410 protein-coding genes, 9 pseudogenes and 3 riboswitches (2 of these 422 cut by a window edge) are annotated in these 453,001 nt (G+C 62.8%); of the genes and pseudogenes, 222 read left to right on the top strand and 197 right to left on the bottom strand.

The genetic code is table 11. The features are described 5' to 3' along the window. Positions 1-526, bottom strand: the beginning of a protein-coding gene (locus tag ACN9MO_RS29485; RefSeq protein ID WP_113479788.1) for a LacI family DNA-binding transcriptional regulator. 548 nt of this gene lie to the left of the window's left edge; only the first 526 of its 1,074 coding nucleotides appear in the window; the start codon lies at positions 524-526; its stop codon lies beyond the left edge, outside the window. A 186-nt stretch (positions 527-712) separates the two neighbouring features. Next, a complete protein-coding gene (locus tag ACN9MO_RS29480) occupies positions 713-1,468 on the bottom strand; it encodes an SDR family NAD(P)-dependent oxidoreductase (RefSeq protein WP_057251728.1) in 756 nt (251 codons plus the stop codon). Positions 1,469-1,800: 332 nt separating this feature from the next. Here ACN9MO_RS29480 and ACN9MO_RS29475 point away from each other — a divergent pair, with 332 nt between their 5' ends. The 6 genes from ACN9MO_RS29475 to ACN9MO_RS29450 all read left to right on the top strand — a co-directional run bounded on the left by ACN9MO_RS29475 (position 1,801) and on the right by ACN9MO_RS29450 (position 5,886). Then, the gene (locus ACN9MO_RS29475) at positions 1,801-2,388 is read left to right on the top strand and encodes a L,D-transpeptidase (RefSeq protein WP_057251729.1); all 588 of its coding nucleotides are present in this window, start codon (positions 1,801-1,803) and stop codon (positions 2,386-2,388) included. A 186-nt stretch (positions 2,389-2,574) separates the two neighbouring features. After that, complete coding sequence (locus ACN9MO_RS29470) at positions 2,575-2,706, top strand: ABC transporter (protein ID WP_082615903.1); 132 nt, start codon at positions 2,575-2,577, stop codon at positions 2,704-2,706. A gap of 147 nt (positions 2,707-2,853) precedes the next feature. After that, positions 2,854-3,426, top strand: coding sequence for a hypothetical protein (locus ACN9MO_RS29465; RefSeq protein ID WP_057251730.1), 573 nt, complete (start codon positions 2,854-2,856; stop codon positions 3,424-3,426). A gap of 219 nt (positions 3,427-3,645) precedes the next feature. Further along, a complete protein-coding gene (locus ACN9MO_RS29460; protein ID WP_057251731.1) occupies positions 3,646-4,233 on the top strand; it encodes a protein-S-isoprenylcysteine O-methyltransferase in 588 nt (195 codons plus the stop codon). A gap of 10 nt (positions 4,234-4,243) precedes the next feature. Next, a complete protein-coding gene (locus ACN9MO_RS29455; RefSeq protein ID WP_057251732.1) occupies positions 4,244-5,026 on the top strand; it encodes a hypothetical protein in 783 nt (260 codons plus the stop codon). Continuing rightward, a complete protein-coding gene (locus ACN9MO_RS29450; RefSeq protein WP_425987322.1) occupies positions 5,023-5,886 on the top strand; it encodes an SDR family NAD(P)-dependent oxidoreductase in 864 nt (287 codons plus the stop codon). Before ACN9MO_RS29455 ends, ACN9MO_RS29450 begins: the two co-directional genes overlap by 4 nt. Positions 5,887-6,102: 216 nt before the next feature. On the opposite strand, the pseudogene ACN9MO_RS29445 reads toward ACN9MO_RS29450, so the two are convergent. The 3 genes and pseudogenes from ACN9MO_RS29445 to ACN9MO_RS29435 all read right to left on the bottom strand — a co-directional run. Beyond that, positions 6,103-6,186, bottom strand: a pseudogene (locus tag ACN9MO_RS29445) (hypothetical protein); the annotation flags it as partial. Between the two features lie 620 nt (positions 6,187-6,806). Beyond that, on the bottom strand, positions 6,807-9,665 hold the full coding sequence (locus ACN9MO_RS29440; RefSeq protein ID WP_112995129.1) for a DNA translocase FtsK: 2,859 nt from the start codon (positions 9,663-9,665) through the stop codon (positions 6,807-6,809). A gap of 492 nt (positions 9,666-10,157) precedes the next feature. Continuing rightward, a pseudogene (locus tag ACN9MO_RS29435) lies at positions 10,158-10,376 on the bottom strand (nucleotidyltransferase); the annotation flags it as partial. 450 nt (positions 10,377-10,826) lie between these two features. Here ACN9MO_RS29435 and istA point away from each other — a divergent pair. The 6 genes from istA (at position 10,827) to ACN9MO_RS29405 (ending at position 18,422) form a co-directional block, all read left to right on the top strand. Next, on the top strand, positions 10,827-12,380 hold the full coding sequence (istA, locus tag ACN9MO_RS29430; RefSeq protein ID WP_113737822.1) for an IS21 family transposase: 1,554 nt from the start codon (positions 10,827-10,829) through the stop codon (positions 12,378-12,380). An 18-nt stretch (positions 12,381-12,398) separates the two neighbouring features. Then, on the top strand, positions 12,399-13,175 hold the full coding sequence (istB, locus tag ACN9MO_RS29425; RefSeq protein ID WP_060521043.1) for an IS21-like element helper ATPase IstB: 777 nt from the start codon (positions 12,399-12,401) through the stop codon (positions 13,173-13,175). A 695-nt stretch (positions 13,176-13,870) separates the two neighbouring features. Then, on the top strand, positions 13,871-14,074 hold the full coding sequence (locus ACN9MO_RS29420; protein ID WP_112995127.1) for a cold-shock protein: 204 nt from the start codon (positions 13,871-13,873) through the stop codon (positions 14,072-14,074). A gap of 471 nt (positions 14,075-14,545) precedes the next feature. Then, a complete protein-coding gene (locus tag ACN9MO_RS29415; RefSeq protein ID WP_162728024.1) occupies positions 14,546-15,136 on the top strand; it encodes a hypothetical protein in 591 nt (196 codons plus the stop codon). A gap of 395 nt (positions 15,137-15,531) precedes the next feature. Next, on the top strand, positions 15,532-17,973 hold the full coding sequence (locus ACN9MO_RS29410; protein WP_112995125.1) for an arylsulfatase: 2,442 nt from the start codon (positions 15,532-15,534) through the stop codon (positions 17,971-17,973). Positions 17,974-18,269: 296 nt separating this feature from the next. After that, the gene (locus ACN9MO_RS29405; RefSeq protein ID WP_425987317.1) at positions 18,270-18,422 is read left to right on the top strand and encodes a hypothetical protein; all 153 of its coding nucleotides are present in this window, start codon (positions 18,270-18,272) and stop codon (positions 18,420-18,422) included. 221 nt (positions 18,423-18,643) lie between these two features. Here the strand turns inward: ACN9MO_RS29405 and ACN9MO_RS29400 are convergent, their stop codons facing one another. Further along, positions 18,644-20,077: a DUF1254 domain-containing protein gene (locus ACN9MO_RS29400; protein WP_112995124.1), complete on the bottom strand. Its 1,434-nt coding sequence runs from the start codon at positions 20,075-20,077 to the stop codon at positions 18,644-18,646. Between the two features lie 830 nt (positions 20,078-20,907). Between ACN9MO_RS29400 and ACN9MO_RS29395 the strand changes: the two genes are divergently transcribed. Continuing rightward, positions 20,908-21,246, top strand: coding sequence for a DUF2147 domain-containing protein (locus tag ACN9MO_RS29395; RefSeq protein ID WP_112995123.1), 339 nt, complete (start codon positions 20,908-20,910; stop codon positions 21,244-21,246). 372 nt (positions 21,247-21,618) lie between these two features. On the opposite strand, the gene ACN9MO_RS29390 is transcribed toward ACN9MO_RS29395, so the two are convergent. Together ACN9MO_RS29390 and ACN9MO_RS29385 are read right to left on the bottom strand one after the other, a co-directional pair. Continuing rightward, on the bottom strand, positions 21,619-21,975 hold the full coding sequence (locus ACN9MO_RS29390; protein ID WP_112995121.1) for a hypothetical protein: 357 nt from the start codon (positions 21,973-21,975) through the stop codon (positions 21,619-21,621). After that, positions 21,972-23,054 carry an IS5 family transposase gene (locus tag ACN9MO_RS29385; RefSeq protein ID WP_425987314.1) on the bottom strand — a complete coding sequence of 361 codons (1,083 nt, stop codon included), beginning with the start codon at positions 23,052-23,054 and terminating at the stop codon, positions 21,972-21,974. The genes ACN9MO_RS29390 and ACN9MO_RS29385 overlap by 4 nt, the downstream gene beginning before the upstream one ends. 31 nt (positions 23,055-23,085) lie before the next feature. Between ACN9MO_RS29385 and ACN9MO_RS29380 the strand changes: the two genes are divergently transcribed. The 7 genes and pseudogenes from ACN9MO_RS29380 to ACN9MO_RS29350 form a co-directional block, all read left to right on the top strand. Continuing rightward, on the top strand, positions 23,086-24,795 hold the full coding sequence (locus ACN9MO_RS29380) for an adenylate cyclase (RefSeq protein WP_425988280.1): 1,710 nt from the start codon (positions 23,086-23,088) through the stop codon (positions 24,793-24,795). 198 nt (positions 24,796-24,993) lie between these two features. Beyond that, positions 24,994-25,722, top strand: a complete 729-nt coding sequence (locus ACN9MO_RS29375; protein ID WP_425988277.1) for a DUF2092 domain-containing protein — start codon at positions 24,994-24,996, stop codon at positions 25,720-25,722. Next, positions 25,719-25,931, top strand: a complete 213-nt coding sequence (locus ACN9MO_RS29370) for a hypothetical protein (RefSeq protein WP_112995118.1) — start codon at positions 25,719-25,721, stop codon at positions 25,929-25,931. Before ACN9MO_RS29375 ends, ACN9MO_RS29370 begins: the two co-directional genes overlap by 4 nt. A 77-nt stretch (positions 25,932-26,008) precedes the next feature. Then, on the top strand, positions 26,009-27,280 hold the full coding sequence (locus ACN9MO_RS29365) for an alpha/beta hydrolase (RefSeq protein WP_375374120.1): 1,272 nt from the start codon (positions 26,009-26,011) through the stop codon (positions 27,278-27,280). Between the two features lie 11 nt (positions 27,281-27,291). Then, positions 27,292-28,083 carry a hypothetical protein gene (locus ACN9MO_RS29360; protein WP_112995116.1) on the top strand — a complete coding sequence of 264 codons (792 nt, stop codon included), beginning with the start codon at positions 27,292-27,294 and terminating at the stop codon, positions 28,081-28,083. Positions 28,084-28,208: 125 nt separating this feature from the next. Beyond that, positions 28,209-28,941 (top strand): annotated as a pseudogene (locus tag ACN9MO_RS29355) (tyrosine-type recombinase/integrase). A 4-nt stretch (positions 28,942-28,945) separates the two neighbouring features. Continuing rightward, a pseudogene (locus ACN9MO_RS29350) lies at positions 28,946-29,081 on the top strand (IS91 family transposase); the annotation flags it as partial. Between the two features lie 325 nt (positions 29,082-29,406). Here ACN9MO_RS29350 and ACN9MO_RS29345 read toward each other — a convergent pair. Beyond that, positions 29,407-32,520 carry an efflux RND transporter permease subunit gene (locus ACN9MO_RS29345; protein ID WP_112995115.1) on the bottom strand — a complete coding sequence of 1,038 codons (3,114 nt, stop codon included), beginning with the start codon at positions 32,518-32,520 and terminating at the stop codon, positions 29,407-29,409. Beyond that, the gene (locus ACN9MO_RS29340) at positions 32,520-33,632 is read right to left on the bottom strand and encodes an efflux RND transporter periplasmic adaptor subunit (RefSeq protein WP_112995114.1); all 1,113 of its coding nucleotides are present in this window, start codon (positions 33,630-33,632) and stop codon (positions 32,520-32,522) included. Before ACN9MO_RS29340 ends, ACN9MO_RS29345 begins: the two co-directional genes overlap by 1 nt. 97 nt (positions 33,633-33,729) lie before the next feature. On the opposite strand from ACN9MO_RS29340, the gene ACN9MO_RS29335 reads away from it, so the two are divergent. The 3 genes from ACN9MO_RS29335 to ACN9MO_RS29325 all read left to right on the top strand — a co-directional run bounded on the left by ACN9MO_RS29335 (position 33,730) and on the right by ACN9MO_RS29325 (position 36,071). Beyond that, positions 33,730-34,314 (top strand): TetR family transcriptional regulator, encoded by a 585-nt coding sequence (locus ACN9MO_RS29335; protein WP_425987311.1) that lies wholly within the window; start codon positions 33,730-33,732, stop codon positions 34,312-34,314. 52 nt (positions 34,315-34,366) lie between these two features. Beyond that, entirely contained in the window at positions 34,367-35,644 is a 1,278-nt protein-coding gene (gene fabF, locus ACN9MO_RS29330) for a beta-ketoacyl-ACP synthase II (RefSeq protein WP_113480194.1), read from the top strand. Between the two features lie 175 nt (positions 35,645-35,819). Continuing rightward, entirely contained in the window at positions 35,820-36,071 is a 252-nt protein-coding gene (locus tag ACN9MO_RS29325; protein WP_113133940.1) for a hypothetical protein, read from the top strand. A gap of 238 nt (positions 36,072-36,309) precedes the next feature. Here ACN9MO_RS29325 and ACN9MO_RS29320 read toward each other — a convergent pair whose 3' ends face one another. Further along, the gene (locus tag ACN9MO_RS29320) at positions 36,310-37,173 is read right to left on the bottom strand and encodes a class I SAM-dependent methyltransferase (protein WP_425987308.1); all 864 of its coding nucleotides are present in this window, start codon (positions 37,171-37,173) and stop codon (positions 36,310-36,312) included. A gap of 35 nt (positions 37,174-37,208) precedes the next feature. Next, entirely contained in the window at positions 37,209-37,856 is a 648-nt protein-coding gene (locus tag ACN9MO_RS29315; RefSeq protein WP_112995109.1) for a TetR/AcrR family transcriptional regulator, read from the bottom strand. Between the two features lie 90 nt (positions 37,857-37,946). On the opposite strand from ACN9MO_RS29315, the gene ACN9MO_RS29310 reads away from it, so the two are divergent. Genes ACN9MO_RS29310 through ACN9MO_RS29300 form a run of 3 tightly spaced genes read left to right on the top strand, consistent with a single transcriptional unit; the run spans position 37,947 to position 39,525 of the window. Beyond that, a complete protein-coding gene (locus ACN9MO_RS29310) occupies positions 37,947-38,144 on the top strand; it encodes a hypothetical protein (RefSeq protein ID WP_162728023.1) in 198 nt (65 codons plus the stop codon). Further along, the gene (locus tag ACN9MO_RS29305; RefSeq protein WP_425987306.1) at positions 38,137-39,030 is read left to right on the top strand and encodes an NAD(P)/FAD-dependent oxidoreductase; all 894 of its coding nucleotides are present in this window, start codon (positions 38,137-38,139) and stop codon (positions 39,028-39,030) included. Before ACN9MO_RS29310 ends, ACN9MO_RS29305 begins: the two co-directional genes overlap by 8 nt. A 21-nt stretch (positions 39,031-39,051) precedes the next feature. Further along, entirely contained in the window at positions 39,052-39,525 is a 474-nt protein-coding gene (locus ACN9MO_RS29300; protein WP_113480275.1) for a methyltransferase family protein, read from the top strand. A gap of 511 nt (positions 39,526-40,036) precedes the next feature. Here the strand turns inward: ACN9MO_RS29300 and ACN9MO_RS29295 are convergent. The 9 genes from ACN9MO_RS29295 to ACN9MO_RS29255 all read right to left on the bottom strand — a co-directional run bounded on the left by ACN9MO_RS29295 (position 40,037) and on the right by ACN9MO_RS29255 (position 49,065). Next, on the bottom strand, positions 40,037-41,470 hold the full coding sequence (locus ACN9MO_RS29295) for an aldehyde dehydrogenase family protein (RefSeq protein ID WP_425987303.1): 1,434 nt from the start codon (positions 41,468-41,470) through the stop codon (positions 40,037-40,039). A gap of 12 nt (positions 41,471-41,482) precedes the next feature. Then, entirely contained in the window at positions 41,483-42,628 is a 1,146-nt protein-coding gene (locus tag ACN9MO_RS29290) for a fumarylacetoacetate hydrolase family protein (protein ID WP_375374118.1), read from the bottom strand. After that, the gene (locus tag ACN9MO_RS29285) at positions 42,606-43,505 is read right to left on the bottom strand and encodes an aldose 1-epimerase (RefSeq protein ID WP_112997064.1); all 900 of its coding nucleotides are present in this window, start codon (positions 43,503-43,505) and stop codon (positions 42,606-42,608) included. Before ACN9MO_RS29285 ends, ACN9MO_RS29290 begins: the two co-directional genes overlap by 23 nt. Further along, positions 43,506-44,246, bottom strand: coding sequence for an SDR family oxidoreductase (locus ACN9MO_RS29280; RefSeq protein WP_112997066.1), 741 nt, complete (start codon positions 44,244-44,246; stop codon positions 43,506-43,508). A gap of 12 nt (positions 44,247-44,258) precedes the next feature. Further along, positions 44,259-44,990 carry an ATP-binding cassette domain-containing protein gene (locus tag ACN9MO_RS29275; protein ID WP_425987300.1) on the bottom strand — a complete coding sequence of 244 codons (732 nt, stop codon included), beginning with the start codon at positions 44,988-44,990 and terminating at the stop codon, positions 44,259-44,261. A 3-nt stretch (positions 44,991-44,993) separates the two neighbouring features. Continuing rightward, positions 44,994-45,971 (bottom strand): ABC transporter permease, encoded by a 978-nt coding sequence (locus ACN9MO_RS29270; protein ID WP_112997062.1) that lies wholly within the window; start codon positions 45,969-45,971, stop codon positions 44,994-44,996. A 142-nt stretch (positions 45,972-46,113) separates the two neighbouring features. Further along, complete coding sequence (locus ACN9MO_RS29265) at positions 46,114-47,094, bottom strand: sugar ABC transporter substrate-binding protein (RefSeq protein ID WP_112997061.1); 981 nt, start codon at positions 47,092-47,094, stop codon at positions 46,114-46,116. Between the two features lie 40 nt (positions 47,095-47,134). Beyond that, the gene (locus ACN9MO_RS29260; protein WP_112997060.1) at positions 47,135-48,337 is read right to left on the bottom strand and encodes a mandelate racemase/muconate lactonizing enzyme family protein; all 1,203 of its coding nucleotides are present in this window, start codon (positions 48,335-48,337) and stop codon (positions 47,135-47,137) included. 11 nt (positions 48,338-48,348) lie between these two features. Beyond that, on the bottom strand, positions 48,349-49,065 hold the full coding sequence (locus ACN9MO_RS29255) for a FadR/GntR family transcriptional regulator (RefSeq protein ID WP_425987297.1): 717 nt from the start codon (positions 49,063-49,065) through the stop codon (positions 48,349-48,351). Between the two features lie 117 nt (positions 49,066-49,182). On the opposite strand from ACN9MO_RS29255, the gene ACN9MO_RS29250 reads away from it, so the two are divergent. Further along, positions 49,183-50,079 carry an SMP-30/gluconolactonase/LRE family protein gene (locus ACN9MO_RS29250; protein ID WP_112997058.1) on the top strand — a complete coding sequence of 299 codons (897 nt, stop codon included), beginning with the start codon at positions 49,183-49,185 and terminating at the stop codon, positions 50,077-50,079. Positions 50,080-50,284: 205 nt separating this feature from the next. Here ACN9MO_RS29250 and ACN9MO_RS29245 read toward each other — a convergent pair whose 3' ends face one another. Beyond that, the gene (locus tag ACN9MO_RS29245) at positions 50,285-50,731 is read right to left on the bottom strand and encodes a GSU2403 family nucleotidyltransferase fold protein (protein ID WP_255571177.1); all 447 of its coding nucleotides are present in this window, start codon (positions 50,729-50,731) and stop codon (positions 50,285-50,287) included. An 11-nt stretch (positions 50,732-50,742) separates the two neighbouring features. Here ACN9MO_RS29245 and ACN9MO_RS29240 point away from each other — a divergent pair, with 11 nt between their 5' ends. Together ACN9MO_RS29240 and ACN9MO_RS29235 are read left to right on the top strand one after the other, a co-directional pair. Next, entirely contained in the window at positions 50,743-50,889 is a 147-nt protein-coding gene (locus tag ACN9MO_RS29240; protein WP_162728218.1) for a CynX/NimT family MFS transporter, read from the top strand. A 137-nt stretch (positions 50,890-51,026) separates the two neighbouring features. Then, positions 51,027-51,988 (top strand): annotated as a pseudogene (locus ACN9MO_RS29235) (MFS transporter). A 295-nt stretch (positions 51,989-52,283) separates the two neighbouring features. Here the strand turns inward: ACN9MO_RS29235 and pyrF are convergent. The 3 genes from pyrF to ACN9MO_RS29220 all read right to left on the bottom strand — a co-directional run bounded on the left by pyrF (position 52,284) and on the right by ACN9MO_RS29220 (position 54,608). Next, positions 52,284-53,180: an orotidine-5'-phosphate decarboxylase gene (gene pyrF / locus ACN9MO_RS29230; RefSeq protein WP_112997382.1), complete on the bottom strand. Its 897-nt coding sequence runs from the start codon at positions 53,178-53,180 to the stop codon at positions 52,284-52,286. Between the two features lie 614 nt (positions 53,181-53,794). Further along, entirely contained in the window at positions 53,795-54,259 is a 465-nt protein-coding gene (locus ACN9MO_RS29225; protein ID WP_112997381.1) for a carboxymuconolactone decarboxylase family protein, read from the bottom strand. A 28-nt stretch (positions 54,260-54,287) separates the two neighbouring features. Beyond that, positions 54,288-54,608, bottom strand: coding sequence for a helix-turn-helix domain-containing protein (locus ACN9MO_RS29220; RefSeq protein ID WP_425988272.1), 321 nt, complete (start codon positions 54,606-54,608; stop codon positions 54,288-54,290). Between ACN9MO_RS29220 and ACN9MO_RS29215 the strand changes: the two are divergent. After that, positions 54,597-54,734: pseudogene (locus tag ACN9MO_RS29215) on the top strand (IS5/IS1182 family transposase); the annotation flags it as partial. The gene ACN9MO_RS29220 and the pseudogene ACN9MO_RS29215 sit on opposite strands and share 12 nt — an antisense overlap. Positions 54,735-55,538: 804 nt before the next feature. On the opposite strand, the gene repB (ACN9MO_RS29210) reads toward ACN9MO_RS29215, so the two are convergent. The 10 genes from repB (ACN9MO_RS29210) to ACN9MO_RS29165 all read right to left on the bottom strand — a co-directional run bounded on the left by repB (ACN9MO_RS29210) (position 55,539) and on the right by ACN9MO_RS29165 (position 67,301). Continuing rightward, complete coding sequence (repB, locus tag ACN9MO_RS29210; RefSeq protein ID WP_113133079.1) at positions 55,539-56,615, bottom strand: plasmid partitioning protein RepB; 1,077 nt, start codon at positions 56,613-56,615, stop codon at positions 55,539-55,541. 4 nt (positions 56,616-56,619) lie between these two features. Next, on the bottom strand, positions 56,620-57,873 hold the full coding sequence (repA, locus tag ACN9MO_RS29205) for a plasmid partitioning protein RepA (RefSeq protein WP_425988270.1): 1,254 nt from the start codon (positions 57,871-57,873) through the stop codon (positions 56,620-56,622). Between the two features lie 256 nt (positions 57,874-58,129). Continuing rightward, positions 58,130-59,569 carry a M20 family metallopeptidase gene (locus ACN9MO_RS29200; protein WP_057251737.1) on the bottom strand — a complete coding sequence of 480 codons (1,440 nt, stop codon included), beginning with the start codon at positions 59,567-59,569 and terminating at the stop codon, positions 58,130-58,132. A gap of 114 nt (positions 59,570-59,683) precedes the next feature. After that, a complete protein-coding gene (locus ACN9MO_RS29195; RefSeq protein WP_057251738.1) occupies positions 59,684-61,228 on the bottom strand; it encodes an ABC transporter substrate-binding protein in 1,545 nt (514 codons plus the stop codon). Between the two features lie 31 nt (positions 61,229-61,259). Then, the gene (locus tag ACN9MO_RS29190) at positions 61,260-62,117 is read right to left on the bottom strand and encodes a serine hydrolase (RefSeq protein ID WP_112996830.1); all 858 of its coding nucleotides are present in this window, start codon (positions 62,115-62,117) and stop codon (positions 61,260-61,262) included. A 1-nt stretch (position 62,118) separates the two neighbouring features. Further along, a complete protein-coding gene (locus ACN9MO_RS29185) occupies positions 62,119-63,762 on the bottom strand; it encodes an ABC transporter ATP-binding protein (protein ID WP_112996829.1) in 1,644 nt (547 codons plus the stop codon). Next, complete coding sequence (locus tag ACN9MO_RS29180) at positions 63,759-64,577, bottom strand: ABC transporter permease (protein WP_112996828.1); 819 nt, start codon at positions 64,575-64,577, stop codon at positions 63,759-63,761. The genes ACN9MO_RS29185 and ACN9MO_RS29180 overlap by 4 nt, the downstream gene beginning before the upstream one ends. Beyond that, complete coding sequence (locus ACN9MO_RS29175; protein WP_058329828.1) at positions 64,574-65,518, bottom strand: ABC transporter permease; 945 nt, start codon at positions 65,516-65,518, stop codon at positions 64,574-64,576. Before ACN9MO_RS29175 ends, ACN9MO_RS29180 begins: the two co-directional genes overlap by 4 nt. 337 nt (positions 65,519-65,855) lie before the next feature. Beyond that, on the bottom strand, positions 65,856-66,758 hold the full coding sequence (locus ACN9MO_RS29170) for a LysR family transcriptional regulator (RefSeq protein ID WP_058329854.1): 903 nt from the start codon (positions 66,756-66,758) through the stop codon (positions 65,856-65,858). Positions 66,759-66,914: 156 nt separating this feature from the next. Beyond that, a complete protein-coding gene (locus ACN9MO_RS29165; protein WP_057251743.1) occupies positions 66,915-67,301 on the bottom strand; it encodes a hypothetical protein in 387 nt (128 codons plus the stop codon). Positions 67,302-67,693: 392 nt separating this feature from the next. On the opposite strand from ACN9MO_RS29165, the gene ACN9MO_RS29160 reads away from it, so the two are divergent. Both ACN9MO_RS29160 and ACN9MO_RS29155 read left to right on the top strand, forming a co-directional pair. Then, positions 67,694-68,911, top strand: a complete 1,218-nt coding sequence (locus ACN9MO_RS29160) for an SfnB family sulfur acquisition oxidoreductase (protein ID WP_112996826.1) — start codon at positions 67,694-67,696, stop codon at positions 68,909-68,911. Positions 68,912-68,990: 79 nt separating this feature from the next. Further along, a complete protein-coding gene (locus ACN9MO_RS29155; RefSeq protein ID WP_112996825.1) occupies positions 68,991-70,388 on the top strand; it encodes an LLM class flavin-dependent oxidoreductase in 1,398 nt (465 codons plus the stop codon). A gap of 88 nt (positions 70,389-70,476) precedes the next feature. Here ACN9MO_RS29155 and ACN9MO_RS29150 read toward each other — a convergent pair whose 3' ends face one another. The 7 genes from ACN9MO_RS29150 to urtA form a co-directional block, all read right to left on the bottom strand. Next, entirely contained in the window at positions 70,477-71,706 is a 1,230-nt protein-coding gene (locus tag ACN9MO_RS29150; RefSeq protein ID WP_112996824.1) for an acyl-CoA dehydrogenase family protein, read from the bottom strand. 111 nt (positions 71,707-71,817) lie between these two features. Then, entirely contained in the window at positions 71,818-72,276 is a 459-nt protein-coding gene (locus ACN9MO_RS29145) for an RrF2 family transcriptional regulator (RefSeq protein ID WP_029742909.1), read from the bottom strand. A gap of 313 nt (positions 72,277-72,589) precedes the next feature. Then, positions 72,590-73,285: an urea ABC transporter ATP-binding subunit UrtE gene (gene urtE, locus ACN9MO_RS29140; RefSeq protein WP_057251746.1), complete on the bottom strand. Its 696-nt coding sequence runs from the start codon at positions 73,283-73,285 to the stop codon at positions 72,590-72,592. 35 nt (positions 73,286-73,320) lie between these two features. Beyond that, positions 73,321-74,085, bottom strand: a complete 765-nt coding sequence (gene urtD / locus ACN9MO_RS29135) for an urea ABC transporter ATP-binding protein UrtD (protein ID WP_425987289.1) — start codon at positions 74,083-74,085, stop codon at positions 73,321-73,323. A 5-nt stretch (positions 74,086-74,090) separates the two neighbouring features. Continuing rightward, positions 74,091-75,251, bottom strand: a complete 1,161-nt coding sequence (gene urtC, locus ACN9MO_RS29130; protein ID WP_425987287.1) for an urea ABC transporter permease subunit UrtC — start codon at positions 75,249-75,251, stop codon at positions 74,091-74,093. Beyond that, positions 75,248-76,864, bottom strand: a complete 1,617-nt coding sequence (urtB, locus tag ACN9MO_RS29125; RefSeq protein WP_425987285.1) for an urea ABC transporter permease subunit UrtB — start codon at positions 76,862-76,864, stop codon at positions 75,248-75,250. The genes urtC and urtB overlap by 4 nt, the downstream gene beginning before the upstream one ends. Positions 76,865-77,043: 179 nt before the next feature. After that, positions 77,044-78,336, bottom strand: coding sequence for an urea ABC transporter substrate-binding protein (urtA, locus tag ACN9MO_RS29120; protein ID WP_057251750.1), 1,293 nt, complete (start codon positions 78,334-78,336; stop codon positions 77,044-77,046). A 352-nt stretch (positions 78,337-78,688) separates the two neighbouring features. Between urtA and ACN9MO_RS29115 the strand changes: the two genes are divergently transcribed. Continuing rightward, complete coding sequence (locus ACN9MO_RS29115; protein ID WP_425987282.1) at positions 78,689-80,035, top strand: adenylate/guanylate cyclase domain-containing protein; 1,347 nt, start codon at positions 78,689-78,691, stop codon at positions 80,033-80,035. Between the two features lie 18 nt (positions 80,036-80,053). On the opposite strand, the gene ACN9MO_RS29110 is transcribed toward ACN9MO_RS29115, so the two are convergent. Continuing rightward, on the bottom strand, positions 80,054-81,988 hold the full coding sequence (locus ACN9MO_RS29110; RefSeq protein WP_425987280.1) for a DUF5054 domain-containing protein: 1,935 nt from the start codon (positions 81,986-81,988) through the stop codon (positions 80,054-80,056). Between the two features lie 11 nt (positions 81,989-81,999). Next, positions 82,000-83,040: a LacI family DNA-binding transcriptional regulator gene (locus ACN9MO_RS29105; RefSeq protein ID WP_057251753.1), complete on the bottom strand. Its 1,041-nt coding sequence runs from the start codon at positions 83,038-83,040 to the stop codon at positions 82,000-82,002. A 232-nt stretch (positions 83,041-83,272) separates the two neighbouring features. On the opposite strand from ACN9MO_RS29105, the gene ACN9MO_RS29100 reads away from it, so the two are divergent. From ACN9MO_RS29100 to ACN9MO_RS29065, 8 genes are all read left to right on the top strand, one after another. Further along, complete coding sequence (locus ACN9MO_RS29100) at positions 83,273-84,634, top strand: extracellular solute-binding protein (protein WP_057251754.1); 1,362 nt, start codon at positions 83,273-83,275, stop codon at positions 84,632-84,634. A gap of 116 nt (positions 84,635-84,750) precedes the next feature. Further along, positions 84,751-85,659 (top strand): carbohydrate ABC transporter permease, encoded by a 909-nt coding sequence (locus ACN9MO_RS29095; RefSeq protein WP_057251755.1) that lies wholly within the window; start codon positions 84,751-84,753, stop codon positions 85,657-85,659. Beyond that, positions 85,659-86,489 (top strand): carbohydrate ABC transporter permease, encoded by an 831-nt coding sequence (locus tag ACN9MO_RS29090; protein WP_057252095.1) that lies wholly within the window; start codon positions 85,659-85,661, stop codon positions 86,487-86,489. Before ACN9MO_RS29095 ends, ACN9MO_RS29090 begins: the two co-directional genes overlap by 1 nt. 13 nt (positions 86,490-86,502) lie before the next feature. Further along, complete coding sequence (locus ACN9MO_RS29085; protein WP_057251756.1) at positions 86,503-87,606, top strand: ABC transporter ATP-binding protein; 1,104 nt, start codon at positions 86,503-86,505, stop codon at positions 87,604-87,606. Between the two features lie 7 nt (positions 87,607-87,613). Next, on the top strand, positions 87,614-89,017 hold the full coding sequence (locus ACN9MO_RS29080) for a CehA/McbA family metallohydrolase (protein ID WP_057251757.1): 1,404 nt from the start codon (positions 87,614-87,616) through the stop codon (positions 89,015-89,017). A gap of 186 nt (positions 89,018-89,203) precedes the next feature. Further along, positions 89,204-92,590, top strand: coding sequence for a hybrid sensor histidine kinase/response regulator (locus ACN9MO_RS29075; protein ID WP_425987276.1), 3,387 nt, complete (start codon positions 89,204-89,206; stop codon positions 92,588-92,590). After that, a complete protein-coding gene (locus ACN9MO_RS29070) occupies positions 92,583-93,506 on the top strand; it encodes a response regulator (RefSeq protein WP_425987274.1) in 924 nt (307 codons plus the stop codon). The genes ACN9MO_RS29075 and ACN9MO_RS29070 overlap by 8 nt, the downstream gene beginning before the upstream one ends. A gap of 97 nt (positions 93,507-93,603) precedes the next feature. Beyond that, positions 93,604-94,104: a hypothetical protein gene (locus tag ACN9MO_RS29065; protein WP_057251760.1), complete on the top strand. Its 501-nt coding sequence runs from the start codon at positions 93,604-93,606 to the stop codon at positions 94,102-94,104. A gap of 43 nt (positions 94,105-94,147) precedes the next feature. Here ACN9MO_RS29065 and ACN9MO_RS29060 read toward each other — a convergent pair whose 3' ends face one another. Continuing rightward, complete coding sequence (locus tag ACN9MO_RS29060) at positions 94,148-94,759, bottom strand: glutathione S-transferase family protein (protein WP_057251761.1); 612 nt, start codon at positions 94,757-94,759, stop codon at positions 94,148-94,150. A gap of 90 nt (positions 94,760-94,849) precedes the next feature. Between ACN9MO_RS29060 and ACN9MO_RS29055 the strand changes: the two genes are divergently transcribed. Beyond that, positions 94,850-95,569 carry a helix-turn-helix transcriptional regulator gene (locus tag ACN9MO_RS29055; RefSeq protein WP_057251762.1) on the top strand — a complete coding sequence of 240 codons (720 nt, stop codon included), beginning with the start codon at positions 94,850-94,852 and terminating at the stop codon, positions 95,567-95,569. Positions 95,570-95,648: 79 nt separating this feature from the next. On the opposite strand, the gene ACN9MO_RS29050 is transcribed toward ACN9MO_RS29055, so the two are convergent. Next, complete coding sequence (locus ACN9MO_RS29050) at positions 95,649-96,974, bottom strand: dicarboxylate/amino acid:cation symporter (RefSeq protein WP_057251763.1); 1,326 nt, start codon at positions 96,972-96,974, stop codon at positions 95,649-95,651. A 228-nt stretch (positions 96,975-97,202) separates the two neighbouring features. Between ACN9MO_RS29050 and ACN9MO_RS29045 the strand changes: the two genes are divergently transcribed. The 4 genes from ACN9MO_RS29045 (at position 97,203) to ACN9MO_RS29030 (ending at position 103,303) form a co-directional block, all read left to right on the top strand. Beyond that, the gene (locus tag ACN9MO_RS29045) at positions 97,203-99,071 is read left to right on the top strand and encodes a sensor histidine kinase (protein ID WP_113480178.1); all 1,869 of its coding nucleotides are present in this window, start codon (positions 97,203-97,205) and stop codon (positions 99,069-99,071) included. Between the two features lie 3 nt (positions 99,072-99,074). Beyond that, entirely contained in the window at positions 99,075-100,439 is a 1,365-nt protein-coding gene (locus ACN9MO_RS29040; RefSeq protein ID WP_425987270.1) for a sigma-54-dependent transcriptional regulator, read from the top strand. A 95-nt stretch (positions 100,440-100,534) separates the two neighbouring features. Further along, positions 100,535-100,663: riboswitch (TPP riboswitch) on the top strand. 90 nt (positions 100,664-100,753) lie between these two features. Continuing rightward, positions 100,754-102,574 carry a phosphomethylpyrimidine synthase ThiC gene (gene thiC / locus ACN9MO_RS29035; RefSeq protein WP_057251765.1) on the top strand — a complete coding sequence of 607 codons (1,821 nt, stop codon included), beginning with the start codon at positions 100,754-100,756 and terminating at the stop codon, positions 102,572-102,574. Between the two features lie 213 nt (positions 102,575-102,787). Beyond that, positions 102,788-103,303, top strand: a complete 516-nt coding sequence (locus tag ACN9MO_RS29030; RefSeq protein WP_425987268.1) for a hypothetical protein — start codon at positions 102,788-102,790, stop codon at positions 103,301-103,303. Positions 103,304-103,525: 222 nt separating this feature from the next. Here the strand turns inward: ACN9MO_RS29030 and ACN9MO_RS29025 are convergent, their stop codons facing one another. From ACN9MO_RS29025 to ACN9MO_RS29015, 3 genes are read right to left on the bottom strand one after another with little or no spacing between them, the layout of a single operon-like run. Continuing rightward, on the bottom strand, positions 103,526-104,770 hold the full coding sequence (locus ACN9MO_RS29025; protein WP_218373167.1) for a Zn-dependent hydrolase: 1,245 nt from the start codon (positions 104,768-104,770) through the stop codon (positions 103,526-103,528). A 35-nt stretch (positions 104,771-104,805) separates the two neighbouring features. Continuing rightward, positions 104,806-105,981: a M20 aminoacylase family protein gene (locus tag ACN9MO_RS29020; RefSeq protein WP_425987266.1), complete on the bottom strand. Its 1,176-nt coding sequence runs from the start codon at positions 105,979-105,981 to the stop codon at positions 104,806-104,808. Between the two features lie 3 nt (positions 105,982-105,984). Continuing rightward, on the bottom strand, positions 105,985-107,190 hold the full coding sequence (locus tag ACN9MO_RS29015) for a diaminopropionate ammonia-lyase (protein ID WP_425987264.1): 1,206 nt from the start codon (positions 107,188-107,190) through the stop codon (positions 105,985-105,987). A 159-nt stretch (positions 107,191-107,349) separates the two neighbouring features. Here ACN9MO_RS29015 and ACN9MO_RS29010 point away from each other — a divergent pair, with 159 nt between their 5' ends. Beyond that, positions 107,350-107,832: an Lrp/AsnC family transcriptional regulator gene (locus ACN9MO_RS29010; protein WP_425987262.1), complete on the top strand. Its 483-nt coding sequence runs from the start codon at positions 107,350-107,352 to the stop codon at positions 107,830-107,832. Positions 107,833-108,119: 287 nt separating this feature from the next. After that, entirely contained in the window at positions 108,120-108,569 is a 450-nt protein-coding gene (locus ACN9MO_RS29005) for a pyridoxamine 5'-phosphate oxidase family protein (RefSeq protein WP_057251770.1), read from the top strand. A gap of 50 nt (positions 108,570-108,619) precedes the next feature. Here ACN9MO_RS29005 and ACN9MO_RS29000 read toward each other — a convergent pair whose 3' ends face one another. From ACN9MO_RS29000 to ACN9MO_RS28970, 7 genes are all read right to left on the bottom strand, one after another. Beyond that, complete coding sequence (locus ACN9MO_RS29000) at positions 108,620-109,456, bottom strand: universal stress protein (protein ID WP_425987260.1); 837 nt, start codon at positions 109,454-109,456, stop codon at positions 108,620-108,622. Positions 109,457-109,701: 245 nt separating this feature from the next. Continuing rightward, the gene (locus tag ACN9MO_RS28995; RefSeq protein WP_425987258.1) at positions 109,702-110,946 is read right to left on the bottom strand and encodes a Gfo/Idh/MocA family protein; all 1,245 of its coding nucleotides are present in this window, start codon (positions 110,944-110,946) and stop codon (positions 109,702-109,704) included. Between the two features lie 85 nt (positions 110,947-111,031). After that, positions 111,032-112,051, bottom strand: a complete 1,020-nt coding sequence (locus tag ACN9MO_RS28990) for a LacI family DNA-binding transcriptional regulator (protein ID WP_425987256.1) — start codon at positions 112,049-112,051, stop codon at positions 111,032-111,034. Continuing rightward, positions 112,048-113,004, bottom strand: coding sequence for an ABC transporter permease (locus tag ACN9MO_RS28985; RefSeq protein ID WP_425987254.1), 957 nt, complete (start codon positions 113,002-113,004; stop codon positions 112,048-112,050). The genes ACN9MO_RS28990 and ACN9MO_RS28985 overlap by 4 nt, the downstream gene beginning before the upstream one ends. Next, entirely contained in the window at positions 113,001-113,993 is a 993-nt protein-coding gene (locus tag ACN9MO_RS28980) for an ABC transporter permease (RefSeq protein ID WP_425987252.1), read from the bottom strand. The genes ACN9MO_RS28985 and ACN9MO_RS28980 overlap by 4 nt, the downstream gene beginning before the upstream one ends. After that, a complete protein-coding gene (locus tag ACN9MO_RS28975) occupies positions 113,993-115,498 on the bottom strand; it encodes a sugar ABC transporter ATP-binding protein (RefSeq protein WP_425987250.1) in 1,506 nt (501 codons plus the stop codon). Before ACN9MO_RS28975 ends, ACN9MO_RS28980 begins: the two co-directional genes overlap by 1 nt. A gap of 165 nt (positions 115,499-115,663) precedes the next feature. Then, positions 115,664-116,689 carry an ABC transporter substrate-binding protein gene (locus ACN9MO_RS28970; RefSeq protein ID WP_112996797.1) on the bottom strand — a complete coding sequence of 342 codons (1,026 nt, stop codon included), beginning with the start codon at positions 116,687-116,689 and terminating at the stop codon, positions 115,664-115,666. 448 nt (positions 116,690-117,137) lie between these two features. Here ACN9MO_RS28970 and ACN9MO_RS28965 point away from each other — a divergent pair, with 448 nt between their 5' ends. From ACN9MO_RS28965 to ACN9MO_RS28940, 6 genes are all read left to right on the top strand, one after another. Then, complete coding sequence (locus ACN9MO_RS28965) at positions 117,138-117,956, top strand: DUF3100 domain-containing protein (RefSeq protein ID WP_425987247.1); 819 nt, start codon at positions 117,138-117,140, stop codon at positions 117,954-117,956. 14 nt (positions 117,957-117,970) lie between these two features. Next, a complete protein-coding gene (locus tag ACN9MO_RS28960) occupies positions 117,971-118,486 on the top strand; it encodes a hypothetical protein (RefSeq protein WP_113398605.1) in 516 nt (171 codons plus the stop codon). 74 nt (positions 118,487-118,560) lie between these two features. Next, positions 118,561-119,718: a M20 aminoacylase family protein gene (locus ACN9MO_RS28955; RefSeq protein WP_425987245.1), complete on the top strand. Its 1,158-nt coding sequence runs from the start codon at positions 118,561-118,563 to the stop codon at positions 119,716-119,718. A gap of 24 nt (positions 119,719-119,742) precedes the next feature. Next, on the top strand, positions 119,743-120,660 hold the full coding sequence (locus ACN9MO_RS28950) for a LysR family transcriptional regulator (RefSeq protein WP_425987243.1): 918 nt from the start codon (positions 119,743-119,745) through the stop codon (positions 120,658-120,660). Between the two features lie 210 nt (positions 120,661-120,870). Next, positions 120,871-121,752, top strand: a complete 882-nt coding sequence (locus ACN9MO_RS28945; protein ID WP_425987241.1) for an NAD(P)-dependent oxidoreductase — start codon at positions 120,871-120,873, stop codon at positions 121,750-121,752. A gap of 11 nt (positions 121,753-121,763) precedes the next feature. Beyond that, positions 121,764-123,305 (top strand): aldehyde dehydrogenase family protein, encoded by a 1,542-nt coding sequence (locus ACN9MO_RS28940; RefSeq protein ID WP_425987239.1) that lies wholly within the window; start codon positions 121,764-121,766, stop codon positions 123,303-123,305. 71 nt (positions 123,306-123,376) lie between these two features. Here the strand turns inward: ACN9MO_RS28940 and ACN9MO_RS28935 are convergent, their stop codons facing one another. Beyond that, on the bottom strand, positions 123,377-125,278 hold the full coding sequence (locus ACN9MO_RS28935) for a methyl-accepting chemotaxis protein (RefSeq protein ID WP_112996831.1): 1,902 nt from the start codon (positions 125,276-125,278) through the stop codon (positions 123,377-123,379). 285 nt (positions 125,279-125,563) lie between these two features. Next, complete coding sequence (locus ACN9MO_RS28930) at positions 125,564-129,184, bottom strand: hydantoinase B/oxoprolinase family protein (protein ID WP_425987236.1); 3,621 nt, start codon at positions 129,182-129,184, stop codon at positions 125,564-125,566. Between the two features lie 121 nt (positions 129,185-129,305). On the opposite strand from ACN9MO_RS28930, the gene ACN9MO_RS28925 reads away from it, so the two are divergent. From ACN9MO_RS28925 to ACN9MO_RS28885, 9 genes are all read left to right on the top strand, one after another. Continuing rightward, entirely contained in the window at positions 129,306-129,890 is a 585-nt protein-coding gene (locus ACN9MO_RS28925; protein WP_057251784.1) for a winged helix DNA-binding protein, read from the top strand. 25 nt (positions 129,891-129,915) lie between these two features. Beyond that, positions 129,916-131,736 (top strand): dipeptide ABC transporter ATP-binding protein, encoded by a 1,821-nt coding sequence (locus ACN9MO_RS28920; RefSeq protein WP_425988265.1) that lies wholly within the window; start codon positions 129,916-129,918, stop codon positions 131,734-131,736. A 91-nt stretch (positions 131,737-131,827) separates the two neighbouring features. Then, a complete protein-coding gene (locus ACN9MO_RS28915; RefSeq protein ID WP_375293071.1) occupies positions 131,828-133,315 on the top strand; it encodes an ABC transporter substrate-binding protein in 1,488 nt (495 codons plus the stop codon). 60 nt (positions 133,316-133,375) lie between these two features. After that, positions 133,376-134,299 (top strand): ABC transporter permease, encoded by a 924-nt coding sequence (locus ACN9MO_RS28910; RefSeq protein WP_057251787.1) that lies wholly within the window; start codon positions 133,376-133,378, stop codon positions 134,297-134,299. A gap of 4 nt (positions 134,300-134,303) precedes the next feature. After that, the gene (locus ACN9MO_RS28905) at positions 134,304-135,158 is read left to right on the top strand and encodes an ABC transporter permease (protein WP_112996791.1); all 855 of its coding nucleotides are present in this window, start codon (positions 134,304-134,306) and stop codon (positions 135,156-135,158) included. After that, the gene (locus ACN9MO_RS28900) at positions 135,155-136,894 is read left to right on the top strand and encodes a M14 family metallopeptidase (RefSeq protein WP_113132479.1); all 1,740 of its coding nucleotides are present in this window, start codon (positions 135,155-135,157) and stop codon (positions 136,892-136,894) included. The genes ACN9MO_RS28905 and ACN9MO_RS28900 overlap by 4 nt, the downstream gene beginning before the upstream one ends. 262 nt (positions 136,895-137,156) lie before the next feature. Then, positions 137,157-137,831 (top strand): response regulator transcription factor, encoded by a 675-nt coding sequence (locus tag ACN9MO_RS28895; RefSeq protein ID WP_057251790.1) that lies wholly within the window; start codon positions 137,157-137,159, stop codon positions 137,829-137,831. Continuing rightward, complete coding sequence (locus ACN9MO_RS28890; protein ID WP_112996789.1) at positions 137,828-139,165, top strand: sensor histidine kinase; 1,338 nt, start codon at positions 137,828-137,830, stop codon at positions 139,163-139,165. The genes ACN9MO_RS28895 and ACN9MO_RS28890 overlap by 4 nt, the downstream gene beginning before the upstream one ends. A 210-nt stretch (positions 139,166-139,375) precedes the next feature. Continuing rightward, positions 139,376-140,002 carry an outer membrane protein gene (locus ACN9MO_RS28885; RefSeq protein ID WP_057251792.1) on the top strand — a complete coding sequence of 209 codons (627 nt, stop codon included), beginning with the start codon at positions 139,376-139,378 and terminating at the stop codon, positions 140,000-140,002. 106 nt (positions 140,003-140,108) lie between these two features. On the opposite strand, the gene ACN9MO_RS28880 is transcribed toward ACN9MO_RS28885, so the two are convergent. The 8 genes from ACN9MO_RS28880 to ACN9MO_RS28845 all read right to left on the bottom strand — a co-directional run bounded on the left by ACN9MO_RS28880 (position 140,109) and on the right by ACN9MO_RS28845 (position 149,996). Beyond that, positions 140,109-141,638: an FGGY-family carbohydrate kinase gene (locus tag ACN9MO_RS28880; RefSeq protein ID WP_425987232.1), complete on the bottom strand. Its 1,530-nt coding sequence runs from the start codon at positions 141,636-141,638 to the stop codon at positions 140,109-140,111. 126 nt (positions 141,639-141,764) lie between these two features. Further along, positions 141,765-142,607, bottom strand: a complete 843-nt coding sequence (locus ACN9MO_RS28875) for a class I fructose-bisphosphate aldolase (protein WP_057251794.1) — start codon at positions 142,605-142,607, stop codon at positions 141,765-141,767. Then, positions 142,580-144,328 carry a glycerol-3-phosphate dehydrogenase/oxidase gene (locus ACN9MO_RS28870; protein WP_425987230.1) on the bottom strand — a complete coding sequence of 583 codons (1,749 nt, stop codon included), beginning with the start codon at positions 144,326-144,328 and terminating at the stop codon, positions 142,580-142,582. Before ACN9MO_RS28870 ends, ACN9MO_RS28875 begins: the two co-directional genes overlap by 28 nt. Positions 144,329-144,340: 12 nt before the next feature. Further along, on the bottom strand, positions 144,341-145,336 hold the full coding sequence (locus ACN9MO_RS28865) for an aldo/keto reductase (RefSeq protein ID WP_112996787.1): 996 nt from the start codon (positions 145,334-145,336) through the stop codon (positions 144,341-144,343). After that, a complete protein-coding gene (locus tag ACN9MO_RS28860; RefSeq protein ID WP_057251797.1) occupies positions 145,333-146,343 on the bottom strand; it encodes a sugar-binding transcriptional regulator in 1,011 nt (336 codons plus the stop codon). Before ACN9MO_RS28860 ends, ACN9MO_RS28865 begins: the two co-directional genes overlap by 4 nt. Before the next feature lie 2 nt (positions 146,344-146,345). Further along, complete coding sequence (locus ACN9MO_RS28855; protein ID WP_057251798.1) at positions 146,346-147,335, bottom strand: ABC transporter permease; 990 nt, start codon at positions 147,333-147,335, stop codon at positions 146,346-146,348. A gap of 28 nt (positions 147,336-147,363) precedes the next feature. After that, positions 147,364-148,908, bottom strand: coding sequence for a sugar ABC transporter ATP-binding protein (locus tag ACN9MO_RS28850; protein WP_425987227.1), 1,545 nt, complete (start codon positions 148,906-148,908; stop codon positions 147,364-147,366). A 59-nt stretch (positions 148,909-148,967) separates the two neighbouring features. After that, positions 148,968-149,996 carry a substrate-binding domain-containing protein gene (locus ACN9MO_RS28845; protein ID WP_057251800.1) on the bottom strand — a complete coding sequence of 343 codons (1,029 nt, stop codon included), beginning with the start codon at positions 149,994-149,996 and terminating at the stop codon, positions 148,968-148,970. A gap of 236 nt (positions 149,997-150,232) precedes the next feature. Between ACN9MO_RS28845 and ACN9MO_RS28840 the strand changes: the two genes are divergently transcribed. Continuing rightward, positions 150,233-151,219, top strand: coding sequence for a substrate-binding domain-containing protein (locus ACN9MO_RS28840; protein WP_057251801.1), 987 nt, complete (start codon positions 150,233-150,235; stop codon positions 151,217-151,219). 64 nt (positions 151,220-151,283) lie between these two features. Here the strand turns inward: ACN9MO_RS28840 and ACN9MO_RS28835 are convergent, their stop codons facing one another. From ACN9MO_RS28835 to ACN9MO_RS28815, 5 genes are read right to left on the bottom strand one after another with little or no spacing between them, the layout of a single operon-like run. Next, entirely contained in the window at positions 151,284-152,549 is a 1,266-nt protein-coding gene (locus ACN9MO_RS28835) for an ABC transporter substrate-binding protein (protein WP_058329781.1), read from the bottom strand. Between the two features lie 24 nt (positions 152,550-152,573). Next, positions 152,574-153,410 carry a carbohydrate ABC transporter permease gene (locus tag ACN9MO_RS28830; protein WP_057251803.1) on the bottom strand — a complete coding sequence of 279 codons (837 nt, stop codon included), beginning with the start codon at positions 153,408-153,410 and terminating at the stop codon, positions 152,574-152,576. Continuing rightward, positions 153,407-154,321 (bottom strand): carbohydrate ABC transporter permease, encoded by a 915-nt coding sequence (locus tag ACN9MO_RS28825; RefSeq protein ID WP_057251804.1) that lies wholly within the window; start codon positions 154,319-154,321, stop codon positions 153,407-153,409. The genes ACN9MO_RS28830 and ACN9MO_RS28825 overlap by 4 nt, the downstream gene beginning before the upstream one ends. Beyond that, positions 154,314-155,480 carry an ABC transporter ATP-binding protein gene (locus ACN9MO_RS28820; protein ID WP_057251805.1) on the bottom strand — a complete coding sequence of 389 codons (1,167 nt, stop codon included), beginning with the start codon at positions 155,478-155,480 and terminating at the stop codon, positions 154,314-154,316. Before ACN9MO_RS28820 ends, ACN9MO_RS28825 begins: the two co-directional genes overlap by 8 nt. Further along, positions 155,477-156,319, bottom strand: coding sequence for a metallophosphoesterase family protein (locus tag ACN9MO_RS28815; RefSeq protein WP_057251806.1), 843 nt, complete (start codon positions 156,317-156,319; stop codon positions 155,477-155,479). The genes ACN9MO_RS28820 and ACN9MO_RS28815 overlap by 4 nt, the downstream gene beginning before the upstream one ends. Positions 156,320-156,740: 421 nt before the next feature. Between ACN9MO_RS28815 and ACN9MO_RS28810 the strand changes: the two genes are divergently transcribed. From ACN9MO_RS28810 to ACN9MO_RS28790, 5 genes are all read left to right on the top strand, one after another. Next, positions 156,741-157,829 (top strand): ABC transporter ATP-binding protein, encoded by a 1,089-nt coding sequence (locus ACN9MO_RS28810; protein ID WP_113132486.1) that lies wholly within the window; start codon positions 156,741-156,743, stop codon positions 157,827-157,829. A 33-nt stretch (positions 157,830-157,862) separates the two neighbouring features. Further along, positions 157,863-159,161, top strand: a complete 1,299-nt coding sequence (locus tag ACN9MO_RS28805) for an ABC transporter substrate-binding protein (protein ID WP_057251808.1) — start codon at positions 157,863-157,865, stop codon at positions 159,159-159,161. Between the two features lie 208 nt (positions 159,162-159,369). Beyond that, entirely contained in the window at positions 159,370-160,284 is a 915-nt protein-coding gene (locus ACN9MO_RS28800; RefSeq protein WP_057251809.1) for an ABC transporter permease, read from the top strand. 1 nt (position 160,285) lies between these two features. Beyond that, positions 160,286-161,107 (top strand): ABC transporter permease, encoded by an 822-nt coding sequence (locus ACN9MO_RS28795; RefSeq protein ID WP_057251810.1) that lies wholly within the window; start codon positions 160,286-160,288, stop codon positions 161,105-161,107. Positions 161,108-161,112: 5 nt separating this feature from the next. Beyond that, positions 161,113-161,850 carry an aspartate/glutamate racemase family protein gene (locus tag ACN9MO_RS28790; RefSeq protein WP_057251811.1) on the top strand — a complete coding sequence of 246 codons (738 nt, stop codon included), beginning with the start codon at positions 161,113-161,115 and terminating at the stop codon, positions 161,848-161,850. Here the strand turns inward: ACN9MO_RS28790 and ACN9MO_RS28785 are convergent. Continuing rightward, positions 161,808-162,752 (bottom strand): LysR substrate-binding domain-containing protein, encoded by a 945-nt coding sequence (locus ACN9MO_RS28785; protein ID WP_057251812.1) that lies wholly within the window; start codon positions 162,750-162,752, stop codon positions 161,808-161,810. The two genes, ACN9MO_RS28790 and ACN9MO_RS28785, sit on opposite strands and share 43 nt — an antisense overlap. Here ACN9MO_RS28785 and ACN9MO_RS28780 point away from each other — a divergent pair. From ACN9MO_RS28780 to nrdF, 5 genes are all read left to right on the top strand, one after another. Continuing rightward, positions 162,714-163,193 carry a hypothetical protein gene (locus tag ACN9MO_RS28780; protein ID WP_162261305.1) on the top strand — a complete coding sequence of 160 codons (480 nt, stop codon included), beginning with the start codon at positions 162,714-162,716 and terminating at the stop codon, positions 163,191-163,193. The two genes, ACN9MO_RS28785 and ACN9MO_RS28780, sit on opposite strands and share 39 nt — an antisense overlap. Before the next feature lie 277 nt (positions 163,194-163,470). Beyond that, a riboswitch (cobalamin riboswitch) is annotated at positions 163,471-163,695 on the top strand. A gap of 398 nt (positions 163,696-164,093) precedes the next feature. Next, on the top strand, positions 164,094-164,315 hold the full coding sequence (gene nrdH, locus ACN9MO_RS28775; protein WP_057251814.1) for a glutaredoxin-like protein NrdH: 222 nt from the start codon (positions 164,094-164,096) through the stop codon (positions 164,313-164,315). Positions 164,316-164,327: 12 nt separating this feature from the next. Further along, positions 164,328-164,744, top strand: a complete 417-nt coding sequence (gene nrdI / locus ACN9MO_RS28770; protein ID WP_057251815.1) for a class Ib ribonucleoside-diphosphate reductase assembly flavoprotein NrdI — start codon at positions 164,328-164,330, stop codon at positions 164,742-164,744. Continuing rightward, entirely contained in the window at positions 164,714-166,867 is a 2,154-nt protein-coding gene (gene nrdE, locus ACN9MO_RS28765; protein ID WP_057251816.1) for a class 1b ribonucleoside-diphosphate reductase subunit alpha, read from the top strand. Before nrdI ends, nrdE begins: the two co-directional genes overlap by 31 nt. Positions 166,868-167,046: 179 nt before the next feature. After that, positions 167,047-168,021: a class 1b ribonucleoside-diphosphate reductase subunit beta gene (nrdF, locus tag ACN9MO_RS28760; RefSeq protein ID WP_057252101.1), complete on the top strand. Its 975-nt coding sequence runs from the start codon at positions 167,047-167,049 to the stop codon at positions 168,019-168,021. Between the two features lie 84 nt (positions 168,022-168,105). Here the strand turns inward: nrdF and ACN9MO_RS28755 are convergent, their stop codons facing one another. Further along, positions 168,106-169,302 carry a multidrug effflux MFS transporter gene (locus tag ACN9MO_RS28755; protein ID WP_057251817.1) on the bottom strand — a complete coding sequence of 399 codons (1,197 nt, stop codon included), beginning with the start codon at positions 169,300-169,302 and terminating at the stop codon, positions 168,106-168,108. Between the two features lie 207 nt (positions 169,303-169,509). On the opposite strand from ACN9MO_RS28755, the gene ACN9MO_RS28750 reads away from it, so the two are divergent. Further along, on the top strand, positions 169,510-170,190 hold the full coding sequence (locus ACN9MO_RS28750) for a TetR/AcrR family transcriptional regulator (protein WP_057251818.1): 681 nt from the start codon (positions 169,510-169,512) through the stop codon (positions 170,188-170,190). A 115-nt stretch (positions 170,191-170,305) separates the two neighbouring features. Here the strand turns inward: ACN9MO_RS28750 and ACN9MO_RS28745 are convergent, their stop codons facing one another. Further along, on the bottom strand, positions 170,306-170,590 hold the full coding sequence (locus ACN9MO_RS28745) for an acylphosphatase (protein WP_057251819.1): 285 nt from the start codon (positions 170,588-170,590) through the stop codon (positions 170,306-170,308). Positions 170,591-170,884: 294 nt separating this feature from the next. Here ACN9MO_RS28745 and ACN9MO_RS28740 point away from each other — a divergent pair, with 294 nt between their 5' ends. The 6 genes from ACN9MO_RS28740 (at position 170,885) to ACN9MO_RS28715 (ending at position 177,764) form a co-directional block, all read left to right on the top strand. Then, positions 170,885-171,775 carry a substrate-binding domain-containing protein gene (locus ACN9MO_RS28740; RefSeq protein WP_057251820.1) on the top strand — a complete coding sequence of 297 codons (891 nt, stop codon included), beginning with the start codon at positions 170,885-170,887 and terminating at the stop codon, positions 171,773-171,775. 132 nt (positions 171,776-171,907) lie between these two features. After that, the gene (locus ACN9MO_RS28735) at positions 171,908-173,419 is read left to right on the top strand and encodes a sugar ABC transporter ATP-binding protein (RefSeq protein ID WP_057251821.1); all 1,512 of its coding nucleotides are present in this window, start codon (positions 171,908-171,910) and stop codon (positions 173,417-173,419) included. Further along, a complete protein-coding gene (locus ACN9MO_RS28730) occupies positions 173,416-174,378 on the top strand; it encodes an ABC transporter permease (protein WP_057251822.1) in 963 nt (320 codons plus the stop codon). The genes ACN9MO_RS28735 and ACN9MO_RS28730 overlap by 4 nt, the downstream gene beginning before the upstream one ends. A 22-nt stretch (positions 174,379-174,400) precedes the next feature. Beyond that, positions 174,401-175,342: a tagatose kinase gene (locus ACN9MO_RS28725; RefSeq protein WP_057251823.1), complete on the top strand. Its 942-nt coding sequence runs from the start codon at positions 174,401-174,403 to the stop codon at positions 175,340-175,342. 3 nt (positions 175,343-175,345) lie between these two features. After that, positions 175,346-176,626, top strand: coding sequence for a D-tagatose-bisphosphate aldolase, class II, non-catalytic subunit (locus ACN9MO_RS28720; protein ID WP_057251824.1), 1,281 nt, complete (start codon positions 175,346-175,348; stop codon positions 176,624-176,626). Between the two features lie 121 nt (positions 176,627-176,747). Further along, positions 176,748-177,764 carry a LacI family DNA-binding transcriptional regulator gene (locus tag ACN9MO_RS28715; RefSeq protein WP_057252102.1) on the top strand — a complete coding sequence of 339 codons (1,017 nt, stop codon included), beginning with the start codon at positions 176,748-176,750 and terminating at the stop codon, positions 177,762-177,764. 85 nt (positions 177,765-177,849) lie between these two features. Here the strand turns inward: ACN9MO_RS28715 and ACN9MO_RS28710 are convergent, their stop codons facing one another. After that, positions 177,850-178,467: an isochorismatase family protein gene (locus tag ACN9MO_RS28710; protein ID WP_057251825.1), complete on the bottom strand. Its 618-nt coding sequence runs from the start codon at positions 178,465-178,467 to the stop codon at positions 177,850-177,852. 122 nt (positions 178,468-178,589) lie between these two features. Here ACN9MO_RS28710 and ACN9MO_RS28705 point away from each other — a divergent pair, with 122 nt between their 5' ends. Then, entirely contained in the window at positions 178,590-179,561 is a 972-nt protein-coding gene (locus ACN9MO_RS28705) for a helix-turn-helix domain-containing protein (RefSeq protein WP_112996311.1), read from the top strand. Positions 179,562-179,589: 28 nt separating this feature from the next. After that, positions 179,590-179,895, top strand: coding sequence for a hypothetical protein (locus ACN9MO_RS28700; protein ID WP_156414672.1), 306 nt, complete (start codon positions 179,590-179,592; stop codon positions 179,893-179,895). Between the two features lie 61 nt (positions 179,896-179,956). Here ACN9MO_RS28700 and ACN9MO_RS28695 read toward each other — a convergent pair. The 5 genes and pseudogenes from ACN9MO_RS28695 to ACN9MO_RS28675 all read right to left on the bottom strand — a co-directional run bounded on the left by ACN9MO_RS28695 (position 179,957) and on the right by ACN9MO_RS28675 (position 186,485). Beyond that, positions 179,957-181,197, bottom strand: a pseudogene (locus ACN9MO_RS28695) (MFS transporter). Beyond that, positions 181,197-183,602 carry a TonB-dependent siderophore receptor gene (locus ACN9MO_RS28690; protein WP_082615909.1) on the bottom strand — a complete coding sequence of 802 codons (2,406 nt, stop codon included), beginning with the start codon at positions 183,600-183,602 and terminating at the stop codon, positions 181,197-181,199. The pseudogene ACN9MO_RS28695 and the gene ACN9MO_RS28690 overlap by 1 nt, the downstream one beginning before the upstream one ends. Positions 183,603-183,767: 165 nt before the next feature. After that, on the bottom strand, positions 183,768-184,718 hold the full coding sequence (locus ACN9MO_RS28685; RefSeq protein ID WP_057251828.1) for a FecR family protein: 951 nt from the start codon (positions 184,716-184,718) through the stop codon (positions 183,768-183,770). A gap of 101 nt (positions 184,719-184,819) precedes the next feature. Then, complete coding sequence (locus ACN9MO_RS28680) at positions 184,820-185,326, bottom strand: sigma-70 family RNA polymerase sigma factor (RefSeq protein WP_113132487.1); 507 nt, start codon at positions 185,324-185,326, stop codon at positions 184,820-184,822. Positions 185,327-185,567: 241 nt separating this feature from the next. Continuing rightward, positions 185,568-186,485 carry a LysR substrate-binding domain-containing protein gene (locus tag ACN9MO_RS28675; RefSeq protein WP_113132488.1) on the bottom strand — a complete coding sequence of 306 codons (918 nt, stop codon included), beginning with the start codon at positions 186,483-186,485 and terminating at the stop codon, positions 185,568-185,570. A 91-nt stretch (positions 186,486-186,576) separates the two neighbouring features. Here ACN9MO_RS28675 and ACN9MO_RS28670 point away from each other — a divergent pair, with 91 nt between their 5' ends. The 5 genes from ACN9MO_RS28670 to ACN9MO_RS28650 are packed head-to-tail and all read left to right on the top strand — an operon-like array spanning position 186,577 to position 189,383. Continuing rightward, complete coding sequence (locus tag ACN9MO_RS28670; protein ID WP_113132489.1) at positions 186,577-186,969, top strand: glyoxalase; 393 nt, start codon at positions 186,577-186,579, stop codon at positions 186,967-186,969. A 2-nt stretch (positions 186,970-186,971) separates the two neighbouring features. Continuing rightward, positions 186,972-187,649, top strand: a complete 678-nt coding sequence (locus ACN9MO_RS28665; RefSeq protein ID WP_425987213.1) for an SDR family oxidoreductase — start codon at positions 186,972-186,974, stop codon at positions 187,647-187,649. A gap of 41 nt (positions 187,650-187,690) precedes the next feature. Further along, positions 187,691-187,996 (top strand): hypothetical protein, encoded by a 306-nt coding sequence (locus tag ACN9MO_RS28660; RefSeq protein ID WP_057251832.1) that lies wholly within the window; start codon positions 187,691-187,693, stop codon positions 187,994-187,996. Next, positions 187,993-188,370 carry a cupin domain-containing protein gene (locus ACN9MO_RS28655; RefSeq protein ID WP_113132490.1) on the top strand — a complete coding sequence of 126 codons (378 nt, stop codon included), beginning with the start codon at positions 187,993-187,995 and terminating at the stop codon, positions 188,368-188,370. The genes ACN9MO_RS28660 and ACN9MO_RS28655 overlap by 4 nt, the downstream gene beginning before the upstream one ends. After that, positions 188,367-189,383, top strand: coding sequence for a zinc-binding alcohol dehydrogenase family protein (locus ACN9MO_RS28650; RefSeq protein WP_113132491.1), 1,017 nt, complete (start codon positions 188,367-188,369; stop codon positions 189,381-189,383). The genes ACN9MO_RS28655 and ACN9MO_RS28650 overlap by 4 nt, the downstream gene beginning before the upstream one ends. Positions 189,384-189,398: 15 nt before the next feature. Here the strand turns inward: ACN9MO_RS28650 and ACN9MO_RS28645 are convergent, their stop codons facing one another. The 3 genes from ACN9MO_RS28645 to ACN9MO_RS28635 all read right to left on the bottom strand — a co-directional run bounded on the left by ACN9MO_RS28645 (position 189,399) and on the right by ACN9MO_RS28635 (position 191,690). After that, the gene (locus ACN9MO_RS28645) at positions 189,399-189,893 is read right to left on the bottom strand and encodes a GAF domain-containing protein (protein ID WP_057251835.1); all 495 of its coding nucleotides are present in this window, start codon (positions 189,891-189,893) and stop codon (positions 189,399-189,401) included. Positions 189,894-189,968: 75 nt separating this feature from the next. Further along, complete coding sequence (locus tag ACN9MO_RS28640; RefSeq protein WP_113132492.1) at positions 189,969-191,018, bottom strand: serine hydrolase domain-containing protein; 1,050 nt, start codon at positions 191,016-191,018, stop codon at positions 189,969-189,971. Between the two features lie 99 nt (positions 191,019-191,117). After that, positions 191,118-191,690: a TetR family transcriptional regulator gene (locus ACN9MO_RS28635; protein ID WP_113132493.1), complete on the bottom strand. Its 573-nt coding sequence runs from the start codon at positions 191,688-191,690 to the stop codon at positions 191,118-191,120. Between the two features lie 87 nt (positions 191,691-191,777). On the opposite strand from ACN9MO_RS28635, the gene ACN9MO_RS28630 reads away from it, so the two are divergent. From ACN9MO_RS28630 to ACN9MO_RS28615, 4 genes are all read left to right on the top strand, one after another. After that, entirely contained in the window at positions 191,778-192,686 is a 909-nt protein-coding gene (locus ACN9MO_RS28630; protein WP_113132494.1) for an SDR family oxidoreductase, read from the top strand. 159 nt (positions 192,687-192,845) lie between these two features. Further along, entirely contained in the window at positions 192,846-193,100 is a 255-nt protein-coding gene (locus tag ACN9MO_RS28625) for a hypothetical protein (protein ID WP_057251839.1), read from the top strand. Positions 193,101-193,432: 332 nt separating this feature from the next. Then, positions 193,433-194,422: a L,D-transpeptidase family protein gene (locus ACN9MO_RS28620; protein WP_113132523.1), complete on the top strand. Its 990-nt coding sequence runs from the start codon at positions 193,433-193,435 to the stop codon at positions 194,420-194,422. 82 nt (positions 194,423-194,504) lie between these two features. Then, the gene (locus tag ACN9MO_RS28615; RefSeq protein WP_162733606.1) at positions 194,505-195,344 is read left to right on the top strand and encodes a L,D-transpeptidase family protein; all 840 of its coding nucleotides are present in this window, start codon (positions 194,505-194,507) and stop codon (positions 195,342-195,344) included. Between the two features lie 48 nt (positions 195,345-195,392). Here ACN9MO_RS28615 and ACN9MO_RS28610 read toward each other — a convergent pair whose 3' ends face one another. Both ACN9MO_RS28610 and ACN9MO_RS28605 read right to left on the bottom strand, forming a co-directional pair. After that, a complete protein-coding gene (locus ACN9MO_RS28610) occupies positions 195,393-196,109 on the bottom strand; it encodes a L,D-transpeptidase (RefSeq protein ID WP_113132495.1) in 717 nt (238 codons plus the stop codon). Positions 196,110-196,294: 185 nt separating this feature from the next. Next, positions 196,295-197,053, bottom strand: coding sequence for a L,D-transpeptidase (locus ACN9MO_RS28605; protein WP_113132525.1), 759 nt, complete (start codon positions 197,051-197,053; stop codon positions 196,295-196,297). Between the two features lie 115 nt (positions 197,054-197,168). Between ACN9MO_RS28605 and ACN9MO_RS28600 the strand changes: the two genes are divergently transcribed. From ACN9MO_RS28600 to ACN9MO_RS28590, 3 genes are all read left to right on the top strand, one after another. After that, positions 197,169-197,831 carry a response regulator transcription factor gene (locus ACN9MO_RS28600; RefSeq protein WP_113132496.1) on the top strand — a complete coding sequence of 221 codons (663 nt, stop codon included), beginning with the start codon at positions 197,169-197,171 and terminating at the stop codon, positions 197,829-197,831. After that, on the top strand, positions 197,831-199,204 hold the full coding sequence (locus tag ACN9MO_RS28595; protein WP_113132497.1) for an ATP-binding protein: 1,374 nt from the start codon (positions 197,831-197,833) through the stop codon (positions 199,202-199,204). Before ACN9MO_RS28600 ends, ACN9MO_RS28595 begins: the two co-directional genes overlap by 1 nt. Before the next feature lie 141 nt (positions 199,205-199,345). Beyond that, positions 199,346-199,780 (top strand): GFA family protein, encoded by a 435-nt coding sequence (locus ACN9MO_RS28590; RefSeq protein ID WP_113132498.1) that lies wholly within the window; start codon positions 199,346-199,348, stop codon positions 199,778-199,780. Between the two features lies 1 nt (position 199,781). Here the strand turns inward: ACN9MO_RS28590 and ACN9MO_RS28585 are convergent, their stop codons facing one another. After that, on the bottom strand, positions 199,782-201,455 hold the full coding sequence (locus ACN9MO_RS28585; RefSeq protein ID WP_113132499.1) for a SulP family inorganic anion transporter: 1,674 nt from the start codon (positions 201,453-201,455) through the stop codon (positions 199,782-199,784). A 314-nt stretch (positions 201,456-201,769) separates the two neighbouring features. Between ACN9MO_RS28585 and ACN9MO_RS28580 the strand changes: the two genes are divergently transcribed. Beyond that, entirely contained in the window at positions 201,770-202,087 is a 318-nt protein-coding gene (locus ACN9MO_RS28580; protein WP_057251846.1) for a potassium channel family protein, read from the top strand. 51 nt (positions 202,088-202,138) lie between these two features. On the opposite strand, the gene ACN9MO_RS28575 is transcribed toward ACN9MO_RS28580, so the two are convergent. The 3 genes from ACN9MO_RS28575 to ACN9MO_RS28565 form a co-directional block, all read right to left on the bottom strand. Continuing rightward, a complete protein-coding gene (locus tag ACN9MO_RS28575; RefSeq protein WP_057251847.1) occupies positions 202,139-202,741 on the bottom strand; it encodes a nitroreductase family protein in 603 nt (200 codons plus the stop codon). Between the two features lie 46 nt (positions 202,742-202,787). After that, positions 202,788-203,000, bottom strand: a complete 213-nt coding sequence (locus tag ACN9MO_RS28570; RefSeq protein WP_057251848.1) for a hypothetical protein — start codon at positions 202,998-203,000, stop codon at positions 202,788-202,790. Positions 203,001-203,284: 284 nt separating this feature from the next. Next, positions 203,285-203,479: a hypothetical protein gene (locus tag ACN9MO_RS28565; protein ID WP_058329846.1), complete on the bottom strand. Its 195-nt coding sequence runs from the start codon at positions 203,477-203,479 to the stop codon at positions 203,285-203,287. A 106-nt stretch (positions 203,480-203,585) separates the two neighbouring features. On the opposite strand from ACN9MO_RS28565, the gene ACN9MO_RS28560 reads away from it, so the two are divergent. The 5 genes from ACN9MO_RS28560 to ACN9MO_RS28540 all read left to right on the top strand — a co-directional run bounded on the left by ACN9MO_RS28560 (position 203,586) and on the right by ACN9MO_RS28540 (position 209,855). Next, positions 203,586-204,485: a LysR substrate-binding domain-containing protein gene (locus tag ACN9MO_RS28560; protein WP_112996265.1), complete on the top strand. Its 900-nt coding sequence runs from the start codon at positions 203,586-203,588 to the stop codon at positions 204,483-204,485. 130 nt (positions 204,486-204,615) lie between these two features. After that, positions 204,616-205,440: an N-formylglutamate amidohydrolase gene (locus tag ACN9MO_RS28555; RefSeq protein ID WP_057251850.1), complete on the top strand. Its 825-nt coding sequence runs from the start codon at positions 204,616-204,618 to the stop codon at positions 205,438-205,440. Positions 205,441-205,454: 14 nt separating this feature from the next. Then, entirely contained in the window at positions 205,455-207,320 is a 1,866-nt protein-coding gene (locus tag ACN9MO_RS28550) for a flavohemoglobin expression-modulating QEGLA motif protein (protein WP_375293070.1), read from the top strand. An 8-nt stretch (positions 207,321-207,328) separates the two neighbouring features. Then, positions 207,329-208,375: a glutathione synthetase gene (locus ACN9MO_RS28545; protein ID WP_057251852.1), complete on the top strand. Its 1,047-nt coding sequence runs from the start codon at positions 207,329-207,331 to the stop codon at positions 208,373-208,375. Positions 208,376-208,580: 205 nt separating this feature from the next. Beyond that, on the top strand, positions 208,581-209,855 hold the full coding sequence (locus ACN9MO_RS28540) for a sugar MFS transporter (RefSeq protein WP_244495659.1): 1,275 nt from the start codon (positions 208,581-208,583) through the stop codon (positions 209,853-209,855). Positions 209,856-209,965: 110 nt separating this feature from the next. Here the strand turns inward: ACN9MO_RS28540 and ACN9MO_RS28535 are convergent, their stop codons facing one another. Genes ACN9MO_RS28535 through ACN9MO_RS28525 form a run of 3 tightly spaced genes read right to left on the bottom strand, consistent with a single transcriptional unit; the run spans position 209,966 to position 212,888 of the window. Further along, a complete protein-coding gene (locus ACN9MO_RS28535) occupies positions 209,966-210,718 on the bottom strand; it encodes an ABC transporter ATP-binding protein (RefSeq protein WP_057251854.1) in 753 nt (250 codons plus the stop codon). After that, entirely contained in the window at positions 210,712-211,782 is a 1,071-nt protein-coding gene (locus ACN9MO_RS28530; protein ID WP_113132500.1) for a FecCD family ABC transporter permease, read from the bottom strand. The genes ACN9MO_RS28535 and ACN9MO_RS28530 overlap by 7 nt, the downstream gene beginning before the upstream one ends. Beyond that, positions 211,779-212,888, bottom strand: coding sequence for an ABC transporter substrate-binding protein (locus ACN9MO_RS28525; protein ID WP_425987202.1), 1,110 nt, complete (start codon positions 212,886-212,888; stop codon positions 211,779-211,781). Before ACN9MO_RS28525 ends, ACN9MO_RS28530 begins: the two co-directional genes overlap by 4 nt. Here ACN9MO_RS28525 and ACN9MO_RS28520 point away from each other — a divergent pair. Further along, a complete protein-coding gene (locus ACN9MO_RS28520; protein ID WP_162733605.1) occupies positions 212,875-213,027 on the top strand; it encodes a hypothetical protein in 153 nt (50 codons plus the stop codon). The two genes, ACN9MO_RS28525 and ACN9MO_RS28520, sit on opposite strands and share 14 nt — an antisense overlap. A gap of 50 nt (positions 213,028-213,077) precedes the next feature. Here the strand turns inward: ACN9MO_RS28520 and ACN9MO_RS28515 are convergent, their stop codons facing one another. Further along, positions 213,078-214,211 (bottom strand): ABC transporter substrate-binding protein, encoded by a 1,134-nt coding sequence (locus ACN9MO_RS28515; RefSeq protein ID WP_057251857.1) that lies wholly within the window; start codon positions 214,209-214,211, stop codon positions 213,078-213,080. Positions 214,212-214,316: 105 nt separating this feature from the next. On the opposite strand from ACN9MO_RS28515, the gene ACN9MO_RS28510 reads away from it, so the two are divergent. Beyond that, positions 214,317-215,120, top strand: coding sequence for a class I SAM-dependent methyltransferase (locus ACN9MO_RS28510; RefSeq protein ID WP_057251858.1), 804 nt, complete (start codon positions 214,317-214,319; stop codon positions 215,118-215,120). A gap of 402 nt (positions 215,121-215,522) precedes the next feature. On the opposite strand, the gene ACN9MO_RS28505 is transcribed toward ACN9MO_RS28510, so the two are convergent. The 3 genes from ACN9MO_RS28505 to nirK form a co-directional block, all read right to left on the bottom strand. Beyond that, positions 215,523-216,170: a Crp/Fnr family transcriptional regulator gene (locus ACN9MO_RS28505; protein WP_057252108.1), complete on the bottom strand. Its 648-nt coding sequence runs from the start codon at positions 216,168-216,170 to the stop codon at positions 215,523-215,525. Between the two features lie 225 nt (positions 216,171-216,395). Further along, the gene (locus ACN9MO_RS28500; protein WP_057251859.1) at positions 216,396-217,313 is read right to left on the bottom strand and encodes an SUMF1/EgtB/PvdO family nonheme iron enzyme; all 918 of its coding nucleotides are present in this window, start codon (positions 217,311-217,313) and stop codon (positions 216,396-216,398) included. 100 nt (positions 217,314-217,413) lie between these two features. Beyond that, positions 217,414-218,550, bottom strand: a complete 1,137-nt coding sequence (gene nirK, locus ACN9MO_RS28495; protein WP_057251860.1) for a copper-containing nitrite reductase — start codon at positions 218,548-218,550, stop codon at positions 217,414-217,416. 340 nt (positions 218,551-218,890) lie between these two features. Here nirK and ACN9MO_RS28490 point away from each other — a divergent pair, with 340 nt between their 5' ends. After that, positions 218,891-220,114: an NnrS family protein gene (locus ACN9MO_RS28490; RefSeq protein WP_113480259.1), complete on the top strand. Its 1,224-nt coding sequence runs from the start codon at positions 218,891-218,893 to the stop codon at positions 220,112-220,114. Between the two features lie 68 nt (positions 220,115-220,182). Here ACN9MO_RS28490 and ACN9MO_RS28485 read toward each other — a convergent pair whose 3' ends face one another. From ACN9MO_RS28485 to ACN9MO_RS28470, 4 genes are all read right to left on the bottom strand, one after another. Continuing rightward, positions 220,183-220,509, bottom strand: a complete 327-nt coding sequence (locus ACN9MO_RS28485; protein ID WP_057251862.1) for a metal-sulfur cluster assembly factor — start codon at positions 220,507-220,509, stop codon at positions 220,183-220,185. Continuing rightward, the gene (locus ACN9MO_RS28480) at positions 220,496-221,026 is read right to left on the bottom strand and encodes a DUF2249 domain-containing protein (protein WP_057251863.1); all 531 of its coding nucleotides are present in this window, start codon (positions 221,024-221,026) and stop codon (positions 220,496-220,498) included. The genes ACN9MO_RS28485 and ACN9MO_RS28480 overlap by 14 nt, the downstream gene beginning before the upstream one ends. Next, positions 221,007-222,386, bottom strand: coding sequence for a hypothetical protein (locus ACN9MO_RS28475; protein ID WP_113132501.1), 1,380 nt, complete (start codon positions 222,384-222,386; stop codon positions 221,007-221,009). Before ACN9MO_RS28475 ends, ACN9MO_RS28480 begins: the two co-directional genes overlap by 20 nt. Before the next feature lie 143 nt (positions 222,387-222,529). Beyond that, positions 222,530-222,808, bottom strand: coding sequence for a DUF2249 domain-containing protein (locus ACN9MO_RS28470; RefSeq protein ID WP_093235290.1), 279 nt, complete (start codon positions 222,806-222,808; stop codon positions 222,530-222,532). Between the two features lie 222 nt (positions 222,809-223,030). On the opposite strand from ACN9MO_RS28470, the gene hemN reads away from it, so the two are divergent. Then, positions 223,031-224,383 (top strand): oxygen-independent coproporphyrinogen III oxidase, encoded by a 1,353-nt coding sequence (gene hemN, locus ACN9MO_RS28465; protein ID WP_057251866.1) that lies wholly within the window; start codon positions 223,031-223,033, stop codon positions 224,381-224,383. A 79-nt stretch (positions 224,384-224,462) separates the two neighbouring features. Here the strand turns inward: hemN and ACN9MO_RS28460 are convergent, their stop codons facing one another. From ACN9MO_RS28460 to ACN9MO_RS28435, 6 genes are all read right to left on the bottom strand, one after another. Continuing rightward, positions 224,463-226,364: a nitric oxide reductase activation protein NorD gene (locus ACN9MO_RS28460; protein WP_113132502.1), complete on the bottom strand. Its 1,902-nt coding sequence runs from the start codon at positions 226,362-226,364 to the stop codon at positions 224,463-224,465. Positions 226,365-226,372: 8 nt separating this feature from the next. Next, on the bottom strand, positions 226,373-227,185 hold the full coding sequence (locus ACN9MO_RS28455) for a CbbQ/NirQ/NorQ/GpvN family protein (protein WP_057251868.1): 813 nt from the start codon (positions 227,183-227,185) through the stop codon (positions 226,373-226,375). A gap of 63 nt (positions 227,186-227,248) precedes the next feature. Then, positions 227,249-228,595, bottom strand: coding sequence for a nitric-oxide reductase large subunit (locus tag ACN9MO_RS28450; protein ID WP_057251869.1), 1,347 nt, complete (start codon positions 228,593-228,595; stop codon positions 227,249-227,251). Positions 228,596-228,619: 24 nt separating this feature from the next. Further along, positions 228,620-229,072, bottom strand: a complete 453-nt coding sequence (locus tag ACN9MO_RS28445) for a c-type cytochrome (RefSeq protein WP_057251870.1) — start codon at positions 229,070-229,072, stop codon at positions 228,620-228,622. Positions 229,073-229,242: 170 nt separating this feature from the next. Continuing rightward, positions 229,243-229,521, bottom strand: coding sequence for a cytochrome C oxidase subunit IV family protein (locus tag ACN9MO_RS28440; protein WP_057251871.1), 279 nt, complete (start codon positions 229,519-229,521; stop codon positions 229,243-229,245). A 5-nt stretch (positions 229,522-229,526) separates the two neighbouring features. Continuing rightward, the gene (locus ACN9MO_RS28435; RefSeq protein WP_112946263.1) at positions 229,527-230,084 is read right to left on the bottom strand and encodes a cytochrome c oxidase subunit 3; all 558 of its coding nucleotides are present in this window, start codon (positions 230,082-230,084) and stop codon (positions 229,527-229,529) included. Positions 230,085-230,207: 123 nt separating this feature from the next. Here ACN9MO_RS28435 and ACN9MO_RS28430 point away from each other — a divergent pair, with 123 nt between their 5' ends. The 4 genes from ACN9MO_RS28430 (at position 230,208) to ACN9MO_RS28415 (ending at position 232,687) form a co-directional block, all read left to right on the top strand. Further along, a complete protein-coding gene (locus tag ACN9MO_RS28430) occupies positions 230,208-230,363 on the top strand; it encodes a hypothetical protein (protein WP_089044838.1) in 156 nt (51 codons plus the stop codon). A gap of 279 nt (positions 230,364-230,642) precedes the next feature. Beyond that, positions 230,643-231,326, top strand: coding sequence for a DUF1326 domain-containing protein (locus ACN9MO_RS28425; RefSeq protein ID WP_057251873.1), 684 nt, complete (start codon positions 230,643-230,645; stop codon positions 231,324-231,326). Between the two features lie 229 nt (positions 231,327-231,555). Continuing rightward, the gene (locus ACN9MO_RS28420; protein ID WP_057251874.1) at positions 231,556-231,984 is read left to right on the top strand and encodes a hemerythrin domain-containing protein; all 429 of its coding nucleotides are present in this window, start codon (positions 231,556-231,558) and stop codon (positions 231,982-231,984) included. Positions 231,985-231,994: 10 nt separating this feature from the next. Then, the gene (locus tag ACN9MO_RS28415) at positions 231,995-232,687 is read left to right on the top strand and encodes an NnrU family protein (protein ID WP_113132527.1); all 693 of its coding nucleotides are present in this window, start codon (positions 231,995-231,997) and stop codon (positions 232,685-232,687) included. Here ACN9MO_RS28415 and ACN9MO_RS28410 read toward each other — a convergent pair. Both ACN9MO_RS28410 and ACN9MO_RS28405 read right to left on the bottom strand, forming a co-directional pair. After that, positions 232,684-233,262 (bottom strand): UbiX family flavin prenyltransferase, encoded by a 579-nt coding sequence (locus ACN9MO_RS28410; protein ID WP_057251875.1) that lies wholly within the window; start codon positions 233,260-233,262, stop codon positions 232,684-232,686. The genes ACN9MO_RS28415 and ACN9MO_RS28410 overlap by 4 nt on opposite strands. Beyond that, positions 233,259-234,770 carry a UbiD family decarboxylase gene (locus ACN9MO_RS28405; protein ID WP_113132503.1) on the bottom strand — a complete coding sequence of 504 codons (1,512 nt, stop codon included), beginning with the start codon at positions 234,768-234,770 and terminating at the stop codon, positions 233,259-233,261. Before ACN9MO_RS28405 ends, ACN9MO_RS28410 begins: the two co-directional genes overlap by 4 nt. A 127-nt stretch (positions 234,771-234,897) precedes the next feature. Here ACN9MO_RS28405 and ubiT point away from each other — a divergent pair, with 127 nt between their 5' ends. The 3 genes from ubiT to ubiV are packed head-to-tail and all read left to right on the top strand — an operon-like array spanning position 234,898 to position 237,336. Beyond that, positions 234,898-235,416, top strand: a complete 519-nt coding sequence (gene ubiT, locus ACN9MO_RS28400) for a ubiquinone anaerobic biosynthesis accessory factor UbiT (protein ID WP_057251877.1) — start codon at positions 234,898-234,900, stop codon at positions 235,414-235,416. After that, positions 235,407-236,384 (top strand): ubiquinone anaerobic biosynthesis protein UbiU, encoded by a 978-nt coding sequence (gene ubiU, locus ACN9MO_RS28395; protein WP_058329724.1) that lies wholly within the window; start codon positions 235,407-235,409, stop codon positions 236,382-236,384. The genes ubiT and ubiU overlap by 10 nt, the downstream gene beginning before the upstream one ends. A gap of 7 nt (positions 236,385-236,391) precedes the next feature. Continuing rightward, positions 236,392-237,336, top strand: coding sequence for a ubiquinone anaerobic biosynthesis protein UbiV (gene ubiV, locus ACN9MO_RS28390; RefSeq protein ID WP_113132504.1), 945 nt, complete (start codon positions 236,392-236,394; stop codon positions 237,334-237,336). A 57-nt stretch (positions 237,337-237,393) separates the two neighbouring features. Here the strand turns inward: ubiV and ACN9MO_RS28385 are convergent, their stop codons facing one another. From ACN9MO_RS28385 to ACN9MO_RS28370, 4 genes are all read right to left on the bottom strand, one after another. After that, positions 237,394-237,864, bottom strand: a complete 471-nt coding sequence (locus ACN9MO_RS28385; protein ID WP_113132505.1) for an RbsD/FucU domain-containing protein — start codon at positions 237,862-237,864, stop codon at positions 237,394-237,396. A 132-nt stretch (positions 237,865-237,996) separates the two neighbouring features. Beyond that, complete coding sequence (locus tag ACN9MO_RS28380; RefSeq protein WP_199536493.1) at positions 237,997-239,010, bottom strand: ABC transporter permease; 1,014 nt, start codon at positions 239,008-239,010, stop codon at positions 237,997-237,999. A gap of 1 nt (position 239,011) precedes the next feature. Further along, positions 239,012-240,574 carry a sugar ABC transporter ATP-binding protein gene (locus ACN9MO_RS28375; protein ID WP_425987189.1) on the bottom strand — a complete coding sequence of 521 codons (1,563 nt, stop codon included), beginning with the start codon at positions 240,572-240,574 and terminating at the stop codon, positions 239,012-239,014. Positions 240,575-240,692: 118 nt separating this feature from the next. Then, positions 240,693-241,625: a sugar ABC transporter substrate-binding protein gene (locus ACN9MO_RS28370; protein ID WP_057251882.1), complete on the bottom strand. Its 933-nt coding sequence runs from the start codon at positions 241,623-241,625 to the stop codon at positions 240,693-240,695. A gap of 296 nt (positions 241,626-241,921) precedes the next feature. On the opposite strand from ACN9MO_RS28370, the gene ACN9MO_RS28365 reads away from it, so the two are divergent. Beyond that, complete coding sequence (locus tag ACN9MO_RS28365; RefSeq protein ID WP_110880526.1) at positions 241,922-242,923, top strand: LacI family DNA-binding transcriptional regulator; 1,002 nt, start codon at positions 241,922-241,924, stop codon at positions 242,921-242,923. Positions 242,924-242,986: 63 nt separating this feature from the next. On the opposite strand, the gene ACN9MO_RS28360 is transcribed toward ACN9MO_RS28365, so the two are convergent. Genes ACN9MO_RS28360 through bioB form a run of 5 tightly spaced genes read right to left on the bottom strand, consistent with a single transcriptional unit; the run spans position 242,987 to position 248,031 of the window. Then, the gene (locus ACN9MO_RS28360) at positions 242,987-243,976 is read right to left on the bottom strand and encodes a beta-ketoacyl-ACP synthase III (protein ID WP_425987186.1); all 990 of its coding nucleotides are present in this window, start codon (positions 243,974-243,976) and stop codon (positions 242,987-242,989) included. Further along, positions 243,973-245,241: an adenosylmethionine--8-amino-7-oxononanoate transaminase gene (locus tag ACN9MO_RS28355; protein WP_113132508.1), complete on the bottom strand. Its 1,269-nt coding sequence runs from the start codon at positions 245,239-245,241 to the stop codon at positions 243,973-243,975. Before ACN9MO_RS28355 ends, ACN9MO_RS28360 begins: the two co-directional genes overlap by 4 nt. Continuing rightward, entirely contained in the window at positions 245,238-245,876 is a 639-nt protein-coding gene (bioD, locus tag ACN9MO_RS28350) for a dethiobiotin synthase (protein ID WP_113132509.1), read from the bottom strand. Before bioD ends, ACN9MO_RS28355 begins: the two co-directional genes overlap by 4 nt. Continuing rightward, positions 245,873-247,018 carry an 8-amino-7-oxononanoate synthase gene (locus tag ACN9MO_RS28345; RefSeq protein ID WP_113132510.1) on the bottom strand — a complete coding sequence of 382 codons (1,146 nt, stop codon included), beginning with the start codon at positions 247,016-247,018 and terminating at the stop codon, positions 245,873-245,875. The genes bioD and ACN9MO_RS28345 overlap by 4 nt, the downstream gene beginning before the upstream one ends. Then, a complete protein-coding gene (bioB, locus tag ACN9MO_RS28340; RefSeq protein ID WP_113132511.1) occupies positions 247,015-248,031 on the bottom strand; it encodes a biotin synthase BioB in 1,017 nt (338 codons plus the stop codon). Before bioB ends, ACN9MO_RS28345 begins: the two co-directional genes overlap by 4 nt. A 396-nt stretch (positions 248,032-248,427) precedes the next feature. Beyond that, positions 248,428-248,548, top strand: a riboswitch (TPP riboswitch). A 160-nt stretch (positions 248,549-248,708) separates the two neighbouring features. Here bioB and thiO point away from each other — a divergent pair. Genes thiO through ACN9MO_RS28320 form a run of 4 tightly spaced genes read left to right on the top strand, consistent with a single transcriptional unit; the run spans position 248,709 to position 251,253 of the window. After that, on the top strand, positions 248,709-249,680 hold the full coding sequence (thiO, locus tag ACN9MO_RS28335) for a glycine oxidase ThiO (RefSeq protein WP_113132528.1): 972 nt from the start codon (positions 248,709-248,711) through the stop codon (positions 249,678-249,680). Continuing rightward, positions 249,677-249,874 (top strand): sulfur carrier protein ThiS, encoded by a 198-nt coding sequence (thiS, locus tag ACN9MO_RS28330; protein WP_113132512.1) that lies wholly within the window; start codon positions 249,677-249,679, stop codon positions 249,872-249,874. Before thiO ends, thiS begins: the two co-directional genes overlap by 4 nt. A 3-nt stretch (positions 249,875-249,877) precedes the next feature. Continuing rightward, a complete protein-coding gene (locus tag ACN9MO_RS28325) occupies positions 249,878-250,651 on the top strand; it encodes a thiazole synthase (RefSeq protein ID WP_093235254.1) in 774 nt (257 codons plus the stop codon). Next, positions 250,648-251,253: a thiamine phosphate synthase gene (locus ACN9MO_RS28320; protein WP_093235253.1), complete on the top strand. Its 606-nt coding sequence runs from the start codon at positions 250,648-250,650 to the stop codon at positions 251,251-251,253. Before ACN9MO_RS28325 ends, ACN9MO_RS28320 begins: the two co-directional genes overlap by 4 nt. Positions 251,254-251,294: 41 nt before the next feature. Here ACN9MO_RS28320 and ACN9MO_RS28315 read toward each other — a convergent pair whose 3' ends face one another. After that, positions 251,295-252,980, bottom strand: coding sequence for an amidohydrolase family protein (locus ACN9MO_RS28315; RefSeq protein WP_162733607.1), 1,686 nt, complete (start codon positions 252,978-252,980; stop codon positions 251,295-251,297). 171 nt (positions 252,981-253,151) lie between these two features. Here ACN9MO_RS28315 and ACN9MO_RS28310 point away from each other — a divergent pair, with 171 nt between their 5' ends. The 3 genes from ACN9MO_RS28310 (at position 253,152) to ACN9MO_RS28300 (ending at position 260,065) form a co-directional block, all read left to right on the top strand. After that, positions 253,152-257,267 (top strand): adenylate/guanylate cyclase domain-containing protein, encoded by a 4,116-nt coding sequence (locus ACN9MO_RS28310; protein ID WP_113132514.1) that lies wholly within the window; start codon positions 253,152-253,154, stop codon positions 257,265-257,267. Then, positions 257,264-258,823 carry a radical SAM protein gene (locus tag ACN9MO_RS28305; RefSeq protein ID WP_162733608.1) on the top strand — a complete coding sequence of 520 codons (1,560 nt, stop codon included), beginning with the start codon at positions 257,264-257,266 and terminating at the stop codon, positions 258,821-258,823. Before ACN9MO_RS28310 ends, ACN9MO_RS28305 begins: the two co-directional genes overlap by 4 nt. 168 nt (positions 258,824-258,991) lie before the next feature. After that, positions 258,992-260,065, top strand: coding sequence for a GH25 family lysozyme (locus ACN9MO_RS28300; protein ID WP_113132515.1), 1,074 nt, complete (start codon positions 258,992-258,994; stop codon positions 260,063-260,065). A 109-nt stretch (positions 260,066-260,174) separates the two neighbouring features. Here the strand turns inward: ACN9MO_RS28300 and ACN9MO_RS28295 are convergent, their stop codons facing one another. From ACN9MO_RS28295 to ACN9MO_RS28265, 7 genes are all read right to left on the bottom strand, one after another. Then, a complete protein-coding gene (locus ACN9MO_RS28295; RefSeq protein WP_113132516.1) occupies positions 260,175-261,182 on the bottom strand; it encodes a ScyD/ScyE family protein in 1,008 nt (335 codons plus the stop codon). Next, entirely contained in the window at positions 261,161-261,934 is a 774-nt protein-coding gene (locus ACN9MO_RS28290) for a formylglycine-generating enzyme family protein (protein ID WP_309239035.1), read from the bottom strand. Before ACN9MO_RS28290 ends, ACN9MO_RS28295 begins: the two co-directional genes overlap by 22 nt. Further along, entirely contained in the window at positions 261,921-262,982 is a 1,062-nt protein-coding gene (locus ACN9MO_RS28285) for a sn-glycerol-3-phosphate ABC transporter ATP-binding protein UgpC (RefSeq protein ID WP_113132517.1), read from the bottom strand. The genes ACN9MO_RS28290 and ACN9MO_RS28285 overlap by 14 nt, the downstream gene beginning before the upstream one ends. 4 nt (positions 262,983-262,986) lie before the next feature. Next, entirely contained in the window at positions 262,987-263,853 is an 867-nt protein-coding gene (locus ACN9MO_RS28280; RefSeq protein ID WP_057251899.1) for a carbohydrate ABC transporter permease, read from the bottom strand. 4 nt (positions 263,854-263,857) lie between these two features. Beyond that, positions 263,858-264,781, bottom strand: a complete 924-nt coding sequence (locus tag ACN9MO_RS28275; protein ID WP_057251900.1) for a carbohydrate ABC transporter permease — start codon at positions 264,779-264,781, stop codon at positions 263,858-263,860. A gap of 111 nt (positions 264,782-264,892) precedes the next feature. Next, positions 264,893-266,152 (bottom strand): ABC transporter substrate-binding protein, encoded by a 1,260-nt coding sequence (locus ACN9MO_RS28270; protein WP_057251901.1) that lies wholly within the window; start codon positions 266,150-266,152, stop codon positions 264,893-264,895. Positions 266,153-266,377: 225 nt separating this feature from the next. Next, positions 266,378-267,871 (bottom strand): patatin-like phospholipase family protein, encoded by a 1,494-nt coding sequence (locus ACN9MO_RS28265; protein ID WP_162733641.1) that lies wholly within the window; start codon positions 267,869-267,871, stop codon positions 266,378-266,380. A 292-nt stretch (positions 267,872-268,163) separates the two neighbouring features. Between ACN9MO_RS28265 and ACN9MO_RS28260 the strand changes: the two genes are divergently transcribed. Both ACN9MO_RS28260 and ACN9MO_RS28255 read left to right on the top strand, forming a co-directional pair. Further along, positions 268,164-268,838, top strand: coding sequence for a response regulator transcription factor (locus tag ACN9MO_RS28260; protein ID WP_057251903.1), 675 nt, complete (start codon positions 268,164-268,166; stop codon positions 268,836-268,838). Continuing rightward, the gene (locus tag ACN9MO_RS28255) at positions 268,835-270,205 is read left to right on the top strand and encodes a sensor histidine kinase (protein ID WP_057251904.1); all 1,371 of its coding nucleotides are present in this window, start codon (positions 268,835-268,837) and stop codon (positions 270,203-270,205) included. The genes ACN9MO_RS28260 and ACN9MO_RS28255 overlap by 4 nt, the downstream gene beginning before the upstream one ends. Before the next feature lie 167 nt (positions 270,206-270,372). Here the strand turns inward: ACN9MO_RS28255 and ACN9MO_RS28250 are convergent, their stop codons facing one another. The 6 genes from ACN9MO_RS28250 to ACN9MO_RS28225 all read right to left on the bottom strand — a co-directional run bounded on the left by ACN9MO_RS28250 (position 270,373) and on the right by ACN9MO_RS28225 (position 279,325). Further along, the gene (locus ACN9MO_RS28250) at positions 270,373-271,746 is read right to left on the bottom strand and encodes an alpha-glucosidase/alpha-galactosidase (RefSeq protein WP_057251905.1); all 1,374 of its coding nucleotides are present in this window, start codon (positions 271,744-271,746) and stop codon (positions 270,373-270,375) included. A gap of 23 nt (positions 271,747-271,769) precedes the next feature. Beyond that, on the bottom strand, positions 271,770-273,443 hold the full coding sequence (locus ACN9MO_RS28245; RefSeq protein WP_057251906.1) for an ABC transporter ATP-binding protein: 1,674 nt from the start codon (positions 273,441-273,443) through the stop codon (positions 271,770-271,772). A 12-nt stretch (positions 273,444-273,455) separates the two neighbouring features. Continuing rightward, on the bottom strand, positions 273,456-274,583 hold the full coding sequence (locus tag ACN9MO_RS28240; protein WP_058322815.1) for an ABC transporter permease: 1,128 nt from the start codon (positions 274,581-274,583) through the stop codon (positions 273,456-273,458). After that, entirely contained in the window at positions 274,580-275,590 is a 1,011-nt protein-coding gene (locus tag ACN9MO_RS28235) for an ABC transporter permease (RefSeq protein WP_058329707.1), read from the bottom strand. Before ACN9MO_RS28235 ends, ACN9MO_RS28240 begins: the two co-directional genes overlap by 4 nt. A gap of 70 nt (positions 275,591-275,660) precedes the next feature. Further along, a complete protein-coding gene (locus tag ACN9MO_RS28230; RefSeq protein ID WP_057251909.1) occupies positions 275,661-277,745 on the bottom strand; it encodes an ABC transporter substrate-binding protein in 2,085 nt (694 codons plus the stop codon). A gap of 113 nt (positions 277,746-277,858) precedes the next feature. Then, complete coding sequence (locus ACN9MO_RS28225; protein ID WP_057251910.1) at positions 277,859-279,325, bottom strand: alpha-glucosidase/alpha-galactosidase; 1,467 nt, start codon at positions 279,323-279,325, stop codon at positions 277,859-277,861. A 190-nt stretch (positions 279,326-279,515) separates the two neighbouring features. On the opposite strand from ACN9MO_RS28225, the gene ACN9MO_RS28220 reads away from it, so the two are divergent. Beyond that, the gene (locus ACN9MO_RS28220; protein WP_057251911.1) at positions 279,516-280,451 is read left to right on the top strand and encodes an AraC family transcriptional regulator; all 936 of its coding nucleotides are present in this window, start codon (positions 279,516-279,518) and stop codon (positions 280,449-280,451) included. Positions 280,452-280,515: 64 nt separating this feature from the next. On the opposite strand, the gene ACN9MO_RS28215 is transcribed toward ACN9MO_RS28220, so the two are convergent. The 6 genes from ACN9MO_RS28215 to ACN9MO_RS28190 all read right to left on the bottom strand — a co-directional run bounded on the left by ACN9MO_RS28215 (position 280,516) and on the right by ACN9MO_RS28190 (position 286,338). After that, positions 280,516-282,735 carry a xanthine dehydrogenase family protein molybdopterin-binding subunit gene (locus ACN9MO_RS28215; RefSeq protein WP_112996273.1) on the bottom strand — a complete coding sequence of 740 codons (2,220 nt, stop codon included), beginning with the start codon at positions 282,733-282,735 and terminating at the stop codon, positions 280,516-280,518. Then, entirely contained in the window at positions 282,732-283,709 is a 978-nt protein-coding gene (locus ACN9MO_RS28210; protein ID WP_057251913.1) for an FAD binding domain-containing protein, read from the bottom strand. The genes ACN9MO_RS28215 and ACN9MO_RS28210 overlap by 4 nt, the downstream gene beginning before the upstream one ends. Positions 283,710-283,711: 2 nt before the next feature. Then, the gene (locus ACN9MO_RS28205) at positions 283,712-284,320 is read right to left on the bottom strand and encodes a (2Fe-2S)-binding protein (RefSeq protein WP_112996274.1); all 609 of its coding nucleotides are present in this window, start codon (positions 284,318-284,320) and stop codon (positions 283,712-283,714) included. 147 nt (positions 284,321-284,467) lie between these two features. Next, positions 284,468-285,349: a helix-turn-helix transcriptional regulator gene (locus ACN9MO_RS28200; protein WP_255571165.1), complete on the bottom strand. Its 882-nt coding sequence runs from the start codon at positions 285,347-285,349 to the stop codon at positions 284,468-284,470. Positions 285,350-285,472: 123 nt separating this feature from the next. Then, complete coding sequence (locus ACN9MO_RS28195; RefSeq protein WP_057251916.1) at positions 285,473-285,988, bottom strand: EVE domain-containing protein; 516 nt, start codon at positions 285,986-285,988, stop codon at positions 285,473-285,475. 203 nt (positions 285,989-286,191) lie between these two features. Beyond that, complete coding sequence (locus tag ACN9MO_RS28190; protein ID WP_064817045.1) at positions 286,192-286,338, bottom strand: DUF1127 domain-containing protein; 147 nt, start codon at positions 286,336-286,338, stop codon at positions 286,192-286,194. 335 nt (positions 286,339-286,673) lie between these two features. Here ACN9MO_RS28190 and ACN9MO_RS28185 point away from each other — a divergent pair, with 335 nt between their 5' ends. Further along, the gene (locus tag ACN9MO_RS28185) at positions 286,674-287,384 is read left to right on the top strand and encodes a GntR family transcriptional regulator (RefSeq protein WP_057252112.1); all 711 of its coding nucleotides are present in this window, start codon (positions 286,674-286,676) and stop codon (positions 287,382-287,384) included. 113 nt (positions 287,385-287,497) lie between these two features. Further along, on the top strand, positions 287,498-288,460 hold the full coding sequence (locus ACN9MO_RS28180) for a dihydrodipicolinate synthase family protein (RefSeq protein ID WP_093233311.1): 963 nt from the start codon (positions 287,498-287,500) through the stop codon (positions 288,458-288,460). A gap of 108 nt (positions 288,461-288,568) precedes the next feature. Here the strand turns inward: ACN9MO_RS28180 and ACN9MO_RS28175 are convergent, their stop codons facing one another. Continuing rightward, a complete protein-coding gene (locus ACN9MO_RS28175) occupies positions 288,569-289,606 on the bottom strand; it encodes an Ldh family oxidoreductase (RefSeq protein WP_112996276.1) in 1,038 nt (345 codons plus the stop codon). 156 nt (positions 289,607-289,762) lie between these two features. On the opposite strand from ACN9MO_RS28175, the gene ACN9MO_RS28170 reads away from it, so the two are divergent. The 8 genes from ACN9MO_RS28170 (at position 289,763) to ACN9MO_RS28135 (ending at position 298,396) form a co-directional block, all read left to right on the top strand. Beyond that, positions 289,763-291,280 carry an aldehyde dehydrogenase (NADP(+)) gene (locus ACN9MO_RS28170; protein WP_113132948.1) on the top strand — a complete coding sequence of 506 codons (1,518 nt, stop codon included), beginning with the start codon at positions 289,763-289,765 and terminating at the stop codon, positions 291,278-291,280. A 235-nt stretch (positions 291,281-291,515) separates the two neighbouring features. After that, positions 291,516-292,322 carry a transporter substrate-binding domain-containing protein gene (locus tag ACN9MO_RS28165; RefSeq protein WP_057251920.1) on the top strand — a complete coding sequence of 269 codons (807 nt, stop codon included), beginning with the start codon at positions 291,516-291,518 and terminating at the stop codon, positions 292,320-292,322. 71 nt (positions 292,323-292,393) lie between these two features. Then, positions 292,394-293,059, top strand: a complete 666-nt coding sequence (locus ACN9MO_RS28160; protein ID WP_057251921.1) for an amino acid ABC transporter permease — start codon at positions 292,394-292,396, stop codon at positions 293,057-293,059. Positions 293,060-293,072: 13 nt separating this feature from the next. After that, positions 293,073-293,723: an amino acid ABC transporter permease gene (locus tag ACN9MO_RS28155; RefSeq protein ID WP_034798414.1), complete on the top strand. Its 651-nt coding sequence runs from the start codon at positions 293,073-293,075 to the stop codon at positions 293,721-293,723. Further along, positions 293,716-294,438: an amino acid ABC transporter ATP-binding protein gene (locus ACN9MO_RS28150; protein ID WP_034798411.1), complete on the top strand. Its 723-nt coding sequence runs from the start codon at positions 293,716-293,718 to the stop codon at positions 294,436-294,438. The genes ACN9MO_RS28155 and ACN9MO_RS28150 overlap by 8 nt, the downstream gene beginning before the upstream one ends. A gap of 7 nt (positions 294,439-294,445) precedes the next feature. After that, positions 294,446-295,693, top strand: coding sequence for an NAD(P)/FAD-dependent oxidoreductase (locus tag ACN9MO_RS28145; protein WP_112996278.1), 1,248 nt, complete (start codon positions 294,446-294,448; stop codon positions 295,691-295,693). A 13-nt stretch (positions 295,694-295,706) separates the two neighbouring features. Further along, the gene (locus ACN9MO_RS28140) at positions 295,707-296,708 is read left to right on the top strand and encodes a 4-hydroxyproline epimerase (RefSeq protein WP_112996279.1); all 1,002 of its coding nucleotides are present in this window, start codon (positions 295,707-295,709) and stop codon (positions 296,706-296,708) included. Then, positions 296,705-298,396: an aconitase X gene (locus tag ACN9MO_RS28135; RefSeq protein ID WP_112996280.1), complete on the top strand. Its 1,692-nt coding sequence runs from the start codon at positions 296,705-296,707 to the stop codon at positions 298,394-298,396. The genes ACN9MO_RS28140 and ACN9MO_RS28135 overlap by 4 nt, the downstream gene beginning before the upstream one ends. Before the next feature lie 16 nt (positions 298,397-298,412). Here the strand turns inward: ACN9MO_RS28135 and ACN9MO_RS28130 are convergent, their stop codons facing one another. Beyond that, positions 298,413-299,465 (bottom strand): LacI family DNA-binding transcriptional regulator, encoded by a 1,053-nt coding sequence (locus ACN9MO_RS28130; RefSeq protein WP_112996281.1) that lies wholly within the window; start codon positions 299,463-299,465, stop codon positions 298,413-298,415. A 117-nt stretch (positions 299,466-299,582) separates the two neighbouring features. Here ACN9MO_RS28130 and ACN9MO_RS28125 point away from each other — a divergent pair, with 117 nt between their 5' ends. The 13 genes from ACN9MO_RS28125 to ACN9MO_RS28065 all read left to right on the top strand — a co-directional run bounded on the left by ACN9MO_RS28125 (position 299,583) and on the right by ACN9MO_RS28065 (position 315,502). Continuing rightward, positions 299,583-300,683: a glycoside hydrolase family 88/105 protein gene (locus ACN9MO_RS28125; RefSeq protein ID WP_057251926.1), complete on the top strand. Its 1,101-nt coding sequence runs from the start codon at positions 299,583-299,585 to the stop codon at positions 300,681-300,683. Next, positions 300,680-301,516 carry a 5-dehydro-4-deoxy-D-glucuronate isomerase gene (gene kduI, locus ACN9MO_RS28120; RefSeq protein ID WP_113132947.1) on the top strand — a complete coding sequence of 279 codons (837 nt, stop codon included), beginning with the start codon at positions 300,680-300,682 and terminating at the stop codon, positions 301,514-301,516. The genes ACN9MO_RS28125 and kduI overlap by 4 nt, the downstream gene beginning before the upstream one ends. Next, the gene (locus ACN9MO_RS28115; RefSeq protein ID WP_057251928.1) at positions 301,513-303,999 is read left to right on the top strand and encodes a hypothetical protein; all 2,487 of its coding nucleotides are present in this window, start codon (positions 301,513-301,515) and stop codon (positions 303,997-303,999) included. Before kduI ends, ACN9MO_RS28115 begins: the two co-directional genes overlap by 4 nt. Positions 304,000-304,088: 89 nt before the next feature. Next, positions 304,089-305,357, top strand: coding sequence for an ABC transporter substrate-binding protein (locus ACN9MO_RS28110; RefSeq protein ID WP_112996282.1), 1,269 nt, complete (start codon positions 304,089-304,091; stop codon positions 305,355-305,357). A gap of 197 nt (positions 305,358-305,554) precedes the next feature. Further along, entirely contained in the window at positions 305,555-306,583 is a 1,029-nt protein-coding gene (locus tag ACN9MO_RS28105; RefSeq protein ID WP_057251930.1) for a carbohydrate ABC transporter permease, read from the top strand. After that, complete coding sequence (locus ACN9MO_RS28100) at positions 306,580-307,632, top strand: carbohydrate ABC transporter permease (RefSeq protein WP_057251931.1); 1,053 nt, start codon at positions 306,580-306,582, stop codon at positions 307,630-307,632. The genes ACN9MO_RS28105 and ACN9MO_RS28100 overlap by 4 nt, the downstream gene beginning before the upstream one ends. Before the next feature lie 10 nt (positions 307,633-307,642). Next, positions 307,643-308,728 carry an ABC transporter ATP-binding protein gene (locus tag ACN9MO_RS28095; protein WP_057251932.1) on the top strand — a complete coding sequence of 362 codons (1,086 nt, stop codon included), beginning with the start codon at positions 307,643-307,645 and terminating at the stop codon, positions 308,726-308,728. Next, positions 308,712-309,470: a 2-dehydro-3-deoxy-D-gluconate 5-dehydrogenase KduD gene (gene kduD, locus ACN9MO_RS28090; protein ID WP_057251933.1), complete on the top strand. Its 759-nt coding sequence runs from the start codon at positions 308,712-308,714 to the stop codon at positions 309,468-309,470. Before ACN9MO_RS28095 ends, kduD begins: the two co-directional genes overlap by 17 nt. Positions 309,471-309,546: 76 nt before the next feature. Then, positions 309,547-309,927: an alpha/beta hydrolase family protein gene (locus ACN9MO_RS28085; protein WP_425987166.1), complete on the top strand. Its 381-nt coding sequence runs from the start codon at positions 309,547-309,549 to the stop codon at positions 309,925-309,927. Next, the gene (locus ACN9MO_RS28080) at positions 309,863-310,381 is read left to right on the top strand and encodes an alpha/beta hydrolase family protein (protein ID WP_425987165.1); all 519 of its coding nucleotides are present in this window, start codon (positions 309,863-309,865) and stop codon (positions 310,379-310,381) included. Before ACN9MO_RS28085 ends, ACN9MO_RS28080 begins: the two co-directional genes overlap by 65 nt. 269 nt (positions 310,382-310,650) lie before the next feature. Next, positions 310,651-312,600: a PrkA family serine protein kinase gene (locus tag ACN9MO_RS28075; protein WP_034798403.1), complete on the top strand. Its 1,950-nt coding sequence runs from the start codon at positions 310,651-310,653 to the stop codon at positions 312,598-312,600. 25 nt (positions 312,601-312,625) lie between these two features. After that, the gene (locus ACN9MO_RS28070) at positions 312,626-313,945 is read left to right on the top strand and encodes a YeaH/YhbH family protein (RefSeq protein ID WP_057251935.1); all 1,320 of its coding nucleotides are present in this window, start codon (positions 312,626-312,628) and stop codon (positions 313,943-313,945) included. Positions 313,946-313,957: 12 nt separating this feature from the next. Then, positions 313,958-315,502: a SpoVR family protein gene (locus tag ACN9MO_RS28065; RefSeq protein WP_057251936.1), complete on the top strand. Its 1,545-nt coding sequence runs from the start codon at positions 313,958-313,960 to the stop codon at positions 315,500-315,502. 191 nt (positions 315,503-315,693) lie between these two features. On the opposite strand, the gene ACN9MO_RS28060 is transcribed toward ACN9MO_RS28065, so the two are convergent. After that, a complete protein-coding gene (locus tag ACN9MO_RS28060) occupies positions 315,694-316,617 on the bottom strand; it encodes a LysR family transcriptional regulator (protein ID WP_057251937.1) in 924 nt (307 codons plus the stop codon). Between the two features lie 411 nt (positions 316,618-317,028). Between ACN9MO_RS28060 and ACN9MO_RS28055 the strand changes: the two genes are divergently transcribed. Beyond that, on the top strand, positions 317,029-319,482 hold the full coding sequence (locus tag ACN9MO_RS28055) for a penicillin-binding protein 1A (protein ID WP_113132946.1): 2,454 nt from the start codon (positions 317,029-317,031) through the stop codon (positions 319,480-319,482). 1 nt (position 319,483) lies between these two features. Continuing rightward, complete coding sequence (locus ACN9MO_RS28050; protein ID WP_112996285.1) at positions 319,484-321,220, top strand: peptidoglycan D,D-transpeptidase FtsI family protein; 1,737 nt, start codon at positions 319,484-319,486, stop codon at positions 321,218-321,220. Between the two features lie 81 nt (positions 321,221-321,301). On the opposite strand, the gene ACN9MO_RS28045 is transcribed toward ACN9MO_RS28050, so the two are convergent. Genes ACN9MO_RS28045 through ACN9MO_RS28015 form a run of 7 tightly spaced genes read right to left on the bottom strand, consistent with a single transcriptional unit; the run spans position 321,302 to position 327,960 of the window. Then, on the bottom strand, positions 321,302-322,357 hold the full coding sequence (locus tag ACN9MO_RS28045) for an ABC transporter substrate-binding protein (RefSeq protein WP_113132945.1): 1,056 nt from the start codon (positions 322,355-322,357) through the stop codon (positions 321,302-321,304). A 17-nt stretch (positions 322,358-322,374) separates the two neighbouring features. Next, positions 322,375-323,517, bottom strand: a complete 1,143-nt coding sequence (locus ACN9MO_RS28040; protein ID WP_112996287.1) for an NAD(P)/FAD-dependent oxidoreductase — start codon at positions 323,515-323,517, stop codon at positions 322,375-322,377. Beyond that, positions 323,514-324,917, bottom strand: a complete 1,404-nt coding sequence (locus ACN9MO_RS28035; protein WP_112996288.1) for an NAD(P)/FAD-dependent oxidoreductase — start codon at positions 324,915-324,917, stop codon at positions 323,514-323,516. Before ACN9MO_RS28035 ends, ACN9MO_RS28040 begins: the two co-directional genes overlap by 4 nt. Next, entirely contained in the window at positions 324,910-325,224 is a 315-nt protein-coding gene (locus tag ACN9MO_RS28030) for a (2Fe-2S)-binding protein (protein ID WP_112996289.1), read from the bottom strand. The genes ACN9MO_RS28035 and ACN9MO_RS28030 overlap by 8 nt, the downstream gene beginning before the upstream one ends. Before the next feature lie 6 nt (positions 325,225-325,230). Next, positions 325,231-326,025 carry an ABC transporter permease gene (locus ACN9MO_RS28025; RefSeq protein WP_057251943.1) on the bottom strand — a complete coding sequence of 265 codons (795 nt, stop codon included), beginning with the start codon at positions 326,023-326,025 and terminating at the stop codon, positions 325,231-325,233. 4 nt (positions 326,026-326,029) lie between these two features. Continuing rightward, positions 326,030-326,902, bottom strand: a complete 873-nt coding sequence (locus ACN9MO_RS28020) for an ABC transporter permease (protein WP_112996290.1) — start codon at positions 326,900-326,902, stop codon at positions 326,030-326,032. After that, positions 326,902-327,960 (bottom strand): ABC transporter ATP-binding protein, encoded by a 1,059-nt coding sequence (locus ACN9MO_RS28015; RefSeq protein WP_112996291.1) that lies wholly within the window; start codon positions 327,958-327,960, stop codon positions 326,902-326,904. Before ACN9MO_RS28015 ends, ACN9MO_RS28020 begins: the two co-directional genes overlap by 1 nt. Before the next feature lie 335 nt (positions 327,961-328,295). On the opposite strand from ACN9MO_RS28015, the gene ACN9MO_RS28010 reads away from it, so the two are divergent. Further along, positions 328,296-329,120: an IclR family transcriptional regulator gene (locus ACN9MO_RS28010; protein WP_112996292.1), complete on the top strand. Its 825-nt coding sequence runs from the start codon at positions 328,296-328,298 to the stop codon at positions 329,118-329,120. Positions 329,121-329,150: 30 nt separating this feature from the next. On the opposite strand, the gene ACN9MO_RS28005 is transcribed toward ACN9MO_RS28010, so the two are convergent. Beyond that, the gene (locus ACN9MO_RS28005; protein ID WP_113132944.1) at positions 329,151-329,837 is read right to left on the bottom strand and encodes a TetR/AcrR family transcriptional regulator; all 687 of its coding nucleotides are present in this window, start codon (positions 329,835-329,837) and stop codon (positions 329,151-329,153) included. Positions 329,838-329,981: 144 nt separating this feature from the next. Here ACN9MO_RS28005 and ACN9MO_RS28000 point away from each other — a divergent pair, with 144 nt between their 5' ends. The 3 genes from ACN9MO_RS28000 to ACN9MO_RS27990 are packed head-to-tail and all read left to right on the top strand — an operon-like array spanning position 329,982 to position 332,960. After that, complete coding sequence (locus ACN9MO_RS28000) at positions 329,982-330,992, top strand: efflux RND transporter periplasmic adaptor subunit (protein WP_113132943.1); 1,011 nt, start codon at positions 329,982-329,984, stop codon at positions 330,990-330,992. 7 nt (positions 330,993-330,999) lie between these two features. Further along, positions 331,000-332,241, top strand: coding sequence for an ABC transporter permease (locus ACN9MO_RS27995; protein ID WP_057251949.1), 1,242 nt, complete (start codon positions 331,000-331,002; stop codon positions 332,239-332,241). After that, a complete protein-coding gene (locus ACN9MO_RS27990) occupies positions 332,238-332,960 on the top strand; it encodes an ABC transporter ATP-binding protein (RefSeq protein ID WP_113132942.1) in 723 nt (240 codons plus the stop codon). Before ACN9MO_RS27995 ends, ACN9MO_RS27990 begins: the two co-directional genes overlap by 4 nt. Positions 332,961-332,975: 15 nt before the next feature. On the opposite strand, the gene ACN9MO_RS27985 is transcribed toward ACN9MO_RS27990, so the two are convergent. The 4 genes from ACN9MO_RS27985 to ACN9MO_RS27970 form a co-directional block, all read right to left on the bottom strand. Further along, positions 332,976-335,030, bottom strand: coding sequence for a calcium-binding protein (locus tag ACN9MO_RS27985; RefSeq protein WP_057251951.1), 2,055 nt, complete (start codon positions 335,028-335,030; stop codon positions 332,976-332,978). Positions 335,031-335,340: 310 nt separating this feature from the next. Beyond that, positions 335,341-335,730, bottom strand: a complete 390-nt coding sequence (locus ACN9MO_RS27980; protein ID WP_057251952.1) for a cupin domain-containing protein — start codon at positions 335,728-335,730, stop codon at positions 335,341-335,343. A gap of 200 nt (positions 335,731-335,930) precedes the next feature. Then, positions 335,931-336,335, bottom strand: a complete 405-nt coding sequence (locus ACN9MO_RS27975) for a DUF1236 domain-containing protein (RefSeq protein WP_113132955.1) — start codon at positions 336,333-336,335, stop codon at positions 335,931-335,933. A 688-nt stretch (positions 336,336-337,023) separates the two neighbouring features. After that, positions 337,024-337,209 (bottom strand): hypothetical protein, encoded by a 186-nt coding sequence (locus ACN9MO_RS27970; protein WP_057252114.1) that lies wholly within the window; start codon positions 337,207-337,209, stop codon positions 337,024-337,026. Between the two features lie 329 nt (positions 337,210-337,538). On the opposite strand from ACN9MO_RS27970, the gene minC reads away from it, so the two are divergent. The 3 genes from minC (at position 337,539) to minE (ending at position 339,472) form a co-directional block, all read left to right on the top strand. Further along, positions 337,539-338,285, top strand: a complete 747-nt coding sequence (gene minC, locus ACN9MO_RS27965; protein WP_113132941.1) for a septum site-determining protein MinC — start codon at positions 337,539-337,541, stop codon at positions 338,283-338,285. A gap of 114 nt (positions 338,286-338,399) precedes the next feature. Next, positions 338,400-339,215: a septum site-determining protein MinD gene (minD, locus tag ACN9MO_RS27960; protein WP_057251955.1), complete on the top strand. Its 816-nt coding sequence runs from the start codon at positions 338,400-338,402 to the stop codon at positions 339,213-339,215. After that, positions 339,212-339,472 carry a cell division topological specificity factor MinE gene (gene minE / locus ACN9MO_RS27955; protein WP_057251956.1) on the top strand — a complete coding sequence of 87 codons (261 nt, stop codon included), beginning with the start codon at positions 339,212-339,214 and terminating at the stop codon, positions 339,470-339,472. Before minD ends, minE begins: the two co-directional genes overlap by 4 nt. A gap of 94 nt (positions 339,473-339,566) precedes the next feature. Here the strand turns inward: minE and ACN9MO_RS27950 are convergent, their stop codons facing one another. After that, entirely contained in the window at positions 339,567-339,716 is a 150-nt protein-coding gene (locus ACN9MO_RS27950) for a cupin domain-containing protein (protein ID WP_162733640.1), read from the bottom strand. Positions 339,717-339,850: 134 nt separating this feature from the next. After that, on the bottom strand, positions 339,851-340,942 hold the full coding sequence (locus ACN9MO_RS27945) for a citrate synthase/methylcitrate synthase (RefSeq protein WP_113132953.1): 1,092 nt from the start codon (positions 340,940-340,942) through the stop codon (positions 339,851-339,853). A 75-nt stretch (positions 340,943-341,017) separates the two neighbouring features. Here ACN9MO_RS27945 and ACN9MO_RS27940 point away from each other — a divergent pair, with 75 nt between their 5' ends. The 3 genes and pseudogenes from ACN9MO_RS27940 to ACN9MO_RS27930 all read left to right on the top strand — a co-directional run. Next, complete coding sequence (locus ACN9MO_RS27940) at positions 341,018-342,148, top strand: citrate synthase (RefSeq protein WP_113479963.1); 1,131 nt, start codon at positions 341,018-341,020, stop codon at positions 342,146-342,148. Between the two features lie 297 nt (positions 342,149-342,445). Continuing rightward, positions 342,446-342,892 carry a hypothetical protein gene (locus ACN9MO_RS27935; protein ID WP_113479964.1) on the top strand — a complete coding sequence of 149 codons (447 nt, stop codon included), beginning with the start codon at positions 342,446-342,448 and terminating at the stop codon, positions 342,890-342,892. A 198-nt stretch (positions 342,893-343,090) separates the two neighbouring features. Next, positions 343,091-344,272, top strand: a pseudogene (locus ACN9MO_RS27930) (Do family serine endopeptidase); the annotation flags it as partial. Positions 344,273-344,330: 58 nt separating this feature from the next. Here ACN9MO_RS27930 and ACN9MO_RS27925 read toward each other — a convergent pair. Next, positions 344,331-345,434 carry a helix-turn-helix domain-containing protein gene (locus ACN9MO_RS27925; RefSeq protein WP_425987164.1) on the bottom strand — a complete coding sequence of 368 codons (1,104 nt, stop codon included), beginning with the start codon at positions 345,432-345,434 and terminating at the stop codon, positions 344,331-344,333. A gap of 102 nt (positions 345,435-345,536) precedes the next feature. On the opposite strand from ACN9MO_RS27925, the gene ACN9MO_RS27920 reads away from it, so the two are divergent. Then, complete coding sequence (locus ACN9MO_RS27920) at positions 345,537-346,595, top strand: alpha/beta fold hydrolase (RefSeq protein WP_113479966.1); 1,059 nt, start codon at positions 345,537-345,539, stop codon at positions 346,593-346,595. Between the two features lie 252 nt (positions 346,596-346,847). After that, the gene (locus ACN9MO_RS27915) at positions 346,848-347,252 is read left to right on the top strand and encodes a cupin domain-containing protein (protein WP_112946193.1); all 405 of its coding nucleotides are present in this window, start codon (positions 346,848-346,850) and stop codon (positions 347,250-347,252) included. 42 nt (positions 347,253-347,294) lie between these two features. Here ACN9MO_RS27915 and pcaD read toward each other — a convergent pair whose 3' ends face one another. The 9 genes from pcaD to ACN9MO_RS27870 form a co-directional block, all read right to left on the bottom strand. Further along, on the bottom strand, positions 347,295-348,080 hold the full coding sequence (pcaD, locus tag ACN9MO_RS27910; protein ID WP_113132951.1) for a 3-oxoadipate enol-lactonase: 786 nt from the start codon (positions 348,078-348,080) through the stop codon (positions 347,295-347,297). A 159-nt stretch (positions 348,081-348,239) separates the two neighbouring features. Beyond that, positions 348,240-349,574 carry an MFS transporter gene (locus ACN9MO_RS27905; protein WP_113132938.1) on the bottom strand — a complete coding sequence of 445 codons (1,335 nt, stop codon included), beginning with the start codon at positions 349,572-349,574 and terminating at the stop codon, positions 348,240-348,242. Between the two features lie 39 nt (positions 349,575-349,613). Beyond that, positions 349,614-350,402: a benzoate diol dehydrogenase BenD gene (benD, locus tag ACN9MO_RS27900; protein WP_112996296.1), complete on the bottom strand. Its 789-nt coding sequence runs from the start codon at positions 350,400-350,402 to the stop codon at positions 349,614-349,616. Continuing rightward, a complete protein-coding gene (gene benC, locus ACN9MO_RS27895; RefSeq protein WP_057251964.1) occupies positions 350,399-351,421 on the bottom strand; it encodes a benzoate 1,2-dioxygenase electron transfer component BenC in 1,023 nt (340 codons plus the stop codon). The genes benD and benC overlap by 4 nt, the downstream gene beginning before the upstream one ends. A gap of 39 nt (positions 351,422-351,460) precedes the next feature. Then, positions 351,461-351,949, bottom strand: a complete 489-nt coding sequence (benB, locus tag ACN9MO_RS27890) for a benzoate 1,2-dioxygenase small subunit (RefSeq protein WP_058322765.1) — start codon at positions 351,947-351,949, stop codon at positions 351,461-351,463. Beyond that, entirely contained in the window at positions 351,946-353,304 is a 1,359-nt protein-coding gene (locus tag ACN9MO_RS27885) for a Rieske 2Fe-2S domain-containing protein (protein WP_112996297.1), read from the bottom strand. The genes benB and ACN9MO_RS27885 overlap by 4 nt, the downstream gene beginning before the upstream one ends. Before the next feature lie 96 nt (positions 353,305-353,400). Next, positions 353,401-354,339, bottom strand: coding sequence for a catechol 1,2-dioxygenase (gene catA, locus ACN9MO_RS27880; RefSeq protein ID WP_057251967.1), 939 nt, complete (start codon positions 354,337-354,339; stop codon positions 353,401-353,403). Positions 354,340-354,412: 73 nt separating this feature from the next. Further along, a complete protein-coding gene (gene catC / locus ACN9MO_RS27875) occupies positions 354,413-354,703 on the bottom strand; it encodes a muconolactone Delta-isomerase (protein WP_057251968.1) in 291 nt (96 codons plus the stop codon). Between the two features lie 10 nt (positions 354,704-354,713). Continuing rightward, positions 354,714-355,895, bottom strand: coding sequence for a muconate/chloromuconate family cycloisomerase (locus tag ACN9MO_RS27870; RefSeq protein ID WP_057251969.1), 1,182 nt, complete (start codon positions 355,893-355,895; stop codon positions 354,714-354,716). A gap of 150 nt (positions 355,896-356,045) precedes the next feature. Here ACN9MO_RS27870 and ACN9MO_RS27865 point away from each other — a divergent pair, with 150 nt between their 5' ends. Then, positions 356,046-356,987: a LysR family transcriptional regulator gene (locus ACN9MO_RS27865; RefSeq protein WP_057251970.1), complete on the top strand. Its 942-nt coding sequence runs from the start codon at positions 356,046-356,048 to the stop codon at positions 356,985-356,987. Here ACN9MO_RS27865 and ACN9MO_RS27860 read toward each other — a convergent pair. From ACN9MO_RS27860 to ACN9MO_RS27835, 6 genes are all read right to left on the bottom strand, one after another. Beyond that, positions 356,980-357,861 (bottom strand): sugar phosphate isomerase/epimerase, encoded by an 882-nt coding sequence (locus ACN9MO_RS27860; RefSeq protein ID WP_113132937.1) that lies wholly within the window; start codon positions 357,859-357,861, stop codon positions 356,980-356,982. The genes ACN9MO_RS27865 and ACN9MO_RS27860 overlap by 8 nt on opposite strands. Next, positions 357,861-359,066 carry an NAD(P)/FAD-dependent oxidoreductase gene (locus ACN9MO_RS27855; protein ID WP_057251972.1) on the bottom strand — a complete coding sequence of 402 codons (1,206 nt, stop codon included), beginning with the start codon at positions 359,064-359,066 and terminating at the stop codon, positions 357,861-357,863. The genes ACN9MO_RS27860 and ACN9MO_RS27855 overlap by 1 nt, the downstream gene beginning before the upstream one ends. A 120-nt stretch (positions 359,067-359,186) precedes the next feature. Further along, positions 359,187-360,131 carry a substrate-binding domain-containing protein gene (locus ACN9MO_RS27850; protein ID WP_113132936.1) on the bottom strand — a complete coding sequence of 315 codons (945 nt, stop codon included), beginning with the start codon at positions 360,129-360,131 and terminating at the stop codon, positions 359,187-359,189. Between the two features lie 100 nt (positions 360,132-360,231). Next, complete coding sequence (locus ACN9MO_RS27845; RefSeq protein WP_058322965.1) at positions 360,232-360,543, bottom strand: MocE family 2Fe-2S type ferredoxin; 312 nt, start codon at positions 360,541-360,543, stop codon at positions 360,232-360,234. An 8-nt stretch (positions 360,544-360,551) separates the two neighbouring features. Further along, positions 360,552-361,586, bottom strand: coding sequence for a sterol desaturase family protein (locus tag ACN9MO_RS27840; RefSeq protein WP_112996301.1), 1,035 nt, complete (start codon positions 361,584-361,586; stop codon positions 360,552-360,554). 150 nt (positions 361,587-361,736) lie between these two features. Further along, positions 361,737-362,738 carry a LacI family DNA-binding transcriptional regulator gene (locus ACN9MO_RS27835; protein ID WP_057252120.1) on the bottom strand — a complete coding sequence of 334 codons (1,002 nt, stop codon included), beginning with the start codon at positions 362,736-362,738 and terminating at the stop codon, positions 361,737-361,739. Positions 362,739-362,896: 158 nt separating this feature from the next. On the opposite strand from ACN9MO_RS27835, the gene ACN9MO_RS27830 reads away from it, so the two are divergent. Continuing rightward, positions 362,897-363,622, top strand: coding sequence for a glutathione S-transferase (locus ACN9MO_RS27830; RefSeq protein WP_113132935.1), 726 nt, complete (start codon positions 362,897-362,899; stop codon positions 363,620-363,622). 20 nt (positions 363,623-363,642) lie between these two features. Here ACN9MO_RS27830 and ACN9MO_RS27825 read toward each other — a convergent pair whose 3' ends face one another. Further along, complete coding sequence (locus ACN9MO_RS27825; RefSeq protein ID WP_113132934.1) at positions 363,643-364,776, bottom strand: aminotransferase; 1,134 nt, start codon at positions 364,774-364,776, stop codon at positions 363,643-363,645. Positions 364,777-364,962: 186 nt separating this feature from the next. Here ACN9MO_RS27825 and ACN9MO_RS27820 point away from each other — a divergent pair, with 186 nt between their 5' ends. Continuing rightward, positions 364,963-365,532, top strand: a complete 570-nt coding sequence (locus ACN9MO_RS27820; RefSeq protein WP_057251977.1) for a helix-turn-helix domain-containing protein — start codon at positions 364,963-364,965, stop codon at positions 365,530-365,532. A 183-nt stretch (positions 365,533-365,715) separates the two neighbouring features. After that, positions 365,716-366,087 (top strand): hypothetical protein, encoded by a 372-nt coding sequence (locus tag ACN9MO_RS27815; protein WP_057251978.1) that lies wholly within the window; start codon positions 365,716-365,718, stop codon positions 366,085-366,087. On the opposite strand, the gene ACN9MO_RS27810 is transcribed toward ACN9MO_RS27815, so the two are convergent. Beyond that, a complete protein-coding gene (locus tag ACN9MO_RS27810; protein WP_057251979.1) occupies positions 366,075-367,034 on the bottom strand; it encodes an MBL fold metallo-hydrolase in 960 nt (319 codons plus the stop codon). The two genes, ACN9MO_RS27815 and ACN9MO_RS27810, sit on opposite strands and share 13 nt — an antisense overlap. Positions 367,035-367,125: 91 nt before the next feature. On the opposite strand from ACN9MO_RS27810, the gene ACN9MO_RS27805 reads away from it, so the two are divergent. Continuing rightward, the gene (locus ACN9MO_RS27805) at positions 367,126-368,037 is read left to right on the top strand and encodes a LysR family transcriptional regulator (protein ID WP_057251980.1); all 912 of its coding nucleotides are present in this window, start codon (positions 367,126-367,128) and stop codon (positions 368,035-368,037) included. A 112-nt stretch (positions 368,038-368,149) separates the two neighbouring features. Here the strand turns inward: ACN9MO_RS27805 and ACN9MO_RS27800 are convergent, their stop codons facing one another. The 4 genes and pseudogenes from ACN9MO_RS27800 to ACN9MO_RS27785 form a co-directional block, all read right to left on the bottom strand. Then, entirely contained in the window at positions 368,150-368,530 is a 381-nt protein-coding gene (locus tag ACN9MO_RS27800; protein ID WP_057251981.1) for a DUF427 domain-containing protein, read from the bottom strand. A gap of 212 nt (positions 368,531-368,742) precedes the next feature. Beyond that, positions 368,743-369,432 (bottom strand): annotated as a pseudogene (locus tag ACN9MO_RS27795) (DUF599 domain-containing protein); the annotation flags it as partial. Positions 369,433-369,579: 147 nt separating this feature from the next. Beyond that, positions 369,580-369,741, bottom strand: coding sequence for an autotransporter outer membrane beta-barrel domain-containing protein (locus ACN9MO_RS27790; protein WP_244495656.1), 162 nt, complete (start codon positions 369,739-369,741; stop codon positions 369,580-369,582). Between the two features lie 20 nt (positions 369,742-369,761). Next, positions 369,762-370,394: an autotransporter outer membrane beta-barrel domain-containing protein gene (locus ACN9MO_RS27785; protein ID WP_244495660.1), complete on the bottom strand. Its 633-nt coding sequence runs from the start codon at positions 370,392-370,394 to the stop codon at positions 369,762-369,764. A gap of 226 nt (positions 370,395-370,620) precedes the next feature. Here ACN9MO_RS27785 and ACN9MO_RS27780 point away from each other — a divergent pair, with 226 nt between their 5' ends. The 11 genes from ACN9MO_RS27780 (at position 370,621) to leuB (ending at position 381,897) form a co-directional block, all read left to right on the top strand. Further along, positions 370,621-371,304 carry a GntR family transcriptional regulator gene (locus tag ACN9MO_RS27780; RefSeq protein ID WP_057251983.1) on the top strand — a complete coding sequence of 228 codons (684 nt, stop codon included), beginning with the start codon at positions 370,621-370,623 and terminating at the stop codon, positions 371,302-371,304. 1 nt (position 371,305) lies between these two features. Further along, entirely contained in the window at positions 371,306-372,745 is a 1,440-nt protein-coding gene (locus tag ACN9MO_RS27775; protein ID WP_093233362.1) for an aldehyde dehydrogenase family protein, read from the top strand. An 85-nt stretch (positions 372,746-372,830) separates the two neighbouring features. Then, positions 372,831-373,577 (top strand): SDR family oxidoreductase, encoded by a 747-nt coding sequence (locus ACN9MO_RS27770; RefSeq protein WP_057251985.1) that lies wholly within the window; start codon positions 372,831-372,833, stop codon positions 373,575-373,577. A 56-nt stretch (positions 373,578-373,633) separates the two neighbouring features. After that, entirely contained in the window at positions 373,634-375,109 is a 1,476-nt protein-coding gene (locus tag ACN9MO_RS27765) for an ABC transporter substrate-binding protein (RefSeq protein WP_057251986.1), read from the top strand. A gap of 98 nt (positions 375,110-375,207) precedes the next feature. Continuing rightward, entirely contained in the window at positions 375,208-376,158 is a 951-nt protein-coding gene (locus ACN9MO_RS27760) for an ABC transporter permease (protein WP_057251987.1), read from the top strand. Further along, a complete protein-coding gene (locus ACN9MO_RS27755; protein ID WP_057251988.1) occupies positions 376,158-377,018 on the top strand; it encodes an ABC transporter permease in 861 nt (286 codons plus the stop codon). Before ACN9MO_RS27760 ends, ACN9MO_RS27755 begins: the two co-directional genes overlap by 1 nt. Next, the gene (locus ACN9MO_RS27750; RefSeq protein WP_057251989.1) at positions 377,015-378,031 is read left to right on the top strand and encodes an ABC transporter ATP-binding protein; all 1,017 of its coding nucleotides are present in this window, start codon (positions 377,015-377,017) and stop codon (positions 378,029-378,031) included. The genes ACN9MO_RS27755 and ACN9MO_RS27750 overlap by 4 nt, the downstream gene beginning before the upstream one ends. After that, positions 378,028-379,002 carry an oligopeptide/dipeptide ABC transporter ATP-binding protein gene (locus tag ACN9MO_RS27745; protein WP_113132931.1) on the top strand — a complete coding sequence of 325 codons (975 nt, stop codon included), beginning with the start codon at positions 378,028-378,030 and terminating at the stop codon, positions 379,000-379,002. The genes ACN9MO_RS27750 and ACN9MO_RS27745 overlap by 4 nt, the downstream gene beginning before the upstream one ends. 93 nt (positions 379,003-379,095) lie before the next feature. Continuing rightward, positions 379,096-380,487 (top strand): amidase, encoded by a 1,392-nt coding sequence (locus ACN9MO_RS27740; RefSeq protein WP_057251991.1) that lies wholly within the window; start codon positions 379,096-379,098, stop codon positions 380,485-380,487. Then, the gene (locus tag ACN9MO_RS27735; protein WP_093233370.1) at positions 380,484-380,711 is read left to right on the top strand and encodes a hypothetical protein; all 228 of its coding nucleotides are present in this window, start codon (positions 380,484-380,486) and stop codon (positions 380,709-380,711) included. Before ACN9MO_RS27740 ends, ACN9MO_RS27735 begins: the two co-directional genes overlap by 4 nt. 76 nt (positions 380,712-380,787) lie before the next feature. After that, entirely contained in the window at positions 380,788-381,897 is a 1,110-nt protein-coding gene (gene leuB, locus ACN9MO_RS27730; protein ID WP_093233371.1) for a 3-isopropylmalate dehydrogenase, read from the top strand. 378 nt (positions 381,898-382,275) lie between these two features. Here leuB and ACN9MO_RS27725 read toward each other — a convergent pair whose 3' ends face one another. The 10 genes from ACN9MO_RS27725 to ACN9MO_RS27680 all read right to left on the bottom strand — a co-directional run bounded on the left by ACN9MO_RS27725 (position 382,276) and on the right by ACN9MO_RS27680 (position 392,308). Next, the gene (locus tag ACN9MO_RS27725; RefSeq protein ID WP_113133279.1) at positions 382,276-383,025 is read right to left on the bottom strand and encodes an SDR family oxidoreductase; all 750 of its coding nucleotides are present in this window, start codon (positions 383,023-383,025) and stop codon (positions 382,276-382,278) included. Between the two features lie 22 nt (positions 383,026-383,047). Next, entirely contained in the window at positions 383,048-383,890 is an 843-nt protein-coding gene (locus ACN9MO_RS27720) for a fumarylacetoacetate hydrolase family protein (protein WP_113133280.1), read from the bottom strand. Positions 383,891-383,931: 41 nt separating this feature from the next. Beyond that, entirely contained in the window at positions 383,932-384,954 is a 1,023-nt protein-coding gene (locus ACN9MO_RS27715; RefSeq protein ID WP_113133281.1) for a hypothetical protein, read from the bottom strand. Next, positions 384,951-385,844: an SMP-30/gluconolactonase/LRE family protein gene (locus tag ACN9MO_RS27710; RefSeq protein ID WP_113133282.1), complete on the bottom strand. Its 894-nt coding sequence runs from the start codon at positions 385,842-385,844 to the stop codon at positions 384,951-384,953. The genes ACN9MO_RS27715 and ACN9MO_RS27710 overlap by 4 nt, the downstream gene beginning before the upstream one ends. Positions 385,845-385,853: 9 nt before the next feature. After that, positions 385,854-386,966 carry a mannonate dehydratase gene (locus ACN9MO_RS27705; RefSeq protein WP_113133283.1) on the bottom strand — a complete coding sequence of 371 codons (1,113 nt, stop codon included), beginning with the start codon at positions 386,964-386,966 and terminating at the stop codon, positions 385,854-385,856. A gap of 19 nt (positions 386,967-386,985) precedes the next feature. Then, positions 386,986-387,771, bottom strand: coding sequence for an SDR family oxidoreductase (locus ACN9MO_RS27700; protein ID WP_113133284.1), 786 nt, complete (start codon positions 387,769-387,771; stop codon positions 386,986-386,988). Positions 387,772-387,877: 106 nt separating this feature from the next. Further along, positions 387,878-388,870, bottom strand: coding sequence for an ABC transporter permease (locus ACN9MO_RS27695; protein ID WP_057251200.1), 993 nt, complete (start codon positions 388,868-388,870; stop codon positions 387,878-387,880). Further along, positions 388,867-390,411, bottom strand: a complete 1,545-nt coding sequence (locus ACN9MO_RS27690; RefSeq protein WP_082615855.1) for a sugar ABC transporter ATP-binding protein — start codon at positions 390,409-390,411, stop codon at positions 388,867-388,869. The genes ACN9MO_RS27695 and ACN9MO_RS27690 overlap by 4 nt, the downstream gene beginning before the upstream one ends. Before the next feature lie 69 nt (positions 390,412-390,480). Then, the gene (locus ACN9MO_RS27685; protein ID WP_057251201.1) at positions 390,481-391,446 is read right to left on the bottom strand and encodes a substrate-binding domain-containing protein; all 966 of its coding nucleotides are present in this window, start codon (positions 391,444-391,446) and stop codon (positions 390,481-390,483) included. Between the two features lie 118 nt (positions 391,447-391,564). Then, positions 391,565-392,308 (bottom strand): FadR/GntR family transcriptional regulator, encoded by a 744-nt coding sequence (locus tag ACN9MO_RS27680; protein WP_057251202.1) that lies wholly within the window; start codon positions 392,306-392,308, stop codon positions 391,565-391,567. Positions 392,309-392,510: 202 nt separating this feature from the next. Here ACN9MO_RS27680 and uxuA point away from each other — a divergent pair, with 202 nt between their 5' ends. Both uxuA and ACN9MO_RS27670 read left to right on the top strand, forming a co-directional pair. Then, the gene (gene uxuA / locus ACN9MO_RS27675; protein ID WP_113133285.1) at positions 392,511-393,698 is read left to right on the top strand and encodes a mannonate dehydratase; all 1,188 of its coding nucleotides are present in this window, start codon (positions 392,511-392,513) and stop codon (positions 393,696-393,698) included. A gap of 10 nt (positions 393,699-393,708) precedes the next feature. Then, positions 393,709-394,401, top strand: coding sequence for an RraA family protein (locus ACN9MO_RS27670; protein WP_057251204.1), 693 nt, complete (start codon positions 393,709-393,711; stop codon positions 394,399-394,401). A 30-nt stretch (positions 394,402-394,431) separates the two neighbouring features. On the opposite strand, the gene ACN9MO_RS27665 is transcribed toward ACN9MO_RS27670, so the two are convergent. After that, positions 394,432-394,914, bottom strand: coding sequence for an Lrp/AsnC family transcriptional regulator (locus ACN9MO_RS27665; RefSeq protein ID WP_057251205.1), 483 nt, complete (start codon positions 394,912-394,914; stop codon positions 394,432-394,434). A 103-nt stretch (positions 394,915-395,017) separates the two neighbouring features. Here ACN9MO_RS27665 and ACN9MO_RS27660 point away from each other — a divergent pair, with 103 nt between their 5' ends. The 6 genes from ACN9MO_RS27660 (at position 395,018) to ACN9MO_RS27635 (ending at position 401,634) form a co-directional block, all read left to right on the top strand. Next, the gene (locus tag ACN9MO_RS27660; RefSeq protein ID WP_425987163.1) at positions 395,018-396,514 is read left to right on the top strand and encodes an aminotransferase class V-fold PLP-dependent enzyme; all 1,497 of its coding nucleotides are present in this window, start codon (positions 395,018-395,020) and stop codon (positions 396,512-396,514) included. Further along, positions 396,507-397,382, top strand: a complete 876-nt coding sequence (locus ACN9MO_RS27655; RefSeq protein ID WP_113133286.1) for an MBL fold metallo-hydrolase — start codon at positions 396,507-396,509, stop codon at positions 397,380-397,382. Before ACN9MO_RS27660 ends, ACN9MO_RS27655 begins: the two co-directional genes overlap by 8 nt. Positions 397,383-397,410: 28 nt before the next feature. Next, positions 397,411-398,172: a sulfite exporter TauE/SafE family protein gene (locus tag ACN9MO_RS27650; RefSeq protein WP_057251208.1), complete on the top strand. Its 762-nt coding sequence runs from the start codon at positions 397,411-397,413 to the stop codon at positions 398,170-398,172. Between the two features lie 159 nt (positions 398,173-398,331). Then, a complete protein-coding gene (locus tag ACN9MO_RS27645; RefSeq protein WP_425987162.1) occupies positions 398,332-399,327 on the top strand; it encodes an SLAC1 anion channel family protein in 996 nt (331 codons plus the stop codon). Next, positions 399,327-400,286, top strand: a complete 960-nt coding sequence (locus tag ACN9MO_RS27640) for a GlxA family transcriptional regulator (protein ID WP_057251210.1) — start codon at positions 399,327-399,329, stop codon at positions 400,284-400,286. The genes ACN9MO_RS27645 and ACN9MO_RS27640 overlap by 1 nt, the downstream gene beginning before the upstream one ends. Positions 400,287-400,335: 49 nt before the next feature. Further along, positions 400,336-401,634, top strand: a complete 1,299-nt coding sequence (locus tag ACN9MO_RS27635) for an amidohydrolase family protein (protein WP_113133287.1) — start codon at positions 400,336-400,338, stop codon at positions 401,632-401,634. A 171-nt stretch (positions 401,635-401,805) separates the two neighbouring features. On the opposite strand, the gene ACN9MO_RS27630 is transcribed toward ACN9MO_RS27635, so the two are convergent. Together ACN9MO_RS27630 and ACN9MO_RS27625 are read right to left on the bottom strand one after the other, a co-directional pair. Then, positions 401,806-402,663, bottom strand: coding sequence for a MurR/RpiR family transcriptional regulator (locus tag ACN9MO_RS27630; protein WP_057251212.1), 858 nt, complete (start codon positions 402,661-402,663; stop codon positions 401,806-401,808). Between the two features lie 171 nt (positions 402,664-402,834). Then, positions 402,835-403,908: a polyamine ABC transporter substrate-binding protein gene (locus ACN9MO_RS27625; protein WP_057251279.1), complete on the bottom strand. Its 1,074-nt coding sequence runs from the start codon at positions 403,906-403,908 to the stop codon at positions 402,835-402,837. A gap of 169 nt (positions 403,909-404,077) precedes the next feature. On the opposite strand from ACN9MO_RS27625, the gene ACN9MO_RS27620 reads away from it, so the two are divergent. Genes ACN9MO_RS27620 through ACN9MO_RS27605 form a run of 4 tightly spaced genes read left to right on the top strand, consistent with a single transcriptional unit; the run spans position 404,078 to position 408,039 of the window. Continuing rightward, a complete protein-coding gene (locus ACN9MO_RS27620; RefSeq protein ID WP_058322725.1) occupies positions 404,078-405,172 on the top strand; it encodes an ABC transporter ATP-binding protein in 1,095 nt (364 codons plus the stop codon). 1 nt (position 405,173) lies between these two features. After that, complete coding sequence (locus ACN9MO_RS27615) at positions 405,174-406,073, top strand: ABC transporter permease (protein ID WP_057251214.1); 900 nt, start codon at positions 405,174-405,176, stop codon at positions 406,071-406,073. Between the two features lie 8 nt (positions 406,074-406,081). Next, the gene (locus tag ACN9MO_RS27610) at positions 406,082-406,912 is read left to right on the top strand and encodes an ABC transporter permease (RefSeq protein ID WP_113133288.1); all 831 of its coding nucleotides are present in this window, start codon (positions 406,082-406,084) and stop codon (positions 406,910-406,912) included. A 2-nt stretch (positions 406,913-406,914) separates the two neighbouring features. Continuing rightward, complete coding sequence (locus ACN9MO_RS27605; RefSeq protein ID WP_057251216.1) at positions 406,915-408,039, top strand: P1 family peptidase; 1,125 nt, start codon at positions 406,915-406,917, stop codon at positions 408,037-408,039. A gap of 46 nt (positions 408,040-408,085) precedes the next feature. Here ACN9MO_RS27605 and ACN9MO_RS27600 read toward each other — a convergent pair whose 3' ends face one another. Continuing rightward, a complete protein-coding gene (locus ACN9MO_RS27600; protein ID WP_113133289.1) occupies positions 408,086-408,964 on the bottom strand; it encodes an AraC family transcriptional regulator in 879 nt (292 codons plus the stop codon). A 94-nt stretch (positions 408,965-409,058) separates the two neighbouring features. Between ACN9MO_RS27600 and ACN9MO_RS27595 the strand changes: the two genes are divergently transcribed. The 3 genes from ACN9MO_RS27595 to ACN9MO_RS27585 all read left to right on the top strand — a co-directional run bounded on the left by ACN9MO_RS27595 (position 409,059) and on the right by ACN9MO_RS27585 (position 412,554). After that, on the top strand, positions 409,059-410,621 hold the full coding sequence (locus tag ACN9MO_RS27595; RefSeq protein WP_112994056.1) for a 4-hydroxyphenylacetate 3-hydroxylase N-terminal domain-containing protein: 1,563 nt from the start codon (positions 409,059-409,061) through the stop codon (positions 410,619-410,621). Positions 410,622-410,629: 8 nt separating this feature from the next. Next, positions 410,630-411,142 carry a flavin reductase gene (locus tag ACN9MO_RS27590; RefSeq protein ID WP_057251219.1) on the top strand — a complete coding sequence of 171 codons (513 nt, stop codon included), beginning with the start codon at positions 410,630-410,632 and terminating at the stop codon, positions 411,140-411,142. A gap of 158 nt (positions 411,143-411,300) precedes the next feature. After that, on the top strand, positions 411,301-412,554 hold the full coding sequence (locus ACN9MO_RS27585; protein WP_112994055.1) for a sensor domain-containing diguanylate cyclase: 1,254 nt from the start codon (positions 411,301-411,303) through the stop codon (positions 412,552-412,554). Between the two features lie 53 nt (positions 412,555-412,607). On the opposite strand, the gene ACN9MO_RS27580 is transcribed toward ACN9MO_RS27585, so the two are convergent. Together ACN9MO_RS27580 and ACN9MO_RS27575 are read right to left on the bottom strand one after the other, a co-directional pair. Continuing rightward, entirely contained in the window at positions 412,608-414,086 is a 1,479-nt protein-coding gene (locus ACN9MO_RS27580; protein WP_113133290.1) for an aldehyde dehydrogenase, read from the bottom strand. Between the two features lie 117 nt (positions 414,087-414,203). Next, entirely contained in the window at positions 414,204-415,655 is a 1,452-nt protein-coding gene (locus ACN9MO_RS27575) for an APC family permease (protein WP_113133291.1), read from the bottom strand. 301 nt (positions 415,656-415,956) lie between these two features. On the opposite strand from ACN9MO_RS27575, the gene ACN9MO_RS27570 reads away from it, so the two are divergent. The 6 genes from ACN9MO_RS27570 to ACN9MO_RS27545 are packed head-to-tail and all read left to right on the top strand — an operon-like array spanning position 415,957 to position 422,339. Next, the gene (locus tag ACN9MO_RS27570) at positions 415,957-416,739 is read left to right on the top strand and encodes an IclR family transcriptional regulator (RefSeq protein WP_113133292.1); all 783 of its coding nucleotides are present in this window, start codon (positions 415,957-415,959) and stop codon (positions 416,737-416,739) included. After that, positions 416,739-417,992 (top strand): Tm-1-like ATP-binding domain-containing protein, encoded by a 1,254-nt coding sequence (locus ACN9MO_RS27565; protein WP_113133293.1) that lies wholly within the window; start codon positions 416,739-416,741, stop codon positions 417,990-417,992. Before ACN9MO_RS27570 ends, ACN9MO_RS27565 begins: the two co-directional genes overlap by 1 nt. Before the next feature lie 20 nt (positions 417,993-418,012). Next, positions 418,013-418,675 carry an HAD family hydrolase gene (locus tag ACN9MO_RS27560; protein WP_057251280.1) on the top strand — a complete coding sequence of 221 codons (663 nt, stop codon included), beginning with the start codon at positions 418,013-418,015 and terminating at the stop codon, positions 418,673-418,675. Positions 418,676-418,677: 2 nt separating this feature from the next. Next, positions 418,678-420,033 (top strand): aspartate aminotransferase family protein, encoded by a 1,356-nt coding sequence (locus tag ACN9MO_RS27555; RefSeq protein ID WP_113133294.1) that lies wholly within the window; start codon positions 418,678-418,680, stop codon positions 420,031-420,033. 4 nt (positions 420,034-420,037) lie between these two features. Beyond that, positions 420,038-421,321, top strand: a complete 1,284-nt coding sequence (locus ACN9MO_RS27550) for an aspartate aminotransferase family protein (RefSeq protein WP_113133295.1) — start codon at positions 420,038-420,040, stop codon at positions 421,319-421,321. Between the two features lie 7 nt (positions 421,322-421,328). Then, complete coding sequence (locus ACN9MO_RS27545) at positions 421,329-422,339, top strand: phosphotransferase (protein ID WP_113133296.1); 1,011 nt, start codon at positions 421,329-421,331, stop codon at positions 422,337-422,339. Between the two features lie 20 nt (positions 422,340-422,359). Here the strand turns inward: ACN9MO_RS27545 and hpaR are convergent, their stop codons facing one another. Further along, positions 422,360-422,848: a homoprotocatechuate degradation operon regulator HpaR gene (hpaR, locus tag ACN9MO_RS27540; RefSeq protein WP_375374108.1), complete on the bottom strand. Its 489-nt coding sequence runs from the start codon at positions 422,846-422,848 to the stop codon at positions 422,360-422,362. A 108-nt stretch (positions 422,849-422,956) separates the two neighbouring features. Between hpaR and ACN9MO_RS27535 the strand changes: the two genes are divergently transcribed. From ACN9MO_RS27535 to ACN9MO_RS27460, 16 genes are all read left to right on the top strand, one after another. Continuing rightward, the gene (locus tag ACN9MO_RS27535; protein ID WP_113133297.1) at positions 422,957-423,349 is read left to right on the top strand and encodes a 5-carboxymethyl-2-hydroxymuconate Delta-isomerase; all 393 of its coding nucleotides are present in this window, start codon (positions 422,957-422,959) and stop codon (positions 423,347-423,349) included. Positions 423,350-423,412: 63 nt separating this feature from the next. Then, positions 423,413-424,930, top strand: coding sequence for a 5-carboxymethyl-2-hydroxymuconate semialdehyde dehydrogenase (gene hpaE, locus ACN9MO_RS27530; RefSeq protein WP_113133298.1), 1,518 nt, complete (start codon positions 423,413-423,415; stop codon positions 424,928-424,930). Positions 424,931-424,963: 33 nt separating this feature from the next. Then, positions 424,964-425,944: a 3,4-dihydroxyphenylacetate 2,3-dioxygenase gene (hpaD, locus tag ACN9MO_RS27525; RefSeq protein WP_113133299.1), complete on the top strand. Its 981-nt coding sequence runs from the start codon at positions 424,964-424,966 to the stop codon at positions 425,942-425,944. A 53-nt stretch (positions 425,945-425,997) separates the two neighbouring features. Continuing rightward, positions 425,998-427,434: a pyridoxal-dependent decarboxylase gene (locus ACN9MO_RS27520; protein ID WP_113133300.1), complete on the top strand. Its 1,437-nt coding sequence runs from the start codon at positions 425,998-426,000 to the stop codon at positions 427,432-427,434. Then, positions 427,431-428,300, top strand: a complete 870-nt coding sequence (locus ACN9MO_RS27515) for a fumarylacetoacetate hydrolase family protein (protein ID WP_057251233.1) — start codon at positions 427,431-427,433, stop codon at positions 428,298-428,300. The genes ACN9MO_RS27520 and ACN9MO_RS27515 overlap by 4 nt, the downstream gene beginning before the upstream one ends. Positions 428,301-428,303: 3 nt before the next feature. Beyond that, on the top strand, positions 428,304-429,107 hold the full coding sequence (hpaH, locus tag ACN9MO_RS27510; protein WP_113133301.1) for a 2-oxo-hept-4-ene-1,7-dioate hydratase: 804 nt from the start codon (positions 428,304-428,306) through the stop codon (positions 429,105-429,107). A gap of 8 nt (positions 429,108-429,115) precedes the next feature. Continuing rightward, positions 429,116-429,928 carry a 4-hydroxy-2-oxoheptanedioate aldolase gene (hpaI, locus tag ACN9MO_RS27505; RefSeq protein WP_113133302.1) on the top strand — a complete coding sequence of 271 codons (813 nt, stop codon included), beginning with the start codon at positions 429,116-429,118 and terminating at the stop codon, positions 429,926-429,928. A 123-nt stretch (positions 429,929-430,051) separates the two neighbouring features. Then, positions 430,052-430,312 (top strand): CopG family ribbon-helix-helix protein, encoded by a 261-nt coding sequence (locus tag ACN9MO_RS27500; RefSeq protein WP_057251236.1) that lies wholly within the window; start codon positions 430,052-430,054, stop codon positions 430,310-430,312. Further along, complete coding sequence (locus tag ACN9MO_RS27495) at positions 430,312-430,587, top strand: type II toxin-antitoxin system RelE/ParE family toxin (protein WP_057251237.1); 276 nt, start codon at positions 430,312-430,314, stop codon at positions 430,585-430,587. The genes ACN9MO_RS27500 and ACN9MO_RS27495 overlap by 1 nt, the downstream gene beginning before the upstream one ends. 120 nt (positions 430,588-430,707) lie before the next feature. Beyond that, positions 430,708-431,940 carry a peptidase T gene (gene pepT, locus ACN9MO_RS27490; RefSeq protein ID WP_057251238.1) on the top strand — a complete coding sequence of 411 codons (1,233 nt, stop codon included), beginning with the start codon at positions 430,708-430,710 and terminating at the stop codon, positions 431,938-431,940. 58 nt (positions 431,941-431,998) lie between these two features. Continuing rightward, complete coding sequence (locus tag ACN9MO_RS27485; RefSeq protein WP_112994042.1) at positions 431,999-432,931, top strand: helix-turn-helix domain-containing protein; 933 nt, start codon at positions 431,999-432,001, stop codon at positions 432,929-432,931. Positions 432,932-433,160: 229 nt separating this feature from the next. After that, positions 433,161-434,438: an ABC transporter substrate-binding protein gene (locus ACN9MO_RS27480; RefSeq protein ID WP_112994041.1), complete on the top strand. Its 1,278-nt coding sequence runs from the start codon at positions 433,161-433,163 to the stop codon at positions 434,436-434,438. An 89-nt stretch (positions 434,439-434,527) separates the two neighbouring features. Beyond that, on the top strand, positions 434,528-435,388 hold the full coding sequence (locus ACN9MO_RS27475; RefSeq protein ID WP_112994040.1) for a carbohydrate ABC transporter permease: 861 nt from the start codon (positions 434,528-434,530) through the stop codon (positions 435,386-435,388). Beyond that, positions 435,388-436,209, top strand: coding sequence for a carbohydrate ABC transporter permease (locus ACN9MO_RS27470; RefSeq protein ID WP_057251240.1), 822 nt, complete (start codon positions 435,388-435,390; stop codon positions 436,207-436,209). Before ACN9MO_RS27475 ends, ACN9MO_RS27470 begins: the two co-directional genes overlap by 1 nt. 32 nt (positions 436,210-436,241) lie before the next feature. Then, complete coding sequence (locus ACN9MO_RS27465) at positions 436,242-437,288, top strand: NAD(P)-dependent alcohol dehydrogenase (RefSeq protein ID WP_113133303.1); 1,047 nt, start codon at positions 436,242-436,244, stop codon at positions 437,286-437,288. A gap of 3 nt (positions 437,289-437,291) precedes the next feature. Next, positions 437,292-438,374: an ABC transporter ATP-binding protein gene (locus ACN9MO_RS27460; protein ID WP_113133304.1), complete on the top strand. Its 1,083-nt coding sequence runs from the start codon at positions 437,292-437,294 to the stop codon at positions 438,372-438,374. 10 nt (positions 438,375-438,384) lie between these two features. Here ACN9MO_RS27460 and ACN9MO_RS27455 read toward each other — a convergent pair whose 3' ends face one another. Continuing rightward, a complete protein-coding gene (locus tag ACN9MO_RS27455) occupies positions 438,385-439,533 on the bottom strand; it encodes a hypothetical protein (RefSeq protein WP_113133305.1) in 1,149 nt (382 codons plus the stop codon). Positions 439,534-440,067: 534 nt separating this feature from the next. Between ACN9MO_RS27455 and ACN9MO_RS27450 the strand changes: the two genes are divergently transcribed. Further along, entirely contained in the window at positions 440,068-440,373 is a 306-nt protein-coding gene (locus tag ACN9MO_RS27450; RefSeq protein WP_113133306.1) for a hypothetical protein, read from the top strand. 24 nt (positions 440,374-440,397) lie between these two features. Here ACN9MO_RS27450 and ACN9MO_RS27445 read toward each other — a convergent pair whose 3' ends face one another. Next, entirely contained in the window at positions 440,398-440,622 is a 225-nt protein-coding gene (locus ACN9MO_RS27445; protein WP_113133307.1) for a hypothetical protein, read from the bottom strand. A 264-nt stretch (positions 440,623-440,886) separates the two neighbouring features. Between ACN9MO_RS27445 and ACN9MO_RS27440 the strand changes: the two genes are divergently transcribed. The 4 genes from ACN9MO_RS27440 (at position 440,887) to ACN9MO_RS27425 (ending at position 444,902) form a co-directional block, all read left to right on the top strand. Next, positions 440,887-441,267 carry a hypothetical protein gene (locus ACN9MO_RS27440; protein WP_113133308.1) on the top strand — a complete coding sequence of 127 codons (381 nt, stop codon included), beginning with the start codon at positions 440,887-440,889 and terminating at the stop codon, positions 441,265-441,267. Positions 441,268-441,376: 109 nt separating this feature from the next. Continuing rightward, complete coding sequence (locus ACN9MO_RS27435) at positions 441,377-442,051, top strand: response regulator transcription factor (RefSeq protein WP_113133309.1); 675 nt, start codon at positions 441,377-441,379, stop codon at positions 442,049-442,051. Beyond that, a complete protein-coding gene (locus tag ACN9MO_RS27430) occupies positions 442,048-443,505 on the top strand; it encodes a sensor histidine kinase (RefSeq protein ID WP_113133310.1) in 1,458 nt (485 codons plus the stop codon). Before ACN9MO_RS27435 ends, ACN9MO_RS27430 begins: the two co-directional genes overlap by 4 nt. A 143-nt stretch (positions 443,506-443,648) precedes the next feature. Further along, positions 443,649-444,902, top strand: a complete 1,254-nt coding sequence (locus ACN9MO_RS27425; RefSeq protein ID WP_113480188.1) for an adenylate/guanylate cyclase domain-containing protein — start codon at positions 443,649-443,651, stop codon at positions 444,900-444,902. A 55-nt stretch (positions 444,903-444,957) separates the two neighbouring features. On the opposite strand, the gene hutC is transcribed toward ACN9MO_RS27425, so the two are convergent. Beyond that, positions 444,958-445,731, bottom strand: a complete 774-nt coding sequence (hutC, locus tag ACN9MO_RS27420; RefSeq protein ID WP_057251249.1) for a histidine utilization repressor — start codon at positions 445,729-445,731, stop codon at positions 444,958-444,960. Between the two features lie 642 nt (positions 445,732-446,373). Here hutC and repA (ACN9MO_RS27415) point away from each other — a divergent pair. The 4 genes from repA (ACN9MO_RS27415) to ACN9MO_RS27400 all read left to right on the top strand — a co-directional run bounded on the left by repA (ACN9MO_RS27415) (position 446,374) and on the right by ACN9MO_RS27400 (position 452,696). Then, the gene (gene repA / locus ACN9MO_RS27415) at positions 446,374-447,570 is read left to right on the top strand and encodes a plasmid partitioning protein RepA (RefSeq protein ID WP_375293072.1); all 1,197 of its coding nucleotides are present in this window, start codon (positions 446,374-446,376) and stop codon (positions 447,568-447,570) included. A gap of 3 nt (positions 447,571-447,573) precedes the next feature. Continuing rightward, entirely contained in the window at positions 447,574-448,587 is a 1,014-nt protein-coding gene (gene repB / locus ACN9MO_RS27410; protein ID WP_113133312.1) for a plasmid partitioning protein RepB, read from the top strand. 156 nt (positions 448,588-448,743) lie between these two features. Beyond that, a complete protein-coding gene (gene repC, locus ACN9MO_RS27405) occupies positions 448,744-450,033 on the top strand; it encodes a plasmid replication protein RepC (protein ID WP_113133313.1) in 1,290 nt (429 codons plus the stop codon). Positions 450,034-451,532: 1,499 nt separating this feature from the next. Next, the gene (locus ACN9MO_RS27400) at positions 451,533-452,696 is read left to right on the top strand and encodes an RHE_PE00001 family protein (protein ID WP_113133314.1); all 1,164 of its coding nucleotides are present in this window, start codon (positions 451,533-451,535) and stop codon (positions 452,694-452,696) included. Positions 452,697-452,835: 139 nt separating this feature from the next. On the opposite strand, the gene ACN9MO_RS27395 is transcribed toward ACN9MO_RS27400, so the two are convergent. Then, positions 452,836-453,001, bottom strand: partial view of a hypothetical protein gene (locus tag ACN9MO_RS27395; protein ID WP_113133315.1) — the 3' portion only. It continues 50 nt past the right edge of the window; only the last 166 of its 216 coding nucleotides appear in the window; its start codon lies beyond the right edge, outside the window; the stop codon is at positions 452,836-452,838.

The raw sequence follows: 453,001 nt of genomic DNA, 5'->3' as shown, positions 1-453,001 counted from the left end.
CGACATGGGCATAGTCGAGATCCTTGTGGCAGCGCCCCATCGAGACGAAGGGGAAATGCTCGGCAACGAGCAGATCGATGCGCGGGTCTTCGGCGAGAATGCCAGAGAAGATCAGGCCATCGGCCAGCCCCTGATCGACGATCCGGCGCGCGGCTTCAGCACCATCGGCCGCATCGCGGATGACATGCACGGACATGCGATAGTCCGTGCCATCGAGCGCCTGGCTGATGCCGCTCAAGGTCTGGGTGTACTCGACGCCGTCCCACTCGTAGTCACGCGCGGCAGTGACCGGCATCAGCACGGCGGCTTGAAAACTCTTGCCGGTGCGAAGCGCCATCCCGCGCGCGTTGGCTTGGTAACCGACCTCGCGTGCCGCCTTGTAGATGATGTCTCTTGTCGCCGGGGCGACCACGGGAGATTCGCGCAGCGCCTTCGAGATCGTGGCGATGGAATAGCCCGTCATCTCGGCCAAGGTCTTGATTGTCGGCGTCGGTGTGCGCCGCACCCTGTGGATCTCAGTCGCCATGCACCCTCCCAGGCCCCGGCCTTCTCCTGGAGATTAGAGGTAGCAGCCAATAAAAACGTTTTCAAGGAAAATAAAAACGTTTTTATTTTGGATGATACGCATGCAGAAAAGGCGCGGTCGCCGCTAGCGGCACCGGCCTTGACCAGCGGGGCATCAATTTTTCAACGATTGAGAGATGCAGCTAGCTCAGTGAGCAGTATAGGCGCCGTCTACGAGGTGAACGCTTCCGGTGATGAAACTCGCCTGCTCCGACAACAGGAAACAGATCAGAGCCGCTACCTCGTCTGGCGTACCGCGACGTCCCATTGGTTGCAGCGACATCATGCGTCTACTGCTTGCGACGTCCGCATTCTCTGAAGAGAGCGGCGTGTCGATCCAGCCAGGCGCCACGGCATTGATGCGAACCCCAGCTCGGGCATACTCGATCGCGGCCGCCTTCGTCAGCCCAACCACTGCGTGCTTGGCGGCCGTATAGGCGGCAGCGGTCGGCAGCGCGACTGAGCCCAGAATGGAAGACGTGTTGACGATGGCGCCCCCACCTTGCGCCACCATGGCCGCGATCTCGTACTTCATACAGTAGAAAACGCCATGCAAGTTCACGTTCATCAATGCATGCCAGCCATCGAGTGGATAGTCGGCTGTCGCCTTGCGGATGCCTTCGATGCCGGCGTTGTTGACCGCCAGATGCAGACCACCACAGGTCTGCACGGCGAACGCCACCAGCTTTTCCACCGCGGCGGGATCGGCGACATCGGCCGCGACATCGTGGGCCTTGCCCCCGTTCGCGCGAATTTCTTCGGCAACCAGGCGCACGGCGGCAGCGTCAACATCCGCAGCAACTACTTCCGCTCCCTCAGCAGCGAGTTGCCGGCACACGGCTGCGCCAATTCCGGAACCGGCGCCCGTCACAAGCGCAACCTTCCCAGCGAAGCCTAGATTCATACTGTCATTCCTAACGTTTAGCTTTCGACCAATCCAGCGCGCGCGACATCGCAAGTCATTCCATGAAATGCACTCGAAGCCCCGATCTTCCAATCAAACAGCAGCAGCAACACACAAGAATCGCGATATTTTTTTACCCGATTCATGCACTGCACCCAGGCCCTCTTTCCAGATATACAGTCCTTTCTGTCCAATTCACCCGGAACGCGGGTGAAAAACCTGGAGTGTCATTATCTATCCTGTTGCCGGGTGTAGTTCATTGGAACTTGGACAGAGAATATTGTAATGCTAAAAAACGAATCGGGGCGCACCATTTTTCTCAGCAGGTAAAGATGGACAATCACCGCATTACACGGAGATTCCTGGTCATCGGCAGCCTTGGGCTGTTGGCCGGGTGCAGTTCAAGTTGGCCGCGCGTTTCGTTTCCATCCCTGTATGGCGGAACGCCCGGCGTCGATCGCCGCTACCGAAAACAACACGTCCGATACGACGGCAACGAGCCAGCCGGAACGATTGTTGTGGACACTACGCAACGCTACCTCTACTCGATCGAAGATGGTGGATGGGCGATGCGCTACGGAATAGGCGTCGGAGAGGAGGGCCTTACCCTCAAAGGCCAGGCCGTTGTCGGCCGAAAGGCCGAATGGCCGTCATGGACGCCGACCGCAAGCATGATCAGACGCAAGCCGGAGCTGGCGCAATACGCCGGTGGAGTTTCCGGCGGTCCCCACAACCCGTTGGGGGCGTCGGCCCTATACCTTTATCGCAACGGTCAGGATACCAAGTTCCGCCTCCACGGCACGAACGCACCTTGGACCATAGGGCAGGCGGTTTCCAACGGCTGCATCCGACTTACGAACGACGATATCGTTGATCTCTACGCGCGGACGCCTGTTGGAACTCCGGTATTGATCATTTGATGATGTACTCTATCTGAGTGCGGTATTGGGGTAAGGCCGACATGCATTTAAATCTTCAAAGTTTGGTAACGATAATCCGACTGACGAGTGTGCCCTTTCCGCACTAGGCCGAATCTCGAAATGCCACTAATACTATGAATGTTGCCTTCGAATAACCATTCCGATCACAGAGGGAAGGAAATATTGATGAGCAGAATTCTAATCGTAGCAGTTGCGTTGCTTTCCGTTGCCAGCCTCTCCGCTTGCGGAACAATCGGCAAAGGCAAAGGCAAGGCCCCGCCACCGGTGGCCGAAGAACCGGCGCCCGTCTACAAATAGTGACTGACGCTAATTCGGGGAGGATCTCACGGTCCTCCCCGCCCTGAATGATCGTGGCCGCCTTGGCCATGCGTCGTGGCGCGTGGATCGATAAGCCCAGGCGGCAAGTTCAAGTGCCCATTGGAATTCGGGAGATTTGGCGCAGTAATGACGCGTGTACTAGGTCGCATTCCGTTCGTCGTCTTAGCCGCCATGGCGGTTACGGCGTGCCAATCGCAAGACAAGGGCCCGCAGCCACGCTATGTCTCAAGCGTTGCGGGCAGCCCATCGCAACAGCGCGATCAGGGCTACTTCATCGAATTCCGCTCGCGTTATGCGCTCAGTTACGGCCATTCCTATGTGGTTTTTGGCCGCCTGACCAAGTCGGGAGCGATGGTCAATCCGGAAGTGGCGGGACTTGCTCCTGCAACAAACGACACCGCTCCCTACGTGCTGGGCCATGTTCTCCCCGTCCCGGCCGAGACGGGCGTGAGCGACGGTGACCTTGAGGACCGATACAGGTCTGCGAGCTGGCGCGTCATGTTGACCGAACCGGAGTACAGAGACGTCGTCGCCAAAATCCGAAAACTCAAGGCCGAAGCCAAGTTCTGGCATGCGTCGCTCTACAACTGCAACGCGTTTGTGGCCGATATCGCGCGTTCCATGGGATACAAGACACCGGGCATCTGGCTCAGGCCCCAGCAATTCATCACAAGGCTACGCGAGATGAATGGCGGGTAGGCTGACGAGGGCACAGACTCCTCGGCTATCAGGCGACCAAGGGTCAGATGCGCCATCGTTGGCTACGACCAGCGCCCCTCATGGTCGAGCCGACATCAGCCTTGGCGCGCACTCCTCAACTTTAGCACCTTGTCAGGTCGAAGCGGCGCATGGCAGTCTCGTCCTTTGCCGTTGCGGCGTTCAGAAGCCCAACAAAAGCTTAGGTGAATCAACGTGAACATGTCTGTCGCTTCCATTGGCGAAATCGTGTGGGTCATAGGCATCGTTGCCTGGTATGTGGTTCGTTACCCATTCGAGCGCCGTGCAAAGCGTGTGCGGGTGATGAGCAGCCGCCGCTCGGTGACCGATACGATTGGCTTGGCTGCCGCTTTACTAGGCCTTGCGATTTTGCCTGGGTTCTACGTTGCAACAGGAATTCCCGCATTTGCCGACTATCCCGCGCATGCCTGGATGGTGGGGCTTGGGGGCCTGATCTTTGCTTTGGCTCTGTGGACGTTCCGTCGCACCCACAAGGAACTCGGCCGAAACTGGTCGATCTCGCTGGAAATCCGCGAAAAGCATCAACTGATCAGCAAGGGCCCGTATGCCGTCGTGCGCCATCCGATGTATACAAGCTTCCTGCTCATGGCGATCGGCCAGATGTTTCTGCTGTCGAACTGGGTGGCGGGCCTCTTGGGAGTCGCTGGTTTCGCCGTGCTTTTTTTCCTGCGTGTGGACAAGGAGGAGCGCCTGATGCTGGAATTCTTCGGTCCTGAGTATCGCGCCTACATGGACAGGACCAAGCGCATTATACCTTATCTTTACTAGAGGTGGCACGATGCGAGGCCGACCGGTCAAGCTTTCTGCGGCACGACGCCTTGTCGGGGATCTGATGCGATTTTCGATCGCCGTGCCGCGGGTCACGGTACAGCGACAGATGAATATCAGTGGATTGCAGGAAGCCAGGACGAGCCAGACGGAACGCCCCTCCTGGACAGTGCTGTTCCTCAAGGGGTACGGGCTACTTTCCAAGGAGACACCGGAGCTCCGCCGGGCCTATGTCAAGCTGCCAAGATCGCAACTCTATGAGTACCCGGGAAGCGTCGCGTCCGTGGCGCACGAGCGCGAACACGAAGGTGAACGGGTTGTGCTTCTCAGTACGATCAAGACACCCGAGCAGCGGTCGATCCCCGAGTTGAGCGCCCTGCTTCAGGAGGCTCGATCCCGTCCCGTTCTTGAGATCAGGGAATTCCGGCGTGCGCTGAAAATTGCGCGCTTGCCCGCGCCGCTGCGGAGGTTGTTGATGTGGCTCGGCCTCAACATGGGACGTCAGCGGGGCCACCGATTCGGGACTTTCCAGTTGTCGGTCTATTCCGGCCTGGGTGCCGAGTCGCTCAATCCGCTGACGCCGCTCACGACGATCTTCAACTATGGCCCGATCGGCGAAGACGGATCGGTCACCGTACGCATTCACTACGACCACCGCGTCATGGACGGCGCCAATGTCGCGCGCGCATTGGCTCGTTTCGAGGAAATACTGAACGGGGAGATCGCTGACGAGGTGGCTAGCCTTTCCGCTGCTCAAATCCTGCCAAGCACGGCGCCGGAACCGTCAGCATGATATCGGATCAAAAACCACGACTCGCAATTGTTGTAGTCGGAGCGTCACGAGGCATAGGCAGAGCCATTGCCGAGCTTGCCGCGCGAGATGGTGCACCTGTCGTATTGGTCGCACGATCACTTGGGGGGCTGCACGCCGTGGAATCCTCCATCAAGCAGGCGGGCGGCGAGGCATTCTCCCTACCAGTCGATCTCACCGCCGACGATGCGAAGACGATTCTCGAAGAGTTCCTCGCGCGGGAAAGCCTTCTCTGCGACGTCCTCGTCAACAGCGCCGGCTATGGCCTGCGTGGCGCGGCAACCGCTTTGCCGATTGCCGACCAGGTTGGAATGATCGACGTCAATATCCGTGCCCTCGCTGACCTGACATTGCACCTGTTGCCGGGCATGGTCGAGCGAGGCCGTGGCGGCGTTATCAACCTCGCCTCTGTGGCCAGCTTCACCCCCGGCCCGTACATGGCCATGTATTACGCGAGCAAGGCGTTCGTGCGTTCCTTTTCCGAGTCGTTGTACCAGGAGACGCGGAAGACGGGTGTAACGGTGACCTGCGTCGCGCCGGGGCCGGTGTCGACCGAATTCCTTGAAAAATCAGGCGCCAACAGGGCTGCCCTGTTCAAAGCTTTGCCAAAAGCCAGTCCGGAATATGTGGCAGATTGCGCCTGGCGCGGCTTCAAGGCCCGCCGGCGGCTGGTCATTCCGGGAATTTCCGCCAGATTGGCAATCCTGATGGCAGGCATTCTTCCCTCCGCGGCGCTTTTGCCGCTGGTCGGCAAGCTGCAACTGCGCGGCAACGACCCGTGCCCCTGCGGATCCGGGAAGCAGCTCAAGCACTGCTGCCGCGCGGGCCACGCTAAGGGCTGAACAGCCTCGGCGTGATCCGCCTCCACCGCCAGCTTTCGGTGGGATAATTCGCCAAGGTGCGCCCGAACGAACCGGGTTCCGACCGTTGCCCTCGTCACTGGGCTTTGGCGTCAGTGGAAAGGAAACGCGCTTCCCACTCGCTTTCCGGAATTTCATCACCAACCTGAAATCGAAGGCGACGACGCTTTTGATATCCGGCGCGACAGCGCAGCCAAACTTGATGTTGAACCAGCGTCCCCTGCTGCGAAAGGCCGCCCCATCGGCGCTGAGTTTCCGCCCGGACAGCCTGATCTTGGCCATTGCGTAGGCGACGAGAGTGTCCGGTTTGAAGTTCGCCTTCCAGCGATGAACTCGCTATGGCCTCGAGATTGCAGAGCTGGACGATCTGCTCATCGGCTGCAAGCTGCGAGAGCCCTTCCAGCGCCTGCCAGCTGCGTGGATCGGCGAGTATCGCCGCCGAAAAGAACTGTTTTGCTTGAATGACCGGGCGAGCATTCCGGCGGTGGGGTGGCTGTTTCCACGGCCGGCTCCGTCTCTGGCACTGGCTGCGCCGCCGGCGATGCAGTCTGTAGCTCAAGCACTGGCTGCACGACATCCGGGCGAAGCACGCGGCAATTCCAGTATCTGAACGTGATCGCCTCATCCGGGGTGGGAACGGGTCGCCGAGGCGGCGGGAGAAGGAGGAGCGCCAACACGGCGAGGGCATGAATGAGGAGAGCAAGCACAAGGCTTCGCCAGATCGTTGTCTCATTGCGGCGACGCGCTACTGCTTGCACCGATCAGATCATCCCATGCGCGACACCGGACACAACCACTCCTGGCGGCTGTGACGCTACCACCAAGCCAAAGATAGAAAAGCCGCCGCCAACAACCTGTCAGCGGCGGCTTGAAACCCATATTCTTGCGGCGGCGCGCCGATATCAATCCATGTCGTCGTTTTCGGGTACGCTCATGTGATCGCGGTTGCCGTAGATGATCTCGCGCTTGCCGACATGGTTCGCCGGGCCGACGAGGCCTTCCTTTTCCATGCGCTCGACCAGCGAAGCCGCCCGGTTGTAGCCGACGCCGAGGCGGCGCTGGATGTAGGAAGTCGAGCACTTCTTGTCGCGCAGCACCACCTTGACCGCCTGGTCGTAAAGTTCGTTGCCGTCTTCCGACGCAAGTGCGCTCTTGTCGAACACCGGCGTCTCTTCCTGCGGTTCCTCTTCCTCTTCTTCCGCCGTGACGGTTTCGAGATATTCCGGGCGCCCCTGCGTCTTCAGATGTGCGACCACGTGTTCGACTTCCAGGTCGGAAACGAACGGACCATGCACGCGGGCGATGCGTCCGCCGCCCTGCATGTGCAGCATGTCGCCCTGTCCGAGCAGCTGCTCGGCGCCCTGTTCGCCGAGGATCGTGCGGCTGTCGATCTTGGACGTCACCTGGAAGGAGATGCGGGTCGGAAAGTTCGCTTTGATCGTGCCGGTGATGACGTCGACCGACGGACGCTGCGTCGCCATGATCAGGTGGATACCGGCGGCGCGCGCCATCTGCGCCAGCCGCTGGATCGCGCCTTCGATCTCCTTGCCCGCGACCATCATCAGGTCGGCCATCTCGTCGACGATGACGACGATATAGGGCATCGGCGCCAGGTCCATTTCCTGCTGCTCGAACAGCGGCTCGCCGGTGCCCTTCTCGAAGCCGGCCTGGACGGTGCACATCACGGGCTCGCCCTTTTCGCGGGCGGCGGCTGCGCGCTGGTTGTAGCCGTCGATGTTGCGAACGCCGAGCCGCGACATCTTGCGGTAGCGGTCCTCCATCTCGCGCACGGCCCATTTCAGCGCCATTACCGCCTTCTTCGGATCGGTAACGACAGGCGTGAGCAGGTGCGGGATGCCGTCATAGACGGAAAGTTCGAGCATCTTCGGATCGACCATGATCAGGCGGCACTCTTCCGGCTTCAACCGGTAGAGCAGCGACAGGATCATGGTGTTGATCGCCACCGACTTGCCCGAACCGGTGGTGCCGGCAACGAGCAGATGCGGCATCTTTGCGAGCTCGGCAATCACAGGCTCGCCGCCGATTGTCTTGCCCAGGCACAGCGCCAGCTTGTAGCCGGTCTTGCGGAAATCGACGGATTCGATTAGCTCGCGGAAATAGACGGTCTCGCGGGTCGCGTTCGGCAGTTCGATGCCGATGACGTTGCGGCCGGGCACAACCGCGACGCGGGCCGAAAGCGCCGACATGGAGCGGGCGATATCATCTGCAAGGTTGATGACCCGCGACGATTTCACGCCGGGTGCCGGCTCGAACTCGTAGAGGGTCACGACCGGCCCCGGGCGGACGTGGATGATCTCGCCCTTGACGCCGAAGTCTTCCAGCACGCTTTCAAGCAGGCCGGCATTCTGTTCCAGTTGCTCCTGGGTCATGAAGAAGCCCTGGCCGACAGGTGCTTCCTGCAAAAGGTCCTCGGAGGGGAATTCGTAGGCGACCCCCGCAAATGTGCGTTCAACCACCCCGATTGCCGGCATTGTGTTCGGCGCACGCGTGACCTGCGCCGGCATGGTGATCGCCGCCTTCGATGCGACGGGCGCCGGCTGCTCGACCTCGACCGGCTCGGCCTCGATGATTTCCGGTTCAGCCGCAGCCGTGGCTGCAGGCGCATCGGCAACGGCAGCATGCGTCGGCACGACGGCCGGAGCTTCCGCCGCCGCGGAAGCGGGCTCATGCGAAACCGCGACAGTCTCTGCCTTTGCGCCGCGGACGTCGACGACACGGAACAGCGAGGTGATCGCCGTCGGCGGCATGCGACGGATTTCGATGGGGCGTACGGGCGCTGGCGGAGTGACCGCAACGGGAGCAACGGCAGTAGGAGCGACGAGGGGCGTCATCGGTGCCGGTGCGGCGGTCTCGAGAAAGGGCTGCGGACGCGCGGCATCTTCGCCGACAAGGTCGATATCATCGGCCGGACCCAACTCGAAGAAAGCAAAATCCGACAGGAAGACCGAATGCTGGGCACCCGGATCGGCCGGCGTGCCGGCTGCTGGCTGCGCCTCTGCGACCGGCTGGGATACGGCGATCGGCGTCGTGAGAACCGGTGCAAGCGCGACAGCGTCATCGGCCTCGACGCGATCGAGCATCGCCGGCTCGATCGTGTTTTGCGCCGCAGTCCACGTCGGCAACTGGTTGGTGAGCATGCGCAACAGTTCGGACGGGCTATAGGATGGCAGCGTGACCTCGACCTGCGGCGCGTCTTCAGAGGCAGGGGCTGATGCTTCCATCTGCGCCGGCTCGACCGAAGCAGACACGACGGGCTCGACAGTTTCTACCAAGACCGGAGCAGGTTCCGCCGCCACCGCGACGGTTGCCTCTTCGACTGCGGCTGCCGTTTCGCTTTCGTCCACCTGCGGCGCCCGCCGCTTCATGAATTCACGTTCGGGCGTGCGGGTAAAGCGGACATTCGGCGCCAGGAAGAAATGGCTCTCCCAGGTGGAATCGCCGTAGTGGCCGGCAATGTCCGAAAGGGTCGGCAAGGGTTCGCTCATCGTCGACGTCACCTGTGCAGGAGCGTAGGCGGAACCCTGCCCGTAGAGGCGGGTCGCACGGCTCATAGTTTCGACCTGCTGGTTTGCCGGTCGGCGGGGCGCCTCCGGCGCCTCGTACAACTGATAGGGATCGGCGGGTTCCGCCTCATGGGTGGGCATACCGCTCAACGCATCATCCTGCGGTCCATCGAAATAATCCGCCTGGTTTGCATCATGCAAAGCAGCCTGTGAGAAGTTTGTCCTGGGAATACGCATGGGTCCTGGAAGAGCTAGAGAGATCGCCGCGGGGCCTTCTAAGCGATAGGAAATGAAGGTTAACAACTCCCTTCCAACGCCCCGTTTCGAGCCGGGGTTCGTGGTCGATTGCCGCCTTTCTGTGGGCTTCATGCAACGGCAAGGCCCGACGCCTCAAGGGCGCCGCGACCTGCTGTCGCTGGCCGCACGCGGCTGAAAATATTTCTGGAGGAAGAGCCAAATTGACGGATGGGTCCAGCGCCTGTGGTGGCGCGCTATCAGTACCACCAGAAAAACGAATCGGGCCGGCGCGCAGTTAAATGGCGGGACTGCGGACTCTCACCCGCCTGCCTCCTTGCGGCGCTGAATTTCCCGAAGCCGATCGCGGTTGCGATTGCCGATGTAAGCGGCCTACCCTGAAGAGAAGATTGTCGGGAGTGACGATGCTTTGCATGATCGTGTAGACGCGGTCGAACCATCGACCCGAACATCAATCCCGACCAAGACGAGGGCTCAGGTGGCGTCCGCTGCCCGAGCCAGTTCGGTCAGCCGCTCCTGACCGATCGTCTCGACGAGACTGAGGAGATGGCCCGTCCGCTCGAGAAGCCAGGCAAGCGCTTCCTCGGTGATTTCAAAGTGTTTGGAGTAGCGTGCCTTCACATAGGCTTCGTTCAGAACGTTGTGCCATGCGCTGAAGCGATGCTGGTCCCGCGGCCAAGCATCGACGAGCCGCTAAGCAGAACGTCTGGGCCTTAACGCCGCGGGCGCAAAATCGCGCCGCGCGTCCAGCTCGGTGCAATCGCAAAGGTAAAGGAACCTTTTGGAAACTGCCACGCCACGCGCAGACGAGGGAAACATGGACACGCCGGATTTCGTCAACACTGGCTCGCCCTGTGTGAGCAAGCAGAAGATTTCGAGTTACTGGCATACAGCGAATGGGGACCGGATACTGTCCCGACCAGTCGTTGACGGTCAACAGCGTGACTGCGGGTTTCGGTAATTCGCGGACATGGATTCCATTAAATCCCGGACAGCGATTTCACTAAATCCGGGACAGCATTTCCGCTAATTCCCGGACAACGCTTCCGGTAAATCCCGGACAGTCTTTCGGCGATTAAAACATCGACTTTCGCACGCGCCGTTTTTGCCATTCTGGACCCCGATTTGAGAGGGGTGCGGGGAATGGCGAGACGGAAGCAGGCGAGACTTATTGACGTGAAGGACATTCGATCGATATTGCGACTGACGCACGAACAGGGGCTTTCGGTTCGTGCGATATCGGAACGGCTGAAGATCAGCAAAACGACCATTTCGACCTACCTGCTGCGGGCGCGTGAGGCCGGGCTGACGGGCTGGCCGTTGCCGCCTGGGCTTGACGAGGACGCTGTGTTGCAGCGTCGCCTGTTCCATCGTCGCGGCCGCCCGCCCCAGGACATGCACGCGCCAGACTGGGGCCAGATCGCCAGTGAACTAAAGCGAAAGGGCGTGACGCTGACGCTGTTGTGGCAGGAATATCGCGAGCGGCACCCCAACGGTTATGGATACACATGGTTCTGTGAGCGTTTCGCCGCTTTCGAACAACGCGCCAGCGCCACTTTCCGCAATCGCCACACCGCCGGCGCGGCGATGCAGACCGACTATGCTGGCCACACCGTCCCCGTCATTGATCCGGCGACGGGCGAGATCCGGCCGGCGCAGATCTTCGTCGCGGTTCTGCCGGCCTCCTTGTACACCTTCGCCTATGCGAGCTTCACTCAACGGCTGCCAGACTGGATCGAGGGTCAGCAACGGGCGTTGAGCTTCTTCGGTGGCGTGACCAAGGCGATCGTCTGCGACAACCTCAAGGCCGGCGTTGCCAAGCCCTTGTGGTTCGAGCCGACCATCAACGCCACTTTTGCAGCATTCGCCGAACATTACGACACGACGGTCCTGCCGACCCGCCCAAAACGGCCGAAGGACAAAGCCAAGGTCGAAGGCAGCGTTCTGATCGTTGAGCGCTGGATCCTGGCGCGACTGAGGAATGAGCGCTTCTTCAGCCTCGCTGATCTCAACGTGCGGATCAGCCAGCTCCTCGACGATCTCAATAACCGGCCGATGCGGCGGGTTGGCAAATCCCGACATCAACTCTTCGAGGTGATCGAACGCGAAGCGCTCGCCCCCTTGCCAGCAACGCCATTCGAATATTCCGAATGGAAATCGGCAAAGGTTCATCCCGACTATCATGTCGAGGTCGATAAGGCCTTCTACTCCGTGCCGCACCGCCTGATCGGCCGCCAGGTGGATGTCCGGCTTACAAGCCGGATTGTCGAGGTCTTCCATGATCACCAACGTGTCGCCAGTCACCGCCGGACGTCGCAGCGGGCTGGTCACGTCACCGTCAACGAACACATGCCCAAGACGCATCAGCACTATGCCAACACCACTCCGGCGAGCCTGATCAAACAGGCCGCAAAGATTGGCCGCAACGCTGCGATCCTGATCGAACGGCTGATGCGCGACAGGCCCCATCCCCAGCAGGGATACCGCGCCGCTCAAGGCGTTCTATCACTCGCGCGCCGGTACGGACCTGAGCGTCTTGAAGCCGCGTGCGATCGGGCGCTGACGATCAATGCGACCAGCTATTCCTCCGTCAGCACCATCCTCAAATCCGGCCTCGATCAAGCTCCACCAGCCGCCGAGCCGGTCAAGCCAGCCCCGCCGCATGGCAACATCCGCGGCAGTTCCTATTACCAGTGAAGAAAGGAAGACACTTGAATGCTCACACATCCAACCCTCGACCAGATGCACGCACTCGGTCTATCCGGCATGGCAGCAGCTTATCGTGAACTGGCCAATCAGCCCGAGGGCAGCGATCTCAACCGCGACGAATGGCTGGGTCTGATGCTCGACCGGGAGATGGCCGTGCGCGGTGACAAGCGCCTGACCAACCGGCTTGCAATCGCCAAACTGCGCTTCCCCGACGCTTGCATCGAGAACATCGACTTCGCCGCCCATCGCGGCCTTGACCGCAGACAGCTTCTCTCCCTGGCACAAGGCGAATGGCTCAAAGCCCATGAGCACTTGATCCTGACCGGACAAACGGGAACCGGCAAAACCTGGCTTGCCTGTGCCATCGGACGGCAGGCGGCCCGCCTCGACTATTCCGTTCTCTATGTCCGGATGCCTCGTCTCTTCGAGGATTTGGCCCTGGCGCGCCTCGACGGTCGGTTCCCTCGATTGGTCGACAAGCTCGCACGTGTTCAACTGCTCATCTTGGATGACTGGGGAACCCATGCGCTCAGCGATCAGCAGCGGCTGGATCTCCTGGAAATCTTCGAAGAGCGCTACCGCAGGAAATCAACTCTGATCACCGCCCAACTCCCCGTGGCGCAGTGGCACGAGATGATCGGGGAGCCGACTATCGCTGACGCCATCCTCGATCGCATCGTTCACAACTCTCACCGAATTGCGCTCGAAGGCGATAGCATGAGGAAGCAAAAGCAAACCTCGCTCTTGACCGAAACGCGAAACGCCGAAATCAATAACAAATGACATCAACCAGGCGAACGAAGGTCGACCCCGCGAGACTGTCCGCGATTTAGTGAAACGACTGTCCGGGATTTACCGGAATCGCTGTCCCGTTAATCCGAAATCCGCAGCGTGACACCCTCCACGTTCGATTGGGCGACCAAAATCCTATCAAACGGGTCGTTATGGATCGCTGACAGTCCATCCACCGATACTGCGTGTTCGCACCAGGCAGCCGGAGCGCATGATGGCGGTGGAGCAAACGACCACAGCTGTTGGCGAGACCGATGGATGATAATGAACGGATATTGCCGGCTTCGAAGGCTATCGAACCGCCGGCCTGCACGAATTCACTTCCCTTGACGAACCCCGCGGCGGTCGCGCTGCGTGACGTCGCCACGCTGCGGTCCCTCAAGGGCAAGATCATCGTTGTCGAATGTAGGGCATGCCGGAGATATGGGGAACTCGAACGCAAAGCCTTGGTGACGAGATTCAAGGCGACCTTCCCGCTATCCAGGCTCCGACGCGCCCTTGTCGGCGGATGTGAGCGAATGTGCGCCGATGGGCTGGATCGGTGTGATGCCCGTTTGTCCGCCAGAGACCCCTCTGAGTAAAGTTCTCGACGGAAAGGCGGTCGTTATCGTCCGTAGTTGCCGCAAGATCGCTCATTGAATAGGCTCAGCGATAATGTGAAACCTGCTCAGTTGACGAGGACGTCTATGGCCATCGGTACCGTGAAGTTTTTCAATCAGGAGAAGGGTTACGGATTCATCTCTCCAGAGAACGGCGGAACAGACGTGTTCGTCCATGTGTCAGCCGTCGACGGGGGAACGCTTCTTCGCGACGGGCAAAAGGTCAGTTACGAGATTGGTCAGGACCGCAAAACCGGCAAATCCCGAGCCGAAAACGTTCGGGCGGTCTAAGCGATAGCGTTCGCTGGCCACAGAACTAATCATGCGAGAGGGCCGACCATCTCGACCGATCTCAGATCGGCCGCCAATCTCTGGTCGCCAGACTATCCCTGGGGACGAACCCGGGAGCAACTTGAGGAGGAACTGCTTGCGATCGAGCGAGAATGGGGCCAACCGGCAGACCTCAGCCGCGCAGCGCCGAGTCTCGTCGACGACACAGCGGAACGGGAGTGGTTCGCAGCTTACCTGCGCAATTCGGCCTCCCCCGCCGATGCGATCTCCTTATGGCGCTGGAGCGTAGAGATCGATGCGCGCGACATCCTGCCGGCGATCCGCGTTCCGACGCTGATTACACAAAGAAGCGGCGACCGCTGGGTCCGACCTGAGGAGGGCCGTTATCTGGCAGACCGCATTCCCGGCTCGAAATATGTTGAGTTGCCTGGCGACGATCATATCATCTGGGGCGCAGATTCTGACCGGCTGATGGACGAGATCCAGGGGTTCTTAGTGGCCGCCGTTCCGTCCGCTCCAATTGAGAGCGCCTTGCTAACGGTTTTGCATGTCGAAGTTCAGGGCGCCATGCAAGACCCCGGCAAGGTGGAAAACTGGCAGACTGAGGCCCTTCGACAGCTTCGCACCGCCGGTGGTCAGAAGATTGAACTTGGGGAGGCCGCGCTTGTCGCCATGTTCAGGCAGCCCACGCAAGCGATCAACTGTGCATTCGACCTTCTCAACAATCTGCATCGCATCGGTCTAGATATTCGCGCAGCCATTCACATCGGCGAGTGCGAGAAGCGCGGCGATGTCTATTCAGGTCCGGTCCTAAAGCTTGCTGCCGGGTTCGCCGCTCGTGCCGGGCCAGGTGACATCATCGCGTCCCGCACCGTGCGCGATCTTACCGTCGGCGCAAATTTCATCTTTGATCCCCGCGGGGAGCTCGACCTGCCCGGCATCCCCGGGCCGTGGCCGTTCTTCGCAGTTTGGTCCTGCCTCTCAAACCTAGAACGCCTGAAGGCGCTGCGCTGCGGCAGCTTCAAACCTTGCGGGCTGGGTTCCCGCCCGTTAACCATCTAGAGACGCACAAATCGGAAACAAAGCACGAGGCATAGTGACGTCTTCACCTGCAGTCGTCGCCCATATTCGCGATATCGATAGCATGTAGGCTGCTCATAGGACCTCAGAACCTACTTCCGAGAAGCGGTTGGGCCACAGGGAATTCAATGACGACCCCTAAGCGGACCTTTGCCGCCGATGGCATGCGTATCATGCGGTATTTTGCTATGCAGGTGCTCGGTAATCAGGCACCCTCTCAGGGTTGCAAGCGTCCCGGCATGGAAGCGCTGCCAACGATTGCTCCTGTTTCTTCTGGCCTGGCGCCTTCTGGTTTCCGACCGTTGTGGCTGAACGAGCGGACATTGGTTCGTACTTCTTGGTAGACGCTGCTCCGCTTGGCCAAGAGGAGGGGTTTCATGCGTCGCTATGGAATAAAAAGCATTTCTCGTGGCGTGGTTGCTGCGCTGGGTTTCACGGCGTTGACCGGGTTTGGCTGTGCGGCGGCATTCGCGCAGACGGTAACTGGGGCACCTGGAGCAACGATCACGCTGGACGGCAAGCAGCTTCCGCCCCCCACGCCGAATTTCGGTGGGGTGATTAAGGAGAAGGCCTCGGAATCTCAGCCTTGGTGGGCTCCGCGCGTCACGCCGCCAAAAGGCGCGCCGAACGTGTTGCTGATCATGACGGATGACCAGGGATTTGGGGCACCAAGCACCTTCGGCGGCGTCATTCCCACGCCTGCGATGGATCGCATCGCCAACCAGGGCCTACGCTTCACGAATTTCCACTCGACGTCGCTCTGTTCCCCATCAAGGGCAGCGTTGATCACGGGGCGAAACCATCATTCGGTTGGTGCCGGCGTGGTGGGCGAGATCGCTACCGGATATCCAGGCTACGACTCGATCATACCGATTGAGAAGGGCACCATTGGCACGATCCTCAAGGAGAATGGCTACGCGACGTCGTGGTTTGGCAAGAATCACAACACACCTTCCTATCAGTCGAGCCAGGCTGGGCCGTTCAATCAATGGCCGAACGGAATGGGCTTTGAATATTTCTACGGCTTTGTGGGCGGTGACGCCAGCCAATGGCAACCGAACCTTTACCGCAACACGACGGCCATCTACCCCTTTGAAGGCAATCCGAGCTGGAACCTGGAAACCGCCATGGCCGATGAGGCCATCCAGTACATGAAGCAATTGAAGGAGATTGCACCCGACAAGCCCTGGCTGGTCTACTACGTACCGGGTGCCACGCATGCACCGCATCACCCCACCCCGGAATGGGTGAAGAAGATCGGCGACATGCACCTCTTCGACGAGGGGTGGAACAAGCTGCGCGAAACGATCTTCGCCAACCAGAAGCGGCTCGGTATCATGCCCGAGAACGCTCAGCTGACGCCGTGGCCGAAAGAGCTGCCGGAGTGGGATAAGCTAAGCCTTGAGGAGAAAAAGCTCTTCATCAAGCAGGCGGATGTCTACGGCGCTTACCTCGCCTATGCCGACAACGAGATCGGCCGGGTCATTCAGGCCGTCGAAGATCTCGGTGAACTCGACAATACCCTGATCATTTATATCGGTGGCGACAACGGGGCGAGTGCCGAAGGCATGCTCAACGGCACGCCTAACGAATTCACTACCTTCAATGGCATCCCAGTGCCGGTGAAGGACCAATTGCCCTGGTATCCGTTCTGGGGATCGGAGCGGACTTTCCCCCACTTTGCTGCAGGCTGGGCATGGGCGATGGACACGCCCTTCAAGTGGGTGAAGCAGGTGCCGTCGCACTTTGGCGGAACCTCGCAAGGGATGGCGATGTCCTGGCCCGGCCATATCAATGATGTCGGCGGCATCCGCCGCCAGTTCCATCACGTCATCGACATCGTGCCCACCATCCTCGAGGCGACCGGCATTCCCGCGCCGGAGACAATCAACGGCATCGTGCAGAAGTCGGTTGAGGGGGTGAGCATGAAGTATACGTGGGACAAGGCAAACGCCAACGTCCCCACCCGACACACGACGCAATACTTCGAGATGCTCGGCAATCGCGCCATCTACGACAATGGCTGGGTGGCGGCGACAACGCCGGCGACCCGCCCATGGGAACTGAGTACCGCGACGCCGCCTGACGTCATATCCGGCTATAACTGGGAGCTCTACAACGTCGACGATGATCCCACCCAGTTCAACGATCTTGCTAGCAAGATGCCCGAGAAGCTCAAGCAGATGCAGGACCTCTTCTACTCCGAGGCGAAGAAGTACAACGTGCTGCCACTGGACAATTCGACGCTTGCCCGCTGGAACACGCCGCGCCCGAACCTTACAGCCGGGCGAACTGAATTTACCTATTCGGGTCAACTGAGCGGCGTGCCGCCCAGTGCTGCCCCAAGCATCTTGAACAAGTCCTATACGATCACGGCCGAGATCGAGATACCCGAGGGCGGCGCTGACGGCATGATCGTTACAGAGGGCGGGCGGTTCGGTGGCTACGGCCTGTTCCTTAGCAAAGGCGACTTCGGCGTCGGGCGCGGCAAGGTGGTGTTTCTCTACAACCTTCTCGATCTCAAGCGCACGATGTGGGAAGGGCCGGAACTGGAACCCGGCAAGCATGAGATCGTCTTCGAGTTCAAGTCCGATGGTCCCGGCCTCGGCAAGGGCGGTACCGGCGTCCTGTCGGTGGACGGCAAGCAGGTGGCGACAAACGCGCTGGAGCACACGATCCCGGTCACGTTTCCGGAGGACGAAAGCTTTGATGTCGGGCAGGACACACGCACAGGCGTAGCCATGATCGAATATCGCTACGACGCTCCGTTCAAATTCTCCGGCAAGATCGAAAAGCTGACCTTCAAACTCGGCCAGTAGATTCAAGGAGGCCCAAACCGTGGCACGGCGCAGTGCCGAGGCGTTTAGGAGACGACATGCCGGGAACTATGGGGGCGCATGAAAGGCTATTGCTTTCGATCACGGGGTGGTCGAAGCCGCGACGGGCTTGTCGTTGATTGTGATGCCCTCACTCTTGGTCGAAGTACTGCTCGGGGCAGCACCGGATGCCGTTATTGGCCTGACAGTGGCCCGGGTAGCCGGGGCGGGCAGTCCTCGCCTTGGCCGTCGCGTGCTGGCAGGCGCGAAACGATGTGGAAGGCAAGGCGGCAAAAGGAATGGTCACGGCGATGCTTCTCTACAATCTCGCCGTCGTCGCAATCCTCGCACTCGCATGGCTCCGTCACGGCATCTCCGGAATTGCCTTTTGGCCTGTTATCGCGGGACATCTCACGCTGGCCGTCTGGTGTGTGGCGTGCAAGTCGGCATGACCTCGCATCGCGGGCGCCCGTCGGGGAGCTTCGAGATCTGATCGTGGTTGGGTCTTGGTTTAAGCGACAAAGAGGAGAAGCAGATAGAAGGGTCACAGCAAGCTACGGAACGGTGCTGGCCTTTGGTGCCATCCCCCAGGATGGACGGCGCTTCCGTCTTCGGCCAGTACAAGCGCGACGGCCAAGAGAGAGGCGCCAGCCAGATCGATGAGGCGAGGAAATTATCCCGCCACGACGATGCCGGGCGGCTCCCACGTCCCTTCCCCCGGCGGCAGGATGGATGGCGCTTCCGTCTTCGGCCAGTACAGGCGCATCACGAGATAGATCGTGTTATCGGGCGCAGGCAGCCAATTTGCCTCCTTGTCTGCGCCGGGGCTGTCTTTTTGGATGTAGAGCGTGAGCGAACCGTCGTCGTTCTTCGTCATGGCCGACAACATCGGCGAGTTGATGAGGTAACGGTTGATCGGGTTTTCGATCAGGAGTTGAGACTTGCCGTCATACATGGTCAGCGACCAGAATGCGTTCACCGGCGGCTGTTGACCAGGTGGGAACGTCAGCGTGTAGTTGTGCTTGCTGCCGTCGAGCGTTTGGCCGTCGCTGTCAACACGCGTGAACGGATAGGTCGCTTCCTCCGGGTCGTTCCCATAAATGCCGGCCTGAGCGGCGACGGCACGCTTCATCCAGTCGCCATTGTAGTGGGCGCTGTCGCCTGGAAGGCCGCTAACCCGCCAGCCATTGATCGTCTTGCCGACATTGGCGACGGCCTCGTCGACCTTCCGCTGTCCTTCCTTCATGCCAAGGCCGAAGTCTAGTTTCTGCTCCAGTGTTAGGTCCTTGAAATTGAAGGTCTTGCCTGGCCCGACGCCGATGCGTGCCAGCTTGGCGCGGATCTCCTTCTCATTTTCCTGCGCCGGCGCGAATTGCAGCGCGAAGTCGAGATAGTCGAAGAAGTTGGTCTTCACCAGTTCCTTGTCGATCTTTGGGAAGTCGATAGCTAGCGCCGCCGGCGGCGGCGTCTGCTTCAGATAGGCAGAGAGCATCTGCACCTTGTAGCCGGCCTGCACCTGCTTGACGTTGTCGAGATCATCCGGGCCGAAAAGCTGGGTGCGATAACCCGCAAGAGAAAACTGTGTGCTCGAACGAAACACCTGCTTGATGCCCGCCGGGGTGTCACCCGTCCAGTCGGGCCCCACGACCATGTAGTCGCCGGCCTCGCTCCCTGTGGCTCGGGTGCCGATATAGCCGTAATTGTAGGTATTGCCGTCGCAGAGCATGACCGAGTAGTAGCGCTTCGGGTCGATCGCTGGCACCGAGAGCACCACCGGTTCCGCCCGCAAATCCAGCCAGGCGAAGGAATAGGGCGTGTCGCTGTTGGGCGTGACGATTGCCGTATCTTTGTAGGTGAAGACGTTAGGCTCATTCTTGATCTCATTGAACGGCGCCTTGAACTGCCCCGAATTGCGATCCACCGCGTACTCGTACATGATGGCATAGTTCATCACGAGCGGCAGGCCGTAGATGAAACCTGCCTCGGCGATGTCCTTGGCCTCGATGATACCGGGGGTGCTCTGCGCCATTAGGAGGCTTGGCCTCGCAATCGCGGCGCCGGCGGCGATCGCCGCCGTGGATCGAAGCAGATCTCTCTTCGTCAGCATGTTCTTATCCCTTTCTTATTCGATCAGTTGTCGAAACGACCCGAGCTGTAGGGCAGCTTTGGAACCCTGGACGCAATTGTCCAGTTCATTGGCCTGGTGGCGAGGTACTAACAGGAAGTGAACGCTGCGATAGTCAGGATCGCCGCAAAAACTACATGTCTGTTGGTCATTGCCAGTCCGATCAAAAACACTGTTGAGCTCGGCCGTCCCGGGCCGATGGCCAAGGCGTTGGCCAAGTCGAGATGCTCTATGGGATTTGGCGAAAGGAAAGTATCTTACAGTATCCAACACCCCTACCACGGCCGCCTCCTCCTTTCTTCTGGCGAGGAAACGGCACAATGACAGCGTTGTCGAGGACCGTCGCTATCTCGTCCCTGAGGCAGTTCACGAGTTCCACATATTCGGCAAGGCGCTCGTCCCCGTTGGGGACCGCAGCCTTGTTGAACGACAGTCGGAGACGATCCGCGGTGGCGAAGTCATCGCACAAGTCGCGGAAACTTTCGTCGCGGGCAGCAAGTTCATCGATCAGGCTGGTCCGGTCAGCGAAACATCGTTTCACGAGAGAGACGTCGCAACCCATGAGTGGCCCCCAACGCCAGTGCCGGATCGGAGCGGCCTGACAAACGAACTTTCGTTGGGTTCACATGATGCACCAATACTCTCGCATAGGCACCGTATGTTACAGTTCCAGTGTAGCGGAAAGCCGCTTGCCCTACACCGTTCAGACGATGAACATAGTTTCACCTACAGCGCCTACCAGATGTTACGGGCAGGAGGCGGCAAGCGCGGTGTAGGTTCAGAGCAGCAGAACTTCCCGTTCATAGGAAAACATGATGCGTATCTTCACCATAGCCGCGATACTCACCCTGGTTGCAAATAACGCCCACGCAGACGATCCGATCGTTGGCAACTGGAAGACAGAGTTGGGCGACACCGCCGCCATCGCCTCTTGCGGAGGAGGCTATTGCATCACTTTGAAATCTGGCAAGCACGCAGGCAAGCAGATCGGCACCTTCCACGGCAGGGACGGCGAATATGCAGGGAAGATAACGGATCCCGATGCAAACAAAACCTATGACGGCTCTCTTGCTATTTCGGGCAATGCCTTGAAAATGAAGGGGTGTGTTCTGAAGATCGTCTGCGAATCTCAGACCTGGCCGCGGATGTGAAAGCCAGTATTCCTCCCTGAAACCACAGTTGTCTCCCGATGGTCGCGTCTGACGTTGCCTGGACCCACACCGCCGATGACAAGCTCACTCGACAACCATCTGCGTCGGTAGCGCACGCGGGATTACGTCGCCGCGATGACCTAGACGAGCCGCTGTTCGCGGCGTAGGTTACACCAAGTGACGCTAACTAAATCTGTGATTGTCGCGAGTTAGCGGGCCTGGTGGGGAGCACTTGATGGACACCTCTGTGGCACACGGGTGCGCGGACGCGACAGGGTCACTGCCAAGCCCGGCGGAGATTCGGGTCCAGCTCACGCGCGTCGTTTCCAGTCCGGAGTTTCCACGCACGGGCCGCGGTGCGGCTTTTCTCGCTTATGTCGTCGAGGAAGCCCTAGCAGAAGAAGTCTCCCGTTTGGCCTTTAGAATGGCCTCGTCGCCGTTGTGATAAGCGAAAGTGATCTCGATCGAGCCGCTGTCGAGCAATTCGGCATGACCGTCACCTGAGACTTCGTCCATTTCGTCGCATCCTGCCCATGTGAAGGAGACCATGGACGTGCTGTAGGCGAGATCGAGGCCCGCTTGCATCGCACCGAAGGCGATCTCGCCATGACCGTTGGCCCTGATGGTGATTGTGGCGGGCTCGACCAGGTCGAGATAATCCCGACCCCACAGATCGGCCTCGACAATCCGCCAGCGGCCGATCAGGCGGCAGTTTCTGGCCGCGCTCATGACAGCATCGCTATCAGCTTCGGTAGCCGTACCAGATTGTAAGCGGCGGCCGCGAAGGTGAAGGCCCATCCGACGCGGTCGCGGCCACGGAACTTCGTCTTGTCCTGCCCCGCGACGGTCTTGATCCAGCCGAACGCCTCCTCGATGCGCTTGCGGATGCGCAAGCTGACTCCATAGCCGGAATGGCGCGTCGTGCGTTCATCAATGGCCGAGCGGCGACCATTAACATTCTGCGCCACATGCGGCGTCACCTTCATCGAACGCAAATCTTGGACGAAGTCCTTTGTGTCATAGGCCTTGTCGGCACCCAGCGTGATCGCTTGTGGCCGGTCGGCGAAAGGTTCGATCATGTGCAGCGCCGCGACCCGTTCAGCATATCCGCTGGCCTCTGTCAGATAGGCATCGACCAGCAGCCCATGCCCCATGAAGCACAGCTTGGCCTCCTTGCCTTTGCCCTTCTTATAAAGTCTTGCGTCTGGGTCGGTCGTTGAAGCATGCGTCTCGTTGGAACGCCTTTCGCCATGAAAGTCTGCTTCCTTATTCCGACCGCCCGCATCCGAAGGTGGTTCGCCATGATCGCCCCTTGGGCCGTCCTTCGGCTTGAAGCTCTTGATCGACGCCCAGGCCTCGATCAGCGTGCCATCGACAGAGAAGTGGTCCGTTGACAGCAGCCGCTTTACTTTGGGCTGCGAAAGGATCGCACCGAGGAACTTCGCGGCGATGTCGCCTTCCAGCAACCGGTCGCGGTTCTTCGAAAACACCGAATGGTCCCACGCTGGATCGTCAATGCCAATGCCGACGAACCAGCGGAACAGAAGGTTGTATTCCAGCCGCTCCATCAAAAGCCGCTCCGAGCGGATCGAATAGAAGGCTTGCAAAAGCATGGCGCGCAGAAGCTTCTCAGGCGCAGTCGATGGCCGCCCGATCGGCGAATAGAGCGCTGCAAACTCCCGTTCCAAGAAAACCAGAGCGTCGTTCACGATCTGCCGGACTGCCCGCAGCGGATGATCACGACGAACTCGATCCTCCAGATCGACATGGCTGAAGAGTTCACCCGTCCTCACATCGCCGCCGCGCATCCATCAACCCCGAAACTCACGAAGCCAATGAATCACGGCTAAAGCCTTCAGGCCAGATCCTTTTTTCAACAGCCATCTAGCGGGGCGCGCGCACCGCCTGAAGGGATACACGATCGCGATCGAGGTGTTCAAACGCAACGAAGACTTCACTCAAGATGACCCTGTCGTTCGCATCGAGGCCGGGCGATTGAGGCGCACGCTCGAGCGCTATTATCTCGTCGCCGGCCTGCAAGACCCCATCAGAATAGATATTCCGAAAGGGCATTATGCGCCTTCGTTCGCCTGGAATGGCACGGCATCAACGCGCCCCGAGATAGAGACCGTTCGCGAGCATGACGAACAGGCAGACCGATCTCCGTCACGGATTCGGCGGACCGCGCTTGTTGCCTTCCTTTTCGGCGTTGCAGGCTTGGCCACGCTCACGTTGTGGGCTGGCGACCATGTGATCAAGGCGGCAAAGCGGGCCGGCGGCGCCAAAGCCCCCGACGAGCCGACGCTGGTGATCGCACCCTTCGCAAATCTCGGGGGCGATCCCCAGACGCAGCTCTATACGGCCGGACTGACTGAGGAGCTGCTCACCGATCTCCCACGGTTCAAGGAAATCAAGGTCTTCGGTCGCGAGACCGCGAAGTCGCTTTCCCCAGAGGTTGGGGCTTCTGAAATCCGTGGCGAGTTGGGCGCTCGTTATTTGCTGGCGGGCGGCGTCCGGGTAACCGGCTCCAAGGTGCGGGTGACGGCTCGCCTGTTAGACACATCTGACGGAGCAATCCTCTGGTCGCAGAACTACGACGACGACCTGACCAGCCGCGAACTTTTTGCTATCCAATCCGACGTCGCGAGCAAAGTTGCGACCACTGTTGCTCAACCTTACGGCATCATCGCGCAAGCCCAGACCGCCAGCGCTCCTCCCGACGATCTCGACGTCTACGACTGCACGCTTCGCTTCTACGCCTATCGTGCGGAACTGAGCCCAGAGACCCACCTGGCCGCCCGAGACTGTCTTGAAAGCTCGGTGGCCCGTTATCCGACCTATGCGACCGGATGGGCAATGTCATCCATCGTGTACCTCGATGAGGACCGCTTTCGTTTCAACCTCAGGCCCGGTCAATCGACGCCGCTTGAGCGGGCATTGCGCTCTGCTCGGCGGGCGATCAAATTGGAACCGGGAAACACCCGTGCTCTTCAATCTTTGATGATCGCACTGTACTTCAACCAACAACTTACCGAGGCGCTCCAAGTTGGCGAGCAGGCCCTGGCAATGAACCCAAACGACACCGAACTTCTGGGAGAGTTTGGAACGCGCCTTGCAATCTGTGGCCAGTGGCAGCGCGGCGCAGACTTTCTTGACCAGGCGCTTTCGCTCAATCCGGGTGGCGCAAGCTATTACCCCGGGGCCAGGGCGCTCGCGGCCTACATGCTGAACGATCACGATAAAGCTGTGAGCCTCATCCGCGAGACGGATCTACAAAAGTTTCCGATGTTTCACCTCGTGGCAGCCGCCATATACGCCGAGGCTGGGTTTTTGGATGATGCGAGGCGCGAAGGAGAGATCTTCGTGAAGATGCGTCCAGATTATATTTCGAATGTCATCGAAGAACACAGAAAGCGTAACATCAAGCCGGAAGACAACGTCCGCATGATCGCGTCGCTTCGCAAAGCGGGACTCCCTGTGCCGAGCGCAGAAGAAGTGGAAGCGAAGCTATTGGCCTCCGCACCATCGCCCCAAGCGCCTTCGCAATAAGCAGATGCTACGGCTTGGGCCGCATAGAACCTACAAGAGGTTACGGGTGTTCGGCGTCCGCGGCACTTACAGTTTGCGGTGCAGGCCGCCACGGCGACCGAGTCCGACCATGCAAGCCAGAGACTAGGCCAATGAACAGCAAAAATACGACTAATGCTCTTAGCAACCACAGCTCGTTCTCGTTTACTATTGGGGCTAATGGCGCCACCAGGAGCTATGGCGGGGGAAGCCGAGGCCAAGAACCTCCTCAAAGCGATGTCAGACTATCTCGCTTCGCAAAAGGCGATCTCGTTCACCTACGACTCAAACCTGGAAGTCGTCACAGGAGAACATCAGAAACTGCTGCTGGCGAGTTCCGGCAAGATCGAATTGGGGCGGCCGGACAAACTGCGCGCCACGCGGTCAGGCGGATTTGCCAATGTCGAAATGGTCTTCGACGGCAAGACCGTGACGATCTTCGGCAAGGACACCAACCTCTACACCCAAGTCGAAGTTCCCGGCACAGTCGAAAATCTTGTCGACGAGATGCGCGAAAAACTTCGAAAGCCAGTGCCGGGAGCGGACCTGCTGCTGCCCGACGCCTATGACAGTCTGCTAGAGGGTGTGACTGACGTGAAGGACCTCGGCAGCGGCGTGATCGGCGGTGTCGAATGCGACCACCTCGCCTTCCGAGCGAAAGACGTCGATTGGCAGATCTGGATTGCGCAGGGGGACACCCCCCGTCCCTGCCGCTACGTGATCACAGCCAGCCAGATCGACGAGGCTCCACAATACAGCATTCAGATTTCTGATTGGAAGACCAGTGTCGACGTCGCGGCACAAGACTACAGCTTCGTCAACAAGACCGACGCCAGGAAGGTCGACCTGACGGATCTTGCCAACATCGACGAACTGCCCGATCACTTGACCATGGGAGACGGAAAATGACCATGCTAGGGAAACTGAAAGCAATTCTGTTTCTTGCGGCGCTGCTGCTTCCGGCGATTGATGCCGCGGAGCAGATATCGATCCTGGGGATCTACAGCGTTGCGAAGCCCGCTGAGGCTCGCGTCGGTCGCCCGTTGACACCTGTGAGCGTCGCGGGCGTTGCGCGCAGAACCGTGCGGCGCTGCGCCGTCGGCGTCTATTATTGCTAGAGCGATATCAGAGGAAATTTGGGGGCGTTTTGACCAATTCAGATATCGGCGATGCACGTGCCGCTTCAACAGGCCGCCTGCAGCGGCTAATCCTTTGCCTGCCACTGGTCATAATTTCCGGATGCGGCGGCCATCCCAAGGGAGTGCTGACGCCCGTCGCCGAGACGTCAGCCGATGCAAGCCGAGTGGATATGCTGATTACGACCACACGTGGCCGCTCGGAAACGCCGGGCGAAATGTTCACGGGTGAACGGGCGCGAGCTCCAACGTTTGCGGACATCACCGTATCCATCCCTCCTGTTCGCAAGGTAGGCGACGTGGCGTGGCCGAAGAAGCTTCCCCCCAATCCGGTCACCGACTTTGCAACCCTGAAAGCAGACGAGTTGACGAAGGACGAAGCCAAGACGTGGCTGAATGCCTCGGTCAGGAAGAGCCCAGACCGCAGCGTGCTCGTGTTCATCCACGGGTTCAACAATCGCTTCGAGGACTCCGTCTACCGTTTTGCGCAGATCGTCCATGATTCCGGGGTCAAAAGCGCGCCCGTCCTGGTGACATGGCCGTCGCGGGGTAGCCTGCTGGCCTATGGCTACGATCGCGAAAGCACCAACTACACCCGCAATGCGCTGGAATCGCTGTTCCAGTATCTGGCTGCGGACAAGGAGGTGAAAGAAGTGTCGATCCTTGCTCATTCGATGGGTAACTGGCTGACGCTGGAAGCGCTTCGCCAGATGGCCATCCGCAACGATCGCCTGCCGGCAAAGTTCAAGAACGTGATGCTCGCAGCTCCCGACGTCGACGTCGACGTGTTCCGTTCGCAGATCGAGGACATGGGCGACAAGCACCCGCAGTTCACCCTCTTCGTGTCGCAGGACGACCGGGCGCTGGCCTTTTCGCGTCGGGTCTGGGGCGACATTCCCCGACTGGGATCGATTGATCCGGAGCAGGCCCCTTACAAGCAGGAGCTGGCGGACAACGACATTACTGTCATCGATCTGACCAAGGTGAAGGCCGGGGACAGCATGCATCACGGCAAGTTCGCAGAATCGCCACAAGTGGTTCAACTGATCGGTGCCCGGATTTCCGAAGGCCAGACGCTGACGGACAGCAAGATGGGTCTTGGCGATCACCTCATAGCCGGGACGACAGGAGTTGCGGTGGCAGCCGGCAGCGCTGCGGGCCTGATTCTCGCCGCGCCAGTCGCGGTTGTCGATCAAGCGACCCGCGACAACTATTCCAACCACGTCAGCGGGTTAGCGGGCCAGTCGGGCAGCAAGCAGAAGATCGCGATCGACTGCGGGTTTAAACAGAGCGTGGACCGTGATCCGGCGTGTCGCGCGCACCGAAACTGAAGGGGCAGCCAATGAACAGCTACATCAAACTCGGTTTGTCGGCAGCAATCGCGGCGCTGATTGGCGGCAGTGCCCTTGCCGCCGACGTTTCTCCTCTGCTCACCCAGGATCAGCAGACGGTCGAAAGCCAGGGCGGATGGTCGTTCTCGGTCGCACCCTATTTTTGGATGGCAGGGCTGTCGGGTGAAACCTCGCAATTCGGCCTCCCGACCGTGAACATGGACGCCAACTTCGATGACATTCTCGGAAATCTCGACTTCGCCTTCATGGCGGCGGGAGAGGCACGGAATGGTCGCTTCAGCGTCATCGGCGACATCTTCTACACGAAGCTTGGAGCCGATGGCGATACGCCCGGCGGCATCTTGGCGACCAGCGTCGATGTGACCTCTGAGACCTTCTCGGGACTATTGGGCGCCGGATACGCCGTCATCGATACGCCGCAGGGACATCTGGACGTCGTTGGCGGCATAAGGGTCTGGTCGGTGGACACAACGATCCGCTTCAATGGCGGCCTCCTTGGCGGCATTGAAAGGAGCGATGGCGCGACCTGGGTTGACGGCATAGTCGGCTTGCGCGGCAAGTATTCCCTCACCCCGGAAGTCTACCTGACGGGATGGGGACTGGTCGGCGGTGGTGGGGCTGACATCGACTGGGACATTGCCCTGGGCGTCGGCTACGAATTCAACGATCGGATTTCGGCGATTGCCGGCTACAGGGCGCTCGGCGTCAACTATAGAGACGATGGATTCGTGTTTGATGCAGTCCAGCAGGGTCCAATTCTCGGGCTTGCCTTAAGATTCTAGGAGGTCCTGTTGACAAAGTGGATTGAACTAAGCCGCTATCGCGGCGAATGGGGCCGACTTTGACCGGAGCCTCCTGACTGATGGGATGGTGGTGTTGCAACCCACCCTTCAGACAGGAGGTCCAGATGGCTGAGCTTAGCCCTCTTCGCCGCCGGATGATCGAGGACATGACGGTCCGCAATCTGTCTCCGGCAACCCAGCGATCCTACATCAACGCCGTTCAGAAGTTCAGCCGCTATTTCGGTCGGTCACCGGATCGGCTTGAGCTTGAGGATGTTTCCCGCCTTCCAGGTTCATCTGGTCTCGACAGGGATATCCTGGGCATTGCTGAACCAGATCGTCTGCGCTCTCAGGTTTTTCTACGGCATCACGCTGGGCCAGAATGATGTGCCCGAGCGGATCCCGTATGCGCGCAAGCCGCGCACACTCCCAGTTGTTCTGTCGGCGGATGAGGTCGTTCAATTCCTCGAGGCGGTTTCCAGCCTGAAGGCGCGGGTGGCGCTGACCTGCGCCTATGCGGCGGGTTTGCGGGTCGCGGAAGTCTGTGGGTTGAAGGTGGAGGATATCGACAGCTCCAGGATGGTGATCCATGTCCGTCATGGCAAAGGCAGCAAAGCCCGCTATGTCATGCTGTCTGTCGAGTTGCTGGGAATTCTGCGCAGCTATTGGCGTCTGGCGCGTCCAGAATCGTTCCTGTTTCCGGGACGTGATCCCGGCAAACCTATCGAGGCGACAGTGTTGAACGCCGCTTGCCGGTCAGCCGTTGCAGCGACCGGTCTTTCCAAACGCGTCACCATCTGCTCTACGACGAGCCCGCTCGACCGATTGCGCCTGGAGGTGACGCCGCCGGACGAATAGTCGGGTGCGCTCTGCCTTCGAAGTCGCCGACATCCTTCGGCGGCATGGGGCGTCCTACAAACGAGAGAACGCCCGGTCACCTTGGCCGCGGCGAACGTCGCGTCGTGGGAGCTGTCGAAGCCTGCCGCACACCCAGGCTATTACGACTACTTTCTGTTCGGGCACAGCTGCCTCCTATTTTCTATTTTGTCCGACTAATACCGTAACCGCGCCGCGTGCGGCTCCGCGCATCCCGCCACCCCGACCAGCGCGTCGTCGGCTTTTGACCTGAGGTTCGCGCGCAAACTATCAGGGGGAAAAGAAGCCCCGCCATCCGAAGCTGAGGAAGAATGGCCGCTGAACTCCTGGGTCCCGGGTCCGGGTCGAGGCGACGCCGGCCGAAGATTAGGGATCCTCGATGCTGGACCGTCGACGTTCTCCTTCGCAGCACTTTGGGATAGGGCTACACACAATTTGAACATGTGGTCACTCCGCGGCGTTCGCGAGCTGCAATTGCGGAGCCTTCTCCCCTGCATGCTCATGCGTCTGCTGCTCCGTCGGCTTGATCCGGAACCAGGCCGCATAAAGCGCCGGTAGGAACAGCAGGATCATCACCGTGCCGACGGCCGTACCGCCAATGAGCGTATAGGCCATCGATCCCCAGAAGACCGAATGAGTGAGCGGGATGAAGGCGAGAACCGCTGCTAGCGCCGTCAGGATGACGGGCCTCGTCCTCTGCACGGTCGCTTCGATGACCGCGTGGTAGTCGTCCAGGCCGGCAGCCTGGTTTTCCTTGATCTGCTCGGTCAGGATGAGGGTGTTTCGCATAAGAATGCCCGCCAGCCCAATCAGCCCGAGAATGGCGTTGAAGCCGAAGGGCTGGTTGAAGAGGAGCAATGTCGGCACCACGCCAGCAAGACCGAGCGGCGCCGTCAGCATGACCATGGTCATCGTCGACAGGCTGCGAACCTGGAGGACAATAACGATCAGCATCGCCGCAATCATCACCGGGAAGATCTGAACAAGCGCGACGTTTGCCTTGAGCGATTCCTCGATATTGCCACCCATCTCGATGCGATATCCGACCGGCAGCGAGGCGATCAGGGGCTGCAGGGCCATCATCACCTCCTGGGAGACTTCCGGCGGCTGCGTCGCCTCATTGATATCCGACCGGATGGTGATGACCGGCGTGCGGTCACGGCGCTTCATGAGCGGTTCCTCGAAGCGGATTTCAGAGTGGCCGATCTGATCGAGCGGAATCGGCCGGCCATCCCTGCTGATCAACGAGAAGTCCGCCAGTCTCGAGGGATCGAGCCGGTTTTCGCCAGCGCTGCGGGCAACCACCGGGACATTGCGGATGTTCTCGCGGACCTGGGTGATGGGAGCCCCGGTCAGCAGCAACTGCATCTGCTGCGCGGCTTCAGCCGGGGAAAGCCCGATGAGGTTGAGGCGTTCCTGGTCCGGAATGAACCGGAGCACGGGGGTGCGGCTGCCCCAGTCGCGGTTTGCCTGACGAACGTCCGGCACGGTTTTCATGATGACAAGCGCTTCCTCCGAGATCTGATAGAGCTTCTGGGGATCAGGCCCCATGATCCGGAACTCAACCGGAAACGGGGTATAGGGTCCAAACACGAGCTGTGTGACGCGCACGGATGCTTCCGGAGCGAGGCCTTCGGCGATGGCGGTGCGCATGCGATGCTTGAGCGCTTCGCGCCCCTCGGCATCGGGGGTGAGCGCCACGATCTTGGCAAATGCCGGATCCGGCAGTTCAGGCGCCATGGCAAAGAAGAAGCGCGGCGCGCCCTGGCCGATATAGCTGGTAACGATCTTCGACTCGGGTTGCTCCTGCAGCCAACGCTCGAGTTTTGCGACCGTGGCGGTGGTCGTTTCGATGCTTGTCCCTTCGGGCAGTCGAACCTCGACCAGGACTTCGGGACGGTCCGACGTCGGGAAGAACTGCTGCTTCACCGCGCCCATGCCCACAACGGAAACACCCATGGCGACGAGGACGACGGCGCATGTCATGAACTTGTGACGCACCGCAAACTCGATGACTGCGCGCAGGCGCTGATAGTTCGGTGTGCCGTAAATGGCCGCGTGACCACCGCCGACCGGCTTGATGTTGGGGAGCATCTTCACACCGAGATAGGGCGTAAAAAACACCGCGACAATCCAGGATACGATCAGAGCAAAGCCGACCACCCAGAAGATATTGCCGGCATACTCACCGGCCGTGGATCTGGCAAAGCCGACCGGCATCAGGCCGATGATTGTCACGAGCGTACCCGACAGCATGGGGGCCGCCGTATGGCTCCAGGCATAGGCCGCCGCCTTGATACGGTCCATGCCTTCTTCCATTTTCACGACCATCACTTCGATGGCGATGATGGCATCATCGACAAGGAGCCCGAGCGCCAGGATCAACGCACCGAGCGTGATGCGGTCGAAAAAGCGGCCCGTCTCCAACATAATCAGAAAGACGACGGCCAGTGTTAGTGGCACGGCCAAGGCAACAACGATGCCGACCCGCCAGCCAAGGCTGACGAGGCTGACGAACAGGACGACACCAAGTGCCATGGCGAATTTGAGCATGAACTCGCCGACGGCTTCTTGAATGTTGACCGCCTGATCGCTGACCTTCGCCAATGTCATGCCGAGTGGGAGGGTCTGGGCAATCGCCGCTGATCTTTCCTCGAGCGCCTTGCCAAGCTCCAGGCCGTTCCAGCCCGACTGCATGACGACGCCGAGCATGATGGCAGGCTCGCCCTCATGGCGGATGCTGTACGTCGCAGGATCCTCGTAGCCACGGCGAATGTGAGCGAAGTCGGAAAGCTTCAGCGTGCGGCCGCCCGCGACAATCGGGGTATCGGCGATCGCTTGTATGTTGTTGTAGGCGCCATCGAAACGGATGAAGACCTGCGGCCCGCGCGTGTCGATAGAGCCGGCTGGCGTGACCCTGTTCTGATTTTGAAGGGCGGCTGCGATGTCCTGCGCCGAGATACCGAGCGTGGCGAGCTTGGCGAACGAGAATTCGACGAAAATCTGCTCGGGCCGTTCCCCCAAAATGTTGATCTTCTTGACGCCTGGCACATGCAGGAGATCCTGCCGGATACCTTCCGCCTGGCGCACGAGGTCCCGCATCGGCATGCCTTGGGCTTTCAACGCATAAAGGGCAAAGCTTACGTCCGAATATTCATCGTTGACGAAGGGCCCGAACACACCGGGTGGCAGGTTTCTCGCCTCATCGCCGAGTTTCTTGCGGGCCTGATAAAACTCCTCTTCAACAGCACTCGCCGGCGTGCTGTCCTTGAGGGTGACCGTCAAAAATGCGTAACCGGGGCGGGTTGTCGTTTCCACCCGATCATACCAGGTGAGTTCCTGAATACGCTTTTCAAGCGGTTCAGCGACCAGGTCTTGCATCTCACGGGCGGTCGCGCCCGGCCAGACGGCCGTGACGGTCATCGTCTTGATCGTGAACGATGGATCTTCCGCGCGTCCCAGCTTGACGAAGGCGTAGACGCCCGCTGCAGCCAGCAAGACGATGAAGAACAGGGTGACCGCCCGCTCACGAACGGCGAGCGCGGAAAGATTGAAGTTCATCAGTTCGCCGCCTCTGCTTTTTCGACGCTGGTGCGGATGGTCGCGCCCTCGGTCAGAAGATGCGCGCCGAGCGCGACTACCGCCTCGCCGGCATTTAGGTTCGTCACGATCGCGTTTTCTTCGCCGAGCCGTTCGACCTTTACTTCACGAAAGTGAACGCTCGACGCTTGCGCATCGACCACCCAGACGCCAGTCCGGGTGCCATCATCCAGGACGGCGCCGACAGGCACCTCGGCATGAAGCTGAGCGTCCTTGTTCGGTATTCTAAGCGTCACCGTTGCACCCAACGGCGCAGTTGCGGCTGCTCCCTGTAATACCCAGCGCGTTTCGTAGGTGCGGGTTTGAGGATCCGCAGCAGCAGACATCTGCCGCAGGACCGCCCCTTCTTCCGCGTCGCGGCCATAAACGGTGGCGCGGGCAAGGGCACCGATCTGAGGCCTGATATTTTCCGGCATCCAGACCAGCGCTTCACGCGCGCCCGCCTTGGCAAGCCTGACGACTGGCTGACCGGCTGATACGACCTGGCCGGGTTCGCCAAGTGTCTCGACGATAGTGCCGTCGGCGTCTGCCACAAGGAGCGTGTATGTCGCCTCGTTTTCTGCAACTTTCGCTTCAGCTTCTGCCGCGGCAAGCTGCGCTGTCGCGGTATCGAGAGCAGTCTTGGACTGTTCGTACCTCTGCGGAGACGCCGCCAGGCCATTCTTGACGAGCTCCGCGTAGCGCCTCTCGTCGGCCTGCGCTTGAATAAAGGTTGCTTTGGCGGCCGCAACCGCGTTGCGTTTGGCGGCGACGGCCAGACGAAGATCTGTTTCATCGATCCGCATCAGCGGTTGCCCGGCCCGCACTTCGTTTCCGAGCTCCACCAACCGTTCAACGATTTTTCCCGGAACGCGGAAGCCGAGATCGCTCTGCACACGTGCGGCTATGGTTCCGGTAAAGCTACGTGCCACGGCGTCCGGCGTTCTCGCTTTAATGACGCTGACAAAGGGGACAGAGGTCCGAGGATCCGCAGCTATCGCGACCGTCTCATTGGGCCAAAAGACAAAAGCTGCGGTCGCAACCCCCACACCGACGAGGACAGCCGCCGAAGAGAGAATAAACTTCGTTTTCATGTGGTGACCCTTCTTGACGGTCGACGCGTTCTGAATAGATTGCATTCTAACTCTAAATCGCATATAGATGTCAAATGAAATCTAAAAGGAGGTCATCATGAGAGTCACTCGTGCCCAAGCCGAAGCCAACCGGGAGGCGGTGATCAACGCTGCCAGCAGGCTCTTTCGCGAGCACGGCTTTGACGGGATTGGTCTCAAGGATCTGATGAAAGGTGCCGGTCTGACCCAGGGCGGCTTCTACAAGCAGTTCGAGTCCAAAGAGGATTTGGCCGCGCTTGCGTCAAGACGGGCAATGGAGAGCGCGACGCGCAGATGGTCATCCGTCGCAGCCTCGAGCTCCGATCCACTTCGAGCCGTCATCGATCTCTATCTTTCGGCCGGTCATCGCGGCGAAACCGCGGACGGATGCCCACTCGTGGCACTCGGGGCGGACGCGGCTCGTCAGAGTCCGGAAATCCGGACACCCTTCCAGGATGGCATAAAAGCCCACCTCCAGGTTTTGGAGGAACTGATGCCGGAGCAAGGCGAACCCCATCCGGACGAAAAGGCCATGGTCGTCCTGTCGCTGATGGTCGGCGCCGTCACGCTCTCCCGGATCGTGACCGACGAGAATCTGTCGAACCGCTTGCTCGAAGCGGCCGCAAACGAGGTCAAGCGCCTCGCCCCGCTCAGCGACGATTAGGACGACGCCCGTCCTGATCCCGCAATACCATGCAGTACATCTTGGAGTCGTCATGCGCCGTATCGTCGTCACAGGCATGGGAGCGGTTAGCCCGCTCGGTGCCAATGTAACCACTTCCTGGAGCAGGCTTCTGGCTGGCAAGTCGGGCATTCGCCGTCTGCCGGACGACATCGTCAGCGATCTTCCTGCCAAGGTGGGCGGTGTCGTTCCTTCGATGGATGAGGACGCCGACGCGGGGTTCAACCCCGACAAGGTCCTCCCGCCGAAGGATCAGCGCAAGATTGATCGTTTCATTCTGTTCGCACTCGCGGCGGCCGAAGAGGCGCTGGCGCAAGCGCGCTGGAAGCCCACCTCGGAAGAAGACCGCCTGAGGACCGCAACGATCATCGCGTCGGGGATCGGTGGCTTTCCGGCCATAACCGACGCGGTCAGGACCGTAGACCAAAAGGGGCCGCGGCGCCTGTCGCCGTTCACTATCCCCTCGTTCCTTGTCAATCTGGCAGCGGGTCAGGTGTCGATCCGACATGGGTTCAAAGGTCCGCTCGGGGCGCCGGTGACGGCATGCGCGGCAGGTGTACAAGCCATCGGCGACGCCGCGCGGCTCATCTGTGGAAACGAGGCCGATATCGCGATCTGCGGTGGCACGGAAGCCTGCATGAACACTGTAAGCCTTGGCGGCTTTGCCGCAGCGCGTTCGCTGTCATCGGGGTTTAACGACACACCCGAGCTGGCGTCACGACCATTCGACATGTTGCGTGACGGCTTCGTCATGGGCGAAGGCGCCGGCATGCTGGTGATCGAATCCTTGAGCCATGCGCTTGCGCGCGGCGCCCAGCCGTTAGCCGAGCTAGTCGGTTACGGCACTACGGCCGACGCCCACCACATCACCTCGGGTCCCGAGGACGGGTCAGGCGCCGCAAGAGCGATGCAGATTGCGATCAGACAGGCGGGCATCACCCCGAAAGAGATCCAGCACCTAAATGCGCATGCGACCTCGACCCCTGTTGGTGACCGCGGGGAAATCGAGGCGATCAAGACGGTGTTCGGGAAAGGGTCCGGTCTGGCGGTGAGCGGCACGAAGTCCGCGACCGGCCACCTTCTCGGTGCGGCTGGCGGGCTGGAAGCCATCTTTACGATCATGGCACTTAGAAACCAGATCGCGCCACCAACGTTGAACCTGAACGCGCCCGATCCGGCAAGCGACGGTATAGACATCGTCGCGCACAAGGCCCGTTCGGTCCCAATGAACTACGCGATCACCAATGGGTTCGGTTTTGGAGGTGTGAACGCAAGCGCGCTGTTCAAGTGCTGGTCCGCAATACGGGCGTGAGCATCAACCGAAAAGTCGCCACTGGCTACTCGACGCAACCTTTGATGCCACTCTCGAGGACCGGATGCGGGGTCGATTGGCGCAACCGACCTTAGGTTGCGGTGCAAGTGCCTTCTCCTATCGCCCAAGTCGCCTAGCGACTTTCCCAGAACTTGAGCCTATGCAGGAGATTACGATGCTGAAACGCTTTTTGGCAAAATGGCGACTCTGGGAGCAAGCGCTCGACGGGATAGATGACCTGCACGGGGATCATCTCGTGAACCTGGAGAAGCGCGTGCTCATCCTTGAAAGGGAAATGACATTGTTGAAGGAAACGCGCTCCTCGGAATCTCCGATTGAGCGCCTCTTGTCTCTCGACAAACTGAACTCTGAAGGTGGAAGGGGCTCTGTGGGCATTCCTGCACTAATACCCGCTAAGGGAAATTGACTTGTTTGGATTGTATTGGTTAGCGCGGATTGGCCTGAATCGTTCGAGGGGGCGGTCAAATTCGTTCCAGAGGTAGTCGACGATGAGCGCGATATAAACCAATGGCGGCAGTGCGACCTGGGACAAAAGCCCGCCGCCCTACCTCCTCTGCGTTCCGGCCGCAAGTGGTGCGGGGTCGATCGCGTCACGGCCGACGCCGAGCCATCGAGACGGGACGTCTCCCCCCTGTTAATCCCTGTCAGCTTGCCGGATTGCGCGCGGTGACGATCCACGCCGCGCCGTCGATCATCACCGACCGCTCACCGGGGCAGCCCGCGAAGACGGCACGAACCGCAGCCGAGGCGCGGGCGCGGATATCGTCGGGCTGATCAGCGAGAGAGCGCGCCAGCGGGCCGACCTCGAGTGTCATCTTCACCGCGTCGTCGAGCGCCGCGTCCCGCGTCTCCCCCTTGCCGAACGGGATGGAGGCATCGAATGGCGTGATAGCGACATCGGTGAAGCCAGCCACCGTTAGAATACGCGCCACCCGCCCCTGGTCGCCAAACGAGAACGGGCCGGGCGCGTCGGGACCGGGCGGCGTCATCGGCGGGAGGATGCCCTTCATCGCGCCCATCGGCAAGCGCACCCAATCGTTCTCGGCCATGCCGCGCCAGCAGACGAAAGCGACCCGCGCGCCCGGCTTGAGCGCACGGCGCATATGAGTGAAGGCCGCCGTAGGATCGTCAAAGAACATCACTCCGAAACGCGAGAACAGGATGTCGAACGCGCCCTGGGGCAATTCGGTGCTGCTGGCGTCGGCCACCTGGAACAGGGCCGGCGTATCCTGCGGCGCTAGCGCGCGCGCTCTGCCGATCAGCGGTTCGGATATGTCCACGCCCAGCACATGGCCCCCTGCGCCGACGCGGGCGGCCAGGTCCAGACTAGACGCCCCCGCGCCGCAGCCGACGTCCAGCACGCGTTCGCCCGTGGCGGGCGCGGCGGCTTCGATCGCGGCCTGGCCGAACACCGCCATCATGGCATCGAGCCGGGCCTGGTAAGTGACCCAGCGCTCCCCGCTTTGGCCTTTCCAGTCGGCTACCTGATAAACATTTTTCTCTGTCATGCCATATCCTTTGTTCTGATCCGTTCTTCACCAGGCTATCCGCCCGCGTGGTCGTTCCCACCGTGTGCGGCGACGAACATGGCGACGGCGGACCGGCAATAGGATTCGATTTCGTTGTCGTCCTCTGCTCTCGCCTGATCGAAGCGTGCGATAATCAGGAGATCGGATCCTTTGATAAGCGCGGCAAACAAGCGGGCGGACCGGAGAGGATCGGGCACGTTCAGAACCGCCTTCGCGTGCAACTGACGCAACAGGGCCTCGATTTGGGCGATGACATAGGCGGGGCCGGCTACGTAATGGAGCTTGCTTAACGACTTTTGATTCGTCTTGTCGGCCATGATCATGGCTTCGACACTGCGGACGTCCGGGCTCAACAGCGTGCGAAGCAGGGATGTGCCCACCGCCATGAGCTGATGTTCGGCCGAACCGTCGACGCCTTCAATAAGAGACTGGGGTGCAAACTGATGGCAGTGGGCCGCGATGGCCGCACTGAACAGCGCCTCCTTGTTCTCGAAGTGCCGATAGATGCTGAGCTTGGATATCCTCGCTCGCTGGGCGACCTTGTCCAATGTCGTCGCTTGAAAACCCAATTCCACAAAGAGTTCGCACGCGGCGTCGACTATCGTTTGGCCAAGCGCCTCGTTGGCGGGCCGGCCGCGCCGGCCCTGGGTGTTTTCGGTCACGACAATTCCAGTCCTTGACAGTATCCTAATTCTTGAATTACGATACCATACAGTTTCTAAAATGTGCAAGCCATTGGGTAGGTTTCAACCATGTCCTCCAAATCCGGGCCGCCCGGCGATATCGAATGCGGCACCGTCCGGTCGATCAACACAGTGATGGGCGACTTTCTCGCCAATGCCGAAGCCCGGCTCGCTGCCCGTTTCGAGCGCGTATCGCTGGACGATATTGCGCGCCAGGCCCAACCCAACCCCCTCCAACCACAACACGGAGCCCATCACCATGGATGACGTCGTCATCATCGGCGGCAGCTTTGCCGGTCTCGCCGCCGCGCTGCAGCTCGGCCGCGCCCGCCGCAAGGTCACCGTTCTCGATACCGGCCTGCCACGCAACCGCTTCGCCAGCCACTCGCATGGCCTGCTCGCTCACGATCACAAGCCACCGCTGGACATCCTGGCCCAGGCGCGGCAGCAGCTAGCGCGTTATCCCACGATCAGGCTGGTCAATGCCCGGGCCGACAGCATCTCCGGCGCCATCGACGATTTCTCCATCCTCACTGGCGATGGCGAAAGCCTTGGGGCCCGCCGCCTGATCCTGAGCTATGGCGTCGCCGACCAGATGCCTGATGTTCCGGGCTTTGCCGAAGGCTGGGGCACGTCCATCGTGCCCTGCCCCTATTGCGACGGCTTTGAAGTCGCCGGCCAGCATTGGGGCCTGGTCTGGTCCGGCCCGCAGTCGCACCAGTCTGTCAGGCTGTTCCACGATTGGACCGACAGGTTGACGCTCTTCGCAGATGGTCACGACATTCCGCCCGATATCCGGGCCGATCTGGCGCATCGCAACATACCTGTCGTCGAGGGCCGGATCACCGGGATCGCCCGTCACGGGGGCCATAGCGCCACCGTCAAGCTCGATACCGGCCCCGATGTCGCGGTCGACATCCTGTTCGCGCATCCGCGCAACAAGCCGTCCGCAAGCCTGCATGAATCACTGGGTCTCGCCACGGTCGATACGCCCCTCGGCATCGCCCTCAAGGTCGACGAGCGCCGCGAAACCAGCATGCCCGGCATCTACGCCGCCGGCGACCTCGCCAACCCCCTCATGCCCTCGGTCACCACCGCATCATGGCAAGGCGCGATGGCGGGTATCTTCGCCCAACAGTCGATGCTGATTTGAGAGCACAGATTGGAGATGAGCATGGCCGTCGAACCGGACAGCGCGGGTGTGCGCTTCCCTCCGCCCTTCGTCTATCTGGGAACGCTGCTGTTGGGGCTGGCGGCGGAGCGGTTCGTCACCCTGCGCTCTTTCGGCATCGACTGGGGGTTGCTGGTCGCGACGGGCGCGCTGCTGTTCGTTGCCGGCGCAGCGATGATGCTTGCGGCGGCGGGGCTGTTCCGGCGGCTGGGCACCCACGTTCCGCCGTCGCAGCCAACGACCCTCATCGCAACGACCGGTCCTTATCGGTGGACCCGCAATCCCATGTATCTCGGCATGGCGCTTATCTATGCCGGCCTTGCGATCGGCTTCGACGGGCCGATCGCCTTCGCCTTGCTCCCGTTGGTGCTGATCGCGATCCAGACGCAGGTGATCGCCCGCGAGGAGCGCTATCTCGAAGCGAAGTTCGGCGACGACTACCGCCGCTACAAGGCCGAGGTTCGCCGCTGGCTCTGACTATTCCGCCGCTGCCGCCTGCGGGGCCTTCTTGCCGCGGCCCACAGGACGACCGTGACGTAGCCGACGTGTGCGCCCGCAGCGCGCTAACGCCCTACACTGCCGGTCAGCGGAGCGAGCCGACGTGCTGTATCGTCAGACCATGGGCAGATTTGGTTACCGCTTGCCGCCACAAATTAGCCGTCGACGCACCGCACGCCGATGTCTGCTTTCGAGAAGCGGTAACCGAGAGCGGACACACCGCCCGAATGCGACGTTAGAATATCCGATTGGCAATAACCGCTACTGGCGCACAGTCGAGGGACGCCGTGGCCAAGAAGATGTCTGCTTTAGGCCGGCGCGACGATGCCCTCTGTGACCAACATGGGGGGCGGTTGAACGCATTGATCGCGGTCCGCATTGCGCCCATCAGTGGAGGAGCTTTTCGCCTTGAAGGGAACCGAAACGTCGGCCCCTCCCCCCTTGCCTCGAATGATCTCAAGGCGGCGCGCCTCAACCTAAACATTCCCGCTTAAGCCAAGGTGTAGGCCGTCTTGACGGTGGTGTAGAATTCGGCGGCGTAGCGACCCTGCTCGCGCGACCCGTGGGACGAGCCCTTGCGGCCGCCGAACGGCACGTGGAAATCGACGCCGGCGGTCGGCAGGTTGACCATCACCATGCCGGCCTCGGCGTTGCGCTTGAAATGCGTCGCATGCTTGAGGCTGGTGGTGGCGATGCCCGACGACAGGCCGAAGGGTGTGTCGTTGGCCACCGCGAGCGCCTCGTCGTAGTCCCTGACGCGGATGACGGACGCCACCGGCCCGAAGATCTCTTCCCGCGAAATGCGCATCTGATTGGTCGCCTCGGTGAACAGCGCCGGCTGCAGGTAGAAACCGGGCGTGTCGCGCTTCAGGATCTCGCCGCCGAAGGCAAGCTTGGCGCCCTCCTGTTTGCCGATGGCGATATAGTCGGTGTCCTGGTTGAGCTGGCTCTGGTCGACCACCGGACCGATATGGGTGCCGGCCTTCAAGGCGTCGTCGATCGTCAGCCCCTTCATCCGTTCGCCCATCGCGGCCACCAAACGATCGTGAATGCCCTCGGTGACGATGATGCGCGACGACGCGGTGCAGCGCTGGCCGGTGGAGAAGAAGGCGGAGTTGACCGCCGCTTCGACCGCAACGGACAGATCGGCATCGTCGAGCACGACGAAGGGGTTCTTGCCGCCCATTTCCAGCTGGTATTTGCGATTGTGCTCGACGGAGGCCAGCGCCACCCGTTTGCCGGTGCCGGTCGAGCCGGTGAAGGTGATGGCGTGCACATCGGGGCTGTCGAGCATCGCCTGGCCGACCACCGAGCCCTTGCCCATGACGAGGTTCAGGACACCCTTCGGCAGGCCGGCACGATGGAGGATGTCGACGATGGCCCAGGAACTGCCGGGCACCAGCTCGGCCGGCTTGAAGACGACGGTGTTGCCGTAGCAGAGCGCCGGCGCGATCTTCCAGGCGGGAATGGCGATCGGGAAGTTCCAGGGCGTGATGATGCCGACGACGCCGACCGGCTCGCGGGTGATCTCGACGCCGATGTTGGGTCGGGCCGACGGGAGCACCTCGCCCGCCAGTCGCAGGCATTCACCGGCGAAGAAGTCGAAGATCTGGCCGGCGCGCACCGTCTCGCCGATGCCTTCGACAAGCGTCTTGCCTTCCTCGCGCGACAACAGCTTTCCGAGCTCGTCCTTGCGGGCGAGGATCTCGTCAGCGGTCTTCCTCAGGATCGCGTGACGCTCGAGGATGCCGGAGCGCGACCAGGCGGGGAACGCCGCTTTGGCAGCGGCAATCGCCGCTCTCGCATCCTCGGCCGAGGCACGGGCATATTCGCCGACCACGTCATTGGTGTTCGAGGGGTTGATGTTGGCGACCCCGTCGCCACCGATCCATTCGCCGGCAATCAGGTTCTGGTGCAATGTCATGGTCGGTTCCATTCAGATCAATTGACGTGCCGCGAGATAGCGCATCAGGTGCGATGTGCCAAAAGTCCAGGGACTGCACTCGGTTGACAATCGCACCGTGTTGATCAGCGACCCCAGTTGAGCGTTTGAGATCGTCACGACGTCGCCGAGCTTATGGGTGAATCCCTGACCCGGGACGTCACGATCTTCGACGGGCGCAAACAGAGTGCCCATGAACAACATGAAGCCATCGGGATACTGGTGATGGGCGCCGATGGTTTGTGATACCAGATCGAGTGGATCACGACTGATCTCCTTCATCGAACTCCTGCCCTTCAGCACATAGCCATCCTCGCCTTCTATCCTGAGGTCGAGGTCGGCATTGCGCACGTCGTCGATCGAATAGCTCTCGTCGAGCAGCCGAATGAACGGTCCGAGGGCGCAGGATGCGTTGTTGTCCTTGGCCTTGCCAAGCAAGAGTGCTGACCGCCCCTCAACATCACGCAAGTTCACGTCATTACCGAGCGTCGCTCCCTTGACTATGCCTCTACTGTTGACAACCAACACGACCTCGGGCTCGGGGTTATTCCATTTCGAAATCGGGTGCAGACCCACTTCATCCCCGTAGCCGACGGCCGACATGACCTGGCCTTTGGTGAAGACTTCGGCGTCGGGACCGATCCCGACTTCGAGATATTGGGACCATACGCCTTCTTCGATCAGCGCCTGCTTGACCTTTGCCGCCGCAGGTGAGCCGGCCTTGAGGTCGCTTAAGCTATCGCCGACGAGCATTGTCACCCGCTCGCGGATTTCGGAGGCACGTTCTGGATTGCCGGCAGCGCGCTCTTCGATGACTCTTTCGAGCATCGATCGTGCGAAGGTGACGCCGCAGGCTTTGATCGCCTGGAGGTCACATGGCGCGAGGATCCGTGGCGTTTCGGACTGCGCAGGAGTTGCCGAGAGGAGCTCCACCAGATCGCAGATCGCCCTCCCCCGTTGCGCCCTGACGTATCGAACAGGATCATCCATCTCCGCGAGATCCCGCATCGTTGGCGCCTCTTTCGACGTGATGTCGAAGACTACGCCTGCCCTGACAGTCACCAACACCGGTCCCTGTTCCTCAGATGACCACACACGACCAACGAAAGTGCCAGACTTATCGAGTTCCATATCGTTCATCCCAATTCAGCGTCATTGAAGCCGTCAGTTCCTCGTGACGTTCGAGTACCCTTAAACCCGGACGGCCAACGAGATTATGTGCGTCTACCGGGTGGGAAACCGGCTCGAAACAAAAGAAGTCCGCCTTCGATCCTGGCGAATAGACCAGCGCATATCCAAGAGTATCGGAAACAGTGATCTTGACGGAAGCCGCCCCCCCTTCCTGGGAAATGATCGCCTCTCGTGCCCACCCACCGAAGGCGTTGTTAATCCAATGCTCGGGCAGTGCCCGGCCGTCGCCAAAGTTCCGGTCCGGAACCTCGCAGATGTTCTGTCGACCAGCGGGAAGATGATTGCCGTCTTCTAGCCAAAACTCCGTGGCCTGAAATTTCAGCCGAGTGCCCTCATTTCGCGGAAACCACGGATGGAACCCAATGCCGAAGGGTAACGCTTGCTGCGAGAGGTTTTGAACGCGCAGCTCCACCACCAGCCTGTCGTCCCGCAGGGTAAAGAGCTGCCAAGCGCGATAGCGAAATGGGCCGATCTCCCCATCGCATCCGAGTTCCACTGTCTCATCATTGTGAGCAAGCAAGTGCCAGTGCCGCTGGAAGCCGTCGCCGTGAATGGGGAGGGGCTCGTCTGCAAAGTTGGCAGGCACGGTGTAAAACGCGCCATCATGCTCGAAACCGCCCCCGGAAATGCGGTTCGAAAACGGAACGAGGACGTTACATCCCAGTTCGAAGGGACCATCCTCAAATCGGCCATGCCAGGGCCTCAATACAGGAAGCCAGTCTCCGCTCGCAGTTCGCACATCAAGCTGCGCGATCCCACCGCCAAGCGCCGGAACGAGCTGCAGATGCGCGCTGCCGTTCTCGACGGTGACCCGTTCGACAACCATCTACCAACCGCCGTCAATGGCGAAGTTCTGACCCGTGATCATGTCTGAGGCCGGGGAAACGAGGAAATAGACAAGCTCCGCCACGTCCTCGGGCTTGAGACGTGCCTTGATGCATTGCCGGTCCAGAACCCAATCGTTGTACTCCTGAAGTCGATCTGCAAAGACACGGTTTTCGGCCTCGGAGATGACGGCTCCGGGGGAGATGGCATTGACGTTGATGCCATAGGGGCCGAGTTCCCGCGCAAGCGACTTCGTCAGGCCGATCATCGCCCCCTTCGAAGCGACATAGGGCACATAACCATCCCACTGTCCGTTGAGTGTGATGGACGCGAAGTTGAGGATCTTTCCGCTTCGTTTTTGTTTCATCCATTCGGCACAGGCTCGCACCGCTGCAAAAGCAGCCGAGGAATTGACGCGGATTTGATCCTCGTACTCCTCGAGGCTGAAGTCCTGGAACGGCTTGTTGATGATGAGCGCAGCGTTGTTGATCAGGATGTCGATGCCACCTGACGCCTCGGCCTCCTGCCGAATGAGTTGCTCTGACCGTGCCAGGTCGTTGAGATCACAACCGAGAAAACGCGCATTCTCGCCAAGGTCCTGCGTTGTCGCCTCTGCCTCGTGACCGGGGCGATCGAGCACGATGACGGCCGCGCCTTCGGCGCTGAGCTTACTGGTCTGTGCGCGACCGAGCGTGCCGAGACCGCCTGTGACCAGCGCCACCTTTCCCTCAAGTGGTTTCATCTGCATTCCTCCTCAGAGCACGGATTGAACTTCGTCGATCGACGTCTCGCTGACGCGCTTGTCGAGCACGATCTGCCCACGCGCCATAGCGACAACCCGGTCGCAGGACTCGAACACTTGGTGCATATTGTGGCTGATGAAGATGCCGGTGACGTTCTGTTCCTTCAACGAGCGAACGAAACCTATGACTTTATTGGTTTCCTTCACCGACAGGTGATTTGTCGGCTCGTCGAGGATCATGACTTTCGACTTGAAGTGCATGGCTCGCGCGATAGCGACGCCCTGTCGTTGGCCACCCGAGAGTTCGCCAACCAAAGCGTCGGGCGAGCGCAGGTGCAGATCGACATCCGCGATGGCCTGTACGCTCTCCTTGCGCATCTTGCGCATGTCGAGCACGCCAATGCCGAAGAGGGAGTACTTGATCGGCTCGCGGCCAATAAACAGATTCCGAGCGATCGACATGGTCGGCACCATGGAGTTGTATTGATAGATGGTCTCGATACCGAGCCGCATCGAGTCACGCGGACTTGATATCGTCGCCTCCTTGCCTTCGACAAAAATGCGACCTTCGTCCTGCTTCTGGACACCGGAAAGGATGCTGATCAGCGTCGACTTGCCCGCACCGTTGTCGCCGATCAGGCCGACGGCTTCATTGCGCGCGAAATCGACCGAGACACCCCTAAGGGCATGAACGCCGGAATACCATTTGTGCAGGTTTTTGACGGAAACAATTGGACCGTTCATCGCTCAGATCTCCATCTTAATCGCTTTGGCCCGCTTGCGCAGCCATGAATTGGCGACGACCGCAAAGATGGTCAGTGCTCCGATCGCGAACTTGAACCAGTTGGCATCGACTTGGCTGAGGATCAGACCGTTATCGATGACACGGATGAGCACGACGCCAATGATGCCTCCGAGGACGGCCCCCACTCCGCCATTCAAGGCGGTTCCGCCAATGACGGCTGCGGCGACGGCCTGAAGCTCCATACCCTCGCCAATCGAAGGCAGTGGCGAGCCAAGGCGCAGCACCTGAATAAGCCCGGCAAAGCCGCTAAGCACCGAGCACAGAATGAAGCAGGCAATCTTGACGCGCGCCGTCGGGATTCCGAGCGCATCTGCGGCCGGCAGGAACCCGCCAGTTGCTCGTATCCAGTTTCCCAGGTTCGTTCGGTTCAGAAGCAGAGACACAAGGACAGCAATGACGACGAACCAGATGAACGACATGCGAAGAAGTTGCCCTGGCCCCACGAAACTGGTGAAGAGCCATGTGGGAAGATCAGCCGGCAGGAGTGGCGGGAAGCCGCCGGAGATCACCACGGTGAGAGACCTCGCCACAAACATCATGCCAAGCGTGGTGATGAAACTCGGAATGGCGAACCGGATCGTCAGAAAGCCGTTCAGGAAACCTATAGCCACGCAGACAAGTACGCCAGCGACAAAGGCCAACGGGAACGCGATCCCCGTGGCCATCAAGACCGCCATCGTCATCGGCATGAGGGCGAACACCGCTCCCACCGAAAGATCGAATTCACCGCAGATCATCAAAACAGTGACGCCCATCGCTACGAGCGCCATCTCCGGCAGGATCCCAACGAAGCCTCGCAGATTATCAAAGCTCAAAAAGATGCCTCCTGACCGGATCTGAAAGAGAACGATCAGGAGAAAGAGCAGAAGAAGCGCCGCCAGTTCTGGCTTCTCCATGTAAATTTTCAGCATTCTTTTCATTTGCATGCACTCCCGTGCGGCAGGGCTGCTCGTTCGCAGGCCTCCAGCCAAATTCATAGCTTTGCGCGCCACTGTTGCCGCGCAAAGCCGATGCTTGATCAATTGGTCACTCTCTAATCGCTGGAACGTTGGAGAGAGGCGCTTACCTCAGGCCCTTTGCAGACAGGTCCATGATGTTGTCGGCGTCTTCCGGGCGCACGATCCCCTGCCCCGTATCGATGTCCGCCGGAGCGAGGCCAAAGTTCTTGGCGAGATAGACCTGCATCACGGGCATGAATCCCTGCATGTATGGCTGCTGATCGACCTGCACCTGAACATAGCCGGTCTGCATTTGCTGAACGACCTCGGGAACAAGATCGAAACCGCCCAGGAGCACCTTGCCTGGTGCGATCCCACGGTCCTTGAGCACGCGCGCTACGGCAGCATGCCAGAAGCCGGTGTCGAAGTAGGCTGTCGTGTCGGGATGCGCGTTGAGATAGGCGCCAACACGATCCGACGTGACCGCAAGGTCCGTTCCACTGTCGATCCTTTCCCAAGAGATGTCACGGCCAGGATTTGCAGCTTTAAACTCCTCGAGGAAGTCCATCACGCCCTGCCCGCGTGCTTCAGACCAATTCTGCCCCGGCGCCGAGATGCCGACGAGTACCTTGACCGGTCCTTCTTTCGGAAAATTCTCTGACATCGCCTTCCCGAGCGAGTACCCGGCTTTTCGGAAGCCCTGTCCGACGAAAGCGGCGCGCGCGTTTCCTTTCGCTCCCTCGCTGTCATCAACGTTGACGCCGATCACCTCCACGCCATTCTTGGTGGCCCGCGCGATGACGTCGTCAAACGCCTTGTCATCAACGATGGAGGTCAGAAGTGCGTCGGGCTTGCTCGCCAACGCAGCTTCCATGTTGGAGAGTTGTTGTTCCACAGAGCCTTCAGTCTGTGTAAACACCATCTGGCAGCTTGCCGCGATCTTCTCACAGGCGTCGTCAAACCCCTTCTTCACCGCTTGCCAGAACGTATTCGAAGCCGACGAGTGATGTGTAAAGACGATCTTCAACGGCTCGGCCGACGCGCCAAGCGCGCTCGAGCCGAGAAGCGCCAACCCTAATCCACTTCCTATCAAAACCTTTCGCATGCTTACTCCTCCTTAAGCTGCAGATTAACTGCCGAATTCTTCAGTCCGCGCTTGAGACGCGGCGTGACACCGTGAATGCCTTTTCGAGGTCTGGGTTGAGCTCCATCCCGAGACCTGCACCGGGTGGGACCGTGATCATTCCGTTTCGAACTTCTGGAAGCGCCGTCACCAGGTCGCGGTACCAGGTTTTGTAGAAGGCTCGAACGCTCTCCTGAACCAACGCATTGGGGGCGTTGAGCGACAGGTGCGTCGACGCGCAAAGTACGACCGGACCAGTGCAATCGTGCGGCGCAACCGGGAGATGCCATGCCTCCGCCATCGCGGCGATCTTCCGCGCCTCCGACAGTCCCCCACACCAGCTTATGTCCAGCATGACCACGCCTGCAGCGTCTGTTTCCAAGAGGTCGCGGAAGGCCCATCTCGAACCCAAAGTTTCCGACGCCGAAATCGGCGCAGGCGAGACCGCCGCATAACGCTTGAGGCTCGAGAGGCTGTCCATCTTGATGGGGTCTTCATGCCAAAATGTCTGGTACGGTTCGAGGGCGCGGGCAATCTGCATTGCCGGCAAGAGTTGCCACATCGAATGGAACTCAACCATTATGTCCATTCGATCGCCGACCGCGGCGCGGATCTTCTCAAGCGGTACCAACGCCGATTTAAGATCAGGAACCGAAATATATTGGCCGCGCGTCTTTTCCGCCGCGACGTCGAACGGCCAAATCTTCATCGCCGTAATGCCCTCCTCCAGGAGAGATAAGGCAAGTTCGTCGGCGCGATGGAGGAAACCATTCAGGTCGTCGTAGTTGCGGCTGGACGCAGAGGATAGGTCGTAGTTCGCCGTTGTCTGGCCGGTCGCCTTCTTGATGTATTCCGTCCCAGCGCAGGTATTGTAGGTCCGGATTTCATTGCGACTGAAGCCACCGAGCAGTTGCGCGATCGGCTGACCAGTCGCCTTTCCGAATATATCCCAGAGTGCAATGTCAAAGGCCGAATTGCCGCGTACCTCCGCACCGGACGAGCGAAACCCGAGGTAACCCACCAGGTCAGTCGCGAGAAGATCGATCTGGAGCGGGTTTCGGCCGATAACGCGCGGCGCGACATATTCGTGGATGTAGGCCTCGACAGTCTCGGCGCCGAAGAAGGTTTCTCCAAGTCCGGTCAGTCCCTCGTCCGTGTGTACGAGCAGCCAAAGCAGGTTCGGTCGCTCCGCGATGCGGAGCGTTTCAAGTCTCGATATTTGCATAGGGCTATCCTTTAAGCGATACCGGCGGCGATCAATGCTTTGGCACTTTCATCAAAATGGCGAGCCATAAGCTGGCTGGAGGCCTGCGGATCGCCGGCACCGATCGCCTCAGCTAACTCAATATGGATGCGATTCATGGCATGCCGCTCCGCGTCGGAGGCGCGACTGCGCCATCCGATCGGCCAGGTCTGTCGAGAGACACCTTGAAAGGCTCCGACAATGATGGAGAAGATCGGGTTCTTGGAGGCGCGCGCGATCTCCAGGTGAAAGGCAAGGTCGCTTTCCATGACCTTGTCCGCATCGGCGAAATTCTTCTCCATCGCCTGCGCGTGGTCGAGGATGATGCGCGCTTCTGCCTCCGTTCGCCTCAGCGCCGCTAGCGTCGCCGTTCGCATTTCGATCGTGCGGCGCACGTCATAGACCTGATTGATGTTGATCTGGGCGGTGTGCACGCCATGCTCGATCATCAGGGACATTGCGCCATGATCGAGTTGAGCCACGGTCGCGCGCTTTCCGACATTCAGATCAATCAGCCGCATGGTGGCGAGTGATCGGAAAGCTTCGCGAACCACTGACCGAGAGACACTCAGCTCCTTCGACAAAGTTGCTTCGCTGGGGAGGCGATCGCCGGGTCCAAGCTCGTTTGTCCGGATGTGCTGGGTAATGGCGCCGATGGCTGTGCCGACGAGATTGCCGGCTGCAAATTGCTCTTCGTCGAGGGGCGCCACTGTCATTTTTCGTCTCCCGGTTTTATAAAACCTGTCCGACAGGTTGAATTGAACTGAGTCATAGTTTATGGGTAAGCTATGTGTCAAGAACCAATTTCCAGCCAACAAGGAGGGCGCATGAACATCGACTTTGACGTGGTTCTCGCGGCGGAAAACATCGTCGGCGAGAGTGCAGTATGGGATGATCGACATCACAAGCTGTGTTGGGTCGACATCGTGGGGAAAGCGATCCATCGGCTCTGCTCGGCGTCTAACAAGCATGAAACATGGCACTTCCCCGATCTGATCACGTCGATTGGACTTCGAGCCGACGGCGGCGCGATCGTCGGGTCGAGAAAGTCGATTGCGCTGTGGGACTTCGGCGGACCACTTCGGTTGGCGGCAGAGGTCGAGCCGGAACTGCCGGGCAACCGGCTGAATGAGGGCGTCGTCGCACCTGACGGGAGCTTCTGGGTAGGCACGATGCAAGACAACATCACCGCCGACGGCACGCCGCTTGCGATGTCGGCCAAAACAGGAAGGCTCTATCGATATGCGCACGGAGAATTGCGTCCCGTATGTGATGACCGCTTTGGCATCACAAACACGCTCATTTGGACCGGCGACGGCCGCCTCATCACGGCGGACACTGAAGAAAACGCTCTATATAGCTACAAGCTCGATAGAGAGTCTGGGTTGCTACGCAATCGGCGAAACCTTCTTTCGGGGTTTGAACGAGGCCGGCCAGATGGATCCTGCATGGACGCCGAAGGTTTCATATGGAATTGTCGCGTTGCGGGCGGCGGTTGCGTCGTTCGATTTGCCCCGGATGGCAGGATAGATCGCATCGTCGAGCTGCCCTGTTCCTGGCCGACAAGTTGCACATTCGGCGGGCCTGGATTTGAGACTCTTTTCGTAACTTCAGCACGCTTCACGATGCGCGATGAACATCTGGCAGCCAACCCACAGGAAGGCGCGGTGTTCGCCGTAAACCCCGGTGTACGGGGACTACCGGCTAACCGCTTCGTAGCGTGACGCACCAAGCTGGAAGCCGTTCAGAAGGACAGCCTCGGTTCATTCCACTCGATACATGGCCTTTATCAACATGGGGTAACCGCTCCCGCGATTACCCCATGTTGATAAAGGCCCGATACAGTATGCGACCCTGAACGCACAAAGCCAGAACAAACTAGAAACCCGCTGCAGCGAGGGCGCTTCTAAATCTGTGAAATAGCCGCCCCTACCTATCTTCCTTGAATGGATCGACGCCGAGCTCCTTGAACAACGCTTCCGTCTTCGCCCGATCAGCGCGGCTCATGTAGCCGATCCCGGTCTTGATCGCGTAGCGCCAGGCCTCTCCCCTCTCCCATGCCTCATGCAGTGCGTCCGACAGCTCATTGAGCCGATTGGCGACATCGAGTGCTTCGAACAGGAGAACGGCCTGCCTCAAGTCCTTGTCTCGTTTCGCGGAACCAAGCGTGTCAACGACGCGGCGGCTGGCGACGATCAGCTTGTGGATCGCGTAGCGCTCCGGAGCTGGTACGATCACGCTGATGCCTGACTTGTGCAGCATGACGGCTCTGATCGGCTCATAGATCAGGAAGTCCAGGAATCTCAGCGGTTCGGCCGAGGCTCCACCAAGGGCGGGCATGTCGGCCGGTTTGTCCATGTGGTCATCCGATTCCAGGGCAGGGGTACATGATCGCCACCATTATGCCCTTCGCCGCTGGTTGGCTGCGAAGCCATTCAGACGACTTGTCGCAGGCATGGATCATGATGGCTGTCGGTATCGTGCTGCTTCTGTTGCTGGCGCTGCGTTTCTCTCCCGACAACCGCATCAGTTGATTGCATTCTGCGGCACGCGAGGTCGCAGAAGCCTTACTTCACAGATTGCAAACGTCCGCATTTCAGCTGCCTGAGAACCGGAATTTTGCGAATCCCAATATAGCTTGAATTCACGACGATGGATTGCCGGGGCGCAGATGAGGCACCATAAACAAAAACTGAACTACGTCCTGTTCCTCGTTGCCGGCTCAGGACTCGTGACCATCGCGCGGGCAATGTCACTCTCATTTCTTGCCATCAAGCTGCAACAGTCGTTCGGGCTCGGTCCGGCCATGATTGGTGCGCTCCTGGGCATTGGTCCCCTAATGGGTGCTGTCGCAGCTCCCTTCGCGGGATCCCTGTCGGATGCGATGGGGCGCAAGACCGTGCTGAGGCTCACCCTGCTTTCTATGGCACTTGCGCTGATCGGAATGGGGCTCGCCGAAACCGTCTGGCATTTTGCATTGCTCATATCGTTGCCGCCGTCGCTCTCGCGATCTATGAGCCGATTTCGCGTGCCCTGATGAGTGACATCTGCCCCGAGCCGCTACGGCTCAAGTATTTTTCCTGGCGCTACACGGCCACGAATGTCGGCTGGGCCGTCGGACCCTTGATTGGCATCGCCGCTGGCGCTGCGTCCACCGCTCTCTTCATCATTGCTGGCGTCGTCTACGCGATCTTCGCGCTCGCCCTTCACGTGCTGCACGTGCCGATCCATCAAAGCGACAATACCCTTGTTCCCGTTCCGGCGCCGCTACTCAAGAGCCTCAAGACGGCGATACGGGATCCACGGTTGGCTTTCTTTGTCGGCGGCGGCACATTGCTGATTGCGGTATATGGTCGATGGTCAGCAACACTTGCTCCGTACCTGACGGGGAACATCACCGCAGGCATGGAAATCTTTTGCAGATCGGACAGGGGTCCGAAGTCCGCATCAACGGAACCGTGCATCTGCGAACGCGGTTGGAACCGGGCTCGACCGTGCCGATCGGGTGGGTCGCTGTCGGTGACCCAGTGCAAATTCTCTCGCCGGAGCAGCACGAAGCTATCTGGGCGCTCCAAAAGACTCTCGATTTCCCGGATTTCGTCTATGGCGTTGATAGAAGCTCACCCGATGTGATGAAAACAATTACGTCACGGTTGTCCGATGTTCTTGGTGTTCATCGAGCCGAAACCCCTTGGTAGACGCGCGCGAAAACCTCGGATCGGTTTAGGCACGTCCGTTCAGAATTGTGGCAGGATCGTCCCTGCCCCATCTGGACGATTGTGTCGGGCTCTCCACGAGTGTATGCCGAACGCTGCCTGGGGCCCTTTCGTGACATTCGTTAACCAGCGGCGTGCTGCATCCGAGGCTAGGTGACGACCATCTCATGGCTAACGGCGATGGCTGCTTTTCACAAGGTAGCGACTGCTGTTCAGCCAACTGCGGCCGTAGACGTTGGGCCGTGGGCGATCGCACCCCTGAAGGCACTGATCCGTTCCAAGATCAGGTTGCGATAGGCTGCCGCAGAGATTCCTCGGTCTTCGATGCGAGTAAGACCGCGCGAGACCGGAATTAAAAGATCGCCCTGCTGTGTTCCACGAAGCGCATGTATGCTGCTGGCATCACCGCCTTGTGCGCCAAGGCCCGGAGCCAGAATGATGGAGCGCGGGAGAAGCATTCGCAGCCGCCTTCCTTCATGCGGAACCGTCGCTCCGATAACGGCACCAATCGGGTTCAAACCTTCAGGGTCTGGGGCAAGACCTTCGATGAGATCGGCAACGTGATCGGAGATCAGTCGGTTCCCCGTCCTCTTGTCCTGCAGCCAGCCGGCGCCGGGATTGGATGTGCGGCAGAGCACAAAAAGGCCTTTGCCGTAGCGCTTTGCGGTTGCGACAAAGGGCTCGAGGGTGTCTGGGCCCATCAGGGGGTTTACCGTCAAGCAATCCGCTTCGAAGTCACCGCTTCCGCCTTCGGACGCCGGTGTCAGATAGGCGTGGGCATAGGCGGTCGCGGTTGCTCCGATGTCGCCCCTTTTGGCATCCAGGATCACTCCCATTCCGGCGGCCCTGGCCCGCTTCATGCCTAATGAGAGCGCCGTGAGGCCGGAAAGGCCGCACGCTTCGAAATAGGCGCTCTGAAACTTTACGAATCCGACCTGTCCTTCGATGGCATCTAAGACGAAATCGACGAAGCGGCTAATCCAGGGAATGCCGTCATCCTGCTCAAAGAAAGCAGGCATATCCACCAGCGAAGGATCAATGCCAGCAACGAGCTCGCCGTATTTAGCCGTATTCTGCTGAACTAATTCTACCCATGGAATTGACGACATTGCTTGATTCCTGTTGTCGCGAAGATCGTTGCAGCGGCTCACCCTGACGCGCAAGCATATATGCCTTTCAGGCGGCGCATCAACTTTAACGTGCGTCAGAGAACGGCTGAAATCTCACCTGAGAGCAGGCGAAGCGGAAAAGCCAGTCGACCGAAGATCCGCATGTGATCGGTTCATCGTCAATTTCTGTAATTCAGCGGGAGCATTCCCGCCCGCAACCACAGTCCCATCTTGATCTCGGGCTCTGACGCGCCATCGCCCCGAAATAGAAAAACCTGCCGCGGGAGGAGGTGCGGCAGGCTTTCCTAAACAAACGAACAGCGACTTGGGAGGAGGAGTGCCGCTGCTCCAACAAACGTCCCTTTGGGAGGAGGAATGGGCCGTCTGGATATCGAAGCGGTGCGGGAGGAGGTGCATCGCTTCGATGAACTCATCATACGCGGACCATCGCCGTCCGCCAGCATCTATGTTGCAGTGCAGCTATGCATCAGCCGCAAGAATCCGCAGAGCACGTGGGCATTCCTGCGAATGCTAGGGGCTGGCAACACCCCCCGTCCTCCCGACGCCCAAGCATCGCGGGTGCGTTCGGGCGGACCGAAAGGGCCAGCAGGTGCTTAGGCGGCGGCCCGCGTGAGTTTCACGCCCGGAAAATCGACCGGCACATCGAGCGCGACATTGAGGTCGTTGGTGAAGAGGTTGAGGGCGATGTGGGCGATAATCTCGACGATCTCTTCGTCGTCAAAGCCGGCCGCCCTTAGCGCATCGACGTCCGCCGCCTCGATTGCGGCCCGCCGGTCGACTACCTTGATGGCGAACTGCAGGGCTGCCGCCGTGCGCGGATCGGCTGATCGGCCCGCCTGCGCCTCGGCCATCTCCTCTCCGGTTGCCCCGGCTTTGCGGCCAAGCCCGGTATGGGCGGCGAGGCAATAGCTGCAATTGTTGCGGTCGGCGATCGCCACCGCGATCTGCTCGCCGAGCCTGGCGCCGAGGCGGCCGCCGCCAAGCGCGCGGAACGATCCCCACATGCTCGTCAGCGCCGCCGGCGTGAGCTCGGGGCTTGCCACGGCGCTTTTCTGCATGGCTGCTCCGCAGGCTTGCCGCGCGGCACTAAGGCCAAATGGATCGTGAACTTTCGTCGCGCACGCGCATGATCGTCTGCCGGCTTGTCGCGAACTTTCTCGCGACGGCCGAGACGCTCATTCCGCTTGTCAGGTCGTCGCGGACGTCCTGCTTCTGTTTTTCGCTGAGGGTCGAAGGACGGCCGAGGGCCTTTCCTTCTGACTTCGCACGCTTGAGGCCGGATTGTGTCCGCTCTATCTGGAACGTATATCCACGAATGCTTACCTGGCGGCAATCCGCGCGCCATGCGAGCTCGGCCACGTACCAGTCGAAGTACTTCTGCGAAAACCGATGGTAGATGCCGTCAATGCCGTTTTGGCCGCCGCCGGATACAACTTCTCCCTCCTGCTGCGATGGTTCAGGCAACTTTTGTGTCTGTTCGCCGCACTCTTCCTCACGTTCCAGAGCCGACCAATGCCGCAGCAAACTGCCTGAAGCGAGTTCTTCACGATCGACTCATCAAGGTAGAACAAAAATAAGATTAAATAACAAACGCCGCGTTATTTATTTCTCACGAAAGAATCAATACAAATAATGCAATATATAGCACAGCCAAAATAAGCGGAGATCAACATAATATCCTACGTCTATTGCTTTCTTTGTAATCGTCGTGTGGACATTCTGTTTTATACGTTGTTCCAGAATATTAATTATCCATATTGAAATCCAAATTATTTCGAAAATAGAATAATGTATCGCGATATGCCTTGCATGAAACAATTATTGCCGTCGCTGAGACAAATAGAAACGGTAAGATCTTCATTGAAATAGTCACGTCGAAACCTCATCTTCCAAATGAATACTTAATGCCAGCGTTGCAAGACGAAATGATCACGGAACATGGTCGTTGAGTGGTGCCGCCTGATGATGTCATACACGACCGTGTCGCGCTCTGCGCCTGCTACGCATTCCAGCCCTCACGAAGCTCAACGACGCACCCAAAGCCATACCCTCGAATTTCGACAAAAATCCCGACTGAGCGTCCACAGTCCGCTCAGCAATCTATTCAGATCTTAGTTTGGTTCGCCCGATGTGCAGTCATCCCGCACGGTCTCGGCAAGGGCAGACGCTTAGGGCTAATCAGATCTCAGGAATCTAGAAGCGTGGCCCGCCCGACGTCATAGGACCCAAGTAAATCTCTGAATCGCGAACATCCCCGGTGATTAGACGGGGATGGCGATGGTTGGAAGCTGAAATTGGTTGCGGGTCACGACAGCGACCTTAAGCCAGACCTCGCCGTCAGCCTTCGCGGCCCGATGCAAACGCCGCGTGATGCTTGGCAAGCAGCGCGGCCACCTCGTCGATGAAGGCAGGATCGACGTCGGCGGCAAACTCGATGCGGGCGTTCTTGCCGTCGCGCTTGAGCTTGGCAAAGGCACGTCCGCCGGCGTCGACCAGCGTTTCCGGCTTCACCGTTTCCGGCTTCGGCTTGCGCGACAGGCGGGTGAAGAGAATCTGGAACCGGTGGTCACTCTCTGCTTCGAGGAAGCGGCGTGAGCGGCATTCCTCCTGCGCGGTCTGGACCGCAGCCTCGTCTTCAAGCAGGGCGCCAAACGCCATCCAGCGCTCACGGCCGACCTTCGGCGCCGGGCCGATGGCGCGGGCGATAACCGGCGGCACGCCTTCAGCAACCTGGATCAAACGCGACAGCTCGCTCTTCTGCACGGCAAGCGCCTCGCCGATCACCTTGCGGTCGAAGCCGCGGTCGGCAAGCGCGGAGGCAAACATCGCCCGCTCGATAAAGGAGAGGTTGCGCCTTTCAGCGTTTTCCTTGCCCTGGGCGAGCACCAGCTCATCGTCGGTCAGCGGCCGGACGATCGCCTTGACCTTGATGCCGAGGCTACGCACGGCGTTGAGGCGCCGGTGGCCATAAGCCGTCTGGTAGCGGCCGTGCTTCTCCGGATGCGGACGCACCAGGATCGGCGACTGCTGGCCGCTGTCGCGGATGCTGTCGGCAAGCGCCAGGAAATCCGGGTCGTCGGTTTCGCCATCCGTCAGGCGGTCGCCGACGAAGGAGGCATCGACCAGGTCCGGATCGAGCTCGACGACACGCTCGCCCTGCGTCAGGGCTTCGCGCAGCGCGCGCGCCTCTTCCGCCTCACGGGTGATGCTGCCGAGAGAAAGGCCCATGGCCTTGATCGCGCCGGAAGCGGCGCGGGGAACTTCGGCAAGCGGTGCCTTGGCGGTCACGGGCTGGGCGGGCTGGGCGCTCGCCGCAGTGGCAGGCTGCGTTTCATCAGCCGGCGCGGCCGGACCTGCCGGCTGGACATTGCCGGAGAAGAGGGCGCGCAGCTCGTTCTTGCGATTGCCAGCCATTCGATCAGCGCCCCCATGCCGCATGAATGAGTGCTTCGATCTCGCCGTTGACCGAGTTCAGCGATTCGACCGCACGGTCGTAGGTGGCGCGCGTAAAATTCTCGCGCCCGACCTCGTAAAGCGTCTGCTTCGTCAGGCCGGCGTCCGAGACCGCCGTCGATTTCACCATGGCCGAGGTCAGCACCCGCTCGCCAAACAGCGAGCGCATGAAGCCGACGATCTGTGCCTGCGGCCCGTCGTTCGGCTCGAAGCGGGTGACGAGATAGCGCAGGAAGTCGAAATTCAGCTCGCCACCGGCCTCGCGCACGACGCTTAAGAGATCCGACGTCATGTAGAGGAACTGGTTCATCGAGGCGACGTCGAGCATCTGCGGATGCACCGTGACGATGACGGAGGTCGAAGCGCAAAGGGCCGAGAGTGTCAGATAACCGAGCTGCGGCGGGCAATCGATGATGACGACATCATAGTCATCGGCGACGCTGGCGAGCGCTGTCTGCACGCGGGCAAAGAACAGCGGGCCGGCATCGCTGCCATTGTGGCGGGCGCTCAGCGCCTGCGGCGTCGTATGCTCGAACTCCTGAAGCTCGAGATTGCCGGGCACAAGATCGAGACCGTCGAAATAGGTCTTGCGGATGATGTCCTTCAGCGGCCGCGCGTCGGCGTCGTAGCGGATCGCGCCATAGAGCGTGTCGTTGCCCGTGAGGTCGAGCTCCGGCTGATAGCCGAAGAGGGCGGAAAGCGAGGCCTGCGGGTCGAGGTCGACGGCCAGTACGCGATGGCCTGTCATGGCGAGATATTGCGCGATATGCACCGACGAGGTCGTCTTGCCGGAGCCGCCCTTGAAGTTGGTGACAGAGATCACCTGCAGGTGCTCGCCTGCTCCCCGGTCACGCCACTTGAGGTAGCTACGCGCCTTGACGGCATTGCCCTTGGCCAGCGCCTGTTCGGCGAGATGACGGCGAAGCGCGTTGATGTCGGAGAGCGAATAGGACCGGCGACCGCCGAGCCCCGTATCCGGCTGTGGGCCCTCGCCGGCAAGCGAAAGCTGGCGCAGATAGCCGTCGGAGACACCGATCAGCTTGGCCGCCTCGCCCGAGGTGAAACTGCGAAGCGTCTTCATCGCCGTCGGCGGGAAGAGCCGCTCGCGCATGGCCTTCAACTGGTCGGAAAGCGCGCGCGCATCGGCCGCGATCGCTTCGTCGGCCGGACGGCGAGCCTGGGAGTGATCCGCGTCCTGCCTTGCCTGGGTTGCCGTCATCGTCATTTCGCCCTACTCCTTGCATGCATCGCGGCACAACGCTGCGGCGATGCACTAACAGAGATTTAATCCAAATACGGCCAATCAGCACTTATTCGAAAAACTCCGTAACAGAGATGCCGAAGCTTCTGATTCGCGTCAAGACTTCGACCGCGATCGGCGGCAATGGCGAGCGACACGCTGGGGGTGCCAATCTCGCAAAAGAAAACACCCGCGACGGCGGCGCGGGCGTTCGATAAAACCGTCAAATCAGCAATCAGAGCTTGGGGCCGATGTGATCCGGGATCGGGCACTGATAGGGTTTATCCTCTGTTTTTTCGCGCCACTCCGCCTTTGCGCGCGCCAGCAGATCGGCATCGAGGATCAGATCGAGACCCGTTGCCGCCAATGATTTCGCCGCATGGGCGAAAGCCTTGTGCGCGGCCGGGCTCTTGCCCTGCGCCACCACCTGCCAGGTGTGCGGCGCCGTGCCGATTGCCCAGGCGGGTGCCCAGCATTGCGCGGTCGGGGTGATCCAGCTCACATCGCCGACATCGGTCGAGCCGGCGCGGAAATGCGACTGCCCCTCGAAATCGCGAAGGCCGAGATGCAAGCCGGTCGAACCGTCGAGACGGCTGCTGGCGAAGACGTCGCCCTTGATCTGGTAGAGCCGGATGCTGCTCGATATCGCCTCCGGCGTCAGCGTCTTCTGGATGTCCTTGGCAAAGGCGATGTCGGCCTCGTCGAAAGGCATCGGGCCGAGCGCCACCATGTTCTGATGGATTGCCGTCTCCAGTGCGATGTTGGGCAGAAGGTTCGTCGCCGCCCGATCGAAGACGATCTCGACCTCGGTCTCGGTCATCATCGCCGCGCCCTTGGCGATCTTGTCGATCCGCGCAGCCAGCGCCAGTGCTTCCGGCATCTGCGGCGCCCGCACCAGATAGAGCGCCTCGGCACGCGCCTGGACGACGTTTGCCGCCTTGCCGCCCGCATCGGTGATCGCATAGTGCACACGGCAATCCTGCGGCATGTGCTCGCGCAGGAAGTTGACGCCGACATTCATCAGTTCCAGCGCATCGAGCGCACTGCGGCCGAGATGGGCGCCGTTGGACGCATGCGCCGCCACACCCTTGAAGCGGTAGTAGATTTCGAGCACGGCGAGATTGTTGGTCGAGCGAACGCCGTTGAAGGGTGCGGGATGCCAGGTCAGCGCCGTATCGACATCGGCGAAGACGCCGGCGCGCGCCATGAAGGTCTTGCCGGAACCGCCCTCCTCGCCGGGGCAACCATAATAGCGCACCGTGCCCGGCAGCCCGTTGTCCTTCAGGTAGCGGGCAAGCGCGACGGCAGCGAGCAACGAGCCGGTACCGAGCAGATTGTGGCCGCAACCGTGGCCGGTAGCGCCTTCGACCTCTGCCCGTGCTTCGGCGACGCCGGCCACCTGGCTCAAGCCCGCCAGCGCATCGAACTCACCAAGGAAGGCGATCACCGGACCGCCCGCGCCCGCCTCACCGACAAAGGCCGTATCGATCTCGGCCAGCCCGCGCGACACGCGAAATCCGTACTTCTCCAGCATCGCGATCTGGGTCGCAGCCGACCTTTCCTCGTGAAAGCTCAGTTCCGCATGTTCCCAGATCGCGTCGCTCATCGCGGCGAATTCGGGCTTCAGCGCCTCGACGGTTTCGACAAGGGCGGTCAGTGCGGACGATTTTGGCATGAATCTTCCTTTTGCAACGGCGCGGTGCGCGGTCGCATCAGTATTGCTATCGGTGGATTGAAGATGGCGGCAGAGCGGCCGCCATCTCTTTGGTCAGATCAGGCCAGCGCCGGATCAGTCATCAAGCGTCACTTCCCATAGACGGGTATTGGACTGCCAGACGGGCTGGCCGTGCAGTTTCTTGGTGGCGCCCCAGATGTCGACCATGTCGTACATGAAGATGCCGGGGACCTCGTCGAGCATCAACTGGTGGAACTCGTCGAAGATCGCCTGACGCTTGGCCTGGTCGGCCTCGATGTAAGCCGCCTTCATCAGTTCGACCGCTTTCGGATTGTCCCACATCAGCGAGGCGTTCTTGTCCTTGTTGCCGACATAGAAGCCGTACATCAGCGCGGGATCGAGGCGCGGCGAGACCGACTGCGAGATCACCTGGTAATTGCCGGAGCGGCGGCGATCGACCTGGGTGGCGTAGTCAAGCACCTCGATCTGCACGTTGAGACCGACCTGCTGCATCATCGCCTGGGCGACGACGGCCGCCGGGAAGCTCGGCACGTTGCCGCGCTTGTTGGCGATGATGGTGATCTGCTCGCCCTTGTAGCCGGCATCGGCGAGGTTCTTCTTCGCCTTTTCCAAGTCCATCGGAATCTTCTTCTTCTGGACGTCGGAATAGAAGACCGAGTCGGCCGAGACCATTGACGAATTGGCCTCACCGGTCCCGTTGGAAACGGCGGCGACGAGCTGATCGAGGTCGAGCGCCTCGGCCATGGCGCGGCGGACCGCCACGTTGCTCAGCACCTTGTCGCGGGTCTGGAAGTAGAGCAGGTTCTTGCCGTTGTTGCGCTTGACGATGAGTTGCATCGTGTCGCTGCCCTTGAACTCGGCGATGAGATCGGCCGAGACCTCGGCGGTATCTAGGGCGCCCGAAAGCAGACCGGTCTTCACCGTCGAAGCGTCCGGGATCACCATGAACTTGATGCCGTCGACGAGCGGCCGCTTCGAGCCGACCATGCCATCGGGCTTGCCGTCATTGTCGGGCGAGACATAGTCGGCGTTCTTCTCGAGCCGGACATATTCGCCCTTCTTCCACTCGGCCCATTTGAACGGACCGGTGCCGATAGGCGCGACGAAGGCGCCGTCAGCGCCGACGGAATCCTTGGAGACAATGCCGGTGTAGCCGCACTCCGGGCGCGCCATCAGGCCGAGGAAGACCGCGGACGGTTTCTCGATGCTCATGGTGACGGTGGAAGCATCGGCTGCGGCAACGTTCGTCACCTTGATCGACTTGCCGCCGTCGAAATCGCCGGCACAGGTCCACTTGGTCTCCGGCTTCATGTAGCGGGTCCAGTTCCAGACCACATCTTCCGCGGTTAGCGCCTTGCCGTTGTGGAACTTCACGTCGTCGCGCAGCTTGAACGTATAAGTCAGACCATCGGCGGAAACCTCGACGCTCTTGGCGAGCAGCGGCTTCACTTCGCCGTTCTCGGCATAGCCGACGAGACCTTCGACGATGTGGAAGATCACCGAGTCGGTATTGCCGTCACGGTTGACGCCGGGCTCGTTGCTGCGGATGTCGGAGCTTTGCGCCACCGTCAGGTCGCGCGCGTGGCCGAGCGCGATCGCGCTCATCAGCATGGTGCCGGCAAGAAGTATGGTTTTCATGGGTTCCTCTCTCTTGTTGTTGGTTGTCGGTTCAAAAGGCGCGCCAGCAGGCCTGCGACAGCTTGCCGATCGTTTCGAGCGCGATGGTGTAGCCGGGCGTTCCGTCCGGCATCAGCATCGGCACGCCGTCGGTAAAGGCAGCGATGGCGTAGAGCGGCTTGCCATCGCGATAGACGACGCCGGCATCCATTCGGCCGCGTTTTCCCCGACCGCCCTTGCAGGCGGCCACCACCTCGAAGGGAAGCCGCGAACGGATGCCGTAGCGCAGCACCTGGTTCTTGAGCGTCTGCACGGCAAAACTGGCGAGCTCGAGGGAGATACCCAGCTTGGCTGCTGCTACGGCATCGTGCTCAGCCCCCAGGATCAGTTCCAACAACATCACCTGGTCGGCCGCCGTCGTGGTTGTAACGTCGGCAAGCGAATGATCGGGCTTCAGCGCCAGCGGCGGAATGAGGAAACGGTGGTGCGTGCCCACCATGCCGAGCGCCTTGCAATAGCGATCGACCTCTTCGAGCGTCAGCCGTTCGAACACCATCTTCGTGCAGACATTGTCGCTCAGCACCATCATGCCGACGATTGCGTCGCGCAGCGAAATGACGATGCCCGGCGTCAGGTAGCGGAACATGCCGCTCGCCACTTCTTGGGCGAGGCGTGCTTCGAAGGTGATGCGCTCATCAAGATCCAGGCGCCCCTCCGATACCGCCTTCAGCGCCGCCATCATGATCGAGGTCTTGCGGGTGCTGGCCGACGGCGTTTCTTCACGCTCACCACGACCAATCGTTTCGCCTGTTTGCAGATTGCGCACGAGGAAGCGGGTAACAAAGGGCTGGGCATCGGCAATCGCGTTCAGTTCCGCTGAGATCGCGCCGGTCTTGATTTCGTTGCTCATCTCAGGCCTCCAGCCGCCATTTGAGGGTGACGCCACCGGTCTGGTTGAGATCGAGCGCCGGGATCGCGGACAGGAGCTTGCGGGTATAGGCCTCTTGCGGCGCGTCGAAGATCCGGTCACGGTCGCCTTCTTCGATGATGCGCCCGTCCTGCATGACGATGACGCGGTCGGCGACCTGCTCGACGACGCCGAGGTCGTGGCTGATGAACAGGCAGGAGAAACCGTAGCGCTTCTGCAGGCTGGAAAAGAGCTCCAGCACCTGCGCCCGGACCGTGACGTCGAGGGCCGAGACCGGCTCGTCGGCGATCAAGAACTTCGGGCGGCGGGCAATGGCGCGGGCGATCGCCACGCGTTGGCGCTGGCCGCCCGAGAGCTCGTGCGGGTAGCGGTTGGCGAAATCGGCGCTGAGCCCGACCTCTTCCAGCGTTTCAAGCGCACGGAGGCGCTTGGCCGGCGTGTCGAGATCCGGCACCAGCCGCAGGGCCTCTTCGACCAGCGCCTGGATGGTCATGCGCGGATCGAGCGAGGAATACGGATCCTGAAACACCATCTGGCAGTTCAGCCGATAGTCGCGCCGGTCGGCACTGCGCTCGCGGCCCTGGAACAGGATCTCCCCTTCCGTCTGCCGTACCAGATCGGCAATGGTGCGGCCGAGCGTCGTCTTGCCGGAGCCCGAGCCGCCGACCAGTGCGACAACCTCGCCGACATGGATATCGACGCTCACGCCGTGCAGCGCCCGCTTCGGCTCATGCCTGCGGAAAAGCCCCTTGCGACCGGGGTATTCGACCACGATGTTGCGCGCCGAGACCATCGGCGTGCGCGTCAGGTCGAGCTTGCGCGGCGCGCTTCGGAACGGCAGCGAGGAAAGCAGCTTGCGGGTATAGGGATGCTGTGGTGCCTGCAGGATCTCGTCGGTCAGCCCCTGCTCGACGACGACGCCCTTTTCCATGACGACGAAACGGTTCGTGTAGCGGGCGACCATCGGCAGGTCATGGCTGATCAGAAGCACCGCCGTGCCTTCGGCCTGGGTGAGGTCGACCATCAGCTCCATGACGTCGCGCTGGACGACGGCGTCGAGCGCCGTGGTCGGCTCGTCGGCGATCAGCAAGGCCGGCTTCAGCAGCATCACCGAGGCGAGCATGATGCGCTGGCGCATGCCGCCCGAGAACTCGTGCGGATAGGCGGTCAGCGCCCGCTCAGGCTCGCGGATTCCGACCCGGTTCAGCATGGAGAGGATAGCGGCGCGGCGCTCCTCCACAGACATCTTGGTGTGCAGGATCAGCCCCTCTTCGAGCTGCCGGCCGATGGTCATCGACGGGTTGAGCGATGTCATTGGTTCCTGAAAGACGACGCCGACCTCGCCGCCACGAAGCGCGCGTAGATCGCGATCCTTCATGCCGAGCACGTCGCGGCCCCGGTAGAGGATCGTGCCACCGCCATGGCGGACGGCCGGCGGGATGAGGCCGATGATCGCTCGTGTGGCGAGCGTCTTTCCGGAGCCGCTTTCGCCGACGATGCCGACGATTTCGCCCGGCGCGACGTCGAAGCTCACATCCTTCACCACCTGGTTGCCGGAATGGGCGACGGCAAGCGAGAGGCCCCGGACGCTGAGAAGGGGTGCGCTGAGAAGAGATTTTCCGGTCATTTCAGGCCTCGCATGCGGGGGTCGAGCCGGTCGCGCAGCGCATCGCCAAGCAGGTTGATGCCGAGCAGAGTGAGCGCGATGCAGAGACCGGGGAAGAAACCGAGCCAGACGGCCTGTTCGATGAAGGGGCGGCCGGCGGCGAGCATGTTGCCCCAGGTCGGCGCCGGTGGCGGCACGCCGAGGCCGAGGAAGGAGAGAGCGCTTTCCGACAGGATCGCCCAGCCGAACATCGAAGTCGCAAGCACCGTGATCGGCGCAACGCAATTCGGCAGGATATGGCGCAGCATCGTATAGATCTCGCCATTGCCCATGACGCGCGAGGCTTCGATGAACTCGCGCTCACGCAATGAAAGGACTGCGCCGCGCACCACACGCGCCATCGACGGCGTATAGGCGATGCCGAGTGCGAAGATGATGCCGTACTGGTTGGCGCCGAAGACGGCGAGCAGGCCGAGGGCGAGCAGGATGCCGGGGAAGGCCAGCAGCGCGTTGTTGATCGCCATGATGACGCCATCGACCCAGCCGCGGGCATAGCCGCTGACGATGCCGATGAAGGTACCGCAGACGACGGCGAAGGTGACGGTCAGGAAGCCGATCCAGACGCTGGCGCGGGCGCCGACCATCAGCCGGCTGGCGACATCGCGGCCGAACTCGTCGGTGCCGAGCCAGTGCGCCGCACCGGGTGCAGCGAGGCGCGAGGTGAAGCCGAGCGCCATCGGATCATAGGGCGTCCAAATGAGACCGATGAGCGCGATGATGACGAACAATCCGATCAGGCCGCCGCCGATGAAGCCATTGAAAGTGAACTTTCTCATTCTGCCACCACCCGCGGATCGAAGAGAGGATAGAGAAGGTCGACCACGAGGTTGACGACGACATAGGAGAAGGCGACGAGCAGCAGGCAGCCCTGGATCACCGGATAATCGCGCTGGAAGATGGCATCGACCATCAATCGGCCGAGGCCGGGGATGGTAAAAACCGTTTCGATGACCGCGATGCCGCCGAGCAGGTTGCCGAGGATAAGGCCGATCATCGTCCAGGTGGGTCCGAAGGCATTCTTGAAGGCGTGGCGCCAGAGGACAGCGCTTTCCGACAGCCCCTTGGCGCGGGCGTGGGTGATGTAATCGAGTCTCAGCACTTCGAGGGTGGAGGCACGCGCCATGCGAATGATCACGCCCATCTCGTGGATGACGAGGGTCATGACCGGCAGCACCAGATAGAGAAGGCCCGCCTTCCAGTTCTCCGAAATCGGCACGTAACCCAGTACCGGCAGCCAGCCGAGCTTGAGGCCGAAGGCGAGCAGCAGCAGCAGGCCGAGCCAGAAGGTCGGGATCGACAGAAGCACGGTCGCCGTACCGACCAAAGCAAGATCCGTCAGGCTGTTCTGCCGCCAGGCGGCGATGACGCCAGCCGGTACCGCAATGAGGCTTGCGAGAAACACGGCGATCACGACGATCTCGGCGCTCACCATGAAGCGGCTGAGCACCAGATGCAGCACCGGCTCGCCGGTGACGATCGACGTGCCGAAATCGCCGGAGAGGATATTGCCGGCCCAGATGACGAATTGCTCGGGGATGCTGCGGTCAAGACCGAGCTCCGTGCGCATCGCGGCAATCTGCCGCGGCTCGGCCATGTCGCCGAGCATCAGCGCTGCCGGATCGCCGGGAATGAGGCGGATGAGCGTGAAGACGGCCACCGAGACGATAACGATCGTCGGTATCGCCATCACGAGGCGATTGAGAATGAACTTGATCATGGGTTCCCCGTACTGAGGCAGGCCGCACGCGTTACCGCGATTCTCCCGCCCGTCGGCTCTTGTTGATGGAAGTATGATCGATTGGAAAAAATCGCGCAATATTATGAGTAATCGTCATACATCTATGACAAGGACATGACACGCCGGGCGAGCATCGATGGATCGCTCGACGAACAGGATACTGAATATAAAACAAGGCATTACTACAGCGCCGCGCGTCTTATCAGACGCGCAAAGGTCGCTGTAGCACTTTGATTCTCTGCATGTCTTTGTCCTTAAATCGAAGCCGATTTAAGGAGACATGCAGTAGCTGCCCTGGGCCGAGGCGACCCACCGTCTACAGGTCGTGGACGGCGGCGATCTGACGCTTCAGGCAATCGATCATGGCCTGGGCCGCAAGCGACAGCGGAACGCCGGCCGCCGTTGCGACTCCGAAATCCTGGGTGAGATGCGGCGAGAATCGGCGGATCTCGATCGGCAGATGCCGATGCAAACTGGCAAAGAAGCTGCTGATGATCGCGACCCCGAGGCCATAGGCGGCATAGGCGCAGGCCGAGCTGTTGCTGTGGGTCTCGATCTTGACCTTCTGCGGCACGCCCGCCTTGCGGAAGATCTCGTCGAGCATGACGCGCGTCGGCCGGCGCCGGCCGATGAGGATCAGAGGCACCCCGCGCAATTCCTTGGGCGTGATGGTATCGAGCGCAGAGAGCGGATGCCCCTTTTCCATCACGCAGACGCTGACGCCGGTGGCGACCGGCTGCATTTCGATGCCGGCGCTCAGTTGCCCCTCATAGCGCAGAAAGCCGAAGTCGATGATGCGCTGCTCCACCAGCCGCGCGATCGCGACGGTCGTATCGAAGAAAGTCTCGATGCGCACGCCCGGAAAATCCTTGGCATAGTCGGCGAGCATCGCCGGCGCGAAAGTCTCGGACATGCTGTTCGGCAGACCGATGCGCACGACCTCGGGGCCGACGGCGCCGCTGCGCAGATCCTGCGCCAGATTGGTGAAGCGGTCGATGCCCAACAGAATGTGCTCGGCATCCTCGGCGAGTTTCATCGCCTCCGGCGTCGGGATCAGCCGGCCCTTGTCGCGAGCAAAGAGCGTCAGCGACAGGTCTTCCTCGAGCTGCTGCAACAACCGGCTGACACCGGACTGGCTGAGGCCCATGGTCTTGGCGGCAGCAATCGTCGATCCGGTCGCAAGAAGCGTGCGCAGCACTTCCAATTGTCGAAAATTCACGTCGCCCCCGGTTCGTTCGAACATCCGCTAGCTCCCGTGTTTACGGGAAGGCAATCCGGCAAGAAAGGGGTGCGACACCGAGCGTAGCGAAATCGATCGCCGAGCGGCTCGCCATTGATGAGGAGCGCGCGAACGCGCTCCTCAGGGATTCACCGATCAGGCGTTGGCCTGCACCGGATGGTTGAAACGCTCGGCAAAAACCTCGATCGAGCCTCGACCGAAGCTGCGCAGCTGTCGCCGCGTGAGAACAGCCATCACGCGTGCCGCCGTCGAGACGGTCATAGCGTCGAGCGGACCTTCACCGCTCCAAGGCTTGTTCAGCCGGTCCGTGACGATGCCGAGGAGGTTCGCCGGCATGATGTCGGTACAAGGTTTCATCCAGTCGAAGACTTCGCTGATCGGAAGCAGCTTACCTTCGAACGCAACGAACGGCTCGGGCATGTTTGCGCCCCAGTCGTCATAGGCCTCCAGAGCATCGCGAAACAGGTTCTGCAGCGTGATGGAGGCGTGCCCTTCATGTAGAGCAGGCAGGAAATTCGTCATTTGTGTCTCCTTCAGTGGTTAAGGCCGGGAAACGCGAATGGCCAATTCTGTCAGCATGTGTTTGTGTTCGTGCCGGGTGGCCGATACTCTGTGGCCACGCGACTGGTTAAACTGCAGGCGATGACGCAATGCGCAAATCGGGTGATAGTTCCCTGAGCCGCAGTCAATTTTGGCGGGAAATCGGCACGCATACACGTCGCGCGCCGCGACCAAGGTTTCCCCTCGCGGCCCCCCGACTCGATATTAACGATCCCGCCCCAAAGGTAAACACCGGGTCGCCATTGCGGCAGAAACGAAAATCTAAAATCGATAATTTCTATAGAATATACTATCTTACCCGGCTCTGCCAGATAATTCACTGATATGCACCTCAATCGATAGGGAGCAGTCACATGGGAACGATCTCGCGGCTTTCCGAGAAAACACGAGCCCCGGCGCACCGGATCGAGAGCGAGGAGGAAGCGCTGTCGATCGCCCGCGAATTGGCGGCGGAATTTGCGAAGAGCGACAATGAGCGGGATACGGATCGCATCCTGCCCTTCGACGAACTCGATGCGCTGGCCCAATCCGGCCTGCTCGCGATCACCGTGCCGCCCGAATATGACGGCATCGACGTCTCCAATGCGGTTCTGGCGGAGATCACCGCCATCCTCTCGGAAGCAGACAGCTCGATCGGCCAGATCCCGCAGAACCACTTCTACATTCTGGAAGCGCTGCGCACCGATGGCACCGAAGAGCAGAAGGCGTTCTTCTTCGGCCGTGCGCTTGCCGGCGACCGTTTCGGCAACGCCCTTTCCGAGCGCGGCACGAAGACCGTCGGCGACTATGCGACGCGGTTGACGCCTGATGGTCCCGGTTTCCGGCTGAACGGGCGCAAGTATTATTCGACCGGCGTGCTGTTTGCCGAATGGATCGTGGTCTTCGCTCTGGATCCAAACGACAAGCTGACCATGTCGTTTTTGCCGCGCGGCGCCGAAGGATTGCAGATCATCGACGACTGGGACGGCTTCGGCCAACGCACGACCGGCAGCGGCACGACCGTGCTGCAAAATGTCTATGTCACCGCGGATGCGGTGGTGCGCCATCACCGCGGCTTCGAGCGCCCGACGACGATCGGCTCCGTCGGCCAGATCATTCATGCCGGCATCGACCTCGGCATCGCCCGGGCGGCCTTTGCCGAAACCCTCAATTTCGTACGTGATCATGCGCGGCCCTGGATGGACAGCGGCGTCGAGCGCGCTGCCGATGATCCCCTGACCATCGCCCGCATCGGCCAGCTCGCCATCCGCCTGGAAGCGGCAACCGCCACCGTCGAACGGGCGGGCAAAAAGGTCGATGTCGCCCAGATCAACGGCACCGAAGAGAGCGTCGTCGAGGCAACGCTTGCCGTTGCTGCGGCGAAGGTCCTGACGACCGAGATCGCCTTGGAAGCGAGCAACACGCTCTTCGAACTCGCCGGAACCGCCTCGACGAAGATCGGCCTCAACCTCGACCGGCATTGGCGCAACGCCCGCACCCATACGCTGCACGACCCGGTGCGCTGGAAGCATCACGTCGTCGGCAACTACCACCTGAACGGCGTCAAGCCGCCGAAGAACGGCGCACTTTGATCCCATTGACCGCGCACAAGCGGCTCGAGGCGTGACCAACGCTTCGGGCAACGCCCAACCTTGCCCGAAGGAGAACTCCATGAGTCGCGAAATCCGGCTGAATGCCTTTGACATGAATTGCGTCGGCCATCAGTCGCCGGGGCTCTGGACCCATCCGCGCGACCAGTCCTGGCGCTACAAAGATCTCGACTATTGGGTGCATCTGGCAAAAACGCTCGAGCGCGGCAAGTTCGACGGCCTCTTCATCGCCGATGTGCTCGGCGTTTACGACGTGCTGAACGGCAAGGCAGACGCGGCTCTTCGCCATTCGGCCCAGGTTCCGGTCAACGACCCCTTACAACTGGTGCCGACGATGGCCTATGAAACCGAACATCTGGGTTTCGGCCTGACGGCGTCGCTTTCCTTCGAGCATCCCTACACCTTCGCCCGCCGCATCTCGACACTCGATCATCTGACCAAAGGGCGCATCGGCTGGAACATCGTCACCTCCTACCTGAACAGCGGCGCGCTTAATGTCGGCCAGGCGCAGCAGACGCGCCATGACGACCGGTATGATCTCGCAGAGGAATATCTTGAGGTCTGCTACAAGCTCTGGGAAGGCAGCTGGGAGGAGGGTGCCGTCGTGCGCGACCGAGCAACCGGCATCTTCACCCATCCCGACAAGGTGCACCCGATCAATCACCGCGGCCGCCACTTCACCGTCCCCGGCATCCACTTGAGCGAGCCTTCGCCGCAGCGTACGCCAGTGCTCTACCAGGCTGGCTCTTCGAGCAGAGGCAAGGACTTCGCCGGGGCTCACGCCGAGTGCATCTTCGTCGCCGCGCCCTCAAAGACCGTATTGAAACGCTATGTCGCCAATGTCCGGGAGGCGGCAGAGCGCGCCGGTCGCAACCCGCGCGAAATCCTTGCCTTCAATCTGCAGACGGTGATCCTCGGCGAAACCGATGCCGAGGCGAAGAAGAAGTTCGACGAGTACCGCAAGCACGTCTCCTATGAAGGTGCTTTGGCGCTGATCTCCGGCTGGACGGGCATCGATTTCGGCCAGTTCGCCCCGGACGAACCGCTGCGCCACCGCTACACCAATGCTGTGCAATCGGCCGTCGAGACCTTCACGACCATCGATCCGGATCGCGTGTGGACGGTGCGAGAGATGGCCGACTGGGTGGGCATCGGCGGCTTCGGACCGGTTTTCGTCGGCTCGCCCTCGACCGTTGCCGACCTCATGCAGGAATGGGTCGAGGAGACCGATGTCGACGGCTTCAATCTGGCCTATGCGGTAACGCCCGAGACTTTCGAAGACGCCGTCGACCTGCTGGTGCCGGAACTGCAGAAACGCGGCGTCTACAAGACCGGCTATCGGGAAGGCACGCTCAGGGAAAAACTCTTCGGCGCAGGGCCGAGGCTTGCAGCGCCGCATCCGGGGGCCGGCTACCGCGACCTCGTCGGACAGCGGCAAGCGATCGCAGCTTCCGCCTAGGGCGCGAGCATCCAAGAAAACGCCGCCGGGACTTGGTCCAGGCGGCGTTTTTTTTTCTTTCAGGTAGAGGCAATCGCGCCAGCGGGGCTCAGCTGTAAAGGCTTACCGGCGGGATCCGGCCGTTCAATGCGAAATCGCCAACTTCGCGCGCCTTGTAGGCGACCGGATCGTGCAGCGTGTGAGTGCGGACATTGCGCCAGTAACGATCGAAGCGATAGTGCCCTGCCGTGGCGCGTGCGCCCATCAGTTCGAAGACCTTCGTCGTCACGTCGAGCGAGACATGGGTCGAGTGCACCTTGGCCCCATAGGCCTCGATCGCCGCCTCGCCGCGCGCCTCAGCCGTCACCGACCTCCCCTGCGACAGTGCCGCCTCGACGGTTGCCGCCGCCATATCGGCCAAGGCGACCGACGCCTTCAGGCTTGCCTGGAGTTCGCCGATCCGTTCGAGGATATAGGGATCATCGCCGGCGCGTTCGACACCCGATGTCACCCAGGGACGCGTCGTACTGCGGACGTAGTCGAGGGCCGATGCCAGCGCACCTTCCGCCGTGCCGAGGTAGAAATTGACGAAGACGAGCTGGATCAACGGCGTGTTGAACGTCGCCTGCACCGCTGGCGGATCGGAGGGATCGGCAAGCGGCAGGATGAAATCACGTTCGTAGACCGGGAAATCGCGGAACTCGACGCTGCCGCTGTCCGAGAGGCGCTGGCCGATATTGTCCCAGTCGTCGTTGGTGATGTAACCCGGCCGATCGGTCGGCACGACGAAATTGGCAATTTTACCCTCGATCGCAGCGTTGACGTTAATGCGGTCGGAGACATGCGCGCCGGTCGAAAATGTCTTGCGGCCGTTCAGCACATAGTGGCCACCACGCCGTTCCAGCGTGAGGCCGGGATCACGCGGGTTGACCGCGGCACCCCAATAGAGCTGCCGCTCGACGGTCTCCGCCCCAAGCACCCAGGCCTGCTTCGGATCGGCAGCGGCCCAGTAGACATATTGGCTGTTGACGTAGTGATAGCCAAGCAATTGGCCGATCGAGCTTTCGCCGCGCGCGATGATGCGCACCAGCCGAAGCCCGTCGACCCAGGTCAGCCCCGCTCCGCCAATCTCGGGCGAATGCAGTGCCGTCAGCAACCCGGCCTGGCGTAGAGCCTCTATCTCTTCCCGCGGCGGCGCGCCGACACGGTCGAGTTCGGCGCCACGGCGGGCAAGATCCCTAGACAGCGTCTCGGCGCGGGCAAACAGCTCCCGCCGTTTTTGATCATGTGCGCTGTTGTCGGCCGCCACCGGCTCTTTGAGGAAATGTACGTTGCTCATCCGCCTCTCCATGTTTGAGGCGAAATAATGCACATATTATATAGATAATAACAGCAATCCAGTTCCACGGCGGCTCGGCCGTTGGAAATGTCCTACCGCTTCCGCGCCACCTCAGCCCGCCTCGGCATCGCGCAACGCCACGATCTCGGAGGCGTTGTCATTGGCGGCGAACTGCTCCAGCGTCATGTTGTCGAGGATCGAGGCGATCGCGTCGCGAACATTGCTCATCGACTTGCGCACATGACAGTTGACCGGATCTGCGCAGTCGTCGCAGGCCTCGAAGGCGGTGCGGCTGGCACAGCGGATCGGCGCCAAGGGGCCATCCAGCGTCCGGATGACCTGGCCGATGCGGATGTCGGAGGCTGGTCGAGACAGAGAATAGCCGCCGCCCGGACCCTTCTTCGAGCGCAGGATGCCGGCATTGCGCAGTTCGAGAAGGATCGCATCCAGGAACTTCTTCGGAATATTGTTCCGCGTGGCGATCTCGGTGATGAAGGCGGTCTCTCCTGGCTCCAGTTGAGCCAGGTCGACAAGGGCCTTGAGCCCGTATTTTCCTTTTTTGGTCAACATGTCACTTCGCTTTCGTGAACAAGAAGGCCGCCACAATTCCGCTCCTCAGGCATTTGCCGGAGGCAACGGGTTGTGACGGCCGCACTCTTTCGCTTAGGATGTCCTACACCCAAACCGTACCATTCTCAAGAAATTACGTAAGTTACTGCATAGATTTAGTGCGCTTTCTTGGCGCTTTCATGGCAGAGACCGCGATTTCTCATAAATGAGCCTTCGGTGGATTGAGGTTCGGTCCGCGGCGCCAGCACCTGCGCACGCGAACGATGGCGCCCCTTGCAGGACACCTGACACCAGAGATGCCGGTAGCGGGTGATCAAACCGTAAGATGTCGTCGGGCCTCGGCCGTATCCAACGTCTCTGGCGGCCCCTCGTGCACCACGGCGCCGCGGTCCATGATGTAGACGTGATCGGCGAGTTCCCGGCAGAAATCCAGATATTGCTCGACCAGCAGGATCGCCATTCCGGTCGAATCCCGGAGGTAGCGGATCGCCCGGCCGATATCCTTGATGATTGAAGGCTGAATGCCCTCGGTCGGCTCGTCGAGCACCAGGATCTTCGGCCGTGTCACCAGTGCCCGGCCGATCGCCAGTTGCTGCTGCTGCCCGCCGGAGAGGTCGCCTCCGCGACGCCCGAGCATCGAACGAAGAACCGGAAAGAGATTGAAGACGTCCTCCGGTATCGAGCGATCGCCCCGCTTCAACGGGGCGTAGCCGGTTTCGAGATTCTCCTTGACCGTCAGCAGCGGAAAAATCTCACGGCCCTGCGGCACGTAGCCGATGCCTTCCTTGGCACGGCGGTAGGGCGCCATACCCGCGAGTGCTACGCCGTTGAAGCCGATCGCGCCGGCGCTAACCGGATGCTGACCGGTAACGGCCCGGAGCAGGCTCGACTTGCCGACGCCGTTGCGGCCGAGCACGCAAGTGATCCTGCCCATCTCGGCGGTGATCGACACGTTGCGCAGCGCCTGCGCGGCACCGTAGTGAAGATTGACGTTTTCGACGCTCAGCATGGCGCGCCCTCCTATGACGTTTGCTGGATGGGGCATTACCGGCCGAGATAGTTCTCGATCACCTTCGGGTCGCTGCTGACGAAGTCGATCGAGCCTTCCGCCAGCACTGCACCTTCGGCAAGGCAGGTAACCTTGACCCCCAATTCGCGGATGAAGCCCATGTCGTGCTCGACGACGACGACGGATCGGGTCTTTGCGATCTCCTTAAGCAGAACCGCGGTCTCGGCGGTTTCCGCATCCGTCATCCCGGCGACGGGCTCGTCGACCAGAAGCAGTTCCGGCTCCTGCGCAAGCAACATGCCGATTTCCAGCCACTGCTTCTGGCCATGCGAGAGGTTGGCGGCGAGATCGTCGCGACGCGCAGAAAGCCGGACGGTCGCGAGGATTTCCTCGATCCGGGCTTTGTCCTCGACCGTCAGCCGATAGAACAGCGTCGCGAAGACGCCTCGTCTTCGGTTCAAGGCGAGTTCAATATTGTCCCACACCGTATGGCTTTCGAAGACCGTCGGCTTCTGGAACTTTCGGCCGATGCCGAGCGAGGCGATCTCAGCCTCGTCCTTCTTCGTCAGGTCGATCCCGCCCTTGAAGAAAACCTGCCCCTCGTCGGGCCGCGTCTTGCCGGTGATGATGTCCATCATCGTCGTCTTGCCGGCCCCATTCGGGCCGATGATCGCCCGCAGTTCCCCCGGTTCGATGACGAAGGAGAGCGCGTTCAGTGCCTTGAAGCCGTCGAAGGAGACGGAGACGCCATCGAGATAGAGAAGGCTGGTCGGTTTGGTCTGGCCGATCGTCTGGTTCATGTCGCCTACTCCGCCGCAATGGGTTCAACAGCAAGATTGTCCGGCGTTTCGCCCGTCTGCGCCCTACGCTCAGCACGCCGGCGGGCGAAATAGGCGCTGGCCGTTCCGACGACGCCCTTCGGCAGGAACAGGGTGACGAGCACGAAAAGACCGCCGAGGGCGAAGAGCCAGAATTCAGGAAACGCAGCGGTGAAGATGCTCTTGCCGCCGTTAACGAGGATGGCGCCTACGATCGGGCCGATCAGCGTGCCGCGCCCGCCGACCGCCGTCCAGATCACCACCTCGATCGAATTGCCGGGTTCGAATTCGCCGGGATTGATAATGCCGACCTGCGGCACGTAGAGCGCGCCGGCGATGCCCGCCATCATCGCCGAGACGGTGAAGGCGAAGAGCTTGATGTGCTCCACCCGGTATCCGAGGAAGCGGGTGCGGCTTTCCGCGTCGCGCACGGCGACGAGCACCTTGCCGTATTTGGAGCGAACGATCGCCGAGGTGAGGATGAGGCAGAGCGCCAGTATCAGCGCCGAGACCGCGAACAGTGTGGCGCGCGTGCCGTCCGCCTGGATGCTGAAGCCGAGGATATCCTTGAAATCAGTCAACCCGTTGTTGCCGCCGAAGCCCATGTCGTTACGGAAGAAGGCGAGCAGCAGCGCATAGGTCATCGCCTGGGTGATGATCGACAGATAGACGCCGTTGACGCGCGAGCGGAAGGCGAACCAGCCGAAGACGAAGGCGAGCAGCCCCGGAACCAGCACCACCATCAGCGCGGCGAACCAGAACATGTCGAAGCCGTACCAGAACCAGGGCAGTTCCTTCCAGTTGAGGAACACCATGAAATCCGGCAGCAGCGGATTGCCGTAGGAGCCGCGCGCGCCAATCTGGCGCATGAGATACATGCCCATGGCATAGCCCCCGAGCGCGAAAAAAGCGGCGTGCCCAAGCGAAAGAATGCCGCAGAAGCCCCAGACAAGATCGAGCGCCAGCGCCAGCAGCGCATAGGTGAGATACTTGCCGAACAGCGAGACCAGATAGGTCGGCACGTGCAGCGGATGGTCGGGCGCGGTCAGAAGGTTGAGCGCGGGTACGGCGATGGCAAGACCGAGGAGGATCGCCACGATGACGAAGATGCTGCGATCCAGCGATTTCATCAGAAACGAGGTGATCATGCTTCGACCGCCCTTCCCTTGAGCGCGAAGAGCCCGCGCGGTTTCTTCTGGATGAACAGGATGATCAGCACCAGAACGAGGATCTTGCCGAGCACGGCGCCGGCATAGGGTTCGAGGAACTTGTTGAGGATGCCGAGCGAGATGGCGCCGACGAGCGTGCCCCAGAGATTGCCGACGCCGCCGAAGACGACGACCATGAAGCTGTCGATGATGTAACCCTGGCCGAGATTGGGCGAGACATTGTCGATCTGCGACAGCGCCACGCCTGCCATGCCGGCGATGCCCGAACCGAGTGCGAAGGTCAGCGCATCGACCCAGGGCGTGCGGATGCCCATGGAGGAAGCCATGCGGCGGTTCTGGGTCACCGCCCGCATCCGCAGGCCCATCGATGTCCGTTTCAACAGGAACAGCAGAGCGGCAAAGACGGCCAGCGCAAAGACGATGATCCACAGCCGGTTCCAGGTGATCGTCAGCCCGCCAAGCTCGAAGGCGCCGGACATCCAGGAGGGGTTGCCGACCTCACGGTTGGTCGGCCCGAAGATCGAGCGCACCGCCTGCTGCAGGATCAGCGACAAGCCCCAGGTGGCAAGCAGGGTTTCCAGCGGGCGGCCATAGAGGAAACGAATGACGCCGCGTTCGATTGCAAGACCAACGGCGCCGGTGACGAGAAAGGCAAGCGGCAAGGCGATCGCCAGCGACCAGTCAAAAAGCGCGGGATAGGAATTGCGCACGACCTCCTGCACCATGAAGGTCGTGTAGGCGCCGAGCATGACCATCTCGCCATGGGCCATGTTGATGATGCCCATGACGCCGAAGGTGATCGCGAGCCCGATCGCCGCCAGCAGCAGAACGGAGCCGAGCGAAAGGCCGTACCAGACATTCTGGCCGGCGCTCCAAAGCGCCTGGGTCTGTTCGATGCGGGCGATCGCCGCCTCGATATCGGGTTTGAGGGAAGCATCGGCAGTGGCCAGCGCGGATGTCAGAACGGCAAGCCCGTTGCGCCCATTGCCCTCGGCAAGGAGTGTTATCGCCTGGTGCTTTTCATCGTCGCCGCGATCCGAGACGAGCAGCGAAACCGCACGTGCCTCGTCGAGAACCTTGCGGACAGTTGCATCCTTTTCGGCCGCAATGGCCGTCTCGATCGCCTCGAGCGCATCGGCATTCGGCATCTGCAGCATCGACTGCGCCGCCTTCAGTCGGGCGCCGGCGTCATCGCTGAAAAGGGTCAGGCCACCGAGCGCACTGCGCACGGCGCGGCGCACCGCATTGTTCACCTTGACCTTCTGCATCGCCGCCTTTGGCGCTTGCCCAGCTTCCGTTCCCGTCACGGGATCGACGAGCAGCAGGTCCGCGCCTTGCGCCTTGACGAGGAAGACCTTGCCATCGGATTTGCGCTGATAGAGCTCTCCCTCGCCCAGTGCCTCCAAAACGGGAATGACCTTGGCGTCACCGGTCTTGGCGAGCGCCGAGATCCGCTCGTCCATTTCCGAAAGTTTCGCGGCGCCGAGCTGGTCGACCAGCGCGCCAAGGTCGTCCGCCGCACGCAGACCGACCACGTGGGTCGATATCAACAGGCACAGCGCAACAAACAGGATCTGCAGAATTCGGTACATTACCCTCTCGCTCGGGTCTTGCCGTGTCGCGTGGGCGACGGGCGTTTCGGTCGAGGATTTCACGTTAAGATCCCTCCGCCCGGCCGCATCATCGGACGGAGGGATGCTTGCCCCCGGATTTCGTCATGCAAGGATTGGCCGGGCGGACTGCCCGCCCGGTCTATGACTCGGTGATGAAATCAGGAGCCTTTGCCGCCGCATTTGCCGGTGGCGACGTTGAAGTTGCCGCACGACATCGGCGCGCGCCAATCGGAGATCAGGTCCTTCGAGTCGGGCAGATAGTCGGACCATTCGTCGCCGACGACGAGCCCGGGGGTTTCCCAGACGGTCTCGAACTGGCCGTCGCCTTGGATCTCGCCGATCAGCACTGGCTTGGTAATGTGGTGGTTCGGCATCATCGTCGAATAGCCGCCCGAGAGGTTCGGCACGGAGACGCCGATCATCGCGTCGAGAACGGCGTCGGTATCGGTGGTGCCTGCCTTCTCCACTGCCTTCAGCCACATGTTGAAGCCGATATAATGCGCTTCCATCGGGTCGTTGGTCACGCGCTTGTCGTTCTTGGTATAGGCCTTCCAGGTTTTGATGAACTCGGCATTGGCGGGCGTGTCGACCGACTGGAAATAGTTCCAGGCGGCGAGATGCCCCACGAGCGGAGTGGTATCGAGGCCGGCGAGTTCCTCTTCGCCAACCGAGAAGGCGACGACCGGGATATCCTCGGCCTTGACGCCCTGGTTCGCCAGTTCCTTGTAGAAGGGTACGTTGGCATCGCCGTTGATGGTTGAGACGACGGCGGTCTTCTTGCCGGCCGAACCGAACTTCTTGATGTCGGAAACGATCGTCTGCCAGTCGGAGTGACCGAAGGGCGTGTAGTTGATCATGATATCCTCGGGCTTCACGCCCTTGGAGATGAGATAGGCCTCGAGGATCTTGTTGGTCGTGCGCGGATAGACATAGTCGGTGCCGGCGAGCACCCAGCGCTCGACGCTTTCGTTCGCCATCAGGTAGTCGACGGCCGGGATCGCCTGCTGGTTCGGAGCGGCACCGGTATAGAAGACGTTGCGCTGGCTTTCCTCGCCCTCGTACTGGACCGGATAGAAGAGGATCGAATTGAGCTCCTCAAACACCGGCAGGACCGACTTGCGCGACACCGAGGTCCAGCAGCCAAAGACCGCCGAAACCTTGTCGACCGAGACCAGCTCGCGCGCCTTTTCGGCAAAGAGCGGCCAGTCGGACGCCGGGTCGACGACGACGGCTTCTAGTTTTTTGCCGAGCAGGCCGCCCTTCTTGTTCTGCTCGTCGATCAGCATCAGCATGGCATCTTTCAACGTCGTCTCGGAGATCGCCATGGTGCCGGAGAGCGAATGCAGGATGCCGACCTTGATCGTGTCATCGGCGGCGAAGGCGCCGTTGAACGCCGTCGTCGACAGGACGGCAGCTAGGAATGCGCCGGTGACGCTTGCCTTGATATTCATCTGATGGAACCCCTCTCGTTCTGGAGCAACTGGGCTTTCGGTGCTTTTTAGCCGTTGCTTGAGGGGATCATCGGACAGCCACACTGCACTGCACATACGTCATTCTACGTAGGCGCCGGGGGCAAAGAGGAACGGCCGACGACGGGAAGGCCGAAGCTCACGCGCAATCGTCCCCGTCCATGCTTGACCTTGCCACCGTTGGAAGCTCTAGAAACGGACAGGCCAACGGCATCGGACCGAGCGATCGCGTCACGGAATCGACGTGAATCGACTGTCAGCAAAGGCTGGCAACGACAGCAACGGTCGAGCTTGCGCGGGGGGCAGGGTGTTTCAAATCTCGGGGCCGACAGGCATGACGTCTTCATTGCATCCCCATTGGGACTTCGCCCGCGAAATGCGTTCGATCCTGCTTCGCTTCGTCGCTTTCGCCATCCTGCTCGCAAACCTCCTGCTCGGCGGCAACGAGGGCGCAGAATGGATGCACGCGATCGTCGTCGTCAGCTATCTCGCGATCAGCATCGCCTCCGTGGCGACGGCCCGCTACCTGCCTGGCCGTTCGTGGCTGAAGACCTTTTTCGTGGTCCTCGACGCCGTGTTGGTCGCGCTGCTCCTCTACGCGCATATTCTTGCCGGGCCGGTGACGGAAAACCACAATCTGACGACCACGGGCCTGGTCGTCGCCTTTATCCTGCTCGTCCATGTCGGCCTGAAGCTCGAACGTCGGCTCGTTCTCATCTTTTCAAGCATCGTGCTCGTTGCCTGGGTGGCGATGCTCGCAACGACCGCCGCGAGGCATCAGGCCGCCGGCACGCTTTCCCTGCTCGGATCGTTCTTCAACCAGGATCTCGGCCTGACCGTCAGCTTCGGTTTCACGGCCTTTGCCATCTATCTTCTCGCGCGCGATCACGACCGGACCCGCAAGGAAGCGCTGAAAGCGGATCAACGACGCCAGAACCTCTCCCGGTTTTTCTCGCCGCTGGTGGTCTCGGCGCTGCAGGAAAAAGGCGATGCGCTTGGCCTCGAACGCCGAGACGCTGCGATCATGTTCGTCGACCTGCGCGACTTCACCCTGTTTTCCGAGACAGCCCCTGCTCCTGAACTCGCCTTCGTCCTGGCGGAATACCGTCAGCTCGTCTCCCAGACGATCTTCGAGCATGGCGGCACGGTGGACAAATTCATTGGCGACGGTGTGATGGCCGTCTTCGGCCAGCCGAGGCCGATGGACGACGACGCGGATCGGGCGATGGCCTGCGCCCTCGATCTCGTCGACGCGCTAAACGACTGGAAGAACCACAATGCGCTAAACGGCCACCCCGCCCTCGATGCCGGCATCGGCCTGCACTACGGCAAGGTCGTCGGCGGCGTTCTGGACAGCGGTTGCCACAGCGAATTCACTGTCATCGGCGATGCAGTCAATGTCGCCCAGCGCTTGGAAAGCCTGTCCAAAGCACTCGACGCGCCACTGGTGGTGTCGGCCGCGCTGATGGCGCGCCTCAGGGCTCCGGTTCCACCCGCCAACTGGGTGGCGCAGAACGACGTCTCGCTACCCGGTCGCAGGCTGCCTGTCGATGTCTGGTATCTGCCCCGCCACGCCGGCAGCATGTCCGCCGCGTCGACGTCCCCCTATGAGAGCGGCACCATGCAAACCGCTCTCAGGGGACCGGTTTTCCAATCAACCGATACCGACACCCGCACGTAATAGTCCATGCCTCGTCTGTTACCGGCCACCGAGGCTGAGCTTGAAGCGTGTGGTGAAATCACCGCCCCACCACATCGGAAAGTTGGTGCCCCATTTGTTGTTGTGGATGTTGAACCGGACCCCGCCGGAATAGTCGGGCAGGTCCTTGCAAAAGGCCATGAACGGCCACGCCTGAGGTGCGGCGAGCGGCGTGTCGAGGTTCTCGACCAAAAGTTCTGCGCGCTCTTCCGTTCGCCCGCGGACAGCCGTGACCGCCTGAAGTTGGGCACCGCCGGCGCGGGCGAAATTGTCGGTCGCGTGCCACAGGCCCATTTTGCGCACGCTCCATGCGGAACGGCCCTCGGGCGTGAACGACAGGAAGCTCGCTTCCGGCATACGGTTGGCATTCTTGCCGTAGAGTGTCAGCCGGATATCGAGGCCGTCCTTCCCGCCGGAGAATTCAATGGCGATCTCAGCCGGTGCGCCGCATTGCTCGACCGCCTCGGCCGGCATTGCCGAGACGATCGACGTCGCCGTCGTGCCCCGAAGCTTAGGTGAATAGGTTTGCGAACGGGCCTCCGCGACCTGGGCAAGCCCAGGCTTGTCATGATCGAGCACCGCCCAGTCCATCCAATGCGTCAGGTAGGTATCCATGTGACGGCGCACATCGCCGGCATCATAACTTTCGTAGCGATAGGCGATCAGCGAGCCGTTGGCGCCGCGAATCGTTCGACCGTCTGGCGCTGTCAGCGCGGCAACGTCGCCCGTTACCGGATCGAGGTCGATGACCCAGCCGCCAACTTCAAGTCTTGCTGCAGCACTGCCGGGTTCGGGCCGCGGCGAAACGGCAAGCTCGGCAAGCGCCGCTTCGGCGCGCGCGGCATCCTCCGCATCCAGCTCCGCAACGGCCTGGTCGAGATAGGCGCGCTGCTCCGCCCAGGATGCCTCCGTATAGTGGAAACGAGGATCCGTCTTTCGCGCCGCCTCGAAAGCCGGGCGTGCCCAGGCCTTTTCGTCGCGCAGGAAAGATTTGATATCGACGCCGCAGGTGTGTTCGGCAACCAGCGCCAGCTTGCGCCCGAAGGCCTGACGGCTCGCCGTCATCCGCTCCTCAGCGAAGCGACCGTAGAGCCGCTGCAGTGCGAGATAGCGGGAGATCTTTTCCGGATCGGTGCCGCTGCCGTGGATCCAGCTATCGCCGAGTTCCTTTTCCACGACCGGGAAGCGCTCGCGCGCCTCCCACATCAATGCGCCGTAGTCCTCAAGCGTCGCGGCGCGCACGCTGGCGCCGGGCTCGTGCTTCAGGATCTCGCGATAGGCTTCGGCCGTCTGCGACACGCTCTGCGGTCCGATATTGTCGCTCGTATGGGCGAAGCTCAGTCCGTCGGAAATCCTCTCCGGGAAATAGGTCTCGCCATAGGAGCGCTGGTACATGACGACGATTTCCGCGCCATCAGGCGCCCGCCAGCGGTAAACGTCAGGGATTTCCGGCGGCGGCGAGGCCGAGTTCACGCCGATGTGCAAGAAGCGGATGCCGGCTTCGGCCAACAGCGGCACCATGCCGAGCGTATGGCCGGGCACGTCGGTCATCTTGGCGGCGATCGTCTTCAGCCCGAAGCGGCGGTCGAGTTCCTGCGCATAGGAAAGCCCAGCGCGGAAAAGGTCAGGCGACATCAGCTCCGTATGGGTGGTGAAGGGTAGCGCGTGCCAGCGGATCAGGCCGCGCTCGATCGCCTGCTCCAGCCGCGCGACCTCTTGGCGCGAACGCGAATTCAGGTGATCCCAGATCAGCCAGGCGCCCGTCGTCCAGACGAACAGCGGCTCGTCCGGGTTCTCATTGTAGAAGTGTGCGCCGGTTTCGATCGCCTGCGGAATGAAGCGCTCGTGATACTGCTTTCGGATCTTCTCGGCGTGATCGGTAAAGCCGATGTCGAGATGGGTCTTGAAGACGACGTGGATGCGTTTTTTGGTCATGTTCGCTACCTTCAGCCGACGGTGCCCCGCACGATCAGGCGGGTGTTGAGTGTCTCGGTAAACGGCTCGGCATCGGGCGCACGAAGCCGCATCAGGATGAGGCGGACGAGCGCACGCACGCGCTCTTCGAGGTCGATGCGCACGGTGGTGAGGTTGTAGCTCTTCCAGTGCGCCTGCGGGATGTCGTCGAAACCGACGACCTTGACGTCCTCAGGCACCGAAAGCCCGAGCTCGTGGCGCAGCGCGTCGATCGCGCCGAAGGCGCCGACGTCATTGGCCGCAAAGATCGCGTCCGCACCATCGCCGACCCGGAAGAGGTCGAGCGTCGCCTGATAGGCTGTGTCATAGGTGTAATCACCCGCAAGCACGATCGGCGCATCCATGCCGCGTTCGGCGAGCGTCTCCTTGAGAGTGCGCTCGCGCTCGGCATTGGCGAGTGACTGCGCCTTGCCGCCGAGGTAGGCGATGCGGCGCGCGCCGTAACCCTGAAGCAATGCAACGGCCTGCTCGATGCCGTTCTTCTGTCGGACAAGCAGCCGATCGTAGAGCGTGCCCGAAGCCGCGCCCGCGAACTGCTCGACGTCGTCGTAGATGACGTAGATCGGCACGGCGCGATCGAGAAAACCACAGAGCACATCAGGCAGGATGTTCTCGGTAAAGGCGATCACCGAGTCCGGATTGAAGCCGCGCATATAGGTGAGCAGCCGCGGATCCATGCTGAAATCGGCCTTCACCTTGAACAGCAGCGTGGCGAAGCCTTCTGCCTGAAGCGCGGTCGTCAGCGCGTCGATCTCCTGGCTCTCCCAGGGACTGCAGACATCCGGCACGATCATGCCGACGAGGTGCGAACGTCCGGTAACCAGCGAACGCGCCGCCATGTCGGGCGTGTAGTTTAACTCGCGCGCCACCTTGAGAATGCGGTCACGTTTTTCCGGCTTCAGCGAGGCGTTCGGGTTGAAGGCCCGGGACACCGCGACACGGGAGACATTGGCCGCGCGCGCCACCTGGTCTGCGGTGGCTCGGGCAGCTTTCTTTTCGGCGCGATCGTTCATCTATCCGTCACAAAATGAAAACGTGTTCACTCACAAAAGAGGACAACTCGCCGATTTCGTCAAGTGGAATAGAAATTCTCCCAACAATCGCAGAAAGAACACCTGGTCCGTGTTGACAAAGATGAAAGCGTGTTCATTCTTGATCGTCGTCGGGACAGCGGACCTGGAGGAGGACCGGACTGTCGCAGCCAGACACATGGGTCCTTGAGAGGATCGACCGGGAGGAGAAAACATGCGTACCAGGTTTCATTCCCTATTGCTCAGCGCAGCCGCGGCCATCGCCTTTGCCGCGCCGGTGAGCGCCACCGAACTCAACATCACCTGCCGCTGCATCATCGGCGGCGTAAACAGCGGCATGGCCGAGTGGATCGAAAAGAAGGTCATTCCGGCCTTTACCGAGAAGATGAAGGCCGAAGGCAAGGACGTCACCGTCAAGCTCACCCAGTTCGGCGGCGAGGACGAGCAGCTGACGCAGCAGCTCGCGCTCGATTTCTCCACCGGCGCCGGCCCTGATGTCTCCGGCTTCGACGGTTTCCTGATCCCGAGCTTCGTCCAGGGCAATCTCCTGAAGTCGCTCGAGGAAGTGGCCGGCCCAGACGTTCCGAAGTGGGAGGGCTGGCGGCATATCTCCGACGGCACCAAGGCGCTGATGAGCTACCAGGGCAAGCCCTATGGCATCGCGCTCGGCACCGACGCCCGCATGATCTTCGTGCGCAAGGACCTGTTCAAATCGGCCGGCCTCGATGCCGACAGCTGGCAGCCGAAGTCGTGGGAAGAGCTGCTCGACGCCGCCCGCAAGATCAAGGCGGCCGCCCCCGACAGCTTCCCGTTGCAGCTCAACGCCGGTGTCTCCATGGGCGAGGCGACCACCATGCAGGGCTACTGGATGGCGCTGCTCGGCACCGGCGAACAGGTCACCGACGACAGCGGCAAATATATCGTGTCGAGCCAGGGCATCCTCGACACGCTGAAGCTCTACAAGACCATCTATGTCGACGACAAGCTCGGCGACCAGCGCGCGCAGCTGCTTGCCGACGGCCGCAACCGCACCTTCGCCAATTTCCGCGATGGCAAGACTGCGATGCTCGTCGAGGGCGACTGGTTCTATCGCTCGGTCACAGCACCCGGCGCCGAATTCGCCGTCGCCGATCGCGACAACACCATGACCTGGAAGAAGATGCCCGCCGCAGCACCCGGAAAGGGCTTACGCGGCCAGGATTTCGTCACGATGTCCGGCGGCACCGGCTTCGTCATCAATCCGCATACGGACGCGCCTGTCGAATCCTGGGCGCTGCTTTCCTTCATGAACAGCAAGGAGCAGCTCGACGCGTTCCAGGAAATCCAGCCGGCCATCCGTATCCGCGACGACGTGGCGATCCCGAACTCGCCGTTCCTGACGGAAACGGCAACGACGCTGCTGCCGATCACCACGGCCCGTCCGAACGACGCCAATTACAACAAGGTCTCGACCGAGATCCAGCGCATGACCGAAAGCGTCGTTTCCGGCGAGCTCTCGCCCGAGGACGCGATGGCCCAGTACAAGGCGGCCGTCATCGCCATCGTCGGCGAAGAAAACACCGTCAGCACGCTCTAAAGCCAATGCGGGATGTGGCCGCAACGGGGCCCTCATCCCGCTTCGATCCAACGACAGAGCGCCCGGCTGCCATCCGTGGCCGGGCTCCCGATCCAGGATATGGGCATGAAACGCGCATGAAGAAATTCTCCCTGCTTTCGACGCGCGCCGGCGCGCTTTTCCTGGCACCGGCCACGGCCCTCGTCGGGGTCTTCGTCATCGTTCCCTTCTTCTGGGTGATCTTCGTTTCCTTCACCAACCGCACACTGCTCGGCCGCACGGCCGTCGACCCCGATTTCGTCGGCCTGCAGAACTATTTCGCGCTCTTCAATCCGGCGACCTTCTTTACCCGCGGCCAGTTCGGGTTTTCGCTGATCCTGACGATCCAGTTCGTGCTGCTCTCGGCGCTGATCGGCCAGGCGCTGCTCGGGCTGCTGCTCGCCTGGCTCAGCCAGACGGTCACGCCGACGCTCAAATCCTTCCTGCAGACCGCGGTCATCGCCGCCTGGATCTTGCCGGAGGTGGTGATCGGCTTTGCCTGGTTCGCGTTCCTCGATTACGACAACGGCACGCTCAACATGATCCTGCGCGGCCTCGGTCTGCCGCCGGGCGACTGGCTGCTGCAACAACCGTTCTGGGTGATCGTGTTCTTCAACACCTGGCGGGGCGCCGCCTTCTCGATGATGCTGTTTAATTCGGCCTTCCAGTCGATCCCGCCGAGTTATTTCCAGGCAGCCGATGTCGCAGGCGCCACCTCGTGGCAGAAGCTGCGCGACATTGCGCTGCCGCTGATCCGCGGCCATGTCGTCACCGATCTGATCCTCATCACCATGTGGACCTTTAACGTCTTCACGCCGTTCCTGCTCACCCATGGCGGGCCGTCCTATCGCACCGAGATCCTGTCGATCTACACCTACCGCATCGCGTTCAAGGATTTCGAGTTCGGCAAGGGCGCTGCCGTCGGCGTGGTCATCATGCTGATCAATCTCGCCTTCGCGCTCGTCTATCTTCGCCTTGCCCACAAGAAGCCGGTGGAGGCGGAATGATGCAGAAGACTCAGAACATCTTCGTGCGGCGCGCGATCTTTGCGGCCGCTGCCACCTTCCTCGGCACGGTCTTTGCGCTGCCGCTCGTCTGGTTCGTCTTTGCGCCGTTCAATGCCCGTGCCGAACTTGGCCTTGCCATACCGTCGCCCTTCACGCTTTCGAACTTCGCCACCGTCTTCCAGAACACCTTCGCGATGCAGGCGCTGCTGAACAGCCTCATCCAGGCGGCGGGCGGCGTGGTTCTGGTTGGTGGGGCGGCAACGCTTGCCGCCTACGCACTGTCGCGCTCGCCGATCCCCGGCAAGGGCGCCGTCACCTATATCCTGCTGCTCTTCTCGTCGGTCGTTTCAGGCTCGGCGGCGATGGTGCCGATTTTCCTCATCATCTCGGCGGCAGGCCTGATCGATACCCATCTTGCCGTCATTCTCGTCTTTGCCGGCGGGCTGTTGCCGACGGCGATGTTCATTCTTCGCGATTTCATCGACGCCATCCCGCGCTCCTATGAGGAGAGCGCCATGGTCGCCGGCGCCTCGCCGCTGCAGGCGTTCTTCGATGTGGCGCTGCCGGTCATCCGGCCGGGCATCGTCGTGGTTGTCGTCTGGGCCTTCGTCAACATCTGGGGCAGCTTCCTCATCCCCTTCATCCTGTTGCGCAGCGACAAGCTGATGCCGGCATCCGTCGCGATCTACTCCTTCTATTCGGAGGCCGGCACACCAATCGTCACGCTGCTGGCTGCCTATTCGCTGATCTATTCGCTGCCCGTCATCGCCCTCTATCTCTTCGTGAATTGGAAATTCGGTTTCCGGTTCTTCGGTGGCATCAAGTCGTAATCGGAAATCTGTCATGGCCTCTGTCGAATTCCAGAACATCTCCAAGACCTTCGGCGCCTTCGTCGCCGTGCCCGACATCAGCTTCCAGATCGCCGACGGCGAGTTCATCTGCCTGCTCGGCCCGTCGGGCTGCGGCAAGACGACGAGCTTGCGCATGATCGCGGGTCTCGAAACGCCAAGCTCCGGCCGGGTGATGATCGGCGGCAGGGACGTCACCTATCTGCATCCGAAGGACCGCGGCATTTCCATGGTCTTCCAGGACTATGCGCTCTATCCGCACATGAACATCGCCGACAACATCGCCTATCCGCTGAAGGTGCGCGGCGAGGCCGAAACCAAGCGTCATGCCCGGGCAAAGGATGTGGCCGACGTGCTCAAGATCGGCGACCTTCTGAAGCGGTTGCCGAGCCAGATTTCCGGCGGCCAGCAGCAGCGCACGTCGCTCGCCCGCGCACTGGTCTATCCGAGCGAAGTCTATCTCTTCGACGAACCGCTCTCGAACCTCGACGCGAAGCTCCGGCTCGAAGCCCGCGGCTTCCTCAACCATCTGCAGCGCGACATGGGCATGACTGCCGTTTACGTCACCCACGACCAGGCGGAAGCGATGGCGCTCGCGACCCGCATCGCCGTCATGGACAAGGGACGGATCGTGCAATTCGCCCCGCCGATCGAGATTTATCGCCGGCCGGCGACCACTTTCGTCGCCAATTTCGTCGGCAACCCGCCGATGAACCTGGTTCCGGTCGAGGCGTCCGTAGGCGACGGCGCGCTGCATCTGCGCGCCGACGGACTTCAGGTTGCGCCGATCGAACTCACCGACGCCGTCGCCAAGGCGGCGAGATCAGGCAAGATGACGCTTGGCGTGCGCCCGGAGCACCTACGCATCGCCGGCGCCACCGACCACAACATTCTTTCCGGCGAGCTCTTCGCCAACGAGAACATGGGGCCGGAAAGCCTCGTTACGCTCGAGCGCGGCGACAACGGCCGCGTCACGGCGCGCATTTTCACCGATGACGAAATCAAGGTCGGAACCTCCGTGCACCTCGCCTTTGACGCCAGGCACGTCACCCTCTTTGACGACACCGGCGCGCGCATTCCCGCAGCCGACGAGCGCTGAGGCCGCTATGTTGGAATTTTCCGCGAGGATCACCCGCAGGGATCAGGCGGCCGATCCCTATTTCTACGTCCCCTTCGATGTACCTGAGGGCGTGACGCGGATCGACGTGACGCTGAGCTATCCGAAGTCGGAGCAGTGCATCATCGATCTCGGCGTGCTTGACCCGCGCGCAACCGACTATCCGACCGATCAGGGATTTCGCGGCTGGAGCGGCGGCGCGCGCGACCACTTTTTCGTCGCCACCGACGACGCCACCCCCGGCTACATCCATGGCGAGATACCCTCCGGGCGGTGGAAGGTCATGTTGGGTCTCTATAAAGTCCCCGAAGGCGGCGTCGACGTGCTGGTGATCGTAGACCATGACAGCAGCCGGCGTGCGATCGCGCCGCAGCCGTCGCGACAGTTTCCGGTCCGCAAGGGGGCCGGCTGGTATCGCGGCGACCTTCATTGCCACACGTTCCATTCGGATGCGGCCGGTTCCCCGGAACTGCTGCACGCCGCCGCGCGACAGGCAGGGCTCGACTTCCTGGCGGTCGCCGACCACAACACCATAACCCAGCGGCGCTACTTCCATCCGCATTCCTCCGCCGACCTCGTCTTCATCCGCGCCATGGAAATCACCACCGCCGTCGGCCACGCCAATGTCTTCGGCGTCGACGACTGGATCGATTTCCGCATGACCAGGCCCGAGCATGCCCATACGCTCGAACGTCTCGTGCATGAGCGCGGCGGACTGCTGTCGATCAACCACGACAAGCCGACCATCCCCTGGGATTACGACCTGCCCAAGATCGACTGCATGGAGGTCTGGCAATCCCATTGGCTTGCCTGGAACTGGGTATCGCTGGAGCGCTACCAGCAGCGGCTGGCCTCCGGCCTGAAGATCTCTGCCATCGGCGGTAGCGACTTCCATCAGCCGGCGCGACTGATGCCGGAGGGGCCTCTGGTGCTCGCACGCCCGACGACGGTGCTCTTTCTCGCAGAGCTTTCGGAAGAGGCCGTGCTCGGCGCAATGAAATCCGGCCACGGCTATGTCACCGAAGGCCCAACGGGACCGCATCTGGAACTCACCGCCAACGGCCAGCCCATGGGATCGACCGTCACCGGGCAAGTTGCGGCAGAGGCTTTGGTTCGCGGCGCCAAGGGCGACAAACTCCTGTGGCTCGATGCCTCCGGCATCGTCGGGGAGCAGATGATCGAGGCAGACGACTGGACGGGCCACTATATGGGTTCGCCGTCGATTTTCCTGCGAGCCGAGATCGTCGCGTTCGCGAGCCGAGACGCCATCGTCGCTGCTTTCCGCGAGGCGCTGCCCGGAAATAGCCTGCCGTGGCAACTCTCCAATGACGATCTCGCGCAGCGCACGGTTCGCCGCGCCATCAGCAATCCGGTTTATTGCATCCCCGCCTGACCGCCGAGACCATCAGACCTCAAATGCGCCCGGATCACCGCATTCGGCTATCCCCATAGCCGAATCCGCTGGTCGCGCTTTTTCTTTGCTGCACCGCACATTTTCACCGTTGCAGTAATTTTAAGCAGAAAACATCCGTGCTAAGAAAAAAGGCAGGACCTCCCTCGACGGCACGTTAGGAACCCCATGGCGGCACGCCAGCGCATTATCCCCGTTCGGCGTGAATACAATCGCTGGGTCGCCAACCAGACGCTGGAAGACTATGCGCTGCGCTTCACCGCCAAGAGCGCGCGACGCTTTTCCTCCGAACGCATTTCCCAGACGGCGATTGGCGCGATCTCCTTTCTGGCGCTGGAAGCGATCGGCGGCGCGATCACCATGTCCTATGGCACCACCAACGCAATCGTCGCGATCCTGGTCGCGAGCCTGATGATCCTGACGGTTGGGCTGCCGATCAGCCGTTATGCCATCCGCCACGGCGTCGACATCGATCTTCTGACCCGCGGCGCCAGCTTCGGCTATATCGGCTCGACGCTGACCTCGCTGATCTATGCGAGCTTCACCTTCATCCTCTTTGCGATCGAGGCCTCTATCATGTCGGGAGCGCTCGAACTCGCACTCGGCATCCCCTTGTGGATCGGCTACATCGTCAGTGCCGTCATGGTCATCCCACTCGTCACCCACGGCGTGCGGCTGATCAGCAAGTTCCAGCTCGTGACCCAGCCCTTCTGGATCGTTCTCAATATCCTGCCCTTCGCGTTCATCGCCTTTGCCGATTGGGAAAAAGTCGGCGCCTGGCTTGCCTATTCCGGCATTCATCACGCATCAGGGCCGCCCGGTACGATCGCCCCTTTCGATCTCGTCGAATTCGGGGCGGCATCGGCCGTGATCTTCGCGCTGATGGCGCAGATCGGCGAGCAGGTCGACTTCCTGCGTTTTCTGCCGCCGGACGGCCAGCGCAAGCTGCATCACCGCATCGCCATCTTTCTTGCCGGCTCCGGCTGGGTGCTCGTCGGCGCGCCGAAACTGCTCGCCGGCTCCTTCCTCGTGGTTCTGGCGCTTTCTGCCGGCGTGCCCTCGACCAGGGCGGCCGATCCGGCGCAGATGTACTACACCGCCTTCGGCTACATGATCCCGTCGGAAACGGCAGCCCTCCTGCTGATGGTCGCCTTCGTCGTCGTCTCGCAGCTGAAGATCAACGTGATGAACGCCTATGCCGGGTCGCTCGCCTGGTCGAACTTCTTTTCGCGGCTGACGCACAGCCATCCGGGCCGCGTCGTCTGGCTCATCTTCAACGTCGCGATCGCGCTTCTTCTGATGGAACTCGGCATCTATCGGCTGCTCGAGGAAACGCTCGGCGTCTTTTCGATCATCGCCATGGCCTGGCTCTGCACGATTTCGGCCGACCTCTTCATCAACAAGCCGCTTGGCCTATCGCCGCCCGGTATCGAATTCAAGCGCGCGCATCTCTACGACATCAACCCGGTCGGCCTCGGCGCCATGGCGATTTCGGCGACGGTGGCGCTGACGGCGCATTTCGGCGTATTCGGCGACATCGCCGCTTCGCTCGCACCCTATATCGCACTCGTTGTGGCTTTCATCGCCTCGCCGTTGATTGCCTGGGGTACCGACGGCAATTTCTACCTCGCCCGCAAGCCACGCCGGAGCTGGGCCAGCAAGACCGAGATCACCTGCTCGATCTGCGAACATCCGTTCGAGCCGGAGGACATGGCCTGGTGTCCGGCCTATGCCGCGCCGATCTGCTCGCTCTGCTGCTCGCTCGACAGCCGCTGCCACGACATGTGCAAGCCGAAGGCGCGCTTCAACGCCCAGGTCGCGACCGTCGCCAACACGCTGCTGCCCAGCGCGATCACCGAAAAGCTGGCGACCCGTCTCGGCCGCTACGCGATCTCCGCCGTTTTGTCGATCGCCGGCATCGGCCTGATTTTGGCTATGATCGCCCACCAGACGGCCGGATCATCCCCAGAGGTCGCCGCGGTGGTCGAGCGTACCGTCGCCGTCGTCTTCTTTGTCTTCGCCGTGCTCGCGGGTATCGTCTCCTGGTTCTATGTGCTCGCCCATGACAGCCGCGTGGTGGCCGAAGAAGAATCCTCCCGCCAGAACACGCTGCTGCTGAAAGAAATCGCCGCCCACAAGAAGACGGACGCCGCCCTGCAGCAGGCAAAAGAAACTGCGGAAGCCGCCAATCGCGCCAAGAGCCGCTATGTCGTCGGCCTCAGCCATGAGCTCAGAACGCCGCTCAACGCCGTGCTCGGCTACGCCCAGGTGCTGGAGCGCGACGAGACCATTCCGCCGGCGCGACAGGGCGCGATCAAGGTCATCAAGCGCAGCGCCGACCATCTCTCCGGCCTGATAGACGGGCTGCTGGATATCTCCAAGATCGAGGCCGGCAAGCTGCAGGTCTATTCCAACGAGATCAACATTTTCGATTTCCTCGACCAGATCGTCGAAATGTTCCGGCCGCAGGCGCAGGCAAAAGGCATCGCCTTTGAGCACGAGCGCGCCGCCAGCCTGCCGCGTTATGTGAAAACCGACGAGAAGCGCCTGCGCCAGATCCTCGTCAACCTTCTCTCCAACGCACTGAAATTCACGGAGCGCGGCGGCATCCGCCTGGATGTCGCCTATCGAAGCCAGGTGGCGACCTTCACCGTTATCGATAGCGGTCGTGGCATTGCTGACAAGGACCTGCCGCGCATCTTCGACCCTTTCCAGCGCGGCGAGGCCGAGCATCAAGGCAGCATGCCAGGCCTCGGGCTGGGCCTGACGATCACCCGGCTTTTGACGCAGACGCTCGGCGGCGAAATCGCCGTCACGAGCACGCTTGGCAAAGGCACCACCTTCCGCGTCCGGCTGATGCTTTCGGCCGTCGACCGTCCGGCGCTCGCGGCACCCGTCCGGCGCGTCACTTCCTATCTCGGCTCGCGGCGCACGATCGTCGTCGTCGACGACAATGCCGATCATCGCACGTTGATGCGCGAGATCCTGGTGCCCATGGATTTCACGGTCTTCGCCATCCCATCCGGGGCCGATTGCCTGTCCCTCCTTGCGGACGTCAGCCCTGACCTCTTCCTGATCGACATCTCGATGCCGGGCATGAACGGCTGGGAACTCGCCGCCAGGCTGCGTGAAGCAGGACAAACGGCGCCGATCATCATGCTGTCGGCCAATATCGGCGACGGCTCGACCACCGGCGCCTTCACCGGCCACAACGACACGCTCGCCAAACCCTTCGTCGTCGGCCAACTCGTCGACAAACTTGCGGTGCATCTTGACCTCACCTGGATCCACGAAGACGAGGAACAGCCGCCGCATGCCGCGCCAACGGTCCGGTCGATGACGCGTCCGGACCTCCATCATGTGCAGGAACTGATCCGCCTCGGCGAGATCGGTTACATCAGGGGCATCGAGGCCAAATTGACGGAGATCGCGCTCGCACCCGAACACCAATCCTTTGTCGAGGAGGCGCGGACCTATGTGCAGGCCTTCGATCTTTCCGGCTACGACGCCTTCCTCAGGAACAACACCCAAGAAGGAGGCGAGGCCCGTGGCTGAGACCTATGACCGCCGCGACATCGTTCTGCTCGTCGATGATTCGCCGGAAGCCCTCGGTTTCCTGACCGAAGCGCTGGAGCAATCGGGCTTCTCCGCGCTGATCGCAACGTCGGGCAACGCCGCGCTTTCGATCGCGGAGCGCATTACTCCCGACGTCATTCTGCTTGACGCGGTCATGCCGGGCATGGACGGGTTTGAAACCTGCCGGCGCCTCAAGGCCAACGCCGCCGTCGGCCAGACGCCGGTACTGTTCATGACCGGATTGACCGAGACCGAGCATATTGTCCGCGCCCTTGAAGCCGGCGGCGTCGACTATCTGACGAAGCCTATCAACATCGACGAGCTCCGGGCACGCATCCGCGTCCATCTCTCCAACGCGCGCTCCGCCCAGAGCGCCCGCGTCGCGCTCGATGCGGCCGGGCGCCATCTCCTGGCTGTGCGCGCAGATGGCAGCATCTGCTGGTCGACCCCGCAGGCAACCCGCCTCGTCAATGCCGCAACCGGCCGTGACGATGGACTGAGCACGGTCACGAAACGCATAGCGCGCTGGATGGATAACCGCACCCGCGGGCCGTCATCGCCCGAAGAGAGCTTCACGCTCGACCAACCCGGCCAAGCGGGCCTGCAGATATCCTATCTCGGCGGCATCGGCCCGAATGAATATCTCTTCCGCCTGACGGCCGAGAACCGGCTGACGGACGACGAAATGCTGCGCCAGCACTTCGCGCTGACGCAGCGGGAATCCGAGGTGCTTCTGTGGATCGCCAAGGGCAAGGCGAACCGCGACATCGGCGAGATCCTCGGCCTGAGCGCGCGCACAGTAACCAAGCATCTGGAACAGATCTATGTGAAGCTCGGCGTCGAGAACCGGGCATCGGCCGCCGTCAAGGCAACGCAGGTTCTGCACGGGATCTGAAGCGAAGAATGGAACATCCGCCACGCTGACACGTTCGGCTGGTGACCCAGATGCCCACTGATGTACTATTGATGCCGCTGAACGGAGGGTTGCATCCATGCCACGATGGCTGTTGCTTGTCGTCATGACCGCATGCGCCGCCGGCGTTGCGCGCGCGGACGAGGGCGCGTTCCTGAAGTCCTTGGGCGGGAGCTGGGCGGGCAGCGGCGTCGTCCGTATCCGGACCAACATGTCGCCAGTCAACGTGTCCTGCAGCTTCAATTCCGAAGCAATCGGCCTCGCGCTGTCGATGGCCGGTGTCTGCCGGGGCATGTTGCTGATCTCACGCTCCATCGACGCGAAGCTTCGCTATACAGGCTCAACCTATAGCGGCTCTTATCTCGGCCCGCGCGGCGGCCGTGCCGGTCTCAACGGCAGTCGCCGCGGCGATGCGATCAATCTGACCATCCGTTGGGCTAAGGAAGTCAACGGCGACCGCCGCGCCGACCTGACCGTACGCAAGATCGGCGCCGACGGCATGCAGTTGACGACGGTTGATGTCGACCCAGCTTCCGGCAAGCGGGTGGTGACGAGCGAGATCAACCTCAAGCGAAAATAGCGGAAGAAGTGCCGCCCTCGACGAGAGCGGCCACTCAGCGCAGTCAGGCCGCGGCCGCGGTGCGAGTGTCGTAGTCGGCTGTCCATTGCAGCGACGGGCGCTGCCCGCAGCGTTCGACCCACGCCTTGACGACCGCGCTGTCCGGTGTCGCTGCAGGATACCAGGCAAAGGGCGAATGCAGCAGCAGGTCGACCGCCGAGTAGTGTTCGCCCATCAGATAGGGCCTGTCCTTCAGCGCGTTTTCAAGGCGCTGTGCCATCTGTTCCGGACCGCGGAAGGTGCTATCCAGATAGGGATGCGAAAGCCCCGCCGCCTGCGTGATCAGCACCGGCTCGACGACGCCGGCATACCAGGCAAGCCAGCTCAGATAACGGCCGCGCTGCGGGTCGCCGACAGGCGGCGCCAGCTTCTTTTCCGGAAAGAGATCGGTCAGATACTGAATGATCGCAATGCTTTCCCACAGCACGACGCCGTCATGAACGAGTAGCGGCACCTTGCCTTCCGGATGCGGGTTCGCCGGGTCCTTCCGGCCACTGCCGTCGCCGCGGGTGATGTCGACGATCTTGATTTCGACCTTGTCGAGGGCGTCGAGTTCGCGAAGCAGCGTGATGATGCGCGACGAGCGCGAGCGCGGGGCGTGAAAGAGCGTCAGCATGATGAAGTCCTCGGTTGCGTTAGCGAATGCGGAACCTATACAGTTGCCCAACTGTCAGTTTCCGTCAGTAGGCTTCGTCTATCTTCAGTCATGGCCCGTAGTGATCGTTTGTTCCGCCTGCTGCAGGCGCTGCGCACCCTCCCTTCCCCGGTGACGGCCGCTCGGCTCGCCGAGGAGACCGGTGTGTCGTTGCGCTCGCTTTACCGGGACATCGACAGCCTGCGCGCCGCCGGCGCCGTCATCGATGGCGAGCGGGGCTTCGGCTACCGGCTGACGGAGGACATCGCCTTGCCACCCCAGACCTTCACACGTCTCGAAATCGAGGCACTGGTGCTCGGCCTCGCCGAAGTGCAGCACATGGGCGAGCCTGATCTCGCGGCCGCGGCAGGCGCTGTGCTTTCGAAGATCACGGCGACGCTGCCCGACCGGTTGCAGCGCCAGGCGCTGCACGCCGCATCGCAGGTCTATCGCTTCGAACGCCGGGATCCACCGGTGGCCGATGTCAGCCTGCTTCGCGAAGCCTGCTGGCAGGAGCGCGCGGTCGTCATCGGCTATGTGGACGCTGGGCAACAGAGGACCGACCGGCAGGTGCTGCCGCTGGCGATCGTCTATCTGGAGCGGGTGCTGGTGCTGCTCGCCTGGTGCTGCCTCCGGCAGGACTACCGCAAATTCCGCGTCGATCGCATCGCCGATGTCCGCATGGCGGACGAGAGCTTCCGCCCGCGCCGGGTGCCGATGCTTAGGGAGTTCATCGCCTACTTGAACGGTGGTGCGCCTGATAAACCGAAGATGACGCTGAGCGGGCAATGAGCCCAAACGACGACGCGGCCCGTGTTGCCACGGGCCGCGTTCGGACTGCGCTTAGGCAGTCATGCCTTGGGAGGCAAGCTTATTCGGCCGGCTGCAGTGCCGGCTGCGGCAGCGCTTCCGGCGTGCGACCACCAAGGACAGCCGCCATCTGTGCCTCGTCCAGCTCGCCTTCCCACTTCGCAACGACGATCGTCGCGACCGCATTGCCGACGAAGTTGGTGAGTGCGCGGCATTCCGACATGAAGCGGTCGATGCCGAGGATGAGTGCCATGCCGGCAACCGGAACGGCGGGAACGACCGAGAGCGTTGCGGCCAGCGTGATGAACCCGGCGCCGGTGATGCCGGCGGCACCCTTGGAGCTCAGCATGGCGACGAGCAGCAGCAGCACCTGGTCGCCGAGCGACAGTTGGATATCCATGGCCTGGGCGATGAAGAGGGCCGCCAGCGTCATGTAGATGTTGGTGCCGTCGAGGTTGAAGGAGTAGCCGGTCGGAATGACCAGGCCGACGACCGAGCGCTTGCAGCCGGCCTTTTCCATCTTGCTCATCAGGCCCGGCAGTGCCGCTTCCGACGAGGATGTGCCGAGAACCAAGAGCAGTTCTTCCTTGATGTAGCGGATCAGCGCGATGATCGAGAAGCCGTTGTAGCGGGCGACGGCGCCGAGAACCAGGAAGACGAAGAGGAAGGACGTCAAGTAGAAGGTGCCGATCAACATCGCCAGATTGGCGATCGAGGCAACGCCGTATTTGCCGATGGTGAACGCCATGGCGCCGAAGGCGCCGATCGGGGCGGCCTTCATCAGGATGCCGACGAGCTTGAAGACCGGCAGCGTCAGCGCGTGCAGGAAATCGACGACTGGCTCAGCCTTCTTGCCGACCATCGCCAGCGCAAGACCGAAGAGCACGGAGATGAACAGCACCTGCAGGATGTCGCCATCGGCAAAGGCACCGACCAGTGTCGTCGGGATGATGTTCATCAGGAAGCCGGTGATCGTCTGCTCATGTGCCTTCTCGGCAAAGGTCGTCACCGCCTTGGCGTCGAGCGACGCCGGATCGATGTGCATGCCGGCGCCCGGCTGAACGACATTGGCGACGATCAGGCCGATGATCAGCGCCAGCGTCGAAAAGGTCAGGAAGTAGATCATCGCCTTGCCGGCGACGCGGCCGACCTTGGCGAGATCGGTCATGCCGGCAATGCCGGTCGCAACCGTGAGGAAGATGACCGGGGCGATGATCATCTTGACGAGGCGGATGAAGGCATCGCCGAGCGGCTTCAGCTCGGTGCCGAGCGACGGATAGAAATGGCCGAGCAGGATGCCCGCGGCGATCGCCGCCAGCACCTGGACATAGAGATGACGATAGAAAGGTGTCTTGCCGCGCGGTTCCGCGGATTGGTCGATAATCATGATATCCTCCACTGGACCCAGTCCGGCGTCATGCCGGGCCTCCCGGGTCAATTTCCGATGCGCGACAGCTCGGGCTGTCATGAGGATGTCATTTGCAACGGGCGTGCCAGTTCTCTGCGGCGAGAGCCAAGCCCTTGAATCGACGTGGATGTTTCGTTCACACGGCTCGACACGCACAAAGAGTTGAGCGGATTTCCGCACAGGTCACCTGGAAGTCTGAGCGAAAAAATGCACAATCGCGCCATGTTCAGTGCCCTATCCGCCCCCCTCAACCTGGCAGATCTCGACCGGTCGATGCGCCGCACCTGGCTGGTGTTCGCCGGCCTCGCTCTGGCGCTGCTCGTCGCCGGCCTTCTGTTCGCCGGTGAATATGGACGCAACCAGGCGCTCGAAACCGTCGACGCCCAGAGCCGGATCGATGCCAATCTGAAAGCCTCGCTGCTGCGCGCCGTGCTCGAACGTCAGCGCTCGACGCCGCTGGTGCTGGCCGACGACGTCGAGGTGAAAGCAGCGCTTTCGACCCGCGACGGCCAGGCGCTGCAGCGGTTGAACGAGAAGCTGCAGGCACTTGCCGCCAACACGGACGCCGCCGTCATTTATGTGATCGGCAACGACGGCGTCGCGGTCGCCGCCAGCAACTGGCGTGAGCCGACGAGCTTCGTCGGCAACGACTACGCCTTCCGCGAATATTTCCGCATGGCGATGCGGGACGGCAAGGCGGAGCATTTCGCCATGGGCACGGTCAGCAAACGGCCGGGACTCTATATCTCCCGGCGGGTGCAGGGGCAGGACGGCCCGATCGGCGTCGTCGTCGCCAAGCTCGAGTTCGACGATGTGGAAGCGGAGTGGCTCGCCTCCGGCAAGCCGGTCTATGTTACCGACCGGCGCGGCATCGTGCTCATCACCAGTTTCCCGTCCTGGCGCTTCATGACCACCAGAACCATTCCGCGCGATCGTGTCGCTGCGATCCGCGACAGCCTGCAATTCGGCGATGCCTCGCTGCTGCCGCTGCCGTTCCGCGACATCGAGCCGACCAGCGACGGCTCCAGCGAGCTGCATGCGCTGCTGCCCGGCGACAGCGAGCGGCGGTTCCTGCGGGTCGAAACCATGGTTCCGACCACGAGCTGGCGGCTGGAGCAACTGGCGCCATTGGATGGGGCGGTCTCGGCGGCAACCCGCGAGGCCCGGCTGATTGCGCTGGCCGTGATCGTGCCGCTGCTTGCGCTTGCGGCCTTCCTCCTGCGTCGTCGCCAGGCCCTGACCTTGGTTGCGACAAGGGAGCGTGCCGCGCGCGATGAACTGGAGCACCGCGTGGCGGAGCGCACCCAGGATCTCAGCCTTGCGCGTGATCATCTCGAAACGGAGATTGCCGATCACCGGCGCACCGGCGAGAAGCTCCAGGCCGTGCAGCAGGAACTGGTTCAGGCCAACCGTCTGGCGATCCTCGGCCAGGTGGCCGCCGGCGTCGCCCACGAGATCAACCAGCCGGTCGCGACCATCCGCGCCTATGCCGACAATGCCCGCACCTTCCTCGACCGGGGGCAGCAGCAAACGGCGGTGGAGAACCTCGTCAGCATCGCCGAGCTGACCGAAAGGGTCGGTACCATCACCGACGAACTCCGCAGCTTTGCCCGCAAGGGCCGCTTCGTCGCCGAGCCGACACCGATGCGCGAGGTGATCGAGGGCGCCTTGATGCTGCTTCGCAGCCGCTTTGCCGGCCGCATGGATGCCATCGTCATCGACCTGCCGGAAAACGGGCTCAGCGTTTACGGCAGCCGCATCCGTCTTGAACAGGTCCTGATCAATCTGCTGCAAAATGCCTTGGAGGCACTCGGCGAGCGCAGCGATGCCGAGATCCGCGTGCGCTGTGAGGAGGACCCTTCCGGCACGGTCTTGCTTGTCGTTACCGACAACGGCCCCGGCATACCACAGCATATCCGCGAGGATCTGTTCACGCCGTTCAACACCTCGAAGGACGAAGGGCTCGGCCTTGGACTCGCCATCTCCCAGGAGATCGTCGCCGACTATGGCGGCGAGATATCAGTCGAAACCAGCGACAAGGGCACCGTCTTCACGGTGCGCCTGAAGAGGGCCTGAGCGATGCAGCCATCCGTCTACCTCATCGACGACGACAACGATCTGCGCAAGGCGATGACGCAGACGCTGGAGCTCGCCGGATTCGCCGTCACTTCGCTTGCAAGCGCCGCCGAAGCCTTGGGAACCCTCGACGCGAATTTTGATGGCATTGTCGTCAGTGATATCCGCATGCCCGGCATCGACGGGCTGCAGCTCTTTCGCCGCATCGCTGCCTTCGATGCCGACCTGCCCGTGATCCTGGTGACCGGCCACGGCGACATACCGATGGCAGTTCAGGCGCTGCAGGATGGCGTCTACGACTTCATCCCAAAACCCTTTGCCGCCGACCGGCTGGTGCAGAGCGTGCGCCGCGCGCTGGAAAAGCGCAGTCTCGTCATGGAGAACCGCGCGCTCAAACGGGCGGCCGAAACGGCCGGCGACAGCCTGCCGCTGATCGGCCAGACGCCGGTCATGGAGCGCTTGCGCCAGACGATCCGGCACATCGCCGACACGGATGTCGACGTGCTCGTCGCCGGTGAAACCGGCAGCGGCAAGGAGGTGGTCGCGACGCTGCTCCACAATTGGAGCCGGCGCCGCGACGGCAATTTCGTGGCGCTGAACTGCGGCGCGCTGCCGGAAACGGTGATCGAGAGCGAACTCTTCGGTCACGAACAGGGCGCCTTCACCGGCGCCCTGAAGAAGCGTGTGGGTCGCATCGAACATGCGAGCGGCGGCACCCTGTTTCTTGACGAGATCGAGGCGATGCCGCCGGCGACCCAGGTCAAGATGCTGCGCGTTCTCGAAGCCCGCGAGATCACGCCGCTCGGCACCAACCAGGTGCGCCCCGTCGATATTCGCGTCATCGCCGCCGCCAAGATCGATCTCGGCGACCCGGCCCAGCGCGGGGACTTTCGTGAAGATCTCTACTTCCGATTGAACGTCGTAACGCTGTCGATCCCGCCGCTGCGCGAGCGCCGCGATGATATCCCGCTGCTCTTTTCGCACTTCCTGACGCGGGCGGCGGAGCGCTTCAAGCGGGACGTGCCTCACGTCTCGCCGGCAGTGCAGCAACACCTGATGACCCATGCCTGGCCCGGCAATGTGCGCGAACTCTCACATTTTGCCGAACGCGTGGCGCTCGGCGTCGAAGGCCCGCTGGGACAGCCGGTTGCGCCAGCAGAACAGCCGGGTTTCGCGCTACCGGAACGGCTCGAACGCTACGAGGCAGAGATCCTGAAGGAAGTGCTTCGCGCCCAGCGCGGCGACGTCAAGGCGACGATCGAGGCGCTCGGTATTCCGCGCAAGACATTCTACGACAAGCTCCAGCGCCACGGCATCAACCGAGCCGACTATGCGGAGCGCGGCGTTCCGGAAAAATCCGGCAGCTAACTCTCGTCAGCGGCCAAAATACACCCAAAAATTGCATCTTCGTCGACGGGCGAATTCGCGCTTGACGACCCGTGCCGTTCGATGGCTATCTCTTGGGCATTCACCAGGGGGGTCCCGCAAGGGGCTGAGATTCTGCTGGATGGCCGGCTTACCGGCTGTGGCGCAGTGACCCGTTGAACCTGATCCAGTTCATACTGGCGTAGGGACGGTGCAGATATCGAAGCCAGGATTCCGTGCGTCCAGCACCTGGCGGAGCGTCTTTCATCCTTCCGGCATCAGAACTGGGTCTCCAATCGCAAACTTGGAGCCTCGTCATGAATATTGCCACAAAGCCCACCCCTCTCACGGTCACCCAAGGCCCGCTTCCCGCCTCCCGCAAGGTCCACAAATCAGGCATCCTCCACCCGGATATCCGCGTGCCGATGCGCGAGATCGCGCTGCACCCGACCTCCGGCGAGCCGCCGGTTACCGTCTACGATTCCTCCGGCGCCTATACCGCCGACGATGCGGAGATCAGCATCGAGGCGGGGCTGCCGCGACTCCGTCGCAACTGGATCGTCGGGCGCGGCGACGTGGAAACCTACGAGGGGCGCATCGTCCGTCCTGAAGACAACGGTTTTGCCAGCGGCGACCGGCTGACGCCGACCTTCCCGTTCCAGCACGCGCCGCTCAAGGCGACTGGCGGCAAGGCGGTAACGCAGCTTGCCTACGCCCGCGCCGGCATCATCACGCCGGAGATGGAGTTCGTGGCGATCCGCGAGAACCTCGGCCGCGATGCGGCACGCGCGATAGCTCGCGACGGCGAAAGCTTCGGCGCCCATATCCCCGACCATGTGACACCGGAGTTCGTGCGCCAGGAAATCGCCAGCGGCAGAGCGATCCTGCCCGCCAACATCAACCATCCGGAATCCGAGCCGATGATCATCGGGCGGAACTTCCTGGTGAAAATCAACGCCAATATCGGCAACTCCGCTGTCACCTCGTCGATGGCCGAGGAGGTCGAGAAGATGGTCTGGGCGACGCGCTGGGGCGCCGATACGGTCATGGACCTTTCGACCGGCCGCAACATCCACAACATCCGCGAATGGATCATCCGCAATTCGCCGGTTCCGATCGGCACCGTGCCGCTCTACCAGGCGCTGGAGAAGGTCAATGGCATTGCCGAGGACCTCAACTGGGAGGTTTATCGCGACACGCTGATCGAGCAGGCCGAACAGGGCGTCGATTATTTCACCATCCATGCTGGCGTACGCCTGCACTACATCCCGCTCACCGTCGATCGCGTCACCGGCATCGTCTCCCGCGGCGGCTCGATCATGGCCAAGTGGTGTCTGCATCACCACAAGGAAAGCTTCCTCTACGAGCATTTCGAGGAGATCTGCGACATCTGCCGCGCCTATGACGTCTCCTTCTCGCTCGGCGACGGATTGCGCCCGGGCTCGATCGCCGATGCCAACGACGCGGCGCAGTTTGCCGAACTCGAAACGCTCGGCGAACTCACCAAGATCGCCTGGGCGAAGGATTGTCAGGTGATGATCGAGGGCCCCGGCCACGTGCCGATGCACAAGATCAAGGAGAACATGGACAAGCAGCTCGCCGTCTGCGGCGAGGCGCCGTTCTATACGCTTGGGCCGCTGACGACGGACATCGCTCCGGGCTACGACCACATCACGTCAGGCATCGGCGCTGCGATGATCGGCTGGTTCGGCACCGCCATGCTCTGCTACGTCACGCCGAAGGAACACCTGGGCCTGCCCGACCGCAACGACGTCAAAGTGGGCGTCATCACCTACAAGATCGCCGCCCACGCCGCCGATCTCGCCAAGGGTCACCCGGCCGCCCAGGTGCGCGACGACGCTCTCTCGCGCGCCCGCTTCGAGTTCCGCTGGGAGGACCAGTTCAACCTCTCTCTCGACCCGGAGACGGCCCGAAACTTCCACGACGAGACCCTGCCGAAGGAGGCACACAAGGTCGCGCATTTCTGCTCCATGTGCGGCCCGAAATTCTGCTCGATGCGGATCTCGCACGACATTCGTGCGGAAGCGCAGAAGGAAGGGCTGGAGGCAATGGCCGCGAAATACCGCGAGGGCGGCGATCTCTATATGCCGGTCGCTGAGGTCGAAGCTAAGAGTTAAAGCGCAACACGTCGGGAGGGACGCCTCACAGTCCCTTCCGACGGCAAGGCGGATGCTGGGCCTTGGGCGAATAGCTTGCCCCCTCATCGGTTGAACGATATGTAAGGCTCACGCAAAAGTCGCCGCCGGCGAACCCGTCGCTCACGCCAAGCTGCCGTCTTCTGCGGCGCTCTTGCAAGACGATGAAAAGACGCCGTTTACGAGGAAAGAGACTTGAGGACACGCCTGCTGAGACTGACGGCCCTGTCGATAGGCGGCCTTGCGGCACTCGCTGGAGATCTGCCACGCCTCGACGACAGCGGGCGTTTTGCCGCGGGTTTTTCCTGGATTTCCGCCGCCCATGCGGACGACGCCGATGTCGGCGGGAATGGTGAAAATGGCGCTGATGGCAGCGACCAAGGTGGCGAAAACGTCGGGAGCGGCGGAAGCAACGGCACAGAGGGTGGCGGCGATGGGGGTGGTGGCGATTGGGGCACCGGTGACGGCAGCGGCGTAGGCGGCGTTCCCGGCGGCACCGGCGCAGGCGGCGGAGGTGCTGCCGTCATCGACAGCGATAGCCACAGCGAGCCCCACTCATCGATGCGCGACTCACGGGATTACGGACCAAGCGGCAAGGTCTGGCACGGCGGCAGCAATTTCCTTAACCTTTTCCGCCAGACGCCGGAAAGGCGCTTCGAACGGAGCCAGCCTGAATCGTCTGCCCGGCAGAAGACCGTTGACACGAAATGAGAGCCTTGAAGACAGGTCAACTTCGTCGCAACGGAGGGGGACCTGCGCTATTTCTCGAAACCGGACTCCGGATGTGCGGTAGGAACGGGTTCTGACGCGCGAGAACAGATCAGCCGGCGTCAGAGCTTTACATTCGAGATATGTCTATCCCGATCACGACCTGCCGGAGTGTGGCGGCGGAGTTACGGATACAGAGCATCGTCTTTCTCGCCGCGAGTATTCCTAACTGCCTTTCCAGCCGCTGCAAGCAATCCGCTCGACGACATCGAGCAGCACATTCGCCCCGGCAACCAGATCATCCGCCTCCGTGTGTTCGCGCGGATTGTGGCTGATGCCGTCGCGGCTCGGCACGAAGATCATCGCCGTCGGCGCGATGCGTGCGATCATCTGCGCATCGTGGCCGGCGCCCGAAGTCATGCGCCGGCTCTTCAGGCCCCGCGCCTTCGCCGAAGCCTCGATCGTGGCGACAATGCCCAGATCGAAGGCGACCGGCTGGAAACGCGCCAGGCGCTCGACCGATATCTCGACACCCTCTTCAGCGGCGACACGCAGGAGGAAATCCGCAAGCGCCGCCTCCAGCGCCTGCAGCCGATCCTCGTCCGGGTCGCGCAGGTCTACGGTGAAGACCGCCCGCGACGGAATGACGTTGATTGCGTCCGGCTCGAAACGCATGGTGCCAATGGTCGCGACGCTCGGAGCGTTCGAGCGGGTTATATGATCGCGCAGGAAAAGGCCGATGCGGGCGGCCGCAAGCCCGGCGTCACAGCGCATCGCCATCGGCGTCGTGCCGGCGTGATTGGCGACACCGTCGATCGTCACCCGCTGCCAGGAAATGCCCTGCAGGTTTTCGACCGCGCCGATTGCAAATCCCTCGCGCTCCAGCACCGGTCCCTGCTCGATATGGAGCTCGACATAGGCGTGGGGGATGAGGAAGCCCGGTTCGACATTGCCCGCATAGCCGATCCGCGCGAGTTCCTCTCCCAGCACCGCGCCATCTGTGCCGACGGTCGCAAGCGCCTTCTCCACCGGCAGCCCGCCGGCATAGACGAGCGAGCCGAGCATGTCGGGCGCAAAACGCACGCCCTCCTCGTTGGTGAAGGCGGCAACGACGATCGGCCGGGCCGGCGTCAGACCGCGCTCTCTCAAAGTTTCGATCACTTCGAGCGCGGCAATCACGCCGTAACAGCCGTCATAGATGCCGGCATTGATGACCGTGTCGACGTGCGAGCCGAGCATGATCGGCGCCTCGCCGGCATTACCCTCGTCGCGCCAGGTGCCGAAGATATTGCCGATGCGGTCGATGGCGACTTCGAGACCCGCCGCCTCGATCCAGGCGACGAGGCGATCGCGGCCAGCCTTGTCGTTGTCGGAACCGGCCAGTCGCGTCAATTGCCCGTGGGGATCGCGGCCGATCTCGCCAAGATCGTGAATACGCCCGAGGAGGCGCGCGGCATCGATGGTCTGCATTGGCTTGGCTGTCCTGCTTTCATGCGGATTTCTGTTCATGGCCGGGGCTCAGTCGGCGCCAGTCTCTGCCGGGTGATTTCCGCGTGGTAGCGCGCGCCGAAGATCAGGGCATCATCGTTGAAATCGTAACGCGGATTGTGCAGCGGCGCCGACGTCTCGCCGTTGCCGATGAAGACGAAGCAGCCCGGCACGTGCTCGAGGAAGCGCGCGAAATCCTCCGAACCGGTCATAGGCTCAGCGGCCGTCGCGACATTCTCAGGCCCGAACACCGCTTGCGCCGCAGCAAAGGCGTGGCCGGTCAAGGCCGGGTCGTTGATGAGCGGCACGAACTCGCGTGTGTAGCTGACCTCGACCTCGCAGCCATAGGCATCCGCCGTGCCCTTGGCGATCACGCGCATCTCCGCCTCGATCTTGGCGCTGACCTCGGGGCGGAAGCTGCGGGCGTCCCCGAGGATCCGGGAGAGGCCGGGCAAGGCATTGCGCGTGCCGTCGGTCAAGAGTTCGGTCACCGAAACGACGCCGATATCCGTCGGCGAAAGGCGCCGCGAGACGATCGTCTGCAGATTGACGACGGTAGCGCAAGCCGCGACAAGCGTCTCATTGCCCCAATGCGGCCGCGCCGCATGCCCGCCAACACCCTTCAGCACGATTTCGAAATTGTCCTCCGCCGACATGATCGCGCCGACACGGGTCTCGAAGCGGCCGACCGGCAGCCCCGGCATGTTGTGCAGGCCGTAGATCTCGTCGAAGGGGAAGCGCTCCATCAGGCCGTCGTCGAGCATCGCCAGCGCGCCCTTGCCCCACTCTTCGGCCGGCTGAAAGATGAAACAAACGGTGCCGTCGAAGCCTCCGCCTTCTGCCAGCATTTTCGCTGCCCCGAGCAGCATTGCGGTGTGGCCGTCATGGCCGCAGGCATGCATGGTGCCGGGCCGGGTCGAGCGATAGGGCACGTCCCCCTGTTCCGGTATCCGCAGCGCGTCCATGTCGGCGCGAAGGGCGATGGCGCGATTGCCACTGCCGCGTTTCAGCCGGCCGACGACACCGGTGCCGCCGACGCCTTCCACCACTTCATCGAGCCCGAATTCCCGAAGCTTCGCTGCGACGAAGGATGCGGTGCGCTGCTCCTCGAAACCGAATTCCGGATGCGCATGCAGGTCACGGCGCCAGGCGGTCATATCCTCGACAAGCCGATCAAAGTCCATTCCCACCATGGGTCACCCTCTCTCGTTCGGTGTATTCGCGACGGTCTCGGGCGACAGACCCACCAAGGCAGCATAACGCTCGGGATCCGTGGCCCCCTCGGTATTGATGACGAAGATGCGCGACTGTGCGGTCAATCCGAGCGCTTCCCGCAACGCCGGATCTCGGGCAACCGCCAGAAGCCCGGCCAGCCCGACACCGCCACTCTCACCGGCGACAATCGCCGGATCGCCGCCGACCGGACGCGCCAGCCGGTTCATGACCGAAACGGCGTCCTCATCATCGACGGTCATGAAGGCATCGGCCACGCGGGACAGGATACGCCAGGCGACGAGCGACGGCTCGTAGCATTCGAGCATCGCCATGATGGTCGGCTCGCCATGCGCCACCTTGACGGGGTGCCCAGCCTTGGCGCTTTCGTAGAGGCAGGCGGCCCGCGCGGGATCGACGACGACGAAACGCGGTCGCTCCGCTCCATAGCGCAACGCCAGATGCCCCGCGGTGGCGGCGGCGATACCACCGACACCCGCCTGCACGAAGACATGGGTCGGCGGCTCTTCCATCTGCCGCAACGCCTCGCTGAGCAGCGCCGTGTAGCCCTGCATCACGAGGCCGGGAATGTATTCGTAGCCGGGCCAGGATGTGTCGGAAACCACGGTCCAGCCATTCTCGTCGCAGACCCGCGCGGCCTCGTGGACAGAATCGTCATAGTTCCCAGCCACCCGAACGATCTCGGCGCCATAGTGAGCGATCGCCTCGATGCGTTTCTCGCTGACGCCCGCATGCACGAAGATCACCGATCTCGCACCAACGAGCCGGGCGCCCATGGCGACGGAGCGGCCATGATTGCCATCGGTGGCGCAGCCGAAGGTCATCGCCCCGGCAATCACCCGAACCTCGGGCTGGTCGAGGTCATCGAGATCGAGGCTGCGCCCGAGACGCCGCTCCGCCTCTTCGATCACCAGACGGATCACCGCATAGGAGCCGCCGAGCGCCTTGAAGCTTCCAAGCCCCAGGCGATGGCCTTCGTCCTTGACGAAGAGCCCGGCAACACCGATCTCGCCCGCCAGGGCCGGCAAGGCATGGAGCGGCGTCGGCCGATGATCGGCGCGCCGGGCAAGCTGCCGCTCGACATCAGCGGCGGCTGCGAGCGACAGCATATCCGCATCTTCGGACAGCAGGTGATGGCCGAAATCGGTATGGGTGTTGGCAAGGAACATGGTGCAATCTCCGTAGACCTGCGAAAATCTATTTCATCACGGACGAGAATTGCGCTCTAAATGGTCACCACGGATGCAAGTTTGTAAAGCAGATCGGGTATGCCGACGCATGGCGTTCCGCTCGCAACTACTCCGAACGCAGGAACCGATAGGCACCCGATGGCCCCTTCGAAAAAACCCCAGGTCGAACTGGATCGCTTCGACTTCGCGATCCTCGCCATTCTGCAGAAGGACAATACGACGCCGCAGCGCCAGATCGGCGAAGCGGTCAATCTCTCGGCGCCCGCCGTCCAGCGGCGGATCAAGCGCATGGAGGAAACCGGCGTCATCCGCGCCAATGTCGCGCTGATCGATCCGGTCAGCGTCAACCAGGCGCTGACCATCCTGGTGGAGGTCGAGGTCGAGAGCGAGCAGATCGCGCTGCTCGACGCGGCGAAGGCAGCGTTCACGTCAGCACCGGAAGTGCAGCAATGCTACTACGTGACCGGCGATGTCGATTTCATGCTCGTCGTCATCGTGCCGACGATGGCCGACTATGAAGCCTTTACGCGGCGAATGTTCTTCGGCAATGCCAACATCAGGCGGTTCCGCACCTTCGTGACGATGGACCCGGTCAAGGTCGGCCTGTCGGTGCCGATTTAGAGTGATGCCACGAACGGTCGCCGTTCGAATGGCGTTGTTCCACCCCCCTTACTTCGAGCCCGTGAGCGCCTTTTTCTCCGCTTCCGCATCCAGCGGCTGGCCGGCGCCGATCGATGTCAGAAAAGCGTCGACGGTTTCGGGCGACGAGGCGGGCGCATATCCGTCTCCGCCTTCGGGCCTTGCGACGGACGCAGCCGAAATCGACGAGACTTGAGCGAGATCAATGCCAGGATACCTGGTCGGCGGAGACTGACGGTTGGACGAACTCTTTGGAAGAGGAGAGCCTCATGTTGATCAGAGAAATGACGCGACAGGAATGTCTCGACCTCGTCGCTGAGAACCATATCGCCCGCCTGGGCTGTACCCGAGATGGCCAACCCTATATCGTTCCCATCCAATATGCTTTGGCCGCCAACCGACTCTACAGCTTCTCGATGCCCGGGCAGAAGATAGACTGGATGCGCGCCAATCCGCGTGTCTGCGTACAGGTCGACACGGCAACGGACCGGCAGAATTGGCGAAGCGTCGTCATCCACGGCCGCTACCAGGAACTGCCGGACACCAAGCAATGGCACCGCGAGCGCATGAATGCCTGGTCGCTTCTCGAACAGCGCATCAACTGGTGGGAACCGGGCGGCCTGAAGCCCGGTGAACAGCCGGTTGCAGGCGCATCGCCGCATCTCTTTTTCGAAATCGAGATCGACGATGTGACCGGACGTGCCGCCTCTGCCGGTTAACGATTGTCGGCGCGCAGGCAAATGCTGCGCGCCGTTCCGGGCCCTGCCGGTCAATGCGCCATGAGCACGGGGACCACGGCGTTTTCGAGCATCGAACGGGTAACGCCGCCAAAGACGCGTTCACGCATTCTGGAGTGCCCATAGGCACCCATGACGATCAGGTCGGCCGCAACATCCGACGCAAACCGATTGATCACGTCGTCGACCCGATGCCCGCCGCTCGGCAGTCTCTCGACGGAGACGGAAACGCCGTGCCGCGCGAGATAGCCGGCGATATCGGCGCCCGGTTCCTCACCGTTCTTGCCATAGGCGGAACGGGGGTCGACCATCGTGACGTAGACGGTCTCGGCTCCGATCAGCAGATCGAGCCCTTCACGCACCGCGCGCGCGGCTTCCAGCCTGGAGTTCCAGGCGAGTACCACGGTCTTCGGATCCAGCCGCACGGTCTTGCCCCTGGGCATGATGAGGACTGGGCGCGCTGAGCTGAACAACGTCCCGTCGATGGTGCGGGAGCGCAGTTCCGGGTCCAGCATCAGGCCATCGCCGACCAGCGTCAGGTCGGCGTAACGCGCACGCTCGCCGATCTCGTCATCGGCCCAGGCGACCTCGGTATATTTCGTCTCGACGCCGAACGAGATGCCTTCCTTGGTGAGAACATCAACAGCTTTCTCCGCACAGGATTCGAGTTTGTCGACGTCACGCTGCCGCTCGTTCAGCCAATCAATGGAGATGGCGGCGGCATAATCGCCGATCGGCGGTGAGGCGGCGAGCTTGACGATCAACAGGGAGAGGTGGGCGTTTGCGGAAGCACAGACCTGTGCTGCCGAACGCAGATGCTCCACGGAATGATCGACACCAACGACGGCGAGAATGGTCTTGTATGTCATCGGGTTTTCTCCTGGCGACCAGATTTAGGGTCTGGATCAGCGTAGGTAGAAGCCCGTGCGGCGGCATTGATCCCCGTCAACAAAGATCGCGGACATGGGCGTATAATTCCGAAAGAGTTTTGCCTTCTCGCAGCCGCAGTCTTTCGCGGCGGCGAGAACAGGTGGGATGGGCGCTTAGCGCCGCCGATGAACTGCACGACCCAGAACGTGGCCCCGTCGTCTCGACACCTCTACGTTTGGTGTCGTCACGCACTCCGGCGCGCGACGACCGGCACGTAATGCTCAAGCTCCGGTGCCGGGAACTTGAGCGTCGCGTTGATTTCCGCCGAGCGGTAGAGGCCCATCAGCATCTCGACGACGGCGAGCCCATCCTCGAAGGTTTCGATCGGCTTTTCGCGCTTGCGAAAGCACTCGACCATGTGGCGGTTCTCGTCCGTATAGCCGTAGACACCCGCCTCGTCCTCCAGCACCGGCATCAGCCCCTGCTCGGCGTTCTGCTTTTCCACGAGGTCTTCGCCTTCGGAGCCCTTCACCTCGCGCGACATGAAGATCTTCAGGCCCGTGCTTAGCGAATTGTATTCAAGCGCATATTCCGGCCCGAGCAGCTCCAGCTGGATGCGCAGCCCGGCGCCGACATAGGCCCAGGACGTCGTTGCCTCGATCATCAGCTCGTTGCCGTCCTGGTCTTCGAGCGTCACCGTGGCGCGGGCAAAGTCTTCCGATGGCCGGTTGCGGTAGTCCACTTCGTTGCCGAAGCGCTTGCGCAATTGTTCGGCATAATTGGGCCGCGTCCATTTGAGGTTGGCGACGGTGCCGTTGACGGCCTTGATTTTCAGTGAGTTGCGCGGTGCGCCGGGCGCCGTGAGCAAGTAGCGCGCCACCTCGACGCTGTGGCACATCATGTCGGAGAGCACGCCGCCGCCCTGCTTGTCGCCCTGCCAGAACCAGGGCTCGTGCGGGCCGGAATGTTCCTCCGCGGCGCGCGCCAGATAGGGGCGACCGGTGGTCGAGGCGGCGCGCCGCCAGATGATCTCCTTGCCGCGCAGCACCGGCGTGCAGAAAACCTGATTTTCAAGATAGCCGTGGTTGAGGCCGGCGTCCTCGGCAAGCGTCAGCATCTCGCGCGCCTCGGCAACGGTGCGGGCCAGCGGCTTCTCGCAGGCGACGGCAAAGACCGTGCTACGGCCATCCTTGACAGCCTTGTGGAGCGTACGCATGACGTCGAGGCGGGTGTAATTGGGCGAGAGAATCCAGATCGCGTCGACATCATCGGCGGTCAGCAGCGCCTCCAGGCTCCCATGGCTGCGGCAGGTGCCAAGACCAAGTGCGGCGACTTCCTTGGCAAATTTCTCCCGGTTTTCGGGCTTGCGGCTGAAGACGCCGGTCACCTCGACATTGCGCACACCGATCATCGATTTCAGATGGAAATGGGCGATGAAGCCCGATCCGACGAAACCCACACGCAGCGTCTGCCTCGGTAGCTGTGTCATTCTGTTCTCCCGGGTTGTCGATTTTCTGAAGTTGGCGCGGGATGCGGGCGGAATACCGCCCTCACTTTTCCTCATCCCGCTCTGGTCATTTCTTCGGCGGCGCGGTGCTGCCGCGAATGTTGAGGGCGGTCGGCAGCACGACGGCCGGTGCAGCGGCAACATCGTCGCCGGACAGGATATCGAGAAGCAGCGACATCGCCGTGCGGCCAATATCGGTGCGCGGCTGGCTGACCGTCGTCAGCGGCGGATAGAAGGCCTTGCTCAGATAGAGATCGTCAAAGCCGACGACCGAAACATCGCCCGGAACATCGAGGCCGAGCCGCCTAAGCGCATGGATCGCGCCATAGGCCATCTCGTCGTTGGCGACAAAGATTGCGCTCGGCGGTTCCGGCAAGGCGAAGAGTTCGGCGACGCAGGCCTCTCCGCTTTCGAGCAGGTAGTCGCCGCGCACCTCGTAACCCTCAGGGATCGGCAGACCGGCGGCTGCCATCGCGGCGCGGTAACCGTCACGCCGGTGCATCGCCATCACCTCCGGCAATGGGCCGGCGATATGGGCGATGCGGCGATGCCCGAGTGCGATCAAATGGTCAACCGCCGAACGCGCCGCGGCAGAGTTGTCGACCTGCACATGCGGAAAGCCTGCAGTTTCGATCATTTCGAGCGCCACGACGATGGGAAGGTGAGAAACCGCAGCGCTTTCGCCCGGCTGCGGCTCCGGCAGCTTGCCGGTCATCAGGATCATGCCGTCGGCATGGCCATCGCGCAGCATGTTGAAGTATTCGACCTCGCGATCCGGATCATTCTCGGTATTGCCCATGAGAACCGCGTAGCCAGCCGCCCGGGCCGTCGCCTCCACGCCCTTGAGGATCTCGAGATAGAATGGGTTGCCAACATCGCGCACGACGAGCAGCACCGACATCGACCGGCGTGTCCTCAGGTTTCTTGCGCTGACGTTCGGCCGGTAGTTCAACTCGCGCGCAAGCTCATGGATGCGCTTGCGCGTCTCGTCGGTCACCAGGCTGGAGCCGCTGAGGGCGCGGGAAACGGTTGCGACCGAGACGCCGGCGCGTTCTGCAATATCCTTGATCTTCGGCCGCTCGCTCATGCCCGCATCGCCCGCCCGCGGCCGTAGAACAACATCAGGAGCAGCAGCGTCACGCCGAACACCATCTGGCGACCGGACTCGTCGATGTTAACGGTCGTCAGGATGCCCTGGAGGATAACGAGCAGCAGGGCGCCCGCCATGGTGCCGGTGTAACCGCCCTTGCCGCCGGCAAGCGAGGTGCCGCCGAAGACGACCGCGATGATCGAGGAGAGCATGTATTGCTCGCCGACATTGGCGAAGGACGAGCCGGAATAGCCGAGCAGGCAGAGCCCGGCGATCGCGGCGAACATGCCGGAGATCATGAACAGGCCGATGCGCATGAGGCGGACCGGAACACCCGCCATATAGGCGGCGTGCTCGTTCGAACCGATCGCATAGATGCGGTGGCCGAAGACGGTGCGGTTCAACATGAAGGCCATCAACAGGCCGATCGCGATCCAGAGCCAGATGATACCGGGAATGCCGAGCGCGAAGGGTTGCGTGACGAAAGCGGAGAGCCCGGGCGCGGCCCGACCCGAAGGGATACCCTGGCGGATGACTACGAGCAGGCCCTGCAGCACGCCGAGCATGCCAAGAGTCATGACCAGCGGCGGTATGCGCAGCAGCGTGACGCCGAGACCGTTCAAGAGGCCGAAGAACGCGCCGGCCGCCAGGCAGGCCAGCACCGACGGCAGGATACCGCCATCGGCGCCGTTCATGACGTTGCCGGCGATGATCGCCGACAAGGAGACGACACCGCCGACGGAAAGATCGATGCCCTCGCGGCCACCGAGAATGACGACGTTCTGGCCGGCGGCAACAATGCCGAGCAGCGAGGCGACGATCAGGAGGCGAAGGATCTGGTCGGCCGAGGCAAAGCCGGGCGAAAGGCTTTGACCGAGATAAAGCAGCGCGACGATGAGGATCAGCGCAACGACCAATGGCTGTTTGAAGAAGGTGGTAACTGCAGTCATGCACGTGCCCTCCGGCCGGCAAGCACGCCGGCCATCAACACCAGGAGAATGGCAAGGCCCTGGACGAAGTTTTGCCATTCCGAAGGCGTGCCCATGAAGAAGACCAGCGAGTTGACAAGGCCGATCGTCAGAGCGCCGAGCAGCGAACCAACCACCGTCGTCCAGCCGCCGGCGAGCGCACTGCCGCCGAGCACGACCGCCGCGACGCTGTAGAGCGTCATCTTGCCGCCGACGAGCGGATCGCCGCTGGCCGTATCGCCGGTCAGGCAGAAGGCCGCGAGCGCCGAGAAGAGGCCGCCGAGCAGGTAGCCCCTGATGCGGACAGCCACGACCGGCAGCCCCGTCTGATAGGCGGCCTGCTGGTCATCGCCGACGGCCAGCAGTTCGGTCACGATACGGGTGCGCGACAGGAGATAGAGCAGCACGGCGAGAGCCGCGAGCGCGTAGAAGACGAACGGCAGGCCGAGCAGGCGTCCGCCATAGGTGCGCCAGAAGAGCGCCGGCGCCGGCGTACCGGCGACCGGCATGACGTAGAGCGCCAGGCCGGTGAAGAAGATGCTGGTGGCGAAGGTGGCGACGATCGCCTGCAGGCGAAGGGCTGCGACGACGAGGCCGTTGACCAGGCCGCAGGCAAGGCCGATCAAGACGCCAAGCGCCAGCGCGAGCAGCACCGCACCGGCACCGCCGCCCCAGCGCTCCATCAAGACGACGATCGCCACGTTGACCAGCGACAGCGTCGCGCCGGCCGAGAGGTCGATGTCTCCGGCGGACACCACATAGGTTTGGGCGATCGCCAGCATTATCAGCGCCATATAGGTGCTGAGAAGTCCAGTCAGCGATCGAAAACTCAGGCTATTCGGAGAGAAGAGGCCGTTGAGCGCCAGTAGTGCAATAACGATCACAAGCGCCGGCAGGAAGGGGTAGCGCTCCAGCCAGGAACGGAGGCCGCCCGCCCCGGAAGTTCGCATGTCGGTCGTTGTCGATGCCATCACGCGGCCTCGTATGCAGCCTGGTAGAGATTATAGCGGGTGCGATCGTCACCGGTCAGTTCGCGCGTCACCGAGCCGCCGTTAAAGACGAGGATCCGGTTGGCATTGCCAAGCAACTCTGCGTCCTCGGACGAATAGAGCAGGATGCCCAGCCCTTCGGCGGCAAGCTGCCGGATCAGCGCAAAGAGATCGGCCTTCGCCGAGAGGTCGATGCCCTTGGTCGGATCGTCGAGCAGCAGCACGTCGGGCCGGTCGATCAGCCAACGGGCGATGATCACCTTCTGCTGGTTGCCGCCGGAAAGCGAATTGATCGGATGGAACAGGCTCGCGAATTTCGTGTGCATCGCCTCGAGCGCCGGCATCGCCTTGTTTTTCAGGCTTGAGGGCCGCGCAATCATCAGCCGGTCGCGGAGATAGTGGATCGGCGTGACATTCTCGATGATCGGGCGGCCGCTGATGACCCCGTCACGGCCGCGGTCGCCGGAGACATAGGCGCAGCCGCGCCGGATCGCATCGCGCGGGCTCTTGGCGTCATAGCGTTCGCCGCCGATCGTCACCTCACCTGACGTCACGGCGCTTGCGCCAAAGATCGCTCTCAGCAGCGCCGACTGCCCCTGGCCGTGCAGACCGCCGAGGCCGAGGATCTCTCCCCGTGCCACCTCGAAACTGACATCGCGAAAGCCCTTGCCGGTGAGGTTCCGGACAGAAATTGCCGCCGTCGCCTGCCTTTCCACCACCGCGGGCGCCGAGGATCGCGCCGCCGGCATGTCGCTGGCGCCGCCGACCATCAGCCGGATCACCGTTGCCGGATCGGTATCGGAGAGCCTGAGTGTCTCGATGGTCTCGCCGTCGCGGATGATCGTCACGCGATCGCCGATCGCGGTGATTTCGTCCATGCGGTGCGAGATGAAGATGATGCCGCGCCCTTGCGCCTTGAGGCCGCGCAGGATTTCGAAGAAGCGATCGACCTGGGCGCGATCGAGCGCCGAGGTCGGCTCGTCGAAGGTCAGGATCGGCGCTTCGCTGGCGAGCGCCTTCATGATTTCGACCAGTTGCCGCTGGTCGGCCCTAAGATTGCCAACGAGCGCCTCCGCGCGGAAGCCTTCGCCGGCGACCTCGGCGAACAGCGCGATGTAACGCGCCGCCCGCGCCTTCAGCGCCCGCTGGTCGATGAAGAAGCCGGCCTTCACCGGCAGGGCGGAGAGGCAGATGTTCTCTTCGACCGAACGATGGCTGGCCAGGCTGAGTTCCTGATAGAAGATGCCGATGCCGGCAACGCGCGCGGCTTGCGGCCCGGAAATCGTCACGGGCTTGTCATTGATCAGGATCTGGCCGCCATCGGGGCGCACGCTGCCAGCGATGACCTTGCAGAGCGTGCTCTTGCCGGAGCCGTTCGAGCCCATCAGCACATGCACCTCGCCGGCGGCGACTTCGAGATCGCCGCGGCGTAGCGCCAGCGTTGCGCCGTAAGCTTTGCTCACGCCGTTCAGTCTCAGTTTCGACATCGGCTGTCGTCCACCATTTTGGTTGCTCGCTGCACCACCTCAAGCCGCGCCTTGGCGGGCTCCGCTGCAGCTGATTTCATGCCCGCTACGACCCTGCCCTTGGGAGCCGTCGGCGGCATTGGCCGCCGGGCAACTCAGATGCGAGCTGCCCGGCGAAATCAGAGCTTACTTGAACAACGCCGTCGCGTCGTCGATCGAAAGCGCGTTGGTGTAGGAGTAATAACCCGGCTTGCCGTCGAGCTGCTTGGCCGCGTCCGCGAGGTTCTTGGAGTCGATGAACGGGATCGGCAGATAGATGGCGTTCTTGTACTGCCCCGCCGTTGCCGGCTCCTTCAGTTCCTTGCCCTGCAGCATCAGCACCGCGACGTTGAGCGCGCTCGCCATGACGCCGGGCGGGTTGACGGTTGCGCCGGAGTTCAGCTTGTCCTTCACCCAGAGGTCGATGAAGTCCTTGCGGATTTCGCCGGTGGCGGCGATCTGGCTGGTCTTGCCGGCGTCCATGATCGACTTCCAGGCGCCGGCCGCCATGCCGTCCTGCACGACGACACCGTTGATGTCGGGATAGGTCGCAAGGATGTTCTGCATCGCCTGCTGGCCTTGCGCCTGATCCCAGTTGGCGTTGACCTCGTTGACCACCTGGATATCCGGAAAGTCCTTGAAGACACTCTTGTAGCCGGCAACGCGCATCTCATTGGCGGGATGACCGGCGACGCCGTTGATCGCGACCACCTTGCCCTTGCCGCCGAGCGTATCGGCGAGCCACTTGGCGCCCGCCGCGCCCCAGGCCGTCTGGTCGATGCCGACATAGGTCGCATCCGGCGAAGACACTTCGGCGTCCGTCGCGATCACCAGGATGCCGGCTTCCTTCGCCTGGGCGAAGATCGGATCGAAGGCGGTCGGGCTGTTGGGGTTGATGATGATGGCGTTCACGCCCTCGGCGATGAAGTTGCGCACATGCGCAATCTGCCCGGGCACGTCGACATTGGCGCTCTGGACCGAGACTTCGACGTCGACGCCCTTTTCCTTCCACTTCGCCGCGGCCTCCTTGGCCTCGTCGATCATCTGCGTGCGCCATTCGCTGCCGACCCAACCGTTGGACAGGCCGATCTTGAAGGTCTCGGCATTGGCGAAAGAAGCGGAAATGGCAATGGTTGCGACAGCGCCAAGCGCTGCGGCGATAAATTTCTTCATAAGATCCTCCCAAATCTTGCGAAACTTATGAAGCCAGAAAATGTAATCGATTTCAATGGGGGTTTTTAGGGATTTTTGCGGGGCTTTCAATTTCAACGGCGAACCAGGCCCTGGAGCGATTGATAGCGGCAAGGGCCAAAAACCCGCCTCCCCCGAAGTGGTGCGAGCGGGTGGGAATAGCGCTTGGCTCCCCCTTCCCGCTGTGCAACAGCTGGGGCAGAGGCGACGACGATTCGTCGTGACGCCAGCTGGAATGAAATGCAGGAATGAAGCCATGACATGAAGGCGCTGCGGGACTGATCCCGATTGCCGCCGGGGCGACGGCCGGCCGTTGCTCAAATCGCAACACTTCGTTGCTTGCCGGCCGGCTAGCCGCAATTTGCCCTCTCCCCCTACTGTGAACGCTGGGCAAAGAACAACAACTGGCTCCCAACCAGAGGAGAACATCATGACCGGAAAAACCGGAGCCGCCTCGGGCGCGCTCTATCTGCACATCCTTGTGCTGGCGATCGTCATCGTCTCCGAGCTGATCGGCATTCAACGCCTTCCGATCGGCATCGGCACCGTCATCTTCCTGCCGATCCTCTACGCCTTTGCGCTCGGAATCCTCGTCAATCCCGCCATTTTCAAGGCCAGCGCCAGGTTCCTGTCGCGCGATGCGGTCAAGCTTTCCGGCGCGATGATCACCGTCGCCATCATGCCGTTCATCGCCAAGTTCGGAACGACCGTCGGCCCGCAGATCTCCAAGATCATCGAGGCCGGCCCGGCGCTGGTGCTCCAGGAGCTCGGCAATCTCGGCACGATTCTCGTCGCCTTCCCGGTCGCGGTATTCCTGCTCAAGATGGGCCGCGAGGCCGTCGGCGCGACCTATTCGATCGACCGTGAACCGAACCTCGCGCTGATCGCCGACAAGTACGGCCTGAATTCGCCGGAAGGTGCGGGCGCCATGGGCGTCTATGCCACGGGTACGCTGATCGGCACCTTTGTCTTTGCCATCATGCCGCCGATCGTCCACGGCCTTGGCATCTTCGACGTGCGCGCACTCGCCATGTCCTGCGGCGTCGGCTCCGGCTCGATGCTGGCGGCCTGCACCGGCGGCCTCGTGGCTGCTGTGCCCGACCAGAAAGACATCATTCTCGCGCTTGCCGCCGCCAGCAACATCCTGACCTATGCCACCGGGCTTTATGTCGGCATGTTCGTCGCGCTGCCCTTGACCGAGTGGCTCTACAACAAGGCTCGGCCGTCCGAGCGTCGCGCTCAAGCCTGATCGGGAGAGATATCATGGCCAACCAGACCAACACCTCCGCCAACTACGCCGACGATCTCCCGCTTAACGCCGAAGACGAGCGCAAGATCGATGTCGTCGGCCATGCCGGCCTGCTTTTGATCGCCTGCGCCATCGGGCTTATCGCCAATTGGGTCGGCACCGGCACCTCGCCGCTGACGGCGCTGCCAGGCATGGCAACGCTCTACGTCGCCTGCATCGTCGGCCTGGCGCTCGCCCGCTTTGTGCCCTTCTACCTGCCTGGTGTCGCCTGGGTGTCGCTGATCGCGATCCTCATCACCATCCCCGGCGTCCCGGGTGCGGCCTGGGTCAGCGAAAAGGTCGAGCACCTGAACTTCCTCGCGCTGGCAACGCCGGCGCTTGCCTATGGTGGCCTTGCGCTGACCGCGAGCGAATTCGCGATCGCCCGCCGCTCGGGCTGGAAGATCGTCATCGTCGCGATCTGCGTGATGGTCGGAACTTACATGGGCTCGGTCGTCGTCGCCGATCTGTTCCTGCGCCTCGGGCAATAGCCGAGACCCTCACACAAGGATTGGCCGGCCCACGCAGGCCGGTCGATCATCCCTCCATCGATAGGATGCACGCCATGACCCGCCACGACATCAGCCCCGAGCGCATTGAGGAAACGATCCGCTGGCGTCATCACCTGCATGCCTATCCGGAACTGGCCTTCGAGGAGCGGCAGACCGCCGCCTTCATCGCTGGCCGGTTGGCCGAATGGGGCATCACGGTGAAGGACGGCTATGGCGGCACCGGCCTTGTCGGCACGCTCAAGCGCGGCACGTCGAGCCGCAGCATCGCCATCCGCGCCGACATGGACGCGCTGCCGATCATAGAGACGAGCGGCGTTGCCTATGCCTCGAAAACGCAGGGAAAGATGCATGCCTGTGGCCATGACGGCCATGTCGCAATGCTGCTTGCCGCCGCCCGGCAGGCGAGCGAAATGGACTTCGACGGCACGGTTCACTTCATCTTCCAGCCGGCCGAAGAAGCCGAAGGCGGCGCGCGAGTCATGGTCGCCGACGGGCTCTTCCGCGATTTTCCGGCCGATGCCGTTTATGCGCTGCACAATTGGCCGGCATTGGACGTCGGCTCGGTGGTCGCCCGCGACGATGCGATGATGGCCGCCTTCGGCGTCTTCGAAATCACCGTCACCGGCCGCGGCGCCCATGGCGCCATGCCGCACGAGGGCGCCGACCCGTTGGTCGCAGCCGCCCAGATCGTCACGGCACTGCAGACGATCGCCAGCCGCAACATCTCGCCGCTCGACGCTGCCGTTGTCTCGGTGACGCAGATCCATGGCGGCGACGCATGGAACGTGATCCCGGAGAAAGCAGTGATCCGCGGCACCACGCGCTGGTTCGACAAATTGGTCGGCGACACGCTGGAAAGCCGCATGCGCGCGCTCGTCACGGCGCTTGCCGAAGGCCTCGGCTGCAAGGCGGAGCTCGATTATCAGCGGCGTTATCCCGCCACAATCAACGACCCGGCTGCTGCCGCCCTGGTGCGCGCCGTTGCCGCTGAGGGCCCTGCCTTGACCGTCGTCGACGCACCGCCGAGCATGGCGGCTGAAGATTTTGCCTTCATGCTCGACGAGCGCCCCGGCTGCTATCTCTGGCTCGGCGCCCGGCGCGAGGGCGCCAATCCCGGGCTGCACTCGCCGCAGTACGATTTCAACGACGCGATCATCGGTCACGGCGTAAACCTCTGGACACGCCTGATCGCGACATCGCTTGGTCGTTGACCCCAAGGAGATTCCATCGCATCCATGACCGCCATGGACGTACTCGACGCGAAAGCGCTCAGGATCTTTATGGCGGTTGCGCGCATCGGCTCGATCCGGGGTGCTGCGGAGCATATGGGGCTGGCACCATCCGTCGTCAGCCGGCAGATCGCCGACACCGAGCGCGACATCGGCCTTTCGCTGTTCGAGCGCACCGCCCGCGGCACGGTCTTGACCGATGCCGGCGAACTGGTGCTCGAACACGGCAAGCGCGTACTCGAAGACAACGGACTGCTCGCCGAGCAACTCGACCAGATCCGCGGCGTGCAGCAGACCCGCATCCGTATTCGCTGCGGCGAGGGCTTCATGGCCGATCTGGTGGAAACCGGGCTTTCCTCGTTCTCCAGGGCGCACTCCTACGTGCGCTACATCGTCGAACTCGGCAGCACCGAAGACGTCGTCGACGCCATCGCCAACAGCGATGCCGATATCGGCATCGCCTACACCCCTTTCACCGATCCACGCATCCGAGCGCTGGCGATCGCCCGCCAGCCACTCTGCGTCATCGTGCCAACCGGTCACCCGCTGTCGGAACGCCGCGACCTGAAGCTCGCCGATTGCCTGACCTCGCCCTGCGCCCTGCTCGGCAAGGGCAACGGCGTGACGCAACTGGTGGCACGCGTGGCGGCCGACGCCGGGCTGGCGCTGGCGCCGCTGCTCGAAACCCATTCGATCGAGGTGCTCCGCCGCTTCGTTGCCGCCGGCCTCGGCGTCACCTTCCTGCCACGTACGGCCGTCGCCGGTGAAATTGCGCGTGGCGCCATGCAGGCCCTCGACCTTGCCGATCCGCTCTTACGCGAGGCAAGCGCTCATCTCATGGTGCGCGCCCATCGCCGCCTGCCGCTCTCGGTCGAGAAGCTCGGCCAACATCTCGCGGAAGAAATGCAGTCGTTCCGCGGCTGACCATCGGCTCCCCGCCGCCCTCGCCCTTTCGTTGCGGCTGAACGACCGTCCACGGTCTCGGTAACCAGCGCGCCCTCTCGGCGCTGCTGGACAACGCCGCAGACGTTGCCACGCCAGCAACGCATTGTACCGGGCGCGCCGTCTACCCGCTCACCAGCCCGCATGCCACCTTCGCCCGATCATCAAGATCATACGAGGGTACAGCGGATCATGACGGCGGAACGAACGATAGTTGGCGTGGTGGGATTGGGGGCCATGGGGATCGGCATGGCGACCACGCTTGCCCGAGAGGGTTTTGCGGTCAAAGGTTTCGACCTTTCGGAAGCGCGGCGCGCGCTTGCTGCCGAAGGCGGCGTTTCCCCCGTCGCCTCGCTCGCCGAGGTGTTTTTCGACACCGGTTTCATCGTCTTCTCGCTGCCGACCGCCAAGGATGTCGCCGCCGTCGTCGAGGCCAATATCGAGGCGCTGAAAACGGCCGGCAGCCGCGTCGTGATCATCGACACCTCGACATCGGAGCCAGACGTCTCGCGCGATCTCGCAGCAGCCTTGGTCGGCCTCGGCCACGGCTTTATCGATGCGCCCGTCTCGGGCGGACCGGCGGGTGCTGCAAGCGGCAAGCTGACGATGATGATCGGCGGCAGCGATGCGGACGTCGCCCTTGCCGGCCCCGTCATCGACGCGATGTCGGCCAAGGCGCTGCATGTCGGTCCGAGCGGCGCCGGCAACGTCGCCAAGCTCGTCAACAACCTGCTCGCCGCCGCCCATATGGTGACGACGGGCGAAGGCCTGAAGCTGGCGCTTGCCGCCGGGCTTGACCCGGAAGCGGCGCTGAAAGTGCTGAACGCCGCCTCCGGCAAGTCGATGATCAGCGAGGTGCATTTTCCGACCTGGGTGATGAACGGCCGCTTCGACAGCGGCTTCACCATGGGGCTGATGCGCAAGGATGTGCGGCTTGCGAGCGAACTTGCGGCGCGCACCGGCGCCGATCTGCCGCTCTCTGCCTCTGTCGCCAAGCTCTGGGCCGAAAGCCCGCTCGACAATGCCGAAGACTTCACCCGCATGGGTGCCTTCCGCCCCGCCAACGACAACTGAAGGGAACGACGATGAACGACATGACCATGCCCGCCAAGGCCGAGCGCATCCGCGCCCTCTTCCACGGTATCATTCCCGGCGCCGAAATCGGCAGCTATGTCGACGGCGCGCTGGTGCCCGGCTCGGGCGACGAGCAGAAGCTGACCGATCCGGCGACCGGCGAAGTCTTTGTCACCTTCAAGGACGCCGGAAGCGACGTCGTCGATGCGGCGATGCAGGCAGCCGCGCGCGCCCAGCGCGAGTGGATCGCGATGACCGCCTCGGCCCGCGGTCGGGTGATGAACGAGATTGCCCGCAAGATCCGCGAGCGCGCCGGCGAGATCGCCGAACTCGAAAGCCGTTCGGCCGGCCGGCCGATCCGCGACATCCGCGGCGAAGCCGTCCGGGTCGCCGAGATGTTCGAATATTATGCCGGCTGGTGCGACAAGCTGCATGGTGAGGTCATTCCGGTTCCGACCTCGCACTTGAACTATACCCGCAACGAGCCGGTCGGCGTCGTCGCGCAGATCACCCCCTGGAACGCGCCGCTCTTTACCGGCGGCTGGCAAATCGCACCCGCCATCTGCGCCGGTAACGGCGTCGTCATCAAGCCTTCGGAACTGACGCCGCTCAGCACACTGGTGCTGGGCGCGCTCTGCGAAGCCGGCGGTGCGCCGCGCGGCCTCGTCAATGTCATTGCCGGCCAGGGCGTCACGGCGGGCCAGGCGATGGTCGCCCATCCGAAGACAGCACTCGTCGTCTTCGTCGGCTCGGCGCTGGCCGGTTCAGCCATTGCGGCGGCCGCGGCAAGGAACGTCGTGCCCTGCATCCTCGAACTCGGCGGCAAGTCCGGCAACATCGTCTTTGCCGATGCCGATATCGACCGTGCCATCGTCGGCGCGCAGTCGGCAATCTTCTCCGGCGCCGGCCAGAGCTGCGTTGCCGGCTCGCGGCTGCTCGTCCACCGCTCGGTGCACCAGCAGTTCGTCGAGCGCTATGCCGAGGCCGCCGCGCGCATCCCGGTCGGCGATCCCTATCTCGATACGACGCAGATCGGCCCGATCAACAATGCCCGTCAGTGGGCGAAGATCGAGGAAATGGTCAAGCAGGGCGTGGCGGAAGGCGCCACGCTTGCGACCGGCGGCGCCAAGCCTTCAGCGCTTCAAGCCTCCGGCGGCTTCTATTTCGCCCCGACCATTCTCGACAACGTCAAACCGGACATGACGATCGCCCGTGAGGAGGTTTTCGGCCCCGTCGTCGGTGTCACCGTCTTCGACGATGAAGAAGAGGCAATCACGCTCGCCAACGACAATCCCTACGGCCTCGCCGGTGCCGTGTGGACCCGCGACGTCGGGCGTGCCCATCGCGTCGCCTCCAAGGTGCGTGCAGGTACGTTCTGGATCAACGGCTACAAGACGATCAGCGTCATGTCGCCCTTCGGCGGCTTTGGCCGCTCCGGTTACGGCCGTTCTTCCGGGCGCGATGCGCTGATGGCCTATACGCAAACGAAAAGCGTCTGGGTCGAGACCGCGGAACATCCGGCCGTCGTCTTCGGCTATTCGCCGGAAGCTTGATCGATACGCACCTGAAACGAGAAAGGGCCGGCATTTGTCGGCCCGTTCCCGTTTATTTTCCCGACTCTCGATCAGGCCGCCCGGCTCCAGCTGTCGCGTGCACCCTGCGCTTCGAGCTTGAACTTCGCCAGCATCGTGCGGAGCTGGCGGCTCTCTTCGGCCAGCGTGCCGCTTGCCGCCGTAGTCTCTTCCACCATCGCCGCATTCTGCTGGGTCATCTGGTCCATGTGGTTGACCGAGGTGTTGATCTCCTGCAGTGCCGTTGCCTGCTCGCGCGCCGCCGTCGCGATCGTGTTGACGTGGCCGCTGACATTGTTGACCAGCGTCTCGATCTCCAGCAGAGCCTCACCGGTGGAGCGCACCAGCGCCACGCCGTTTTCGACTTCCGACGCCGAGCTGTGGATCAACGTCTTGATCTCCTTGGCGGCATTGGCTGAACGCTGGGCGAGTTCGCGCACTTCCTGGGCGACGACGGCGAAACCACGACCGGCCTCCCCCGCACGCGCCGCTTCGACGCCGGCGTTCAGCGCCAGAAGGTTGGTCTGGAAGGCGATCTCGTCGATCACCGAGATGATCTGGTTGATGCGGTTGGACGAATCCTCGATCCGGCCCATGGCATCGACCGCGCTGCGCACGATCGCGCCGGATCGGCCGGCACTGTCCTTGGTGGCGCGCACCATCTCGTGCGCCTCGTTCGCCCGCTCGGAAGCGGTGCGCACGGTCGAGGTGATCTCGTCGAGAGCGGCTGCGGTCTCTTCGAGCGCTGCTGCCTGCTGTTCGGTGCGCTTCGACAGGTCGTTGGCGGCTGAGCTCAGTTCGGCGGAATTGTCGTTGATGGTGCTTGCCGCGGTGCGAACGTTCTGCATGGTCGAGCGCAGCGTCACCATCGTCTGGTTGACGTTCGTCTGCAGTTCGGCGAATGCGCCGTGGAATTCGCCGCGCATGGTCTGCGTCAGGTCGGCATCGGCGAGTGCCGCGATCACCCGGCGGACTTCGTTGACCGTCTGGTCGACGCTCGACACGAGCTCGTTGACGCTCGATGCGAAGCGGTTGAGGTCGTCGTTTTCATAGTCCTTGGTGATGCGGCCAGTGAAATCACCGGCAACGGCCGAGGCAACCACGACGCTGATGTTCGACTGCAGGTCGCTGCTGCGGGCATGCAGCGCCGCTTCCTGTGCCTTCATCGTGCGCATGGCGATGCCGTTCTTGCGGAAGACTTCGACGGCACGGGCCATCTCGCCGATCTCGTCCTGGCGGGAAACGTCGGTACCGTTGCCGTCAAGCTTGCCGTCGGCAAGTTCGCTCATGGTCGAGGTCAGTTCGCGCACCGGCATCACGATGCCGCGACGGGCAACGACGAGGCTGACGCCGACGCCGAAGAGGACACAGGCTGCAGCGGCGGCTGCCAGAATGGTCATTGCGACCGAGGACGAATTGAGCGCTTCGGAACGGGCGGCGGCGAGTGCGTCGCCGGAATAGGTGCTGTAGGTCTTGACCGTCGCCGTTACCGTTTTCTGGGCTTCGAGCGCCTTGTCGAGCGCAGCCTTGACGGCGCCAGCGTCTGTGCCCTTGTCGGCGGCAACCGCGATCATCGCGCGGATCTCGTCGAAATAGCTGTTAAGCGTGATGCGGATGTCGTTCAGCAGCTTGTCTTCCGCATCGTCGGCAACCGCCTCGATCTTTGTCAGACGGCCGAGCATTTCCCCGGCGCGCTTCTCGGTTTCCTGGCCGAAATCGGCAGCTTTCTCGGGAGCGGCAGCAAGCTGGTAGGTCATGCGGCTGATGGCGATGATGTCGACGCGCAGGTCCATCGCCTCGCGTGCGGCCTCTTCGCGCGCGCCGACGTCGATGATCGTCGCGCCGAGAGAGGAAAGACCGCGCGCACCGGCAAGAGCGATCAGAATGGAAGATATGCCCATGACCACGACCACAAGGCCGACCTTGGTCAAAATCGAAAGGTTCTTGAACGTCACTGCCGTGACTCCTGTGATGTCGCGATCGCGTTGTTGGGAGGACATGGTCAGCCATACCGGCGGGAAGAGGACCGGCTGTTTGCTGCGCCTTTAAGGGAGGAACGAGGGCGCGCACTGACCGATAAGTACTTAGTAATTTTGAATTTAAATTCGGGTTAAAAAAGCGATCGCAGCTTTTCGCAGTGCAGCGAAAAATGAAGACGGGAGCGAAAACAAAAAACGGGCGGACGATCGCTCGCCCGCCCGCAGACCACCGCAGCAGTCTTGGGAGATCTTGTTTTAAGCCTACGACCGGCCGTAGCCGCCGCCGGTCGGCGTTACCACGGTAAAGGCTTCACCGGCTTCGAGAACCGTGTGGGCGCAGCCCGACAGTTCTTCCGTCCGGCCGTCGTTGCGGCGTACCAGGTTGCGGCCAAGCTCGCCCGGGCTGCCGCCCTTGATGCCGAAGGGGGCTACACGGCGATGGCCGGAGAGGATGGCGAAATCCAGTTTCTCGCGAGCGCGGATCGTGCGTTCGGTACCGTTGCCGGCGTTCCATTGGCCACGGCCGCCCGAGCCGACACGAATATGGAAATCTTCGAGCACGACCGGGAAGCGGGTTTCGAGGATTTCCGGGTCGGTGAGGCGCGAATTGGTCATGTGGGTATGGACCGCATCGGCGCCGTTGTAACCGGGACCGGCCGGCGCACCGGAGCAGATCGTCTCGTAATACTGGTAGTTCTGGTTGCCGAAGGTCAGATTGTTCATCGTGCCTTGCGCGCCCGCCTGACTCTGAACGGCGCCGAACAGGCAGTTCGTCACGGCCTGGCTGACCTCGACGTTGCCGGCAACGACCGCAGCCGGATAGCGCGGCGTTAGCATCGTTCCCTCTGGAATGACGATGTGGATCGGACGCAGGCACCCGGCATTCATCGGGATGTCCGCCTCGACCAGTACACGGAAGACATAAAGCACTGCGGCGCGGGTGACCGGCGCCGGGGCGTTGAAATTGTCACCGCGTTGCTCGGACGTCCCCGTGAAATCGACGGTCGCCTCGCGCTTGTCGCGATCGACGGTGATCTTGACCACGATGCTGCAGCCCTGGTCCATCTCGTAGGAGAATTCACCATCGGGCAGCTGATCGAGGACGCGGCGCACGCTCTCGGCGGCATTGTCCTGAACATGGCCCATATAGGCCTCGACCACGTCCTCGCCGAACTGGGCGATCATCTTCTTGAGTTCGGCGACGCCCTTTTCGTTGGCCGCGACCTGCGCCTTCAGATCGTTGACGTTCTGCAGGATGTTGCGCACCGGATAGCGCGCGCCATTGAGCAGCGTCTCGAGTTCTGCCTCGCAGAAGCGGCCGGCATCGATGAGCTTGAAGTTGTCGATATAGACGCCTTCCTCCTCGATATTGGTGGCCAACGGCGACATCGAGCCCGGCGAAATGCCGCCGATATCGGCGTGATGGCCGCGGCTGGCGACCCAGAAACGGATCTCCTTGCCGGCATCGTCGAAGACCGGCGTGCAGACGGTAAGGTCAGGCAGGTGTGTGCCGCCGTTATAGGGCGCGTTGATCAGGAACACGTCGCCCGGCTGGATCACCGGATTCTCGCGGATCGCGGTCGCGACCGAGGCATCCATGGAGCCGAGATGCACCGGCATATGCGGCGCGTTGGCAACGAGATTGCCGCGGTTGTCGAAGACGGCGCAGGAGAAATCGAGCCGTTCCTTGATGTTCACCGAATAGGCGGTGTTCTGCAGCGTCACACCCATCTGCTCGGCGATCGACATGAACAGGTTGTTGAAGATCTCCAGCATGACCGGATCGGCATGGGTGCCGATCGCGCTCTGCTGCTGCAACGCCTTCACGCGGCGAAGCACGATGTGGTCCTTGGCCGTCAGTTCCGCCTGCCAGCCATCCTCGACGACGATGGTCTGGTTCGGTTCGATGATGATCGCCGGACCGTCGAGCCGCTGGCCGGGCGCGATCTCGGCGCGCAGCAGGACGGGCGCGTCGTGGAACTGGCCCTGCGAATAGAAGCGCGTGCTGCGGACGATATCCGGCGTTCCCTTAGTGACCGCCCCACCCTCGCGCTCCATCTGGGCAGCACCGCCACCGACCGTCTCGACCTCGACGGCGTCGATGACCAGCGCCTTGTTCTCGGCGACGAAGCCGAAGCGGCGCTTGTGCAACTCTTCGAACTCGGCGCGCAGGCGGGCGATGTCGTCATGATCCGGGAAGGTCGCGTCGACCGCGAGCACCGTATCGGTGCCGGCGTAACGGATATGGGCGCGCAGATGCGTGCGGATCTCGTCGCGGGCGATACCCTGCGCGTCGAGTTCGGCAAGGCATTCGACCTCGAGCTCGGCGCCAAGGGTGCTGAGCGCTACCGGCGCCTTGTCGTCAAGCGCCACGCCGAGCGCCTTCTGGCGCGTCGAACGAATATCGGCGAGCCCCATGCCATAGGCCGAAAGCAGACCGGACATCGGGTGCACGAGAATGCTCTTCATGCCGAGCTGATCGGCAACGAGGCAAGCATGCTGCCCACCGGCGCCGCCGAAGCAGCTTAGCGCATAGCGCGTCACGTCATAGCCACGCTGGACGGAAATCTTTTTGATCGCCTCGACCATGTTGGCAACCGCGATGCGGATAAAGCCGTCGGCTACATCCTCCGGGCTACGGCCGTCGCCGATCTCGCCGGCCATCGTTGAAAAGCGCCCGCGCACGGTCTCGACATCGAGGCGTTCGTCCTGGTTCGGGCCGAAGAGCGCCGGGAAGAATTCCGGCAGCAGCTTGCCGAGCATCACATTGGCATCGGTAACCGCGAGCGGGCCGCCGTTTCGGTAGCAGGCAGGACCCGGATTGGCGCCGGCCGAATCCGGCCCAACGCGGAAGCGCTCGCCGTCGAAATGCAGGATCGAGCCGCCGCCGGCGGCAACCGTATGGATCAGCATCATCGGCGCACGCACGCGCACGCCGGCGACCTCGGTCTCAAACGCACGTTCATATTCGCCGTCGAAATGGGCGACGTCGGTCGAGGTGCCACCCATGTCGAAGCCGATGACGCGATCAAAACCGGCAGCTTCGCCGGTTTTTGCGAGCCCGACGACGCCGCCCGCCGGACCGGAAAGGATTGCATCCTTGCCCTGGAACATTTCAGCCGCAGTCAGGCCGCCGGAAGACATCATGAACATGACGCGCGCGCCGGTGCGGGCGACGTCGAGTTCGCCCGAGACCTGGGCGACGTAGCGGCGGAGAACCGGTGACAGATAGGCATCGATGACGGTGGTGTCGCCGCGCCCGACATATTTGATCAGCGGCGAGACTTCGTGGCTGACCGAGACCTGCTCGAAGCCGAGTTCGCGGGCAATTCGGGCAACGACCGCCTCATGCTCGGGATATTTGTAGGCGTGCATGAAAACGATGGCGACGGCCTTGTAGCCCTTGCCCTTCAGGTCTTCGAGTGCCGCGCGCGCCTTCGCCTCATCGAGCGGCGTCTCGACTGTTCCGTCGGCCAGCACGCGTTCGTCGAGCTCGACGATGTCCTGATAGAGCGCTTCCGGCTTGATGATCTCGGTTGCGAAGATCTTCTTGCGCTCCTGGTAGCCGATCTTCAGAGCGTCGCGGAAACCCTTGGTGGTCACGAGCGCCAGCGGCTCGCCCTTGCGTTCGAGCAGTGCATTGGTGGCAACGGTCGTGCCCATGCGCACTTCGCCGATGAGACCGGTCGGGATCGCGGCACCGGTCGCAAGGCCGAGATGCAGGCGAATGCCCTGCACTGCGGCGTCGCGATAGGCTTCCGGATTTTCCGAAAGCACCTTGCGCGCATGCAGCACCCCTTGCGGATCGCGGCCGATGACATCGGTGAAGGTGCCGCCGCGGTCGACCCAGAAGTCCCAACTGCCGGTTTCGCGTGCGCTCATTGTCCATCCCTCTCGTTCGCGAGCCGCATGACTGTGCAAGCCCGGAAATTCATCAAAGCAGTTCGTTGACAAAATGTCGATAAAATGATGACATAAAATCGTCAAGATGAGGAAGAGCTGAATGACGAAGAAGCCTGAGGATAGCTTCGAAGGTCGGGAATGGGCCGAAAACGCCCTGCCCGAACATCTAAAGCCGGTCGCGGCCATCGGCCCGATCGTTTCCTCCGCGCATCTGGCCGAAGGCGGCTCTCCCGGCCTTTCCGAGGTGGAATACGGGCTGATCCTCGCGTCGCACGCCTTTCATCGCTGGATGATGCGCTGCATGGCGGCCGCCGGCGTGCCGGGCCTTTCCCCGATCGAAATCCTGATCCTGCACACGATCCGCCATCGCGACCGCGGCAAGAAGCTCGCCGACATCTGTCTGGTGCTGGATATCGAAGACACCCATGTCGCGACCTATGCCATCCGCAAGCTCGAGGCCGCAGGCCTGGTGACGACGGGCAAGGAAGGCAAGGAAAAGACCATCCTCATCACCGACAAGGGGTCGGACGCCTGCACGCGCTACGCTCAGATCCGCGAACGCCTGCTGGTTTCCTCGACCGCGAAAGCCCGCCCCTCCGAAGAGACACTCTCCGAGATCGCCGCCGTCCTGCGTTTCATGTCGGGCGCCTATGAACAGTCCGCGCGCGCCGCGACCACATTGTAACGAGGAAGACCGCGTGACTGTCGAAATGCCTGCGCCCCTGCTCGCCGTCGAGAAGCTTTCCGTTGCCTTCAGCGGCAACCCCGTCGTCGAAGATCTGAGCTTCACGGTCACGCCCGGGCGGACGCTCGCGATCGTCGGCGAATCCGGTTCCGGCAAATCCGTGACGTCCCTGTCGATCATGCGGCTATCCGACATGATGGGTGGCCAGTTCCCCTCAGGCCGCATTCTGTTTCGCGGCAAGGGTGGCGAGATCGACCTGACGAGCGCGCCGCAGAAGACCATGCGTGCGATCCGCGGCAAGGAGATCGCCATGATCTTCCAGGAGCCGATGACCTCGCTGAACCCGGTCTTCACCATCGGCGACCAGGTCGCCGAAGTGCTGATGCTGCATGAGAAGATGACCAAGGCCGAGGCGCTCGCCGAGACGCGTCGGCTGCTCGACATGGTCCGCCTTCCCGACAGCGCCGAACTGATCGGCCGCTATCCGCACCAGCTTTCCGGTGGCATGCGCCAACGCGTCATGATCGCCATGGCGCTCGCTTGCCGGCCGAAGCTGCTGATCGCCGACGAGCCGACCACGGCGCTCGACGTCACTATCCAGGCGCAGATCCTGACAATCATCCGGGACCTGCAGAAGGAACTCGGCATGGCGGTGATCTTCATCACCCATGATATGGGCGTCGTCGCCGAGATGGCCGACGACGTCGTTGTGATGTGGAAAGGCCGCAAGGTCGAGGAAGGTCCGGTCGACGAGATCTTCGCCGCTCCCAAGCACCCCTATACCCAGACGCTGCTTTCCGCCGTGCCGAAGCTCGGCAGCATGGTGGGCGAAGAATTCCCGAAGCGCCTGCCGCTGACCATGATGGTCGACGGCGAGCCGAAGCGCGTCGGCGACGTCCATATCCAGCGCACCGCCCGCTATGAGGCCGCACCAATCCTCTCGGTGCGCGATCTCGTCACCCGTTTCGACGTGCGCAAGAACCTTTTCGGCAAGGCGACGCACCGCGTGCACGCGATCGAAAACGTCAGCTTCGACATCTTCCCAGGCGAAACGCTGGCGCTCGTCGGCGAAAGCGGCTCGGGCAAGTCGACGATCGGCCGCACGATCCAGCAGCTCCAGAACGCGACATCGGGCGAGATCCTCTTCGACGGCCGGCCCGTCTCGGCGATGAGCTATGCCGAGCGGCAGAGACTGAAGCAGGAAATCCAGTACATCTTCCAGGACCCGTTCGCCTCGCTCGACCCGCGCAAGACCGTGGGCTTCTCGGTCGCCGAGCCGATCCGCACCCATGGGCTGATCCTCGGCGAAAAGGATATCGAAAAGCGCGTGCATGAACTGCTCGAGCGTGTCGGCCTGACGGCCGCGCACGCCCGGCGTTATCCGCACGAGTTCTCCGGCGGCCAGCGCCAGCGCGTCTGCATCGCCCGAGCGCTCGCCTCACGCCCGAAGCTGATCATCGCGGACGAAGCGCTGTCCGCCCTCGACGTCTCCATCCAGGCGCAGATCATCAACCTCTTCATGGAGCTGCAGGAGCAGGAAGGCCTCGCCTATCTCTTCATCAGCCATGACATGGCGGTGGTCGAGCGCATGAGCCATCGCGTCGCCGTGCTCTATCTCGGCCAGATCATGGAATTCGGCAGCCGCCAGCAGGTCTTCGAAACGCCATCCCATCCCTATACCCGCCGGCTGCTTTCCGCCGTCCCGGTCGCCGAGCCCGGCAAGGGCCGCGAGCGCGCTTTGCTGGAAGGCGAAATCCCGAGCCCGATACGTCGCGTCGGCAACGAACCCGCGGTTCTGCCCCGCAAAGAAATCGCCCCCGGCCATTTCGTGGCCAAGGGTGCGTGAGCCGCTTTCTTTTTCAGAAGAAGGCTGTCGAAACAGGAGTGAGTAAATGATCAACAAAAAGGGGATCCACGCCGCCTTCATCGCCCTCGCGATGGCCGGCAGTTTCATGACCGCAGCCCCGGCCTTTGCCGCAGGCACGCTGACGGTGTCGTCGCCGCAGGATCCGGGTAGCTGGGACCCGGTCGACACCTTCCTCGTCAACTGGGCGTCCGTCGCCACCAACATCTATGACGGCCTCACCTATCGCGGCCCGGATCTCAAACTCGTGCCCGGCCTTGCCACCGCGTGGGAAGAGCTCGACGGCGGCAAGCGCCTGCGCTTCACGCTGCGCGAAGGCGTCAAGTTCCACAATGGCGAGCCATTCAATGCCGAAGCGGTAAAATTCACCTTCGACCGCCTGCTCGGCGAGGAAGGCTCGAAGGGCCCGCAGAAGTCCAACTATGCCGTGATCGAAAAGGTCGAGATCATCGACGAGAAGACTGTCGATCTGCATCTGAAGACCCCGGATCCGGTGCTGCTCACCAAGCTTGCCGGCTATGGCGCAATGATCGTGCCGCCGAAGTACATCCAGGAGAAGGGCGAGGACTATTTCAACGCCCATCCGGTTGGTACCGGCCCGTTCAAGTTCGTCTCCTACGAGCCGAAGGTCGGCATCAAGCTCGAAGCCTTTGCCGATCATTGGGGCGGCGCGCCGAAGCTTTCGAACCTCAACTACCGCTTCATCTCGGAGCCGGCGACCGCCGTTGCCGAACTGCAGGCCGGCCGCGTCGATCTCGTGATCCCGCCGACCATTCCGATCGGCATGATCCCGACCATCCAGGACGACAGCAACCTGGAGATCATCACCAGCGCCGGCCCGACGGTCTACGCTCTTCGCTTCAACACCCGCGACGGCATCACCAAGGATCCGAAGGTCCGCAAGGCGCTCATCCTCGGCGTCGACCGCGACACCATCATCCAGTCGATCCTCGGCGGCCAGGCGGACCCGATCGCCAGCTTCCAGGGCAAGCTCTCCTTCGGCTTCGACCCGGCGATGAAGCCGCTTCCCTACGATCCCGAACAGGCCAAGGCCCTTCTGAAGGAAGCCGGTGTTGCGCCGGGCGCCTCCGTGCAGATCGACGTTCGCGGCAACGATGCGACCTTCAACGAGGTCGTACAGGCGATTGCCAGCTACCTGCAGCTGATCGGCATCAACGCGACGATCAAGCCCTATGAAACCAACGTTCTGCTGAACGACATCATCCCGGCCGGCAAGACCGGCGCGATGTTCCAGCAGTCCTGGGGTGGCTGGACACTCGACTACGACAACACCGCCTACTCCATGTACCACTCCGGCGAAAAGTGGAATCCCTACGACCAGGATGCGGAACTCGACAAGCTGCTCGAATCCCAGCGTTCGATCACCGATCGGGCCAAGCGCGAGGAGATCCTCAAGCAGATCGCCAACTACGCCGCCGACCGGTCGCTCGAGATGCCGCTTTACAACCTCAATGCCATCTTCGGCGTGAGCAAGCGCGTCAAGAACTTCACCCCGGTGCCGGACAGCCGCCTACGGCTCACGGACGTGACGGTCGAGTAAACAATCCGGTCCGCCGCCGCGCGTGAGGCGGCGGACCATTTTCTTTAAAGGGCGGGTCACTTGGCCGGATTTCTGATCAAACGTTTTCTGCAGGCGGTCTTCGTCGTGTTCGTCGTGACACTGACCGTTTCCTATGCCATCCGGTTCACCGGCGACCCGGCCCTGATGCTGGCGCAGGGCGCCGGCAGCGTGACTGAGGAAGACCTCGTGCGCATCCGCGAGGGGCTCGGCCTCAACCAGCCCTTCCTTTCGCAATATGCCGACTTCATCAAAGGCATGTTCACGCTCGATTTCGGCCGCTCCTTCCTCGGCGGCACCCCGGTTTCGCAGCTGATTGCCTCTGCCCTGCCGGCGACCATGCTGCTCGCTTTCGCCTCGCTGATCGTCTCGATCGCGATTTCCATCCCGCTCGGTATCCGCGCCGCCGTTGCGCGCGGCAAGTGGGCAGATCAGACGATCCGCATCCTATCGCTGATCGGCCTGTCCTTCCCGAACTTCTGGCTGGCGATCATGCTCGTGCTGTTGTTCTCGATCGTTCTGAAATGGCTGCCACCGAGCGGCATGGACGGCTTTGCGAGCTTCATCATGCCGGCGCTGACCATGGGCATCATCCTGACGGCGACGAATGTGCGCCTGGTGCGCACCGCGATGCTGGAAACCCTGCAGTCGCAATACATCATGGTTGCCCGCGCCAAGGGCCTCAGTGAGACCAAAGTGCTCTACAAGCATGCGCTGCGCAATTGCGCGATCCCGCTGATCACCTATTTCGGCCTGCAGTTCGGCGGCCTGCTCGGCGGCATCGTCGTCGTCGAACTCGTCTTCAACTGGCCGGGCATGGGCACGCTCGCCTTCGATGCGGTCGCCTCGCGCGACTACCCCGTGCTTCAGGCGGTCATCACGGTGCTTTCCCTGATGATCGTGTTCGTCAATCTCCTGGTCGACATCGCCTATGGCCTCGTCGATCCGCGCATCCGGACGGAGTGAGCCGATGACCACCAAGGCTGCAAACACCCGTTTCGCCCGCTTCCGCAATCTCGAATTCATCCTCGGCGCGCTTCTGACTGGCGGCATCTGCCTCGCCGTCGTCTTCTCCGGCGTGCTCTTTCCGGGTGGCGTCGACAAGATCGACCTGATGGCGCGGCTGACGCCGCCCTTCGTCAACTGGGCCCATCCGCTCGGCACCGACCCGCTCGGCCGCGACGTGCTCGCCCGCGTGGTTGCCGGCGGCAAGATCTCGCTGCTCGTCGGCCTGACCTCGGTTGCCGGCGCCGTCGTCGTCGGCGTGGTCATGGGGCTCGTTTCGGGCTACTATCGCGGCTTCTGGGATATGCTCGTCATGCGCTTTGCCGACGTTCAACTCGCGCTCCCCTTCATCCTGCTTGCGATCACTTTCATCGCCATCGTCGGCGGCGGGCTGACCAACACCATCATCCTCCTGATCGTTTCGCAGTGGGTGCAATATGCCCGGCTGGTTCGCGGTTCGGTGCTGTCGCTGCGCGAGCGCGAATTCATCCAGTCGGCCCGCGCCATCGGCGTGCGCGACTACAAGATCCTGTTCCAGCACCTGCTGCCCAACCTGATCGGCCCGGTCATCGTGCTGATGACCTTGAACGTCGCCAACAACATCCTGCTTGAAAGCAGCCTTACCTTCCTCGGCCTCGGCGTCGATCCGCTGATCCCGAGTTGGGGCGGCATGCTCGCCGACGGCCGCACCTACCTGCAGAACGCCTGGTGGGTCAGCGTCTTCCCGGGCCTGGCGATCCTGCTCACCGTCCTCGGCCTCAATCTTCTCGGCGACTGGCTGCGCGACAGCCTCGACCCAACCGGTAGAACTTCACGATGACGACGATTTTCGAAGGCGCCTTCGAGCGCACGCTCGATACCCTTCTCACCACCTACGGCAAGGAAGCGGCCCGCGGCACCAAAGTCGAAGCCTGGCTCTTCGACGATGCCGCTAGCCGCAAGGCGGCGGAACAGAAGCTCGCCAGCTTTGGCGTGAAGGCGACACTCAGGAGCGCCTACAAGCCGCTGCTGCATTTCTTCCTCGAAGAGGTCGACCGCAATGCGCTCGCCAGCGTCGTCGTCGGCTATCCCCAGCATGAGGGTGCTGCGCAGAACCGCTTCCTGCTCGAAGCCTATCCGCTTGCCGCTCTGGTCGGCGATGCCGATATCCGCTTCGAGGCCGGCAGCAAGCCGGCCTTCACCTACGACGTCGCGCTGACTTTCCGCGATGGGCGCCAGCAAAGCCACGCCGTCTTCGCGCCAAACCGTATCCATACCGACTTCGTCGGTGAAACTCTGCTGTCGCCGACCGGGTGGATTCGTCTCGACGAAGGCTGCGACAAATGTCGCGAATGCCATCTCGAAACCGACTATGAGCGGCTCTTCGCGGGCACTATGCGGGCAATTGCCGACTATGCCTGGGGCGATAGCGAGCCCTATTTCGAAGAGCTCAACATCCGCGTGACCCTGCCGATCACCGACTTCCGCCTGCCCGTCGGCGAAGAGGTCTTGAGCCTTCGTGAGGCGCTGCACGAGGACTTCTATTTCTCGCTGCTCGAAGTCTTCCAGAAGAAGTCCGGTCGTCCCCTCGGCGACCGCGGGCTGAAACCCGGTCAGATCATACCGGAGATCGTCTTTGGCGTCGGCAAGCCGACCGTCGTCGTCGAAGCGCGGCCCTTGCAGGCAGGGGATGCCGAGGGCGAAGCCCAGACGCTCGAAACCGCCGAAGCGCCGCTGACGGTGGCGCAGATCCACACGGAACTCGCCGCGATCGATGGCCAGCCCTTCGAGGCACAGTCGCGCGCCGGCCGGCCGGTGAAGGCCCGCTACCACAAGGGGACTGATGCGCCGGTCATGATCAGCGGCGGCCAGCATCCGAACGAGACGACCGGCATCGTCGGGGTGCTGCGCGCAGCCCAGGCGCTTGCCGCCCGCTCAGGCACCCATTTCACCATCTCGCCGCTCGAAAACCCCGACGGCTACGCCGTGCACCAGCGGCTGCGGGTGGACAATCCGCTGCACATGCATCACGCCGCCCGCTACACAGCACTTGGCGATGACCTCGAATACCGCACTGGCGCAGCGCTCAACGAGCGCGAAATCCGCAAGGAAGCCGAACGCCTGACCGGCGCACAATTGCACGTCAACCTGCACGGCTATCCCTCGCACGAATGGACCCGGCCGCTTTCGGGCTACGTGCCGCGGGGCTTCGCCATGTGGACGCTGCCCAAGGGCTTCTTCCTGATCATGCGCCATCATGCCGATTGGACCGACCGCGCCGAACGGCTGGTCGAGGCAGTCACCGAGCGGCTCGCCAAGGTTCCTGGCCTGCTCGCCTATAACGACGCGCAGATCGCGCTCTACGAGACCCACGCCGGCGAAACCGGCTTCCGGATCATCAACGGCTTTCCCTGCATGATCTCGGTCGACGACCGCCACACGGCGCCGCTGACGCTGATCACCGAATATCCGGACGAGACCATCTATGGCGATGCCTTCATCGCTGGCCACGACGCCCAGAAGGAAACGGTGCTTGCCGCCTACGACGCGTTTCAGCGGATGATGGCCATCGCCTAAAGCCTCACAGGGCGACGGTATCCAGTGCCGCCGCCCAAAAGCCGACCCCTTGAGCGTTCCCCGCAAGCGACAAGCCGCCGCTGGCGATTTTGGCCATCCGACGCCCCACCACCGAATACGGTAAAGCCTGACGAGGCTGCATTGCCGTGCCATTGCGTGTCCCGCTAGAACCGGCACACGCCCGCGCACCCATGCGCCGCAACGTTGCTGCAATCCTCGTCGACCAGACGTGAGGCAACATCTATCGTATTCGGAGAATTCAATGCGCCTGCTCCTTGTCGAGGACGAGCTGGAAATGGCGGCGGCGCTCAGCGCCGCGCTCGGTCGCTACGACATGATCCTGGATCATGCGCCAACGCTCGACCATGCATTGGCGGCGCTCGCCAATCACGTGCATGACGGCATCATCCTCGATCGCCAATTGCCCGATGGCGACGGGCTGTCACTGATCCCGCGCGTCCGTGCGCTGAAATCCGGAATTCCCGTGATCGTTCTGACCGCGCGTGGCGCGGTCGACGAGCGTGTCCGTGGCCTCGACATGGGCGCCGACGACTACCTCGCCAAGCCCTTTGCCGTGGAAGAACTGTTGGCGCGGATCCGCGCCCTCATGCGGCGTTCGCCGGATATCGCCCCCATGACGGCGCGCATCGGCAAACTCGTCTTCGATTTCGACGGCAGGCAGGCGCAGGTGAACGGCCAGTTGCTTGACCTGCCCCGTCGCGAACTGCTGGTACTGGAAACGCTGGCGCGGCGGCAGGGCCGCACGGTGCAGCGCTCGACCTTGGAGGAGTCTGTCTACGGCTACGATGACGAGATCCAATCCAACTCGCTCGACGCGCATGTCTCGCGACTACGCCGGAAGCTTGCCGACACCGGCGCCGGCGTGGAGATCCACAGCATCCGCGGCGTTGGTTATCTGTTGAGGCCTTCGCCATGAGCACGTCATCCGTCAACTCGTTGAAGAAGCGCCTGATCTGGCAGATCCTCACCTTTCAGGTGCTGCTGTTGATGGCGGTCATCGCCGGCCTCATGGCATTGCTGACGCGCGCCGATCTTGGCGGAAAGTTCCTCGATGCCGACGCAGCTTCGGTCGCCGCCGGAGCGATCCGCTCGCAGCCCGCGGGTGGACTGACGCTGGTCGAGACACCGCAATTGCTCGCCATGCGGGCCGAGTCGCCGGATTTCTGGTTCGTCGCGAGAAACGAACGCGGCGACATGATCCGCAGCGGCCCCGTGCCGGACGCCTATCGCGGCATTGGCGAACATCTGGATCGGATCGCCTTTGGCGATATCCGAGACAGCGTCGAGCCCTACACGCTCTCGTCGATCGTGCGCTCGGTGACCACGGAAAGCGGAACCTACACGGTGCTCGCCGGCGGCGGCCGGTTGTGGAGCGCGTCCTTCGCGGTTTTCCTGCTGGCAAACCTGGTGCTGCTGCCGATCGTGCTCATCGTCGTGCTGATCCCGGCCCTTGCCATCCCGATCATCGTCAGGCGTGCCTTTGCCGGCCTCGCCGATATGGTCGATCAGGCCAAGAAGATCGACGTCGATCGCCGCGGCGCCCGCTTGTCCGATCATCGGGTTCCCGGCGAAGTGCGTCCGCTGGTCGAGGCATTCAATGGCGCGCTGCAGCGACTCGACGAGGGGTACGAACGGCGACAGCGCTTCATTCTGGATGCGGCGCATGAACTGAGGACTCCGGTCGCCATCCTGCAGACGCGGCTGGAAAGCATGGACGCCGGGCCGCTCAGAAACCGCCTGTTGATCGATTCCAATCGCATCGCGGGGCTTGCGGAACAGTTGCTGGACCTTGAGCGGATCGATCGCGATGGCGCGGACTTTTCCACGCTCGACCTAGTGTCGCTGTGCCGTGACGTCGCCGCCGACCTCGCGCCGCTCGCGCTTTCGGCCGGCTGCGAACTCTCCTTCGCCTCGGACGTCGAGCGTGTCGTTGCGCGCGGCGATGCCGGCGCCATTGAGCGGGCGGTCACCAATCTGGTGCGCAATGCCATCGAGCATGCCGGTGGTCTCATCACCATCCGCGTCGAACGCGGCGGCGTGATCGAGGTCACCGATGAAGGCCCCGGCATTCCCGAACGCGAGCGTGAACGCATCTTCGAGCCGTTCCATCGCCTGCAGCCACGCGACCACGGCGCCGGCCTCGGCCTGCATCTGGTCAGCGAAATCGTCGGTCGGCATAAGGGCCACATTTCCGTTGTCGATGAACCCGCCGGCGGCGCCTGCTTCCGCATCACCTTGCCCGCGGCATGATACAGATCGCGCGGCTCCCAACATGATTAATAGACAATTAATAACGAAATCAGCAGCTTAGGTAATTTGTGCAATGTTGGCGCAATCCGTGGAGCCGACAAAGGATGCGCATCTTCCAAGCTTCGCGACCACGCTACCCGGCACGAGACGCGAATTGGAAGAGCGAAAGCGCCGCGAAGGGCGCCCTAATCCAATCCACGGAGCAATATCATGCGGCAATCCAGCAAGTTTTCGATCTGGTCCAGTCTCACCCTGCTAACCTTCCTCGGCGTCCAGCAGTCCCAGGCGACCGACTTCTCCGTGCCCGATTATCAGGATCCGCCAGCATTCAGCTGGAGCGGCGCCTATGTCGGTGCGCATGGTGGCCTCGGCTTCAGCGGCAGCCCCAATCCCTTCGCCGATCGCAATGGCGTCGCGCTCGGCGTCCAGGCCGGCTACAACATGCAGGCGGGCCCGGGCATCGTCGGTGCCGAGATCGAGGGCTCCTACCTCGGCGACACGGAGCACAAGGTCAATGGTGGCAAGCTCAAGGAAAAATGGCGCGGTGCGATCAAGGCGAAGGCCGGCCTCACCTTCGACCAGACGCTCGTCTACGGCACAGCCGGCTATGCGATGACCAACTACAAGAAAGGCGGCGATGTTCGCAACGACGTCGGCTTCAAGGGCGGTTATCTCGTTGGCGCCGGCATCGAGCAAGCCTTCGCAGGCGGCCTGTCGGCCAAGCTTGAGTACAACTACATCATGACGCCCGATGTCCGCACCAGCACCGTTTCAGGCTCCAGTGAAAAGGACATCAACAGCCACGTCATCAAGGCCGGTATCAACATGCGCTTCTGACGGGGCCGCCGGTTCGCAGCGGCGCCCTGCTAAGCCGACGACCTTCCCGAAAGGGGGCCTGCCGTTGCAGGCCCGGCAAACGGCAGGGCGTCACGCCGAAATCGGATCACTCCGCCGCTTCCCTCGCCAACGGCTCTGATGTCGCCAGCCGGCGCCAGATCGGCGCCATGGTGGCGGCGATCTCACCGTAGATCGCGAAGCGCCGGTCATAGTGTGCACCGAGCGCGGCATTCGGTCGGTAGTGGCGGTCGGTTTGCACCATCGCCGCAGCTCCGGCGGAAATGTCCGCAAAGAGACCGATGCCGGCACCCGCGGTGATCGCAGCACCAAGCGCGCCGGTCTCGCGCGAACGCGCGACCGTCACCGGCACATCAAGCACATCCGCAAAGATCTGCGGCCAGATCAGGCTGCGCGATCCGCCGCCTGAGAGCACCGCCTCGTCGAAACCCGCGCCTGCAGCTCGCATCGTCGCGATGTGCTGCCGATGTCCGAAGGCGACGCCTTCGAGCACGGCACGGACCAGATGGCCCTTGGTGTGCCAGCCGGCGACACCGTAGAAACCCGCCCGCGCGTTGCCATCCTGCTGCGCTCCATAGAGAAACGGGTGGTAGAGCGGATCGTTCGCCGCAGGCGCGACCTCGGCCGCCAATTGGCAGCACAGATCGAAGGGTGAGCAGCCGTCCTTGCCGTCGTGTGGAAACAGTTCCCGTACCAGCCATTCGAGATTGGCGGCAGACGTCGCGCTCGCCTCGATCGCCATGTAGCGGTTTCGATCGAAGGTCGAGAACATGAAGATCGGATTGCTGAGGTCCGGCTTTTCGATGATGACCTGGTTGATGCTCCAGGTACCGGCAATGATCGAGGCCGCTCCGGTCTTTGTCACGCCGGATCCTATCGCCGAGGCGACGACGTCGAAGAGGCCGCCGACAACAGGCGTACCGGCCGCCAGTCCCGTTTGCACGGCTGCCTCTTCACTCACCCTTCCAACGATCGCGTCGCTTTCGGCGAGATCGGGCAACAGATCCATGCAGTCGTGAAGGCCATAGGCCTTCATCAGCCCATCGTCATAACGTCGCCCGGCGACGTCGAGCAGCCCCGCTCCACTCATGTCGGAGACGTCGCTGACGCGGGCACCGGTCAGGCGATTGACGACGAAGTCCTTGCAAAGAAACACCGTGCCGATCTTAGCGAAGAGGTCCGGGCGAAAGCGTTTCAGCCAGGCAAGCAGCGTCGGCGTCTGCGATGGCCAGGGCCGCTGCCCGGCGATCGGATAGGTGCGCTGGCCGACGCCTTCGGCTTGCCATTCCTCCACGAGGCCGGCTGCGCGGGTATCGAGCGACTGGATGCCGATCAAAGGCGCGCCGCTACGATCGAGCGCATAGAGGCCGTTGCCATGCCCGGCGCAGCCGATCGCAGCGATCTCATCAGCACGGATACCGGCACGCTCGATACAGGCGCGGATCACCACCTTTGCGTGGCTCCAGAGCTCACCGAGCCCTCGCTCGACATGGCCGGGCGTCGGAACCTGGCTATGCCCTTCCTCAGCGGCCATCGCGATCTCGTTGCCCTCTCGGTCAAATAGCACCGCCTTGATCACGGTGTTCCCGGCGTCGATCCCGAGCAGATACTCTCCCATGCGCGAACCCCTCCCAAGGTTCTAAATCCGTTCGACCGAGACGTCGCCGCTGTCCTCCACGGCGACGCGCTCCACCCTGTCACAAGAGGCGTCGCGCCCTGAGGCGCGATGCCGTCCCAGCCAATCTCAGCCGCGCTGATAGAGCGCGTAAGCTTCTTCGCCGCCCGCATCCTCATGGATGATCGCCATCAGCCCGCGCACGACGGCGCTCGGATTGGCGTGCTGGTAGATGTTGCGGCCATAGACCATGCCCATTGCGCCCTGGCGCATCAAGGCCGCCGATTTGGCAAAGACGTTGCGCAGATCTTCTTTGCCGCCGCCGCGCACCAGGACCGGGCAGCGCGCCGCCTCGACGACCCTGTGGAAATCTTCCGCGTTGGTGGTCGGGTCCGCCTTGACGATATCGGCTCCCATCTCGCGCGCAAGCCGGGTCAGGGTCACGATCTTCTCGGCATCGCCATCGACCATGTAACCGCCCTGTTCGGTCACCGGCTGCATGACCAGGGGCTCGATCATCAGCGGCATGCCGTATTTGTCGCAATCGGCCCGCACCCGCGAGATATTGGCGACGCATTGGCGGAAGAGATCGGGCTCGTCCGGCAGCATGAACAGGTTGACGACGACGCAGGCGGCGTCCATCGCCAGCGCGCCGATCAGCGGCTCGGCCTCGTTCTGCAGCACCGCCCACATGTGCCGGTGGCGGATGCGGTTATAGGGGTTGCCCATGTCGAGACGCATGACGAGCGCCGGCTTGTCCTTGCCGGGCACGTCCTGCAAGAGGTCAGCCTGGCCATAGTTCATCTGGATCGCGTCCGGTGCCGCCGCAACCAGAGCCTTCACCACGGCGGACATGTCTTCGAGACCATTGAGGAAGGACGGTTCATTGCAGACGCCGTGATCGATCGCGACATCGAGGCAACGTCCACCACCGAAAAGACGGTTCATCCGGACCTTGCTGTTGTTTCGCATAATGCACTCCTTTGTTCATTCCGTGCGGAAAGGGTTTCCTCGTCGACGCCATGGCGCTCGGCGAGGAGGGTGAGAAAGCGTTTGCGCTCGTGATCGGCGAGGGGCAACGACCAGTGTTTTTCGCTCGCGAGCAAGGCGAGTGCGGCGTCGGCCATGTCGAGCGAGAGTTCGCCAGATATCGCCAGCGTCGTGCGGCGCAGCAGGAGATCGTCGAGATGCTCGACGGCCTCGTTGCGGACCAGGAACTGCAGCTCCCGCGCGGAGTAATCCGGATATGGCAAGGCGTGATCGGCACCGCCAGCGATGAAATCGGCGATCTGCCTCGAGCCCGTTCCATAACGCGTAAACAGCGTGCGCATGCGCTCGCGCGAAAGTCCGGTGGATGCCGCGACGTCGTCGATCCATGTATCGCGATCGGACGGATACTGCCGCCCGCCGCCAATGGCGCGTTCGCCGGTACTGACACGGCGCGCCCGGCCCAGACGCTCCAATGTGAGATCTGCCGCCATTTCGCCGAAGGAGCGGAAGGTCGTCCACTTGCCGCCGATCATGCACAGCACCGGCGGGCCATCGTCGACTGCTTCGACGAAGGTGCAGAAATGGTCGCGCGGGATGCGTCCGGTAAAACTGTCCTCGCTTGCCGGCAGCGGCCGCACGCCCGAGAACTGGAAGACCACCTCCTCCCGCCGGATCTTGATATCAGGCAGAACCCAGGCGAGCGACTGCAGGATGTAGTCACGCTCGTCCGGTTCGCAGCGCACCGTTTCCGGGTCGTCGACGCGGATATCGGTCGAGCCCACCAGCACCTTGCCGAGATAGGGAAAGAGGATGCAGATGCGGCCATCCTCGTTCTCATAATAGATCATATGGCCGTCGAGCGCTTCCATCAGCGCCGCGTTGTCGATGATGAGATGCGATCCCTTGGTGCCGCCCATCAGCGGCGCCGGCTTTGACGTCGAGGGAAACAGCGCTCCGTTGGCGATATCGATCCAGCCGCCAGTGGCGTTGATGATAAGCGTGGGCTCGATCGTAACGACCGCGCCGCTGACACCGTCCTTCAGCTCGTATCGCCCGGGCGCCGCAAGGACCAGTTCGGCATAGTTGAGCGCATGGGCATGTGGGCCGGCAGCAAGTCCGTCCTTCAGGAGCTCGAGACCGAGACGCTCCGGCTGGCTGACCCAGGCGTCGTAGTAGGTGGCAGAACTCTTGATGTCGGGATTGAGCGCCGGCCAACGGGCAAGCGTCGCGCGCCGGCCTCGAAAGGCGTGCTTCGGCATCAGGGCCCGCTTGCGCGTCAGGAAATCATAGATGCCGAGGCCCAGCTTGACCGCAACGGCGCCGCGACGGCTCGGACGGCGGGTCAGCCCCATAAACCGCACGGCCCCGTTGGCGAGACCGGAAAAAATATCGAAGATCGGCACCGTCGTTGGAAGCGGCGCCACGTAATGCGGCGCGTTCTTGAGCAACCGGTCACGCTCGACGAGCGATTCCCGCACCAGGCTGAACTCGCCGTTTTCGAGATAGCGAAGGCCGCCATGCACCATGCGCGACAGCGCAGCACTGGCGCCCGAACAGTAGTCGTGCTTCTCGACGAGCAGCACGTTTATCCCTTGCAGCGCCAGCTCGCGAAAGACGCTGAGGCCGTTGATGCCGCCGCCGAGGACGCACACGTCCACCTTCGGGCTCTCTACGAGCCCGTTGAAAATCTCTTCACGGTTCATGATGCCAGCCCGTTACCTGTCCATGTTGACGAGCTTCGCCGCGATCGCCGCGTCGATTCCCTTAAGGTCTTCTTCGTCGAGCCGGATCGTACCCGCTCGGGCATTGTCGAGCGCCTGGCCCGGATTGCGTGCACCGCAGAGCGCGAAGGTCACGCCCTCCTGTGCCAGCGTCCAGGCAATCACGATCTGGGCAATCGTCGCGCCATGTTTCTCGGCGATCGACCGGATCGACTTGGCAAAGGCTGCGACCTTCTCGCGATTGCCGACGGAGAAACGTGGATTATCGCGCCGCTGGTCGTCGCCCGAGAAGACGCGCTCCGGCCCGATGCCGCCCGAAAGAAGACCGAGCGCCAGCGAGGAATAGCTGAGCGTCGCGACGCCGTTGCGCCTCGTCAGTGGCAAAAGATCGGCTTCGATCTCGCGATCGATCATGCTGAAGCGTTCCTGGATCGCATCAAGCCCGCCGATTGCGATGTATTGTTCCAGTTCGCCGCGGCCGACATTGCTGGCGCCGATCGCCCTGATCTTGCCCGCCTGGCGCAGCTCTTCGAGGGCGGCCATGGTTTCCTCAATCGGCGTCGTCGGGTCCTGCCAGTGGGTGATGTAGAGGTCGATATAGTCGGTGCCGAGCCGCTTCAGGCTCTGCTCGACCTCATGGCGGATGGCGTCGCGGCCGAGGTAGCGATGCACCGGCTTGCCGTCCTGGTCGAAGAAGTGCCGCCCCTTGTCCGTATGCCAGACGAGACCGCATTTGGTGGCGATGATGGCCTTGTCGCGCCGGCCGGCAAGCGCCTTGCCGACGATTTCTTCCGAACGCCCGAGGCCGTAGGCGGGCGCCGTGTCGATCAGCGTCACGCCGGCGTCGAGCGAGGCCTGGATCGCGGCGATCGATTCCCGCTCGTCGGTGCCGCCCCACATCCAACCGCCGATCGCCCAGGTGCCGAGCCCGACGGCCGAAGCCTTCACGCCCGATCGGCCGATCTCGCGCATCAACTGTTCCCCACTCATGCCAGAAGTCCCTTTTCGCTTGCCATGGCGAGCACACGCTCACCGGTCGCCTCGTCCGTCACCAGTGTATCGAGATGCCGCCCGCGCATGACGCTGAGGATCGGCCCGGCCTTGTTCGGGCCGCTTGCCACTCCGATCTTCGTCGGGATCGAGGCAAACTCCTCAAGCGTCAGCGACACCAGCGAACGGTTGAGGCTGTAGTCGCAGACGCGGCCCTGTTCATCGAGCAGATGGGCGAGCAGTTCGCAGCTCGCGCCGGAGCGCTCGATCGCCGCCCGGTCGGTGCTCGATGACGGATGCAGGTCGTAGTAGCTCGAATCGTCTGACAGGATCGAACCGATGCCAACCACCGCGACCTTCGCCTCTCGCGCCCTGCCGAAAACGTCGGCCACCGCGCGCATATTGATCAGCATCGCCCGCTCGGCAGCGCTGTCGGCAAAAAGCGGCGCATGGATCTGAAAGGACCGGCCGCCGAGCCGGTCGGCCATCAGCGTCGAGACGTGGTTGACGTCGGTATAGTGCTTGCCCTGGACGCAGCCGGTCGCCGGGATGACCTCGACATCGAAGCGGCGCGGTGCCTGCAGCCCGGCAACGACGGCGCTGACGCCCTTGCCGCCGGTGATGCAGATGGTGTCACCATCGCCGATCTCTTCGAGCAGCAGACGCGCCGCCGCCTCGCCGACCGCCTGAAGGGCGGTCTGCTGGTTGTCGGAGACAGTGGGCACGACGATCGCACGGCGGATGCCGCCGATCGCCAGCAGCTGCTCTTCCATGTCGACCAGCGGCTCGATCGGCGATTTGATCTTGATCTCGACCAGGCCGAGCTGGCGGCCGCGCTTGATCAGCCGGTTGACGGTCGGCTGCGAAATGCCGAGCCGGTCGGCGATCTGCGACTGGGTCAGCCCTTCGAGGAAATGCAGGACGAGCGCCTGGTGCATCTGCCTTGCGACGACAAGTTCTTCGCGCGCATTCGAAACCGGGGACAGCGTGGATTTGGCAATCGGCATGTTCAGACGGCCTTCCGCTTGTGCAGCAAGTGGTCGATGGAAACGGCAGCTAAGAGAATGCAGCCTTTGATCATGTCCTGCCAATAGACGGACACGTCGAGCAGGATCAACGAACTGGTGACGACCGAAAGCAGCGCGATGCCGAGAATGGCGCCGAGGATCGTGCCCGAGCCGCCGTTGAGCGAGGCGCCGCCGATGACGGCCGCCGCAATGATGTTGAGCTCCATGCCGACGCCGAAGGTCGGCGTCGCGGCTCCGAAGCGCGACATGTAGACGACGCCGGCGACACCGGCGAGCGTCGAGCAGAGCACCGTCACCCAGAACTTCACCTGCTTGGTCTTGATGCCAGAGTAGAGCGCCGCCTTCTCGTTGCTACCGGTATAGAACACCTTGCGGAAGGCGGTTGCCCGACGGAGCAGGAAATCGAAGAGGATGACGACGGCGACGAAGATCAGGATGACATAGGGGACACCATGGAAGGTGCCCTGCCCCACCGCCTTGAACGAGGCCGGCAGCGTGAAGAGCGACAGCGGCGTGCCCTTGGTGATGACGAGGCAAAGGCCGCGCACGATGACCATCGCTGCCAGCGATGTGATGAAGTGGTTGAGCCCGACGACGGTGACGAAGAAGCCCATGATCATGCCGATCATGCTGCTGGCGAGGATGCCGACCAGCGAGGCCGTCCAGGGATCGACGCCGGCAAGAAACAGCGAACCGGCAAGCACCATGGCGAAGCAGACCACCGAGCCGACGGCAAGGTCGATGCCGCCGACGATCAAGAGGATCGTCATGCCGACGACGACGATGCCTTCGACCGAGAAGCTCATCAGCATGGCGCGCATGTTGCCGAAGGTGAGAAAATGCGGCGATGCGAAGCTCATGACGAGCCCAAGCGCCAGGATGATCGCGATCAGCCCGGCTTCGCGCATCGTGCCAATGCGCTTCCAGGCCGGCACCGCCCTCTCGGTTGCAACCATCGTATCAACTGCCATTTCCGCCTCCTCGGCTCTTTCCGTTCTTTCAGGCGACATTTGCTGCCCTGCCTGCCGCGATCCGATCCGTCGGCGTCACGCCGGACGCCAGGCGGATCACCGCCTCCTCGCTCATTTCAGTGTCATCGAGTGCGCCAGCAATCGTGCCCTCGCGGATGACCAGCACCCGGTCACAGAGCCCGAGCAGCTCCGGCAGTTCCGACGAGATCACGACGATGCCGATGCCGGTTTCCGCAAGCTCGCGCAGCAACCGGTGGATCTCGGATTTCGCGCCGACGTCGATGCCCCGCGTCGGCTCGTCCATCAGGATCACCTGGGGGCGGACGGCCAGCTGCTTGGCGATCGCCACCTTCTGCTGGTTACCGCCCGAAAGCGACGAGACCGGCATGTCGATGCCGCCCATGCGCACGCCAAGGCGGCGGACGAACTCACGCGCCAGATCGGCCTCGGCCCTGGAATTCAACAATCCGAGCGGGCCAGTCAGCGTTTTCAGATCGAGGACCGAGATATTCTGGGCGATCGACAGGTCGATGAAGACGCCTGAGCCCTTGCGATCCTCGGAGAGGTAGACGATGCCGGCGTTGACCGCGTCGCGGTAATTGGCGATGCGCTGCGGCTTTCCGCGCAGAGCGACCTCGCCCGTCGATTTCGCCCGCAGACCACAGATCGCTTCGGCGATTTCGGTGCGCCCCGAACCGATCAGGCCGCCGATGCCGAGGATTTCGCCGCGCTTCAGATCGAAGGAAACACTGTCGATGCGGTCGCCGTCGCTCAAGTTGCGGACCGAAAGGATGGGTTCGCCCGAGCGCGCTTCCGGCGCCTGTTTCGGCGGATAGAGCTGGCTGATCTCGCGGCCGACCATGCGGCGCACGACGTCATCAGGCGTGACGTCCGCAATCTTCTCGGTGACCACATGGCGACCATCACGAAACACGGTGACCCGATCGCAGAGCGAAAAGATCTCCGCCATGCGGTGGCTGATATAGATGATCGAAATGCCCGCGGCCTTGAGATCGCGGACGATGCCGAACAGCGCCTGGGCTTCCGCTTCCGTCAGCGCCGCCGTCGGTTCGTCGAGGATCAGCACGCGGCAGTCGAGCGTCAGCGCCTTGGCGATCTCGACGAGTTGCTGGCTGGAAATGCCGAGGTCGGCGACCTTCCGGCGGACGTCGATCGGTGCCAGCCGGTTCATCACACCTTGCGCCTCGCGCTCAAGCGCGCGGTAATTCATCAGCGGCGAGCGGCGGCGATTGGTGGCGGCCATGAACATGTTTTCTGCCACCGTCGCGTCCGGGCAGAGCGCGATCTCCTGGTGGACGAGGCCGATCCCGAGCGTCTGGGCGATCGCCGGAGAGCCTATTTTGACAGGTGCTCCGTCAACGAGGATCTCGCCCTCGTTCGGCTGCAGCACACCGGCAATGATGTTCATCAGCGTGGATTTGCCGGCGCCGTTTTCGCCGCAGAGCGCGTGGATTTCTCCCCGCTCCAGCTGGAAATTCACCTCGGTCAACGCCTTCACCGCACCGAAATGCTTGGTGACGCGCCGGACCTCCAGAACCGGTTGTGCTGTCATGCCGTCCTCCACCCGTATCATTGGCTGCCCGGAGCGGACCGGGCAGCCATTTTTCGCCCTTACTCGTCGATACCCTTGGTACCACGACGCTTCAGGTACTTGTCCCAGTAGAAGTCGTCGGCATTCTCGGCTGTGACGATCGAGAGACCATTGTCGACGAAGGGGATGCTCATCGGGTTGAAGCCGGCGCGCTTGGCGTCGTTCATCGGGTCGATCAGTTCCGGGTGCTTGGCCATCCACAGCAGCATGAAGCCCATATAGCCCTGCATGCCCTGGTTCGGGTTGATGGAGCCGAAGACTTCGCCGGCCTTGATCATGTCGAGGATGTTGGCGTTGACGTCGGCGCACATGACGAGCACCTTGCCGCCGCTTTCCTTGCTGGCCTGGGCCGCACCGATGGCAGAGTTCGCTTCCGGCATGAAGACTGCGCCGAGGTTCGGATTGGCCTGGATGATGCTCATCAGGCCCTGATAGGCCTTGTTCGGATCCTGGTTCGAGGCGGCGCGGCCGACGAGCTTCATGTCAGGCCACTTCTCGGCCATGCGATTGACGAAGGCGGTGATGCGCTTGTCGTGGTTGTCCTGGCCGGGGTTTTCGAGAACCGCGTACTCGCCCTTGCCGCCCATCTTCTCGGCGATCGCGTCGGCGGCGTAGGTGCCTTCGCGGCTGTTGTCCGAGGTGATGAAGGAAACACGCTTCGACAGCGGCGAGTCCGCGGCGAAGGTGACGACGGCCGTGCCCTGGTCGATCGCCCGGTTGATCGGCTCGATGAACGGATCGGAGTTCATCGGGTGCACCAGTATCCCGGCCGGATTCTGGGCGAGCGCCTGGTCGAAGGTGGCGATCTGCTTGTTGACGTCATACTCCGGCGTGCCGGTATATTCGGTCTCGCAGCCGAACTGCTGGCCGGCCTGCTTGAACATCTCATAGACCGGGAACCAGTATTCGACGCCGGATACCATGACGTTCATGACGTATTTTTCGCCGGGCTGGCAGCGAAACGGGTTTGTCGTTTCGGCGCTTGCCGAACCGGCCCAGAATGACGTTGCAATGACCGCCAGAGCGGTCGTGCTGAAAAATTTGCGCACGCGTTCCTCCTCGGGGCCGAAGCCCCTCCCAAAAACCGATGGACCGCCTGTTTGCGGCCGCTGAATATGTGAGTTCGCCGGAACTCCTCCTCGACTTCCGACGATTGCGATTAAAGCCGCGGACTCACCGTCTGTCAATATAATTCATGGCATGAATAATAATTCATGCGCGATGTGAAAAAACAGCGAGGGGTGGCCTTCAATCTGCTGTCACGGGGATCGGCTAGAGGGCAGCGATGGCCACCCTGCAACAGATCGCCTTTCATGCCGGCTGCTCGCTGGCGACCGTCTCGCGCGTGCTCAACGGCGAAGGCCCCGTCAGCGACGAGATGGTACGGCGCGTGCGTCGGGCCGCCGCCGAGCTCGGCTATCGGCCGGCGACGGCCGCGGGGCGCACCGCCAGCCGCAGCCAACCGGTCGTCGGCGTGCTGGTGCCGAGCGTCACCAACCCGGTCTTCGCCGCCTCGCTTGCCGGCATCCAGCACCGCATGCAGGTAGCAAGCCATGGCGTTCTGATCGCGCAATCGAATTATGATCCCGCACTCGAGGCGCGCGCCGTGCGCTCGCTGCTCGAGCAGCGCCCGACCGGGCTGATCCTGACGCTCTGCGACGCCCGCACCAGCGAGGCGCTTTCGGCGGCGCTGCCGCCGACCGTGCTTCTCAACAACCGGCCCGTCGCCCGCTTCGCCGCCGCCGTCACGGTCGACAATTACCGCGCAGGCTACGAATTGACCCGGCATATCCTTGCGCATGGGCATCATCGCATTGTCGTGGTCACCGGCCATTTCCACTCCTCCGACCGGGCGCGCCTGCGTTACGACGGATATTCCGCCGCCATGCAGGAGGCGGGCGTCCAGCCGATGGAGGCTGTCGAGATCCCCTTCGTCGACGGTTACGAGAACCTCGACCTCGCGGCGGTCCTCGCGCATCACCGCCCGACGGCGATCATCGCCTCCAACGACCTTCTCGCCCTCGGCGTAATCGCGGCGCTCCGACGCGAAGGCCTTTCCGTACCGGATGATGTCTCGGTCGCCGGCTTCGACGGCATCGCCCTCGGGCGATTGATGAGCCCAACACTCACCACGATAGCGATGCCCGACGGAGACATGGGGCTTGCGGCGGCGGCGCTATTGCTCGACATGGCCGAGAACGCCTCCGGCTGCCGCCATCTCAACCTCGACTGCCGCCTCTACGCGGGCGGGACCGTTCGCCACCTCGTCTGAGCGACACAGGAACGCCGCCCGCGGAATTTCCTCCGGGGCGGCGACAATCATCAAGGAAATAGTATCAGCTACGCGGCAGCAGGCTTTCGACTTCGGCTGCAGCCTCGTCCAGCGCTTCCTTCGGCGTCGTCGACTGCTCAACGATGCGCGACAGGTTCTCGACGATCGTCTGCGTGACCTTCACGCCGTTGCTGCCGGGGAAGGCATACCAGGGGCGCATCAGCGGCATCTGCTCGAGACCGGCGCGGAACAACGGGTTTTCCTTGTAGAAGTTGGCGAGATACTCCGGCGACTTGGCGGCGAGCTCGTTGTTCGGCACGTAGCCGGTACCGGGAACGACGACCGAGGCGCCATAGGGGCCGGCGGCGAACTTCGCGAATTTCCAGGCCGCTTCCTGCTTTTCGGCATCGCGCGTCAGGATGACGACGGCATTGCCGCCGGTCGGCAGCTTGCCGTTTACCGGATCGATCAGCGGAATGTGCGCGGTGCGCAGGTCGAACTTGCCGCCAACATTCTTGATCGTGTTGCGCAGCGCCCCGGTCGTCTGGAACGCAAAGCCGATCTTGCCGGCAACGAAGGCCTGCTCGCCAGCCTGCTTGGTCAGAACCGGCAGCCCACCTTCCTTGACCATGCGGTCGAGCACGTCGACGGCCTTCTGGCCCTCCGGCCCGTTGAAGGCAACCTTGCTCTCGTCTGCACTCAGCATGTCGCCGCCGGCGCCGAAGAGCAGTGCGGAGAACATCCAGTCGTCGCCCTGCCAGCGGAAGTCGATGCCCTCGTTGCCGTCGCCGAGCGCCTTGATCTTTGCCCCGAGCGCGATGACCTCGTCCCAGGTCTTCGGCGGGCTGTCCGGGTCACCGCCGGCTTTGCGCACCAGATCGGCATTGTAGTACATGATCGGGTTGGAGGTGGCGAAGGCAAGGCCCACCTGCTTGCCGCCCACCTGGGCGAGCTTCAGGATGTTTTCTGAAAAGCCCTGCTCGGCCATATTGCCGTCCTTGGCAATGAACGGGCCGAGATCGACGGGGATGTCGCGCTCGTTGACCATGCGCAGGCGGTTGAGGCCGATGAAGGTCAGATCGGGCATCTCGGCCGTGCCTGCCTGACGCATGATCGTCTGGATGCCTTCCTCATAGGTGGCCGACGGGTTGGCGAAGGTGATCTTGATGTCGGGGTTTTCTTCCATGAACTTCTTCGAGATCGTGTCCATCACGTCCTTGAAGAACCCGGGCATCGGATAGTGGACCGTAAGCTGGGTCTCGGCGTAGGCAGGGGCTGCGAGCATCAGCGATGCGGCAGCCGCGGTGAAAAGCTGTCTCAGATGTTTCATGGGGTGCGCTCCAGGTTGGACCGTTCAGCCTTTGAGACCGGTCATGGTGATGCCCTCGACGAAGCGCTTCTGCGCCAGCAGAAATGCAGAAACGAGGGGAAGGGTAATGATGAGGGTCGCCGCCATCAGCGCGCCGTAGTCGTCGCCGGCTTCAGCCGCGCGGAAAAAGAGAAGGCCGAGCGGCGGAGTCGCGTAGTCCTGGTTGGTGACGACGATCAGCGGCCAGAAGAGGTCGTTCCAGTGGGCGACCACCGAGAAGATCGCAAAGGCGGTGATCGCTGGCCAGGCGTTCGGCACGATGACCCGTGCGACGATGCCCGCCTCCGACATGCCGTCGAGCCTTGCTGCGTGGATCAGGTCGTCGGGCATGGCGCGGAAGAACTGCAGGAACAGGAAGATCGCAAAGACCGAGATCGAGAACGGCGCCACAAGTGCTGCGTAGCTGTTCAGCACCGACAGCTTGTCGAAAGCGACATAGATCGGCAGCGCCGTCGCATGGATCGGTACCAGCAGTCCGAGCATGACCAGCACCATCATGGCGCGGGCCGCGCGAAACTTCAGCTTCGCCATGGCATAGGCGCACGGAATGGCGACGACGATCTGGATGACGAAGATCAGTGCGCAGACGACAACGCCGTTGAAAAGCAGGGTCGTCATCGAGACGCGCGACAGAGCCTTGGAGAAGTTCTCGATGTAGGACCACTGCTCCGGGATCAGCGACAGCGACGAGGAGAAGATCTCGCTTTGCGCCTTGCCCGCGGTCGAGACCATGAAGATGTAGGGCGCGAGGAAGAGCAGCGCGCCAAGCGACAGGACCGCGAGGCGGACGATACGGGCGACGGAAAGAGCGTTCGTGATCATGCGTAGTGCACCTTCCGGTCGAGCACGCGGTACTGCAGGAACATCAGGACGACGAGGATCAAGAGGAAGACGACGGTCATCGCCGAGGCGTAGCCGACGCGCAGGTAGACGAAGCCCTCCTGGTAGATGGTGAAGAGCAGCACTTCCGATGCCTTGTTTGGCCCGCCCTCGGTCAGCGTCTTCACCGTCTCGAAGACCTTCACCGAATTGATGATACTGATGGTGGTGACAAACAGCGTCGTCGGCCCAAGCATTGGCCAGGTCACCAGGCGAAAGCGGTCGAACCAGGATCTCGCACCGTCGACTTCGGCCGCTGAATAGAGCTCCCGCGGGATGGCGGTGAGACCTGCGAGGAACAGCACCATGTTGAAGCCGACCGACTGCCAGACGCCGATGATCGAGAGGCCGTAGAGCACCGTGCCGGAGGCGCCGAGCCAGTTGGGGCCGGCAATGCCGAAGAGGGCAAGGAAGGTGTTGATCGGGCCGATGGTCGGATGGAAGAGGAACTGCCAAACGGTCGCCATGGCGACGAGCAGCGAGGCGACCGGCAGAAAATAGACCGTGCGGAAGAAAGCCCGGCCCTTGGTTTCCGCTTCGATCAGCATGGCGATCGCAAGCGCCAGAACGATCGAGACCGGCGTGACGATCGCCGTGTAGACCGCGGTGTTCCAGAGCGACCGGCGGAAGGTGCGGTCGCCGAAGAGTTCGGCGTAATTCTCGAAGCCGACAAAACGAAAGCTGCCGTAGCCGAGCTCGAAATCGGTAAAACCGAGCACGATCACCGCAAGCGTCGGCAGCAGGATGAAGAGAAAGAGGAGGAGGATCGCCGGAAGCGCGAGCAGCCAGGCGATGCGAGCCTCGCGCGTCGCGGGCTCGGCGAGTGCGGTTTCGAAGGCCGCGACGCTAGCCATGAATCTTCTCCCGCGTCGCCGCAACAGCAAGCGGTTCGGCCGGAAGCCGCGCACCTTCGTGATCGAAGAGCATTGCGCGTTCGGGCATGATCTCGACGTCGACAGGCTGGCCGATCGCAAGCGATGCGGCCTCGGCAGGCGCCGACTTGGAGGTCATCACCTCGCCGATCGCATCGAGGCGGGCATGGACGATCACTTCCGAGCCGAGGAATTCCATCCGCTCGACCCGCGCGCTCAGCCGGCCGGCACCTTGCGGACTAAAGCGAACGAATTCCGGGCGGACTGCAAGCTTCACCGGCGCGTCAGGTGCCTGCCCCCGGTTCGCCATCAGCACCAGATCACCGAAGCGGACGATGCCGGCGGCATCAGTGCGGGTTTCCACCACGTTGATCTTCGGCTGGCCGAGGAAGCGCGCGACTTCGACATGGGAGGGGTTGTCGTAGATCTCCTTCGGGTTCGCCAATTGCAGCAGATTGCCGCCGATCATGACGGCGACCCGATCGGCCATCGACAGCGCTTCCGACTGGTCGTGGGTGACATAGAGCGTCGGCACGCCGGCGCGGCGGTGGAGATCGACGATCTCGCCGCGGGCATGGACGCGCAGGTTGGCATCGAGATTGGAGAGCGGCTCGTCCATCAGGAAGACGGCCGGACGCCGCACCATGGCGCGGGCGAGCGCCACGCGCTGGCGCTGGCCGCCCGACATCTGGCCCGGTTTGCGGTCAAGCAGGTGGTCGATCTTCAACGCCAGAGCCATTTCCTTGACCTGACGCTGGATATCGGTGCGGATCTGTTTCTGCCCCGGCAGGACATTGCCAACGAACGGCAGACGCTGCGCCGCCGTCAAGCGCCGCATGGCGAGCGGCACAGCGATATTTTCTCCGGCGGTCAGGTGCGGATAGAGGGCATAGGACTGAAACACCATCGCGACATTGCGATCGGCCGCAGCCTTGCGCACGACGCTGCGGCCACCGATGACGATCTCGCCGGTATCGCCGTGATCAAGCCCGGCCACGATTCGAAGAAGCGTGCTCTTGCCGCAGCCGGAAGGACCGACAAGCGCGATGAATTCGCCCACTTCGGCCTCCAGGCTGACGCCTTTCAGGATGGCGTTGCCGCCATAGGATTTGGTGATGCCATCAAGCGAAAGCACGCTCATTGCGCCGCCTCCACCTTAAGCTTCTTCTTGGCGGCGAGCGGATAGACCTCCTCGACGATCGGATCGAGCACGTGGCTGACAAGCCCCGGAACGGCAACGATCTCGCTCACGACGCCGGCTTCGCTGAACGTGTGCACGACGGCACCGACCAGCCGTTCGCCCGGCATCGGCCGCTCCAGGGTGTCGATGATGAAGGAGGTCGGCGGCGCCCAGACGAGCGACATTCCGGCGTGTTCCCCCGTCCAGGCCCAATGCAGATGGCCGCTTGCATGCAACGCCACGCCGGACGCGGCGAAGAGATCAAACAGACGCCGGCGCTGGCGGGGGCGGATGCCCCAGTAGCCGGTGTCGCCTTCCTGCGGTCCATCGACGAAGAGCGGCTTGTGGGCAAAGACCGCCACCTTGCGCCCGTCGCGGTCTCGCAACTGCTCTTCCAGCCAGGCGAATTGCTTCTCCTCTTCCTCGTCCTCGAAGCCCACAAGAAGGCTGTTGAAGCCGACCAGTCGCCAATCACCGTGATCGGAGACCCAGTAGTCCGGGCCGGCGAGTCCGCGCCAGCGGGCAAGACGCTCCGGGTCGACCGGTTGGTGCGAGCCCGGCAGATGGCCGACGTCATGATTGCCGGGAACGACGAGCACCGGCATCGAGAGCCGGTTGATCAGGCCCAGCGAAAAGGTGATGTCGTCTTCACGGTCGGCGCCGTCGATCGTGAGGTCGCCGGTGTGGATGACGAGATCAGGCGCCATTTCCTCGATCCAGGCGCGAACCGGCTCCCAATTGTTGTTGAAATGGCTCTTGGAGGGGCTGAGATGGGTGTCGCTGATCTGGACGATCTTCATGGGAACGGGCCTCCGACGATGGCTTCAAGGCGTGCCTCATCGGATGGATTTCTCTCCCCTCCGATGCGGTTGGCCGCAGTCTTTAGGGGCTTGCCATGTCAGTTTGGTAACAGTCGTTCTCAGCTGATTTTCAGTTTCTCCATGAAAGCGTCACCTTCAGGAAAGCCAACCGGTCGCGAAGTTCACCCTTGCGCGTCCCGATGGAAGCGTTGCGGTGGGTGTGCTCAAAATTTCATACTATTGTATACAATAATTTGCGCATATTGACGACGAAAAGCTCAATTCGTGAGCAGTCGCCCTAAACCGATAACGACTGCAGCCGGCAACCGAAACGGCCATTCTCGCGCGAAAACATAGCCTTAGGCTCGGCGAACGAAATTGGCACGATTGATGCTTCTTCTCTGGTGCAAGGAGAACGCTCATGTCGAAAGCCGCAGAGATCGATATCGTATCCGTTTCCAAGATGTACGGTGCGACCACCGCCGTGCACTCGATCAGCCTGAAGATCCCCGCGGGCAGTTATTGCTGCTTCCTCGGCCCTTCGGGCTGCGGCAAGACCTCGACGCTGCGCATGATCGCCGGCCACGAGAGCATCTCCTCAGGCGACCTGCGGCTCGGCAACGTCGTCGTCACCGATTTTCCGCCGGCCAGGCGCAGCACAGCGATGATGTTCCAGTCCTATGCGTTGTTCCCGCACCTCGACCTCGTCGACAACGTTGCCTTCAGCCTGAAGATGAAGGGCGTAGAACGCGACGCGCGCCGCGCCAAGGCACTCGAGATGCTGAAGTTGATGCAGATGGAGGCCTATGCTTCCAGGCGCCCGGCCCAGCTTTCCGGCGGCCAGCAGCAGCGCGTGGCACTCGCCCGTGCGCTCATCACCGAGCCGGAAGCGCTGCTGCTCGACGAACCGCTGTCGGCGCTCGACCCGTTCCTGAAGATCCGCATGCGGGCGGAATTGAAGAAGCTGCAGAAGACGCTCGGCATCACCTTCGTGCATGTCACCCATAGCCAGGAAGAGGCGATGGCGCTCGCCGATCTTATTGTCGTCATGAACAGCGGCCGGATCGAGCAGGCGGCCGCACCTCGTACGGTGTTCGAGCACCCGGCCACTGCCTTCGTCGCGCGGTTCATGGGCGACCACAACGTTCTCTCCGGAAAAGTCCGCGCGATCAGCGGCGATGTCGTCGAAATGGAGACCGCCGAAGGCCAGACCTTCGCGGTGCGCGACATCGCCCAGGAGGTCGGCCGGCCCATCGACATCGGCATCCGCACCGATCGCGTGCGGCTCGACCCGCCGGGCGAGAAGGGCCTCGGTTTCCAGGCGGTGGTTTCCAACATCGAGTACCGCGGCGCCTCGGTGAAGCTCACCGCCATCGGTGCCGGCAGCGACGACTTCACGCTGATCGTCAGCGACGCTGACTATTTCAGGAAGCCTGTCGCGGTCGGTGACGCGGTGTCCCTGAGCTGGACCCTGGAGGACGTCGTCCCCCTCGGCCGCCTTTCCGCATGAGCTAATCAACCATCACAAGAAGGGGAACTGCACATGACGACTGAAACTAAAACCGAAAAGCCTGGCGCCGGCCTGACACGCCGATCGTTGTTGAAGACCGGCGCTGCCGCCGTCGGCGCCATCGCCGGATCGGGTGCCATTACCGGCTTCCCGACCATTTGGGCCCAGAACCCGATCACGCTTCGCCAGTTCGGCACCGGCGTTTCCAACATCAATGCGATTGCAGAGAAGTGCAAACAGGACCTCGGCATCACCTTGGAAATGACGGCGACCGATTCCGACGCCGCCGCCCAGCGTGCGGTGACCCAGCCCGATTCCTACGACATCGCCGACATCGAATACTGGATTGCCAAGAAGGTCTTCCCAGCCGGCGTGATGCAGCCGATGGACGTGAAAAAGATCAAGTACTTCGACAAGATCGTGCCGCTGTTCATCGACGGCAAGCTGAAACCCGAAAGCGTGGTCGCCCAGGGGACCGCACCGCACACCGTCGGCTTCGTCGAGGCGCAAGATTCCAAGACCTTCGCCAAGTCGCCGACCGACTGGATGACGCTGATCCCGACGATCTACAACGCCGACACGCTCGGCATTCGCCCCGATCTCGTCGGGCGCGAGATCTCGACCTGGGCCGACATCATGGACCCGGCGTTCAAGGGTAAGACCGCGATCCTCAACATTCCTTCGATCGGCATCATGGACGCCGCGATGATCATGGAGGCGCTCGGCAACATCAAATATGCCGACAAGGGCAACATGACCACGGACGAGATCGACAAGACGATCGACTTCCTGATCAAGGCCAAGCAGGACGGCCAGTTCCGTGCCTTCTGGAAGTCCTTCGACGAGAGCGTCAACCTGATGGCTTCGGGCGAAGTCGTCATCCAGTCCATGTGGTCGCCGGCCGTCGCCGCCGTCCGTTCCAAGGGCATCGCCTGCAAGTACCAGCCGCTGAAAGAAGGTTATCGCGCCTGGGGCGGCGGCCTCGGGCTTGCCGCCCATCTCCAGGGCGCACAGCTCGACGCGGCTTATGAGTACATCAACTGGTACCTCTCCGGCTGGGTCGGCGCCTACCTCAACCGTCAGGGCTACTACTCCGCCGCGATGGAGACCGCCAAGGGCTTCATGTCCGAGGACGAGTGGGGTTTCTGGGTGGAAGGCAAGCCCGCCCAAGGCGACATCCTTTCGCCGGAGGGCAAGATCATGGAGAAAGCGGGTGCGGTGCGCGACGGCGGCTCGTTCGAGGAACGCATGGGCAAGGTCGCCTGCTGGAACTCTGTGATGGACGAGGACCGTTACATGATCAAGCGCTGGAACGAGTTCATCGCGGCGTAATCGCCGGCGCGGAAGCGCCCCCTCACCCTAACCTTCTCCCCGCAGGCGGGGAGAGGGGACGTGCCACATCGGCCGGCCGAGCGTGCACATAGGCGATCAAGAATGAGCGGGACGGCGACGCATCTCCCTTCTCCCGCAAGCGACGAGAAGGTGCCGGCAGGCGGATGAGGGGCGGACCCCGATCGCAGAAATCCAGAGAGGAACGACGATGGCGACACTTGCGACGTCCCAGCCAGGGGAAATCAGGACAGAGAAGGCATCACGTCGCCGGGGCGCTCCGCGCGCGCTGGCCTCCCATCTCCAGGCAACCCCTCTCCTTTTGATCCTCGGATTCTTCTTCGTGCTGCCGATCCTGACCATCATCGTCGTCAGCTTCTGGGACTATGACTTCGCCGGTCTCTATCCGGACTTCCTGACGATGAACTACGCCGATACGCTCGGCTCGTGGGTCACCTGGAAGACCTATCTCAACACGCTGAAATTCACCGTCCTCGTCTGGGCGCTGACGCTCTTAATCGGCTTCTGGGTCGCCTATTTCCTCGCCTTCCATGTCCGCACAACAACCATGCAGATGGTGCTGTTCCTCGTCTGCACCGTGCCGTTCCTGACCTCGAACATCATCCGCATGATTTCCTGGATCCCGGTGCTCGGCCGCAACGGCCTTGTCAATTCGACCCTGATCGAGCTTGGCCTGATCCCACAGCCGATCGAGTGGCTGCTCTACTCCGACTTTGCCGTGGTGCTTGCCATGGTGCATCTCAACACGCTGTTCATGGTCACGCCGATCTTCAATACGCTGATGCGGATCGATCGCTCGCTGATCGAGGCGGCGCGCGACTGCGGCGCTTCCGGCGGCCAGATCCTCTGGAACGTCATCCTGCCGCTCGCCAAGCCGGGCATCGCGATCGGCTCGATCTTCGTCGTCACGCTCGTCATGGCAGATTTCTCAACGGTGCAGGTCATGTCCGGCGGCCAGAGCGCCTCCGTCGCGCTGATGATGAAAAACCAGATGTCTCTGCTGCAATATCCGGCAGCGGCCGCCAATGCCGTGGTGCTTCTGATCGTCGTGCTCTTTATGGTCGCCGCGATCCTGCGCGTCGTCGACATCCGCAAGGAGCTTTGACATGAACCACGAGAGACGCGGCAAGGAATTCTACCTGCTCGCAATCTTCTTCACGCTGTTCGTGCTGTTTCTCTACGGCCCGCTGTCGGCCGTGCTGATCCTGTCCTTCCAGGGACCGGACGGCGGCCTGACCTTTCCGCTGAACGGCCTATCGCTGCACTGGTTCTACAACCTTTTCGAACGGCAGGCGGTCGGGGACTTCGGCGCCTCATTCCGGCGCTCCTTTACGCTCGGCCTGATGGTAATGACGGTCAACGTCGTGGTCGCCCTGCTTGCAGGCCTTGCCTTCCGCCGACGCTTCCGCGGCGCAACCGCGCTCTTCTATCTCACCGTCGCAAGTCTCGTCGTGCCGTCGATCATCATCTCGCTCGGCATCGGCGTCGTCTTCCAGCAGTTCGGCCTGAAGCCCGCCTGGTACTCCTCCGGCTTCGGCGCGCATCTCACCTGGACACTGCCTTTCGGCGTGCTCATCATGTTTGCGGTCTTCAACCGGTTCTCACCGGCCTACGAAGAAGCGGCGCGCGATCTCGGGGCGACGTCCTGGCAGACCTTCCAGCACGTTCTCCTGCCGATGATCGCGCCAAGCCTGATCGGCGTCGGCCTCTTCGGCTTCACGCTCTCCTACGACGAATTCGCCCGCACGCTGATGACTTCGGGCAGCTACAACACTCTGCCACTCGAGATCTACGGCATGACTACGAATGTGACGACGCCGGTGCTCTATGCGCTCGGCACGGTCACCACCCTCTTCTCCTTCACCATCATCCTCGTCGCGCTCGCAGTCATTCTGACCTTGCGACGCCGCCAGGCAAAGCTGAGCTAGGCTAGATGCGCATCCTGATCATCAATCCCAACACCACCGCGTCGATGACGGCCAAGGCAGCCGCGGCCGCTCGGACTGTCGCCAACCCTGCCACGGAAATTCTCGCGCGCACCTCCAGATCGGGACCGGCCTCGATCGAGGGGCATTATGACGGCGCCGTCGCCCTGCCGGGCCTGCTCGCCGAAATCCGCGACGGCGAGGCCGCAGGCGCCGATGCCGCGGTCATCGCCTGCTTCGACGACACCGGCCTCGAGGCGGCCCGTGCGCTCGCCCGCATACCGGTGGTGGGGCTCTGCGAATCCGCCGTCGCGACCGCTGCCATGCTGGCGCAACGTTTCACCGTGGTCACCACGCTCGAACGGTCACGGGTGCTGATCGAGAATCTCGTCCGGCATTACGGCATGGGCGACCGGGCAAGGGTCCGCGCCGCCAACATCCCGGTGCTCGAACTGGAGGACAAGGCATCAGACGCGCTCGCCAAACTCCGGCGCGAGATCGAGCTGGCGCTCAATCAGGATGGCGCAGAAGCGATCGTGCTCGGCTGCGCCGGCATGGCCGATCTCGCCCGGGCGCTCCAAGCGGACTATGACGTCCCTGTCATCGACGGCGTTTCGGCCGCGGTCAAGCAGGCGGAAGCACTCGTGTCACAGGGACTTATGACCAGCAAGCGCGGGGCCTATGCGTCGCCGCTCAGCAAGCCCTATTCAGGTTTCATGAGCGCGCTCGCTCCAACCCCGGCTTGAGGTGATGCCGACCTGGAATCGCCCACGACTGTCGCCAGCAGCGCATTCGATGCGTCGGCCTCGGCAATAATCCAATCGCGAAAAGCCTGGATCTTTTTCTGCCGCCTGCTGCTCTGCGGATAGACCAGCCAATAGGCGCGACCATCTCTTACCACATGGTCGAAGGGCCGGATGAGCCTGCCGCTCTTCAGTTCGTCCATCAGGAAGGTTGAAACGGCAATCGCGATGCCATGGTCGTTCAAAGTCGTCGTGACGTCCATCGCCTGGACGTCGAAGATCAGTTCGGTACCGTTGCTCGCCGGTGGCTCCACCCCGGTTTCGATCATCCATCGCCGCCACCAGCTGGCGTTGCCGAAGCGCCGTACACGCAGGACGTCCGAGGGATGCCTGAGCTGGTGCTTCTCCATGAAAGACGGCGTGCAGACCGGCATGTAATCGATAGGGAAAAGCGGGAACACGTCGTTGCCGGGCCAGTCGCCGTTGCCGCTGCGCACCACGAGATCGATGGCGTCACGCTTGAAGTCGATCAGCTCGGTCGACATGTGCACCCGGATGCTGATGTTCGGATGGGCCGTCTGGAACGAGGCGAGCCGCTGGCCGAGCCAGCTCGACACGACGGTCGGCAGCACGGAAATGTGCAGGTGGTGTTCGGTCTTGTCGGCAATCTCCGAGAAGGCCGCCCCGAGAAGGTCGATCGCTTCCGTCACCTTCGGCGCCAGCTGCCGCCCGGCCGCCGTCAGCCGAACCTCGCGCGGAAGACGAACGAAGAGCGGCGTGCCGATGCGCTCCTCCAACAGCCGGATCTGGTAGCTGACCGCCGCCTGCGTCATGCCGAGCTCGTCGGCGGCGCGGGTGAAGCTCAGATGTCTGGCGGCCGCTTCGAAGGCGCGCACGGCACTCATGGGAGGAATCTTGCTCATGGCCCTGAGATAAGCATTCTTTATGCCAGCATGCGAGAAATCGCTTTGCGCGAAGCAGCAAAAATCCTCACTTTTTTCGTGAACACAACAGCAAAAACAAAGAGGATAGCAATGCTTAGCGCAGTGCGATCAACGATCCTTCATGCCCTGAACTGGGCCGGCAACGCACTCAACCCAATCATCGCCATCGATACGTTCAGCGAATTCCAGCTGAAGGATATCGGGCTGACGCGAGATCAGGAGACCATCCGGGCGCGCGTCGGCGATGGTGCCGATCCTTGGCATTGGCCGAAGGACGACGATCCGCGCAGGTCACCGCCCTCGCCGGAGCGGGATTGCGGCGACGCGCCGCAAATGGCAAGGGCTTCGCCTCGAGCCCAGCCCGGAGAAAACAAAGACATAAGCATGTCGCTCTGCGATTGACGGAGCGCAGAGGCAAGACACAGCGCAGTTATCGTGATCTGCCACCTTCCCAGCCCGCGGACCGAATTCGGGAGAGATCCGGCGTGGCGTTTCTAAAAGCGGCGTGCCGAAGCCCCTTCGCAAGTGATCGCAACGGAGCGAGCGCGGGGCTCAAAGCCGAGAAGTTCTTCACCCACAGGTTTCGCCGCCTCCCGCCGTTTACTCCTTGTTATCCACACGGCGATCTCACCCCGGCTTCGGGCACCTCGAACCTATTGACGCAGATTTGCGATGAACTACTATATCTAGTGTTCGAGGTTCTCTCGATTCGCAGGGATTGAGAGCTAAGACGGGAATACGGTGCGTCGGCGAGTTTTCGCTAGGCTATGCCGTAGCTGCCCCCGCAACTGTAGACGGCGAGCGACTGTCCGGAATTGGACCACTGAGGCATGAGGCCTCGGGAAGGTCGGGATGGAAGCTGAGACCCGTGAGCCAGGAGACCTGCCTCGAGCAACAAACGTCCACGGGCGGGTGTCCGGAGGGGTTGAGTCTACTGCATGTTTCCTTAAATCGTCGCCGATTTAAGGATAAAAACATGCAGCAAATCGAAGTGCTACAGCGATCTTTGCGCGTCTGATAGGACGCACGGCGCTGTCGTGCGGCAGGATGAGCCTGCCTGATCGTCTCGACATCTCCCCGGCAGCCTGTCGAAAGCTTCGGGGTGAAGTCATGTCCGCGTCATTGAAATTCTATCGCTCGCCAATCAAGAGGCGCGGTTTCCCGCGCAGCTGACGAAGAGGCATGCCCGGGCGTCCAGATCCGAGCGAGCCACAGCCATGACAGCCCTGCATTTCGCCGGATCGCGGCTGCGTGTCCGTGCGCCTTCTCATGCTCTCATCCAGCCGACCAAACGAGGAAGAAATGAACGTTACCGTCTACAGCAAGCCCGCCTGCGTCCAATGCACCGCGACCTACCGAGCGCTCGATCGCCAGGGCGTCAACTACGAGGTCATTGATATCTCCATCGACCAAGACGCGCTCGAAACGGTCAAGGGCCTCGGCTACATGCAGCTTCCCGTCGTCGTCGCCGGCCCCGAACACTGGGCGGGTTTTCGCCCCGACAAGATCAGCGCGCTTTCCTAGAGGAGACGGGCGGTGGGCCTGATCGTCTATTTTTCCAGCCGCTCGGAAAACACCCATCGCTTCGTCGAAAAGCTCGGCCTTCGCGCAGCGCGCATACCGCTCAAAGAAAGTAAGGCTTCACTTACGGTTTCCGAGCCTTTCGTGTTGGTCGTGCCCACCTATTGCGGCGATGACGGCCGGGGTGCGGTGCCGAAACAGGTCATCCGCTTCCTCAACGATGCGGGCAACCGCTCTCACATCCGCGGCGTCATTGCTGCGGGCAACAGCAATTTCGGCGCGACCTACGGGATCGCCGGCGACGTCATCGCGGCCAAGTGCCAGGTGCCCTACCTCTACCGGTTCGAGCTTCTCGGAACAGAGGAGGACGTCGCCAATGTCAGAAACGGGATGGAACGATTTTGGACGTCTCAACACTCGAACGCCCCCTGAAGGCGACGGAAGCGGCGCTGGACTATCATGCGCTGAACGCAATGCTGAACCTCTATGATGAAGAGGGACGGATCCAGCTCGACAAAGACCGGCTGGCGGCGAAACAATACTTCCTCCAGCACGTCAACCAGAACACGGTCTTCTTCCATAACCTCAGGGAGAAGCTCGATTATCTGGTGACCGAGGGCTACTACGAGCAGCAGGTTCTCGACCAGTATTCCTTCAACTTCGTCCGCGATCTCTACGACCACGCCTATGGGAAGAAGTTCCGCTTCCCGACCTTCCTCGGCGCGTTCAAATACTACACGTCCTATACGCTGAAGACCTTTGACGGAAAGCGCTACCTGGAGCGCTACGAGGATCGCGTCTGCATGGTGGCCATGACACTGGCGCGCGGCAACGAGGGACTTGCCCGCGATCTCGTCGATGAGATCATTTCCGGGCGTTTCCAGCCGGCGACGCCGACCTTCCTCAATGCCGGTAAAAAGCAACGCGGCGAGCTCGTCTCCTGCTTCCTGCTGCGGGTCGAGGACAACATGGAGAGCATCGGCCGCGCGATCAATTCCGCATTGCAGCTCTCCAAGCGCGGCGGTGGCGTGGCGCTGTCGCTCACCAACATCAGAGAGATGGGCGCGCCGATCAAGCAGATCGAGAACCAGTCCTCCGGCATCATCCCTGTCATGAAACTGCTTGAAGACAGCTTCTCCTATGCCAACCAGCTTGGCGCCCGCCAAGGGGCAGGTGCTGTTTATCTGCATGCCCACCACCCGGACATCATGCGCTTCCTCGATACCAAGCGGGAAAATGCCGACGAAAAGATCCGCATCAAGACGCTGTCGCTCGGCGTCGTCATCCCGGACATCACCTTCGAGCTCGCCCGCAACAACGAGGACATGTATCTGTTCTCGCCCTATGACGTGGAGCGCGTCTACGGCGTGCCGCTGACCGAAATTTCGGTGACGGAGAAGTACCGCGAGATGGTCGAGGATGCTCGTATCCGCAAGCGGAAGATCAAGGCGCGCGATTTCTTCCAGATCATTGCCGAAATCCAGTTCGAGAGCGGATACCCCTACATCATGTTCGAGGACACGGTGAACCGGGCGAACCCGATCGCCGGGCGCATCACCATGAGCAACCTCTGCTCGGAAATCCTGCAGGTGAGCGAGGCGAGCGAATTCAACGACGACCTCTCCTACGCAAAGATGGGCAAGGATATCTCTTGTAATCTCGGCTCGCTGAACATTGCCGCGGCGATGGACAGTCCGGATTTCGGCCAGACGATCGAGACCTCGATCCGCGCGCTCACCGCCGTCTCCGAAATGAGCCACATCTCTTCCGTGCCTTCGATCGAGAAGGGCAATGACGACAGCCACGCGATCGGCCTTGGCCAGATGAATCTGCACGGCTACCTCGCCCGCGAGCGCGTCTTCTACGGCTCCGAGGAAGGCATCGATTTCACCAACATCTATTTCTACACGGTGACCTATCACGCCATCCGCGCATCCAACCGGCTGGCGGTCGAGAAGGGCGTGACCTTCAAGGGCTTCGAGAACTCGAAATACGCGTCAGGCGAATATTTCGACAAATACACCGAAGCCGAATGGCTGCCGGCGACGGAGAAGGTGAAGGGCCTGTTCGAAGCGGCCGGCATCCGCATCCCGACGCAGGACGATTGGCTGGAACTGAAACAGGCGGTCACGCAAGGCGGCCTCTACAACCAGAACCTCCAGGCGGTGCCGCCGACGGGCTCGATCTCCTACATCAACCACTCGACCTCCTCGATCCACCCGATCGTCTCGAAGATCGAGATCCGCAAGGAAGGCAAGATTGGCCGCGTCTACTATCCGGCCGCCTTCATGACCAACGACAACCTCGAATATTACCAGGACGCCTACGAGATCGGGCCGGAGAAGATCATCGACACCTATGCGGCTGCGACCCAGCATGTCGACCAGGGCCTGTCGCTGACCCTGTTCTTCCGCGACACGGCGACGACGCGCGACATAAACCGCGCGCAGATCCACGCCTGGAAGAAGGGCATCAAGACGATCTACTACATCCGCCTTCGCCAGATGGCGCTTGAGGGCACGCAGGTCCAGGGCTGCGTTTCCTGCGCGTTGTAGCGCCGCGTTCCCATTAAGTGCCCCTCACCCTAACCCTCTCCCCGCCTGCGGGGAGAGGGTACCTGCCACACTGACGGCCCAGATTATGCGAGATGGCGCGGCATACACCTTCTCCCCGCAAGCGGGGAGAAGGTGCCGGCAGGCGGATGAGGGGCGTCCACGCCCGAGAGGACAACGAAATGAACATGCACACCAAGCCAGCAAACCGCATCCGCGCCATCAACTGGAACCGCATCGAGGACGACAAGGATCTGGAGGTCTGGAACCGGCTTACCGGCAATTTTTGGCTGCCGGAGAAGGTGCCGCTCTCCAACGACATCCCCTCCTGGGCGACCCTGAAGCCGGAGGAGCAGAAGCTCACCATCCGCGTCTTCACCGGCCTCACGCTGCTCGACACGATCCAGAACGGCGTCGGCGCCGTCAAGCTGATGGAGGATGCCATCACTCCGCACGAGGAGGCGGTGCTTTCCAACATCTCCTTCATGGAAGCGGTGCACGCGCGCTCCTATTCCTCGATCTTCTCGACGCTGTGCCCGACGCCCGATGTCGACGACGCCTATCGCTGGTCGGAGGAAAACGAGTTTCTGCAGAAGAAGTCGGCGCTGATCATGGAGCAGTATGCCTCCGCCGATCCGCTCAAGAAGAAGGTCGCCAGCGTCTTCCTCGAAAGTTTCCTGTTCTATTCCGGTTTCTATCTGCCGATGTACTGGTCGAGCCGCGCCAAGCTCACGAACACCGCCGATATGATCCGGCTGATCATCCGTGACGAGGCGGTGCACGGCTACTATATCGGCTACAAGTTCCAGCGCGGCCTGGAGAGGCTGACCGAGGAACGCCGGCAGGAAATCAAGGACTTCGCCTTCGACCTGCTGCTCGAACTCTACGACAACGAGGCGAAATATACGGAAGCCCTTTATGACGGCGTCGGGCTTACCGAGGACGTGAAGAAGTTCCTGCACTACAACGCCAACAAGGCCCTGATGAACCTCGGTTACGAGGCGCTGTTCCCGGCAGAAGCCTGCAAGGTCAACCCCGCCATTCTCTCCGCGCTCTCACCCAACGCCGACGAGAACCACGACTTCTTCTCCGGCTCGGGCTCGTCCTATGTCATAGGCAAGGCGGTCGCGACCGAAGACGAGGACTGGGATTTCTGAGGAACCCCAGGCACCTGCGGGAACATGAAGAACCGCCCGAGGACATGATGTCTTTGGGCGGCTCCGCGCATCAAAGGGGTGTGGTTATTCCGCCGCGACCACACGGCTGCGGCCGATCGTTGCCTGCGTCAGCAGGAAGGCGGCAAGCGCGCAAGCCGCGATGGCACCGGTCATCGGCAGAGCGGTTCCATCGAAGAAGACGCTCGCGATGATCATCGCGACGGCGGCGGTGACGAAATGCAGCGTGCCCATCAGCGCCGATGCGGTGCCGGCGATTTCGCCGTGATCCTCAAGCGCCAGCACCGCCGAGGTCGGGATCACCAGCCCGAGCACGCCGTAGCCGACGAACAGGAAGGCGGCCATGACGGGCAACTGGTTGAAGCCGAGGCTCATGACGATGAACATCGTGACCATCGTCAGCGCAAAGGCGGCGACGGCGAGGTGCATCACCCGCACCAGGCCGAAACGCTCGCCAAGCCAGCCGGTAGCCTGCGACACCGCGAAGAACGAAACGGCATTCATCGAAAAGGCGATGCTGTATTGCGTTGGCGTCAGCCCGTAATGGTCGATCAGCACGAAGGGCGAGTTGGCGAGATAAACCAGGAAGCCCGAGATCCCGAGCCCGCCGATGAAGGTGAGCGTCAGGAAGTTGCGGTCAGAAAGCAGCAGGCGGTATGCGGCAAGCGCGCTCGCCACGCTGCTGCCGGCACGGTCCTTTTTGGGTCGGGTTTCCTGCAATTGGGTCGACAAGAGGATCAGGCCGATGAAGGCGGCGATCATCACGGCATAGAAGACGCCGCGCCAGCCGTAGAACTGGATCACCGCGCTGCCGGCCAGTGGCGCCAGGATCGGCGAAATGCTGAAGACGAGCATCAGCAGCGACATCAGCCGCGCCGCCTGAACGCCGGTGTGCATGTCGCGGACGACGGCGCGCGGGATAACCATGCCGGCGGCGCCGCCTATACCCTGCAGAAAGCGAAAGGCGATCAGGGTTTCGATGTCGGTTGCGAGCGCGCAGCCGACGCTGGCAACGGTGAAGAGGCCGATGCCGAGATAGAGCGGCGCCTTGCGCCCCCAGATATCGGAAAGCGGCCCGTAGATGAGCTGCGAAATGGCAAAGGAAATGAAGAACGAGAGCAGGCTGAGCTGCACGACGCCGGTTTCGGCAGCCAGGTCTTTGCCGATCGACGGCAAGGCAGGCAGATACATGTCGATTGCGAAGGGACCGATCGCCGAAATCAGACCGAGGACGATGGCCGTGCGAAGGAAGGACGCTGTCATGGCAATGATCTTTCAGAAATCACGACAACGCTCCGGCCCAGGGCCGACATCGCTGTCGCCGGGATTGAAACTCGAAAGATGACGGTCGTGCCAGGATCGAACGTTTGGGAGACGCATCCTGCGCTGACTACTTAGTCCATTAATTTGGACACAGATGTAAAATTAGACAGCATTGTCTAAATCGTCAATGGGCTCTATCTTCAGTCCATGAAAAAATCTGGCCTCGCCTCACCGGACGTCCGCGCGCAAAAAGGACAACTCGCGAAACGCGTTTCGATCCTGGAGGCCGCGGCGGACGTCTTCTGCCGCGAGGGCTTTTCCGGTGCCAGCATCGACGAGATCGCCGCCGAAGCCGGCGTGTCGCGCCAGACGATCTACAACCACTACCGCGAAAAAGAGACGCTGTTCATGGCAGTGATCCAGGACATCATGGATCGCACCAACGGCATGCTGTTCTCCATCCTCGCGACGTTTCCCGAAAAGGCCGACAACCTCGAGGAAGAGCTTGCCGCCTTTGCGGTGCGCCTCAACAAGAGCTGCATCTGCAACCAGGACGCCAAGTTCATCCAGAAGCTGATCGCGACGGAGGGCAATCGCTATCCGCATCTGTTCCAGTTCTGGCGGGAACAGGGCCCGGGCAAGACCGACAGGGCGCTGGCGGCGCTTTTTGCCCGGCTCGCCCATTCAGCACCGCTCGACATCGATGACTTCGACCTCGCCGCCCGGCAGTTCATCGCGCTGATCAAGGCAGACTTGCAGATGGGCGGGCTTTTCGGCGAGGCCCCGAGCGAAGCGGAACTGGAAGTCAGCGCCCATCAGGCGGTCAGGACGTTTCTCCGTGCCTATGGCCGCGAGCGGAGAACGAGCGGTCTCGAAGCGCAACATTGATTTCGCGCACGATCGCCGCAGGGCTGTGCCCATTGCGACAGCCGCGCACGCTCTGATGCGGCGGGAGAACTGAAGCTCAACCTGTATTGGGCAGCATCACGAGAGGCACGAATGCCTATCTGGTGATCCGAAAGCCGCTGACGCCTTCCGGCGCTTCGACGAACTCGGCAACGACCTTCGAAACCCATGCGGCCGGCGGCCCTTCATGCAGACGCTCGAGCATGAGGGTGATTGCCTCCTCCGGACCGCTGATCAGAGCGGCAACCGAGCCATCGGCTTCGTTTCGAACCCATCCGACGAGACCGAGCTTCTGCGCCTCGTCACGGGCCCAAACCCTGAAGCTAACGCCTTGTACCCGCCCGAGGATTCGGACCAACACCGTCTTGCTGGTCTCAGACATGATCTCGTCTCCGTCACCGTTTGCCACGCTATCTGGCGCGAGGAGGGGCAAAGGCAAGTCATCCGCGCAACGAAGTTGGAGGGAGCCCTTGCGGCTGCTCAGCAGGCTGCGATGAACCGTGGGGAGGTATAGTAAATTTCCTCGGTATACTTTTATTTTTTATTTGCGTATTATTAAAAATTGACGCGCGCAAAGTTTTGTGGTTTTTACGCCCTCACCAAGACGGCGGTGGGAGGGCCTCGCCAGCTTGGCTGCACAACACCGAAGGCCCGCGCCGTTTCCAGGGAGGAAACCATGAACATGTCCCGCATTCTGAAATCGCTCGTCGCCGGCACGGCGCTCTCGCTCCTTGCCTCCACGGCCTTTGCCGACGGCATCGGCGCATCGCTGCTCACCCAGCAGCATCCGTTCTACATCGAGCTCGCCGACGCGATGAAAGCCGAGGCGCAAGCCAAGAACGTCAAGCTCGAGGTCTCGATCGCCAACCAGGATCTCAACAAGCAGCTCGCCGATGTCGAGGATTTCATCGTCAAGGGCGTCGACGTCATCGTCATCTCGCCGGTCGATAGCCAGGGCGTGCGCGCTGCGATCGAGAAGGCCGAGAAGGCCGGCATCAAGGTGATCACCGTCGACGTTCCGGCCAATGGCGCGACGGTCACTTCGCATATCGGCACCGACAACTTCACCGGTGGTGTGAAGGCTGGCGAGCTGATGGCCAAGGTCCTCGACAACAAGGGCAAGGTCGCCGTCATCGACTATCCGACCGTCCAGTCGGTGGTGAACCGCGTCAACGGCTTCAAGGAAGCGATCGCCAAGCATCCGGACATGGAGATCGTCGCCATCCAGACCGGCATTACCCGCGCCGAAGCGCTGGCTGCGGCCCAGAACATGCTGCAGGCCAATCCCGATATCACCGGCATCTTCGGCTTTGGCGACGATGCAGCCCTCGCAGCCGCCGTCGCGGTCAAGGCCGCGGGTCTTGAATCCCAGGTCAAGGTCATCGGCTTTGACGGCATGAAGGAAGCGCGCGACGCCGTCGACACCAACCCGGTCATGGTCGGCGTCATCCAGCAGTTCCCGGACCAGATGGGCAAGCAGGCAGTCGACACCGCCGTCAAGGTCGCCGCCGGCGAGACCGTTCCGGCCGAACAGCCGATCGTGCCCGGCGTCTATACCGCGAAATAAGTCCTCCCAGGACAGCCGTCGCCTCCGGGCGGCGGCAACCTCAGGAGTGAGCGCTCCGGCATATGGCCGGAGGCGCCTCGGCTCGCCCTTTGCGCGCGCGGATGGGACGCGCGGCGTCGTATGGAGGCCACCATGCATGGTTCGACCACGGACACCATCCTCGAGATCAGTGACGTCACCAAATCCTTCGGTCAGGTCGCGGCGCTGAAAAGCATGCGTCTCAAGGTCAGGCGCGGCCGGGTGCACACGCTGCTCGGCGAAAACGGCGCCGGCAAATCGACACTGATGAAGATTCTGGCCGGCGTGCACGAGGCAACTTCGGGTGTCATCACGCTTGATGGGCGCCCCTACCGGCCGGCTGATCCGCAGGACGCCGCAGCCCTCGGGCTTGCCATCGTCTTCCAGGAACTCAGCCTCTGCAGCAACCTGACGGTGGCCGAAAATATTCTTGCCACCCGCGAGCCGCGCCGCTTCGGCTTCATCAACGACAAGGCGCTCGTCGCCAAGGCCCGCGCGATCGTCGCCGATCTCGGTCTGCCGATCGACGTCAGCGAGAAGATCGGCAATCTCTCGATCGCCCAGCGCCAACTCGTGGAAATCGCCAAGGGGCTGAGCCACGAGGCCAAGGTCGTCATTCTCGACGAGCCGACCTCGTCGCTGAGCGACAGCGAAGCCGAGATCCTGTTCGAGATCATTACCCGGCTGAAGCAACGTGGCGTCGCCGTCATCTACATTTCCCACCGCATGGAAGAGATCATGCGGCTCAGCGACGACATCACCGTCATCCGCGACGGCGAATATGTCTCGACCCATGATCGCGACGACGTCACCATCGAGGCGCTGATCGCGCTGATGGTCGGCCGTCGCATGGATGAGATCTATCCGCCACGGACCCACGAGCAGTCGGCGAAGACAGCTCCGGTTCTTTCGATCGACAGCCTTACCCGTGATGGCGAGTTCGACGACATCTCCTTCGACGTCCGCCCCGGCGAAATCCTCGGCTTTTTCGGCCTCGTCGGTTCCGGCCGCTCCGAAGTGATGAACGCACTGTTCGGCATGAAGGCGGCGACCGGCACGGTTCGCTTCGAGGGGCAGCCGGTTCGTTTCCGCTCGCCGGCAGAGGCGATTTCGCGCGGCATCGGCTTCGTCACCGAAAACCGTAAGGAAGAAGGCCTCGTTCTCAGCCACAGCGTCGGCTGGAACATCTCGATGGCAGCCCTTGCCGATTTCACCGGACCGCTCGGCTTCACCCGGAGCCGCGCCGAGCGCGAAGCCGCGGCCGTGGAAGTCGGCCGGCTCGCCATCAAGACCCATTCACTCGACACGCCCTCAGGTTCGCTCAGCGGCGGCAACCAGCAGAAGATCGTGCTCGCCAAGTGGCTGCTGACGCGGCCCAAGGTGCTGATCCTCGACGAGCCCACCCGTGGCGTCGACGTCGGCGCCAAGTTTGAAATCTACAAGATCATCCGCCAGCTGGCGGCCGAGGGCACGGCGATCCTGCTGATCTCCTCCGAGCTGCCGGAAGTTCTGGGAATGAGCGACCGCGTCGTCGTCATGCACGAGGGCGGCATCGGCGCGACCCTTTCCGGCGCCGACCTCAGCCCGGAAACAATCATGGCGCACGCAACGGGATTCCAATCATGACACAGCAATCCGAGACCCAGGCCGCCTTCATGCGGGCGTTGAAACAATATGGCGGCATCCTGCTGTCGCTGGTGATGCTCTGCGTCATCTTCTCCTTCCTCAACCCGCGCTTCATGTCAGTCGTCAACTTCATGAACATCCTGCAGCAGGTGGCGGTGGTGGCGATCGCTGCCTTCGGCATGACCTGGGTGATCCTGCTCGGCGAGATCGACCTTTCGGTCGGCTCGATCATCGCAGTTGCCGGCATGGTTGGGGCGCAATGTTTCGCCTTCGGTCTCGGCTTCGCGCCGGCGATCGTCATCACGCTTCTGGCCGGCGCCCTGATGGGCATGCTGAACGGCGTGCTGACGGCGAAATTGCTGTTGCCTTCCTTCATCGTCACGGTCGCGACGATGGGCATCTACCGCGGCATGGTCAGCCTGCCGACCAACGGCGCGCCGGCGATGATCGAGAATGCGACCTGGACCGCCATCGGCACGGAGAGCTTCCTCGGCCTGCCCATCATCATCTGGGTGGTCGCCGTTCTGTTCGTGGTCAACCACATCCTTCTGAGCAAGACGAGCTTCGGCCGCCGCGCTTATCTGACGGGCGGTAACCGCGAGGCGGCGGTCTATTCCGGCATCAAGGTCGACCGGCTGAAGATCACGATCTTCATGATCTCCGGCGTCATGGCGGCAATCAGCGGCGTGCTCTTGTCCTCCCGGCTGTTCTCCGCCCAGACCAATGCCGGCATGAGCTATGAGCTCGACGCCATCGCTGCGGCCGTGCTCGGCGGCACCTCGCTTGCCGGCGGCGTCGGCACCATGGTCGGCACGCTGATCGGCGCGCTCATCATCGGCGTCATGAACAACGGCATGAACATGCTGTCGGTCCCCTACTTCTACCAGCTCATCGTCAAGGGCCTGGTGATCCTGATCGCGGTTTGGCTCGACGTCCGCGCCAAGCAGGCCAAGCGCTGATCCTCAGAAGAGAAACATACCCATGCACAAGATACTGACGATCGGCGAAATCCTCGTGGAGATCATCGCCACCGAAAAGGGCGACGGCTTCCGGCAGGCCACGCCGCTCATCGGCCCCTACCCCTCCGGCGCACCGGCGATCTTCATCGACCAGGTCGGCAAACTCGGCCAGGCAGCCGCGATCATCTCGCGCGTCGGCGACGACGATTTCGGCCACGTCAATCTCGACCGCCTGAAGGCTGATGGCGTCGACATCTCCGGCATCGCGGTTGATCCGCTCGGCACCACCGGCAGCGCCTTCGTGCGCTATCGCCCCGACGGCAGCCGCGCCTTCGTCTTCAATATCCGCCACAGCGCCTGCGGCGCGATCCGTCTCGATGACGCCGCGCGGGCATTGGTGCGCGGTTGCAGCCATCTGCATGTGATGGGCTCGTCGCTCTACGCACCAAGCGTGGTGGAGAGCATTATCGCAGCGATCGAGATGATCAAGGCGGCCGGCGGCACGGTGTCCTTCGATCCGAACCTCAGGCCGGAAATCCTCGATAGCCCCGGCATGCGCGAGGCGCTGCGCGCGGTGCTTGCCAGGACAGACGTCTTCCTGCCGAGCGGGCAGGAGCTCTTCCTGTTCACCAAGGCGAAGACCGAGGCCGAGGCGGTTTCGGAACTGCTTGCCGCCGGCATCAAGGTGATCGTCGTCAAGCGCGGCGCTGAAGGCGCGAGCTATTTCGATCGGGAAATCACGCTCTCGCATCCCGGCTTTCCGGCCGAGGAGGTCGATCCGACCGGCGCCGGAGACTGCTTCGGCGCGACCTTCGTCACCTTCTGGCTGAACGGAGCGGCACCCGCAGAAGCGCTGGAATTCGCCAACGCCTCGGGCGCACGCGCCGTCATGATCTCCGGCCCGATGGAAGGCGCCTCGACGCGCGCCGATCTCGAAACCTTCATCTACGCGCGAAAGGGCTGACCCATGCAACCGAACCTGCTGATCGACATCGCCCGCTGGAACGAACGCCCCGGCCCGCGCGGCATTCCCTCCGTCTGCTCCGCCCACCCGCTGGTGATCGAGGCCGCGATGCTGCGTGCGCTACAGGAAGACGCCGCCCTGCTGATTGAGGCGACCTGCAACCAGGTCAATCAGGACGGCGGCTATACCGGCATGACGCCCGCCGATTTCACCCGTTTCGTCGCCGGCATCGCCGACCGCGTCTCCTTCCCGAAGGAGAGGATCATCCTCGGCGGCGACCACCTTGGCCCAAACCCGTGGAAACATCTGCCAGCGGAAGGCGCCATGGCCAAGGCCGTGACGATGATCGAGGCCTATGCGCGGGCCGGCTTCACCAAGCTGCATCTCGATACAAGCATGGGCTGCGCCGGCGAACCGGTGGCGCTTCCAGATGCCGTGACGGCGGAACGCGCTGCGCGGCTTGCCGCCGCCGCCGAGGCCGCCATTTCCGGCCAAGAGGGGGTCGCTCCCGTCTATATCATCGGCACAGAAGTCCCGGTTCCGGGCGGCGCACTCGAAGAGCTGGATACGCTGGAGGTCACGGCGCCCGAGGCGGCAATCGAGACGGTTGGCGTCCATCGCCAGGCCTTCGAAGCGGCGGGCGCCGCTAACGCTTTCAAGCGTGTGGTCGGCGCCGTCGTCCAGCCGGGCGTCGAGTTCGGCAACGAGAACGTCATCGCCTATGACAGGCAGAAGGCGGCAAAGCTTAGCGCCAGCCTGAGGCAGCTGGATGGCATCGTCTTCGAGGCGCATTCCACCGACTATCAGACGCCGGAGGCATTGCGCGATCTCGTCTCCGATGGCTTTGCCATCCTCAAGGTCGGCCCCGGCCTTACCTTCGCGCTGCGCGAGGCGCTCTACGGCCTCGACCAGATCGCTACCTTCCTCTTCCCCGAGGCACGCAAGCAGACACTGGCATCGGTCACCGAGATGGTCATGCGCGAGGAACCGGCGAACTGGGGCAAGTATTACCACGGCTCGCCGGAAGCCCAACGGCTGCAGCGGCATTTCTCCTACAGCGACCGCATCCGCTATTACTGGCCGCACCCGAAGGTTGCTGCAGCGGTGGAAGAACTTCTGTCGCTGCTTGAAGGCGTCAACATCCCGGAAACTCTGATCAGCCAGTATCTTCCGGGCAGTTACGAGCGCGTGCGTGACGGCGAAGTTGCCGCCAAGGCAAAATCACTGGCACTTGCCGCGGTCGACCGGGTTCTCGAGGATTATTTTTTGGCCTGCCGAGCTTAGCGGCAGGTCATGCATTCGGTAAATATTTCCGAGCCGGTACTGCCTATCCCCTCAAAATGAACCTATAAACGAAATCAAAACAATATGGGGTACAGCAACGGTGGACAGACAGATCAAGACGATGGAGGATTTTTCGGAGTTCGTCGGTTTGTCGCGCCCCACGGTCTCCAAATACTTCAATGATCCGGGCTCTGTTCGGAAGAAGACCCGCGATGCTATCGAGGCGGCGATCAAGCAGTCGGGCTTTCGCCCGAACATCTTCGCCGTCAACCTCAACCGCCGCCGCACCAACATCCTCGGCGTCATCGTCCCGAACTCGACCGACCCCTTCTACATGGCGCTGACGCGCCGGATCGAGCACATCGCCAACCAGGCGGGTTTCCTCGCCTTCGTGCTCTCCTCCGATGGGCGGCCGGAGATGGAAGAGCGGGCGATCGAGACCTTCAAGTCGATGAACGTCGCCGGTGCGATCATCGCACCGCTCGGTGTGCAGTCGCATCACAAGACCCTGACGGCGCTCGGCGAAAGCATTCCCCTGATCTACGTGGACTCGCCGCTCGACGACAGCTCCTCCTTCGTCGGCACCGACAACCGCCAGAGCTTCCGCCTGATGGTCGATTATCTCTGCCGCTCGGGAAGCCCCCCCTGCTATTTCGGCATGCCGCCGGTCAACAACAACGCGATCGCCCGGCGCGACGCCTATCTGGAAGCGATGCAGCAGTTGAAGATGGAGCCGGCGCTGGTCGAGACCACGCCGAACGCCTCCTGGGATTTTGAAAAATTCGGCTTCGACGAAACGCTGCGCATCCTCGGCGCCGGCGGCTTCCCGACGCAGACGGTGCTCTGCGCCAACGACCGCGTCGCCTTCGGCGTCATCGCCGCCGCCTTTCAGTCGGGCCTCAAGGTCGGACGCGAGGCGGACGCCGATATCCGTGTCGCCGGCCACGACGATCATCCGCTGTCGCGCTACACCTGCCCGCCGCTGACGACGGTGGCGCAGAACTACAACGAGATCGGCCGACTGGCGATCGAACTCTTGTTGTTCAAGCTCGGGGAAAGCTCCGACGACGGCGGTGCCTTCCCCGAGGATGAGCGCATTCTGCTCAGCGCCGAGATCATGCTGCGCGGTTCGGCCTAGGCAGATCCAGAGGATACGAGGGGGCGTCCGCCTGGAATTGCTCCGCCTTCGACAATCCGGGCCGAACCGGTAGCCTATGCGCAGATCAGGACCGACGCGCGAGTGACAGGATCTGATCGGTCGTCAGGATGTCGCCGAAGGTATCGTCGATCGTCGCCAGCGACGCGCGATGCAGCACGGCATGTGGAACGACGTCGCCGTCGTTAGTGTCGAGGTCGCGCGTGGCACAGGCATCCGCTGCAACGATCACGTTGAAGCCGAGCGGCACGGCATCCCGCGCGGCGCCGGCAACGCAGGCATGGGTCATCAGCCCGGTGATGATGAGCGTATCGATCCCGGTTTTCTTCAGCTGCTCGCCGAGGTCGGTGCTGGCAAACACACTCACCGACGACTTTCGGACCACGGAATGGTTGGCTGCCGGCCGGATGTCGCGGTGAAAGTCAGAGGTCGCACTGTCTTCGGCAAACACCGGGCTGCCGGCCGGCGTCACGTGCTTGACGTGGTAGACCTTCATGCCCTCGGTGTCGGCGCGTTCGATCAGCCTCTTGGCATTGGCGAGCGCCTTTTCCCCATCCGGGATCGGCATGCGGCCCGTAAAGTATTCGTTCTGGAAATCGATCACCAACAGGGCTGTCTTGCGGGGATCGAGGCTAGCAGGAGCAGCCGCACCGGCGATGGTTCGGATGGTCGGGTGTTGTGTCATGGAGGTTCCTTTCGCAATCTGACGCCGCGAAAGTCGCGAAAACGCCCATGTTGCGAAAGTGGCCTGAACGACAATATGTGATAGGTTCCGGCCAACTTCAGGCCCACCGGGTTTATACCGCAATGCACACCGTCGCCATCGTCGCCTTCGAGGGCATCAGCCCGTTTCATCTGTCCGTTCCCTGCATCGTCTTCGGCGACGACCTGCTGAAGCTCGGCGTGCCGCGCTACCGACTGCTGATCGCCGGTGAAAAGACCGGATCTGTCCGCACCATGTCCGGCTTCAGCATCGAGGTGGAAGATGACCTCTCCAGTCTTGCGGAGGCGGACACGATCATCGTCCCGGCCTGGGATGACCCGAACACCCGTCCATCGGAAAACCTGCTGAACGCGCTACGCACTGCCCACATCAGGGGCGCCCGGCTTGTCGGCCTCTGTCTCGGCACCTTCGTGCTGGCAGAGGCAGGCCTGCTCAACGGGCGAGCAGCCTCGACGCACTGGGCCTGGGCCGATGAATTCGAGCGGACCTATCCTCGGGTCGCCCTGAACCGCAACGCGCTCTACATCGACGAGGGCGATATCCTGACCTCGGCCGGCACCGCCGCCGCGATCGACTGCTGCCTGCACATCGTGCGCAACGACCACGGCGCCGAGATCGCCAACCGCATCGCCCGCAGGCTGGTCGTTGCACCGCATCGCCACGGAGACCAGGCGCAGTATATCGAGGCGCCCCTGCCCGCTCCGGGCAGCGGCGATCCGCTCAGCGCAACGATCGCCTGGGCGATCGAGCATCTCGATGAGCCGCTTTCGCTGGAACGGCTGGCGGATCATGCCGGCATGAGCCTGCGCAGCTTCACCCGACACTTCCGCAAGAAGACGGGAACGACCTTCACGCAATGGCTTCTTCAGCAGCGGCTCGCCGTCGCCCAACGCCTGCTTGAGACCGGCTCCTGTTCCGTCGATCACGTGGCGGAGATGGCCGGCTTCGGCTCGACCGTCTCGCTCCGACAGCACTTTACCCGCGCCTTCTCGATCTCGCCGGCGAGCTATCGCCGGCAGTTCCGAAACCGGCCGGCACTTGATATCGTCGCTTAGATCCGCGCTCATCCAGGTGACCAACGACATGGCCCACGATCCACGACTACACTACGACCGCAAAGATCTTGAATTGGTTCAGGAAACCACCCCTGAAGGTTTTCGGGAGTGGGTTATTCAGAAGGTTGGTGGGCTCAAGAGTCTTCCACGAGATCTTGTTTACCGCCTCCCCGACCCGCGTGTGGAGCTCGCGCCCTTGCTGGATGCGATGATCGCGGGGGATTCCTTATGGCTGTGCCGCACCAAGAAAGTGGCGCCCCTCTACGGCAACGAGGGCATCGCCCTGGTTCGCGACGGCCGACCAATTATCTACTTGCGAGCGTATGACTATTAAGCAGTCGGTTGAAGGCGCGGATATCGCTGGGAGCGGCAATGGCTCCCATACGCAAGACTGATTAAACAGGCATTCTTCGCGTCACCGAGTGCGCTCGTAGAAGAAAAGCCAGCAGAGGCACTGCGACGGTTGAAACGCCGGCGGCGCAAAGGAAAAAGGCCGCATAGCCGAAGCGCTCGGAATCCAGCCGGCTCCGAGACCGCCGGCCATGCCAACGAGGCTGTCCACGCATTGGAAAAGCGTGAAATCGACCCCCGCCTGGCGCGGATCGGCCCAGCCCATGAACTGGGCATAGAGCGCCACGAAGCCGATCGCCATGACGCCGGAAGAACTGGCGACCGCAAGGGTCATCACGAGCGGCCGCGAGACATCGCCTGACGCCCCGACATAGGCGAAGGCGACAAGCATCGTGACCTGCAAGAGCAGGGCGCCGATCAGTACCGTGGCAGCGCCGCACAGCCGCACGAGCAAGCCGCCGAACAACGCCCCGCCGAAACCGACGATCATGCTGCCAACACCGTTCAGCACTCCGACCGAAGCAAGATCGAAGCCGTAATCGATGAGGAAAGGCCCGAGCATGGCGAGGCCCCATTTCTGCGCCGAGACATAGATCGCTGCGAGTAGCAGCCCCTTGCGCACCTCCGGTCGCCGCAGTGCGGCCTTGAGCGACGGCACATGGCTGCGCGTTGCGCTTGTCGGACGCGAACCCGGGCCAAACAGGAAGGGAAGGCCGAGCAAAAGCACGACGAGCGCCATCACCCAAACGGCAGGCGCCCAGCCGAACCAATCGACCAGAACCAGAAACAGCCCGGCGCCGATCGCTGAGCCGACATAGGAGCCGCCGACCTGGGCGGCATTGCCCCAGCCATGGTGTTCTTCGGCCAACGTCTCGACGGCAAAGCCGTCGCAGGCGATGTCGACGGTCGAGGTGAAGAGCGCAATGAACACCAGGCAGGCGAGCACCGGAGCGAGCCGCTCCGGCCCGAGCAAGCCCAGCACCGCGAGCATCGTGGCAGAGAGTGCGCCGCCGGCAATCACGATGACAGCCGAGCGGTTGCGGCCAATCGCCGGCAGGCGGTAGCGTTCCACCTGCGGCGACCAGAGGAACTTCAGTGCCCAGGGCAGCACGGTCAGATAGACGAGGCCGATCTGGTCGAGCGGCAAACCTTGGGTTCTGAGCACCGCCGGCAGACCGAGCATCGTCAGCCCACCGATCACGCTCTGCGCCACATAAAGCCCGCCGACCGCGAAGAAGATCACGGCGGGCGACGGCCTTGTTGACGGCTTGGCATCGATCGCCATCAGAAGCGATAGCGGACGCTGGCGACGACCTTGCGGCCTTCGTCGAAGTAGCAGAAGCCCGTGGTGCAGAGCTGCTCGACCTCGTTGAAGAGGTTGGTCGCGTTGAGCTGCAGCCGCACGCCCTCAAAGTTCGGATTGGCGGCGCCGAGATCGTAGCGGACCGAAGCGTCGACGAAGGTGCGCGCCTGGTTCTTCAGGATCGGCGTGTGGACGTTGTCGCCGAAGCTCGATCCGACATAGCGCACGCCGGCACCGACGCCGAGCCCCTCGAGCACGCCGGATTGCACCTCGTAATCCGCCCAGAGCGAGAACATGTGGTAGGGCGAGGAGTTGAGCTGGTTGCCGAGCGTTTCCGATGTCAGCTTTGTGATCTCGACATCGTTGTAGGAATAGGAGGCGATGAAGTTCCAGCCATTGTCGAGCGAAGCGGTGCCTTCCAGTTCGAAGCCACGCGACTTGAGGTCGAGCTGGCGCAGGAGGTTCAGGCCCGAGGACGTTTCGTAGACGGTGGCGTTTTCCTGGTCGATGTTGAAGACTGCGGCGGTGATCGTCGCGTTCTGGCCGGGGATCTCGTATTTGACGCCCGCTTCCCATTGCTTGCCGAGCGTCGGCATGGCCGGCGTATCGGTGCCGCCGAGATTGATGATCACGCCGGGATTGGAAACGAAGGCGGTGCCGTAGCTGACATAGGGCATCATGCCGTTTGGCAGGACATAGCCAAGCGCGGCGCGCGCCGTCGTTTCGCTGTCGTTCCGGTCAAAGGGTGAGCCGTCGACCGAATACTTGTTGTCTACCCAATCGTGACGAACGCCCGCCGTCAGGCGCCAGGCGTCATATTCGATCTGGTCCTGGAGATAGATGCCGATGCCGCTTTGCGATTGCTTCTGGGTGGAGGTCAGCTTCGGCACATAGGTGAAATCGTCGGTGAAGAGGTCCGGCCCGCTGCCCTGCTGCGAGGTATATTTCATGTAGCTGTAGTCGATACCGGCAATGAGCTGGTGTGCTGCGGCGCCGGTGTCGAAGTCGAACTTCAGGTAGGTGTCGCTGGCAACGCCGGTATTGTCCTCGACGGTGAGGCCCGGATACTTGGCGAACACCCATTCCTGCTGCGTCGAGATGTCGGAGTAGCGCAGCTTGTGAAAGAGCGTGACGTTGTCTGAGAGCTCATGTTCGAGCTCATAACCGATACGCGCCTGCTTCTGGGTGAAATCGTTGAAGCGGGCGTCGCCACCATAGGTCGGGATCGCGCCGATCGACTTGCCGTCCGGCCCGTAGCGGTTGAGATAGCCCCAGGTGCCACCGGTCGTCGAATCCATGTATTCGCCGAGCAGCGTGAACTTGGTGCCCTCGTCCGGCTGCCAGGTGAAGGCGGGCGCGATGAACAGACGATCGTCCTTGACCGCCTCGATTTCGGTGCGCCCGTCACGCGCAAGGCCGGTCATGCGATAGAGCATCGTGCCTTCGTCATCGAGCGGCCCGGAAACATCGAAGGCGCCCTGCACCCGACCGTAGGAGCCGTACTGGACTTCGACTTCGCGCAGCGGATCGCTGGTCGGCCGCTTCGAAACGATGTCGACGATGCCGCCGGAGCTGCTGGCGCCGTAGATGGAGGCCGCCGGGCCGCGCAGGATGGCGATCGCCTCGACGCCATAGGGCTCCAGCCGGAAGAGGCCGTTCGGGCTCGCAATCTGGCGCAGGCCGTCGCGGAAGATGCCGGTCAGCGTCAGGTCGATGCCGCGGACCTTGAAGGCGTCGAAGCGCGGTTCGGCGCCGTACTGGCCAACGCGGGCGCCGGGCGTATAGTTCAACGCCTCCTGCAGGTTCTGAGGCTTCAGGTCCTGCAACTGCTTCTGGCTGATCACCGACATCGACTGCGGCGTCTGCATGACCGGCGTATCGGTCTTGGTGGCGACGCGCGCCGATTTCGCGACATAACCGTCGGTCTCGACAATACCCTCAGCACCGGTCCGCTCACCGGTCGCGGTGATTTTTTCGAGTTGTGTCGCGCCATCCTTGACGACGGCGCCGGTGGTGATCGTTGCATCCGACGGATCGAAGATCTGCACGGTCTTCTCACCGACGAAGCGATAGCGAAGGCCGGTTCCTTCCAGAAGCGATGCAACGGCCGCTTCCGTCGCCAGCGTGCCGCTGACGCCGCTGGTGGTCTTTCCGCTCGTCAGCGTGCTCGGATAAAGAAGGCGCAGGTCGGCCTGCTGGCCAAGTTTCAGGATGCCCGCTTCGAGGGATCCCGCGGGAACGGCGAACGCCTTCGGCGCAATGACCGCGGCCAGTGCCGTTGTCGCCTGTGCCTGGACTGCCGTCGCGCAGGCGATGAAAGAAACGCCGGCAAGCGCCAGGCGTGTGAAAGAATGGCGTCGTGATCCGCGACCCTGCATAATTCTCATCCGAGATCCCCTACTCAACTCCTGGGCAGGCTGCCTCGATCCATGTGCAGCGCCGCCACTTCTGAATAAGAGTTCGGGGAACGCGATCTCCTGACGTCACCGGACGATTTTTTTGAGCGATGAATATGGCCAGGCCTGGAGCGGCCTTGCCTGCTTGGGTTTTTCCTAGCGCGACTGAACGACGACCATCAGGCCCGAAATCCGCATGACACGCAGCGGCAAACTGGCTTCCAGAACCTGCAGGGCAGCGTCGGTGTCGTGCAGATCGAAGATACCGGAGACTTCGAGACCGCCCGCCGCCTCGTCGAGCAGCAGGATTCGGCCGTGACGGTAGCGCTCGAGGGTCGCCAGGACGTCGCGCAGCGGGCGGCGCGAAAAGACGAGCTTGCCGTCGCGCCACGCCGTCCCGGCCGCGACATCCGTCTTCGACAGGGACAGGCGTCCCTGTTTGTCGATCGTTGCCACCTCGCCCGCACCCAGGATCGCTTTCTGGCCGGCCGCCGCGACCTCAACGCGGCCCTCCTCCACCTGGACGCCGGCGGCTCGTTCTGCACCGGCCGTGCCTACGGAGTACCGGGTCCCCAATGCCATCGCGCTCAGCGCCCCATCTTCGACCACAAACGGCCGAAGCGGGTTCCTCGCAACGGCAAAGAATGCTTCGCCGCGCAGGAGCCGCACCTTTCTGCGGCCCTGCTCGTAGCGAACCACGAGGGCCGTGTCGGTGTTCATGTCGACTTCGGTCCCGTCCTCCAGGGTGATCCGCCTGATTTCACCGACGCCGGTGTAAAAGTCGGCACGCCAGCGGTCGCCGTAGGGCGTCGCGAGCGAGAGCATGGCAAGACCCGCTGCAAGACAGAGCCCGACGAAACCGCCGACCCGACGGCGGCGTTGGGCGCGCAATTCACCGAGGCGCTCGCTTGGGATCGGCACGTCTCCGAGATCGCTCCAGAGCGCCCGCAATTCTTCATAGGCCATCCGGTGATCGGGATGTGCGGAAACCCAGAGCTCGAACGCCGCACGGTCGGCGGCCGTCGCGTCGTCGGACTGCAACTTCGCAACCCACGTCGCCGCCGCTTCCAGAGTGCTGTCATCGATGGTCTGGCGATTGCCGTTCATGCACGTCTTCCGGTCGAACTGAAAATGCCGTCAGGCGAACCCTCCAAGGGAATCGCTTCAATCATCTTAGAGTTGAAAGAACGGTTTGACCTGACGTCGGTTCAGAAAATAATCTCGGCGCGCATCTTCCGGCATTCGAGCAGCGCTCGGATGATATGCTTTTCGACCATATTTCTCGAGATGCCGAGCTCATCGGCGATCGCGCTGTTGCTGAGGCCGTGCAGGCGGCTGAGGAGGAAGACCTGCTGGCAGCGGTTCGGAAGGCCCTGGATGGTGCGCGCCATGATCAGCAGGCACTGGCGGGCGTTGACGATGCGGTCCTGGATCGGCCTGTCTTCCGCATGCTCCATGCCCTCTTCGTCGGCAACGAACATCGCTTGCTCGCGCGCAGCGCGTTCGGACGCGACCCGCGCCACCGAGCGGGCAACCTGGAACAGGTAGGCCTGCGGGTTCTCGATCAGCGTCGAGCGCGATGCCTCCAGCATGCGCATGAAGGTCTCCTGCGTGGCGTCGACGGCGTCCTCGCGGTTTCTGAGGCGGCGGCTGAAGAAGCGGCGGATCCTGCCCTCTTCCCGCTCGTGAAGCCCCCGCACCATCGCATCGGTCATCAATCTGCCTCTCCAGCGTGCGGCTGTCGCACCATCATCCTGAACGTACGGCCCGGGTCGCTGCCGCTTATCTTGAATACGTTACTCATGTTTCATAAGTGAAGCGGAGGTGTGCTGCAATGCACTGACGTGCGGCATGACGAGCCGAAACTGCGTCAGGACCGGCCGCGCCGTCTATTGGAAAAGGACTGTTGCGCGAAGGCCACGGCGTCTGGTATGGGCGCGACCCTGATTGGCGGCTTCAGGTTCGTCCCTTGCTCGGCAAAACACTCTCGATGGAACTCAGCTCCGAGGCGATGCGGTCTATCAGCAGTCGCACCCGGCGCGGCTGGACGGTGAGCGGCGGATAGACGATCTGCAATCCCGTCCCACCTATAGAGAAATCCTTCAGGAGTTCGACAAGGGCACCGGACGCCAGGTCCTCGGCAATGTCCCAAACGGATTTGAGCGCGATGCCGTGCCCCGCGCGACACCATTCCCCAACCACCCCGCCGTCATTGGCGACGCGCCTGCCGCGCACCATGACCTTGTGCGGCTTGCCATCGACCTGAAAAGCCCACTCCCTGTCGAGATTGGCGCCGAAGCGCATGATGATGCAGTCGTGACGGGAAAGATCGTCCGGATGCTCCGGCCGGCCCCTGGCATCCAGATAGGCGGGTGCGGCGCAGACGACCCGGCGGTTTTCGCCGAGGGAGCGCGACCGGAGCGTACTGTCGGCGAGAAGGCCGTGGCGGATGGCAAAGTCCATGCCCTGACCGACGAGGTCGACGTAGCCGTCGGTGAGATTGAAATCCACCGTCACGTCAGGGTGCTCGGCAAGAAAGCGGTCGAGGATCGGCACGATGTAGCGCCGTCCCATATCTTCGGGGGCGCTGAGGCGGATCGGCCCCGAGATCGTTCGGGTACCCGATCGGATGCCTGTCTCAAGTTCGTCGGCCTCCGCCAGCAGCCGGCGGGCGCCATCGACCAGCAGACGGCCCTCCTCCGTCAGGCTGATTGCGCGCGTCGTGCGTTTCAGAAGGGCAGCACCGTAGTGGGCTTCAAGCGCCGCCAACCGCTCGGAAACAGAGGCCGGCGACAGGCCCTTTTCGCGACCTGCGGCGGAAAGCCCGCCCTTTTCGACGATCAAAAGGAACAGAGCCAGATTGTCGAGCAACATCTTTCGCCTCTTCCGAAATATACTTTTGGAAATAAGCCAATTATCCGGATGCGCCGCAAGAGCTAAATTCCTTCCCGAAAGGAGACGCGGCATGCATCTCGACCACGTAACCATCCGCACAGGCGACATCGCGGGCACGCGCGCGTTCTTCGAGACGGTCTTCGACCTGACCGTCGGCGAGCGCCCGGCGGCGATCCGGCGCATCCTGGGCTACTGGCTCTACGCCGACGGCAAACCGATCGTGCACATCATCGGCAGCCAAGGCAGCGGTTTCGACCGGGCCGCCGAGGCTATCGATCACGTCGGCTTCCGGCTCGACAACTACGCAGCCTTCCGGGCCAGGCTCGACCGGCTCGCCATTCCCTACTCGACCATGGACCTTGGCGACATCGGCGAGCGCCGGCTGTTTCTGCGCACGCCCGGCGGTCCGTTGCTTGAAGCCGTCTTTTCCGAACCCGTTCCCCCACATTCCCCTGGAGCATGAGAATGACCATGACATTCAATGACAATACCGTTTCCGTCGTCATCGGCGGCACGAGCGGCATCGGCGCCGCCGTTGCCAAGGCGCTGACCCAGCGTCCCGGCCGGGTCGAGATCGCCAGCCGCGCCACCGGCCTCGATATCGCCGACGCCGCTTCCGTTGCCGCCTACTTCCGCAAGTTCGGGCCGATCGACCATCTGGTCGTCACGGCCGGTTCTTCGGCCCCCGGCGGCAAGGTTGCCGATATCGACCTGGATGCCGCCAAGGCCGCCTTCGACGTCAAGTTCTGGGGCTCGATCGTGCTCGCCCGCGAAGCGGCCAGGTATATACGTCCAGGCGGCACGATCACCTTCACCTCAGGTTTTCTCGCCCGCCGGACTGTTCCCGGCACCTTCGTCAAGACCGCGATGAATGCTGCTCTCGAAGCCGTGGCGAAGATCCTGGCCAGGGAACTGGCGCCGCTGCGCGTCAATGTCGTCAGCCCCGGACTGACGCAGACCGAGGCCTATGCCGGCATGACCGGCGACGCCCGCGACGCCATGTTCGATCGCGCCGCAGCGACCTTGCCCGCCGGCCGCTTCGGGCAGCCGCAGGACATCGCCCACGGCTACCTCTTTGCTATCGACAATCCATTCGTCACCGGATCCGTCATCGACATCGAAGGCGGCGCGCTCATCAACTGACGCAAACCGTTCCGACATTTCGCCCGCAAGAGGACCGTCCCATGCCGACAACGCTCTTTTCTCCTGTCTCCCTCGGCTCGTTGACCCTGCCGAACCGGATCGCGCTTGCGCCGATGACGCGGGCGCGCAGCAGCCAGCCGGGCAACGTCCCGAATACACTGATGGCCGAATACTATGCGCAGCGCGCCTCGGCCTCGACGCAGGGTCAGGGCTCCTTCATCGCCAATCCGGACCTGCCGCGCCGGCTGAAGGAAGGCTTGCCGCTTGCGACCTTCGACGGAACCAAGCTTTTCGGCGGCAGTGCCGACGGATATTGTACCTATCCGGCCCTGGAGGACGCCGCATGAGCGCGCCATTGACGGAACACGAGCGCGCGGAAGCCCTGGTCAACGATCACATTGGCACCGAGCTGGTGCTAGAGGAAGAGAGCCTGCGCGTCTGGCATCTGCGGCTGAAGCCCGGTGAAACGCTTCGCCCCCATCGCCACGACCGGCCCTATTTCTGGACGGCGCTGACCGACGGTACGGCACGCTCGCGCTCGGGCGGCGGAAAGGTCACGGACGTGGTCTACCGCGCCGGCGACACGCGCCACTTCAGCGACCTGACGCCGGAGACCGCCTTCGTGCACGATCTGACCAATACCGGCGACGCCGAACTCGTCTTCGTCACCGCCGAATTCACAGCCCAAGACCATTCGTCCATGACAAGGAGCAAGCCATGAAAGCCGTCGCCCTCACCCGTTATCTCCCGGTTTCCGACCCGCAGTGCTTCCTCGATGTCGACCTGCCGAAGCCGGAACCCAAGGGGTATGACATTCTGGTGGCCGTCCATGCGGTCGCCGTCAATCCGGTGGATGTGAAGATGCGCGCGCCGAAGGACAAGATCGAGGAAACGCCGCGCGTACTCGGCTGGGATGCCAGCGGCGTAGTCGAAGCGGTCGGCCCGGATGTGACCCTGTTTAAGCCCGGCGACCATGTCTACTACGCCGGCGACCTGACGCGGCCCGGCACGAACCAGCAGTATCAGCTTGTCGACGAGCGCATCGTCGGGCGCAAACCGAAGTCGCTAAGCTTCGCCGAGGCAGCCGCCCTGCCGCTGACGACGATCACCGCCTATGAAGCCTTCTTCGACCGGCTCGGGATCGACCGGGACGGTGCGGATCGCGGCCAGTCGATCCTGATTGTCGGCGGCGCCGGCGGCGTCGGCTCGATCGGCATCCAGCTTGCCAAGCGCGCCGGGCTGACCGTGATCGCCACGGCCTCGCGGCCGGAGACTATCGCCTGGGTGAAGGAACTCGGCGCCGACCACGTCGTCAGCCACCGCGAGCCGCTGGTTGCCCAGGTCAGGGCGCTCGGCTTCTCCCATGTCGACCACATCGCCATCTTCAACGATATGCGCCATTGGGACGACGCGGTCGAGCTGATCCGGCCTCAAGGGGGCATCGTTTCGATCGACAACACCGACGTGCCAATGCCGATGGCGGGCATGAAGACCAAGGCGGCGAGCCTGCATTGGGAATTCATGTTTGCCCGCCCGATGCATCAGACGCCTGACATGATCGAGCAGCACCGGCTGCTGTCCTTCGTCGCCGACGAGATCGATGCCGGACGGCTGAAAACGACGCTTGCCGAGGTGCTGTCGCCGTTCAATGCCGCAAACCTGCGCGAAGCCCACCGCCGCATCGAGACCGGTGCTGCCAAGGGCAAGATCGTCATCGAAGGTTTTGAAGGCTAGCGCCCAGCTACCGATCTAACTGAAATCGCTCGCCGCGACGTAAATCGCGGCGAGCACCTCGAGCCCAGCCTGATCCTCGGCATCGAAACGGTTGGGGCTCGGGCTGTCGAGATCGAGCACGCCGAGCACTCTGCCATCCTTGAGCAAAGGCACGACGAGCTCGGAGCGGGACGCGGCATCGCAGGCGATATGCCCGGGAAAGGCATGCACATCGGGCACCAGCATCGTCTGCCGTTGCGTGGCGGCAGCCCCGCAGACCCCTTTACCGACCGGAATGCGCACGCAGGCGACCTTGCCCTGAAACGGCCCGAGCACCAGCTCGTCATTCGGCCGCAGGAAATAGAAGCCGGCCCAGTTCAGATCCGGCACCAGATCGAAAACGAGGGCGGAAAAATTGGCGGCATTGGCGATGAAGTCGCGCTCGTCATGCAGAAGCCCGCCGAGCTGGCTCGCCAGTTCGCGGTAGAATTCGGGCTTGTCGCCGGTCTCGATTGTCTTCGTGGCAAACATCTCTCACCTTTCAAATCTCGGCATCCTGAGCCGCTGTTGGGCACGCGCCAGCCGGCATGAGCGGCACGCGGCCTGTCACCCGTCCGTTTCCGGAGCGGCCTCCACCCTTGTGATGATCTCGCCGAGCACAAAGTGTAGAGCATCGCGGTAGCCGTTGCGGGCTGACGGTCCGCTCTCGGCCGAGGTCATCACCACGGTCAGATCGAGGCTCGGCACGATGTAGAGCATCTGCCCGCCGTAGCCCCAGGCGAAGTGTACCTCCTCGCCAGCGATCTGGCGGTCGAACCAGCCGTAACCGTACTCGTCCCCGGAGAAACGCGAATTGGTGCGGTGTTGCCAGGATGCTGCGATCCATTCTGATGACACCAGCTGCTGGCCTGAGGTCGCGCGGCCGCCATTGCGGTAGAGTTCGCCGAAGGCAAGCAGGGAACGGGCGCTCATCGCCATCTGGTTGCCCCCGAGATAGATGCCTTGGGGATCGCGATCCCAAGATCCGATGCGAAAACCGTCGAGCGGCCCCAGCCAGTCGCGTGCCAGCGCCAGGGTCGACCTGCCGCTGACCTTCGTCAGGATCGCCGAAAGCAGGTGGGTCGATGCGGTGGAATAGAGCATCGCACCGCCCGGGTCGTCGTCGAAGGGCTGAGCGAGCGCCGTACGCACCCAGTTGCTGCTCGCGACCCATCGGCCATAGTTCGGCCCCGACAGCCGGCCAAGCCCGGCCTGCATCGACAGCAGGTTGCCGATGGTGATGTCGTTGATACGCGGATCGGGCGAAGCCGGCAGTTCCGTCTTCAGGATCGGCGCGATCTTCTGGTCCGGCCCTTCGAGCAATCCCTTGTCGATCGCAATGCCGACCAGCGCCGAGATGATCGATTTCGACGCCGACTTGATGTTGGTCGAGTCGGTCACGCGGTTGCCGCGATAGCCGCGCTCGGCGAGGACTTTGCCGTCACGCGCGACGATCACGGTCTTCAGGGGCTCAAGCTCGTGCCGCGAAGCCAGTTCTTCCAGCAAGGTCGAAACCGGCGCCACCACCTGGGCAGCCGCCGGCAAGCTGAGAAACGTCAGGACGACGAGTGCCACGGCGACGATCCGGGCGAAGAGAGCGGCAGCAAATCTGAACATGGATCAGCATCTAAGACGATCTTCCGCCGCCGTCATCCACCGCACGGCCATCTCACGGCGATTTGACAACCGGGTGACTGTAAGGCCGTGGCGCTGACCTCAGGCCGTCGGTTGCCTTGCAAAGGCCTCAACGAAACGCCGCAGGCTCTGTTCGACGAATTCCGCGACAGGCACTTCTGGGTCGAAACTCCACCAGAGCAGCGATCCCTGCCATTGCGATGCCATCAGGAGTCCAAGTCCAGGGGCGGCCGCGGGCAATCCCGAAAGACATTCGTCGAGCACGCCGGAAAGCACGTCGCGCCATTTCGCTCCCCGCGCACGCAGCAGCGGGTCCCGCAGGTCTTCGCGGAGAATCCGGAGATCGTCGGCATAGGATTCGATGGCGCCATAATCGCCGGACAGGCCGACGAGCAGCGCGATGGCTCCCTCCGGCGTTCTCGGCACCGTCGCCACCAGCTCCGCCGTCTGGCAGTCAAGGCCGTCCCAGGCCTGGTTGAGCGCGCGCTGGATCAACTTCGTTTTGTTTTCAAAGCGCTGCACGAGCGTGGCGCCAGAAAGGCCGGTCCTTGCGGCGAGCGCCGCGAAAGTCAGGCCATCCGGCCCTTCGGCCCGCATCAGCGCAAATGCAGCCACCAGCACCTCTTCGTCTGGCATCGTTTTTGGTCGTGGCATCTTGACTCTCATTTATAACCGAACAATCATTTATATATCCCATTCAAGAGAAAGCACCAGCGGCTATCGGCCCCAAGGAGGAAAACAATGACGCTCGAAGGAAAAATCGCGCTCGTCGCCGGCGCGACACGGGGCGGCGGGCGCGGCATCGCCGCGGAACTCGGCGCCGCCGGCGCCACCATCTACGTGACCGGCCGCACCACAAGGCAACAGCAATCCGAATACAAGCGGCCCGAAACGATCGAGGAAACGGCCGACATCGTCACCAGCCTCGGCGGCAAGGGTATTGCCGTTCAGGTCGATCATCTCCACCCGGCCGAAGTCGCAGCGCTGATCACGCGCATCCGCCGTGAACAGGGGCGGCTCGATATCCTCGTCAACGACGTCTGGGGCGGAGAAAACCTGTTCGAGTGGGAGAAGTCCGTCTGGGAGCACAATCTGGAGAACGGCCTGAGGCTTCTGCGCCTCGGCATCGACACCCACCTGATCACCGCGCACTACGCCCTGCCCCTGATGATAGAGAAGCCGGGCGGGCTGCTCGTCGAGGTCACCGACGGCACCGCCGAGTACAATGCCACTCACTACCGCATTTCCCCCTTCTACGACCTCGCCAAGGTGGGGGCCAACCGCATGGCCTGGGCCCATGCCAAGGATCTGGCGCCGCACGGTGCGACCTCGGTTTCGATCACGCCCGGCTGGATGCGCTCCGAAATGATGCTGGAGCATTTTCAGGCGACCGAGGAAAACTGGCTGGAGGGGACCAAGGTCCAGCCGCACTTCGTCATTTCCGAAAGCCCGCGCTTCGTCGGCCGCGCCGTGGCGGCTCTGGCGGCCGATCCGGACAGGGCGCGCTGGAACGGCCAGTCGCTGTCGAGCGGCGGACTGGCTCAGGTTTACGGTTTCACCGATCTTGACGGCTCGCGGCCCGATTGCTGGCGCTATATGCGCGAGGTGATGGAGGCAAACAAGCCGGCCGATGTCACTGGATATCGGTAAGCCTGATGTCGCATGCCCCTGCGGCTTCTCGATGCATCCCACCCAATAGAGCGCGAGAAATGACGGTCATGACAGCAGCCGAGCTTGAACCGAAAGGCCGGCTCCTGTAGGTCCGGGTTCGACGGAACGGCGCGGCAGCGCAATCAGGTGTGATGGAAGATGGCGTCGCGGGATCGTTATTCGAGAAAGCTGGAATGCGCGAAATGCGGGGCGTCCGGTTTCGCCGAAGCCTCTGAAAATGACAAGGCGAAGGGCGGCAATCGCGGCTTTCTCATCGACGTCATGCCCAAGGGCTTTTCGACCGAGCGCACCTCTCCCGACCCCGCCAAGCACATGGTCCGCTGCCGCTGCGGCAACGTTTTTGCGTTCAGGCAGAAGACCGTCTACGCGCCCGGCAGCGAGCCACGGGACTGACGCGCCTGGGGCAATCCGGCGCCCGCGTTGAGAAAAAATTCACCATCTTGTCTCAACATCGACCCAATCGGCGGGCAGCTATGGCGGCGCGCGTTCAAGTATTGTTGATCGCCAGCGCCCAGGACAAAGGCTTGCAGCCAGGGCTGCCACCGCTTAATCGCTGAACTAAAGCCGACCCGCTGTGCGTCGAACGCATGCCGTCGGTAACCGCGCCGAACGCAAGACGCTGGGCGGCGGCAGCATAGCCAGGAGCCCGCATGCGGCGCGAGACGATACAGAGCCCCTCTTCCCAAACGCCCTCCATTGGCAAGTTTTTCACGCAGGTGCGTCGGATGCGGCATGCTCTGGCGATCGGCGCGATGGCACTTGCGCTTTCCAGCTGCATGGCGCTCGATGCCGACGACGTGCGCGAACCGCCGCCGATCCCGGCCAAGCTGATCGCCGCCATGGCGAAGAACGGCAGCAAGCCGGAAAGTCCGGTTCTGGTACGCATCTTCAAGCAGGAAAGCGAACTGGAAGTCTGGAAACAGAACAAGCAGGGCCAATACGCCCTGCTGAAAACCTACCCCATGTGCCGCTGGTCGGGGAAGCTCGGCCCGAAGACGAAGGTGGGCGACCGCCAGGCGCCGGAGGGTTTCTACCATGTCTCGGCCGGCATGCTGAATCCGAAGTCACAGTATTTCCTGTCCTTCAATCTCGGCTATCCGAACCGGCTGGAATCAGCGCTCGGCTACACCGGCGAAGCGCTGATGGTGCACGGCGCCTGCTCGTCGTCGGGCTGTTACGCACTGACAGACCAGGGCGTCGGCGAGATCTACTCCGTCGTCCAGCGTGCGCTTGCCGGCGGCCAGGGCACCTTCCAGGTGCAGGCCTATCCTTTCCGCATGACCGCCGAAAACATGGCCAAGCACCGCGGCGATCCGAATTTCGAGTTCTGGAAGAACATCAAGCAGGGCTACGACATCTTCCAGACGACGAGGCGCCAGCCGAAGGTTTCGGCCTGCGGTCGCCGTTATGTCTTCAACACCGAATTCGCCGATGGCGAGCCGTCCGATCCGCTCGCGGCCTGCCCCGCCGCTGCGACGGCGCCAGAAGCCGGGCTGGTGGCAAAGCTGCAATCGGAGGACGCGAAGCTCGCGGGCCTGATGGCAAACCAGACGCCGGCACCGCTCAATGCCTATGTCGACGGCGGCATGCATCCGAGCTTCCGGGCGCTTCTCGAGAAAAACGGCGCCGAAAAGCTGGCAGCGAAGATCTCGGGAACTAAGTATCCTATCAGCCGACCCGAAGCGGCGCTGGCCGATCCCTACGCTGGCCTGTGATCGTTCGTCGGCTGGCGACGCACAATTGACCTAAAAGATCGGTTGCATCGCCAGAAGCGAACACAGGACGATCGAGGGTTCCATGCCTGAAAGAGAGATCCGCCGCCGCACCTTCCTGCAACTCTCCGCGGGGCTCGCGGCCGCCGGATTGGCAGGCTGTGCCTCGACGCGGCCGACGGTGACGCGCTCCTATGCGCCGGAACCTGTGCCCGAGGCGAACGCCTTCCTTGCCGATATGTACGGCGAGAAGCCGAACGAACCCTATCCGCTGCCGGCCATTCCCTACGAGAAGATCGATCCCCGCTACTATCGCCAGATGGTCGCCGACCCTACCGGCGAGAAGCCGGGAACGCTGGTCGTCGACGTCGGCAACCACTTTCTCTATCGGGTCTACGAGAACGGCCAGGCGATGCGCTACGGCGTCGGCCTCGGGCGCGCCGGCTTCGCCTGGGCCGGGCGCGGCGTCATCCAGTACAAACGCGAATGGCCGCGCTGGAAACCGCCGAACGAAATGGTGGCGCGCCAGCCCGAGCTGCAACAATTCAGCATCGAGGCCGGCGGCATGGACCCCGGCCTCAAGAACCCGCTCGGCGCGCGCGCCATGTATATCTTCCAGAACGGCGAGGACACGCTCTACCGCATCCATGGCTCACCGGAATGGTGGACCATTGGCAAATCGGTATCCTCGGGTTGCGTGCGCATGATCAACCAGGACGTGGTCGACCTATACAATCGGGTGCCAAACGGCACGCCGATCGTCGTCACTGACCTCACGGGCGGGGGCATGGTGCAATCGCAGCCGATGCCGGAAATACAGCCACTTCCGGACTCCCAGCCACTTCCGGATTCGCAGCCACTGCCGCAGCCGCAGGACTATATGCAAATGGGACCGGACGGGCTTCCTCCGCCTCAACCGCTCTGAGGCAATCCGTCCGGTGAAAGCTGGAAAATCACGCCAAAGCGTCGCGCGTCACAGGACGAGAAGCGAGGTCTTGCCGCGGACGCGATCGTAGAGATCGATCGCGTCCTGCTGCAGCATGCGCACGCAGCCGGCGGATGCGTTCTTGCCGATCGAGCGCCACTGCGGCGAGCCGTGGATGCGGTAGAGCGTGTCCTGACCGTTCTGGAAAATGTACATGGCGCGCGCGCCGAGCGGATTGTCGAGGCCCGGATCCATGCCGCCGGCGTCGATGCCGTATTTCTTGAGGTGCGGCTGGCGCGCTACCATGTCGTCCGGCACTGTCCAGCGCGGCCACTTGCGCTTCCAGTGCACGACCGCGCGCCCCTTCCAGGCGCGCCCCGCGGCCCCGAGGCCGACGCCGTAGCGGATGGCGCGACCGCCCGGCAGTACGTAGTAGAGGAACATTGTCTGGGTATCGACGACGATCGAATAGGGCGGCTCGTTGGTGGCGTAGGCCACTTCTTGGCGCAGGAACTGCGGCTTGATCTCACCGTACTGGATGCCCGGAACGTCGTAGCCCTCGTCCTTCACCGGCCCATAGACCTTGGCGTAGTCGAAGGTCTTCGTCGCCACGCCCGCGGCATCGGCTGCCTTCTCCGGCGAGCCACCATCCCCGGCGATCGGTTCGATCAGCTTCGGCTTCGGTTCTGGTTTCGGGATCTGCGTGCAAGCGCTCAAGACAGAGCTGGCGATCACCGCGAGCAGCGAGCGGCGGGACAAATTCATCGACACTTTATTCTATTCCAGGTTGGGGATTTCGGTTGGAAATGTTCCGAGGAGAGGCCCAAGGCTGTTGGGCCGAACCGTGACCGAAATGTGGTGAAAATCATTCTTTGGGGTGGATCGCCGCCTGCCGAGAGCACTCGTTTCCGGAGTGTTGCAGAATTCCCGCGCCACCTCCGTTGGCTGCCTTAGCCGATGGCCAGATCGCCCTTCGTGGGATCCGGAATGACGACGATGGTGCTGCCGTCGCGCACCTGATCGTAGAGATAAACGACATCCTGATTGAGCAGGCGAATGCAGCCCGACGAGACCGCCTTGCCGATCGAATGCGCCTCGGGACTACCGTGGATGCGATAGAGCGTGTCCTTGCCGTCCTTGTGGATGTAGAGCGCACGGGCGCCGAGCGGGTTCTTGATGCCCGGCGGCATGCCGCCATTGGCGATGCTGTAGGGCGCGAGCTTCGGTTGGCGCGCGACCATCTCGTCGGGCGGCGTCCAGCGCGGCCATTTGCGCTTGTAGGCGACGATCGCGCGGCCGGACCAGGCAAAACCCTCGCGACCGACGCCGATGCCGTAGCGCATCGCCCTCCCGCCGGGCAGCACATGATAGAGATACTTCGCCGGCAGATCGACGATGAGGGTGCCGGGCCGCTCGCCGCTCGGATAATCCACCTCTTGTCGCCAGAACTTCGGATCGACCTCGGCGACCTTCACCTCAGGGATCGGAAACTGCTCATCGGGCATCGCGTAGTACATCGGCGGCACGGTCGGCCCGGCCACGGCGCGAACGGGTGTTGTTGCCGCCGGCACCACCGCCGGCGTTGGACGCGCGGTCGCGCAACCAGTGACGAACAGCGAGGCTGCTCCGACGACAAGGCTACGGCGGGTGAGCGTGATGCCGGTCTTGTGATCGGTCGTGGATGAAGAGGGCTCGTTTGGTTCGGTCATATCGGGCATTCAACGATTCGATTGTTGCAATGCCGCTTCAGAGGGAAGTCCTACCTTAAGGCTGCCTTAAGGGAGCGAGTTAAGAGTTCCGCTCTCAAAAATGTGAGGAATAGCAATGCGAGTCCTGATCGTCGAAGACGACGATATCCTCAGAGACGGGCTGAAGGTCGGCCTGGCGCTGGCCGGATTTACCACCGATGCCGTCGGCACCTGCGACGCGGCGGCGACGGCACTCGCCGCCAACAGCTTCGACGCGATCGTGCTCGACCTGATGCTGCCGGATGGTTCCGGCATGGATATCCTCAAGGACTTGCGCTCCAGCCAGAATGACACTCCCGTGCTGTTGTTGACGGCCCGCGACACGGTTCGCGATCGCGTGGCCGGCCTCGACACCGGCGCCGACGACTACCTCGGGAAACCCTTCGACCTCGACGAAGTGGCCGCACGGATGCGGGCGCTGTCACGGCGGTCTACCGGCCGCGCGACGGCGGCGATCGAATGGGCAGGCCTGCGGCTCGATCCCGCCCGGCAATCGGTGGAACAGGCGGGCAAGCCGGTACAACTCTCGCGGCGTGAGTATTCGATCCTGCACACGCTGATGGCACACCCCGGCGTCATCTTTTCGAAAACCAGGCTCGAAGACAGGCTCTACGGCTGGCAGGAGGAAATCGAAAGCAACGCCGTCGAGGTCCACATCCATCATTTGCGCAACAAGCTCGGCCCCGGCCTGATCGAAACCGTCCGGGGCATCGGCTATCGGCTGGGTGGGGCCGGCTGATGCGGTCGCTGCGCACCCGCCTCTTCGCCATACTGTTGATCACGACAGGACTGCTGTGGCTGTCGGCGACGGTGTGGATCTTCCTCAGCACGCGCGCCGAGGTCGAGCGTGTGCTCGACGCGCGACTGATGGAGGCCGCGCGCATGGTGAATTCGCTGATCGTCAGCCCGGACATGATGAAGGAGGAAGGCGACGGTGACGCCAACCGTCCGGCGCAGAGCGCGATCAAGATTCCGGTTCTGGAGCACCCGCACTACGACCGGCAGCTCTCCTGCCAGATCTGGTCGCTGGACGGCACGCTGATCGGCAAGTCGGACAGCGCTCCCGACACGACGCTCGCGCCGCATGCGATGGGCTTCTCGGAAACCGTCATCAACGGCGAAACCTGGCGGGTTTTCGCGGTCGAGAACGCCAGCCTCGGCGTGCGCGTCCTCGTCGGCGACAATCTGCGCATCCGCGACCGGCTGGTCAACGATCTGGTCAAGGGGTTGCTGCTGCCGGCGCTGCTGATCATCCCGCTTCTCGCCGTGCTGATCTGGCTCAGCGTCGGGCGCGGACTGGCACCGCTTCGCAAACTTGCGGGCGATCTCGCCGCGCGCGAGGCTTCGGATCTGCACGCGATCGAAGACGTGGGCACGACGCGCGAAATCAGCCCGGTGTTGAAATCGCTGAACGGCCTCTTCGCCCGCGTCGCCGGTGCCCGCGAGCGCGAACAGAACTTCATCGCCTTTGCCGCCCACGAACTGCGCACGCCTCTGGCCGGCCTCAAGACGCAAGCCCAGGTCGCGCTTGCCAGCGACGACGGCGAGATCCGTGAGAAGGCGCTCGGCCAGATTGTCGCCGGGGTCGACCGGACCGGCAAACTGGTGCGGCAACTGCTCGACATCGCCTCCGTCGAAGCCTCCGAGAGTGCCAAGCCAGCAGGAGCCTTCAATGTCGGTGAAATATTGACAGGTCTTCGGACCGAACTCGCCGGCCAGGCTCACCGGGTCGATGTCGCCATCGCCCCGCACCTCTTCGGTGCGAAGATCGACATGGATCCGGACCTGTTTCGCCTGGCGGCGCGCAACCTCCTGGAAAATGCCATCAACCATTCGCCGCCTGGCGCAACAGTCTCCTGCACCTGCGAGATGGCGGCCGGCCGCCTCGTCATTGTGATCAACGACACAGGCCCCGGCATTCCCGACGAGGAGATGCCGCACGTGACCGAGCGCTTCTTCCGCGGCCGCTTCAAGACATCGGTCGGCAGCGGCCTGGGCCTCAGCATCGTCGAACGGGCGCTGGATCGTACCGGCGCGGAGCTCGAGCTCCGCAACCGGCAGGGCGGCGGTTTGTCGGCCCGCATCGCGCTACGGCAAAGCCTCATCCGGTGACCAGCCTCAGGGCCGAAGCGCAAACCTAGCTCGAAAGGAGGCGTTGACCTCAGGATCAGGCGTGACACGCTCAGCCATGGTTCACAGCGGTCATCGGCGAGAGCCCGTTCTCCGGATGGCGCGAACCGAAAGGAGAAAGTCATGGCAGCGAACGGCAGCTACAACGGAAAGTGCTTCTGCGGCGCAGTCGAGATCGAAGTGAGCGGCGATCCGGCCGCCATGGGCTTCTGTCATTGCAATTCGTGCCGGACGTGGTCGGCGGGACCCGTGAATGCCTTCACGCTCTGGCCGCCCGAGAAGGTCCGCATCGTCAAGGGCGCGGACAATCTTGTCGGCTACCAGAAGACCGCGACGAGTGTGCGCAAATGGTGCAAGGCCTGCGGCGGTCACCTCATGACCGAGCATCCGCTCTGGGGCGTGACGGACGTCTTTGCTGCGGTCATCCCGGCACTGCCGTTCAAACCCGCGCTCCACGTCAACTATCAGGAGACGGTGCTGCCGATGAAGGACGGCCTGCCCAAGTATCGCGACTTCCCCCCGGCATTCGGCGGCTCCGGAGAATTGATCGCGGAGTGAATCAGGCCGCAGCCGGGGCGGTGCTCGCCAGATAATGCTGAAGGGCAGTGCGCGTGTTGACGAACAGGCGATCGGGGCCGAGCTGATCGGCAAAACCGGAGGCTCGCACATAGGCGAGCACATCAGGGTTGAGCTCGGCCAGCCAGACGGTGACCCCGTGTTCGCTGATGCGACGCTCGCCCTCCATCATCATCTGCAGCGCGGAATATTCGATATCGAAGACCCGGCTCATGTCGAGCACGAGAACCTTGGGCTTGTGCTTGGCGACCAGCATCTGCGCCTGGTCTGCCACTTGCTGGGCATTGGCAAAAAACAGGCGCCCCTCCGGCCGAAGGATCAGCAGCCCTTCGAAGGTCTCGTCGTCCTGATCCGGTGACAGCGGCCGGAGCCGATCGGTGCCGCGCTTGCGGCCGACGACATAGACCTTCGCCGATGCCGCCTGGCGGGCCAGTCCGATGAAGGAAAGCACGATCGCGACGATAATGCCCTGCAGCGTCCCGAAGAGCAGCACGCCGAGGAAGGCCGCCAGCGCCCACTGAAACTCCATTCGCCGGACCTTGCGGACCGACCAGAAATCCGCCGGTTTGATAAGCCCGATCGAATAGACGATGACGATTGCCGCCAGGACCGCCTGCGGCAGCAGACCCAGCATGGGCGCCAGCACCAGCATCGTGGCAGCCGCTGCCGCCGCGGTGACCAGCGACGCCCCCTGCGAATGTCCACCGACGGCACGCACGACGGCCGTCTGTGATGTTCCGCCGCCGGCGCTCATGGCGCCAAAAAGCGCACCGCCGAGATTTGCAGCGCCGGTTGCCAGCAATTCACGGTTCGCCCTGATCGGCGGGTCGGAGGGGGCGGCAAATGCACGCCCGGCGGCGATGGTCTCGGTGAAACTCATCAAGGCGATGCCGAGCGCGCCGGGCAGAAGCTCCCGCGCAAGACCGAGGCTCGGAAGCGTGATCGAAGGCAGAGACTGCGGGATGAAGCCGACGGTGGAGACACCGAGCGCCTCGAGGCCGGCGAACCAGGAAAGCGCAATGCCTGCCGCCACCGCCAGAAGCGGCGCCGGCGAATGCGGCCAGAGCCGCTCCATCGCAAGAAGAGCCACCAGCGCCGCAGCCGCAATCGCAAGCGTCAGTAGCGAGGTCTCGGACAGATGGCCGGCTATGCTGAGGATATCCCGGAAGAAGCCTTCCTTGGTGATGTGAAGACCAAGCAGCTTCGGCACCTGGTCGAGCACGATGACGAGGCCGATGCCGGCCTTGAAGCCGATCAGGACCGGCGAGGAGATGAAGTTGGCGACGAAGCCGAAGCGGAGAAGCGAAGCCAGGATGAGAAGCCCACCGGTCATCGCCGTCAGCGTCGCGGTTGCCGTTATCAACTTGCCGGGATCGCCATCCGGTACGGCAAGGCCGAGCTGTGTTCCGGCGAGAATGGCAAGGGTCGTGGTCGACGAGACGCTCAGCACCCGGGACGTGCCGAGAAGCGCGTAGATGATCATCGGCACGAAGGCGGTGTAGAGACCGACACTGACAGGCAGACCGGCGACCGTGGCATAGGCCATCGCCTTTGGCAGAACCACGGCAGCGGCCGTGAGACCTGCAATCACGTCGAGCCGGAAACCCGCAGTGGCACCGCGACCGTCGCCGACAGGCGAATGCTCGTTCGATGCCATCCGGACTATCCTCTGGCAGGAGCTTTCATGAAGTTATTCTAAAGCGATAGCACTGGGTAAAATCCGTTGCAAGGAACGCCTCAGCCACACTTCGGGCATCACTTGTCGCCTACCAAAGCAGACGCTGGCAGGCTGCTCGACTTGCGGATATCTTGAGGACTGCGGGTGCCGGGCCGAGAGGGGATTTCGGCGGCAGGGAGCGAAGCCAAGGCGGACCGTCGCAGGCGTACGGAATCGTTAGCACGGCGGGCTTCCTACCTGGCGAGAGGGAGGGTTGCGTGGCGAAATCTCATCGCAGGAGCCATTCAAAAAGAATGCGGCGCCTGTTCTTCTCCAATCTCTACCAGCAACTTCAGGTGCTCTGGCCGATCTTCTCCGCAATCCTGATCGTGATGACCGGATGCGGTGTCATCATTGGCCGCATCGAGGAATGGCGGCTCGATGAATCCCTCTATTTCACCTTCGTCACCGGGCTGACGATCGGCTACGGCGACATCACGCCCAAACACCTGGGCGCACGGCTGCTGGCTCTGGTGATAGGCTTTTCCGGCATCGTCCTGACCGGCCTCGTCGCGGCCATCAGCGTTCAGGCGCTGAACGCGACGAGCAAGGATGAAACGGACGATCGCTGAGGAGAGCGGGCCGGCAATGTACCCCCGCTCCCCGTCCAAGTCTGCCGAAGCTTAGCCGGCCACGAAGCGCCCTTCAGACACGATTTCGGAGAGGGCTTTGCGCGGGCTTGGTTGCTCGCGCTGTTGCAGAGCCTCCGGAAGCAGAGCCTTATCGCCGAGGCGTCCGATCGCGACGGCAGCCTCGATCCGGTAGTTTTCGGGAACTTCGAGTTCGGCCCGCGCGCGGTCGTAGTCGATGCCGGCCATGCCGTGCGCCTGCCAGCCGGAATGGGCCGCCTGCAGGGCGAGTGCGCCCCAGGCGGCGCCCGTATCGAAGGAATGGGTGTAGGAAGGCACCTCCTTGCTGGCGCCTGGCGGCAGCAGGGAGGTTTTCGACAGCACGAAGATGAGGGCCGAAGCCTCCTTTGCCCAACTGCGGTTGAACTCGTTCAGAAGACCGAGCAGCTTCTCCCAGTCCTGTCCGCCGCGGCGGGCATAGACGAAATGCCAGGGCTGGGCATTGTAGGCTGATGGCGCCCAGCGGGCGGCCTCCAGGATTTCGAACAGTTCGGCCTCGGAAATCTCTTCGCCCGAGTAGGCCCGCGGCGACCAGCGTTCGAGAAAAAGCGGATTGATCGCGTGATCCGCGACGCGTGAATTCACATGCAAGGTCATGGGGATGGTCCATTCATCGGCGACGTGCTGCCGCCTTTCGGGTTGGTCATTGACGGCCGAAGCTTTCGTATCGGTCGCAACGACTTCTTAAGGTCGAGATTTCATCGGAGAGTTCGGCGATGCGGTCCCTGAGCTCATTGGCCGTGCCGTCCTCGACATCGTCGAAGCCGAAACAGTCCCGCGCCTCGTGCAGTTCCAAACGGCCCTGCAGGACCTCGCGAATTGCGCTCAAACGCTCAAATTGCCGCAGCATACTCATCTCGGACCTCATTTTCAGCCGATCAACGCAAACCTGCGCCGACCGGAGGGCGTTTCTGCCCAGCTCGATTCCTGACCGAGCCTTCCGAGATTATCCACTCAAATAGTAGATTAAAGGAATTCTGACCCAAAGAGCGAGCGAGAGATGAAAAACTGCTCCGCTTTTGGCGGACGTCGGAGCTGCGAGTGCAGGGGTAGTGTAACGGAGGAAGGAGGCGGCGGCGGTGTCATGCCCTTGGCATTGGTGGACCTGGGCGATGGGAGGCTCGCCCAGGTCGAAAGTATTCAAGCGGTCGGGAGGTCTTTCGCGTCGGGGCGGTTGCCATCGAGGAAGCCCATGTCCCGTTTCAGGTGATCCGACAGGTCTCTGACATCGACGACCTCGAGCGCACGGCGCTTTCGAGCGAACAGAAGCGCCAGCCAGGAGCGCGCGGAAAAATCGTTTGTCGACGAAAAACTACGTACTTGAATGGTTGTCATAGCCGTCATCCTCTTCATCAATCCGTCTAATGGACGGATCTTGAAAATGGTTACGAGCGGCATCACCTTCCAATCGAATATCGCTTACCATGCATAAGGCCATTTAATGCATAAGACACTTCCGCTTCCACCATTGACGGCGATCCGCGTCTTCGAGGCGGTCGCCCGGCATGGAAGCTTCACGAAGGCCGCAACCGAGCTCGGCATGACGCAGGCCGCGGTGAGTTATCAGATCAAGGTTCTCGAGGATCGGGTCGGCGCGCCCTTGTTTTTGCGCCGACCGCGGCAGATTGCCTTGACAGAAGTCGGACAGCGGCTCGCTCCGGCGGTCACGCAGGCCTTCGAGCAGCTCAGCGAAGCCTATGTCACGGCGCGCGGCGGCGCCCAGGGAACGCTTGTCATCAGCACGATCGCCACGTTCGCCTCCAATTGGCTGGCGCGGCGTCTTGGCTCCTTTCAGATCGCCCACCCTTCCCTTGCCGTCCGCCTTCAAACGGAGCCTCACCTGGTGGACTTCAGCCGCGAGGAGGTCGATATCGGCATTCGCTCCGGCCGCGGCGATTGGCCGGGGCTTGTGGCGCACCGGCTGATCAACGCCGACTTCACCCCTATGCTCAGCCCGAACCTTGCGGCCAGTATCGGCGGGGTGAAGGAGCCGGCCGATCTGTTGCGTCTGCCGCTGCTCGATCCCGGCGATCCCTGGTGGGCGAAATGGTTTGCGGCCGCGAATGTGCCTGCCGAGGGGCTTTCCAGTCGTCCCGGCGCCAGCATGGGCGCGCAGGCCTATGAGGGCAACGCCGCCACGGCCGGCCAGGGCGTGGCGATCCTGACGCCGGCGTTCTTCGCCGCCGAGCTGGCCGATGGGCGCCTCGTCCAGCCCTTCGATCTTCTCTGCAACGACGACCATGCCTACTGGCTGGTCTACCCGGAGACGCGGCGCAATTCACCGAAGATCAGCGCCTTCCGCCAATGGATCCTCGGCGAAATCGGGGTGTCATCGCGCTGAAGCGGGAACCGAGAACGGCACCCCGAACCGGACTGATCTGCCATGGAATTTTGAATCTTTGCGGAACTCTCGGGCGTGCCCGGGAGTTGCATTCCCGAAGCGCCCATAGTGAGGGCATGCGGGAGCGAACATGCAACGCGAGCCGACGGAACAGTTCCGTTCAGCCACGGAGAACGCCTGGTGGACCGTAAATCGCGGCGATGGACCGATCGTCGGCACCGCGATCCACAATGGGCATGCCATGCGCAGCGATGCCCGGGCGCTGGTGGCGTTGACGGAGGAAGAAAGGCTGCGCGAGGAGGACCCGTTCACCGAATTCATCATCCGGGACCTTGCCAACCGCATCGTCGTCCATCGCTCGCGCTTCGAGGTCGATATCAATCGTGCCCGCGTAGGCGCCGTCTACCTCCAGCCCGCACAGGCCTGGGGTCTTTCCGTCTGGCGGGAGCAGCCGCCTGCGGAGTTGATCGAAACATCCCTTGCCGTCCATGACGAATACTATGCCATGCTCCGGTCGATGCTGACGGCGATCGAGCGCCGCCATCAGCGCTTCATCGTGCTCGACATACACAGCTACAACCATCGGCGGCAGGGGCCGGAGGCCGAACCGGCCGATATCGCCGAGGCACCCGAGATCAACATCGGAACCTCCTCCATGGATCGGGCCAAATGGGCCGACGTGATCGATACGCTGGTCGCTGCCATCAGCGCCACCACGCTCGCGGGTCGGCCTGTGGATGTGCGTGAAAACATTGCCTTCCAGGGACGCGGAGAACAGACGCGCTTCATCCACGAGCACTTTCCCGATACGGGCTGCGCGATCGCGATCGAGTTCAAGAAGACCTTCATGGACGAGTGGACCGGCAAGCCAGACCTCGAAGCGCTGAGGTCGCTGCGCACACTGGTCGGATCACTCGTTCCGATCCTGACCGAGGCGCTCGCGAGGCAGCGATGACGGACGGGAGACCCATGCGCGCGAGCCCTGACCCGGAGTGGCTCGATGAAGCAATTGCCCGACTGAAGGATGGTCGCGCCGTGCGACGGGACTTCGGCGAGGGTGGACGGCTGCACATCGACCGCCTGCTTCCCTTCCTCTGCGTCCATATCGCAGCCGAGCACCAGCAGCCGGTCGCGCGCGATATCGCCCAGGCGAATGCCGCCTATCTGCTGGCTCCGAGCGTCGATATCGCCGCCGTCGTCATCGAGCGGGTCGGCCGCGTGATCGAAGAGCGGCAGGGCATGTTCATCGTTCTCGAGTTTGCCGAGCTCGAAAGCGATGACCCGCCGGCCAAGGACGCGCCGTTCCTGCCGCCCTTCCTGATCGAGGTCGTCGCCGGGCTAAGCGGCGCCGAGCAGGTTGCCGCGAAAGCACTGATCGAGACCGCTGCGACGATCGAGGGAAAGTTCCGGACCCCGCATGTGACGCTTGTCGAGCGGCAACCGGAGGCACGGGCAGGCCGAAAGACCCTGGCGCTCGACTATCCCCATCTCACCGTGCGTTTTGCCCCCATCTACTGCGAGCCGGGCACCCGCCGCATCTATCCGCAATTGCGCGAGCGGCTGGTTGCGAGCGTCTTCGATGCTGGGCTCCGCGCCGTTGCGGCCTTCGCCCGCGCGCGGTCCGATGACTTCCGGCTACCGACGCATCGCGCCCTTGGCCGGAAAGCCTTCGTCGACGCGGTCGTGCGTGCCGACCGCGGCATCGACGAGATCGCCTCGAGCTTCGATTTCCTGCTCGCGGTGACGCCGATCAACGCCGAAACCGCCTGGGCGGAATTCGCGTCGAGCGGCTTTTCCCGAAGTCCCCGCCTCTACTATCGGCCGCTGGCGCTGCAGATCGAAACGGCCAAGCGCAAACTCTTCACCCTCAACTTCGAACACCTCGAAGATCCGCTGCTTTATGCCCTCTATCGGGAAAAGCAGCAGGAGGTCGATCTGCAGCTCTCGATGATATCCGCGCGCGAGACCCGCAAATTCGTCGAACTCGGCCGCGCACTCTACGGCCCGGTGGAAAGCGACCTTCTCAACGCCGCGTCCGACATCCTCGCGCGCACCGCAGCCGATGGCGCCTCGTCTCCGACATCCGGCAACAAGCGCGACTGCGACTACATAAGGGAGCGAGCCCAGGCGATGATATCAGCCTATCGGCGCCAGTCCGCCGATTTCACCGCGTCCGTCGAAATTCGCGACGACCTGCCAGCCGGCCTGCTCGTCTCGCGCGGTCAACTGCTGATCGCCAGAAGCTCGGCACTCGACCCCGATCGCGTCGAGGCGCTGCTCAGCCACGAGGTCGGCGTGCACCTGCTGACCTATTTCAACGGCTCGGCCCAGGGCCTCCGGATCCTCCGCTCAGGGCTTGCCGGTTACGAAGGCATGCAGGAAGGGCTTGCCGTTTTCGCCGAATACTTGAGTGCCGGCATGACCGCGGACCGGCTGCGGGTGCTTGCGGCGAGAGTCGTCGGCTGCGCGGCCCTGCTTGACGGCGCACTGTTTCCGGAGACCTACCGGCTGCTCGTCGACGGCCACGGCTTCGGCACCACAGAGGCCTTCAACATTACGCTGCGCATCTATCGCGGCGGCGGGCTGGTCAAGGACGCGATCTACCTGCGCGGCCTGTTGCAGCTTCTCGAGCATCTCGCCGACGGCGGCAGTCTCGAGCCCTTCTGGATGGGCAAGATCGCCGCGTCGCATTTCGGTGCGATCCAGGAACTCAATTTGCGCGGCCTCCTTGGTGCCGCGGCCATTCGCCCTATTTTCCTCGATGACGTCAAAGCGCGCGACCGACTTCAGCGAGCCCAGAGGGGAATTACCCCGCTCGACATGGTCGCAGAGTAGGAAACTGAATGCGCATCGCCTTTTTCGTCAACTCCATCGAGGGCGAAGAGACGGTCTATGCGACGACATCGCTTGCGCTTGCGGCACTCGCCCGTGGCCACGAGATCGTCTACGTCACCCCTGGTGATTTCATCCTGAGGCCCGATGGCCGCCTGATGATCCACGCCCTCAACCTCGGCGCGGCGAAGCCGCGCAAGGCCGAAACCTTCATCGCCGCGTTGCGGAGCGGCGCCACGCGGCGTGAGACGCTGGACATCGCCGACGTCGACGTTCTGTTTTTGAGAAGCGACCCGTCGGAAGACGCCGGTCCGCGCCCCTGGGCCACCCAGGCGGGCGTGATTTTCGGGCGGCTTGCGGCCGAGCGCGGGGCAATCGTCGTCAACGATCCCGACGGGCTCACGCGGGCGCAGAACAAGCTCTATCTCCAGGACTTTCCCGAGATGGTTCGGCCGACCACGCTGATCTCGAAGCATATTGAGGAGATCAGGGCCTTTGTCGACGAGCACCCGGAAGGTGTCATTCTGAAGCCGCTGCAGGGCTCCGGCGGCAAGAACGTCTTCAAGGTTAGCTCCAGCCACGAGACGAACCTCAACCAGATCTTCGAGGCGGTCAGCGAGATGGGCTATGTGATCGCGCAGGAATATCTGCCGGCAGCAACGGAAGGCGACGTCAGGCTGTTCCTGATGAACGGCCGGCCGCTCAAACGCGGCGATACCTACGCTGCGGTTCGGCGCGTCCCGGCGGAAGGTGAGCTACGTTCCAACATGCATGTCAACGGCAGGCCCGTCGCCGCCGTCGTCACGCCGGAAATGCTCGCGGTGGCCGAGCAGATGCGGCCGAAGCTGGTGCGCGACGGCATGTTCCTCGTCGGTCTCGACGTGGTCGGCGACAAGCTCGTTGAGGTCAACGTCTTTACCCCGGGAGCACTGCCTGAAATCGCCGAACTGACATCGATCGAGTTCAGCGAGGACATCATGGCGGCGCTCGAACGGAAGCTCGACATCAAACGGGCCCATGTCGGCACACTTACCAATCGCGAACTGGCCACGCTCTGACCGATAGCCGGCCTGCGACCGGGGAAATCCTACCTTTCACACTGTCAAAGCCCTGTGCGCGCGGTATAAGCGCCGCGCAACCGGATATCTTCGTGCTCCCAAGTGAAGATCAACGGCTGCCGCCGGCGCGTCCAATGCGACGCCCTCCCAAGGCCCCAAGCTCCGGCGTCAACGACATCATGAGGTTAAACCATTGGCAGGTATCATCACCAAGGGCGCTGAGCCCACGCGCGCGGCCTCATCCGCGTCACCGGACGCGACGGGCTATCGATTTGCCCTCTTCGCGCTCACCTCACTGTTCTTCATGTGGGGCTTCATCACGTGCCTGAACGACATTCTGATCCCGCATCTGAAGAACGTCTTCTCGCTCAACTACACGCAGTCGATGCTGATCCAATTCTGCTTCTTCGGCGCCTATTTCATCGTCTCGCTGCCCGCCGGCGCGCTCGTCAAGCGCATCAGCTACAAATGGGGGATCGTGCTCGGCCTCGTCATCGCCGCCATCGGCTGCGCGCTGTTCGTCCCGGCGGCAAGCTTTCGCATCTATGCGCTGTTCCTCGGTGCTCTCTTCGTGCTGGCGAGCGGCATCACGCTGCTGCAGGTTTCGGCCAACCCTTACGTGACCGTGCTTGGTCCGCCGGATACGGCCGCGAGCCGCCTGACCCTGACCCAGGCCTTCAACTCGCTCGGCACGACGCTGGCCCCGATGTTCGGTGCAACGTTGATCCTGTCGGCTGCTGTCGTCGCCACTGCCGGCGCGACGCCGGAGCAGCTCGACGCGCTGAGGCTCGCCGAAGCAAGCGCGGTCAAGATGCCCTACCTGCTTCTTGCCGCCGCCTTCCTGCTGCTTGCGGCGCTCTTCGCCGCCCTGAAGCTGCCGACCGTCGAAGTGCATGACGAGATCGAGCCGATCACCGACGGCAAGTCGGCCTGGCACTACCGCCACCTGGTCCTCGGCGCCATCGGCATCTTCGTCTATGTCGGCGCGGAGGTCAGTATCGGCAGCTTCCTCGTCAACTTCCTGAACCAGCCCGACATTGCCGGCCTCTCCGAGGCCGAAGCCGCCCATTATGTGATGTATTTCTGGGGCGGAGCGATGGTCGGCCGGTTCATCGGCGCGGTTGCGATGCGCTTCGTCGACGACGGCAAGGCGTTGGCCTTCAACGCAGTCGCAGCGATCGTGCTGTTGCTGCTAACCGTCTTTGCCGGCGGCAGCGTTGCCATGTGGTCGGTTCTGGCGATCGGGCTTTTCAACTCGATCATGTTCCCGACGATCTTCAGCCTGGCGCTCTACGGCCTCGGGAAATATACGAGCCAGGGCTCCGGCATCCTGTGCCTGGCAATCGTCGGCGGCGCGCTGTTGCCGCTCGTTCAGGGCGGCCTTGCCGACAACATCGGCATCCACCTTGCCTTCCTGATGCCCGTCGCCTGCTATGCCTATATCGCCTTCTACGGCCTGAAGGGGCACAAGCCGACCTGATCTCAGAAGCCGCACTTCGCCGCCTCGGCGGCGAAGTGCTTTCCAGCCTCTTGAATTGGTGCAGTTCCAGACGGAAACCGCTTCAAATTTTCATGGAATTGTTCTGGCGCCTAAAGCGACTCGTCGACGATGACGACCGGACGCCCCATGGAGCAAGCCTCCACACGCGCCTCGACGCGGTAGACCGAGCGCAGCATGTCCGCGGTGATGACCTCATGGGTCGGGCCGCTCGCCAGCACCGAGCCGCCGCTGATGACGATCGTGTCGTCGCAGTAGCGCAGCGCATGGTTCAGGTCGTGCAGCGCGATCAGCACCGCCATGCCCGACTGCGCCGACAGGCGCTTCATGAAGCCGAGTACCTCGATCTGGCGGAAGAGATCAAGCGCCGAGGTCGGCTCGTCCATCAACAGCACTTCGGGCTTGCGCACCAGGGCCTGGGCTATGGAGACAAGCTGGCGCTGGCCACCGGAAAGCTCGCCGAGGCCGCGAAAGGCGAGGTCGGCGATCCGGAGCTCGCCGAGCACCCGGTCGATCTCGGCGAGTTCGGCGTCCTTCACCTTCCAGCCGGAACCCTGCTTGGCCGACAGAAGCACCGACTCGTAGACGGTGAGCACGGCATTGGCGCCGGTATCCTGCGGCATGTAGCAGATGCCCTCGGGCCCCTTGGACGTGTCCGAAAGGTGGACGGTGCCGGGCCCGGACGTCAGGCTTGCGATGCGCTTGAACAGCGTCGACTTGCCGGCGGCATTGGGACCGATCACCGCCGTCAGGCCACCGCCCCTAAGGACACCTGTATTGACGTCCGACAGCACCACGCGCCGGCCATAGTTCGCACCAACCTTTTCCAGCGTCAGGCTTACCATGCACGCCTCCTGTTGGTGAAAATCAGCACGAAGAAGAAGGGCACGCCGACGAGCGCGGTGATGACGCCGATCGGCAGCACCGCGCCGGGAATCAGCATCTTGCTGACGACCGAGGTGACCGAAAGCAGCAGCGCGCCGCAGAGCACCGAGGCCGGCAGGAAGAAGCGCTGATCCTCGCCGACCAGCATGCGGGCGATATGCGGCCCGACGAGACCGACGAAACCGATCGTGCCGACGAAGGAGACCGGGATCGCCGCAAGCAGGCTGACGGTCATCATCGCCTCGAGCCTTAGCCGGCGAACATTGATGCCGAAGCTCGCCGCCTTGTCGTCGCCGAGCCGAAGCGCCGTCAGCGCCCAGGCGTGCCGTGCAAAAAGCGGCAAGGCGAACAGCAGCACGGCGCCGGTGATCCAGACCTTCGGCCAGGTTGCCTTGGTGAGGCTGCCCATCGTCCAGAACACGACCGCGGCCAGCGCTTGCTCGGAGGCGAGGTATTCGAGCAGCGACAGCGCAGCATTGAAGGTGAAGACGAGCGCGATGCCGAGCAGCACGATCGTTTCCACTGTGACGCCGCGCTTGGTGGAGGCGAAGTGGATGAAGAGCGCCACCAGCATCGCCATCAGGAAGGCGTTGATCGGCACCATGTACTGGACCGCAACCGGAAAGACCGCGACGCCGGCAACGAGGCCGAGGGCCGCGCCGAAACCGGCAGCGGCGGAGATGCCGAGCGTGAACGGACTTGCCAGCGGGTTGGCGAGGATCGTCTGCATCTGCGCGCCGGCGACCGACAGCGAGGCGCCGACCGTCACGGCCATCAGCGCGATCGGCATGCGGATGTCCCAGATCACCACCCGGAGCTGGTCGCTCACGGTTTCCGACCGGAACAGCGCCGTCAGCACATCGGCAAGCGGATAATTTGCAGGGCCAAGCGCCATGTCGACCGCGACGGACGCAAACAGCGCGCCGACGAGACAGAAGATCAGCACCAAACGGCGCAGGACGAGCGCGCGATAGCGCCCCCGTCCCTCAACGCCGGAAATCTGGTCAGTCATGGCAACCATCATTCACCATCCTTCGGAAGCGAGACGAAGTAGCCCGGGCGATAGGTCACCGGCAGGAACTTCTCGTGAAACTCGCGGAAAGTCCGGTCCGGGTCGATGTCGGCAAAAAGCTCCGGCTGGAACCATTTGGCAAACTGCTGGATCGGAATGAACTCGTAAGGCGCGCCGTAGAACTGATGCCAGACGGCGTGCACGTTACCTTCCTTCACCGCCTTCAGGCCGGGAAAGCCCGGGCGCTGCATCAGGCCGCGCAGACGCTCCTCAGCCGCCGCCGCATCGGCGCCACGGCCGACGCTGACGAACTGGTTGAGATCGGATTCCGCCGACCAGTTGCTGCCGGTGATGATGACATGATCGGGATCACTGACGATGAGCTGCTCAGGATTGAGGTCGCCGAAGGTGCCCTTGATCACGTCCGAACCGATATTGTGGCCGCCCGCCTCTTCCACCATCTTGCCGAAATTCGCCGGACCGAAGGTTCGGCAGCAGACGACGTCGCCGGTGATACCGGGAGAGCGCTCGATGAAGACTTTCGGGCGTGCGATTGCCCCCGCCTTCTTCAGGCGGTCCGTCACCAACGCGATCTGGGCATTGCGGTATTCGATGAATTCACGCGCCTTTGCCTCGGCGCCGAAGAGTTGGCCGAGGATTTCGACCGATTTCTCGCTGTTGGCAGCCGGATCGACGCGGAAATCGAGATAGACGACGGCGATGCCGGCAGCCGCCGCCTTTTCGATGAAGCCCGATTCCTCGACAGCCTTCTCAGCCTCGAGGTTCAGGGTCAGCACATCGGGCTTCAGCGCGATCGCCGCTTCGAGGCTGAAATCGCCTGAAGGGATATAGCCGAAACGCGGCAGCTTCTCGATCTCGGGGAAGCGCTCGACATAGGCGGCGTAGGAATCCGGGTCCTTTTTCACGAGGTCGTCGCGCCAGCCGACGATCGTGTCGAAGACATGCTCGCCTTTCAGCGCCGCCGCGACATGGATCTGCCGCGCCTCGCCCAGCAGCACGCGCTTGGCGGGCAGCGCGATTTCGACCCGGCGGCCGGTAACGTCGATGATTTCCGCAGCACTAGCCGGCAGAGCCGCCAGCACTATGGCGGCGATCATCGCCGACGCGATTTTCCTGAAGATCGGCATTCTCATTCCTTTCGATCGCGACGCTGCTGCTGTTTTTTTAAATCGCATGCGATTTAAGGGCGAAAACATGCAGCAATTCAAAGTGCTACGGCGACCTTTGCGCGTCTAATAAGACGCGCGGCGCCGTAGAGACCTCCCCTCCTCCGGCTGTCGATCTGCTTACTTGCTGGCCGTCAGCGAAACGAAGTAGCCGCTCTCATAGGGAAGCGGCAGGAAGCGCTCATGCAGCTCCTTGAACGTCGCTTCCGGGTCGAGGTCGGCGAAGAGATCCGGATGCAGCCACTTGGCGATCTGCTGGATCGCGACGAACTGGTAGGGATTGTTGTAGAACTGGTGCCAAATGGCATGGACCTGGCCGTCCTTGACCGCCTGGACGCCGGTAAAGGCCGGGCGCTTGGTCAGGTTTTCGAGCTTGCGGGCCGCTTCCTTTACATCCGCGCCATAACCGACCCCAACCCAGGCGCCGCCCGGCACGTAACCCTGCCAGTTGCCGCCGGTGACGATGATCTGGTCCGGGTTCGCAGCGATGATCTGCTCCGGATTGACCGTGCCGAAGGTGCCGGGAATGATGTCCTTGGCCATGTTCACGCCGCCGGCGAATTCGACCATCTTGCCGAAATTCTCGTTGCCGAAGGACATGCAGCAATCGTCGGAATAACCGCCGGCGCGCTCGACGAAGACCAGCGGCTTCTTCGGGTTGGCCTTCGCCAAAACGTCGGTCACCTTGGCGATGCTTTCGGCGCGGAACTTGATGAATTCTTCGGCCTTCTCTTCCTTGCCGAGCAGCTTGCCCATCACACGCATGCTCGGCTCGGTGTTTTCCATCGGCTTTTCGCGGAAGTCGACATAGACGAGCGGGATGCCGACCTTGGCGAGCTTTTCGATGTAGCCAGCCTCCTCCGTTGCGGTCTTGGCATCGACATTCATCAAGACGACATCGGGCTTCAGCGCGACCGCCTGCTCGATGTCGAAAGTGCCGTCCTTCATGCCGCCGAAGGTCGGCAGCTTGGCGACATCAGGGTATTTCGCGAGATAGGCGGCGTAGCTTTCCGGGTCAGCCTTGGAGAGATCGTCACGCCAGCCGACGACGCGTTTGAACGGCTCGTCACGGTCGAGCGCACCGAGGAAATAGATCTGGCGCCCTTCGCCGAGGATCACGTGCTCGACCGGTACATTGACCTCGACATCGCGGCCGGTCACGTCTTTCAGCGTCACGACATCAGCGAAGGCTGCCGTTGAAAAAAGCACGCAAAAGCCCGTGGCGGCCGCAGCCACCCTGTTGAAAAACCGCATTGTTTTCTGCTCCGCTGGGAAAATCGACGCGATCTAATGTTTCATGACTTTATTAGTCAACATTTATCTTTTAGAACGCCTCCAAACAGAGACGGCGGTATCGACATGAGCGATGTAACGGATCGGCAGAACTACAACCTGCGGGATGAAATCAAGGCCTACTGGTCGGAGCGCGCCGCAACTTTCGATCTGTCACCGGGACATGAGATCTTCTCGGAGGAGGAGCGCGCTGCCTGGCACGCGTTGTTTCTACGCCACCTCGGACCTGGCGCCGGCCGCGCCGCGTTGGACCTTGCCAGCGGGACGGGCGTCATCTCGCACCTGCTCGACGAACTCGGCTTCAAGGTGCAGGGCCTGGATTGGGCCGAACCCATGCTCGAACGCGCCCGCGAAAAGGCCCGCAATCGTGGCCGCTCGATCCGCTTTGCCCTCGGCGACGCCGAAAATACCATGGAGCCCGACGGCCATTACGATGTGATCGTCAACCGGCACTTGGTGTGGACACTCGTCGATCCGGCCGCAGCCTTTGCCGAATGGCTGCGCGTGCTGAAGCCGGGCGGCACGCTGCTCGTCGTCGACGGCGACTTCGTCAACTCGACGGCACTCGAGCGGCTGTTCTCGAAGCTCAGCGCCTGGGGACAACGCCTCGGCCTCTTCAGGGCGGAAACGCCGACCGGTTCACCGCAGATGATGGCGACGCATCGCAGCATTCTCTCCCGCGTGCATTTCTCCAAGGGCGCCCACGCCGAGGCCGTCGTCGAACTGTTGCAGAAGGCCGGCTTCGTCGACATCACGGTCGACAGGGACCTGCGCGAAATCCATCGCACCCAGGCCAAGAACTGGAATGTCTTCAAGGGTCTGGCACGGCAGTCCCAGCATCGCTACGCTGTTCGCGCGGAAAAACCCTAGCAAAATCCTGCCATTGGGATTGCCCGATATCGGTTGATCCCCCACATGATAGGACGGAATTTCGACAGCCCTGTCGTGAACGATGAACTGAAAAAGGTAGAAAAATGCGCGCTACAATCTTGTTGGCAATAGTTCTGGGCCTCGCCGCATGCTCCCAAACCGGCGGTGGCGGTTACAGCGGCAACTACGAAGGCGGCGACGGTGACTTCTATCCTGGGATCGTCGCTCCAAAGTAGACGCTGAACCACCGTAAACCGTGATCTAAGATCCCTTCCCGTCGACATTGTGCAATCCTGCGATTGGCGGGGTGGGTTCTCAATAGCTCGTCACTCGCAAGTGAATGGCCGTCATGCGATGTGGAAGAACGTCGCAGGATCGCGCGCTGGTGTACGGCCGGCCATTCTAGCTGCCAATCCGTTCAGCCAGACGCCGCAAGCCTGGAATGTCCTTGAGCATCAGCTTCTGTCGTCCGCCCTGGACGAGGCCCTGCCCTTCCCAGGCGCTGAGGATGCGCGAGACGGTGTGCAGCGTTGTTCCGGTCATCTCGGCGATATCCTGGCGCGAGATCGGGAAGTCGATGCGGACGCCGCCGCCTTCCGGCTTGCCCGCCTGCTCCGCAAGGCGGAGAACCGTGTGGGCGACACGGCGCTCGACCTCTTCCGTCGACATTTCGCGGATGCGGGTATGCGCCTCGTCGAGACGCTGCCCGATCGTATGCATGGCGTTGACGGCGAGGTGAGGGTTCTTCTCGACGAAGACGTTCCAAAGCTCCGTCGGCCAGGCGAGAACCAGGCTCTCGGTCGCGGCTGTCGCCGTTCCCGGATAGTCGCTGCGCTGCAGCGCGCGGGCAAAGCCGAAGAGGTCCCCGGGATTGACGACCCGGACGATGATCTGCTGCCCGTCCTTGGTGACCTGGGTCACCTTCAGCCGGCCGTGCAGCAGCAGGAAGAAGAAGTCGGCCTGCGCACCCTGCTCGAACACGGCTTCGTTCTGCGGAACACGCCGCACCGTGGCGCGCGTCAGCAGCGAATCCAGTTCCTGATCGCTCATTTTCTGGAAAAGAGGGAGCGATTTGACGAGTGTGCGATCGAGTGCAGCCACTTTGGCATCCTGCCGTTTGAGTTGCTCTGCTCTAGCACAGCCCGGAACCCTGCAAAAGGACCACGGCGCCGCACGTCCTGTCAGATGTGCAAAGGACGCCATAGCACCGCGATTGCCACATGCTTTTGCCGGTTGAGAGGTGCGAGCCCCAGCGGGTCCACTGCCTGCGCCATGTTACCCGGCGCCCTGGAGCCGGCGTTCGAAGGCGTAGAGGAAGCCCGAATACCAGCGGCCGTCGCGCACCAACCGGAAGCCGAGATTATCGGGCGGCACGCCGACGGCGCAGCCGCCACTCTTCGGATCACGGATGAAGAAGCTCATCGATGCCCGGTGCTTGCCGTTGACGACGAAGATGCCGCAGGCGGGCTGCTCCTTCAGCACCTCGCCATCGTCGCCGATCGTCACGCGGCGGTGGCAAGTCTCTGTCCATTCCCAGACATTGCCGTCCAGGTCCGCAACGCCGTACTCGTTCTCGCCGAAAGCGCCCGAAGGCTGCGGCAGCGGGTCCTTCGCCCGCTGCCGGCTCGCCTCGCGCTCGTAGTCTGCCAACCAACGCAGCGCCGGATTTTCCTTGCTGCCGTCGATCCCGAGCGCATCGTCAGGAAACTTGGAGCCGGCGGCAAAGGCCCATTGCTGGTCGGTCGGCAGACGCCAGATTTCGCCGGTCTTCCTGGTCAGCCATGCCGCATAGTCGTTCGCGTCGGTATAGTTGACCCCGGTCATCGGCACGCCCGACAGGCCGGCACCATGGCCGCCCTCCGGCTGCTGGCAGGCGCCGTCGGCGATGCAGCGTTCAAAATCTTGACGCGTCACCTGGTACTTCATGATCTCGAGCGGCTGCTCGAGCGCCGCAACGACGATGGGCGCATCGACAGCAAAGCCGTTCTTCAGGAAGTGTCCCTCCGCCCGATAGCTCATTTGACGCGGTGCGATCGTCACGGTCACCGGCGGCCTGATCGACAGGTCGACGCCGTCCTTGAGATCGTCGAACAGCCCCACCTTCGCCGAAAGCACGCCACCGATTGCGGCCAAAAGGACGGCCGGGGCTGCGAGCGAGAGGAGCGAAACCGCAGATTTCTTGTTGCTGGTCATGGGAGGCCTCCGGGGAAGGGCACGCGCTGACGAGCGCGTGCCTTTGTTCGCGTGCGGGATCGCGCAGATCGCGGCCCCGCAATCACCTTGCTTCAGCCGTCTACATCGACGCCGGCTTGACGACCGAAGTCATGAGGTCGTCGTTCCAATCGCCGGTGACCTTGAAGTGGCCGGCAGCGCCCAGTTCGAAGGCCTCGATCAGGTTGTGGTTGACATAGGCGTACACACCCGGCTGGCGGAATGTGTAGAAGGCAGCGCCCGCGGTTCCGCCCGGAATGAGCCAGGTTTCCTGGTCGAGGTCCGGCGGGTTGCGGAACTTGCCGGTCGCCCAGACATAGTCACCATGCCCACCGATCAGGTGCGGCCGCGTATCGCGGTTGGCCTGCGAATGGACGACGAGCACGCGCTCGCCCACAGCCGCTGTCAGGGCGTTGTCGCCGGTCAGCGCGCCGACCGCGCCGTTGAAGACGATGTGGGTCGGGGTCAGCGTGCGCATCGCCTTCACCGCATCTTCGTAGGCATCACCGGGGGTTTCGTACTTCTTGTAGTTCCCGGCCTCGTCCTTCGGCACGTAGAAATCCTGCTCGCCGACATAGTAGATCTTGTCATAGGTCAACGGCTGACCCTTCTCGTCCTTCAGGCCCTCGCGCGGCAGCACCATGATGGCGCCGTTCATGCCCGAGGTGACGTGCCAGGGCACCATGCCTTCGGGCGCGCAATGGTAGACGAAGACACCGGGCTTGGTGGCCTTGAAGCGAAGCGTGGTTTCCTCGCCCGGGTTGACCTGCGTCAGCGCACCACCGCCCAGCGCGCCGGTTGCGGCGTGGAAGTCGATGTTGTGCAGCAGCGTGTTGGTCGCCGGGTTGATCAGCCGGAGCTCGACATAGTCGTTCTCGTGCACGACCAACAGCGGGCCAGGCACCGAGCCGTTGAAGGTCATTGCGTGGATCTCGGTGCCCTCGCGGTCGATCACCAGCTTCTTTTCCTCGATCGTCATGGTGAACTCGACGACGCGCGGTCCGGTCTTGGCGACCTGTTCATGGGCGTGGACGAAAGGCGGCTTGACGAGATCGACCTTCACGCGCGGCAGGGTCGAGATGTCGACGGGGGCAGCACCCGCTGCCGTGGCGGCGCCGGCCGCCTGTGCCGAAGCGGTATGGAGAAGCGGCGCAACCGCGCCCGCCAGGGCAGCGCCGGCAAGCATCGTCCGGCGGGTCATCTGAAGTTGTTCAGTCATCTTGCTCTCCTTCGACGCGCTCCAGCGGCCGGAATTGGCCTTTCTGCGAAACGCGCCTGTATTCAACGAGTTAGGGTGGGCGGCGCCGACTTGGGCGGCCTCACCTCCGGTCTCGACCACCGGTCCCCCAGCAGTCACAAAAGAAATAGAACCACAGACGAATCGCGTCTTTGTCTTGGAACAAATCGTTTCGAGGCGATCGTTTTTCTTTGCCCCGCATGAACACACCTGGCGGAGCGGGGCCGCGATACTTGCGTTTTCGCAAAGAGCCCCTCTGAAGCCATTGATAGATCAAGCCTCATCCGCAAGTCCGCAAGCACGCACGATGAGGACGACGATCATGTTGGACAGACTCATAAGACCGAAACCGAGCGGCGGCATCCCGCGCGGACTCTCCACCACCGGGCCGGTGCTTTTCTCCTATGGCTTCCGGCCGTTCTTTCTCGGTGCCGCGCTCTGGGCGATCGGTGCCATGGTGCTGTGGATCTCGGCACTGATTCTCGGGCTCGACCTTGCCGGCAACTACGGCGCCGCCCATTGGCACGCACACGAGATGCTGTTCGGCTTCTCCTCCGCCGTGCTCGGCGGCTTCCTTTTGACGGCGATCCCGAACTGGACGGGAAGGCTGCCGGTCTCCGGCGGTCCGCTCGCCGGCCTCTTTGGGCTCTGGGTGGTCGGACGGATCGCTCTGCTATCGAGCGGTTTGATCGGCCTGCCAGTCGCGGCCGGTATCGAAGCGTTGTTCCTGCCTGTGCTCCTTTTGATCTGCGCGCGCGAGGTGATCGTCGGTCGCAAATGGAAAGACCTGAAAGTCATCGGCGGGCTGGTGCTCCTGTCTGCCGCCAATATCTGCTTTCACCTTTCGGTTCTCAGCGACCTCGACGTCGATGCCGCGGCGCGACTGGCGATCGGCGCCTACACCATGCTGATCATGATCGTTGGTGGACGCATTGTGCCGAGCTTCACGCGCAACTGGCTGAACAAGGTCGGGCGCACAAATTTCCCGGTGCCCTATAACCGCTTCGACACCGCGGCGATCCTGATCGGTGTCGCGGCGCTCGCTGCCTGGACCTTCGCACCTGATCACATCGTCACGGGGACGATCGCGCTTGTCGCCTGCGCCTTCCACATGGTGCGGCTGTTCCGCTGGCGCGGATGGGCGACCCGGCCGGAGGCGCTACTCTTCGTGCTGCACGCAGCCTATGCCTTCGTGCCGCTCGGCTTCCTGGCCGTCGCCGCCGGAGCGGTCGAACTCCTGAGCGAATACCCGGTCATGCACGTGCTCACCGTGGGCGTGATTGCCTCGATGATGCTCGCCGTCATGACCCGCGCCAGCCGCGGCCACACCGGACGACCGCTGGTGGGATCAACACTCACCACCGCCTCCTACGTCGCCATCATGGCCGCAGCACTGATCCGGCCGCTGGCAGAGGTGCTGCCCGCACACTATCATCATCTGATTGCACTTTCGGGCGTGTTGTGGATTGCCGCCTTCGCGCTGTTCGCGCTCGAATACGGGCCGATGCTGGTCTGCGATCGCCGATCGCCCCGCGCGTCATCCTGACTGCACGTTCGAACCCAAAACAAAAGGCGCCGCATCAGCGGCGCCTTTTGTTTGTTGCAGGACAACTCTTAGAAGATGCCGCCTTGCGCGAATTCGATCGCGCCTTCGGCCATCATCTCAGGCGTCCAGGGCGGCTCGTAGGTCAGGCGGACCTCGGCATATTCGACGCCTGGCACATACCAGACGCAGTTCTGTACGGCCTCCTTGAGGAAGGCCGTCGCCGGGCACCCCTTGATCGTTGTCGTCATGGTGACGCGGGCGATGCCACCCTCCTGGACGTCGATGTCATAGATCAGGCCGAGATCGACGACGTTCTTGCCCATTTCGGGGTCGATGATGATGCGCAGCGCATCGCGGATCTTCGCTTCGAGGTCCAGGGTATCAGGCGCCGACATGGGAGCGCCTCCCGCCGACGCGAATAAGGATCCGGTAGGTCTCGCCGGTCGCATCGAAATTGCCGGCCCATTTGTGCCCGCGTTTGGCGAGCTCCGGATAGAGGAACAGCGGCTCGCGTGCGAGCAAGGCGAAGAGCACTTCACCCTCCGCCATCTTCTCGGCCGTCGCCAGAATGCGCACCATGGGCTCGGGCGGATCGAGCTCGGTCAGGTCGAGCTGGCGGCTCGGGTCGGGCCAGGTGTCGAGATCCGTTTCGCCGACCGAAAGCCGGATTTCGTCTACGTCTCCTTCGGGCGTGAACAGAACCTCCCAGTCGCCATTGTCGAGCGGGCGGTCCTGATGGGTGAAACCACGTCCGGCCATGACGCTGTAGAGCGGAACGGGCCGGAAGGTTGCAATCAGCTTCAGCGCCTGGCCCGGCGCCAGATTGTCAACGGCATTCATGATGGCCTGGAACGGGTCGCTGCCACCGCGCAACAGCGGTCGGACATCGAGTTCATAGGGATCTTGGCTCATGGGAACCTCCGTGAGGAATGGATGGCAAAAACAGGCCTGGTCGAACAAGTCCATCAGGCAATCGAAGTTCAGCCGGAACGTTGATCAGACGCCGTGTTCGCACGAACTCCAGGATGAGCGCATTGACGGCAATCAATTGGCCGAGGCTCGCAAAGCGAAAGAGGACAACACTCCCGATCAGCAGGGCCAGAGTACCGAGCGCTACCGTCAGATAATAGAGCCAAAACCAGCGAAGGGCCGAGACCTCGACGACGAGGTCCTGAACCCTTGGCGTTGGCATACGCCCAAGCGCCGGCCCGTAGCATTCGAGCCAGGTCATGAACGGCACGATCTTGTAGAGCTGGGCAAGGCCCATGCCCGTCAGCCAGCCGAAGGCGACGAGATAGATAACGGCACCGGAACCCGCGTCGAGACGGCCGGTCGCGAGCAGCGCGACGAACAGCGCAGTCGCAGCGATCAACGACGCGAAGGCGCCGATGCTGGCGCGGCTGTTGAGCTCGATCGCCTTGCGGCGACGCTCCCGATAGATCCGCAGGATATCGGCGATATAGATCGCCACCACGGCAGCGCCGGAGCCAACGGCGAGGAGTAGGAGCGAGGAGCGACCGAAAGTACCCGCGAGAATGACCGGCACAGCCGCTGCAAGAAGGCCGAGGCAAAGGGCACCAAGCGCGAAGACCACGCGACTGCTTGTCCGCTCCTTGTCCGGCGACAGCATGAACATGGTCAAAAGCCGATAACTGACGCCCATGGTGGTGAAGCTCAACCAGCCGCACAGGCCCAGGGAAGCATGCAGTGAAAGCCCATCGATCGTCAGGTCGATCGCAGCTTCCGCATCGATCAACCCCGACAGTACCCCGGCATAGACGCCGCCGAGCAGCATCGTGCCGAAGAGCGCAGCAAGACCGACCGCGACGAAGCGGGCCGGGAGCGGCAGGGGGCGGGCATGCCAGAGCGTGGCTGCGAAAGCAAAGCCAAGCACCGAAAACCCGACAATTGAGAAAGCGGCTCCCACAGGAAGCAGTGTTACCGGAAGATCTATCGCGCCGGACAGGCTGACGAAACCAAGTGTCAGGCCGGCGATGCCGGCGATGAGGAAGAGGAGCGCCGGCAGCGCGACGCTCGGGAAGGAAAGCGGCCGGCCGACGAGGACCGGCACGAACTGCAGCAGCGCGCCGGTCATCAACAGGCTCAACCAGCCCAGGACGACGGCATGGACGAGCGCCAGCGTTTCGGGCGCCTCAAGGGCTGAGACCGGGTAGCCGTAGCCGAGAACCATCATGATCTCGCCAAGGACGAGAAAGATCAGCGCGGCCGCGAAGTAGGACATCGTCCAGCGGGATAGCGTTGCTGCGAACATGGTGGTTCATCCCCTAGAGCACGATGGTTTTGGCCGAGCCGACCAAAAGCCATAAACGTGACCGATTCTCGTAAGTTAGAGCGGGATGTGAGCGGAAATCCGCATCCACTTTTCCCGATCCCGCTCTTGAGGCGCACTGGGGCTCAGTGCCCGCCGCAGCAGCAATCGCAGCCGGAGGACTGCTGCCGGCCGATTTCGACACGCCAGACAGCCGGTCCCTGCTCGAGATACTCCCAGGTGAACTCGCCCGGATAGCGCGTTTCCAGCTGGTAGTGCAGCGGACGCGGATCGTGATCGTTGATGATGATGAAGGCACCACCCTCGGCAAGCGCATTCAGCATGCCGAAGATTTTCGGATGGCGCTCCACCGGCGGAATGGTCCGCACATCGATGAAGGGCTTGTCGGTCTCTGCAATGGTCATGGTCATCCGCTCTAGGCGCCGTCGTTTGATGATGGTCCGGGAAACGCCGGCGCACACGCCCCGGATTTCCGCAACCTAGCGGCGGCGGCACCGCGACATTTTGTCGAAGCGCAAACAAATCCCGGTTTGGCCGAGACCACCCCCGTCCTTGACTTTTCGCAAAGAGTTGCCGGGCCGCGAGGCCTAGAAAGGTGCATCCATCGGCACCCAGATGAGGACGAAATGTTAGCTTCCGCGCTCCTGAAATACGGTGAAATGCGCCTGCCGCGCTACACGAGTTACCCGACCGCCCCACGCTTTGCCGCAACGGTCGACGACCACACCTACGGCGACTGGCTGAAGGCTATCCCCGCAGGTGAGGACGTGTCGCTCTATCTGCACATCCCTTTCTGTCGCTCGATGTGCTGGTACTGCGGCTGCCACACGACGATCACCAAGAAGGACGATCCGATCCTCGATTATCTCGACGTGCTGAGAGACGAGATCCGCATGGTCGCCGACACCGTCGGCAGGCCGCTGCCTGTCGCGGAAGTGCACTTCGGGGGCGGCACGCCCACGATCATCGAGCCGCGCGAATTCCTCGCGCTGATGACGCTGATGCGTGAGCGCTTCGCACTGTCGCCGTCGGCCAACGTCGCCGTCGAGATCGATCCGCGCCGGCTGACACTCGCCATGGCCGAGGCGCTCGGCGAAGGCGGCGTCAAGCGCGCCAGCCTTGGCGTGCAAAGCTTCGATCCCGTTGTGCAGAAGGCGATCAATCGCATTCAGAGTGAGAAGCAGACGGCCGAAGCGGTCGCCCATTTGCGCGGCGCCGGCATTGGCGGGATCAATTTCGACCTGATCTACGGCCTGCCGCATCAAACGGTGCGCTCCTGCATCGAGACTGTCGAAGCGGCCGTCACGATGCGTCCGGAGCGGTTCGCCGTTTTCGGCTACGCCCATGTGCCAAGCTTCAAGAAGCATCAGCGCATGATCGACGAGACGGCACTGCCGGACAGTAGCGCCCGCGCCGAACAGGCGCTGGCCATCGGCGAGGCGCTGATCAAGGCCGGCTACCGGCAGATCGGCCTCGACCATTTCGCCCTGCCTGACGACGACCTCGTCACCGCCCAGGCGACCGGCCGGCTTCGCCGCAACTTCCAGGGCTATACCACCGACAACTGCGAGACGCTGATCGGTTTCGGCGCCTCGGCGATCGGCCGCTCGCGCGACGGCTATGTGCAGAACGAGGTGCCGCCCGGTGTCTATGCGAGCCGAATCGCCTCGGGCCGCCTCGCAACCACCAAGGGCTACCGGCTGACCGACGAGGACCGGCTGCGCGCCGCGATCATCGAACGGCTGATGTGCGATTTCAGTGTCGATATTCCCGCGATCGCCGCGGCGCACGGCCGGGACGGGCAGTCGCTCGTCGAAGGCAACGGCAAATTGGCGGAGCTGCGGCAGGATGGCGTGATCGACATCGCTGATGGCGTCATCACGGTCCGCCCCGAACACCGCTTCGTCATCCGCGCGGTCGCGGCCGCCTTCGATGCCTATATCGACGAGTCCCAGAGAGTACACAGCAAGGCGGCTTGAGCGATCTTATCCCGTCTTGAACGCGAAAGGCCCGGCGATTGCCGGGCCTTCTTGTCTTCTCGGCTGATTTCCACCTCCACTATCCCACCAGATTGCGGTAGATCGCCGGCAGTGCCGCGGGCAGGCGCGAGATGTTGCCGACCACGGCGTAGCCGTTCTGGCCGAACATGGCAGGCACATAGGACTTCGCCTCGCGATCGACCGTGACGGCGAAGGTGTTGATGCCGCTGCGCCGTGCTTCCGTGACCGCACGGCGGCTGTCTTCGAGCGCGAAGCGCCCCTCGTAATGGTCGATGTCGTTGGGCTTGCCGTCGGTCAGTACCAGGAGAAGCTTCTTGCGGTTCGGTTGTCGGCGAAGCTCGGCAGAGGCATGACGGATCGCGGCGCCGATGCGGGTGTAATAGCCGGGCTTCAGCGCCGCGATGCGCGCCTCGACCAGGGGTCCCATCGCCTCGTTGAAGGCTTTCACCGTTTCGACCCGCACCCAGTCGCGCCGTCGCGAGGTAAAGGTCAGGATCGAGTGGTTGTCACCGCAGGCCGACAGCCCGTGCGCCAGGATGAGCAGCGCCTCCTTCTCCACGTCGAGCACTCGCCGGTTGTCGGACCAGGAATCGGTCGACAGCGACACGTCGACGAGGATCGTCACCGCCAGATCGTGCACCTGCGGCCGGCTCATCAGATGGATGCGATCACTGCCCTGGCCGCCAGCGGCGAGATCGGTGCGGGCGCGCACGACCGCATCGAGATCGAGATCGGCGCCGTCGAGTTGCGCGCGCAGCATCTCGTGCCGCGGGCGCAGCACTTCGAACTGGCGCCGCACCCGGCGGATCAGGCTCTTGCTTTCCTCCGTGAGCTCGGTCCGCTCTTCCTGGGCCGAGGCAGGCGTCGCCAGCACCCGGCAATGGTCCTTGAGGTATTGTCCGGTTCGGTAGTTCCATTCGGGATAGGTGAGCTCGGCCGTCAACGGCGTCGCATCGACGGCTTCCGGCGGCAGGTCGAGATCGAAGCGGAAGCGTGCCGAGGGGCGTCCCTTGCGCTCGCCAAGCGTCATGTCGTCGAGTTCCTCGGCCGCCTTGCTGTCGTGGTCGTCGCTGTCGTCGCCGGGACGGTCGACATTGACCATTTCGGCCATGGCGAGGATCTTCTCGAAGCGGTTGAGAATGAAGGGGCTGCGCTCCCCCTTGCGGTTTTCCGGATTTTCGCGCACGGCGACGTGGCGTTCGACTTCGGCAACCGCACTCTGAGTGCCCGGTGTCGCGGCGACATCCTCGTCGCGCGTGGTCGTCGTTTCTGTGCGCAGCAGCGTGTCTGGCCAAAGCGGCATCGGCAGCATCGGCAGGTAGCCGGGCGGCGCGCGATGCGGGAAGATCACCGGCAGCGTCGCATCCGCCTCACCTACGACCTTGCGCAACAGGCGCAGGATACGGTTTTCGAGATGCTGCTCGATCGACGGCAGCGCGCCACGCTGGCGCTCGGCAAGCGTCGCCTCGGCCAGGCGCCGATAGCGCCGCCGGAGACCGGGGAACCGCTGGAATACTTCCTCGACCGTTTCCTGGGCGCGCGATACGAGCGCCAGGTCGCGACGGAGCGGATCGGTTTCGTCGATGGGATCAACGGGCATCGTCGCCATATAGGCGACGAGCCAGTGATAGAGATCCCGGTTCAGGTCTTTCGTCGGAAAAATATCGATCTCGCCCGGCAGCATCAGCGACGCGTGGTCGCGCGCCGGCTGGACGAGCTTCTCTTCGCCGAGCCCCATGCGCTGCCGCCAGCGCAAGCGATGGCCCGACGTGCGCCCGCGGGCGGGTACGATCTGCACCGCCGCCTCGCCGCCGTGTCCGCGAAATGAGACGCCGAGCACCGGCATCATATCGGCGAGCTTCACCGCGTGTTCCGGGTAACGCCGCCAGGTTCTGGTATTACCGACGAAGCGGTGCCAGGCCCGTCCGACGGTCTCTTCGAGCTCGAGGAAATCAAGCATGGTCCACCTCAGGCGATCAGCGAACCGGCCACTTCGAGAAGTGCTGCGCGCACATCCGGTTCATCCGTGAGCGGTTCGATCATCGCGGCGCGCACCGCGTCCCTGACCGGCATGCCGGCATCGATCAGCGAGGCGCAATAGACGAGCAGCCGGGTCGACACGCCTTCTTCCAGATCATGCCCCTTAAGCGCACGCAGCCGCTGCGCGAGGTTGACGAGCGGCGCCACCTGGCTTTCCAGCAATCCACTTTCCTGGGAAACGACTGATATCTCTTCGTTCCGCGGCAGAAAGTCGAACTCGATCGCCACGAAGCGCTGCCTTGTGCTGGGCTTCAGGCTCTTGAGCAAGTTCTGGTAGCCGGGATTGTAGGAGACGATCAGCATGAAGCTCGACGGAGCCTCGAGCAGTTCGCCGGTGCGTTCGAGCGGCAGCATGCGGCGATCGTCGGTGAGCGGGTGCAGGACGACGGCCACGTCCTTGCGGGCCTCGACGATCTCGTCGAGATAGCAGACGCCGCCATTGCGCACGGCGCGGGTCAGGGGGCCGTCGACCCAGACGGTGTCGCCGCCCTTCAGGAGATAGCGGCCGGTGAGATCGGCGGCGGCAAGGTCGTCGTGGCACGAAACGGTCGAAAGCGGCAGGCCGAGCTTCGCTGCCATGTGGCTGACGAAACGGGTCTTGCCGCAACCGGTCGGTCCCTTGAGGAGCAGCGGCAGTTGCCGCACCCAGGCGCTTTCGAAAAGCGCGCATTCATTGCCGGAGGGACTATAGGCGGGAATATCGAGCGCCGCGCGGCTGACGGCGGTTTGGACAGGGCTCATGGCAAGTCTCCATGGTGGGATTTCTTGGGGGTGCCGGCGCGGCAAGCCGCGCCGGTTGCTTGGTCATTCGGCAGGCTGGACGATGCTGGCGAGCTTTGCGCTGCGCTCGCGGCCGGGGACGAGAACCGCCCAGATGAACATCAGCGCCGAGATCAGCACGACGGCACCGGAGCCGAGGCGGATCCAGTAGAACAGCGCGAGCTGGTCCTGGACGTCCATGTAGCTTTCGCCGAGCACCCGCTGCAGGTGCGCCTGGAGGACACCGGCGAAGGTGAGCGCGAAGGTCATGACCGACATGGCGGTGCACATGGTCCAGAAGCTCACCATCGACAGCCACTGGTTATAGGGCGCGCGGCCGCGGATCTCCGGGATGGCATAGGCCATGACCGCCAGGTTCAGCATCACATAGGCGCCGAAGAAGGCGAGGTGTCCGTGGGCCGCGGTCACCTGCGTGCCGTGGGTGTAGTAGTTCACCGAAGACAGCGTGTGCAGGAAGCCCCAGACGCCGGCACCGAAGAAGGCCATAACCGAGCAACCGATGGACCAGAGGAGGGCTGCGCGATTCGGATGCTTGCGGCCGGCCTTCCAGGTCATCACGAAGGTGAAGATCACCATGGTGAAGAAGGGGGCCACTTCGAGCGTCGAGAACAGCGAACCGATCCACTGCCAGTAGCCCGGCGCACCGATCCAGTAATAGTGGTGGCCTGTGCCGAGAATACCGGAGAAGAGCGCCAGGCCGACGATGACATAGAGCCACTTCTCGACGACTTCGCGGTCGATGCCGTTGAGCTTGATCATCAGGAAGGCGAGCACCGATGCCATGATCAGCTCCCAGACGCCTTCGACCCAGAGGTGAACGACGTACCACCAGTACATCTTGTCGAGCGCCAGGTTGATCGGGTTGTAGAAGGCGAAAAGGAAGAAGATCGCCACACCCCAGAGCCCGAAGATCAGGATGTTGGTGACGGTGGTCTTGCGGCCTTTCAGCACCGTCAGCGTGATGTTGTAGAGAAACATCAGCGCGACGATGACGATTCCCACCTTGATTGCGAAGGGCTGTTCGAGGAATTCGCGCCCCTCATGAATGTGCAGGAGGTAGCCGACGACGGCGACGGCCGCGGCGATCAGGAAGATCCAGAACTGCGCAATGGCGATCTTCGTGCTGTAGAGTTCGGTTTCCGCCTCTTCCGGCAGCAGGTAATAGGTCGCGCCCATGAAGCCCATGAGCAGCCAGACGATCAGCGCGTTGGTGTGGACCATGCGCACGATATTGAAGGGCAGGAGCTCGGAGAGCGTATTGGGTAGGACATAGATGGTGCCGGCAAGCACGCCGAACAGCACCTGGGCGAGGAACAGGCCGAGCGCTCCGTAGAAGTAGAGCATCGCGACCTTCTGGGTTTGGTATTTCATGGTGTCACACTCCAATTGCTCTGCTCAACCCGCCTCGTTCGGCGGCCAGTTCTGGGTCTTGATGCGGCTCGTCCATTCGAGGAAATCGGCGAGGTCGTTGAGTTCCTGTTCGGAGAGGTTGAACTGCGGCATCTGTCGCCGCCCCTCGATGCCGGTCGGCTGGGCGGCCATCCAGGCTTTGAGCGTTTCGCGGGCGCCGTCTCGATCGGCCTCGCCGCCGAAGCGCTTCCAGACATTGCCGAGCTCGGGCGCGAAATAGGCGCCCTCGCCCAGGAGCGTGTGGCAGTTGATACAAGAGTTCTTTTCCCAGACGTGTTTGCCGCGTGCGACCGCATCGGTCAGCGTCGTTTCATCCGTCGAGGTCGTCCGCATGTAGTAGTGGCTGTGAGCTGTCAGCCCGACGAAGATTGCGAAGAAAAAGAAGGACCCGCCGTAAAAGACGTTACGGGCCCCGGTTTTGGTGAGGCGTTCTGCCATCACGTGGTCCTTTCGATTTCAGTTGGCCGCGAAGAGCGCGGCCGGCTGATCTGATCCCCTCCCCGTGTGGCGTCGGTACTTCCAACGCCGGCAACAATCGGGGCGAACCCATGTCTAGGGAAATCGGCGGCGGCTTCTTTGCGTTTCGGCAAACAAGTCGGCGGGTGAGCTCAGATGAAGAGAACAGTGCTCAACACCTGCTTCGCTGCGGCGAGCAGGACGAGCGTTACGGGCCAAATCAAAAGGCCTAAGCGAAGGGCGGACGGCGCCTGCCTGAGCCCCATGAAATCGAGCGCGACGAACCGGCATTTGACGACGGCGAGCCCGAGCAAGACCGCGATGACGGGAGCTGTCGGCCCGGCGATCGCCATCAACGCCATGCCCGCGATCACGACCACGGCGAGCACGAGCCAGGTGTTGAACAATTGTCGGGGATTTCGGTCGGTCATGGCACTCACACGAGATAGACGAGCGGAAACATCACGATCCAGACGAGATCGATCACATGCCACAGCGTGGTGATCAGGGTGACGTTGCCGGATGCCGGGCGCCACGCAACGATGAGCAGCACAAAGGCACCGAAGACGACGTGCAGCAGATGGAAACCGGTGACGAGGAAATAGAGTTCGAAGAAGGAGCCGAATGCAGGATCGCCGGCGACGCCCGCCTCCGTGCTGTATTCGAAGAGCTTGATCGCCACGAAGGCAAAGCCGATAAGCGCGGCATTCACCAGCGCCCGCCGGCGCTGCCCGAGCGACGCCCGCGGCCTTGTCGCCAGGGCCGCCTGCCAGCCGCTGGTCAGAAGAACAAGCGTGTTGATACCGGCAAGCAGCGGATCGAGATGCAAACGGGCGGCAACAAACGCGTCCGGCTGGACGAGACCGACAAGCAGAAAACCGGCAAGCAAAATGCCGAAGGCGGCAAGTTCGCTCCAGACGAGCACCCAGAGCAGCAGTGTGTCCGTCGTGTCCTCTTCCGCCGTCGCGGCAATCGGATTACTGCGCGCATCCATGTCAGCGCCTCCGTCAAAAAACTTGAGGCTTGAGCTAGGCACGGGCGCCCACCCTGTCTTTGCGATTGAGCAAAGAAGGCGGCAGGGGGCGGGGCTATTGGCGGGAAACAAAGGAGCCTTCCGATGACAGACGCACAGATCGGCCTTTCCGTCGCCACCCCCATCATCATCGTCTTCGCCCTGGTGCTTTATCGTATGGGCGTGCTTCAGCGCGGCGCGACGCTGTCGGCGATCCTCTCCTCCGTTGCAATCGCGATCGTTCTCTTCCTCGATCGCTAAGGCGCGAAGTCTTCCGCGGCGCCAGCTGCCTGGACCTAAGGGAGTGGACTCATAACCACGCTCGCGGACGGCTTGTCAGATTCCGCTTTTGGAGCGATGAGCCGCCCTTCCAAGTCATGCTATAATCGGAGTTCGAGCCTCGCGGTTGACACATGTCAGCACTGCTCAGCTTCGGTTTCTTCCGCATCCAAACTGGGCGCGTGTCGCGGGCGCGGAGCGATGCAGAAGAGTTCAGCCTGACGAGCTGCCCTCTCTCACGGACTAGGGGAGGATCAGGGTATGATCGACCAATGGCTATTCAAGAGCGAGACTTACGATAACTGCAATTGCGCCATGAACTGCGGCTGCCAGTTCAACCTGCCGAGCACCCACGGCTATTGTCAGTCGGCATTCGTCGGCAACATTGTGGAAGGCTACTTTGGCGATACGCCGATAGCGGGCCTGAACTGGGCGGCGATGTACAAGTGGCCAGGTGAAATCAAGGATGGAAACGGCCAGCGCCTGATCGTTATCGACGAGCGTGCGGATCAAGCGCAACGGAGCGCGCTTGAAGCGATCATCTCGGGCGAAGCAGGCGAACCACTCAGCAATCTGTTCTCCGTGTTCGCATCCACATGCTCGGAGTTTTGCGAGACATTGTTCCTGCCGATTCATCTTGAAGCGGACCTGGAACTCAGAACCGCCAGAGTAGAGATACCCGGCGTCATGCGCAGCAGCGGTCGGCCGATGATCAACGAGTTTACTGGTCAACCGTTCCACATTGCGATGGCACGTCCGAGTGGCAGTTTCGAGTTTACCTACGCAGAGATCGGGCTAGGTACGACTGCGGTCACCGGAAGTATGGAGATGGCCTACGAGGATTCATGGGCGCATTTTTGTGTTCACCACTTCAATCAGAATGGTTTGGTCCGCGAAAGATCAAGACTGACTGCATGGCTTGATCGATTGACACCGCGTCCGTGAATGACGGCGACGGAGCCAAGCCCGGCCAAAGGCCGCGGCCGTGTTCCGGGCTTGCAAACTCCAAGTCACAATCTGATTGCTGTGACAAGGACGCCCGTCGCCAACGCGTTCGTATCGCGCGAGACAAGCGTCCGAGCCATGAACGGTCACGCCGCAGACTTTGAGAAATGTCAAAGAGGACCGTTGCCGTTGGGTGTAGTTCAAGCACGACACTCAACGGAGCAGATCGATGCAGCAGCAATTTTCGGAACACCACGAGCTGGGACAGGCTTACCGCGAGCTTCTTTCGCTGTGCGATCGCCTCGAGACGCTCGCCGATTCCATTCCGCGCCGCATCGACCTGACAAGCTGCCGCGTGATCATGACGGAACTTCCGGAAAAGCTCCGGCGCGTCCACGCGCTGGAGGAAATGATCCTGTTTCCTGCAGTCGAAGACCGGCGAGCGACTGATGATCGCGACGCCTTGATCGCCCGACTGCGCGCCGAACACGACCAGGACGATCGGGCAGCCGCCGAACTGGTGCACGTGCTGAAGGCCGTTCTCGACAACAGGGCTTCGCTCAGCTGGGATGCGATCGGCTACATGTTGCGGGGCTTCTTCGAAACCGTTCGCCGCCACGTGGCAACGGAACGCCTGCTTCTCTGGCGCCATGCGTGAGGAGATCGACATGACCTATTTCCTCCTCGCCTTCGCCGTCTTCCTCCTGCTCCATCTGGTGCCGGCCTGGCCGGCGCTGCGCCAGGGCCTGATCGACCGGCTCGGCCGCTCGACCTATTTCGCGGTCTACTCGCTGCTGTCGCTGCTCGCTCTCGGGTTCGTTTTTCACGCAGCGCTGCAGCTCGATTTCATCCCGCTCTGGGAACCGGCCGCCTGGCAGGCGTGGATGACCTTCATGCTGGCGCCGCTAGGGATCTTTCTCGTGCTGGCCGGCCTCTTCAGCGAGAACGCGCTGTCGATCTCGATCTACCAGGGCAACGAGCGGCCCGGCGCCATCGTGACGATCACCCGTCATCCGGTGCTCTGGGGCTTCCTCCTCTGGGCCGCCGGTCACATCGTGCCCAATGGCGACCTGCGCTCGCTCGTGCTTTTCGGCGGCTTCGCGCTGTTTTCCGTCGGCGGTTTTTTCATGCTCGAAAAGCGCGCACGCCGTCGTCTCGGTGACGGCTGGCAAGCGGCCTCGAAGGGCACATCGGTCTGGCCCTTCGCAGCGATTATTCGGGGCGAAACCCGTTTGCGTGCCGATCCGGTGATGATCATCGCCGCCTTTGCCACCGTGGCGATTGCCGTCTGGCTGCTGCTTGGCGGTCACGAGGTCCTCTTCGGCGCCGACCCGCTGCTCCAGGCTGCTGCCTTCGACTAGCCTTCACCTTGCCAGGCCTTTGCCAGCGGGGCGATCGGCAGCGCCAGGAGGTCGATAGCCCGCGCCGCCAGATGGTCGACGATGGCGTCCACGGTTTCAGGTCGATGGTAGAAGGCCGGCACGGGCGGCATGATGATCGCCCCCATTTCGGTGACGGCGCACATGTTGCGCAGGTGACCGAGATGCAGCGGCGTCTCTCGCGCCATCAGTATCAGCCTGCGGCGCTCCTTCAGATGCACGTCGGCGGCGCGAACCACGAGATTGTCGGCCATGCCGGCGGAGATAGCCGCGAGCGTACGCATGGAGCACGGAGCAATGATCATGCCCGCCGTCGAAAACGACCCGCTCGCAATCGCCGCACCGATGTCGGCGTGATCATAGGTTCGGGTAGCCCTACGTAACAGCGACGGAAGCGCCTCCGCGCCAACCTCGTGCGCGAGTGTGCGGTGCGCCGCCGGCGACAGGACGAGATGCATCTCGACGCTTTCGATATCGCTGAGCCGCTCGGCGATGCGCACCGCAATCGCTGCACCGGAAGCGCCGGTGACGCCGAGCACGATCTTCATTCGGGTCATCGTGTCAGTCCTCCAAGCCCGAGACCGGCCCAGATCGCATCGACCTGACCGATGACCTCTGGCGACATTTCGAGGACCCGCCCCCAGTCGCGATCGGTTTCGGTGCCTATCTTGTTGGTGGCGTCGAGCCCGAGCTTGCCGCCGAGGCCAGAGCGCGGCGAGGCGAAGTCGAGATAGTCGATCGGCGTACCCTCGATCACGGTCACGTCGCGGCTGGCATCGAAACGAGTCGCCAAGGCCCATATCACATCGGACCAGTTGCGCACGTCGATATCGGGATCGACGGCGATAATCAGCTTGGTGTAGCTGAACTGCGGCAGCATCGACCAAAGCCCCATCATCACACGCTTGGCCTGTCCCGGGTAACGTTTGTCGATCGAGACGACCATGGCCCTGTAGGAACAGGCTTCCGGAGGCAGCCAGAGATCGGATATCTCCGGAAACTGCTTGCGAACCAGCGGCACGAACAGCCTGTTCATCGCTTCACCGAGCCGCGAGGGCTCATCCGGCGGCCGGCCGGTATAGGTCGAGAGATAAAGCGGGTTCCGGCGCATGGTGATCGCCGACAGACGCATGACCGGGAACGGCTCGACCGAATTATAGTAGCCGGTGTGGTCGCCATAGGGACCCTCCTCTACCGTTTCGACGGCAGAGACGGTACCCTCCAGCACGATCTCCGCATTGGCCGGCACCGAAAGCGGCACGGTCTTCGCCTTCACAAGCTGTGTCCTGCCGCGCCTGAGCAGTCCTGAAAAATTCAGCTCGCTCAACCCGTCGGGCAGCGGCATGACGGCAGCTAGGATCGTTGCCGGGTCGGCGCCAATAACGACCGCTATCGGCATATCCTGACCCAGCCGTTGCCACAGACGGTGGTGGCGGGCGCCGCCGCGGTGCGCGAGCCAGCGCACGATGGCACGATCGGGGCCGAGCACCTGCATGCGATAGATGCCGACATTGACATCCAGCGGATCATCCGGGGCGCGCGTGATCACCAGCGGCCAGGTGATGAGCGGCGCCGGCTCGCCCGGCCAGCACCATTGGACCGGCAGGCGCCCGAGGTCGATTTCGTGATCACGCCAGACGACCTCCTGGCAGAGTGCGCGCGTTACCTTTCGCGGCCGCATATACATCGCCGATCTCAATAGAGGCAGCCGACCCCAGGCGTCGCGCAGCGACTGCGGCGCTCTGGGGTCGCGCAGTTCCGCCAGTTCGGCGGCAAGCGCATCGAGCCCTCCCGGCATCAGGCCGAAACCGCGTTCGATCCGGCGTTCCGACCCGAAGAGATTGGTGAGAAGCGGGATCGGCTGCACGGCGCCAGAGGCATCGATCGGCTGCTCGAAAAGAAGCGCCGGCCCGTCGTCCGCAAGCACGCGGCGGTGGATCTCGGTCATCTCGTGCACCAGCGAAACCGGCCGTGAGATGCGCTTCAGGTCGCCCTCGCGCTCGAGCGTATCGACAAATTCCTGAAGCGTTGCAAAGCCCTGGGACGGGCGGAAGGTCCTGTTCATGGAGCCTGTTTGTGGCGGCGAATGGCCCTTGTCTTTGACGTGGCGCAAACAACCGGCGGCGGCGGGCGACTAGCATGCGCCGCATCGTCCGATTCCGTCGCTTCGCAGGTAGCCCCAAAAGGTAACAATGTCACTTCCGCTCGCGATCACCGCACCTCTCAGCTTCGTTCCCATCATCGCCATCGAAAGCGTGGTGCAACGTGTCTTCACCCGCGTGATCGAGACCCATCCCGGCCTCTTCGATCGCTTGGCTGACCATGCCAACAAACGCTACGCCTTCCTGCCCTCCGATCTGCCGATCGGCTTTCTCGTCGAACCGGCCGTGCCGCGCATTTCCGTCCATCGCAAGGAGCGCGCGCCGGCTTCCGATGCCTGCATGGAAGGCGAATTGGTGCTGCTGCTGGCCCTGCTCGAAGGCCGTGTCGATGGCGACGCCGTCTTCTTCTCGCGTGATCTCACCGTCAGCGGCGACATGGAGGCGATGCTGGCGCTGCGCAACGCACTCGACGATTGCGAAATCGATCTCCCACGCGATCTTGCGCGGATGAGTGGGCCGTTCGCACCGCTCGTGCGCCGCGCCACGGAGGAAATCCGCGAGCGCGCACTTGGCCGTGTTGTCAAGGAGGAGGCTCCCCAATGGAACTGATCTGCCCCGCCGGCACGCCGGCCGCCTTCCGCGAAGCCGTCGATGCCGGCGCCGACGCGGTCTATTGCGGTTTTCGCGACGAAACCAACGCACGCAATTTTCCCGGGCTGAACTTCTCCCGAGAGGAACTCCGGACGGCAATTGCCTATGCCAAGCAGCGCAAGGTGATGACCTTCGTCGCGATCAACACCTTCATGCGCGCCGGCCAGGAGACGCTCTGGCACCAGGCGGTGGACGACGCCGTGGCACTCGGCGCCGATGCCGTCATCCTCGCCGACTTCGGCCTGATGGCCTACACGGTCGAACGCCATCCGCAACAGCGGCTGCATGTCTCCGTGCAAGCCTCCGCCTCCAATGCCGATGCCGTTCGGTTCCTTGTCGAGGCTTTCGCGGCAAAACGCGTCGTGCTGCCACGCACGCTGACGATCGCCGACATCGCCCGACTAGCCAAACAGATCGATTGCGAGATCGAGGTCTTCGCCTTTGGCGGCCTCTGCGTCATGGCCGAGGGGCGTTGCTCGCTCTCTTCCTACGCCACGGGCAAGTCGCCCAACATGAACGGCGTCTGCTCGCCCGCAAGCCATGTGCGCTACCGCCAGGACGGGCGCGAACTCGTCTCCGAGCTCGGCGACTACACGATCAACCGCTTCCCGGCCGGAGAGGCCGCCGGCTACCCGACGCTCTGCAAGGGGCGCTTCGATATTGCCGACGAACGCGGTTATGCCTTCGAGGATCCGGTTTCGCTCGACGTGATGGACCATATCGATGCGCTGCGCAGCGCGGGCGTCAGCGCGCTGAAAATCGAAGGGCGGCAGCGCGGCAAGGCCTATGTTGCCGAGGTCGTCTCGGTCATGCGGCGGGCACTGACCGCCGGCGCCGCCGAGCGGCCCGCTTTGGTATCGCGGCTGAAAGCGCTTAGCGAAGGCCAGAAGACGACAACAGGCGCCTATGAAAAGCGCTGGAGGTAATCGGCCCATGACCACATCTACGAGCCCATCCAAACCCGCCTTGAGCCTCGGCCCAGTCTATTATCTCTGGGACGGCCCCAAGTGGCGCGACTTCTATTTCCGCATCGCCGACGAGGCGCCGATCGCCCATGTGACGATCGGCGAGGCCGTCTGCTCGAAACGGCTGCATTTCATCGAACCGCATATCGGAGAGGTCATCGAGCGGCTGGAGAGTGCCGGCAAAGAGGTAAGCCTCGCCTCGCTGGCGCTGGTGACGCTGGAACGCGAAAGCCAGCTGGTGCGCGGGCTGGTGCGTGACAGCACCTACCCGATCGAGGCCAACGACCTATCCGCGCTGCACCTGCTTGCCGGCAGGCCGCATTCGATCGGACCACTGGTCAACGTCTACAATGGCGCCACGGCCCGGCTATTGTCCTCGAGGGGCGCAACGAGCATCTGTCTGCCGCCTGAACTGCCGATGGCGTCGGTGCGCGGCATCATCAAGGAAAATCCGGGCCTCGCTTTCGAGATCTTCGCCTTCGGCCGCGTGCCACTGGCGATCTCGGCACGCTGCGCCCATGCGCGCTCCAAGAGCCTGATCAAGGACAATTGCCAGTTCATCTGCGGCGAGGACACGGATGGCCTGACCGTCGAGACGCTCGACCGTCAACCTTTCCTCGCACTGAACGGCGTGCAGACCATGTCGCACACCTGCCAGGCGCTGATGCAGGAACTGCCTGAACTTGCCGCCGCCGGCGTCTCCCGGATCCGGCTGTCCCCACAGGACTGCGACATGGTCGCCGTCGCCGAGATCTATGGCGACGCGATCGCCGGCCGGCGCGCCATCGACGAAAGCCTGGCACGCCTCGAGTCTGTCTATCCGGGAGTCCCGTTTTCCAATGGCTTCCACCACGGCCAGACGGGAGCGGCCTGGGTCAAGGTACCAGCGTCCTTGGCGATCCCGGCTGCCTGAGTCGCGGGCCGGCCACACTTCTGCCGGGCGGCGAGGAAGCAACGATGCCGACTTCCGTCACATCGCCTCGTCCCAATGGCTGGTGGGCGGCACTACGCCCTTGGTGAACAGGAAGCAGCCATAAAGGCGCGCCTCGCCGGTCACGATGACGCAATAGGCGCGTCTTGCTTCCTCGTAGAAGGCGAAGCGCTCGATCGCGTACATCTTCGGCGCGTCGCCATCCGCCCGTGCGATTTCGGCCTGCACCTCCCGCTGGACATCCGGCAACTCCCCCGCCTTGGCTTCTGGTGCCATTCGAGCGGCGGAAGGCTGCAACGGCGTATCGAGCGGCATGACGGAGAGGATGGCTCTGGCTGCGCGCGCAGCCGAAACATTGGCAATGTGTAGCGGCAGGCCAAGCCGGGTGTGGCGGGCTATCGTGTCGGCCGGAAAGTTCGCGTCGACGAGCGCGATCCGGTCTCCGTGGCCCATGGAGCGAAGCGCGTGCAACACGTCCGCATTCAGCGCCGGGTCAACATTCATAAGCATCAGCCTGTCCTTTCCTCAGCTTGTCTCTGCCCATGGAAATCCGGGCACGAAACTGCAATGCGTGCGGCCTTATCACCCCAGCAGCGCATGAACGTTTCTCGTTGGTTGGGAGCGGGCGGCAAGCCGCCCGGATCAAATGCCCGTTAACCGCTCGCGATATTTGTCAATGATGACGGCGAGGATGATGACGACGCCTGTTATCATCTGGCGCATGAAGTCGCTGAGCCCGAACAGGATGAGGCCGTTGGCGAGCACGCCGGTGATGCAGGCTCCAAGCAGCGTGCCGATCACGGTGCCCCGACCGCCATTGAGACTGGTGCCGCCAATGATCACCGCCGCGATCGCATTGAGCTCGAAGCCGATGCCGATGATCGGGCTCGCGATGTTGAGGCGCGCCATGTAGACCATGGCGGCAATGCCGACGAGCGCGCCGGCGATGGTGAAGGCAGCGACCTTGTAGAACATCAGCGAGTGGCCGGCGAGGCGCACGGCCTCCTCGTTGTTGCCGATGCCATAAAGCAGCCGGCCGAACACCGTCTTCGACAGCACGAACCAGGCGATCGCGACGAGCACCAGCGCGATCAGGAAGACCACGGGTATGCCGAGGATCATCTGCGAACCGAAGGCGTTGAAGCTCGGCGGGAAGGAATAGATCGTGCGCGCATCCGTCACCTGAAGTGCTGCGCCGCGGGCTATGTTCAGCATGCCGAGCGTGACGATGAAGGAGGGCAGCCCCCAGAAGGCGCTGATCCAGCCATTGAGGAAGCCGCAGACCACGCCGGTGCCGACGGCGGCAAGGGTCGCAAGGGCTACTGCCTGAAACACCGAGAGGTCGGGGATCGTCAGCACCGTGCCGCCGACGACGGCGCAGAAGGCGAGCATCGAACCGACGGAAAGATCGATGCCGCCGATCAGGATGACGAAGGTCATGCCGACGGCGAGGATCAGGTTGATGGTGATCTGCGTCAGGATATTGGAGATGTTGTTCGGCGTCAGGAAGTGTTCGGTGCTGACCGAGAAGAAGACGATCAAAAGCAGCAGCGCCAGGCCGATACCGGTATCGCGCAAGAGCACCTTCGGCGACCAGCCCGTCAGCCGGCGCGTATCGGCGGTGTCGCTTGCTTGTGTCTTTTCGAGTGCTTGCATCTCAGTGCCTCGCCTGTTGCTGCTCGCCCTGGTAGGCATATTGCAGGATACGTTCTTCGGAGAATTCCGGCCGCGACAGTTCGCCGACGACGCGGTGCTGCGACATCACCAGGATCCGGTCCGACAGCGTCATCAGCTCCGGCAGTTCGGAGGAGACGACCAGCAGCGCCAGGCCACGCTCGGCGAACTGGCGGATCAGCGCATAGATTTCAGCCTTCGCGCCGACGTCGACGCCGCGCGTCGGTTCGTCGAGCAAAAGCACTTTCGGATTGCGCGCCAGCCACTTGGCGAGCACCACCTTCTGCTGGTTGCCGCCGGAAAGCGTCGCGGCATTTTTGCCCGGCCCGCCATATTTCAGCTTGAGCTCGGCACCGAGCCGCTCCGTCACCGCGATCTCGGCCTTCCTGTCGAGGATGCCGGCACTTGAAACGTCCGACAGAGACGCAAGCGTGACGTTGGCCGCGATCGGCATGTTGAGGATCAGCCCCTCCTCCTTGCGGTCTTCGGTGACGAAACCGATGCCGGCATTGATCGCCTCGCGCGGCGAGCGGAAGGAAACGGGCGCACCCTCAAGACGAAGCGCGCCGGAGAGCGGTGGCTCGGCAGCGGCGATCGCGCGCAAGAGCTCAGTGCGCCCCGAACCGACGAGACCGGCAATCCCGAGGATTTCGCCTTTGTGCAACTGAAGCGAGATGCCTTGGGCATGGGGCGATTGCGGATGGCGGAAGTTGACGAGCGACAGCGCTTCTTCGGGGCGCGCCAACGATACCATTTCGCTCGCCATCTGTTGTTGCAGCTTGCGGCCGACCATGGCGCGCACCAGTTCGTCCTGGTTGGTTTCGGCAATCGGCCGCGAGAACACCGTCTCGCCATTGCGCAGCACCGTCACTCGGTCGCAAATGCGGAAGACCTCGTCGAGGTGATGGGAAACGAAGATGATCGACACGCCGCGACTGCGAAGCTCGTTGATGATCTTGAACAGCCGCTCGGTCTCGCGCGACGTCAGCGTTGCCGTCGGTTCGTCCAGTATGAGGATGCGGCTTTCCGTCATCAGCGCTCTGGCAACTTCGACGAGCTGGCGATGGGCGATGCCGAGCCGCTCGACCGGCCAACGCACGTCGATATCGCTGAGTCCGATGGCGTCGAGCGCGGCACGCGCGCCGGCATGCATCTCCTGCAGCCTGACAACGCCGAGTGCATTGCGCGGCAGATGTTCGATGAAGATGTTTTCCGCCACTGAGAGATAGGGCAGCAGGTTGAATTCCTGGTGCACGACCTGGAGGCCGTTGGCCTTGGCCTCGCGCGGCGTCGTCGGCGCGTAAGCGCGGCCGGACAGGTTGATCGCGCCCTCGTCCGGACGGACGATGCCGCAGAGCACCTTGATCAACGTGGACTTTCCGGCGCCGTTCTCGCCGATCAGGCCATGCACTTCGCCTGGCTCAATAGAAAGGCTGACGCCATTCAGCGCCTTGGTGCCGCCGAAGGCCTTCCTGACATCGTGCAGCTCCAGAACGGGCCGCGTCGAAATGTCAGCCGCATCCGCGCGCACTGATTCCGTGTTCATCATAATCTAGCCCTTTGAAACGCAGCAATTCCGAACGGGAGCCAATCGCATCCCGCGTCCGCTGTTCCTGCCTAAGCCGCACCGGGCGACACCCGGTGCGGTAGAAGCAATCTCTGGGCTATTTCACGTCGTCCTTGGTCACGAGTTTGATGTCGGTCTTGACCCAGCCTTCAAGCTTGGGACCGCCGGCGACGACGGCGAGCGCCTTGTCGATCGCATTGGCCGCCATCTCCGAGCCGAACTGGTCGACGGTCGCGAGCAGCTTGCCGTCCTTCAGCATGGGCGCGACCGCTGGCACGTTGTCGAAGCCGACGACCTTGATGTCATTGCGGCCGACCGCATCGAGCGCCTTGACCACCCCGATCGCCATCGAATCGTTGGCCGCGAGCACACCCTGGATATCGGGATGCGCCGTCAGCATGGTGGAAAAGACGGCGTTCGCCTCTTCCGTTTCCCAATGAGCCGTGCGGGAATCGAGAAGATCGAGCTTGCCGGCGGCGACCGCGTCTTCAAAACCGAGCTTGCGCTGCGCCGCATTGTCGGCGCCCGGGTTGCCTTCGAGGATCACGACCTTGCCGCCGGCGCCAAGGTCCTTGGCGAGCGCATCGCCGACCATCTTGGCGCCGCCGCGGTTGTCAGGACCGACGAAGGCGAGGTCGACACCCGCATCCTTCTTCGCCTGCTCGTCGAGCGAGACGTCGAAGTTGACGACGACGATGCCGGCGTCCATCGCCTTCTTCAGCGGCGCGACCATGGCGCGGGAGTCGGCTGGTGCGATGACGATCGCGTCGACGCCTTGGGTGATGAAGTTTTCGACGCCGTTCAATTGGCTCTCGAAATCCGTCTCGTTCTGCATGCCGATGGCTTTGAGCTCGTAGTCGCCCCGCTTCTTTGCATGCGCCTCTGCGCCTTCGAGCATGTTCTTGAAGAAGTCGTTGGCAAGCGACTTCATGACGAGGCCAACGACGGGTTTGTCGGCGGCCATCGCGATCGTCGGGAGCGCAGTGGCAACAGTGAGCGCGACGATAGATGCGAATCTTGAAAGCTTCATGGGTTCTCCTCCGGTGAAACGACGGTCCTCCAACCATCGATGAAACGTTTCATCAAGTGAATGCGAATGAACCGCTTCTGCCGCCAAGAAAAGCGAAACATCTCTCTGCTGTCAATATGAAACGTTTCATCACGGTGAAATTTGTGCTGGAAGTCGCTATCGGTTGCCGGCATTCTCTGATTTAAAAGGAAGAAACCAGCCGCCACCCGATACCCCGGGGGCTTGCGATAACGCTTTGATCTGCTGCATGATTTCTAACCGCAGCGGACGCAGAAAATGGGACTGGAGCCGACCGTTTGAACCCGACGATAAAGGATGTTGCCCAGCGTGCCGGTGTCTCCGTGGGCACTGTTTCGCGCGTCCTTGCCAAGAACAAGACGGTCAGCGAAGACATCCGGAAGAAAGTGGAAGCAACGATTGAGGCAATCGGCTACCGCCCGAACATCCTCGGCCGCAGTCTCAGGCTCGCCAAAACCGACATCATCGGGCTCGTCGTGCCCGATATCACAAATCCCTTCTTCGCCGAGCTTGCCAAGCACGTCGAGATGCTTGCTTCGGCCGAGGGATATTCGGTCCTGCTCGCCAACACCCATGACGACCCGGAGGCGGAACGGCAGCAGATCGAGACACTGCTCGGGCGCCTGCCCGCCGGTTTGATCCTCGTTCCCGTCAGCAACAGTCTCGTCGACGGACTTGTCGCCGGCACGCGGACGGTAACCGTCGACCGGCCCTTGAGCGGGCATGCACTCGTTGCCGTCGACAACAGGCAGGGCGGCTACCTCGCCGCCGATCATCTGCTCGCACTCGGGCATCGCCGGCTCGGCTACATCAGCGGACCGAGTTCGACCGAAGTGTCGGGCGAGCGCCGCGATGGCTTCAAGCAGCGACTCGAAGAATTCCGCACGACCCATCCAGGCGAATACGTCGCACCGCAGGTCGTCGAAGGTCACTTCGATTACCGCTCGGGCGAAGAGCTCGGTAAGCAGATGCTGACACAAGCGGCAGCAACGCGCCCGACGGCGATCGCCACTGCGAGCGATCAGCAGGCGATCGGTCTTCTGCGCGCCGCCGGCGACATGGGCGTGCGCGTGCCGACCGATCTTTCGATCGTCGGCTTCGACGACATCCCGCTTGCCTCGCTGGTGCTGCCGCGCCTGACGACGATCCGCCAGCCGATCGACGAGATCGCGCGGCTGGCGCTGGACGGCGTGCTCGGCAGCCACGCGCTGCAGGAGGAATACAAGCTGCAGCCAGTCCTCATACGCCGCGGATCCTGCGCAGCACCTGGGGCGCCCTGACCGCGAGCCTGCCCAAGTGAGGCGCGAAAATTGCGCGCGATTTCCGCACCCGTCTCGCACCGGCTAACAGCCAAGCACCACCGCGCCTCCGGTGAGCCCGGCGCCCGCTGCCGTCAGCAGCAGTTTCTCCCCGTGATCGAACGGCCGCGCTTCTCGCGCGAGCGATAGCGACAGCGGGATCGTCGCGGCGGACGAGTTGCCGTAGTCCGCGATGCTCCGCACGGTTCTTGCAGGCTCGATGGCGAGGCGATCGCAGACGGCGTCAAAGATCCGGGCATTGGCCTGATGCGGCACGAAGCGGCTGATCTCTTGGGGATTGCAGCCGGCGGCATCCATTGCGCGGACGGCACAGGCTGTCATCATCTCCACGGCCTGAGCGAACATCTCCCGCCCGTCGCGCATCGTCATCAGGAAATCCTGGGGCTGCAGGCCCGGCGAGAACGGCTGGCTGCTGCCGCCGGCGGCGATGGAGATCAGGTCGTAGCGGCTGCCGTCGGCGGCAAGATCAACGCCAAGCAAACCGGTCTGCGGATCATCGGAAGGCGCAACGACGACCGCACCCGCCGCGTCGGCAAAGAGAACGGCGCTTGCTCTTTCCGCCGGATTGATGCGCCGGCTCAGAATGTTGGCCGCCACCACCAATACCGGTTTTCCCTGCGAACGGACGAAGCCGTCGGCAAGCGTCAGCGCATAGAGAAAACCCGAGCACGCACCGGCCAGATCGATCGCTCCGGAACGGGTGAGCCCGAGCCGGTGGGCGAGCAAAGGTGCGGAAGGCGGCAGGAGATGATCGGGCGTGGAGGTCGCCAACAGGGTCAGGGCGACATCGCCCCGCGGCATGCCGGCATCCTCGAGCGCCGCCGCGCCGGCGCTCGACGCAAGTCCCGTCAAAGTCTCGCCATCCTCGACCCAACGCCGCTCGCGAATGCCGGTACGACGCTCGATCCAGCCGGGCTCGAGACCGAGCTTTGTTTCGATCTCGGCATTGGCAACACGCCGTGCCGGCACGGCATGGCCGAAACCGACAACGCGAGATGACCGTGCGGCGCTCACAGCCGCCCTGCCGCGAAAAGCGATGCCGCCTCGTCGATCGCGCCATAGGCCCGGTCGAGCTCATCGGCGGTCACGCAATAGGGTGGCATCAGATAAATGACATTGCCGAGCGGGCGGATCAGCAATCGCCGCTCGCGGAAGAAGGCCCTGAGCCGCGGGCCGATCTCGGAGAGATAGCCGCCAGCCGGAACCTTGAGATCAAGGGCAGCAATCGTTCCAAGCTGGCGCGTATCGCTGAACCGGGTGTCGCCTGCAAACCGAGCGACATGCCGACGCTGCTGCTCCGTCAACGCGTCGATACGTTCTCGCACAGGCTCTTCTTTCCAGACGGCGAGATTGGCGAGCGCTGCCGCGCAGGCGATAGGATTGGCCGTATAGGAACTGGAATGAAAGAACGTCTTGCGTCGATCTGTCGAGAGATGCGCCTCAAAGATCTCGGCCGTGCAGAGTGTCGCCGCCAAGGGCAGCGCGCCACCGGTCAGTCCCTTCGAGGTGCAAAGAATATCGGGCGTGATGCCGGCCTGGTCGCAGGCAAACAGACTGCCCGTTCGTCCCCATCCGGTCATCACCTCGTCGGCGATCAACAGGCTGCCGTGCCGTTCGGCAATCCGTTTCAACTCGGCAAGCACGGAAGCCGGGTAGGTTTTCATGCCGCCTGCACCGAGGAGCAGTGGTTCGATCAACAGGGCCGCGACCTCGCCGGTGGCACAGGCCGCCTCGAAGGCATCAAGCGTCGCCTGCTCTTGAGCCGGCTCCGGAAACGTCAGCCGATCGACGGCAAAGAGCAACGGTGCGTAAGGCGCATTGAAGACGCCCCTTTCTCCCGCGGACATCGTGCCGATCGTATCGCCATGATAGCCGTGTTCGAGCACACAGATGCGGTTCCGCGGCCGGCCGAGATTGTGGAAGAAACCAAGTGCCATCTTCAGCGCGACTTCGACCGCGGTCGAGCCGCTGTCGGAATAGAACACATGGGCGAGCCCGGGTGGCGCGATCTCGATCAGCCCGCGCGCCAGGTTCTCCGCCGGCGCATGCGTATATTCGGCGAAGATAAGCTGATCGTAGGTTTGCGAGGCGGCGCGGATCGCTTCCATGATGGCGGGATCCCGGTGGCCGTGGGTGATGACCCACCAGGACGAAATCGCATCGAGGATCGCCGCCCCGTTTTCGTCGATGAGATAGGCGCCCTCGGTCCGGACGACGCGTCGCATCGCCGGCTCCAGTGCATGTTGGGTGAAGGGATACCAGACGGTGGAGTTTCTCATGCCGGCACCTCCAGCAAATCGTCGACGTCGAAATTTTCGCGAAACGCCTGCCGCAGCCGTTCCGGCGTCAACGGGTCAAGCAGCGGCAGCCGTCCAAGCCGTCGAACCTCCCCGAGTTCCGCGATGATCGCCTCGCTGTCCGCCTGCTCGTCGCCGATGAAGGCGACACCCAGGACCGGGATCGCACGGCGCCGGAGCGCCTCGAGCGACAGCAAGGTGTGATTGATCGTGCCGAGCCCCGTGCGGGCGCAGAGAATGACCGGGATTTGCCAGCGCGCGAACACATCGGCAAATACGCTCCGCTCGGTGAGAGGCACCAGGAGCCCGCCTGCCCCCTCGATGACGAGCGGGCGGTCGACCTTGGGCGGCAAGAGATGTTCAGGCCGGATCGACACACCATCGATCCGCGCCGACAGATGTGGCGAAGCCGGTGTCCTCAGCCGATAGGTCTCAGGCAGGATGCAGTCGGGCGGGATCCGACCGAGCCGCGCTACAGCCTCGCTGTCGGTTTCTTCATCGAGCCCCGACTGCACCGGCTTCCAGTAGCAACCGGAAAGCGCGTCGGTCAGCGCTGCGGAGAATATCGTCTTGCCGATGCCGGTATCCGTGCCGGTGATGACGAAACGGGGCCTCATGGCCGTTCCTCGACCATCGCCACCTTCAAGCGCTCCAACATGCGCGCGATCATCGGCCGGTCGACATTCAACGTGATCGCGATCCGGAGCCGCGCCGTCCCCTCGGGAACGGTCGGTGGACGGATCGCCCTGATATCGAAACCCTCGGCGCGCATCCGCGCGGCAATCCTCACGGCGCGACCGTTGTCGCCGACCGGGACTGGAAGGATCTGCGAGCCGCTGCCTTCGATGCCGAGGGTTTCGGTGAACACGCGATTGGCGAAGGTCCTGAGATCATCGAACTCCGCCCGCCGCCGAGGCTCATCCACGAGCGTCACAAGAGCCTCGCGGACGGCGGCGGCAATGAGCGGCGAAGGCGCCGTCGCATAGATGAAGTTGCGAGCACGGTTGACGAGATAGTCGCAAAGCACGGCGTTTGCGCCAACGAGGGCGCCGGAAACGCCGAGCGCCTTGCCGCAGGTATGCAGCACGACGAGATTTTCCCTGCCGTCCAATTCGGCCGTCAAACCGCGGCCATCTGGCCCGAAGACGCCGGTCGCATGCGCTTCGTCGACCACCAGAAATCCATCATGCCGATCGGCGAGCGCGGCGAGGTCTGCAAGCGGCGCCCGGTCGCCGTCCATCGAATAGAGGCTTTCGACGGCAATCCACGGATGTCCCATGCCGCCGCGCTTGCGCCACGCACCGATCGCATCGGCAAAGGCGTCAACGTCGCTATGCTTGACCGCGATCGCACCGGCCCTGCTTGCGGCGATACCCTCATGGGCACTCGCATGGATCAGGGCATCGTGGACGATAATATCGTCGCGCTGCGGCAGCGTCGAAAACAAGGCGGCATTGGCCGCATAGCCGCTGCCGAAGAACAGCGTTCGCTCCACGCCAAAGAAGGCGGCCGCCTCCGCCTCCAGCGCCTCATGTTCCCTGTGGTTGCCGCGCAACAGCCGCGAACCGCCAGATCCGACCGGCACGCCGCGGTCGATCGCTGAGCCAATTGCGGCCTTCAGACGCGGCGATCCGGCGAGCGCCAGATAGTCGTTGGAGGTGAAGTCAACGCCACCAACCGCGACAAGCTCGCGCCGACGCCCTTTGCGTTCGAGGCCAGAAAGCGTCTTCTCCTGGCGAGCGAAGAGGCTCACGCTCATTCGGCCGCGTCCTGTTTTGCCGCTGATGCCATCGGTTTCAGTCCCAGGCGACGGAAGAGTGCCGCGTCGTGGTCCTCGCCGGGATTGTCGGCGGTCAGCAACGTCTCGCCGACGAAGATCGAATTGGCGCCGGCAAAGAAACAGAGCGCCTGCATCTCGTCGCTCATATCGGTGCGGCCGGCCGAAAGGCGGACATGCGACTGCGGCATCAGGATGCGCGCCAGGGCGATGGTGCGAACGAAATCGATCGGATCGACCGGCGCCGCATCGGCAAGCTTCGAGCCCGGGATCGGAATCAGCATGTTGATCGGCACGCTTTCTGGGGGCACCGGCAGATTGGCAAGCGTCACCAGCATCGATATCCGATCGTCAGCCGTCTCGCCCATGCCGAGAATACCGCCGGCACAGACCTTGATGCCGGCATCGCGGACGTTCGCCAACGTTTCCAGCCGGTCGGCAAAGCTGCGGGTGGTGATGATCTCGCCGTAGAAGCGCTCCGACGTATCGACATTGTGGTTGTAGTAATCGAGCCCAGCATCTGCGAGCCGCCCGGATTGTTCCGGCGTCAGCATGCCAAGCGTCATGCAGGTCTCCATGCCGAGCGACCGCACGCCCCGGACCATGGCGACGATCGCCTCCATGTCGCGCTCCTTCGGGCTGCGCCAGGCGGCGCCCATGCAATAGCGCGTCGCGCCGCCGTCCCTCGCTTTCCGTGCTTCCGCAAGAACCCGTTCGACTTCCATCAGTTTCGACGCTTTCAGCCCCGTCGGGTAGTGCGCCGACTGGCTGCAATAGCCGCAGTCTTCGGCACAACCGCCGGTCTTGATCGAGAGCAGGCGGCTCATCTGGATGGCATTGGGGTCGAACTGGGCGCGGTGAACGGACTGCGCACGATACAGAAGGTCGTTGAATGGCAAATTATAGATTTTTTGTGCGTCGGCCAGAATCCAACCGGTTTTGGCGGATTTGGTGGCTCCGGAGGTCGGCTCGGTCGAACTGTTTGTATCCAGCATGTTCGTTCACTTCCCTGTTTGCGGCAGAGCAAAATAGATAGAATGCATTATTATCTATAATTTTCACGGACACTGCATCGAGCAACCATCCAGAAGGAGAGTTTACTCTAACAATTCAATCACAGCGTGCCTTTGCGTGCTTCAACTGGTGCAACCAGAAGGGCAAATACCGCGACTTTCGGCGGCATCAGCTGATGGCGATGACAGCAACGGCCAGATGCCCGGATTTTCGGGACCTTGCGCCTTGCACTAGCCGTAGATCTCTCGACCGATGCCCGCTACCGACACCAGCGAGCCTCAAGAACACATGTCCTTCCACTTTTTATAGATAATTTTTTGCGCACGAGGTACACACCGGCAGCCCTTGACAAAATCCGATCCAGCCGCTCAGTTTGAAGCATTCACCAGGGGTGTCCCGACAAGGGGCTGAGATTCTGCTAGGCGGTTTCCGCGGCGCAGTGACCCGTTGAACCTGATCCAGTTCATACTGGCGTAGGGACGGTGCAGACATCGCTGCCGCATTCGCGTTCGCGCGAGCAGATCTCGGCAAGGCGTCCTTCCCTCTCTTCCGGTCCGAACTGGGTCTCCAACAATGGAGCCTCGGCAATGCGTATCTTCATCGCGATTCTGCTTCCTTCAGACCGACGTTCGGCTCGCCGCAGCTGGGCGCATTGACCATGCGCATCCTGATCAAAGGCGCCGGCGTCGTCGGGCTGACCTTGGCACATGAGCTGATCGGCCGTGGCGTCGGGGTGGCCGTTGCCGAGCGGCAGCCAGACTTCCGCGGGGCGGCGTCGTGGTTTGCCGGCGGCATGCTGGCGCCCTGGTGCGAACGCGAGAGCGCCGAGGAAACGGTGCTGACGCGCGGCATCGGCGCCATCGACTGGTGGGACCGCGCGCTTCCGGGCGAAGTGTCACGCAACGGCACCCTCGTCGTCGCTCCGCCGCGAGACGTCGGCGAACTCAAACGCTTCGCTTCGCGCACGTCCGGCTTCGAATGGCTCGACGGAGAAGCGATCGCGAGGCTGGAGCCGGCGCTTGCCGGTCGCTTCCGAGAGGCGTTGTTCTTCCCCGGCGAGGCGCATCTCGACCCGCGCCGGGCGCTTGTCTTGCTGCGGCAAAAGCTCGTCGAGCACAGCGTCGCCTTCATCGGCGAGGCGGATAATAGCAGCGACAGCGATCTGATCGCCGACTGTAGCGGCGGCGCAAGAATCGGCGGCACCACCGGTCTGCGAGGCGTGCGCGGCGAGATGCTCTATCTGCAGACCGGTGAAGTGGAATTGTCGCGGCCAGTCCGTCTCATCCACCCGCGCATCCCGCTCTACATCGTACCGCGCGGCAATGGTCTGTTCATGTGCGGCGCGACCATGATCGAAACCGACGACGGCGGTCCGATCGCCGCCCGTTCGCTGATGGAGTTGCTGAACGCAGCCTATGCGCTTCACCCCGCCTTCGGTGAGGCGCGCCTTCTCGAAACCGGCACCGGCGTCCGGCCGGCCTTTGCCGACAATCTGCCGCGCGTCATGCGCGCCGGAAACACCATCACGCTCAACGGGCTCTATCGCCACGGCTTCCTGCTTTCACCGGCCCTGGCCGAGGAAGCGGCGAACCTTGCCCTTGCCCAGAACCTGAAGGGAGACGCCGCATGAAATTGACCGTCAACGGCGAGGATCACGAACTCACAGTCACGACCCTTGCCGAACTCCTGGCCGCACTCGACTTCGAAGGGGATTGGCTTGCCACCGCCGTCAACGGCGAGCTGGTGCACCGAGCCGACCGCTCGGCCCATTCCCTCAGCGATCGCGACCGGATCGAAATTCTCTCGCCGATGAAAGGAGGCTGAGACATGCTGACGCTTTATGGACAGGAACTGCGTTCCCGCCTGCTTCTGGGCACCGCCCGCTACCCCTCGCCTGCCGCGCTCGAAGACGCGGTTCGGTCGTCGGCGACCGAGATTGTCACGGTTTCGCTGCGCCGCGAAACCGCCGGCGGCCGTCAGGGCGGCGCTTTCTTCGACCTGATCCGGTCGCTCGGCGTGCACGTGCTGCCCAACACCGCCGGCTGCCACTCGGTGTCGGAGGCGGTGCTGACCGCCAAGATGGCGCGCGAGGTCTTCGGCACCAACTGGATCAAGCTCGAAGTCATCGGCCATCAGGATACGCTTCAGCCCGATGTCTTCGGGCTGGTCGAAGCAGCACGCATTCTTTGCGCCGAAGGCTTCGAGGTCTTCCCCTACACGACCGACGACCTCGTGGTCGGCGAGCACCTCGTCGAGGCCGGATGCAAGGTGCTGATGCCCTGGTGCGCGCCGATCGGCAGCGCCATGGGGCCACAGAACATCCCGGCGCTGCGCGCCATGCGGGCCCATTTTCCGGATATGCCGCTGATCGTCGATGCCGGCATCGGCCGGCCCTCACACGCAACGACAGTGATGGAACTCGGCTTCGACGCGGTTCTGCTCAACACCGCCGTCGCCGGGGCAACGAAACCGGCCCTCATGGCCTCCGCCTTCGCCCGAGCAATCGACGCCGGACGCGATGCCTTCGAGGCGGGCATGCTCGAACCGCGCGATTTTGCCGTTCCCTCCACGCCCGTCATCGGAAAGGCGGTGTTCGCGTGAAACTCGACCCCTTCTACCTCATCGTCGATAGTGCCCAATGGATCGGGCGGCTGGTGCCGCTCGGCGTGAAACTGGTGCAGCTTCGCGTCAAGGACCGTCCGGAAGCAGAGCTTCGCGATGAGATCCGCGCGGCCAAGGCGATCTGTGACCGTCATGGGTGCCAGCTCGTCGTCAACGATTACTGGCGCCTCGCAATCGACGAAGGCTGCGATTTCGTCCATCTCGGCCAGGAGGATCTCGCGGATGCGGATCTTGCCGCAATCCGCGCTTCCGGCCTGAAGCTCGGCCTCAGCACCCACGACGAGAGGGAGCTGGAGACGGCGCTTGCCGCCAAACCCGACTATGTCGCGCTCGGACCGATCTATCCGACGATCCTCAAGCAGATGAAATGGGATCCGCAGGGGCTGCCGCGCCTCTCCGCCTGGCGGGAGCGCGTCACGCCGCTGCCGCTCGTTGCGATCGGCGGCCTCAATATCGACCGGATTGCCGGCGTCTTCGAGCATGGCGCCGACAGCGCCGCGGTCGTCACCGATATCACGCTGAATGCCGATCCAGAGGGGCGGACGCGGGAGTGGATTGCACGCACGGCGCCGTGGCGCTGATCGAGGAAAACAGCGGGATCACCTGACGCCGTGGCTCTGCCTCAGGCAATCGCCAGTTCTGAAAGCCAGGCCGAACCCAGGCCGTGCTTGTCGCAATAGGCGGTAAGCCGGTCGCGCGTTTTGCCGGGCCGGTCGAGACCGAGAAAGCGGGAAGCGTTCCTCCAGAGGATATTCTGCTGGTGCTCGTCGCTGACGCTGGCGAGCGTCAGTTGCTCGACTATTCTCGAAACATAGGCGTTGTAGTCCTTCTCCAGCGCCATCATCGACCAGTCGGTGCCGAACATGAGATGGCGGGCGTCCGGGTCGTAATCATCAAGCCATTCGTCCAACAGCTGCCGGATCTTCGTGTGAAGATTCTTGTCGTCGCTGCTGACCAGTTCGCTGAGATAGCTCAGATCCGCAAACAGGTTCGGGCGACGCTCGTGATCGATCGTCCTGCCGATGATCTCTTCCCAGGTCGGCGGCCCGGAAAACTTGTCCTGGGCACAGGAGACCATCACGCCTGTCGGCGCCCCCGGGCGCAGGATTTCATCGAAGGCGCCGAAATGCGCGAGATTGATCCGCAGCTTATCGTACTGGTTCGTGTCGAGCAGCTTCTTCCAATAGGCGGGGCTTGCAAGATTGCCGTAGCCGCAGCCGGCCCCGATGCTGTTTTCCGCATGGGCCATGATCGGCACATCGTTGTCGCGACACCAGGCGTAGAGCCGCTTCAGCGCGCCATCGATCGCCGGATCCGCATTGCCCCATGCCTTGAAGCCCATCGGCGGGTAGATTTTGACACCGATGAAGCCCTTTTCCATGATCGCGTACTGGACGTTTGCCAGCGATGAACCCGGCCTTTGCGCTTCCCGATGCGGATCGAAGCCGACGAAGCTGTGCATGCGGATGCCGTGCTTCCTGGTGACGATCTGCTGGACCTCGTCCATGACGTCGATCTGGTCGCGCTGTGGCGATGATGTCCCGTGAAGCGATTTATCGAAGTCCAGGATGCTCGGCGTGATCAGAGAGAGCCGACATTTGGAAGCGAAGATCTTGACATAGGCTTCCGCCAGGTTTTCCCGGTAGTCCTGCATCAGCCGGACGAAGGAAAGATAGGTTCCGATCTGGTCGTGCGCCTTTGCGGCGGTGGCGACGGTATCGACATCCGCTTCACTCACGCCGCCGCCCGAACGCCGCTGGAATGTCTGGGGCAGATCGGGAGTTCCGCCGAGCTGGCGCAGCAAACCGTCATAGTCAGGGGATTCGCCAAGACTGCGCCTCGAAAACGTCGATCGTTGCTCGCCTGCGCGCGCGATCAGATCCCTTACCGCGACGCGCAATTGCTCGTCCTTGCGCCGCGCGAGCTCGGCGTCGGAAAGGCGCCGAGCGCCTTTTTTCAGAACAGCAAGTTCATGTTTGGCTTTGGGCGCGACATCGCCAAGCGCTGTCACGAGAAAGACCACCAGGGCATTTTCCAGCCCCTTCGCCTCCTCAGCGTTCGCGGAGAGCCTTTTCTCCGGCATCTTCTCCCGCAGCGCCACGTAGCGAACCAGGCCATCCACCGGCACATCCGCCGCGTTGAAGAAATGGCAATGGACGTCGATGATCGGATGACTGAGACTGCAGGCGCCGGGCAAAGGCAGATGCCGGCATCCGGAAAGCACATTTGCAAGCACGCCCGCCGAAACCAGCCGCAAGACATCGCGGCGCGTCACGGCGGCAACCGGACCAGCCCAGTCGACCTCCATTGTCCCCTCCTGTTGCGAGACCCCCTCGAACAATCGGGCAAACATTACTCCGTCCGAAAGCCGCGCGAAACAGATATTTACTTGCCGTTACTGGGGTCCCGTAGATCAGCGTGAGTCGACTTTCAGTCAGACAGGAGGCGTGTTACTCTAAAATCTTGGGGAGAATTTTGCGTGGTTGGTGGCGCCGGCAAATATGAGTTCCAACGTTACCTGTCCGGAGCCCTGGTCCAATGGTCCTCCCCGGCAGCAACGGAATCGGCTGCCCCCGTACGGGAAGACTTCCTCGGCTCGCTGCTTTTCGCCGACATCTCCGGCTTTACGCGTTTGACCGCCAAATGGTCCGAAAGCGACCGCGCTGCCGGCGCCGAACGCGTCAGCCTGCTTCTGAACGCCTTCATGGGCGAGCTCATCACCCATATCGAGGAGCATGGCGGCACGGTCTTGAGTTTCGCCGGCGACAGCCTGATTGCCGGCTGGCGGGCACCGTCCCCGGATGAGCTCGAACAGACGGCCTGGCGCAGCTGTTATTGCGCCGAACGTATCCGCGAGCAAATCGGCGGGCCGGGCAATCCCGAAGACGCGCTTCAACTGCGCATCGCCGTCGGTGCCGGCGCCATCACGCTGCTGCATCTGCTGCCGCGCGCGGACCAGCGTTGGCTGATCGTCGGAGGCGACTGCCTGGCCCAGGCCGATCATGGCGGCCAACTGAGCGACGCCGGAGAAATTCTCGTCTCCGATGCCGCGTGGCAGCTGATCGGCAGGCGCGCCAAGGGCGGGTTGAACCGGGAGGGGACCACACGCCTCGAAAGCATCGAGCCCTGCTCGACCACGAAGGAAGCGCCCCGCACTCAGCCGGGCTCCGCAACCGACCGGCTTGAAGCCTATCTACCGCTTTCGCTGCGCAGCCGCCTGCTCTCACCGCTTTCACAATGGCTCGCAGACCTCAGGATCGTGACCGCGCTTTTCGTGCATATCGTCGGGCGCGATCTCGATACGGATCTCGATCGGTTGAACAAGCTCGTAGCACGATCGATTGCCGTCGTCGGCCGCACCGGTGGAGAGATCCTGCACACAGCGCTCCATTCCGGCGGGCTCGAAGTCTTTGCCGTTTTCGGCCTGCCCGGCAAAAAACATGCCGACAATGCGCGCCGGGCGATCATCGCCGCCCTTCGCCTGTCGAACGAACTCGACGAGCCGGATCTCGGCCTGTCGGCCGGCATCTCGACCGGCGAGAGTTTCTGCGGCGCGCTCGGGACGATCCATCGTGCCGACTACACTGTCGTTGGAGCCGCCGTGAACATGGCCTCCCGGCTGGCGAGCGTTGCCGCAGGCCGCATTCTCGTCGACCAGGCGACGGCGAAGGAGACTGCCGGCCAGATTGCTTTTTCCGGTCCCTGGACACTTGCCGTGCCCGGCATGCGCGGCGGCGTGGTCGCCTTTGCGCCAATTGCCGAGACCGTCGCGACCATCGACACCAAGTCCCCCGTTCTCTTCAACCGGGCGGCCGAACTTGCAGCACTCAACGCGTATGTGGAGCGCGCAGGCAGAGGACAGGCCACCGGCGTGATGATCGTTAAGGGTGATTCCGGCGTCGGCAAATCGGCGCTGCTTCGTGCCTTCGTCGAAACCTGCCGTGACCGTGGAAGCCAGGTTCTGGTCGGCAATGCCGACGATATCGAAAGCGACGTGCCCTATTTTGCCTGGCGCGGAGTGATCCGCGACCTGCTTGGTATCGGCGACCTGCGCGGCGCCGAAGCCTCGGATCAGGTGATGCAGTTCTTCACCCACCGACCGGAACTCGCACATCTGGCGCCGTTGCTGAACGATGCCATCAACCTCACCTTGACCGACACGGTCGAGACCCGGGCGATGTCAGGCGACGGGCGGTCGCACCGGCTGCGTGAATTGCTGCGCGATCTGATGACCGACAGCCTTTCCTGGGGGCGCGGCCTTGTAGTGCTTGAGGACGTCCACTGGCTGGACGAGGCATCCGGTCAGCTGCTCGGCCGATTGGTTTCCGGAACGGCGCCGATCCCGGTCGTTGTGTCAACCCGCACGGCCAGGACGCAACAGGACCTGACGCGGTGGACCGGACAACATTACAATGGTGCGCAGACACTTGATCTCTTGCCCCTCGATTTCGAGGGCACGATTTCACTGGTGCGCGCGTCGATCGGCAGCAACTCCCCGGCAGATGGCTTTTGCGAAGCGGTCTATGCACAGTCGGCGGGAAACCCGCTGCTCATACGCGAAATCTGCCGGATGATCGGCGAACGGCGATTGCCGAAGGCTGCGGAAACCCAGGTCCCCCTGTCGCTCGCCGAAGCCCGTTCGAACGAAGCGACCTTGCTCAATACGGCCAAGGTCACCGTGATCGCCCGAACCGACCAGCTCCCGGCTGAGCTCCAGGCTCTCCTGAAGATCGCAAGCGCCATGGGCGCGACCTTTTCCATCGCCGAACTCCAGGCGCTTTCACCGATCAGGAAGTCCGCCTTGGACATCGAGGCAAGCATCGAGCGGCTGCAGGCGGCCCATCTGATCAAACCCATGGACGACCGTCCGGGCCGTTTCACATTCAGCCACGCCGTCATCCGCCAGGCCATTTACGACAGCATGCTGTCGGAACAGCGCCGTGAGGCACATCGCGCCATCGCCCAGGCGATGGAAGAGAGCGGGCAGCCCGACAATGCGGAAAATCTGCCGCGCATATTGAGCCATTGGGAGCGCGCCGGCGATGCAGCGCTGGCATTCAACTACCTGGATCGTGTCGCCGAGCTGCGTCTGCGCCAGTTCGACAATGCCGCTGTCGTCGACCTGATCGAGCGCTTTTTCAAGACCGCGCGCGAGCTCTCGATCACGATCACGCCTGCCCGGCGGGCGGCCGCCTGTTTCCTGCTCGGGGAGGCCAGTCTCAATCTCGGCCGCGCCGAAGCTGCAAGGCATGCCTATGAGGAGGGCCTACGGCTTTCCGGCCTGCCGCTTCCGCGCACCTCGGCCGGCCTCGCGCTGCATCTCGTTCTCGATCTTGCCGAACAGGTGTGGCGTCGTGTGACCCATGGAGACAAGGACTGGATCCTCGAGCGCGAGATCTCGCGGTCGCCATCCGATCCGTTCCTGCTTGCGGCAAAAGCGCATGAAGACCTGACGCGGATCTACTACTTCACCAGCGAGAAGCTGCGGCTGATCCATGCGACGCTTCGGGCGACGAACCTTGCCGAAAGAAACAAATATGTCTCGCCGACGACCGCCACCAATTACGCGAGCCTCGGCGCCATATGCGGCGTCATCCCGCTTCACAAACAGGCCGAGCACTACAGCCGATTGGCCGCCGCCCTTTCGGAGCGCGTGGATCAACTGGGAACGCGCGTGCGCGTCGACCTTTTGTCGGGCATGTACCAGATCGGCCTAGGCCATTGGCGCGAAGGCAAGCGGGCGTTCGAGGCCGGCCTCAACAACGCCTCGACCGTCGGTGATTTGAGACGCTGGTGCGAAGTGGCCGTTGGCCTTGAGACGATTTCCGGCCCCTGGCTACTGACCTCCGCTTTCGAAGGCATTGCACCATGGGAAATCCTGGTTCAGCGCATCTGCGAAGAGGGCCGCAGGCGCGGCGACACCCAGGTGCTTGGCTGCGGCCTGCTCGGCCGCCTCAGGGGCCATGCGGCGCTGGGCCGATGGGCCGCCATCGACGCCGATCTCGATGAACTCAGGCAGATCATCACCGCAAAGGCCGACGGACTGGAACTCGTGCACTGCATCGAGGGAGCATCGCTTCTGGTGGAAGCCGCCCGGCGGCAGGGTGACGCGGGCGAAGCAAAGGCATGGTTCGAACGGGCATTCTCCTGGTGCCAGACGCTCAACCCGGCGATGAAGACGCGAACCCTGCCGGCGCTTGCTCGGCTGTTCGACGTCGCGAGCGACACGGAGGGCGGCGACCCGGCAGCGGCGCAGCTTGTCCTGCGAAAGCTCGAGCGGTTCGCACGCGTCTATCCGATCGGCCGTCCAACGGCAGCACTCGGCGAGGCGACCCTTTACCTGCATCTCGGCCAGCAACGACGCGCCGAGCGGGTGGCGCGATACGCCTTCGCCGAGGCGATACAATTGGAGATGCCGGCCGTGGCGCTCGCCTCGTTGCGCCACCCGGCGGGGCCGAGGGATGCTGCGGCGTGGCAGGCCTTGGAGACAATGTTTGCCGTTCGGCAAAACACCTGGGGCGAGGTCCTCCAGCTCGATCAGGCCGAGTTTCCGCCCCATGTCCAGGTTGTTGCGTTCGAGGGAGGCCATGCGTGAACCAGTATCGAGTGCCGCGCGTCCTAATCGTGCTTGCGCATTTCGACGAGACCAGAAATCCGGAAGGTCGCCCCGACTTCATCCCGCAGGGAACCGGCCACCTGTTCCTGGCGGGCGCCTTTGCCCGCGATCGCGTGAGCCTTCGCGCCTACAGCGAATTTCACGACGGGCCGCTCGTCGACGAGACGGCCTTCGCGGAACTGGACATGCTGGTGCTGACCGGGGTCACCGCCGCCTTCGACCGGATGCGCCACCTGACCGCCTATGCCCGCACGAAATCTCCAGGCTGCGTCATCGTCGCCGGCGGACCGGTCGTCCGCAATCTGCCGGTTTCGAGCGCCGAAACCTTCGACTACGCCTGCGAAGGTGACGTCGAGGAGATGCAGGCGGTTATCAAGGAGGTCTTTGGCGAATGGGCCGTCTCCGAAACGATCCTGCCGCGCTTCGACCTCGCCGGCTGGGGCGGCCCGGTCAGCTATGTCGAGACGAGTCGCTACTGCAATTTCAAATGCAGCTTCTGTGCGCTCACCGCCGAAGGCCGGCGCTATCACAGCTACGACCTCGGCTATATCGAAGCGCAATTGCGCAATGTCCCGGCCAAGAAATACGTGCTGTTCATCGACAACAACTTCTACGGCAACAGCAAGGATGCCTTCCATGCCAAGCTCGACCTGATCCGGTCGCTTTGGAAAGAGGGACTGTTTCAGGGTTGGATTGCGCTCGTCACCGGGGATTTCTTTCGCGATCCCGATAATCTCGAAGCAGTGCGCGCGGCCGGCTGTCTCGGCCTCTTCAGCGGCGTCGAGACGCTGAACGAAGCGCAGTTGAAGCGCTACCAGAAGAAACAGAACCTGGTGGTGCCGCAACTGGAAGCCATTCAGACCTGCTTGAAGGCCGGTGTCGCCTTCCAGTACGGGCTGATGTTCGATCCGTCGTCGCAGACGATGCAGGCGATGCAGGACGAACTCGCCTTTATCACCGGCGAAAGCAGAATGCCATTGCCGGCCTTCCTGAGCCTGACGATCCCGCTGCTGGGCACGCCCCTGTTTGACGAATGCGCCGCAGAGGGCCGCTTCCTTCCTTCTGCCAAACTGCGCGACATGGATGGCTTCACGCTGATGACCCACCCCCTCGACAACCTTGACGATGTCGCCTTGTTTGCCCGCAAGCTGTCGCGCCTCGACGGCAACCGGACTCAAATCCTGCGCCATTGCCTGGGCTTCTACCGCAATTACCGCCGATCGCTCTCGGGCCGGCAGATGATCCATCTGCTGGCCAACAGCCTGCGCCTCGCCTTGCCCTCTATCATGCATCGCCATGGTCTTCCGACCCGTTCGGGCAGCGACGACAATCTCACCTATGTCACGACGTCGCAGCCGCTTGGGCCGCTCTACACGCCGGCCTTTCGGGTCGGCGAACGCTTCCGCTCGCATTTCGCGCCAACGATGATCACCGACGCTTCGGGTGCGCTTGACGAGACCATTGCCCGCAATCTCGAATATCGGACCAGCCAGCGGCAACGAACGAGCCTCGGCGTCGAATATAGCCCTGGTTGAGAGCGTCCCGGCGCCTGCGTCAATCTGCCCCCTGATTGCAACCTCCAGTGCGTGAAGTTGGGTCGGCTTGGTAAGATTGGATTCAAACTTTTTGGGTAAGCTTCCGTTAGCTATTTCACACCTGTCGGCCGGCGATTGCCGTCGACCTTGTTTTGCGTACGGGTGCCCATGCGTCTTTCAGCTGCGACCGCAATCATCTTTGCCGGCCTTGTCTCCGGCTGCTCTTCCAGTTCGAGCCTGGACACGATCGCACCGCGGCCGTCGCGAGAAACGACCAGTTCGGTCGTGCTTTCGGCCGCGCCGGTACCCGTCGCCAATGTCGGCGCAAGGGTGGCCGAGGTCACACCGCCGCAGAGCGTCCAATCCGCACCGCCGCAGGAAATGCTCGCCTGGGCCGGGCCGGTTCCGGAACCCGAAGCCTTCGCGCCCGCGGCCAATACCACAACCACGACCACGACCCTGGCCATGCCCGTTCCGGGCGCGCGCCCGGTCGCCTTCGTTGCGCCGGACAATCCGGTGACGCAGGCGATGCCACAGGGCCGTTCGCGGATCTACGGTCACCGTTTCCGTGACGCCAAGCCGATCAATTTCGGCCGCGCCAAAAATCCGCGCAAGATGGCCGTTCACGGCGTCGATGTCTCACGCTGGCAGGGCGAGATCGACTGGCCGAAGCTGCGCACTCAAGGGGCCAACTTCGCCTTCATCAAGGCGACCGACGGCGGCGACCATCTGGACCCGATGTTCAAGAAGAACTGGCGCGCCGCCAGGGCGGCCGGCATGCGCCGCGGTGCCTATCACTTCTTCTACTGGTGCCGCACCGCCGGCGAGCAGGCGGACTGGTTCATCCGCAACGTTCCACGCGAGCCCGGCGCGCTGCCGCCCGTGATCGACGTCGAATACAACGGCGAATCCAGCTGCAAGCGCCGCCTGTCGCCCGAACGCGTGCGCGAAAAGATGCAGGTCTTCATGGACAAGCTCGAGGCGCATTACGGCCAGCGCCCGATCATCTACACCGCCCCGGACTTTTATGCCGACAACCTGCAGGGCGCGTTCCAGAAGTATCCGTTCTGGCTGAGGGCCGTGGCCCAGCATCCGTCCAAGGTCTACCCGAACCGCAAGTGGCTGTTCTGGCAGTATTCGGGCTCGGGCCTGTCGCACGGCGTCGACGGCAAGATCGACCTCAACGTCTTCCACGGCAGCGAGGCGGAGTGGCAAAACTGGCTGGAGGCGCGGGCGAGTTGAGGCTCGGCCACACTCTGCAGCGCAGCGCGTCATATCAGACGCGCAAGGTCGCTGTAGCACTTTGATTTGCTGCATGAGGTCACGATAGTCAGCCCCGGCAACTGCGACGTCAGCGCCTCTCCTCGCGCGTCAGGAAGAGGAGCGTGCCGCCAAGTTCGGAGATGACGATCTGCCTCACATCCCAGACGAGGATGGAGACCGGTCGCGTCAACCCACCGACAACCGTCTCGCGGCGGCCCGTCGCCTTGTCGAGCCGCAACAGCCGGCCGCTTCCTGACCGGAACCCTTGCTGCTGGTCGTATAGGCCGTGTTCGAGGATGAGCATCTGTCCTTCGTCGTCGAAGGCGATGGCGACCGGTGCGTTCAGGCCCTCAACGTCCGGCCGCACCTCCGTGCGATCGCCTTTCTCGGCCATCGAAACGACCTTTCCGGCAGCGGCGAGGAAGGGAAAGCCGCCGAACAGCGCGACATAGAGGCGCCCCTCGCGAAGCGCGATACCGGTCGGCACGGCGTCGACTTCGTAGCTGTCTTCGCCCTTGAACTCCGTCGGCGAGAGCGTCTCCAACGCGGTCGCCTGTTGCTGCAGGCGGCGGAAGCTCATGATCGTCTGCTTGCGGCCATCGACCCCAAGACGCTCGACACTGTTGCGCGCGGAGTCGACGACGTAATAAGCATCCTCGACGGCGACAAGGTCGAACGGGTTCCAGAAATCGGCGCTGATAACATGGCGTCTGCCGGTACCGTCGATCGCGATGAGCGCATGGTCATAGGGTCCCTCATCGCCGTTTGCGGGCGTCCAGCCCTGGGCGACGATCAGTTTGTCACCGACGCGAAACACGCGATAGGGACCGGTCGGATCGCCGATCACATCGAGCCCATGGGGGAAGACAGGACCGAACGCATCGAAATCGCCGCCCGGCGTGCGGCGATAGAGCCGGCCACTGGCGAGATCGGTGACGAGCAGAGCCTCGCCATCGCGAGAAAGGCCGGCGAAGGCGGCGCCGGTTTTGCTGAAGCTTTCGAGCCGATAGCCTGGCGCGACCTTCGGCTCGGCAGCGGCACCTGCTGCCAGAAGCAAAAAGGCGACGAGGATCGTCATCTGCCGGAACGGACGCATCGGAAGCCGCCATTGGCCGAGAACCGGAAATCCGGATCATAGGCCAAACGATAGGTTGTGGTAAGATGCGCGGGATCGCTGTTCCAGGACCCGCCGCGCAGTACGCGATACGATCTGCCACCCATGGCTCCCTTGGGTTCATGGGGCACATAGAGATCGCTGGTCCATTCCCAGACATTGCCGATGAGATTGAGCACCCCCTCGCCGCTCGCGCCGGCGGCAAATGACATCGCCGGCGCGGTCATCGGATAGCCGTCGCTCGCATCGCCGGAGCAACAGATCGTCGTGCCGGCATTGACCCGCCGATAATCCGCCGGCGCCATGCCCCAAGGGAACGCCAGTCCCTCGGTTCCGCGCGCCGCTCTTTCATATTGCTGCTCCGACGGAAGGGTGAGGACGTAGTGACGGCAAAAGGCATCGGCGTCCGCCCAGCTTACGCCGACGACAGGATGATCGTCCAAACCGAGAAGCGGGTGACCGGCATAGAAGGCGGGGCGATGACCCGTCGCAGCCACGAAATCCTGATACTGACGATTGGTGATTTCGGTGCGGTTGATCGCAAACGCACCGCCTAGCAATTGCCGACGCGGACGTTCGTTGTCCGGGCCATTATCGCGACCGAAGACGAAGGTGCCGGCGGGAATATCGACGAGCGGATTGCCGGTGATCGGGCCGTCATCAGCGACGGCAGCCCCTGCCGCAAACGTGATCGCGACGACTGCGGCCGCCAACCGGAAATCAGAAGTCGACACGACGCTGAGACTCGCCATCGAAGAGAAACACCCGGTCGGCCACGACCTTGATGCCGATCGGCTGGTCGATCTGGCCGGCGAAATTCTTGTCTGCACGCAAAGTCAGCAATTGAGCGCCGAGCCGCAGGCTGACCAGCGTGTTCTCGCCGGTGAGCTCGACCGAATAGATCGGCCCAACCAGATTGACATCGGCGTCTGCGGCGCTCGTTGCCTGGACATCTTCCGGGCGAACACCGAGGACGGCGCGGGGAACGGTCGCCTGGCCAAGCCCGCCGACCCTGAAGCCGGCGCTTGTGAACACTCCGTCGCGTGCCTCCCCCGGGATGAGGTTCATCGGCGGAGAGCCGATGAAGCCGGCGACGAACAGCGTGCGCGGATTGCTGTAGATTTCCCGCGGCGTTCCCAGTTGCTCGATCACACCCTTGTTCATGACCGCCACCCGATGCGCCAGCGTCATCGCCTCGATCTGGTCATGCGTAACGTAGATCGTCGTGACCTGCAACTCGTGCTGAAGATGTTTCAGCTCCGCGCGCATCTGGGTGCGCAGCTTGGCGTCGAGATTGGAGAGCGGCTCATCCATGAGAAAGACGCGCGGCGTGCGCACGATCGCACGGGCGAGCGCGACGCGCTGGCGCTGGCCGCCGGAGAGCTCCTTCGGCAGGCGGGAGAGCATGGTCTCGAGTTCCACCCGGCGTGCGACCTCGGCGATACGTTGCTTGCGTTCCTCCTCAGGCACTTTGCGGATCCTGAGCGGGTAGCCGATATTCTCCTCGACGGTTAAATGCGGATAGAGCGCATAGGACTGGAAGACCATCGCCACGTCGCGGTATTTCGGCAGCACGCCATTGATGCGTACCGCATCGATGAAGATGTCACCCGATGTCGCCTCCTCGAGACCGGCAACCATGCGCATCGTCGTGGTCTTGCCGCAGCCGGAAGGCCCGAGCAGGACCAGGAACTCCTTGTCCCGAACCTCCAGATTGAAGTCGGCCACCGCGACGAATTCGCCGAACTTCTTGGAGACGTTGTTGAACGTGACGGACGCCATCGTCTCACCCCTTGACCGCCCCGAGAGACAGCCCCCGGACGAGATGCTTCTGAACGATGAAAGCGAAGATGACGATCGGCACGCAGGCCATGAAGCCGGCGGCGCTGATTTCCCCCCAATAGGTCTTGTACTGCGTCACCCGCCCGGCGATGCCGATCGGCAGCGTCTGCGACTGCTCGGTGAGCGTGATGATCAGGGAAAGCAGGAACTCGTTCCAGGAGATGATCAGGCAGAAGATGGCCGTCGCCGCAAGCCCGGGCCTGGCGAGCGGCAAAGCGACATGGAGGAAGGCGCCCCAGCGCGTGTCGCCGTCGACAATCGCCGCCTCTTCCAGTTCGACCGGCAGGTCCTGGAAATAGCTCTTCATCATCCAGGTGGCGAACGGCAGGTTGAAGGCTGTGTAGGCGATGATCAGCGCCGACTTCGTGTTGAGCATGTCGAAGTAGTTGAAGAACAGGTAGAGCGGGATGATGCTGACGATCGGCGGCATCATCCGCGTCGACAGTATCCAGAAGGAAATCTGCTTACGCCATTGCCAGGGATAGCTGAAGCGCGCCAGCGCATAACCCGCCATCGTACCAAAAACCACGGAAACGATGGTCGTGCCGGCCGCGACGAGGAAGCTGTTCAGCGCGTAACGCAGGAACGGTCGCTGAATGAAGGCTTCGTCATAGTGCTTCAATGTCGGGTTGCGCGGCAGCCATTCGGGCGGCACGGCGAAGATATCGATGTCGAACTTGAACGAGTTCGCGGCGATCCAATAGATCGGGAAAAGCGTGAACACCAAGGCGACGAGGATCGCCAGATAGGCGGACAGGCGGATGAGCCATTCTCTGGTGCGGCTGCGTGTGGGGAGGGTCGTCGTCGCCATATCGTCAATCCGCCAGCCGCATGCGTTTCATGAACCAGGTGCTGAGAACGATCGTCACGAACAGGACGAACAGCGATATCGCCGCCGCGTAGCCGGGATCGGCGAAGCGGTAGGCGACCTGGTAGATATAGAGGCTCAGAACCTTGGTGCGATCGGCGGGACCTCCTCCCGTCAGGATGAAGACGAGATCGAATAGGCGCAGCGCATCCATGACGCGCAGCAGCAAGGCAATGGCAATCACCGGTTTGAGGAACGGCAGCGTCAGGTCCCAGAACTGCCGCCAGGACGAGGCGCCATCGAGCGCGGCCGCCTCGTAGGGCTCGACCGGGAGACTTGCCAGCCCCGCCAGCATCAGAAGGAAGATGAAAGGCGTCCATTGCCAGACGTCGGCAACGATGATCGAAAACATCGCAAGGTTCACGTCGCCCGCCCAGGCCTGCAGTGGAAGGCCGAGACGGAACATGATTTCGTTGAGGACGCCAAACTGTGGCTCGTAGATGATCTTCCAGGTGATCGCGACGGCGATTGGCGGCAGCATCATCGGGATCATCAGCACAGTCTTCAAGAAGGTGAGCCGGCGAATGAACCGATCAAGAAGCAGCGCCAGGCCGAGACCGAGCACGAACTCCACTGACACGGAAACGATGGTAAAGACTGCAGTGTTGCGCAGCGCGGCGTGAAATTGTGCATCGGTCAAGAGCCGCGCAAAATTGCCTGGACCGACGAATTGCCAGGGCAGGTCGGGATTGGGGCTGATCTTGTGGACCGCCGCATAGAACATGTAGAGGCTGGGGAAGATCGTCAGCGCCAGAAGGATGAGCATGGTCGGCGCCAGCATCAGGTAGCGCAGGTGCCGCTCGGTCCAATGTTCGAGTGCGCCACCCAGTCGGAGCGACGCCGCCGGTATGCCTTTGCCGGGCTTCAACATCGATTTCTCCCGCAGGCGCTGTCCATACAGACCTCAAGTGCGACCCCACCGGACCGATGCCGGTGCGGCCGCGAGAGTAGGGTCTGTGGCCCCGCCGATATATGCCTCCGCCTATTTAAGGCCGGTGATTTCTTCGACCGCTGCCTGTGAGTTCTTCAGCGCTTCCTCGGGCGTGATCGTGCCCGCGACCACCTTGGAAAGCTCGATGCCGAAGGCATTTTCGATCTCCGGCCACTTCGGATGGCGCGGCCGTGGCGTCGAGGCCTGGATCGCCTCCATCAGCACCGGGTAGTGGCGGAATTTCTCCTGCTTGGTCAGTTCCGGGTCGGTAAAGACCGAGGTCCGCACCGGTGGGTTGCCGCGCTCGGCGGAGATCTTGATCTGCTCGGGCGAAGTCGCCCACAGCATGAAGTCGAAGGCTTCTTGCTTGTTCTTGGAGGCCGACATGATGCCCATGGTCCAATGGCCGATTTCCGAGCTGCCCGCTTTCGTGCCCGCCGGGATCGGGCTGTAGGAGATCTTGCCGACCATTTTCGATTGGCTCGGATCCTCGAAGGTCGCAACCCAGTTCGGCCAGTTGATTGACGAGGCGGCGGTGCCGGCGGCAAGCGCAGTGCCCACTTCGTTGGCGTTGTAGCTCTCGATCCCCTTTGGCGAAACGTCGCGGAGCGCCATGAAGGTCTTCATCGCGGCCGCGCCTTCCGGCGTGTCGATCGTCACCTTTGTGCGATCCGCGTTGAACATATCGGCGCCGTAGGACCAGAAGATCGGCATGAAGTCGGCCACGACCGGGTTACCCTGACCGCCGCGGAAGACATAACCGAAATAGCGGCCGCCGCCGTCCTTGGTCAGCGCCTGGCTCGCCTTCAAGACGTCATCCCAGGTCTTGGGAGCGTCGACGCCGGCTTCCTTGTACTTGGCGGCGTCATAGAAGAACATCTGGGCGTTTCCCACATAGGGCAGGCAAACATAGGGGCCGGTATTGTAAGGGTTGCGGCAGATCGCCAGCGACTTCGACAGGAAGTCGGTGTCCGGCCCCTCCAGGCCCGCTTTCTTGAAGTATGGTGTCAAATCCTCGAGATGTCCGTTCTCGGCGAAAAACGGAATCCACGGGTCATCCATCAGAATGATGTCGAATACGCCGGATTTGGTTGCCCCTGCATTGGCTCCCTGTTCGAAGACGTTGGCATAGGGCGCCTGCACGATCTCCACCTTCGTGCCCTTCATCTTCGAGTAGTCGTCGGCAGCAGCCCTAAGGCCGTCCCCCTCGCTGCTCGATGGCACGAGGACCGTGAAATCGGCCCAAGCGGCTCCGTTGATCGCAAGCGCGGACGCCGCGGCAGCCAAGATGAGAAACAATTTGCGAACCATCATACACCTCCCAATCCGAGTTTCGGTCAATGGTCGACTTTGCGGACGGCCTGACCTGGTCCGGCATGGTGGAGACACTGCCTCGACATCCACGAACGACTGAACTGCGAGATGAAACGGAGGCCGGCATCTCCTAAGCCGGCTGTTGCTCCCGCGATGAGTTTATCACATCGAAAGCCTTATTCAGAGAGGTTGTATTAGTATTTACTGTTATTTGAGATTGCCTCAGCGCCAATTCGACAAGGCGCTGATACGCCCATCCGTGGTGCCCCGCCTGATGCGGTCCAGGAATCGCTGGTATCCGGGATGTTCGATAAGCAGCCGCCGGCCGAGGCCCGACAGGAAATCGACATCCTTCGCATCCAATGTCAGTCTGTTGTGGAGCGTCATGATCCGCCGTGCCACCGGCGGGTCGACGATGTCGGTCAAGGCCAGCCGGACGACGTCGACATCGAGATCGCCGCAGTTCCGTTTCGCCCTCCCGTTACCGCAACGCCACTTCACGAACCTGTCGCGCCATGCCGGCAGATGGTTGCGGAAGGCATCGAAACTCTGGAGATTGGGAATGTTGATCATCGCGTCGATGGCCGCGACAATCGCGTCCGGCGCCTTGGGGCTATCGACGGTTTTCGACAGATCCCCTCCGATCCGGGTCGAGGCATCCACGACGATGACGATCACGTGCCTCAAGCGCTGGGCCCGCTCCTCGGGAATGGGTTCGGGTGCAGACCGCACCATCAGATGCAACAGACTCTGTGTTCCGACGCCATCCACCAGACCGCCGTCGTAGAGCTTGAGGTAGTTCAGGTCTTTTGCTGTTTCGTATCGCCGAAGGGCGTCGGCGTACTCGCTTGCGACAAGCGAACCCGCTGCGCGTGATCCGGCAACCGGGGCAGCCTTTTCAGGCAGCGCCTCGCAACCCGTCCGGAAGTTCTGCAAGGTCAAGGGCGCAAAGACGACCGGGACGGCGGCCGAGGCCGCGACAGCATAGGCGAGCGGATAGTCGTCAAAATCGCTGCAAATGGCAGTGAAAGATTCACGGTCGAAGATGAACGGCGCGCGGTTGTAGAGGTCGGTCGCATGGATCACCAGGCGCGGATGGCCCGGGCGCGCCACCGTGCCGAGCGTTGCGCCCTTGAACAGGTTCGCATCAAGCCAGGCGGGCAAGCCGGACCGGTCGTTCACCCCGCCCTGATAGCCGCGCAGGATGTTCCCCGGCGAAAACGACAACCGGAGCGACGCCTCGACGTTTCGCCCGAGAAAGCGCTCGCGGAAGTCGGCGAGGCCTGGGCGGCCGTAAAGTGCGAAGTACGACGCAAGCACCGCCCCGCCAGAAACGCCGGCGACGACGGCAACCTCGTCCGCGAGCTTGCGTCCTCTTACCCCTGGCGATGGCGCCTCCGCCAGAGCCGACAGCACACCATAGCCGAACGCAGCCGAGCGGGCGCCGCCCCCGGAAAACGCAAGAATGATACCCGTGTCGTCGGCATCCGGCGTCGGTTGCTGCAGCGGGACGGCTCCGGTCGTCAATTCCAGCCGCCTGTTCGTCGGCGTCACGTCCGGGCCGACGCAGCCAGCCATGGCAAGCGCGAATGCCAGAACCGCGTACTGCAGAAGCCTTGAGGAATGGATCGCCGCAGCCCACCCCGTGGCTGGGTTGCGGCTGGGTCGATCTCCATGTGCGTGGCGCGAACGCCACCTTCGGTTCCCGATTTTCATGCGTCCTGATCCAGGCCCTTTGGCGATATCTCGCGGAACGCATGCCCACGAGCGATTGTCGCACAGCCTAAGGATCAACATTGAGACAGCATGTCATGCGCCGCGCTCGCAACGAATGATTGTGCAATGCTGGCGATCGGGATTAGCTTGCGGCATCCTACGGAAGGAACGCCCTCTTTGAAGATACCGATCGAACCAGCATTTGCCCCATAGGACGAATGACAGGTTCCCTCAATGAAGCGGCACTACGTTGCGCGCGCGTAACGACATTTGCACGAGGTGAAGCGCAATCATGCGGGTCTTGCTGGTCGAGGATGAGAAGGAACTCGCGGATGCGCTGAGGGCGGCGTTGAGCAATCACAGGATGATCGCGGATCATGCGCGCGACCTCGCCGAAGCGGCCTTGATCCTGCGCGATGCGGTCTACGATGTCATCGTGCTCGACCGCAAGCTTCCGGATGGTGACGGGCTCTCGCTCATCCCCAAGATACGGGCGCGCGGCAACAACGTGCCCGTGCTGGTGCTGACCGCACTCGACGACCTCGCCGACCGGGTTGCAGGGCTCGATGGTGGGGCCGACGATTACATCGGCAAACCCTTTGCCTTTGAGGAGCTGCTGGCGCGACTGCGGGCGTTGGCGCGGCGGCCGATCCCTGTGCAGTCCGACATAGTCACGGCCGGGCGCTTCTCCTTCGACCTCGCGCATTGCGAGGCAAGCGTGGCCGGCACATCGCTGAAAATGCCGCGGCGCGAGCTTCTGGTGCTCGAAACCCTCACCCGCCGCATGGGCCGGATGGTGCTGCGCGCCGCCTTGATGGAAGCGGTGTTCGGCCTCGACGACGAAATCCAGTCCAACGCACTCGACACCCATATCTCGCGCGTCCGCCGCAAGCTGCAGCAGGCGGACGCCGGCGTGATCATCAACGGCATCCGCGGCGTCGGCTACCTCTTGCGGGAAGGCTCATGAGCGGCAGCGCTTCGCATTCGTTCAAATGGCGTCTCGTCGGCTGGCTGGTGCTGTTCGAGACGGTCGCGACCCTGGTCGTGATCGCCATTGCCGTCGGTTTGCTCTGGGTGACCGGCTATCTCATTGACGGCTACGAGAACGGCAATGTCGACGTCTTAAAGGATGCCATCACCCGCAATCAGAACGGCGACCTCGTCCTTCAGGAAACGCCTGACTTGACCCGGTTGCGTCAGCAGGCGGGGAACATCTGGTTCATCGTGCGTGACAAGGAAGGATACAGTCTCTCCGAAGGAGAGGTGCCCGACGCCTTCGCCTTTGCGACCGCCGGCCTCGAGCACATGAACGACGCCCGCTTCAGGCTTTCCCCGGACAAGAACGCGCGCCCGGAAGCCGTTGTCAAATGGCTCGAGTCCCCGGCCGGCAGCGTCCAGATATTCAGCGGCACAGAAGGGGAGCTGACCTTGAGCCGCCTTCTGCTCAGCACGACCGGCGCCTTCCTCACGATCTTCGTGCCGATGCTGCTGCTTCTGGCGTTTGCGACCGTGGTGGTCACGCCGATCGTCGTTCGCAGGATGCTGTCGGGCCTGTCACACGCCGCCTCGCATGCAGCGCATATCGAATATGACCAGCGCGGCATCCAGATGCCGGTCGCGGACGTTCCCTCGGAATTCCTGCCGCTGGTGACGGCGGTCAACGATGCGCTGGTGCGGCTTGATGACGGGTATACAAGACATAAGCGCTTTCTGGCGCAGGCGGCGCATGAACTGCGCACACCGGTCGCCATCCTCGGCGCCCGTATCGCGTCGCTTCCACCGGGACCGGACAAGACCCGACTCAACGAGGACGTGACGCGCCTTTCAATTCTGGCAGGCCAGTTGCTCGACCTCGAACGTCTCGATGCCCAAAAGGACGAGTTCAGGCCCGTCGATCTCGCAGCGCTTGCCGAGCGGGTGATCGTTGCGCTCGCACCACTTGCCTTCGGAGCGGGCTACGAGATGACCTTCGAGGCAGATCAACGCCCTGTCATGGTGACGGGGGACGAAGCATCGTTGGAGCGGGCGCTTACCAATCTCGTACAGAACGCCATCGACCATGGCGGTCGCCGGGGCACGATCACGGTTAAGGTCGACTCGCAAGGTTCGATCGATGTGTGCGACGACGGCGACGGAATACCGCGCAGCGAGACGGACAAGATATTCGAGCCGTTCCAGCGGCTGCGCAAGGACGGCAAGGGCGCCGGCCTTGGGCTCAATCTCGTGCAGAAAATCGCCCATCTGCACGGCGGTTACGTCGATGTCGCCCGCTCGGCGTCCGGCGGCGCTTGCATGCGCATTGTGCTGCCGCTTTCGCAAGGCGTTGAAGCCTAACTGGATGTTTCCTTTAATCGTCTCCGATCAAAGGACAAAAACATGCAGCAATTCAAAGTGCTACAGCGACCTTTGCGCGTCTGATAAGACGCGCGGCGCTGTAGTGAAAGGACAAGCCCCGGAACAGCAGTTCCGGGGCTCGATCGCAGCTTAGCCGGGAGAAAGAGCTAAGCCGCCTGGACCTTTTTCGAAACTCGCGCCCATTCCGGGATCCAGTCGCGATGGGCGACGAGCAGGTCGTCGACGAGCGACCAGATCTGGTCGAGGTCGAGTTCGGCCGCCGTGTGCGGGTCCATCATCGCGGCATGATAGAGGTGCTCACGGTTCTCGGTCACCAGCGCCTGGACCGTCAGTTCCTGAACGTTGATGTTGGTGCGGATCAGCGCCGTCAGCTGCGGCGGCAAGTCGCCGATGAAGGTCGGCTGGATGCCCGATGCGTCGACCAGGCAGGGAACTTCCGCGGCGCAGTTTGCCGGCAGCGAGGTGATGCAGCCGTTGTTGCGGAGGTTGCCGTAGATCACCGAGGGTTCGCCGGTCCAGACCGAGTTCATGATCGAGGAGGCATATTCGTGGCTCTCGGCCACTTCGATCGTCTCGGCTTCCTTGAAGGCTGCCGCCTGCCCCTTCCAGCGCTCGATCTGTTCGACGCAACGCTTCGGATATTCGTCGAGTGGAATGCCGAACTTCTCGATCAGATCCGGACGGCCGTCCTTGATGAAATAGGGCGTGTATTCGGCAAAGTGCTCCGAGCTTTCGGTGACAAAGTAACCGAGCCGCGTCAGCATCTCATAGCGAACCTTGTTGGGGCAGCGCGGGTTCCAGTGGCTGGGCTTCGGAAAACGTCCCTCGCGGTAGCCACGCACCAAATCCGGATAGAGATTGCGGAAGCTGCCGTCGGCCTGCTTGTGTTCGAACGTCAGATAGAAGGCCATGTGGTTGATGCCTGCGGCGCGGTAGCGGATCTCCGACACCGGGATATCGAGATCGCGCGCCAGTTCGAAGGCCGTGCCCTGGACGGAGTGGCAAAGGCCAACCTGGCGGATCGTCGGATACTTCTCGGCGATCGCCCAGGTGTTGATCGCCATCGGGTTGACGTATTGCAGCAGGATCGCGTTGGGGCAGACCTCGAGCATGTCCTCGCAGATCTTCCAGAGATGCGGCACGGTGCGCAAGCCCCGCATGATGCCGCCGACGCCGAGTGTGTCGGCGATCGTCTGGCGCAGGCCGTATTTCTTCGGAACCTCGAAATCGGTGACCGTGCAGGGCTCATAACCACCAATCTGGAAGGCGACGACGACGAAATCGGCACCTTCGAGCGCCTTGCGCTGGTTGGAATGGGTCTCGATCTTGGCTTTGACGCCGAGCGTGCGCACCAGCTTGCCGGCGACGATCTCGCTTTCACCAAGGCGCTGCGGGTTGACGTCCATCAGCGCGATCGTTGCGGCGGACAGGGACGGCCGCTGCAGCACGTCGCCGATGATGTTCTTCATGAAGACGGTGGATCCAGCGCCGATGAAGGTGATCTTGGGTTGTCTGGTCATGGATTGCCTCTGTTTTCTCGTGGTCATGCTGCCACATCGAAGGCGGCTTTAACGAGCCGTTCGGTGTAGGCGGTCTTGGGATTGGAAAGGATTTCGCTCACCGGCCCCTCCTCGACGATTTTGCCATGCTGCATCACCACCACCCGGTGGCAGAGCGCGCGCACGACCTTGAGGTCATGGGAGATGAACAGATAGCTCAAGCCCCGCTCGTCCTGCAGCTTGCGCAGGAGCTCGATGATCTGGGCCTGGACGGAGAGATCGAGCGCCGATGTCGGCTCGTCGAGCAGGATGAATTCCGGCTCGAGCGCAATGGCCCGAGCGATCGCGATGCGCTGGCGCTGGCCGCCGGAAAACTCATGCGGGAAGCGCGACAGGATGTTGCCCGGCATGCCGGCGGCGCTGAGCGCGTCCACCACCCGGTCGAGCCGCTCCTTGCGGTTTTGACCTATGCCGTTGACGACGAGCCCCTCCTCGATGATCTGGCCGATCGACATGCGCGGATTGAGCGAGGCGAAGGGATCCTGAAAGACGATCTGGATGCGCGAACGCAAGGGCCGCATCGCGGTCCGGTCCTTGTCGTGGATCGGGATACCGTCAAAGAAGACCTCGCCGCCATCGGCATTGATGAGACGGATCAGCGCCTGGCCGAAGGTCGTCTTGCCCGAGCCGGATTCGCCGACGAGCCCCAGCGTCTCATGCTTGCGCAGATTGAGGCTCAGCCTGTCGACGGCGACGAACTCGGAGAATTGCGGGCGAAACAGGCCACCCTTCTTCAGCGTGAAGCAGACCTTCACGTCCCGTCCATCAAGCATGATCGGCGCATTGTCGGGCAGCGGCTTGGCGGCACCCGACGGCTCCGAAGACAGCAGCCGTTTGGTATAGGCATGCAACGGGTTGGCGAAGAGCGCAGCCGTCGTGTTGTGCTCCTTCACCTCGCCATACTGCATCACATAGACGTAGTCGGAGAACTGCCGCACGACCGTCAGGTCGTGGGTGATCAGGATCACCGCCATGCCGAGTTCGCGCTGCAGGTCGCGGATCAGGTTGAGGATCTGCGCCTGCACGGTGACGTCGAGCGCCGTCGTCGGTTCGTCGGCGATGAGCACATCAGGATCGTTGGCGAGCGCCATGGCGATCATCACCCGCTGGCGCTGGCCGCCAGAAAGCTGGTGCGGATACTGATTGAGCCGCAGTTCCGGGTCCGGGATCCGCACGTGGCGCAGCAGTTCCAGTGCCCGCTCCATCGCCGCCCGGCGGCTGATCCTGCGATGCGCCCGGATCGCCTCGATGATCTGCGTGCCGACCGTATAGACCGGGTTCAGCGAACTCATCGGCTCCTGGAAGATCATCGCCAGCCGATTGCCGCGCAAGGCGCGCCGCTCGCGCGGCGAGAACTTCAACACGTCCTTGCCGTCATAGTCGATGCGCGATTGCGGAGCGATGGTGGCGCGCTTGGAGAGAAGCCCCATGACGCTGCGCGCCGTCACCGATTTGCCCGAGCCGGACTCGCCGACAATGGCGATGGTTTCGCCACGGTAGAGCTGGAAGGACACGTCCTTCACCGCCTCCACCATGCCGTGTTCGACCTTGAAACGAACAGCGACATTGCGGGCGTCGATGATCGGCCGGCCGTTTCGTTCGGTAAGATCCTTGCGCTCGGCGGGCGCGGCTACGAGGACGTCGATTGTCTCAGTCATGAAGCGTCCTCCTCAATAGGGATCGATGGCGTCGCGCAGACCGTCGCCAAGCGCATTAAAGGCGAAGACTGTGACAAGCACGAAGGCGACGGGCGACAGGATCCAGGGATAGGACCCGATGACGGAATAGGTGGACGTGTCCTGCAGCATCAGTCCCCAGGAAATCAGCGGCGGCTTGACCGCAAAGCCGAGGAACCCGAGGAAGGATTCCAAGAGCACCACCTGCGGGATCGACAGCGTGACCGCGACGATCACATGGCTCATCACGTTCGGCAGGATGTGCTGGAAGATGATGCGCCGGTCGCTGGCACCGACGGCGATCGCCGCCCGCACATAGTCGATGCGGGCGAGTGCCAACGTCTTGCCGCGCACCTCGCGTGACATCTGCGCCCAGCCGAGCGCCGACATGACGATGATGACGAAGGCGAGGAAGACATTGGTCGGCGCCGTCACCGGGATCAGCGACGTCAGCGCCAGATAGAGCGGCAGTTGCGGGAAGGCGAGCACCAGCTCGACGAAGCGCTGGGTCCAGACGTCGAAGCGGCCACCAAAGTAACCCGACGCCATGCCGACGGTGGTGCCGACGAAGGTCACGATCGATACCACGATCAGCGCGATCATCAGCGAGATGCGCGATCCGACCAAAATTCGCGAGAGCACGTCGCGGCCGAACTTGTCGGTTCCGAGCAGATGCACCGGCGAACCATCGACCGCGCCAAAGAGATGCCGCTCGGCCGGGATCAGGCCGAAGAGGCGGTAGGGCGCGCCCTTGATGAAGAAGCCGAGGATCTGCGGATTGTCGTAATCGGGGCCGATGATCGGCTGAAAGGTGATCGGGTCAAGCTCCGTGCCCTCGCTCAGCGGGTAGCTGCGCGGCGGGAAGACGAAGTTGCCGTCCTTGTCGGCAAAGCTGATCGCCTGCGGCGGCGCGAAGGCGACACCCGTTGCCTTCGGATCGACCGGCGACAGGAAGTCGGCAAAGACCGCCATGAAGATCAGCAGGCCGACGAGGACCAGCCCGAGCATGCCCGTCCAGGAGCGTTTCAGCCGGCGCCAGACGAGCGCCTGGTAGCTTTCATTGTGCTGCTCGTGCTTGGGCTCGACAACGAGCGGAAGGGTTGTCTCAATCTCGACGGTCATGCCGGGGCTCCTCCCAGACGCACGCGCGGATCAAGTGCTGCGAGCAGCATGTCGGCGATGATGTTGCCGAGGATGAGGGTGGCCGACAGCACCAGCATGAAGGTGGCGGTGACATAAACGTCGCCCACCCACATCGAGCCGACGATGGCCGGACCGACGGTCGGCAGCGCGAAGATGATCGCGGTCTCGATCTCGCCCGTCAGCATATAGGGCAACACGACGCCCTGATACATGATCAGCGGGTGCAGGGCGTTCGGAACCGCGTGGCGCATGACCACGGCCCCTTCACTGAGGCCCTTCGCCCGGGCGGTTTCGACATATTGCGCGTTCAGCGTGTCGAGCAGATTGCCGCGCATCACCCGCATATTGTAGGCGAGCCCGCCAAAGGTGGCGATCGCCACGACCGGCCAGACATGTTTGACGAGGTCGACGAACTTGTCCCAGGACCAGGGCGCGCCGCCGTAGCGGGCCGAGTGGAAGCTGTTGATTTCGCTGACATTGAAGTGGAAGACGAGGATATAGACGATGATCAGCGCCATCAGGAAGCGCGGCACCGTCATGCCGAGAAAGGCAACCGTCGAAAGCAGGCTGTCGATCCAGGAATATTGCCGGGTGGCGGCGATAATGCCGAAGGAAATGCCGATCACCGACGCGAGGATGTGGCAGACCAGCGCCAGCGCCAGCGTGCGCGGCAGGCGCTCGCCGACGACGTCGGCAACCGGCTTGTTGTAGTAGAGGCTGTGGCCGAAATCGCCACGCGTCAGGATGCCGGTCATCCAGTTGACGTATTGCACCGCCATCGGCTGATCGAGCCCATGCTCCTTGCGATAGGCCTGGGCCTGGGCTTCCGCTTCCTCGTAGGACGCGCCGCCCTGGTTGATCAGCTGCGAGCGGATGTAATCGCTATAGTCTCCGGGCGGGGCCTGGATGATGGCGAAGGTCGCTACGCTGAGGACAAGCAGCACCGGAATGGCAGAGGCGATGCGGACAAGCAGAAACCTGAACATGCCGTTTCCTTCTGTCGGTTGGGGTGATGGGAGCGCTCCTCCGGCCTGCGACCGGAGGAGCTGCGTGGCATCAGTTGCTGAGGCCCTTCTCGCCGGGCTTGCCCGGAAGCTGTTCAGCAAAGAGCTCGAAGTCACCCTGCTTGTCCGCGGGCACGAAGAGGCGTTCGCGCATGATCGTGTCCTCCGCCCAGTTGAACATGAAGATCGGAGCGCCGGTCGGAACGTTGGCGAAGCGCTTGTTGATAATCAGCGCCCCCGGGTATTCGGTAAGCCCGATCGTATCGAGGTTTGTTGTCGCGATCTTCTGATATTGCTTCATCAGTGCGACACGCTCTGCATTGTCGTTGCTGGCGATGAACTTGTTGATGGTATCGACAAGCTCCTGCTCGAACGGCATCAGATCGACCTGTCCACCCTCCGGCGCGCGGTGATGCCAGCTAGTGCGCGGACCCGTTGCGCCAAGCTGCGGCGTGTTCTGCACGACGGACGCATATTCCGGGCCGTTTCGGTGAACCATCCAGTCGAAGCGGCCGGCATAGTTCGTCGCATCGCGCTGTTTGCCGTCGAGCGAATTCAGCACGACCCGAAGGCCGAGCTTTTCCATCTGCCCGATGATGCCTTCGGCGAGGTTGCGGTCTGTCGCGTAGCTGTTGTCGATCAGAAGCACGATCTCGACGTCTTGACCGCCGGCCTTTCCGGTCGGGAAGTTGACGAAGCCGTTGCCGTCCGTGTCCTTGAGTCCCGCTTTTTCGATCAGAGCCTTCGCGCCATCGAGGTCAAAGGGATAATAGACGGTCGACTCCCGGTCATAGAAGCTGGTGCCAGAGGAAAGCCCGCCCGGATAAATCGCGGTGAAGGGACCCTTGACCAATGCTTCGCCGAGCTTCTTGCGATCGACCGCCATGGTCACCGCCTTGCGGAAATCCTCGTTGCGGTTGAGTTCGCGCACGGCCTGAGCCCGCTCGTCCGGCTCGCCCCAGCCATTGGCCGAGAAGTTCATGTGCAGATTGTAGCCGATGAGGCGCGGGCCGAAGGCAAGCCGAGCGGGCGCCGTGTCCTGGGCGGCGCGCTTCAGCGACTCGACGAAGTTTTCCGGCTGCTCCAGGTTGGAAAGATCGGCGGAACCGGCGATCGCCTGCACGTCGCGGTCGGCCCAGGTCGAGAGCTTGTAGTGCAGCTCGTTGACATAGGGCAGCTGGTTACCGGCTTCGTCCACCTTCCAGTAGTAGGGGTTGCGGCGGAGCACGATGATGTCGTCGGGGCGGTAGGCGACCGGCACCCAGGCGCCCATGACCGGGATGTTCATATATTCCGGCGGGAAGGCGTTCTTGTACTGGTCGTAGGTCGTGCCGGCATACTTCGGATGTTTGGCTTTGAGAATATGCGACGGGCCGGGGCAGAAGGTGCCATAGGCCATGGCATAGAGATGCTGACGCGGGAAGGCCTCCTTGAAGGTCCACTCGACGGTGTATTGGTCGATCTTTTTCAGCGTCGTTCCGACGCCGAAGGTCTCGGGCGTCGCGCCGTTCAGCGGAGATACATTCGGGTCGAGGACATTGTCGTCCCAGTAGAACATCACGTCATCGGCGTCGAAGAGGTCGCCGTCCGACCATTTCGCACCCTCGACGAGATGCATCGTCAGCTTGTGGCCGTCGGCCGACCAGTCCCAGCTCCTGGCAAGGTTTGGCAGCGGCTCGACGTCGTTCGCTTCCACCTGGAAGAGTGGTGCGGTGCGGGTCAGGCATTCCGACATGCCGATGTCGATGCCGCCCCAGCCCTGGCTCTGGCCGGCCGAGTAGTTCCAGCCTTCCGGGCGGCCGCCGATCACGTGGCGCAGCGTGTCGCCATAGACGCCGACGCCATCGGGCATGTTGCCGGTCTTGAAGACCATCGGCTCCTTCGGCAGGCGCTCGGCAACCGGCGGCAGCTTGCCGGCCTTGACGTATTTTTCGGTGACCCAGGCCGGCTCCTTGTATTCCGGCAGCGCCTTGAACTCGGCAATCGAGTCGCGCGGCACATAGGTGATCTTGCCCTGGGCCGGGAATGGCGGCTGCTCGGGCACGACTGATGGATCGGAGGCCGCCGCGTTAAGCGCGAAGGTCGAGATGCCGACGAGCAGCAGGCTCGCCATTTTCGTCAGTCTGTGGCTGGTCATTGGCTCAGATTCTCCCTCTTTTCGCCGCGCCGAAGCGTGGCCTCCTCCTTGAAAGTCTGCAGTTGTGGCAGCGCATGCCCGCGTCTCCTCACGCGGGCATGCGCTGCAATCGGTCAGCCGGCGGCGCGGGCCGCCTGCCGTTCGGCACGCAGTTCGTCGAGCGAACGCACCTGGCGCCGCGCGGCACCGTTCCAGTCGCGGGTCTTGACCGTGGCGCGGCTGAGGCGCTCCTTCGCGCCGTCGATGGCGTGGGCGTATTGCGGCAGCCACTGGCCTTGAGCGACCACCATCTCGTCGACCATCTGCCAGACCTCCTCCGGCGTGCAGATCGCACCGACCAGCGGATCGTGCAGCATTGCGAGCTTCAAAAGGTCGAGATCGCCCGTAACAGCCGCATGCACCGACATCCGCTGCACGTTGATGGAGGAAAGGCAGGTGGCGGCACAGGCTTCCGGAAGCGTGATGCCCGAGACCATGTTGATGCCGAAGCGGTCGACGAAACCGGGGGATTCGATGATCGCATCAGCCGGCAAGTTGGTAATGACACCTGAATTCTTGACGTTGAAGTGGCCGCGATAGACACGCCCCGTCTCAAGCGCTTCCAGAATGTGGCTCGCATGTTCGTTCGAGCGCTTCTGGTGATCGAGCGGTTTTCCGGCGGCTTCCAGGAATTGCGGAAACTCGGTCTCGAACCAGTTGCGGGTTTCCGTCGAATACCTGAGATAGCCGCCGGTTTCGCCGTGGATCCAGTCCGACATGTCGATCCATCGGCTGATCTCTTCCGGGCGCTTGCGGTACCAGGGAAGATATTCGGAGAGATGGCCGTTGCTCTCGGTCGAGTAGACGCCGAAGCGCTTCAACACGTCGATGCGGAGCTTCTCCTGTTGCGAAAACACCGGGTGCGCCTCGAAGGCGGCGACGAGTTCGTCCTTGCCTATTCTGCGGCCCTTGAGCCTGACGTCGACGAACCAGGTCTGGTGGTTGATACCGGAGCAGATGTAGTCGAGTTCACCCTCGCCGGCGTTAAGGATTTCGGCGATCTGCTCGCCGCCGTGCTGGACGCCATGGCAGAGACCGACCGTGTCGACCTTGCCGTATTCGATCGCCGCCCAGGTGTTCATCGCCATCGGGTTGGCATAGTTCAGGAACCTGGCACCCGGTTCTGCGACCGCGCGGATGTCCTTGCAGAAATCGAGAATGACGGGGATGTTGCGCTGGCCGTAGAGGATGCCGCCGGCGCAGATCGTATCGCCGACGCATTGGTCGACGCCGTATTTCAGCGGAATGCGGATGTCGTCGGCATAGGCTTCCAGACCGCCGACGCGAACGCAGCTGATGATGTAGCGGGCGCCTTCCAGCGCCTTCAGCCGATCGGTCGTCGCCGTCACCTTCGTCGGCAGGCGGTTGACCTCGACGATCCGGTCGAGGATCGCCTTGATCATCTCCAGATTGCGGGCGCTGAGATCTGTCAGCGCCACCTCGATATCGCGCAGTTCCGGCACGGCGAGAATGTCGGTGAACAGTTTCTTGGTGAAGCCGATGCTGCCGGCGCCGATGATGGCGATCTTGAAACTTGCCATGCCCTTTTCACTCCTCCTGGACTGCGCGCTCTCAAGCGAAGGGTAAAATTAATTCAAAAATCCTGACCCGCCGCCTGTGCAACCTGACCGCGGATCCGTCTTTCCATTCGATTACAAGAGCCGACTGTTGCGCGATTGGCCGTCATTATGTGTATAATCGCCGACCCCGCCAGAGCGGTATTGTGCTTTCATGGGTAATTTTATGCTGCACGATTTGATCAATAATGGCCCGATCATGCGAACGGTTTCGCTGCCGCGGGGGCGCCAGAGCCTGCACACGATGCCTACCAGCACCGGCTATGAAGTCCGCACCAATGCCACCTATGACTGGGACGGGCGGAAGCGCGGCAATACGCCGTTCACGGTGCTGCAGCACACGATCGCGGGTGCTGGAAACCTGCGCTACGAGAACCGGACCTATCGGGTGCGCGAGGGCGAGACGCTGCTTTTGCTCGTGCCGCACAATCATCGCTACTGGCTGGAAGACGGCGGGCGCTGGGAGTTCTTCTGGATCTCGATGAACGGCGACGAAGCCTTGCGCGTCCATCGCGCGATCCTCGCCGTCACCGGCCCGGTTTTGAAGCTGCAGCCGGAAACGATCGAGCATCTGGCTGACTGCAGCCTGCGGCTGATCCGCGGCGGCGAGACGCCCGGACGCGCTTCCGCGATCGCCTATGAGGCGGCGATGGCGCTTTATGACGACGTCTTCGGCTCGCACCCGGTGTTCAGCCATGAGCACAGGACGATGCACCGCGTCGTCGACTACATCATGAACAACCTGCAGAGCCCGCTCCCGGTGGAGGAACTGGCGCGCGTCTCGGGCTTGAGTCGCGCGCATTTTTCGCGCGTCTTTGCCGCCAGCGAAGGCATGGCGCCAGCGGAATATGTTTTGCAGAAGCGATTGCAGCGCGCCGTGAAGCTTTTGACAAAGACGGCGAGCCTGCAGGTCAAGGAGGTGGCGATCCTCTCAGGCTTCGAAGACCCCAACTACTTCGCCAAGGTCTTCCGCCGGTCCTTCGGCCTGAGCCCGACCGAGTTCCGCACGACCGGCATGTATGCCAGCGTCGCCGCCGGCTCCGTCGAAGAGCCATCCGAGGACATTGGCGATAGGGCGCCATCGGACTAACGCCCCCCCGCAGACGCGGCGGCACCGGGTTTCAGCGCTGGTACCACCGCGCAGAGAAGCAATCTTACGCCGTCAACACGTCCTCGATGTGGATCGGCAGCGAGCGAACCCGCGTCCCCGTCGCATGGAACACCGCATTGGCAATGGCAGGTGCCGTTCCGACCAGGGCAATTTCGCCGAGGCCTTTGACGCCGAGGGCGTTGACGTGCGGGTCGACCTCGTCGACGAAATGCGCGTCGAGCTCGGGGATGTCGAGGTTCACCGGCATGAGATAGTCGGCCATATGGGCGTTGACCGGCCGGCCATCACGGCTATCCAGAACCGTGCGTTCCATCAGGGCCATGCCCATGCCGCCGATCATGCCGCCGGTGCACTGGCTGCGGGCGAGAAGCGGATTGACGACCCGACCAATGCCATAGGCGCCGACGATGCGGCGCACACGGATGGTGCCGACATCCGGATCGACAGCGACCTCGGCAAAGACGGCACCGAAGGAATGCATCGAATAGCGCTCGGCAACCTCAGGATCGCGCTGGGCCGAACCGTCCGCCTCGATCGGCGCGCCGGCTTTGGCGACGATCTCGCGATAGCTGATGCCCGTCGTTTCGCCGCGGCGCCGCAGCCGCCCGTCGCTCCACTCGAGTTCCCCGGCCGCAACATTGTAGAGCGGCGACGCAGAATCGGCCGTGGCGAGACGCGAGACCTGCGCCTGCGCCTCGATGCAAGCCGCCTGGATGGCCGACCCGACCGAAGCCATGGTCCAGGAACCGCCATGCGATGGGGTCTGCGGGTAGCTTGACCGGCCGAGCCGGAAGCGGATCCGTTCCGGTGGCAGCCCAAGCGTCTCGGCGGCAACCTGGGTCATGGACGTATAGGTCCCCGGCCCCATATCGCTCGCAGCCGCCTCGACCTCGACCGTGCCGTCGGCAAGCAGCCGCACCCGGGCGTTGGCCGGCGCATGGAACGCCGGGTAGGTGGCGGTGGCCGCGCCCATGCCGATCAGCAGCCGCCCGTCACGCATCGAGCGCGGTTCGGGCGTGCGCCGGGCCCAGCCGAAACGCTCGGCACCGAGCGCGTAACATTGCATCAGCGAGCGGCTCGAGAACGGTTTGTTTTCCGCTTCGTCCTTCTCGGGCTCGTTGCGGCGCCGAAGCTCGATCGGGTCGATGCCGAGCTTGTAGGACAGCTCGTCCATCGCGCTTTCGAGCGCGAAGATGCCGCTCGCCTCTCCCGGCCCGCGCATGTGATTGGGTGTGCCGGTGTCGAGTTCGGTCAGCCGGTACTGGGTGCGTACGTTCGGGCACGAATAGAGGTAATCCGTGACTGCGGTCAGCGCCTCCATGAACTGCTCGTAACGGCTGGTCTCGCCGGTGCCTTCGTGAACAACACCGGTGAGCTTGCCGTCGTTGGTGGCGCCCAGCGCCACGCGCTGAAGCGTGCGCGGCCGGTGGCCGGTGGTGAAGAACATCTGCTTGCGGGTGAGCACGAGCTTCACCGGCTTGCCGACCTGACGGGCGGCGAGTGCCGCCAGCGTCACATGCGGCCATGTCCTGAGGCTCGTTCCAAAGGCACCGCCGATAAAGGGACAGATCACCTCGATGTTTTCGACCGGCATGCCGAAGACTGCAGCGATCTCCGCCTGCTCGTTGACGAGATACTGGCTCTTGCTCCACAGCGTCAGCCGGTCGCCGCTCCAGGCGGCGATGGTTGCGTGTGGCTCCATCGGATTGTGGTTTTCCCGCGCCATCTCATAGGTGGCATCGAGGGTGACAGGCGCTCCTGCCACCGCTTTGTCGGCGTCGCCGCGCGCCCGGTCGGGAGACACGCGTCCGCGTGTATCGGGGACAATGCTCTCCGCCTTCGGATCCATCGGGTCGACGAGCGGCGGCCGCGCCTCATAGGTCACGCGGAGTGCTGTGGCGGCGCGCTCGGCATGATCGAGCGTGTCGGCAACGACGAGCGCAACCGGCTGGCCATAGAAGCGCACGGTATCGTCCTGCAACACGTGCAGCCGCTCGCCGGTCGCGGGGTCGATGCCGGCCTTGTGCGGCAGATAGGCCAGCTTCTCCGCATTGCGGTGTGTGATGAGCGCGACGACGCCGGGCATGCGCTCGACCTCGGCAGCCTGAATTCCGGTGATGCGGCCAAGACCGACGGTGGCGCTGACGATCACCGCGTAGAGTTGACCCGGCTGGTTGAAATCGGCGGCATAGCGCGCCCGACCCGTAACCTTGGCCCGGCCGTCGACGCGGGTCATTGGTTTTCCAATGGTGCTGACGGTCATGCGACTTCTCCTGCCATTTCGAGTGCCCGGACGATCGTCCGTGGCAAGAGTTCGACCTTGAAGTGATTGTGCTGCAACGGCCGCGCGCCCTGTGTTGCCAGATGCGCCGCTGCCTCGAATGCCGGCCTTTCCAAACGCTTGCCGACGAGGGCCGCTTCGCAATCGCGCAGGCGCCAGGGTCTCGTCCCGACGCCGCCGACGGCAAGGCGAGCCTCGCGGATCACGCCGCCTTCGACCGAAAGTGCAGCGGCAGCCGAAACGAGGGCAAATTCATAGGAGGCGCGGTCACGAACCTTGAGATAGCGCGCACGGCGACTGTACGGCCCTCCGGGCACACGCAGTTCGACGATCAGCTCACCGGGCAGCAACGTGTGCTCGAGATGCGGCGTATCTCCGGGTAGCCGGAAGAGTTCTTCGATCGGAAAGCTGCGTTCGCCCTCAGGCCCCCGCACCCGCATCGTCGCATCGAGCGCCACCAGTGCGACGGCGACGTCGGAGGGATGCGTCGCAACGCAGTGCTCGCTGGTGCCGAGGATCGCGTGACCGGCGTTCAATCCGTCGATGGCGGCGCAGCCGGAGCCGGGCGTGCGCTTGTTACAGCCGGCGTCCAGCATGCGGAAATAGGGACAGCGCACCCGTTGCAGCATGTTGCCGCCCATCGACGCCATGTTGCGCAGTTGCGGCGAGGCGCCCTCAATCAAGCTTTCGGCGATCAATGGCTGCAGCCGTTGGACGTTGCGATCGGCCGCGACTTCGGACATGCGAGCCAGCGCGCCGATGACGAGGTCGTCGCCCTCAACGCGGATACCGCCAAGCGGTAGCGCGTTGATGTCGACGAGCCGTTCCGGGCGCTCGACCTCTTCGCGCATCAGGTCGACGAGCGTGGTGCCGCCGGCAATGTAGCGCGCGCCGCCGGCGGCCGCCGCAATCGCCGCTTCGGCACTCTCAGGTTTTTCCATCGTGAAAGGAAGCATGGTCAGCCCCTCCCCGCCGCGTCGGCAACAGCCGCGACGATGCCGGGATAGGCGCCGCAACGACAGATGTTGCCGCTCATCCAGAAGCGGATCTCGTCCGTCGAGCCGGCATGGCCTTCAGCGATACAGCCGACACCCGACATGATCTGCCCCGGCGTGCAGAAGCCGCACTGTAGGCCCTCATGCGCCACGAAGGCTTCCTGGAGCGGATGCAGCACGCCATCTTTCTCGAGCCCTTCGATCGTTTCGATCCTGGCGCCGTCATGCATGCATGCCAGTGTGAGACAGGAGACGATGCGCTTGCCGTCGACAAGCACCGTGCAGGCGCCGCAGGCGCCCTGGTTGCACCCTTTCTTGGTGCCGGTGAGATCGAGCGTCTCGCGCAGGACGTCCAGGATCGATTGCCTTGGGTCGATGGTCAGAACATGCAGTTCGCCGTTCACGGTCATGGTCAGGGTCATGGGGCTTACCTCCTTCGCCGGAGAACCTGTCGCTGCTGTCGACTGGGACGGCAGCGCCGCCAGCGCCACGGTTCCGGCACCTGCCAGAAGCGCTTCCCGGCGCGACAGCACCGGACCTTGCACATAGGATTCTGATCTATTTTCGACCATGTCGGAAACACTCTCCTGCCTCACCAAACCGTGCAGAAGATAGGCGTCGAACGACGGCGTTACTGTTGCGATCTTTCGATCCTGCTTGAAAGTTGCGGCGGTCGAGGACGCCGGCGCACGGGAGCGCCGGCCCGGCCGCAGCCGAGGTCAAAGCCGACGGCGAAACTCGCTCGGGGTGAGGCCCGTCACCTTGCGAAAGCTCGACGCGAAAGCCGATTGCGTTTCATAGCCGACGACAAGAGCTATATCGGTGATGCGCAGCGTCCGGTCCGCAAGCAGCGCCTTGGCGTGGGCGATGCGCTGCCGTGTCAGCCAGACATAGGGCGTGTGCCCGGTCGCCACACGAAAAGCGGTACAGAAATGAAAACGACTGAGATTCACGAGATCCGCCAGTTCCTGAAGCCGAATATCCTTGGTGAGATTGTCACGCATGTAGGTGGTGACACGCTTGATCTGCCAGGCTGAAAGGCCACCCCGTGGTCCGGGGGCGAGGGGCACGGATATTGCGGCGTGCCCGCGCAGAAGCTGGAGACAGACAAGATCGAGAAGCTGCTCGATGAACAGGTGCGATACCGCGTCACCGGTACTGATCTCGTCGTTGATCAAGGACATGATCGTAAACAGTTTGGGATCGCTGAAATTCACGCGGTCGAGAAGCTCGGGCTCACGACCATTCCCAACCTGATCCGCGCAGGCAAGCAGGCGCTGGTGCCCCAGAAAGATATTCGACACTTCGACGGCACCATCCGCGCGCCAAAGTCCTTCGTGCCCTCTGGGCGCAAAAGTGATGGTGCCGGCATGCGCCGGGGCGGTGATCGTCTGACGACCAACCTTCAACGAAGCAGTCCCGTCGCCTGCATACTTCGCCGCGAGAATATGATCCTTCAGTGGTGGCAGGTGGTACTCGAAGGGCTCGTTGCGCCAACGGCCGACCAGGCGCGTATCGCCGGAGAACACCTCTGGAATGACCGGCGGGGAAAACCCCCGCTGCAAGCGACGGATATGAGCCTCCGTATCCGCAAGTCCCATTCCGCCCATTCGATCTTGTCTCTCGTGGATAGCCAGAAACGCGGTATCTCCCGGAGAACTAACATCTTTCCCCGCGGGCGAAAATATCGCGCGCGGGTCAAGTTTTCGACCCGCGGGCTGCAATCACGCCCAGGCTTGCCGGCGGTATTCGGCTACCCTTGGGAAAACGCCACCAAGGTCGGCATGCATGGCGCGCGCGATCACGCGGAAATCATGTTCGCTGATGGCGAAATGACCGAAACGAAGTTTCTGATCCCAGTTTCGATTGCCCTCGGCAAATTCCAGGCTGTCGAGCCACGGACGGACGGGAGCCTCCATACTGTCGGCCCAATCGATATCGCCGCGATGCGGCGCGACTCCACCCATTGCAAAGAAGTGGGGCGGACGCTCCTTGACCACACCAATGGCCGTAAAACAAGCGAGCCCCGCTCTGCCGCTGAAGGCGGCGTTGGGTGAATAACCGATAAAACCGTCGCCCGCCTTCATGCGCGTCAACGGCTGCACGTTGCCGTGGCCGAATCGCGAGAAGCCGCCTTCCTGCGCATGCTGCATGTCATCGCCGGAAACCGCGCCGATCCAGAAGTTGCGCTCGCCCTGCCGGCTTCCTGCACCCACTTGAAACACATCCTGCGCCAACATCGGTCATCCCTCGATCTCTGATCATGGGAGCACTTTACGCGCGACCCCTGCCAGATTCTGTCAGCATTGAATTCGAGGAATTGGTGCCGGGGCAACCTGGATTTCGGCGGAGCAGTTGCCCCGCGTGCAACCGTTCGCCACAAAGCAAAAGCGCCCGCAGGAGATGCAGGCGCTTGGCAAATTTTCAGTCTGTGTAGATCGCCTTAGCGGGCGAAGGCCGTGCGTGCGACGCGGTCGATGTCGGCGCGTTCGATGCCGAGGTCACGGAGTTCCCGGTTCGACATGCGGCCCAGCTCGGTGACCGTCTGACGATACTTGCGCCAGTTGTTGATGGAGCGTGCGATGTTCATTTGATCCCCCTTTCAATGGGCTTTCGAAGCCTGGCAGCCAGTCCGTGGCGCCTCGTTTCGCTTCGATGAACACCTTATAACTCAGGCCCTTGGTAAGTTGCAGCGCTCAAAAGTCAGCGCTCCCATGTGGGAAATGCATGGGTCGTTTTGCGTGCCGCAAGGTCAAGCGCAAAGCCCGCGCGTTGTGATCTTCCCTTGTTCGCGCCCTACCGGACAGAAGGCAAAAGCAACAGCTGCGTGCATTCGAAATGTCAGCCTCGCACAATCGTTGCCACGGAAGCTGTTGATCCCGACGGCAGAGACAAGTATTTCTTTTGTCGACAAAGGAATCCGAGATGACCGATATCGACACCGACAACAGCCCCATCCCCGAACGCAAGCGCGGTTCCGGCGTGAAGATGGTCTATGACCTCCTGCGCGACGAGATCCTCGACCTGGTGCTGCCGCCGGGCAGCCCGATCGACGAAGTGCAGCTTGCCGAGCGACTGAAGATGTCGCGCACGCCGATCCGCGAGGCGCTGGTCCGACTTGCCGGCGAAGGGTTGATCGACACGCTGCCCAACCGCTCGACGATGGTAGCGAACATCGACTTCCTCAACTTGAACCCGTTCTTCGACGCCCTGGTGCTGATGTACCGCGTCACCACGCGGCTTGCGGCGCAGAACCACCGCCCGGAAGACCTGCCGATCATTCGCGGCTTCCACGAGGACTATGCCGCGGCCGTCCAGGCGCGCGACGCGCTGACGATGATCGCCACCAATGCCGCTTTCCATGCGGCGATCGCCGAGGCCGGCCGCAATCCCTATTTCACCAGCCTGTTCCGCCGGCTGCTCGACGAGGGGCGGCGCATCCTGCGCCTCTACTACCAGTCCTACGAGGAGCAGTTCCCGCAGCGCTTCGTCGACGAGCACGCGGCGATCATCGCTGCAATTGCGGCGCGCGACATCGAGACGGCGGACCGTCTCGGCAAGGCGCATGCCGAGCAGATCGTCGAGCAGGTACAGAAGCTCTTTGCCCGCAATAATAAGCTTGATATCGCCCTTTAGAGATCTTTGTATTTTTCTTGTCGACAAATAAAATACAAACGGCTATTGTCTAGATCAAAGGCAAGGGCGCGCGTGCGCCGTTGCCCCGAAGACAAAGCCGAGAGGAGTTTCAGATGAAGGCTCAGATTTTCACCGGCGTCATCCCGGCGCTGATGACCCCCTGCAAGGAAGACCGCACCCCCGATTTCGACGCGCTGGTGCGCAAGGGCCAGGAGCTGATCGCTCAGGGCATGTCCGCCGTCGTCTATTGCGGCTCGATGGGTGACTGGCCGCTCTTGACCGATGCGCAGCGCATGGAAGGCGTCGAGCGCCTGGTCAAGGCCGGCATCCCGGTTATCGTCGGCACCGGCGCCGTCAACACCGCGTCGGCCGTCGCCCATGCGGCGCACGCCGAGAAGGTTGGCGCCCAGGGCCTGATGGTCATCCCGCGCGTGCTGTCGCGTGGTTCGGTCGTCGCCGCCCAGAAGAACCACTTCAAGGCCATTCTTTCGGCCGCCCCGAGCCTGCCGGCCGTTATCTACAACAGCCCCTATTACGGCTTTGCCACCCGCGCCGACCTGTTCTTCGCGTTGCGCGCCGAACATCCGAACCTCGTCGGCTTCAAGGAATTCGGCGGCGCTGCCGACATGCGTTATGCGGCCGAAAACATCACCAGCCGTGACGATGGCGTCTCGCTGATGATCGGCGTCGACACGGCTGTGTTCCACGGCTTCGTCAACTGCGGCGCGACCGGCGCCATCACCGGCATCGGCTGCGTGCTGCCGAAGGAAGTCATCCACATGTGCAACCTGTCGCGCGCCGCCGCCGAAGGCGACGTCGACGCCCGCCAGCGCGCATTGGAACTGGAACAGGCGCTCGCCGTGCTCTCGTCCTTCGACGAAGGCCCGGACCTCGTTCTCTACTTCAAGCACATGATGGTGCTGAAGGGCGACAAGGAATACACGCTGCACTTCAACGAAAGCGACGTGCTTTCGGACAGCCAGCGCGGCTACGTCGAAGCCCAGTTCAAGCTGTTCAACAGCTGGTACGCCGAATGGAGCAAGCTCCCGGGCGCCGTCCAGAAGTGCAAGGCCTGATCGTTCGATCGGCCCGCAATTGAAAAAGGCCCTCCGGTTGGAGGGCCTTTTTTCGTCTGACGACCTCGACGGCGTGTCGAGCAGAGTACAGTTCGCGTAAGTATCGGCCTACGCGATAGCGTCAATCCCGAGGGCAAGCAGCCGGTCAAGCTGCTCGATCTCGGATTTGTTGAGGACGACGCCTTCGGCCTCAGACTTGGCGCGCGCCGCGAAACGGCGCTGCGACGGCAGGCGGGCGCCCTGGCCAACGATTGCCTCGAAAAGCACTTCGGCGCGGGCAAACGGATTTCCGGGCCTTCCGGCCGCGAACTTCTCCGGCGAGAAGGCGACGATCAGTTCGCCGTGGAAGGGCGCAAGCGTCGTCGTGCCGAGGTAGTCGAGCACTTCCGGGCTCGTCAGGTCGCCGATCATGATGCCGGCGAGAAGCTCAACCATCGTGCCGATCGCAGAGCCCTTATGGCCGCCGAAGGGCAGCATGGCGCCGGCAAGAGCCGCTTCCGGATTGGTCGTCGGGTTGCCCTCGGCATCGATCGCCCAGCCCTCGGGCAGAGGTTTTCCGGCGCGGCGGTGCAGCTCGATCTCGCCGCGCGCGGCAACCGAGGTCGCGAAGTCGAAGACGTAGGGCGGCTGGTTTTCGCGCGGCCAGCCGAAGGCGAAGGGGTTGGTACCGAGCAGCGGCTTGTTGCCGCCGGTCGGCGCAACCGTTGCGTAGCTCGGGCACATGACGAGGCCGGCGAGGCCCTCGCCCGTCAATCCTTCGACCTCGGGCCAAAGGGCAGAGAAATGGGTGCAATCATTGATGACGAGCGCAGCAATCCCCAGCGACCGGGCGCGCTCGGCAAGCACCGGCAGGCCGAGCTCGAAGGCCGGGTTGGCGAAGCCGCCCTTGGCGTTCACCTTGACGATCGCCGAGCCTTCCTGCGCATCGAGCTCCGGCACGGCATCCGCCTTCACCTTGCCGGCCTTGACTGTCCGGAGCGCCCCTTCGATGCGGTAAACGCCGTGCGATTTACAGGCGTCACGCTCGCCGGCGACGATCACGCGGGCAAGTGCGCCTGCCTGAACGCCGTTTAGCCCAGCCTTCAGGAAGATCGCCTCGACGCGCTCGAAAAGTGCTGAAATCGTCAGGGTGTTGGTTTCGCTCATCTCTCTCCCTCTCAAATGCTGCGCCTGATCCGGATGAGCCAGTCAGGCGATTGATGTTATGCATACATATAGTATACAAAGATCCGACAAGTGCAATTCAGCCATTATCCCCTCTGCCACAAAAGGCAATCCGGGATCGAGAGAAAGGATCGCCAGATGGCCTTCACCCCCAAAGGAAAACACCTAGTCGCCGGCGAATGGCTCGACGGCGCGGGCACCTTCGCATCAGCACCCGCTCACGGACCGGTCCATCAGTTTGCCACCGGCACCGTGGAGCTGGTCAACCGTGCGGCTGAAGCCGCGGAAGAAGCGTTCCTGAGCTACGGTTATTCGACCCGCGCCGAGCGCGCCGCATTCCTGCGCGCGATCGCCGACGAGATCGAGGCGCGTGCCGAGGCGATCACCGAGATCGGCGCCCAAGAAACCGGCCTGCCGGAAGCCCGCCTGCAGGGCGAACGCGGCCGCACCACCGGCCAGCTCCGCCTGTTCGCGGACCACATCGAGAAGGGCGAGTATCTCGACCGCCGCTTCGATGCCGCACTGCCCGAGCGCCAGCCGGCGCCGCGTCCGGAGATCCGCCTCGTCCAGCGGCCGATCGGCCCGGTCGCCGTCTTCGGCGCCTCGAACTTCCCGCTCGCCTTCTCGACCGCCGGCGGCGACACGGCCGCCGCACTTGCCGCCGGTTGCCCCGTGGTCGTCAAGGGCCACTCGGCCCATCCCGGAACCGGCGAAATCGTCGCGCAGGCTGTTGAAGCCGCGATCCGCAAGACGGGCGTGCATCCGGGCGTATTCTCGCTCATCCAAGGCGGTAACCGACAGGTCGGCGAAGCGCTGGTGCAGCATCCGCTGATCAAGGCCGTCGGCTTCACCGGTTCGCTCGCCGGTGGCCGTGCGCTCTTCAATCTTTGCGCCGCGCGCCCCGAGCCGATCCCGTTCTTCGGTGAGCTCGGTTCGGTCAACCCGATGTTCCTGCTGCCGGAAGCACTCAAGGCGCGCGCCGAAGGCCTTGGCCAGGGCTGGGCCGGCTCGCTGACCATGGGCGCCGGCCAGTTCTGCACCAATCCCGGCATCGCCGTCGTTGTTGAAGGCGCTGACGCCGATCGCTTCACCGCCGCCGCCGTCGAAGCGCTCGGCAAGGTGGCGCCGCAGACGATGCTGACCGACGGCATCGCCAAGGCTTACCACGACGGCAAGGCGCACTTCGAAAGCCGCAATACCGTCAAGCCACTGCTCGTGACCGAATCCTCAGGCCGCTCGGTCTCGCCGAACCTGTTCGAAACGACCGGCGACCAGTTCCTCGCCGACCATGCGCTCGGCGAAGAAGTCTTCGGTCCGCTCGGCCTCGTCGTCCGCGTCGGTTCGACCGGCGAGATGGAACAGCTTGCCCGTGGATTCCAGGGGCAACTGACCACGACGATCCACATGGATACGGCCGACCTCGAAACCGCCCGTCGTCTGCGCCCAATCCTCGAGCGCAAGGCCGGCCGCGTGCTCGTCAACGGCTTCCCGACCGGCGTCGAGGTGGTGGATTCCATGGTGCATGGCGGCCCCTACCCGGCCTCGACCAACTTCGGTGCGACCAGCGTCGGCACCCTGTCGATCCGCCGCTTCCTGCGGCCGGTCGCCTACCAGAACATGCCGGAAGGCCTGCTGCCCGAGGATTTCCAGGGCTAAAACGGAAGAGGAAAAGTGCGGGCGGCATGCCGCCCGCAGTTCGCTCTCACCTATGAGACACGACAGATCGCTGCGCAGACATCCCATTTGGCGAAACAAATGGGATGTCTGCGCGCGTTCTGCGTTATGATGATATACTTTTTGTATACTAATTGTATTTTTCTATTGATTTACGCTCTCTAAAACGGAATAGTGCCCCAGCCGTCAAACGGCACTCATTTCAGGGAGAGAGATAATGAAGACTTCGGTGCTTGCGCTCGGCCTCGTTGCGGCCGCTGCTCTGACCAGCCAGGCCCATGCCGACAAGCTGGATGACGTCATCGGCTCGGGAACGCTGCGTTGCGCGGTCGTGCTCGACTTCCCGCCGATGGGTTCTCGCGACGAGAACAACAATCCGATCGGTTTTGACGTCGACTACTGCAACGACCTTGCCAAGGCACTCGGCGTCACCGCCGAAATCGTCGAGACCCCGTTCCCGGAGCGCATTCCCGCTCTGATGTCGGGCCGTGTCGACGTCGGCGTTGCCTCGACCTCGGACACGCTTGAGCGCGCCAAGACCGTCGGCATGACGATCCCCTACTTCGCCTTCGAAATGGCCGTGACCGCCAATGAAAAGTCGGGCGTCAAGTCCTTCGAAGACATGAAGGGCAAGGTCGTCGGCGCCACCGCCGGTACCTTCGAAGCCATCGCGCTTGAAAAACAGGTCAAGGAATGGGGCGCCGGCGAGTTCCGTCCGTACCAGACCCAGGCCGACGTCTTCCTCGCTCTGAGCCAAGGCCAGATCGACGCCACGGTTTCGACCTCGACCGTTGCCCAGGCCAACGTGAAGACCGGCAAGTTCCCGGGCATCGCCGTCGTCGGCAAGGCTCCGTTCGACACCGACTACGTCGCGCTCTTCACCAACCGCGAAGAATACGGCTTCGTCAACTTCCTCAACCTTTTCATCAACCAGCAGGTCCGCACCGGCCGCTACGCTGAGCTCTATGAAAAGTGGGTCGGCGGCGAACTGCCAGACCTTACGGCAAAGGGCGTTTACCGCTAATCTGCCGTCCATCTGGCGGCGCGAAGTGTAGCTTCGCGCCGCTATTCGTTTCCGAAGAGGCGAGACGAAACATGTTCAGTTATACCTTCCATTGGAACCAGGCGCTGAAAGCCCTGCCGCAGATGCTCGATGGAGCGCTGGTCACCTTGCAGGTGGCTCTGCTCTCGATGGTCATCGGCCTGGCACTGGCGCTGGCGCTGACAGCCTGCCGCCTGTCCGGCAATCGCATTCTCGGCGGTTTCGCGACCGCCTGGGTCGAGATCGCCCGCAACACGCCGGCACTGTTCCAGATCTACATGGCCCATTTCGGCCTTGGCAATTTCGGCATCCACCTGAGCCCCTATACGGCGCTGCTCGCCGGGATCGCCTTCAACAACGCCGGCTATCTCGCGGAAAACTTCCGCGGCGCCCTCAAGGCCATTCCCGACACCCAGACGCGCGCCGGCCGCTCGCTCGGCATGACGCCGGTGCAGGCCTTCCGCTACATCGTGCTGCCGCAGATGCTGCGCATCGCCTTCCTCCCCGTTACCAACCAGATGGTCTGGGCAATCCTGATGACCTCGCTCGGAGTTACCGTCGGCATGAACACCGACCTTGCGGGCATCACCCAGGAACTGAACGCCCGCTCGTTCCGCACCTTCGAATTCTTCGCGATCGCCGCAGTGATCTACTACCTGATCGCCAAGGCCGTGACGCTGGCAGCCCGTCTGCTCGCCGCGCGCATGTTCCGCTACTAAGGAGAGGTGAGAGATGTTCAATACCGCCCTCACCCTTGCTGATCTCGGCTTCCTGCTGCAAGGCGCCCTGATGACGCTTGCGGTCACCGCCGTCTCGGTCACCGCCGGCACCGTGCTCGGCATCATCTTCGGCGTCGTGCGCAACCAGGTCGGCCCCTACTGGGCCGCACCGCTCACCTTCGTGCTCGACATCTTCCGCTCGGTGCCGCTCCTGATCCAGCTGGTGCTTGCCAACGCCTTCCAGGCGATCGCCAAGCTCGGCTGGGCGCCGTTCACGACGTCCTGCGTGGTGCTGTCGCTCTACACGGCCGCCTACTGCACGGAGATCGTGCGCGGCGGCATCTCCTCCGTGCCGCCGACGACGCGCCGCGCTGCCCGCTCGCTCGGCATGACCTGGTGGCAGGACATGCGCTACATCGTGGCGCCGCTTGCGACCCGTGTTTCGCTACCGTCCTGGATCGGCCTGACGCTCGGTGTCATGAAGGACTCCGCACTCGTTCTCTGGCTTGGCCTGATCGAGCTGCTGCGCGCCTCGCAGGTGCTCGTCACCCGTCTGCAGGAGCCGCTGCTGATCCTTCTGATCTGCGGCGCCATCTACTTCCTCATCAGCTTCCCAATCGCCCGGCTCGGCGGTTACCTTGAAAAACGGTGGTCCAATGATTGAGATCCAGAACGTTCGCAAATCCTTCGGCTCGCTGGAGGTTCTCAAAGGCATCGACCTCACCGTCAACAAGGGCGAGGTGCTGACCATCATTGGCGGCTCCGGTTCCGGCAAATCGACGCTGCTGACCTGCATCAACGGTCTCGAGCCGATCGATGCCGGCCGCATCCTCGTCGACGGCACCGAGGTCCACGCGAAATCAACAAACCTCAACAAGCTGCGCAGCAAGCTCGGCATCGTCTTCCAGCAGTTCAATGCTTTCCCGCACCTGACCGTACTTGAAAACGTCATGCTGGCGCCGCGCAAGGTGCTCGGCCTCTCCAAGGAAAAGGCTGAGGAGAACGCCGTCAAGCAGCTCACGCACGTTGGCCTCGGCGAGAAGCTCGGCGTCTATCCCACCCGCATGTCGGGCGGCCAGCAGCAGCGCATGGCGATCGCCCGCGCGCTTGCCATGTCGCCGGAATACATGCTGTTTGACGAAGTGACCTCGGCACTCGACCCGCAGCTCGTCGGCGAAGTGCTCGACACGCTGCGCATGCTTGCGTCCGAAGGCATGACGATGATCTGCGTCACACACGAAATGAAGTTTGCCCGCGAAGTTTCCGACCGCGTCGCCTTCTTCCACAAGGGCGTGATGGCGGAAATCGCAGCACCCGAGGCGCTCTTCGGCGCGCCGAAGGACCCGGAACTCCAGAAGTTCCTGGCAGCGACGCACTGAGCCGATCATGAAGGATGCAGCTCAGCCTGACGTCATCGTCATCGGCGCCGGCGTCGTCGGCCTTTCCGCGGCGATCGCCGCCCAGGCACGGGGACTTTCCGTTACCGTGCTCGACCGGGAAGGCCCGGCCGCAGGTGCCTCTGCCGGCAATGCCGGGGCCTTCGCCTTTACCGACATCCTGCCGCTCGCCTCTCCCGGCATCCTCAAAAAGGCGCCGAAGTGGCTGCTCGACCCGCTTGGGCCCTTGAGCGTCCCGCCGGCCTACGCGGTGCAGATCGCCCCGTGGATGTTCCGCTTCTGGCGCGCCTGCTCGCCGGGCCGCGTTGCGCATTCGACGACGGCGCAGACCGCGATCATGGACCTGTCCAAGGCGGAGCTAGAACCCTTCCTCACCGCAACCGGCACCCTGCCGATGCTGCGCAAGGAAGGCAATCTCCAGGTCTATGAAAGCGAAGCCGAACTGAAGGCGTCGCTTCCCGGCTGGAAGGCGCGGGCGGAGCACGGCATCGAATTCCGCCATATGGGTGCTGCCGAAATGGCCGAGATCCAGCCCGGTCTCGCGCCGCGCTTTACTCATGGCACCTTCACGCCCGGCTGGTACTCGATCGCCGATCCCAAACTTTACACGCTGGCGTTGGCGGATCACTTCCTCGCCAAGGGCGGCACCATCGAGCGTGCCGAGGTCAGGGCGCTGAAACCGGTCGACGGCGGCGTCGAACTGACGGCCAGTGGCAAGACACAGCGTGCGGACCAGGTTGTGCTATCCGCTGGCGCCTTCTCGCATCAGGTCGCACGTACGCTTGGAGAGCGCATCCCGCTCGAAACCGAGCGCGGCTACAACACCACGCTGCCGCAGGACGCCTTCGACCTGCGCACCCAGGTCACCTTCGGGGGCCACGGCTTTGTCGTCACCCGGCTTTCGACCGGTATCCGGGTCGGCGGCGCCGTCGAACTCGGCGGCCTGAAGCTGCCGCCGAACTTCCGCCGCTCGGAAGCGATGCTGAAGAAGGCGCAGATCTTCCTGCCCGGCTTCAAAAGCGAAGGCGGCGTGCAATGGATGGGCTTCCGCCCGTCACTGCCCGACAGCCTGCCGGCGATCGGCCGCGCCCGCGCCACGGGGCGCGTCATCTACGCCTTCGGCCACGGCCATCTGGGTCTCACGCAATCGGCCGGCACTGCGCGTCTCGTCGCCGAACTCCTGACCGGCCAACGGCCGGCAATCGACATCCAATCCTTCTCGCCGCAACGTTTCTGATAGGGCTTCGACCATGGCCAACCATACCTTCTCCTGCATCGACGGCCACACCTGCGGCAATCCGGTCCGCCTCGTTTCCGGCGGCGGGCCGCGGCTCGAAGGGGCCAACATGCTGGAGAAGCGGGCTCACTTTCTGCGCGAGTTCGACTGGATCCGCACCGGCCTGATGTTCGAGCCGCGCGGCCACGACATGATGTCGGGCTCGATCCTCTATCCGCCGACGCGGCCGGACTGCGACGTCGCGGTGCTCTTCATCGAGACCTCAGGCTGCCTGCCGATGTGCGGCCACGGCACGATCGGCACCATCACCATGGCGATCGAGAACGGGCTGATCATCCCGCGCGAGCCGGGCAAACTGTCGATCGACGCGCCGGCCGGCAAGGTCGATATCACCTACCGCCAGGAAGGCCGCTTCGTCGAGGAAGTGCGGCTCACCAACGTGCCCGGTTTCCTCTACGCCGAGGGGCTGACAGCCGAGGTCGAGGGCCTCGGCGAGATCGTCGTCGACGTCGCCTATGGCGGCAATTTCTACGCCATCGTCGAACCGCAGAAGAATTTCCGCGACATGGCCGACCATACCGCGGGCGAACTCGTCGGCTGGAGCCCGAAGCTGCGCGCAGCGCTCAATGCCAAGTACGAGTTCGTCCATCCGGAACACCCCGAGATCCAGGGCCTCAGCCACATCCAGTGGACCGGCAAGCAAACCCAGGCAGAAGCCCATGCCCGCAACGCCGTGTTCTACGGCGAAAAGGCGATCGACCGCTCGCCCTGCGGCACCGGCACCTCTGCGCGCATGGCCCAGCTTGCCGCCAAGGGCAAGCTTAGTGTCGGTGACGAGTTCGTACATGAATCGATCATCGGCTCGCTGTTCAAGGGCCGCGTCGAGGCGGCGACCAAGGTTGCCGACCGCGACGCCATCATCCCTTCGATCGCCGGCTGGGCCCGCATGACCGGCATCAACACGATCTTCATCGATGACCGCGACCCCTTCGCCCATGGATTTGTCGTAAAATGACCCAATCGATCTCCGCCCGCAGCATTCTCTCTGGCTCCGCCGATGGCCCCATCATCGCCACCGAGGAGGCGTTGAGCTTCTGGGGCGGGGTCGATCCGGCAACCGCCCTGGTGATCGATGTGCATCACCCGCTGCACGGGATCTGTCTCACCGGCGGCATCCTGATGATGCCATCGAGCCGCGGTTCCTGTACCGGTTCGGGCGTTCTGCTCGATATGGCGCTCACCGGCCGGGGGCCTGCCGCATTGGTCTTCTGCGAAGCCGAGGACGTGTTGACGCTCGGCGCACTGATTGCGGCTGAGATGTTCGGAAAATCTCTGCCGGTGCTCAGGCTTTCACGCGACGCCTTCAAGATGCTCTCGCAGGCAAAGTCAGCAGGGATCGGCGCTGGCACGATCGAGGCCGACGGCCTGATTATCCCGGTCGAACCGCCGGCGACGGCGGCTCTCGATCTCACTGAAGCCGACCGCGCCATGCTCGATGGCCGCGATGGCGTTGCGGTCCAGCAGGCGATGCGGATCATTTCGGCGATGGCAGCGCAGCAGGGGGCGGAAAAGCTCATCGACGTGGTCCAGGGCCATATCGACGGCTGCATCTATGCGAGCCCCGCCAACCTCACCTTCGCCGAAAAGATGGCGAACATGGGCGCCAAGGTTCGCGTGCCGACCACGATGAACGCGATCTCGGTCGACCGCGCCAACTGGCGGGCGCAGGGCGTGCCGGAAAGTTTCGGCGACCCGGCGGCTAAGCTTGCCGACGCCTATGTGCGCATGGGCTGTCGCCCGACCTTCACCTGTTCGCCCTATCTGCTCGACAGCGCACCGAAATCAGGCGAATCCATTGCCTGGGCGGAATCCAATGCCGTCATTTTCGCCAACACCGTGCTCGGCGCGCGCACGGCAAAGCACCCGGATTTTCTCGACCTCTGCATCGCGCTGACGGGCCGCGCGCCCCTCTCGGGCGTCTATCTCGACGAGCCGCGCAGGGCAAAACGCGTCATCGACGTGGACCTGCCTGAGAATATCGACGACGCCTTCTGGCCGCTGATCGGTTACCTCGCTGGCCGGGCAGCCCCCGATCGCATCCCGCTGTTGCGTGGACTTGCGTCCGCACGGCCCTCGCGCGACGACCTGAAGGCGCTCTGCGCCGCCTTCGGCACGACATCCGCAGCCCCCATGTTGCATGTGGAAGGTGTGACCCCGGAAGCGGAAGGTGCCGCGGCTGAGGATGCCGATCACACGGCCACCACGCGCGCCGACATGGCCGAGGCCTGGGCACATTTCAACGAGGGACCAGCCGAGGTCGAGCTCGTCGCCATCGGCAGCCCGCACGCCTCGCTCGAGGAATGCCGCGCGCTGGCCGACGCCTTCGATGGTCGCAAGCGGCATGGCGATGTCGCCGTGATCGTGACCGCCGGACGAGACGCGATCGCCGCAGCACGGGAAGAAGGTCTGCTGGCTCGACTGGAGGCAAGCGGCATCCAGGTGTTGCCGGATCTCTGCTGGTGCTCGATCTCGGAGCCGGTGTTCCCGACGAAGACGCGGGCGCTGATGACCAATTCCGGAAAGTACGCCCATTACGGCCCCGGCCTCTCCGGCCGCGCCGTCCGCTTCGGCAGCCTCGCCGATTGCGTTGAAGCGGCGCTCACGGGCCGCGTCCCGGCACGTCTGCCGGCCTGGCTGTCGTAGCGACTTCGCCGCGGGCTTAGGCGCCGCGCGGCGGTGCCGTCGAGGCCCGCGGCACCAGATGGCAGGCGAGTTCGACGCGACGCGGCGGCGCCGGGATGCCCGACAGCGTGTCGCGCAGAAGATCGAGCGCTACCGAGCCGATCTCGCGCATCGGGATGTGCATCGTCGTCAGCGGCGGATTGAGGAAGGCCGCTTGCGGCAGGTCGTCCATTCCCATGACCGAGACATCGCCCGGAACCGAAAAGCCCTTTTGCTGGATGCCGAGCATGGCGCCGACGGCAAGGCTGTCGCCGGCCGCGAGCACCGCGGTGAAATCCAGCCCCCGCTCCGAAATCCGCTGCGTCAGCGCCTGTATCGCAAGCTCGGGCAGCCAGTCCTCGACGGTGACGAGCAAGTCGTCGGTTGCGGGCAGGCCTTTCGCGAGCAGCCCGTCGCGCCAGCCCTCGTAGCGCCGTTCGATCGTACGGCGCCCCGGCCGCATCAGGAACAGGATGCGCTCGTGGCCGAGCTCGATCAGGTGATCGGTCGCAAGCCGCGCGCTCGATCGGTTGCAGGGCGTGACGCTCGATAGCCGCATGAACGGGTCGTCGCTGTTCAAGAGCACCACCGGCTTTTCGAAGCCACGGGTCGCGGCAATCATACCTTCGTCGTCGATGGTGAGAAACAGCAGACCGGCGACCTGCTCGTCCTCCTCTGCCTCGGCAAGCACGGCCAGTTCTTCGCTTCTATCCGCAATCGGCCGAGTGACGATTTCGAGATCGAGCGCCTGGGCCCGCTCCTTCAGCCCCTCCAGCACGTAATGCGTAAACTGGTTGCGCACATAGTCGATCATCGCAGCACTGGACGCCGCCACGATGACCTTCTGACCGGCGACCGCCGTCGGGATCACGTAGTTGGCGTTCTTGGCCGCTTCCAGCACCTTCTGGCGGATTTCCGCGCGCACGCCCTTTTCGCCAGCAAGGGCGCGGGAGGCGGTGCTCAAGGAGACGCCGCAGGCTTCGGCGATGTCCTCCAGCCGAACACGCTTGCTCTTCTTGCCGCGTTTGCCGGGCAGCGGTTTTGCGATCATGTGATCCTCCCTTGCCACAATATTGGGAAAAATTTTCATATTGCGCAAGAAAAAACATCGTGCCTTTATCTTTCTCAAGAAGGCCGAGGGAAGAGCGGCTTAAGGAGGAGGAGTGCCATGGGCCTCAACGCCCACGATATTCGCACGGGTCTCGATCGTCTTGTCGGCGGCATGACCGGTCTCAAGCATGACGGCCGGTTCGATGAACCGAACCTCGACGGGACCGCAGGCGACTACATCAGCTTCGACAGCTGGGAATGGCCGCAGGGTGTTGGCCTCTATGGCCTGATCAAGCTCTGGCTGTTTACCGGCCGCGAGGACATCCGTCAGCTTATCGAAGGCTGGTACGAAGGCCGCCTTGCTGCCGGGCTTCCGGAACTCAACGTCAACACGACCGCGCCGATGCTCGGCCTCTCGGTTCTCTGGGCCAAATCCAGGAATCCCCGCTGGAAGCCGCTGCTCGACGACTGGGCAAACCGGGTGATGAGCGAAATGGGCCGGACGCCGGAAGGCGGATTCGAGCACCATGTCTCCGACAAGGTGAATGACAACGAGCTCTGGGACGACACGCTCTATATGGTCGCCCTGTTCCTCGCCTCCTATGGCCAGGCGAGCGGCCGGCGCGAACTCGTCGACGAGGCCTCGCGGCAATTTCTCGTGCATGCCCGCTACCTTGCCGACACCCAGTCGGGCCTCTGGTTCCATGGCTGGACCTTCGACGGCCGGCACAATTTCGCCCGCGCCCGCTGGGCCCGCGGCAATGCCTGGATCACCGCCGGCATGCTCGATTTCTTCGACCTCGCTGAGCTCGCCGCACCGGTCAAGGAATACCTGCGCGGCGTGCTCGTCACCCAGGTCGAGGCACTGCTGCCGCTGCAGGCCGCTTCCGGCGCCTGGCGCACGCTGCTCGACGACGCGACTTCGTACGAGGAGATCTCGGCGACCGCCGGCATCGGCTACGGCCTGCTCAAGGGCTATCGGCTCGGCTATGGAACGCCCGCCTGGAGAGCCGCCGGTCTGCGCGCGCTTGAAGTCGTGATGCGCAACATCGACGAGAGCGGCACCGTGCTCAACGTCTCCTACGGCACACGCATGGGCCACGACCTGCAATTCTACAAGGACATCCCAATTCAGCCGACCGGCTACGGCCAGGCACTGGCAATCCTGTGCCTCTCCGAAGCCCTGCAGCATGTCGGCCCGGAAGGACAGGCAGCATGACAATGAAGGTTCTCTACGGGGCCAACCCCGAGGATATCAAAGGCTACGACACGGCGCGGCTGCGCCGCGAGTTCCTGATCAGCGATCTCTTTGCAGCTGACGCCGTGAACTTCACCTACACCCATGTCGACCGGCTGATCCTCGGCGGCGCCATGCCGAAAACAAAGAGCGTCACCTTTGGATCGGGCGCTGATATCGGCACACCCTATCTGCTTTCGGCGCGCGAGATGGGCATCGCCAATCTCGGCGGCACCGGGACGATCACCGTCGACGGTAAGAACTTCGTGCTCGAAAATCGCGACGTGCTCTATGTCGGACGCGGTGCCAAGGAAATCGTCGTTGCAAGCGAGACCGCCGACCGCCCGGCCCGCTTCTACATAAACTCGGTGCCCGCCGGTGCCGATCTGCCGCACCGGCTGATCAAGAGGGCGCAGGCAAAGGCGCTTGAGCTCGGCGACGTCAAGCGCTCGAACAAACGCCGTCTCGTCATGTACATCCACCCGGAAGTCATGCCCTCCTGCCTGCTTCTGATGGGCATTACCGATCTGGCCGAAGGCAGCGCCTGGAACACCATGCCGCCGCATGTGCACGAGCGGCGCATGGAGGCCTATTGCTACTTCGACATGGCGCCGGAAGACCGCATCGTCCACGTGATGGGCGAGCCGGAGGAGACCCGGCACCTGATCGTCGCAAACGGCGACGCCGTGCTTTCGCCCGCCTGGTCGATCCATATGGGCGCCGGCACCGGCCCCTATGCCTTCGTCTGGGGCATGACCGGCGAGAACCAGGAATACAACGACGTCACCCCCGTAGCCTTGGCTGAGCTGAAATGAGCGATACTATTTTCCATCTGAAGAAAAGCCTCGTTGCGGGGCAGGCCGTCGGCTACTGGCAGCTCGGCACGATTGCCGAGGAGCGTTTCGACGTGCCGGACCAGCCGATGAAGGGCGAAATGGACCCCTTCTTCTTCCTGACCAAGCACAAGAACTTCATTCCGCACGAGTACCCCTGCCGGACGATTTTTGCCGAACAGTTTCGCGGCAAGCGGCCGCAGGTGCGCGGCACATTCGAGGCCAGCCGCTGGTGGCTGCCCTTCGGATCGCCGCGGCTCGACCTCTCCGGCTTCTGGTTCCGGCCGACACGGCTTGCAACCTGGGCCCGCACCTCGATCGAGACCGACACGGGTGGCACCGCCAAGATTCGCCTGGGCACCTGCGGCGGCGCGGTGCTCTTCCTGAACGGCACTGAGGTCGGCTGGATGGCGCCCTATAGCCGCAATCTCGAGGCCAAGGCCGAATTCGAACTGCCGCTTCAAGCCGGCCTCAACGAAGTCACGATCTTCTTCGACGACCTCGCCGAACGCGATGCGCGTTATTTCTTCCAGTTCGACTATCTCTCGGGACCGACGGCGCGCGTGGCGCTGCCCGTTCCCTGCCCGAGTGCGGCCGCCGCCGATATCGAGACCGCACTCGACGGCATGCATTTCGACCGGACCGCCTATTTCGAGGGCGACATCACCCTTCTCTTCGCCGCCGCCCTGCCGCTCGATGTCAAGGTCAATGTCGCGGTCGAAGGCGACTTCATGTCAACCGAGCGCTTCGACCACGACTTCGTGCTGAAGGCCGGCGACAAGAGGCTGGTTGTCGGACCATCGGAAGAGACACCGGCCGATTTCCGCCATTTCCGCATCACGCTTGATGCCAGCGGCTTCGTTGCGTCGCGCTCTCTTGGCGTCGAGATCTGCCACGCCGGCCGCCAGGGCAAACCGTCGGAGACGCTTGCGCGTCGCATTACCGAGACGCTCGACGAGATCTCGGGCTTTTCCGAACGTGACACGGTCCGCGCCTTCGCCCGGCTTGCCGGCGGTCGCGGCGGTACCGACACCGACGCGATGATCGAGGAAATTCTGCCCTCAATCGAGGACTGCCACGACTGCGCCGACTTCTCGCTGGTGCCGCTCATCTGGTCGCGCACCACATGGGGTCAGGATATCGGCGAAAAGACGCGCGATCGCATCGATCAGGCGATCCTTGGCTTCCGCTACTGGATGGATGAACCCGGCAACGACGTGCAGTGGTATTTCTCCGAAAACCACGCGCTTCTGTTCCACACTTCGGCCTATCTCGCCGGCCATCTCTTCCCCGAGGCGACCTTCCGTCGCTCGGGCCGCAAGGGCAGCGAGCAAAGCGCCGTCGGCGCTGCCCGCGTTCGCGCCTGGCTCGATCATTTCGAGGCCTGGGAAATGGCGGAGTTCAACTCCGCGCCCTATTTCCCGATCGACCTCAAGGGCCTGACGGCACTGGCGGCACTCTCGCCCGACGCCGACATCGCCGACCGCGCCAAGAAGGGCATTGTCCGTCTCTGCGAGATCATCGCCCGCTCGGCCCATCACGGCATGGTGACGGCAGCGCAAGGGCGCTCCTACGAGCACACGCTTTGCGCCGGTCGCTCGCTCGAGCTTTCCGGCGTCGCACGCCTGCTCTGGGGCAAGGGCTGGTACGGCCGCCGCGTGCATGCGCTGCCGCAGCTTGCCGTCTGCCTGCGTGACCACGGCGTTGTGGTTCCGGAAACACTTGCCGCCGTTGCCTGCCACGAGGATGAGGCCACCCATCAGGAGTGGCGCTTCGCCCAGGGCGAAAACCGCTTCGCGGCGCTATACCATTACAAAGGCCGCCATTTCGCCATGGGCTCGGCGGCGCATTATCGCTGGAATGAATGGGGCTATCAGGAAACGGTGCTGCACCTGCGCCTTGGCCAGCGCCCCGAAGCGGCGATCTGGATCAACCATCCGGGCGAAACCATTCAGTTCGGGTACGGCCGGCCATCCTATTGGGGTGGTTGCGGCACCCTCCCTCGTGCCCACCAGTACAGGGGGCTGGCCGTACTCGACTTTGCGGCCGTCAGCGAACAACCGGACTTCACCCACGCGTGGTTCCCGGTCGCCGAGTTCGACGAGAGCAGGGTCAAGGGAAAGCTGGCACTTGCGCGCAGCGGCCGTGGCGCCGTTGCCCTGATCGGCGCAACCGAACTGTTACCGGTGACCGATGGCCCGTCAGCGAATGCGGAGCTGCGCCAGGCCGGCCACAAGACGCGCTGGATCATCCGGGTTTGCGAAGCCGAAGAGCTTTCCGGGGTGGAAACGAAGTTTGCCGGGCTCTCCGTCGTGGAAACTGCCGACGGTGCTTTCGTCATCAACGATCCAGACTATGGCCGCATCGTCTTCCGCAACGACGGTTCGACGGAAGCCGAAGGGCGCACCATCGCCGCCAAGGATTTCACCGTGGCAGGTGAGGCAACCATGCTCGCCGCCAGATAAGGCAAATAGAATCGCGCCGGCCGGGGAAGCCGGCGCAAGCCCCAAACGAGCGGGAGGACGCTCGCCTAGATAAGTGGAGGAGAAAGACAATGAAGAAGACCGGAAAGATGCTCGCGGCGCTCGCCGTCGGGCTCCTGACGTCGACGGCGGCAATGGCCGGCGACGTGCGCATCATGTGGTACTCCGATGGCGTCGAAGGCGAGGTGTTGAAGGACCTGCTCGACCGCTTCATGAAGGAGAACCCCGGGATCAACGTGATCCTCGACAACGTGTCCTACAGCGTCGTCAAGGAGCAGCTGCCGGTGCAGCTCGAAGCCGGCAACGGCCCCGACATCGCTCGCGTCACCAACCTCAAGGCCCAGAGCCAGCACTGGCTCGACCTTAGGCCGCTGGTCGCCGACGCCGCCTATTGGGACGAGAATTTCGGCGGGCAGGCAGACTGGATGCGCCCCGACGGATCGAACCAGATCTCTGGTTTCATGACCCAGATCACGATTGCCGGCGGCTTTGCTAACAAGACGCTGTTCGACCAGGCGGGCGTCGCGATCCCCGGCAAGGATGCGACCTGGGACGACTGGGCGAAGGCAGCCAAGCAGGTGGCAGAAAACCAGCAGGTTCCCTTCCCGATGGCGCTCGACCGCTCCGGTCACCGCCTCAGCGGCCCGAACCTTGCCTATGGCGGCAACTATATCGGCGCCGACGGCAAGCCGGCGCCGCTTGATGATGGCTCGAAGAACTTCCTGAAGACCTTCGTCGGCTGGGTTGCCGACGGCACGATGAGCAAGGACGTCTGGGTTTCGGCCGCCGGCTCCACCTATCGCGCCGCCGCCGACGACTTCATCAACGGACAGCTCGTCTACTACTATTCCGGTTCCTGGCAGGTTCCGAACTTCTCGACGAAGATCGGCACCAACTTCGACTGGGTGGCGACCGGCAGCCCCTGCGGTCCCTCAAACTGCACCGGCATGACCGGCGGCGCCGGTCTGGTGGCGGTCAAATACACCAAGAACCCGAAGGAAGTGGCCAAGGTGATGGACTATCTCGCGAGCGAACCGATCGTGAAGGAGTTCTCCGAGCGCACCCTGTTCCTGCCTGCGCATAAGGGCGTGCTTGCCAAGGAGCTCGACTTCAGGACCGACGACCCCCAGGCAAAGGCGGCGCTCAACGGCTTCGTCGAGGCGAGCAAGTCGCTCTCCGACGAGGCGCGCAAGCTGCCCGGCTGGCTCTGGTCCGACGCCGTCTACGGCGCGCTCGTCACCCGTGTCAGCCAGGCTGCTGCCGGCGAGATGACAGTCGACGAAGCGTTCACGCGCATCGATAGCGATATCGCCACCAAGGTGAAAGATAGCGGCAACTGATCCGGGCGATCGATACCCGGTTTCCGACGGTGTGACGTATCATGCCGTCGGATCAGCCGCCGACACACCAGTAAGCATTAGCTTACATAATGCTGACATCCGGCAAGCAGCGCTTGCCCGTCTCTTGCGGGCAGCAGATCACAATCCGGCGACGATCGTTGCGCTACAAAGCGCGACCGGTGGCGAGGTAGCAAACGATGAAGGCAGATGTTCCAAGAGGAGGCGGCTCACGCCTTGGCGAGGCGGTCATGGTGCCCGTACGACTGCTGATGGGCGCCGTCGACGCGCCGCTGCGGTTCGTGCAGCGCCGGCTCGGCATCGGCGGCATGGCGACCTTCTTCCTGCTGCCGAACATGCTGATCTTCGGCATATTCGTGCTGCTGCCGTTCTTTATCAACTTCGCCTATTCCATGACCGGCGGAACCGCCCTCTTCCTCCCCGACCGAAGCTTCGTAGGCGGCGACCAATATGCGCGCCTCTTCGATTGCGTGAATTACACCAACCCGAACAGCTGCGCGGAAGACACCTTCTGGACCGCCGTCGGCAACACTGCCTGGTTCGTGGTGCTGCAGGTCACCCTGATGATCCTGTTTTCGCTGGTGACGGCGCTGATCCTCAACCGCGACCTGATGGCGCGCAGCTTCTGGCGGGCGGTGTTCTTCTTCCCGGTGCTCCTGTCGCCCGTGGTCGTCGGCCTCATCTGGAAGTGGATCCTGCAGCGACAGGGGCTCTTGAATTTCGGCCTCTACAGCCTCGGCCTCGAGCCGCATACTTGGCTCAATGATCGCAACTGGTCCTTTGCGGCAACCGTCGGCGTTTCGATCTGGGCGCATATGGGCTTCTACACGCTGATCCTGCTTGCCGGCCTGCAGGCGATCCCGAAGGATCTCTATGAAGCGGCCGAGATGGACGGCACCCGTCCGGCGCGCGCCTTCTGGCGCATCACCTTGCCACTGCTGATGCCCAACCTGCTCGTCGTCATCGTGCTCGTGCTTATCCGCGCCGTGCAGATCTTCGACGAGATCTACGTGCTGACCGGCGGGGGCCCAGGCACCAGCACACTCTATATCACGCAATACATCTACGAGACCGGCTTCGCGACGCAGTTGCGCAATCCCGGCCTTGCCGCAGCCGCCTCGATCCTGATGGGCGCCGTGCTGGTTGTCCTCACCCTGGTCCAGCTCGGCCTTGGCCGCAAAGGCGAGAAGAAGGGAGCCCGAAAATGAGCCGTCTTGCCGAATTCATCTTTCGACGTCGCGGCCGCAATGGCTGGCACTGGACCGATATCGTCACCTGGGTCTGGCTCATCGGCGGTCTCTTCATCATGTTCGGCCCGGCCGTCTGGCTCGTCGGCTCCTCCTTCAAGTCGCCGGCAGCCCTTGCCGAATTCCCGCCGACGATCATGCCCTATGTAACGCAGAAGGCGACCGTCGAAGGTTACGACAAGCCGCTCGATCTCTACGAGGTGACGCTGCCGGATGGCAGCAAGAAGGTGCTCGCCGAGGTTCGCCGCATCGGCATCGTCAGCCAGATGGTCGCGCCGGAGAAGCCGACCGAGATCGTCAAGGTCAACATCGCCGAGCGCACGCCGGTGCGCACAATGTCCTTCGCCACCTCGAACTACAGCGAGCCCTTCACCCATTTCGATTTCGTCCGCTATCTCTGGAACTCCGTTTTCGTCACGGTGACGGCGACGGTGATTACGCTCATCGTCAATTCGATGGCCGCCTTCGCGCTCAGCAAATACGAGTTTCGCGGCCGCACCTTCGCGATGCTCTTGATCCTCGCCACCCTGATGGTGCCGCTCTCGGTGATCATGGTGCCGCTCTATTCGATCGTCTCGGCGCTTGGCCTCTTCAACAATCTCTGGGGGGTGATCCTGCCGACGGTCGCGACGCCGACCGGCGTCTTCATCCTGCGCCAATACATGCTGACCATCCCCGACGAGCTGATCGACGCCGCGCGCATGGACAAGGCATCGGAGTGGCAGATCTACTGGCGCATCATCCTGCCGCTGACGGCACCGGCGCTCGCTGTGCTTGCGATCTTCTCCGTCGTCTGGCGTTGGAACGACTTCCTCTGGCCGCTGATCGTGCTCTCCCGCAAGGAGCTTTATACGCTGCAGGTGGGCTTAAGCATCTATTCCGGCGAGCTGAACGTGCAGTGGCATTTCATTCTCGCCATGACGGTCGTGACCATGATCCCGGTCGTCCTGGTCTTCATCTTCCTGCAACGCTTCATCACCACCGGCATTGCCGGCACCGGACTGAAATAAGGGGGCACCCATGGGCCACATCAAGCTTACCAATGTGACCAAGTCGTTCGGCGCCGTCGACGTGCTTCATGGCATCAACCTGGATATCAAGGACGGCGAGCTCGTCGTCTTCGTCGGCCCCTCCGGCTGCGGCAAGTCCACGCTGCTGCGCATGATCGCCGGGCTGGAAAAGCCGACCGGCGGAGAACTCGCGATCGACGGCAAGGTGGTCAACGACGTGCCGGCCGCCGACCGCGGCCTCGCCATGGTCTTCCAGTCCTACGCGCTCTATCCGCATATGAGCGTGCGCCAGAACCTCGCCTTCGGCCTCGAAAACACCCGCATGCCGAAGACGGAGATCGCCGAGCGTATTGGGGAAGCCGCGCGCATGCTGGAGATCGAGCCCTATCTCGAGCGCCGGCCCGGGCAGCTTTCGGGTGGCCAGCGCCAGCGCGTCGCGATCGGCCGCGCGATCGTGCGCCGCCCCGTTGCCTTCCTGCTCGACGAGCCGCTGTCGAACCTCGACGCTGAACTGCGCGGCTCCACCCGCGCCGAGCTTGCGGCCCTTCACGCCCGGCTGTCGGCAACGATGATCTATGTGACACACGACCAGGTAGAGGCGATGACGCTCGCCGACCGCATCGTCGTCCTGCGCGCCGGCCGCATCGAGCAGATCGGCACGCCGCTCGAACTCTATAACAAGCCGGCCAACCGCTTCGTCGCCGGTTTCATCGGCTCGCCGCACATGAATTTCCTCGAAGGCACGCTGGAAGCGGCCGGCACGGGTTCGGCGGTCGCAACGCTGAAGGGCGGCCACCGGCTGCAGGTTCCGATCGCCGACGCAGCAGCTGCAGCCGGCTCGCCCATCACGCTCGGCGTCCGGCCGCAGCACATCACGCTTGATACCGGTGAAAGCGGCATTCCCGCCAAGATCCGCCTCGTCGAGGCGCTCGGTTCCGAAACCGTGCTGCATGCCGATGTCGCCGGCCAGAAGATCCTGGTCGTCGCCCCCGGTCAGCATGACCTGGCACCGGGATCGGAAATCAGGCTGTCGCTCGCGGCTGCCCCCATACATCTCTTCAACGACAAGGGGCTTCGCCTTGAACGCGCTGTTTGACCTCACAGGCAAGACCGCCCTCGTCACCGGCGCCCGTACCGGCCTCGGCCAGGGCATGGCTCTGGCGTTGGCGCGGGCCGGCGCCGATATCGCCGCCCTCGGTTCGACGCCCATGCCGGAGACGGCAGTGCTGGTACGAGAGGCGGGTGTTCGCTTTCACGAACTGACCGTCGATCTCTCCAGGCCTTTCGACGCGGCGTCGGCGATCGGCGACGTCGTGGCTGCCCTCGGCGGCATCGACATCCTCGTCAACAATGCCGGCATCATTCGCCGCGCCGACCTGCTCGACTATTCCGAGGACGACTGGGACAGCGTGCTCGACGTCAACCTGAAGGCGGCCTTTCTGCTGTCGCAGGCCGCAGCGAGACACATGGTTTCGACCGGACGCGCCGGCCGGATCGTCAATGTCGCCTCGATGCTGACCTTCCAGGGCGGCATTCGCGTGCCGGCCTATGCCGCCTCGAAGCACGGCATCGCCGGCCTCACCAAGGCGATGGCCAACGAGCTTGCGCCGTGCGGGATTACCGTCAATGCGATCGCCCCGGGCTACATGGCGACCGACAACACCGAGGCGCTGCGCAACGACCCCGATCGCAACGCCCAGATCTCCGCCCGCATTCCGATGGGGCGCTGGGGCACGCCCGACGATCTCGCGACCGCCGTGCTCTTCTTCGCAGCACCCGCCTCCGGCTATGTCACCGGAACGGTGCTGCCGGTCGATGGCGGCTGGCTAGTTCGCTAGGCGCCACCAATGTCCTTCTCCGCCGAGCGCCTGCGCACGCTTCTCGGTCTCGCTGATACGGTTCCTGGATGTCTGCGTGATGGAGGATCGTGGTTCTTACATCGTCGAGAGGCTGAGCTTTCGCACACCTCGCAACGGCGCTGAAATCCGCGGCTTTCTGACACGACCACCCGTCAACGACGGGCCTCGACCAGCGATCCTCTACGCCCATGCCCATGGCGGACGCTACGAGATCGGTGCGAACGAACTGCTTGATGGCCGGCCGGCACTGCTCAGCCCGCCCGGGCCCGTTCTCGCGGAGCACGGCTTCGTTACCCTGTGCATCGACATGCCGACGTTCGGAGAGCGCTCGATCGTAAGAGAGAGCGCCGCGACAAAGGCTGCCCTCTGGTATGACCCTTTTCGGCCAGATGCTTTCCGAGCAGCAGGCAGCGCTCACTTGGCTTTCAATGCGTAACGACGTCGACCCCGCGCGCATCGGCATGACCGGGATCTCGATGGGCGCCACCCTTTCCTACTTCCTGGCTGCGCTCGACCCCCGGATCGCGGCAATCGCCCACCTCTGCTGCTATGCGGATTTCGCCACGCTCGTCGCAACCGGCGCTCACGATCTGCACGGCCATTATCTCACGATCCCCGGTCTGCTCGCGGAGACCTCGACTGGCGAAATCGCCGGGCTCGTTGCCCCGCGGCCACAATTGATCTGTGTGGGGCTCGACGATCCGCTGACGCCGCCACAAGCGGTGGAGCGGGCCCATGCCGCAACGCGCGCCGCCTATCGGGCGGCTGGCGCCGAGCGCAACTTATTCTTGGTTGCAGAGCCCGGCATCGGCCACGTCGAAACGCTGACCATGCGGGAGGCGGTTCTGGCCTTCCTCTCCCACCACCTCGGCACGCCAGTCAGCGGTTGAGGAAACCAACTCTTCGTGCGCGGGCGGCAAGCACGGCTTTCAGGCTTCGCGAAGGTCGATCGTGCCGACCTTCTTGCCCCACCACCACCGGTCCGATCAGGATTTTGTGATGTCGCAGTCACGATTTTTCATTCATCGAAACAACCCCTTCGAGAATCACCAGAAAGCGAGTACTCTGAGGGAACATTGCGCATGGGACGCCGTTTATTCGAATGAGCGAGCCGATAAGCAGCGATCCCCGTCTCAGCCAGCGGCCGCGGGAGAGCATGATGCAAAAGAGCGAATGCGACGTTTTTGATCTCTTCTCGGAGATCTATACCAGTGCAGCGCAAGAAGAAATCAGCCTTCAAGAATACCTCCTCGCATGTCGCGACGACAAAAGCATGTATGCCACCGCGCAAGAGCGGATGGTCACTGCCATCGGTAATCCAACCCTGATCGATACCAGCGCGGACGAGCGTCTCGGCCGCATCTTTTCAAACCGTACCGTCAAGATCTATCCATCCTTCGCCGATTTCTACGGCATGGAAGACACGATCGAGCGGATCGTCGGTTACTTCCGCTACGCTGCCCAGGGGCTCGAGGAGCGCAAACAGATCCTCTACCTGCTCGGACCGGTCGGCGGCGGCAAGTCGTCACTCGCCGAGCGGCTGAAGAAACTGATGGAGCTGCAGCCGATCTACACGCTGGCAGTCGGCGGCAAGGTCAGCCCCGTCTTCGAATCCCCCCTCGGCCTCTTTCACCCCGACCGCATGGCCGACTTGCTGGAAGACAAATACGGGATCGGCAGGCGCCGTCTGACCGGTCTGATTTCGCCCTGGGCGACGAAGCGGCTCGACGAAGTCGACGGCGATATCTCCAAGTTCAGTGTGGTCAAGCTGATGCCATCGCGGCTGCGCCAAGTGGCGATCGCGAAGACAGAACCCGGCGACGAGAACAACCAGGACGTTTCCTCGCTGGTCGGCAAGGTGGACATCCGCCAGCTTGAAAACTACAGCCAGGCCGACCCCGACGCCTATTCCTACAGCGGCGGCCTCAACCGCACGACGCAGGGGCTGCTCGAGTTCGTCGAAATGTTCAAGGCACCGATCAAGGTCCTGCATCCCTTGCTGACGGCGACCCAGGAAGGCAACTACAACGGCACTGAAAGCTTCGGAGGGTTCCCCTACCAGGGCATCGTCGTTGCGCATTCCAACGAATCGGAATGGCTGCAATTCAAGAACAACAAGAACAACGAGGCCTTCCTCGACCGCATCCTGGTCGTCAAGGTGCCCTACTGCCTGCGTGTCACCGAGGAGCGGCAGATCTACGAGAAGCTGCTGCGCGAAAGCGAGCTCACCAAGAGCCCCTGCGCGCCGGAAGTGCTGGAAAGCCTCAGCCGCTTTACCGTCTCGACCCGGCTTGCCCGCCACGAGAACTCACCGCTCTATACCAAGATGCGGGTCTATGATGGCGAGAACCTGAAGGACACCGATCCCAAGGCGAAGTCCGTTCAGGAATATCGCGACGCCGCCGGCGTCGACGAGGGTATGACCGGCATCAGCACCCGCTTTGCCTTCAAGGTGTTGTCCGAGACCTTCAACTACGACACCAAGGAGGTCGCGGCCGATCCCGTGCACCTCATGTATATCCTGGAACAGGCGATCCGCCGCGAACAGTTCCCGAAGGAGACCGAGGCGAGCTATCTCGATTTCATCAAGTCCGAGCTTGCCTCGCGCTACGCCGAATTCATCGGCCACGAAATCCAGAAGGCCTATCTCGAATCCTACAGCGAATACGGTCAGAACCTCTTCGACCGTTACATCGCCTATGCCGACGCCTGGCTGGAAGACCAGGACTTCAAGGATCCCGACACTGGGCAGATCCTCAACCGGGAGATCCTCGACAGCGAGCTGTCGCAGATCGAAAAGCCGGCCGGCATTGCCAACCCCAAGGACTTCCGCAACGAGGTTGTAAAGTTCACCCTGCGCGCCCGCGCCAAGAACCATGGGCGCAACCCCTCCTGGACGAGCTACGAGAAGCTTCGCGACGTGATCGAGAAGCGCATGTTCGGCCAGGTCGAAGACCTGCTGCCGGTCATCAGCTTCGGCTCGAAGAAGGACAGCGCCTCCGAGAAGCAGCATGCCGAATTCGTCCAGCGCATGACCGAACGCGGCTATACCGAGCGTCAGGTCCGGCGGCTGGTCGATTGGTACATGCGGGTCAACAAGGCGGGCTGACGATGCCGAAGCAGGGGATTGGTATATGCCGAATTTCATCGACCGGCGGCTCAATCCGAAGGATAAGAGCCTCGGCAACCGACAGCGTTTTCTGAAACGGGCCCGCGAGGAACTCAAGCGGGTCATCAAGGAACAAGTCAAATCCGACAGGATCATCGACGTCGATGCTGCGCACGGCGTACCGATGCCGACCGACGGTGCCAGTGAGCCGACATTCCAGCCGGCCCGCGGGAGCGGCGAACGTAACTATGTGCTTCCCGGCAACAAGCAGTTTTCGGCCGGCGACCGCCTGCCGAAGCCGGAAGCGGGTGGGGGTGGAGGCGGCAAGGGCCGCCCCGGGACCGGAGAAAGCGAAGACGACTTCCAGTTCATCCTGTCGCGCGAAGAGGTGCTGGATCTCTTCTTTGAGGATCTGGAATTGCCCGACATGGTCAAGCTCAGCCTCAAGGAAACTGTGACGTTCAAACCGCGTCGCGCAGGCTTTGCCACCGCCGGCACGCCGACCAACATCAATGTCGGGCGGACGATGCGCAACAGCTTCGGCCGGCGCATGGCGCTGCATCGGCCCAAGGAAAAGGAACTGACCGTCCTTTCCGAGGAGATCGCGCGGCTGGAGGCGGCGCCGGAGATTTCACCGAAGGACCGCCAGAGGCTCAGCGAGCTTCGCAGCGAACTGGAGAGGATCGAGCGCAAGCGGCGGCGCATTCCCTATGTCGACCCGGTCGACATCCGCTTCAACCGCTTCGAACAGCAGCCGCTGCCGAACGCCAATGCGGTGATGTTCTGCCTGATGGATGTCTCGGCCTCCATGGGCGAACGCGAAAAGGATCTCGCCAAGCGCTTCTTCGTGCTTCTGCACCTGTTCCTGAAGCGGCGCTACGAACGGATCGACATCGTCTTCATCCGCCACACGGACGAGGCCCGCGAGGTCGACGAGGAGACGTTCTTCTACAGCACCCAGAGCGGCGGCACGATCGTCTCGACCGCGCTCGAGGAGATGATCAGGATCATCGAGGACCGCTACCCCTCGCAGATCTGGAACATCTATGCCGCGCAGGCCTCCGACGGCGACAACATCATCGGCGACAGCGAGCATTGCGCAGCGCTGCTCCGGGAGAAGCTGACGAAGCTCTGCCAGTACTACGCCTATGTCGAGATCATCGACGAGCGAGAGACGGAAATCTTCGGATCGACGGACAACGGCACCGCGCTCTGGCGCGCCTATCGCACGGTGGATGGCGAGAAGTCGAATTTCCAGATGACGCGCATCGCCAAGCCCGCCGATATCTACCCGGTCTTCCGCAGGCTCTTTGCCCGGCAGCCGGCCACACGCACCCGGAAATGAGGGGACGACCGGATGGCTCGACGTGCGACTTCAGGCCTCCTGTTCCAGGGCTCGGACTGGAACTTCACGACCCTTTCGCGTGCCTATGACGCGATCGAGCAAGTCGCGCTTGAGGAAATGGGCCTCAGCGTCTACCCGAACCAGCTGGAGATCATCACCTCCGAGCAGATGCTCGACGCCTATTCCTCGGTCGGCATGCCGCTCATGTACCAGCATTGGTCCTTCGGCAAGCGCTTCGCCTATGAGGAGCACCACTATCGCAAGGGGCACCGCGGCCTCGCCTATGAGCTGGTGATCAATTCCAATCCCTGCATTACCTATCTCATGGAAGAAAACACGATGGCGATGCAGGCGCTGGTCACGGCGCATGCCGCGTTCGGCCACAATCATTTTTTCAAGAACAACTACCTCTTCCGCCAGTGGACCGATGCCGGCGCGATCCTGAGCTACATGGATTTCGCCAAGAAGTACGTGACCAAATGCGAGGAGCGGCACGGCACCGCCGCCGTCGAGGCGATCCTCGATTCGGCCCATGCGCTGATGGACCAGGGCGTCTTCCGCTATCGCCGGCCGCCGCGGCTCTCCTCCGAAAAGGTTCGGGAACGGGCGCGGGAACGGCTGGAATATGAGGAACAGACCTATAGCGATCTCTGGCGAACGCTGCCGCAGACGGCCGAGAGCCACGACCCGGCCGAAGCCGAGCGAGACGCTTCCGAGCGCAAGAAGGTGCTCAACCTGCCGGAAGAGAACCTGCTCTATTTTCTCGAGAAACACAGCCTGATCCTGGAGCCGTGGCAGCGGGAATTGCTCCGGATCGTTCGGGTCATCGCGCAATATTTCTACCCGCAGCGGCAGACGAAGGTGATGAACGAGGGCTGCGCGACCTTCGTCCACTACACCATCATCAACCGGCTCTACGACCAGGGCCGGATTGGCGAGGGCCACATGCTGGAACTCTTGCAGAGCCACTCCAACGTCGTCTTCCAGCCGGATTTCGACGACCGGCGCTATCCCGGCATCAACCCCTATGCGCTTGGCTTTGCAATGATGCAGGACATCCAGCGGATCGCCACCGAGCCGACGGCCGAGGACCGCGACTGGTTTCCGTCCTTTGCCGGCAACGGTGACTGGATGGAGACGCTGCGCGATGCCTGGGCCAACCACCGCGACGAATCCTTCATTCTGCAGTATCTGAGCCCGGCCGTGATGCGCAAATTCCGGCTGTTCCACCTCGCGGACCGCGCTTCCGAGCGTTTTGTCGAGGTCGCGTCGATCCACAACGAACGCGGCTATTCGGCCGTTCGCTCGGCGCTTTCCAACAGCTACGACGTCGCCGCCAACCAGCCTGATATTCAGGTGATGGACGTCGATCTGCTGGGGGACCGGCACCTTCGATTGCAGCACAACATCAAGAGCGGCATCGTGCTCGAAGAGGGCAGCCGTAACGCGACATTGCGTCATGTGCGCCACCTCTGGGGCTACGAAGTCAGCCTCGCCGGCGTCGACCCGCAAACCGGCCGCACAGTGTATGAATATTCGACGGCAAAGGATGGCTGAGCAAGACGCGAGCGGGCTGCCTCTTCCCGTTAATGCCGGCAAGGGCGGCGCCTTGGTTGGGCACAAACGGGCATCACAAGAATTCAGGGCAGACATTAGAATTATTTGGCCTTATGGCTGCATCAAGCACGTGCGCGCTGCGCCGCGAGGCGGAACCCCGAGTCTACTCCTCAAGGAAAAGATCTTCCGTTTCAGCCGGCGAGCGCTTCCTGTGCCGGAGGCGGTGGCAAGGCCGCTGCCTGCTGAGCCGCCGCAGCAGCCAGCCATTCGCTGAACGCCTGCATCGCCGGCGTGACCGGACGTGATTTCAGCCGCGTCAGCCAGTAGCTACCCATCGAGGTGTGGACGTCGAAAGGCTGTCGGATCGTGCCGTTCGACAGCAACCGCGAGAACATCAGTGGGGGCGCGAGTGCCACGCCAATCCCCTGGGCTGCAGCCTCCATCATCGCCAGCGAACTATCGAAGACGATGCCCTTCAGCAGCGGCGCCGGATAGGCAATGCCGGCCGCTTCGAACCAGTTCACCCATTCGTCGGCCCGGTAGGACCTGAGCAGCGTTTCGTTCAGGAGATCGGCGGGCGTCTTCAGCCGATCGGCGATCTCGGGAATGCAGAGCACGGAAAGCGGCGCCTCGAAGAGCCGCGTCGCCTCGATATTATGCCAGGAGCCGCCGCCGAAGCGGATGGCGAAATCCAGGCCTTCCGCGGCCATGTCGACCCGGTTGTTGTTGGTCGAAAGGCGGACATCGATGAACGGGTATTTGGCCTGGAAGTCGGCAAGCCGCGGCAACAGCCAGCCGACGGCAAAGGTGCCGACGGCGCCGATCATCAGCACTTCGCGAATGTGGCCGGCCTCGAAGCGCTCAAGCATATCCGCCATCCGATCGAAAGAATCCCGCAAGACCGGCAACAACGCCTCGCCCTCAGCCGTGATCATCAGTCCGCGCGGCAATCGCTTGAACAGGGTGACGTTCAGCCGGCTTTCGAGCAGTTTGACCTGGTGGCTCACCGCAGCCTGCGTTACGCAGAGTTCGATCGCCGCGCGGGTGAAGCTCAAATGCCGCGCCGATGCCTCGAAGGCGCGCAGCGCATTGAGCGGAAGATATGGCCTGACCATGTATGCCCTAACTCATCTAATGGGTCTCGCAAATAAACGTGGTTTGTTGCTCCGGCACAATCCCTTTACGGTGAACTCCATCGGCTGACGCGGCTGTAGCTCGGCAGCATCAGCTCAGGAAGGTGCGGCCGATTGCGCCGCTTACGGGGATCGATCCCATGCGCCGTTTCGCCTACAGCGCCGCGCGTCTTAGCAGACGCGCAAAGGTCGCTGTAGAACTGCATGTCTTCGTCCTCAAATCGATGTCGATTTAAGGAGACATGCAGTCGCCATAGCGCCCGCTCGCATCGTCTCCGCCGCCGACATCACGCATGCCGGCGAAGCCAAATGCCGTTCCAAGACAGGCCGCGAGCCGCACGGACATCCGTGCCGGCCAGGCTATCTATTATCCCAAAGGTCCGTTCCGCCCTTATGAAGTTCATCGCAAACCTGCTTGGTACATCCCTCAATCTCGTAACCGTCGTCGCACTCGCGGCGGCCACGGTCGTCGCAGCGTTGACGCGACACCTGCCCGATCACCGCACGCTCGCGAACTGGGAACCGGCAGTCACCACCCGCCTCTATGCCGGCGACGGCACGATGGTCGGAGAACTCGCGCGCGAACGCCGGCTGTTCCTGCCGATCGGCGCGATCCCCGCCCGCATCCGCCAGGCATTCCTTTCGGCCGAGGACAAGAATTTCTACGCCCATCCCGGGATCGACGTTGCGAGCATCGGCACGGCACTTCTGTCCAATCTCGCCAATTACGGTTCCGGCCGTCGCATGATCGGCGGCTCGACGATCACGCAGCAGATCGCCAAGAATTTTCTCCTGTCTTCCGACCGGACGGTGGAGCGGAAGCTGCGCGAAGCGATCCTTTCGCTGCGGATCGACCAGACCTATTCCAAGGACCGTATTCTCGAACTCTATCTCAACGACATCTATCTCGGGCGCGGCGCCTATGGCGTGGCACAGGCGGCGCTCACCTATTTCGACAAGCCGGTGAGCGAGCTCTCGGTTTCTGAGGCCGCCTTCCTCGCCGCCCTCCCGAAGGCGCCCAACAATTACAATCCCGATCGCCAGGCGGAGCGCGCAATGGGGCGCCGCAACTGGGTCATCGACCAGATGCGCCAGAACGGCTTTGTCGACGCAGCGGCGGCTGCCCAGGCGGCGGCAGCTCCTCTCGGCGTCGATCGGCGCACGCCATCGCCCGCCGTCGCCGCTGCCGACTACTTCACCGAAGAAGTCCGCCGCCAGCTCAACACCCAGTATGGCGAGGCTGCACTCTACACCGCCGGCTTTTCGGTGCGCACCACGCTCGATCCGCGGCTGCAGGAAGCTGCGATGAAAGCGTTACGCAAGGGCCTCGTCGCCTATGACCAGGCGAAAGGCTACCGCGGCCCGGTCGCCAGAATATCCTCGATCAAGGACTGGCCTTCGGCGCTCGCCAAGCTCCGGCCGCTTTCCGACGTGCCGGAATGGCGGCTGGGCGTGGTGCTCGCCGCCGGGAAGGCCGACGCGGAAATCGGTCTCCGCCCGGAGTCCACGGCGTCAAACGGGATCACCCCGGCAGAGACCATAGGCCTTGACCGGAAAGGCGCCACCTGGGCGCTCTGCCGCTCGGCCAAGGGAAAGCACAACTGTGCCGCAGGCATCGATGGCGTTCTGACGCCCGGCGATGTCGTCTATGTGGAGAAGCAGGAGGACGGCTATGTCCTGCGGCAGCCGCCGCTCGTTCAGGGCGCTCTCGTTTCCATGGATCCGAACACCGGTCGCGTGCTCGCAGTCGCCGGCGGCTTTTCCTACGTACAGTCGGAATTCAACCGCGCGACGCAGGCCTATCGCCAGCCCGGCTCATCCTTCAAGCCCTTCGTCTATGCCGCCGCTCTCGACAACGGCTATGCGCCGACGACGCTGGTGATGGATGCGCCGATCGCCCTTGCCGACGGTGCCGGCAGGACATGGAAGCCGAAGAACTACGACGGGCGCTTCAGCGGTCCTTCCACCTTGCGCGTCGGGCTGGAAAACAGTCGCAACCTGATGACCGTGCGTCTCGCCCGGCATCTCGGCATGGATCTCGTGGCAGATTACGGCAAGCGCTTCGGCATCTATGACGAGCTCAAACCCTATCTGCCGATGTCGCTCGGCGCCGGCGAGACGACGCTGTTGCGGCTGGTCTCCGCTTATGCGGTCATCGCCAATGGCGGCAAGGCGGTCACGCCCTCGATGGTCGACCGCATCCAGGATCGCTACGGCCGCACGATCTTTCGCCACGACCAGCGCCGCTGCGACGATTGCAACGGCGCCGACTGGACCGGCCAGGAAGAGCCTGTGCCGGTCGACGATCGCGACTATGTGCTCGACCCGATGACCGCCTATCAGGTGACCTCGATGCTGCGCGGTGTCGTGGAGCGCGGCACCGCCAGGAATGTCGGCTCGCTCGGCGTGCCGATCGCCGGCAAGACCGGAACCACCAATGACGAAAAGGACGTCTGGTTCGTCGGCTTCACCCCGAACATCGTCACCGGCGTTTTCCTTGGCTACGACACGCCGAAGCCGATGGGCTATGGTGAAACCGGCGGCGGTCTCGCCGCACCCATCTTCATCGATTTCATGAAGATAGCCCTTCAAGGGCGTCCGGCGGCCGATTTCCACGCGCCACCAGGCATGATGCTGGAGGCGATCGACAGGAAGAGCGGCCAGCCTGTGCCCGAGGGCACGCCCGGGGCCATTGTCGAATCCTTCAAGCCAGGGACGGCCCCCTGCATGAGCGGGTGCGCCGTCATCGACGGTTTCGAAACGGCGAGCACGTCGGCCACCGCCGACCCAGACCTCTCCCCGGAACTGCGTGAAAAGCTGCTCACCAACGGCAACGGGCTCTATTGATATGGTACGTCAGGTTCAGTCCCGCCCGGATCGTCGTGGCCGGCTCCTCTTTGTCATCGGCGCCTTCGCGCTGGTCTTCGGCCTCATGCTCGCGCGCCTCGTCCAGCTTGGCGTCGCGGACTATGAGCGGACCGGCTACATACCGCCGCCGCCGAGCCTTGGCCGCCCGTCGATCCTCGACCGGAACGGCAATCTGCTGGCGATCGATGTGCCGAGTTCCGGGCTTTATGCCGAACCACGGCTGATCGTCGATGTCGACGAGGCCGTCGAGAAGCTGACCGCGATCTTCCCTGACATCGACGGGCGCGATCTCTACCGACGGCTGAAGAGCGGCGCAGCCTTTGCCTGGATCAAGCGTCAGGTAACGCCGGCGGAGGAACAGGCCGTCTGGAACGCCGGCATTCCCGCTATCGGCTTCCAGCGCGAGAAGCAGCGCTTTTATCCCAACGGATCGCTCGCCGCCCATGTGCTCGGCACCGTCGACATCGACAATATCGGCATTGCCGGTATCGAGAGATGGATCGAGGGACAGGGTCTGGAGGTCCTGCGCCAAAGCGGCATGGATCTCTCCCACCGCAATCTCGAGCCGGTGAGTGTCACGCTCGACATCCGCATCCAGCACGCGCTCGAGACCGAGCTGCGCAAGGCGATCGCCAAGTTCAGCGCCAAGGCGGGCGCCGGGCTGGTGCTTGATGTCACCAATGGCGAGATCCTGGCGCTCGTTTCCTATCCCGATTTCGACCCGAATCTGCCTGTCGATGCGCTGAAGCCCGATCGCATCAACCGCATCGCCGCCGCCACCTTCGAGATGGGCTCGACCTTCAAGGCGCTGACGACGGCGATGGCGCTCGACTCGGGCCAGTTCACCCTTCGCTCCGTCATCGACGCGAGCAGGCCGCTCGCCTTCGGCCGTTTCCGCATCAACGACTATCGCGGCCAGTATCGGCCGCTGACGCTGCCCGAAGCCTTCATCTACTCCTCCAATATTTCGATGGCGAAGATGGCGATTGCCGTTGGTCCGGAAAATCTGCGGACGTTCCTGACGCGGTTCGGGCAGATGTCGCGGCTGACGACCGAACTGCCGGAAAGCGCCCATCCGCAATTGCCGCGGCGTTGGGGCGAGATCGATACGGCAACCGCCTCCTACGGTCACGGTATCGCCGTCACGCCGCTGCAGGCGAGTATCGCAGTTGCGGCGCTCGTCAATGGCGGCCGTCTCATAAGGCCGACGCTGATCAAGGGCGCACCGCTCGAAAATCGCCTGCTGGCCCGCGACCTGATCAAGCCGGAGACCGGCGAGGCGCTGCGTTATCTGCTGCGGCTCAATGCCAAGACCGGCTCGGCGAAACGGGCCGAGGTCAAAGGCTATTTCATCGGCGGCAAGACCGGCACGGCCGAGAAGGTCGTCGGCGGCCGTTACTCCAAGGAACTCAACATCACGTCCTTCATGGGCATCGTCCCGGTGGATAACCCGCGTTATCTCCTGCTCACCTTGCTCGATGAGCCGAAGGGCCTGCCGGAAACCTATGGTTTCCGCACCTCGGGTTGGAACGCAACGCCGCTCGGCGGCGCGGTCTTCGAGCGCATCCTGCCGATGCTGGCGCTGATGCCCGATTTCGAGATCGCCGATGTCAGCTTTCCCGATATCAGCAGCCAAGGGGCCTTTGGCTCACAGCTCTTTCCGTCGTCGACGAGCAAGGGCGAACGCAACAGCCGTCCCATCGACGGCGCACTCTGACGCGCGCCTTGCCTGAACGCAGCAACGCCCCCGTGGCTTCCACGAGGGCGTGTGCATGCGCGAACAAAGGTTAGCTAATGCTTACCTTTCGATCATGCGGTTCCAGCGCTTGTTCCATTCCTGCCGGTTCTGGTTAATTGCATCCCAATCGAGAACCTTGGCGGTCTGCATGTTGGTCTTGAAGGTCGAAAGCTTCGCGTTCGCCGCATCCGTACCAGCCTTGGCATTGATGTTCGACGGGATGATGTTGCCGTTGTCGAGCGCCAGGCTCTGCGCCTCGGCCGAAAGCAGGTAGTGGGCGAGCTTCTGGCTGAGTTCCGGCTCGCTGTTGTTGGCGATCACGCATTCGGTGACGGCGAGCACCACGGAGCCTTCCTTGGGCTGGGCGTATTCGACCGGAATACCCTTGTCCTTCAGATTGTTGACGGCCGTCGGCGTCAGCGGGAAGATCGCCGCCTCGCCCGTCTGCACCATCTCGGAGATCTTGGCCGAACTCGGGATGAACTCGATGACGTTCTTGCCGATCGTATCGGAGAACTTCTCGAAGCCGGGCTCGACATTGGTCTCGTCACCGCCCTGGATGCGGTTGAACATCAGGAAGGCGTGCAGGCCGAAGCTCGATGCGGAAGCCGATTGGAAGACGACGGCGTTTTCGAACTTCGGATCGGCCATGTCCATCCATGAGGTCGGCGCCGGCCAACCCTTCTCGTCGAAGAGCTTCTTGTTGTAGGCAAGCCCGGTCATGCCCATGTCGACGCCGATCGCCATGTCGTCTTTCAGGCGCGCGGACGGCTGGATCTGGTCGAGCACCGGATCGGCGGCTATTTTCTGGCAGAGGCCGCCGCCGATGGCGCGCACCATCACGCCGTCGTCGAGCAGCATGACATGCATCTGCGGATTGTCCTTGGCGGCCGTCGCCTTAGCGAGGATATCGGCGGAGGTGCCGGGCACGACGACGACCTTGACGTCGTTCGCCTTCTCGAAGGGCGGCAGAACGTGTTCGGTATAGGCACGCTCGAAGTTGCCGCCGTTCATGCCGATATAGAGCGTCTTGGTTTCCGCCGACGCGGCATTCTGCTGCAGGACAAAGGCCAGCAATGCGAGGGCCGTGGTTTTGGTAAGCCGTTGGTCGATCATGGTATTCCCCTTTCTGTTTACAACGAGGCTGCAGTTTCGACCGCCACCTTGCGGAAGCGGCCAATGGAAAAGGCGTCGATGGGCGTGGTGCTGTGGCCGTCGGTGACGAGCTCTGCGAGCACCTCGCCGACGGCGGGCGCGGTCTGGAACCCAGCGCCGCAGAAGCCGAAGGCGTGGAAAAGGCCAGATGTCGTTTCGCTCGGGCCGATCACCGGGTTGCCGTCGGGCATCTCCGCCTCGGTGCCGGACCAGAAACGAATGACCTGGGCGTGCGCCAGATGCGGAAAGAGCGCGATTGCGCGTTGCATCACCGAGGACGCAGCAGTCACCGACGGGCGCGAATAGTCCGGATCGCCCAGTGGCAGGCCGCGGCCGCCGCCCATGACGTAATTGCCACGGGCCACCTGCCGGCCATAGAAGCTGCCGCCCTGCTCGCCCATGCTGACAGGCAGCCGCAGCGGCAAAGGCTCGGTGACCACCATCGATGGATAGATCCGCGTCAGCGGCACAATCTCTCCGAACTGGGCGGCAAAGCGATCGGACCAGGCGCCGGCGCTGTTGACCAGCTGCCGGCAAAGGATCTCGATACCGTCGCCGGCAAGAATGGCAAAGCCGTTGCCCGTCGTTGTGACCTCGCGCACCGGTGTCTGCTCAAGCACGGTGACACCGGCACGTTCGGCCGCCCTTGCAAAGGCGGGTGCCACCAGCCGCGGATTGGCATGGCCGTCATCGGGGCAGAGCGAAGCGCCGACCGCCTTCGCCGAAAGCCAGGGAAACCGCTCAGTCAACGCTGATCCGGCGACGAGTTCGAGGCCGAGGCCGTAGTCCCTCACGGTCTCGGCATAGGCTTCGAGCTTGGCGAAATCCTTCTCGGTGCGGGCAAGCTTCAGATGGCCGGAGCGGACATATTCGGCATCGATGCCGATCATTGCCTTCAGTTGCGGCCAGATGCGGTGCGACCGCTGCGAAAGCGGCAATTGCTCCGGAGGGCGACCCTGCCGGCGCACGCCGCCATAGTTCACCCCGCTTGCCTGGGCGCCGCAATAACCTTTGTCGAGCAGCGCGACAGAGAGCCCGGCCTTGCGCATGGCGAGGGCTGCGGAGCTGCCGACCAGCCCGCCGCCGATGATCGCGACGTCGACGGAGATGCGCCGGCTCATGAGCGGGTCTCCGTTTCGACACCAGCGCCGAAACCGAGCGGGATCGGCTTGACCGGCGCCTGGGCGCGTAGACGGCCGACCGCGCCGGCGGAGGTGCCGCATGCAGCACTCAGGAGCTCGGCCGTAGCAGCAGAGCACATCCGCCCCTGGCAACGGCCCATGCCAACGCGGCTCAACGCCTTCAGGCGGTTGATCTCGGTGACGGACCCATTCGCAATAGAGCGGCGCCCTTCGGCGATGGTGATCTCCTCGCAACGGCAGAGCATCGTCTCCTCCGGTACGGTCTCGAACCAATCGTCCGGGAAGGGAAATGCGCGTTCGAGGATGTCGCGCTGACGCAGGATCGCGTCACGCGCGGCCACCAGGCGGGTCGTATCCGCCGATCTTTGACCCATGTCCTGAAGCAGGGCGGCAGCCGCGAGCTCGCCAGAGATTTCCGCTGCATCCGCACCGGCAATGCCGCTGCCGTCGCCGGCAACATAGACGTCCGGCCGGCTCGTGCGCCCCATGGTGTCGCGCTCCGGCAGCCAGACGCGGTCGCGCTCGTTGAAGCGGAAGCGGCAGCCGGCAAGATCGGCAAGCTGGGTTTCCGGCCGGAGCGCAAAGCCGTAGGCGAGCGCGTCGCAGGCAATCGTCTCGACGACATCGCCCTTGAGCGTCCGTCGACGGAAACGCAGACCTTCGACGCGGCCCTTGCCGAGAACCGCCTCGGGCCTGACGCCACAGCGGATCTTCACGCCGGCAAGCTGGAGCTGCAGCCCGTAGAAGAGACCGAGCGCGACAATGCGCGGTGCATGAACGGCAAGCGAAAGCAGGTGGCGTTTCGACGCGAGGGGTGCAGTATCGAGCACCGCTTGTACTCGCGCACCGGCCTTCATGTATTGCCAGGCAACGAGATAGAGCAGCGGCCCGGACCCCATGAAGACGACGCGATCGCCGATCGTGCAGCCTTGGGCCTTCAATGCGGTCTGCGATGCGCCGAGCGTATAGACACCTGGCGTCGTCCACCCTGGGAACGGCAGCACGCGATCGGTCGCGCCGGTGCAGAGGATCAACTGCGAGAAGCCGATCTGCCGGTGGACACCGCCTGAGAGAATATCGAGCTGGTTGCGACGTTCGGGTGCCGAAATATTCCAGACGAGCGTTTCGGGCTGATAGTCAATTTCGGGCAGCAGCGCCTCGAAGGTCTCGTGCAGTTTCTTCGCCCTGCCGGCTTCCGAACCATAGCGGCTCTGGTAGGAGCGCCCGTCGTCGATCAGCGGACGGCGATAGATCTGGCCGCCGGCGCGCTGGCCTTCGTCGAGCACGATCGGCCTGAGGCCGGCGCGGACGAGGCGCTCGGCAGCACGAATGCCAGCGGGGCCTGCACCGACGATAACCGGCTGCAACGGCTCACTCATGGGCGACCTCCGCCATGGCGCCGAGATCGGTGATAAAAGCCATGCCCGGCTGCAACGCCGTGCTGCAGGCCCTGACCCGGCTGCCATTCGCCAACATCACGTAGCAATCCTGGCAGGCGCCGATCAGGCAGAAACCGGCCCGGTCCTCTCCGGTGAATTCGCTCTGACGCAGACGGCCACTGACGGAGAGGATCGCCGTCAGCACCGTGTCGCCGCGTCGCCCGCTTTCCGCCGCGCCGTTCAGCGTGAAGGGCACAGGTGTCTCGTCCAGGCGGTAGCGCCGCCGGAATTGTGCATGCATCGACATCGGATCTCAGCCCTTGCCCACCAGCAGCCGATCGAGACCGAACAGGCGATCGAGAATGATCATGGTGACGGTGGCAAGCGCGATCATCAGCGTCGAAACGGCCGCCATCATCGGGTCGATGGATTCGCTGGCATACATGTACATGCGCACTGGCAGCGTCACGGTCGACGGCGAGGTCACGAAGATCGACATCGTCAACTCGTCGAAGCTGTTGATGAAGGCGAGCAGCCAGCCGCCGCTGATGCCCGGCAGCATGAGCGGCATGGTGATCCGGCGAAACACCGTCCATTCGGCGGCACCCAGCGTGCGCGCCGCATTCTCGGCATTGCGGTCCATACTGGTCAGCGACGCGAGGATCAGCCGCAGCGTATAGGGGGTGACGACGATCGCATGGGTGGCGACCAGCCAGCCGAAGGATCCGCCCATGCCCATCAGCGAGAAGAGACGCAGGAAGGCAACGCCGAGAACCAGGTGAGGGATGATCAGCGGCGACAGGAACAAGGCATTCAGCGCCTCGCGGCCGCGGAACTCGTAGCGGGTGATCGCCAGCGCCGCCGGCACCGCAAACACGGTGGAGATGGTCGCCGAAAGCAGTGCCAGCCGGACGCTGTTGCCGAAGGATGACATGAAGTCGGCGTGATGGAAGACCGCCTCGAACCAGCGCAGCGAGAGCCCGTTCCAGGGCATCGTCAGCGTGTTCTCCGGCGTAAAGGCGACCAGGCAGACCACAACCATCGGCGCCAACATGAAGACGACGACGAGGCTATGGAAAACGAGAGCAATGGGGCCGTTCCTCTGCATGGCTTCAACCCAGCTTGCGCTTCGCCTGCCGCTCGATGAGGCGGTTATAGGCAAGCATGATCACGAGATTGGCGACGAGGACGATGATCGCGATGGTCGCGCCGAGCGGCCAGTTGAGCTCGATCAGGAACTCGTCGTAGACGAGCGTCGCCGCCATTTTCAGCCGCCGGCCGCCAAGCAGGCCTGGAATGGCAAAGGAACTTGCCGACAGCGCAAAGACGATCAGGCTGCCCGAGAGGATGCCGAGCGCCGCCTGCGGGAAGACGATGCGGCGAAGGGCCGTGAAGCGCGAGGCGCCGAGGGTGAGCGCTGCCGCCTCCACCGTCGGATCGAGCTTCTGCAGAACCGTCCAGACGGGAATCACCATGAACGGCAGCATGATGTGCACGAGACCGATGACGATCGCCGTCTCGGTGTAGAGAAGCTGGACCGGGTCGATGCCAACAATGGCAAGTGCGCTGTTCACGAAGCCGTTCTTGCCGAGCAGCATGCTCCAGCCGAAGGTGCGCACCACCACGGAGACAAGCAGCGGGCCGATGATCACAAGGAGGAATATCGAGCGCCAGGGCTTGCGCATGTTCGAGAGGACGTAGGCCTCCGGCACGCCGATCAGCGCGGTGATGACCGTCGTCAACAGCGCCAGACGCAGCGTGCGCCAGAAGGTCGAGAGATAATACTCGTCCTGCAGCACCGTCAGGTAATTGGCGAAGGTGAAGTCGCTCTTTATGCCGGCCGTATAGTCGTAGCTGTTGAAGGAAAGAATGACCGTCAAGAGCAGCGGCAAGAGGACGAGGCCGACGAAGAACAGGGTCGTCGGCCCGGAGAGGGCGAGGGGCGCGAGCAGGCGCGGCTTGATGGCGGAGGTGGCGGCGCTCATCAGTTCGCCGCTCCGGCCAGCACACGACAATCGGCGTTCTGCCAGGCGAGCCCAACGGTTTCACCTTCCATCGGCGGCGGCGCGCCGAGATTGGGAACCGCAACGGCCAGGACGCCCGCCGGCGTCTCGGCGCTGACCAGCCATTGGCTGCCCATGAAATAGCGCGTCGTCACCTTGCCCTGGATCTGGCCGTCCGCCGGTTCCGTCAGCCGCAGCTTTTCCGGGCGGATGAAGACCGAGACCTTGCCGTCCGGTTCACGGCGATCGGTGTTGAAGCGGATCGGCGTGTTGTCGATGCTGATCGACGCGCCCTTGCCGTTGAAGGCCGCGGTCGCGCGGAGAAAATTGGACTTGCCGACGAAGGACGAGATGAAGTCGTTGCGCGGATGCTCGTAGAGCTCATAGGGCGTGTCGACCTGGGTGATGCGCCCCTTTTCCATGACCACGACGCGGTCGCTGATCGACAGTGCTTCCGCCTGGTCATGGGTCACCATGATCGTGGTGATGCCGACGGTCTGCTGGATGCGGCGCAGTTCGAACTGCATCTCTTCGCGAAGCTGCGCGTCGAGGTTCGAAAGCGGCTCGTCGAGCAAGAGCACCGGCGGATTGATGACGAGCGCACGGGCGATCGCGACACGCTGGCGCTGACCGCCGGACATCTCACGCGGGTAGCGATCGGCAAGGGCCGAGAGGTGAACGAGCGCAAGGATTTCCTTGATGCGCTTGTCGCGGTCCGCCTTTGCGACCTTGCGCATCTCCAAGCCGAAGGAGACGTTCTGGGCGACGGTCATGTGCGGGAAAAGCGCGTAGCTCTGGAAAACGACGCCGAGTTCGCGCTGCGGCGGCGGCAGGTGGGTGATGTCGCGCCCGCCCATGGTGATGGTGCCGGCGGAGGGCCGCACGAGCCCGGTGATCATCTGCAGGGTCGTCGTCTTGCCGCAACCGGACGGGCCGAGCAGCGAGATGAACTCGCCCTTTTCGACCGCCAGATCGAAATCGTGAACGGCCGCAACCGATCCATAGAACTTGGAGACCTTCTCGAGGTTCAGGAAACTCATGCTCACTCTCCCGTGGGTCGCTGCCCCCTGGGATCGCCTGCCCCGTTTTTCTTGTCGGCGATCCCGGCGGCGACGACACGTCGTCAACCATCAAACCTCATCTCAGGCGATGCGATTTCCGCCGGACGCAACCGCGACGACAAAGGCGCGATTTCGCGATCGGGATAGCCTCCCGGCTATCCACGTTGTGGCGCATCCATCCCTTAGGAAAGGCTTGTGAATTAACTCCAGGAATTTGACGAAAAACACAAATTCAATTTTCTATTTCGGAATTTTTTGTTAGAAAAATCCGATATACGGAATCTTATCATGTGAATTTTGAAAGATTTGCGAGCATGTCGGAATCAGAGAATGCAGGAAGCTCCAGCCTTTCCAAAGCGATCCACATCCTGAAAGATCTCGCGGAGAACGCGACGGAGGGTGTGCGGGTGATCGATCTCGCGCGCAGGCTGAATCTCACCCAGCCGTCGGCGCACCGGCTGCTGAAGAGCCTGATCGCCGAAGGGCTCGTCGAGCAGATGCCGGAAGGAAAATCCTATCGTCTGTCGTTGGAGTTCTTCTCGATCGCGTCGCAGGCGCGAAGGCGCGAAGGCATTCTCGACATCGCCCGCCCATCGCTTCTCAGGCTCTCGGCCACCTTCAACGACACCGTCTTCCTGCTGGTGCGCAGCAATTTCGACGCGATCTGCCTCGACCGGGTCGAAGGCCCTTTCCCGATCCGCTCCTTTACCGGCGACATAGGCGGCAAGGTGCCGCTCGGCATCGGCCAGGGCAGCATCGCCATTCTCGCCCACCTGCCGGAAGAAGAGCGGGAAGCGATCATCAAGTTCAACATGCCGCGCATCATGGACCGGGCCGCGATCGACGAGGTGGACCTGCGCATCAAGATCGAGGAGGTCAGGCGGATCGGTGCCGCGCAGATGAACTTCGAAATGATCGAGGGCATGGCCGGTCTCGGCGTGCCTGTGCTCGACCGCAACGGCATTGCAGTTGCTTCCTTAAGCATCGGCACGCTGGCATCGCGCCTGACGGAAACGCGAAGCGGCACCATCACCGATCTCTTGAAGGCCGAGGCGCAGGCCATCAGCAGCAAGCTCAACCCCTTCGACCCGACACTGCGCTATCCGGCCTCCGCCTTGCGCGCCGCGCAGAAGAACTGAGAGACGCACACGTCGCAGCGCAGCGACAGCTCACGCCTCCAGGAAGGCGCGGGCGAAGCCCGGCTCGGTCACCTCGATCGAGCCATCCGGAAGCTTCAGGAAGCGCTCGATCGCGGTGCCGTAGGTTCGCATCCAGCCATCGAGCATCGCCGCCGCGCCATCGAGATCGCCGGCCTCGTAACGTTGCAGCGCCTTGTACATCACCTTGGCGACGCTCACGCGCAGTTGCAGCAGCATCAAGGCTGCGGCTTCCGGATCGGGCGCATCAAGCGTCCCCTCCTCATGCCCGCGCCGCAGCATCTCGGCGACCAGGGGTATGCTCACCGCCAGCAGAGCCTCATCAATGCGGTGGTAGAGAGCGACGTTTTCGGGCTTGAAAAGCGCGTTGAAGGTGTTCTTCAACTGCGGCGCCATGTCGATCTTCGTCCGCCGCGAGCCGGCAAAAAGCGCGTTCAACTGCCCGACGGCGTCGAGCGACGGGTCTTCGAAAAGCGGCTGGAGTTCCTCTAGGTTTCGCCGCGCCATCCGGGTCGCGACGGCCTCCAGCAGCGCCTCCTTGGAGACGAAGTAGTGATAGAAGGCGCCCTTCGAGACGTTCGCCTCACGGATGACGTCGTTGACCGTTGTGTTCTCGTAGCCGTGCTGGAAGAACAGCCGCTCGGCACAATCGATCAGCTCGTTCGATCGGACTTCCGGCGATTTTTTCGTTCTGACCATAAGCACTCCTAGAACGGCGGCTTAGCACGGGTTCACAGCGCGGTCCACGACGCTCCTGATGGCAAGGGTAACACGCATCCTTGAAACAAACCGACCGTCGGTCTATTTATACAGAACGGACTGGAAGCATTCAAGGAGCGTCTCGTGCAGCTGGCTCGTTTTGCAATCGGAGGGGCGATCATCGTCGCCATCGGCGCGGCGGTTTCCTGGTATCTGTTTCGCCCGGTTCCCGTGTCCATCGTCGCGCCAAAGCGCGGCGACGCGGCGGAGATCATCTATGCGGATGGCGTCGTGGAGCCCCGCACTTGGGCGAAGGTCACACCGACGGTCGCCGAACGGATCGTCGAACAATGCAATTGCGAAGGTGAACGTGTCGCCAAAGGCGATGTGCTCGCCCGCCTCGACGACACCGAGGCACGGGCAGCACTCGGCGAACTCCAGGCGCGGCTGACGCTGGCGCAGGAGGAGTATCGGCGTAAGCTGGCGCTCGCCGAACGCAGCACGATCAGCGCACAGGAGGTCGACCGGGCACGCAGCGAACTGGGCCAGCTCGAAGCCCTTGTCGCCGGCCGTCAGGCGCGGCTTGCGACCTATGTGCTGCGCGCGCCGAGCGCCGGCCAGGTGCTCCGGCAGGACGGCGAGATCGGCGAAGTCGCGGATCTCGGCACGGTACTCTTCTGGGTCGGGGAACCGAAACCGCTGATCGTCACCGCCGACGTCAACGAAGAGGATATTCCGCGCGTCGAAGTCGGTCAGCGCGCGTTGTTGCGATCGGATGCCTTCCCCAACCAGAAACTCGAGGCGACGGTCGACAGCATCACCCCCAAGGGCGACCCGGTGACGAAGACCTATCGCGTCCGCTTCCGCCTGCCCGACGACACGCCGCTTCGGATCGGCATGTCGACCGACGTCAACATCGTCGTGCGGGTGTCGCATGGTGCCTTGATCCTCCCGACCGTGGCGCTGGAGGGGACAAAGGCTACGGTGATCGACGGCAATCATGCCAGGATACGGGAATTGAAAACGGGCATACGCGGCGCCGACGGCGTAGAGGTTCTCTCCGGTCTGGAAGATGGCGCGCGCGTCGTCTCCCCCTTCCCGACCAGCCTTGCCGATGGCACGCGCGTCAAGGTCACGCCTGTGCCAGGAACATGAGCTCCCTATGCGCCTCATCCTCGACCTCGCACTGACCCACATCTCCGGCCGCGGCCGGCAGACGATCGTAGCGATGCTGGGTGTCGCGGTCGGCGTCGGGTTCTCCATCGCCATGGCGGCTCTAATGCAGGGCGGCCAGGACGATTTCGTCCGCCAGCTCGTCGACACCATGCCGCATGTCCAGGTGACCGACGAGCAGCGGACGGCGCGGCGGCAACCGGCAGAAGACCTGTTCGATGCAGCGGCCATTTCCGGCCTCAGGCCACGCGACGATCGGCGCGGCATCATCAACCCCACCGCAGCACTCTCCTGGCTCGATGGCTGGATCCCGGGCCGCTTTGCCGCCACCCTCAAGGCACAAGGCGTCATTCGCTATTCCGGCCAGGAGGTCGGTGCTGCCGTCATCGGCATCGATCCGCAGGCGGAACCCGGCGTCTCGCCGATCATCGGAGACTTCAAGGCCGGCAGCTTCGCCGCACTTGCCGCCGGTGGCAACAATGTGGTGGTCGGCGATACCATGGCCTCCCGGCTCGGCGCCAAGCTCGGCGATACGCTCACCGCCGTCTCTTCGGAGGGGCTCAGCCGCCGCTTCAAGATCGTCGGTCTTTTCCACACTGGCACGACGGCGCGCGACGAGGGCGAAGCCTATGTGCTGCAGAAGAACGCGCAGATCCTCTCGGCCCGGCCGAACGCGATCAACGAGATCAACATCAAGCTCGACGATCCGAACGCGGCGCCCACGGTGGCGCGCCGCATCGAGGCGGAACTCGGCTACAAGGCGGTCGCCTGGCAGGATGCGAACGAGTCGATCCTCGAGGCGCTCGTCGTGCGCAACGTCATCATGTACACGGTCGTTGCGGCGATCATGCTGGTCGCAGGCTTCGGTATCTTCAACATCATCTCGACGATCACGCACGAAAAGGCGCGCGACATCGCCATCATGAAGTCGCTCGGCTTCACCGAGGCAGACATGCGCATCCTGTTCGTGATCGAAGGTGTGGCGATTGCCACAGCCGGCACGCTGCTCGGCTGGACGCTCGGCTTCGCGATGGTCTACGCGCTCTCGCTCGTCCGCTTCGAGATATCCGCGACCGGCCAGGAGATGACCCGGCTACCGATCGCCTGGAGCATGCTGCACTATCTGATCGCCGCCGCCTTCGCGCTCGGATCGGCCGCCGTCGCCGGCTATCTGCCGGCAAGGCGGGCGGCCCGCGCCAATCCCGTCGACATCATCAGGGGCGCGACATGAGCACGCTGATCGAAACAAGGGATCTGACGCGCATCCTCAGGGAGACGGTGCCGGTCACCCTGGTGAAGGACATCTCTCTTGTTATCGGAGAGCAGGAGTTCGTCGCAGTCACCGGCCCTTCAGGCTCGGGCAAGTCATCGCTCCTCTACCTGCTCGGCCTGCTCGACCGGCCGACCGGCGGCACGCTCAGCATCCGCGGCCGCGACACGGCCCGGATGGACGAGGACGAAAGGGCCGCCACGCGGCTTGCCAACATCGGCTTCGTCTTCCAGTTCCATTTCCTGCTGCCGGAATTCACTGCCCGCGAGAATGTCGAGATCCCCATGCGCAGGCTCGGTCGCCTTGGCCGGAACGAGATGCGCCAAAGGGCGAGCGATCTGCTTGCAGCACTCGGCCTTGCCGATCATATCGACAAACGGCCAGACCAGCTTTCGGGCGGCCAGCGCCAGCGCGTGGCCGTGGCCCGCGCACTGGCCAACGATCCGCCGCTGATCCTTGCGGACGAGCCGACCGGCAGCCTCGACAGCCAGAGCTCCGAACAGGTCTTCAGGATCCTGGAAACGCTGGTGCGCGAGCGGGGAAAGACGGTGGTCGCAGTCACCCACGACCTCGACATGGCCTCGCGCATGGACCGGCGCCTTCAGTTGATCGATGGGCGCCTGACCACGGGGGCGGACAGGGCCGCGGTCTCAGGCGAAAACGAGTCGCCGCAAACCTGACGCCCGGCGAAAACCTCAACCGAGGCCGAAGACGACATCGCTTTCCGTGAGAACCGAAAGCGAGACGTCCTCGATCAGAATGCCCTCGGCATCGGAACCGTTGAAGGCGACGAACACGCCGTCGGCCGTATCGTGCGCGGCAGCGAGAAAATCGGCATAGCTGTGAATGCCGGTGGCGTCCTGGGCGTCCTCGGAAAAGGCGATCCGATCGCCCAGCCTGCCGTTGAAATCAAGGACGCGATCGAGACCGGCCTCGCCGGAGGTTTCCGACGACCAGAGAAACGTGTCGGCGCCGCTGCCACCCGTCAGCCGATCGGTGCCATTGCCGCCGCTCAAGAGGTCATTTTGCGAACCGCCGTCGAGGATATCCGCACCTTCACCGCCGAAGAGCTGGTCGTTTTCCGAGGCGCCGCTCAGCGTGTCATCTCCGCCGCGCCCGTCGAGGATATCGTTGCCGCTCGACGAATAGAAGGTGTCGTTGTCTTCGGCGCCGCGCAGCACGTCGTCGTAGCGCCCGGACGTGACGTTGAAATATTCGACATTGGCGAAGGTCAGTCCGGTATGCGTTATGCCGCGCGCCGCATCGAAAACCGTCGCTTCAGGCAAGCCGCCATAGTTGAGGTACAACAGATCCCGCCCGTCGCCGCCATCGGCCTCACCGAGGTAACGGGCATTGATCGTGTCGTTACCCGCACCGCCGCGCAGGATAGACGCGACGCCAAGCGTGCCGCTGCCGGGAAAGGTGTCCTGCAGCCAATCATCGCCAGCGCCGCCGTCGAGCACGTCGCTGCCGCCATCATTGGCGAGCGTATCCCGGCCGTCCCCGCCAAAAGCCACGTCGTCGCCAGCGCCCGTCTCGATCATGTCGTCTCCGGCGCCCGCATCGATATAGTCGTTTCCGTCCTCGCCATCGAACCGGTCACGCCCGGCGCCGCCTTCGAGATGGTCGTTTCCGGCACCGGCATCGACCCCGAGAGAGTTGAGATCACCCGCGCTGACCCGGTCGTTGCCACTGCCGAGCGCGAGACTCACTTCCTCAAATCCGCGCAGCACTGTGCCGGTTGAAGCCTTGCCAGCAGCGAAATCGATAGTCAGATCGCTCGTGCGCTCCATCTCGCTGATATAGAGCCAGTCCTGGCCCGCACCGCCGTCGATCTCGGCGGAGTAGAATGTGGAGATGATCCCATCACTGCCGTCGCCGCCAAAAAGACGGTTGGCACCGAGCCCGTCGGTGATCCTGTCGTCGCCCGCGCCGGCTTCGACGACATCGTTTCCGCCGGCAGTCTCGATGACGTCGTCAAGGGCGCTACCCGTAACACGGTCGCTTCCGCGTCCCGTCATCAGCACAACCCGCTCGACATCCTGATGCTGGACGAAGAGGTGCCGCTCCGTCTGCGTCCCGTCTCCGATAATGCCGTGACCATTCGCCAGGTTGAACACGACCGGAGCAGTCGATCCCGAAAGATCGACGACCAGCGTATCGTCTCCGGCACCACCAAGAATGGTGCTGCCCGCCCCGACGAGAACGAAGCGGTCGTTTCCATCGCCGCCATCGAGACGGTCGTGTCCGCCCGTATTGGTGATGACGTCATTTCCCGCGCCCGCATTGACGACGTCGATGCCGGCTCCGGTCGAGATCCGGTCGGCCGCGGCGGTCCCCGTGATCCGGTCGTCGCCGCTGCCGGCAAGAAGGCGCAGCCACTCGATATCGTGGAAGAAGACATGCCGGCTGACAGCGCTCGGATCCCCGACATAGCCATGGCCGCCGGCACCGTTGAAGACCATCCGCTCGGCGCTTTGCGAGAAGTCGACGACGAGACCGTCAAAACCCCTGCCGCCGGTAACGGCACCGCCGGTCCCGGTGAGAACGATCTGGTCACTGCCGTCGCCGCCGTCGATCCGGTCGTAGCCGCTCGAACTCGTCAACATGTCGTCATGCGCCCCGCCGTCGACAAAATCGTCACCGCCGCCGCCATCGATCGTATCGAAGCCGAAGAGGCCCCAGATGCGGTCGCTTTCCTCGGTGCCCTTCAAAACGTCGCCCGCAGACGAGCCTACGATCTTCGCCATATCGCTATCCTCTTCGATCGACTTAAGAATATGTTCAAAGACTCGAATATACATCCCGATTATGGAATGTATTACAGGGATGGCGCAAAGCAATATCGAATAAACTTTCCGAATATAGGCAATTTAATTTGAAATATATATTAGATATCCCGAGGCATTCGCCGAGTTTGACGAGATCTGGAAAAAGCTGCGGTCGGAAATTGTGCTGAGGGGCTTTTAAACTATACCCGGAAGACGAAGCCGGGCAAACGGATGCACCGGGACGTCATCGGGTGCAGGAGGGATCTTTTAGGTCCAGGGAGCCGGCGGCCTAGTCGACCTCGCCGCACCAGCGTCTGACGCTTTCGACCGAACCGTCGAACCGGGCCTCGAAGCTTGCTGCCGCAAGGATGGCTTGAAGCTGGAGCGTCTCGCTGCCGATATTGGTGAAGCCATGGCGGCGGAGCGGCGGCACGATAAGAGACCGGCCGGGCAAGACGATGATGCGCTCCTCTTCGATCCACATCTCGGCCTTGCCGGCGATCACCGTCAGGATTTCCTCAACGGGATGATGATGCGTCGGAGCGCCCGCGCCGGGCGCCACCCATTGCTCGAACAGGCACAATTGCGAGGCGCCGCTCACCGCGGAGATCACCATCCGCGTTTCGACGCCGGGGCGCCATAGCTCAACGGGCCAGTTCTCATGCACGATCACTTCCATGCCGGCCTCCCCTAGTCGATCATGGCGTTTGTCGCTGCGAGTTTAGCAGCACTGCTGCATCGGTACGATGGTGCGGTGTTGCTGATCATAGATCCATCCGCTTTCAGAGAAGCGAGCGCGGCTGCGACGACAGCCGGACGGGAAACAACAAAAAGGGCGGCGCTTGAGCGCCGCCCCAGAGGAGAGACTATTGGGCTCGGTCAGTTGATGACCCGGACCACCGTTCTCGACTGCGGTTCCACGATCACCCGCTGGTCGTTGACGACCGCATAGGCGTAACGCGGGTTTTGCGGAATCGGCGTCAGGACGACAGCCGACGGGATGGGCTTACCGACCACGATCCGTTCCTGAATGAGGACAGACGGTGGAGCCGGCTGCTGCTCGACATAGGTGACCACTTCCGGCGGCGGAGGCGTCAGCGCTGCACCGAGCGCGCCACCCACAACGGCGCCGACGCCGGCACCGATCGGGCCGCCGACGACAGCACCCGCTGCCGCACCACCGGCCATGCCTGCAGCCGTACCGGCTTGCTTGTTGGCGTCCTGAGCAAAGGCGGAGCCTGCCAGTAGAGCAGCAACAGCCGCCGTGATTACAAGCTTCTTCATGATCTCATCCTTTCGTTCGATCACAAACTCAACGAAAGGGATAATAAATTGTTCCAATATTACCTTCTTGTTTTCGGATCACGCTTGATAACTTCCGTTAACAGTCGCCTGCACAATCAAAACAAGCACGGACGAGGCCTTACATATTCCGACAAAGAGCAATTAGATACTTTATAATCGCGACCATATTCTATAGAAACGCCCGGTTCGCATGGTTCCATTTTGAAACCGCCGACTGACCCGTGAGCAGCGGGTTTCTGCCACACGGCACACGATCTGCCGCGCTAGTCGCGGGGCAACTTGCCAAGGAGCAGTTTGTTCCCCTCCCTGTTTCCGCAGCGCGAGCATTTGAGTGTTCGGCCGATGGAATTGAGGTGGATGCCCCATCCGTAGGTGCTGGCTATCACCCGACGGTCAATTCGCCCTTGATGCCGGCACTTCCCGCACTTCGCCACGAGCACATACCATTCCGGTAGCAGCTCCAGGGTCGAGCCGTAGTCGGCAGCATTTTCGCGCGGCATCAGGTCGATGCTTCGACGATGCCTCATGGTCAGTCCTCTCGAAGCTTCGTCTCGATCCGCTCATCACCGCACGCGGGCATCGGCGGCTTTCGGGCGGATTGCCCCCGTTGGAGCTACGCTAGGCGCCCAGGTATCGGCCCACCGGTCCCGCGTAGTCGTTATGTCTATCACCGTGCCGAACCGTCGAGCCGCAGCGAAAGCTGCACGCCGCCGCGCTTCAGCCGCGGCAGGGGCGGCGTCATGTCGATGCGTCCGAAGGTCCGCTTCCGCCACTCGGCTTCGCGTTCCCGCTTCTTCCGGGCGGCTGCAACGGCAGCCATGGCGCGTTCGATCACTTCTTCCGTATGGGTCATGGTTTCTGTCCGGCTCATGGGAAACCTCCATTTGTTCACGTTATGTTCTTATTTTAGCACTCCAATGTCAACTCCCTTCGCGAGGCCGGGCGAATCGCATGCAAAGGGATCGATGAATCACCCTCTCGTCAGCGGGCAGCAGACGGTCAAATCCGCCATCGCCAAGGCGACAATGGCCAAAAGATCGGTTTGTTCCGACGACCAATTTACCTTGTTTTTCAGTGCCGGAAGGCCCGCCGCGGGACCCGCCTCATTAACCTTCGCACTGCTGAATTAACCATTTGTTAACCATTTCTTCGATACACCGAGGCAACGGAAAATTTACCAAGATGAACGATGTGTTAACCGAATCCCGGCCGATCCGCCTCAAGGGGCGCTCCTTCCTTGCGCTAGCGCTGACCCCCGAGCTGCCCCTCGAGGATTGGCTCACTCGGCTCGACGATCTGGCTTCCCGCTCCGCCGGTTTCTTCCTCCGGCGGCCCGTCGTGCTCGACGTCAATGGCCTCGAAATCGATCGCTCGCAACTGCGCGAGCTCGTCGATCAGCTCGGCAAACGCAATGTCCGAATCATGGGCATCGAAGGCGCGCGACAGTCGCTGCTCGGCGCCGATCTGCCGCCGGCGATGAACGACGGGCGCCCGGCAGCCGACTACGAAGCGAAGATGGCGGAGCAGGCAGAAAAGGCCGAGGTGCCAGGAGCAGAAACGGAAGCCGTCATCACGGCCGAGCCGCTTGCCACCAAGGCAACACCCTCGATCGTCGTGACCCAGCCGGTGCGCTCCGGACAGTCGCTGTTCTTCCCGGAAGGCGACGTGACGATCATCGGCTCGGTCGCTTCTGGCGCCGAAGTCGTCGCCGGCGGGTCGATCCACATCTACGGCGCGCTGCGCGGCCGGGCGATGGCCGGCACCACCGGCAATGTTTCGGCACGGATTTTCTGCCGCAAGCTCGAAGCGGAACTGATTGCGATCGACGGCTTTTACAAGACCGCCGACGACATGGAGCAGCATCTGCGCGGCAAGTCCGTTCAAATCTGGCTCGACGGCGAAGCGCTCAAGGCGGGAACGCTCGGCTAGAGCGGGATGGGGATGGCCGGGCGGACACCGCCCGCATCCCGCTTAGGGTTCTGGGTCGATCCAGAACCATCGTGACGTAAGGCGAAGGCGTAGTTTAAATACTTGGAGAGATGAATGGGCAAGGTAGTCGTAGTTACATCGGGCAAAGGCGGCGTCGGCAAGACGACGTCCAGCGCCGCATTGGGTGCTGCGCTTGCGCAGAACGGCGACAAGGTCGTGGTCGTCGACTTCGATGTCGGTCTGCGCAATCTCGATCTCGTCATGGGCGCGGAACGGCGCGTGGTCTATGACCTGGTCAATGTGATCCAGGGCGAGGCCAAGCTTTCGCAGGCGCTGATCCGCGACAAGCGGGTCGAAACGCTTTACCTGCTGCCGGCCTCGCAGACCCGCGACAAGGACAATCTGACGCCGGAAGGGGTCGAGAAGGTCATCGCCGCCCTGCAGAACGCCTTCGACTGGGTGATCTGCGACAGCCCTGCCGGCATCGAACGCGGCGCGACGCTCGCCATGCGCCACGCCGATATCGCCATCGTCGTGACCAATCCGGAAGTCTCCTCGGTGCGCGATTCCGACCGCATCATCGGCCTGCTCGATTCCAAGACGTTGAAGGCCGAAAACGGCGAGCGGATGGAAAAGCACCTGCTGCTCACCCGCTACGACCCGCTTCGCGCCGAGCGCGGCGACATGCTGAAGGTCGACGACGTGCTCGAAATCCTGTCGATCCCGCTGATGGGCATCATCCCGGAGAGCGCAGACGTGCTTCGTGCATCCAACGTCGGCTCGCCGGTCACGCTGGCAGACAACCGCTCAGCGCCGGCGCTGGCCTATTTCGACGCAGCGCGCCGGCTGAAGGGCGAAACCCTGCCAATCACCATTCCCGGTGAAAAGCGCAGCTTCCTCGGCAAGATTTTCGGAAGGAAGGCGGCATGAATCTGTTCGGTTTCTTCTCCCGCTCCCAGTCAGCACCGGCCGCCCGCGAACGGCTGCAGGTCCTGCTGGCGCATGAGCGCGCATCCGCAGGCGATTCGGATCTCGTCACCAAGCTGCGCGACGAAATTCTGAAGGCGATCTCCAAGCACATGCAGATCGACGACGAAAAGGTCAAGGTGACGATGGAACGCGGCGCGCAGGTTTCGACGCTCGCGGTCGATATCGAGATCCCCTTTGACGCGAAGAAGGCGGCCTGACGGTCGCCCATTCGTTCCAGATGACGTCAAAGCGTCTCCCGATACCTTTAGCCGGACAATATCGACAGATGTTGTCCGGCTTTTTCGTGGAAGGTCAGAAGTCCGGCGCCACGCCGAAAACGAACTCCGCCTTGTCTCCCGACATGTTGTAGTACTGGTGATCGAAGCCCGCCGGAATGTAGAAGCCGTCGCGCGGATTGAGCTCGAACCAGACCTGGCCTTCCGCTTCCCTGTTCCGTTTCACCGACGACGGTCGCCCGCTTTGCAACCGTCCTCGGCTTCAACGATTTCCGTGACCTGAAGGCGTTCTTTCAACAACACCTGCGAAATGCGCGCACGGTATCGGCCTCACAATAGAGGACGCCCGTGCATTGACGCTCAGGCCGCCTGTTGCGGCAGCGGCCCGACATAGAGCGAACGCGGCCGGATAAGGCGGCCTTCCAGCGCCTGTTCGCGTGCGTGGGCGATCCAGCCGACGGTTCGGCCGATCGCGAACACGCCGGTGAAGGCTTCGCGCTGGAACTTCAAAGCGTCGAGCAGTAGAGCCGTGTAGAACTCCACATTGACGTCGAGCGGACGGTCGGGCTTGCGCACCTTCAGGATGGCAAGCGCCGATTGCTCGACCGCTTCGGCCAGTTGAATCCGATCGCGGTTTGCCGGGTCGGCGGCGATCAGCTGCTTCAACGCGCCTTTCAGCGCGTCGGCGCGGGGATCGCGGACGCGATAGACGCGATGGCCAAAACCCATCAGCCGTTCGCCGTGGTCGAGCGCCTCCGAGAGCCAGGCTTGCGCGTTCTCCGGCGTCCCGATCGCATCCAGCATGTCGAGCACCGGTCCCGGCGCACCGCCATGAAGCGGCCCCTTGAGCGCGCTGATCGCTGCGAGCACCGAAGACGTGAGACCGGCTTTCGTGGACGCGACCACGCGCGACGCGAAGGTCGAAGCGTTGAGACCGTGATCCGAAATCGTCACCAGATAGGCATCGAGCGCCGCCACTTCTTCCTTGCTCGGCACGCTTGCACCGAGCATTGCGAGAATATCGGCCGAATGCGAAAGCGACGGTGTCGGCGCGACCGGGGTTTCACCCTGCTTCAAGCGCAGTGCCGCAGGCAGGAAGACAGCCGGGGCGGCCACCAAGCGCAGTGCCGTATCGAGATCGTCTCCATCCGGAAGCCGGGCGATCAGCGCGCGCATGATGTCGACCGGCGGTAGTTCCAGCAACACATCGTCGATAGCGGGGACGTGGGCGAAGACCTCCACCCGCTTTTGCCCGAGGCGCTTCGCAAGCTCGGCCCGATCCGGCGTGGGCCCCAGCAGTCCGCCGAACAACAGGGCGACGACATCTTCATAGCGCGCGTGCCCGACCAGGTGATCGAGCGAGACGCCGCGGATGATCAATTCGCCGGCCTCCCCGTTGACATGGGAGAGCTGCGTTTCGGCGGCGACGACGTCTTCAAGTCCGTTCTTCATCATCAAGTTTCTCCTTTACGCAGAGAATGATCCGACCTAGATCTATTGACGTCAATCTTGATGCAATCAATCAATATGAAGACACTCTGGATCACCGCCGAAGAGGCGCTCGCCCGGCTCGGCAGCAAGCGGCAGACGCTCTATGCCAATGTCAGCCGCGGGCGCATTCGCGCCAAGCCCGACCCTTCCGACCCGCGCCGCAGCCTCTATCAGGCCGACGACGTGCACCGGCTGGCCGAACGCCATGCCGGGCGGCGGCAGGCGGCGGTCGTCGCCGCCGAAGCGATCCGCTGGGGCGAACCGGTTCTGCAGACGACGATCTCCAATATTGCCGGCGGGCGGCTATTCTATCGCGGCCGCGATACGGTCGAACTCTCCAGCGACGCGACGCTGGAGCAGGTCGCGGCTCTGCTTTGGCAAGCATCCGAGCCAGTGACCGTTCCCGCCGGAGATCATGGCGGCAGCCAATCGCGCCTGGCCGCAACGTTCGCGCGCCTGGCTGCACGGATCGAAGGCGACCTGCCGGCGCTCGGCCGCCGTCCGGCGATATTGAAGGCTGAAGCCGCCGATGTGCTTGCGAGCGTCGCGACGGGGATGGCGCCATCGCCAGAGCAGATGCCGCTGCACCGACGGCTGGCGCTGGGCTGGGGACGGCCGGAGGCGGCGGAGCCGATCCGCAAATGCCTGGTGCTGACCGCCGAGCACGAACTCAACGTTTCGGCCTTCGCGGCCCGGGTCACAGCTTCGTCCGGCGCGGCGCTTTCCGCCGCCACGCTTTCAGGACTTGCCACGCTGACCGGACCTAGACATGGCGGCGCCTGGCTCAGCGTCACGCGGCTGGCCGAACAGGCGGCGGCGAGCGGCGTGCGCGAAGCGATCCGGGGAATGCTCTCCTCCGAGGGAGTGGTCAGGGCCTTTGGCCACCGGCTCTATCCCGATGGCGATCCGCGCGCCAAGGCGATCATGGCAAGCTTCGAGGTGCCGGCGCTCTACTCCACCTTGGCCGAAGCCGGCGAGGAGTTGCTCGGCGAACCCGCCAATCTCGACTTTTCGCTGGCCGCCCTCGCAGCGGCCTATGCTCTCCCTGACGATGCGCCGCTCGTCATTTTCGCGCTTGCGCGCACCGTCGGCTGGCTCGCTCATGCGATGGAACAGGTCGAGAGCGGCGAGTTGATCCGCCCTCGCGCGCACTACGCCGGCTCCTAGCTATTTCTTCCACGCCCACGCAAACACGGGGTCGCGCGCCCCTTTCCGAGGCATGGGCGAGAAGAATAGTTTCCAGGAGAAAGCGCGGACAGCGTTTATTACATAAAATTAACAATTTGATTTTCCAAACAAGAGCAGAGAAATATTACATTATATTAACATGACTAACGCGCATCGGAGTATTACCTTCGAACCGAGGCTGAATATTGCCGGCGACCGCTTCGGCCGCGACGCGACAATAGAAGACGGCCTCGCAGGGAAGCTCCTCCCGCTTCCCGCGTTGAAGGAGATGCAGATATGCGCTCGCCCCTCAAGACCACCACCATCGCAACCCTCGCCCTCGTCGTTTTCGCCGGCGGCGCCTTTGCGGCCGATCACCACGACTTCGGTCGCGAGAGTGACAAGGGCGCCTACACGGGGGATTACTACCAGGGCATTTTCACCCAGGACGACATGACGGCCCCGGCCATGCCGGTCTACCGAGCACCGGTTCACATGGCATCGTCGCGCCTAGACCGCGTCCTGCATGAACTGAGGGTCGACAACCACCGGATCAATGCCGACCGCGAACAGGGCAAGCTGACCGCGGCAAACTACGCGAAGCTTGAACGCGAGGACGGCGCAGTGCGCGCCCAGGCGATCAAGACCGCCGCCGCCCACAACGGCATGCTGCCGACGCAATCCTATGCGCGGCTGCAGAACGAAGTTCGGCACCTCGACCGGGATATCGCCCGGATGGCGTGATCAACAGGCAGATGCCGCCCACCCGGCCTTCGGGTGGGCGCCACCGACGGTGCCGGGCTCGCTCCCTGAGCCCGGTCCCTCGGCAATCAACACAAGCCCTTACACGAAGCTGATCGAAGCAATGAGCCGTGTTCGCCTCCCAGGCCGGGGCGCACGCCTGAGATTTCTCGGCGACCTGGCAGCGAAAGGAACAAGATCATGTCAAACATTCTCATGAGGCACCGTGCTGCCGCGCTCCTCGGCGCAGCCGTCATCGTCGCGCCTTTGTCCATGGCAGCCTTTGCTGGCCATGACGCGGCTGCGGCCGCCGGAACCGGCCCGGCCGTTGCGGTGCCGCTTGCGTCCGGCGCCTCCTTCGCTCCGATCGTGTCGGCGGACAAGCCGGCGATCGTCACGATTACCACCGTAATCAAGGCCGACAACGCTGGTAACGACGAAACCTCGCAACTCGGCGGAAACTCGCCCTTCGACGAGCAGTTCCGCCAGTTCTTCCGCGACCAGGGCATTCCGCTGCCGGACCGGGCCCCGCAACAGCGCCCCGCGCAACGGGCCGAAGCGCTCGGCTCCGGCTTCGTCGTGGCCGCGGATGGCTACATCGTCACCAACAACCACGTCATCGACAAGGCGTCGAGCATCACGGTGACCCTTGACGACGGCACGCAAGTGCCCGCCAAGCTTGTCGGTGCCGACCCGAAGAACGATCTCGCCGTACTGAAGATCAAGCCCGCAAAGCCGCTTGCCACCGTTGCCTGGGGCGATTCCGACACCTTGCGGGTCGGCGACCAGGTGCTTGCGATCGGCAACCCGTTCGGCATCGGCACGACCGTGACCGCCGGCATCGTCTCGGCACGTGGACGCGATCTGCACAGCGGTCCCTATGACGACTTCATCCAGATCGACGCGCCGATCAATCGCGGCAATTCCGGCGGACCGCTGGTCGATGCTGCGGGTCGGGTGGTCGGCATCAACACCGCCATCTATTCGCCGAACGGCGGCAGTGTCGGCGTCGGTTTCGCCATTCCCTCGGATCAGGCGCAGAAAGTCGTCGCCGAGTTGATGAAGGACGGCTCGATCCAGCACGGCTTCATCGGCGTCGAAATTCAACCGGTGACCGCTGACATCGCCGATGCGATCGGCCTCCGTCAGGCAGAAGGCGCGCTCATCGCCGGCGTCAATGATGGAACACCCGCCGCCAGGGCAGGCCTCAAGGCTGGCGACATCGTCACCGCCCTCGGCGGCAGCCCGATCAAGTCGCCACGCGATCTCTCGCGCATGGTCGCCGACCTCTCGCCCGGCACCTCGAAGAGCTTGAGCGTCTGGCGGACCGGCAAGACCAGGGATCTCTCGATCACCGTCGGCCGCAACACGGGGGATCAACAGTAGCTATCGGTCGCCGCGAGGCGTACCTGTCCGGCCGCACGGCGGCCGGGCACAATTGTCAACGATAGCCTCTGGCGTTGATCGCCCCGCCCTCTTGGCCAGGCTTTTCTTCCCGATTTTGCTCGCGCCAGGATCCGGGACTGAGAGACGTCACCCGGCGGAATTCGCGATTGAAATTCGACTTCGTCTGAAAGCCGGATTCGAGCATCGCCGAGGTCACCGACATATCGGTCTCACGCAGCAGCCGGCAGGCTTCGGCAATTCGGAAATCGTTGATGTATTGAGAGACGTTCTTGCCGGCCAGCCGATTGATGGCGGTCGATATCTGCCGGGCCGGCAGGCCCGCGCGCCGTGCCAGGCGCGACAGCGTCAAGTTTTCGTCGCGGGCCAGTTTCTGGCTGACCAGCAACTGTTCGATCCGATCCAGGATCTCCCGGTCCTGCGGCACTGAAACCGGATCCTCATCGACGACCGTGCTGGCTACCGGAAACGCGCGCGCACGGTCCGCGACCATCGCGGTCAGGCCGATGAAGAGCAATCCCAGCATATTTCCGTTGCTGACGATGAGGCCGATATTCGCCCCCTTGGTCCATTCAAAGTCCAGAATGATCACAAGATCGAAAAGGGCCGAGACACAGAGCGAGACCGCGGCAATGACCAAAGCGCGGTGCGCCGCAACGGCGCCTTCGAAACGTGCTTCGTCCAATGCATCCGTGCCGGTGCGGGCAAGGCTCAAGAGCGCCAGCGCATATCCGACATATTCGACGATCAGGGCGAAGTCGATGTAACTCGGCGCGAGCAGCACGAGCATGAGGATGCCGATGGTCGGCGTCGCGTGCATCCACCCGGCGCCGGGAACGCTTCGCTCCTCGCTGCGGATCAGGCTGTGGAAACTCGCGAGCACCAGCGGCGGTACGCCGCTTGCGAGCACCGGCAGAGCAAATCGCAATGCCGCGACATCGTAGCCCCAGCGCAGGCCGACGACCACCGACTGGAGGGCACAGAGCGCCACCAAGGCGAGAAACGCCCGATTGCGCTTCGCGGGCTCGTCGCCGCGCAACATGACAACCAGCAGGATCAGCAACAGCAAGGCGACGACGAACGGCAACGGCAGGAAGATCAAGAGCGAGTCCTTTGGCGGGCAGATAACCTGGCAAGTCATGGCCCAGATCGCGATTCGGGACGACCTGAATCGCGATCAAGGACGCGAAGAGGCGCAACGCCGGCGACGATCGTCCGTCTTTTCCAACCCAGCGAGATGCCCATGCCCCTCCTCCAGTTTCTGCCCGCCGCCGCCTTCATCCTGGCCGTTGCCACCCCCTCGCATGCCCATGATGTCGGCGTGCGCGAAATCAGCGTTCCGGCTCCCGAACGGGGACGAGATCTTTCAGTCACCATCTGGTATCCCGCCGCGACCGGCGGCGAAACCGCCCTTGTCGGCGACAACCAGATCTTTAAGGGAACAGAGGCCGCAAGGGACGCCCCCTTCCTCCTGGGGCCGTTCCCCCTGGTCGTCGTTTCGCACGGCTCCGGAGGCCGCGTTCAAGCGATGAGCTGGCTGGCGACCGCACTCGCAGAGGCCGGTTTCATAGTCGCCGGCCCCAACCATCCCGGCACGACCAGCGGCGATTCGACGCCCGCCAATACGCCGAAGCTCTGGGAGCGCACGGCCGATCTTTCCGCCGTCATCGACAAGCTTACCGGCACCGGCGAATGGAACATGGTTATCGACGCCGACCGGATCGCTGTCCTCGGTTTTTCTCTCGGAGGCTCGACCGCCATGGAGATGTCCGGCGCTGAGGCAAGCCTCGATGCCTATGCCCGCTACTGCGACAGCTATAGGAAATGGGATTGCGCTTGGTTTGGCGGCGGCAAAGGCTATGTCGACGACATACCGGTCGCGGTCGGCAAGCTCGATCTTCGCACAATCGACAAAGCCCGCTTCGAACAATCGAATCTCGACCGGCGCATCAAAGCGGCAGTACTGGTCGATCCAGGTCTCGCCCAGGCCTATAGGGAAGAAAGCCTGAAGAAGATCGAGATACCGATGCATTTCATCAATCTCGGCAGCGCAGAGACCATCCCCCAGGCCGTCGCCTCCAAGCCTTTGGCGGCACTGACGCCAAAGGGCTCCTATGCGGCAATCGCCGGGGCCGACCACTTCAGTTTCCTGCCGGAATGCAAGGACGGCGCCGCCGAAGCGCTGAAATCCTTCGGCGAAGTCGACCCCATCTGCGAGCCGACCGAGCGCCCCCGCGCCTACATCCATGCCGATATCATCAGCCTGGCGCGCGAAGCCTTGCAGCAGAGCTTCGGGGAATAGCGGTTGGTGAGAGCGCAAGGCTGGCGGCGATGCGCACTCCGGATCGCCGCCCGGCCAAGCAGGACCGCGCTTTGCCGTCCCTTCTTCCAGAAACGGTACCTCGACACCGCAAGTGGATTCATCGGTACCAACCGCGAAATACATTGGCTTACAAAAAGCGCGCCCGGCCGACACACCGCCAATACACACTTCCGTTGAAATCAGGATGCTTCCAACGACGCCCACTCGATCAACGCTATGACGGAGAACCCCATGAAAACGCACCGCCTTATTGCCGCCGCCCTGCTGATCGCCGGCAGCGTAACGACGCTTCGCATGGCTGAGGCTCAGCAGATGCAGGGCATTCAGCGCACGGACCTGATCAAGAACGAGATCAGCGTGCCCGGACACGAGGCTGTGCAGGTCCGCGTCGATATCGACCCGGGCACCGCCTCGATCAAGCATTCCCATCCGGGCGAAGAAATCGCCTATGTGCTTGAGGGTTCGCTGGAATACCAACTCGAGGGCCGGGCACCGGTGACGCTTCAGGCAGGCCAGGCGCTGTTCATTCCCGCTGGCGTTGCCCATGTGGCTAAGAACGTCGGTACCGCCAAGGCATCGGAACTCGCGACCTACATCGTCACCAAGGACGCGCCGCTCGTCGTTCCAGTCAAGTGAGGTAGGTTGATGGGTTGGGCGGTGCTGCTGGTGAATCCGCCTTCAAGCGAGAAGGAATTCGAGCAGCGCCGCATTGAATGCCGGCGCGGACTCGATGTTGACGATATGCCGGCCGGGCAATGACAGATGACGCCCCTGCTGCACGCGAGCGGCGATGTTTTCGAGGTCGGATGGCGGACAAACCGGATCCCCGTCGCCGGAAATGGCGAGCACGGGACTGGCGATCTTGACGATTTCTTCTCGCAAATCCGCGCCCGCCAGCGCAGTGCAGCCGCCGATATAGCCATCGGTCGCGGTGGTGCCGAAGCTCTCGAGGACGCGACCGACGGCTTCACGATGGCTGGCTGCGAATTCCGGGCTGAACCAGCGTTCGGCCGTGGCGGCGGTCAAGGCCGCAAGGCCGTCCGCCCTGACGCTGTCGATGCGCGCGGTCCAGCCCTCGGGCGTGCCGATCCGCGCCGCCGTCGCGCAGAGCACGATCCTGTCCAGGCGCTTGCCGGCGTGCACGCCCAGCCATTGCCCGGTCAGGCCGCCGATCGACAGGCCGCAGAAATGCGTCTGTTCGATCTCCAACGCATCCAGAAGAGCCAGCACGTCATGGCCGAGATCGGCGAGCGTATAGGGCGGTGGCGGCACCGCGGAACGACCATGGCCCCGGCGGTCGTAGCGCAGCACGCGGAAATGCGGCGAAAGCTCCCCGATCTGGGCATCCCACATGGTGAGATCGGTGCCGAGAGAATTGCAGAAGAGCAGCCAGGGTGCGTTGCCGCTTAGGTCGCCGTCGATGCGGTAATGAAGCCGATGGCTGGGTAGGTCGAGATAGGCCATGAAACCGGCACTCCAATCAGGGAAGCCGCCAGCGAAGGCGGCTTCATGGTTGTTGGCGCGACGCTGCGCCTCATAGGCATACGCGCTGCGGCACGAGTCTCGCACGCGCAAAGGGATGGCGGCCGGATGCCTTCATGGTCCGGCCGCCATCGCCGTTCGTTAAGCCGTCGCCAGTTGCACGACCTCGTCGCGGCGGGCGTTGCTGATCGCAAAGACCAGCATGGCGAGCGCCGAGATCGCAGCCGGGATGGCGAAGATCGCGAAGTTCTGCTGCAGCGGAAACTCCTGCGCCAGGAGCACGCCGCCAAGCGTCGGGCCGACGATGGCGCCGATGCGACCGACGCCCGAGGCCCAGCCCAATCCGGTAGAGCGGACCGAGAGGTTATAGAGCTGCGCCACGCTGGCATAGAGCAGGATCTGCGTGCCGATCGTGGTGGCGCCGGCGACGAACACCATGAGGAACAGGAGGGTCGCCGGCGGATTGAAGCCGATCAGCGCGATCGACAGGGCTGCCGCGACGAAGAATCCGACCACCACCTTCGGCAGGCCGAACCGGTCGCCGAGCCAGCCGCCGGCAATGGCGCCGACCATACCACCGAAATTCAGCGAGAAGAGGCTGAGCAGGCTTGCCTTCTCCGCATAGCCGGCTTCCTGCAGCACCTTCGGCAGCCAGGACGACAGCAGGTAGACGAGCAGCAGGCAGCAGAAGAACGCGACCCACAGCATGATCGTGCGCAGGGTGCGCTGATGGCGGAAGAGTTCCAGGACCGACGCCGAGGCGCCCTTCGTTTCGGCGAAGACCAGCCTGTCGGCCGCACCGATACGCACGCCGGGATCGATCTTCTGATAGATCCGCTTCGCTTCGTCCTGCTTGCCCTGACGGATGAGGAAACCGAGCGATTCCGGCAGCTTCCAGAGGACCACCGGCAACAGAAGCAACGGCACCGCGGCGATAAAGAACATCGGCTTCCAGCCATAGGATGGGATGAGGCCGAGGCCGAGGCCGGCCGCCACCATGCCGCCGACCGAATAGCCGGAGAACATCAGCGCCACCAGGGTGCCGCGCAGACGCTTCGGCGCGTATTCGTTCATCAGTGCCACGGCATTCGGCATCAAGCCGCCGCAGCCGAGACCGGCGAAAAACCGGAAGATCTTGAACTGTTCGGGCGAACCGGCAAGCCCCGTCAGCAAGGTCGAGACCGTGAACAGCACGAAGCTGATGGCGATGCCCTTCTTACGGCCGATCCGGTCGGCGAGCGGGCCGAAGATCAGCGCCCCGAACATCATGCCGAACAGTGCCCAGGCCTGCAGCGCGCCGGCCTGCGGCTTGCTCAGTCCCCATTCGGCGATCAGCGTCGGCAGCACGGTGCCGGCGACGAAGACGTCATAACCGTCGACAATCAGCAGCAGCGCTGAGAGCGCAACCACCATCCACTGGAAGCCCCCAAGGGGGCTCCCGTCTATTGCCTCATTCACATCGATAGAGCGCATCATCTCCTCCCCAGGTCGTTGCGCGTTTCAGATAGAGAGCCGTCAGCCGAGATCGCCGCCGGCGACCGGCAGCACGCTGCCGGTGATGTAGGAGGCCTCGTCGGAGGCCAGGAACAGAATGGGTGCCGCCTGCTCTTCGATGCTGCCGTAGCGCTTCATGAAGCTCGACTGCTTTACCTGGGCGACGACGTCGCCCATCCAGGCCCTCTCGGCGTCGCTGTCGCCCGCGGCATTGCGCGGGACACGGCGTGGCGGCGCCTCCGTCCCACCCGGCGCGGTCGCGACGACGCGGATGTTGCGCTCGGCAAGTTCCATCGCCAGCGACTGGGTGATGGCGTTGACACCGCCTTTCGCCGCGGAATAGGGCACGCGGTGAATGCCGCGCGTCGCATTCGAGGACACGTTGACGATGGTGCCGGCGCCGCGCGCAAAGAGATGCGGCAAGACGGCATGACAGCAATAGAGCGTCGGCATCAGCGAGCGGCGGATTTCCGCATCGATCTGCGACGGTTCGAATTCGGCGAAGGGCCGCATGCGGATCGCCCCGCCGACATTGTTGATCAGGATGTCGATGCCGCCGAAGCGTTCGGCGGCAAAGCACATCGCCGCAGCGGCGCCCTCGTGGGTCTCGAGATCGGTGTTGTAGGCTGCCGCCCGATCGCCCCCGGCCTCCGCCGCCACCTCTGTGACGAAGTCGGCGCGGTCGACGAACAGCACCTTGCCGCCTTCAGCCGCAGCACGCAGCGCCACAGCGCGGCCGATGCCCTGAGCGGCACCTGTGACCACGAGCACCTTGCCGGCAAAGCGCCCTTCAAAACGGGCCGCGCTCATGCCGCCTCCTTCGCCAAGACGTTCGGCGTGAACTTCTCGTAGTGGAAACTGTTGGGCACGATACCGGTGTCGTCGAGGTGCTTGCGCACGGCGTCGACCATCGGCGGCGGACCGCAGAGATAGACGTCGACGTCGCCGCCATTGAGCAGCTCTTCCGGCATGTGCTGGGTGACCCAGCCCTTGCGCGGATGGCTGGAGGCAGCGTCTGCCACGACTGTGCTGCAGGTGAAATTGGCAAGCCGTTTGGCATGGGCCTCGATCTCATCGACAAGCACGAGATCCAGGTCTCGGGTGACGCCGTAGATCAGGTGGATCTTCTGCTGCGCGTTGGCCTGGGCCAGCACTTCGAGCATCGACAGGAATGGCGCAAGACCGGTGCCGCCGGCTAGCAGCAGCAGGGGGCGTTGGACTTCTCTCAGATAGAAGCTGCCGAGCGGCCCTGTCAGCTCGAGTTTCGTCCCGATTTCCGCGCGCTCCAGCCAGCTGCTCATCAGGCCGCCGGGGATCTTCTTGATCAGGAAGCCGAGACGCTGTTCACCCGGAGCCGAGGAGAAGGAATAGGAGCGACTCTGGCCGCTGCCGGGCACATCGATATTGACGTATTGCCCCGGCAGAAAGGCGGGTGCTGCGTCCACGTCCAGCTCCAGCACGATCGCCGCATCATTGTGCGGGGTGACCCGCGCAACCGTTGCCGCGAACTTCTGCTGCCCGGTCTTGCAGGCGGCCGAGGTCGTCGGCACCGCGATGACACAATCGCTCGACGGCTTCATCTGGCAGGTCAGCACCAGACCGCTTTCAGCCTCGTCCGATGTCAGCGCATCGTCGATGAAGTCGTCGCCGAGGTCATAGGCACCGCTTTCGGCGCGGCACTTGCAGGTGCCGCAGACACCGTCGGAACAGTCCATCGGCAGGTTGATCTTGTTGCGGAAGGCGGCGTCGAGCACCTTCTCGTCGTCCCTACATTCGACGAAACGGGTGACGCCATCCTCGAAATTCAAAGCGATCCTGTAGCTGGCCATGGTTGCTCCTCCCAATCCCTTGTCGTCAGGCGGCGGTCATCAGATGTGGTAAACGTCGATGACCTGGCGGATGTAGTCGTTCTTCAGCACGATCTTCTTTTGTGAAATCACGAGCTCTTCGCCGCTTTTGCGCAACGTCACAAACATGGTGCCGAAGAAGTGGTCGGTGACCTTGTAGCGGTGGTTGAGCGTGTGGAAGTTGTAGCGGACATCCACTTCCTCGCCACGGTCGGCCAGCAACTCGACATTGGTGACGTTGTGGCTGGTGCGCGGCTCTGGCGTGGAGGCGCCCGAGCGTTCGGTCTTGATGCGGAAGACGCGATCCTCCAGGCCGTCGCGGCTCGGATAGAAGATCAGCGAGATCTCAGACTGCGGATCTTCGGTCAGCTGATCGTCATCGTCCCAGGCCGGCATCCAGTAGGTGACGTCGGGCGCATAGCAGGTCAGCCATTCGTCCCATTCGCGGTCGTCGAGCAGGCGCGCTTCGCGGTAGAGGAAGGCGCAGGCGGTGTCGTAGGAGATGCTCATGCGACCGCTCCCTTCGTCTCGGAGGCAAGCGCGTTGCGCATCACCTTCGCCCAATATTCGTGCTGGCGGACGAACAGGCCTTCGTCTTCGCTGCGCTCGCCCGAGAGCAACGGTTCGAGGCCCATGCGCTTGGCATTGTCGTCCGGACCGTCAATCCAGAGCGGCGCCCCGCGTGACAGGTCGTTCCAGAGCGCGGTGATGCCGGCATAGCCCTGCTGGCAGGCGCGGAATTCTTCGAGATCGTCGGCAGTGCCCATGCCCGAGACGTTGAAGAAATCCTCGTATTGGCGGATGCGCAGAGTCCGGTCTTCAGCACTTTCGCCCTTCGGCGCGAAACAGAAGATGCTGATCTCGGTCTTGTCGACGCTGATTGGACGGGTGACGCGGATCTGCGTGCTGAACTGGTCCATCAGGAACACGTTCGGATAGAGGCAGAGGTTACGCGTCTGGTTGACGATGAGATCCGCCTTCACTTCGCCGACGCGCGCCTTGATCTCCTCACGGGCGTGGAAGACCGGCCGGACCTCGGGGTTCATGGTGTTGGTCCAGAGCAGAATATGGCCGTTGTCGAAGCCGTAGACGCCGGCAATCGAGCGGCTCCAGCTGCTCGCGTCGACCGCCTTGGTGCCCTCCTCGTGGCGGCGGCCCATGGTCGCGGCATAGTTCCAGTGCACGGAGCTGACGTGATAGCCGTCGCAACCGTTTTCCATCTGCAGCTTCCAGTTCCCATCGTAGATGTAGGAGGAATTGCCGCGCAGCACTTCGAGCCCGTCGGGCGCCTGGTCGACAATCTGGTCGATGATGACCTTGGTCTCGCCGAGATAATCCTCGAGCGACGAGACATCAGGATTCAGGCTACCGAAGAGGAAGCCGCGATAGCTCTCGAAACGAGCGACGCGCTTCAGGTCGTGCGAGCCATCTTTCGCAAATTGCGGCGGATATTGCGTGGTCTTCTCGTCCTTCACCTTCAGGAGTTTGCCGGTGTTGGAAAAAGTCCAGCCGTGGAAAGGACAGGTGAAGCTGCCCTTGTTGCCATGCTTGCGCCGGCAGAGCATCGCGCCGCGATGGGCGCAGGCATTGATGACCGCGTGCAGTTCGCCTGATTTGTCGCGGGTGACGACGACAGGCTGGCGGCCGATATAGGTGGTGTAATAGTCGTTGTTCTCGGGGATCTGGCTCTCGTGGGCGAGGTAGACCCAATTGCTCTCGAAGATGTGCTTCATCTCCAGCTCGAAGAGGTCTTCGTTGGTGAAGATATCGCGGCGGCACCGGAACATCCCGGTCTCATGATCGTCCTCGACTGCGGTGGCGAGCAGATCGTCGAGGGCCTGGGTTTTGTCGATAACTGCAGACATGGTTCTTCTCCCGCAAACGGCTGATCCGTGCTCGGTTCGGCTATTGCAACAATGTCGGTGTGGGGGCGGCGGCTCAGTCGGCCGCCGCAACAATGATCAGGCGGCGGCGCGCCTGCGCTGCTCGTTGATCTGGTTGTCGACGCCATTCACCAATGAGGTGAGATGAATGTCGAATTCGATCTCGGCGAAGGGGCCGGAGAGACCGTTCGCCTTGATGCTTGCCTCGTCGGTCCGCTCGGTAACATCGGGCACCAGGCCGTCGCGGGTCGCATAGGCGAAGTCGTCGTTGACCAACGGATCGCCGGCTATGTTGATCTGGGTCGTCAGCTTGCGATGACCGTCGGCGCTGATGAAGAAGTGAATATGCGCCGGGCGCTGGCCGTGACGCCCGAGCGCCGAAAGCAGCTGTTCGGTCGGGCTGCCCGGCGGCACGCCGTAGCCGTGCGGCACAATGCTCTGAAACTTGTAACGGCCCTTGGCGTCGGTGACGATCGTGCGGCGCATATTGAACGGCGCCTGCACACCGGTCGGGTCGAAATGCGAATAGAAGCCGCGGGTATCACAGTGCCAGACTTCGACCGTCGCACCTTTCAGCGGTTGGCCGGCGGAATCATAGACGGTGCCGTGCATGATCAGCGGGTGACCGTTGGTGTCCCGGCCGTCATCAAGACGGGCGAAGCCTTCCGATGCCGGTGCGCCGGCGACATAAAGCGGCCCTTCGATGGTGCGCGGTGTCGGATTCTTGATGCCGAGCTCCTCGTCGATAGCGTCGAGACGTTCGTCGAGGAAGTGGTCGAGGCCGAGGCCGGGCGAGATCAGGCCGGCCTGGCCGGCAGCACCGATTTCGTTTAGCCAGGCAATGCCGGTCCAGTATTCGTCCGGGGTGATGTCGAGATCGTCGATCGCCTTGAACAGGTCCGACATCAGCCGGTGCACGATCTCTTTGACGCGCGGGCTGCCGCCGTCCTTGTCGAGGCCGCTCAGAACCTTCAGGAAACCTTGCGTCTCCGGCTTGTCGAAAATCTTCACGCTCATGATAAATCCTCCACTTGGATAGTTTGAAAGCGGGTGCCGCCTGCCAACCTCCCGGCGGCGGCCGAACGAAATCTCAGGTGTCATCCTCCCGGACTGACGACGGATGCCGAAGCAGCGGCGTCACCTCGATGTCCATGAATTTGAACAGCGGCAGACCCGAGAGGATCTCGTGCAGCTCGGCATTGTCCGTGACGTCAAAGACGCTGTAGTTGGCGTACTGGCCGGCGATCCGCCAGATATGCCGCCACTTGCCGCTCTGCTGCAGCGCCTGTGAATAGGCCTTCTCTCGCGCGAGAATCTGGGCCGCCTCTTCAGCGGGCAGGTCATGGGGAATGCGAACATCCATTCTGACGTGAAACAGCATCAGCCGATCCTCACTTCGCAACACTGATGGTCTTGCGCAGCCCTTCGCGCGCAAAGAACTTCAACCGGTCTTCGTCGAGTTCGACGCCCAAACCCGGCCCATCCGGCACCGTCAGTTCGAAGTCGCTGTAGTCGAGGGGCGTTGCCAGGATTTCCTCCGTCAGGAGCAGCGGACCGAAAAGCTCGGTGCCCCACTGCAGATTGGCAAAGGTCGAAAACACATGGGCGGAGGCCACCGTGCCGACAGCGCCTTCGAGCATCGTGCCACCGTAGAGCTCGATGCCGGCGGTATCGGCGATCGCCGCCACGCGCTGCGCATTGAACAACCCGCCGCTCTGCTCGATCTTGACCGCGAAGACGTCAGCGCCCTTGGTCTTGGCAATCTCGAAGGCCGATTCAGGCCCGGTAAGGGACTCGTCCGCCATCAGCGCCACCGGGAAGCGGCGGACCAGTCGGTTGAGCGCTGCCGTCGACGCGACAGGCTGTTCTACCAGTTCGCAACCGGCATCGGCGAGCGCCGCCATGCCGTAGGACGCCTCGAATTCGCTCCAGGCCATGTTGACGTCGACGCGCACCGCACCGCGGTCGCCCAGCGCCTGCTTGATCGCCGCCACATGGGCGATATCGTCCTTCAACGGCTTCGCGCCGATCTTCAGCTTGAAGATCCGGTGGCGGCGAAGGTCGAGCATCTTTTCGGCCTCGGCAATGTCCATGGCGGTGTCACCGGAAGCGAGCGTCCAGGCGACCGGCAGCCGCTTGCGCAGCGCTCCGCCCAGGAGTTCGCCGACCGACAGGCCGAGACGCTTGCCGTGGGCGTCGAGCAGCGCCGTTTCGACCGCGCTCTTGGCGAAACGGTTTTCCTTCACCGCTTTGCCGATGCGCGCCATTAGCGCCTTCACGCGGGTCACGTCCTCGCCGATCATGACAGGCGCGAAATAGGTATCGATCGCCAGCTTCATGCTTTCGGGGCTCTCGCCACCATAGGCGAGACCGCCGATCGTCGTGCCTTCGCCGATCCCGACGGTGCCGTCGCTGCAATGGACCTTCACCAGCATCAGCGTTTGGCCGGTCATGGTCGCGACTGAGAGCTTGTGCGGCCGGATCGTCGGCAGATCGACCAGTATCGTTTCGACCCGTTCGACGACGGAGACGAAGGCTGCAGTCGGAGAGATGGGTGCAAGGGTCGTGTTCATGGCGTGACTGTGCGCCGCGCACTGGGTGGCGTCCAACACCAAATAGGTTCTCTATGATACCTTCATGGTATAGTGCGATAGAGATTTCGCAGATTCATGCGGTTACCGCACTGCAACATACCGCAATGGTAGGAAAATGAGGGCCTGAATATGGATCTGCGCCAGCTTCGCTACTTCGTCGCCGTCGCCCGTGAGCGCAACTTCACCCGCGCCGCCGAGCAGCTGCATATCGCCCAGCCACCCTTGAGCCGGCAGATCCAGCTTCTGGAGGAAGAGCTGGGCGTGCCGCTGATCATCCGCGCGAGCCGTCCGGTCCGGCTGACGGAGGCGGGCCGGTTGTTCTACGAGCAGTCGCTGCAGATTTTGGGGAGAGTCGAGCAGATGGTTGAGGCCACGCGCCGCGTCGGTCTCAACCAGAACCGCGTCCTGTCCATCGGCTTCGTCGCCTCCACGCTCTATGGCGGGCTGCCGACACTCGTGCGCAAGCTGAGGCAGAATGCGCCGGAACTCGATATCCGGCTATTGGAGATGGTGTCGGTGCAGCAGATCGCCGCGCTCAAGGAGGGCCGAATCGATGTCGGCTTCGGCCGGCTTCACCACAGCGATCCCAATGTCGTCGGCATCCTCATGCGCGAAGAGCGCCTCGCCGTGGCGATACCCGAGGGCACGCCGCTAGCCGAAGACACGTCGCCCTTGCCCTTGAATGCGCTCGCCGGCCAGAAGCTGATCGTCTATCCGAAGGAGCCGCGGCCGAGCTATGCCGACCATGTGCTGAGCCTGCTTCATGCCCACGATGTGCGCCCTGCCGAGGTGCATGAAGTGCGGGAGATCCAGAGTGCCCTTGGCCTCGTCGCCTCGGAAGCCGGTCTGTGCATCGTCCCCTCCTCGGCGCGTCAGGTGCGGTCAGACGTCCACTACCGCATGATCGAGGGGGAACGCGCGACCTCTCCTGTCATCCTCAATCACCGGGTCGGCGACAATTCACGCCACATTGAGCTGATCAAGCAGTTGATCGAAGAGATGTATGCGGAAAACCCGCCTTGGCTTGGCCTCGAGCACAATCTGCCATTCCGGCCCTCCTTCGTTAAATGACGGGGTCCGGCACGCACGCGCCATGCGTTCGGTTGCCCGAAGGGTCTGCGCTCTCAGCCCACACATCCAGCACCAACTGCCGAAGCAAAAGCGCCTCCGCCCACCGGTCCGTCGTGTCGTGGCCGTCCCTGTCGGTGATCGCATAGGGTCTGGGGCCGAGCTCGCAGGTCATGACCAGTTCGGCATCGTCGGCGGCACGGGATCGCCAGTGGCGAAAGCCGTAGGCCCACCAGTCGCGGAAGAGATCGACCCAGGGGCGATGCTGCGGAAAGGACATCTCGATCTGGATCTGCTGGCACGAGCCGACGCGGCCGTGGAAGGCCTGGGCGTTGTGGAGGATGCGCCGGACCTGGGCGTGGCTTTCCTCTTCGACCGGAAAGGCAAACTCGCGGCCGACCAGATAGTGCGAGAGATCGGCGAGCAGCGGCAAATCGGGGCGCCGGTCCAGCAGGTCCAGCGTGAACAAGAGGTCGCTGGTGATCCGGTGGCGATGGGTTTCGACATAGACGGCGACACCCGCCCTTTCGGCGAGCCGCATCCATCCGTCCAGAAGCGGCAGGCAATCTTCCACCCGGCGCGGGCGGACGTCCGCCTGCAGGTCGATGTGGCTGACAGGAAATTCGCTCGCCAGTTCCAGGGTCGGGCGCAGGTCCTCGACGCTCCGGGGAAAACAGACTCCCTCGATCTTCAATCCGGTGCCGCGGATCACTTCGTTGAGGCGGACGACGTCATCACGGTTGGTGTAATGCGCGCTGATGCCGTCGAACCCGGCCTCGACGATAACAGCGATGTTTTCCTCGAGACCGCGTTCGCAGCCGTCCGCATGCCGGCGCTCCATCGCCCAGAGCGACTGAAAGACAAGCAACTTCTGCATCAGGCCGCCCGCGCGTTCTTCAGAAGCGCCTTCAGGTTCACGCCGGGATCAGCAAGCGCTGCGGGGTCTGGATTGATACCGGCGGCAATCAGCATCTCGGCGAGCTTGATGTCCCTGGCGACGCTATTGCAGGAACCGAGGCCCGCCGCGGCAAGGAGGCGCCCATCGTCCAGGTAGAACTCCAGCTCGCCGCCGTCGAGTTGGCGGATCACGCTCTGATGCTCCGGCTGCGGCAGGCCCGCGACCTGCAGACCGAGATCGTACTGGTCGGTCCAGAACCAGGGGATTGCGCCAAAAGCTTCCTTTCCGCCGACCATGTTGCGGGCCGCGGTCTCCGCCTGGCTGCGCGCATTGCGCCAGCTCTCGAAGCGAATGTACCCGCCGCCCGGCTGCGCCACCGCGGCGCAGTCACCGGCCGCAAAGATGTTCGGGTCACTGGTGCGAAGAAAACTGTCCGTCAGGACGCCGTTTCCGGTGGCAAGGCCCGCCGCCTCGGCGAGCGCCACATCTGGCAGAACGCCGATCGCCGCGACGACGATATCGGCAGGCACCGCGCTGCCATCGGCGAGGAGAACGGCATCGTCGGTGATCGCGGCCATCCCCTGACCGAGATGAAACGCAACGCCTTCATCCTGATGCCGCGCATGGAGCTTGGCGGCAAAGCGCGGTGGAACCGCGCGTCCGAGCGGCTTAGCCGCCATCTCGATAACGCTGACGGTTATGCCTTTGCCGCGCAGAACGGCCGCGAGCTCCATGCCGATCAGACCACCACCGATGATGGAGATACTTTTTCCCGGGTCGGCGCTGGAGAAGATTGTCGCCGCATCCGCATAGGTGCGAAAGTCGAGCGCGCGCTCAGCCCCAGGGCATGTCAGCCGCCTCGGGCGAGCGCCGGTCGCAAGCAGCAGCTTGTCGTATGTAAGCGTCCGCCCGTCGCTGAAAGCGACAGACCGGGTATCCGGATCGAGGCTCAGGGCCGATACGCCCTGGAGGTAGTCGATGCCGGCAGCCTGGAGCGCCTCGGCGCCGCAGATCGGCTTCATCTGCACCGCGCCGTTGAGCGGCTTCGACAGTGGCGGGCGCTCATAGGGCAGATGCGGTTCCGTGCCGACCAGCGTGACGCTGCCGGTAAAGCCCGATTCACGCAGCGCAAAGGCCGCGCGGGTGCCGGATTCCCCGGCGCCGATGATGACGATGCCATTCATGGCTTGCTCCAAAGATCATAAGTTGGAGCGGGATGCGGGCGGAAAACCGCACGCACTGTTCCTCATCCCGCTCAGGAAAGGTGGCCGGCGCAGGCAGGAGAAATGCGCCGGCCGGGAGGATCAGTTGCGAGTCGCGTAGTCGGCCATGTTCTTGGGCGTGACGAGCTCGAAGGGAACCATCACTTCGCGTTCGACGGCCTTGCCGCGCGCCAGCGCGACGGCAGCATCGAGCGCGCTCGCCGACTGGCCCTTGGCATTCTGGAACACCGTCGCATCGAGATCGCCCGCGGCCATAGCGGCGAGACCATCCTGCGTCGCATCGATGCCGACGACGATCACGTCGTCCATCGACACGCCGGCGGCTTTGAGCGCCTGTATGGCGCCGATCGCCATTTCGTCGTTGTTGGCAAAAACCACGTCGATCGGGCGCCCGGCCGTGATCCAGTTGGTGGTAAGGTCCATCGCGTTGGTGCGCGTCCAAGCGGCGGACTGCTCGTCGGCGATGGTGGCGCCCTTGCAGTCGCCGGCAGCCAGCGTCTCCTTGAACGACAAGGTGCGGTCCCGCGAGGCCTGGTGGGCGAGATCGCCCATCAGGATATAGACCTGCGCGTTACCGGCCTTGCCCTTTTCCTTGAGCAGCGAACAGGCGGCCTCGGCGCCCAGCTTGCCGGAGTCCGTTTCCCGGCTTCCGACATAGGCCTGCTTTACCGGCAACTGGGCGACATTGTCCGGCTGGAGGTTGAGATAGACGAGCGGGATGCCTGCCTTCTCTGCCGCCTCGCTTATCCCTGGAGCGGCGGAGGTGTCGGCGAGCGTGGTGATGATCGCGTCGACGCCCGACGCGATGAAGTTGTTTACCTGGTTGAGCTGCTTGGAGATGTCGGTCTGGGCGTCCTCAATCTGGACATTGACGCCTCCGGTTTCCGATGCTCTGGCGCTGATGCCTTCACGCAGCAGCGTCTGGAAGTTGTTGTCGAAGCTCTGCATCGAGACACCGATCGTCTCCGCCGAGGCAGCACTTCCCATCAAGGCGGCAAGAGCAGCCGCCAGGTACATGGATTTCATGATTTCCTCCCAATGGGTGCCGGATCACCCGAGTGCATTCCGGGGGTCCCACGGACCCGATCAATGCTCGAGTGGTTCGAGCGCGCGGTAAGCGCGGGCCCTAACCGAGGGCCACCCGAACCTCGCCGTCGACGATTTCGGCGGGATAGGTCTTCAGGTTCTCGCAGGCAGGAAGCCTAAGGGCTTCGCCGGTGCGGTAGTCGAAGGCGCCGGAATGCTTGGGACATTCCACTTCGAAGTCCATGACCAGCCCATCGGCGAGATGGATCGCCTCATGGGTGCAGAGACCGGCGGTGCAATAGACGCTGTCATCCGGCCCGCGGTAGACCGCGTAGGTGCGGCCGGCGTGGTCGAAGCGGATCGCCCCTTCCTGCTCGATGTCATCCAGTTTGCAGGCTGGTACCCAGGTGATCACGTTGCTCATTCTGCTGCCTCCCCGATCGTGTTGCGCGCCTTGCGGGCTGCGAGTTTTTCCTTGCGCTTGCGGTAGCGCTCCTGCATCCGCGCCTCGCCTTCTTTGGAGCCGTCGTGCCAGGTGCCGAACCAGCGATCGAGCGGGATCAGGGCGTCGCCATAATTCACCTCGAAATACTTGTGGTGCAGGTAATGCGCATAGGCGTGGCTATCGACGAGTGTCTCTTCGCCGACCTCGACCTTGTCGAAGCCGACATGGCCGGGAATGGCGCCGAAGCCCGCATAGTGAAGTTGGTAGAGCATCAGGATCGGGTTCGACGGCAGCACCAGGTGGTAGAAGGCGGTGCCGAAATAGAGCAGGTGCTCGACCGGATGCATCGACAGCGAGGACCATGGCGACGGGTTCACCGAATTGTGGTGGACCGAATGCACCCACTTGTAGAGCAGCGGCGTGTGGATGAGCCGGTGGATGCAGAAGAAGTGGAACTCGTGGATCACAGGCACGACGAGCGCGACGAAAGCGAGCGTCCAGGGATTTTCCGCGAAGCTCAGCCAAGGCGCATAGCCATTGGCATAGGCCCAGAGCATGGCGACCTCGACGGCGGTCCAGATCGTCACGCCTGAGAGAAAGGTGCGCAGGATGTTGTCGAGGTTCTGGCTCTCGAACCAGAAAGCCTTGCTCTTCTGCTCGGCCGGGAATTTGCCATTGTACTTGAAGCGGTTTTCCTGCCGTTTCAGCACGTAGAGGTGCAGTTCGAAGGCGCCGTAGAAGAGGAAGACGCAGACCGCGTTCACAACGTAGAGCCATGCGATCCAGCCGATGCTCAAAGTCTGCATCGTCTCGATCGGCGGGATTACCCAGGCCCAGTAGGCGACGGCCGAAGCGGCGAAGATCGCGTTCCACGGAAAGAAATAGTGCGGCAGCCACTTCAGGAGCGCCAGCAGTTTGGGCGGAAAGGCAAACAGCGGCGCCGTTTCGATCGGCTGGTTCGGTGCCCAGTCGCCTCGCTTGTTGCGCGTTCCATACTTCAAGTCGTCCATAACGCTCTCCTCCCGGCGGATCGCGGGCGTTCCGCACAAATTCCGATGAAGGAGAGCGCCTTCCGGTTCGCTCGGGACCGCGCTCTCCTTCTTGATAAAAATCTAGCAGGAGGCGTTCTGAACGGCGAAGCCTTGTTTGATCAAATCAGATCAAAGGCTCTCGGCGGTGATGGTGATGAAGCGAATAGGCGCCTTGTCCGGTTCCAGCTCTGAAAGGCCGATCCGGCGCAGCACAAGGTCAAGGGCGCGGCGGGCCTGCGCCTCGGGCGCCTGATCGAGCACGACGTCCATGATGCCGTCGCCGAGAGCCTTGCGCGTATAATCGGTCAACTCATGGCCTACGAAGAAAATCTCCATGCCGCGCGGATGCCGGCGAAGAACATCGATCAGAGCGGCGTTCGCGCCGCCGGCATTGTAGAGCCCGGCCATTTCTGGATACATCTCGAGCGCCGATCGCAGCGCTTCGGCGCCGTAGTGCTCCTCGTCGCGGGTGAAGCCCAGCCACTCGAACCGGCGCTCGCCCGGATGCTCCTGGAAATAGTCTGAAAAGCCGCTGAGGCGATCGCGATGGACCTGATAGATCGGGTGGCAGAGGGCAACAACAGGGCCGCTCCTGCGCGCCATGCGGGCGATGAAGAGTGCCGCCGTTCGTCCGGCCGCGTAGTTGTCGATGCCGACGAATTCGCCCTGCTTCTCGGACGCCCGTGTAACGACATGGATTACCGGCACCCCGCGCGAAACGACGGTCTCGACCGCGGCGCTGATCAGCGGACTGTTGGGCACGGCAAGGATCAGGCCAGCGCGCGGGACCTCGGTCGCAAGAATCCGCCTGGCAATCTCGTCCGGCTTCATCTCCTCGGTGAAGCTGCGTTGCACCACGACAAGCGGATCGAGCGTCTCCGCGATCCTTTCGAACGCTTTGGAGAGCCGGCGATAGAAGGTCGTTTCGGGGCGGACCATCAGCACGTCGATGCGCAAAAGACCGCGATGGGTGTCGGGCAGCGTGCGCGGATAGTTCAGCGTGCGCGCCGCAACAACCACCCTCTCGACCAGTTCGGGGCGAACGCCGCCACGTCCGTTGAGCACCCGCTCGACCGTGGCCGTTCCGACACCCGCCAACTCTGCAATGTCGCGATAGTTCGGCTTGCTCACCCTGGCATCCTCGCCGGATTTCAGATGCGTCTCCACAGCGCCATAGCATGTGTCGCGGCCAGTTCGACAGAGCGCGCCTTGCAATTGCTGTGTTGCCCTCGCCCTAAACCGCCGATGGCCTATATCAACCGGGTATTCGAGATCGGCAGAGGGCTTCCATGACCTATGAGTTGTACTACTGGGACGGCATTCAGGGCCGGGGCGAATTCGTGCGCCTTGCGCTCGAAGACGCCGGCGCCGATTACGTCGACGTTACGCGCGAACGGGGCCGCGGCACTGGCGAAATGATGAAGCTGATGGAAAACACTGCCGAGCCACGCATCCCTTTTGCGCCTCCGTTCTTGAGGGATGGCGACCAGATCATTTCGCATGTGGCCAACATCCTTTTTTACCTCGGCCCGAGGCTCGGGCTCGCGCCCAAGGAGGAGGCGCTGCGCTGGTTCACCAACGGTCTGCAACTCACCATCACCGACTTCATTGCCGAGGTGCACGACACCCACCACCCGATCGCAACCTCGAAATACTACGAGGAGCAGAAGGTGGAGGCGAAGGACCGGGCGATCGAATTCGTCACCAACCGCCTCCCCAAGTTTCTCGGCTACTTCGAACGGGTGCTTGAACAAAACCCCGATGGCAGCGGCCACGCCGTCGGCGACGGCGCAACCTATATCGATCTCTCGCTATTCCAGGTGATCGAAGGGCTTCGCTATGCCTTCCCGAAGGCGATGCGCCATTACGAGCGGCAATACTCCGAGCTTTTGAAGCTGCACGCTTCGGTGAAAGCGAGGCCGAACATCGCCGCCTATCTCGCGTCGCCGCGACGCCTGGCTTTCAACGAGAACGGTATCTTCCGCCGCTACCCGGAGCTGGATATCGAGCCCTGAAGGACAATCCCGCCTGCTCCTTACGCGGCGGCAGACTGTTGCTCGCGAAGAAACCCGGACAGGCGCTGCAGACCCTCGCGAAGAATGCTTTCGCTGTTGGCGTAGCCGATCCTGAGATAGCCCTCCATATCCATTGCGCTGCCAGGCGTCAGCATCACCCCGGTGCGCTCTAACAATCCGAGGCAGAATGCTTCGGAGGTCATCGGCAGATCGTATTTCAGTAGTGCCGTGGTGCCCGAATGCGGCTTGACCCAGGAGATCCGCGGTTCGCTGTCGACCCAGTCCGACAGCACCGCGAGGTTGGTGCGGGTAATGATCCGGCTGCGCGCCAAGATCTTGTGGCGGTTTTCCAGCGCCATTGCCGCGAAGTGATCGTCCAGCATGCCGACGCTGATCGTGTTGTAATCGCGGTGGATCGAAACGGCATGGATCAGTTCGGGTGGCGCGACGATCCAGCCGAGCCGCAGGCCGGCGAGCGAAAACGTCTTCGACATGCCGCCGGTGCTGACGCCCTTTTCGTAGAGGTCTGCGATCGATGCCGTCAAACCGTCGCCCTCTTGATCCGTGCCGCGATAAACCTCGTCGCAGAGGATCCATGCGCCGCAGCCGCGCGCGATACCGACGATCTTTTCGAGGTAGCCGCAATCCATCAGCGCGCCGGTCGGGTTGTTCGGATTGTTGATGGCGATCAGCTTCGTGCCGGGGATAGCGAGCCGCTGCAACTGCTCGAGATCAGGCAGGAAACCGGTCTCCTCCGTCAGTTTCAGGATCTGCGTATCGGCGCCATAGCTTTCCGGGATCGAATAGTGCTGCTGGTAGGTCGGCAGCACCGAAATCACCCGGTCGCCCGGTTCGACGAGAGTCTCATGCACCAGTGCATTGGCGCCGATCGCACCATGCGTGGTGACGACGTTTTCGATCGCCTGTTTCGCATAGAGGCTTGCGATCTGCCCGCGCAGCCGTTCGGAACCCTCGATGGCGCCATAGGTCAGCTTCAGCGGCAGCAGTTCGGCAAGGATCGTGTCCGTCTTGCCCGCCATTTCCAACAATTCCGCCACGGTCAGCGATTCAACGCAGGTCTCGGCGAGATTCCATTCGCAATGGTTCTCGTAGCGGTTCATCCAGATTTCGACGCCGAAGTCGCGGATTTTCATGTCAGTGACCTTTCGAATGTTGGGCTATGGCTGCGAGTAAGCCGGACCTGTCGGCGACGTTGAGAATTGTCGCTTGCTGTGACATGAAGCCCTTCCTGTTGGCACAGCTGCGCATGTGGCCTCCGTCGCGGTCGGAGGCACCAGAAATGGCTGGCCGTTGATGGTCGATCCGTATAGAAGAACGATATGAGCAATATATTGCACAGTCAAGATCGATCCGACGTGCTGACCCATGTCGCGGACAATCTCCGGCGCATCCGCATGGCGGCGGGACTGAGCCAGACGGCACTCGCCAAAGCCTCCGGCATCAGCCGCCGCATGATCGTCGCAGTCGAAGGCGCTGACGCCAACATCAGCCTCTCCAGCCTCGACAAGCTGGCGGCTGCGATGAATGTCGGCTTCGTCGATCTCGTCAGGGACCCGTCTCGCCAATCCCGCGACAACATCGACGCTGTGACCTGGCGCGGCCAACAGGCAGAGAGCGAAGCGCGGCTGCTCGCTTCTGCCCCTGCTACGTCCGAAGCCCAGATGTGGCTCTGGTCGCTCGCCCCAGGCGAGCGCTATGACGCCGAGCCCGACCCGCAAGGGTGGCACGAAATGCTGTTCGTAACGGAAGGCACCTTGACGCTTGAGGTCGCTGGCGTGCGCAAGCGATACGCCAGCGGTACCTTCGCGGTCTATAGCTCCGCCCAGGCCTATGCCTACATCAATGACGGTGGCGAAGTCGTGCGGTTCGTCCGCAACGTCATTTCCTAACTCACCGGTAGCCGCCTAACAGACACAGCCCGGCGGGCAAGAGCCGGAGGGGACACCGCTCCACACGACAACGTGAAGGCACCGGCTCACCAATCGCGGAAGCTCGGTCCGGCGCGCGCTTGATACGCGCAGACCCGAATGGAAGGATGCCCGGCACTCGGCGAGTGAGCGACGGGGATCTGCATGCTTCTGAAAGTCGAACCACCGGACGGCTGGATGAGCCAGGACGGCCGTGTCCTGTTCGATACCGAGCGTGAGGCCGAACGCTTCGCCGCCAATGCGCGGCTCGCCTTCTCGCTGGCGATCGCCGCCTTGATGCTGGCGCTCTCGATCATCGTCGGGCGCTGGGGTCGGCCAGCGGCTGCAGGCCGAATCCCGCCACCTCGGCGCATCGATCGTCGTTTCGGCGGAAGCCTTCGCGGCAGGAAAGATCGACGAAGCCGGATCAGACAGGTGGGTGCGCCACAACGGCGTGCGTCTGCGCGGGCGCAGAGAAACCATCGACGCCTACGCCTACAAGTGATCCGGCTTCGAAACCCTCGCTATTCGACGTAGTTCCAGGGGATGAAGCGATAGAGCGTCTCGTCCTGGGCCACGTGGCCGACACCGGGGAACGGCAGGTGAGCGCCGGCGACGAGGTAGCGGCCATCGGCTGCATCTGCCAGTGCCACCGCACGGGTCGCGGCCGCCGCTGTTCCATCGACGTCGAAGCTGACGAAGACGTCGGGAGCGTCGAACTGGACGTGGTCGCCATGGATCACGTCACCCCAGAAGACCAGACGCTGGCCGTCATCGGCTTGGAGCACGATCGAGGAATGTCCGGGCGTATGCCCCGCTCGCAGGATCGATCCGAGGTTCGGCAACACGTCCGCATTGTCGGCGAAACGCTTTACTTTTCCGGCGGCGATATAGGGAGCCACAGCGTCATGGGCGCGCTGGAAGTCGGTCTTCTGCGCCTCCGTCATCGTCGTCACGCCCTCGCGCTCGATCCAGTAACGATACTCGCGGTCGGCGAGATGGATTTCGGCATTCGGAAACTGGGGCTTGCCGTCGACGGTAAGGCCGCCGGAGTGATCGGCATGCACGTGGGTCAAAACAACGGCGTCGACCTGGTCGGGCCGGTAGCCGGAGGCCGTGAGATGGCGGATGAGCTTGCCGGCAGCGGCGCCGAGTAATGTGCCCGACCCCGCATCGATCAGCGCCAGGCGCTCGCCGTCGTTTACCAGATAGGCGTTGATCGACAAATGCGGCTCCTTGCCGAGGAAGGCCTCGTCGAGCCTGCGCTGCAGTTCGCCCTCGGGCTCGTTCTGATAGATCTTCGCCATGGGCAGTGCCAGCGTGCCGTCCGAAAGCGCGGTGACTTCAAACTTTCCGAAACGAAAGCGGTAGTAACCGGCATTGGCGACGGTCGAGAACGGCGCGGCGGAAAAGGCAAACCGCGGTGCGAGCGGCAACAGGGCCGTGGCGGCGAGAAGGCCAAGGGCTTGTCTGCGAGTGGTCATGATCGGCTCCTTCGATTGGATGCGACGAAGCTATCAATTCAACTCTCCGTCGATTATCCTGCGATCATGGAAGTGATTGTTCCGGAAACGCATGAAATCCCCCCAGTCTCCCGATCTCAATAACCTCAGGATCTTCCTCGAGGTCGCCCGCACCGAGAGTTTCTCAGCCGCAGCACTTCGCCTGCACCTTCCGCCAAGCACGGTTAGCCGGCGCTTGGCTGAGCTTGAAACCGCGCTTGGCGTCGCGCTGCTGCTGCGCTCCACGCGCCGGGTCTCCCTGACCGAGGCGGGCAAGCACCTGCTCGAGTCGATCGGCGGGGCCGTAGAGCTCATCGATCGCGGCATTGCGGGTTTCCGGCCCGCCGATGGCGCCGCCCGCGGGCGACTGCGGGTCGCCACATCCGTCGCCTTTGCCCGCACCTTCCTGCCGCCGATCCTGAAGCGCTATGCGGAGCTTTGCCCGGAGGTTCAGGTCGATCTGCAGACGGCACACAACAATGTCGATCTGATCGGAGAAAGCGTCGATGTGGCGCTGAGAATGGGCGAGCCGGTCGACAGCGAGATGATCTACCGAAAGATCGGAACAATCGAACAGCGGCTCTATGCCGCCCCGGCCTACTGCGACGGGTTATCCCTCTCGTCACCCGAGGACCTGATGCATGTCGCGCTGGTGGCGCACCGGACCCGCATGCGGCGGGAGCTGGCCCACTGGGTGCTCTCCGACGGCAACCGGCATTTCACGCTTGAGCGCCCACCCTCGATCGTCGTCGACGATCCGGCGATCGGAGAGCGCCTGATCGCCGAGGGTCTCGGCATCGGTATGCTGAGCGACGCGCTCGCCGCCGATGGTGTCACCACCGGGCGGCTCGTTCCGGTCCTTGCCGAATGGTCCGGACCAGCCACACACCTCTACTATCTCTACCATCAGCAGCTGGGTGATCTGCCGAAAGTGGCAGAATTCCTGAGGGCGGTGCGCGAAACGTTCCGGGTCCGGAGCGAGTGACCTCGCGGCCAAAGCCTGTCGCGCAAAAGTGCGCTGCGATTTTGCGACAACGACATGCGAAATATCAAGAACTTAAAGCGCAAGGAGCGAATCTGAAAGATCGCGACGCGCTTTAGGGCTGGATCTCTTCGATCGAATCCACCTTGTCGGGATAGAATGCCAACCGATCTTTGATGGCGGCCACCGCCGCATGCGGGCTTTCATAGGTCCAGACGGCGTTCCTCGACCGCTCTCCGCCGGATGGGATGCTGAAATAGGAAGCATCGCCCTTGTATGGGCAGTGGGACGAATGATCCGTGCGCGCCAGCAACGACATGTCGGCATCCTTGCGCGGAATGTACTGCACCGCCGGGTAGGATGCCTCGCGCAAAGTCAGCGCATCGCGGGTGTCGGCGATAACGCGCCCACCGAGGGTGACGACGACACGCGCCGGATTTCTCTCGACTGTGATCGGATGATCGGGGCCGGGAATCTTGATCGGTTTGTCTGACATGAGCGACCGCCTCTGAAACGTTGCTCATGTCTAGATGGTAGACTTACTGTCGAATTCCAACCGCTCACGCCAAAAGCGCCTGCGACGCCTGACCAAGGACGGGCGAACAGGGCGGCTTTTTCCGCGGGCGCCGCGGTTCGTCTTCAGATATTCGCCACCGGCGAACTGATCGCTGCGGCAGGCTCTGCCTCGGCGGCAGGCGGATTGCTCTCATCCAGCAGCTTGCGCACCTCCATCACGCCCTTTGCCGTATCCGACCAGCTGTGTCTCCAGACGAGAAGTCCCACCGAGCCGATGATGGCGACGAGAAACGCAATCGGGCCCAAGAACCAGAGGGCCGCGGCAACGGTGAAGTAGTAGGAGCGAACGCCCTGGCTGAATGAGCGAAGTGCCGGATTGATCATCAGCGACAAGGCGTGGGTCCATGCGGCGATGTCTCGGGCTTCGTCCCGCGACGGACTGGCTCCGATCGCCGCAAGGCAGTAGTTGATCTGCCGGACCGCCCAGATGAACTCGGAAAGCCCCCGCAGCAATGTCGCCATGACGAGCAGCACCTTGCACTGGAATAGCCACAGCGGTTCGATCGGCGCGAACATCGAAATGATCCCCGCCTGAAGACCTGCCGTCGGCTGGATGAAAAGCGCACTGCTCATGGCGACGATGACGATGAGATTGGCCGAACCGAAAAACGAGGCTGAGTTGATCGTGTGACCGAGGATGGCGGCATCGCCGATGAAATTGGTATCCCGTGTCAGGACCTCGCGCATCCAGGCCCGCCTGATACGCACCATGTCGAGCATCAGGCTGTCTGTCCGGCGCGGCCAGCCAAGCGCCATCATCGGCTCCAATCCCACCCAGGTTACGAGGAACAGGATAATCGCAATCCAATCCAGTATCTGCACGGCCAGCCTCCCACCATACCCGCTGCTAATTGAAACAGGTGGGACGGGCACGTCAACGCGCTCGCGAGCGGTGGCGCGATCGAACCATCCGCACTGGTCTAAGTTTGAGGGCGGCGGATGTGCTGGGTCACACCGATCGAGGGCTGGTTACCATTTCACCCCCAGGCCGATATTACCTTCGAGCACGTCGATCTTTTCCCCACCGAGATTGGTGGTGTAGTCAGCCTTCACATAGAGGCTTGTGGTCTCCGACAGCTTTGCGACAAGACCGCCGCCGAGTTCCAGCGCCGTTCCGCCCCCCTCTGTCACGATCGGGTCCGCGCCGAAGGTCACGCGCTGATCAGCGTCGAAACTGTGCCAGACGTCTCGGCAATCACTTCGCCTTGCAGGCGGAAGCTCAACCGTCCGGTCACCGCGTCGTCGCTGTCGAACTTGACGGTCGAGAACGCATCGCGCTGATCGTCAAGCGTCAGATGCTGCCAGATGATCTGCGCCTGCGGCTCCAGCGTCCAGTTTTCCCCGAGTGCGATCGGATAACCGCCTTCGAGCGAGGCCGTGATGCCGGTACCATCGACCTCGACACCGCTGCCGCCGACCGACCGGGCGTCGCCGTCAAACCAGCTGCCCATCAGAATTGCGTCGAGATACCAGCCGCCGGGACCGATATGGGTCCAGTAGCCACCAAAGCTGTTTGCCCTGACGTCGATCTCGCCGACATGCAGATTGTTCCAGCCGACCGCCTGCCCGGCGATGTCGCCATCGGCACGCGCGTGGCTGAAGAATACGCCGACGCGGTCGTGATGGCCTTGCGCCGACTCCCAACCGAAGAGATCCTGGCCGATCTGAAAGCCTAGGATATTGCCGTCGAAGCTGGGATCGACAGTTCCCTTCCAGTCCAGTTCCGTCTTTTGGCCGAAGACATGGCCCCAGCTTGCCGTCAGGGTGCCCACCCTGTCGAGCAGCGATTGTTCGCCACGCCGTTCATGGAAGGTGCCAAGGGTCGAAAGCGCCAGATATTCGGCAAACGGTCACCTCGTCTTGCGATCGCTTTGACGGCTAGGACCCGGCCGGCGGCCAGTCGGGCGTGCGGGAGAGCGGAAGTACTTGCACAGAGCGGAACTCGCGCGGGCCGCCGATTGACATCTTCTGTATCCTGGATACAATTTGCCTCGATCTTGGGAGGGATCGATGAACCAATCCTTCGAATGGCGAAGCCAATCGCGCCTTCTTGACGAAGTAGCTCAGGCACTTCGCGAACGCATCTATGCCGGCGTCTATGCGCCGGGCGCGACGCTGCGCCAGGAGCGGATCGCCGCCGAATTCGGAATCAGCCGTACGCCGCTGCGCGAAGCCTTGCGGGTGCTCGAGCGCGACGGGCTGGTGGTCAACAAGCCGGGCAGCGGTGTCAGGGTCGCAACCGCAGACCTGCCGAAGCTTCTGGACGCCTATGCCGTGCGCGAAGCGATGGACGGCGTGGCTGCCCGCAACGCCGCCGAGCGCGCCACCACCGCCGAGATCAAGGATCTGGCAAAGCAGGTGGAGCGCCAGCGCAAGACTGTCGAGAACTGGGATCCCGCCGCCTACACCCAGTCCAACGTGATCTTTCACGAGGCGATCGTCGCCGCCTCGCGCAACACATCGCTCGCACCGCTCGGACCGCTTCTGCGTATGACCTCGCAGGTCTTTGCGCCCGCCTTTTCGCTGTCCAGCGAACGCGCGAGCACCGCGGTCGCCGAGCACGGGCTGATCGTCGAGGCGATCGCGGCACGAAACCTCGACGAGGCCGAGAAGCTGGCACGCGCCCATATCAACGCGACGGCAACGAGATTGAAAGCGCTCCTTGAGGCGCGCGAGACTGACAAAGAGGCATGACGTGAAGACCTACGGCAATTTCATCGCGAACAACTGGCAGGACGCAGCGGGCGGCGAATTCATCACTGTCCGGGATCCCTCAAACGGCCAGGAGTTCGCGCGCATCGCCCGGGGGACCCGGGACGACATCGACCTCGCAGTGCGCTCCGCGCGCGCGGCTCTCTCCGGTGACTGGGGTCGGATGACGCCGACCGAGCGCGGCCGGGTATTGACCCGGATATCGGCTGCAGTGCTGCGCAACATCGATCTTCTGACCGAGCTCGAGGCGCGCGATGTCGGCAAACCCGTGACGCAGGCGCGCGCCGACGTCGTGGCGCTTGCCCGTTACCTTGAATTCTACGGCGGCGCCGCCGACAAGGTGCACGGCGATACCATCCCGTATCAGAACGGTTTCACCGTTCTGACGGTCTATGAGCCGCATGGGGTGACGGGCCACATCATTCCCTGGAACTACCCGATGCAGATCCTCGGCCGCAGCCTCGGTGCAGCACTTGCCATGGGCAACGCGGCCGTGGTCAAGCCGGCCGAAGAGGCGTGCCTGACGATCCTCGAATTTGCCCGCATCGCCGAAGAAGAAGGCTTGCCGTCGGGCGCGCTCAACATCGTCACCGGTTTCGGCTCGGAGGCAGGCGCCGCGCTTTCCGAACATCCTGACGTCAACCACATCTCCTTTACCGGTTCGGTCCGGACAGGCGAAATGGTGCAGGCGGCAGCCGCGAAGAACGCGGTGCCGGTGACGCTGGAACTCGGCGGCAAGTCGGCCCAGATCGTCTTCGCCGATGCGGACCTCGATCGCGCCGTTCCCTTCCTGGTGAACGCCGGCATCCAGAATGCCGGCCAGACCTGCTCGGCCTCCTCGCGCATCCTCGTGGAACGAGCCGTCTACGAGGAGGTTGTCGCGCGCATGAGCGAACGGTACCGCGCGCTGAAGGTCGGCCCGGCGGGCGCCGATCTCTCCGTCGGCCCGGTCGTCTCGCAGCGGCAAAAGGCCATCATCGAAGGCTTCCTCGCCGATGCCGCAAAGGATGGCCTGAAAGTGGCGGCGCACGGCGAGATCGTTGCCGATGCGCCCACCGAGGGCGCCTATGTCGCGCCGACGCTTTTGCGCGACGTGCCGCACGACCATCGCACGGTACAGGAAGAAATCTTCGGCCCGGTGCAGGTGATCATGCCGTTCGACGGCGAGGACGAAGCCATCCGGCTCGCCAACGGCACCGCCTATGGCCTCGTCTGCGGCGTCTGGACCAATGACGGCGGTAGGCAGTTGCGGATGGCGCGTGCCGTTCACGCCGGCCAGGTCTTCATCAACAATTACGGCGCCGGCGGTGGCGTCGAGCTGCCTTTCGGCGGCGTCAAGAAATCCGGCCATGGCCGCGAGAAGGGCTTTGAGGCCCTCTACGGGTTTGCCAGCATGAAAACCATTTCTGTCTACCACGGCTAGAGCCGGATGAGGAAAAGTGTGCGCGGTTTTCCGCCCGCATCCCGCTCTAACCCTTGATCTAAGTCCCCTCGGGAGGAACAACAAAATGTCACTGGAAGGTAAAGTCGCTCTTATCACCGGCGCGGGCTCCGGCTTCGGTGAGGGCATTGCGAAGCGCTTCATCGAAGGCGGCGCCAAGGTCATCGTCGTCGATCGCGATGCCAAGGGCGCCAAGCGCGTGGCGAACGAACTCGGCGGCAATGCCTTTGCCGTGGTCGCTGATATTGCCAAACAAGCGGATGTCGAGGCAGCCGTTGCTGCAGGCCTCGAGAAATTCGGACGCGTCGATATCCTGATCAACAATGCCGGCATCGGCCACAAGCCGCAGAACGCCGAACTGGTCGAGCCGGATGAGTTCGACCGGATCCTCGGCGTCAACGTGCGCGGCGTCTACCTGATGACGCGGGCGCTGCTGCCGCACATGAAGGAAAACAAGTCGGGCGTGATCGTCAACATCGCGTCGACCGGCGCCAACCGGCCGCGGCCGAACCTTGCCTGGTACAATGCGACCAAGGGCTGGGTGGTCTCCGCCACCAAGGCGCTGGCGATCGAGCTCGCGCCGTTCAACATCCGCGTCGTCGCGCTCAATCCGGTCGCCGGCGAAACGCCGCTGCTTTCGACCTTCATGGGCGAGGACACCGAGGAAATCCGCAAGAAGTTCCGCGACTCCATTCCGCTCGGGCGCCTGTTGAAGCCCGAGGATCTCGCCGAAGCCGCCGCCTTCGTCGCCTCGCCGCAGGCATCGATGATCACTGGCGTCGCGCTCGACGTCGACGGCGGCCGATCGATCTGATTGCTTCGATCTGACTACTGGGACCATAAACAACGAAACCGCAAAGCGGGGGAACTATGCTGAATTTGACGAAATGGGCACTTGCCTCATGCTTCATCGCCGCGTCGCTGACGACGGCGATGGCCAAGGATACGATCACCGTCGGCCAGGTGCTGGAGCCGCCGGGCCTCGACCCGACCGCCGGTGCCGCCGCACCGATCCGCTACATCACCTACGGCAACCTTTTCGAAGGTCTCGTGCGTGTTGTCGAGGATGGCAGCGTCAAGCCGCTGCTCGCCGAGAGCTGGACGGTCTCCGACGACCAGAAGACCTACAGCTTCAAGCTTCGCCAGGGCGTCAAGTTCCACGACGGCACGCCGTTCGACTGCTCGGTCGTCAAGTTCTCCTATGAACGCGCGGTCGGGGCCGATTCGACCAACGCGCAGAAAGGCCTGTTCGAGCCGATCGAAAAGACCGAATGCCCGGACCCGGCGACGGCGGTCGTGACGCTGAAGCGTCCGGCCTCCAATTTCCTCTTCAACATGGCCTGGGGCGATGCGGTCATGATCGCGCCGGCGGCGGCGGCGGACAACAAGACCAAGCCTGTCGGCACCGGCCCGTTCAAATTCAAGGAGTGGGCGAAGGGCGACAAGGTGGTGCTCGAAAAGAACGCCGACTATTGGGGTGAACCGGCCAAGCTCAGCGAAGTGACCTTCAAGTTCATCAGCGATCCCTCGGCTGCCGCTGCCGCCGTTCTCGCCGGCAATGTCGATGCCTTCCCGATGTTCCAGGCCGCAGAACTGGTCAGCCAGTTCCAGAGCGATCCGAACCTGCAGGTCGAGGTCGGCAGCACATCGGGCAAGGTGGTGCTCGCGCTCAACAATGCGCGCAAACCCTTCGACGACGTGCGGGTCCGCCAGGCGCTTGCCCACGCGATCGACCGCAGGGCACTGGTCGAGGGCACCTATTCGGGCTTCGGAACGACGATCGGTTCGCACTATTCGCCTGTCGAACCCGGCTATGTCGATCTCAACGAAACCTACCCCTATGACCCCGGCAAGGCGCAGCAGCTGTTGCAAGAAGCGGGAGTCCAAGGCCTTGAGATCACCATCATGCTGCCGCCGCCGGCCTATGCCCGGCGTGGCGGCGAGATCATCGCGGCGATGCTGAGCGAAGTCGGCGTCAAGGTGAACCTCGTGCCGATCGAATTCGCGCAGTGGCTCGACCAGGTGTTCAAGAACTCGGACTTCGACGCGACGATCATCGCCCATGCCGAGGCCCGCGACCTCGATATCTATGCGCGCGACAAGTACTACTTCAACTACCAGAACCCCGAGTACAAGGCGCTCTACAAGTCCTTCACGCTCGCTTCGACCGAAGCCGAGCAGCTGGACCTCGCAGGCCAGCTCCAGCGCAAGCTGGCGGCCGACGAGCCGAACGTCTTCCTCTACGCGTTGCCGAAGATCGGCGTCTGGAACAAGAAGGTGAAGGGTCTCTGGAAGAACATGCCGGTTCCGGCCGACGACCAGACCCAGACCTATTGGGAAAACTGAGGATTGGCATCCGCCCCTTTGACGAGGGGCGGAGGCAGATCACGCGTTGACCGGCACACCCGGCGCCGGTCAACGCTCGCTCTTTCCGGGAGGTTGATGTGATTTCCTTTATCGGCGGTCGCCTCGTGTCGCTCATTCTGACGACGCTTGCCGCTTCAGTCATCGTCTTTCTGCTGATGCAGGTGCTGCCCGGCGACCCCGCCGTGCTGATGCTCGGCATGAATGCCGACGCCGACGCGATCGCGGCGCTGCACCGGCAGCTCGGCCTCGATCAGCCGATCTGGATCCGCTACCTCCACTGGATCGGCGGTTTCGTCGTCGGCGATTTCGGCACGAGCCTCACCTATTCGGTGCCGATCCGCGAACTGCTCGGGCCCCGCATCCTCGTGACGCTGCCGCTGGCCCTGCTCTCCATGGCGATCTCCGTCGTCGTCGCCATCGCCATCGGCGTCTATGCCGCCGCCAATCGCGGCAAGACCGGGGACACCGTCGTCATGGGCATCGCCCAGGTCGGCGTCGCGATCCCAAATTTCTGGCTGGCGCTGCTCTTCATCCTGCTCTTCGCGCTGAAGCTCGCCTGGTTCCCGGCTTCAGGTTTTGCCGGCTGGGAAGGCGGTTTCTGGAACGGCTTGCATTCACTGATCCTTCCGGCCTTCGCGCTCGGCCTGCCGCTTGCCGCCATTCTCGCACGCGTGACCCGCTCCGCGGTCATCGAAACGCTCGGCGAGGATTTCATCCGCACGGCGCGCGCCAAGGGGCTGAGCCGTTCGGGCGCCCTATGGAAACACGCGGTGCCAAACGCGCTGATCCCGGTCGTCACCATCATCGGCCTGCAGTTTTCCTTTCTGCTCGCCGGCACGATCATCATCGAAAACGTCTTCAACCTGCCGGGCGTCGGCCGCCTCGTCTTCCAGGCGATCGCCCAGCGCGATCTCGTGACGGTGCAGACGCTGGTGACGCTGCTTGCGGCCTCCGTCATCACCATCAATTTCCTCGTCGATCTGGTCTACGGCTATCTGGATCCGCGGCTTTCGCGGGGAGGCCACTGATGTCCACGTCCGCAGCCACTTCTGAACCCGGCGTGATCTCCAAGCTCATCGGCAGCCGCAGCCTGACGATCGGTGCCACCGTCACCCTGATCCTCGTGGCCATGGCGCTCGTCTCCTTTGCCTGGACGCCCTATTCGCCGACCGCGATGAACTTCCGCGACAAGCTGCAGGGACCGAGCCTTGCCCATTGGTTCGGCACCGACAATTTCGGTCGCGACATCCTGTCGATGATCATGGTCGGCGCCCGCAATTCGATCTCAGTTTCGATCGTCGCCGTCTTGGTCGGCGCCGGCATCGGTGTGCCACTCGGCGCCTGGGCTGCCGCACGTGGCGGCTGGGTCGATGGTCTGGTCATGCGCATGAGCGACCTTGCTTTCGCCTTCCCCGCGCTTCTGACTGCCGTGATCATCACCGCCATCTTTGGGCCTGGCGCAACCAACGCGATGATCGCGATCGGCATCTTCAACATCCCCGTCTTTGCCCGCGTCACCCGCGGTGCCTCGATGGGCCTGTGGAAGCGCGAATATGTGCAGGCGGCGCGCTGCGCCGGCCGCGGCGACGTGGCGATCACGCTTTTGCACATTCTGCCCAACATCAACCACGTGCTGCTGGTGCAGGTGACGATCCAGTTCGCGTTGGCGATCGTCGCCGAGGCCGGGCTTTCCTATGTCGGCCTCGGCACGCAACCGCCGATGCCGAGCTGGGGCAAGATGCTGAACGACGCCCAGACCTTCATCTACCAGGCGCCGTGGCTTGCAATCTTCCCGGGCCTGGCGATCACTTTCGCGGTGCTCGGCCTCAACCTGCTTGGCGACGGTCTGCGCGACATTCTCGACCCGCGCGTGAGGCGGCAACGATGACGAAACCCTTGCTTCACATGGCCGGCATGTCGGTCGAACTCTCGGCGGGCAAGAGCCAGGTCGATATCGTCTGCGACATCGATCTCGAACTCAACCGCGGCGAGCGCCTCGGCATCGTCGGCGAATCCGGCAGCGGCAAGTCGATGACCGCACTCGCCGTGATGGGCCTGTTGCCGCAGCGCATGCGGGTGCGCGGCGAGCTTTTGTTCGACGGCCGCAATCTCGCTGGCTTGGCCGAGGCCGAGTATTGCGGCTATCGCGGCCGACGCGTCGCGATGATTTTTCAGGAGCCGATGACGGCGCTGAACCCGGTGAAGTCGATCGGCGCACAAATCGCAGAGGGACGGCGGCTGCATCTCGGCGAACCCAAAGCCGATGCCGAAACGAAGGCGCGCGCGCTTCTCGACCGGGTCGGCCTGCCTGCGCCGCGCTTCGATCTGGATCTCTACCCGCACCAGCTCTCGGGCGGCCAGAGGCAGCGCGTGATGATCGCCATGGCGATTGCCTGCGAGCCGGACCTTTTGATTGCCGACGAGCCGACGACCGCGCTCGACGTGACGGTGCAGGCGCAGATCCTCGACCTGCTCGACGAACTCATCGAAGACACCGGCACCGCGCTGATGCTGATCACCCACGATCTCGGCGTCGTCTCCGAAATGACCGACCGCATCGCCGTCATGTATGCAGGCCGCATCATCGAGACCGGGCGTACGGACGACGTCTTCGCCCGCATGGCGCATCCCTATGCCCGCGGCCTCTTTGCCGCCTCGCCGCATGGCGCAGCACTCGCGCCACGTCGCGCGGGCGAAGGGCGGCCGCGGCTGAACGCCATCCCCGGCATCGTGCCTGATCCCTTTGGCCGGCCAGCCTACTGTTCCTTCGCCGAGCGCTGTTCCTTCGCGCAGCCGGATTGCCGCCGCGCGATCCCGACGCTGGACCTGATCAATACCGATGGAAATGTGCAGCATCGCGCGGCCTGCTTTCATCCCCGCGAAAGGATGGTGGCACCGTGAGCGAGACCATTCTCAAGACCACCGATCTGGTGCGCGAATACGATCTGCCACGCCCGTCGATCTTCTCGAAACACAGCCGCCTGCGCGTGCTCCATGGCGTCAGCATCGAACTCGCCGCCGGCCAGAGCCTTGGCATCGTCGGCGAAAGCGGCTCCGGCAAATCGACGCTGGTGCGCGCGGTGATGGGACTGGAGCGACCGCAATCGGGCGAGGTCAATATCGCCGGCACGAACATCTACGCGCTCGACCGGGCGGGCTTGCGCGAGGCACGCAAGGGATTCCAGGCGATCTTCCAGGATCCCTACGGCTCGCTCGATCCGCGCCATACGGTCCGCACGATCATTTCCGAGCCGATCGTCTCGCTGGAACGCGGGACCGGCACCGCCGAGCGCAACCGGCGCATCGCCGAGGTGCTGGAGGCGGTTGGGCTGCCGCTCGCATCGGCCGACAAATACCCGCACGAATTCTCCGGCGGCCAGCGCCAGCGCATCGCCATTGCCCGCGCGCTGATCACGCGGCCGGCGTTGATCGTCGCCGACGAGCCGGTTTCGGCGCTTGACGTGTCGATCCAGGCGCAGGTGCTGAACCTGATGATGGACCTGCAGGAAAAGCTCGGCCTTTCCTACCTGTTCATCAGCCATGATCTCGGCGTGGTCCGCGCCATCACCGACCGGGTCGCCGTCATGCATCTCGGCCGGATCGTCGAGGAAGGGCCGACGAACGAAGTCTTCGACAACCCGCGCCATCCCTATACCCAGGCGCTGGTCGCCGCCGTGCCGAAACCCTTCTCCGGGCGGCGCAAGGGCGTGCGGTCCGACGGCCCCCCGCAGACGCCCGTCCATACCGCAACGACCGCAGCCGGCTGCGCCTATGCCGCCGTCTGTCCCATGAGGCAGGAGATCTGCCTGACCCGCACGCCCGTGGCCAAGCCGGTAACGCCGGCCTGGTCCGCCCGCTGTCATTTTGCCTAGAACGTCCTTTGTGCGTTCATATGAACGCACGGCGCTCTAGAGCCCCAAGCTCTGCAGTTCCACGGAACTGCGCATATCGCAGGAATATACGCCATGTCCGAACTCGCCGATTTCTCCGCCGTCTCCCTTGTCGAGGCATACCGCTCGAAAAAGCTCTCTCCCGTCGAGGTCACCGAGGCCGTCATCACCCGCATCGACGCCTCGGAACCGAAGCTGAATGCGCTCTGGGCCTATGACCCAGCCGAAGCGCGCAAAGCAGCAAAGGCATCGGAAGAACGCTGGGCGAAGGGTGAACCGCTCGGCGCGATCGATGGCGTGCCGGTGACGATCAAGGAGAATATCGCGACGAAGGGAACGGCCGTGCCGCTCGGTTGCGCCGCCGTGTCGCTCACTCCAGCCGCCGCTGACGCGCCGCCGGCCGCCCGCACCCGCGAAGCGGGCGGCATTCTTCTTGCCAAGACCACCATGCCCGACTACGGCATGCTTTCTTCAGGACTTTCCAGCTTTCACAAGCTTGCCCGCAATCCGTGGGACCTTTCGGCCAATCCGGGCGGATCGAGCGCCGGCGCCGGCGCGGCAGCCGCCGCCGGCTATGGTCCCCTTCACATCGGCACGGACATCGGCGGCTCGGTCCGGCTGCCGGCCGGCTGGTGCGGCGTCGTCGGGCTGAAGCCTTCGGCGGGCCGCGTCCCGATCAATCCGCCTTTCATTGGCCGTGTCGCCGGGCCGATGACCCGAACGGTCGCCGATACCGCGCTCTACATGTCGGTGCTGTCGAAGCCGGATGCCCGCGACACGATGGCCCTGCCCTATGCCGATATCCCCTGGTTGGATCTCGATCGTGACGTGAAGGGCCTGAAGATCGGTCTCTGGCTTGACGCCGGCTTTGGCCAATCGGTCAGCGAAGAAACGCAACAGGCCGTCAGCCGAGCGGCCAAGCTTTTCGCCGATGCCGGTGCAATCATCGAACCGGTCGGCCCGTTCCTCACCCGCGAGATGATCGACGGTCTCGACCGCTTCTGGCGCGCACGCGGCTGGGAAGACGTGTCACGCCTTTCGCCGGAAAAACAGGCGCAAATCCTGCCCTACATCTTCGACTGGATCAAAACGGCGGAGAGTTTCTCGGGCCGCGAGGTCTATACCGGCTTCGCCCAGATCGAGGCCATGCGCAATGCGCTGCACGCCGCACTCACCGGCTTCGATTTCATCCTGTCGCCGACCGCGCCGACAGCATCCTATCCAGCCGAATGGGCCTCGCCGGTCAACGACCCACAGAAACCATTCGAACACATCGCCTTCACCGTCGCGGTCAACATGGGTGGACACCCGGCGATCTCGATCAACTGTGGCTATACCGCTGGCGGCCTGCCGATCGGGCTGCAGATCATCGGCCAGTCCTTCGACGATATCGGCGTGCTGCGCCTTGCCCGTGCTTACGAAACCATACGTCCTGAGCAGCGTCCCTGGCCGAAGGTGGCAGCATGACCGACACCATGCGTTACACCGTCGAAAGCGGCGATCTGGAAAACATCGTCTCCCGGCTACTCGATATCGTTCGCCGGCTTGGCGTCAGCGTTTCGAAGCTTGCAGTCGAGGTGGACGGCGGCAAGGCTAACCTCGAAATCGCCGTGTCCTCGGCCTCGCACGCCGTAACGAACACGCTGCGCGAGCGCATCGGACAGATCGAAGGCGCGAAACCGGCGACTTAGCCCGGACCTCGCCCGCATCCTCATCATTAACGCGGCCCTGCCGCTCGACATCTGACTAAACACAGGAGTGCCGAAAATGGCCCGCAAACTTTTCATCCTTCCCGGCGACGGCATCGGCCCGGAAGCCATGGCGGAAGTCCGCAAAATCATCGCCTACATGAATGCCGAGCTTTCAGCCGGTTTCGTCACCGACGAGGGCCTGGTCGGCGGTTCGGCCTATGACGCCCATGGCCAGGCGATCTCGGAAGCGGACATGAAGAAGGCGCTGGCCGCCGATGCGGTGCTGTTTGGCGCCGTCGGCGGTCCGAAGTGGGATGCGGTGCCCTATGAGGTGCGTCCGGAAGCCGGTCTGCTGCGCCTGCGCAAGGATCTCGAGCTGTTCGCCAACCTGCGTCCGGCGATCTGCTACCCGGCACTGGCCGCCGCCTCGTCGCTGAAGCCGGAGCTGGTCGAAGGTCTCGACATCCTGATCGTGCGCGAACTGACCGGTGGCGTCTATTTCGGCGAGCCGAAGGAGATCATCGATCTCGGCAACGGCCAGAAGCGCGGCATCGACACCCAGGTCTACGACACCTACGAGATCGAACGCATCGCCGGCGTCGCCTTCGAACTGGCCCGCACGCGGCAGAACCGCGTCTGCTCGATGGAAAAGCGCAACGTCATGAAGTCGGGCGTCTTGTGGAACCAGGTGGTGACCGAGACGCACAAGGCGAAATATGCCGACGTTCAGCTCGAGCACATGCTGGCCGATGCCGGCGGCATGCAGCTGGTGCGCCAGCCCAAGCAGTTCGACGTCATCGTCACCGACAACCTGTTCGGCGACATGCTGTCGGACGTGGCGGCGATGCTGACCGGCTCGCTCGGCATGCTGCCGTCGGCCTCGCTCGGTGCCCCGGATGCGGTGACCGGCAAGCGCAAGGCGCTCTACGAGCCGGTGCATGGCTCGGCCCCCGACATTGCCGGCAAGGGCATCGCCAACCCGATCGCGATGATCGCCTCCTTTGCCATGTGCCTGCGCTATTCCTTCAACCTGGTGACGGAAGCCGACAATCTGGAAAAGGCGATCGCCGCCGTGCTCGATCAGGGCATCCGCACCGGCGACATCATGGCCGAGGGTGCGAAGAAGGTCGGCACGACGGAAATGGGCGACGCCATCCTCGCCGCGTTCAAGGCGCTGTCGGCCTGAGCCACCAACGATTCCAGTCGGCGTGATCTGACGCCGACCTGCAGACAAGAACCGACACCTCCGGCACACATCCGGAGGTGTTTTGCGTTTGCTGATCTCGTACAAACAAGATTGCGAGCTGTTACTGCGACGTCGCAGTAAGGAAGAGGACGTAACCAGATCCTCCTCATTTCTGTGCCTGTCACAGAAATCCAGCCAGACCAAGTCCTTGGGCTGAAAGGCCTTTGACCCGACGGACGTCGGGTCGCTGGATCCCCGCCACAGGGGCGAGGATGAGGGAGATTGGGTTGGCTCCTCTCGGAAAATCGAAAACTTCCGGGTTGAGCAGCGGTCCTCTCCGATGATGTTGCGCCGCCTGTCAGCGGGCGGCCGCGTGCGTCAGATCGTAATGCCACCATCGATATTGATCGCCTGGCCGGTGATGAAGGCTGCTTCGTCGGAGGCGAGGAAGGCGCAGATGGCGGCAACCTCCTCCACCGTGCCGAAGCGTCCGGCCGGCTGGCGGCTGATGAAAGACCGGTAAGCCTCGTCACGGCTTCCCAGCTTCTCGCCGAGTTCGCCGATGCGCTCCTCCAGAGAAGGCGACGCGATCGTTCCGGGGCAGATCGAATTGCAGCGAATGCCATGGGACCCATAGTCGGCGGCGACCGCCTTGGTGAGACCGATGACACCGCCCTTGGCGGCACCATAGGCGGCGCGCCGCGGAAAGCCCTTGATCGACGAGGCAACCGAACCGATGGTGATGATGCTGCCGCCTTCGGCCTTCATCTTCGGGATCGCGCCGGCAATGACGTTATAGGCGCTGTCGAGCGTGATGTTGACCGAGCGACGCCAGTCCTCGGCCGAGCACTCCTCGATCGTGCCCTGGTGCACATAGCCGACCGCATGGACGAGAATGTCGACCCGTGCGAAGCCGGCGAAGTAGGCGGCGACTGCCGCGTGATCCGTCGCATCGAGCGTCGTCGTTGCGGCACCGTCGAGCGTTGCGAGCAGGTCGGCATTGATGTCGCTGGCGTGGACCTCCGCACCCTCGGCCATCAACCGCTCGGCAACGGCACGGCCGATGCCCTGGCCTGCGGCGGTGATCACGGCCACGCGTCCGGCCGATCGTCCCGTATTTCCATTCATGGTCAGGCCTTTCCGTATCGATCTAGAGGGACTGAACGATCTGCCGCTGGCGGCCGAGGCCGTCGATCCCGAGTTCCACCACATCGCCGGGCTTCAGATAGCGCGGCGGCCTTTTGCCCATGCCGACGCCCGGCGGCGTGCCGGTGCAGATGAGATCGCCCGGCTCCAGCACGCAGAACTCGCTCATGTAGGAGACGATGGTCGCGACATCGAAGATCATGCGCGCGGTGGTGCCTACCTGCATGCGTTCGCCGTTGACGTCGAGCCACATGGAAAGCGCCTGCGGGTCCGGCACTTCGTCGCGGGTGACGAGCCAGGGGCCTGTCGGGCAGAAATTGGGAAAACTCTTGCCCTTCACCCATTGGCCGCCGCGCTCCATCTGCCAGGCGCGCTCGGAGACATCGTTGACAACTGTGTAACCGAAGACGTGATCCATCGCGTCGGCGCGCGATACGTTCAGCGCGCGCGCGCCGATGACGATGCCCAGTTCGACTTCCCAGTCGAGCTTCGACATTTTTTCGGAATGGAGAAGCGGCGCGTTCGGACCGCAATAGGTGCCGGCCGCCTTGTTGAAAAGGATCGGTTCAGTCGGCACCGGCAGGCCCGCTTCTTCCGCGTGGTCGGAATAGTTGAGCCCGACACACCAGATCGTTCCCGGCCTTGCGACCGGCGGCAGGATATCGGCGTCGATCACCGGCACCACGGGCAGGGCCGATAGATCAATACCAGACAGCGCCACCCTGACAGCTGACAGGGTTTCCGCCGTGAAGTCCTGCACGAGCGAGGAGACATCCCGCGCCCGACCCTCGCCATCGAGGATGCAGGGCACGGCGAAGCCGTCGACGGTGAGGCGCAACAATTTCATTCTCTTGGCCTTTCAATGCGAAATGTCTGGGCGAGCGACGCTCAGCCCAAGCGAGCGGCTTCGACGGAAAGCCGGTAACGGGTGGTGAAGGTATGGCCGGGCTCGAACGCGATTGCCGTCGCAATGCCGGATGCCGCCAGAGGGTTGGCAGCCGTTGAGATGGAAGGTCCGAGGTCGAAGGCGGAGGCGATCGGCTCGACGCCGAGCGCCACATGTCGTCCGTCCCAGGGATAGGCCTTGCGGCCGCGGTTGCTGTACCAGAGCAGCAGGCTCGGAAAGTGTTCCTTCTGCCAGGAAAGCCGCGCGCGAAAACCTTCGTCGCGGTAGTGAAGCGCGACGCTGCCATCGATGCCCGAGAGCTGCAGCAAGTCCTCGGTGTCTTCCATGAGCGGCACCTGGGTCGCATCCATCGTCGCACCGCAGCGCGCCTCGGCTTTGTCGAGCGACGACCATTGCCGATCGGGCGTGAACAACGCTGCACCCGGTTCGACATCGCCGGGAACACTCCAGACGCGATCGTAGGCGCCGGGTTCAATGACGACCGAGCCCGGCCGCGGCGACAGGCGAAATGTCGGATGTAGCCCGATCGGAAGACGGCATGGCCGCCGCGCCTCGATTTCCAGCGTGATGTCGATGGCAGCCGCGCTTTGATCCGGAACGATCCGCCGGCGAAGCAACCGGATCGGATGGTCGTCGGGGTAGTGGCATTCCATGGTGATCTGGCGGACATCGCAGTCGCCCCAGGTCCAATGGACATTGGAGCCGTGACCATGTGGCACACCGGCACCCTCGAAGCTCTCGCCCGTTGCGGACCAGCCTGCGGGGAGCGACCGGTTGGTGTCGCTGCCGAAGGGGACGCAGGGCCATTCGCCGCGCAGTTGTTGCAGAATTTCCGGCAGTGTCTCGCGCTCGGGATCATTGCCCCAAGGCGCGACATGCAGCGGGCTGACCTGACGTCCATCCGGCAGCAGGAACAGCACGGGGCCGAGCATGCCGCCGAGCGACTGCACCGAAAGGCACCCATGCGCCCAGGCAAGGGCGCGTCGTGTCGTCTCCGCGCTCACTTGGTCGCTACCCCGTAGCGGTTTTCCGGAAGGCCCGCGACCTCGACCCGCATGGCATAGAGGCTGCCGGCCAGGCGCTCCTCCGGCCCCGAGCCGGCGGTGGTGATGTAAAGCGTCTTCAGATCCGCCCCGCCAAAGGTGCAGGTGGTGATGTTGGTGACCGGCATGTCGATCGCCTCGGCAAGACTGCCGTCGGGCGCGATGCGCGCTATGCAACGGCCGCCATAGCGGCAGTTCCAGAGAAAGCCTTCGCTGTCGATCGCCGAACCGTCAGGCGAACCTCGGTCGAACCCGGTGAAGAAATGCCGCTCTTCCGATATCGCCCCCACCTTGGCATCGTAGTCGTAGGCGTAGATCTCGTTTGCCAGCGTATCGCCGAAATAGAAGGTGCATCGGTCCGGACTCCAGCAGAGGGTGTTGGAAATACCGAGCCCATGCCGCCATTCGCTGACGGCGCCATCCGGCGCGATCCGGTAGAGAATGCCCTCTCCCGGCCCAACCTCGCCAAGCTGACCATCGGGCAGAACGTTGTTCTTCATCGAACCGACCCAGAAATTCCCGGCCGGGTCGGCGCGACCATCATTGAGCCGCACCCGCGGCGTACCGGGCAGGACGAAGCCGTGATCCTCGCGCCGGTCGGTCTGCGGCCACCACCAGATCAGCTTCGATCCAAGCGCGACGAGCAGCCGGCCGTCTTCCTCAGTCAGCGAGATCGCGACCACTGGCTCCTCGAACAACCAGGTCCGGACGGCACGCGTCGCTTCGTCATAGCGATGGATCAGGAAGCGGTTGATGTCGGTCCAGTAGAGCGCCGCCTCCGCCGTCGACCAGACGGCGCCCTCGCCGCAGCGGTCGCCGACGGGCGCGACACAGATGAGATCGCGTGCCATCTGCGTCTCCTATTCCGCTGCCACTCTCGTCGGGATCGACTGCGACGGCCCAAGCGCCTCAGCGTTTTGCACCAGCGCCTTCATGTAGCCGAGCGCAAAAGCCTTGCCGGCGTGCCAGGAGGCGCCGCAGGTCATCGCCGGCGTATGATCCGGGATCATCACGCCCTGATAGTTTTCGTCACGTAGGATGCGGATGATTTCGGCCATGTCGATATCACCCTCGTCGACGAAGGTTTCGACATAACGCGGCATCTTTCCGCGTACGTTGCGGAAATGGATGTAGCCAATGCGGCCGGAGCGGGCGAAACGGCGGACGTGCTCATAGATATCGCCGCCCGGCATCTCCTGCAGCGAGCCGAGGCAGAGCTCCAGGCCGTTCGACGGCGAGTCGACGATGGCCATCAGCCGGTCGTATTTTTCTGGCCGATTGACGAGCCGCGCAGTCCCGCGCAACTCCTCCGCCGGCGGATCATCCGGATGGGCGCCGAGCACCACACCCGCCTCCTCGGCGACCGGGACGACTTCCTTCAAGAAATGGGCAAGCCGATCCCAGAGCTCCGCCGAACTGACGGAGACCGAAGCGGCTCCCGCGACACCACGGCGGTAGCGCATGTTCCAGACCATGCCGTCGGGAATCGGCGCATCCGGGCTTGGCGCGATGCTGTTTTCGACCCCGAAGCCGACGGACTCGGCGCCACCACGGGCATAGGGGCCGCGTGTCCAGCCATAGACGCCGGCGAGCGAGAAGTTATAGCCGATGCAGGGGATGCCGGCGCGACCGGCATCGCGGATCAGCTGTTTCAGCCCCTCGATCTGCTGGGCGCGCTCAGGTCCATCGAGAAGCACGTCGGACCAAAAGCGCGGCGAGAAATTCTCGATCGCCGCGATCTCCAGGCCGCCGGCGCGCACGTCCTTCACCAGTGCCGACAGCTCCTCGTAAGTCCAGAGCCGGTCGCCGGAACAATCGCCCCAGCCGCCCTGGTCACCGCTGTCAATCTTCGGATCCTTGCCGGCGAAATAGTTGGTCAGATGCGCGACCACATGGGTCGCACCTGCCTGCTGCGCAAACTGAAAATTGTCCGGGGTGAGCTGTTCCCGGTAAAGCCCGAGGCCGATCTTCATCTTATCAATTCCTGTCTGATTACTTGACGCCGATACCGGCAGTGAGGCCGCCGTCGATGCGGAAATCCGAACCGGTGACGAAAGCGGCGCGGTCGGAGGCGAGATAGGCGACGAGTTCCGCCACCTCCTCCGGCTCACCGATGCGTCCGACCGGGTGCGCGGCGCCGAAGCGGGCGAAGGCTTCCGCCTCGCTGACGCCCTCGCCGCCATAGGTGCGGGCCGCGAGCGAGAGCAGCGGCGTGCGTACGGAGCCGGGACTGACCGAGTTTACCCGAACCTTCGCCGCCGCATGGTCCAGCGCCATGGCACGGGTCAGCGCATGGATCGCGCCCTTGGAGGCGACATAGGCCGCAACGTTCTGCTGGCAGGCATGGCCCTGCACCGAGGAAATGTTGACGATGGCGCCGCCGCCGCGCTTCATCATTTCCGGAATACCGAAGCGACCGGTCAGATAGATCGAGCCGACATTGACCGAGAGGCAGCGCGCAAAGGTCTCGGCGCTGGTATCGAGAACCGTGCCATAGGGATGAACGGCCGCCGCATTGACGATGATGTCCAGCCCGCCACGGCGCAGCACCGCTTCGCGCACCGCTGCCTCCATCTCGGCCTCGACGGAGACGTCCGTCAGCCGTGTCGACATCGGCAGGTCGCGTTCTTTGGCAATCCGATCGAAGATCTCATTGGTGGCGACGTCATTGCCGCAGGCCAGCACAGTCGCCCCTGATGAAGCCAGACGGATTGCCGAGGCGAGGCCGATCCCTGAGGTGCCGGTGACCAGCGCGATTTTTCCCTTGAATTCAGTCATGATTGTCTCCGCGATGGATCGCGATGGTCTCGGGCCGCACAGACCCGAAATCACAAGCGTGATCGATTTTCTTGAGGGAGCGGGATGCGAGCACCCCGCTCCGGTCTCAACGCACCCGTTCCAGGACCTGGTTGAGAAGCACGGCGCCGAGGATGATCCCGCCGCGCACGACGTATTGCCAGTACTCGCTGACATTCATCAGCGTCATGCCGTTGGAGATGCAGCCGAGGAAAAGGACCCCGATCAGCGTGCCCCAGATACGGCCCTTGCCGCCGAAGAGTGACGTGCCGCCGATGATGACGGCCGCGATCACGTCGAGCTCCATGCCGGTTGCCGTCGTCCCGGTTCCAGCCCCAATCTGCGAGGCGATCAGCGTGCCGGACACGGCGGTCAGCGCGCCGGTGAGGCCGAGGGTCAGCGCCTTCACCTTCCAGATGTCGATGCCGGAAAGGCGTGCGGCCTCCATATTGCCGCCGACGGCATAAACCTCGCGGCCGAAGCTCGTGTACTTCATCAGGAAGTGCATGCCGGCAAAGGTCAGCGCGAAGATATAGACCGGGAACGGAATGCCGAAGAGATAGCCGCCGCCGAGGAAATCGAAGCCCAGCGGGAAGGACGACATCGGGAAGCCGCCGGTGATCAGGTTGGCGACACCGCGCAGCGCCGCGAAAAGCGCGAGCGTGGTGATGAAGGTCGGCACGTTGAACCATTGCCGGAAGCGACCGGTGAGGTAGCCGAGCGTGAAGCCGAGTAACAGCGCCACGCCAAAACCGACCGTGACCGCACCCCAGTCGCCGAAGACACCGGCGAAGCGGTCGGCGAACCAGGCGACGATGCAGCCGGCGAGCGCGGCACCGGCTCCGACCGAAAGGTCGATTTCGCCGCTGATGATCACGGCGGTCATGCCGAAGGCGATGATGCCGAGCATCGAGACCGTGCGCAGCACGTTCAGCACATTGCCGGTAGAGGCGAAGCCGGGCGCGACCAGGATCAGAAAGATCACCAGCGCCGCGAGAATGATCTCCATCGGGTAGGTTTTGAGGAACTTGAGCGGCGTGTTCTGGCCACCAGCTTCGGTCGTTTGGCTCACAAGTGTCATTGCTTGGCCCCTTCCATGCACAGGCCGTAAAGTTCGGTAAGGTCGGTTTTCGTCGGATCCACCTCGGCGACGACAGCGCCGTGGTGCATGACGAGGATGCGGTCGGCGACTTCCAGCACTTCCTCGAGTTCCGTCGAGACGAAGAGGCTGGCGAGACCGTCAGCCGCCTGCTGCCAGATGATGTCGAAGATCTGCCGCTTGGCCTGGACATCGACGCCGCGGCTCGGCTCGTCGAAGAACATCACCGAGGGCTGCCGGTTCAGCCATTTGCCGATCACCACCTTCTGCTGGTTGCCGCCTGACAGCGACGACACCGGCAGTTCCGGATCGCCGCACTTGATGTGCAGATCGGCAATCTGACGGCGGACATGCGGCTGCTCGCGCCGGCGCGAGATGAAGCCGTTGCGTGAAATCGGCCCGAGGCTCGCCATGCAGAGATTGTCCGCCGTCGAGAGCGACTGCACGAGGCCGACCTCCTTGCGGTTTTCCGGCGTATAGCCGAGCCCGGCCTTGCGCATGTCGCGCGGGCTGGCACCGGTCATGTCGCGACCGTCGAACGTGACCGAACCGCCGTCGATCCGGTCGGCCCCAAAAATCGCCCGCATGAGCTCGGTGCGGCCGGCACCAAGCAGACCGGCGATGCCGAGGATCTCGCCGGGATAGAGATCGAAGGAGACATCCTGAAAATGTCCGGCCCGACTGAGATTGCGGACCTCGAGCACGGGTTTGGCGCGGTCAAGCGTTCGCCGCGGCGGGCGTGTGGCGCGCGCCGCATCGCCGAACATCATGCCGACAATCGCGGAAGGCGTCGTCTCCTTCATCGCAACGGAACCGATATAGTGGCCGTCGCGGATCACCGTGCAAGTATCGGCGATTTCGAAGAGTTCGCTCATGCGGTGGGTGATGTAGATCATCGTCACGCCACGGGCGCGCAGCCGCTCGATCAGCGCGAAGAGCTGCTTGACCTCGCGGGAAGCGAGCGCCGAGGTCGGCTCGTCCAGAAGCAGGATAGACGGGTTGAAGGACATTGCCTTGACGATCTCGACCACCTGCTGCTGGCCGACGCTGAGTGCGGAGACCGGTTGGCGGGAATCGATCGCAAGCCCCATGTCGGCGAGCAGTTCGCCGGCGCGCCGGTGCAGGCCGGCCCAGTCGACGACGCTAAAGCCGGCGCGGCGGCGGTGCGGCAGCCGACCGAGAAAGATGTTCTCGCCGACAGAGAGCTCCGGCACCAGCGAGAGCTCCTGGTGGACGGTGACGATGCCGGCGGCAAAGGCATCATGCGGCGATGTGAAATGGCGGTCCTCGCCATTGACGCTGATCGTGCCGGATGTCGGCTCGGTCACGCCGGCGAGAAGCTTGACAAGCGTCGACTTGCCCGAGCCGTTCTTGCCCATGAGGGCATGCACCTGGCCGGGTGCGAAGCTGTGGGTGAATTCGGAGAGGGCTACAGTCGGGCCGTAACGCTTGGTCACGGTCCGAAAGTCCAGCCGTCCCTGCACCCCTTGCAACGCGGCTGACCTTGGCTGCGGATAACTCATGCGGATTTCCTGCTGTCGGCGGCGAAGGAGCGGCGGGCGATGCCCGCCGTTCGGTTCACTCTTAGGCTCTTACTTCAGGGCCTTCAGGCCTTCCTTGTAGGCAGCGACCCCTTCAGCGTTGACGCGTGTCAGAGGCAGAACGGGCACGTTGACCTTGGTCTCGATCTTTTTGCCGTCGAGCAGGTTCTGCGCGGCTTCGATTGCCTGCTTGCCGACCTCGAGCGGCTGCTGCGCCGTCGTCGCCTGCAGCACGTTGTCGGAGTTCAAGAGCATATTGGCGAGTTGCTCGGAACCGTCGGTGCCGAAGACGAAGACCTTGCCTTCAAGGCCCGCCTTCTTGACCGCCTGCACTGCACCGATCGTGCCGCCTTCGTTGGCAGCATAGATCACCCGGATATCGGGATTGGCCGTCAGCATGTCGCTTGCGACGGCGAGTGCCTTTTCGGCGAGCCAGGCGTCCTGTTGCGCGACGATGTCCACCTGATCCTTGACGACACTCAGGAAACCATCGACGCGGGCATTCGACTGTTCGGGAAGCAGCGCCTTGAAGGCGAGCGTGCCGATCTTGACCTTCTCGCCGTTGCCGAGCGTCTTCAAGAAATCGGTCGCGGCCTTGCCAGTGCCGATGCCGATATCGCGGTCCGAGCTCGTCACCGTCGCCTGGGCGACGTCGCCATTGGCCGAGGTGCCGTAGGTGACGACCGTGATGCCGGCGTCACGCGCTTTCTTCAGAGCCGGCACCGAAGCGTCGGCCGAAAGCGGCGCGACGACGATCGAGTTCACGCCGCGGGCGATGTAGGTGTCGATGAGCTGAGCTTCCTTCTCCAGCTTGCTGTCGCTGTTGCCGGCGAGCAGTTCGTCGCCGGCGGCTTCGGCCGCCTTTTCCATCCCGATCTGGATGCCGCGGAAATACTGGTCCTGCTGAAAGACGATGCCGGCGATCGCCTTGCCGCCGGCATGTGCCGCACCCGGCGCAAGGCTGACGGTGGCAAGCAATGCTGCAAGCGCCAGAATGTGACGTTTCGAATTGTTCATGTCGGTTCTCCTCCCAAGTGCCCTGTTCGTGCCGCCGGACCAACGGGCGAGTGGATCCGGCAAACGGATGCCAGCACCGCCCATTTGGGGAGCGGTCCAGGCGAAAATCTCTATGTGCTCATCGCGACGGCTGGCCGCCGGGCGCGGCATCGACGAAGCGGATGCCGAACTCCAGGTGGCGGCTCATCAGGTAGACGTAGGCGATGCGGTCGCGGGCCCTCAGCGCCCTGATGATCTCGGCATGGGCCTCGAAAGTCGCCGCATGCACCGGGCGCTCCGCCTTGCCGAGCCGCATGACCTCCTCGATCACCGAGCGCAGCATGTGGTAGGCGGCGACCGTCGTGCGATTGCCGGATAGCTCCACGATCGCCTGATGGAACTGGTAGTCGCACTGCGCCGCTTCCTCGACGCTGTCCGCTTCTAGGATCCGCGCGTTGATCGCATCCAGCCGGTCGAAATCGGCGTCAGCAGCCGTCAGGATGATGTGCTCGCCGACACCCGTCTCGATGATGCGGCGGAAGCCCTGCAGGTCGCGGAAAGAGTCCGGCGAGATGCCGTTGTGAAAAGCAAAGAGCCGGCGGATCGCCTCGCCGTGGCCGCCGCTGATAACGGCGCCGACCTTCGGTCGCGTCTCGACCATGCCATAGGCGCGCAGCACCTGCAGCGCCTCGCGCACCGTGTTGCGCCCGGCCTGGAATTGTTCGCCAAGATCGCGCTCGGTCGGAAGCGCATCGCCGATACCGAGACCGCGCTCGGAGATCATGTCGCGGATCTGCTCGACCAGCCGGTCCACGGCCGAGGTCTTGCCTGGCTCGACGGGCTCCACACCCGACAACGCCTCTTCTCGTACAGAACTGCTCACCGGCCATCCTCCCTGCGATGCTCTATTTGTTGGTCCAGTTTGCGCGTTCAGTCAAGCGCAATCTCTCAAATTTCGCGCAAAGTTGCCAACATCGTCCGAAATTGCGCCCATAAGGCTTGAATTGTTGGGCCAATCGGACATTATTGACAGGCGTGGTCCAACAATAGCCACTGACGCGGGGTAGGAGTTCTGCATGAGACTGATGGAAGAGTGTTTTCGCTGGTATGGGCCAAATGATCCGGTGCCGCTCAGCCATATCCGGCAGGCGGGGGCCACGGGGATCGTCTCGGCGCTGCATCATATCTATGACGGATCGCCCTGGTCGGATGAAGCGATCCTTGCCCAAAAGGCGCTGATTGAGGCCGCCGGTATGCGCTGGAGTGTCGTCGAGAGCATCCCGGTTCACAACTCGATCAAGCTCGCGACCGCCGACAGCGCCCGCTACATCGGCTGGTACAAGGACACGCTGCGAGCGCTGGCGCGCGCGGGTATCACGACTGTCTGCTACAACTTCATGCCGGTGGTCGACTGGACGCGCACCGAGCTGATGCAGCCGTTGGCGAATGGCGGCTATGCGCTGCGCTTCGACGCGGTCGACTTTGCCGCCTACGATCTCTTCGTGCTGAAGCGGCCGCGCGTCGCGGATTACTCCGAACGGCAGATTTTCGCCGCCCGCCAGCGTTTCGATCAGATGGACCAGGCGAAGATCGACCGGATCGAACGCAATCTCATTGCCGGCCTGCCGGCAACCGAGCGGCAGTTCAATCGGGCGAGCTTTCTGGCCGCCCTTGCCGAGTATGACGGCGTGACGGCAGACGCCCTACATGCCAACCTGGCGCGCTTCCTCAAGGAGATCGTTCCGGTGGCGGAGGAGGTCGGTATCCGGCTTTGCATCCACCCCGATGATCCGGCCTTTTCGCTCTATGGCCTGCCGCGCATCGTTTCGACGGCCGCGGATGTAAGGCGCATCCTCGCCGCCGTCGACAGCCAAGCCAACGGCATCACCTTCTGCACCGGATCCTATGGCACGCGCACCGACAATGATCTGCCAGCCATGGTTCGTGAATTCGGCCCACGCATTCACTTTGCCCACCTGCGCAATGTCCAGCGGGAGGAGGACGGCTCCTTCTACGAGGCCGATCATCTCGGCGGATCGAGCGACATGCCGGCAGTGATCCTTGCGCTGATGCAGGAACAGGAGCGTCGGCTACAGGAAGGCCGCGCCGACTGGCAAATCCCGCTTCGCCCGGATCACGGGCACCTCCTGGCCGACGACATCGGCAAGGAGCGGATCAACCCCGGCTATTCGCTGATCGGCCGGTTGAAGGGCCTCGCGGAAATCAGAGGCGTGATGCAGGGCATCGCTACCGCCATGGCACACATGGCTTGAGGGAAGAGAAATGACACGTTTTGAAGACGATACCGAACTGTTTACCGCCATGCGCAGCCGTCTGTTCACGGCCGTGGTCGGCGACATCCTCGACACGATGGGGCTCCAACACCAGTTCCTGCCGCCGCAGATCCGGGCGCTCCGCGACGACATGGTCGCCGTCGGGCGGGCGATGCCCGTACTCGAAGCCGATTTCTTCGCAACCGCCGAGGCGAGCGGCCATTCGGAATTCAGCTCGAAACCGTTCGGCCTGATGTTCCACGCGCTCGATAGCCTGAAACCCAACGAGATCTATGTCTGTTCCGGCTCCTCGCCACGTTACGCCGTCTGGGGCGAGCTGATGTCGACCCGTGCAATGAAACTAAAAGCCGCCGGCGCGATCTGCGACGGCTATTGCCGCGACAGCGCCGGCATTCTTGCGCTCGATTTTCCGACTTTCTGCTACGGATCCTATGCGCAGGACCAGGGGCCGCGCGGCAAGGTCGTCGACTACGGTATCCCGATCGAGATCGGCGGCATCCGCATCCGGCCGGGCGATATCCTCTTCGGCGACCGTGACGGCGTGCTCGTCATCCCGCGCGAGGCGGAACGGGAAGCAATCGCGCTGGCGCTGGAAAAGGCCGAAACCGAAAGCAAGGTGCGCCTCGCGATCGAGGCCGGCATGAGCACGGTCGAGGCCTTCGAGCGCTTCGGCGTGATGTGACCACAAAATGGGGCGCCGGAGCCCGGCGCCTTACTTCAACCGGCTGAGATCCACCGGGCGATTGTTGATGATCGCCTCCATGGAAAAGAAGCCCGTGACCGTGGCGAGATCGAAGTTGGTGATGAGCTTCTGATAAAAGGCGTCGTAGCCGCCCATGCCCCGGGTCACCACCTTGATTAGATAGTCCCAGTCCCCGCCGATCCTGTAGAAGTCGATCACTTCCGGCAGTCGCTCGACATGCTGCCGGAAGCCGTCGCTCCATTCCTTGGAGTGATGGCGTGTGCGGATCATCACGATCACCGTCAGATCCAGGCCCAGAGCACTGAGATCGATGTCGCAGTGCGAACCCCGGATCATGCCGATCGACTGCAGACGCTGAAGGCGCCGCCAGCAGGCATTTTGCGATAACCCGACCCGCTCGGCCAACTCACGCTGCGAGAGGCTCGAATCCTTTTGCAGCAACGTCATGATCTTCAGATCAAAACTATCTATTTTTGATGATTCTTCGATCATTTGACACAATACAGCGCGACTGGCGCAGGAAGATAGGTGAATTTTTTGACCATGAAGGGGAATATAATCGCTGTCGATGTTCGCTCCAAGGGAGGTCAGCGAGATGATCGTTCCAACAGTTCACCGCCACTCCTGTGAGGAGCTTAGCCCGCTTGCCAAGTTCCGCCAGGCTTTGAACCGCCCGGGCGTGATTGCCGATCTTCGCGACGATCTCGTCGGCGCGAAGGCGCAGATCGTCGGCCCATACGGCACGAAGCCGCTCGTCTATGCCGACTATGTCGCTTCCGGCCGGGCACTGCGGGTGATCGAAAGCTTCGTGCTCGACGAAGCCCTGCCCTATTACGCCAACAGCCACACGGAAGCCTCCTATTGCGGCGGCTTCATGACCCGGTTGCGGCGGGAAGCGCGCGCGCTGATCGGCGAATTCTGTGGCGCGACTGCCGACCACGCCGTGATTTTCACAGGTTCCGGCGCCACTTCGGGCATCAACCGGTTGGTCAAGCTGTTCGGCGTCACCGCGGCGGCTGAGGCGGGCAAACAGGTCCGCGTCATCATCGGCCCCTATGAGCACCACTCCAACATCCTTCCCTGGCGCGAAAGCGGCGCCGAGATCGTGGAAATCGCCGAATGCCAGGCGGGCGGTCCGGATCTTGGCCAACTTGCCCAAGCGCTAAACGCCGGTTCACGGGACCTGACGGTCTGCACGCTCTCTGCCGGTTCGAACATCACCGGCATCACCAGCGACGTCGCGGCGATCACCCGGATGGTCAAGGCGGCCGGCGCGAAGATGATCTGGGACTATGCCGGCGCCGGTCCTTACGTTCCGATTTCCATGTCGCCTGCCGGTTTCGAGATCGACGCCATTGTCGTCTCGCCGCACAAGTTCATCGGCGGTCCGGGCGCCTCCGGCATCCTGATCGTTCGCCGCGACCGCGTCGTGACCGACAAACCGACCTGGCCGGGTGGCGGCACCGTGAAGTTCGTTTCGCCTGATACCCACGACTACAGCGGCAATCTCGAAGCACGCGAAGAAGCGGGAACACCGAATGTCGTCGGCGACATCCGCGCAGCCCTCGCCTTCATCGTCAAGCATGCGATCGGTCTTGAAGAAATGGAAAGGCGCAACCGCGCGCTGGCCCAACAGGCCCTTGCCGCCTGGAAGACCGTCCCGCAGCTGGAGCTGCTCGGCCTTAAGGAACCGGATCGCCTGCCGATCTTCTCCTTCCGCATCAGGAACGGCAAGGGCGGCTATGTCCACCAGCAGCTCGTTACTCGCATGCTCAGCGATCGCTTCGGCATCCAGGCACGCGGCGGCTGCGCCTGTGCCGGGCCCTACGTACACCGGCTGCTGTCGATCGATGCCGAACACTCCGAACAGATCCGACAGGCGATCCTCGCCGGCGAAGAGATCGAGAAGCCCGGGTTCACACGGCTGAACTTCAGCGTCCTGCTTTCGGACGAAAAGGTGAAGTTCATCCTCGATTGCGTCGCCCAGCTGGCGGCGGACGCGCCCACCTTCGAAGCCGATTACGATTTTGACCCCGCTCGCGCAATCTTCTTCCCGTGCGCAACGGCTGAAGAGGCGCTCGCCTATGCATAAGCCCGATGTGACCGGCTTTTACGACGTCCGCACCGGCAGCATCCAGTATGTTGTTGCCGATCCGGCGACGGGCAAATGCGCGATCATCGACCCGGTGCTCGATTTCGACGAGAAGTCGGGCTCGACCGCCACGCGGAATGCCGACGCGATCCTCGACCATGTCGCGGCCAAAGGCCTGACCGTCGAATGGATCCTCGACACCCACCCTCATGCCGACCATTTCTCGGCGGCGCGCTATCTCAAGGCCCGGACGGGAGCGCCGACGGCGATCGGCGAACACGTGAAGGGCGTGCAGCGGATCTGGAAAGCGATCTATAACTGGCCGGATTTCGCCTGCGACGGTTCGCAATGGGACCGGCTGTTTACTGACGGCGAGACGTTCCGGATCGGCGAGCTCAAGGCTCGCGTCCTGCATTCGCCCGGCCACACACTCGCGTCCATCAGCTATGTGATCGGCGACGCAGCCTTCATTCACGACACGCTGTTCATGCCCGATAGCGGCTCGGCCCGCGCCGATTTCCCGGGGGGCAGCGCTGCCGACCTCTGGCGTTCGATCCAGGCGATCCTGGCACTGCCGGATGAGACTCGGCTGTTCACCGGCCACGATTATTGCCCGGGCGGCCGCAAGGCGCGCTGGGAAAGCACGGTCGCCGAGCAGAAGTCCAAAAACCCCCATGTCGCCGGCAAGTCCGAGGCCGATTTCGTCGGCTTGCGCGAGGCGCGCGACCGTACCTTGCCGATGCCGAAACTCATTCTGCATGCGCTGCAGGTGAATGTCCGCGGCGGCGAGCTCCCGGCCACCGAAGACAATGGCCGGCGCTACCTGAAAATCCCGCTCGACGCCCTTCCCGGTTCGGTCTGGGGGTAGAGGCATCGTGGCGGATCCTTTCCAGCAAATGCTGCTCGCGATCGGCTCCGGCTCGCTCACCGGCTTCACGCTCGGCCTGATCGGTGGCGGCGGCTCGATCCTGGCAACCCCGCTCCTCATCTATGTGGTCGGCATTCGCGACGTGCATACGGCGCTCGGCACCGGAGCGCTCGCCGTTTCCGCAAACGCCTATCTCAACCTCATCAGCCATGCGCTTCGCGGCCACCTCTGGTGGCGGTGCGCTCTGATTTTCACGGTGGCCGGCTCGCTCGGCGCCTATCTTGGCTCTAGCCTCGGCAAACTGGTCGACGGCCAGCGCCTGCTGTTCCTGTTCGGGCTGGTGATGATGTTCGTCAGCTTCGCCATGAAAAAGGTAAAGTGCGACACGGCGGCCACGCCGCAATCGCTTTCGATCGGGACGCACGGCAAGACCGGAGTGACGGCGCTTTTGACCGGTACCTGCTCCGGTTTCTTCGGCATCGGCGGCGGTTTCCTGATCGTCCCCGGCCTCCTGCTTGCAACCGGCATGCCGCTCATCAATGCGGTCGGCACGTCGTTGCTTGCCGTCGGCACCTTCGGCCTGACGACCGCGATCAACTACGCTTCCTCGGGTTTGGTGGACTGGCGCATCGCCGGCTACTTCATCGCCGGCGGCATTTTGGGCGGAATCGTCGGCACCTTCGTCTCCACCCGGCTTGCGACCCAGCGCGATACGCTGACGCAGATTTTCCGCGCCATCATCTTTTCCGTCAGCCTCTATGTTCTCTGGCGCAGCTACGGGGCACCGTGACCCGGCCGCGGTGGTCGGCAACCGACCTGGCGGCGATACTGAGCGGTCCTTGGCCGGAAACATATGCAGCCAGTCCGAAATCGTACTGTTTGCATCATTCAAGACAAAGGTGTAGCGTGTTTTAATCCTGTCAGCACTCTTTCGGACAGGAACAAGCCAATGACCGTTCAATCCATAGATCTCTCGAACAGCACGCCGCTGACCAAGCGGTCGATCTCGCAGCTTCCGATCAACCTGTTCGCATCGGTAATGGGCATCACGGGCCTGAGCCTCGCCTGGCGCGAAGCCACCAGGACGATCGGACTGCCGGCCCTTCCCGGGGAATATGTCGGCTGGCTCGGTACCTCGATCTTTCTGAGCCTTGCCCTGGGCTATGCCATCAAATGGCGCCGGTACCCTGGCTTGGTCGCCGCTGAATTCGCCCATCCGGTTCAAAGCAACTTCTTTGCGACCGTCGCAATCGGCCTGCTTCTGCAGTCTGCCTTTCTGAACCTTTACAGCCCGCTGCTGTCAGAGGTCGTCTGGACCATCGCGTCTGCGCTGACCTTCGCCCTCGCCTATGTCGTCGCCAGAGGCTTCCTCGGCCGGCAGCAGTCGCGCGATACCACCCTGCCGCCGCTACTCATCCCCGGCGTCGCCACCCTTGATATCGCCGTTACCGGCCACGCCATGCCGTTCTCCTGGGCGCATGAAGTCAATATGCTTGCCTTTTCGGTCGGCAGCGTCATCGCCGCGGTCTTTATCGCGCTCATCTTCTCGCGGTTGCGCCACGAAGATCCGCTTCCGGCGCTGGCTCGGCCGTCCCTCATGGTTCTCGTCGCCCCCTTTGCCGTCGGCTTCCTCGCCTATACTAACGTCACGGGTTCGGTCGATCTCTTCGCCACGGTCCTGTTCTACTTTGCCCTGTTTCTCATGCTCGTCCTGTCGCCGATGGTGTTCCGCTCCCATGTTCCCTTTAACGTCACCTGGTGGGCCATCAGCTTTCCGCTTGCTGCCCTGTCGATCGCCTTCTTCCGGTATGCCGCTTCTGCCGGGAGCGCTATCCTGACCGGCCTGGCGGGACTGTTCTTCCTGTTTCTGGCCGGCGCCATCGCTGTCGTCTTCTATCGTACGGTCAGCATTGTCCTGACCGGCAGATTGTTCGAGGTTCGTTAATGGCCGTTCACAAGATCGCCATCGTCGCCATGCAGGGCGTGCAGCTTCTCGACGTCATCGGGCCCTCGGACGTGTTTGCGGAGGCCAACCGTCAGAGCGGCACCGACCATTATTCCGTGGAGGTCGTCAGCGCGTCCGGCAGTCCGGTGCGCGGATCTTCCGGGTTGACGCTGCTGCCGGATCGGTCGCTGGAGGAAGGTTTTTCCGACATCGATACGTTGCTTGTGGCCGGGGATCCGCTCATTCATGAACGGCCACTGCCGGCATCGCTTCTCGCCTGGGTGAAGGAAGCATCGGCTCGCGCCAGCCGTTTCGGATCGGTGTGCTCCGGCGCCTTCGTGCTCGGCGAGGCGGGCCTCTTAAACGGCAGGCGGGCGACGACGCATTGGTCGCAAGCGGCGGAATTCGGCAAGCGCTTCCCGGAGGTGAAACTCGAGCCCAACCGCATTTTCACCAAGGACGGCAACGTCTGGACCTCAGCCGGCGTAACGGCCGGCATCGACCTGGCGCTTGCCATCGTCGAGAAGGATCTCGGCCTGGACATCGCTTTGAAGGTCGCGCGTGAACTCGTTGTCTTTCTCAAGCGGCCCGGAGGCCAGACCCAGTTCAGCACCCTTCTCGCCGGCCAGCTTGCACAGAAGACACCCATTCGTGCGGCTCAGGATTTTATTGCCGACAATCTCTCTGCCGACCTCAGCGTCGCAGCGGTTGCCCGGCGCGTCGGCATGAGCGAGCGAAACTTCTCCAGGCAGTTCAAACAGGAGGTGGGCATGACGCCCGCCGACTATGTGGAGAGCATGCGGCTGGAGGCGGGGCGCAGGCTTGCCGAAGACACCGGCATTCCACTCAAAAAGATTGCCACGGATATCGGCTTCCATGACGATATCGCCTTCCGTCGTTCCTTCGTTCGTCGATTCGGCACGTCGCCGGCCGCCTATCGCAAGAGCTTCGGATCGTAGGCATGCCAGCTTGGTCCACAAGCGGCGCTGACATCTGGAGAAGCCAGCCATGTTCGACCTGATCATCCGCAACGCCAACCTTCCGGACGGACGCCAGGGCATTGATGTCGGTGTTGTGGGCGGAAAGATCGCCGCAATCGAGCCGGACCTTGCCGCGACCGCAGGCGAAGAGATCGACGCCACCGGCCGGTTGCTGAGCCCACCCTTCTGCGATCCGCATTTCCACATGGACGCAACGCTGTCGCTCGGCCTGCCACGGATGAACGTCTCCGGCACCCTGCTTGAGGGCATCGCGCTCTGGGGCGAGTTGCGCCCAACCTTGACCAAGGAGGCGCTGGTCGAGCGGGCGCTGCGTTATTGCGATCTCGCCGTCAGCCAGGGGCTTCTCGCCATCCGCAGCCATGTGGACACGTCGGATCCTCGGCTGGTCACGGCCGAAGCGCTGCTCGAGGTCAGGCAGAAGGTCGCGCCCTATATCGACCTGCAGCTCGTTGCCTTCCCGCAGGATGGCTACTACCGCGCGCCCGATGGCGTCGCATCGCTTGAGCGTGCGCTCGACATGGGCGTCGATATCGTCGGCGGCATTCCCCATTTTGAGCGGACGATGGAGGATGGCGCACGCTCGGTGGAGGCGCTCTGCCGCATCGCTGCCGAGCGCGGCCTGCCCGTCGACATGCATTGCGACGAGACCGATGACCCGCTGTCGCGCCACATCGAGACGCTGGCGGCCGAGACCGTGCGCTTCGGATTGCAGGGACGCGTTGCGGGCTCGCATCTCACTTCGATGCACTCGATGGACAACTACTATGTTTCCAAGCTCATCCCGCTGATGGTGGAAGCGAAGATCAACGTGATCCCCAATCCGCTGATCAACATCATGCTGCAGGGGCGCCACGACAGCTATCCCAAACGCCGCGGCATGACACGAGTGAAGGAGTTGATGGCGGCGGGGCTCAACGTCGCCTTCGGGCACGATTGCGTCATGGATCCCTGGTACTCGATGGGGGCGGGCGACATGCTGGAAGTCGCCCATATGGCTGTTCACGTGACGCAGATGGGCGGCATCGAGGACAAGCGCAGGATCTTCGACGCGATCACCGTGAACTCGGCGAAAACCATGGGCCTTGAGGGCTATGGGCTGGAGGTGGGCTTCAAGGCCGATCTGGTCCTCTTGCAGGCGGCCGATGTCAGCGAGGCCCTGCGGCTGAAGCCAAACCGGTTGTTCGTGATCAAGGCTGGCAAGGTCATCGCCCGGACGGCGCCGCGCATCGGTGAGCTCTTTCTCGATGGGCGCCCGACATCGATCGATATTGCGCGGGATTACATCCCGCAGGCGACCCAGGGCTGAACGGAGACTTCGAATTTTGGACGCGATTCCGGACAGAAAACCGCTGCACACTTTTCCTGGTATCGCTGCCTAGAGCATCCTGCCCTCAAGTGGAATCATTTGAGGCAGAAAGATGCTCTAGAATCAAAGTGCTAGAGCGTCCTTTGTGCGTTCAAACGAACGCACGGCGCTCTAGTCCTCGAAATCGCCGAAGATGTTCTGCAGCCGGGTCAGCTGGGCGACGCGCTCACCGACATCATCGCCGAGCACGACAATGATGTTGCTCAAGAGCAGGTCCATGACCGCGACGGTTGTCGCCGCCCCGTCCCACAGCGGACCGTGCGACCCGGGCACAATGAGGCAGATATCGGAGACCTCAGGTGCCCAGGGGCAGAACTCGTCGGTATAGAGGATGACCTTGACGCCGGCGCGGCGGGCTTCCTCGGCAAGCGGCCGCGCCTTGGCGGCGAAACGGCGCACATCGTGCAGGAACAGCACACGCCCCTCGACCGAGCCATCGAGCAGCTCGGCATAGGTGCCGTTGAGGCCGTCGACGAACTGCACGCGCGGCCGGGTATAGGACAGTTGGCTGGCGAAATATTGCGCGATGCCGCGAACGTTCTGATAGGCGGCGACATAGACTTCGCTCGCAGCAATCAGGGCGTCGATCGTCTGCTGCCATTCCGGCGCGGTCGTCAGCTCGTAGATCATGCCGAGATTGTCGACCTGCTGCTGGATCAGGCCGGCAAGCAGCTTGCCTTCGCGGTTATCCTCCCGCAACCGGCCGACAGAGCCCTTGACCTGCCAGGCGGGATTGTTGGAGCCGTCACGCCTGAGCTCGTGCTTCAGCTGGTCGAGGCCATCGAAGCCTAAACGCCGGAGATAGCGCCCGACGGTCATCGGCGAGACCTCGAGGCGGGTCGCGATCGAGCGCGCCGTTTCGAAGGGGATCTCGGCGAGGTTGCGCTCGATGTAGTTGGCGATGAGCTTGTCCGACTTCGAGCGTCTCATCTCGTCGCTGCGCAGCAGCTTCAGGATGCGCGGTGCCACGTCCCCTCCCATTCTACAGCGCCACCGGTCTTATCAGACGGAAAAAGGTCGCTGCAGCACTTTGAATTGCTGCATGTTTATCCTCAGCCACGAGGTAAGGAAACACGCAAGTCTGCCGAAGCGGATGCCGGGTAACAAACCCGCATCCGCTCCTGTCATCGCATCGCGTGTTTATTCCGCCGTCTTCACCTTCGTCCAGACCCGGTCGAGCTGGCGCACGCCGGGGCCGAGGTCTTCGAAGATTTGCAGCTTCTGCATGGTTTCCGGCGGCGGGTTGATTTCCTTGCTGTTCTTGATCTGCTCGGGGGTCAATTGCCGCGCCGGCACGTTGGCCGTCCCGTTGGTCTGCTGTTCAATATTGAGCGCCGCGACGTCCGGGCGCGTATAGAACTGCAGGAACTTGACCGCGTTGTCCTTGTTGGGGGCCGACTTCAGGACGCAGATATCCTCCTGGTACATCGTCGCCCCTTCCTCCGGGATCACGTAACCGAGATCCTTGGGGTTGGCGAAGACATCGACCATCGAGCCGACGAAGAAGTGACCAGCCGCGACATCGCCGGCGGCGACCATCGGGCGGGTGTCATAGGTAAAGGCGGCAACGTCGGGCTTCATCGCGATGATCGTATCGGCAGCCTGCTGCAATTCCGCCGGGTCGGTGGAATTGACCTTGTGACCGTTGAGGATCAGACCCACCGAAAGCACCTCGCGCATGTCGTCGAGCAGCGTGAACTTCAGCCCTTTCGCCTTCACCGTCTCGATCAGGTCGCGCCAGCCGGTCACGTCCTTGCCGAGAAGTTTTCTGTTGTAGAGGATGCCGACCGAGCCGAAGGCGTAAGGTAGGCAATACTCGCCCTTCGGATCGCTCTTGGCCCGAAGGAAGGTCGGGTCGATATTCTTGAAGCCCTCGTAGTCGTTGATGTCCGTCTTTTCGAGCAGGTCGAGCTTGGCCATGATGTCCTGCATGTGGACCGACGGGAAGACGATGTCGTAACCCGTGGCCCCACCCTGGATCTTCGCCAGCATCTCCTCGTTCGAGGAATAGGTGGAGAGGTTGACCTTGATCTGGGTCTCTTCCTCGAACTTCTTGAGGACAGCCGGATTAATGTATTCGCCCCAGTTGTAGATGTTGAGCTCGGCCGCTTCGGCGGTGCCGAACAGAGCGGAAAGTGTCGTCAGCAAAACGGCCACGCCACGTGCGCGGGTGGCGAAAGGCCTCTTGCCTTCACACGTCACCCCATTCGTCATTGTCATCATCATTCTCCTCTGATGGTCATGGCCGTTCGGCCCCTCTACGGCCCTTGCCGGCCGCTTCCGGATCACGGCTTCTGGTGGCCGTTGACTCCGATAGGCAAATGGTATCCATATATCGGAAACGCACAAGCGTTATTTGCATAACATTTTGGGGAACAGAAGTATGCAGAATTCCATCGTCCGGCTGGTGGAGGCGAGCAAGGCCTTCACCACTCCGGAAGGCGGCATCGTGACCGCTCTCGACAGCATCGATCTCGACGTCCGCCGCAACGAATTCCTGACCTTGCTCGGGCCTTCCGGCTGCGGCAAGACCACCCTGCTGCAGGCGATCAGCGGTTTCGTCGAACTCGACGGCGGCTCGATCCTCATCGACGGCGAGGACATCACCGACCGGCCGCCCTACCGCCGCCCGGTCAACACGGTCTTCCAGAACTATGCGCTGTTTCCGCACATGACGGTCGGCGAAAACGTCGCCTATTCGCTGGAAGTCGCGGGCGTCGCCAAGCCGGCGCGCCGTGAAAAGGTCTCCGCCGCCTTGAAGATGGTAGGACTGGAAGGTATGGAAGGCCGCAGGCCGCGCCAGCTCTCCGGCGGCCAGCAACAGCGTGTGGCGCTGGCCCGCGCCATCATCGCCCGGCCGAAACTCTTGCTGCTCGACGAACCGCTGTCGGCGCTCGACAAGAACCTGCGTCAGGCGATGCAGATCGAACTGAAGACGCTGCAGAACGAGCTCGGCATCTCCTTCATCTTCGTCACCCACGACCAGCAGGAAGCGCTGACGATGTCGGATCGCGTCGCCGTGCTCTCCGGTGGCCGCATCCAGCAGCTCGATACGCCGCGCGCCATCTACGACCACCCGGTCAACACCTTCGTCGCCACCTTCATCGGCGCCAGCAACCTGTTCGAGGGCACGCTCGACGGCGACCGGCTGATGACGGCGGATGGCATGGCGATCCGCCACCAGCCCTGCGACAAGAAAATTTCGACCAAAGCGACGGCATTGATCCGGCCGGAACAGTTCTTCCTTGCGGAGGAAAACGCCCCCTTTCCGACGATCGACGTCGATCTCGACCAGATCGTTTTTGTCGGCTCCACCTTCGAGCTGTTCGGCCGCACTGCCGAGGGACGCAAGGTGATTGCGGAAGTTCCCGCCAATCGGCGCAATCTCGTCGGCACGGTCGAACGGACACGCAAGGCGCGGCTTGCCTATGACCCTGCTGCCGTGCACCTCATCGGTGCCAATGCCGGGGGTGCGTGAGATGTCGATCGCCAGCCGCCGCCGCTTTCAGCTCGCCGTTTTGCTCGGACCCGTCTCGGCCTTCCTTGCCGTCTTCTTCCTCGGGCCGCTCGCGATCATGGTCGTCACCAGCCTTCTCGCGCCCGGTCTCTATGGTGGGGTGGAGTGGACCTTCTACCCGCATAACTTCGGTCGCATCCTCGGTTTTGCCGATCCGATGTTCGAGGAGTTCGATCCGATCTACATCGCGATCTTCCTGCGCTCGGTCGAGATCGCGGCCCTGACGGTGCTCGCGACCCTTCTCGTCTGCTATCCCGCCGCCTTCTGCATCGCCCGGCTTTCCGAGCGCTGGAAGAATTTCTGCCTGTTCCTGATCACGCTGCCTTTCTTCACCAGCCTGATCGTGCGGCTCTTCGTCTGGGTGTTGATCCTGCGCCAGACCGGCCTCGTCAACGAGATGCTTCTGTCAACGGGGCTGATCGAGCGGCCGCTCGACCTGATCTACACCAGGGGCGCGATCATCCTCGGCATGACCTATGTGTTCATTCCCTTTATGTTCATGCCTGTTTATGCCAGCGTCGAGAAACTTGACTGGACGCTGGTGCGCGCCTCGCTCGATCTCGGCGCCGGGCCGCTGCGCACCTTCTGGCGCATCATCCTGCCCCTGACCGCTCCCGGCATTGCCGGCGGCGCGGTCATCGTCTTCATTCCGGCGCTTGGCAACTTCGTCGTGCCGGCGGTGCTCGGCGGCGCCAAGGTGATGATGTTCGGCAACCTGATCGAACAGCAGTTCCTCGCGGCCCGCAACTGGCCCTTCGGGGCCGCACTGGCGATGATGGTGATGACCGTCATGCTGATCATGATGATCGCCCATGTGGTTCTTTCCGGTCGGCGCAGCGCCGCCGCTGCGCTGGCACGGTGAGGTGATCCATGAAGATCGCTCGAACCCTCTTTACCGGTAGCCTGCTCGCCTATACCGGCCTCTTCTTCGCCTTCATCTACATTCCGCTCGTCGTCATCGCCGTCTATTCGTTCAACGCCAATCCGGTGAACATGATGACCTGGACGGGCTTCACCACCGAATGGTACGCCCAGGTTCTCGGCTTCAAGACCAAGGTCTCCGAAAGCGCTCTCTACATCGAATCGACGGGCCAACTGCTGCAGGCGGTCTGGAACAGTCTGATGATCGCCGCCTCTACGACAGCCATTGCGACCATCTTCGGCACGGCGATCGCCATCGGCCTCTATCGCTTCGAATTCGTCGGCCAGCGCTTCTACCGCGTGGTGATGTTCATGCCGATGCTGATGCCGGATATCGTGCTCGGCATCGCGCTTCTGATCTTCTTCGTCAATTCCGGCATCCGGCTGGGGCTGACGACGATCATCATCGGCCAGTGCACCTTCCTGATCTCCTACGTCTTCATCGTCGTCTCGGCCCGACTTGCCGGCATGGACCGGACGCTGGAGCACGCGTCCGCCGATCTCGGCGCCAATGAATGGATGACCTTTCGCCGGGTGGTGCTGCCGCAGCTCTTTCCGGCAATCGTCGGCGGCGCGCTGCTCGCCTTCATCATCTCGATGGACGATCTCGTCATCACCTATTTCATCGCCGGCGTCGACGTCACTACGCTGCCGATGTTCATCTTCTCCATGCTTCGGCGCGGCATCAAACCGGAGATCAACGCGATTGCCGTGATGATGCTCTCCTTCTCCTTCGTCGTCGCCTCGCTCGGCCTCTACCTTCGCTCTCGGCAGAAATGATCATGAACGATAAAACTCCCGCCTCGCCCACCGCTCGCGCCCGCGATATCGGGCTGCCCTTTTCCGGCCGCACCGGCCGCTTCAACGCCATCACCGACGTCGAAGGCATAACCGTCGGCTTCCGCACGATCGCGGAAGAGACGCCGCGCCCGGGCCGCAAGCGTCCTGTCCGCACCGGCGTCACCGCCATCCTGCCGCATGCCGCTTCGGCGACCCCCGTCCCGGTCTACGCTGGGGTGCATCGCTTCAACGGCAACGGCGAGATGACCGGCACCCACTGGATCGAGGACGGCGGCTTCTTCCTCGGGCCGGTCATGATCACCAACACCCACGCCGTCGGCATGACCCATCACGCCACCATCAGGTGGATGCTGGAGCGCTACCGGTCGACCTACGACAGCGACGACTTTCTATGGTTGATGCCGGTCGTGGCGGAGACCTATGACGGCGTTCTGAACGACATCAACGGCCAGCCGATCACCGAGACAGATGTGCGCGCAGCACTCGACAGCGCCACCTCGGGCCCGGTGCAGGAGGGCAATTGCGGTGGCGGCACCGGCATGATCGCCTATGGCTTCAAGGGCGGCACCGGCACCGCATCCCGCGTCGTCGAATTCGGCGGTCGCGACTATACGATCGGCACGCTGGTGCAGGCCAATCACGGCCAGCGCGACTGGCTGACGATCCGTGGCGTTCCGGTCGGCGAGCACATGCGCGACGGCACGCCGCAAAGCCAGATGCAGGAGCGCGGCTCGATCATCGTCGTGATCGCCACCGACCTGCCGATGGCGCCGCACCAGTTGAAGCGGCTGGCGCGACGGGCGGCGATCGGCATCGGCCGCAATGGTACTCCGGGTGGCAACAATTCCGGCGACATCTTCCTTGCCTTCTCCACGGCCAATACCCAGCCGATGGCGCACAAGGCGCCGCCGCGCCTCTCGCTGGAGATCGTCAACGACGACCTGCTCGACCCGGTCTATCTCGCGACTGTCGACAGCGTCGAGGAAGCGGTGGTCAACGCGATGATCGCGGCGGAAGATTCCGGCGGCACCGCCCATGATCGCTTCAAGATCCAGGCGATCCGGCATGTGCCGCTGATCGAGGTGATGCGGAACTACGGCCGATAGTCGGCGACCAACGTGGCAATGCGTTATCTTTTCGGGACCGGCAATCTTAGCCGGCTCCTGACGAGCTCACCCGCGCGCGGCGCCAGTCGCTCGGCGCCTCGCCCACGCGTAACCGAAAGAAGCGCGAGAAATAGGCGGCATCGGCAAAGCCGATCTCATAGGCGATGTCTTCCAGCGGCCGTACAGTGAAGAGCAGCAGGCGCTTGGCCTCGAGCAATCGACGCTCGTTGATGAGCTCCTTGACCTGCATGCCGAAGGCGTCCCTGCTCGCCTTGGCGATGAGGTGCGGTGTCGTTGCCAGCGCGTCGGTGTATTGCGCGACGCTCCAGTTTTCCCGGAAGTGCAAATCGATAAGCCGGCGCAGCTGAGCCGCCAGCATCGCCTGCGACGGCTGGGCCGGAGATGGCGTGGCGGATGCCAGACGGGCGATCTGGGTGAGGACGGCCGCGACCAGCGAGGCGAGCATCTGTTGGGTGCCGGGCGCACCGCGGGCATATTCGTCGGCAACGATATCGAGCAGTTCGGCAAGACGGCGCCAGCCCCGGTCCTCGCCGTCGCCACGGATCATGACCGGCGCATCAACAGGAAGCGTGGTGTTCTCCCGGATCGAGAGCAGCGCGCCATCAGCGACCGAGACGACGACCGCGTCGCTCGTCTCAGGATCGACGGAAAAACCATGCACGATGCCGCTCGGCACGAAGCTGACGGCCGGTGCCAAAAAGTCCAATGGCCTGTCGTCGATGAAATAGGTGCCGCGGCCGCTCATCCAGAAGGTGATCTGCCCCATCTGATCGTGTTTATGCGCCTTCACCTGTCCCTGATGCAGGTTACGCCGCGCCATCACCGTCTCGACATGGAAAAATCCGGGTTCGAGTTGTTGCTCCGGTTCACCGTAGACGAAGAAACTTGGAATGGCGTCGGTCATGGCCCACCGAAAAAAGTACAAGTCATTTTGCCATTCTGTCCATGGCGGCCAATGATTTCAACGCCTAGCCTTGACGAAACTCAAGGAGGAGAAAATGAGAGCAGAGGATTTCCGCGCCGATAGGACGCGGCCCTTCACCGGCGCCGAATATCTGGAAAGCCTGCGCGACGGCCGCGAGGTCTATATCAACGGCGAACGCATCAAGGACGTGACCAGCCATCCGGCGATGCGCAATTCCACCCGGTCGCTCGCCAGGCTCTATGACGCGCTGCATGATCCGGCAAAGAGGGACATCCTGACGGCGCCGACCGACACGGGCTCCGGCGGCTACACCCACAAATATTTCCGCGTCGCCCGCTCCTCCGCCGATCTTGCCGCCCAGCAGGGCGCGATCGCCGAATGGGCACGCATGTCCTATGGCTGGATGGGCCGCACCGCCGACTACAAGGCGGCGCTGATGAACACGCTCGGCGCCAATGCCAATTGGTATGGCCCGTTCAAGGACAACGCGCTCGCCTGGCATAAACGCGCCCAGGAAGCGGCGCTCTTCATGAACCACGCGATCGTCAATCCGCCGATCGATCGGCACAAGCCGGCGGACGCGGTCAAGGACGTCTTCGTCCACATCACCAAGGAAACGGACGCCGGCATCTACGTCTCAGGTGCCAAGGTGGTCGCGACCTCCTCGGCACTGACGCACTACAATTTCCTGGCGCAAAGTTCGGCGACGGTAACGGAGGATCCCTCGCTCTCGGTGATGTTCATCGTTCCGATGAACGCGCCCGGGATCAAGATGTTCTGCCGCGTCTCCTACGAGCAGACAGCCAACACCGTCGGCCATCCCTTCGACTATCCGCTGTCGTCGCGCTTCGACGAGAACGATGCGATCCTGGTGCTCGACAACGTCTTCGTGCCGTGGGAGGACGTCCTGGTCTTGCGCGATGCCGCCAAGATCCTGTCCTTCCACCCGGCTTCCGGCTTCATGCACGGCTACTGCTTCCAGGGCTGCACCCGTTTCGCCGTGAAACTCGACTTCCTGGCAGGCCTGCTTGCCAAGGCGCTGCGCGCCACCGGCGGCGACGCCTTCCGCGGCAATCAGGCAGCACTCGGCGAGGTGATCGCGCTCCGCCACATGTTCTGGAGCTTCTCCAATGCCATGGCCCACAATCCCATTCCTTGGGCCGACGGCGCCGTGCTTCCCAATCTGGAAGCCGCGCTTTCCTATCGAACCTTCATGTCGGAGGCCTATCCGCGTGTCGTCGAGACGATCCGCAAGGTGATTGCATCGGGGCTGATCTACCTGCCGTCCTCCGTGCGTGACTTCGGCAATCCCGAGATCGACCGCTACCTGGCGCAATATGTCCGCGGCTCTAACGATATGGGGCACATCGAGCGCATCAAGATCATGAAACTGCTCTGGGACGCGACCGGCACGGAGTTCGGCGGACGCCACGCGCTCTACGAACTCAACTATGCCGGCGCGCCTGAAGAGGTTCGGCTGCAGGTATTGAAAGGGGCCGAACGCGGCGGGCGTCTCAAGGAGATGGAAGCGCTCGTCGACCAGTGCATGGCGGACTATGACGAGAACGGCTGGACCGGCAGCACCTGGCTGCCGCCGCTCGACGATGCGGCCGCTCTGCGCAACGCCGCCGAATGAGGCCCGTCATGGAACCGCTCGTTTCGAAGACGGAGTTTCGCAACGCCATGGCGCGGGTCTGCGCGCCGGTCAACGTCATCACCACCAACGGACCCGCCGGACGCGGCGGGTTCACCGCCACCGCCATGTGCTCGGTGACCGACGAGCCGCCGACGCTGCTCGTCTGCATGAACCGCAACTCCACCCAATGCGGCCTTTTCATCGACAACCGGCGCTTCTGCGTCAACGTGCTCAGCCACGACCATAGGGATCTCGCCGGCCACTTCGCCGGCGCGACGCAGGATATGGCGGCCCGCTATGCCGCGGCCGACTGGGTCGAGATGCAATCCGGCAGCTTCGCGGTCAAAGACGCCATCGTCTCGCTCGACTGCGAACTCGCCGAGGCGCGGCTGCTTGGAACACACCACATCCTCATCGGCCGGGTCGTCGGCATCCGCTCGCGCAGCGACGGCAATGCGCTGCTCTATTTCGATCGCAACTACGTGCATGTACCGACGCAGCTCGGAAGTTTCGGCGGCTAGGCGTAGGCGGGGTCTCGCCCCGCCTACATGAACACGGCCCATTGACGGACGTTTCGCCAAAGAGCCGAGGCAATCCACATCCACGTGCTGTTCAGTGCCTTTTGTTTTTTCCGTAAAACGCTCTATTTGCTTGGCGCGCAATGAGAAAGGAAAACGGAATGGTGGTTGCTGAGCCAGCCGGGCGGCCGACGACGGACGCGAAAGGCAGGGAATTCGATCGCCTGACCGCCCTTGGACATCTCGACATTCTCGACACGCCGAAGGATCAGGGCCTTGAACGGATCGTGCGGCTGATAAAGCAGATCTTCGCCATCGACATCGGCATCATCTCTTTGGTCGACGCACATCGACAATGGTACAAGGCCTGCTCGGGGCTCGCATTAGACGAAGTTCCCCGGGAAGACACTTTCTGCCGATATGTTGTCGCCTCCGAGGAACCGCTTGTCGTGCACGACGCCACGCAGGATCCGCGGTTTTCGCGACATCCCGCCGTCACCGGCCCGGAACATGTTCGGTTCTACGCAGGCGTTCCGTTCAAGACGCGGGATGGTCATACGGTCGGGACCGTATGCGCGATCGACCGCGCGCCGAGACACTTCACCGACAAAGACCTGACGATCCTGACCGAACTGGCGGGCGTGGCGATGGACCGGATCGATTTGCTCCGGTCGGCCGCGACGGATGGGCTCACCGGCACGTTGACGCGCCGCGCCTTCCGCGAGGAGGCGGACAAGCTGATTTCGCTCGCCATAAGGCACCAGCACGACGTGTCGTGCATCGTCCTCGACGTCGACCACTTCAAGCGGGTCAACGACACGCACGGGCATGCGGCAGGAGACGAGGTCTTGAAGGCCGTGAGCGCCGTCTGCCAGTCCAATCTGCGGGCAAGCGATCTGTTCGGGCGGCTCGGCGGCGAGGAGTTCGCCATCATGCTGCCGCACGTCGACGCGAACGGCGCACTCGCCGCAGCGGAAAAGCTGCGGGCAGCGATTGCCGCTCAAACAATCCACGGAGACTTTGGTCAGCTTGCAGTCACCGCGAGCTTCGGCACATCGGCGCTATCGCTCAAGAGCAGGGAGATCGGTACATTGCTCGCCCAGGCGGACGCGGCAATGTATCTCGCCAAGGCCAGCGGACGGAACCGCTGCGTCGAGTGGAGCAGTCTCGAAGTCGGCTATCCGCTGGGTCCTCGTCAGCGCGTACTGAAAGCCGGCACCATTCTTTTCGACGACAGGCATTCAAAGATAGAGTGCACTATCCGGTCGCTTGGTGCCGATGGCGCTGCGGTCACGGTTTCGAATTCGGCCGGCATACCACCGGAGCTGGTTCTGGTCGTCGCCGGCGAGGGTTTCGAGACCAAATGCCATGTGGTGGCGCGAGACCGGCAAAATCTCGAACTCGCCTTCGGATAGCACGGTCCCGACAGACACGCGCGGTCGTCCGGCCCCGGTCCCTGCGAGCCCGGTCAGAGCTGAATCCAGGCGGTCTTCAGATCGGTGTATTTGTCCAGCGCGTGCAACGACTTGTCGTGGCCGTTGCCCGATTGCCTGACGCCGCCGAGCGGCACCGTGTTGTCGGCGCCGCCATAGGTATTGACGTGCACGACGCCGGCGCGGATGCCGCGCACCATCCGGTGCGCGCGCGACAGGTTTGCGGTCCAGACTGCGGAAGCCAGCCCGTAGTCCGTCGCATTGGCGATCCGGAGTGCGTCGGCATCGTCGTCGAAGGGAATGATTGCAAGTACCGGCCCGAAGACCTCTTCCTTCGCCAGCTTCATTTCAGGCTGAATGTCGAAGACGGTCGGCTGCATGTAATAGCCGCCAGTCTCTTCAAGGATGCGCTTGCCGCCCCAACGCAGGCGCGCGCCTTCCACTTCCGCTTCACGGACGAAATCGAGGTTCTTGCTCAGCTGGACGCTGCTCGAAATCGCTCCAGCCTCGGTCGAAAGAAGCAGCGGATCGCCAACCTTCATACCTGCCGCGATCGCTGCCACCTTCTCCGCGAAGGCTTCGTGAATGGAGCGCTCGACCAGCAACCGTGAACCGGCAACACAGACCTGGCCGGAGTTGCGGAAGATGCCATAGGCCGAGATGCGCGCGGCCTGATCGAGATCCGGCGCATCGGCGAAGACGACGTTCGGCGACTTGCCGCCGAGTTCGAGATAGACGCGTTTCAGGTTCGAGCGCGCCGAATATTCGAGCAGCCGGCGGCCGACACCGCCCGAGCCGGTGAAGGCGAGCACGTCGATATCGCCATGCAGCCCGATAGCCTCACCCGTCGTCGCACCCAGGCCGGTCACAACATTCAGAACGCCCTCCGGCAGGCCGGCTTCGGCGCAGATTTCGGCGAGCCTGAGCAAGCTGAGCGAGGCGCCCTCCGCCGGCTTCAGCACCACGGAATTGCCGGCGGCGAGCGCCGGCGCGATCTTCCAGGCGCCGATCATCAAAGGGAAATTCCAGGGAACGATCGCGGCGACCACGCCGATCGGTTCGCGATGCACGAGGCCGAGAATGTTGTGGGCGGTCGGCGCGATTTCGCCATAGACCTTGTCGAGCGCCTCGGCATAGTAGCGGAAGGTTCCGGCGGCGCTGCCAGGCTCGGCCTTCAGCGCCATCGAAATTTCGGTGCCATTGTCGCGCACGCCAAGGACCGCAAGCTCCAGCGCCTGCGCTTCGATGATTTCGGCAATGCGCGTCAGCACCTTCTTGCGGAACGCCGGAGCCGCCTTCGACCAGCTTCCTTTTTCGAAAACGGCGCGCGCGGCACGGACCGCCGCGTCGACGTCGGATGCGCCCGCGTCTGCTATCGTCGTCAGGTGGCTGCCGTCGATCGGCGAGACGACGTCGAACGTTTCGCCGGACAAGCTCTCCTGCCAGTGGCCGTTGATGAACAGCTTTTGGCCCTCGACGGCGAGGCTACGCAATTGGTCGATCTTGTCCTGCATGATGTCTGGTCCCGTTTGCATTGCCGGGACGGCGGAGGGTCCGCCATCCCTTCTTAGGTGATACGCAGTTCCGGACGGAAGCCGCTTGGCGTCATTCCGGAAACTGCGTGGCAGCGATCAGATCTCCTGGCCTGCGCCAAGGCGGGCGAACTCGATCGGATTGCCCGACTTCAGCGATGCCGCAAGCGCCAGACCGATAACACCGAAGATCACGACAAGGCCCGGCAGGAACACGGCGAGCATGCCGGTGGCGCCTGCCAGGTCACCGAAGTTGACCGCAATCGCGATGATGACGGCAACGAGGATCAGGCCGGTGACGACGGGAATGACTTTGGTCACCAGCGGGTTCCGTTCGAGGCCGGGATTGCGGCTGAAGAAGGCGACGATCGCGAAGGCGGTGAAGGCCATCAACGTCATGACGGCGAGCGTGCCGACATTCGTCAGCCACGAGAACAGCGCCAGCACCGGATCCTGACCCGTTGCCGCAAAGAGTGCCACGACGAGGACGGCGATCACGGTCTGGATCAGCGAGCCGACATGCGGGCTGTGGTAGACCGGATGGGTGACGCCGATCGAGGCGGGCAGCAGCCGTTCGCGGCCGGCGACGTAGAGATAACGGGCAACACCGTTGTGGAAGGCCAGAACACCGGCAAAGAGGCTGGTGACGAAGAGCACGTTCATCAGCGGCGGCAGCCAGCCGCCGGCATAACGCTCGGCGAGGCCGAAGAGGAAAGTGGTCGGATCGGCAAGGCCCTGCAGTTCCGGCACCAGCTTGTCGGCACCGGCCGCGTTCACCATCAGCCAGGAGGTGAACATGTAGAAAACGCCGATGATCAGCACCGAGATATAGGTGGCGCGCGGCACCGTCCTTGCCGGATCGCGGGCCTCCTCGCTGTAAATCGTCGTCGCCTCGAAGCCGATGAAGGCGGCAAAGCAGAAGAGAATGCCGATCGACGGCGAGCCGGACAGAACGGCCGAAGGCGTAAACGACGTCATCGTCAGCCCGCTGTCGCCGCCCTTGGCAAGGATCGCCACGTCAATGACGAGCACGACAAGATATTCGAGGATGACGAGAACCGTCAGCACCTTGGCGGAGAGGTCGACGCGGCGATAGCCGAGAACGCCGACGGCGGCGATGCCCACGAACGTCCAGACCCACCAGGGTAGATCGACCCCCAGACCAGCGAAGAGCCCGGCCGTCGCCGCCCCGAACAGGCCGAAGACGCCGATCTGCATGGCGTTGTAAGCAAGGATCGCGATCATCGCCGCGGCACCGCCCATCAGGCCACCGAGGCCCTGGGCCGTATAGGCGTAGAAGGCGCCGGCATTGCGGATATGCCGTGCCATGGCGACATAGCCGACGGAAAACAACAGCAGGATCAGCGTGACGAGCAGGAAGGTGCCGGGAATGCCGGCGCCGTTTCCAAGCAGCATCGACAACGGAACGCCGCCGGCGACGGCCGTCAAAGGTGCTGCCGCCGAGACGACAAGAAAGGTGACCGCGCCGACGCCAAGGGCGTTCTTGCGCAACTGGTTCGCTCCGGTCACGGGCGAAGATGGATTGTCCATAGTACTAGGCTCCCCTGGTTGGCGCGAACGCCTTTTCGCCTCCGGTCCTTCTCTCCGGCGGCAGCTCCCTGAAGCGGACTGGAAGCGCGGGGGTTTTGCTTTTGTCTTGGCCGCGCAAGTCTTTCGGTTCAATATATGAACCTTAGCTTCAAATATAGACTTGCAAAAAGCGTTCGGCCCTGTCAAGTTATTTCGCATGTTAAGTATCTCGGCCAGAGACAACCACGAGGGCGGACGCACCGCCCCATGAAAGGGAACAGGCAGAGATGACTTGCGACGGCGCTCAACGACGGAGGAATGGATGAGCACCATCGGTAAGGCCCTGACTTTGCTTGACGCGATCTCGCGGCTCGAGAAGGAAGCTGGTCTCAGCGATATCGCGCGGCATTGCGGGCTCGACAAGGCAACTGCCCGGCGCTTTCTCGTCGAACTGGAAAAGCACGGCTTCGTCGAGCAGGACGCGGAGACCCGGCGCTATCGTCTGGGCGGAGCGCCTGTGCGGCTTGCCCGTATCCGTGAGGCGCGCTTCCCCTATCTGAGCGTGGCGACCCCCTTCGCCCGGGAACTTGCGAGCCTAGCGGGCGAGACCGTTCACCTTTCTGAATACGCCGCCGGCCGCCTTTCGACTGTTCACGTGGAGGACTCGCAGCGGGCCCACCGCGTCATCGTCGATGTCGGGAGCATCCTGCCTTTCCACGCGACCGCGTCCGGTCTTGGCTTCCTTGCCTTCTGCCCGCCGAAGGACATCGACGCGGTCCTGTCGGCGCCGCTCAAGGCCTTTACCGATCAGACGCTGACGGACCCCGCAGTCCTGCGCCAGACCCTGAGAGAGACCCTCCGGCGCGGCTACTCGATCTGCCATCACGGGCTCGAAACCGGCGTCGTCAGTGTCGCCGCACCGATCCGCGCGCCAGGCAGCACACCGGTCGGCGCGATCGCCATCGCAGCCCCCGCAACGCGGGCCGACAAGGAGACGGTGGAAAAGATGGGGCGCGCCGCGATGGCGGCGGCGAGACGCATTTCCGAAAGACTGTTCGGGTTGGAGCAGGTTGCTGCCGATCCGCTGGCAAGGAGGGCCGGCTGATGAATGCCATGAACCGTCTCCCCAATATCCTGGTCGTGGGTACGGGAGACACCAAATGCGACGAACTCCAGTTCATGGCGTCCGTCATCCGCGAAGCGGGCGGCATGCCTGTGATGATGGACGTCAGCATTCTCGGTGATCCGCCCTACGTGCCTGAATATTCCCGTCACGACATCGCCAAAGCGGCCGGCGTCACCATAGCGGCAATCGCCGCCAGCGGCGACGAACACAGCGCCATGGCGCTGATGGCAGAGGGGGCGGCCGCCCTCACCCGTTCGCTCTACGAGGCCGGGCAGGCCGATGGCGTCATCATTCTCGGCGGCTCGATGGGCACGGATCTCGCCCTCGACGTCGCCGCCGCCCTGCCGCTCGGCGTGCCGAAATTCATCGTCTCGACCATCGCCTATTCGCACCTGCTGCCGCCCGAGCGCATTGCGCCCGACCTGATGATGATCCTGTGGGCCGGCGGCCTCTACGGCCTCAACGGCATCTGCCGCTCGGTTCTCTCCCAGGCCTGTGGCGCGGTCGTTGGTGCCGCACGTTTCGGCACCAGGCCGGACAAGACGCGGCCGCTGATTGGCATGACCTCGCTCGGCTCGAGCTGCCTCAAATACATGAAATACCTGAAGCCCGAACTCGAACGCCGCGGCTATGACGTCGCTGTCTTCCATTCGACCGGCATGGGCGGCCGCGCCTTCGAGGCGATCGCGGCTGAGAAGGGCTTTACCGCGGTTTTCGACTTCTGCATTCAGGAGGTCAGCAACCATCACCACGGAACTGTCGTCACATCAGGGCCCGACCGGCTGGAGAATGCCGGACGTGCCGGAATCCCACAGATCGTCGCGCCAGGCGCCGTCGACATGGTCGACCTGCCGGCCTGGCAACCGATTCCGCAGGCCTTTGCCGATCGCCCCTATCACGCCCACAACCGGCTGCTCGGCTCGGTGACCACATCTTCCGAGGGACGACGCGAGATCGCCCGCGTCATCGGCGGCAAATTGAACGGCACCAGTGCCGAGGTCGCCTTCATCCTGCCGCTCAAGGGGATTCAGGAATGGGACCAGCCTGACGAGCCTCTCTACGAACCGGAAGCGCTCGACGCCTTCATCGACGAGATGCGCCGGCAGATCCCCTCAGGCGTCGCCCTGCATGAGGTCGACAGCCACATCAATGCGCCGGCGTTCTCGCAAGCCGCGCTTGCGATCTTCGACGACTGGGTGGCGCGTGGCATCGTGCCCGAGGGCCGGCCATGACGAACACTATGCCCGACACCATGAGCGACAAGGCACTGATCCTCGATTTCGGCGGCGTCGTCACCCGCACGCTGTTCGAAACCCACGACATCACGGAGCGTGCGCTCGGGCTCGCGCCCGGCACTCTTACGTGGCGCGGTCCCTTCGACCCCGCAACCGACCCGCTCTGGGCCGCCATGCAGCGGCGCGAAATCACCGAACGGGACTACTGGACGGAACGCACCCGCGAAGTCGGCCGCCTGCTTGGCGAAGACTGGAGCGACATGAAAACCTTCGTGCAGCGGGCGCGTGGGGCGGAACCGGAACTGGTGCTCCGGCCCGAGACGCGCGACGCGATCCTCGCCGCCCATAAGGCCGGCATTCGGCTCGCGATCCTCTCCAATGAACTCGACCTCTTCTATGGCGTCGCGTTCCGTCAGCGCTTCCCGCTGATCGAGCTCTTCGAGACGATCGTCGACGCCACCTACACCAACATCCTGAAGCCCGATCCGCACGCCTACGAGCTGGTGCTGAGCCAGCTTGGCCTGCCGCGCGAAGCCTGCGTCTTCGTGGATGACCAGTTGAAGAACATCGAGGGTGCGCGGGCCGTCGGCCTGCCTCACGTCCATTTCGACGTCACCCGACCCGCAGAAAGCTACGCCAGAGCGCTTCAGATGCTCGGCCTCGAACTGACAGGAGCATGACCATGCGCGAAACCAACTTCCTCATCGAGAACAACGCCCGCCACCTCTGGCACCCGATGGCGCATCCGGCCGAGATGCAGGCAACGCCACCGCGCATCATCAATGCCGGCGAAGGTGTCGAGATCGTCGACATCCATGGCAAGAAGGTGCTCGATGCGGTCGGCGGCCTCTGGAACGTCAATCTCGGCTATTCCTGCGAACCGGTGAAGGAGGCGATCCGTCGCCAGCTCGACGAGCTGCCCTATTACTCGACGTTTCGCGGCACCACCAACTCACCGCTGATCGAGCTTTCCTACGAGCTCGCCGAATGGTTCCGCGAGGATGGGCTGACGCGCTCGTTCTTCACCTCGGGCGGTTCCGACTCCGTCGAGACCTGCCTTCGCCTCGCCCGCCAGTACCACAAGCTCAACGGCCAGCCGGAACGCACCAAGTTCGTCGCGCTGAAGAAGGGCTACCACGGCACCCATTTCGGCGGCGCCTCGGTCAATGGCAATGCCAATTTCCGCCGCAACTACGAGCCGCTGCTGCCGGGCGTCTACCACCTGCCGGCGCCCTATACCTATCGCAACCCCTTCGACACGACCGATGGCGCCGTAATCGCCAAGGCGATCGCGCGGCTCTTCGAAGACGAGATCGCCTTCCAGGGCGCCGACACGATCGCGGCGCTGATCATGGAGCCGGTGCTCGGCGCCGGCGGCGTGATCGTGCCGCACGAAATCTTCATGCCGCTGATGCGCGAGATCTGCGACCGCCACGGCATCCTCCTGATCGCCGACGAGGTGATCACCGCGTTCGGCCGCACCGGTGCCTGGACCGGTTCACGCCTCTGGGGCGTGAAGCCGGATTTCATGTCGACCGCCAAGGCGATCACCAATGGCTACTATCCCTTCGGCGCCGTGATGATCTCGGACAAGGTTGCCGAGGCTTTCGAAAGCAACAAGACGGCTGCCGGTTCGATCGGCCATGGCTACACCTATTCCGGCCATCCGGTGGGTGCTGCGGCAGCACTCGCAACCCTGAAGGAAACGCGCAAGCACAATGTCGCTGCAAATGCCAAGGCACGCGGCGATGAGCTGATCGCCGGCCTCGAAGCGCTGAAGGCCCGGCACGAACTGATCGGCGACGTGCGCGGCAAGGGGCTGATGTGCGCGATCGAGCTCGTCTCGGACAGGGAGAAGAAGGCCGGTGCCGCAAAGGATGTCGTCCAGAAGGTTCAGGACGTGACCTATGATGCCGGCGTCATGGTGCGCACATCCGGCGCCAACGTCATCCTGTCGCCGCCGCTGATCGTGACCGCAGGCGACGTCGCCCGCATCCTCACGGCCCTCGACGCCGGCCTGACCGCAGCACGGGGCTAGCGCGATGGGCGACAACCGGGACCTGATTGCGCGCCGCGAGCGGCTGCTCGGGCGCAACATGTCGCTGTTCTACGAGGAGCCGGTGCATCTCGTGCGTGGCGAAGGCGTTTGGCTTTTTGATGCTGACGGCCGCCGCTACCTAGACTGCTACAACAACGTACCGCATGTCGGCCATTGCCATCCGCGGGTGACCGAGGCGATCGCCCGGCAGGCCTCAACCCTCAACACCCACACCCGCTATCTGCATGAAGGCATTCTCGACTATGTCGAGCGTCTGACCGCCACCTTCGACAACAGCCTCGACACGGCGATCCTGACCTGCACCGGCAGCGAGGCGAACGACGTGGCGCTGCGCATGGCCCAGGCCGTGACCGGCAAGACCGGGGTGATCGCCACCGACCACACTTATCACGGCAATACCGCCGCCGTTTCTCAGCTTTCGACCCGGATGCCGCCGGTCGGCGGCTTCGGCGGCCATGTCCGCCACGTGCCGGCGCCCGACAGCTACCGGCCGCTTGGCGGCGAGCCGGGCGCCGCTTTTGCCGCGGCCTTCACCGCCAAGGTCGAGGAAGCGATCGCCTCGCTGCAGCAAAGCCCGCACGGCTTCTCCGCGCTGATCATCGATCCCTTCTTCGCCAACGAAGGATTTCCGGAACTGCCCTCCGGCTTTCTCGACGGCGCCGTCGCCGCCGTCAGAAAGGCAGGCGGGCTCCTGATAGCCGACGAAGTGCAGCCGGGCTTCGGCCGAACCGGCGGCCATATGTGGGGGCACCAGAAGGCGGGCATCGTTCCCGATATCGTCACGCTTGGAAAGCCGATGGGCAACGGCCACCCGATCGGCGGCGTCGTTGCGGGCACCGAAACGCTCAACGCCTTCCGCCAAGCGTTTCGCTACTTCAACACCTTCGGCGGCAATCCGGTCTCCTGCGCAGCGGCCATGGCCGTGCTCGATGTGATCGCAGACGAAAACCTCATCGAGAACGCCGCCCAAGTCGGCGCCTATGCCAAGGCCGGCCTCGCGCGGCTTGCGGACAAACATGGAATGATCGGCGACATCAGGGGCAGCGGACTATTCTTCGGCGCGGAGCTCGTCACCGATCGCGCGGAAAAAACGCCAGCAAGCGCCCTCGCGACCAAGGTGATCAACGACATGAGCGAGCGCGGCGTGCTGATGGGCAAGCTCGGCATCCACCAGTGCACGACCAAGATCCGACCGCCGATGCCCTTTACCCGCGACAATGCGGATTTGATGCTGTCGACGCTCGACGACGTGCTTTCGGGCCTGTGAGCGACTGATGACGGCGGACCTGCCCAAACCCTTTCGCGACGCGCTCGACAACCGGGCGTGCCAGGCACTTGCCCATTGGGGCGTTGCTGACCAAGAGCCGGAGTTGCTGAAGTACCGGGAAAACGCCGTGTTTCGCGTCCACCTGGCCGATGGTCGCCCGGCGGCGCTGCGGCTGCACCGCGCCGGCTATCACAGTGCGGCGGCACTGCACTCGGAACTGCAATGGATGGCAGCACTCGGCAACAGCGGTCTCGCGGTGCCGCAACCGATCGCGACGACGGACGGGCGCTTGCTTGTCGCCCTGCCTGAAGGTGGCGCGTTTGCCGCACAGCATGCCGATGTGATCAACTGGATGGATGGAGAGCCATTGGGCGAAAGCGGTAAACCGCTGTCCCACTCACCCGAGAGGCTCGTCGAGATCTTCTCGGCGCTCGGCGCCTCCATGGCCGAGATGCATAACCTCGCCGATCGCTGGACGCCGACCGAGGGCTTTTGGCGTCCGACCTGGGATGAGGAAGGCCTGCTTGGGGATCGTCCGTTGTGGGGGCGCTTCTGGGATTGCGAGGGCCTATCGCCGGCCCAAGCCATGGCGCTATCGGCTTTGCGCGGTGACCTCAGGCGGCGCCTCGCAACTCTGCCGACTCCGGCTAAGGATTTCGGCCTCATCCATGCGGACCTCGTTCGGGAAAATGTGCTGGTCGGCGAGGCGGGCGTCAAACTCATCGACTTCGACGATGCTGGCTGGGGTTACCGCCTGTTCGATATCGCCACCGCCCTGCTGAAGAACCGACGCGAGCCGGCCTATGGAGCGATCGAGGCGGCGTTGATATCAGGCTATCGCAGCCGGCGCACGCTCAGCGCCGAGATGCTGTCCAGCCTGCCGCTGTTTCTTGTGCTTCGCAGTCTCACCTATATCGGCTGGTTCTCGGCGCGGCCGGAACTGCCGGGCGCCCGCGAGCGTGTCCTGCGCTACGCCGACGAGGCGCTGGCGCTTACCAAAGAGCTGGGCTTCACATGATGACCGAGAGCCAAAAACGCTCAGTCGTTGAGGCTGGCCAGTTCGTCCAGCATGTCGAGCAGGACTTCGACGCGTTCACGACCGTAGCGGGTTTCGAGGTCCTCGTAGATCGCCCGGCTCTCGGGGCTGACGTCGGCGATCACCCGCATGCCCTCGGGTGCAATCTCCAGGAGGACGCGCCGGCCGTCGTCGGCATCCTTGTGCTTGGTGATCAGGCCCCGCTCCTCGAGCGAGCGGATGATGCGGGTGAGGCTCGGCGCCAGGATGAAGGCCTTGTCGGCCATTTCCGACGCATCGACCCGGCCGGCCTCCGCCAGGATACGGATCACCCGCCATTGCTGCTCGGTGATGTCGTGGCGCGCCAGCATCGGGCGGAAATGCGCCATCACCGCTTCGCGCGCTCGCAGCAGCGCGATCGGCAGCGATCGGCGCGTGTTGTGCGGCAAAAGGGCGTCGTGACCAAGGTCAGCAGGGATTTTCTCGCGGCTCATAAGCGTTCTATCGGACATTTTCTTTCGTTCTGCAATTGGCAGGCGCGGGCAGAGACTTCGACCTTCTTGACACCGCCATCGATTTCATTAACGTGTTAAATATATGAGAGCGCATCGGGAGGAAAGATGCCGCACCTGACAATCGAATACTCAGGCAATCTCGACGACCGCGTCGACTTCGCCCGACTTTGCCGGACCGTCCACAAGACGATCCTCGGCACCGGCCTTTTCGAGCTCGGCGCCGTCAGGGTGCGCACGGTCCGGAGCCGCGACTATGCGATCGCCGACCTTTTGCCGGACAACAGCTTCATCGACATGTCCTTCCGCATCGGTCGCGGCCGCAGCGAGGCAGAGAAGAAGGCCACCGGCGAAGCCATCTTCAAGGCCGTGAGCGACGAACTTTCGGAGCTTTTCGCCACACCGCATTTTGCTCTCAGCCTGGAGATCCGCGAGATCGACCCGGATCTGAGCTGGAAGAAAAACGCCATTCACCCCCGGCTGCGCGCCACCAAAGGCTAGACGCGGCCACCCCCACACCACAGCAGCGCGCGGCGAAAGTCTGCGCCAGCATCGGAGAACACCATGTCCAAGCTCGATGAAAACCTCGCCAAGGCGGAAAGCTACCTCGCCCGCTTCAAGAGCGAAGGCGTGCTCAACCACATCAACGGCGAAGCGGTGTCGGCACTTGACGGCGAGACCTTCGAGACGATTTCGCCTGTCGATCTGAAACCGCTCGCAAGGATCGCCCGGGGCAAGGCTGCCGATATCGACCGGGCGGCAAAGGCCGCGAAAGCTGCCTTCGCCGAATGGGCTTCGATGCCCGGCGAAACCCGCAAGAAGCTGCTGCACAAGATCGCCGACGCGATCGTCGCACGCGCCGAGGAGATCGCCTTCGTCGAGTGTATGGACACCGGACAATCGCTGAAGTTCATGGCCAAGGCGGCGCTGCGGGGTGCCGAGAATTTCCGCTTCTTCGCCGACCGGGCGCCAGAAGCGCGCAACGGCAAGGTGCTGCGCGCCTCTGGCCAGATCAACATGACGACGCGCGTGCCGATCGGCCCGGTCGGCATCATCACCCCCTGGAACACGCCGTTCATGCTGTCGACCTGGAAGATTGCGCCTGCGCTTGCCGCCGGCTGCACGGTCGTGCACAAGCCGGCGGAATTGTCGCCGCTGACGGCGCGGCTGCTGGTCGAGATCGCCGAAGAAGCGGGCCTCCCGAAGGGCGTATGGAACCTCGTCAACGGCTTCGGCGAGGATGCCGGACGGGCGCTCACCGAGCACCCCGATATCAAGGCGATCGGCTTCGTCGGCGAGAGTCGCACCGGCTCGATGATCATGAAGCAGGGTGCCGAGACGCTGAAGCGGGTTCATTTCGAACTCGGCGGCAAGAACCCGGTGATCGTCTTTGCCGATGCCGATCTCGAACGCGCCGCCGATGCGGCGGTTTTCATGATCTACTCGCTAAACGGCGAACGCTGCACCTCGTCTTCGCGCCTGCTGGTCGAGCACAGCATCTACGAGCGCTTCACCGCGCTCGTCGCCGAAAAGGCCAAGCGCATCAAGGTCGGTCATCCGCTCGATCCGGAAACCGTCGTCGGCCCGCTCATCCATCCGGTGCACGAGAAGAAGGTGCTCGATTACATTCGCATCGGCCGCGAGGAAGGTGCTACCGTTGCTGCCGGCGGCGAAAAATTCGATGGTCCCGGCGGCGGCTGCTACGTCACCCCGACGCTCTTCACGGGCGCCAACAACGCGATGCGCATCGCTCAGGAAGAAATCTTCGGGCCGGTGCTGACGGCGATCCCGTTCAAGGACGAGGCAGACGCGCTGGCGTTGGCCAACGACGTACAATATGGCCTGACCGGCTATCTCTGGACCTCCGACGTCACCCGCGCCTTCCGCTTCACCGATCATCTCGAAGCCGGCATGATCTGGGTAAATTCGGAGAACGTGCGCCACCTGCCGACGCCCTTCGGCGGCGTCAAGAGCTCGGGCATCGGCCGCGACGGCGGCGACTGGTCGTTCGATTTTTACATGGAAACCAAGAACATCGCCTTTGCCAGCTCGGCGCATGCGATCGCCAAGCTCGGCGGCTGAGCGCGCTGGCAGAAAAATCTGGAGGAGACATCAATGCCCTTACCGAAACCGAACCTCTATCCGCCCTTCAACATCGTGCGGCTGAGCCATGTGGAACTCGCCGTCACCGACCTCGCAAAATCGCGCGCCTTCTATGTGGACGTGCTTGGCCTGCAGGTCACCGACGAGACGGCGGACACGATCTATCTCAGGGCCATGGAGGAGCGTGGCCATCACTGCATTATCCTGAAGAAGGCGGCGACTGCCGAGGCCCGTGACCTGGGCTTCAAGGTCTATGGTGACGAGGATCTCGAAAAGGCGGCGCACTTCTTTAGGGCCAAGGGCCTGCCTGTCGAGTGGATCGAACGCCCCTACCAGTCGCGGACCTTCCGCACCCGCGACCCGCAGGGCATCCCGCTCGAATTCTATTCGAAGATGGACCGCCTGCCGCCGATCCACCAGAAGTATGCGCTCTATCGCGGCGTGAAGCCGTTGCGCATCGATCATTTCAACTGCTTCTCGCCGGATGTCGACGAGGCCGTCGCCTTCTACAACGAGATCGGCTTCCGGGTGACGGAATACACCGCCGACGAGGAGACCGGACGGCTCTGGGCCGCCTGGACCCACCGCAAGGGCGGCGTGCACGACATCGCCTTTACCAACGGCCGCGGACCGCGCCTGCACCACACCGCCTTCTGGGTACCGACTCCGCTCAACATCATCGACCTGCTCGACCTGATGTCGACCTCCGGCTGGCTTTCCAACATCGAGCGCGGCCCCGGCCGACACGGCATCTCCAATGCCTTCTTCCTCTATGTGCGCGATCCGGATGGCCACCGCATCGAGATCTATTGCTCGGACTACCAGACGGTCGACCCGGATCTCGAGCCGATCAAATGGGACCTGAAGGACCCGCAGCGCCAGACGCTCTGGGGTGCGCCGGCACCGAAATCCTGGTTCGAGGAAGGCAGCGCGTTTGCCGGTGCCGAGACACGGGACTCGATCCTGAAAACCCAACCGATCATCGCGCCCTGACAGTTGGCAACAGGGATCGGGTAGGGCCAAGAGAGCAGGACGGGAGGAAGCAGATGGATCAGAAGACTTTTGGAGAATGGTCGCTAAGGGCAGCGCAGTGGGGTGCCGACTATCGAGCATCACTGCGCGACCGGCGAGTGCGTGCCCAGACGGCACCGGGTGCGATCGCCGCGCAGATACCATCGCGTCCGCCGCAGACGGGCGAGGACATGGAAGCGATCTTCGAGGATTTCGAGAAGATCATCCTGCCGGGCATGACCCACTGGCAGCATCCGCGGTTCTTCGCCTATTTCCCGGCGAACGCCGCACCCGTCTCCGTCGTTGCGGAATACCTGGTCACCGCCATGGCGGCGCAGTGCATGCTCTGGCAAACCTCGCCGGCGGCGACCGAGCTCGAAACGAAAGTGCTCGACTGGCTGCGCCAGGCGATCGGCCTGCCGGAGGGCTTCTCCGGGGTGATCCAGGATTCGGCCTCTTCGGCGACGCTCTCGGCCGTCCTTGTCATGCGCGAGAAGGCGCTTGGCTGGAACGGCAACAAGAAAGGCCTCGCAGGCCAGCAGCATCTGCGCATCTATTCCTCTGACCAGGTGCACACCTCGATCGACCGGGCAATCTGGGTGTCGGGCATCGGCGAGGAAAATCTCGTACGCATCCCGGCTAAGGGACCGCGACGCGCGATGGATGCGAGCGCGCTGGAAGCAGCCATCCTCAGGGATAAGGCGGCGGGGCTGCTACCCGCGGGCGTGATCGCCTGCACCGGCGGGACGAGCACCGGCGCCTGCGACGACATCGCCGAGGTGGTGCGCATCGCGCACGCGCATGGTCTCTACGTCCATGTCGATGCCGCCTGGGCGGGTGCCGCGATGATCTGCGAGGAATTCCGGGAACTCTGGGCCGGCGTCGAGAAGGCGGATTCGATCGTCTTCAACCCGCACAAATGGCTAGGCGCCCAGTTCGACTGCTCGGCGCATTTCATCCGCAGCCCGGACGATCTGGTCAAGACGCTGGCGATCCAGCCGGAATATCTGAAGACCCATGGCCGCGACGGCATCATCAACTATTCCGAATGGACGATCCCGCTCGGCCGGCGCTTCCGGGCGTTGAAACTCTGGTTCCTCTTGCGGTTCCACGGGCTCGCCGGTCTGCAGACGATGATCCGCAATCACGTGCGCTGGTCCGAGCGCCTCGCGGAGCGGCTCGCCGAACACAGGGATTTCGAGATCGTCACTCAACCCATGCTGTCGCTGTTCTCTTTCCGCCACCGCACCACCGGAGATGCGGACGCCCACAACATTGCTCTCGTCAATGCGATCAATGACGATGGCCGCATCTACCTGACGCAAACCCGCGTCGACGGCCACGTGGCGATCCGGTTCCAGGCTGGTCAGTTCGACATGACGGAAGAGGATGCCGACACCGCCTTCGAGGTCATCACCGAAGTCGCCGGTGCGCTGAACAAACATCGGAACGGAACGAAAGCCGCCCTATGACCCACCCCCGACTTGTCACCTTTTCAGCCGGCGAAAGACGGGGCTACGGCCTCGTTTCCGGAAGTGGTCTGATCGATCTTTCCAAGCGATATGCGTCGACCTGGCCTACGTTGCGCGAGGTGATCGAAGCAAGCGCGCTCGTTCGCCTTGCCGACGAGGCAGGCGGGCTGCCGGCAGACATTTCGCTCGATGACATCCGCTTTGAGATCCCGGTGCCGGCGCCGGAAAAAATCATCTGCGTCGGCGTCAACTTCCCCGACCGCAACGAAGAGTACAAAGACGGCCAGGCGGCACCCTCCAACCCGTCGCTGTTCATCCGCTTCCCGCGCTCGTTTACCGGGCACGGGCAGCCGCTGATCCGCCCGCCGGAAAGCCCGCAGCTCGATTATGAAGGCGAGATCGTCATCGTCATCGGCAAGGGCGGCCGTCGTATTCCCGAGGCGTCAGCACTCGACCACATCGCGGCTCTTTCGCTCTGCAATGAGGGCACGATCCGCGACTGGGTGCGCCACGCCAAGTTCAACGTCACGCAGGGCAAGAACTTCGACCGAACCGGCTCGATCGGCCCCTGGCTGGTGCCTTTCACCGATGAGGCACAGCTTGCCGATATCAGGCTCGAAACGCGGGTAAACGGCGAGGTGCGGCAGCAGGACCGCACCAGCCGGATGATCTTCTCCTTTCGCAAGATCATCAATTACGTCTCGACCTTCACGACGCTGGTTCCCGGCGACGTCATCGTTACCGGCACCCCCACTGGCGCTGGCGCGCGCTTCGATCCGCCGGTCTGGCTGAAACCCGGCGACATCGTCGAGGTCGAGGCCGAAGGCATCGGCACGCTCATCAACCCGATCGCCGACGAGGCCTGACCCATGCTCGACAAGATCCAGATCGAGGCGGCAGCGACCGCCCTCGACACCGCCGAGCGCGAGCGCGTCCAGACCGGACTACTCTCGCTCAAGCACCCCGAGATGACCATGGACGATGCCTATGCGGTGCAGGCCGCGTGGATAAGGCAGAAGATTGCCGCGGGCCGGCGGGTGATCGGCTGGAAGATCGGCCTTACCTCCAAGGCGATGCAATATGCGCTCAACATCGACATTCCCGATTCCGGCGTGCTGTTCGACGACATGCTGTTCGAGGACGGTGCGCGCATCCCCGGCACCCGCTTCATCCAGCCGCGCATCGAGGCCGAGATCGCGTTCGTGATGAAGGCGCCGCTTACCGGCCCCAACGTCACGGTTTTCGACGTGCTGAATGCGACGGATTACGTGACGCCGGCGCTCGAAATCCTCGACACCCGCATCCTGCGCATCGATCCGGAAACCAAGAAGGCACGCACCATCGTCGATACCATCTCCGATAACGCCGCCAATGCCGGCATCGTGCTCGGCGGCCGGCAGATGCGGCCCGACGCGGTCGACATGCGCTGGATGGGCGCAATCGTCTCACGCAACGCCGAGGTGGAGGAGACGGGGCTCGGCGCTGGCGTGCTCAACCATCCGGCCCGCGGCATCGCCTGGCTCGCCAATCGTCTCTCGCTTTACGGGGATCGGCTCGAGGCCGGCCAGATCGTGCTTGCCGGTTCCTTCATCCGCCCGGTCGAGGCCCGCCATGGCGATACCATCGTCGCCGATTTCGGACCATCCGGCACCGTCAGCTGCTTCTTCGAATAGGAACGACCATGCCCGCTCCCCGCAATCCGTTCAAACAGGCTCTCGCCGAGAAACGCACGCAGATCGGGCTGTGGCTGGCGCTCGCCAATCCCTATACCGCGGAGGTCTGTGGCGGCGCCGGCTTCGACTGGCTGCTGCTCGATGCCGAGCACGCCCCGAACGACGTGCCGCTTCTGGCGGCACAGCTTCAGGCACTCGCAGCCTCGCCAAGCCACACGATCGTCCGGCCGCCGATCGGCGAAACCTGGATGATCAAGCAGATCCTAGATATCGGCGCACAGACGCTGCTGATACCGATGGTCGAAAGCGCCGAACAGGCTCGCGCGCTGATGCGCGCCGTGCGCTATCCGCCCCACGGTGTGCGCGGTGTCGGCGCGGCCCTTGCGCGGGCGTCCGCCTTCAACCGCATCCCGGATTACCTGCAGACGGCCAACGACGAGATCTGCCTGCTGCTGCAGATCGAAAGCCGCGCCGGCCTTGCCGCCCTTGACGAGATCGCCACGATCGATGGCGTCGACGGCATCTTCATCGGCCCGGCCGACCTTGCTGCCGACATGGGTTTCCTCGGCAAGCCCGGCGCGCCGGAAATACAAGAGGCAGTCGAAGCGGCGCTGCTGCGCATCCAGTCGCACGGTAAAGCGGCCGGCATTCTCACGTCCGATCAGACGCTCGCACGGCGTTACCTCGAGCTCGGCGCCACCTTCGTCGCCGTCGGCAACGACGTCAGCCTGCTGGTCGGCGCAACGTCTAAACTGGCCGCGGAGTTCAGGGGGACCAAAGGTGATGCCGGAGCAGCGGGGCGATTGGGCGGTCCGTATTAATCTTGCCGGCAGCGGCACCGAATGCGAGCAGGCGCCCGATATCCCGACACCACCGGAACGCTGAACATCGTCGACTTAATCAGATTTAATCGCTATGATTAAGTTCGATCAATGGAGATGCATATGGAAACGAAAGTGCTGACGGCGCATGTTCCATTGCCGCTTGCGGAAAAGGTCGACCAGCTCGCCGCCCGCCTGGAAAGACCGCGCGGCTGGATCATCAAGCAGGCGCTTGCGGCCTGGGTTGACCAGGAAGAAGAACGACGCCGTTTGACGCTCGAGGCGCTCGCCGACGTTGATGCCGGAGGCGTCATCGATCACCAGTCGGTCCAGGCCTGGGCCGATAGCCTCGACAGCGACACGCCGCCTTCCGTTCCGCAATGATGGAGCTGAAATGGACGAAAAAGGCGCTGTCCGATCTGGCGCGCCTTTTTGAGTTTCTGGCACCAGTCAACAGAAAGGCTGCGGCGCGAACCGTCCAATCCTTGGTTGCCGCTCCGACCCATCTGGTCGAGCAGCCCCGACTCGGCGAGCGGCTGGACGAATTCGCACCCCGCGAAGTTCGCCGCCTGCTCGTTGGTCATTACGAGATGCGTTATGAGATTGACAAGACAACGATCTACATCCTCCGCATCTGGCACACACGCGAAGATCGTTGACGCATCGACATCAAGTGAGCGCGACGCGCTCCGTCGCTCAATTCATCATAGATTCCGATTTTGAGAATTCATGCGGCGGGAGTATAGCGATTCCACGCCCACCAGCATTGGATCCCGCCCATGACCGATACCGTTCTCGACCGCTTCCTTCGTTACGTCGTCATCGACACCCAGTCCGACCCGAAGTCGAAGACGCAGCCTTCAACGGAGAAGCAGAAGAACCTCGGCCGCGTGCTCGTCGAAGAATTGCTCGCCATCGGTCTTAAAGACGCGCATCTCGACGAAAACGGTTATGTCTACGCCACCATTCCTTCGAACGTGGACAGGCCAGTGCCGGTCATCTGCTGGTGCTCGCATATGGACACGGCGCCCGATTTCACCGGCACCAATGTCAAACCGCAGATCCTCAGCAACTACCAGGGCAGCGACATCCGGCTTGTGGGTGACCCGCAGCAGGTTATCCGCGTCAGCGATCACCCGGTTCTGAACGACCAGATCGGCAACGACATCGTTACCACCGACGGCACGACGCTGCTCGGCGCCGACGACAAGGCCGGCCTCGCTGAAATTGTCACGGCTGCACAGATCCTGGTCGACAATCCCGACATTAAGCACGGCACGATCAAGCTGCTCTTCACCACCGACGAGGAGATCGGCCGCGGCGTCGACAAGGTCGATCTGAAGAAGCTCGGCGCCGACTTCGCCTATACCGTCGACGGCGAAACGGCCGGGCATATCGAGGACGAGACGTTTTCCGCCGATGGCGTCGAGATCATCATTCACGGCGTTGCCATCCATCCCGGTTTCGCCAAGGACAAGATGGAGAATGCCATCAAGATCGCCGGCACGATCATTAGCCGGCTACCTCGTGACGTATCACCGGAGGGAACAGAGGGCCGAGATGGCTTCGTGCATCCGACCGGTGTGACCGGCTCCATGGACAAGGCGCAGCTTGACTTCATCGTGCGCGATTTCGACGAGGCCGGCTTGGCCAAGAAGGAGGCCATGCTCGAGGCGATCGTCAAGGACGTCATGACCGCTTTCCCGGGCTCGACCTACAGCTTCGAGGTCAAGGAACAGTATCGCAACATGAAGGCAGTGCTCGACCGCAATGCGGAAATCGTCGAGAACGCCATCGAGGCGATCCGGCGCGCCGGCATGCAGCCGGTGCGCGGCAGCATCCGCGGCGGCACGGACGGCTCGCGGCTCTCCTTCATGGGCCTGCCCTCGGCCAACCTTTTTGCCGGCGGTCATGCCTTCCACTCGCCGCTCGAATGGGTCAGCCGCCAAGACATGGAGCGGAGTGTCAAGACACTCGTCGAACTAGCGAAGATCTGGGCGGAGCGCGCCTGAGGCAACAACCTCTGCGAAGGGAGACAACGATCGGCATTTCGCGAACAGAGATCGGGCGATGAGTGCGGCGCGAGGCTCGAAACGGGCGCCGGCCAAGCCGGCTTCGCTGGCGACCAATCCGCCGACCTTCGAGCACATCGTCACCGGCGTCAACGAGACGTTTTTATGGCGTCTCGACAACTATCCCTGGGAACGGAACGTCTGGAACTTCCATCCGGAAATCGAGATCCATCTCATCCGGAAAGCCTCTGGCCTTGCCTTCGTCGGCGATCACATCGGCCAGTTCGATCCGGGCTACCTGACGGTCATCGGCAGCAATCTGCCGCATGACTGGGTGACGGCGACCGAGCCCGACGAAATCATCGAAGGTCGCGACATCGTCATCCAGTTCCATCCGGACCGGATGCGCGAGATCACCGACGCCTTGCCGGAGTTTGCCGAGCTCGAGGCCTTTTTTGCCCGCGCCGAACGCGGACTGGTATTTCACGGTGAAGCCCGCGCCGAGGGCGCGGATCTGATCGAACGCATGGGCAGCCTTCAGGGGTTCTCCCGCTTCTCGCTGTTCATCCAGCTCCTCGATCTTCTCGTCAACACCGAGGAATACGAGCTGCTCTCCTCGCCGGAATTCGCGCCAGAGCTCGACCAGCAATCGCTCGACGTGCTGCGCGGCGCTCTGGCCTTCATCTACGAGAACATCGCAACCGATATCCATCTGGCCGATCTCGCCAGGCGCGCCGGCATGAGCGAGACGGCCTTTTCCCGCTTCTTCAAGAAGAACACCGGCAACACCTTTACCGACCACGTCAACAAGCTGCGGATCTGGCAGGCTTGCAAGCTCTTGGCCGAAACCGACATGCCGATCACCGACATCTGCTTCGAGGTCGGATACCTCAACATCTCCAACTTCAACCGCACCTTCCTGCGCCAGCACAAGATGACGCCGTCGGCCTATCGACGGCTGACGGGACAGCGCCGTCCGGCACGCTTTTAGGGTCGGCTCCCGAACGCAGACGATGAATCCTTGCGTTTGCTGCACCGCAAATAGCTGATGATGGGTAGAATTACGCAAGAAAGTACAGATTAGCCGCATCGAGCGCGCTAGCTCGGTGCGTCATTGCGCCTATCATCAAGACCAGCGAAACGGTTCGCTATCGGGAAGAGCGCGTTGGATCTGAGGAGTTTCCGGCGCGTATCGCAAAGACCTTGGGGAGGTCCTTCACATGACAAAACCAAAGACGCTCGTTTCGAGCATCGCCTTCGCATGCCTTCTTTCCACCGGCCTGACGACACTGGCGGTCGCTGCCGAATGCTCCGGCACGATCAAGGTGCTGGCCCAGCCGCGCGACGGCCTGACGCTGCTCGAAGACTACAAGTCCGAATTCGAGAAGCTCTCCGGCGGTGCATCCTTCGAGATCGACTATCTCAACGAAAACGACCGGCGCGCCAAGACCAAGGCCGACGCTTCGACCATCGGCAAGTACAACGTCTATTACATCGACGAGGCCAACGTCGCGCTCTTTGCGTCCGCCGGCTGGGTCGCGCCATTGATGGACTACTATCCTGCAGACTACGACTATGCCGATTTCGATCCCGGCCGGCAGAAGGTCGCGACCTATGACGGCAAGGTCTGGTTTGCGCCGATCACCGGCGGCGGTGACCTCATGGTCTACCGCAAGGACCTGCTCGAAGCGGCCGGCATCGCGCCGCCGAAGACGCTCGACGAATACATCGCCGCGGTGAAGAAGCTCAATCAACCGGACCAGGGCATCTATGGCACGGCACTGCGCGGCCAGCGCGGCTCGGGCGCCAATGTCTGGCGCTGGATGCCATTCTTCAAGGGGTTCGGCGGCAACTGGTTCGACGGCAAGACGCCGGTCTTCGACGGCGAACAGGCAGTCAAGGCGACCGAGACCTATCTCGAACTGTTCAAGTACTCGGCACCGGGCAGCCAGACCGGCGGCTGGGACGAGGCAGTCGGCGCCTTCACCTCCGGCCAGGTGGCGATGCTCATCGAATCCACCCCGCTCGTCGGCATGGCGATCGATCCGAAATCCTCGAAGGTGGCGGGCAAGGTCGGCTACCTGCCGCCTCCGGCACCGCTGACGGGCGGCGGCTACGGCCATGGTCTCGCGATCGGCGTGAAGGCCAACAAGGACGAGGCCTCCAAGACATGCGCCGGTCTGTTCATCGCGTGGGCGACCTCCAAGGAAAACGAGGCGCGGCGGCTCGAGGCCAATCAGTTCAGCGAGCTCAACCGCACCAGCATCATGACCAGCCCGAAATTCGCGGAGCTCTATGGTCCCGATCTCGGCCAGGCGCTCGCCGACACCGGCAAGGTCACTGCCGTCAATTTCTGGCAGAGCCCGCAATGGCCTGACCTCGGCGACCGTTGGGGCATCATCCTGGAAGAGCTGATCACCGGAACGCGCAGCGACATCAAGGAAGGCCTCGACGAGCTCGACGGCTTTGCAAAGGACCTGGTTGCCCGCAGCCAGTAACACCGTTCCTCCCAGGGTCCATCGGCAGGCTGAAAGCCGCGCCGGTGGACCGCCGCACCATCGGCGCGACAAGCCGTAGGACGTCTCACATGAAGCAGAAAAACAGCCTGCCGGCGGTGTTCCTCACCCCGGCCATGGGGATCCTCGCCGTGCTGGCACTCGTGCCGACGGCCTATGCGATCTACATTTCCTTCCAGAACCGCGAGCTCAGCCGTCCCGACGGCAACCTCATCGGCTTCGCCAACTATATCGACCTCTTCTCTGATCGGCGTTTCATCAACGCCATCGGCGTCTCCCTGACATGGGAAGCGGTGACCGTCGGCATGACGCTTCTGATCGCCGTCGGCCTCGGCATCCTTCTGTTCGAATGCGTCTCGCCGCGCACACGCAATCTGCTGACGCTCTTGTTTCTGGTGCCGGTGATCCTGCCGCGCGTTTCGGCCGCCTTCGTCTGGAAGTTCGCCTTTCATCCGCTCTATGGCATAGCAACCTATCCCTACAAGGCGATCACAGGCCAGCCGCTCGACCTGCTCTCCAATCCGGCAACCGCACTTGCGACCGTCGCGCTCGTCGACGTCTGGCAATGGGGCCTGTTCTTCGCCGTCATCGTGCTGAAGTTGCTGGAGACGCTGCCGCCACAGCCGTTCGAGGCGGCAAGGCTCGACCACGCCCGCACCTGGGAGATCTACGCCTTCATCGCCCTGCCGATGCTGAAGGCGCCACTGATCTCGCTCGCCTTCGTCAAGATGATCGAGTCGCTGCGCGCCTTCGACCTGATCTACGTCATGACCCGCGGCGGCCCCGGCATCGCGACTGAGACACTCGACATGTACGCCTTTTCGCAAGGCTTCATCGAGTCCGGCCGCATTTCCTACGCCTCAAGCATGGCCGTACTGATGATGATCGCCACCTCGATCGCCTTCACCTTCATCTGGAAGAGGGTTCAGTGATGACTGCCCACACTCTTGGCCGCCTCATTGGCCGATTGATCCTCGCCCTTGCCGCTTTCTCCGCCGTCTTTCCGATGTTCTGGACGGCGCTCAACGCCTTCAAGAACCGCGTCGACATCGTCACGCCGACACCGCTGTTCATCTTTGAGCCGACGCTCGACAACTTCGCCTACGTGCTTGGCCGTGAAAGTGTCTTTGCCGGCCTCGTCAACTCGCTCTTGATATCAGGCGCTGCGGTTCTGATCGGTGCCATGCTCGGCCTGCCGGCGGCTTATGCGATCGCGCGCTATCCCAACCGCTGGTCCCGCGACATCCAGTTCTTCGTGCTGTCGCTGCGCTTCCTGCCGCCGGTGGCGATCGCCATTCCGCTGATGGTGATCTGGCTCGACTTCGGGCTTTACGACACGCGCCTCTCGATGATCGTCACCTATTCGCTGCTGACGCTTGCGACCATCATCTGGCTCAGCGTTCCGGCCTTCGCCCGAGTGCCGAAGGAAGTCGAGGAAGCCGCCCGCGTCGACGGTTATGGCCCCTATGCGATCTTCTTCCTCATCGCGCTGCCGATAGCGCTGCGCTCGCTCATCGGCGCCGTCGCCTTCGCCTTCGTGCTCGTCTGGAACGAGTTCCTGATCGCACTGATGCTGACGACGTCGGACGCCAAGACCCTGCCGATCGTAGCTTCGGAACTGACCCAGCTCGGCCGAGACGTGCCCTGGGGCATTCTCAACGCCTCCGTCGTGCTTCTGTCCATCCCGCCGCTGCTCTTCATCGGGGTCCTAAGCGGCATGCTCAACAGCGCCTTCAAGCGCAAGACCCAATGAAACCCGAGACTGGAAAAACAAGGAAATCCTTCATGCAAGCGTTGGTCCTCGAGCAAAAAGGCAAGCTCGCGCTCAGGGAGATCAATCTCCCGCTGGAGCTCGGCCCGGATGACGTCAAGATCGCTATCCACACGGTCGGCGTCTGCGGCAGCGACGTGCACTATTACACCCACGGCGCGATCGGCCCCTATGTGGTGCGCGAGCCGATGGTGCTCGGGCACGAGGCGGCCGGCACCGTCGTCGCGGTCGGCAGCAATGTCGAAACGCTTGAAGTCGGCGACCGCGTCTGCATGGAGCCGGGTGTTCCCGATCTTTCGTCTCGTGCCTCAAAGCTCGGCATCTACAATGTCGACCCCAAGGTGCGTTTCTGGGCGACGCCGCCGGTGCACGGCGTGCTCGCCCCCTTCGTCGTCCATCCCGCAGCCTTCACCTACAAGCTGCCGGATAACGTCTCCTTTGCCGAAGGCGCGATGGTCGAACCTTTCGCCATCGGCATGCAGGCCGCCGCCCGCGCCCGGATCGCACCGGGCGATGTCGCTGCCGTCATCGGCTGCGGGCCGATCGGCATCATGGTGGCGTTGGCAGCCCTCGCCGGCGGCTGCAGCCGCGTCTTCATCTCCGATTTCAGCGCCGAGAAGCTGGCGATCGCCGCCCAATATCCGGGCATCATCCCGGTCAACATCGCTGATCGCGCCTTTGCCGACGTCATCGCCACCGAGACCGGCGGCTGGGGCGCTGACATCGTGTTCGAAGCAAGCGGCAGTGCCAAAGCCTTTTCGGGGATCTTCGATCTCGTTCGACCGGGCGGCGCCATCGTGCTGGTCGGTCTGCCGGTCGAAGCCGTCCAGTTCGACGTGCCGGGCGCGATCTCGAAGGAGGTCCGCATCGAAACGGTGTTCCGCTACGCCAATATCTTCGACCGCGCGTTGCAGCTGATCGCATCGGGCAAGGTCGACTTGAAGCCGCTGATCACAGACACGTTCCGGTTCGAAGACAGCATCAAAGCCTTCGAGCGAGCCGCATCAGCCCGGCCAACCGACATCAAGCTGCAGATCCTCATGGACAGCGGGAAGGATTGAGCCATGGCGAACATCGTCTGCTCCAGCGTTGACAAGCAATATGGCGCCGTCGACGTCATCACGGATTTCAATCTCGATGTGGCCGATCACGAGTTCATCGTGTTTCTCGGTCCTTCGGGCTGCGGCAAGTCCACACTTCTGCGCATGATCGCCGGTCTTGAGGATATTTCCGGCGGCACCGTGTCGATCGGCGGGCGGACGGTCAACGACCTGCCGCCACGCGACCGCGGCGTCGCCATGGTTTTCCAGAACTACGCGCTCTACCCGCACATGACGATCTACGACAACATCGCCTTCGGACTAAAGCGAATGAAGGTGCCGAAGGCGGAGATCGACACGCGCATCCGTGCTGTGGCTGCGACGCTGGGGCTCGAGCCCTATCTCGGCCGCAAGCCCACAGAGTTGTCCGGCGGACAACAACAACGCGTCGCCATCGCCCGCGCCATGATCAAGACGCCGCGGGTCTTCCTCTTCGACGAACCGCTTTCCAATCTCGACGCCAAGCTTCGCAACCACATGCGCGTCGAGATCGCACGGCTGCACCAGAAGCTGAAGACCACGACCATCTATGTGACGCACGACCAACTGGAGGCGATGACGCTCGCAGACCGCATCGTGCTGATGAAGGGCGGTGCGATCGAACAGGTCGGAACGCCGGCCGAAATCTACGAGCGCCCGCGCACGCTCTTCGTCGCCGGCTTCATCGGCACGCCCAACATGAACTTCATCGACGTCACCGCGGATAGGACCGAAGGCGGATGGCTGCTGCGCAGTGCCGGTGGCAACTTCTCGATCTCGGATGGAAAGTTCGCCCTGCGCCATGGCCAACCGCTGGTGCTCGGCATACGGCCGGCGGATCTGAAAATCGCCGAGGCCGGCCCCAATCGCATGTCAGGCATTGCCGATCTCGTCGAGTTTCACGGCAATGACGCGTTGGTGACCTTCCTTTTTGCTGGCAAGGAAATCGGCGCGCTGGTCAAGGCCAGCGCCTGCCCGAAACCGGGCGACGCTGTCACCTTCGCGGTCGAGCCCGAAGGTCTCCACCTCTTCGATCGGGAAAGCGGCATCTCCCTGCTGAAATCCTGAGACGCCTTCGTCAGTTCGGATTTGCAAATGAGGCGGCCGGGAATGGTCCGGCCGTCATTAGCGTAAAATCGAAGGGCGCGCGGACGTCGGCGTCGAGCACATATTGGCGGTGAACCCGAAGGAAATCGCGCTTGATCCTGCGATAGCGTTCCGGTGAAAGCATGTGCTTTAGCCGTATGAAGACGATCGGCGGCTGAGGCGCATCATGGTGCCCGGCGAGTGCCACCACCTGGCATCTGTAGAAATTGATCGCATCGGTGAGGCATTGGACATCGAACCAGAAGATGTCCTTCACACGGGCGATGGCCCCGACACGCGCCCGCAAGACCTCGGCGGAGCGCAGCAGCGCGCACTGCAGGATCGCGCCGCCGAGTGTGACGAAGATGATGCGTTTTCCCTCGAACAGGCTCGGCTCTCTTTCCACCAAAGTGCCGATAACCTGAGTGGCGATACTGGACCCCATGCTGTGGGAGGTGATGACATATTCGTCGGCCGGCTCGTTGAGCGCTGCCCGCACGGATGCCAGGTTCTCCTCAAGCCATTGTTTAAAATATGGTTTTTCCAGTCTGGCGACTGCGACGGCCAATTCCCAATCGGAAAAGAGATGCAGGGTGTGCCATTTCTCCGACCAGGGGAGAAACAGCTTGAAGAAGGCGACGTAGGCGACGATCGCGCTCAGGACCAGAAACGAAGACTCCAGCGCAAGCCAATAGGGCGCGGTGCCGATCAGCAGGCTCAGGCCAATGCCGATCGCGACGAGCAGGAACGGAAAAATGAAGAACAGGCCGAAGCGCCAGGCATGCCGGAAGTAGGAAAATGCGCCGCCTTCCCAGACGACGCGCGCGGCACTCGAATATCCCGCAACCATTCTGCGCAGCGTCGACCGGCCGTTCAGGCTTTTGACGATTTCGTCGTGATCGAAAACATAGACGCGGCTCATCGTTCGCCAATCGACGCCTTGACTGTCGACATCGAAGTAGCGGCTAGGCCCTTCGGTGTGTACCGGTCCCACCTCGACCTCGAAGTCCTGAAGCTTGGCGGTCTTCACCGCTGATCGCTTGTAGCGCGCCTGGTGCCTGATGGCGTCCAAGGGCTCAAAGCCCGGAAAGTGCAGCACGATACGTTTCGTGACGTGCCCGGAGGGTTTGTCGTATGACAAGTGGATGATCTCTCGAAAGGCGCAAAACGCCCGCCCCTGCCTCCCATAAAGGAGGCGGAAGCGGGCGCTCGGTGAGCGCCGGGTGGTCCCAGCCTGCGGGAAGAGGTCGACAATCTCGGTGTCGAGAATATGGCCGAATGAAACGATACAACGGTGTTGGCAAGATTTTTTTGACGCAGCCGATCCGAAACGCGACCTTCCGCCGGTACTGCGGAGGCGCTGCCTGAAAACGCCACTATGCTCCGGCCTTTATGGGTTCTTTATGCCCCGCGCCTGACTTCCCAAGCGATTTCCTACCTTGGTTCGAGCTACCCCGATGGCTCCGCCTTCGTAGCGCCGTTTTTCGATGGCTTGAGACGCGCCGTGCCGCCGGGAACATCGCCGGCATGCGGTACGTGTTATCTTTGCAATATGCAGCCTGACTGCAGCGGTGGGTAGACGCCCATCGCGCCCCGCGTGGCAAACGAGAGAAATGCATAGACGCCTCGGCACCGGTCCTCCCCGGTTCCGGAACGTCTCACGACGAGCAAGACAATGAAATTCACGAACGGGTTCAAGCCCAGCCCCAAGACCAGCCGCCGATTGCCGACGGAATACTTCATTCTGGCGGACGTCGCATTCGAGGGCGCCGTGATCGGCTATCTTGCCGGCAAGCCCATACGGGAAGCCGTAAGCGATGGCGACGGCCTTCATTACCGCTTCGTTGGCGTGGCGCCGCGCCTGACATCCGGCGGCTTCGACGTGCGGGCACTTCGTACCGGCGAATGGATCGTCCAGCCCGGTCTCGTTTATGCGGCTGACGCTGCGAAGCCGGGGAAAAAAGCGGATCGCGCTGCCTGAAGATTCTTGCTTCAGGTTGCGGAGTCAGTCTCCCTGTTTCACGGATTTTCTCGTCGCGGCGTCGAACATCGCTGCGATCTGGCGCTGACAGTCCAGTCTCGCCGCCCGTGCAATAACCTCGGCCTCGATCGCCTCAGCGTAGAACCCGCTGGAGATCCCGGCCGGAACGTTGTGGAAGACGTCCGCAAGTATCTGAGCCATCTGCAGGTTTTCGGTCGCCCTGATCTCGATCAGAACGACGGCGAGCACGCGCAGTATCGTTTCGTAGGCTCGTTTTGCCCATCGTCAGTCACAGGCTGTTCTCCGGTTCGATTCTGGTCCGATGACAGCGCATCGACGTCCCGCGCCTCGGGCCACGCAATGTCCCTGTAATCTTGCCCCTTTAGCACCCGCTCTCTCGCTGCATCACTCCGGACTCGCGATCGACCGGGGGATGCCAAAGGTCAATGCACGACCGCGGGCTTTGTGCGTCCGGGTGGACGCCTGGCGATGCGGGACAAACCGGGACCCGTCATGTTCTTCAGCAAGGGGCGCCGCGCCCTCGCATGTTTTGCCGCTACCGCGTTGCTCCTCGCCGGCTGCGCTTCCGACACCATGAAAACCTATATCGGCCAGCCGGTCGAATCCGTCATCATCGACTACGGTCCGCCGACGAACATTCTTGATCTCAGTTGGAACGAACGGGCCTATCAATGGCGCAAGATCTCGACGAATGTCGTCTCCGGCACATCCAGTGGTGAAATCAGGGACACGCGCCGAGGAATGCGCTACGAGGAATACTCGACGCCGGGCTACGTCGAAGAGCAGGAATGCTTCTATACATTCTACGCGCGCATGCAGCAGGGCCGCTGGTACATCACCAATTTCCGCCAGCCGAAGCTGGAATGCGAGTGATGGCTTCAACCTCACTGCGAGGCGGATGGAATTCATTGTAAGCATTTGAATTTATGTATCTTTTCATTGAGTAACCTGCTCAGGAAGACCTGCAATCGGGAGAACTGGCATGCGCATCCTGCTGCTGGAAGACGAGCCGGAGATGGCTTCGGCCCTCAAGGCGGCGCTGGAGCGGCGTCAGGTGATCGTCGATCACGTCGCGACGCTGGCCGATGCCGAAGCCGTCGCCGAGCTCTGGCCCTATGACGTCGTCGTGCTCGATCGCCGAGTACCGGATGGCGAGGGCCTGGACCTCATTCCGAAACTGCGCAGTCTCGGGGTTGCGGCGCCGATATTGATGCTGACGGCATTGGGATCGATCAACGATCGGGTCGCCGGGCTCGATGCCGGCGCCGACGACTATCTGTCCAAGCCGTTTGCCGTCGAAGAACTGATGGCCCGGCTGCGGGCGCTCGCCCGCCGCCCCGTCTCATTGAAAGCCGAGCAGACCAAGGTCGGACGCCTGATCTACGACTTCCATCACCGCGAAGCGGCCGTGGACGACAAGCCCCTCGATCTCCTGCGCAGAGAACGCCTTGCGCTCGAAGCCTTGATGCGTCGACCGGGCCGAACCGTGCTCAGGGCGACATTGGAGGAATCGGTCTACGCCATGGAAGACGAGATCGAATCCAATGCGCTCGACTCGCATCTGTCGCGCCTGCGCCGGAAGCTCGATGATGTCGGTGCCGGCGTCGAGATCAGGGCTATCCGCAACCTCGGCTATCTCCTGCGCGCAACGACATGACGAAGGCTCGGCCCCGCTCACTGCAATGGGTGCTCGTGCGCCGCCTCATCCTGCTGCAGGCGGCAACGCTGTTTGTCTTTATCGGCCTGCTTTTCGTGGCATTGTTCATCGCCCAGCCGCGCCTCCTCGTCGACAACGAAGCGGCGGTGGATGTTCTCGACCGCGGCGTCGGGCGCGATGCGAGCGGCGCGTTGATGGTCCGTGAGACCGACGAGCTGCGCGAGCTACGCCAGTCCCATCCCAATCTCTGGTTCATCATCCGCGACGACGCCGGTCAGGTTCTCCGACAGGGAAACGTTCCTCCTCCCTATGGCGAAAGCGGTGGCGCCCTGCTCCGACGTGTGGAAGGTGCGAAGCTGCTCTTCGATGATGGCGGAAAGTTACCGGACGCGGTCCTCCACAACGCCGACACCGACGCCGGCCGCGTTCAGATCATCACCTCGACCGTTGCTTCGCGCCGCGACGATGGCCCGCTGGACGTGCAGATCAGCGTCAATGTCGACATGGCACGCGACCTCGACGGCACGACGACCTGGACCGAGGTCGTACCGATGATCGCGCTGCTCATCCTTTGCTTGCTGCTGCCGATCGTTCTGGTCATGGGCGTGACCACATTGGTGACGGCGCCGGCCGTCGTTCGGCGTTCGTTGGCAAGCCTCATATCGACCGCTGACCAGGCCGGCTGCATCGATATCGACAATCGCGCGGTTCAGCTCGAAACCGAACACGTACCGACGGAGATTGCCCCTTTGGTGCGGGCCTTCAACAAGGCGTTGGCGCGGCTCGGCGAGGGATATGACCAGCGCAACCGCTTCCTCACCGACGCAGCGCACGAATTGCGCACCCCGATCGCGATCCTCAGAACCCGTGCCGAACTTCTGCAGGAAGCCCCGGAAAGCGCCCGCCTGAGGCTGGATATCGAGCGTCTGTCCCACCTCGCCCAGCAGCTTCTCGACCGGCAGGTGCTCGAGCATGCCGGTGGCGCACTCGAAGTAGTAGACCTTGTTGCACTCGCGAGAAACACCGCCGCCGACTTTGCGCCGTTGGCGTTCGAGGCAGGCTACGAGCTGGCGTTCGAAACCGAGGTGCCGGAGGCCCGTGTCAGCGCTCGGCGACGCCAGATCGAGCAGGCTGTCGCCAATCTCTTGCGCAACGCCATCGAACATGGCGGCGGCACCGGCACGATTACCGTGCAGGTCAATGCCGCGGGCGGTTTGGAAATCCAGGACGAGGGCCCCGGAATTCCTGTCGAGGAACGCGAGCGCGTATTCGAGCCTTTCTATCGCTTGCGTCCACGTTCTACGGGAGCCGGATTGGGGCTCAATCTGGCACGGGAGATCGCCCGTCTGCATGGCGGCCGTGTCGACATCCTTGCCGGCCCGTGGCGGGGGGCCCGCGTCCGCTTGCACTTGCCGCTTCTCGATGGGAGCCGCTTGGCGCACCAATCGGCGTGAATGCGACGTAACTATCCCCTTTTCTCAAAAGCTTTCGGCTTCCCCCTTATCAAGCCGCCGCTGATGCTCCACATTTGCAGCGATACATCGCGAACGTTCGCCGGAGGAACGGCTGAGCGTTCAACCAGCATGGAGAATTGCAGATGCAGATGTCTTCACAGGCCCCCTCACCTTCGCTCGAGGAAGGAAATTGGGCCGCTCGGCGCCGGAGCGTGCTCGACTGGCTGATCATCGAAACCCGCAACGAGCGGTTTATCGACAACATCCTCGTTGAAATGTGCGAACGGCTGCAGGCAGTCGGTGTCCCGGTTGCACGCGCGACGCTGCATTTCCGGATCAACCACCCGCAGTGGCTCGGTGCCCGCATTCTGTGGCGCAAGGGCCTGGCGGAGGCCGAAATCGATCTCTACGACTATGGGACCCAAAACACCGCGCTCTACCTCAACAGCCCGCTCTATGTGATCAACAACGGCGGCACCGAGGTTCGCACGAACCTGGAAGCCCTGACGGAAGAGCAGTCTCAAAACTCGCTTTATGCCGACCTGAAGGCCGAAGGCTTGACCGAGTACATTGCCTGGCCGCTCGAACACACACTGGGCAAGCGCCATGTCGTGACCTTCACCACCGACCGAGAGGGCGGCTTCGAGGATGAGCACGTCGGCCTTCTCTCAGATCTTCTACCCGCCTTGGCGCTCGTCAGCGAAATCCGGCTGAAAAACCGGTTCGTGCGCACGCTGCTCGAAACCTATGTCGGCCCGCATGCCAGCGAACAGATCCTCGCCGGCGCCACGACGCGCGGCAGTGGCGTTACCGTCGGTGCCGCCATTTTGATCTGCGACCTGCGCGACTTCACGAAACTCTCCGACCTGTGGCCACGCGACGACGTGATCGATCTGCTCAACGGCTATTTCGACGCCATGTCGGAACCGATCGAGCGGTACGGCGGCGAGATCCTCAAGTTCATGGGCGATGGGCTGCTGGCGATCTTCCCGCTCAGCAAAGCGGATGCTGCCGAAAACCTGCTGCAGGCAATCCGTGAGGCGGAGGCGGCGATCGCTCTCCTCAACAAGGACAACGTCCAAAAAGGCCGTGAGCCCCTTGGCTACGGGATCGGCGTCCATGTCGGCGACGTGATGTACGGCAATATCGGCTCGCGCCGTCGGCTGGACTTTACGGTGATCGGCCCCGCGGTCAACATCGCCTCGCGGTTGGAGAGCCTGACCAAGGAAACGAAGCGGCCGGTGCTTCTGTCGCGGGCCTTCGTCGAACTGGCCGGTTGCGCATCCAGCATGGAGCATCTCGGCTCCTATCCGGTCAGGGGCATTGGCGAGCCGATCGAGGTCTTCGCCTTTTCCGGCAACGGCCCAGCCCCTGTCTTGCGCGTGGTTGGAGAATAGCCAGTTGTCCGCGGACAACTGGCATGTTGCCAGCCGGTAGCGGAGCGTTAGCCGGCTATCCGATCGGACTCGGCGCGAACTGAGCGACGAGTTCGTGGCGATCACCGGGATAGGTCAGCCGCACATGCGTGACCGGCGCACGACCGCTCCAGGTGCGGCGTTCGATGACCAGGCAGGCGGTGCCGGTCGAAATGTCGAGCGCCTGCGCCGCCAGTTTGTTCGCCGCAACGGCGCGAATGCGGTGTTCGGCCGTGCTCCACGGCACCTTGCCAAGCAGCCACGAACCGGGTGCGGCGGCCTCAAACAATTCCGCCTCCGCCTCGGGCACCGCCGCTAAGCTGATGAGGCGTTCTTCGAAGCAAAAGGGACGCCCACCGGCAAAATGCCGGCACGTTACATCCAGCAGCCTCGCCGATGTCGGAAGATCCAGGCGTTCGAAGTCCCGGCTCTCCACCTTGCGAACCTTTCGCTCGTCCAGCTGAAAACTATAGTCGAGCCCCAGAGATTGGACTTCGAGCTTGACGTCATGGATTTCCATGACCGCCGACTGTACCTGCGGAAACGTAACGTAGCTGCCCGACTTGCGTCGCCGCTCGATCAATCCGCGCTTGACCAATTCGGTCAGCGCCTTGTTCACGGTCATTCGCGAGCAGTCATACTGTTCAGTCAACTCGTGTTCGAATGGAATGCGGTGACCCGGCGGCCACTCCCCGGAGAGGATGCGTCCTTCCACATCCCCGAGGATACGCTGATGCAACGACAAGGGCTGTCCTTGGCTATTATCGTCGGGCTGATCGTTCGAAACGGTTCGGTCTTGCTTGGTGTCCATGACACCGAACTTAATCATTTCCCGGCGGTGAAACAGCCCTTCTCTCGCTGTTTCGCGCTTTTCCACCATGGCGGCGGATGCCGCGATACACCTGTGTTGACAGGTGTCAACAGCTGCAGCGGCAAACACCTCGCCGCCTGATGATCAATAAAGGAGATGCCAGGGCGTCAGGAACGCACGCGCCCATTCCTGATTGCGGTCAGACTCATCGCAGTCCGGCTTTTCAACCGGAGCCGTCCCGACCTCCACTCGCGATTGCCGTGTCGCCTTCGGTGGCGGCGGCGCCAGATAACCGAGGGTCATTCCACCAAGATAGAACATAGCGAACCTTCTCGCGTCACGTCTCTGATAAACACAATCGTGACACAATCCGCTCATCTGTCAATAGTCTATAAATTCTATACTCTATTAGAGCTTCTCGTCTCGACCGGAAAATGACCCGCCAAGCTGTGGCAACCTTCACCACGAAGTCGCAGTTGTCCGCGGACAACCGGCCGCGATCCCGGGTTCATTCGCAGCCAAATCAGGGCCTTGGGTATAGATCGCTATGCATTTGTAAAACCGAACCGAATCGGAGCATAGTGCATCTGCGCATATTGTTCCGATATGACGATTTTTGCGCAGTTTTCGGGGAACCCAATGTTGCAACAGAAAATTCAAGGTCACGACGAACAGGAGCATCTGCCGACGCTTCTGGCTGCCGATGCTTTGGAACTGGCGCATCAGCTGCAGCAGCATCAAAAGAAGATCTTCCCTCCGCAAGCCCAAAAGGCGATGCGCCTCTTCAGCCCTGCCGAAGCGGCCGCCTTCATTGGAATCGGTGAAGGCTACCTGAGGCAGGTGGCCTCAGAGGGCCACGGCCCGGCGCCCTTGTCAAACGGTCGGCGCATGTACGCCGTTGAGGACATCGAGCGCATCCGCCGCGTTCTCGACGAAGGCGGCAAATCCGGGAAATACGTCCCGCACCGCCGCGGCGACGAGAAGCTTCAAGTCATATCGGTCATGAATTTCAAGGGCGGGTCGGCGAAGACGACGACATCTGCCCACCTTGCCCAATATCTGGCCCTCCGCGGCTACCGGACGCTCGCGATCGACCTTGATCCGCAGGCTTCGCTTTCCGCCCTCTTCGGCCACCAGCCGGAATTGGACGTTGGTGAGGGCGAAACGCTTTACGGCGCGATCCGCTACGACGAGCCGCGACCGATCGCCGACATCGTCCGTTCGACCTACACGGCCAACCTTCACCTCATTCCCGGCAATCTCGAGCTCATGGAATTCGAGCATGAGACGCCAAAGGCAATGATGGTAGGTGGCGCTGCCGAAACCCTCTTCTTCGCGCGCATCGGCGACGTATTGGCGGAAATCGAGAGTTTCTACGATATCGTCGTCATCGACTGCCCGCCGCAACTCGGCTTCCTGACCATGTCGGCGCTCTGCGCCGCCACATCCGTTCTCATCACCGTGCATCCGCAGATGCTCGACGTCATGTCGATGTCGCAGTTCCTGTCGATGACGAGTGAGCTGATGAGTGTCGTCGAGAAGGCCGGAGGGCGCACAAGTTACGACTGGATGCGCTATCTCGGCACGCGTTTCGAGCCGAATGACGGTCCGCAGAGCCAGATGACCGGCTTTATGCGCGCCATTTTCGGCAACCGCATGCTGCAGAACGCGATGGTGAAGTCGACGGCTATCTCCGATGCCGGCGTGACGAAGCAGACACTCTACGAAGTCGAGCGCTCGCAATTCGTCCGCGGCACCTACGACCGCGCCATGGATTCGCTGAACCAGGTCAATGGCGAGATCGAAGAACTGATCCGTCAGGTTTGGGGGAGGAAGTAATCCATGGCCCGTAAGAATCTGATTGGAATTGCGGACGACACGGCCGGAAACGACGCTGAAGCGGCTCTCGAACGCCTGGCAACAGCCCGGCCGATCGCCGGCCTGAGTGTCGGGACGCGGCCAGCAAGCGCCGTCGGCGGCATTACGCGGTCCCTGTCGAATATCACCCAGAAAGTTGAGCGCGCCCAGGAATTGGAGCGCCAGCTTGCCGAAGGACTGACGATCGTCGATCTCGACCCTGCGCTCATCGACGCCTCTTTCGTCGTCGATCGTCTCGAGATCGGAGCAGATGCACAATCCGCTCTAGCAGAACAGATTCGCGAGCACGGACAACAGGTTCCAATCCTCGTGCGTCCGCATCCGGATGCCGAAGGGCGCTACCAGGTTGCCTACGGTCATCGCCGATTGGCAGCCGCACGCGAGCTTGGCAGCAAGGTCCGCGCGGTTGTCCGCGATCTCAGCGACGAACAGTTGGTCGTCTCTCAGGGGCAGGAGAACAACACTCGCACGGATCTGTCCTTCATCGAGCGATCACTCTTCGCCACGCGCCTTGAGGATCGCGGCTTCTCCCGCGAGATCATCATGTCCTCGCTTGGCGTCGACAAGGCCGCACTTTCAAAGATGATTTCCGTCGTTCGTCGGCTACCGACCGCCCTGATCGAGGCGATTGGGCCGGCGCCGACGATCGGTCGGCGTCGTTGGTTCGAGCTCGCCGACCTTCTGGACCAGGACGGAAGGGCCGAAGCTGCAGACGTCTTTGTCAAAGAAAAACAATTTCAGGCGGCCGGGAGCGATCAGCGTTTTGATGCGCTTTGCGCCGTCCTGAGCGCCTCCAAGGCGCGCGCCAGAGCCATCTCATGGGTGGCGCCCGACGATACAACCCCGGTCCGGATCCGTGAAACGGATGGCGAAACGACGCTGTCCTTCAGCAGGAAGAAGGCCCCGGGCTTTGCAGATTTCGTGAGGCAGAGGCTCAAATCTCTGTACCTCGAATACCAAGAGGAAACAGGAGACTAAACAGAGCAAAAGAAAAAGGCTTCCGAACGACTAGCGCTGCGGAAACCCTTCTCTCGTGTAGCAACTAGAGAATCCCATTTCCGCGAATCGGTGTCAAGAGTTTTCAACGTCGTTTCGGCGAACGAATTTCTTTTGCCTTGAAAAAGGTGAAGACAAATGGATTGTGGGATTGTCACGACGCCCTTTGGGCGGCGGGCGATGTCGCTTGGGATGTTGGCGCACCAACTTTCCAGCGCTTCGGTCGTCGACGAAGGCAAGGTCGACAAATGGAAATTGTTTCGAACGGTCTGCGCCGCCAAGTCGAGCCTTGGCGTTTCCGATCGCTCTCTTGCCGTCTTGAACGCATTGCTGTCGTTCTACCCGAAGACGGAACTCGAGGCAGCCGACGGTCTCGTCGTGTTTCCCTCCAATGCTCAGCTTTCTCTGAGAACACACGGCATGGCCGAGACGACGCTCCGGCGGCATCTTGCCACCCTGGTCGAGGCTGGCCTCATTCTCCGGCGCGATAGCCCCAACGGTAAGCGTTACGCGCGCCGTGACCGCAAGGGAGCGATTGGCCAGGCATTCGGGTTCGACCTTGCACCGTTGCTTTCTCGCGCGGCCGAGTTCGAAGCTGAGTCTGCTCGTCTGGAAGCTGACCGGCGTTACCTTCAGATGATGCGCGAACGCATGAGCCTCTGCCGCCGTGACGTTGCAAAGCTGGTCGATCTGTTGCGCCCATCTGATATCGCCTACGCTGAAGAGGCCGAAGCGCGCTGCCAGGCCGTCTCTATGTCCCTCTCGCGCAAGCCCTCCATCGCCGAAATCGAGCGCCTCCTCCCTGTTCTTGCCCTGCTGCAAGACGAACTGACTAATCGTCTGGAAAATCTACTGAAAACACAAAATACGGCTGCCAATGAACGCCAAAATGAGCGGCACATACAGAATTCAGAATCCGATTATCTTTCTGAATCTGAACCGTCTGATGAAAGACTTGGGGTCGAATTTTCGCGCAAAGCGTCGACGGATGTGCTGCCGGTCGGCCAAAATGCGAGTGATCCACCTGCAAATATCGAAACATCGCTGCTGCCGGAACGTCGCTCGCATCCCCCGGCAACCCCTCCCCTCATCCGTGCTACACCGCTGCCACTCGTATTGAAGGCCTGCCCGCAAATCCGCGACTACGGCCCATCCGGTCGTATCGACAACTGGCGCGATCTCCTGACAGCCGCCACAGTCGTCAAAAACATGCTTGGGATCAGCCCTGATGCCTACAACGAAGCCTGCGCCACACTCGGGCCAGAAACGACCGCGACCGTGCTGGCGTGCCTTCTGGAGCGAGCTGAGCACATTCATTCCGCCGGCGCCTATCTGCGTGACCTGACGCGCCGAGCGAAGTGCCAATCCTTCGCTGTCTCGGCAATGTTATCGGCACGTCTACGCGCCCAAGCTTCGGTCGTTGGATGAATGGAGGACGGGCCATTTGATGGGAGCTGAGTGCGATGCTCTGATGTAGCCGTTACTTCTCTCGCCGATCGATGCGAGCTTGTATAAGGCAACCAAATGCGGGAAACTGGAGGCGCAGGGATTCATATCTTTGGGATATTGTAGTGCTCAGGATTCAATTTGAGTCTCCCGCCATCTCCTCGATAACATTGTTGTTTTTGTCCCTTTTGGAAAGAAAAGGGGCGTTTGCTTCCGTCGCCCGGACGGCTTTGGGAATAGCCGGATGATCCGCTAGCGCGGGTTTTGCCGATGGCTCTCTACGATTGGAAACAGCTGCCTGCGAAGACGGCTCCACTGGTTAGGTTTCGAACGTTAGTGGGGCTCGAAGGGCGCCGGGACGTTGAGCTTCGGCGTGCGCGCGCCTCATGTTGACAGCTGTCAACGGAGCGGGCTGGGCTTGAGACAAAGAGCAATTAGAGGCGGACGGGATCGAGGACTGCCAGAAATTCAGCCAGCAATCTCCGTGGATAAAAGAGTGATATAGCCGCCCGCTCTCAAGACGGTATGCTGCGTTCAGCGCTTGGTCCCGCACCCACTTAAGGCAACAATGTTGGGGCACGAATCAGCCGCGGGCCTTGGCCAAGGTCTCATGTCGTAGTTATTAACGGGCCTGGCGGCGTCGGCAAGACTACGGTAAGTCGGGTTCTGGCGCGGAGCCATCCCGGTACGATCAACATCGTTGGCGACGCTTTGCGCCATTTCGCCCCGGAAGATGTTCGAACTTCCCTAGGACCCGGTTCGACATGCCGGGCTGGCGCTGCACTCGCCGCTGCCTATCTGGCCATGGGGGCGACCATGGGTCTGCTTCGACTATGTCTTTGACGACGCCGAGAAGTTCGATCTGTTTTGCAGCGCGCTACCTCGTGAAACGCCGGTCTTTGTCTTCACGCTTTGGACGTCAAGCGGTCGTGTCATTGATCGGGAAGCGAACCGTGTCGGACGCGAACGAATGGGGCATGCTGTCGTGCGCACGTACGAGGCAATCGAGCGAAACCTGCATTAGCTCAGGCGGGTGGTTTCAAACACGGAAACGCCGGAGCGGGCAGCGCAGACGATCATGGAAGCGATAGCCAACCCGGCGAACCTCTGGCCGCGCCCTGCCCCGGAGAACTGGATGATGGCTTGATCATGCTCGCGTGAACCATCTGAGGTGTCCGACGTGTTCCTGAATCTGGCTCGGCGCTCCGCGCTCCGCCGTACGTTGACAGCTGTCAACAGTCGATGCGCTTAGCCCACTGCAAGCCCACGGTAATTGCCACCAGAGTTCGGTGGCCTTGTCGTGCAAGGCTCCAATCGGCGAACGATTGATCTGCATAAGTCCATCGCGGAGGCTACGCTATACCGGCGCAACGCCGGTGCGCTCTTTCAAATAGTCGAGACCCGAATGCGATACAGCGTATCTGTGACGGAAATGAATATCGTGTTACGTTCCATTTCGACACTGGCACCCTTAGTTTGAAATGCGATACCAGATCCCCGATCCCTATCATCCGACACTGCTTCCACTGCTGATTTCGGCAGAAGATGGCTTGGCGCGACTGGACGAGCGAACAAACCGCCATGCGGTCGAAGACGGCTTCCGCGAGCGCGGCCACTTCTTCGACGCTGCGGCTGCCCTATGGGTTGCCGGTGAACTCGTCCATGTGGAGGATCTCGTGCTGCACGATGCCCATATGGACGCGCGTGCCCCCACGCATGAATTGACGATTGCCCATTCGGTTATACGCGCGCGGCGGCGCATCTGGCTGGCCGAACCCGCATGGGCGCTTTCGCCTCAGGGTCTCGCCGCCCTTCGGGGCGAACAGCTTCCACCGGTGAATGCCGTAGGTACGCCTGCAGAGGCAAGGCTGGAGCCGCAGTCGAGCGCCACTGGCAATGACCGCCATCTTGAGGTGGACGACGAGCCGGACGCCAATCCCATGGCTGCTGAGTTTGCGGCCATCGATGCGGCGATCGCTCGGTCACAGCAGCTGCTGGAAGCGCACGACAAGGATACGCTCGAAGTCGCCGAGCGCGCGGCACGTGTGACCGCGCAGGAGCCCATGGGACAGCTGGGCCTGCTCTTTGACGAGGAATGGGACGAAGACGCACGAATCGACGAATGGCGCCAGGTGGTCGCGACAGCGGATCAGTTGCCGGCCAGCCTGGGCGCCGCGCTGCTCTTCGACGCCTGGGAGCGGATCGAGCCGCTGCGCCGCCAACACTGGATGGGTTCACTGCTCGTTGGCGCCTATCTGAGATCACGCGGCAAGGTTACCTCGCATCTCCTCTCCTTCAACGCCGGACAGAAGGTCGTCCGTCACGAACGACGGCGCTCGCAAGATCCAGTGACACGATGGAGCGCTTTCTTGGAAGCGATGACGGTGACCGCGGATCTGGGTCTCAAGGAACTCGACCGCCTATCGTTGGCCAAGACCCAGATGGAGATGCGCATCCGCGATCGCCGCTCCAACAGTAGCCTGCCGGCGCTGATCGAGCTGGTGCTGTCGCGACCGATCGTTTCAGCCACGCTCGTCGCCCAGCATGTCGGCGTGACGCCGCGTGGTGCGTTGAACCTCGTGCGGGAACTTGGCATCCGCGAAATGACCGGCCGCGGACGCTACCGCGGCTGGGGTGTGCTTTAGCCCATGCGCTGTATGCCCAAGGGAGGATCTAAAGCGCGTCGCGATCGTTCAGATTCGCTCCTTGCGCTTTAAGCTTTTGATATTTCGCATGTCGTTGTCGCAAAACTGCTGCGCACTTCTGCGCGATGGGCGTTAGCCATTAGCCCATGGTGATCAGGATCAGCAGCACGAATACGACTGGTACCAGAATCAACGCCGGGATGATGATCGCCGGGTAGCCGAAGGCGACGATCGCGAGCAGCCAGATCAATGCGCAGTTGATCACAAACAGGACTTTTGCCGTCTGCGATCCCTGTACGGCTTCC

The sequence above is a fragment of the Ensifer sp. R-19 genome (assembly GCF_049905105.1).
Lineage (GTDB): Bacteria > Pseudomonadota > Alphaproteobacteria > Rhizobiales > Rhizobiaceae > Ensifer.
This window is presented reverse-complemented; position numbering and strand designations above follow the sequence as displayed.

What these genes read in the sequence shown, in the direction of transcription:
- urtE (WP_057251746.1), bottom strand. Translation starts at nt 73,285, where the DNA reads ATGCTGAGCGTCGAAAACGTCAATCTTCACTACGGTGCCGCGCAGGCG.
- repB (WP_113133312.1), top strand. Translation starts at nt 447,574, where the DNA reads ATGGCCCGTAAGAATCTGATTGGAATTGCGGACGACACGGCCGGAAAC.
- nrdF (WP_057252101.1), top strand. Translation starts at nt 167,047, where the DNA reads ATGAACATGCACACCAAGCCAGCAAACCGCATCCGCGCCATCAACTGG.
- ACN9MO_RS27660 (WP_425987163.1), top strand. Translation starts at nt 395,018, where the DNA reads ATGATCGTTCCAACAGTTCACCGCCACTCCTGTGAGGAGCTTAGCCCG.
- ACN9MO_RS28230 (WP_057251909.1), bottom strand. Translation starts at nt 277,745, where the DNA reads ATGACCAGCCACAGACTGACGAAAATGGCGAGCCTGCTGCTCGTCGGC.
- benC (WP_057251964.1), bottom strand. Translation starts at nt 351,421, where the DNA reads ATGGCCAGCTACAGGATCGCTTTGAATTTCGAGGATGGCGTCACCCGT.
- ACN9MO_RS28890 (WP_112996789.1), top strand. Translation starts at nt 137,828, where the DNA reads ATGAGCACGTCATCCGTCAACTCGTTGAAGAAGCGCCTGATCTGGCAG.
- ACN9MO_RS27650 (WP_057251208.1), top strand. Translation starts at nt 397,411, where the DNA reads ATGCTGCTCGCGATCGGCTCCGGCTCGCTCACCGGCTTCACGCTCGGC.
- ACN9MO_RS28525 (WP_425987202.1), bottom strand. Translation starts at nt 212,888, where the DNA reads ATGATCGCCGCCATAGTGCTGGCGGCTCTGCCGGCTAGTGCTGCGGAA.
- ACN9MO_RS28005 (WP_113132944.1), bottom strand. Translation starts at nt 329,837, where the DNA reads ATGGTCAGAACGAAAAAATCGCCGGAAGTCCGATCGAACGAGCTGATC.
- ACN9MO_RS28375 (WP_425987189.1), bottom strand. Translation starts at nt 240,574, where the DNA reads ATGAACACGGAATCAGTGCGCGCGGATGCGGCTGACATTTCGACGCGG.
- ACN9MO_RS28510 (WP_057251858.1), top strand. Translation starts at nt 214,317, where the DNA reads ATGAGCGATGTAACGGATCGGCAGAACTACAACCTGCGGGATGAAATC.
- ACN9MO_RS28615 (WP_162733606.1), top strand. Translation starts at nt 194,505, where the DNA reads ATGCCTGAAAGAGAGATCCGCCGCCGCACCTTCCTGCAACTCTCCGCG.
- ACN9MO_RS28275 (WP_057251900.1), bottom strand. Translation starts at nt 264,781, where the DNA reads ATGTTGAAGCCCGGCAAAGGCATACCGGCGGCGTCGCTCCGACTGGGT.
- ACN9MO_RS28640 (WP_113132492.1), bottom strand. Translation starts at nt 191,018, where the DNA reads ATGTTCAGATTTGCTGCCGCTCTCTTCGCCCGGATCGTCGCCGTGGCA.
- pcaD (WP_113132951.1), bottom strand. Translation starts at nt 348,080, where the DNA reads ATGGCCTATCTCGACCTACCCAGCCATCGGCTTCATTACCGCATCGAC.
- ACN9MO_RS29200 (WP_057251737.1), bottom strand. Translation starts at nt 59,569, where the DNA reads ATGCCAAAATCGTCCGCACTGACCGCCCTTGTCGAAACCGTCGAGGCG.
- ACN9MO_RS28810 (WP_113132486.1), top strand. Translation starts at nt 156,741, where the DNA reads ATGTCGAAAGCCGCAGAGATCGATATCGTATCCGTTTCCAAGATGTAC.
- ACN9MO_RS29080 (WP_057251757.1), top strand. Translation starts at nt 87,614, where the DNA reads ATGTTGGAATTTTCCGCGAGGATCACCCGCAGGGATCAGGCGGCCGAT.
- ACN9MO_RS29455 (WP_057251732.1), top strand. Translation starts at nt 4,244, where the DNA reads ATGCGAGGCCGACCGGTCAAGCTTTCTGCGGCACGACGCCTTGTCGGG.
- ACN9MO_RS28410 (WP_057251875.1), bottom strand. Translation starts at nt 233,262, where the DNA reads ATGACCCGAATGAAGATCGTGCTCGGCGTCACCGGCGCTTCCGGTGCA.
- ACN9MO_RS27740 (WP_057251991.1), top strand. Translation starts at nt 379,096, where the DNA reads ATGTCCGAACTCGCCGATTTCTCCGCCGTCTCCCTTGTCGAGGCATAC.
- ACN9MO_RS29075 (WP_425987276.1), top strand. Translation starts at nt 89,204, where the DNA reads ATGGCGGCACGCCAGCGCATTATCCCCGTTCGGCGTGAATACAATCGC.
- ACN9MO_RS27915 (WP_112946193.1), top strand. Translation starts at nt 346,848, where the DNA reads ATGAAAACGCACCGCCTTATTGCCGCCGCCCTGCTGATCGCCGGCAGC.
- ACN9MO_RS29385 (WP_425987314.1), bottom strand. Translation starts at nt 23,054, where the DNA reads ATGCGCGGCGGCGATGTGAGGACGGGTGAACTCTTCAGCCATGTCGAT.
- ACN9MO_RS29095 (WP_057251755.1), top strand. Translation starts at nt 84,751, where the DNA reads ATGAAGAAATTCTCCCTGCTTTCGACGCGCGCCGGCGCGCTTTTCCTG.
- ACN9MO_RS28165 (WP_057251920.1), top strand. Translation starts at nt 291,516, where the DNA reads ATGAAGACTTCGGTGCTTGCGCTCGGCCTCGTTGCGGCCGCTGCTCTG.
- ACN9MO_RS28160 (WP_057251921.1), top strand. Translation starts at nt 292,394, where the DNA reads ATGTTCAGTTATACCTTCCATTGGAACCAGGCGCTGAAAGCCCTGCCG.
- ACN9MO_RS28725 (WP_057251823.1), top strand. Translation starts at nt 174,401, where the DNA reads ATGCACAAGATACTGACGATCGGCGAAATCCTCGTGGAGATCATCGCC.
- ACN9MO_RS27480 (WP_112994041.1), top strand. Translation starts at nt 433,161, where the DNA reads ATGACAAAACCAAAGACGCTCGTTTCGAGCATCGCCTTCGCATGCCTT.
- ACN9MO_RS27585 (WP_112994055.1), top strand. Translation starts at nt 411,301, where the DNA reads ATGGTGGTTGCTGAGCCAGCCGGGCGGCCGACGACGGACGCGAAAGGC.
- ACN9MO_RS29410 (WP_112995125.1), top strand. Translation starts at nt 15,532, where the DNA reads ATGCGTCGCTATGGAATAAAAAGCATTTCTCGTGGCGTGGTTGCTGCG.
- ACN9MO_RS29000 (WP_425987260.1), bottom strand. Translation starts at nt 109,456, where the DNA reads ATGACATACAAGACCATTCTCGCCGTCGTTGGTGTCGATCATTCCGTG.
- ACN9MO_RS28635 (WP_113132493.1), bottom strand. Translation starts at nt 191,690, where the DNA reads ATGCCACGACCAAAAACGATGCCAGACGAAGAGGTGCTGGTGGCTGCA.
- ACN9MO_RS27520 (WP_113133300.1), top strand. Translation starts at nt 425,998, where the DNA reads ATGGATCAGAAGACTTTTGGAGAATGGTCGCTAAGGGCAGCGCAGTGG.
- ACN9MO_RS28210 (WP_057251913.1), bottom strand. Translation starts at nt 283,709, where the DNA reads ATGCTTCCTTTCACGATGGAAAAACCTGAGAGTGCCGAAGCGGCGATT.
- ACN9MO_RS29420 (WP_112995127.1), top strand. Translation starts at nt 13,871, where the DNA reads ATGGCCATCGGTACCGTGAAGTTTTTCAATCAGGAGAAGGGTTACGGA.
- ACN9MO_RS27605 (WP_057251216.1), top strand. Translation starts at nt 406,915, where the DNA reads ATGAACGATAAAACTCCCGCCTCGCCCACCGCTCGCGCCCGCGATATC.
- ACN9MO_RS28535 (WP_057251854.1), bottom strand. Translation starts at nt 210,718, where the DNA reads ATGGTAAGCCTGACGCTGGAAAAGGTTGGTGCGAACTATGGCCGGCGC.
- ACN9MO_RS27935 (WP_113479964.1), top strand. Translation starts at nt 342,446, where the DNA reads ATGCGCTCGCCCCTCAAGACCACCACCATCGCAACCCTCGCCCTCGTC.
- ACN9MO_RS28585 (WP_113132499.1), bottom strand. Translation starts at nt 201,455, where the DNA reads ATGGCATCGAACGAGCATTCGCCTGTCGGCGACGGTCGCGGTGCCACT.
- ACN9MO_RS29260 (WP_112997060.1), bottom strand. Translation starts at nt 48,337, where the DNA reads ATGCAAATATCGAGACTTGAAACGCTCCGCATCGCGGAGCGACCGAAC.
- ACN9MO_RS29225 (WP_112997381.1), bottom strand. Translation starts at nt 54,259, where the DNA reads ATGCAGAAAAGCGCCGTGGCAAGCCCCGAGCTCACGCCGGCGGCGCTG.
- ACN9MO_RS28325 (WP_093235254.1), top strand. Translation starts at nt 249,878, where the DNA reads ATGCTGACGCTTTATGGACAGGAACTGCGTTCCCGCCTGCTTCTGGGC.
- ACN9MO_RS29175 (WP_058329828.1), bottom strand. Translation starts at nt 65,518, where the DNA reads ATGATCAAGTTCATTCTCAATCGCCTCGTGATGGCGATACCGACGATC.
- ACN9MO_RS29285 (WP_112997064.1), bottom strand. Translation starts at nt 43,505, where the DNA reads ATGGTTGTCGAACGGGTCACCGTCGAGAACGGCAGCGCGCATCTGCAG.
- uxuA (WP_113133285.1), top strand. Translation starts at nt 392,511, where the DNA reads ATGGAAGAGTGTTTTCGCTGGTATGGGCCAAATGATCCGGTGCCGCTC.
- ACN9MO_RS29155 (WP_112996825.1), top strand. Translation starts at nt 68,991, where the DNA reads ATGAGTCGCGAAATCCGGCTGAATGCCTTTGACATGAATTGCGTCGGC.
- ACN9MO_RS28315 (WP_162733607.1), bottom strand. Translation starts at nt 252,980, where the DNA reads ATGGAGGTCGACTGGGCTGGTCCGGTTGCCGCCGTGACGCGCCGCGAT.
- pyrF (WP_112997382.1), bottom strand. Translation starts at nt 53,180, where the DNA reads ATGTCGTCAATTCCATGGGTAGAATTAGTTCAGCAGAATACGGCTAAA.
- benB (WP_058322765.1), bottom strand. Translation starts at nt 351,949, where the DNA reads ATGAGCATCTCCTACGACACCGCCTGCGCCTTCCTCTACCGCGAAGCG.
- ACN9MO_RS28610 (WP_113132495.1), bottom strand. Translation starts at nt 196,109, where the DNA reads ATGAATTTGTCCCGCCGCTCGCTGCTCGCGGTGATCGCCAGCTCTGTC.
- ACN9MO_RS28485 (WP_057251862.1), bottom strand. Translation starts at nt 220,509, where the DNA reads ATGTCGGCGCCTGATACCCTGGACCTCGAAGCGAAGATCCGCGATGCG.
- istA (WP_113737822.1), top strand. Translation starts at nt 10,827, where the DNA reads ATGGCGAGACGGAAGCAGGCGAGACTTATTGACGTGAAGGACATTCGA.
- ACN9MO_RS29345 (WP_112995115.1), bottom strand. Translation starts at nt 32,520, where the DNA reads ATGAACTTCAATCTTTCCGCGCTCGCCGTTCGTGAGCGGGCGGTCACC.
- ACN9MO_RS27570 (WP_113133292.1), top strand. Translation starts at nt 415,957, where the DNA reads ATGAGCACCATCGGTAAGGCCCTGACTTTGCTTGACGCGATCTCGCGG.
- ACN9MO_RS29265 (WP_112997061.1), bottom strand. Translation starts at nt 47,094, where the DNA reads ATGCGAAAGGTTTTGATAGGAAGTGGATTAGGGTTGGCGCTTCTCGGC.
- ACN9MO_RS27720 (WP_113133280.1), bottom strand. Translation starts at nt 383,890, where the DNA reads ATGAAATTGTTGCGCCTCACCGTCGACGGCTTCGCCGTGCCCTGCATC.
- ACN9MO_RS28405 (WP_113132503.1), bottom strand. Translation starts at nt 234,770, where the DNA reads ATGAACAGGACCTTCCGCCCGTCCCAGGGCTTTGCAACGCTTCAGGAA.
- ACN9MO_RS29115 (WP_425987282.1), top strand. Translation starts at nt 78,689, where the DNA reads ATGACGTCTTCATTGCATCCCCATTGGGACTTCGCCCGCGAAATGCGT.
- ACN9MO_RS28560 (WP_112996265.1), top strand. Translation starts at nt 203,586, where the DNA reads ATGCATAAGACACTTCCGCTTCCACCATTGACGGCGATCCGCGTCTTC.
- ACN9MO_RS27710 (WP_113133282.1), bottom strand. Translation starts at nt 385,844, where the DNA reads ATGGCACGCGATCTCATCTGTGTCGCGCCCGTCGGCGACCGCTGCGGC.
- ACN9MO_RS27725 (WP_113133279.1), bottom strand. Translation starts at nt 383,025, where the DNA reads ATGAATGGAAATACGGGACGATCGGCCGGACGCGTGGCCGTGATCACC.
- ACN9MO_RS28930 (WP_425987236.1), bottom strand. Translation starts at nt 129,184, where the DNA reads ATGAGCGCACGCGAAACCGGCAGTTGGGACTTCTGGGTCGACCGCGGC.
- ACN9MO_RS27700 (WP_113133284.1), bottom strand. Translation starts at nt 387,771, where the DNA reads ATGACTGAATTCAAGGGAAAAATCGCGCTGGTCACCGGCACCTCAGGG.
- ACN9MO_RS29405 (WP_425987317.1), top strand. Translation starts at nt 18,270, where the DNA reads ATGGTCACGGCGATGCTTCTCTACAATCTCGCCGTCGTCGCAATCCTC.
- ACN9MO_RS28060 (WP_057251937.1), bottom strand. Translation starts at nt 316,617, where the DNA reads ATGGTCAGGCCATATCTTCCGCTCAATGCGCTGCGCGCCTTCGAGGCA.
- ACN9MO_RS28570 (WP_057251848.1), bottom strand. Translation starts at nt 203,000, where the DNA reads ATGAGTATGCTGCGGCAATTTGAGCGTTTGAGCGCAATTCGCGAGGTC.
- ACN9MO_RS27855 (WP_057251972.1), bottom strand. Translation starts at nt 359,066, where the DNA reads ATGAATGGCATCGTCATCATCGGCGCCGGGGAATCCGGCACCCGCGCG.
- ACN9MO_RS28075 (WP_034798403.1), top strand. Translation starts at nt 310,651, where the DNA reads ATGCAAAAGAGCGAATGCGACGTTTTTGATCTCTTCTCGGAGATCTAT.
- ACN9MO_RS28355 (WP_113132508.1), bottom strand. Translation starts at nt 245,241, where the DNA reads ATGAGAAACTCCACCGTCTGGTATCCCTTCACCCAACATGCACTGGAG.
- ACN9MO_RS28035 (WP_112996288.1), bottom strand. Translation starts at nt 324,917, where the DNA reads ATGAGTGAGCCGTTGCAGCCGGTTATCGTCGGTGCAGGCCCCGCTGGC.
- ACN9MO_RS27940 (WP_113479963.1), top strand. Translation starts at nt 341,018, where the DNA reads ATGAAGACACTCTGGATCACCGCCGAAGAGGCGCTCGCCCGGCTCGGC.
- ACN9MO_RS27990 (WP_113132942.1), top strand. Translation starts at nt 332,238, where the DNA reads ATGAGCACGCTGATCGAAACAAGGGATCTGACGCGCATCCTCAGGGAG.
- ACN9MO_RS29290 (WP_375374118.1), bottom strand. Translation starts at nt 42,628, where the DNA reads ATGAACGATATGGAACTCGATAAGTCTGGCACTTTCGTTGGTCGTGTG.
- pepT (WP_057251238.1), top strand. Translation starts at nt 430,708, where the DNA reads ATGACCGATACCGTTCTCGACCGCTTCCTTCGTTACGTCGTCATCGAC.
- ACN9MO_RS29415 (WP_162728024.1), top strand. Translation starts at nt 14,546, where the DNA reads ATGGACGAGATCCAGGGGTTCTTAGTGGCCGCCGTTCCGTCCGCTCCA.
- ACN9MO_RS28030 (WP_112996289.1), bottom strand. Translation starts at nt 325,224, where the DNA reads ATGTCGATGCATGCACAATTCCGGCGGCGCTACCGCCTGGACGAGACA.
- ACN9MO_RS27685 (WP_057251201.1), bottom strand. Translation starts at nt 391,446, where the DNA reads ATGAACAATTCGAAACGTCACATTCTGGCGCTTGCAGCATTGCTTGCC.
- ACN9MO_RS27615 (WP_057251214.1), top strand. Translation starts at nt 405,174, where the DNA reads ATGTCGATCGCCAGCCGCCGCCGCTTTCAGCTCGCCGTTTTGCTCGGA.
- ACN9MO_RS27595 (WP_112994056.1), top strand. Translation starts at nt 409,059, where the DNA reads ATGAGAGCAGAGGATTTCCGCGCCGATAGGACGCGGCCCTTCACCGGC.
- ACN9MO_RS27735 (WP_093233370.1), top strand. Translation starts at nt 380,484, where the DNA reads ATGACCGACACCATGCGTTACACCGTCGAAAGCGGCGATCTGGAAAAC.
- ACN9MO_RS29145 (WP_029742909.1), bottom strand. Translation starts at nt 72,276, where the DNA reads ATGTTGACCAAAAAAGGAAAATACGGGCTCAAGGCCCTTGTCGACCTG.
- ACN9MO_RS28505 (WP_057252108.1), bottom strand. Translation starts at nt 216,170, where the DNA reads ATGAGCGATCAGGAACTGGATTCGCTGCTGACGCGCGCCACGGTGCGG.
- ACN9MO_RS28455 (WP_057251868.1), bottom strand. Translation starts at nt 227,185, where the DNA reads ATGAGCCCTGTCCAAACCGCCGTCAGCCGCGCGGCGCTCGATATTCCC.
- ACN9MO_RS28940 (WP_425987239.1), top strand. Translation starts at nt 121,764, where the DNA reads ATGAACGACATGACCATGCCCGCCAAGGCCGAGCGCATCCGCGCCCTC.
- ACN9MO_RS28850 (WP_425987227.1), bottom strand. Translation starts at nt 148,908, where the DNA reads ATGACAGCACAACCGGTTCTGGAGGTCCGGCGCGTCACCAAGCATTTC.
- ACN9MO_RS28685 (WP_057251828.1), bottom strand. Translation starts at nt 184,718, where the DNA reads ATGAACGGCAATCGCCAGACCATCGATGACAGCACTCTGGAAGCGGCG.
- ACN9MO_RS28715 (WP_057252102.1), top strand. Translation starts at nt 176,748, where the DNA reads ATGGAGGATTTTTCGGAGTTCGTCGGTTTGTCGCGCCCCACGGTCTCC.
- ACN9MO_RS27515 (WP_057251233.1), top strand. Translation starts at nt 427,431, where the DNA reads ATGACCCACCCCCGACTTGTCACCTTTTCAGCCGGCGAAAGACGGGGC.
- ACN9MO_RS28345 (WP_113132510.1), bottom strand. Translation starts at nt 247,018, where the DNA reads ATGAGCGTGAGCCTCTTCGCTCGCCAGGAGAAGACGCTTTCTGGCCTC.
- ACN9MO_RS28220 (WP_057251911.1), top strand. Translation starts at nt 279,516, where the DNA reads ATGGGTAATTTTATGCTGCACGATTTGATCAATAATGGCCCGATCATG.
- repB (WP_113133079.1), bottom strand. Translation starts at nt 56,615, where the DNA reads ATGGCTGGCAATCGCAAGAACGAGCTGCGCGCCCTCTTCTCCGGCAAT.
- ACN9MO_RS28150 (WP_034798411.1), top strand. Translation starts at nt 293,716, where the DNA reads ATGATTGAGATCCAGAACGTTCGCAAATCCTTCGGCTCGCTGGAGGTT.
- ACN9MO_RS28260 (WP_057251903.1), top strand. Translation starts at nt 268,164, where the DNA reads ATGCGGGTCTTGCTGGTCGAGGATGAGAAGGAACTCGCGGATGCGCTG.
- ACN9MO_RS28865 (WP_112996787.1), bottom strand. Translation starts at nt 145,336, where the DNA reads ATGAGTGGGGAACAGTTGATGCGCGAGATCGGCCGATCGGGCGTGAAG.
- ACN9MO_RS28200 (WP_255571165.1), bottom strand. Translation starts at nt 285,349, where the DNA reads ATGGGACTTGCGGATACGGAGGCTCATATCCGTCGCTTGCAGCGGGGG.
- ACN9MO_RS28875 (WP_057251794.1), bottom strand. Translation starts at nt 142,607, where the DNA reads ATGCGAAACAACAGCAAGGTCCGGATGAACCGTCTTTTCGGTGGTGGA.
- ACN9MO_RS28285 (WP_113132517.1), bottom strand. Translation starts at nt 262,982, where the DNA reads ATGGCGTCCGTCACGTTCAACAACGTCTCCAAGAAGTTCGGCGAATTC.
- ACN9MO_RS29310 (WP_162728023.1), top strand. Translation starts at nt 37,947, where the DNA reads ATGTCCTCCAAATCCGGGCCGCCCGGCGATATCGAATGCGGCACCGTC.
- ACN9MO_RS27640 (WP_057251210.1), top strand. Translation starts at nt 399,327, where the DNA reads ATGGCCGTTCACAAGATCGCCATCGTCGCCATGCAGGGCGTGCAGCTT.
- ACN9MO_RS27535 (WP_113133297.1), top strand. Translation starts at nt 422,957, where the DNA reads ATGCCGCACCTGACAATCGAATACTCAGGCAATCTCGACGACCGCGTC.
- ACN9MO_RS27655 (WP_113133286.1), top strand. Translation starts at nt 396,507, where the DNA reads ATGCATAAGCCCGATGTGACCGGCTTTTACGACGTCCGCACCGGCAGC.
- ACN9MO_RS28420 (WP_057251874.1), top strand. Translation starts at nt 231,556, where the DNA reads ATGCAGCAGCAATTTTCGGAACACCACGAGCTGGGACAGGCTTACCGC.
- ACN9MO_RS28015 (WP_112996291.1), bottom strand. Translation starts at nt 327,960, where the DNA reads ATGAGTTTCCTGAACCTCGAGAAGGTCTCCAAGTTCTATGGATCGGTT.
- ACN9MO_RS28180 (WP_093233311.1), top strand. Translation starts at nt 287,498, where the DNA reads ATGAAGGCTCAGATTTTCACCGGCGTCATCCCGGCGCTGATGACCCCC.
- ACN9MO_RS28530 (WP_113132500.1), bottom strand. Translation starts at nt 211,782, where the DNA reads ATGATGGTTGCCATGACTGACCAGATTTCCGGCGTTGAGGGACGGGGG.
- ACN9MO_RS27985 (WP_057251951.1), bottom strand. Translation starts at nt 335,030, where the DNA reads ATGGCGAAGATCGTAGGCTCGTCTGCGGGCGACGTTTTGAAGGGCACC.
- ACN9MO_RS28705 (WP_112996311.1), top strand. Translation starts at nt 178,590, where the DNA reads ATGCACACCGTCGCCATCGTCGCCTTCGAGGGCATCAGCCCGTTTCAT.
- ACN9MO_RS27565 (WP_113133293.1), top strand. Translation starts at nt 416,739, where the DNA reads ATGAATGCCATGAACCGTCTCCCCAATATCCTGGTCGTGGGTACGGGA.
- ACN9MO_RS28575 (WP_057251847.1), bottom strand. Translation starts at nt 202,741, where the DNA reads ATGACCTTGCATGTGAATTCACGCGTCGCGGATCACGCGATCAATCCG.
- ACN9MO_RS28925 (WP_057251784.1), top strand. Translation starts at nt 129,306, where the DNA reads ATGACGAAGAAGCCTGAGGATAGCTTCGAAGGTCGGGAATGGGCCGAA.
- ACN9MO_RS28185 (WP_057252112.1), top strand. Translation starts at nt 286,674, where the DNA reads ATGACCGATATCGACACCGACAACAGCCCCATCCCCGAACGCAAGCGC.
- ACN9MO_RS28995 (WP_425987258.1), bottom strand. Translation starts at nt 110,946, where the DNA reads ATGACACAGCTACCGAGGCAGACGCTGCGTGTGGGTTTCGTCGGATCG.
- urtA (WP_057251750.1), bottom strand. Translation starts at nt 78,336, where the DNA reads ATGAATATCAAGGCAAGCGTCACCGGCGCATTCCTAGCTGCCGTCCTG.
- ACN9MO_RS28730 (WP_057251822.1), top strand. Translation starts at nt 173,416, where the DNA reads ATGACACAGCAATCCGAGACCCAGGCCGCCTTCATGCGGGCGTTGAAA.
- ACN9MO_RS28805 (WP_057251808.1), top strand. Translation starts at nt 157,863, where the DNA reads ATGACGACTGAAACTAAAACCGAAAAGCCTGGCGCCGGCCTGACACGC.
- ACN9MO_RS29185 (WP_112996829.1), bottom strand. Translation starts at nt 63,762, where the DNA reads ATGACCGGAAAATCTCTTCTCAGCGCACCCCTTCTCAGCGTCCGGGGC.
- ACN9MO_RS28050 (WP_112996285.1), top strand. Translation starts at nt 319,484, where the DNA reads ATGGTACGTCAGGTTCAGTCCCGCCCGGATCGTCGTGGCCGGCTCCTC.
- ACN9MO_RS27805 (WP_057251980.1), top strand. Translation starts at nt 367,126, where the DNA reads ATGAAATCCCCCCAGTCTCCCGATCTCAATAACCTCAGGATCTTCCTC.
- ACN9MO_RS28380 (WP_199536493.1), bottom strand. Translation starts at nt 239,010, where the DNA reads ATGCAAGCACTCGAAAAGACACAAGCAAGCGACACCGCCGATACGCGC.
- ACN9MO_RS28140 (WP_112996279.1), top strand. Translation starts at nt 295,707, where the DNA reads ATGGCCAACCATACCTTCTCCTGCATCGACGGCCACACCTGCGGCAAT.
- ACN9MO_RS27670 (WP_057251204.1), top strand. Translation starts at nt 393,709, where the DNA reads ATGACACGTTTTGAAGACGATACCGAACTGTTTACCGCCATGCGCAGC.
- ACN9MO_RS29340 (WP_112995114.1), bottom strand. Translation starts at nt 33,632, where the DNA reads ATGAAAACGAAGTTTATTCTCTCTTCGGCGGCTGTCCTCGTCGGTGTG.
- ACN9MO_RS27825 (WP_113132934.1), bottom strand. Translation starts at nt 364,776, where the DNA reads ATGAAAATCCGCGACTTCGGCGTCGAAATCTGGATGAACCGCTACGAG.
- urtD (WP_425987289.1), bottom strand. Translation starts at nt 74,085, where the DNA reads ATGAACCAGACGATCGGCCAGACCAAACCGACCAGCCTTCTCTATCTC.
- hpaE (WP_113133298.1), top strand. Translation starts at nt 423,413, where the DNA reads ATGTCCAAGCTCGATGAAAACCTCGCCAAGGCGGAAAGCTACCTCGCC.
- thiO (WP_113132528.1), top strand. Translation starts at nt 248,709, where the DNA reads ATGCGCATCCTGATCAAAGGCGCCGGCGTCGTCGGGCTGACCTTGGCA.
- ACN9MO_RS28895 (WP_057251790.1), top strand. Translation starts at nt 137,157, where the DNA reads ATGCGCCTGCTCCTTGTCGAGGACGAGCTGGAAATGGCGGCGGCGCTC.
- ACN9MO_RS27690 (WP_082615855.1), bottom strand. Translation starts at nt 390,411, where the DNA reads ATGAGTTATCCGCAGCCAAGGTCAGCCGCGTTGCAAGGGGTGCAGGGA.
- ACN9MO_RS29010 (WP_425987262.1), top strand. Translation starts at nt 107,350, where the DNA reads ATGGCCCCTTCGAAAAAACCCCAGGTCGAACTGGATCGCTTCGACTTC.
- ACN9MO_RS27810 (WP_057251979.1), bottom strand. Translation starts at nt 367,034, where the DNA reads ATGACCACTCGCAGACAAGCCCTTGGCCTTCTCGCCGCCACGGCCCTG.
- ACN9MO_RS27425 (WP_113480188.1), top strand. Translation starts at nt 443,649, where the DNA reads ATGCAGATGTCTTCACAGGCCCCCTCACCTTCGCTCGAGGAAGGAAAT.
- ACN9MO_RS28055 (WP_113132946.1), top strand. Translation starts at nt 317,029, where the DNA reads ATGAAGTTCATCGCAAACCTGCTTGGTACATCCCTCAATCTCGTAACC.
- ACN9MO_RS27885 (WP_112996297.1), bottom strand. Translation starts at nt 353,304, where the DNA reads ATGTCTGCAGTTATCGACAAAACCCAGGCCCTCGACGATCTGCTCGCC.
- ACN9MO_RS27920 (WP_113479966.1), top strand. Translation starts at nt 345,537, where the DNA reads ATGCCCCTCCTCCAGTTTCTGCCCGCCGCCGCCTTCATCCTGGCCGTT.
- ACN9MO_RS28660 (WP_057251832.1), top strand. Translation starts at nt 187,691, where the DNA reads ATGCCGACAACGCTCTTTTCTCCTGTCTCCCTCGGCTCGTTGACCCTG.
- ACN9MO_RS28735 (WP_057251821.1), top strand. Translation starts at nt 171,908, where the DNA reads ATGCATGGTTCGACCACGGACACCATCCTCGAGATCAGTGACGTCACC.
- ACN9MO_RS28425 (WP_057251873.1), top strand. Translation starts at nt 230,643, where the DNA reads ATGATCGACCAATGGCTATTCAAGAGCGAGACTTACGATAACTGCAAT.
- ACN9MO_RS28520 (WP_162733605.1), top strand. Translation starts at nt 212,875, where the DNA reads ATGGCGGCGATCATCGCCGACGCGATTTTCCTGAAGATCGGCATTCTC.
- ACN9MO_RS28625 (WP_057251839.1), top strand. Translation starts at nt 192,846, where the DNA reads ATGGCGTCGCGGGATCGTTATTCGAGAAAGCTGGAATGCGCGAAATGC.
- ACN9MO_RS27815 (WP_057251978.1), top strand. Translation starts at nt 365,716, where the DNA reads ATGCTTCTGAAAGTCGAACCACCGGACGGCTGGATGAGCCAGGACGGC.
- ACN9MO_RS29275 (WP_425987300.1), bottom strand. Translation starts at nt 44,990, where the DNA reads ATGAACGGTCCAATTGTTTCCGTCAAAAACCTGCACAAATGGTATTCC.
- ubiT (WP_057251877.1), top strand. Translation starts at nt 234,898, where the DNA reads ATGTCACTTCCGCTCGCGATCACCGCACCTCTCAGCTTCGTTCCCATC.
- ACN9MO_RS27820 (WP_057251977.1), top strand. Translation starts at nt 364,963, where the DNA reads ATGAGCAATATATTGCACAGTCAAGATCGATCCGACGTGCTGACCCAT.
- ACN9MO_RS29470 (WP_082615903.1), top strand. Translation starts at nt 2,575, where the DNA reads ATGAGCAGAATTCTAATCGTAGCAGTTGCGTTGCTTTCCGTTGCCAGC.
- ACN9MO_RS27625 (WP_057251279.1), bottom strand. Translation starts at nt 403,908, where the DNA reads ATGACGAATGGGGTGACGTGTGAAGGCAAGAGGCCTTTCGCCACCCGC.
- ACN9MO_RS28490 (WP_113480259.1), top strand. Translation starts at nt 218,891, where the DNA reads ATGTTGGACAGACTCATAAGACCGAAACCGAGCGGCGGCATCCCGCGC.
- leuB (WP_093233371.1), top strand. Translation starts at nt 380,788, where the DNA reads ATGGCCCGCAAACTTTTCATCCTTCCCGGCGACGGCATCGGCCCGGAA.
- ACN9MO_RS27970 (WP_057252114.1), bottom strand. Translation starts at nt 337,209, where the DNA reads ATGACCCATACGGAAGAAGTGATCGAACGCGCCATGGCTGCCGTTGCA.
- ACN9MO_RS27800 (WP_057251981.1), bottom strand. Translation starts at nt 368,530, where the DNA reads ATGTCAGACAAACCGATCAAGATTCCCGGCCCCGATCATCCGATCACA.
- ACN9MO_RS27995 (WP_057251949.1), top strand. Translation starts at nt 331,000, where the DNA reads ATGCGCCTCATCCTCGACCTCGCACTGACCCACATCTCCGGCCGCGGC.
- ACN9MO_RS28780 (WP_162261305.1), top strand. Translation starts at nt 162,714, where the DNA reads ATGTCTGGCGGCCGCTTCGAAGGCGCGCACGGCACTCATGGGAGGAAT.
- ACN9MO_RS28125 (WP_057251926.1), top strand. Translation starts at nt 299,583, where the DNA reads ATGGGCCTCAACGCCCACGATATTCGCACGGGTCTCGATCGTCTTGTC.
- ACN9MO_RS28690 (WP_082615909.1), bottom strand. Translation starts at nt 183,602, where the DNA reads ATGAGAATTATGCAGGGTCGCGGATCACGACGCCATTCTTTCACACGC.
- hpaD (WP_113133299.1), top strand. Translation starts at nt 424,964, where the DNA reads ATGCCCTTACCGAAACCGAACCTCTATCCGCCCTTCAACATCGTGCGG.
- ACN9MO_RS28745 (WP_057251819.1), bottom strand. Translation starts at nt 170,590, where the DNA reads ATGTCTGAGACCAGCAAGACGGTGTTGGTCCGAATCCTCGGGCGGGTA.
- ACN9MO_RS28835 (WP_058329781.1), bottom strand. Translation starts at nt 152,549, where the DNA reads ATGAAACATCTGAGACAGCTTTTCACCGCGGCTGCCGCATCGCTGATG.
- urtB (WP_425987285.1), bottom strand. Translation starts at nt 76,864, where the DNA reads ATGTACCGAATTCTGCAGATCCTGTTTGTTGCGCTGTGCCTGTTGATA.
- ubiU (WP_058329724.1), top strand. Translation starts at nt 235,407, where the DNA reads ATGGAACTGATCTGCCCCGCCGGCACGCCGGCCGCCTTCCGCGAAGCC.
- ACN9MO_RS27500 (WP_057251236.1), top strand. Translation starts at nt 430,052, where the DNA reads ATGGAAACGAAAGTGCTGACGGCGCATGTTCCATTGCCGCTTGCGGAA.
- ACN9MO_RS28700 (WP_156414672.1), top strand. Translation starts at nt 179,590, where the DNA reads ATGGCCCACGATCCACGACTACACTACGACCGCAAAGATCTTGAATTG.
- ACN9MO_RS28110 (WP_112996282.1), top strand. Translation starts at nt 304,089, where the DNA reads ATGAAGAAGACCGGAAAGATGCTCGCGGCGCTCGCCGTCGGGCTCCTG.
- ACN9MO_RS28790 (WP_057251811.1), top strand. Translation starts at nt 161,113, where the DNA reads ATGCGCATCCTGATCATCAATCCCAACACCACCGCGTCGATGACGGCC.
- ACN9MO_RS29395 (WP_112995123.1), top strand. Translation starts at nt 20,908, where the DNA reads ATGATGCGTATCTTCACCATAGCCGCGATACTCACCCTGGTTGCAAAT.
- ACN9MO_RS28580 (WP_057251846.1), top strand. Translation starts at nt 201,770, where the DNA reads ATGCGGCGCCTGTTCTTCTCCAATCTCTACCAGCAACTTCAGGTGCTC.
- ACN9MO_RS28135 (WP_112996280.1), top strand. Translation starts at nt 296,705, where the DNA reads ATGACCCAATCGATCTCCGCCCGCAGCATTCTCTCTGGCTCCGCCGAT.
- catA (WP_057251967.1), bottom strand. Translation starts at nt 354,339, where the DNA reads ATGAGCGTGAAGATTTTCGACAAGCCGGAGACGCAAGGTTTCCTGAAG.
- ACN9MO_RS27860 (WP_113132937.1), bottom strand. Translation starts at nt 357,861, where the DNA reads ATGCAGAAGTTGCTTGTCTTTCAGTCGCTCTGGGCGATGGAGCGCCGG.
- bioD (WP_113132509.1), bottom strand. Translation starts at nt 245,876, where the DNA reads ATGAGGCCCCGTTTCGTCATCACCGGCACGGATACCGGCATCGGCAAG.
- ACN9MO_RS27470 (WP_057251240.1), top strand. Translation starts at nt 435,388, where the DNA reads ATGACTGCCCACACTCTTGGCCGCCTCATTGGCCGATTGATCCTCGCC.
- ACN9MO_RS28710 (WP_057251825.1), bottom strand. Translation starts at nt 178,467, where the DNA reads ATGACACAACACCCGACCATCCGAACCATCGCCGGTGCGGCTGCTCCT.
- ACN9MO_RS29295 (WP_425987303.1), bottom strand. Translation starts at nt 41,470, where the DNA reads ATGACATTGCACCAGAACCTGATTGCCGGCGAATGGATCGGTGGCGAC.
- ACN9MO_RS27840 (WP_112996301.1), bottom strand. Translation starts at nt 361,586, where the DNA reads ATGGACGACTTGAAGTATGGAACGCGCAACAAGCGAGGCGACTGGGCA.
- ACN9MO_RS28265 (WP_162733641.1), bottom strand. Translation starts at nt 267,871, where the DNA reads ATGAAAATCGGGAACCGAAGGTGGCGTTCGCGCCACGCACATGGAGAT.
- ACN9MO_RS27665 (WP_057251205.1), bottom strand. Translation starts at nt 394,914, where the DNA reads ATGATCGAAGAATCATCAAAAATAGATAGTTTTGATCTGAAGATCATG.
- ACN9MO_RS29400 (WP_112995124.1), bottom strand. Translation starts at nt 20,077, where the DNA reads ATGCTGACGAAGAGAGATCTGCTTCGATCCACGGCGGCGATCGCCGCC.
- urtC (WP_425987287.1), bottom strand. Translation starts at nt 75,251, where the DNA reads ATGATCACCTCGTTTCTGATGAAATCGCTGGATCGCAGCATCTTCGTC.
- ACN9MO_RS27645 (WP_425987162.1), top strand. Translation starts at nt 398,332, where the DNA reads ATGACCGTTCAATCCATAGATCTCTCGAACAGCACGCCGCTGACCAAG.
- nrdH (WP_057251814.1), top strand. Translation starts at nt 164,094, where the DNA reads ATGAACGTTACCGTCTACAGCAAGCCCGCCTGCGTCCAATGCACCGCG.
- ACN9MO_RS27770 (WP_057251985.1), top strand. Translation starts at nt 372,831, where the DNA reads ATGTCACTGGAAGGTAAAGTCGCTCTTATCACCGGCGCGGGCTCCGGC.
- ACN9MO_RS28430 (WP_089044838.1), top strand. Translation starts at nt 230,208, where the DNA reads ATGACAGACGCACAGATCGGCCTTTCCGTCGCCACCCCCATCATCATC.
- ACN9MO_RS28045 (WP_113132945.1), bottom strand. Translation starts at nt 322,357, where the DNA reads ATGATCGACCAACGGCTTACCAAAACCACGGCCCTCGCATTGCTGGCC.
- ACN9MO_RS28555 (WP_057251850.1), top strand. Translation starts at nt 204,616, where the DNA reads ATGCAACGCGAGCCGACGGAACAGTTCCGTTCAGCCACGGAGAACGCC.
- ACN9MO_RS28595 (WP_113132497.1), top strand. Translation starts at nt 197,831, where the DNA reads ATGCGGTCGCTGCGCACCCGCCTCTTCGCCATACTGTTGATCACGACA.
- hpaR (WP_375374108.1), bottom strand. Translation starts at nt 422,848, where the DNA reads ATGTCCGATAGAACGCTTATGAGCCGCGAGAAAATCCCTGCTGACCTT.
- ACN9MO_RS29090 (WP_057252095.1), top strand. Translation starts at nt 85,659, where the DNA reads ATGCAGAAGACTCAGAACATCTTCGTGCGGCGCGCGATCTTTGCGGCC.
- ACN9MO_RS27600 (WP_113133289.1), bottom strand. Translation starts at nt 408,964, where the DNA reads ATGACCGACGCCATTCCAAGTTTCTTCGTCTACGGTGAACCGGAGCAA.
- ACN9MO_RS28960 (WP_113398605.1), top strand. Translation starts at nt 117,971, where the DNA reads ATGGCCAACCAGACCAACACCTCCGCCAACTACGCCGACGATCTCCCG.
- ACN9MO_RS28755 (WP_057251817.1), bottom strand. Translation starts at nt 169,302, where the DNA reads ATGACAGCGTCCTTCCTTCGCACGGCCATCGTCCTCGGTCTGATTTCG.
- ubiV (WP_113132504.1), top strand. Translation starts at nt 236,392, where the DNA reads ATGACCACATCTACGAGCCCATCCAAACCCGCCTTGAGCCTCGGCCCA.
- ACN9MO_RS28170 (WP_113132948.1), top strand. Translation starts at nt 289,763, where the DNA reads ATGGCCTTCACCCCCAAAGGAAAACACCTAGTCGCCGGCGAATGGCTC.
- ACN9MO_RS27545 (WP_113133296.1), top strand. Translation starts at nt 421,329, where the DNA reads ATGACGGCGGACCTGCCCAAACCCTTTCGCGACGCGCTCGACAACCGG.
- ACN9MO_RS27850 (WP_113132936.1), bottom strand. Translation starts at nt 360,131, where the DNA reads ATGAAATCCATGTACCTGGCGGCTGCTCTTGCCGCCTTGATGGGAAGT.
- ACN9MO_RS28100 (WP_057251931.1), top strand. Translation starts at nt 306,580, where the DNA reads ATGAGCCGTCTTGCCGAATTCATCTTTCGACGTCGCGGCCGCAATGGC.
- ACN9MO_RS29160 (WP_112996826.1), top strand. Translation starts at nt 67,694, where the DNA reads ATGGGAACGATCTCGCGGCTTTCCGAGAAAACACGAGCCCCGGCGCAC.
- ACN9MO_RS29045 (WP_113480178.1), top strand. Translation starts at nt 97,203, where the DNA reads ATGCACAATCGCGCCATGTTCAGTGCCCTATCCGCCCCCCTCAACCTG.
- ACN9MO_RS28785 (WP_057251812.1), bottom strand. Translation starts at nt 162,752, where the DNA reads ATGAGTGCCGTGCGCGCCTTCGAAGCGGCCGCCAGACATCTGAGCTTC.
- ACN9MO_RS27430 (WP_113133310.1), top strand. Translation starts at nt 442,048, where the DNA reads ATGACGAAGGCTCGGCCCCGCTCACTGCAATGGGTGCTCGTGCGCCGC.
- ACN9MO_RS28675 (WP_113132488.1), bottom strand. Translation starts at nt 186,485, where the DNA reads ATGTTGCTCGACAATCTGGCTCTGTTCCTTTTGATCGTCGAAAAGGGC.
- ACN9MO_RS28065 (WP_057251936.1), top strand. Translation starts at nt 313,958, where the DNA reads ATGGCTCGACGTGCGACTTCAGGCCTCCTGTTCCAGGGCTCGGACTGG.
- ACN9MO_RS29370 (WP_112995118.1), top strand. Translation starts at nt 25,719, where the DNA reads ATGACCATGCTAGGGAAACTGAAAGCAATTCTGTTTCTTGCGGCGCTG.
- ACN9MO_RS27870 (WP_057251969.1), bottom strand. Translation starts at nt 355,895, where the DNA reads ATGAACACGACCCTTGCACCCATCTCTCCGACTGCAGCCTTCGTCTCC.
- ACN9MO_RS27550 (WP_113133295.1), top strand. Translation starts at nt 420,038, where the DNA reads ATGGGCGACAACCGGGACCTGATTGCGCGCCGCGAGCGGCTGCTCGGG.
- ACN9MO_RS29475 (WP_057251729.1), top strand. Translation starts at nt 1,801, where the DNA reads ATGGACAATCACCGCATTACACGGAGATTCCTGGTCATCGGCAGCCTT.
- ACN9MO_RS29100 (WP_057251754.1), top strand. Translation starts at nt 83,273, where the DNA reads ATGCGTACCAGGTTTCATTCCCTATTGCTCAGCGCAGCCGCGGCCATC.
- ACN9MO_RS28955 (WP_425987245.1), top strand. Translation starts at nt 118,561, where the DNA reads ATGACCCGCCACGACATCAGCCCCGAGCGCATTGAGGAAACGATCCGC.
- ACN9MO_RS29085 (WP_057251756.1), top strand. Translation starts at nt 86,503, where the DNA reads ATGGCCTCTGTCGAATTCCAGAACATCTCCAAGACCTTCGGCGCCTTC.
- minE (WP_057251956.1), top strand. Translation starts at nt 339,212, where the DNA reads ATGAATCTGTTCGGTTTCTTCTCCCGCTCCCAGTCAGCACCGGCCGCC.
- ACN9MO_RS27460 (WP_113133304.1), top strand. Translation starts at nt 437,292, where the DNA reads ATGGCGAACATCGTCTGCTCCAGCGTTGACAAGCAATATGGCGCCGTC.
- ACN9MO_RS28300 (WP_113132515.1), top strand. Translation starts at nt 258,992, where the DNA reads ATGCGTCTTTCAGCTGCGACCGCAATCATCTTTGCCGGCCTTGTCTCC.
- ACN9MO_RS28980 (WP_425987252.1), bottom strand. Translation starts at nt 113,993, where the DNA reads ATGGCATCGACAACGACCGACATGCGAACTTCCGGGGCGGGCGGCCTC.
- ACN9MO_RS28115 (WP_057251928.1), top strand. Translation starts at nt 301,513, where the DNA reads ATGAGCGATACTATTTTCCATCTGAAGAAAAGCCTCGTTGCGGGGCAG.
- ACN9MO_RS29015 (WP_425987264.1), bottom strand. Translation starts at nt 107,190, where the DNA reads ATGTTCCTTGCCAACACCCATACCGATTTCGGCCATCACCTGCTGTCC.
- ACN9MO_RS28270 (WP_057251901.1), bottom strand. Translation starts at nt 266,152, where the DNA reads ATGGTTCGCAAATTGTTTCTCATCTTGGCTGCCGCGGCGTCCGCGCTT.
- ACN9MO_RS27830 (WP_113132935.1), top strand. Translation starts at nt 362,897, where the DNA reads ATGACCTATGAGTTGTACTACTGGGACGGCATTCAGGGCCGGGGCGAA.
- ACN9MO_RS27980 (WP_057251952.1), bottom strand. Translation starts at nt 335,730, where the DNA reads ATGGAAGTGATCGTGCATGAGAACTGGCCCGTTGAGCTATGGCGCCCC.
- ACN9MO_RS27555 (WP_113133294.1), top strand. Translation starts at nt 418,678, where the DNA reads ATGCGCGAAACCAACTTCCTCATCGAGAACAACGCCCGCCACCTCTGG.
- ACN9MO_RS28915 (WP_375293071.1), top strand. Translation starts at nt 131,828, where the DNA reads ATGGCCGGCAGTTTCATGACCGCAGCCCCGGCCTTTGCCGCAGGCACG.
- ACN9MO_RS28440 (WP_057251871.1), bottom strand. Translation starts at nt 229,521, where the DNA reads ATGACCGACCGAAATCCCCGACAATTGTTCAACACCTGGCTCGTGCTC.
- ACN9MO_RS29025 (WP_218373167.1), bottom strand. Translation starts at nt 104,770, where the DNA reads ATGCAGACCATCGATGCCGCGCGCCTCCTCGGGCGTATTCACGATCTT.
- ACN9MO_RS29325 (WP_113133940.1), top strand. Translation starts at nt 35,820, where the DNA reads ATGCTGAAACGCTTTTTGGCAAAATGGCGACTCTGGGAGCAAGCGCTC.
- ACN9MO_RS28590 (WP_113132498.1), top strand. Translation starts at nt 199,346, where the DNA reads ATGGCAGCGAACGGCAGCTACAACGGAAAGTGCTTCTGCGGCGCAGTC.
- ACN9MO_RS28830 (WP_057251803.1), bottom strand. Translation starts at nt 153,410, where the DNA reads ATGATCACGAACGCTCTTTCCGTCGCCCGTATCGTCCGCCTCGCGGTC.
- repC (WP_113133313.1), top strand. Translation starts at nt 448,744, where the DNA reads ATGGATTGTGGGATTGTCACGACGCCCTTTGGGCGGCGGGCGATGTCG.
- ACN9MO_RS29180 (WP_112996828.1), bottom strand. Translation starts at nt 64,577, where the DNA reads ATGAGAAAGTTCACTTTCAATGGCTTCATCGGCGGCGGCCTGATCGGA.
- ACN9MO_RS29240 (WP_162728218.1), top strand. Translation starts at nt 50,743, where the DNA reads ATGATCGCCACCATTATGCCCTTCGCCGCTGGTTGGCTGCGAAGCCAT.
- thiS (WP_113132512.1), top strand. Translation starts at nt 249,677, where the DNA reads ATGAAATTGACCGTCAACGGCGAGGATCACGAACTCACAGTCACGACC.
- ACN9MO_RS27575 (WP_113133291.1), bottom strand. Translation starts at nt 415,655, where the DNA reads ATGGACAATCCATCTTCGCCCGTGACCGGAGCGAACCAGTTGCGCAAG.
- ACN9MO_RS29150 (WP_112996824.1), bottom strand. Translation starts at nt 71,706, where the DNA reads ATGAGCAACGTACATTTCCTCAAAGAGCCGGTGGCGGCCGACAACAGC.
- ACN9MO_RS29390 (WP_112995121.1), bottom strand. Translation starts at nt 21,975, where the DNA reads ATGAGCGCGGCCAGAAACTGCCGCCTGATCGGCCGCTGGCGGATTGTC.
- ACN9MO_RS28605 (WP_113132525.1), bottom strand. Translation starts at nt 197,053, where the DNA reads ATGACCGAACCAAACGAGCCCTCTTCATCCACGACCGATCACAAGACC.
- ACN9MO_RS28600 (WP_113132496.1), top strand. Translation starts at nt 197,169, where the DNA reads ATGCGAGTCCTGATCGTCGAAGACGACGATATCCTCAGAGACGGGCTG.
- ACN9MO_RS28070 (WP_057251935.1), top strand. Translation starts at nt 312,626, where the DNA reads ATGCCGAATTTCATCGACCGGCGGCTCAATCCGAAGGATAAGAGCCTC.
- ACN9MO_RS28255 (WP_057251904.1), top strand. Translation starts at nt 268,835, where the DNA reads ATGAGCGGCAGCGCTTCGCATTCGTTCAAATGGCGTCTCGTCGGCTGG.
- hemN (WP_057251866.1), top strand. Translation starts at nt 223,031, where the DNA reads ATGTTAGCTTCCGCGCTCCTGAAATACGGTGAAATGCGCCTGCCGCGC.
- ACN9MO_RS28175 (WP_112996276.1), bottom strand. Translation starts at nt 289,606, where the DNA reads ATGAGCGAAACCAACACCCTGACGATTTCAGCACTTTTCGAGCGCGTC.
- ACN9MO_RS27450 (WP_113133306.1), top strand. Translation starts at nt 440,068, where the DNA reads ATGAAATTCACGAACGGGTTCAAGCCCAGCCCCAAGACCAGCCGCCGA.
- minC (WP_113132941.1), top strand. Translation starts at nt 337,539, where the DNA reads ATGAACGATGTGTTAACCGAATCCCGGCCGATCCGCCTCAAGGGGCGC.
- hpaI (WP_113133302.1), top strand. Translation starts at nt 429,116, where the DNA reads ATGCCCGCTCCCCGCAATCCGTTCAAACAGGCTCTCGCCGAGAAACGC.
- ACN9MO_RS29270 (WP_112997062.1), bottom strand. Translation starts at nt 45,971, where the DNA reads ATGAAAAGAATGCTGAAAATTTACATGGAGAAGCCAGAACTGGCGGCG.
- ACN9MO_RS28655 (WP_113132490.1), top strand. Translation starts at nt 187,993, where the DNA reads ATGAGCGCGCCATTGACGGAACACGAGCGCGCGGAAGCCCTGGTCAAC.
- ACN9MO_RS29065 (WP_057251760.1), top strand. Translation starts at nt 93,604, where the DNA reads ATGCCACGATGGCTGTTGCTTGTCGTCATGACCGCATGCGCCGCCGGC.
- ACN9MO_RS28145 (WP_112996278.1), top strand. Translation starts at nt 294,446, where the DNA reads ATGAAGGATGCAGCTCAGCCTGACGTCATCGTCATCGGCGCCGGCGTC.
- ACN9MO_RS28565 (WP_058329846.1), bottom strand. Translation starts at nt 203,479, where the DNA reads ATGACAACCATTCAAGTACGTAGTTTTTCGTCGACAAACGATTTTTCC.
- ACN9MO_RS28650 (WP_113132491.1), top strand. Translation starts at nt 188,367, where the DNA reads ATGAAAGCCGTCGCCCTCACCCGTTATCTCCCGGTTTCCGACCCGCAG.
- ACN9MO_RS29335 (WP_425987311.1), top strand. Translation starts at nt 33,730, where the DNA reads ATGAGAGTCACTCGTGCCCAAGCCGAAGCCAACCGGGAGGCGGTGATC.
- ACN9MO_RS27475 (WP_112994040.1), top strand. Translation starts at nt 434,528, where the DNA reads ATGAAGCAGAAAAACAGCCTGCCGGCGGTGTTCCTCACCCCGGCCATG.
- ACN9MO_RS28295 (WP_113132516.1), bottom strand. Translation starts at nt 261,182, where the DNA reads ATGCGTCCGTTCCGGCAGATGACGATCCTCGTCGCCTTTTTGCTTCTG.
- ACN9MO_RS28215 (WP_112996273.1), bottom strand. Translation starts at nt 282,735, where the DNA reads ATGACCGTCAGCACCATTGGAAAACCAATGACCCGCGTCGACGGCCGG.
- ACN9MO_RS27635 (WP_113133287.1), top strand. Translation starts at nt 400,336, where the DNA reads ATGTTCGACCTGATCATCCGCAACGCCAACCTTCCGGACGGACGCCAG.
- ACN9MO_RS28250 (WP_057251905.1), bottom strand. Translation starts at nt 271,746, where the DNA reads ATGACCAGACAACCCAAGATCACCTTCATCGGCGCTGGATCCACCGTC.
- ACN9MO_RS29165 (WP_057251743.1), bottom strand. Translation starts at nt 67,301, where the DNA reads ATGACGAATTTCCTGCCTGCTCTACATGAAGGGCACGCCTCCATCACG.
- ACN9MO_RS28970 (WP_112996797.1), bottom strand. Translation starts at nt 116,689, where the DNA reads ATGAAGAAATTTATCGCCGCAGCGCTTGGCGCTGTCGCAACCATTGCC.
- ACN9MO_RS28920 (WP_425988265.1), top strand. Translation starts at nt 129,916, where the DNA reads ATGCCTGCGCCCCTGCTCGCCGTCGAGAAGCTTTCCGTTGCCTTCAGC.
- ACN9MO_RS28470 (WP_093235290.1), bottom strand. Translation starts at nt 222,808, where the DNA reads ATGACCATTGCAGAGACCGACAAGCCCTTCATCGATGTGCGGACCATT.
- ACN9MO_RS29360 (WP_112995116.1), top strand. Translation starts at nt 27,292, where the DNA reads ATGAACAGCTACATCAAACTCGGTTTGTCGGCAGCAATCGCGGCGCTG.
- ACN9MO_RS27440 (WP_113133308.1), top strand. Translation starts at nt 440,887, where the DNA reads ATGTTCTTCAGCAAGGGGCGCCGCGCCCTCGCATGTTTTGCCGCTACC.
- ACN9MO_RS27400 (WP_113133314.1), top strand. Translation starts at nt 451,533, where the DNA reads ATGCGATACCAGATCCCCGATCCCTATCATCCGACACTGCTTCCACTG.
- ACN9MO_RS27620 (WP_058322725.1), top strand. Translation starts at nt 404,078, where the DNA reads ATGCAGAATTCCATCGTCCGGCTGGTGGAGGCGAGCAAGGCCTTCACC.
- ACN9MO_RS28040 (WP_112996287.1), bottom strand. Translation starts at nt 323,517, where the DNA reads ATGAGCCGGCGCATCTCCGTCGACGTCGCGATCATCGGCGGCGGGCTG.
- ACN9MO_RS28205 (WP_112996274.1), bottom strand. Translation starts at nt 284,320, where the DNA reads ATGGTCGAAAATAGATCAGAATCCTATGTGCAAGGTCCGGTGCTGTCG.
- ACN9MO_RS28500 (WP_057251859.1), bottom strand. Translation starts at nt 217,313, where the DNA reads ATGACCAGCAACAAGAAATCTGCGGTTTCGCTCCTCTCGCTCGCAGCC.
- bioB (WP_113132511.1), bottom strand. Translation starts at nt 248,031, where the DNA reads ATGCTGGATACAAACAGTTCGACCGAGCCGACCTCCGGAGCCACCAAA.
- ACN9MO_RS27485 (WP_112994042.1), top strand. Translation starts at nt 431,999, where the DNA reads ATGAGTGCGGCGCGAGGCTCGAAACGGGCGCCGGCCAAGCCGGCTTCG.
- ACN9MO_RS29050 (WP_057251763.1), bottom strand. Translation starts at nt 96,974, where the DNA reads ATGATTATCGACCAATCCGCGGAACCGCGCGGCAAGACACCTTTCTAT.
- ACN9MO_RS28010 (WP_112996292.1), top strand. Translation starts at nt 328,296, where the DNA reads ATGTCGGAATCAGAGAATGCAGGAAGCTCCAGCCTTTCCAAAGCGATC.
- ACN9MO_RS28240 (WP_058322815.1), bottom strand. Translation starts at nt 274,583, where the DNA reads ATGACCGTCGAGATTGAGACAACCCTTCCGCTCGTTGTCGAGCCCAAG.
- ACN9MO_RS27780 (WP_057251983.1), top strand. Translation starts at nt 370,621, where the DNA reads ATGAACCAATCCTTCGAATGGCGAAGCCAATCGCGCCTTCTTGACGAA.
- ACN9MO_RS28280 (WP_057251899.1), bottom strand. Translation starts at nt 263,853, where the DNA reads ATGGCGACGACGACCCTCCCCACACGCAGCCGCACCAGAGAATGGCTC.
- ACN9MO_RS29375 (WP_425988277.1), top strand. Translation starts at nt 24,994, where the DNA reads ATGGCGCCACCAGGAGCTATGGCGGGGGAAGCCGAGGCCAAGAACCTC.
- ACN9MO_RS28795 (WP_057251810.1), top strand. Translation starts at nt 160,286, where the DNA reads ATGAACCACGAGAGACGCGGCAAGGAATTCTACCTGCTCGCAATCTTC.
- ACN9MO_RS28545 (WP_057251852.1), top strand. Translation starts at nt 207,329, where the DNA reads ATGCGCATCGCCTTTTTCGTCAACTCCATCGAGGGCGAAGAGACGGTC.
- ACN9MO_RS28190 (WP_064817045.1), bottom strand. Translation starts at nt 286,338, where the DNA reads ATGAACATCGCACGCTCCATCAACAACTGGCGCAAGTATCGTCAGACG.
- ACN9MO_RS27435 (WP_113133309.1), top strand. Translation starts at nt 441,377, where the DNA reads ATGCGCATCCTGCTGCTGGAAGACGAGCCGGAGATGGCTTCGGCCCTC.
- ACN9MO_RS27750 (WP_057251989.1), top strand. Translation starts at nt 377,015, where the DNA reads ATGACGAAACCCTTGCTTCACATGGCCGGCATGTCGGTCGAACTCTCG.
- istB (WP_060521043.1), top strand. Translation starts at nt 12,399, where the DNA reads ATGCTCACACATCCAACCCTCGACCAGATGCACGCACTCGGTCTATCC.
- ACN9MO_RS29465 (WP_057251730.1), top strand. Translation starts at nt 2,854, where the DNA reads ATGACGCGTGTACTAGGTCGCATTCCGTTCGTCGTCTTAGCCGCCATG.
- ACN9MO_RS27590 (WP_057251219.1), top strand. Translation starts at nt 410,630, where the DNA reads ATGGAACCGCTCGTTTCGAAGACGGAGTTTCGCAACGCCATGGCGCGG.
- ACN9MO_RS28630 (WP_113132494.1), top strand. Translation starts at nt 191,778, where the DNA reads ATGACGCTCGAAGGAAAAATCGCGCTCGTCGCCGGCGCGACACGGGGC.
- ACN9MO_RS28550 (WP_375293070.1), top strand. Translation starts at nt 205,455, where the DNA reads ATGCGCGCGAGCCCTGACCCGGAGTGGCTCGATGAAGCAATTGCCCGA.
- ACN9MO_RS29190 (WP_112996830.1), bottom strand. Translation starts at nt 62,117, where the DNA reads ATGAGCAACGAAATCAAGACCGGCGCGATCTCAGCGGAACTGAACGCG.
- fabF (WP_113480194.1), top strand. Translation starts at nt 34,367, where the DNA reads ATGCGCCGTATCGTCGTCACAGGCATGGGAGCGGTTAGCCCGCTCGGT.
- ACN9MO_RS28435 (WP_112946263.1), bottom strand. Translation starts at nt 230,084, where the DNA reads ATGGATGCGCGCAGTAATCCGATTGCCGCGACGGCGGAAGAGGACACG.
- ACN9MO_RS28945 (WP_425987241.1), top strand. Translation starts at nt 120,871, where the DNA reads ATGACGGCGGAACGAACGATAGTTGGCGTGGTGGGATTGGGGGCCATG.
- ACN9MO_RS28020 (WP_112996290.1), bottom strand. Translation starts at nt 326,902, where the DNA reads ATGAGCGCCGCCACCTCCGCCATCAAGCCGCGCCTGCTCGCGCCCCTC.
- ACN9MO_RS29305 (WP_425987306.1), top strand. Translation starts at nt 38,137, where the DNA reads ATGGATGACGTCGTCATCATCGGCGGCAGCTTTGCCGGTCTCGCCGCC.
- ACN9MO_RS28860 (WP_057251797.1), bottom strand. Translation starts at nt 146,343, where the DNA reads ATGCCGATTGCCAAATCCACGCTGTCCCCGGTTTCGAATGCGCGCGAA.
- ACN9MO_RS28975 (WP_425987250.1), bottom strand. Translation starts at nt 115,498, where the DNA reads ATGTCGAAACTGAGACTGAACGGCGTGAGCAAAGCTTACGGCGCAACG.
- ACN9MO_RS28800 (WP_057251809.1), top strand. Translation starts at nt 159,370, where the DNA reads ATGGCGACACTTGCGACGTCCCAGCCAGGGGAAATCAGGACAGAGAAG.
- ACN9MO_RS28665 (WP_425987213.1), top strand. Translation starts at nt 186,972, where the DNA reads ATGACCATGACATTCAATGACAATACCGTTTCCGTCGTCATCGGCGGC.
- ACN9MO_RS28415 (WP_113132527.1), top strand. Translation starts at nt 231,995, where the DNA reads ATGACCTATTTCCTCCTCGCCTTCGCCGTCTTCCTCCTGCTCCATCTG.
- ACN9MO_RS28990 (WP_425987256.1), bottom strand. Translation starts at nt 112,051, where the DNA reads ATGAGCGAGCGGCCGAAGATCAAGGATATTGCAGAACGCGCCGGCGTC.
- ACN9MO_RS29040 (WP_425987270.1), top strand. Translation starts at nt 99,075, where the DNA reads ATGCAGCCATCCGTCTACCTCATCGACGACGACAACGATCTGCGCAAG.
- ACN9MO_RS29450 (WP_425987322.1), top strand. Translation starts at nt 5,023, where the DNA reads ATGATATCGGATCAAAAACCACGACTCGCAATTGTTGTAGTCGGAGCG.
- ACN9MO_RS28750 (WP_057251818.1), top strand. Translation starts at nt 169,510, where the DNA reads ATGAAAAAATCTGGCCTCGCCTCACCGGACGTCCGCGCGCAAAAAGGA.
- hutC (WP_057251249.1), bottom strand. Translation starts at nt 445,731, where the DNA reads ATGGACACCAAGCAAGACCGAACCGTTTCGAACGATCAGCCCGACGAT.
- ACN9MO_RS28885 (WP_057251792.1), top strand. Translation starts at nt 139,376, where the DNA reads ATGCGGCAATCCAGCAAGTTTTCGATCTGGTCCAGTCTCACCCTGCTA.
- ACN9MO_RS27495 (WP_057251237.1), top strand. Translation starts at nt 430,312, where the DNA reads ATGGAGCTGAAATGGACGAAAAAGGCGCTGTCCGATCTGGCGCGCCTT.
- ACN9MO_RS27610 (WP_113133288.1), top strand. Translation starts at nt 406,082, where the DNA reads ATGAAGATCGCTCGAACCCTCTTTACCGGTAGCCTGCTCGCCTATACC.
- ACN9MO_RS27465 (WP_113133303.1), top strand. Translation starts at nt 436,242, where the DNA reads ATGCAAGCGTTGGTCCTCGAGCAAAAAGGCAAGCTCGCGCTCAGGGAG.
- ACN9MO_RS27905 (WP_113132938.1), bottom strand. Translation starts at nt 349,574, where the DNA reads ATGATGCGCTCTATCGATGTGAATGAGGCAATAGACGGGAGCCCCCTT.
- ACN9MO_RS27975 (WP_113132955.1), bottom strand. Translation starts at nt 336,335, where the DNA reads ATGAAGAAGCTTGTAATCACGGCGGCTGTTGCTGCTCTACTGGCAGGC.
- ACN9MO_RS28105 (WP_057251930.1), top strand. Translation starts at nt 305,555, where the DNA reads ATGAAGGCAGATGTTCCAAGAGGAGGCGGCTCACGCCTTGGCGAGGCG.
- ACN9MO_RS28950 (WP_425987243.1), top strand. Translation starts at nt 119,743, where the DNA reads ATGACCGCCATGGACGTACTCGACGCGAAAGCGCTCAGGATCTTTATG.
- ACN9MO_RS29055 (WP_057251762.1), top strand. Translation starts at nt 94,850, where the DNA reads ATGGCCCGTAGTGATCGTTTGTTCCGCCTGCTGCAGGCGCTGCGCACC.
- ACN9MO_RS27705 (WP_113133283.1), bottom strand. Translation starts at nt 386,966, where the DNA reads ATGAAGATCGGCCTCGGGCTTTACCGGGAACAGCTCACCCCGGACAAT.
- ACN9MO_RS28840 (WP_057251801.1), top strand. Translation starts at nt 150,233, where the DNA reads ATGGCCACCCTGCAACAGATCGCCTTTCATGCCGGCTGCTCGCTGGCG.
- ACN9MO_RS28515 (WP_057251857.1), bottom strand. Translation starts at nt 214,211, where the DNA reads ATGCGGTTTTTCAACAGGGTGGCTGCGGCCGCCACGGGCTTTTGCGTG.
- ACN9MO_RS29440 (WP_112995129.1), bottom strand. Translation starts at nt 9,665, where the DNA reads ATGCGTATTCCCAGGACAAACTTCTCACAGGCTGCTTTGCATGATGCA.
- ACN9MO_RS28870 (WP_425987230.1), bottom strand. Translation starts at nt 144,328, where the DNA reads ATGAACCGTGAAGAGATTTTCAACGGGCTCGTAGAGAGCCCGAAGGTG.
- ACN9MO_RS28880 (WP_425987232.1), bottom strand. Translation starts at nt 141,638, where the DNA reads ATGGGAGAGTATCTGCTCGGGATCGACGCCGGGAACACCGTGATCAAG.
- ACN9MO_RS29280 (WP_112997066.1), bottom strand. Translation starts at nt 44,246, where the DNA reads ATGAAACCACTTGAGGGAAAGGTGGCGCTGGTCACAGGCGGTCTCGGC.
- ACN9MO_RS27755 (WP_057251988.1), top strand. Translation starts at nt 376,158, where the DNA reads ATGTCCACGTCCGCAGCCACTTCTGAACCCGGCGTGATCTCCAAGCTC.
- ACN9MO_RS27925 (WP_425987164.1), bottom strand. Translation starts at nt 345,434, where the DNA reads ATGACTTGCCAGGTTATCTGCCCGCCAAAGGACTCGCTCTTGATCTTC.
- minD (WP_057251955.1), top strand. Translation starts at nt 338,400, where the DNA reads ATGGGCAAGGTAGTCGTAGTTACATCGGGCAAAGGCGGCGTCGGCAAG.
- thiC (WP_057251765.1), top strand. Translation starts at nt 100,754, where the DNA reads ATGAATATTGCCACAAAGCCCACCCCTCTCACGGTCACCCAAGGCCCG.
- ACN9MO_RS27865 (WP_057251970.1), top strand. Translation starts at nt 356,046, where the DNA reads ATGGATCTGCGCCAGCTTCGCTACTTCGTCGCCGTCGCCCGTGAGCGC.
- ACN9MO_RS28670 (WP_113132489.1), top strand. Translation starts at nt 186,577, where the DNA reads ATGCATCTCGACCACGTAACCATCCGCACAGGCGACATCGCGGGCACG.
- ACN9MO_RS29060 (WP_057251761.1), bottom strand. Translation starts at nt 94,759, where the DNA reads ATGCTGACGCTCTTTCACGCCCCGCGCTCGCGCTCGTCGCGCATCATC.
- ACN9MO_RS28720 (WP_057251824.1), top strand. Translation starts at nt 175,346, where the DNA reads ATGCAACCGAACCTGCTGATCGACATCGCCCGCTGGAACGAACGCCCC.
- ACN9MO_RS28825 (WP_057251804.1), bottom strand. Translation starts at nt 154,321, where the DNA reads ATGGCTAGCGTCGCGGCCTTCGAAACCGCACTCGCCGAGCCCGCGACG.
- ACN9MO_RS27945 (WP_113132953.1), bottom strand. Translation starts at nt 340,942, where the DNA reads ATGAAGAACGGACTTGAAGACGTCGTCGCCGCCGAAACGCAGCTCTCC.
- repA (WP_425988270.1), bottom strand. Translation starts at nt 57,873, where the DNA reads ATGACGGCAACCCAGGCAAGGCAGGACGCGGATCACTCCCAGGCTCGC.
- ACN9MO_RS28225 (WP_057251910.1), bottom strand. Translation starts at nt 279,325, where the DNA reads ATGGCAAGTTTCAAGATCGCCATCATCGGCGCCGGCAGCATCGGCTTC.
- ACN9MO_RS28080 (WP_425987165.1), top strand. Translation starts at nt 309,863, where the DNA reads ATGACCCTTTTCGGCCAGATGCTTTCCGAGCAGCAGGCAGCGCTCACT.
- ACN9MO_RS27580 (WP_113133290.1), bottom strand. Translation starts at nt 414,086, where the DNA reads ATGCAGGACAAGATCGACCAATTGCGTAGCCTCGCCGTCGAGGGCCAA.
- ACN9MO_RS28155 (WP_034798414.1), top strand. Translation starts at nt 293,073, where the DNA reads ATGTTCAATACCGCCCTCACCCTTGCTGATCTCGGCTTCCTGCTGCAA.
- catC (WP_057251968.1), bottom strand. Translation starts at nt 354,703, where the DNA reads ATGCTGTTTCACGTCAGAATGGATGTTCGCATTCCCCATGACCTGCCC.
- ACN9MO_RS29020 (WP_425987266.1), bottom strand. Translation starts at nt 105,981, where the DNA reads ATGGTGGGAATGGACTTTGATCGGCTTGTCGAGGATATGACCGCCTGG.
- ACN9MO_RS28445 (WP_057251870.1), bottom strand. Translation starts at nt 229,072, where the DNA reads ATGGCAGAACGCCTCACCAAAACCGGGGCCCGTAACGTCTTTTACGGC.
- ACN9MO_RS28025 (WP_057251943.1), bottom strand. Translation starts at nt 326,025, where the DNA reads ATGCAGAGGAACGGCCCCATTGCTCTCGTTTTCCATAGCCTCGTCGTC.
- ACN9MO_RS28680 (WP_113132487.1), bottom strand. Translation starts at nt 185,326, where the DNA reads ATGACCGATGCGATGGTGCGGGGGCTTCACGAGCGGGAAGAGGGCAGG.
- ACN9MO_RS28985 (WP_425987254.1), bottom strand. Translation starts at nt 113,004, where the DNA reads ATGACTGCAGTTACCACCTTCTTCAAACAGCCATTGGTCGTTGCGCTG.
- ACN9MO_RS28370 (WP_057251882.1), bottom strand. Translation starts at nt 241,625, where the DNA reads ATGAAGCTTTCAAGATTCGCATCTATCGTCGCGCTCACTGTTGCCACT.
- nirK (WP_057251860.1), bottom strand. Translation starts at nt 218,550, where the DNA reads ATGACTGAACAACTTCAGATGACCCGCCGGACGATGCTTGCCGGCGCT.
- ACN9MO_RS29250 (WP_112997058.1), top strand. Translation starts at nt 49,183, where the DNA reads ATGAACATCGACTTTGACGTGGTTCTCGCGGCGGAAAACATCGTCGGC.
- ACN9MO_RS29195 (WP_057251738.1), bottom strand. Translation starts at nt 61,228, where the DNA reads ATGAAAACCATACTTCTTGCCGGCACCATGCTGATGAGCGCGATCGCG.
- ACN9MO_RS28855 (WP_057251798.1), bottom strand. Translation starts at nt 147,335, where the DNA reads ATGGCAGTTGATACGATGGTTGCAACCGAGAGGGCGGTGCCGGCCTGG.
- ACN9MO_RS27765 (WP_057251986.1), top strand. Translation starts at nt 373,634, where the DNA reads ATGCTGAATTTGACGAAATGGGCACTTGCCTCATGCTTCATCGCCGCG.
- ACN9MO_RS28480 (WP_057251863.1), bottom strand. Translation starts at nt 221,026, where the DNA reads ATGAGCCAAGATCCCTATGAACTCGATGTCCGACCGCTGTTGCGCGGT.
- ACN9MO_RS29460 (WP_057251731.1), top strand. Translation starts at nt 3,646, where the DNA reads ATGTCTGTCGCTTCCATTGGCGAAATCGTGTGGGTCATAGGCATCGTT.
- ACN9MO_RS28460 (WP_113132502.1), bottom strand. Translation starts at nt 226,364, where the DNA reads ATGCTTGATTTCCTCGAGCTCGAAGAGACCGTCGGACGGGCCTGGCAC.
- ACN9MO_RS29300 (WP_113480275.1), top strand. Translation starts at nt 39,052, where the DNA reads ATGGCCGTCGAACCGGACAGCGCGGGTGTGCGCTTCCCTCCGCCCTTC.
- ACN9MO_RS28965 (WP_425987247.1), top strand. Translation starts at nt 117,138, where the DNA reads ATGACCGGAAAAACCGGAGCCGCCTCGGGCGCGCTCTATCTGCACATC.
- ACN9MO_RS28820 (WP_057251805.1), bottom strand. Translation starts at nt 155,480, where the DNA reads ATGAGCGTGCTTTCGCTTGATGGCATCACCAAATCCTATGGCGGCAAC.
- ACN9MO_RS29320 (WP_425987308.1), bottom strand. Translation starts at nt 37,173, where the DNA reads ATGACAGAGAAAAATGTTTATCAGGTAGCCGACTGGAAAGGCCAAAGC.
- ACN9MO_RS28450 (WP_057251869.1), bottom strand. Translation starts at nt 228,595, where the DNA reads ATGAAATACCAAACCCAGAAGGTCGCGATGCTCTACTTCTACGGAGCG.
- hpaH (WP_113133301.1), top strand. Translation starts at nt 428,304, where the DNA reads ATGCTCGACAAGATCCAGATCGAGGCGGCAGCGACCGCCCTCGACACC.
- ACN9MO_RS28815 (WP_057251806.1), bottom strand. Translation starts at nt 156,319, where the DNA reads ATGAAGATCGTCCAGATCAGCGACACCCATCTCAGCCCCTCCAAGAGC.
- ACN9MO_RS28095 (WP_057251932.1), top strand. Translation starts at nt 307,643, where the DNA reads ATGGGCCACATCAAGCTTACCAATGTGACCAAGTCGTTCGGCGCCGTC.
- ACN9MO_RS28905 (WP_112996791.1), top strand. Translation starts at nt 134,304, where the DNA reads ATGACCACCAAGGCTGCAAACACCCGTTTCGCCCGCTTCCGCAATCTC.
- ACN9MO_RS28900 (WP_113132479.1), top strand. Translation starts at nt 135,155, where the DNA reads ATGACGACGATTTTCGAAGGCGCCTTCGAGCGCACGCTCGATACCCTT.
- ACN9MO_RS29105 (WP_057251753.1), bottom strand. Translation starts at nt 83,040, where the DNA reads ATGAACGATCGCGCCGAAAAGAAAGCTGCCCGAGCCACCGCAGACCAG.
- ACN9MO_RS28645 (WP_057251835.1), bottom strand. Translation starts at nt 189,893, where the DNA reads ATGTTTGCCACGAAGACAATCGAGACCGGCGACAAGCCCGAATTCTAC.
- ACN9MO_RS28195 (WP_057251916.1), bottom strand. Translation starts at nt 285,988, where the DNA reads ATGTTGGCGCAGGATGTGTTTCAAGTGGGTGCAGGAAGCCGGCAGGGC.
- ACN9MO_RS28245 (WP_057251906.1), bottom strand. Translation starts at nt 273,443, where the DNA reads ATGACTGAGACAATCGACGTCCTCGTAGCCGCGCCCGCCGAGCGCAAG.
- ACN9MO_RS28385 (WP_113132505.1), bottom strand. Translation starts at nt 237,864, where the DNA reads ATGCTTATGAATGTTGACCCGGCGCTGAATGCGGACGTGTTGCACGCG.
- ACN9MO_RS27560 (WP_057251280.1), top strand. Translation starts at nt 418,013, where the DNA reads ATGAGCGACAAGGCACTGATCCTCGATTTCGGCGGCGTCGTCACCCGC.
- ACN9MO_RS28620 (WP_113132523.1), top strand. Translation starts at nt 193,433, where the DNA reads ATGCGGCATGCTCTGGCGATCGGCGCGATGGCACTTGCGCTTTCCAGC.
- benD (WP_112996296.1), bottom strand. Translation starts at nt 350,402, where the DNA reads ATGAGCGCGGCCCGTTTTGAAGGGCGCTTTGCCGGCAAGGTGCTCGTG.
- ACN9MO_RS29005 (WP_057251770.1), top strand. Translation starts at nt 108,120, where the DNA reads ATGTTGATCAGAGAAATGACGCGACAGGAATGTCTCGACCTCGTCGCT.
- ACN9MO_RS27695 (WP_057251200.1), bottom strand. Translation starts at nt 388,870, where the DNA reads ATGACACTTGTGAGCCAAACGACCGAAGCTGGTGGCCAGAACACGCCG.
- ACN9MO_RS28130 (WP_112996281.1), bottom strand. Translation starts at nt 299,465, where the DNA reads ATGATCGCAAAACCGCTGCCCGGCAAACGCGGCAAGAAGAGCAAGCGT.
- kduI (WP_113132947.1), top strand. Translation starts at nt 300,680, where the DNA reads ATGACAATGAAGGTTCTCTACGGGGCCAACCCCGAGGATATCAAAGGC.
- ACN9MO_RS28740 (WP_057251820.1), top strand. Translation starts at nt 170,885, where the DNA reads ATGAACATGTCCCGCATTCTGAAATCGCTCGTCGCCGGCACGGCGCTC.
- ACN9MO_RS28475 (WP_113132501.1), bottom strand. Translation starts at nt 222,386, where the DNA reads ATGTTCGCAGCAACGCTATCCCGCTGGACGATGTCCTACTTCGCGGCC.
- ACN9MO_RS29480 (WP_057251728.1), bottom strand. Translation starts at nt 1,468, where the DNA reads ATGAATCTAGGCTTCGCTGGGAAGGTTGCGCTTGTGACGGGCGCCGGT.
- ACN9MO_RS28235 (WP_058329707.1), bottom strand. Translation starts at nt 275,590, where the DNA reads ATGTTCAGGTTTCTGCTTGTCCGCATCGCCTCTGCCATTCCGGTGCTG.
- ACN9MO_RS29110 (WP_425987280.1), bottom strand. Translation starts at nt 81,988, where the DNA reads ATGACCAAAAAACGCATCCACGTCGTCTTCAAGACCCATCTCGACATC.